The organism is Alloactinosynnema sp. L-07 (genome assembly GCF_900070365.1).
GTDB lineage: Bacteria > Actinomycetota > Actinomycetes > Mycobacteriales > Pseudonocardiaceae > Actinokineospora.
In genome coordinates this window covers 1414998-1876370 of record NZ_LN850107.1, presented here as the reverse complement: position 1 = coordinate 1876370, position 461373 = coordinate 1414998, and the positions used below count along the sequence as shown (strand labels likewise).

The following is a 461373-nucleotide window of genomic DNA, read 5'->3' as shown; positions in this document are numbered from 1 at the left end:
TCTACGGCCTTGTCATCGAAGTCGCTGGAGCCCAGGTTGACGCCATCTGGGGCTTGGACATGAACGACATCCAAAGGCTCACCGAGACCATTGTCGAGAAGATGAAACACCCCGACGCCCCTTCAACGGTGATCAAGTTCCAACGGGCCCCAGGAGCAGCCTCATCGATCAACCCGCCGCTGCTATAGGCCCGCAGTCCCACCGTTGGTAGTCGTGCCACACAACTGCGGCAGATTGGCGTGGAGGAAGTCCCGGATGCACCGAGCACGGTGTAATCCCAGCCCTGCGTGTCACAACAGCGCCTGGTCAGGTCGAAAAGCGACCACGCCACGCGGCTTGATCCGGTCCGGCTCGCGGACGTCGACCACGAGCCCACGGCCGTCCGCGAGCCGGGCGAAGTATTCCGGGCGCGCGAACGAGTCCGGCCGTTGTCCGCAGTCCAGAGCAGCCAAACGGCTGGGACGCGATGCCGGTCGGCGCCCTGAATGGGGCTGTTGTCGCTCGCGGCTGGCGGCTGGCCACAGGGCCACCACCCCCGTCGAGCTCGACGGGGGTGGTGGTCATCGCCTGCCAGGCATGTGCTGCCGCCTTGCGCGACCGCCCCGACCAGCACTGTTGGGTGCTTCGGACCTGCGCATGGTGGCCGACATAGACCTGCCCAGCCTCGCTGAGCTAAGCCAGGCACGTGGTCGACCCCAAGGTCGCTACTCGAGCACGTCTGGCGCTTCATCGTCCTCCCGGCACCTGGCGTGCTTCTGGGCTTCATTGATGTGCTGATCGCCCAGGAGCCTTCAAGAACTGCCCGAGGAAAGTCGACGGCTCTGGGCGGAGAGGGTCGAGGTCTGGATCACAGTGGGTGAGGCAGCCGATCCCTTGGTACGGGTCGCGCACTTCCAAAGGGCGGTCGAACACGCTCGGGCAAGCGGTGACCGAACACTGGTCGAGCGGGCAACCGCGAAGCTGCAGACGATGCGGGTGGAGCGCCTCGGGTTCACCACCTTCTCGGTCGAGACAGCACAACCCCGCGGCCAATTGGAGCGGATGCTGCGAAGTGCGCCCGCCGAGTCGACGATCCGGACGAGCAGATCTTCGGCTTAGGGGCACCGACCCGAAAGAGGTAGGCCTCGATCATCCACGCCGCGCACAGGTGTAAGCCACACTCACAGCCGAGCACATCGTCGTCGCGGCGGTAGCGCTCCGCAACGACCCGCAACACCGATCCGTGGGATACTTGACTCGACGCGAGAGCCGGCTGATACAGTCCGGGACATGAAATCTCCCGGATTCCGGGGGAATTTCCACGAACACGTGTTCGAGTCCCCCCTCGGACACACTCGCTAACCACACGAGGACGGGCTGTCACATAGACAGCCCTTTCTTTTTGCTCAAAACGCAGCTCAAGACCCATCTCCGCGTAGATCTCCGGGAGCCGTTCGGGTCGCGCGGTCTCGATCTTCGCTCCGACGTCTCCCAGCTTGTCCACCAACGCCCGAACCTGTGCCTCAGTCAAAGTGGGTTCGGCGGGTGTGACGGCCAACTCAGCCCGCGCGGCCTCCCTGTCGGCCTGCGCGTCGTTGATCGCCTCCACAAGCGCCATCGGGTCCACACCAGCCGAGATAGCCGCCGTGTGCCGCTTGAGGCGCGTCTCGGCGTCCTGCAGCCGTTTCCTGGCGTTCTCATGCTTGCCCGTGTGGACCGTGGCGTCCTGGGAGCCGAACAGCCCCGCAACGGTGTCCTCAATGTTCTCTCGGCTGAACCGCTCTCCGAGCCATTCGTTCAGCGCGGGCACGATGTGGTCCTCCCGCAGATTCACTGTCTTCGGGTGCTCATCGAGCGCCGCCGACCCTGGAGTGAGAGTGAAGACCTCAACGGTCACGATCTCCGGGTGAGCCTGCTGACGGGACCGCACAATCCGATCAGGCTCGGATCGACGGAACCGGACGACGTGGCCCGCGGCCACGTCGTCGGGATTCACCAACGTCTCGTGCTTGACCCACCGACCGAACACTGCATAACCGGTGTACCGCGGATTCTCCAAGATCGCGCGGACCGTGCTCCCCTGCCAACCATCGGCCAACCGATGCCGATTCTGATCCGGCCGCCGCGCCGAGGGACACGGAATCCCGTCCCGGTTGAGTCCGTTCGCAATCGCCCGATCACCCGCGCCATCCAGATACTCACCGAAGATCCGCCGAACGGCCTCTGCTGACCCGTCGTCTATCGCGAGCAAGCGCAGCCGGAATCCTTCGGCCGCCTTCCTCGGATTCGGATGCGGTCCACCGTCGACCACCACGTAGCCGTACGGCGCACGCCCACCTTGGTGCCGACCTTCATTGATGACCTGCGCGTCCATCGCGGCACGGACGCGCGCCTGCACATGCTGACGTTCCGACTCGCTCATGCCGCCAAGGACGCTCATGAGCATCTTGTGCGACGGATTCTTCGGATCGAACTTCCCGCCCAGTTCAGGTACCCACAGATCCACGCCGTACGCGGCGAACCGCGGCGCGATCAGCGAGAACTGATTGCCGAACCAACAACGCGTGCCCTCACCGACGACAAGCGCGTTCCACCCGCGGTCCGGGTCTTTCAGCGCCGCGAGCAGCCGTGCAGCCTCATGGCGCCGATCCCACGGGACCGACCTCGACTGACCGATGTCAAAGAACTCAGCGACCACCGAGCCGCCGAGTGGTTCCACGAACTTGCGCGCGTTGCCCAACTGCCACCCGTGCGATGTCTCCGGGTCTTGGTTGTCCTCCGTCGAGCAACGGCCGTAGAACCCAAGAGGACCGATCCCGTCGTCAACCACCGTCTCAACCTCGATGCCCAGCAAGTCATCGAGCGTCGCCCATGGATTGCGGCTGATTTCAAGAGTCATCAGATCCCCCTTCGCCCGGCCCGTCCTCGACAGGATCGGCCGCCAACTCCACCAACACCTCAAGCAGTATGCGCCAGCCTCGACGTGTCAGCACAGGTAGTTCGTCAGGAAGGTGGACCGTGACCGGTCCGTCGACCGATCTGCCAGCGCTCACGGACCACCACCGCCCGAGCCTCCGCCAGAGCCGATTTCACCAGTCGCGCGTCTGATCGCGGACCGGACGTCCGCAGTGAAGTAGCCGCGAACGCGACGGACTCCTCCGTCCTCGGTCGGCACGCGGTTGCGGGTCGGTCGACATCCCAGCTCGCCCATTTGCCGCGCGAACGCCGTGGGCTCGACGTCGAGTGCTTCCGTGAGTTCAGCGGTCGGTACGAAGTCGCGTCCATCTTCATCAAGCTCATCTCCTAGGTAGTCCACAACGGACGCCAGCGGTTCCGGCAGTCCGTCCGATAGCCATGCGGTCCGCTTGCCGGTACCCGCCCCGATCGCCTTCGCCGCCGCTGCGTGGTCGAGCACCGGCGTCGTGTCCTGTCCGGCCGCGTGACCGGTGAGCGTCCCGACCGCCTCCCGCAGCGCGCGACCGCGACGACAGATGGTCTGCCAGTCCTCGTTAGGCATGTAGTACGTCCGCACCGTCAACGCGAGCACGTCGGCCCCGGCCTGCGTCTCCCCGTCCGGCCGCAAGATCCCGACGCCCTTGTGCGACGCCAGCAGCCGACTGCTGTCGTACCCGCGGGTGTTCATCTGCTCCCCAAGAACGATGTTCGAGTCCCGCCAGTCCATGACCCGCAGCGCGAACCGAGAGCCAAGGACCGCACGGAGACCGGACGGGATCGTCTTCGAGTCCGGCCGCTGCGTCGCCAGCACCAAGACCACGCCCGCAGCCGGTCCCTTCTTGGCCAGCCATGTCAGAAGCTCGCCGACGTACTCCCCCGCCGTGAGTTTCTTGTCCTCGACCCGGACCGGCGTCCGGTCTTCGAGCGGCACCTGAACTTCATCGACGAAGATCGCCGTGATCGGCATGTTCAACGCCGTGTCCCGAGACATCGCCGGAGTCACCTTCGATTCCGGGCACGTCGCATCGTCCAGCGACCGCATCCGCCGATACCGCGCCTGGACTTCGCCGACCAGCTCGACCAGCCACGCCACGAGCGTCAACACGTGCTCCGACTCGTCACCCGCCATGAACCGGTGCGCGACGTGACCGGCCGCGTCCCAGTCCTTCCCGGCCTTGAAGTCAGCCACATACAGCCGCGTGTGCGGGTCCAGGATCAAGCCCGCCGCGGCCAACCGAGCCGCGAACGTCTTGCCCTGCCGAGGAATCGCACCCACGAGCAGCGACGTCCAGACCAACGGAAGATCCACCCGCCGATCCCGCGCATCCCGCCCGAACGGCACCGGCCGCCACGCATCCCACCCCGGAACGTCGAGCAAAGGCGTCCGAACAGGAGGCGACGCGTACGGATCTTGATCAGCAACCCACATCGCGACCCGACCAGCGTGACCACCGTTCCCACGCACCCGCTCAACGCTGAGCTGAACCTCATCGACGGCCAGAGCCGACGCTAACGCCTCTCGCCCCTTGATCACGTCCGCGGCCTTACGCGTAGCCGGAAGGTCGACCGTGACGGCCCAACCCTCACCCATCCGAGTAGCCCGCTCGACCAGCCGCAGCGTCTCGTCCTTGCCGATCAGCTTCGCGTCCCGGAACGCGTCGACCAACACTTGCGGGTCCATCGTCCAGGTGAGCGTCCGAGGACCAGCCAGCACGGCCTTACGCCCCGGACTGCCATCCTTGCGCCGCCCGAGAACGGCCAACGCCACCGCCACAACCGATCCAGCGACCCAAAACACCGCAGACCCATAGACGAGATCGGCAACCGCCAGCCCGAGCGCCACGACGACCGCAACCGCCCCGGTTACCTTCCACCGGAAGATGATCAAGGCGCGGATGTCCTCGAACTTGTCCGCCAGCTTCTCGGACTGCTCCGCAGCCTCCCGGTAGTCCCGCACGGTCACCCACCGCCGCCACCATCGCGCGCCGGTCACCAGCCCCCGGACGACGCCACCGAGGAACCGCAACGGCGACCGAAGCACCGCCGCCACAGCGTCCCGAACCGCTTGCCGAGCCTGAACGCGGCTCTTCAACCGATGCGGCACCCTCGGCGACCGCAGCCACCACGACGTGAGCCGTCCAACCTTCGGCCGGAAGTACACGGCAGGCGCCGGTTCCTCGACCAACTCCGCGTCCAGCACCGCGCGCACCGGCAAGTCGTCACTCATGACCGACCTCCGCCCGCAGCGCCTTAGCCAGCTTCGGCGACAACCCGCGCGAGCACTCCGTGACCTGCCGAATCCACGCGGGCGTGATCTCGACCTCCGCCATCCACGCGGCCCGAGCGTCCGCCAGGTAGTCCGCGAACACCTTCCGAACAACCGGAGCGTTCACGTGAACGGCCGCCCCGTTCACGGCCTGGAGGGCGGCGTCCGTCAACCGCTCGCGAAGATCACTGATCCGCCTCAGCCGCGACGAACACGACCAGCGGCGGCACCGAGTGCAGCACGATCGACGCAACGGACCCAGCCGCGAAGGACGCCCACGTGTTCATCACGTACGTCGCCGCCAGCGTGAACCACTTCGCCCGCCGCACCCATGGTCCCGTCTGGATCTGATACCGCGCCGTCACCTGCTCCGCTCGCAGGATCGCGAGCAACACCAGCGACACCGTGGGGTCGAGCACCCACGCCGCGATCCAGGGCAGGGACCACGGCGGCACCCCGTCCGCCGCGAACCCCTGCACGTTGGTCATCGTGAACGCCAGCCCGAGGACGATCCCGGACCAGCACATCCAGTCGACTTGCCGCCGCACGCGTTCGATCCGCAGCGCCACGACGTCGGGGTGCGTCTGAAACGCCCGTACCTCCGCCGCCGTAGCCGCGTCGCGCGCCAACCGTTCAGCGCGGTTCACCGCTTCCTCCCACGTGACGTGTCGACCGTGGTCACCGTCAACGCCCGAGTAAGCGCGTAAGCCGCGAACAGCGCAGGCAACCCGAGCGCCGCCAGCAACAGCCACCGGTCCCCCGCGTTCGCAATCACGACCCACTGAACGGCCACGATCAGCCCCGCGTTGAACAGCACCCGACCAGCCAGCGAGACGAACCGCGCCCCGCTCCGCGTGGCCTCAGCCGCCGCCTTCGCCCGACGCGCTCCCGCACGCCAGACCACGAACAGAACGATCAGCGCCCCCGCACCCGCGAGGATCTCCGTCATCTGGAGGTTGATCACTGGCCAACCTCCCCGGCCCGTTCGCCGCGCTGCCGCCAGTACGGCAGCAACGCGCGGCGGTCGGCCTGGTCCAGCGCACCCCAGACACCGACGGTGTCCTCGCCGGCCGTGCGCAACTCGAACTCCAGGCACTGGTCCTTGACCTGACAGCCAGCGCACAACCGCGCCGCCAACTCCCGGTCGGTCTGCGCAAGCCCGAGCCAGTCGGGCTGCTCCCCCGCGGCGTAGGCGTCCATACACGCGCCCTGGTTCACCACGATGTCGCCGAGGACGTCGGTCGGAACCCAGCGCAGGCGGTCCAGCCGCCACGCGGTCTCGATCAGCTCGTTCATCCCGCACCCCCGAGCCACTTCACGATCTCGCTCGACGGAACGGCCAGCCCGGAGCGCCGCCGTACAGCGTGGATGACTCCGACCCGGATCGCGCGGCTCACGTGGTCCCTCGGCACGCCGAGGACGAAGGCCGCTTCTCGGATGGTCAGGTACTTGGTTTTGGGCAGAGTGGTGCTCATGAGGAATGTGTCCTTTGAACGAAGGAATGATGATTTAGGCGCTCAGTTGCCGATATCAGCTATACAATGGGCGCGCTTGTTCGGATCGGCGCGACGATTCGTGGTGTCGCGCCGCGGAATGGTCAACAGCCGCTAATCTCGGCGCTGAGGCGGAGCGCGGAGGAATGGGTGACGGAAGACTGGGCAGCGGTCTCGAAGGCCATCAACGAACGTGTGCGGGAACTCGGCTGGCAGCAACGCACGCTCGCCGAGAAGTCGCAGGTGTCGCAGGCGATCGTCCGCGAACTCCAGCACCACACCGTCGAACGCAGGCGGAGCGCGCGCACCCTCGAAGCGCTGTCGACCACGCTCGGCCTGCACCCGTCGCACCTGGAATCGGTGCTGCACGGGCGAAAGCCCCCGCATCCGGACGACCCGACCGCCGAGGACGCGAACAGAATCGAGTCCCGTTTGGATGCTGTCGAGCTGCGTCTTGCCGAGATCACCGACCGCCTTGCCGACATCCAGGCGGATCTTTCCGTCGTGGCCGATCACGTCCGCTCGAAGCGGTAGCGATCGGGCTGTGAGCTGCATGTTCTTCATGCCAATAATTCAACGGGGAATCGCGCCGCGGTCCCATGCCGAAGCAGTGCAACACCAGTGCGGAAGCAGTGCCGAACCAGTGCACAAACGCGATTCGGGGGTCGCCAAGTGAACCTGTCGAACGGCTGGACCGGGAAATTGGCGTGCGACCTCCAGGCCGCATTGCGGCTCTCAAATGAGGCGTTCGCCGATCTTTTGGGCGTCGGGGTCCGCACGGTCGCTGGCTGGCATCAGAAGCCAACCCTCCGACCGCAGACCGTCTGGCAACAGGCGCTCGACACCACGTTGGAGCAGGCACCGGCCGCAGTTCGCGCCCGCTTCGACGCCAGCAGCGACCAACCTGACACAGACGCGACCGACGCCGAGATCCGACTCAGCGCCGACCCCCACATCGGCGCGGCCCTCGACTGGCTCGACCAGCACGCAGGCTTGGAACCAGGCTCGGCACGGCATGGCGTCGCCCGTCGCCTCATCCGCACCGACGCGCGCGAGCTGCAGGACCGCGGAAGCCGCCGCGCCCGCGTTCAACAACGCGAAGTCGTGGCGGCCCTTGAGAACTACTACGGCGAGATGCCAGCGCCGCACGGCCTTTACCGCGCCCGCTGCGGCAGAGACGCCATGGTCGATACCAGCATTCTGACGCGGCCGGACTGGCTGGACCTCGACTGCCCGCTACGCCCCACCCACGACCAACTCAGCGCCAAGCGCGGAGCACCAGACCCGATCGCCAGCCTTGACGAGGACGCCACCGACGCCGCGATCCAGCGACTGGCCGAAACCCTGACGATGAACATCCGAATGGTCGACAGCCCCTTGTACCGGTTGACCGGAATCGACGTCCGCAAGGAACACATCGGCGGCACGGTCGGCACGGCGCCGTTCGTCGAGTACGCCCTGACGATGGACCTCCTAGAGGGCGAACTCATCGACGCCGTCGCGTCCGGCGCTCAATGGCTCCCCCTCCGCGACGACCACCTACCGAACGTCGCATCGGTTCTCGACGTGTCCGGCCGCCTGTGCGCGGGCGGCGTCCTGGCCCTGACAGCTATCGCCCGGCCAGCCGACCCGTACCGCGGCGAAGCCGACTACCTCCTGTTGGTTCAGGAACGCTCAGGCCACGTGCTCAACGCTTCTCGGCGGCTGGCCGTGATCCCGAAGGGCTTCCATCAGCCGCTCATCGACCTCCGCGCCGACGCCCAGATCGGCGCGACCTTGCGCCGCGAGATGGAGGAAGAGCTGTTCGGCCGCTCCGACGTCGACAGCACCACGGGCGACCAGCGCAGCGCCGACCCCATGCACCCGACCCGGCTGTCCGCTCCCATGCGATGGCTCATGGCCGAGCCGGACCGCCTGCGGCTCGAATGCACCGGATTCGGACTCAACCTCGTGAGCGGAAACTACGAATTCGCCAGCCTGATCGTCATTGACGACGAGCATTTCTGGACCGAGTTCGGCGGCATGATCGAAGCCAACTGGGAATCAACAAGCCTGCACCGGTATTCGTCTCTCGATACCGACCTACTGACCGACCTGATCGGTGATGTAGCGTGGAGCAACGAAGGGCTGTTCGCCATGACGCAGGGACTTCACCGTCTCGGCGAAATCGGCGGACAACGGGTGAACTTGCCACCGATTGAATGGGAGATCCGATAGTGACTGACTGGACGAGCGGCAACGCCGCCGAGGACGGCCAGCCGACCCGCGGCTGGCTGGTCGGTCACTTCATCGACCCTTCGGAAGGCGTGCGCTCATCCAACGATGTCGAAGTGAAGTGGGGCATCCACCCTGCTGGCGACAAGCGTCCCGAGTGGACCTCCGACGACCAGCGAACGACACTGGTTCTGTTGGTAGAAGGCCACTTCCGCGTGGACGTCACCGACGGCAGCAAGACCATGGAACGCCCCGGCGACTACATCATGTGGGGTGCGGGTGTGGATCACTCATGGGAGGCGCTAGCCGACTCGGTCGTCATGACCGTCCGCTGGCCGTCACAGACCTGACGGGAGATCCACCCGCATCGGGTCGATCTCCCGCAAGCGCCGCAACCCCTGAATCAGAGCAAAGAGCCCTTCATTGCTCCACGATTCATCCATAATCAAATCTGCGAGCATTTCCCGATCAAGCGTTGAATACCGCCGCAATCTCGATACTTCCCAGTTCGCTTCAACATGTCCGCCGTATCGCGGCCAGAACTCTTCGTCTTGAATCAGGACCAGACTGGCGAATTCATAGTTCCCACTGACGAGATTGAACCCGAACGCCGTGCATTCCAACCGCATCCGCTCGCCGTCGTCGGCAAGCCACCGCATCGGCTCAGACAGCCGCGTCGGATGCATCGGCTCGGCGACGTTCGGCGTCCCGATCGTGCTGTCGACGTCGGCCCGCCCGAACAGCTCTTCCTCCAGTTCGCGCCGCAGCGTCGACCCGATCCGCGCGTCGGCACGGTAGTCGGACAGCGGCCCGTGGAACCCCTTCGGAATCACCGCCAGCCGTCGAGCCGCGTTCAGCACGTTCTCTGACCGTTCCTGGACGAGGATCATGAAGTCGGCTGGCCCACGCTCGGCATCCGCCGACCGCGCGATCGCACAAAGCGCCGGGACTCCGCCTGCACACAGCCGCCCGCCAAGATCGAAAACACTCGCCATGTCCGGCAAGTACTTGTCACGCAACGGAAACTCAGCTCTGCTGGCCCCGATCGCGTCGACCAACTCCCCTTCCAACAGGTCCATCGTCAGCGCGTACTCCGCGAAGGGCACGACCGCGTACTCCGCGGTGATGCACTCTCCGATCTCGGAGCTCATGAGCCGATAGATCGGCGCGTTGCTGATACGCACATCTCGCGCCGCCGCGTCCGCCAGCCGCTGAACAGCCGCCTTCACCGCGACGTCGCCGAGCACCCATCCCGACGCGGGAGCCACCAACGTTGTTCGCTCGGCGGCAGCAGTCAACGGCACCCGCAGATCGGTCCATTCCGCCCGCGTCGCGATCGACGTCAACACGTCGTGACCGTCAACCGGCACCCGGAATATCTCGCTGGTCCCGTAGTACCGCCCCAACGCATCCGCGATGCGACTCCGCCCGACCGCAGGCCGTGAACGGTTCGCCGCGGCCAGCCGATCCGCGACCTTCGCCGCGCTCGACCCACGCCCCCACCCCGCCCGCTCGTCCAACCACATCATCGCGGCGTCCAGGTCCGGCCAGTTCAGGGCAGGCTCGGCGACGTCGATAATCGCCCGGAGCTGGTCCGCCGACCGTCCCAACAGGCGCCCCAACTTCGGCCGGATGTACGGCAGCGGCGCGTTCTCCCCCGCTTCCCAGCGGATCACCGTGGTCCGGTCAACGTGCAGCGCTTCGGCAAGCCCCTCCTGTGTGTATCCCGCCGCCCGCCGTGCAGCAGCCAGGTCCGACCGTCGCCGCATTTCGCCACCCCTTGTGATCGCCCAGTCACACGATAGCAGGTGATCCACACATTCCCGCAGGTAGAGCGCCTGGGTGCGACGTTGCAGCGGCAAACCTCCGGCGTTCTCGCCGTGGGTTGGCACGCCCCGAGTCGCTTGTCTGATCACGGCACCCGACGCCGGGTCGAGAACCCCCCTCCGGCCCTCCTCGGCGTCGGGTGTCCCACCTCTCGGACAAGACCGGAAGGACTCCGCCATGGGACCGATATGGGTACTGATCATCTTGGGCGCCGCCGCCTTACTGACCATCCGCGACATCCGGGAGCGGTCTCGATGACCCCGACTTCGATCAAGCGTCCGCCGCTGATCTGGATGACGTTCCTGGATCGTCACGACCACGCGGTCCGAGATCAGGAAGTCGCCACCTGCCAATCCGGCATCTACGAAACGGTCTGCGGCGCCCGCCTGTTGCCCGCGCCGTCCGACGCGCCGCCGCGGCCGGACTGCCAACGTTGTGGATCTTCGGTGCGGGCGTGGTCCCAGATGCAGAACCGGGTGCCCATCGGCCAGCCAACCGGGAAACACAAGCACTCCCGGCCCAGTTGGCTCGCTCGTCTGGTACGCGGCGAGCGGGGGCGGCAAGGTGACTGAACCACTGGACATTGCCCCGGTCCTACTTGTCCGTCTGCTTCCTGGTCCAGGCGTCCGCGAGACCCAACGGGTGGTGCACATGGTGCCCGCGCCCGAGACCGACGGAACCTTGCCGGACGTACTCAAGGCATGGTGCGGCTTCGAGGTAGAGCCAGGCGCCTCGGAGGCATTGCAGCGCTTCGCCGGAATGCCATGTGAACGGTGTTTGGCTTGTGCTCCGACGCCAGAAGGGCAGGGGCTGAGGTCTGCCATGCGTGGCGGGCTCCATGACGTCTGATAGCGCGTTCCTGCCGTCCGAGGACTGGCGGGAGGCGGGTGTGCACTGGCACGCGTTCGTCGAGCGCCGCGAGAACGGCGCTCCGATGCGCGCGGGCTACCGACTGGACCGCCTGCGACGCGTGGCGGACACGGTGCTGTGGTCGCCGTGGTCGGTCGCGGAGTGGATGGACACGCGGACGCGTAAGCACATCTTGCACGCTGAGGTGTGGTCGATCCAGGACCGCGAATGGGTCTCGATCGGCGATGAGGACGACCTAGACCAGTTGCGGCAACAGAACTTCCTGATCGCGTCCAAAGGGGACTCGATCTATTCCGACATCTACACCGACGCGAACGTCCATCACGATCTGTTTCTTGAGGCGGTTACCCGTGAGCAGTGCACCCAAGACTGTGCCCCCGACCCTTCCGGCGACGACGGGACGGCCGGTTGACTCGCCGATGCCGGTTGCCGGGAGTTGCCCGCAGGGCGGGGACCATGTGGGGATTCCGGTGCAGGGCAAGAATTACAGCGTGTGCGTGAAGTGCGGCAACCCGTGCTGAGGAACTGGACCACGGTCGCGCGGGTGGCGAAACGGTTGGACCGCGCGGCGTGGATGTTGGGTGAACGGGTTCCGTCGTGGCTGTGGGCGATCGTGCCCGCCGCGTGGATGCTGGCGTTTCCGAGCATGCTCACGGCGGCCGTGTTGGTGGCGTGGTTCGGGTTCGTGGTGACGGTGTCGCACGCGTTGACCGAACGGGAGTTGGTGGCCATGGCCGATCGCTGGGCGCACGCGGCCGAGTCCGGGGGTGAGGTGCGGTGATCGCGCTGATGTGGAGTTGGTGGAGCCGGATACCGGGGACACGGGCTCATCGGCAGCGGCGAGAACTCATCGCCCGCCTTGACGCAGTGGGCGGCTACCTGGCCACGTTCCACCCGGTCCCGCCCGATGCGGTCGCACAGGCACTGGCGCGGACGCCCCGACAAGAACCTTGAACGACACTTCGGAGCATGACGGCCATCCGCCCACCCGTGTGCCGCGTGCTTCCCGCCGGCCTGTCGCCCGGTGTCTGTGCCGAACCGGCAGGCCATCGCCCGTCTGTCGGGCCACGTCCCCGCACCCGTGGCCCGACAGACGGGCCTCGACGGTCCCGAACCTCACACGAGCCATTTCGTGACTCGATACGTGACATCCGAGTCCCGGTTCGAGTAGCGTCACGAAAAGAGTCACGAAAACCAGTGGGGGTGTGATGTCGGCCGAGTGTCCAGGGTGCGGGGAGCCGTTGCCGCCGCCGCGCACGCGGGGGCGGCCTGCTCGGTATCACGGTGCGGCGTGCAGGCAGCGCGCGCGGCGTGCCCGGATGGCGACCGGTGGCGCCGCCGCCAGCGTGTTGGACGCGTTGCTTCATGTGGATGAGGCCACCGCTGCGGCCCGTCGCGCGGTGTTGGCCGGTAGCGACCCCGGTCCCGCGCTCGGCGAGTTGGTCGCGGCCGTCGCGGCGCTCACCCCGACCGCCCTTGCAGTACCCCCCCGTCCCCGGCTCCCGATGCCGTCCCGGAAGCGGACGCCGCTCGGGTTGACGGTCCGCCGGCGCCGAGTTTGCGAGGTCCGATGGCGCTCGCCCCCCGTCGCGTGCGTCCGGTGGCCTCCCGATCGCCGGTCGCGGTCGACCAGGCCCCGGTTGTCACGGAATCCGTCACGGATAAGAGCCGCTTCCCCGGTACGCGCGCCCGAGGGACGTGGTCGACTCGGAAACGGTGCTGGTATCCAAGAGCACGGGATTCGCGATCGACGGCACCTGGGTGATCACTGCGAGCGCGGCCGAGAACACGGTATTGGTCGGGTTCGTCCGTCAACGCGGGTTCGGCAAGCTGTGGGCGGCTCAGGTAGCCGGGCGCGGGTCGGCGTCGCGCGACGGCCCGTGGAAGACCCGCCGCCAAGCAGTCAACAACCTGCTGTTCATCGCGTCGAAGATCCTTGGCTACACGCTCCGGTGAACGTCAACTCACTCGGCTAAGGCTTCCAACCCCTCCCCAACTTCGTAGCGAAAGGCTGCATCAGGCGCGCGATCCGCGCCGTCATCGAGGTCAATCGATGACGAGGCGCCGGACAGCGGCGGGGAATAGTCATCTGTCCGGTTCACGTTGGGTTGAAATCAGGCGTGCCACTTGCACCTGTTGACGCGACTCTGCGATCGCACAGGACAAGGTCTAGCCTGCACCTCAAATGAAGTCCCGGCGTAGGTCAACAACGCCACAACTCTCCCAACCGGGGGGCGTCGCTATGCCTCAAACCACCCTTCCTTTCTCGCAAGACGCAATACAGGTGTTGAACTGGCTGTCACCAAGAGCCTCCTGTACGTAAGAGCATAGTTCACGAGAACCGGCGGCAAATCGGCTCCATGGCGGATCACCGCATCAATTCGATCAAGCAATAGTGAATCCTTAGACATAACGTGGCGAGCCGCCGGCGCATATTGCCTGCTATCTAGAACCCCAGTTGTGCAATCCTTCAGTTTGTCGATAATTGGTTCAGCGTCAAGATCGGCCTGAAATAGTTGTTCCATCAGGAAGGGAAACACGTATACCGCAGCGCGCCGACGCGGCAGATGAGGCAGCAAATATTGACAAACCGCCGCCCTTAGCTGATCGGACGCCCGAGCGCCAACCGCCAAGAGAGTATCGTATGACAGGCCAGGCACCTCGGGCAACTCATCCACACGGTGAATTGGCAACGGGTCTCGTCGAGCCCGCGGGCCCGAGACCTGCAAGACGCCTATTAATCTTTCCCGCGACTCTTCGCCTAGATTGCCAATTGCCCTATTAATAGATGCCAAACAATCTATGACCACAGATGGTGACGCCCATGTGAGAATTCCAAGCAGCCAGACTTGAGCATCGTCCAGACTTGCAATCCGCTCAAATTGAGCCTTCCACCATGAAGATTTGTTCCCCTGACGCCTCGCATATCGAAACCGCCTTGGTAGTGAAACCGACTCCTCGTTTACCAAATGTGACGCACCCTGCCCTCGCTCAGTTGCAGACACGATCGCGGCAGCAGTGCAGCTAAGCTCAATAGTCGTCAATGTCCGGCCAAAGATACCTTCTAGCGAATCGATGGCGCGCTCCCACGGCTCAAGCGAGTGCTCAATGTCACCTTGCAACGACCCCGCAAGTGTTGAAATTGGAGCAGCAAATGGCTCGACCGACGTCTTCGCCATGCTAGATATCTCACCGGCCAAATGCATTCTGAACTGCCGTCCCCAAACATAAGGATGCGACAAAATTAGAAGGTTATTAAGACTACTATTCCTGTCTCGGGAAAATTCGATAGGCCGAACTCCGCCGAATCCCAAAACAGCCTTAACAAACGCGTGCTGATGTTCCGCGAGAAGAAATCTGAAGTGCTCTTCGTTGCCCCGCAGCGCTAGTGCCCTAACTCCAAGACTCCGTTCGGCTTCTATACACAACAGGTCCGAGTACTCAACAGCAGATAGCCTGTGGATGAGCTGCAAGAACTCCGCGACCTGAGCCCACCTTGTTCGCGCCTTCATCGATTTCAACGAATGGAAGTGATGAGTCCATCTGGCGTGGATATTGTCACGATTGTCGACGGACAACATTAGGGAACACCAGATCATGCACCAGTCATCTGCGCTATCAGAAATGATGCGCTTCCAGATCAGATCCCTTGCATACTCTGCGCCACCTCCCTCCGGCCATAGCCGAAAATCGTCCGTCTCGGTCTGCAGGTACGACTCGATCCGATGGTCCGCCTTTAGGCTCGACGCCCACACCATTCCGGTGTCATCGAGTAGCGCTTCCACAACCATCTTCACAGCCGGAGGCACCTGTGAGAACACCCAGTCCTGCAACAGAGCCAAAGCTAATCTGCGCGGATAAAAGTCGAAGGCGCCATCCGAGCATTGGATGAGATCACAAACTCGATGTGCCAGATCTAGGATCTCACCTTTCGAGAAGAAGCCTCCATAGAATCGCGTGACATTCATCCAATATGGATTCGGTGCAATCCCATCAAATCGGTCGGGCTTGGTTCCCTTTCGCTCCTTGCCTGTCGGTGAATAGGGAGCGGTTTGATACAAATGCCTTGCCGCGAAATACTCGCGAAGTGGTTGTACCTCAAACTCAAACGTGCCCTCGACTCTGGACACGATTGCGACCACACGCTGGACTACGGCATCAAACAGTCGACTGGCAAGATCAGAGCTGTGCCCCTCGTTGCGAAGATATTCGGCGACTTGCTCTCGCAGCTCATCTGTACTGATCCGGCCAGTCGTCCGCTGGCCCTCTGCCTTTGCGTGGAGTTGATAAGCAAGATATCCATGGAGATCCAGAATTAGTGGCCTGTTATCCCGTACGTCCAAACTCTTGTCGGACTCTCTACTCATGAATAGGTCGAGGTACGAGCTATACAACTCCGTCCTCTTGTCTGGCAAACTACTCCCACGAGACAACACCAGGCTCAGCAAGATTGTGAGCTGCATCGTGTTCTTCGCCAGCTCCGCCATGTGTGTGGAGTCGAGCTTGCTTTGCAGGATTGTTTGCAGCTCCGCAGAGTCGCGCGTCGTGAGACCTCTTGCGGCAGACCATCGCTTTGCGTACGAAAGCGCTAAACGTGGTTCGATTGGCTGCAGGTTGTAGTGAACAAACAGCGTTCGATCGATTCTTGGCGCATTGGATATTGCTGTAGGACGGCTGGTTACAAGAACGACATTCCTTCCTGCCGGGGAATCAAGGCGCTCTGAAGCGGCTTCGATTTCTGCTACAACCTTCTTCCGATCGTTAAGATCAGCCACTTCGTCAAGCGCGTCCAGCATAATTAGGGCAGGAGTCTCACTCAGCAATGCCCGGAGGTCATCGACATCGAACCTGGAACCTCCCGAATAGCGCCTTACATGTGCCGCAAGAGCAGATTCCAAGGAAGGAATCTCATTGTGCCGTGTCGATGTATCGGGATCCCAGGGATCCAATCCGGTTAGCCAATGAGAGAGGTCTCGCAGTTCGAGTTTGAATGGCAGGAACGTTGGACCAATCGTATGTTGTGCTGGAAGCCCCTCCAGGGCATCCACCTTCCCGAGATAGCGAGCTCGTTGAATCTGCGCGAGATACTGACTAAGCGTGGTCTTTCCTTGACCGGGCGCGCCCTCGACAACGACCCGCCTAACATGCTCAAGCTGAAGTTGATCGGACATCAACTCCGCAGCTCCGGCCCAAGTAGCCCTGGTTGAGTCAAAAACTTCGTGCCCTGTACGGCCGCCAGTTGCGCGCCCACCAACCATAGCTGCAATTTGCTCGGGCACCGAAAGGGGCCGTGGCCCATCCTTCTGTGTTAGCATCTGGCGCTCACTGGCGCTAGATACAGGTCGAATCGGCACATCGATATACAGATCGAACAGCTTCGTAGTTAGCATTTCGACTTGCTTGAATCGAAGCGTGTCATCTGTTAGGTATTGCGTGCGCAGATACGCCTCGATGGTCGCCCGACGCCTAGAAAGAGACTCATTATTCGGCGATTCCCACATCAATCTGAGAAAATCTGGACCATTTAGAAGGTGTGGGAATCTTAGTTTTACGTCGTAAGCTCTATCGAGACGCCTATCTAGATCGTCGCGCCATAGACATTGGCTCGGCACATCCAGGTTCTCATCGAGATATTTGTTCGCCTTGTCGATCAGCCCCGCATCCAGGTGGGACGTTCCCGGAATATTGCATACGAAGATGTATCGCTGCATTCCCCGTTGGACGAGATTTTCAAGCTTGGCCTTTTCTCCAGCGATCGCCTTCTTGAACCACCCAAACGGATCGTCAATTTTTGAAGGATTTCGAGCGAATTTTACTTGGGCGACAATACCGCCGCGGGTAAATGCATCTCTGCCACCGTCTGGCATTCCAACGGGCAAGCATTGGAGGCCAGGAAATTCCGCAAGAAGGAGGGTTTGCACTAAGTGTTGAAAGTGCTCATCGAGCAGGGCTTCGTAATTGTACGTGACGCCTCGCTGCACTGCAGCTTCGCCGCCTGAATCCATGCTCGATCAGCTCCTCTGTAAACACGCGCAAGGTGACGCGTCGTACGTGCATCGTCACGGCCGGCCTTGTTGTTACTGGGCGTGGTTGCACTGTCGCAGTGTGGCAAGTAGGCCGTAGCCGATCGGGGCCGGAGCAGGGGTACAGACGGGTCGAACCACGGTCTTGCAAGGAGATCCACATCAGGCCGATTAGGGTTCACGACGGAATCCGACGACTTGGAAGCCTTCGTTAGCGCAACGCCAAACTCGGATAGGTCAGTCCCCATCGGGAAGTCTTGTTGTGCGTCGCACCGATCAGTGTGCGCACGCGGAGACAGACACGCCGCCCCGGCCGATTCACCTGGTCACTGCGCCACAGGCTGTCCAAGTGCGTCGGTGCATACGCCACCATCCGCCCCTGGCGCATACCTCTTCTCCCTGGGACAGGTTCGGCTACGTGTCCACCGGTCAGACCGGCAGGTCAGGAGCTATGAGCGGATGTCCTGCATCCCGCTCGTTGGTGTCCCAGGCGGAACTCACTGGGACAGGTACCTTTGATCATGAGGTCAGACTCAGAGTTGTGGTTAGTGCGCAAGTCCGTCCTCGGACACTCACTATTCACCCGCACAGAGGCTGCCACGTAGGCGGCCTCTTCTGCGTTTTCGTACCGTAGCTCTAGCTGGGCACTTCGGTACAGGTCAGCCAGCGCGTCCAGGTCGGTCCCGGATAGCGCCGACGCCACGTCACCGAGTGAATCGATCATTGAATGGACCTCGGCGGCTGTGATCAAGGTGGGCGCTGGTGCGTTGTCCAGTTCGGCTCGCGCGCTCACCCGCTCTGCCTCGGCCTGGTTCATCGGCTCCATTACCGCCATCGGGTCGATACCGGCAGCGAACGCCTCCTGGAACCGCCGCAATCGCGCCTCAGCGTCCGCCAGCCGCGCCTTCGCCGATTCCCGGTCTCCCGTTCGCTCACGCCGCCCTGAGAGCCTACGAAAGCCTTCACGGTCTCGGCCACGTTCTCCCTTGCGAATATCCTGCCGAGCCATTGAGCCTTTCCGGGTAACGGAATGGCGCACTCTACCTGCAGACCGGATGGTCACATTGACTGTCCGGCCTCGGCGTTGTAGGGCATCTCCAAGCTCACGGCCTCGTAGAACATTTGCAGCTTGGCGGGATCCGCGCGGTCCAGCCCACGGCCATCTCGCCCACCATGTCCACCCACGCCGTGATCTCGGCGTGGCCGACCGCACGGGCCGATGGCGTTCTCGCCAGTTCCTCACACGCCACGTCGAACTCCTCCTGCGCGATTGATCGCGTCAACCAACGGGGCCGGATTCGCTGCATCAATGGCCGCTTGCAACCGCCCCAGCCGTGTCTGAGCGTCCCTGCTTGCGTTTCTGCGCAGCCTGAACCTGCTGCGTACTCGGTCCGCCCGCGACGCCGACAGGCTGGGCCCAGTACCCGTGGCTAGTCCAGAGACGACAGCTGGGTCGGCCCGGTCGTTACGCCAGGTAGTTGGTGATCGTTTCCTGGGCGTGGCCGGTGGCCTGGGCCGCCAGCGCGGCGGGCGCGGCGGATTCTCCATCGCCGCGTGCACCGGGTGCACGCTGGTCGCCGACGGGTAGTCGATCACATGGGGCGGCGGCGTGGCCAGCCGAGGGCGGCGCCCCCTGGGTCGAGCCACACCGCGGCTGCCACGGCGTCGCGGTGACACCATCACGTTGACTGCCGTGCGCGGGCGCTACGCGGTCGCGCAGATCGGGTGCGGGGTCTCCGTGCCGATGCTGGCGTGCCACTCCGCTTCCGTGAGGTCTCGGGCAACTTCGTCACAGATGCGGGCGCGGGCGGTGTCCGGCGACAGCGGCCAGCGGATGATCCGCGTGTCGTCGGCGGCGGAGAGGAGGTCGCCGCCGGGGAGGAACAGAAGGGCGCGGATCCGGGCCGAGTGGCCGGTGAGCGTGGTGATCCGGGTGCCCGTGGCGAGGTCCCACACGGTGATCGTGCGGTCGGCGCACGCGGCGGCGACGCGGTCGCCTGCGAGGGAGAAGGCGACCGTCTCCGCCGCGGCGACGGCGCACGCGAACTCGGCGCGCTGAGCTCCGGTGGCGCTGTCCCACACCCGTACCGTGCGATCGGCACCAGCAGTGGCGACCGATGCTCCGTCGGAGCTGACCGCGACGTCGTGCACCGAGCCCTGGCCGGTTTTGACGCGGTGCCGCTGGGTGTCGGTGCGACCGTTCCAGACCATCAGACTGCCGGACGGGTCAGTGGACACGAGGTCGCCCGATGGAGCGAAGGCCGCGGCGGCGGCGATCCACGGCGGGCCGGGCAACGGCGCGTCGCTCAGGTCGGTGAGGTTGAACCGGAAGCGGATCCCGGAGGTGGTCACCAGGGTGCGGCCGTCGGGCGCGATCGCGAGGTCGGTGGTGGCGCCGAGCCCGCTGTAGAGGCGTGACCGCTCCACCTTTCCGGTGGCCGTCACCCACTTGGTGATCGTGTGGTCACGGCCGACCGCGATGACATGCGCCCCGTCCGGGCTGAACGCGACCCCTTCGATCCGGTCACCGCCCTCCGGCACCAGCAGCCGGACCAGGTCGCCGTCGCGATTCCACAGGCGTACCACGCGGTCGTAGCCGCCGGAGGCGATGGTCTCGCCGTCGGGACTGATCGCGAGCGAGCTGACTGCCTCGCCGTGTCCGCCAAAACCGGGGACCGCGCCGCGCCGGACCACGATGGTCTGGCCCAGCCCCGCCGACACCAGCGTGGAGCCGTCCTGGCCCAGCACAACGGAGCGGGCCTCCACCCGGCCACGGTCGTCGTGGGCGGCCAGCACCTGCCCCCGGACCAGGTCCCACACCGCGACCTTGCCGTTCTCGTCGACGACGGCGATCCGGTCGCCCACCGGTTCGGACACGTCCCACGCCATGGAAGGCTGCGCGGGCAGCCGCGACAGCGGCTCGACGTGGCCGCCGGTCACCCGCCACGCGCGGACGCCCCGCAGCTGCGCCGACGTGATGAACGTGTCGGTGACGGAGTCGAACGCGACCGTGGTGGCGTCCGGGTCTTCCACGGTCGCGAGCCGCCTGCCGCCCGGCAGGTCCCACAGCACCGGCGGCGTCTTCCCGTCGCTGGACACCAGGTACGCCCCGGTCGGGCTGATCGCGACCCCCCGGATCGGCTCGCCGTCACCTGCCAGCTCCCGTTTCGACCTGGTGCGGACGTCCCAGACCTCGACGACGCCCGCCCCCGTCCCGACCGCGAGGGTGGTGCCGTCGCGGCTGAACGCCATCGTCGTCCCGACCGATTCGAAGCGCTGCTGGAACACCGCCTCGCGGGTCACGAGGTCCCACACGACCATCATGCCCTCGCTCGGCCCGACGGTTTGGGCGCGGGTCAGTCCGGCCAGCAGACCGCCAGTGCGGTCGAAGATCACTTCTCGCGCGCTCGCGTCAGGCATGGCTGTCCGCAGGTCGACGAGTTCCCCGGCGAGCTCGCGCCCGGCGATGTCCCACAGCCGTATCGCGCCGTCCACGTCGGCCGACGCGACGGTCCGGCCGTCGGGGCTGAGGGCGGCGCCGTACACCGAACGGCCGTCCGCGTTGAGGTCGATGCGCCGATGGGCGGCGGCCGACGTGCTCAGCAGCGCGCCGAGGGTGTCCGGGTCCGGGTGGATCCGGTAGGCCTCGATGGCGAGCAGGCCCGCGGTGTCCGGGGCGTCGCCGATCATGCCGGTCGCGATGCCCGCCACGCGGTGCGCCAGCTCGACCGCCTCCCGGTCGCCCGCCTCGCGGCCCTTCACCACGGCCACCACCGCGGCGACGGTGGCGACCACGAGCAGCAGCGCGAGCGCGGTGACGAACCGCTTGAGCTGGCGGGCCCGGCGCCGGGCCGCGACCAGTTCGCGGTCGGCGAGATCCTGCCCGGCCAGGAGGAACGCGCGCTCGACCTCGTTGCACTCGGCGGCATGCCGTTCGGCCCACGCCGCCGCGGTCAGCTGCTGCGCGCCGCGGTAGAGGGCGTCGGTGTCCTCGTCGAGCTCCCGCCAGGTATGCGCGGCGACGGTGAGCCTGCGGTGCACTACGAGGTCGGCCCGGTCGTCGCCGAGCCACCGGTGCAGGCGCGGCCAGGCGTTGATCACCGCCTCGTGGGCCACCGCGATGGTGTGTTCCCCGACGACGACCAGGCGCTCGCGCACCAGCCGGTCGAGGACGCCGTCGATGACCTCCGGCGCGGCCAGCCCGGCCAACTCGGCGCGCTGGATCGGGCGGCTGGTGTCGTCGGTGCCCTCGCCCAGCGCGGTCAGCCGCAGGAAGATCCGCCGGACGGCGGCCCGCTCGCCTGCGTCGCAGCCCTCGTAGAGCCGTTCCGCCGTCATCGCGATCGCCCCGCGCACCCCACCGCTGGCCTGGTAGGCGGCCAGGGTCATGGCGTCGCCCGCCCGGTTGTGCCAGGTCTGGCGCAGCGCGTGAGACAGCAACGGCAGTGGCCCGGCGACGTCGCCGAGGTCGGCCTGCATGGTCGCCAGCAGGTCGGCGTCCACGCTCACCCCGGCCCGCCGCGCGGGCATCAGGATGATCTCGCGCAGGTCGGCCCGGGAGACCGGGCCGACCAGCAGGGTGCCGTCCTCGCCGAGCGCGTCGAACAGCGCCGCGCTGCCGGTGAGCGCGCCGATGAAGTCGGCGCGCACGCCGAGCACCACCTTCACGCGGCGGTCGGGTCCGACGGCGGCGTCGAGCACAGCCGCGATGAACCGGTCGCGGTCGTCCGAGGGCGGGCTGAGCGTGAACAGCTCCTCCACCTGGTCGACGACCAGCAGCAGGCGCGTGTCGGGAGAGCCGTCGGCGAGCGCGGTCCGGACGGTGACGTAGCACGTGGCCGGGTCGGCGCGCAGGTCGGCGGCAAGGTCGCCTGCGGGCCTGCCGGACAGGTCGGACAATGCCTTCGCGAGGGCGTCGAGCGGGGACCTCGTCGGGGTCAGCACCACGGCGCGCCACGCCGGGTCGTCCACCCGGCGCCCGACGAGCCCGGCCCGCAGCAGGGACGACTTCCCGCTGCCGGACGCGCCGATCACGGCAACGACGTCCTGACGTTCCACCTTCGCCAGCACGCGCTCGAGGAGTTCGGCGCGGCCGAAGTACACCGACCGGTGTTCGGCCTGATACGCGAGCAGCCCGAGGTAGGGGCAGCCGCTGGCGGTGGCGGTAGACCCCGCCATCGGCGCGGCCCGCGCCGCCGGCGCCGCCTCGCCGCGCAGCAGCCTGGCGTGGAGATCGCGCAGCGCCGGTCCTGGTTCGACACCCAGTTCGTCCACCAGCATCGCCCGGACCCGCCGGTACACATCGAGCGCCTCCGCCTGGCGCCCGGCCAGGGCGAGCGCGGTCATCAACTGCGCGTGCAGGTGCTCGCGGAACGGGTGGGCGCCGGTCTCCGCTACCAGTTCGCCGATCACCTCGGCGTGACGGCCGGTCCGGAGGTCGGCGTCGATCCGCAGTTCCACCGCGCGGACCCGTTGCTCGTCGAGCGCCATCGCGGTGGGCCGCACCGTGGGGTGTTCGGCGAGCTCGCCGTACGCCGGGCCGCGCCATTCGGCGAGCGCGGCGGCCAGCTCGGTCGCCGCCAGCGCCGGAGCATCCTGGTCGAGGGCGGCCATCCCGGCCGCGACCCGTTCGGCGAAGCGGTCCACGTCCAGCTCCCCGGGACGGACCGTGAGCGCGTAGCCCTCCGGGCCGTGGGTGATCCGGGCGTTGTCGCCGAGCGCGCGCCGCAACTGGTAGATGTACACCCGGAGGTTGTCGGTGGCGGACGCGGGCGGCGTCTCCCACAGGGCTTCGACCAGCAATTGTGGGGACACCGCGCGGTTCGCGCTGGCGAGCAGCCGCGCCAGCAGGATGCGCTGCTTGGCGGACCGAAGATCGACATCCTTGGCGCGTACCTGGACGGCGAGGGGCCCCAGGACTCCGAATCGCACAGCCGCAGACCATATCGATCTCGCGGCGCCGCCGGCAATCGGCCTGATGGGTGGAGGGCACGCCGGACCGCCGACCTGCCCTCCACACCGGACTAGCACCAGAAGCAGAGCGTCCGGCCAGCCGCCTTGAGCCCGTTGGAGATCACCGGCGCGGCCTTCTCGCCGATGAACCCGCCGAGGTCGCCGCCCAGCTTGCCGCCGATGGCGCCGCCGATCACGCCGCAAATCGGGACACCGCCGCACAGCGCGGTCCCGACCGACGCCCCGGCCGCGGCGCCCGCGATCGACCCGCCGAGCTTGAACGCCGCCTTCACCCCCGCTTCCAAGGGATCGGCGCCATCGTGGATGTCCTCGACGAAGCCGAACCCGGCGTCGGCGATGTTGCCGACAAGACCGAACCGCTTCAGCGCCCCTTCACGTGCCGAGCTGCCCAGCCCGCGGGCGACCTCCTTCCACCCTGTCCCGCGGGTCGCGTTCATCAGGGATCCGCCCGCTGACTTCATCGGGTTGTACAGCTTGCCGGTGGCGTCCGGCACCCTGAGATCCTCGACGGTCGACAGGGCACGCGTGATTCCCCAGGACATGCGGTTGATCAAGCCCTTCGGCGTGGCCCCGCTGAGCATGTAGCTGTGCGCGGACAACGCGTACCCGAGGCCGCCAGCCCCGTCCGCCGCGTAGTTCCATGCCGAGATCACGCTGGAGGTCCCCTGACCGAATTGGTTGAGGCGGGAGAACCAGTGGACACCTCTCGCCGGGCGGAGGACCGGGTGATACGGCTTGATCGACGGTTGGGCCGATCCGCTGCCGCCGAAGTCGTCCACCGCCCGGAGGCCGTCGGGGTCGCTGAACGACACCGGGTTGTTGCCTGCGTAGGCGTAGGCGTTGAGCTGTTGCGGGTCCTTCGGGTCGATCACCGGGTCCACCGAGATGAACCGGCCGAGCGCCGGGTCGTACTCGCGGGCCCCGATGTGGGTCAGCCCCGTCGGATCCTTTGTGCCGCCGACGAACCCGCGATCCAGTGCCGTCGGCCAGCCCGCCGCCGTCGCGCGGTCCTCGCCGTAGGGCGTGGTCCGGCTCCGCGTCGCGGCCAGGGTGGTCGCGTCGACCGCCACCTGGGCGGTGCCGTGGTGGTCGCTCAGCAGCCACTGGACACCCGCCCCCGTGCGCAGTGCCACCGTCGTGCCTGCGTGGACGTAGTGGCGCTTGGCCGAGCGCACCCCGCCCTTCGCCCGGATCTCAGTGCCACCCGGCAGGTACAGCGTCTTGGCGCCGTCCGCGTCGACCCGCACGAGCCGGGTGCCATCGGTGTCGTACACCGTGCGGGTGGCGCCGCCGGTCGACGCCAGGTGCCCCTCGACATCCCAGCTCAGTGTCTGGGTCGCCGTGCCGGTCGGCCGTTCGGTGAGGTTGCCCGCGTTGTCGTACCGGTAGGTGCGGTCCCAGACCTGCCCGCCGGTCGCGGTGACCCGGGTGACCGCGTGCGGCCGGGGCTGCCCGGGGTCGGGGTACTGGTAGCCGACGACGGTGTCGGTCGTGGCGTGCCGGGTCTCGCTCTTCCGGTTGCCGGTCACGTCGAAGGTCCAGCTGTGCCAGTACGGTGCCGGTCCGCCGAGCGTGGCGACCGACCGGTCCGCCGCGCAGGCCGCTGCCGGGGTCCACGCCTCGGTGAGCCGCCGCAGGTGGTCGAACTGGAAGCACTGCCGGTCGGCGGCCTGCGCACCAGAGGTGTCCGCCACTGACTCGAGGTTGCCCGTGTCGTCGTAGGTGTACGCCAGGTCCAGCACCTCGTCGCGGGCCTCGGGCACGGCGGTCACGCCCGCCAGGCGCGAGGTCTGCTCGTCGAAGGCGAAGCTCTGGACGAGCCTGGAGCCGTACGCGCCGAACTGCCGCTGGGTCAGGTGGCCCAGCTTGTCGTACCCGACCGAGTACACGTAGATCTGCGCCGGGGACAGCAGGGTGCCCGGGCTGCCGACGTCGGTGTAGCCGAGCGTCAGCTTCTCCGCGGGCAGGTCCGCCGCCGCGGGCATCGTCGTGGTCGCGACGTCGCCGTTGGCCCGGTAGGTGACCGGTGTCGTGTACGCGCACGGGTTCGGCGCGGGCGCCGCGCACAGGTCGGACTCCTCCGGTGGCAGGACCACCGAGTTCGACGTGGCCCGTCCCGCCGGGTCGTACGAGTCGACCCGGGTGGTGTACGCCGCTGTTCCCGCGTAGCGCGTCGACGAGCTCGGCCTGCCCTTGGCCAACTGCGGCCCGGACCCGATCGGCGTCGCGTCGTAGGTCCACGCGGAGCGCACGGGCCCGGTGTCCGAGTTCTCGCGCACCGATGTCTTGCGGCCCAGGGCGTCGTAGGTGTACGCCAGGCGCGAGGTCGTGGTGCCGTACGGGGCGGTTGTGGCCACCAGCTGCCCGGCCGCGTCGAACGCCGACGTGGTCGGGCCCTTGTCCGGGTCACCGGCGCTGATCTGGCGGCCCCGCAGGTCGTAGCCGTAGGTCCATGTGTTGCTAGCGGGGTCGGTGACCGAGCCGAGTTTGCCGGTCAGCGTGTAGCTGTACCGGGTCTCGTCGTAGGTCCCCGGGTCGTCCCCGCCGACCGACGCGGCCGCCGTGTACTGGCGCAGTGCGGTGGTGTTGCCGTCCACGTCGGAGATCACCGTGGTCGCCGTGCCGCCCTTCGGCGGCACCGTGCTCACCCGCTCTCCATTGTGGACGGTTGTGGTGCGCCACTTCGCCGCGCCTGCGCCGAGCAGGATCGCCGCTGTGACCCTGCCCGCGCCGTCGTACTCGGTGCGGGTGACCGACGGGACCTCCCCGGCGGGCGCGGCGAGGTTGGCCGACACGGGGGAATTGGTCGAGTCGTAGTACGGCGCGGTCTTCCGCTCGACCCGGCCCGCGGCGTCGTGCAGGGTGTCGGTGACCGCACGCCCGCCGCCGGTGGCCTGCTCCTGGGTCTGCCGGGGCCGCAGGAACCCGTCGAGCAGGGACACGCTCGCGCGGTACCCCGTGCCGGTCGGGAGTAGCGTCTCGGTGGTGATCGCCGACGGCCCGCCGGAAGACCGCGACAGGTAGGCGAACCGCAGACTCGGGCTCAGCGAGCGGGACCGGCCCGGCTTCCACACCGCGGTGAGCCTGCCGAGCCCGTCGTAGGTGAGCTCGGCGACGGCGCCGTTCGGATCGGTGACCTTCACCGGGGACCGCCACGCGGGCTCGTAGCTGGTGACCGTCACGTGGCCGAGCGCGTTGGTCTCGGTCTTGGCGGTCACCAGCCCGGTCGCGGTGTCGGTGGTGTACGCGGTTTTCTTCGCCCGGTTGAGCCCGTCGCGGGTCTCGACGACCCGGCCGTTCGCGTCGTAGGCGGAGGTCGTCGCGGTCACGTACGTCGGCGTCGAGCCCGACCACCGGTCCAGTTCCTCGACCTTGGTGAGATCTCCCTTCGTCGGCGGGACGCCGACCGTCGCCGCGTCGTCGTAGTGGTTGCGTGTCCTCGCCAGCACCGTCGACGGCATCGGCGGGGTGGACGCGGCGTCGCACGTGCCCGCCAGTGTCTCGACCGACGCCACCTTGTCGAGCATCCCCCGGGTCTCGTCGCGCGCGTAGGCCGTGCGGGTACACGTCTCGTCGCCCGCGTTCGCGAGATCGCCATGGTCGGTGACCGTCACCGGGAAGGCGTGCTCGTCACGCACCGTGGTGCTGCCGGAGGTGCGGAACCCGCCCGCGGCCAGCGGCGTCCGGGTCTTCGCGACGCCGACACCGGTGCGCCAGGCGGTGGTGGTCACACCGTCGCGGGTCCTGGTCGCGGTCGGGCCCGCGCGCCAGGGATCGTTGACGGTGGACGACACCTCCGCGCCGCCCGGCCCGTTGAACGTGATCGTCTGGCGGGTGAACCCGTTGAGGGACTCGTGGTCCTCGACGGTGCCGCCCCAGGTGTCGGCCACCCACACGTCCCGAGTGCCGCCAGCCTGCTTGTCGCCGTCCATGCCGCGCAGGTACCGGGTCTCGACCGCGGTCTGCGCGCCGGTCGCGCCGGTGCGGGTCAGCACGCGGCCGTAGCCGCGCCAGTCACCCCACGTCCGGTGCTCGGTCTTGGTGAGCTCATCGTCGGTGTGGTGCCAAGCTGGGGCGTCGAGGTAGTCGTAGGACGTCGTCTGGTCCGGATTGGACGGTGCGTTCGTGCCGTCGGCGGTGGTGTCGTGCAAGGTGACGCTGGTGACCACGTACTTGTGGAACCAGTCCAGGGTCGGTGTCCCGCTCGGGCTGTAGTACTGCGGCATGCACCGCCTGGTGTTGGTCGCCGGGTCGGGCAGGGTCGCGCGGGTGCAGTCCGGGCCGGAGTAGGCGACGGTGACCTGGCCGCCCGACTCGTTGGTGATCGCCTTGATCCGGAACCTGGTCAGGCTGGTGCGGCCGTCCGCGGGGCCGTCGACGCGGTTCGGCAGCGGCTCGGCGCCCGGGTTGAACACGATCTCCGGATCGGACACCGCCGTTCCGACGTGGCCGGTCTTGGTCAGGCCCCGCAACCACAGTGGGGAGCCCTCGTTGTCACCTGCGTTGAGGAATTCGTGGCGCAGCGACCAGGACTCGACGTCCCGGTAGCCGCCCGCGGCGGTCCGCACCTGGGTGGTGACGGCGGTGAGCCTGCGCGCGGACCAGAACGTCGGCGCGGTCTTGCCGGTGCACGGCGCGGCGGCGCAGTGCTGGTCCCACGGGGTGTCCGGCCAGGCCGCGGTCACCGCGGCCGACGTCCACGGGGTACCCGACCAGCACCCGGACAGACAGCGTTCGGCGGTCTGGAACCGCACGACCGCGGGCGCGACGGAGCTCACCTCCGACCCCTGCCTGGTCCCGTACTCGATCCGGTCGACCCAGCCGCCTCGGGTGTAGTCGGTGCGCTGTGACGGGGTGTTGTCCCGGCCATAGGCGCCGGTTTCCTTGCCGTAGAAGAAGGTCATGGTGTTGCCGTGCGGGTCGACGACATAGTCGAGGTTCCACCGCCACGCCTGGCGGCACCACGAGGCAGCGAACGTCGCCTGGTGACAGGGTTCGCCCGCGTTGTTCCCGTACACCGGAACCGTCCACACCGAGTCGGTCACCGGCTTGCCGTCAGACCAGTTCGGCTGCTTGTGGGCGCCGAAGAAATGCTGGCTGCCGTCGGTCGTGGTGACCTTCCAGTACTCGCCGTCGTCGTCGCCGTTGCCGCGGGTGGTGTCGGTGAGCCGTTCGACGCGGGTTCCGTCGTCTCGCTTCAGCCGCCACACGTTCGGCGTCCCGGAGTCGATCAGCTCACCGGCGTGCCCGTTCATCGACAGGGTCGCGTTGGCGCCGCGCCAGCACTGGTCGCCGGTCTTGTGGGACGGGTTGTCCTCGGCGCACGAGGTGTACTTGCGCTCGATGAACCCCGACCACAGCGACCAGCCGTCGCCGACCCAGCCACCCTGGTTGTTCGAGGTGCTGGTGCGCCCGTCGACCGACCCCGACGAGTAGGCCACCGACAGGGCGGGCGCCGGGCCACCGTTGGACGGCGGCGTCCGCAACGCCGTCGACCAGCTGAAGTCACCGGTCTGCGGCCCGACGTTCCACGTGCCGGACTGGGTCAGCGGGGTCGCGGTGTAGTCGCCGTTATCCCCGGACGGCCCGGCCTCGACGGCGAGGACCGCGCGGTCGGCGCCCAGCGGCACCGTGCCCGACACCGTCCCGCCCGGATCTACAGTTCCGCCCGGCACGGGCCGGGCGGTGCGGCAGTCGGCCCGATCCGGGCTGGTCAGCGCACACGACGGGAGGGCGACCAGCCGCAGCCGCGACCCCCAGTCGCCGCCGAACGCGGCGGCGAAGCCACGGGTGTCGACGCCGACCGTCACCGGACCGGACCCGCCGTCGGCCCGGCCGACGGACAGCACGAGCCCGTCGACACCGAGCCGCGCCGCGGTCGCGCGGTCGTGCACGGCCACCCGCATTTTCGCGGACGCGGCGCTGGACAGGACGACCGGGAGATCGCCTGCGCGGACCCGGCCGCTGGAGCGGCCGCCCCGGCCGCCCTCGGTCGGCACCGTGGCCAACTCGACAGCGGCTTCCCCGGCGGGCCAGGTCACCGGCCGCGCGCCACGCACGACCTTGCCGTCCGCTGTCCACGCCGGACGTGTGACGCGGGCGACCGAATCGGGCGCCGGGACGCCCGTCACCTGCGGCGCGGCAGGCGCGGCCCACGGGGCCGCCTTCGGTTCGGCGATGGCGGGCTGAACGGCCGCCAACGCCAGGGCGAGCACGGCCGGGAGCGCCAGGGGGCGCCACCGTGTTCCGGTGCGGAAGCTCATGCGATCACTCCAGGGTCTCGGTGGGGGCTACTTCACGGCCTGCTGGCAGATCTCCGACGCCGACAGCACTCGCTGGTGCGCCCGCACGTCGTCCACGCCGCCCGCCCAGAAGCCGGCCTCGGCACCGCCGGTGCGCCCGCGCCCGATCGCGAACCTCCCGCTCGCCGACCACGAGCCCACGAAGTCGGCTTCGGCCATCTCGCCGCCACAGCTCTGCGGATCGCCCATTGCGAACGCGCGGATCTTGCCGGTGACGGTGTCCCGTGTGCCCGCGATGTGGGTCCACTGACCCACGACCGGGGTCTGGGTTGTGCACGCGCTGGTGTCAGCGCCCGCGGCGTCGGAGCTCGCGGCGGTGAAGCACCAGCCGCCCGCGCCCGCGTTGGCCGCGGGGTCGTAGCGGAGGGCGAACGCGGACACGGTGACACCGTCCTGGCTGACCGCGGTTCGGGACACCCCGGCCGCGTCCAGCCGCACCCACGCCATCACAGTGAAGCTGGCGGCGTTGTCCAGCACCGGCAGCGCGGTGTGCACCTGGCCGGACGTGCCGTTGAGCTCGGCGGCGTTGCCGGTGTACCCGGGGCCGAAGGTCACCCCGCCCGCCGGGGTGCCGTTCGCCGGGGTGATGGTGGTGTCAGCGGGCGAGCACTCGGCCTTGCCGGTATCCGCGGCGGTGGCGTCGTGCAGCGTCCACAGCCAGCAGCGGTCCGGCCGGGGCCGGACCCGGTAGGCGTACGACGAGGTCGACGTGTTGCCCGCGCGGTCGCGGGTCACCACGGAGAACGTGTGCGCCATATCGAACGCGGGGGTGACCCCGACGCTGGTCGGGCCGCCCGGCGTCGCCGCGACCGTGGTCACCGAGCCGCCGTCGATGCTCCACGCGTAGTTGGCGACGTCGGGTGAACCGGTCTGGAGGGTGAACGTGCCGGGCGTGCCGACGACGGCCCCCCACCGGCCGGACGGGTACTGCGCCGAGTTCACCGCAGCGGGCGCCGGCGCGGCCTTGTCAACGGTGAGCTGCTGGAACGGGGTCCATGGGCCTGGCATGTTCATCTCGTCGACGCTGCGCGCCCGCCAGTGGTAGGTGCCGCCGTCGGCGAGCGCCCCAGCGGGCACCTGCCAGTCGGTGTTGCCCGGCGTGGCGGTGGGCCCCGAGCGCCCGGAGGTCACCAGGGTGGCGGTGTCCGACGCCTGCGCGCGGACTTCGAAGTCGGTGTGCACCAGGGACCCGTTCTGCGGGTCGGCCACGGACACCGGCAGCCGGGGCTGGGTGACCCGGACGACGGCCGGGTTCGTGCACGCCTGGTAGCACTCGCTCGCGCTGAACGGTCGGGCGGACGGCTCGTTCGGGGGGTTGTTGTACCAGACCGTCATCCTGAAGGTGCTCGGGTAGAACTTCTTCCAGTAGCTGGTGGTCGACTCGCCGGTGCCGTTCTGGCGGCGGGTCGACAAGCCAAGCGTCGTGAAGGACCAGTACTGATTGACCGCGTACTGGACGTGACCTGTCAACGCTGGCCCACCGAATTCCATGGGCTTGTCGGGCTGGATGTAGCCGCAGCCACCTGCCTCGTTCGCGTTGCCCCACTGCTCGTCGAGCCACTCGTGCAGCGCGGGCGACCACGTGGTCCGGGTGCCGTTGGCGACGCTGGACGGGAAGTCCGCGGTGGCGTACAGGCTGACCGGCGTGGCGGCGCACGCCGACGAGTGCGTCAGCGTCGTGTAGACGCGGGCGTCGACGATGTTCTGGCCCGCGATCGCGCCGAGCTGCATCTCGAAGAACGACCGGTAGGTGCCGCCGCCGTCCGGTGACGCGCCGACCCGGGCGATACCGTCGTTGTTGTTGGAGTTCGTGCTCCGCGCGTACGCCCACTTCTGCCGGGTCGCGTCGAACGGGGGGTCGACGTACAGCGGGAACGCCACGTCCCGCGCGGTCAACAGACCCGCATCCGGCACCACCCGCAGCGTCGCTCCCGACACGGCGGCCGACACCGCCGCCGTCCTGGCCGTCTCGCCCGGACCCCGCGCCGTCGACCGGTCGGCGCCCGACGAGTCCCACATCAGCCCGGGCGCCGTCGAGGCGACGACCGCGCCCGCCTTGCCGGTGAAGTCGATCCCCCCATCGGCGCGGTTGACCGCGGTCACGCCGTTCATCGTCAGCCGGTAATCCAACGCCCGCAGTGCCGGGTTCGCCGCCGCCTCGGCGTTCCTGACGACCAGCACCTGCCCGAACCCGGCAGCTGTCGCCCGCATCCGCAGGTCGACCCCCGGCAGCACGGACCGGTAGACCGCGGTGTCCCCCTCCACGACCGGCGCGGGCAGCGGCGACGGCCACCGCAGCTCGATCGTGCCGCCGTCGGTGGTCATCCGCACGAGCGGATCGGCGCCCCCCTTGCCGAACTCCAGCCCGACCGCAGCCGCCAGCGGCGCAACCGAGCCGTCCGACCCGGCCTTCAGCCGCGTGTCGACCCCGACCCACCGGTCGCCCCGCCGGACCCGGACCGGCACGATGTGCTGCTCCAGCACCGAGATCCCGTCCGGGCGGACCGTGACCCGCGAGGTCTCCGAGACCGCAGGCGCGACCTCGACGTCATGTCCGCACCGGGCCGCCATCGCCAGCGCCGCGGCGCGCGTCGCCGTCTCCGCGGCACACGCGGGCGCGGCGTCGGCGATGACTGGCGTCGCGAGCGATCCGACCAAGGCCGCCACCACCGCCAACCCCCAGGATCTGCGTCGCGGCCTTGACCGGTGAACCAGTTGTCGCTGCATGAGTCCGTCCCTTCCGGTGGGGTCGGGAGGGCTCGCGGTGACCCCTCACCAGCGCGAGCCCCACCCGGGTCAACCAGGAGAACGTGGCCGCAAGGCGTTGCCACGGCGTTTAAACCGCGTATAACGCCTGGTCAGCGGGAGGGAGGAGGTCGGACCGCCGCCACGTCGAGCGCACAGGACCAAGATGGCCGGACAAACTGATCAGGCCGCCGAGCCGCGAACTCGGCGGGCAGGCCGTCCTCGGTGACGGACGCGGCCAGCCGCTGGGCGAACTCGGTGGCGTCCACCGCCCCGTACCCGGCTCAAATAGCCGGGAAAGCCGGCCACGTCGGGAGCCCCGGCCGTAGGTCGGTCACAGTCCCTGGCTGACGCCGTCCGCGGCAGCCAGCCCTGTATCGCGATGAGCCGCTGCGCCATCGGGGGAAGGCGTCGACGCGGACAGCATCCGCGAGATCCTCACCGGGCTCCGCACCACCCTCGACGACCTGTGCGTCGCGCACGACTTACGGATGCCCCGCACTCGGTGCGCGTGGACTGACGCGACTCACCTGACTGGGCCGTGAACTCCCGCCACAGCGGTGATGTGGAGCGTTCGTAGTGGTCGCGGCGGCGATGGGTGGGCGATGCCGGTCTTTCGGGGCCATCCTGGTCGCGTTCGTGGCGCTGGACAGCGCCAACCGCTTCGGGAAGGGATGATTTGGTGCGCGGGCGCGCACAGCCCGTCACGCCAATGTGCCCGGCGCTGCCTCCACCCGTAGAGACGGCAAGGCGCCACCCCCGAACGACGAGAGGCGGCGACCATGGCGACGAGGCCCCAAGTCCGGCGCTCCGTGCCCCCGGTTGTTCAGGCGCGGTGGGCCATGTGGGCGTTTGTGCTGGTCAACCTGGGAGCTGTCGAAGTCCTGTTCATCACGAGCGGCACCGGCAAGAACTCAATCCTCACCGTGGCCAAGTTCGTCGGCCTGCATGCGGCCCTGCTGATGATGTTTCAAATGCTCCTGGTCGCCCGGCTGCCGTGGTTGGACCGCCGCATCGGGATGGACCGGCTGACGGTGTGGCACCGGTGGACCGGTTTCACCCTGCTCTGGGCCATCCTCACCCACGCCACGCTGATCGTGCTCGGCTACGCGACGCTGGACAACGCGTCGATGGGGCGGACCTTCCTCGCGCTGGCCGGGGTGCCCGCGTCGCTGCTGGGCATGATCGCCGCCGCCACGATCGTCGCGGTCGCGGCTATCTCCCTGCGGTCGGTCCGCAGCAAGCTGCGCTACGAGACGTGGCACGCCCTACACCTGCTGGTGTACCTGGCGATCTCGGTGGCGTTCGTCCACCAACTCCTTGAGACGACGACGTTCAAGTCGTCCACGTTCGCCACCGTGTACTGGTGGGCGCTGTGGATCCTCGCTGTCGGCTCCCTGGTCACAGGGCGGATCGCGGTGCCGCTCTGGCGCAACGCGAGACACCAGTTCCGGGTTCAGGCCGTGGTTCCCGAGTCGGACAACGTGGCGTCGGTGTACGTCACCGGCCGCGACCTCGACCGGCTTCCGGCCAGGGCGGGCCAGTTCTTCATCTGGCGGTTCCCCGGGCACAACCACTGGTGGCTGGCAAACCCGTTCTCGTTGTCCGCCGCGCCGGACGGCCGTTCCTTCCGGCTGACCGCCAAAGCGGTCGGCACGGCCAGCGCGGGCCTGCGGCATGTCCCGGTCGGGACCCGGGTGTTCATGGAGGGCCCGTATGGCGCGTTCACGTCGCTGCAGCGGACCCGCCCCGGCACGCTGCTGATCGCTGGCGGCGTCGGGATCACCCCCATCCGCGCCTTGCTGGAGGAGCGGTCGACCGCGGACGTCGTGGTGCTGTACCGCGTGCGCGACGAGAGCGACGCGGTGCTGCTCGACGAGGTCCGGCACCTGATCGGGACCAACGGCGGCAGGCTGCACCTGCTCACCGGCCGGACCAAGGACGGCGCCCGTCCATTCGAGCCCGACAGTCTCCGTGCCCTGGTCCCCGACATCGCCGAACGCGACATCTACGTGTGCGGCCCGCCCGCGATGACCTCGTCGGTGCTGAGCAGCCTCCGCGCGATCAAGGTGCCGAGCTCGCAGATGCACGCCGAGAAATTCAGCATGGCCTGACCGTCCTCAGACCGCGCGGCGGACTCGAGCGAGATGGGCTGCCGATTCGCCGATTCGGGGTCGGCCTGCGAACTGGACGCCGGATGGTCACATCGACTGTCCGGCCTTCGGCGTCGTGGAGTATCTCCAAGCTCACCGCCTCGTAGAACATCTGCAGCTTGGCGGGATCCGCGCGGTCCAGCCCCACGGCCATCTCGCCCACCATGACCACCCACGCCTCGATCTCGGCGCGGCCGACCGCGCGGGCCGATGGCGTTCTCGCCAGTTCCTCACACGCCACGTCGAACTCCGCCTGCCTGCTATTGATCGCGTCAACCAACGCGGCCGGATTCGCTCCCGCCTCGATGGCCGCTTGGACCGGAACCATCAAGTGGTGACCCGAGCCGTGAACCGGAGCGCCGGTCCACGGCTCGGGTCAGACTCCTACGCGGGCGCGGGCCTGCCGCGGTGCAATGACGCGAACGCTGATGCGTTCAACCCGGCGGGTGAAGGCTCCGGGACGATCGTCGCGGGCGGGAACGGCGCGGACACCGTGGTGGAGAAGGTGTCTGTCGCCGGGTTCGACTGGGTGAAGAACGGCTTGAACGTCGCTCCCGTCGCGCCCAGGCCGATGTAGTCGCCGACAAAGAAGCCGCGAGCGAACGGAGCCTGACGCATGTCGAACGACGTCGGGGTGACGCGTTCCTCGCTCCAGGTCGCGCCGCCGTTGGACGAGCGCAGGATCCAGGCGTCGGTCAGCAGCGGGGTGCCGGAGACCGTGTCGTTGCGGAAGTCGTAGTGCAGCACGGCGATGTTGCCCTGGTCGTCGACCTCGATGGCCGGGGTGAACGCCTGTGTCGACGCCACGGCGTTGATCCGGACCGCGGGGGTCCACGTCAGGCCGCCGTCGGTGGACTTGGAGAACGCGATCCCATCGTTCTGGAAGCCGGTCCACCGGGCGTCCTGCCACACCGCGTACACCTCGTCGTGGCCCACCCGCTCGTCGGTGGCGATCGACGGGATGATGTCGCCGGTCCGCACGGGCGCGCCGTCACGCGGATCTCTGACGCCCACCGTGCCGAGCCGGTCGACGACGATCTCGCCGGACCAGGCGGCGCCCTTGTCCTCGGACCGCAGCACCGAGATCGTGCCGCCCTTGCGGCCTTCGCCGTTGTCGTTGCGGAACACCGTCATGATGTTGACCAGGTCGCCTTCACCGGTCACCGAGATCTGGTTGCCGATGGTCTGGTCGTTCTGGCCGGGATCGAAGATGTTGCGCGCGGGCTCCCAGCTCGCGCCGCCGTTGGTCGTGCGGGTGAAGTATGTCGGCCCACGGAAGGCCGCCGCGGTCAGGAACGACTTTCCGCCCGCGCGTTCGTTGGGGAACACCAGCCGGTCCCAGATGCCGTAGACGTGGTTCGCGGACGTCTGATCGGCCGTCATGGAGTTCTTGTCGTTGAACACATGCGGGTTGGTGTCGCGGATCAACTCGATCGGCGTACCCCACGTCATCCCGCCGTCGAGCGACTCGCTGACCAGCATCGCGTTGGCCAGGTCGCGGGTGTCGTTGAACGACAGGCTCATCTGGTAGGCGTGTCCGTCGGGCCCGAACGTGACCCACGGGTCGGTGGCGCGCTCGTAGTCGCCGACGCTGCCCGCGGCCGCCCCGGAGCAGCGCGAGAACGTCGGGCCCGCGACCTGGGTCCAGCTGCCGCCCCCGTTGGTCGACACGCTGGTGCCCAACCCGCTGGCGCCGCCGCTGGAGAAGCGGTCCTGCTGGTAGACGCCGATGAGGTTGGCCGGGTTCGTCGGGTTGAGGTCGATCCACGGCTCGACTTCCGACCCGACGAACAGGGTGCCGTTCTGCGGTGCGCCATGGCAGTTCGGCGCGAACGGGCTCGGACCGCTGGCCTGGCTCAACGCAGCGACGGCGGCCCCGGCGGGCGCGGCGGTGAGTCCGATGACGGAGACGAGCGCGAGTGAGATGGTCAGGGTTCGCTGTGGCATTGGGCCTTCGCCCCTTCCGAAAGGTTTCCCCCTTCTCCTTGTGACTCGATCGGGGGATGCCCAGTGTTACGCCGGGTCACGATCTGTTGGACGGCTCAGCCGTTGGTCCGCACCGCTCGATCGGGATCAGGCAGGCCTGCACCCCCGCTGGACAGGATCTGCGACGCGGATCAATCGGTTCGGCGTGTTCACGCCAGGGTCGGGCAGTCCGGCCAATGTCTATCCGCTCTTCGATCTCGGCAAGGTCGATTGCGCGGGCCCTCCGGCTATAGGTTCGCCAGCGCCGGGCAGTTGGCGAAGGCCGGGAAGTTCGGGTCCAGGGTGAACGCCTCCAGGTAGAGCTTGGTACCGTCGGGCAACGTGTCCACTAGGATGATCTGTCCTGTTGGGACGATCTTTGTCTGCGGCCGGTCGAAGTCGAAGTCGACGAGAAGGCCGTCCGCGTACGGATGGATGGAAACCACACCGCCTGCGAACAAGGGCTGGGCGAAGTTCTTGCTTCCCGGGCGGCTCAACCCCGCGGGGTCAAGCGGAGCCTTGCCAGAGCACCATTGCGCGACGATCTCGTGGACGGTGGCCGAAGCAGCAGGCGCGACTATGAGGTTACCCAGGAGTAACGTCGCCACCGCGGTGAGAACGAGCATTAGCTTCTTCATGGGGAACTTCCTCTCCGGACCCCTTCCCGCGGCGCCTGCACACCGGGCGTCGTGTTGACCAGTACGACCGTTACACGGTCAGCGCCTGCACCAGGCTCTCCCGCCTCGGATCCAAGCGAGCGGATCAGGACGTCCGGTTTTCGCGGTGGAACCTCAAAGCTACCGAGGCAGTCGGACGCCCGTGTCGCCGGACCGTGCGGCGGCGTAGACGTGAGCGGCGAGTGCGATGTCGTGGACGCCCATGCCGAAGGGATTGATGACCACCCGGTCGGTCTTCGCGATCGGGCGCTGGTACGCGCCTGCGAGCAGGGTGGCGAACTCCGCGTCGATGTTTCTGGCGCCGGGGGGCGGGACCTGGTCGGGTCCGGCAACCCGGCCTGCCCGGGCGAGTCTGCCGAGCAGGCGGGTGTCGTCGTCGCTGACGAGGGTCCAGTCGTCGACGAAAAGGTGGTCGCAGCCGAGAAGTAGGTCCTCAGTGGCGTCGTCGAGGGAGACGTTGACGAAGGTCGCGCCGTCGGGAAGCCACTCGGGCCGGACGTAGGCGGTAGTGGTGGTCGTCGCCGCGATGGTGAGGGGGGCGGAGCGGACCGCGGCCTCCGCTGTGTCGGCGATGTCGATCGTGACCTCGGGTAGCGACAACTTGGCCTGCTTGGCGAACAACACCGCCCGCTGGGGTTCGGTGTCGTAGACCGTCACGGCCGAAAGTGGACAGCGGGAGCCGAGAAGGTCGAGGTGGGTGCGCGACTGGCGGCCACAACCTAGGAAGGCCACGCGGCGGATGTCGGACAGGTCAAGGACCGCCCCGACGGCGGCGACCGACACCGCGGCCGTGCGCAGTGCGCTGATGTGCCCGGCATCCATCAGACACACGGGAGCCGCGGTGTCGGGATCGAAGAGCACGATAAGCCCGTCCGCGCGCGGCAGACCGCGGTCGACGTTCCCAAGACACGCGTTGATGATCTTGCAACCGTATGAGTCGACATGGCGAGCGGGCAGGATCAGGCTGCGCGCGGCCGTGCCGTCCGGAGCGGTCCACCGCAGCGCCGCCTCAGGCGTGACCGCGGCGCGGCCCTCACGAACCGCTTGGAACGCGTCGGCGACGACTCGCAGCGGATCGACGGTCCCGCACAACTCGGCCACCCGCGCCTCGTCGAGGTACAACAGCGCATCCCGGCCGACCGACATCGCACGCCCCTCCAGTGACACTCCGGACAATTGATCGCACCCGCGAACTACCCCACCGCGGAATCCGAGAGCGGTCGGGACGGCCGCTATGCCGCCTGCCGAAACCCGAGGAATTCCGCGCCCGAACTACCGGCCAGCATATCATCGCGTGGGCTCCGTCCGCACCTTTCGCCCGAGACCGTGAGACCCTCGACGACACGAGGCGACACTGTTGACACAAGGACTCGCCCGCCTCTACTTTGATACATTGCCACCCTTTTAAGGTGGCGCGTACTCAGGGAGGGTATATGAAGAATCCGCAGAATCTCCTCGCCCAGCTCATCGACACCGACGAGCTCAAGGCGCTCGACCCCGAGGAATTGCGGGACATGCTCGCCAAGTTGGACGACGACGTCGTGTACGGGACGAACGAGGTCCTCGCGCGCTAGTCTTCCAGTAGTACGGTAGCTCGGGCTCGATCGGGTGTCCACGTTGACTCCCGATCGAGCCCGAGCGTTATTGAACGGGCTTGCCGTTCAACGACCGCGTGAATAGCATTGCGATATGACCACCCCGTCACCCACTCGTCCGAAAAAACCGCGCTCACTGCTGCGAAGGCCGGACCCGGACGCGGCGGCACGGCTGTTCTGCTTCCCGTACTCGGGCTGCGGAGCATCGATGTACCAGCGGTGGCCGCGCTGGATCGGCCACGTCGAGGTGTGCCTGATCCAGCCTCCGAGCAGGCAAAACCGCATCCGGGACGCACACTATGAGACCTACGAGGCGCTCGCCGCGGCACTGGTCGAGGACCTTGCGCCCTACCTGGACACACCGTTCGCCTTCTTCGGGCACTGCGGCGGCGCGCTGCCCGGGGTGGAATTGACCCGCCAACTCGACGCGGCCGGACTCCCGGTGCCGCGCAGAGTATTCGTCTCCTCTCAGGTCGCCCCGCACGACGGGCCATACGGCAGACTGCTGGAAATGAATTCCGACGGACTCAGGGACGAACTGGCCACGATAATAACGAGCCTGGGCGGCGAACCGAACGGATCGCTGATAGAAATGGGTCTCGAACTTCTCGTGAATGATATCGAGGCGAACAAGCGCTATCACGTGGATGCCCCATTGCGACTGCCCTGCGGAATCACGGCGATCGGTTGGGCCGACGATCCGGAGATTCCGATACAGCTCATGGGCGGCTGGCTGAAGTCGTCGGACGACTGCCGCTACGCCCTGTTGGACGGCGGCCACTTCGAGTTTCTCGACGCACCCGCCGAGCTGCTCACGGAAATCGAGCTCGACATGACGGACAAAACCGCAACGCCCACACCGGGAGACGCCTGACCGGCAACGGCGTGCCGCTTCGATGCAATAGCGGGTTCAATTCAGCAGAGTCGGCACATCCAATCGTAGGGGTCGGGGGCCGAACCTCGGTGGATCGCGGTGAGTCGCCGACGCAGACGCAGGGTGACCGGCCCCGGCTGGTGGCCGCCGACGACGAACTGACCGCCCGCGTGTTTCACCGTCCCCACCGGGGTGATCACCGCGGCGGTACCGCAGGCGAAGACCTCGGTCAGGTCACCGGATCGAGCCGCCCGCTCCCATTCCGCGGTGGACACCGCGCGCTCCTCGACGCGGTAGCCGAGGTCGCCCGCCAACCGCAGCACGGAGTCGCGGGTGATCCCGGGTAGCAGCGATCCGGTCAACCCCGGGGTGACCACCCGCGCGTCGGGGCCGGAGCCGAACACGAAGAACAGGTTGTTCACCCCCATCTCCTCGACCCGGCCGCGGTCCACCGCGTCCAGCCAGACGACCTGGTCACAGCCCGCCTCAACGGCCTGCCGCTGTGCGACAAACGCCCCCGCGTAGTTCCCCGCGCACTTGGCGGACCCGGTGCCGCCGGGCGCGGCACGCGAGTACTCGTGCGACAACCAGACGGTCACCGGTGTTACCCCACCGGGGTAGTAGGCGCCCGCGGGCGAGGCGACCAGGACGAACAGGTAGTCCCGCGCCGGGGTCACCAGCAGGTCGGCCGAGGTCGAGATCATCAACGGCCGCAGGTACAGCGAGTGTTCCTCCGCGTGCGGGACCCACCGCTCGTCGCGTGCGACGAGCGCGCTCAACGAAGCCAGGAACAGCTCATCGGGCAACTCCGGCATCGCCAGCCGCCGCGCCGAGGCCCGAAACCGAGTCGCGTTCTCTTCTGGTCGGAAGCTCGCGACCGACCCGTCGAGCCGACGGTAGGCCTTGAGCCCCTCAAAGACGGCTTGCCCGTAGTGCAGGACCGCGGCACACGGCGATAGCGTCAACGGCTGGTGGGGACCGACCGTGGCGTTGTGCCAGCCACGTTCCGGGGTGAACTCGATCGTCACCATGTGGTCGGTGAAGTACTTGCCGAACCTCGGATCGGCCAACACCTCGGCGAGGTGCTCCGGTGTCGCCGGAGCCGGGTTCGCGACCTCGGCGAAGGACGTGCTGGTTGTCATCTGTGCCCCGCCTTCGACGTCTCGGTTCCCGCCACGATCAACCCCTGACCGCGCTGCGACGGGTCGCCACGAGCGGCAGGTGTTTCATGCCCGCGATGAAGTTGGAATGCAGGTGCTCGGGCTCACCGCCGGATTCGAAGCCGTCGAACTGGTCGAACAGCTCCTCGAAGAACTCGCGCAGGCTGATCCTGGCGACCGCGTGTCCGACGCAGTAGTGCGGACCGACACCGAAGGCCAGGTTGCGTTCCGCGGGCGTGCGCCGCACGTCGAACCGGTACGGGTCGGGGAAGACGTCGCTGTCGCGGTTCGCCGACCCGAGCCACGCGGCGACCGGCTCCCCCGCCTTGATCGTGGTGGCACCGAGCTGGACGTCGACCTTGGCGTAGCGCATGAAGTGACTGGCGGGCGAACTCCAGCGCAGCGCTTCCTCGATGCCGCTGTCGAGCAGTTCCGGGTGATCGGCCCAGTCCGCGTACTTGCCGTCGTCCATCAGCTCGACGATGGCCGCGTTGGGGACGTGCGGGGTGGTCACGTTCGCGCCGAGCAGCAGGCTGTAGCAGTTGGACACGATCTCGCCCTGGCGCAGTTTGCGGCCGTCCTCCAGCTCCATGGTGCGCAGGATGTCGATGAGGTCGCCGTCGCCGTCGCCCTTGCGCCGCGCCACGGAGTCCTCGAACGACGCGAACAGCTCACGGTGCGCGCGCTGAAGCGTCGCCTTGCCGCCCTCCGGCCTGATGAACTCGGGATCGTCGGGCGCGATTGCCTGGCTGGTGAGGTAGGTGAGGCGTGGCCAGTCCTCGCGGTCGAGGCCCATCAGCGTCCCGGTGACCGCCATCGGGATCTTGCCGGTCAGCTCGGCGAAGTCGAACGGCTCCCCGTCGACGACCTCGGCCAGCAGGGTCTTGATCTCCTGGCGGATGGACTCGCGCTTCCATTCGAGGATCTTGCCGTTGAGAGCGCGCTGGATCGGGGACCGCATCCTCGTGTGCTTCGGTGGGTCGGTCGCGGGCAGCTGTTGGCCGCTGGCCGGGTCTTTCTTGCCGAGCAGGTTGAGCAGGGTGCCGTGCTCGGAGGTGAACACGTGGTGGTCGCGGAGCACGCGGGTGACGTGGTCGAACTTGGTCGCCGACCAGAAGCCGAGCCCGGGGGCGACCCACTGCCAGTGCACCGGGTCGCGTTCGCGCATGGCGTGCCAGATGGCATGGGGGTCGCCTTCGCCGTGCAGGGCAGGGTCAACCAGGTCGACGGTGTCCAGGTCGATGGGCTCCTGTCCTGTTGGCCGGGTCAGTTTCATCGGTCGTCCCTCCAGTGGGTAAACGTTGTCGGTGTCGCGGCAAGCAGTTCGGTGATCAGTGCGGGGGCGCTCAGGCCGCGGGCCCTTCCCGCTCGGGGAGACCCTCGCCTGCCTGGCTGCCCCCCTTGTCGACCAGCTCGGCGAGGCCTGCCACCGTCGCGTTCTCGAAGAACAGTCGGGAGCCTGGCATTTCGGCTGAGAGCGCTCCCCGCATCTGGACCAACAGATCCGCCGCGAGCAGCGAGTTGCCGCCCAGTTCGAAGAAGTCGTCGTGCACACCGACGTCCTTGACCGCGAGCGCGTCGGACCACAGATCGGCGAGCAGGGCCTCGACCGGTGTGCGCGGCGGCACATAGTCGGTGTCCACGTCGCGGGGCGACTGGTCAGGGGCGGGAAGCGCGGCACGGTCGACTTTCCCGTTGCGCGTCAACGGGAACTCGGCCATGAACACGATGGCGGAGGGGATCATGTGCCGGGGCAGCCGTTGGTGCAGGGCCAGGCGCAGCTTGGCGAGCAGGTCGTCCGCACCGTCCTCCGGCACGACGTAGGCGACCAGGGACTTCTCTCCGGTCGACTCGGCGTGGCGAACGACTACGACGGCCTCCTTCACCCCCGGCTGACCGGCTACCGCGGCCACTATCTCGCCGAGTTCCACCCGGTAGCCACCGACCTTGACCTGGTCGTCGCGGCGGCCGCGGAACTCAAGCGCCCCGTCAACGCCGCGCCGGACCACGTCACCGATGCTGTACATGCGCTCGCCGGACCGGAACGGGTCGGGCACGAACCGTTCGGCGGTCAACCGCGGCCTGCCGAGGTAGCCACGGGCCAGCCCGGCGCCCGCCGTGTACAGGTCGCCCCACTCGCCGTCGGGGACCGGAACCAGATCCTCGTCGAGGATGTAGACCAGGGTGTCGGTGATCGCCCGGCCGATCGGGACGGTGTCCTCGACGAGGTCGGTGACGGTGTGGCAGGTCGTGAAGCACGTGTTCTCCGTCGGCCCGTACCCGTTGACGAGCCGGATGTCCGGATGCGTGCGCCGGACACTGTTGATGTGCGTCGGCGAGAGCACATCGCCGCCCGCCAGGAGCTGACGCAGGCCACCGATGCCGTCGAGCTGGCCGTCGACCATGCGGTGGAACAATCCGGTCGTCAGCCACAAGGTGGTGACCTTCTCCCGCTGCAGACTGTCGCCCAACTCGGACAGCGACAGCGGACCGGGCTGGTACACGACCAGGGTTCCGCCGTTGAGCAGCGCCCCCCAGATCTCGAAGGTCGCCGGGTCGAAGGTGAGCGCGCAGAGCTGCATGATCGTCTCGTCCGGGCCGAGTTCGGCGTAGTCGCCGTCCTGGATGAGCCGCACGACGCCCCGATGCGGCACGGTGACGCCCTTCGGCTTGCCCGTCGACCCGGAGGTGTAGCAAACGTAGGCGAGGCTGTCGGCTGACGTACCGGGGTCGAGCGGCCCGCTGTCGTCGGCCGCGGGCAGTTCGCCGCCGTCGAGGCTGAGCACCGTCGCGTCGACGTCCGGCAATCGACCCGCCAACCGCTCGTGGGTCAGCAGGACACGGGCGTCGGCCTGGTCGAGCATGTACCGGAACCGCTCGGCGGGTTCGTCCGGGTGCAGCGGCAGGTAGGCCGCGCCCGCCTTCAGGATGCCGAGCAGCGCGACGATCATCTCGAACGAACGCTCGACACACACCCCGACGATGCCTTCGGTGTCCACGCCGAGCGTCCGCAGGTGGCGGGCGAGGTTGTCGGCCGCCTGGTCGAGTTGGGCGTAGGTCATGTCCTCGTCCAGGAACCGCACGGCGGTCTTGTCCGGGCGGCACCGCACCTGCTCGTCGAACAACTCGGTGATGGTCGCGCTTCGCCAGTCACTCATCCGAACTCATCTCCTCTACCCGAGCGGCCAGCGCCGATGGGCGACCGATCCTGTTCACTGGTCTTCACTTCCCGCATTCGTCGGTCGCAGCGCGAAGGCGCAACCCGTGCGGGACTGTCTTCCGGCTCGCGGGCTCCCGCTGGACCACTGGCTGTGCCGGTCGCCGTACCGCGCGCTCAGCGGATGGCCGGACTGCCCGCCGGGTGTCTCGAACGCGGCGACACCGCCCGCCCCCGGCGACAGCACCGCACGGCCGACGGCGGCGAAGCCGGGGACGCACGTCCGGACGCTGTACAGACATCCCGGCTCGGGTTTTGGGGCGATGTCGAGCAGTGGAGCCGACCACGGCGCGAGCCCCGAGAGGGGATGGGCCAGTCCCACCGAGTTGAGCTGTCCCCACGACGGCTGGGACGTGCCGGTCCGGCCCCTGAGGTCGGCCATCGCCTGTGCGACGCATCCCGCCACGAGATCGTCGCGGGTGACGTCCGCGGGGAGCAGGGCGCGATCACCCGCGGCCAGGATCGCCAGCAGCGGCCGGTCGAAGGACCGGAACGGGTACTGGAAACCCGGGTCGTGGTCGCGGCACACCGACAGGTAGGGCGCCAAGACGCGCTGGGCGAGGAGCTCACGCAGTCGCACCAGGATCGCGAACGCGCGGGACCCCGCGTCCGCCCGCCCGTCCCACTGCCCAAGCAGGTCCGCGGTCGCGGCGTCTCGGTCGGCGAGGGCGGACACCGCAAAGTCGCGATATGGCAGGTAGACGTCCGCCGCCAGGTCGTGTTGAAGTGCTCGCAGGGCGGCGAGTCCGGTGTCCTTGGTCTCGGTGAGCACCTGGCGTGCCCGCCTGGCGCGATGGCCGGGGTCGAGGTCGTAGCCGATGCGGAACGGGTGTTCGGGCAGCGCGGCGTCGTTCGCCGACACCAGGATGCCCGACTCCGGGTCGACCAGCTTCGGTCGCTGCGAGCCCGCGAGGTGGCCGTGCGCGACACCCTGCTCGCCCGCCGGTCGGCGGGGAAGCAGTCCGGTCGCGAGGTGCGCCATCCGCCCGGACTCGTCCGCGAGCAGGACGTTGAGCGCGATGCCGTCCGCGTCGTCGAGCACCATGATGCCCTGCTCCACAGTGGACACGTGGGCGAGCCGCTGGAATCTCAGGTCGCAGCCGCGCACATCGTGTCCGGCCCACCGGACCGCGATCTTCTCGCCCAGCAGCGGTTCGGCGGACACGGGCATCGTGCCGTCCCAAGTCTGGTCGACGACCGCGTCCTCCCGGCCGCGGACCCGGATGCGCTCGGTGTCGGTGACGAGGTCGCCGCCTGCCGTGACCAGGTCGAGCACGTCCGCGGTGAGGTTGGTGACGCCCCAGACGACGCGTCCGTTGGTACCGGTGAGCACCGCGGGCAGACCAGGCGCGGCAAGGCCGCGCAACCGGGTGCCCGGCCAGCTCATATCGACCTCGTAGAGCAGGTTCGGCATAGCGAGCGCGAGATGGAGATCGCACGCCAGCACCGGGCCGTCCTGGCCGCCCTTGACCCAGCAGTTGGAGCCGGGGACCGCGCTGTCGACTTCGATCACGTCGGCGTCGGCGGTCGAGGAACGCAGGCGGGCCAGATCCGCGGGCAGAGGCGGCCGGGCACCCGCGTCGTCCGGCAGGAAGAAGCATGCGGCGTCGTCGGGCAGCGCGCGCCGCACGACGGCCTCCGCGCGCTTGGCCCGTTCGTTCCAGGACAGCCCGTGGAACAGGTACAACGCGATCACCAGGCTGTCTTGGACCGTCCACGGCCGCGGCCGGTAGGACAGGAACCGGCATTCGAACGGCGCCCCGTGGCTGGACCACGCCGCGTCGACCCCGGCGCTGAACGCGGTCAGCAACTCCCTTTCCGGTGTGGCCAGGGACTCCGCGGCGAGGTCGGCGACCCGGGTCAGCCCCAACGCCCGGTAGCGTCGATCCGACGGCAACGCCGTGCGACCCCACACCTCCGCGAGGCGACCGGAGGCGGTGCGCCGCAACAGGTCCATCTGGAAGCCGCGATCGCGGCCCATCACGTACCCCAGTGCCCGCACCGCGTCCAGCCAGGAGTCCGCGTCGATCCGGGTGACGCCGTCCGGCATCGACACCGCCCGCACCTCGGCGCTCAGGCCCGGCACGGCTACGTCGCCGGAACACCGCCCGGCGGAGCCCGTCAAGGCACGCGCCATCCTGATCTCGATCGCGATGCGGTCACGACGAGTCCCGACGTACACCGCGATCCCGGCCGCGGCGACCACGAGCACCACGCCGCCTGTCCACAATGGAGCAAACAGGGCGCTCGCCAAGGCGGCGATGGCGGCCGCGATCGCCGCCGTGCCGATCGCCTTGACCGAGGGGAGCCGCCACAGGCGGCGGTAGCGCACCCGGTGGACCACGCACTGGCTCACGGGCGCCCCCTCGCGGGCTCCGTGCCGCAGCTCGCGGACGCCCGGTGACACTTGCTCACGGGGCCTCCCGCAGGGCCAGTGCCGTCGCCGCCACCGCGGCGGCGATGTCATCGAGCAGGTCGGCCGCGACCGCCTCGTCCGTTGTGGCGGGCTTGTACTGCAGGGTCAGTCGCAGTCCGCCGGAAGCCGGGGACACGCCGAGGATGAACTCCGAGGTCGTCGCGGCGATTGGGGTGCCAAGGACGTCGCGCCGGGTCTGATACGGCGCGAAGGTGAGGCCGTCGTCCGGGGCCACCTCCGGAGTCTCTTCCTGCACGACCAGCATCACCTCGAACACCGGGCCGGTGCGTTCCGCCTTGGGATAGGCCGACTCCATCGACTCCAGGACGTCCTCGAACGGGAGTTCCTGGTTGTCGAACGCGTCGATGGTCACCCGGCCCGCCTGCTTGGCCACCTCGACCGGATCGGCATCGGCCCCGATGCGCATCCGCAGGACGATGGTGTTCGCCAGCAGACCGACGATCTCCTCCGTGCCCGGCTGGGTGCGATTGGCCATCACGGTCGCGACGCGGATGTCGTCCTGGTCGCTCCACGACCGCAGCGTGGCCGCGAAAGCGCTCAACACGACCATGAACTCCGTCAGGCCGTGCCTGTGCGCGCCGTCTCGTACCGATTCGACCACCGCCGCGTCCAACCGGACCGTCCGGTAGGCCGACCGGAGACGCTGGACGAAGCCCGCCTCCTCCCCCACCGTGAATCGACTGGTCGGCGTGTCGGTGAGAGCGGACCACGGCGGCGCGAGCTGATCCAGCCAGTACGCGCGGTGGCGTTCGGCGTCGGGCGAGTCCGCCGCCAGCGCTGCCCTCTCGGCCAGCGCGCCGCTGCCCAGGGGCACGCGAGGGTCCAGCGTCTCCCCCGCGGCCAACGCCCGGTAGGTCCGCGCGGACTCGGTCAGCAGCAGGGTGAGCGACCAGCCGTCGCTGACGATGTGGTGGATGTTCAGGTAGATCACGTGTTGGTCGTCGGCGAGCCGGAAGACGATCACCCGCAGTAGCGGTGCGCTCGCCAGGTCCATCGGTTCCCGCACCGCGGCCAGCATCATCCGCTCGCACCGCGCGGCCGGATCTGGCTCGGCGCGCAGGTCCACCGCGTCGATCCCGAGCACCGCGTGCGGTTCGACCACCTGTACCGGGCCGGTATCGGTGTCCACGATGCGCGTGCGGAGGGCTTCGTGCCGCCGGACGAGCGCGGCGAAGGTCCGTTCGAGCACGTCGATGTCGAGTGGTCCGTCCGCCCGCAGCGCGCCGGGCATGCCGAACAGGGCGATCCCGGGAAGTTGACCGGCGACCAGCCACATCTGGTGCTGCGCGCGCGAGAGGGGGTAGCGGCGCGGTTCATCATGGATGGTCGGTCGTTCGATCATCGTGGACGCGATCGGTCGCGCGGCCGCCAACGCGCCCGCGACGTCGGCGATCGTGGGCGAGGCCATGAACGTGCCCATCGAGAGCGTGCCGTGCCGGGCGCGGAGCCTGCTGACCACCTGCATCGCGGTCAGCGAGTCGCCGCCGGAGTCGAAGAAGCCGGTCGTCGCGTCGTAGTCGCCCGCGCCGAGCACCTCGGCCCACACCTCGCGCACACTGTGCTCCAGCACCGCGGACTCGCCGCGCACGATGGTCTCCGGGGGCGGCGCCGCGGGAGCCGCGGCCGGTCCCGGCCCGACCCGCTCGGCGTCGACCAACCGGGCGAGGTCGGCCGCACCGGGCAACACGGTGTCGCGCAGCGGTGCGTCCGCATCGGCGATGATCGCCGCCAGCACGGCGCGGTGTGCCTGCGCGGCGAGCGCCAGCGTCGGGCGCGGCAGCGCGGCCTCGTCGTATTCCAGGAGCGCTCTGAGTTCGTTGGTCCGCAAGTCGACGGTGTAGTTCGAGCCGTAGGCGTAGTGGGTGGACTCCAGCTCGTCGGCGTCGGCGAAGTCGAGCGTGCCGTCGCTGACGAGCCTGCGGGTCGTGTGGTAGTCGGTGAAATTGAAGCTGGAGTCGAAGATCGGCCGAGACCCGTGGTGGGCCTGGATCGCGGCGTTCGGGTACCAGCGATGGCTCATCATCGCCATCTCCTCGCTGTGCACCTGCCTGGCCAGCTCGGCCCAACTCTGGTCGACGAGCCGGATCCGCATCGGGAGCTGGTTGAGGAACAGCCCGAGCAGGCGGTCCGCGTCCTGCTCCTCCGGGCGGCTCGCGAAGACGAGACTGGTGGCCACCTCCTGGTGCCCGGTCAGCCACGACACGACGCGGACATGCGCGGCACACAGCAACGCCTTGAGCGGGACGCCCACCGTGGCGGCGACGGTCCGCAGTTCCCCGATCGTGCCGGGGAAGTTCACGTGGAACTGCCGCATGACCGGCGCCACGGCCCGGTCCGGGGCGATCAGCGGGGCCGACGACGATGTCCGCGCGCGCCAGAACCGCTGGTGGGCAGGATCGTCGACGGCACGCTGTTCCAACGCCACGTAGTCGGCGAATGTGCTGCGTGGCGCCGGAACCGGGCCTGCGATGCCGCCGTAGAGCCGTTCGACGTAATGGGAGTGCAGGTCCTCGAAGAAGATGTTCACCGACCAGCCGTCAAGGATGGCGTGGTGGTGGGTGAAGATCAACTGATAGTCGTCATCGGACGTCGTCAGGACTACGAGCCGGAACAGCGGCGGCTCGGCGAGGTCGAAGTCGCTCGCGGTCTCGGTCTCCACCACCCGCTGGATCCTGGCCGCCTGGCCGTCCTGATCGAGCAGCCGGATATCCTCGAACCGCACCGGGACCTCGATTCCGGTGTGGACGCGCTGGACCGGGCCGTTGGCGTTGGCCAGGTCGAAGCTCGTGCGCAGCACCGGGTGGGCGTCGGTGACCGCCTGCGCCGCCGAACGGAACGCCTCGGGGTCCATCCGTCCGCGCACGCGGTAGCTGAGCATGATGTGGTAGACCCGTGCGCCTGGCGCGAGTTCCTGGTGATAGATCATCCCGGACTGCATCGCCGTCATCGGATAGGCGTCCTCGACGTCGTCGGCGAACGACCCGGCGAGCCCGGCGGGAAGCAGGGCGAACGGCGCGCGTCCGGCGGGCGCGTCGGCGATGTCGGGCACGGCGCGCTCGGCGAGCCGAATGAGATCCGGGGCGGCATAGACGTCGCGCACGGTGAACCGCAGGCCGCGGTCGCGGGCGAGGCCGACGAGCCGGATGGCGTGCATCGAATCGCCGCCCAGGTCGAAGAAGTCGCCCGCGGTCGTGACGGACTCGTCCGCCAGCACTTCGCGAAACAGCTCCAGCAGCAGCGCCTGCGTCGCGTTCTCCGGTGGCGCGGACACGACCGGGCCGGGCCTGCTCGTCGCGGTGCCCGCGGCCACCGCGGCCCGGTCGAGCTTTCCGTTGTTGGTCAACGGCAACTCGTCCACGATGGTGACCACGTGCGGGACCATGTAGCGGGGCAGGACCGTGCGCACCGCCTGGACCAGGTCCGCCCCGGTGAGCGCCGACTGGGCCCGCACCACGACCATCGCCACGATACGGGACCCATTGCCGCCTGCCGTGGCAACCGCGGCGCCCGCGACGATGACACCGGGCTGCGCGGCCAGCGCTTCCTCGATCTCGCGCAGTTCGACCCGGAATCCGTTGACCTGCACCTGGTCGTCGCGCCTGCCCAGGTACGCCAGGCTGAGCCCGTTGCGTCTGCCGAGATCGCCGGAGCGATACATGCGGGCGCCAGGAACCGGGCTGAACGGATCGGGCGGGAAGCGCAGGGCCGTGTCCCTCGGCCTGCCGACATAGCCGGCACTCACCTGCGGACCCCCGACGTAGATCTCCCCGACACACCGGTCGAGTACGGCGGTTCCGTTGTCGTGCAACAGGTACAGCGACGTGCCGGGCAACGGGACGCCGACGTCGGACTCGGCGGTCTCGACGTCGTCCGGCCGCAACCACCGCCACGACGCGTGCACGGTGGTCTCGGTGATGCCGTACATGTTGACGAGCTGCGCCCGGTCGCCGACCGCCTGGTACCACTGGTCGACCAGCCCCCGGTCGAGCGCCTCACCGGCGAACAGGACGTAGCGGATGTGCTCGGCCGCGGCCGGGTTCCGGACGATCGCCGGGAGCATCACCGACAGCGCGGAGGGTGTCTGGCTCAGGACGGTGACCCGTTCGGCGCGCAGCAGCTCGGCGAACGCCTCCGGTTCCCGGGTTGTCCATTGTGGAACGATGACCAGTCGGCCACCGTGCAGCAGGCAGCCGAAGAGCTCGTACATCGAGACGTCGAAGGAGCAGGCGTGGAACAGCGTCCACGTGTCGTCGGCGCCCAGACCGTACGGGCCCGCGGTGGCACCCAGCAGGCTGAGCAGGTTGCGGTGGGTGACGTGTACCCCCTTGGGCTGCCCGGTCGAACCCGACGTGTAGATCACGTACGCGGTCGCGTGCGACGGCACTGGTCGACCGGGCGCGGCGGTCGACCCCGACTCGGCCAGCTGGGCCACGGTGCTCCACTCACCCGGCTGGTCACCGTCGGGCCGCTGCCCGATGATCAGGCGCGCGCCGGAGTCGGCCAGGACGCGGTCGACCCGGGCCCGCGGCCAGGAGTCGTCCAGCACCAGAACAGCGGCGCCGCCTGCCATGACGCCGATGATGGCGACCACGAGGTCGATGCCGCGCGGCAGCGAGACCGCGACGATGTCGCCCTCCCCCAGGCCGTCTCGGCGAAGCCCGCGTGCCACGTGGTCGACCAGACGAGCGAGGTCTCGATAGGACAGTGATCGACCCGCGTCGCTGATGGCGACCGCGTCGGCGCGCACCCGCGCCGTCTCGGCGAGGCGGCTGACCAGTGAGTCCCCCGCACCCGGCGACCAGGGGGCCGGGGCGCCCACCGCACCCGCACCCGCAGCGCCGAACGGCGCCGCGGCGAGATCGGCCACCCTGGCAGCCGGTTTCGCCGCGCCGAGCGCGATGATCCGGTTGATCATCGCCGTCATGGCGGCGACGTCCGATTCGCGCACCGCGCGCCGGTCGAACTCGACCTCGACGGTCAGGGTGTCGCCGTCGTCGCGGATCAGGAAGTTCATGTCGTACTTCGCGCCGACCTGCGGCACCGGTAGGTGACGCGCGTCCAGACCGCGGAATCGCGGCTCGGGCAGCTCGGTGCCGAGGTCGGTGAGGATGACGTTGTACAACGCCTTCTCGTTGCCGCCCGCGGTGATCTCGGTCGAGGTCACGGCGTTGCCCACCGCGCCGTAGACCGCGGTCCTGGTCCGCTTGACCAGGTCGAGGAAACTTGGGCCGTCGCCAAGATCGAGCCGGACCGGCACCATGTCGAGCAGCAGGCCGACCAGGTCCCCCAGCCCGTCACGATCGCGCCGGGCCACCGGCATCCCGACGACCAGGTCGTCGCGGCCGGTGTAGCGGGACAGCACGGACGCCACGGCGGCCGAGACGACGAGGAACGCGCTCGACCGGGTCGCCGTCACAAGTCGCCGCACGTGCGCGGTCACGGTCGCGTCCACGACCGTGATGTGGGCGCCACCGCGGTCCGATCGCGCCTGGTCGACGGCGGGCGGCAGGGGCAGCGCGCCGAAGGCCGCACCGTCGAGCCGGTCCTGCCAGTACCGCCGGGCCGCGCCGAGATCGGCGTAGCGGAGCCGGTCGCGCTCCCACCGGGCGTAGTCGAGCATGTCCGGCCCGCCCGCGGGCGGCGCGGCGGACGGGTCATCCAGCCGGGCGTTGTAGCAGCGCGCCAAGTCCCGCAGCAGGACACCAATCGAGTAACCGTCGGCGATGACGTGGTGCAGCACGACGAAGAAGACGTGGTCGTCCTCGGCGAGGCGGTGCAGGCGCATGCGCACCGGTGGCACGGTGTCCAGCGCGAGCTTGCGGTCCGCGAGGCGGGCGCAGTCCTCGACGCATTCGGCGAGAGCGGTCCCGGATCCGGTGCGATCCTCGACCTCGACCGGTGTCCTGACGTGGGGCAGCACGACTTGACTCGGCTCGCCGTGCTCCACTCGGAACACGGTCCGCAGCGACGGGTGCCTGCGGTGTAGGTCGTCGAGCGCGGCGGCGAAGGCGACCTCATCGAGCGTTCCGCGCAGGCGCAACGCGCCGCACAGGTTGTAGGTGCCGTCGTCCAGGAAGTAGTCGGTCGCCCACAGGCTCTGCTGCGCCCTGGTCAGCGGACCACTGCGAACCTGGTCGTCGGCGCCGTCGCGGTCGGGCGGCCACCGCACCAGTGCTCGCCGGGTCAGCAGCGAGACGAGTTCGTCGCGGTGTTGCTTCATCTCGGCCAGCAGATCCGGCGGGAGGCGATCGCCCACCCCGCGGTACTTGATCCGGTCCCCGGTCAGCGTGAGGCCGACACCGAGGTCGTCCAGGCGCCGCAGCAGGTCGAGGGCGCTCACAGCTCCCCCTCGTAGACCTCGGTGGTGTCGAGCCCGGCCCCGGCCGCCCCGGTCCGGTCCAACTGGGCGGCGACCTCCTCGATGGTGCCGAGGTCGAAGAACTCCTCCAGTTCCAGTTCGACGCCCGTGCGGTCCGACAGCTGGAACACCACCTGCACCGCCAACAGCGAATGCCCGCCCAGCTCGAAGAAGTCCTCGGTCACGTCGACCGCGTCGACCTCCAGCAGTTCACACCACACCTCCGCGACCAGTTTCTCGGTCGGCGTCCGCGGTTCGATCAGCTCCGGCTTGCGCTCGGACTGCGTTGTCAAGGGGTCCATCGCCTCACCTCCGGTCTCGCGCGACCACGGGCGCGACCACGGTGTCCGGATCGCCCGCGCCCGCGCGCAGGACACCGGCGATCGCCTCGACCCAGGCGGCGGCGGTGTCCTCGTCGAGCAGTTCTGGCAGGTAGAGCAGTTCGAGTCGGAGCCGGTCGGATTCTCCGGTGATGTCGAGCATCAGATCGGCGTCCATCACCGGGTCCGAGATCTCGCTCGGCATCACCTCGATGTTGGGCAGCTGGATCGCGCCCTGCCAAGCACTCTGGTGGGTGAGCTTGACCTGGAACAGGGGGAACCGCCCGGCCCGGCGCGGCGGGTTGACCGCGGCCACGATCTTGTGGAACGGCAGCCGGTCGTGCTCGTAGGCGCCGAGCAGCTGCCGCCGCGCCAGTTTGAGCAGGTCGCCGAACGTCGGGGTGTCCTCCTGCGCGGTCAGCCGGACCGGGAGCTGGTTGACGAACGTGCCGATGAGTTCCTCGCTGTCCGGCCATGACCGGTTGACCGAGTCGATCCCGATCACCAGGTCGGCCGTCGCGGTCAGCTCGCGGAGCACTGCGTAGAACGCGGCCATCGCGGCCATGAACGGGGTGGCTTTCATCGCCCGCGCGGTAGCCACCAACGCGCTGGTCTCGGCCTCGGTCAGCTCGACGACGACACAGTTCGTCGCGTAGTCCGGCTTCGCCGGGCGCGGCCGGTCCAGGGGCAGGTCGATGGTGGGCGCGGCACCGGCGAGCTGTTCGGTCCAGTACCGCTGGGCCTGCTCGGCATCGGGGCCCGCCAGCCACCGGCGTTCCTCGCCGACGTAGCGGGTGAACGTGGTCCGCGGCATCGGCACCTCGGGTTGACCATCGACCCACCGCTGGTAGTAGCGAGCGATCTCCGAACGCAGGACCGCGAGTGTCCACCCGTCCGCCACCAGGTGATGCAGGACGATCACCAGGACGTGGTGGTCGGCCGCGACCCTTGCCAGGCCCACCGCCATCAGCGGCGGCTGCCCGGTACGAGCGGACAGCCCGGCGCTGTCAACCACGTCGGACACCAGGTCGGCGCCGGGTTCGGCGAGGTTCACCGTCACCTTCGCCTCTGGCCACACTGTCGCGCGCGGCACGCCGCGTTCCTGGGTGAAGACCGTGCGCAGCGGCTCGTGCCGGGCCACCACAGCGTCGACCGCGTGTTGCAGTGCCCGCGGGTCCAGGGCACCGCGCAGGGTGAGTTCCAGGCGGATGAGCAGCGGCTTCTTGCGGGGGTTGAGCTGTTCGAGAAACCAGAGCCGTTCCTGCCCGGAGGAAAGCGCCCCGGTCGCGGGTTCGGTATGCACGGGCGGGGGCGCCGCGCGCGCCGCCCGCAGCACCGCGAGCAGCCCGCGCGGTGTCGGGTCGGCGAGGAACCCGCGCAACTGCGCGCCGTCGGCGGCGAACCGTTCGCGAGCCAACGAGACCAACGTCATCGCGCGCAGCGAATCGCCGCCCGCGGCGAAGAAGTCGTCGTCGGCCCCGATCTCGGCCACGTCAAGGACGTCGGCGACCAGCGCGCGGACCGCGGCGGGATCCGTGTCGTCCGCGGGTGCCCGCGTGGTCACCGGGCCGACAACCCGATCCCGCAGTGCGCGGTGGTCGACCTTTCCCGCGGTGTTCGTCGGCATCCGGTCGAGGACGGTCACCTCGTGGGGCACGAGGTACTTCGGTGCGGACGCGCGGACAGCGTCGAGGATGTGGTCGGCGGCCGATCCGGCGGCGATTGTCACGAACGCGTGCAGCTTGCCGAGGGAGAACACGCACGCGGCGGCGAGCACCCCGGGAACCCGCAGCAGCTCCGATTCGACGTCGCCCAGCTCGACCCGGTGGCCACGCACCTTGACCTGGCGATCACGCCTGCCGTGGAAGTCGATCGTGCCGTCCGCGGCCCGGCTGCCGCGGTCACCGGTGCGGTACAGGCGTTCGCCCGCCGCTCCCGAGAGGTGGTCCGGCACGAACGCGAGCGCGGTGCGAACCGGATCGCCGATGTAGCCGCGTCCCACCCCACGCCCGCCGACGAGCAACTCTCCGTCGCCGTCGATCTCCCGGCCCTCGGAGTCCACGACGTACACGCGGGTGTTAATGATCTCCCTGCCGATCGGGGGCCAGGCCCTCGACCCGCACTCCGCCGCGGTGACCACGTGGTGGGTGACGTCGTCGGAGCACTCGGTCGGGCCGTAGGCGTTCACGACCACGATGTCCGGGCAATGCTCGTACCAGCGCCGCGCCAGCTCGGCGGGCAACGCCTCCCCCGTGGCCACCAGGAAGCGCAGCGACCCCAGTGCCGACCGCAGGGCCGCGTCGCGGCCCAGTTCGTCGACGAGGACGGCCAGGAAGGACGGCACGATCTCCAGAACCGTGACGCCGTGCCGCTGGACCCACCCGACCAGTTCGACGGGCTCGGAGAGATTCACTGGTGACGCGACCGCCACCGACCCGCCGACGGTCAGCGACGTCAGGCTTTGCCAGACCGAGATGTCGAACGACAGCGGCGCGGTCAGTCCGACGACATCGCCGCCGCCGAGTCCCAGGTCGAGCACTTTGGCCGCGATGTGGTTGTCCATCCCGCCATCGACGACCATCGCGCCCTTCGGCGTCCCGGTCGAACCGGAGGTGAAGATCACGTACGCGAGGCCCTCCGGGTCGCGCGCCACCGGCTCGCCCGCCGGGCCGTCGAGGTGCGCGTCCGCGGTGAGCACCACCCGGTCGGTTCCGTCGACCAGGTCCGCGGCATAGGCTTCGTGGCCCGGCTGGACCATCAGCACACGGGCACGCGCGGCCGCGCACATCCCAAGCGCCCGGCGCGGCGGTGTACTGGGCTCGACCGGCATGAACGCGGCGCCCGCGCGCAGGACGCCGAGCACCATCGCGACGTACTGGGGACCTCGGTCGGCCACAATCGCCACCACGGTCTCGCGGCCGACACCGTGGCGGGCCAACGCGGCGGCGTACCCGGCGGACTCGGCGTCGATTTCGGCGTACGAGCGACTCGACTTGTCGTCCACGACAGCCAAAGCGTCCGGGTTCGCCGCCAGTCGGGCCGCGAACAGAGCGGGCATGTCCTGGGACATCGTTCTCAGTTCCTCTCGGCTGATGTCGACGAACGGAGCTCGTCCAGCGTGTTGTCGGTGTGGGTGGTGATCGTGCGGAGCACGGCGTGCACGCGCTCGGCCATGGCCTCGACGTCGTCGGGGTCGTACCGGTCGGCCGCGTACCGGTACGACACGCGGTAGCCGCCGTCGCGCTCCTCGATGTCGACCGTCAGCGGATAGGGAGCGGCGTCGGTGTCGACGTCGGCGAGTTCGGTGCTGATCCCGTCGAACTCGGCCGCGACATCGGCGGGCTGCATGATCAACATGATCTCGAACGGGGAGCCGTCGCCACCGGGCGCGGGCGGGAGCAGCCGGGTGAGTTCCGGCAACGGGATGTGCGCCGACCGGTAGGCCCGCAGGGCCCCGTCCCTGGCCGAGCGCAGCGCCTCGGCCCCGGTGTCGCCCATGGCCAGTTCGACCGCGAGGACCGACACCGAGAGCAGCGGGCCGACGACGGCCCGCAGCTCGGGACGGTCCCGCTGGGCAATCAGCACGCCGAGCAGCACTGTCTCCCGGTCCGCCGACCCGCTGTGCACCACAGTGGACAGAGCGGTCGCGAAGACCATGTACGGGGTCAGCCCGGTCCGGCGGGCGAGGTCGCGGATCGCGTCGGCGGAATCGTCGGCGATCCATCGGGTGTGCCGACCCGCTCCGGAAGAACCCACTGGTCGGGTGGGCAGCGACGAGAGCGACACCGGTCCGGTCGCGACGCCGCGCCACAGCGCCTCGACCTGCGCCGGATCACGCAGCACCCGCCATGCCTGCTCGTCGTGGCAGTAGTCCGCGAATCCGTACTCGATCTCCGGTAGCGGTCGCGCGTCGCCCCGGACCCCGCGGTTGTAGGCGTGCGCCAGATCGGTCAGGAACACCGTGAGCGACCAGCCGTCGCAGACGATGTGGTCGATGACGACGAACAGGCCCCAGTCCTTCTGGCCGAGCCTGGCCAACAGGGCCCGGAACGGGAATTCCCGGCGCAGGTCCGCGACCGTGTTCGCTTCGTCGGCCATCACCCGGTCGAACACCTCGTCGCCGAACTCCGCCACCGGGCCGCGCAGATCCAGCCGCGACAGGGTGAACTCCTCGACCGAGCCGGGCGTCCAGGTCAGCGCGCCGTCGTGCTCGGCGAAGCGGGCCAGCAGCACCGGGTGGCGGGCCAGCACCTCGCGTAGCGCCGCCCCCAGCACGTCCTCATCCAGGGCGCCGCGCATCCGCAGCACACCGGGCATGTTGTAGGTCGGCCGCCCCCGGTCGATCTCGCGCAGGAACCAGAACCGCTTCTGCGCGGCACTGGCAGGCACCGGCACACCGGGATCCACTGGTACCCGGTCGCGGCCGGGAGTGGCCGGGTCCGCCAGCCGAACGAGTTCGACGAAGCCGCTCAACCGGGGATGGGTGAACACCGAGTCGACACCCAGCCGCACCCCCAGGCGCTGCTCAACCCTGTCGATCATCGCCAGCGCCAGTAGCGAATGGCCGCCCAGTTCGAAGAAACTGTCGTTCCAGCGCACGGTGTCGCGGTCGAGCAGACCGCACCAGATGGCCCGGACGGCCGCGGACAGCGGATCGTCGAAGCTATCGGGGTCCGACTCCGGAGCCGGGGCCGCCGCGACGTAGGACAACGCCTGGTAGTCGGTCTTGCCGTTGCCCGAGCGCGGCAGCGGCGGAACCTGAACGAGCACCGTGGGGATCATGTGCCGGGGCAGCCGCCTGGCGAGGGCCGCGCGGACCCGTTCGTCCTCGGCCGGGGTCAGCACCCTGGTCTCGTCGGACTCCCCGAAGACGAGGTAGCCCACCAGGAATCCGCCCGCGACACCATGTTCGACCTTCACCGCCGCGTCGGCGATGTCCGCGCACTCGCGCAGTGCCGCCTCCACCTCGCCCGCCTCGATGCGCAGGCCGCGGATCTTGATCTGGGTGTCGGATCGGCCGAGGAATTCGACGTCACCCCGCGCCGTGGTCCTGGCCAGATCGCCGGTGTGGTACATCCGGGCACCGGGCACAGCCGACCACGGGTCGGGGAGGAACGCCGCGGCGGTGCGCCGGGGGTCGCCGAGGTAGCCGCGCCCGACTCCGGCACCGCCGACGCACAGCGCACCCGCCACGCCGAGGGGCGTCGGCACCATGTCGGCGTCAAGCAGGTACATCGAGGTGTTCGTCAGCGGCCTGCCGATGGAGGTCGACGTGTCCGCGTCCGGCCCGAAGGCGCTCAGCCCGATGCTGACGTCGTCGGTGCACTCGCAGGGTCCGTAAGCGTTGTAGAGCGGCATGTCCGGGAGCTCGCGGCGCCACCGGCGCGGGAGGTCGGGGGTCAGTGCCTCGCCGGTGGCGATCATGACGCGGAGCGCGCCGTGGGACCGCGCGAGCCCGGCGTCGAGCAGAGCGGCCACCGCGGACGGCACCAGTTCGAGCAGGGTCACCCCGCCCTCCAGCGTCGCCCCGAGGAGTCCGGCGGGCGACAGCGACGTGGGCTCCGGGATGATCCGAACCCGCGCGCCGATCACCAGTGGGGTCAGCAGTTGCCAAACGGAGACGTCGAACGACACCGGCCCGGTCTGCGCGACGCAGTCCGCCGGGCCGAGGTCGAAGTACTCCACCATCTGCCACAGGTGGTTGGTCACGCCGCCGTTGGTGGACACCGCGGCCTTCGGCGTCCCGGTCGACCCGGAGGTGTGGATGATGTAGGCAGCCCCTTGAGCGGGGCTGACCCGCGCGGGCCGCAGCACGCTCCGCCCCGCTGTCAGCTCCGCGAGGTCGAGCGCGTCGGGCAACAGCCCACGTCCGGTCGCGTCGGCGATGGTCGCGGCGGCGTCGACGGCGGCCACCATGGCGCCCGCTCGCAACGGCGCCTCGACCGGACTGACCGGTACGTAACAACCGTCAGCCTTGTGGATGCCGAGCAGGGCCACCAGATAGTCGACCGACCGCCGCGCACTCACCACGACGTTGGTGTCGACGCCCACACCTCGTGCGCGCAACACGGCCGCGACGTGGTTGGCGCGCTCGTCCAGTTCGGCGTAGGTCGCGCGCACCACGCCGTCGTCGGCGGCGATCACATCCGGGAACCGGTCGACCATCAGCTCGAAGGAGTCCAGGTAGTGGGTCGGTCGCGCGACGACTGGACCCGCGCTGTCCCCGACCCGCACGCTGACCTCGTCGGCACTGAGCAGCGGCAGCGAGCGCACGGTGGTTCCCGGTCGCTCGGCGATCGCGGCCAGCAGCGTCTGGTACGTCGCCGCGATCTGCGCCGCCTGGGCGCGCGACACCTTTCCCTTGTCGTGCTGCAGTTCGAATACGAGCGCGTCCTGTCGGACCGCGACGTTGAGGCACACCTCGGCCTGGGTCGTGTGGTCCGGGACCGGATGGCCGTGCAGGGTGCACCCGTCCCATGGCAGGGCCGCGTCCGGGTCACCCATCACCGCGGCCATGGCGTCCTGGCCGCGCGCGTAGTAGGCGAACATCGCCTGGAAGACGGTCGAGGTCGCGGTGTCGCGGTCCGGGTTCACCAACCGCGTGATGTGCGACAGCGGCAAGTCCTGGTGGTCGAGCGCGTCGAGGACGCCGCGCTGGGTCCGCTCGGCGAATCCGGCGAACCCGAGGCCCGGGGTGAACGTCGACCGAATCGGGACGACGTTGACCAGGTAGCCGACCCAGGTGGCGAGCACGCGGTCGCCGCGGCCGGAGGCAGGGACCCCGATCACGACGTCGGGTTGGCCGGTGAGGCGGTGCAAAAGAACCTGGTAGGCGGCGAGCAGCACGTTGTGCAGGGTGAGCCCGGACTCCCTGGCGAACCTCGTCAGCGCCCTGGTCAGTTCCGGGTCGGCGGTGAAGGCCAAGGACTCGCCGATGCCGGGCTCCGCGCGGCCTGGCTGGGGAAGAGCGAGTCTGGGCAGATCGCCGCCGAGTTCGGTCCGCCAGTACTCGGCGAGTTCGGCGCCGCGCTCGGCGAGCACCGCGGCCTCGCGCTTCGCGGGTGAGACCCGTGCCGACGGCTGGGGCAGGCCGGTGATCTCGGCGACGATGATCGCGAGCGACGACATGTCGCACACGATGTGGTGCAGCGACAGCACCAGCAGCCAGTCGCCCGCCCGGCGTACCAACGCGCAGCGCAGCAACGGTTCGGTCGCGAGGTCGAACGGTGTCGTCGCGAACGTCCGGTACCAGGCCGATTCCTCATCGCCAGTCCAATGCCTGCCGTCGACAAGGTCGACCTTCGCGGCACGCTCGTCGTGGACGACGCCGCGGGGCACACCGTCGGTGCCGACCACGGCGAGCCGCAGGCTGGGGTGCCGCCGCACCACCGCGCCGAGCGCGGCCGAGACCGCGTCGACGTCCACGTGGCCGGTGAGGCGGAAGGCGCGGGTGACGTTGTAGTCGAAGCTGTCGGGAGTCGCACGCTGCAGAAACCACAACGCCTGCTGGGCCGCGGTCAGCTCATAGGCGACGTCGTCGGGGTGCGACACCATCGGTGCCGAGGAACAGGACTCGACCGCGGCGTGGGCGAGGTCGCGCACCGACGCGGCTCGCAGCGTCGCACTGGGGCGCAGAGTGACCCCGAGGGCTTCCTCCACCTCGTACTGGAGTTGCACGGCGAGTACGGAGTCCGCGCCGAGCGCGGCCAACGACTCGTCGCCGCTCGGCCGCGCCGTGAGACCGAGAACCTCGTGGAGGTGTTCACACAGCGCGAGGGTCAGCATCTCCACCTTGGCCGCGCCATCGGCACGGGCGTACGTGCCGCCGAGCCTGCTCGCCACTGTGGACATACCGTCCGTCGCGGGTTCGACCGTGTTCGAGAACAGGGCCGGAAGTTCGCCCGCGAGGAACCGCCGCTTCGCCGCGTGCCGCTGGACCTTCCCGCTGGAGGTCTTGGTGATCGTGCGGGGCGCGAGCAGGACCACGGTGCGGGCGGTGACCGCGTGGACGCTGGACAGCGTCTCGCGCACGTGCGCGACGATGTCCGGATAGCGGTCCGGGGAGGTGCCGTCACGAACCTCCTGGCACACGACCACCGCTTCGTCCCCGTCGTGCTCCACACCGAGGACGGCGCCGCAGCCCGACCGGATGTCCTTGTCGCACAACGAGATATCCGCTTCAAGGTCCTCGGGGTAAAGGTTGCGGCCACGATGGACCACGAGATCCTTGGCACGGCCCTCGATGTACAGCCCGCCGTCGTGGCGGAAGCCGAGGTCACCGGTCCGCAGGAACGGGCCTGCCCCTTCGACAAGCACACCGAAGGTGGCCGCGCCGCCCGCCGGATCGCCCCAGTAGCCCGAGCCGTTGCTGTCCCCGGCGACCAGGATCTCCCCGGACCGCCCGTCGCCGACCGGCGTCAGGGTGACCGGGTCGACCACGCGGACCGTCGTGTGCGTCGGCAGCGGGTAGGTCACCAGTTCTCGGGCATCGGCCTTGGCCTCGGTCGCCAAACCCGATTCCAGGGATGCCACGGAGAACGACCGGCTAGTACTCGGGGTCGCGGGTCCGGTGCTCGTCACGAGCAGTGTCGCCTCGGCCAGTCCGTAGCACGGCAGGTGGGCAGACGGCCGGAAACCGGTGTCGCGGAAGGCTTCGCTGAACGCCCGCATCGTGCGCGGGTACACTTGGGCGGCTCCGTTGAACGCCACCCGCCAGCTCGACAGGTCCAATCCGGACTTCTCCGCCGCGGTGACCTTGCGGGTGCACATGTCGTAGGCGAAGTTCGGTCCCCCGCTGATGTCCGCGCGCTCCGCGGAGATCACTTCGAGCCAGCTCGCGGGCCGCCGCACGAACGACAGCGGATCGAGGATGACGCCGCGACCGCCCGCGTAGAGCGGCTGCAGCATGGCGCCGATCAAGCCCATGTCGTGGTGCAGCGGCAACCAGCTGACGATCGTGGACTCGCGAGTGACTCCGAACGACTCCTTGATCGCCGCTTCGTTGCTCATCAGCGCGCCATGCGAGACCATCACCCCGCGCGGCGTGCTCGTCGACCCGGAGGTGTACTGCAGGAACGCGATGTCCGCGGCGGAGTTCGTCGGGAGTCGGCGGGACGGCCCGGCCTCATCGAGCCTGTCGACCAGCAGCCAGTCGTAGGACTCGCACAGCCCCCGGATCTCGGGTGGGCCCGCCGCCGCGAAGTCGTGGATGACCGACAGCGATACGATCACCGAGACCGAGCAGTCGCGCGCGACGTTGAGCACCCGCCGCCGCGCGGATTCGTCGACCGGGATTGGCACCGGGACCGCGATCACGCCCGCGGCGAGACACCCCAGGAACGACACTGCGAACTCGGGCACGCTCGGCAGCAGCAGAAGCGCGCGCTCACCTCGTTCGAGTCTGCTCGCGAGGGTCCTGGCCATCGCCTGTGTCCGCTCGACGAGTTCGCCGTAGGAGAGGTCGACCCGGTCCGGGCCCGCGGCGGCGAACGACAGCGCGACGCGAGCCGGATCCGCGTCGGCGTGCGCCCGCAGCCGGGACAAGAGGTCATCGGTCATGGTCGCTCCCCTGCTCCGCGCCACACACGGTTCGACGAGGTCATCGCGGATCGAGCCAGTCGACCCTGAGGGAAATCTCGTTCGCCCCGAACATCTGGCGGGGATCGAGCAGCCTGCTGGTCGCGTAGTCCACCGAGAAATGTCGGGTTTCCCTCAGCAGCCGATCGAGTGCGATCCCGATTTCCATGCGGGCGAGGGAAGTCCCTAGGCAGTAGTGAATTCCGTGCCCGAGGGCAAGGTGCGGATTGGGTGCGCGCTCGATGTCGAAGGTGTCCGGGTCCGGGAACGCTCGCGGGTCGCGGTTGGCCGCCGCGAGCCAGATCGACACCGACTGCCCGGCGGGAATGACGTGCCCCCCGATTGAAACGTCCTCGACGGTGCGCCGGGTGAGTCGGGTGGTCTGGTTGCGGAACCGCATCACCTCCTCGACGGTGGTGCCGAGCAGGGTCGGGTCCGACCGCAGCCTGGCCGTGGCGGCCGGGTGCTGATCGAGGCAGATGACGGCATTGACCAAGGTCAGCGTGGCCGCCTGCCCGGTGGCGAGCAGGTGCGCGATGAGGCCCGCGATCTCGGCGTCGTCCAGCCGTTCGCCGTCCACCTCGGCGGCGATCAGCCCGCTGGTGAGGTCATCGCGCGGATCGCGGCGCCGTTTCTGGATGAACTCGCGCAGGTACAGGCCGATGACCTGGGTGTTGGTGAAGACGGTCTGCAGCCCGTCGTTCGTCGTCTCCGGGTCGGCGAGGGCCATCAAGTCCTTCGACCACTGCCGGAACAGGCGGGTGCCGCCGGGCGGGATCCCCACCATCCTGGCGATCACGGTCGAGACGACAGGTGCGGCGTACTCCTCCACGTACGCGATCCGGTCCGCGGATCGGATCTTGTCCAGGAACTCCTCGACCGTGGCGATGACCATGGGTTCCAGACCCGCCACGTAGCGAGGGGTGAAGACGCGGTTCACCAGCGCGCGCAACTGCCGATGCCGCGGCGGGTCCATCCACGAGAGGTTGCCGGTCCGGTACAGGTTCATCGGGGAGTCCTCGGGCGGCGGCCCGACCACGGCGTTGGAGAACGCGGCGTGGTTCGACAGGGCGTCCAGCACGTCCGCGTACCCGAAGATGTGCCAGTCGCCGTTGGGGTCGTGCCGAATCGAACCGCTGTCGCACATCTCGCGCAGCCAGGCGACGACGCCCGCCTCGTCGGCGGGCGGGTCGGTCCACGTCGCCGCCCGTGTGGCCACTCTGCTCCCCTTCATGTGGCGGACGCACTCCTGTCGCGGACCTCACGGTCGGGCATGAGGGTCCGCGCTACCCAACTGTCGTCGTAGATCGTGTCCCGATAGGGCTCGCCGCGATCGGCGCACAGGAACGCGACCACCGGCGGCGGGCCGCGGTATCCCTCGAAGTACCGGTTGATCGCGGCGTACACACATCCCGTCGATCCGCCCGCGTAGATGCCGTGGTCGCGGAGCAGGTCATGACAGCCCGCGACCTCCTCCCGCTCCGAGACGACGACGACGTCGGAGATCATCGCCTTGTCGACCAGCGGCGATCGGATACTGGAACCGATCCCGGGAATGTGGCGACGCCGCGGCTCTCCGCCGAAGATGACTGATCCCGCCACGTCCACCGCGACGACGGTGACATCGGTGGACAGTTCCGCGACCCGCTGCGACAGTCCCGCGATCATCGCGCCCGACCCGACCCCGACGAACAGGTAATCGATGTCGCCGAGCGACGCGACCAGCTCGCGTCCGGTGAGCTCGTAGTGTGCCTGCGCGCCATCGATGTTCGCGTACTGGTTCGGCCAGTACCCGTCCTCGATCTCGGCCAGGAGTTCGGCGACCCGGTCGAGTCGGCTGAGCAGGTATCCGCCCGTCCGGTCGATCCTCGCCACTTTCTCGACCCTGGCACAAGAGCGGCGCAGGACAGTCTCGGTCGAAGTGTTGACGTTCGGGTCGATGACCGGGATGAACCTGACACCGAGACGACCGCAGAACAGCGCCATCGAGAGGGCGAAGTTCCCGGAGGAGGACTCTACGACGGTGGTGTCGCGGGTGATGTCGCCGCGTCGCACGGCCTCGCGAAGAATCCAGTACGCCGAGCGGTCCTTCGCGCTGCCGCTCGGGTTGGTCGTCTCCATCTTGACGAACAGGCGCAGCCGCTCGTGCGCGAGCTGGACCGTCTCCGTCTCGGGGAACTCGCGGGACACGAGCTCGATCCGGTTCCACAACACGCTGTCCATCACACACCCCCCTCCCCAGTACGATGCCGACCGGCGGAACTCAGCAGGCGCACACCCGGAAACCCATGTCGTAACAGCTGTAGTCCAACAAGATGTAGGTCCGCACCCAGACGGCCACACCACGCGGATCGAAGTTGTTGTAGAACGAGCCCCCGCGGATGGTGCCCAGTTCGACGGTGCCGAACTTGGTCACGATGGTCTGTGGGCTTTTGTCCTTGTCGAACGGGTACCGGTGCCACCCGGTTCCCATGATCTCCCAGACATTCCCGGCCACGTCGTGCACTCCGTACGGCCCGGCCGCGTCGGGGTAGGCCCCAATGGGAGTGGTGTCGCGGACGTTCATGGAGTGGTTGCAGACCGTCGCCGTCGGCGGTGTGTCGCCCCACGCGTAGTTCCTGCCGTCGGTGCCGCGCGCGGCCTTCTCCCACTCGGCCTCAGTGGGCAGCCTGGTGCCGGACCACTCGCAGTAGGCGATGGCGTCACGATGGCTGACGTTGGTCACGGGATGGTCCGCCTTGTCGGCGATGTCCGATCCGGGTCCCCGGGGGGCCCGCCAGGTCGCGCCGTCGAGATTGATCCACAGGTGTTCCTGGTCCGGGATCATGTCCTTGTCCTCGGTACCGATCCACACCCAGCTTCGCCCGGAGCGTTCCGCGGTGGTCACATAGGACGTCTCGTCGACGAACCGGGCGAACTCGGCCACCGAGACCGGACTCCGCGCTATCCGGAAGGAATCGACATCGACGGTGTGCCGCGGCGACGCGGCCAGCGGCCTGCCATCCGGCCTGACCTCGTCGGATCCCATGATGAACGGTCCACCAGGAATGGCCACCCAGTCGCCTGCTCCCAGGTCCGCGGCGACGGCGGGCTCACTCTTCATGTTGGTCACAGACTCTCCTTTGCCGACGCGGATCGCGGATCGCGCTGGCCGTCGAGGTGGTATTGCCATGCCACGGCCAGCGGGACGAGGCCCGCCCGCAGGAGTCGATCGTGGAAACCCTTGAGGTTCCACGACACCGCGCCCGCGGCGGCCGTCTTCCGCCACTCGCGAATACGCAGCTTGCCCAGCGTGTACATGGCGCCAAAAGGATCGGAGACGACGATCAGGACCTCGCGGGCGGCTCGCTCCATCGACCAGCCGCACAGCGCGATGGCGCGGTCGACCGCTTCGGTGAAGGTCATTCGTCCCATGTGGACGGACAGGTGGATGAACAGTCGGGTCGCGGCCTCCAGCGCGAACCTCAGCTGTGCGACCTCGATGAGCGGTCTCCCGTCGGCGAGCCCGTGCTCGATGGCGAGCTCCTCGACGTAGTGGGCCCACCCTTCGCTGATCCCGGGAAAGCACGGCAGGCAGGTGCGGAGCACACTCGGCCCGCGCAGCGACGCCTCCGCGTGCACGTAGTGGCCCGCGAACACCTCGTGCACGGCGATCATCTCAAGCATGGGGTCGTTGAAGTACTGCCGTCGCAGACTCACCCCGTTCTGTTCCGGGGAGTCGGTCAGCACGGGGACATACACGATGTGGGGCTGCGTGACCTGCTCCAGCCGACCAGCGGCGTCGAACGAGACCGCCGCGGATCCGCCCGGCTGTTGAGGGTGCCGCAGCTGCAGCGGTGTCGCCGCCACCACCGAGACGACGTCCTGCTGCCGCCAGAACGCTTCCAGTCGGTCGGTGGTCGACTTGAACGACTCCAGCACCGGACGGTCGGAGAACTTGCGGGCCATGAGCTGATATGCCTCATCCCGATTCCCGACCCCTAGTCTCGCCGCCGCCGAATCGAGCGCGGAGCGGACCGCCGCGACCTCGGCCTCCGCCTCGTCGAGCAGGTCCGCGACCGGATGAGTGATCCCCTCCGCGGCGCGCAGGAACTCGGCGAGCAGCTCCGGCCCCAGAACCGCCCTGGCGGGCTTCGTCTCGGCCACCGCGGCGGCGTAGCGCTCACACGCGCCCGCCGCGCTCGACGCGATGGCCGCGAGCCGAGGCCGTGCCGGTTCCAGACCACGCTCCTGTAGGTCCTGGACGACGTTCCTGATCCCGACAGCCTGACTCCTGGCCTGCTCCACCCCGCGCAGACGTTCGCCCGCGGGGAGCCGATCGCCAAGTGTCCGGCCTGCCCGCGCCAGGAAGTCCGGCAGTCCGGCGAGGTGGTCCCCCAATGCGTCGACCCGCTCGGCGAGCGGGGCGTACGACCTGCTCAGGTAGACCGCGACATCGGCCTCGGCGAGCAGGTCCAGCGGACCGGGACGATCCCGACCGAGCACGGCGACGCGGAACCGCTCGTGGTCGAGCAACTTCACCGCCGCGGCCACATCGGCGCGCAGTTCCGGGTCCACCGATTCCGGGAGCGCTTGCAGATGGTTCGTGGCGACGAACAGCATCCGATCGATCTCATCCACCGAACGCCGGTCGACCCCAGGGAGTCGGCCGTCGAACTCGTGTCGTCCCGCACGCCGCGCGACACTCGGATGCTGTCGGAAGAAATGCTCCACCACGGTGGACACCGACGTCATCGCCGCGTCGGCGACCGTACCGTCGAGTTGGGATTCCCGGACCTGGCTCGATAGCCGGACAAGCCCGTCCACTATCGAACGGACTTCTGCTGCATCGCTTCGCGTACGCTCTTGGGCCGCATATCCGTCCAAACCTGTTCGATCCGGGTCAGACATTCCTCGCGCGGCCCCGCCGAACCGACCGTCCGCCATCCATTGGGCACATCGCGATGAGCAGGCCAGATCGAATACTGCTCTTCGTCGTTGACGACGACAAAGTATGTTGCGGTCTCATCGTCAAACACTGTATCCGGCCTCCACGGCTCCGTTGAGCTTGCTGCAAGGTCCGACGCCGATGCTATCGCGATTGCATCGAGAAAGCGATGAATCGAGCGTGACCCCCCTTAGTCCTGCCGTTAAGGAACGCGTCGCCAAAATCGCCGAACTTAGGGGCAGGTAATGAAGCCTGTCAAGGCTACGAAAGTTGGATTCTCACCGAGGCGGAACTGACCCCTACGAACCGGTCGGTTTGCCTGCGACAACCAGGACATAGCCCATTTCCGCCATCGTCGGCACTGGAGATCGGAACATCTCCAACAGCGGTGCGACCGCCCGTCCGTGGCGGTCGATCAACTCGTCGTGACGACGGTCGACAGCCTCGATCATTCGGACGGCGGTCTTCCTGGTGTGCTCGCTAATGTCGATCAGCGTCACAACCTCCAAATCCACCGCAGCGATCAGCGCGCGGTACCCGTCGGCGTCGAGCAGGCTGGCATCGGTCGAGGCCAGATACTCCTCGATGAGGCCGCGGTTCTGGTCGTTCATCACGCCGGTCAGCATCTGGTCGGTGAGCACGATCCGCCCACCAGGCCGAAGCACCCGGCGAGCCTCATCGAGAGCCCGCCGCCGATCCAGCGCCGAAAGACACTCCACCATCCATACCACGTCGAAGGAGTCAGCGGCGTACGGCAGATCCAGTGCGTCGGCGTACTCGAACCGCACCCGCTGCGCGGCACCCCCGGCCACCGCCCGACGGTTCGCCTGGTCGATCTGGAAATGGTTGTTCGAGATGCCGACGACATCGACCGGCGCCGCCTCGGCGAGTCGAAGCGCTGGAACGCCTACGCCGCAGCCTATGTCGAGCACCCGACCGCCCCGACCCAGGTCGGAGTGGGTGATCACCAGGTCCGTCAACCGGTCCGTCGCCACCCGGTTCGAACTATCGTCGTCGTCGGAGTGCCAGTAGCCCTGGTGGAGATTCTCATCCCAGACGTCGATGACCAGTCGATTGACGAGGTCGTTGACCTTCGTCCCCGGTCCGGCGCGGTCGGCGACATCGTGGACCACATCGCGGGCCTCCCGATGCTCGGACGGCGCACCAGCCGTCCGCAAAGCCTGTGGTCCCAGTCGGTACAGCGCGGTGACCCGATCGAATTCGACGAGGTCAAGAGCCGCCAACTTGGACAGCAGCCGAGTCGCGGGCGCCTCCGGGATGCCCGCTGCGGCGGCCAGGTCGGTCGCACGAGCCGAGCCGGTGTCGGCGAGCGCGCGCAGCAGGAGCACGGCCTGCTCCCCGGTCTGATCTCTCGCGGTGTCGTTTGCCACTCGCCCGCCTTCCGCGCCGCGATCGGCACGATCCGCATGATCGCGCCCCGACGATCGCCGCGTCAATGACAACCGACCCTACGCCGCCGTCGAGCCGCGCGGGCAACAATGGACATGCCATGAGCGATATGGAAGCCTGCCTCAGTGGCCTTCTTCGCCCGACAACCCGGGACCGCTTTGTCCATTATGGACAGCAATCGTGTCGATCCGTCCGTCGACGAAAGGTACGCAGCCACATGAGCCGGGTCATCTCGGAGGACGGCACACCGATCGCTTACCGGCGCATGGGGAACGGACCCGCGGTCATCCTGGTGGGCGCGGGGATCCTGGACCATTCGGAGTACACGCCACTCGCGGTCGAACTGGCGGGACGCTTCACCGTGTACTTCTATGACCGACGCGGCCGAGGCGACAGCGGCAACACACTGCCCTACGCGGTGGAACGCGAGATCGAGGACCTCGACGCGATCGCGGCCGTGGCGCGGGCCGAGAACGGGGGCGGACCGACCCACGTCTTCGGGATCTCCTCCGGTGGTGCCCTCGCCTTGGAAGCCGCGGCGGCCGGCGTCGACATCGATCGACTCGCGGTGTACGAGGTGCCGTACTGCGTGGCGGGCGATACCCAGCAGCGATGGCAGGTCTACGTCGACCAGCTGTGGGTGGCACTCGCCGAGGGGCGGCGCGGTGACGCGATCGCCTGTTCCATGCGATTTTCCGGCGCTTCGGAGACGCAGATCGCGGCGGCGAGACGCTCGCCGAACTGGGAGCGGATGGCCACCATCGCGCACATTTTGTCCTACGAGGCGGCTAGCACGGGCGACGGCAGGCCGCCGACCGACCGCCTGGAGAAGATCACACAGCCGACTCTGGTGGCCACCGGCGGTCTCCGCGCGGACGCCCGATTGGGCATGAGCGAGATGCCTCCCGCGTTCTACGACCAAGCCGCGGACGTGGTCGCCGCGAGCATCCCGAACGCGCGGCGTCAAGTCCTCGAAGACCAATCACATTTGCCGGATCCGAAGGCGGCCTGCTTTGTCCTCGACTGGTTCTTCAACGACGACGTCCACTGGGAAGATCGCCGAGAATAGTGCGTTAAGAAATCGTAAATACCATCAATAGGGGTTGCCGCGCGCCGAAGTCAAAAGAGTTCGTTGAGTCTTCCCAGCCGCGGGACCGAAGTGCTAGCGTGCCGACGCGGAGCCTGCAGCCAAGCCGAATAGGCGCGCGTACGTGCCCTGAGATCCCCCAATACGGGCGGATCACGGTATTGGTGCCACTGGGGAGGTCGGGTTGACGCAAGACGACGGACGCGCAGCGGATACCGAGAGTGCGCCGCGGCGGATCGCCATGCGCGCGCTGTTCGCCCACCGCAACACCCGGGTGTATCTGATCGGGCGAATGCTGTCGCTGGCCGGTGGCAATGTGCTCTGGCTCGGCATGGGCATCTGGGTGAAGATGCTCACCGGCAGCAACAGCGCGGCAGGCATGACATTCTTCGCCTACATCTGCGGGCTGTTGTTGCTGCCGATCGGCGGCGTGATCGTCGATCGGGTACGCCGATGTCGACTGCTGATCAACACCGAGTTGGTCTCCGCGGCCTGGGTATGCCTGCTGCTCTTGGCCGACGAGCACCGACTGTGGCTGATCTACGTCGTGATGTTCGGCTACGGGGCGCTCAGCGGCCTCGGGTTGTCGACACAGGCGGCGCTGCTCCCGCAGGTCACCCCCGATGAACTGCTCGGGGAGGCGAACGCCGTCCAGCAGATCGCTGAGCAGGGCCTGCGGATCGTCACCCCGCTGATCGGCGCGGGCCTGCTGACTTTCGTCGGGCCGACGCCGGTGATCCTGCTCGACGCGGCACTGTTCCTGATCGCCGCCATCAGCCTGATCGCCCTTCGGCACCGCGAGGACAAGCCAGTGCCTTCCGGTGAACGCTTCTGGGTCGAGTTCACCGCGGGCGCCCGCTTCGTCGGCCGCACTCCCGAGATCTTCCGGCTGGTGCTCGCCGGGGTGGTCACTCTGCTCGCGTTCGGCATCTTCAGCAGCGTGACGTACGCGGTCGTCGACGAAGGTCTGAACCAGCCGCCCGCATTCCTCGGCGTGGTTCAGACCACCTCGGGCATCGGCGCGATCCTGGGGGGCCTGGTGGCGGCGGCGGTGATGCGTCGCGTGGGCGAGCGCGGCCTGATGGTCTGTGGTCTCGTCGGCATGACGGTGGCCTGCAGCCCACTGCTCATGAGCGGCTGGCTCCCCGCGGTGCTGATCGCCGCGGCCATGATGGGCGCGGGCGTCGTGGCGGTCAACGTCGGCGAGTCGACCCTGATCCAGCGCCGCACCCCCGGCGAACTCCTCGGCCGCGTCGACGCGGCGGTGAACATGGCGGTCCTGATCCCACAGGCGGCTGCGATCGCGTTGGGCGCCGCGCTGATCATCTGGATGGACTTCCGGGTCTTGCTGGCGGTCATGTCGGTGCTGTTCATCCTGTCCGCGTTCCTGCTGGCACGCGGTGGTCTGAGACAACAGCGGGAACCGATCCCGACCGAGACGACCGTCCCCTAGCTAGTGGTGATCGGGGGTTGCCGGACGGACGGGCCGTTCCTTTGCGCTATCGGGCGACTCCTACCCTGCGCTCACCACGGTCATCGGCAGCTCGGCCTGAGGCGGTCGTGGCCCGCCGGACCATGGTGGTGAGCGAGTACGACGGGGGTGGGGTCGTCGCCGACCACCTTTCCCTTGCGCTCCTTGAAGATCCGCCACTTGTGTCGGAGCAGTGCTGTGCGCACGGTATTGCTTCCTTCCTATCGCTCTCGGTCATCACCCGAAGTCGGTGTCCCCCAGGACATCCACGATGGAATCCCATCGGTCACGGTCGTCGCGGACTGTGGCGTTCATCTCCACGTGGACGAACGTCGCACCGTGCTCGGCAGCGGCGACGCCCTGCTCGTTGCGCCTGCCCTCCAGCTCGCCGCACCGCTGCGACCACGCCTGGCAGACCCGCAGCCCCGCGCCGCTGAGGCCCTCGGCGGCCGACCGCAGCGCGGGCGTGGTCTCGGTGGCGCCGGGCGAGATGACGATGTCGGCTTCCGGCAGCGAGGCGTCGTCGTAGCCGTGCAGCTGCACCTGCGGCAGACCTCGCCGCGCGAGCGTGTCGGTCACGGCGTGGAACATCGAGTCCGCGCGGTGGGCAACGTCACCGGCGCCGCCCGCGGCTCGCCGGTGGGTGCCCGACACCGCGAGCACGGCGCCGGGGCCGCGGCGAAACAAGGCCAGGCCGATGTCCTCGGTGCGCAGGTCGGATGCGGGATGCGGCACCTCGACGATCACCCGCGCGGACCGCGAGCGGTCGACCACGAACATGCCCCACGCGCGCTCAGTGCCGGACGGGTGGGCCAGCACGACGTACGGGCGCCCGGTGGGCTTGTCCACGCCCTCACGCGTCTCGTACCCGAGGGCGCGGACCCGGTCGGCGACCTCGGTCGCGCTGCCGGAAGCCAGTCGGTCCACCACCTGCGCGAGTGCGGCCCGCTCGTCCGGGTCCGGCGCCCGGTACGGCGCGTCGGCGGACAGGTCTGCGACGAAGTCCGCGACCACCCGGTCCAGATCGTGTTCCTCGCCTAGGGGTTCAGCGGGTTGGTCCCGCCATGCCAGCGCGACGAGAAATCCGGCCACGACCACGAGAGACAGGAGAACCACCCAAACAGCACGCGGTCGCACACCAATCTCACTATCAGTAGTCGAGTACCTTCGCAGTCCTGCCCAGTGTCATCCATGCGTGTGCAACTCCAGCCGCCGGGTGTAGCAGAATGTGCAAGTCGTCGGCTGCTGTCAGCCGCGCGGCGAACCCAGCTGGGGGCAATCGAAGGCGGAGGTCTGTGACCAGACGGCGCACCCCTGAGCGCGCTGAACAGGTACGCAGTTTGGAAAGGCAGATCCCGGAGACCGGGTTCCCGTCGAACATCGGCGGCCCAGCTCTCTGTCTCCTCGTCCTGCTGCTCGGCTTGGCGGCGCTGACCGGCATCCTGCTAGACCATCGCGGCGGCGACACCGTGCCGCGGGCTTTCATCGAGACCCAGGAACGACTCGCCGCCGATATCGCGAGAGGCGTCGGCGCCTCGGCGAAACAGGGAATCAGCGACCTGAGGCTGGCCGCGGCCCAGCAGCGAGCGGACGCTCCGGTGGAACCACTGCTGGACAAGATCGCGGGCCAGTCGCGCTGGCGGGGGGCCGCCGTGCTCGGCGGACCGACCCGCGCGCTGATGGCCGCCCGCGGCGAGCAGTTCCCCGTGAACGCCGTCGGCCGGGATGTGCGGGATGTCACCCTCGGCACAGTCGTCGCGGGCAACGGCGACGTGCTGCTGGTCACCACGGTGGCCTTGCCCGGAGACCGCCTGCTCAGCGTGACCTCGGCGGTTCGGCTGCCGGACGCCGTCGCCGACCCCGCTCTGGGCCAGGCGCTGCACCTCACGACGCTCACCGGACAGGTCGTCGCCGCGAGCCGGTCGCCGCACGCCAGCGCCGGTCTCGACGACCTGATCACCCGCGCCGGGCAGGCCGCGGCCGGTGCGGCGGGCTCCCTGCTCGGTCCGGTCACCGACGGCATCCAGGCGACAGTCGGCTATGCCGCGGTCGCCCCGGCCGGTGGGGCGCACGCGCTCGACCTCGCGGTGGTCACCGTGGGCAATGCGCCGACCGATGCCGCAGGCACGGCAGGCCGGGGCATGCTGCCCGCCGCCGCCCTGGCCGCGATCAGCGTCGGCGGGTACCTGGTGCTGCGGGTCTTCCTCATCCGGCCAGTTCGGCGGCTGCGCGCCGACATCCTGGCGGTCGCGGGCGGCAACCTCAACGCCAAGGTGCACCGGGCGCCCACCCGCGAGGTCACCCGGATCGCGGCCACGGTCGCGGACTGCCGCGACGAACTAAGGGGCAAGGACCGCCCGGTCGCCGTTCGCGGGATGCCCGCCGTGGTCGCGGTGGCCATCGTGGCCGCGGCGATCCTCGCCTGGTCGGGTACGACCCTGGTCACCACCGCTGACCAGCCCGCCAGGGTTCCCGATGTGCTTGTCACCAGCCTGCGTGACCAAACCGGCCGCGCCACCGACGCGCTGCGGCGCAGCGTCAACGACGGCCTTGCCGATCTGTCGGCCGTGGTCACCCTGCACGGCGCGGAGGGGCCGGACGCGGTCCGCGATGCTGCGCGGCAATTGGTCCTCGATCAGCCCCGTTACCGCAGTGTCTACCTGGTCGACCAGTCCGGCGGGGCCCAATCGCACGCGGGCCGGACTCCGCTGCGGAGCGCCGAACGCGCGTCGGGGCGCGAAGGAATCCGCCAGCAGAACAGCAGCGGCCGCGTTCCGGTGATCTTCGCCCACGTCCCCCTGCCCGACGAAACCCACACCCTGATCGGCGAGTTCGACGTCGATCACCTGGCTGACCTGCTCAGGCATGCCCCGGGGCGAGTCCGCCTCGTCGACGCCGACTTCCGCACGATCAGCGCGACCGGGGGCTACGTGGCCTTCGCTGAGGTGACCGACCAGGGCCTGCGTGACAACATCGCCCTGGCCCAGCGGGGCGACACGGTCGCCGACATCCAGTCCGGCGGGGAGTCCGAGGCGATCGTCGCGTCGGCCGCGGTCCACGGCGGCGACGCGGGCAAGCTCGGCTGGACCGTCCTGTCCGTGCATCCGGTGCAGGACCTGGCGCTTCCCGCCAACGACCTGCGCAGGCACACCGAGATGGTCGCGCTGGTAGCGGCGCTGCTGGCGCTGCTGCTCTTCGGCTGGCATCTCTTCCTGGTGATCAAACCGCTGCGCAGGCTCGCCGCCGCCGCCGATCGGATAGCCGACGGCGACCGGGACACCGTCATCTACCCGCAGCGCCACGACGAGATCGGCACCATCGCCGCCTGCCTGGAGATCTGCCGCCAGGCGGTCACCGAGGGGCGCGACCGGCTGGGCGAGGTACGCAGGCCGCGCGGCGCGGCCACCGCGGAGACGATGCTGATGCGCCCGGTCGACCCGCCCGCACCCCGCGGCCGTCGGGTGACAAGCGGACGCCGATGACCTACCTCTACGTCGTCATGGTCATCCTCACCATGAGCCTGTTCGCCGCGGGTCTGCTTGAGCAGCGCAACCACCTGGCCCAGCTCAACCGCATCGAGCACCGCGTGCTGGTCAACGGCATCCGGGGCAAGAGTTCGATCACCCGGCTGTGCGCGGGCGCCTTGCGCGGCGGCGGCCTGGTGACCGCGGCGAAGACGACCGGCACCGCCGCCCGATTCATCCACCCCGACGGGAGCGAGGAGCCGGTCTACCGCAAGTTCGGCATCGCCAACATCGTCGAGCAGATCGGGATCGTCCGCCGGGCCGCGGCCTACGCGCCGGACGTCCTGGTCATCGAGTGCATGGCGGTCATGCCGGACCTGCAGGAGATCAACCAGGCCAAGCTGATCAAGTCGACCATCGGCGTGCTGTGCAACGTCCGCGAGGACCATCTCGCCGAGATGGGCCCGACCCTCGACGACGTGGCCCGGTCGCTGAGCCGGTCCATGCCGTACGGCGGCGTCTGCGTCACCGCCGAGCGGGAGCGGCTGCCCATCTTGCTGGAAGAGGCCGCCAAACGTGACTGCGAGCTGATCGCGGTCGACCCGGAATCGGTGACCGACGAGGAGATGGCCGGGTTCAGCTGGGTCACCTTCAAGGAGAACGTCGCCATCGCCCTGGAGGTCGCCGCGCTGCTCGGAGTCAACCGGCGCCTGGCGCTGGAAGGCATGTGGGCCGCGCGCCCGGATCCCGGCGTGCTGTCGGTCAAGCGCTACCTGGCAGGCGACGGCAAGGTTGTCCGGCTGGCCAACGTGTTCGCCGCCAACGACCCGGAGTCGACGCTGATGAACATCCAGCGGCTGCTCGACCAGGGCGCCATCGAACGGCCGCTGCACCTGGTGATCAACTGCCGCCCCGACCGCGTGGAACGCAACGGCCAGATGGGCGCCATCGTCGCCGACATCGACCCCGACCGCGTGCTGCTCATCGGTGAGCCGACCCGAAGCGCCCGCCAGACTGTCCCCGCCGAGTGGCAGGACCGGATCGTCGACCTCGGCGGGACCCGCCCCGCCGCGGACCTGCTGACCGCGATCCTGGCGGGGATCGACGACGAGGCCGCGCTCGTGGCGGTGGGGAACATCCACGGCCAGGGCGAGCTGCTGCTGGAGGAGTTGGACGCCCTCGAGGAACTGCCCGCCGACCAGCCAAAACGAGTCACCCAGCCACATCGGCCAGTGCCCGCCGCGCGTGGGCCCTTGGTCATCCGGGGCAGGCTGTTCGACACCATGCCCGGACCAACCAACGTGCGGACCAGGAACCGACCATGAACCCGACGACGCTCGCACCGGAGGTGGCGACCCTCGGACTCGCCATCGGCCTGGTGTTCTCCCTCGTCTGCTATCTGACGACCAACCTGTCCCCCGGCGGGATGATCACCCCGGGCTGGCTGGCGCTGACCCTGATCGAGGACTACCGCAGGGCCGCCATCGTGGTGATCATGAGCGGCCTCACCTACGGCGCGGTGAAGCTGCTGCAGCGCGCGGTGATCCTCTACGGCAAGCGGCTCTTCGCCGCGGTCGTGCTGACCGGCGTGCTGTTCCAGACAACGCTGTTCCTGTTGATCCAGAAGGACTTCCCGCTGCTGTTCGCCCACCAGACGCTTGGCTTCGTCGTGCCGGGCTTGATCGCGTATCAGCTGGTCAGACAGCCCCCTCTGGTGACGCTCGCCGCGACAGGTACCGTCAGCGCGGCAGGATTCGGGGTACTCGCGAGCGGCGTGCTGGCCGGCCTGGTCCCCACCATCTGAACCGAGGGGGTCGTCGTGACCGCATCTCGCACACGTCTGCGGACCCGGCTCTGGGGCGGCGCGACCGTCGCGCTGCTCGCGTGCCTGGGTGGTTGGCTCTTCATCACCGAGTCCCGGCCGACGCCGCGGCCCATGTCGGTCACCGGGACGTCCGGTGCCGCGGCGGCCGTCGTCGAGCCCCTGACGTTCGAGCGGCTGGCCGACCCTGCCCGCACCGTGGTCCGCGACGGCGGGTCGACCGTCGCGGTCCTCACCGACGGCGCGCGCACGGCCCTGTTCACCGGACCCAAGCGGACCTTCGCCGAGCAAGCCGCGACCAGGGCCAAGGTCGTGACGACCGCCTGGGTCCGACTCGTCCCCCAGCCATGGACACCGGGCGCCGAGACCACCCCATGGTTCAAGACCTGGTTCTCCGACGCCCGCTCCGACACCAGCCCGGACGTCCTGGAGGTGGCCACCCAGTACGTGATCGACGCGCCGGAGGAACGCGACGCCAAGAACGTCCGCTTCCGCGGCGACGCGTCGTTCGGCCCGATCAAGTCGAGCGGCACCGGCCGAAAGGAGCAGTCGGACTTCTACGACTACCTTGGCGTGCCCTGGACTTTCCCCGACGCGACCGCGCAACCGGACAAGTCCCGCTACGGCGCGGCCGACTGCTCCGGGTTTATCCGGCTGGTCTTCGGGTACCGCATGGGGATGCCGCTGCTGGGAACCAACGAACCCGGCCCGGGCCTGCCGCGCCGCGCCTACGCCATCGCCGAGCACGGCCCCGGCGTCGAACTCGTTCCCAACACCGGGGCCCGCGCCACCGCCTACGGCCTGCTGCAACCAGGTGACCTGGTCTTCTTCGAGGTCGAGGACGATCCGGAGACCCTCGACCACGCAGGCATCTACCTCGGCTTGGACGATGGCGGCCACCACCGCTTCATCTCCAGCCGCGAACGCATCAACGGCCCCACTCTCGGCGACGTCGGCGGCACGTCGCTGCTCGACGACGGTGGGCATTACTCTCAGTCATGGCGGGCCGCTCGCAGGCTGTGAAGGACGCCCGCCGGGAACCCCGTTAAGGACTACTCACTCAGACCGTGACCAACGGTTGCGCCGACCAGTTGACATCCCTTGTCAGCCGATGCGGGTGGGGACCAGGATCGGCATTCCAGAACGGTCACGGTGGGTGACCGTTCGTGTGCGGACAGGAGAGTGTCATGGTGGTTTCTCGTCTGGTGAAGGTGGGCGTGGGCATAGTCGCCGGTGCCATGCTCGTGGTGCTGGCTCCGGCCGCGGCCGCGACCACGACGGTTCCGGTGAGCGCGTCCGGCTCGATCCAAGCACCGGTTCCGGCGTTGCCGCCCGCCTCGCTGACTCTCACGGTGGGCGACAGATCGGTGTCGGCGAGCGTGCCGGGTACCGCGGCGGGCCAGCTGTCGGTCGTGTTCAGTGCGAACACCGCGGCCACGGTCGACGTCGACGTCGACTCGTGTGCGTCCCCGGCGTCCGGAGTCGTGCTGACCGTGCGAGGGCTGTCCGAGGGCGCGACGGTGTCCGCGTCGGTCACCAGCTCGCTCACCCCGCCGGTGACCGTGGGCGACTCTGTCGTCGGCGCCGACCGCACGGTCGTCGCCTCACTCTGCACCACCTGATCGAGGACTGTCCCACCAGCCCGTATGCGAGGCGGGAGGCTGAGTTCATCCTGAACCAGCGGTTCGGCGAGAAGTTCACATTCGCCTATCCCAACAATCGTCTCACTGAAGGCAGGCGGGGCGTTGTGAAGTAATAGCAAGAGAGGTCCGTTCGTGTCCCGCCAGCGGGACAACGAGCGGACCTCTCTTGATGCCCGACTGCTCGCCATGTTACGTTCCATCGGCCAGGCAAATTCCCCGCGACACAATGAATGCGGCTTCAGGATGCCCGGAGGATGGCTGACGAATGTTTTCATGGTGGGGTGAGCGCATGCTCGCCGAGGGGAATGACAACGACATTTGGGCCTATTTCGACGGCCCGATCAGCAAGCGCCGACTGCGTGTGCAATCTCGGGAATACGCTGCCACATTCGCAAGGGCGAGAATATCCGAGGGCACCACGGTCGCCCTTCAGATGGCGCCGAGCGTGGCTTATCTGGCGACACTTTTCGGATTGTGGAGTGTGGGCGCGACGGTCGTACTGGTCGATTATCGGGTGCCGCAGGCCGAGTGCCGGACGCTTGTCGACTTGGCAGACCCACAGTTCGTCGTCGTCGGCGGTGATCGGGTGGGACGCGCCGTCGGCTTCCAGCACGACGTCGAGGCGGGCGCACCTGTCGTGCACCGGAGGTCCGGCGGGCGTGCGGGACGCCCGGACATCCGTCTCGTGCAGTTCAGCTCCGGGTCGACCGGGGTGCCGAAGATCATCGGGCGGTCCCCGGAGTCGATCTTGGCGGAGCTTGACCGCCACCTCGCGGTCGACGGCCTTCCGGTGCGGGGCGAGCGGATCCTACTGTTGAACTCGATTTCGCACACGATGGGCCTCATCAGCGGCGTGCTGCACGCGCTCAATGTCGGAGCGGCTGTGGTCTTCCCGACGAGCCTGCGCCCGAACGAGGTGGCCAGGACCATCGCCGCGGCGGAGGTACACGCCGTCTACGGTGTGCCCGCCCACTTCGAGCTGCTGAGTCAGGTCGCGCAGCCGCCACCGACACCTTCGCTGCGGCTCGCGGTGTGTGGCGGGGAACTGCTGCCGCGCGAGACCTATGACGCTTTCCACCGGCGCTATGGAGTCCGCATCGGGCAGGTGTACGGGCTGACCGAGATCGGACTCGTCGCCGCGGCGCCGCTGGGCACTGCCCCACCGCCTGCTGTCGGCACACCCGTGCCCGGTGTCGACATCGAACTGGTCGAGCAGGAGATGCGCATTCGCATGGCGATGTCGCCCTATCTCGGCGATGGATTGTCGGACCGATTCACCGACGGCGCGCTGCGCACCTTTGACCGTTTCGAGCAGGACGCCGCCGGGGTGTTGAGGATTCTCGGCCGGGCCGACTCGCTCGTCGTGATCGGTGGTTTGAAGGTCGATCTGATGGAAGTCGAGGCCGTTCTTTCCCGCCATCCCGCGATCGCCGAGGTTGTGGTGATGTTCGGCGAATCGATAGAGGCATTCATCGCCGGGACGGAACTGCCGGGCTCCAACGAGCTCACCGCATGGTGTCGGGAACGGCTCGCCCCCGTCAAGATCCCCCGCCGGTTCATCCGATCCGAACGACTGCCCAGGAACGCGACGGGCAAGCTCATTCGAAACCGGGATCTCATTCACTCGGACAAATAGTGAGGAGCGGCATGCTGAGCAGGCGACAGGCTTTGCTGGCGGGCGGCGTCGCGGCCGGGATCTTAGGGATGCCGAGGCTGCTGGACGGAGCCGTCTCGGCCGAAACCGCCCATCCCGCTCATCCCGTCGCGCCGCGGGGCCCTGGGGTCAAACCCGTGTTCGAGGCGTTCGCCCGCCCGATGCCGACGCCGCGGGAACTCGTGCCGCGCTTGTCCACCCGGCACTTCGACTACTACACCCTGTCGGTGCGGCCGTCGACCGCCGAGATCCTGCCGGGCGTGCGGACCCCGGTGCTGTCCTACGGCGACGGTGTCCTGGGGCCTACCATCCGGGCCAAGACCGGGCGGCGCACGTTTGTGATGGTGACCAACAAGACTGGGTCCCCGGTAAACGTGCACCTGCACGGCGGGCACAACGCGGCCCGCCACGACGGCCATCCTCTTGACCTGATCGAGCCGGGGCGCCCGCGGCTGTACAACTACGCGAACGATCAGCAGGGCGCGACCCTCTGGTATCACGACCACACTCACCACGGGGAAGCCGAACACGTCTACCGCGGCATGCAAGGCCTCTACCTCATCGATGACGAGTCTGAGCGCGGGCTGCGGTTGCCCAGCGGCGACTACGACGTGCCGATCGTGCTGCGCGACAGCCAGTTCGACGCCGCCGGGAACCTGCTCGTCGGGGACCCGGCCGACCGAACCACGCCACTGGCCAACGGCGTCCCTCTTCCCTACTTCGCTGTCGCGGCCCGGAAGTACAGATTCCGGTTCGTGAACACCGCCAACGAGCGAATCTTCCGCCTCAGCCTGGGCACGACCGCAATGGTCCAGGTGGGCAGCGACGGAGGGTTGCTCGCCGCGCCCGCGCCGCTGGACACGCTCGTCATCGGCTCCGCCGAGCGGGCCGACGTGGTCATCGACTTCTCCGCCCATCCGGTCGGCACCCAACTCGTCCTCAGCGACGAAGTCCTCGGCAAGGTCCTCAGGTTCGACGTCGTCCGCGAAGCCGAGGACCACAGTCGGGTGCCTGAAGTCCTCCGCCCCCTGCCGGTGCTACCGCCCGCCACAGTGCGCCGCACAGTCAATCTGGCGCTCGGGTTCGCCGACGGCAGGCTGATCGGCTTGGTCGACAACAAGATGTTCGACCCCGACCGTGTGGACATCACGACGAAGCTGGGTACGACGGAGATCTGGTCGGTGACGAGTACCGACCCACCCGGCGTGTTCCACACCTTTCACCTGCACCTGGTGCAGTTCCGGGTGCTTGACCGCGACGGCAGGCCACCCGCCCCGCACGAGACCGGGTGGAAGGACACGATCACCTTCGCGGCGGGCGAGACGGTGCGGGTACAAGCCACTTTCCACGGCCACACCGGCAGATTCGCCTACCACTGCCATTTCTTGGACCACTCCGGGATCGGAATGATGGCACAGCTGGAAATCACTCGCTGATCGCGGATCCGGCAGCGCGAGCGCGACTGCCTCACCGAGGAAGGAATCATGACGAACCCATTCGAGGACCCGGACGGAACGTATCTCGTGCTGGTCAACGACGAAAGCCAGCGCTCGCTGTGGCCAAGCTTCGCCGAGGTGCCCGCGGGCTGGACGGTCGAACGGCAGGCGGGGTCGAGGCAGGACTGCCTGGACTACATCGAGACACACTGGACGGACATGCGCCCACGGTCACTCGTCGAACGGATGTCAGCCGACAGCTGACCGCCGCCCACGTGCGCCGCGGACCGCGGCCACGTCCACGGTTCGAACAAGGAGGAACTTCGTTGATGCCAAGACTTCTCCGATTGGCGTTCGCGGGCGTCATGGCGACCGCTCTCGCCCTCGGCCCGGTCGCCACCGCCGCGGCTGACACCACCCACCGGCAGCGCCCGCTGCCCGCGGACAAGCTGGCAGGCGCGTTGATCACCGTGGCCGATCTGCCCGCGGGCTTCTACACGATGTCCGAGAATCCTGGCGTCGCCAAGTACATCTCCGGCGACCCAGCCTGCGCGACGATGGTCGAACTACAGCGGCAGATGTCGACCAACACCGCACCGGGGGCGTTCGCCACCGCCGAGGTCTTCCTCACCGACCTCAAAGGATCGTTCGTGTGGCAGGGATTCGGCAGCTACCGCGGCATGTGGTCCACATTGGTCTTCGTGAAGCTGGCCCACGCCACGGCGCACTGCAAGTCCTTCGTCATGGAGCTTGAGGGCGGCGAACGGGCTGAGATCACTCAGCTGGCGGTCAGCCCCGTGGCCGTCGCCGACATGGGCCTGCACTCCAGGTTCCGATCCACGATCGGAGCGATCGTGCTGGACTCCGACACCATCCTGGCCAGGTCGGGCCGCACCCTGCTGATGGTCAACGGCCACCTTCCCGGGCGCCCGGATCTCGCCGAGGACCTCGCCCTCAAGGCGGCGGCCAATCTGGCGGATGCCAACTCCTGAGAACGCGAAACACGCCGACGATGTCGTCGGCGTGTTTCGTTTCGCCACCTCAGAATGTCACGGGAAGGCGGTGCAGCCGCCAGCTGCCGGGGAGGTTCATCCGTTCCCGCTTCTCCACGGTCTCCGGGTCGTCCGCCAGGGCCAAGGCGGGAAAGCGGTGGAAAAGCTTGCCGAGCGCGACTTCTCCTTCCTGCCTGGCCAGGGTCGCGCCGAGACAGTAGTGAATGCCGTGGCCGAAGCCGACGTGGTCCTCGGCGTGGCCGCCGGGGTGGCGCGTCACGTCGAGTCGGTTCGGGTCGGTGTAGTGGCGGGGGTCGAAGTTGGCGGAGACGAACACGAACAACACCGCCTCCCCGCGACGGAGGCACGTGTCGTCGAGTTCGACGTCCTCCGTGGCGTACCGCAGCCGTGAGATGTGGATGGACCCACACCATCGCATGAGCTCGTGCACGGCGCGCGGGAGCAGGGCGGGATCCGCCTTGATCAACGCGAGCTGGTCCGGGTGGGCGAGCAGCGCCGCGGTGCCGTTGCCGATGAGATGGGCCGAGGTCTCATGGCCCGCCAGAACCAGGGTGAGGATCATCGTGACCATCTCGGCGTCGGTGAGCCTGCCGCCGTCGTCGTCCTGGGCGCGGATGAGTCCGCTCAACAGATCGTCGGTCAGCGAGGATCGGCGCCTGCCGATCAGGTCGTGGATGTACTGGATCATGACAGGGAACGACTGACCGAGCCGCTCCGGGCGCATGTTGACCAGGTCGCTCCCCCACTCCCGCCACTGGTCGTGGTCGGTCTCGGGAACGCCGACGAGTTCGCAGATGACCCTGATCGACAGCGGGTACGCGTAGTGCTCGACAAGGTCGACGGCCCCGTCACGCGTGTGCTCTGGGAAACCGCTCAGCAGGTCGTCGGCGATGCGCTCGACGCGGGGCCGCAGGTCCTGGATGCGGCGGGCGGTGAACGCGCGCAGCACGAGTCGGCGGAGTCGGGTGTGGTCCGGCGGATCACTGTCGAGAATGGACTCCAACAGATACGGGCGCAGGTGACCTGGGATTCCCAGAATGTCCATCATGCGTTCGCGCGGATCGTTGCCCGCGTCCCCGTCCATGGGAATGGGGCGGTTCACGAACCGGCTGTCGCGAAGCAGCGTCCGAACGTCGTCGAAACGGGTCACGAACCACACGGGCGTGCCGTCGACAAATGTGCCCCGCACGGCCCTCGCTTGTTCACGCAGTCGTCCGTAACCGTTGAACGGGTCGGCCAACAACTCGGGATCCATCACGCTCGGAGTTTGCTCCGCGTCCTCCGGTGCGCTGAAGGGACAGGTGGGCGGGACGGGCATATTCGTCCTCCTCATAGGCCGAAAGTCACGTGAATGGCAACGGATCCGATTTAGTCGGCCCCGATCGCCGCGATGGAAATCGCGCGCACCGGACAACCAAGGACGGCCTGTTTCACGGCGGGATCCGACAGAATGGCGGGCGTGCCGGGCAGTACGGTGCTGAGCCCGTCGTCGTCCTGACTGAACACCACGGGCGCGGTGAACGCGCAGTGGCCGGTCCCGATACAGCGGTCTTGGTCGATGACAATGCGCGGCGCCGGAGCGCTGTCCGGGAAATTCCTGGACAGAAACGCGTGGATGTTGGCGATCGACGTGAAGAGGCGTAAGTCCTCGAACCGGGGGTCGACCACCAGCCCGTGCCGGTCCTCCAGCGCGGCTTGAATCGTGACGAGCGTAAACGAGTCGATGACCAGTTCCGCGTCATCTTCGATATCGGGCGGCAGGTCCATCGACCGACAGGTCGACAGAATTTCCCTGATTTCGTCCCTGGTGATCACGGATCCCCCTCTTCGCCCGATGGCGCGAGCACCTGCTCACCTATCTTCGGATACGCGCACGCCCCGCGCAATAGGCGTCAATACTGTCCCGCCGGCGGGACGTTTCCGGCGAATCGGCGAATCCTTGATCGACCACAATCACCGTGTTACGTTCGAGACTCGAATGCAGCGGGATTCCGCGAATTCAGTCAGCCAAACCCTTTCGGCGGCCATCGCCGACGTGCGCGATCAAGCGGAGGCGGAAAGTGTCCATTTGTGACGTTGACGGCGCTGTCTTGTCGCTGTCCGCCGCGCAACGCGAGATCTGGTTCGCCGAGCAGCGCCTGGAGCCGGGAAACCGGGTGTACAAGGTCGCGGAGTGCGTCGAGATCCGCGGGCCGGTCGACCATGCCCTCTTCGAACGGGCGTTGCGGCAGGCGGTCGACGAGACCGAGGCCCTGCAGGTGACGTTCGCCGAGGAGGCATCCGAGGTTCGGCAGATGGTACGCCGGACCTCGCGGTGGCCGCTGACGGTCGTCGACGTCAGCGCCGAGACCGATCCGCATGAGGCCGCCGAACAGTGGATGGCCGACGCCGTACGGTCGCCGATGGATCTGTCGCGCGGGCCTTTGTTCACCTATGCGCTGATCAAGGTGGATGCCGACCGTTTCCTCTGGTTTCAGGGCTACCACCACATTGTGATGGACGCCTTCGGCGCCCTGCTCGTGGCCCGGCGCACGGCTGAGCTCTACACGGCGCTGGCGACCGGAGTCCCGGGGGCCCCTCGGTTCTTCGGGTCGCTGCACGAGGTCGTCGAGCACGACCGCGCCTATCGTGCTTCCGAGCGGTTCGGCCGCGACCGCGACTATTGGCGAAACCGGTTCGCGGGCGCGGCGGAGCCGACGCGGCTCGTCGCGGTGCCGACCACGACCCCATCCGACTTCCTCCGCCACACCAGCTCGATGCCGCGGGGACGGCTGGACGAGCTCCGGGCGTGGTCAGGTGCCGCTCGGGTGCCGTGGTCGCAGGTCGTGGTCGCGGCGGCCGCCATTCTGGTCGCCCGGCTGACGGGGACGAACGAGGTGACCATCGGACTTCCGCTCGCCGCCCGCCAGGATCCTCTGCTGCGCCGTACTCCCGGCACCATGTCGAATGTTCTGCCGCTTCGGGTGACGGTTCACCCCGACATGAGTGCCGCCGAGTTCGTGGGCCAGGTCGCGGACCAGGCGGCGGACGCGGTTCGACATCAGCACTACCGAGGCGAGGACCTGCGCCGGGATCTCACCGCCCTGGAGACGCCTGCCGTGCCGGTCGTCAACGTCATGGCGTTCGACTACGAACTGCGGTTCGCCGACCATCCGGCGACGATGCGAACTGTCTCATCCGGTCTGATCGGCGATCTCGCGATCTCCGTCTGGGAACAGCCCGGCGCTGGGCCGCGCATCGATGTGACCGCCCACCCGGAGGTCTGCGCGGTCGACGAGCCCGCAGCCATCGGGCACCGACTGTGCCGGGTGCTGGACGCCCTGATCGACGGCGGTCCCGATTCGATCATCGGCGACATCGACGTCGTCACCGAGCACGAGCGTGCCTGGATGCTCCCGGACCCACCCGCCCTCCCGGACCGCCGCGCCACTTTGCCTGCCTTGTTCGAATTGCAGGCAGCGGCTCGGCCGGACGCGGTCGCGGTGCGATTCGAGGACACCATAGTGACCTATGGCGAGCTGAACGCCCGCGCCAACCGACTCGCCCATGCCCTCATCGACAGGGGCGTGGGGCCTGAAACTCTGGTGGCGCTCGCACTTCCCCGGTCCGATCACCTCCTTGTCGCCATTCTCGCCGTGCTCAAAGCGGGCGCCGCGTACTGCCCGCTCGACCCGGGCTATCCGGCCGCCCGACTGGAGTTCACGCTCGGCGACGCGCGGCCGAGCCTGGCGATCTGCACCCAGGCGACCACCGAGTCGATCCACGACCTGCCGTTGGTCGTGGTCGACAACTCGGAAACCATGGCCGGTCTGGGAGAACAGCCGAGTACCAACCCTCGCGTCGCGGCGCTGTGCTCTGACCATGCCGCGTACGTCATCTACACCTCCGGCTCGACCGGCAGACCCAAAGGGGTGGTGATCACCCACCACAACGTCGTGCGGCTTTTCGAGTCGACCCGGCAGTGGTTCGACTACCGGGCCGACGACGTGTGGACGCTGTTCCACTCGTGCGCGTTCGACTTCTCCGTGTGGGAGATCTGGGGCGCGCTGCTGCACGGCGGGCAGGTGGTCGTCGTGCCGTATGAGACCAGCCGCTCCCCGGACGCGTTCCTCGAGCTGCTGGACAGCTGCCAGGTGACGGTGCTCAGTCAGACACCGTCGGCCTTCCACCAACTCGCGGAGTCTGATCTGGACAGACCAGGGCGGGCATCGTCGCTGCGCACGGTCGTGTTCGGCGGCGAGGCGCTGCGCACCGACCGGCTGCGCGACTGGTACCAGCGGCACGCCGAGAACGCGCCTCGCCTGGTCAACATGTACGGGATCACCGAGACGACTGTGCACGTGACCCACGCCGTCCTCGGCGCGCGTGACGCCGAGGCAGGCGCCGCGAGCATGATCGGCACCGGAATCCCCGATCTGCGCACCTATGTCCTTGACGCCCGGCTGCGGCTGGTCCCGCCAGGAGTCGTTGGCGAACTGTATGTGGCGGGTGCCGGGCTGGCCAGGGGGTACCTGCGCAGGCCCGGGCTGACAGCTGAACGGTTCGTCGCCGACCCGTTCGGGCCGCCGGGCGACCGGATGTACCGCACCGGTGACCTGACCCGATGGGGCGCTGACCGCGGGCTGGAATTCATCGGTCGAGCCGATGACCAGGTGCAGTTGCGTGGATTCCGGATCGAGCTGGGTGAGATCGAGTCCGCGCTGATCGAGCACCCCGCGGTCCGGCAGGCAGTAGCCGTGCCCTGGCGTCGCGGCCTCGACGACGAGCGTCTCATCGCCTACGTCGTGACCGGAGAGACCGACTCGGAGGCGCTGCGCCAGTTCGTGCGCGAACGGCTGCCCGAGCACATGGTCCCCGCCGCGGTGGTGCGGGTCGATGCGATTCCCCTTACCCCGAACGGCAAACTCGACCACGCCGCGCTGCCCGACCCGGACTTCTCGACCACCGGATTCGGCAATGATCCCCGCACCCCGCGCGAAGAGGTGATGTGCGCTCTGTTCGCCGAAGTGCTGGGGCTGGAGAAAACCGGCGTCGATGACGACTTCTTCGGCCTTGGCGGGCATTCATTGCTCGCGACGCGGCTGATCACGCGGATCCGGGCCGCCTTCGGTGTCGAGCTGAGTCTGCGGGCACTGTTCGAATCCCCCACCCCGGCCGCGATCGTCGAGCGCCTGGACGGCGCCGAAGCCGCCCGCCCCGCGCTCACCGCCTACGACCGTCCCGCGGCCCTGCCGCTGTCCTCGGCGCAACGGCGCCTGTGGTTCCTGCACCGACTGGACGGCCCCAACGCGACCTACAACGTTCCCACTGTCCTGCGGATGTCGGGTCCACTCGACCGCGAAGCGCTGCGTCGGGCGATCAACGATGTGGCCGCCAGGCACGAGAGTCTGCGCACCGTCCTTTCCGAGACCGATGGTGTCGCCTATCAGCGGATCCTGGACTCGGCCGACGTTCCGCTGATCTTGACCGCGTGCGCCGAGGCGGAGCTGCCAGAACACCTGGCCCGCCAGGCGGGCGTGCCCTTCGACCTCACCGTCGAGGCACCCATCCGCACGCACCTGCTGGAGATCGGCCCCGAGGACCACGTTCTGCTGATCCTGCTGCACCACATGGCCGCCGACGGCTGGTCGCTGGGTCCGCTCGCGCGCGACCTCGCCACCGCGTACACCGCTCGGCGCGGCGGCGGCGAACCGAACCTGCCACCGCTGCCTGTGCAGTACGCGGACTACACCCTCTGGCAGCACGACCTTCTCGGTGACGGGTCGGACGACCGCAGCCTGTACTCCCGCCAGGTGGCCTACTGGCGCGACGCGCTGGCAGGCCTCCCCGAGCAGGTCACGGTGCCATCCGACCGACCGCGGCCCGTTGTGGCATCGCACCGCGGTAACTACGTGCCCGTCCACATGGGAGCCGACCTGCACCGCGGGCTGGTGGAGCTGGCCCGGAGTTCCGGCACCACCTTGTTCATGGTCCTGCTCTCCGGGTTGGCCGCCCTGGTGTCGCGGCTCGGCGCGGGCGATGACGTGCCGGTCGGCACTCCCGTCGCGGGGCGCACCGACCGCGCGCTGGACGACCTCATCGGATTCTTCGTCAACACGCTCGTCGTGCGCGCCGACACCTCCGGCGACCCGACCTTCGAGCAGTTGCTGGCCAGGACACGCGACACCGCCCTGGCCGCCTACGCCCACCAGGATGTGCCGTTCGAGCAACTGGTCGAGGTCCTCCAGCCCGACCGGTCACTGGCCCGCAACGCGTTGTTCCAGATCATGCTCGCGCTGCAGAACGCGTCCGAAGTGGACTTCGACCTGGAGGGGCTGAGAATCGACGCGGAACTGGGCCGGACTGGGACAGCCAAGTTCGACCTGTTCATCACCCTGTCGGAGGAGCACGACGCGTCGGGCGCGGCCGTCGGGATCACCGGTCTGGTCGAGTACGCCGCCGACCTGTTCGACGAGGACACCATCGTCACGCTGGTGGCCCGCTGGGTGCGGCTGCTCGACGCGGTGGTCGCGGAACCGGGCCGCCGCATCGGGGACGTCGACATCCTCGGCGCCGAGGAACGGCGCCGGTACGAAGTGTGGAACGACACCGCGGAGCCGGTGCCCGACGCGACACTGCCCGCGCTGTTCGAGGCTCAGGTCGCGGCGACCCCCGAGGCGTCCGCGCTCGTCTTCGCCGACACCGAGCTGACCTATGCCGAACTCGACTCGTCGGCGAACCGGCTCGCCCGCGTCATGGCGTCGCGGGGGGTGCGCTCAGGCGACTCGGTCGGCCTGCTGATGGGGCGATCCGCCGACCTGGTGGTCTCGATCCTGGCCGTGCTCAAGCTCGGTGGGACCTACATCCCGTTCGACTCCCGCTACCCCGCCGCGCGTATCGAATTCATGCTCCGCGACACCCGGCCGAGTCTGCTGCTCACCGACACCGGTTCGGCCCACTTGGCGCCGGGAACCGCGTCGGTTCCGACGTTGGTCGTCGACGACTCCGGCACCCGGTCGCTGATCGCCGAGGAGTCTGGTGCCCCGCTGTCGGTGGCGGGCCGCGCGCCGGACGACTCGGCCTATGTCATGTTCACCTCCGGCTCGACGGGGCAGCCCAAGGGCGTCACGGTCACCCATCGCAACGTCGTCGCGCTGGCGCTGGACAGCCGCTGGCGAGGCGGTGCGCAAGAGCGCGTCCTGGTGCACTCGCCCGCCGCTTTCGACGCGTCCACCTATGAGCTGTGGGTGCCGCTGCTGCGCGGCGGGCAATTGTGGGTGGCCGCGCCGGGCGAGGTGGATCCACACGGACTCGCCAAGACGATCCGTGAGTCGTCGGTGACCGGGTTGTGGCTGACCGCGGCGCTCTTCGATGTGGTGGCCGAACACGATCCCAGCTGTTTCGCCGGTGTGCGGCAGGTTTGGGCCGGAGGGGACGTGCTGTCCCCGGCCGCGGTCAACCGAGTCCTGCGGGCGTGCCCCGACACGGTGGTGGTGAACGGATACGGTCCGACCGAGGCGACGACATTCTCGTCGTGCCACGCCGTGCGGGCGCCCGACCGGGCGGGCCACACCGTGCCGATCGGCAGGCCCATGGCCAACACCCGTACCTATGTGCTGGGGCCGACCTTGGCGCTGGTGCCGCCCGGCGTGACCGGGGAGCTCTACATCGCCGGAACCGGTGTGGCGCGGGGCTATCTTCGACAGCCCGCGCTGACCGCCCACCGGTTCGTCGCCGACCCGCACGGCCACGGCGGCGATCGGATGTACCGGACCGGTGACCTGGCACGGTGGACCTGCGAAGGCGTGCTGGAGTTCCTCGGGCGCGCGGACGACCAGGTCAAGATCCGCGGGTTCCGCATCGAGCCCGGCGAGGTCGAGGCAGCCCTCACCGCGCACCCTGACGTCGCACAGGCCGCGGTGATCACTCGCGACGGCCGACTTGTCGCCTACGCCGTTCCGGTGGCGGGCTCCGCGGTGCGGGTCGACGCGGTGCGCGAGTTCCTGCGGGAGCGGCTGCCCGAGTACATGCTCCCGTCGGCACTGGTGCCCATCGATCAGGTGCCGCTGACCACCAACGGCAAACTCGACCGGGCGGCGCTGCCCGACCCCGTGGCAACCACCACCGTGAGCCACCGCGAGGCCCGGACGTCGCGGGAACAGGTCCTGTGTGACCTGTTCGCCGAGGTGCTGGGCCTGGCGAGCATCGGAACCGATGACGACTTCTTCGCCATGGGTGGGGACAGCATCGTGTCGATCAGAGTGGTCAGCCGAGCCCGGGCGGCCGGTGTGGTGATCACCGTGCGGGATGTCTTCGAGCACCGCACGATCGCGCGGCTCGCCCGGATCGCCCAAGACACGGTCACTACGGCCCCGGAGCCCGCGGGCGCTGGGATCGGCGCGCTCGAACCGACGCCGATCATCGGCTGGCTGCGTGATCGGGGCGGCCCGCTGGACGGCTTCCACCAATCGATCCTGCTCGTCGCGCCGCCGAGCCTCAACGCCCGTGATCTGGTTCGCGCGGTTCAGGCGGTGCTCGACCACCACGACGCCCTGCGGACGCGGGTGCGCACCGTGCCGTGGGAGGTGCGCGTCACGCCGGTCGGCACGATGTCCGCGGCCGACCTGGTTCACCGCGTCGACGCCACCGGCCTGGCTCCCATCGCGCTGCGCGAGTCGATCGCCGCGGAACTGGGGGCAGCCGCGGCCCGACTGGTCCCCGAGTCAGGGGTGATGGCCCAGTTCGTGTGGTTCGACCTCGGCGCGAGCCTGCCGGGCAGGTTGCTGATCCTGGTGCACCACCTCGCTGTCGACGGGGTGTCGTGGCGCATCCTGCTGCCCGACCTCGTCTCGGCGCTGAGCGCGATCGCGGACGGGAACCCACCGCGCCCGCAACCGGTGGGCACCTCGTTGCGCCGGTGGTCGAGTCTGCAGTTCGAGGAAGCCCGGCGACCGGGCCGGGTCGCGGAACTCGCTCACTGGAAGCACGTCCTGGGCGGACCGGACCCAGTGCTGTCGGACCGGGTGCTCCATCGCGAGGACGTGGCGGGCGAAGCGCGCCTGCTGACCACGGTCCTGCCCACGGCCACGACCGCTCCCCTGCTCACCAGTGTGCCCGCCGCGTTCCACACCGGTGTCCAGGATGTTCTGCTGACGGGCTTGGCACTGGCGGTCGCACATTGGCGGCGTGCCCATGGGCGCGGCGACGGTGACTCGGTCCTCATCGACGTGGAAGGCCATGGACGTGAGGAGCGGATCGGCGGGGTCGACCTCTCCCGCACGGTCGGCTGGTTCACCTGCCTGTACCCGGTGCGGCTCGATCCCGGCCCGATGGCGTGGGGCGAGGTGGTCGCGGGTGCCGCGGCCGTGGGAAACGCGGTCAAGCGGGTCAAGGAGCAACTGCGTGCCGGGCCGGACCACGGGATCGGCTTCGGTCTTCTGCGGTACCTCAACCCGGCGACCGGGCCGGACCTGGCCGCCTTGCCGGTCCCACAGATCGGCTTCAACTACGTAGGCCGGTTCGCGGGCCCCGGAATGTCCGTTGTAGACGGACACGACGGCTGGCAGGTGGCCGACGAGAGCGCGATGGTCGGCGGCATCGACCCGGCGACGCCGTTGGCCCATGGACTCGAAGTGAACTCCTGGGTACTGGACGGACCTGACGGGCCGCGACTGGAAGCCACCTGGAGCTGGGCGCCAGGAATGTGGTCCGAGCACCACGTGCGGACGTTGGCACGCCTGTGGTTCGACGCCATCGGCGGACTGGTCAGCCACGGCGGCCGTCCCGGCATCGGTGGCCATACCCCGTCCGACTTCCCGCTCGCGGCTCTGGGGCAGCACGAGATCGACCAAATCGAAGGCATGTGGAGGGCACAGAAATGAACCCGTCGGGCCTCGCGGACATCCTCCCGCTCTCCCCGATGCAGGAAGGTCTGCTGTTCCACTCGCTGTACGACAAGGACAGTCCGGACGTCTACACCGTCCAGCAGGTGTTCGACATCGCAGGTCCGCTGAACCGGGCGGCGCTGCGCGTGGCCGCGCAGTCGCTGGTGAACCGGCATCCGACGCTGCGGGCCTGTTTCCGGCAAGTGGATTCCGGTCAGCCCCTTCAGGTCATCGCCCAGCGGGTCCAGGTGCCGTGGTCGGAGGTCGACCTCGCCGGACTGAGCGATGGCGACGCCGACACCGAGTTCACCCGACTGACCACAGTGGACTACGAGCGTCGGTTCGACATGACCGATCCGCCGCTGGTCAGGTTCACCCTGGTCCGGATGGGCGCTGACCGGCACTGCCTTGTCATGACGAGCCACCACATCCTGCTCGACGGCTGGTCGATGCCGGTGCTGATCCGCGAGCTGTTCGCGCTCTACGCCGACCCGGAAGCCACCCTCCCCGCGGTGACCCCGTTCCGCGACTACCTCACCTGGCTCGGGCAGCAGGACCGGCCCGCGGCCGAGCGGGCATGGCGTGCCGCGCTGCGGGGGGTCGACCAGCCCACTCGGCTCGCGCCCGCGGACCCCGGCCGCGGACCCCGGATGCCGCGGCGGGTCGTCGTCGAGGTTTCCGCGACCGTCACGGGGGCGCTGCACCAGCAGGCCCAACGCGGCGGGGTCACGCTGAACACGATCATCCAGGCGGCGTGGGCGCTCGTGCTGAGCCGGATGAGCGGTCAGCACGACGTCATGTTCGGCGCCGTGGTGTCCGGGCGCCCGCCGCAGTTCCCCGATGTCGAGACGATGGTCGGCCTGTTCATCAACATGGTCCCGGTCCGGGTGGGGATCGACCCCGGCGAGACCTTGCGGGCCTTGATCAACCGGGTGCAGGAAGAGCAGTTCCCGCTCACCGCGCACCACCACCTCGGACTGCCCCAGATCCAGCATCTGACCGGGATGAGCGAGTTGTACGACACCATGATGGTGTTCGAGAACTACCCGTGGGATGACCCCGACGCGAGCGACACCCCCGGGCAGGACGCGGGATTGCGGGTCAGCCCCGCCCTGCACCGCGGCCGCGACGCGACGCACTACCCGCTCACGCTTGTCGCCGCGCCGGGAAAGCGGCTGTACCTGCGCCTGGACTACCGTGACGACCTGTTCGACCAGGACTACGCGGACGCGCTCGTCTCCCGGCTCGTGCGGGTACTCGAACTGGCGGCTAGCGAACCTGATACCCCGCTCGCACGGATCGACCTGCTGAGCGCGGACGAGCACCGGGCGCTGACTGGGTACAACGACACCGACAAGGACGTCGGCGCGACCAGTCTGCCCGGCGCGTTCGAGATCCAGGCGGCGGCCACCCCCGACGCGGCCGCGGTGCGCTTCGACGACACCGCCCTGTCCTATGCGGAGCTCAACAGCCGCGCCAACCAACTCGCGAGGGCGCTCATCGCGCGGGGGGTCGGACCGGACAGCGTCGTTGCCCTGGCGCTGCCGCGCATCCCGGAGTTCGTGATCGCGATCCTCGCGGTGCTCAAGGCGGGCGCGGCGTATCTGCCGATCGATCCCGACTACCCGGCCTCGCGCATCCGGCTGATGCTGGACAACGCCGGACCGAGCGTGCTGATCACCAGCACGAAGACGGTCGGGTGCGTCCCCGAGGACTGCGTTGTCCCGACCCTGGTGCTGGACGATCCCGACACCGTGACCATGGTCGCCGGGCGCTCGGACGCCGACCCGACCGACGCGGAGCGCACCGGCCCGCTGGCCGGCGCCCACCCGGTTTACCTCATCTACACCTCCGGCTCGACCGGCAGGCCGAAGGCCGTGATGATGACCTACGCCGGGCTGACCAACGTGCTGCGGTGGCACCATCGGATGCTCGGTGGCGGCCCTGGCACCAGGACCGCCCAGTTCACCGCCTTGAGCTTCGACGTCTCGGCGCAGGAGGTCCTGTCCGCGGTGCTGTACGGCAAGACCCTCGTCGTGCCATCCGACGACGTGCGCCGTGACCCCGAGTTGTTCGCGCGGTGGCTCGACAAGCACGACGTGAACGAGTTGCTCGCACCGAACCTGGTGGTGGAAGCGCTTGCCGAGGCGGCCAACGCGCAGGGACTCGATCTTCCGCTGCTTACCGAGATCGTGCAGGCAGGCGAGGCGCTGACGCTGAGCCGCGAGGTCCGGGACTTCCACCGCAAGGTTCCCGGCAGGCGGCTGCACAACCACTACGGGCCCACCGAGACCCAGATGCTCAGCTCGCACACCCTCCCAGCCGACGTCGACGAGTGGCCGCAGGCGGCGCCGATCGGCCGCCCGGTCGACAACGTCCGGCTTTACGTACTCGATCCTGGTCTGCGGCTGGTGCCGCCCGGCGTGCCGGGCGAGCTGTACGCCACGGGATGCGGGCTGGCGCGCGGGTACCTGGGCCAGTCGTCGCTGACCGCGCAGCGGTTCGTCGCCGACCCGCATGGCGCCGCGGGTGGCCGGATGTACCGCACCGGCGATCTGGTGCGCTGGAACACCGATGGCGACCTGGAATTCTTGGGGCGCGCGGACAGCCAGCTCAAAGTGCGCGGGTTCCGGATCGAGCCGGGCGAGGTCGAGTCGCTGCTCACCGAGCATCCCGACGTCGCGCGGGCCGCGGTCGTCGCCCGCCAGGACCGGCCGGGCGACCAGCGCCTGCTCGCCTACGTGGTGGCGCCATCCGGCGCCGAGGCCCGCCCGGACGTGCTGCGGCGCTTCGCGCGCGAACGACTGCCCGAGTACATGGTGCCCTCGGCGATCGTGGCGCTCGACGAGCTTCCGTTGACAGTGAACGGAAAACTCGATCGTGCCGCGCTGCCCGCGCCGGACTTCGCCGAGTTCGGGTTCGGCCGTGCCCCGCGCACGCCGCAGGAACAAATCCTGTGTGACCTGTACGCGCAGGTTCTGGGAATCGCCAAAGTCGGCGTCGACGACGACTTCTTCGACTTGGGCGGCCACTCGCTGCTGGCGACCCGGCTCACCGCGCGGGTCCGCGCCGCGTTCGGTGTCGAGGTGGGACTGCGCACGCTGTTCGAGAACCCGACGCCCGCGGGCATCGCGGGGCGACTCGGTGACGGCGGGCCGGTGCGGCCCACATTGACGCCATACGAGCGCCCGAACCCGATGCCGCTGTCGTTCGCGCAGCGCCGGATCTGGTTCCTGCACCAGTTGGAGGGGCCCAGCGCGACCTACAACATCCCGATGGCACTGCGGTTCTCCGGAGAAGTGGACCACTCGGCGCTGCGGGCGGCCCTGCACGATGTGATCACCCGGCACGAGAGTCTGCGCACCGTGTTCCCGGACGTCGGTGGGGTGCCACGGCAGGTGGTGCTCGACCCCGATACGGCGTGTCCGGCGATGACCGTCACCGAGACCGTCGAAACCGACCTGCCCGCGCTGTCGGAGTCGGCCGCACGGCAGACCTTCGATCTCGGCACGCAGGCACCCATCCGTACGCACCTGTTCGTGCTGGGACCCCAGGAACACGTCCTGCTGCTGGTCCTGCACCACATCGCCGGGGACGGCTGGTCGCTGAGCCCCCTCGCCGCCGACCTGGCGCGTGCCTACACGGCGCGCTCGCGCGGCGCGGCGCCGGACTGGGCGCCACTGCCCGTGCAGTACGCGGACTACACGCTGTGGCAGAACGAGCTGCTCGGTGACCAGCACGACCGCGGCAGCCTGCTCGCCGCCCAAGTCGCCTATTGGACCGAGGCGCTCAGGGACCTGCCGGAACAGGTGCGGGTGCCCACCGACCGGCCACGCCCGCCGGTGGCCTCCTACCGGGGCGACTTCCTGACCGTCGACCTCAGCCCCGAACTGCACCACGCGCTGGTGACCGTGGCCCGCCGGACCGGCGCCAGCCTGTTCATGGTGCTGCAGGCGGGCTTGGCCACGTTGCTCAGCAGGATGGGCGCGGGCGAGGACATCCCGATCGGCAGCCCGATCGCCGGGCGCACCGACCAGGCGCTCGACGACCTGATCGGGTTCTTCGTCAATACCTTGGTCCTGCGCACCGACACTTCGGGCGACCCGACGTTCGCCGAGCTGGTCAGCCGAGTCCGGGAGACGTCGCTGGCGGCCTACTCCCATCAGGATGTGCCATTCGAATACCTGGTCGAGGTCCTCAATCCGACCCGGTCGCTGGCCCACCATCCACTGTTCCAGGTGATGCTGGCGCTGCAGAACTCGCCGGAAGGCGTGTTCGAGCTGCCGGACGTGCGGGTGAGCATCGCGCAGGCACGGACGGGGACGGCCAAGTTCGACCTGTTCTTCAGCCTCGTGGAGCAGCGCCGCGCCGACGGCACGCCGGGCGGGATCACCGGCGCGGTGGAGTACGCGGGCGACCTGTTCGACGCGAGTTCCGTACGGACGCTGTTCTCCCGGTGGGTGCGGCTGCTGGAGGCCGCGGTCAGCGCGCCCGATCGGCCGCTCAGCCACATCGATGTGCTCACCGCCGAAGAGCACGTGCGGGTGTCGCGAACCTGGAATGACACAGCTCGCCCCGTTTACGACGCCTGTCTGCCCGAGTTGTTCCAAGAGCGGGCGGCGGCCACCCCGAACGCCGTGGCGGTGGTGGCGGGCGAGACGGCGGTGACCTACCGGGAACTCGACGAGCGGGCCAACCGGCTCGCCCACGTGCTCCGACGCGAGGGCGCCCGTCCGGGCACAATCGTGGCGCTGGCCCTGCCCCGGGCGAGCGAGCTGGTGGTCGCCTTGCTGGCCGTGCTGAAGACCGGAGCGGCCTATCTGCCGCTGGACCCCGAGCACCCCGCGGCCCGCGTCGACTACATGCTCGGCGACGCGCGGCCCGCGCTCCTGGTGACGGTGAACGGCATCGGCGACGCGCTGGCCGACCCTGACCGGGTGCCCCGGTTGGCGCTGGACGACCCCCGCACGGGGGCGTTGGTGGACGCACAGCCCGCCACGCCGCCCGACGTCACCTTCACCGGAGCGATGCCCGTTTACGTGATCTACACGTCGGGTTCGACCGGACAGCCCAAGGGCGTCGTCGTCACGCACCGCGCCCTGGTTAACTTCCTCGACGCCATGGCCGAGAACGTCCCGCTCGACCCGTCGGACCGGTTGCTGGCCGTGACGACGATCGCGTTCGACATCGCGGGGCTGGAGATCTACCTGCCGCTGCTCAGCGGAGCCGCGGTCGTGGTGGCGCCCCGGGAAGCCGTGCCACAGCCCGCCGCGGTGCTCAAACTGATCGGGGATGCCGGGGTCACTGTCGCCCAGGCGACACCGTCGCTGTGGCAGCTGCTGGTGTCGCACGATCCGGACGGCCTGCGCGGGCTGCGGATCCTGGTCGGTGGCGAGGCACTACCTGCCCGGCTCGCCGACGCACTGTGTGAGCTCGGGTCCGAGGTCGTGAACCTCTACGGTCCGACGGAGACGACCATCTGGTCGACCAGCGCGGTCCTGACCGCGGGGTCCAGCGCACCGCTGATCGGCAAGCCGATCGCGAACACCGCCGTCTACGTGCTCGACAGGAGCCTGCGGTTGGTGCCGCCCGGTGTCGCGGGCGAGCTCTACATCGCCGGAACCGGCCTCGCACAAGGATATCTCCACCAACCCGGCCTCACCGCACAACGCTTCGTCGCCGACCCACACGGCCCCACGGGCGGCCGGATGTACCGCACCGGCGACCTGGCGAAGTGGACCGCCCAAGGCGACCTGGACTACCTCGGCCGCACCGACGACCAAGTCAAACTCCGCGGCTTCCGCATCGAACCAGGCGAGATCGAGACCGTCCTAACTGGACACGGCCAGGTAGCCGACGCCGCCGTCATCGTCCGCCAAGACCGGCAGGACGACCACCGGCTCATCGCCTACGTGGTCCCGGACACCGCCACCGACATCCGCGACGAACAGACCGAGAACGACCAGATCAGCGAATGGCGGCAGCTCTACGACTCCGTCTACGCCACCGCCGAGGCGGCGCCGTTCGGTGCGGACTTCGCGAGTTGGAACAGCAGCTACGACGGGCAGCCGATCCCAGCGGAGCACATGCGCGAATGGCAGGCCAAGACGGTCGAACGCGTCATGGAGACACGGCCGCGGCACGTGCTGGAACTCGGTGTCGGCACCGGGCTCCTGCTCTCCCAACTCGCCCCCCACACCGAGTCCTACTGGGGAACCGACTTCTCCGACTCGGTCATCGCGGCGCTGCGGGGCCACGTCGATGACCGGCCCCAGTTGGCCGAACGGGTTCACCTCCTGGCCCAGGCCGCGCATGACACCCGCGGACTCCCCGCGGACCACTTCGACACGATCATCCTCAACTCGGTCGTCCAGTACTTCCCCAACACCGCCTACCTCGTCGAAGTACTGACCAACGCTCTGCACCTGCTCACCCCCGGCGGAACGATCTTCCTCGGCGACATCCGCAACAATCGCCTGCTACGCACCCTCACCACCGCCATCCACGCCCACCGCGCCGAGTCGTCCGTGGAGACCTCGGTGCTGCGGCGTGCCATCGAGCACAGCGTCATCCTCGAAAAAGAACTCCTGATCGACCCTGACTTCTTCGTCAACCTCCCCCACCACCTCAACGACATCACCGCCACCAACATCCGCGTCAAACGCGGACACCACCACAACGAACTCACCCGACACCGCTACGACGTCACCCTCCACAAAACAGGCACCAACCCCCACTCCCTCACCAACGCACCCACCCTCCAATGGACCACCCTCGCAGCACTCGAAAACCACCTCACCACCCAAAAACCCACCTCACTACGCCTCACCGGCGTCCCCAACACCCGACTCACCCACGAGATCGCGCTCACCCGAGCGATCGACGACGGCGAACCGCTTCCGCAGTCTCCTCAGACGCCCATCGCACCCGATATCGAGACCTTCCACGAGCTGGCGCACAAGTACGCGTACTGGGCCGCCGCCACCTGGAACAGCACGCTTGACACCGTCGACATCGTGTTCGCGTCCCGCACCGACGTCGGCGACCGGGTTCCCGCCGACCTGTATCTCCCCACCACGAGCCCCGCCCGGGCGATACCACTTGCCGGCTACACCAACAACCCCGCGGCAGGCCGCGACACCGGCAAGCTTGTCAGCGAACTCAAGGAACGCGCACGCCGCCTGCTGCCTGACTACATGGTTCCCGCGGCGATCATCCCCATCACCGCGCTTCCCCTCACGCCCAACGGAAAACTCAACCGTCGCGCCCTGCCCGCGCCGGACTTCGCCGCCGCGGGGTCGACCCGCGATCCGCGCACGCCCCAGGAGCAAATCCTGTGCGACCTGTTCGCCCAGGTGCTGGGGTTGGCCAGGACGGGTGCCGAGGACAACTTCTTCGAGCTGGGCGGACATTCCCTGCTCGCCACCCGGCTGATCGCGCGCATCCGCACAACCTTCGGCGTCGAGCTGAGTCTCCGCACTCTGTTCGAGACCGCCACCCCGGCGGGCATCGCCGCCAACCTGCACGTGGCCGGGCCGAGCAGACTGGGCTTGGCGCGGCGGACGCGACCTGAGGTGATGCCGCTGTCCTTCGCCCAGCGGCGGCTGTGGTTCATCCACAAGATGGAAGGCGCGAGCGCCACCTACAACATCCCGCTCGCCCTGCACCTGGTCGGCTCGCTGAACCGGTCGGCGCTGGTGGCCGCCCTCGGCGACGTGGTGGATCGACACGAGAGCCTGCGCACGATCTTTCCCGAAGCCGATGGCAGGCCTTGTCAGCACATCCTCGACGTCGGCGCGGCCCGCCCGGAGTTGCCGGTCGTGTCGACGAGCCACGCGGAACTGTCCGGCCTGCTCGACGACACGGCCCGACGGGGATTCGACCTGGCCGCCGAACCGCCGCTGCGCGCCGTGCTCTTCGCGCTCTCGCCCGACGAGCACGTGCTTCTGGTGGTGGTGCACCACATCGCGGGCGACGGGTGGTCGCTCGGCCCCCTGTCCGGCGACCTGACCATGGCCTACGCCGCGCACTGCCAAGGCGAGTCGCCTGACTGGGCGCCGCTGCCCGTCCACTACGCCGACTACACCCTGTGGCAGAGCGAACTGCTGGGCGACCAGGACGACCCCGACAGCCTCTTCGCCGCGCAGATCGAGTACTGGGTCGGACAGCTGTCCGGTCTGCCAGAACAGCTCACCCTGCCCAGCGACCGACCGCGGCCCCCGGTCGCGTCCTACCGCGGCGACTACGTCATGGTCGAGGTTGACGCGGGGCTGCACCGGCGGCTGATGGACGTGGCCATGGAAGCAGGCGCCAGCCTGTTCATGGTGCTGCAGGCCGGGCTGGCCGCCCTGCTGTCGCGGCTGGGCGCGGGCGAGGACATCCCGATCGGCAGCCCGATCGCCGGGCGCACCGACCAAGCGCTCGACGACCTCGTCGGATTCTTCGTCAATACTCTCGTGCTGCGCACGGACACCTCGAACAACCCGAGCTTCACCGAACTCGTCGCCAGGGTCCGCGACACCGCGCTGGCGGCCTACGCCCACCAGGACGTGCCGTTCGAGTACCTCGTCGAGGTGCTGAACCCGACCAGGTCACTGGCCCGCCATCCCCTGTTCCAGATCATGCTCGCGCTGCAGAACGCCCCGGAGGGCGTGTTCGACCTTCCCGGGCTCCGAGTGGACATCGCGCCGGGACGGACGGGGACCGCCAAGTTCGACCTGTTCTTCAGCCTGGCTGAGCGGCGGAGTGCCGCGGGCGAGCCCCAGGGGATCTTCGGCGTCGTCGAGTACGCCGACGACCTCTTCGACAAGAGCGCGGTCGAGGCCCTGTTCGCACGCTGGCTGCGTCTGCTGAGCGTCGCGGTCGGCGACCCCGACCAGCCCATCGGAACCATCGACCTGCTCACCGCTGAGGACCAGCGGACCCTGACCGCCGCGCACGGGGGCGCCGAGGTCGCCGGTTGGGACCAGAGCCTGCCGGAGCTGTTCGCCGCCCAGGCCGCCGCCACGCCGAACGCCCCGGCGGTGACGTTCGACGACACGACGGTGGCTTATGCCGAACTGGACGCGCGAGCGAACGCGCTGGCACATGTCCTGATCTCCCGAGGTGTCCGCCATGGCGACCCGGTGGCGCTGCTGCTCGACCGGTCGATCGGCTTGGTGGTGGCCATCCTGGCGGTGCTGAAGGCGGGTGGAACCTATGTGCCGCTCGATCCGCGGTACCCGGCCACTCGGATCGATCTAGTGCTGGCCGAGACCGGAACGCGGCTGCTGCTGGTCGACAAGGCGCCCGCGCCCAATCGGATTCCCGAAGGCGTCGACATCCTCACTGTCGACGCCGAGGCCCAGCGCGACGACGCCCCCGCCATCCTGGTCGATCCGGACCAACTCGCCTACGTCATGTATACGTCAGGGTCGACAGGGCGTCCGAAAGGTATCGGCGTAACCCACCGCGACGTGGCAAACCTCGCCGCGGACCCGCACTGGGACAGCGACGCGCGGCGACGCGTCCTGCTGCACTCGTCAACGGCGTTCGACGCGTCGACCTTCGAGCTGTGGGTCCCGCTGCTGGGCGGCGGCCAAGTAGTCGTGGCATCGCCCGGCGACCTCGATGTCCACGTGCTCAAGCAGGTGATCACCGAGCACTCGATCACGGCGCTGTGGCTGACAAGTTCGCTGTTCACGGTCCTCGCCGATCACGCCCCGGACTGCATCAGGGGTGTGCGCCAGGTCTGGACCGGTGGTGAAGCTGTGTCACCGGCGTCGGTCCGCCGAGTGCTCGATGTCTGTCCCGACACTGTTCTGGTCAACGGCTATGGCCCGACGGAGACGACCACGTTCGCCACCTGCCACCCGGTGAAGCCATCGGACCAAGTGGGGCCGTCTGTGCCCATCGGCAGGCCCATGGCGGGCATGCGCGCCTACGTGCTCGACAGGAGTCTGCGGTTGGTTCCGCCCGGTGTCGCGGGCGAGCTCTACATCGCCGGAACCGGTGTCGCACAAGGCTACCTCCACCAACCCGGCCTCACCGCACAACGCTTCGTCGCCGACCCACACGGCCCAGCGGGCGGCCGGATGTACCGCACCGGCGACCTGGCCAGGTGGACCGCCCAAGGCGACCTGGACTACCTCGGCCGCACCGACGACCAGGTCAAACTCCGCGGCTTCCGCATCGAACCAGGCGAAATCGAAACCGTCCTGACCCGACACCCCGGCATCGCCCATGCCGCCGTCATCGTCCGCCAAGACCGACAGGACGACCACCGGCTCATCGCCTACGTCGTCCCCGACACCGCCACCGCCACCGACACCCGCGACGAACAAACCGAGAACGACCAGATCAGCGAATGGCGACAGCTCTACGACTCCCTCTACACCGGACCGGAGGCCGCGGCGTTCGGCGAGGACTTCGTCGGCTGGAACAGCAGCTATGACGGCAGGCCGATCGGGCTGGACCAGATGCGGGAGTGGCGCGGCGCCACCGTGGAACGAATTCTGGAGACTCGACCGCGGCACGTGCTGGAACTCGGTGTCGGCACCGGGCTCCTGCTCTCCCAACTCGCCCCCCACACCGAGTCGTACTGGGGAACCGACTTCTCCGACTCGGTCATCGGGGCGTTGCAGGGGCACGTCGACGGCGACCCGGAACTGGCCGGGCGGGTGCGGCTACGCACCCAGGCCGCTCACGACCCGGGAGGGCTCCCAGCGGGCTTCGACACCGTCATCCTCAACTCGGTGGTCCAGTACTTCCCCAACACCGCCTACCTCGTCGAAGTACTGACCAACGCACTGCACCTGCTCACCCCCGGCGGAACGATCTTCCTCGGCGACATCCGCAACAAACGCCTGCTACGCACCCTCACCACCGCCATCCACGCCCACCGCGCCGACACGCCTCACGATGCCGCGGCCGTGCGCGGCGCCGTCGAGCACGCCGTCCTGTTGGAGAAGGAACTCCTCGTCGACCCCGACTTCTTCGTCAACCTCCCCCACCACCTCAACGACATCACCGCCACCAACATCCGCGTCAAACGCGGACACCACCACAACGAACTCACCCGACACCGCTACGACGTCACCCTCCACAAAACAGGCACCAACCCCCACTCCCTCACCAACGCACCCACCCTCCAATGGACCACCCTCGCAGCACTCGAAAACCACCTCACCACCCAAAAACCCACCTCACTACGCCTCACCGGCGTCCCCAACACCCGACTCACCTACGAGGCCGCACTGAGCCGTGCCGTCCACGACGACGACACGCTCTCGGTGGCCACGCCCGTCGATTCCCCCGACCTGGAAACCTTTCACGCCCTGGCATGTGATCACGGCTACCGGGCCGACGCCACGTGGAACACCACGCCCGACACCGTCGACATCCTCCTTACCCCGCAGGACGCGGATGCCCCGCTCACCGACCTCTATCTGCCCGGCGCGAAGCCCAACCCGGCCACCCCGCTCACCGCGTACACCAACAACCCCGTGACCAACCGCACCACCGGCGCGGTCATCACCGCACTGCGCGATCACGCACGGGCCCACCTGCCCGACTACATGGTGCCCGCGGCGATCATCCCGCTGACCGCGATCCCGCTGACCGCCAACGGGAAACTGGACCGGGCAGCGCTGCCCGCCCCGGACTTCGACACCGAGAACGCGGGCCGGGCGCCGAGGACACCGCAGGAACAGGTCCTCTGCGAGCTCTTCGCCGAGATACTCGGCATGGACCGAGTCGGGGTCGACGACGACTTCTTCCAGCTGGGCGGGCATTCCCTGCTCGCCACCAGGCTCATCGCCCGCATCCGGGCGACGTTCGGCGCCGAACTCGGGATCCGCACCCTCTTCGAGACCGCGACACCCGCGGGCATCGCCACCCGACTCGACGTCGACGACGCGGGCGACGCCTTCGAGGTGATGCTGCCGCTGCGCGCCAGGGGTGAGAACCCGCCTCTGTTCTGCGTCCACCCCGGCGGCGGGATCAGCTGGACCTACACCGGGTTGATCAAGCACGTCGACCCGAGCCGCCCGATCTACGGCATCCAAGCCCGCAGCCTGGGCAAACCCGAGCCGCGTCCGACATCGCTGGTGGAGATGGCGGTGGACTACGCCGACCAGATCCAGCTGGTCCAGCCCGCGGGCCCCTACCACGTGCTCGGCTGGTCCTTCGGCGGCCTGGCGGCGCACGCGATGGCCACCGAGCTACAGCGGCGCGGCGAGTCCGTGGCGCTGCTCGCGGTGCTCGACGTGTTCCCTGGCTGGAAGGGACTCACCCACGCCGACGTTCCCGAACTCGACGACAGCCAGCTGCACGAGCACCTGCAGTACCTCGTCGGTCTGGTGGACGGCGACTCGGCCAGGACCACCGGCGAGCCGTTGACCTTCGCCACGACGATGGCGATCCTGCGCGAGCAGGGCAGCGCGCTGTCGAATCTCGAAGAGCACCGACTGCGGTCGATCATGGAGATCTCCGCCAACAACACGCACCTGCTGATCGACTACGCCCCCGAGAAGTTCCACGGCGATCTCCTGCTCCTGACGACGACCGATCAGCAAGAACCCGATGTGACCGCGAAAGCCTGGCGGCCGTTCGTTTCCGGGGCGATCGAGATGCATGTGATCCCGGGCGAACACGGCACGATGTTGACCAGGCCTACCTCGCTGGCCGAAGTCGGACGCCTGCTGGCCGCCAGACTTCAGGAACTGGGCGATGGCCGATCGTGAACCGGAGCTTCTCGCTGACCGAATCCGAAAACTAGCGGGCGAGGGAACCATGTTGACCGATGTACTACCCGTGAGCATCGACCACGCGCTGGTGCTCGTCGAGGACTGGCTGGGGACCTACATCACCCGGCCGCACAGCCTGATCGGACGCCCCGGACCGGTGTGCCCGTTCGTCGAGCCCGCCCAGCGCATGGGTTCACTGGAGACCAGGGTGCGACTGGTCGGGTCTTCGCCCAGCGCGGCACTGATGACCGAGCTGATGCGGTGTGCCCTCGACGAGTTCGACGACATCGAGTGGAAGGCGAGCAACCCGAACCTGCACGCACTGCTGGTCGTGCTACCCGATCTCGCCCGCGACTCCCTCGAAGTGCTCGACCAAGCCCATGCCGCCGTCAAGTCGGAGAGCGTGCACCGCGGCATGATGATCGGCCAGTTCCACCAGGACTGCGACGAGGTGGCGGCCCGCAACCCAGACTTCGCGGTCAGCCGGTCCCCCGTGCCCCTGTTCGCGATCCGTTCGATGGCTGTCCACGACGTGCTGTTCCTCTCAGGTCGGGAGGACTGGTTCATGGTCTACGCGACCCGCTTCGGCTCCCGCTACTGGAAAGGAGCCCGCGGCGTCGACCCCGTTCTCGTCACCCAGTTCGACAAGGCGTGCGCCGCCTACGGGATCCAGCCCCCCGCGGTGGCGACGTGATCGACACGAATGACTGGAGGAATTGGGACCAAGCGACGCTGGACCGGCAGTACTCCCCCAGCTCGTGCGTGCCCAGCCTGGCCGCCTACCTCGACGAGTACCGCGAGCTCAGCGCCGCGGCCCGCCGCGACGCGATGGCCCTGACCGATCTGCGCTACGGCCCGCACCCCGACGAGACCTTGGACTTCTTTCCCGCGCGGGCGCCGCACGCGTCGCTGCAAGTCTTCGTACACGGCGGCAACTGGCAGGACGTGACCAAGGACAGCTCGGCCTTCGCCGCACCAGCGTTTCTCCGTGCGGGTGCGGCCTTCGCCGCGGTCGGCTACGGGTTGGCGCCCGCGGTGGGCATCGACGAGATCGTCGCGATGGTCCGCCGCAGCCTGCGATGGCTGCGCGCCCACGCGCGGGAACTCGGATTCGCACCTGATCGGATTCACCTCACCGGCACCTCGGCCGGAGCGCACCTGGCCGCGATGGCGATGATCGCCACCCGCGATGTCGACATCGCGGGGGCAACCCTGCTCAGCGGAATGTACGACCTGGAACCCGTCCGGAACACCTACATCAACCGAGCGCTCGGTATGGACGACTCCACCGCGCTGCGCAACAGCCCGCTGCACTGGCTGCCGCCGAACCTGCCGCCCGTCGTCATCGCCCGCGGCGGCAACGAGACCGGCGAGTACATCCGCCAGCACGACCGAATGGCCGCGGCACTGCGGACGCGGACCCGGGTCACCGAGGTGGTCGCACCCAACCGCGACCACTTCGACCTGCCCTATGACCTCGGCGTGCCGGGAACCCGGCTCGGCGACGCCGTCCTGGCCCAAATGATGATCCCCACTCCGATCGGAAGGACGGGTGCCGCGGCATGGACGCAGCAGCGATGAACGAACAGACCCAGCAGTGCCCGCTGTTCTCCGAGGAGATCCGCAGGCGTCAGGCCGAGCAGACCGGAGGCGGGCCCCAGACCGAGTTCCCCACGGGGAACACACCGTTTGTCGAGTACGCACGAATGGACGAACTGCTCCAATTGCGGCGTCCACGGACGAAGGCGCTCACCGAGCCCGCGTTCATCGTCATGAGTCAGGTCAAGGAGCTGCTCTTCGACTTGCTGCGCACCGAGTTCGGCACGGCTCGCGGACAACTGGCGAAGGACGCGGTCGAGGACGCGCTGTGGACGCTTCGACGGGCTTCGCGGATACAGGACGTGTTGCTGGCCTCGTGGGACGTGCTGGCCGCGCTCACCCCGCTCGAGTTCGCCGAATTCCGCGATGTGCTCGGCAACGCGTCAGGATTCCAATCGGTCTCCTACCGGCGCCTGGAGTTCCTGCTGGGCAACAAGAACCCCGCGATGGCCATCCCCCACGGCAAGTCCCCGGCTTACCACGACATCGACGCGCAACTGCGCGAGCCGAGCCTCTACGACGAGGCACTGGGCCTGTTGAGCCGGGCCGGGTTCGACATCCCCGACCGGTGCCTGCGACGGGACTTCGCCGTGCCGTACCAGCCCGACGACGCCGTGGAGTCGGCATGGCGGGCGGTCTACGCCGACCCTGGCGGCCACCGACGGCTCTACTTGCTCGCGGAAGGCCTGATGGACACCGCCGACCAGTTCGCGCGATGGCGCTACACCCACCTGGTGACAGTGCAGCGCATGCTCGGCGCCAAACCGGGCAGCGGCGGCACGCACGGCGTGGCATGGCTCAAGGGCATCGCCGAGCACAGGTTCTTTCCAGAGCTGTGGTCCGTGCGATCAACGATATGACCGGCGGCCCTGGAGAAAGGTATCCCGTGACAGGTCCCATCGGGCGCGAACTCGCAGAAGAACTGGACTCCGCTGACCCGCTCGCGGGCTTGCGCGACCAGTTCGTCAACTCCGAACCGGCGATGATCTACCTCGACGGAAACTCCCTGGGGCGGCTGCCTGCCGCGACCCCCGCCTTTCTCGACCGCGTGGTGCGCGAGGGCTGGGGTACCGGGCTGGTCCGCTCGTGGCACACCTGGATCGACTGGGCGAACCGACTGGGCGACCGGCTCGCCGAGCACGTCCTGGGGGCCCGCCCCGGCGAAGTGGTGGTGTCGGACTCGACCTCGGTCAACCTGTTCAAGCTGGCGTCCGCCGCGCTCGATGCCAACCCGAAGCGCAGGACGATCGTGATCGACGCCGAGGACTTCCCGACGAACCGCTACATCATGCAGGGGCTGGCGGATTCGCGCGGCCTGAGCGTGCGCACCATCCGGTCCGATATGGACAACGGACTCGAACCGGCTGACCTGCGCGCGGCGCTGGACGACGACGTGGCGCTGGTGGTGCTGTCCCTCGTCGCCTACCGGTGTGGCGCGTTGATGGACATGGGTACGGTCAACGACATGGCCAGGCGGGCCGGAGCGTTCGTGCTCTGGGACGTGTCCCACGCCGCGGGTGTGGTGCCGATCGACCTCGACGCCGCCGGGGCGGATCTGGCTGTGGGCTGCACCTACAAGTATCTCAACGGCGGACCAGGTTCTCCCGCGTTCCTCTATGTGCGCCGTGAGCTGCACTCAGTTCTGCGTCAGCCGATCTGGGGCTGGTTCGGCCAGCGCGACCAGTTCGACATGGGCGTCGCGTACGACCCGGTGGAGCGGATCGAGCGATTCCTGGTCAGCACCCCGCCCCTACTCTCCCTCGCCGCCATCGATCCCGCGCTGACCCTCATCGAGGAAGCGGGCGTCGACCGGTTACGAGACAAGGGGATGCGGTTGACGAGGCTGGTCGCCGCGCTCGGCGAGCAATGGCTCGTCCCGCTCGGATTTCGCCTGGCATCGCCCGCGGATCCCCGAGTCCGGGGATCACACGTGTCGTTCGAGCATCCGGACGCCTGGCGCATCTGCCGGGCGCTCGCCACGACCGGCGGCGTCGTATGCGACTACCGGATGCCCGACCGCCTCCGCATCGGCCCCTCACCCGCCTATACCAGTTTCGTTGACGTCTGGGACGCGATGGACCGTATACGCGAGACCGTGGCGCGCGGGGACCACGAACACCTGCCCCACGCCAGGGCGCAAGTGACCTGACCCGCGTCCCTCCCACGCCACCATGGAAAGTGACACATGACGACTGTGAGTGCTCTGACCTCAACGGATCTCATCCGCGTCCTCTTCGGCTCATCGGCGTTCCAAATGCTCAACGCCGGATGTTCGCTGGGCCTGTTCCCGCTGCTCGACCGCCTGCCCGGCAGCACCAGCGCGGAGATCGCCGACGCTCTCGACCTGCAAACCCGCCCGGCCGAGATCCTGCTTCTCGGAACGACCTCACTGGGGCTCACTGTCCGGGAGGATGGTCGCTACCGCAACGCCGACCTGCTCACCGAGATGTTCGACAGCGACTCGTGGGACATCATCGAGGACCTCGTCACCTTTGAGTCCGAGATCGTACTTCCGGTCGAGGTCGACTTCGTCGAATCGCTGCGCCAGAACACCAACGTCGGCCTGCGGAGGTTCGACGGCGAAGGCGGCGATCTCTACCACCGGCTGGCCGCCAACCCGGGAGCCGAGCAGCTGTTCTACCGGTGCATGCGGTCGTGGTCGAGGCTGTCGAACCCCATCTTGATCGACAAGGCCGACCTCACCGGTGTGCGCCGGGTGCTGGACGTCGGCGGCGGCGACGCGGTCAACGCCATCGCGCTCGCGCGGGCGAATCCCGGGGTCGAGTTCACCGTCCTGGACCTGCCGGGGGCGGTGGAGATCGCACGGAAGAAGGTCGCGGAGAGCAACCTCACCGAGGTGATAACGGTGCTGGAGGGCGACATCTTCGCCGACGAGTACCCGCGGGGTCACGATTGTGTGCTGTTCGCCAACCAACTGGTGATCTGGTCACCGGAGGAGAACGAATCCCTGCTCAGGAAAGCCTGCGAAGCGCTGTCGCCAGGCGGCCGTGTCATGGTGTTCAGCGCGATGGCCGACGACAGCGGTGACGGTCCGCTCTATGCCGCCCTCGACAATGTCTATTTCGCCACACTGCCCGCCAAAAGCAGCACGATCTACCGGTGGGGCCAGTACGAGACCTGGCTGCGGGCGGCCGGATTCTCCACCGTCGAGCGGCATCCCGGCCGAACGTGGACACCACACGGACTGATCAGCGGGACGAAGTAGCCGAGCGGTGGTGGGACGGCCGGTTCGACTGTCCCACCACCCGCCCGTGATCAGCCCGCGGCCTCTTCGAGTTCCTGGGTCGCGGCGCTGTCCAGGGCCGTTAGCACCCAGTGCTCGAACGCGGTGTCGGAGATCCGGGCGGCCTTGCGCCAGCGTTCGATCCGCTCCTGCTCGACATTGAGCCTCGGCAGGGCGGCGTTGTCCACCTTGTGGTCGCCGCCCAGCTTGCGACTTTCCCGGATCTGATTGCGCAGCTGGTTCCTCGACCACCTCGCCTGTTCCGCGCGGGTGAGCCACTGGTCCTGCTCCTGCGCAGGCAGCGCCGCCACCTCGGCATGGTGCTGGAAGCTCAACCCGTGCCGCCGTCGGTCGAGTTCGAACTTCCTGGCCACCCAGGCGTAGTTCCGAAGCGTCTGGTAGTCGAGCCCCGCGGCCTCGACCGCCTGCCGGTACCTGTCGGCGTACTGCTCCTGGCCGTAGAGCAGCCAGTCACCGAGACACCAGGCCGACGAGTCCACGATCCGGAATATCTGGTGGCCCGCTCGTTCCCACCGGTCGAAGGCCAACAAATTCGGAATCATGAGGCCGACACGGGTGGTGAGAATCCCATTGTCAGTGCGCGCGTTACGCACATGCGGATTTCCCTTGCCTGTTCGCTGCGCGGGCAGCAGGCTTCTACGACTGACCTCTTCCGAGGAATGCGGCAACATTACTCTCCCCATGAGTATCACTGTCCGTCCGGGCGTATGACTTTCATGCCATGTCGCTACCGCGGGTCGCCCTATCCCGTATCAACATCTACCACGGACGCCAGGTGGTGACAAGGAAACCTGGCGATCACACACCCCCAAATGGTCGATATAATCGACTCCGCATTGTCGGAAGCGCGCAAAAGAATACCCCACACGTATCTTTTGTGAACAATCAGAACTGCTCAGCGATGACGCGCGATGGAGATCACGCCCTGGCCATCGCCGCCGCTATACCGTCGAGGATGATGTCGAGGCCGATATCGAAAAGTTGCTCGGCTTCTTGTTCGAGATAGGGCTTCGTGTCGTCCTCGGGCCGCGGCGCACCGTCGGCCTCAAGGCTGGTCACCATGGGGAACCGCTCGGCGAAGTCGGGTGCCACCTCGCGCAGGAGCGCCGACCGGGCGAACCACCACTCCTCGTCGGACACGCCGGTGGCCGTGGGCGCCTGCCTCGACTCGGCCACCGTCTGCGCCGCGCCGCGCACGAAGTGGAAGAGTGCCCCGACGACATGCCTGAGTACCGGACCTTTCAGCCCGGTCTCACGCAGGATGCGGAGCAGAGCCTCCAGGACGACGTACTCGTTGGGCCCCAGCACTGGTCGAACCTGCGAGACCTGAAGCACCCACGGATGGCGCAGATAGAGCGACCAGACGTTCTCCGCCCAAGTGGTCAGCGCGGCCCGCCAGCCGACGGCCAGGTCGTACTCGGTGGGCAACTCTCCCAGCGTCCGGTCGTACATCAGGTCGACAAGCTCGCCCTTGTTCGGCACGTAGGTGTACAGCGCCATGGCGGTGCGTCCCAGCCGCTCCCCGACCGCCCGCATGGACAGTCCGGCCATGTCCACCTCGTCGGCGACGGCGATGGCGGCGTCGAGAATCATGTCCACGCTGAGCCCCGGCTTCGGGCCAGGACCCGTCCGAACGCCGTCGGCGGCTTCCGCACGCCACAACAAGGCCATTGACCGGCGCACGTCACCCTGGCCTGCGAAGACCACCAACTTGCAACTCCTTACTGCGTAAAGTACTGTATCCGGGTAAAGACTTTACGACCTAAGCCTATCAGGGGAAGCCGCGGCGGCGGGGCTGGCTCCAAGCTGGGAGTCCCGCCGCCGCGCGTCGGTCATGACCGACCGTCACCCAATGGGCCCGGCCGATCGACGGGGTCCATTGGTGGCTCGCCTTGCCGATGTCAGGCACAACATATATTCGGAGTATTGATGGACAAGCTGCCCGTATGGTTCCTCGATGTGGCCGACGCCAAACGCGTGAGTCCACATATGGCACGAATCACCCTCACCGGTGACGATCTCGCGGATTTCGTCTACGCCGAACCCGACCAGCAGGTGAAACTCTACTTTCCGCGCCCGGGCCAAGCCGTCCCTCGACTGCCCGAGCCGAACGCCGACGGCAACCTCATGGCCTGGTATCAGGCTTACAACGAGATTCCCGATGACGAACGCCCGTGGATGCGCAGCTACACGATTCGCGCCCGCGATGCCGAACGCAACACCATCGACATCGATTTCGTCCTGCACGAGGACGCCGGACCAGCGACGCGATGGGCGGCCTCGGCCAAGCCGGGCGACACGATCGGCGTGTTCGGCCCGTCGACCATGTTCGCCCGGCCGGTCGCGCTCTCCCACTCGATCGGCGCCGCCGACTGGGTGCTGCTGGCCGGTGACGACACCGCCCTTCCCGCGATGAGCACGATCATCGAGTGGTTGCCGGAAGACGCCGTCGCGGTGGCATACATCGAGGTGAACGGCACCGAGGACGAACAACGCTTCGACACCCGAGGGACGCTGACCACGCACTGGCTGCACCGCGCCGACGCCAAGCCCGGCCACAGCGACGCTCTGGTCGAAGCGGTGCGCGACGCCGTGTTCCCGGAGGGATCGGTGTTCGCCTGGCTCGGCGGCGAGTCGGGGGCGGTCCGCGCGCTGCGCAGGCATCTGGTCAACGACCGCGGCATCGACAAGCGAGCCATCGACTTCGCCGGATACTGGCGGCTCAAGCTGACCCAGGACGACGCCCCCACCGAGGAGGACATGGCCGAGGCGATGGAACGGGTGGCCGACGCGCAGACAAGTTCCGCGTGACGCCGCAACCGCGGATGAACCTCGACTTCATCCAGGTCACCGGCGCCAGGGAGAACAACCTCAAGGACGTCACGCTGCGGATCCCCAAGCGGCAGATCACGGTGTTCACCGGGGTGTCGGGCTCGGGCAAGTCCTCGCTGGTGTTCGACACGATCGCCGCCGAGGCGCAGCGCCAGCTCAACGAGACCTTCTCCGCGTTCGTCCGCAACTTCCTGCCCAGCTACGGCCGCCCCGACATCGACTCGATCGAGAACATCTCGGCGGCCATCGTCATCGACCAGAAGCGGATCGGCGGCAACTCACGATCGACCGTCGGCACCATCACCGACATCAACCCGCTGCTGCGGCTCCTCTTCTCGAAGTTCGGTCGACCGGCCGCGGGGCAGGCCAACGCGTTCTCGTTCAACGACCCGCAGGGCATGTGCCCCAAGTGCGAGGGCATCGGCCGGTCGGTCCAACTCGACCTGGACAAGTTCCTCGACCTCGCCAAGTCGCTCAACGAGGGTGCCATCCTGCATCCAGACTTCACGCGGACGACTTGGTACTGGGCCAGCTACGCGAAGTCGGGATTCCTCGACGCGGACAAGAAGCTGGCCGACTACTCCGACGACGAGCGTTCCCGACTGCTCCACGGCACCGGGAAAGTCACGTTCGACTGGCAGGGCAAGCAGCTCAGCGTGACGTACGAGGGCCTGGTCGACCGGTTCACCAGGCTGTACATCCAGAAGGACGACATGAGTGAGCGCAACCGCGGGATCTTCCTGCGGTTCGTCACCGAGTCGCGTTGCCAGGAGTGCCGCGGCACCCGGCTGAGCAGGGCCGCGCTCGACTGCCACATCGAGGGACGCAGCATCGCCGACCTCACCGCGATGGGTGCCGTCGACCTGGTCCCGGTCCTCGCCGGGCTCGACCTGCCCGCGGCCCGCCCGGTGCTGGACAGTCTCGTCGACCGGCTGCGGAACCTGGTCACCATCGGACTCGGGTACCTCAGTCTCGATCGGGAGACCAGCACCCTGTCCGGCGGGGAGTCGCAGCGGATCAAGATGGTGCGGCATCTGTCGAACAGTCTCACCGAGATGATGTACATCTTCGATGAGCCCAGTGTCGGGCTGCACGCGCGGGACGTGCACCGACTCAACGAACTGCTGATCAAGCTGCGAGACAAGGGAAACACCGTTCTCGTCGTCGAGCACGACCCTGACGTGGTCGCCGTCGCCGACCACGTCGTCGACATGGGACCGCGGGCGGGAGCCCAAGGTGGAGAGGTGGTCTTCGAGGGGTCCGTGGCCCGCCTCGCCGAGGCCGACTCGCTCACCGGCGCCTTCCTCAGACACCGGCTGCCGATCAAGACCGAGCCTCGGCGGCCCACCGGCACCCTCACTGTCTCGGGGGCGAACGACCACAACCTGAGGAACGTCACGGTGGGCTTTCCCACCGGTGTTCTCACGGTCGTGAGCGGGGTGGCGGGATCAGGGAAGAGCTCACTGATCAACGCGGCGTTCCTCAACCGATTCCCGGACTCGATCGTGATCGACCAGGCCGCCGTGACCGCGTCGAGGCGGTCCAACGCCGCCACCTACACCGGCCTGCTCGACGGGATCCGGCAGCTGTTCGCCAAGGCGACCGGGACGAGTGCGTCGCTGTTCAGCGCCAACTCGAAGGGCGCTTGCCCGAACTGTCAGGGCTTGGGTGTGGTCTACACCGACCTGGCGTTCATGGAGGAGTTCAAGTCCACTTGCGACGTCTGCGCCGGAAGGCGGTTCTCCGACGACGTGCTCGGCTACCGGCTGCGCGGCAAGTCGATCAGCGACGTGCTGGAGATGTCGGCCGCCGAGGCACTGGCGTTCTTCCCCGAACCCAAACTGCGTGATGTCCTGCGTGCGGTGAACGACGTCGGCTTGGACTACCTGCGTCTCGGACAGCCGCTGTCCACGCTGTCCGGTGGAGAGTGCCAGCGCATCAAGCTCGCCACCGAGCTGCACAAGAAGGGCTCCGTTTACCTGCTCGACGAGCCGACCACCGGCCTGCACATGTCCGATATCGGGCACCTGCTGAGCATCTTCGACCGGCTGGTCGACCGCGGGAACACCGTGATCGTCATCGAGCACAACCTCGACGTGATCAAGAGCGCGGACTGGATCATCGACATGGGCCCGGAGGGCGGCGCGGGCGGCGGAACCGTGCTGTTCCAAGGCACTCCGGCAGGCCTCGTGACCGCGCGAGACTCGCACACAGCGCACTTCCTGCGCCGGGAGGCTGGTGTGCTCGTGGACACCGGCTGACCAGGCACAGCCAACGTGTGGTGATCCCGCCAACCCGGCGGGATCACCACACGGTCCTATCAGGCTGTGCTCGCGGCGGACATGTCCGCCGCGATGGTGCTCTGGTGATACCACATGTTGCCGGCTGCCTCGGAGATCAGGTCCCGCGAGCGTGTGTCGCAGTAACGACCGAGGTCCAGCGCCATGTGCTGGACGAACTCCAGTGCGGTGAAATACTTGCGCATGAAGGAGGGCTGATCGAGCTTGACCTCCGTGACGGCGACGTTGAGGTTCTGCGGGATGTCCCGGGTCAGCAGTCGCACCAGGTTGTCCATCTTGCCCGAGGTGTAGACATCGTCATCGTCGTCGCGGAACAGGAGCACGCTGTGCTTGCGCTCCGGGTCGGACAAGGTCGCGACCTCGCTGTGGCAGAACTCGTGAAAGTAGTTGCGCGCGGCCGGAACCATGGCCATCTCGTTGAAGTGCATCTTGGCGAGCTTCAGCAGGCTCTCGTGCCACTTCGGCGACGCGAGCATGATCAGATTCGCGTCTCGACTGCGCGACGCCGCCGTCCTGGCCAGCTCGCGGTGCACCGGGGTGAAGTCCGTGCTCAGCCGATCAGGCAGCGCCGCGACCTCCGCGCGGTGGTCCTGGCCGATCAGCTTCAGGCGCAGGAACATGTCGAGCAGGATCGCGAAGTACTGGCCGACGTGGAACAGCGGGTACTCACGGTCGGGCTCGCTCAGCTCCCACCTGGCGATCGACACGCCCAGCTGCCTGCCAAGGTCGGCGAGCCGTCCGCCCGAGGTGAGCAGCAGAGTTCGGTGGTACTTGCCCTCCAGCGCTCGCAGCACCCGGATCGGTTCCTCCGAGTGTCCGCTGTACGAGCTGATGATGAACAGCGTTCCCTCGTCGTCCACGACCGACCGCGGGATCAGATACGGGAACTCGTAGTCGTTGAAGACGTGCACCTCCAGCCCCGAGTCAGCCGCGTTGAGGAAGATGCCGGTCACATCGGAGACGATGGCCGAGCAACCCATGCCGGAGAACACGACGCGAGTGAACGCGCCGCGCGCTATTCGTTCCGCGAGGTCGGGGCGGACCTCCTCGACCGAGTACTCATCGGCCCTGCGAAAACCCGCTCTGTATCCCGTCTTCAGAAACTCTTCATACCGATCAAGGCGTGACAACATTTTTCTCCTCCCGACGCGCAGAGTCCACCCCGGCGATTCACGACAGGCGGCTGCCGCCTGTGCGGGGACGGGACAATGGGATGCGCGGATTGCTCTACCACATGAACTGGCCGCCATCGACAATCAGTTTTTGTCCAGTCACATACCTGGCTCCGTCGCCGATCAGAAATTCCAGCGCGTCGGCCATCTCGTCCGGCGAACCGATTCTGCGCTGCGGAATCTCCGCGAGCATCGCCGCCCGGGCGGCAGGCTCTCCCGTCCGAAAACGCGTGTTCATCTCTACGGTGTCGATCATACCGGGAATCAGGCAGTTCACCCGGATGGTCGGCGCGAGCTCCATCGCGAGACATTTAGTGAGGTGTAGTAGGCCGGCTTTGCTCGCACAATAGTTGACGCCGTCGAGTCGCGGGCGAATCGCAGTCGTCGAACCGATATTGACGATCGACGGCTGATCGAGGTGAAGCATTTCAGGGGCAAACTCCTTCGCCAGGTAGAACGGTCCTGACAGATTCGTGTCCAACACCTGCCGCCAGGCCGCATGGGACATGTCAAGAAAGGGTCCGTCGATATTCCGGCCTGCGTTGTTGACCAGGACGTGAGGAGCGCCATGGCCGGCCAGCACCGACTCGGCAAGGCGGCTGACCTGGGCGGGATCCGACACATCCGCTCGAATCGGAACAACATCACCCCGTAGTTCGGTTGCCAACTCCTCCGCGCTCGCGTCGTCATCGCGATACACGGCGATCACGCGATAACCAAGGTGGACCATTCGCCTGCTGAAACTCAAGCCGATCCCCTTGGTTCCACCGGTGATGACGGCGACCCGATCAGTCATAGCTCGAAAATATCAGGTACGCGCGCCTGCGGTAAAGGAATCGAAAATGCGCCGGAATCGGTGTCCCGCCGGCGGGACGGGCGCACGCGGTAATCCAATGGCTTCCGCATAGTCGCTGTTCACGCGGGAATCAAGTCAATCGGGATCAGCCGCTCGCCCGCAGCAATTGTGCGTGTGTCGGTTCCGATGTCCTGCGCAGCAGGAGGGCGGCGAGCAAGCCGCCCGCCATGACGGCGCCCGCACCGATGAGCTGGCTGGTGTTGACTCCGGCGGCGAAGGCCTCGCGCACCCTCGACACCATGTCCGCGCCGCCCGCGGCGGCGACGGCGTCCGGCAGCGAATCGGCGACATCGGCGCCGAGCGGCGCAGGCAGCAGCGCCGCGAAGCGCTCGGTGAGCAGCGCGCCGAGCACGGCGACGCCGAGGCCACCACCGAACTCGGTGACGGTTCCCTGCACGCCCGCCCCGACCCCGGCGTCGCGCGCGGGCATCGCTCCCACAATGGCCGTGACCATGGCGGGCATCGCCATGGCGAGCCCACAGCCCATGACCACCAAGCCGAGAAGCATCCCTGGGTAGCCGAACACCGGGTCGAGCAGCGCCACCGCGGTCAGTCCGACCGCCAGCCCGGACATGCCGATCGCCACCGTCCTGGCCGCGCCCGCCGCGACCAACAGCTTGGCGCCGAGCCCGAGCAGGTTCACCCCGACGATCGTCATGGCCAGGGGCGCCAAGCGAATTCCGGCGGCGATCGGACTGTGGCCAAGCACGAACTGGAGGTGCTGAGTCAACAGGAAAAGGGACCCGGCCATGCCGAAGGCCACGAGCAATCCGCCGAGCGCGGCGCCCACGAACCGTCGGTTGTGGAACAGGGCCACGTCGAACATCGGTTCGTCCTGGCGCGATTCCCACCGGACGAACGCGACAAACGCGGCGATACCGACGCCCGCGGCCGCGAGCACGTCGACCGACGCCCAACCCCGCGCCGAACTCGCGATGATCGCGTACACGACGCCGACCATGCCCGCGGTGGACAGCGCTGCCCCGACCGAGTCCGGCCGCATGGCGCGCGGATTCCGGCTCTCCGGCACCAGTTTCGCCACGGCGATGATGCCGACGAGTGCGATCGGGACGTTGATAAGGAAGACCGAACCCCACCAGAAGCGGGTCAGGAGCACACCGCCGACCAGCGGTCCGACCGCGAATCCGAAGGAGCTGATAGCCCCCCAGACGCCAATGGCCTTCGCCTGTTCGTTCCCTTCGAACACGCGCACCACAACGGCCAGCGTGGTCGTCATCAGCAGTGCGCCCCCGATCCCCATGGCCGCCCTGGCCGCGATCAGCTGTGCGGGGGTCTGACTCAGCGCCGAGGCCAGTGACGCGGCGCCGAAGAGCGCGAGCCCGGCCAACTGCGCCTTCTTCTGTCCATAGCGGTCACCGAGACTGCCCGCGGTGAGCAGCAGTCCGGCCAGCGCCAAAGAATAGGCGTTGACCATCCATTGAATATCCTGCGTCGTCGCGCCCAGGTCCCTCGTGAGCGAGGGAATCACCAGATTCAGCACCGTATTGTCGAGCAACACGACTAATTGTGCGAGACAGACCACGCCGAGAATGAGCCAGCGCCGTGGATGAGCAGCCATCGGTGAACCCCGTTTCGATGAACGCTGGGACCAACGTGCGTCGCGGATCATCAGATCGTTTCCTGCATACCGATGCGGCAGGCCCCGTGTCCAGGTCGCGACCAGGGCCCGCGGCGGGCAGGGGTCCGATGCCGTGCTAACCTTTTACAGCCTAAAGAGATGAAAGGGGTGTAACTTTGGAAGACTACGAGGGGTCGTCGCCAGGCCAGGACGACCAGGTCATCGAGATCCGCGACCTGCGCATGCGCTATGGCACGACCGACGTGCTCCACGGGGTCGATTTCAGCGTCAAGCGCGGTGAGGTGCTGACACTGCTCGGCCCGAACGGTGCGGGTAAGACGACGACCATCGAGATCCTGGAGGGGTTTCGACGGAGGTCGGCCGGGGAAGTGCGTGTCCTCGGTGTGGACCCGTCGAACGGAGACGAGGCGTGGCGGGCGCGGCTTGGTGTGGTGCTGCAGTCCTGGCGTGACCACGCCAAGTGGCAGGTGCGGGAGCTGCTGGCCAACCAGGGCTCGCTGTACCGGCCGTACTCCACCCCGGCGATCAGCAGGCCGCGCGACACCGACGAGCTCCTAGCCGCGGTCGGGCTGACCAAGCACGCGGAGAAGAAGGTGGGCCAGCTGTCCGGCGGGCAGCGGCGCAGGCTCGACGTCGCCATCGGGATCGTCGGCAGGCCGGAGGTGCTGTTCCTCGACGAACCCACCGCGGGGTTCGACCCCGAGGCGCGTCGGGAGTTCCACGAGTTGGTCCGCGCCCTGGCGGAGGACGACGACACCACCATCCTGCTGACCACCCACGACCTCGACGAGGCCGAGAAGCTCGCCGACCGCATCGTGATCCTGACCAAGGGCCGGATCGTCGCGGACGGCACCGCCGAAGAGCTGGCGCGGCTCGTGGAGACCGGTGCCGAGGTCAAGTGGATCCTCGACGGCACCAGGCATTCCCAGCGCACAGATACCCCGACCCGGTTCGTCCGGGACCTGTTCGACCGTCACGGCGACACCGTCAGCGGCCTCGAAGTACACCGTCCCACCCTGGAGGACACCTACCTGACCATGGTCCAAGCCGAGGAATCCGGCCACGGCCAGGCCGATCTCAGCGCACTCACCACCACCCGAACCGAGGTCATGCGATGAGCAACGCCGTACCGACCGCGGTGCGCACCGGAATGTCCGCGGGCTGGATCGAGATCCGACAGTCCTTCTCCAACGCCCAGGACATCGTGGGCATGCTCTTCATCCCGATCGTCCTGCTCGTGGTCGCCATCTTCATGCGCGACTCGACGGTCGACGGCACGAGCTTCTCCCTGGCGTCGATGACCCTGCCGAGCCTGCTCGGCATGACCCTGGCGTTCAACGGTCTGCAGGGGGTCGCCTTCACCCTGTTGATGGAACGTGAGGACGGCACGCTGCTGCGGGCCAAGGCCTCGCCGAACGGGATGTTGGCCTACCTGATCGACAAGATCCTGCAGTCCTCCGCGGGTGCGGTGATCACCGTCCTGCTCATCCTCATTCCTGGCATCTTCCTTTTCGACGGCCTGGTGCTGGACCAACCGGGCGCTTGGCTGACCCTGGCGTGGGTCGTGGTCCTCGGTCTGCTGGCGACCATGCCCTTCGGGGCCATTCTCGGCTCCCTGCTTGGCAATCCCCGGGCGATCGGGGTGCTGATGTTCCCGCTGCTCGTGCTCATCGGCATCTCCGGCATCTTCTACCCGATGGCGCAGGCGCCGGAGTGGCTGCAGTGGATCGCCCAGGTGTTCCCGATCTACTGGCTGGGGCTGGGCATGCGGTCGGCCTTGTTGCCCGACACCATGGCCGTGGTCGAGATCGGCGAGTCCTGGCGCTACTGGGAGACCTTCGGTGTCCTCGGAATCTGGGCCGTCCTCGGCCTGGTCCTGGCACCGATAGTGCTCCGCAAGATGGCGGCCGGGGAATCGGGCTCAGCCGTCGCCGAACGCCGCATCAAGGCCATGCAGTAACCACGGCGATTCTCCCGACCACCCCATGAATCCGGCGATCCGACCGCCGGACAGAGCGGCCCCCCGGGTACCCCCCCTGCCCGAGGGGCCGCTCCGTCGGTCATGCCCGTAGTTCAAGACACCAGGTACCCATAGCCGCCTGCGACCAACCGCGGTGCAGCGCCGGTCGGTCGGCCCGCACCTCAGGCTGGGACCGCGTCCGGCTCGGCGCTCTCTGTCAGTTGAGTGCGAGACTCCGCGGCTTTCGCCAGTGGTCCGACCGCGGCGGCGGCCGCGGCGAAGCAGGCGCCCAGGACCAGCCAACCGGTGGCGCCGTTGCCGAGGACCGCGACCGTCACCAGGCTGGGGCCGAGGACGAACTGGGCGCTGGACCCGAGGTTGAACGTCGCCAGGTACTCCGCGCGGGAACGGTTGGGGGCCAACGCGTAGGACAGGCCCCATCCGCCCGCCGACTGATACAGCTCCCCCGCCGTCAGCGCGACGACGCCGAGGATCAGCACGCCCACCAGGAGCGGCGTGGACTCCACGCGCGGCGCGAACGCAAGCAGCGCGCAGCACGCCACGAGGGCGGCGCCCGCGATCCGCATGGCGCGCACGCTGCCCCCGACGGTTTCGGTGCCCTTCGACGCGCGCACCTGGAACAGCACGGCTAGCACGGTGTTGACCACGAGCAGGACACCGACCACCGGCTTGGGCGCTGAGGTGTGCTGGGTGGCCCACAGCGGCACCGCGATGCCCAGCAGCGAGATGTGCAGCACCAGCACCCCGTTGACCGCGGCGACCGCCATGTACCGCGCGTCGCGTAGGGCGACCAGGCGCAGGGGGGACTTCTTGGCGACCTTGGTTTCCTCGCCGTGCAGGCGGATTCGCCACAGCAGGGCGGCGGCGACGACGAACGAGGCGGCGTTGCCCAGGATGATCGCGTTGAACGCCCACCGCGTGCCGATGGCGACGGCGACGGTGGTCAGCAGCGCCCCCAGGGTGAAGCCGACGTTGAACACCACACGCATCCGCGCCATCATCGCCACCCGCTTCTCGGGTCCGACGAGTTGTTCGGCGAGTGCCTGGTAGATGGGGAACACGGCCTGCTCGCCCACGCCCAGGGCGGCGGCCACGACGATGAAGCCGGTGAAGTCGTCGACCATCACGTACGCGGTGAAGCCCGCGGCCCGGTACAGGTTGAGGGCCATGAGGATCCGCTTGGGTCCCCAGCGGTCGGCGAGCCAGCCGATGGCGGGCTGGGCGGCGAGGCCGAGCACGCCCGCGACGGACAGGCCGATGCCGACCTGCGCGGTGGACAGCCCGATCACCATGGTGAAGAACAGCGCCGAACCGGCCAGGTAGAGGCCGGTGCCGATGGCGTCGACCAGGCCGATGCCCAGGAACGCGACGCCGCCGCGGCTGGCGGCGGGGCCGAGCATCGCCGCTATGCGGCCGGTGGGCTCAGTCATGATTCGGCTCCAGTGGTGACGACGGTGATGGTCTCGGCCGCGGCCCACGCGGCGGCGCGGGCGGCGGTCGCGTCCGCGCCGGTGGCGACGACGTCGCCGACGCGGTCCCACGACGAGCGGGTCGGGGCGACGGTGTCGCCCGGGCCGACGGTGACCCCAGCGCGCAAGACGCCGAACGCGGCCTGGGCGGCGGCCAGCCCGTCGACGCGGTCGACGGTGCCGGGTTCGACGGTGAGGAACCGGATGGCGGCGCCCATCGGGGCGCCGGTCGGCAGCGCGGGTTCGCGGCCGGAGAGCACGCTCACCATCGCCTTGACCAGGTCGCCGCCGTAGGCCACGTCGATCAGGGTGACGATCGAGTCGCCGGGCACGCGGCCCGCGCACTCGATGAGGACCGGGCCGTCGGCGTCGGCGATCCACTCGGCGTGCAGTACGCCGTCGCTGAAGCCGATGGCCTTGACCAGGCTCGCCATGGCGTCGTCGAACGCGGCGAGCAGGTCGGCCGGGATCGGCGCGGGCAGCACATGGCCCAGTTCGACGGGGTGGCGGCCGGGCATGGTGAGTTTGTCGGTGACGTTGCGGAAGACGATGGCGCCGCGCTGGACGAGGACCTCCACGCTGTACTCGTGGCCGGTCACGACCCGCTCGGCGGCGTAGCGCCAGTCCAGGTCGATGTCGGGCAGCATCAGGCTGTCCTGCGCGGCGACGGTGGTCGCCCACGCGGCGTCGATGTCGGCGCCCGCGGGCAGGATCTGCACGCCAAGCGACGCGTGCCGGTTCGCCGGTTTGAGGACCACCGGTTCCCCGTCGGCGAACGCGCGCACGTCCCCGGGCCCGAACACCTCCGTCCACTCTGGATTGCGCAGGCCGCCCGCGTTGGCGGCCTCGCGCAGCCGCAGCTTGTCGGTGAGCCGGTCCGCGGCGGCGGCGGTCGCGCCGGGCAGGCCCCACCGCTGCGCCAAGGTGGCCGCGCCGCGCACGCCGTACTCCAGGCCGGGCAGCACCATCTCGACCGGGGCGTCGCCGAGGTGTGCCTCGACAGCTTCGACGTAGTCCTCGCCGCGGTGGTAGCGGGCGGCGACGACCGAGCCGACGCACGGCAGCGCGGCGAAGTCGTTGTGCACATCGCGCTTGACGATGATGTCGGGATCCTCGACGACCACGACGCTGCCCGGCGGCAGATACGGGTTCATCGTGTTGAGCAGCATCTTGCCGTAGCCCACCATGACGGTGCGGGCAGGCGGGATGAACGTGGCCATGTGGTCCTTTCCTCAGCCGCGCAGGTCGACGCGCAGGCTGTCGATGCCCGCGATGAAGTTCGAGGGCCTGCGCGCCATGGGTGACAGCGCGACAACCCGCTCGACACGGGAGAGCAGTTCGACGAACAGCGACCGCATCTCCATCCGGGCCAGCACCGCGCCGAGGCAGAAGTGCGGGCCGATGGTGAAGGCGAGGTGGTTGTTGGGCGCGCGGTCCGCGCGGAACTCCTCCGGCGCGTCGAACACCCGCGGGTCGCGGTTGGCCGCGGACAGCCACACGCACACCGTGTCCCCTTCGGACAGTTCGGTGCCACCCAGGTTTGTGGGCGCGGTGACGGTGCGGATCAGGTGCATCGCCGGGGTCTCGTAGCGCAGGACTTCCTCGATCATCGGGGCGACGCGGTCGTGGTCGGCGCGCAGCCACTCCCAGCTGCCGGGGCGCTCGCACAGCGCGGCGAGCCCGGCGGCGACGGCGTTCTTGGTCGTCTCGTAGCCGCCGATGGCGAGGTTGAGACAGTTGAGCAGGACTTCGTCGGGGGTGAGGCGGGCGCCGTCGAGTTCGATGTCGATCAGCCTGCGGACGAGTCCGCCGGGGTCGAGGCGGCCAGGGTCCTCGGTCACCTCGACGAAGTAGAGCAGCAGGTCGTTGTTGGCGGTCTCGCTGCACCGGCGGCGGTGTGCGAGGTCGGCGTCGGGGGTGCCGTCGCTTCCGGTGATCGCCTGGCTGGCCAGCTCGGCGACGTGGGTCTGGTCGGCTTCGGGGATGCCCAGGATCGATCCGATGGTCAGCCGGGGCATCGGCGCGGTGAGCGCGGCTACCGCGTCGACCTCGCCGTCGGCCAGCGCGGCGGTGACGAGCCGGGTGGCGTGGCCGCGGATGACCGGCTCCAGACCCGCGACGAACTGGGGGGTGATCACGGCGGTGACCAGTTTGCGCAGCCGGGCGTGCCGGGGCGGGTCGGTCAGCTCGATCATCAGCCCGGCCGCGGGGTCCTTGGCGCCGAACGCGGTGTCCAGCGTCATGCCCCACTCGGAGCTGTAGGTCTTCGAGTCGCGCAGCACGGCTTTGGTGTGGTCGTGGCGGGTGACCGAGTAGAAGCCGGGCAGCCCGTCGCGGTCCTGCCATGGCAGCGTGGGTTCCTCGCGCATCCGTGCCCACTCCGCGTGCGGCGGTGCGGGCACGAACGCGCCGGGATCGGACAGGTCGACGGTGGCGGTCTGGCTCATCGCGCCTCCCCCAGCGCCTCGGCGACCAGCCCGGCCACCACGGCGGGACGGGTGCGGGTGAAGTAGTGGCCGCCGCTGTCGACCTGGCGCACCGCGGGATGGACACCCGCGCGTTCCCAATCGGCGTAGCGCTGCGCGAAGCCCTCGGTGACGGGGTCGTCGGCGGCGAACACCGCCGTGGTGGGGGCGGGCGGGTCCAGCGGCTGGGCGTGCAGGCCGAGGAAGTAGGCGTTGGCGCTGCCCGAGTCGTGGCGGAACGTGCGGGTCAGCAGGTCGGCGTAGCCGTCGCCGAGCTCGTCGAAACCGGTGAACCCGGTCTCCACGGTCAACCAGTGCTTGATGTCGGCGTAGGACATCGACGCGACGTAGTCGATGCTCTCCTGGATCGCCTCGGGGGCGTAGAGCAGCTTGGCGCCGATGAACAGGTGCGCCGCCGGAGTGCCGCGCTCGCGCAGCAACCGGGCCACCTCGATCGCGGCCGCTGCGCCCACGCAGTGTCCCCACAGGACGATCGGCCCGGTGCGGATCCGGTCCAGCTCGGCAAGCACTGCCTGGGCCACCTCGGTGACCGGACGTAGCTCGTCCACAGTGGACTTCGGGTCGTGGCCGGGCAGTTCCACCGCGTAGACCGCCACGTCCGCTGACGTCCTCGCCACCGCGTCGGCGACGGGGCGGAAGTGCACGGCATGGCCCGCGCCGTAGGGGAAGCAGACGAGTGTGGCCCGCGGAGCCTCGGTGTCGCTCAGCCGCACCAGCACGCCGTCGCTGGACGCCGCCGCGGCCTCCCCCGCCACCGCGCCGAGTTCGCCGAGTCGGGAGTTGACCATGACGTCCTTGAGCGACACCAGGCCGCCGAGCATCATGACCACGCGCATGGCGGCCAGCGAGTTGCCGCCGATCTGGAAGAAGTCGTCGTCCGCGGCGAGGGCGTCCGGGTCGAGGCCCAGGACGTCGCCCCACACCGCGGCGACCCGCCGGGCGCCGTCGGTGATCTCCGCGGCGGGCCGTTCCTGGGTTTCGGCCGCGGGGGACGTCGTGGCTTCGCCGACCAGGTCGCCGCTGGTCGTCCACCGTCCCGTGCCCTGCTTGACGCCGTCGCGCACGACGCTGCCGGGGGTGCCGATCGGCGTCGGCAGGCCCGCCGGGTCGAGCACCCTTGCCCCCGCGGCGGCCTCGAACTCGGTGATCCGGGCCAGTTCGGCGGGGCCGAGCAGGGGGGTCGCGGTGTGCTCGGCGTCGGGGGTGGCGGTGATCGCCTCCAGCGCGGCGACGAAGTAGCCGCCGACGCGCTCGATGTGGTCGGCGTCAAAGGTGTCGGTGTGGTAGTGCAGGCTCAGCCGCACCTCGTCGGTGTAGAAGTGCTGGGAGAACTCCGAGCGGAACGCGAACTCGGTGATCGCCACCGCGCGCACGTCCAGCAGCGCGAACTCCGGCAGGTGCCGCAGCGCCTTGAGCGAGTAGAAGTGGGTGAAGTTGAAGACCGTCTCGAACAGCGAGTCGGTCGTGCGCAGGTCCTGCTTCACCTTGGCCATCTGGTAGCGGCGGTGCGGCAGCAGGTCGATCTCGGTGTCGTAGACCTGGCGCACCAACGCGGCCCAGGTGCCCGGCGCGAGGGCCACCCGCAGCGGCACGGTGTTGAGGAACAGCCCCATCGCCTTGTCCGCGTCGACCTGTTCCGGCCTGCCGCTGTGCTCGTAGCCGGTGAGCACGTCGGCCTGGCCCGCCAGCACCGACAGCACCTTCAGATGCGCGGCGAGCAGCACGTTCTTCACCGGCACGCCCCTGGCGCCCGCGAAGGCGATGATCCGGTCGGAGAGGCCGCGTGGGAGTGGGATGTCCCGCAGCACCACCTGGAACGCGGCGTCTGCGTCGAGCGGGCGCAGTCGCGGGATCACCGTGGTGGGGCGCTCGGCGAGCCGCTCGGCCCAGTAGTCCCGGTCCGCCTCGGAGGTCACCGAGGCGGATTCGAGTGCGGAGAACGTACGCACGAAGTTGGGGACGGGCTCGCCGCGGTACTCGCCGCCGCCGAGCAGGGCGTGGTAGATCGCGAACAGCCTGGTGTGCAACTGGTTGATGCTCCAGCCGTCCAGCGCGGAGTTGTGCTGGCTGATGCTGTAGCGGTAGAGGTCGTCGGACAGCACGTGGATGTGCAGCCGGACCAGGCCGGGGACCTCCCAGTCGAACGCGTGGGCCTGTTCGCGCACCACCCAGTCGACGTACCACTGCTCCTGGGCGTCGGTGTCGAGGTGGCGCAGGTCGGCCACGAACAGCGGCGGCTCCACCTCGCGGTGCACCACCTGCAGGTACTCGCTGAAGCCCGCCATCCGGTAGCTGGTGCGCAGGATCGGGTTGTGCGCCACCAGGATCCGCACCGCGTCGGTGAACACCTCGGCGTCGAACCCGCTGCGGATGAGGTAGCTGATGATGTCGTGGTACTGCGAGCTGCCGCGGGTCATCTCGGTCTGGAAGATCAGGCCTGCCTGCAGCATGGTCATCGGGTAGGCGTCTTCGACCTCCGGCCCGAGCTTGGCCCGGTCCTGCGGGCTGATCAGCGCGAACGGCTCGCCGCTGTCGGTCTCCTCGGCAGGCGCCGCGGTCTCGGCGCGCTCGGCGAGTTCGGCGACCGTGGGGTGGGCGAACAGCTGCTGGAAGGTGAAGTCGAGCCCGGCCTTGCGGGCCTTGGCCAGCACTGAGACGAAGTGGATGGAGTTGCCGCCCATGGCGAAGAAACCGTCGTGCACGCCGACACGGTCCAGGCCGAGGACCTCGGCGACGATGTCGGCGAGCACCCGCTCACGGTCGGTGCGCGGCGCGACGTGGCCCGCGTCCAGGCCCGCGGGCTCGGGCAGGGCGGCGCGGTCGAGTTTGCCGTTGGCGGTCAAGGGGAACGCGTCGAGCACGACGATCCTGACCGGGACCATGTGCTCGGGCAGACGCCGCGCCAGGTGCGCGCGCAGGTCGTCCTCACCGATCTCGGCGCGGGTGGTCACGTAGCCGCGCAGCGCCTGCTGGCCGTCGTCGCGGGTGCGGGCGACCACGACCGCGTTGTCGACCGCCGGGTGCGCGGCCAACTCGTGTTCGATCTCGCCGAGTTCGACGCGGAAGCCGCGGATCTTGACCTGGAAGTCGTCGCGCCCGAGGAACTCCAGGGCGCCATCGGGCCGCAGCCGCACCAGGTCGCCGGTGCGGTAGGCGCGGCGCTCGCCGGGGAAGGGGTCCACCACGAACCGCTGCGCGGTCAGCTCGGCCCGGTCGTGGTAGCCGCGGGCCAGGCAGTCACCCGCGATGTAGAGCTCGCCCGGCACACCGACCGGGCGGTGCCCGCGCCGCTTGTCGAGCACGTAGAGGCGCGTGTTGTCGATCGGGACACCGATCGGCACCACGTCCTCCCCCGCCGCCGGGCGGTGGTGGGAGACGTCGACGGTGGCCTCGGTCGGCCCGTAGAGGTTGACCAGGTCGGCGTGGCCGAGCACCTCGGCGAACCGGTGCACGTGGTGGGCGCCCAGTGCCTCGCCGCTGGCGAACACCCGGCGCAGCGACCGCAGCCGGTCGGCGGCGCCGGTCTCGGCGACGTAGGCGAGGAACGCGCCGAGCATGGTCGGCACGAAGTGCAGCGTGGTCACCTGGTGGCGCTCCACGGCGGCGACGATGGCCTCGGGGTCGCGCTCGCCGCCCGCCTCCAGCAGGCACACCTGGGCGCCCTCGATGAGCCACCAGAACAGCTCCCACACCGACACGTCGAAGGACGCGGGCGTCTTGTGCAGGATGACGTCGTCGGCGGCCAGCGGGTAGGCGCGCTGCATCCAGGCCAGGCGGTTTACCACGCTGCGGTGTTCGACGACGACGCCCTTGGGCGCCCCGGTCGACCCGGAGGTGTAGATGACGTAGGCGGCGTCGTCGGAGCGGCCGGAGGCGAGCGCGGCGGGCGCGCTCTCGTCGAGACCGACGACATCGGCGGAGTCGGGCAGCAGACCGGCGTGCTCGGGCGCGGCGAGCACCAGCCGGGCCTTGCTGTCGTCCACCATCCCCGCCAGGCGGGCGGCGGGCAGCGCCGGGTCGAGCGGCAGGTAGGCGCCACCCGCGCGCAGCACCGCCAGCACGGCGACGAGTTGGTCGACCGACCGGCGGGCGAGTACCCCGACGACCATGTCGCGGCCGACACCGCGCTCGCGCAGCGCCCCGGCCAGCGCGCTGACCCTGGCGTCGAGTTCGGCGAAGGTCAGGGTGGTGTCGCCGGTGTGGACGGCGGGGGCGTGCGGCTTCGCGGCGACGGTGCGCGCGAACAGGTCCGGCAGGGTGGCGGTGTCGGCGAACGGCACCGCGGTGTCGTTGATCCTGGCCAGGATCGCGCGGTCGGCGTCGGACCGCAGGTCGATGTCGCCGACCGGGGCGTCCGGGTCGGCCAAGCCCGCCGCGAGGACGCGCAGCAGATGCTCACCGATGCGCACGGCGGTGTCCGGGCGGAACCGCTCGGGTTCGGCGAGAACCCGCAGGGTCGCTCCCCCTGCGGTCACAGCGCCCAAGTGCACCACGACGTCGGCTTCGACCCCGGCGACCGCGGCGGGCGGGTGCAGCGCGTCGAGCGCGACGACCACGTCGATGTCGACACCGGTCAGGTCGACCGGGAAGTCGCGGTGCGGGAAGGCTTCGCGGACCGCGGCGCGCAGGCCGGACAGCACTGACCGGAACGTGTCGTCGGCGGCGACGCGGTGGCGCGCGGGCAGGACGGACGCTAATCGCTCGGCCGCCGTCGCCGGTTCGCCGACGAGGACATCCTCGGCGGCGGTGTAGTCGGCGAGCAGCACCATGGTCGCGGCGACGAGCACGGTGTGCAGCGCCAGGTCGTCGCCGCGGGAGACTGCGACGAGCCGGGCGGCGAGGTCCGCGGGGACTGGCAGTTCGGCCAGCGGCTCGGCGCGTCCGGTGCGCGGCGCGCTCGCCACGTCCGGCGGGAAGGCGGTGGCGACGGCGCCGTCGAGGGCGCGGCCCCAGAACGCGGCCGCGGCGGGCCGCTGGGCGGCGGCGATCTTGCGCTGCCCGACGGTGAGGTCAACGGTCATGGGGTGTGCTCCGGTCAGAGGTCGAAGTCGAAGTCGGGCGCCGACGCGGGCGCCTGCGGTGCGGTGGCGGTCAGCGCGCCGGTGGGGGCGCGCGGTGCGGACCGGGCGCGGTCGAGGACGTCGCGGTAGAGGTCGGCGAACGCGGCGACGGTGGCCTGGTCGAACCGGGTGCGGTACTCCCAGTCCACCCGCAGGTCGCGGTCCTGTTCGTAGACCTGGGTATTGATGTCGACCATCGCCTCGCCGGGGTGCTCTGGCCGCAGCGTCGTCGCCGCGCCGAGGAACTCTGCGGTGAGCGCGGATTCGGGCTGCAGCGCGAACAGCGCCGACAGCGGCACCTGGGCGGCGGCTGATCCCTGGTGCGCCAGGGCGAGCGCGGTCTGTCCGGCGACGTCGGCCACCACGTCGGCGAAGCTCGCGGCAGGGTCGGGCCGAACCCGGAGGAACACGGTGTTGACGAACATGCCGACAGCGGTGGCCGTGCGCGGGTCGCGGCCCGCCGCGGGGACGCCGAACACCACTTCGGGTGCGCCGGTGGCCGCCCGCAGAAACACCCCGTAGGCCGCGGCAAGCACGGCGAACAGCGTGGTACCCAGCTCGGCTGCCAGCGCCCGCAGCGCGGCGGTGCGCTCGGCGCCGAGGCACACGGTCAACACTTGGCCCGCCGCGGTCCCGTCGTCTGGCCGGTCGTAGGGCAGGTCCGCGGTGTCCAGCGGCGCGGCGAACACCTCGGCCCAGTGGCCGGTGGCCACGGGCGGGCGCGAGAGGTGATCGGTGAACTGCGAGGGCGGGGCCTGGGTGATCCCGCGACACTGCGCGTCGAGGTCGGCCACGATGGTGCGCAGGGACAGCCCGTCGACGACGATGTGGTGCGCGTCGAGCCACAGCGTCCGCTTGGCGCACACCGTCGCGCGGACCAGGGGCGCCGTGCCCAGGTCGAACGGCTCGACCGGCGCGCGGTCGTCGTCGATGACCGCCAACGGCGCGCGCACTTGGGCGTGCACCCGCTGAACGGGTTCGTCGGCCAGCTCGAACGACGTGCGCAGGGCGTCGTGCCGGTCGACCACGGCCTGCCACGCGCGGGCCAGGACCGCGAGGTCGACGCCCGCGGGCAGGTCAAGCCGGACCGGCACGTTGTAGCGGACCGTGCGCGGGTCGCGGGTCTGCGCGGCGAACAGCGCCCGCTGCCCAGGCGCCAGCGGCAGCACCGCGTCCGGCCGCTCGACCGGGGTGTCCACCACTTCCACCGCTTCGGCCGCGGCGGCCTCGGTGACGGCTTCGGCGATGCCCGAGACGGTGGCGGCGACCAGGACGTCGGCGGTCGTGACGTCGCGGCCGAGGCGGGCGCGGATCGAGGCTGCCAGTCCCGCGGCGGTCAGCGAGTCCACGCCGAGGTCGTAGATCGAGTCGAGCAGGCCGACCGGGGCGACCCCGAGCGCGGCCTCGACCAGGTCCACGACGGCGTGTTCGACCTCGGTGACGGGCGGGACGTGTTCGGTGGGCGAGTCGAACGCGGTGAGCGGGTCGGGCAGCTCCGCGCGGTCGATCTTGCCGTTGGCGGTCAGCGGGAACCGTCGCACCGGCACGACGTAGCCCGGCACCAGGTGCCGAGGCAGTTTGGCGGCAAGGTGCGCGCGCACGTCGGCCGCGGGCGCGGCGGTGACGGCGTAGGCGACGAGGAACGCGCCCTCGGGGCGGTCCATGGTCACCACGTGCGCGTCGGTGACCTCGGGGTGCGCGCGCAGCACGGTTTCGATCTCGCCCGGCTCGATCCGGTAGCCGCGCACCTTGACCTGCCGGTCGGCGCGGCCGACGAACTCCAGCACGCCGTCGGCGCGGCGGCTGACGATGTCGCCCGTGCGGTACATCCGTCCGCCCGGCAGGAACGGGTCGGGCGGGAAGGCCCGCTCGGTCAGGTCCGGCCGGTTGAGGTAGCCCAGGGTGACGCCGTCGCCGCCGACGTGCAGTTCGCCGTGGTTGGCGAGCGCGCCATCGGCGTCGAGGATGTACGCCGTCGACCCAGCCAGGGGCGTACCGATGGGCACCGGCCCCGCCGTGTCGGCCGGGGTGATCAGGTGGGTGGTGGAGAACGTGGTGTTCTCCGTCGGCCCGTAGCCGTTGATCACGCGCAGGCCGGGGCAGGCCGCGTGCACCATGGCGACGTGCGCGCCGACGACGACGTCCCCACCGACGACCAGGTCGCGCAGCGGCCCAAAGACCGCCGGGTCGGCCAGGGCGATCCGGCTGAACAGCGGCGAGGTCAGCCACAGGGTGGTGACCGCGTGCTCGCGCAGCCGCGCGCCCAGCCGCCCGGGGTCGAGAACGTCGTCCTCCGCGGTGAGCGCGATCGCGCCGCCGTGCAGCAGCGGGCCCCACACCTCGAAGGTGGTCGCGTCGAAGCCGACCGCGCCGGTCTGCAGCACCCGCAGGTCGGGGCCGAAGGCGACGAAGTCGTTGCCCCGCACCAGACGCACGATGTTGCGGTGGCACACCACCACGCCCTTGGGTGTGCCAGTGCTGCCAGAGGTGTACATGACGTACGCCGGGTCGTCGGCGGCGGTCTCGGTGTCCGGTCCGGGTTCGGCGGTCGCGTCGAAGCCCAGCGTCGGTGTGCCGGTTGGCTCGTCCGGTGCCCCGATCAGCAGGCGGGCCGCGCTGTCGTCGAGGAGGAACCGCAGCCGGGCGGCCGGTTCGCGGGAGCTGATCGGCAGGTACGCCGCGCCGGCGCGCAGCACCGCGAGTTGCCCGACGATCCAGTCGAGCCGGTCGCGCACCAGCAGCGCGACGACGTCGCCGCGGCCGACGCCCGCCCCTCGGATCGCCGCGGCCAGCAGTGCCGAGCGGCGGTCCAGGTCGGCGTAGGTCAGCGAGGTCGCGCCGGACACCACGGCCTCGCGGCCGGGCAGGCGCCGCGCCACGTCGGCGAACAGCGCGGGCACCGTGGTGTCGCGCAGGGAGGCGGGTAGGAGGCCCTTGTCGGCGGTCATCGCGGCGCTCCCACGGCTTCGGCGAGCACGGGACGGAACAGCGATCGGACCGAGTCAGCCACGTCCAGCACCCCGGCGTGGTCCGCGGCGGCGCCGTAGACCAGACCCAGATGGGCCTGAGTGCCGACGCTCGCGTCGACCACGGCGCCCGGCTGTGCGTGCACGTCGACCTTGCGCACGCCGGGCAGCGCCCGCACCGCGTCCACTCCGGACACTTCGACGAGCACGCCGCCCGCGGCGGGCGGGGTGAGGAACACCTGGTAGGTGACCCCGCGCCAGGTCGGCGCGCTCACCTGAGGGTCCTCCCCCATGGCCAGCCTCAGAGCCACCGCCACCAGGTTCGGGCCACCCGCGCGGTGCAGGATCTCCCAGGCGTAGCCGCCGAGCCTGCCGTTGACCTCGATGACCCGCGGGCCGTCCGGGGTCAGCTTGATCTCGGTGTGGGCGATGCCGTGGCGGATGCCCAGCGCGTCGGTGGCCGCCGCGTCGAGCGCGAGCACCGCCGACTCGTCGGCCAGCGGGCTGGGCAGCAGCATCCCGGTCTCCCGGAACGGCTCGGCCAACGGGAATTTCCCCGTGACGCACACCTGGCGCGAGCCCGCCGGGGTGTGCACCGACTCCACCGACACGTAGTCGCCGAACCCGACGCCCGCGACCGATTGGTCGCCGACCAGCAGTTCCTCGGCGACCACCGGCACGCCCGCGGCGGCCACGGCCGCGGCGAACTCGTCTCGGGTGTCCACTCTGGACGTGTGGCGGCTGCCCGCGCCGACCCTCGGCTTCACCACGGCAGGCAAGCCGACCTCGGCGATCGCGGCGTCGACGTCGGTGACCACCGCGCACCGCGTGGGCTGCACGCCCGCGGCGGCGAGCGCGCGCCGCTGGGCGAACTTGTCGGTGAGCACGTCGACCGTCGCCGCGGCGTGGCCGGGCAGGCCAAGGGTCGCCGCGAGCCGCGCGGTCTCCGCGAGCTGGTACTCGCTAAAGGTCACCACGCCCGCGGGCAGGACCGCCGCGACGGCCGCCGCGCGCTCGTCCGGTCCGAGCCCGGTCACGTCGATGACCGTCGCGTAGGCCCCGGGCCAGGCGGCGTCCGGGCGCATCCGCTCGCGGTCGCACACGAACACCGGCGCGCACAGCCGCCGCGCCGCGCCGATGACGGTGACCGGGTCGGCTGAGGCCAGGTCGTGCACGACGGCCACGACCGGCAGTGCCACGCTCATGACGTGGCCGCCAGGTGCGCGGCGAACTCGGCCGGTGTCGGGTACAGGTACAGGTCGCGCACCGACAGGCCCGGCAGCCCGGCGCGGCGCAGCGCGGCCGACAGCCGCACCGCGAGCAGCGAATTGCCACCGGACTCGAAGAAGTCGTCGCCGGGCCCGATGGACGCGCCGACCGTCGCGCGCCACGCGCGCAGCACGACGTCCTCGGTGGTCTCCGGCTCGCCATCGGGTTCGGCTGTCTCGACGGCCAGGGCGGGCACGGGCAGCCGCGCGGTGTCGACCTTCCCGTTCACGGTCAGCGGCAGCGCGTCGACCGCGGTGACGGTCGCGGGGACCATGTGCTCGGGCAGCACCGCGCGCAGGTGCGCGCGCACCTCGTCCACCGTGGAACCCGACCGCACGACGTAGCCATCGAGGCGGGTGTCGGCGCTGTCGTCGCCCGTGCGCAGCACCACGGCCGCCGCGGACACGCCCGGCGCGGACAGGAGCGCGGCGCGCACCTCGCCCAGTTCGATCCGGAAGCCGCGGACCTTGACCTGCTCGTCGATGCGCCCGAGGTGGTCGACCGATCCGTCTGGCCACATCCGGCCGAGGTCGCCGCTGCGGTACACCCGCTGCCCGGTAAGAGGATCGGTGACGAACCGGGCCGCGGTCAGGTCGTCGCGGCCCAGGTACCCGCGGGCCAGGCCCGCGCCGCCGACCCAGATCTCGCCGGGCACGCCCAACGGCTGCGCCGACCCGTCCTCCGCTCGCACCGACACCGACCAGCCGGGGATGGCCGGACCGACCGACCGGGAGCCCGCCGCGACCTGGACCGGGGTCACCGTCGTGGCCGTCACGTGCACCGTGGTCTCGGTGATGCCGTACATGTTCACCATGCGGCACCGGTCGTGCGGGTACTTGCGGAACCACCGGTCCAGCGCCCGCGCCTCCAACGGCTCGCCGCCGAAGACCACCAGCCGCAGCGGCAGCCTGCCCGGCTGGGCAAGGTCGACCTCACGCAGCGCGGCGAACGCCGACGGCGTCTGGCTGAGCACGGTGACCCGCTGCTCGGCCAGCAGCGCGTGGAACTCCTCCGGCGAGCGCGACACCAGGTAGGGCACCACGATCAGGCGCGCGCCGGTCAACAGGGCGCCCCAGATCTCCCACACCGAGAAGTCGAACGCGGCGGAGTGGAACAGCGACCACACATCGGTCTCGGCGAGTGCGAAGTCCACTGTGGTCGCCGCGAGCAGGGCGATCACCGAGCGGTGCTCGACGACGACGCCCTTGGGCCTGCCGGTGGAACCGGAGGTGTAGATGACATACGCGGCGTCGTCGGGCTCGGGGGCCACCTCGGGCACCGGGCCGTCGCCGATCAAGGTCCCGGGCCAGACCACCGGCACACCGTCGACGTGGGGGAAGTCGCCGACGGTGGTGACCACCAACCGTACCCCGGCGTCCACTGTGGTCAGACGCAGCCGGTCGACCGGGTAGCGCGGGTCCATCGGCACCGACGCCGCGCCTGCCTTGAGCACGCCCAGCATCGTCGCCACCAGGTCGGCGCCGCGCTCGACGCACAGGCCCACCAGGTCCCCGCGCGTCACACCGAGTGCGGCCAGACCCGCGGCGATCCGGTCGGAGCGCTCGTCCAGGTCGCGGTAAGTCAGAGAGGTGTCCTGGTCGACCGCGGCGACCGCGTCGCGGCGGGTCGCGGCGATCGCGCGGAACGCCGCGGGGATGGTCGTCGGCGCCGTCTCCGGCGCCGAGGGCGGGGCGGGCACCGGGAAGGCGGCGGGCTCACGGCCCGCGGTCAAGTCGGTCAGGACCGCGGCGAACTGGGCGGCGACAGCGGGATGCAGCACGCCTTCGTCGTAGACGCACTCGCCGGTGAGGACGCCGTCCTGCTCGAACCAGGTGACCGTGACCGGCGACGGCGGGACGAGCCAAGGCCGGTACTGCCCGCCTCCCCGGAATTCTAGGCTTGGTCGCGTCTCGGAGGACGTGGCCGTTGGGCGGGCACCGTGGTCAGGCCGCGTCACGGTCCCCTTGGGTGCGGTTGACGGGGTACTGGAGTCGGTGACGACGATGGCGGTGACGGGCGCGGCCGCCGGGTCGCTGCCGTACCGCGCGAGGGCGCGCGCCAACCCGTCGGCGACGGACACCGAGGCAGTGATCGGGCCGATGGAGATCGCGCCGAACCGGCCCGCGCGGCGCGGGTCGCCCAAGCCCCACTCCAGCGCGGCCACGGGTGTGGGCGCCGGGTCGGGGGCGATCTCGGCGCTGACCGAGACCGTGTCGTCGCCGTCGAGCAGCAGGGCGCCGACCGCGTCCAGGTCCACTCGGGACAGTGCGGTCACGCGGGCGACCAGCACCAGCGCGTCCGCCGAGAGCACCGCGCGGGCGGCACCGTCGGGGCGCAGCGGACGGTCGAGTTCTCGGACCGGGTCGCCGGTGGCGGTCCACAGGCGCAGCCACGGTGGGATCCGGCCCGCGGTGCGGGCGGCGGCGAACCGCAGCGCCACCGTGTCCGGGGACAGATCGGCGGGCACGGCCCGCAGCCAGGAATGGGTCGTGCTCATCGGATGCTGAATCCCCCGTCGACGGTGACCACGCTGCCGGTCACCTGTTTCGAATCGTCGCCTGCGAGGTACACCGCCGCGCCCACCACGTCCTCCGGGTCGACCAACGCGTTCATCGGCTGGGCGGCTAGGAACGTGGGCTCCTGCTCGTCGGGGTCCACCCCGAGCGAGCGGGCCACCTCGGAGAGCATCCGGCCTTCCAGGTCGGGTTCCTCGCGCACCTGCCCTGGGCAGATCGCGTTCACCCGCACCCGCAGCGCCGCGTAGTCCAGCGCCGCGGCCCGCGTCAGCCCGATCAGCCCGTGCTTGGCCGCGACGTATCCCGCGAAGTTACGGTAGCCAACCAGGCCCGCGGTGGACGAGATGTTGACGATGCTGCCCGAGCGCCGCGCGGCCATCGCCGGTGCCACCGCCTTGATCGCGCGCCACGCGCCCGACAGGTCGACGTCGAGCATGACGTGCCACTCGTCCTCGTCGATCTCGTGCACCGGCTTGCCCGACGGCGCGGCGATGCCCGCGTTGTTCACCAGCACATCGATCCGGCCGAACCGGTCGAGCGCGTCGTCGACCACATTGTCCAATTGCGACTGGACGCGCACGTCGGCGGTCGCGGTCAGCACCTCGGCACCCGCCGCCCGGCAGCGGCGCGCGGTGTCGTCCAACTGCCCAGCGGAGCCCATCGGGTACGGCACCGCCGCGATGTCCTCGGCGATGTCGACCAGCACCAGGTCCGCGCCATCGGCGGCGAACCGGGCAGCGCACGCCCGGCCGAGCCCGCGGGCCGCGCCGGTGATCAGAATCGTCTTGCCACGTACCGACATGACTCAGATCCCGAGCAGGCCGACGGCGCCCGCCACAGCGTCCAGGGCCACCGCGGGGTCGTCCTCCAGGTACATGTGCCCGCCCGCGACGCCGACGGCGTGGAACGTCCCCGCGGTCGCCAGCGCCCAGCCCGCCGCCGCCTCCGGCGACACCAGGTGGTCCTCCACCCCGCGGACCGAGGTGATGTCGCAGCGCAGGCGCCCGCCCTCGGTCGGCACGTAGCTCTCGTGCATGGCCACGTCCGCGCGCAGCGTCGGCAGCAGCAGCTCACGCATCTCCGGGATGTCGAACGCCGGGTGCCGGTACCCGGCGAACTCCCGCACCCTGGCGACGAACTCGTCGTCGTCGAGGTCCCCCGCGCGTTCGGTCCGCCCGTGCCACGGCCCCTGCGAGCCGCTGGCGACCAGGTGCACCACGTCGAACCCGTCGGCCTCCAGCCGCAGTGCCAACTCGAAGGCCAGTACCGCGCCGAGGCTGTGGCCGAACAGCGCGACTGGCCGATCCTTCAGCGCCGGGTCGAGCCTGGCGGCCAGCCGGTCGGCCGCGGCGTGCATGTCGGTGTACGGGTCTTCGGCGATCAACCGCTCCCGGCCGGGCAGCTGCACCGGGACCACGTCGATCCCGTCGGCAGCGCGATCGCGCCACGGGAAGTAGAAACTCGCCCCCGCGCCCGCGAATGGCAGGCACAGCAAAGAAAACGATGTAGACACCCAATCCCCGCTTCACTCAACATCGATGAATTGACTGCCCGACGCCACGCACGTGAATCAACGCGCACGGCACCCCCTGCGGACCGGGGCAGAGCATAGGGACGCGTCCTCATTCTCGGCAATAAGCCGAACGGCGGCTTCACCGCACACACAATGTCGCGACGATCACGTCGAACATTTTCCTGGACAGGGAGCACAGCGGCGCGCGGTAACGGCGTTACGCCGCACGTCAGCATGCAGATGGCCGAATGGACCAAACGCAGGCGCCGAACGCGACCGACAACCCCGGAAATCGTCGACGGGCTTGACCATTCGCGCCATTGAGCCCTGCCCGAAAGGGCCAAGCACGACCGAAAGGCGTCCCAATACCCGGACCGGAGTTGACTACTCGTCGGTCACTAGTGCGTATTTTCGGCGGGGGCCAGCACACCTGGGCCCCAGCCAGGACGCGGCTCAAACAACGGCCGCCGCTCCCCACCTCTTGCTCGCCCGCCAAGAAATCCAAATTCGACACCGCCATCGTGGTGCGGCGGTCACCCGACTCGCCGGTCGTCGTTCCAGCTGAGCCTTGGGTCACCGGGGCGGGCGAGTGGGACGACCATCGGGGTTCCGACCTCCGGATCGGGGATGATCCGGCACCGCAGCCCGAACACGTCGGCGATCAGCGACTCGGTGACGATCTCGTCGGGAGCGCCCTGCGCGACGACCTCGCCCTGGCGCATCACGATGAGGTTGGTCGCGTACCGGCAAGCCTGGTTGATGTCGTGCAGCACGAGCACGAGAGTGTGGTCCCCCTGTTCGTGCAGGGTCGCGCACAGGTCGAGGACCTCCATCTGGTGCGAGATGTCGAGGAACGTGGTCGGTTCGTCCAACAGGACGATCGGAGTCCGCTGAGCCAGCACCATCGCCAGCCAGACCCGTTGCCGCTGACCGCCGGAGAGTTCGTCGACGAACCGATCGGCCAGGTCATGGACTCCGGTGCGGCGCATGGCATCGGCCACCGCGGACTCGTCCTCTGTGGACCACTGCCGGAGCATCCGCTGGTGCGGGTAGCGGCCACGCGCGACGAGGTCGTCCACAGTGATGCCGCCCGGCGCGATGGACGTCTGCGGCAGCAGGCCCACTTCGCGCGCGAGGTGCTTGGTCGAGTAGGTGGAGATGGCTCGGCCGTCGAGGTACACCTCTCCTTCACTCGCGCGGATGACCCTGGCCAGTGCCTTGAGGAGGGTGGACTTGCCGCACGCGTTGGGGCCGATGATGACGGTGAAGGACCCGTCCTCGATGGTCACGCCCAGTTCCCTGGCCACGATCCGCTCGTCGTAGGCGAGGGTCAGATTGTCGGCTCGCAGCCGCCCCTGGGTCACCATTGCCTGCGCCATTCCCTTCCCAGCAACCAGACGAGATAGAGGCCGCCCACCGCCCCGGTGCTCAAGCCCACGGGGAGTTGCAGTGGCAGCAGGAGGCGTTGGCCCGCGAGATCGGCACCCACCAGCAGGGCGGCGCCGGTCAGCGCGGAGATCATCGGACCCGCTCCCCCGACCCGGACCAGTCGGTGGGCGACCTGGGGCGCGGCCAGCGCGACGAAGGCGATGGGCCCGGCCGCCGCCGTGGCGACGGCGGTCAGCGCGACACCGACGACGACGAGGGTCAACCTGGTGCGCTCGACGGGGACGCCGCGGGCGGTGGCCGTCTCGTCGCCCATCTCCAGCATCGACATGCGCTTGCCCAGCAGCGCGACCGCGGGCAGGAGCGCGACGAGCGCGATCCAGACCGGGACGACGTGATCCCAGCTCCGCCCGCTGAGGCTGCCGACCAACCACATCTGCGCTCCCTGCGCGTCCGCCAGCGACGCGCGGCTCAGCAGGAAGGCGTTGACGGCGGCCAGTACGGAACTCACCCCGATGCCCACGAGGATGAGCCGGAATCCCTGCACGCCGCGCCGGTAGGCGAGCAGGTAGACCAGGAGCGCGGACCCCACCCCGCCCAGGATCGCGCCCACGGGCACCCCCACCGGGCTGTCCTGGGCGACGACAAGCACGACGAGGGCTCCGGTGGCCGAGCCGGTGGTGAAGCCGATGACGTCCGGGCTGCCCAGCGGGTTCCTGGAGATGCTCTGGAAGATCGATCCCGCCGCGCCCAACGCGGCGCCGACGCCGATTCCGACCAGCAGTCGCGGCAGCCGGAACCGCGTGACCACGATCTCAAGCCCTCGCGGACCGTCTCCGGTCAGCACTTGGAGCACGTCGCCGACGGTGGCCGGGAAGTCCCCGGTGGTCAGGATCAACGCCCCGCAGACGAGGGTGACCGCCGCGAGAAGTGCGCCCACGATCAGCGCCCGCGGGCGGACTCGTACCGAGAAGGCCCCCGTTCGGGACCGCAGTGCGCGGGTCACAGCTGCGCGATCCGGCGTCGGCGGGCGAGCGCGATGAACACGGGTGCTCCGATGAGGGCCATGACGATTCCGACTTCCAACTCCCCGGGCGCGGACACCACGCGGCCGGTGATGTCCGCGCCGAGCACGAGGATGGGGGCGAGGAACAGGGAGTAGGCCAGCACCCAGCGGTTGTCCGGCCCGGTGATCACCCGGGCCATGTGGGGCACGGCGAGCCCGACGAAGGCGATGGGACCGGCCGCGGCGGTGGCCGCGCCGCACAGGAGGGTTACCGCGAGAGCACCCGCGAGCCGGGTTCGCTCGACCTGGACGCCGAGCGCGCGGCCCACCTCGTCACCCAGCGCCAGCGCGTTGAGGCCGCGCCCGAGCGAAAGGGCGATTACGGCGCCCAGCAGCAGAAGCGGGCCGGTTTGCCACAGCACGTCGAACCCGCGCCCGGCCAGCGAGCCGATGACCCAGAACCGGTACCGGTCGAAGGTCTGGCCGTCGAGCAGCAGGATGATCCCGACGAACGCCGTCATCACCGCGGTCACGGCGGCTCCGGCCAGCACCATGCGCTCCGGTGTGGCGCCCCGGCCGCCCGAGCCGAGCAGGTACACCACGACCGACGTGGCCGCCGCGCCCGCGAGGGCGAACCACACATAGCCCCCGGGAGTGACGACGCCGAAGACCGCGATCGCGATCACCACCGCGGTGGACGCGCCGATCTCCACGCCGAGCAGCCCGGGATCGGCCAGCGGGTTGCGGGTGAGCGCCTGCATGAGCGCGCCCGCCAGGCCCAGTCCCGCGCCGACCGCGAGGCCCAGGTACAGGCGCGGAAGGCGGATCTCCCGGACGATGTAGGCGAGGTCGGTGCCGTCGTCGGCGCCCAGGAAGCGGATCGCGGTGTCCAGCCCGACGGGCTTCGCGCCGACGGTGAGCGAGTACAGGCCGAGCGCGACGATGACGAGGGCCGCGATGGCCAACCCGGCCGTGAGACGCGCGGTCGACCGGCTCGCCCGTGGTTTGGCGCGAGGCGAGGTATCGACCGCCATTCGTGACCTCCGCCGGCTCTCTGTCACCTGATCCAGTGACTGAGGTTAGGGTAGGCATACTTCACTTGCGATAGTCCAGGGGGTGGCGAGTTGGGCCGGTCGGGTCCGCTCGACGACGGCGGGGTGCTGCGTCGGTCCGTCCTCGCCCACCGGGGCCGGATCATCGCGACGTCGGCGCTGTTCATCGGGCACCAGTCCGGGGAGGCGCTGGTCCCGCTGCTGATCGGCATGGTGCTCGACCGGGCCGTCACGACCAGCGATCCGGGTGCGCTGGCCTTCTGGCTGGCGGTACTCGCCGCGGACTTCCTGATGCTGTCGCTCTGCTACCGGTTCGGCACCCGCGTCGGTCTGCTCGCCGGGGTGCGCGCGGACCGCGCGCTGCGGCTGGCGTTGGCGGGTCGGGTGCTGGACAGCCGCGGCAGCCAGGATCCGGACATCCTGCCGGGCGCACTGGTCAGCATCGCCACGGCGGACGCCCGGCGGACGGCCATGGTCAACTTCATGGTTCCGCACGGAATCGCGGCCGTGGTCGGGGTCGCGGTGGCCAGCACCGCGCTGCTCGTGGTGTCGATCCCCCTGGGGCTGTTGATCCTGCTCGGGACACCGCCGGTCATGCTGCTCGTGCGGGCGCTGAGCCGTCCGCTCGAACACCGGGCGGAGGCGCAGCAGGAGCGGGCGGCGCTGGCGGCTGGAGTCGGGACCGACCTCGTGCGCGGGGTACGGGTGATCAAGGGACTGCGGGCCGAGCGGGCGGGGGTGACGCGGTACCGGACGGTGAGCCGGGCCTCGCTGGACGCGACGTTGCACACCAGTCAGGCCGAGTCCGGCTACGCGGCGGCCGTGATCGCGGTCAACGGGCTGTTCCTCGCGACGGTGGCGCTGATCGGGGGCGGTCTCGCGGCCGCGGGCGACATCACCGTGGGCCAACTGGTCGCGGCGGTCGGGTTGGCGCAGTTCCTACTCGGTCCACTGGGGACGTTCGGGGACGTGACCGCGGCGGTTGCGGCCGGGCGCGCGTCGGCGGCTCGCATCCACCGCGTTCTGGCCGCTCCCGCCGCCGTCGAGGGCGGAACCAGGGCGTTGCGCCAGGTCACCGGCCGGGTGGAGTTCGCCAGGTTGACCGGCGGACCACTGCGTGGGCTCGATCTGACAGTGGAGCCCGGCGAACTGTTGGGCATTCTGACCGTGGACCCGAGCGAAGCCACGGCGCTGTGCGGGTTCCTGGGCCGTGAGCGCGACCCGGACGCCGGGCAGGTGCTGGTGGACGGCACGCCGCTGACCGAGGTGGCACCTGAGGACGTGCGCTCGGCGATCCTGGTGTCGCCGCACGACGCGGACCTGTTCGAGGGCACCGTGGCCGACAACATCGGCGCTGGTGACATCGAAGCGGCCGTGCGGACAGCACAGGTGGACCAGGTGATCGCCGCGCTCCCCGATGGCCTCGACACAGCGGTGACCGAGCGCGGCCGCTCGCTGTCGGGTGGACAACGGCAGCGGGTGGCGTTGGCGCGGGCCCTGCACGCCGACCCACCGGTGCTGGTCCTGCACGATCCGACCACCGCCGTCGACGCGGCCACCGAGGCCGCGATCGCCGCCGGGCTGCGGGCGCGCAGGCACGGGCGCACCACGATCATGCTGTGCAGCAGCCCCGCGCTGCTGGCGGTCGCCGACCGGGTCGTGTTCGTCCGCGGCGGCGTCATCGTCGAGGCCGGTCCACACGCCGACCTGTTGCGCGCCAACGCCGCCTACCGGGAGGTCGTGCTCGCATGACGGCTCTGCTTCCGATCGCCACGGCCGCTCGCACGCGCGCGACGGTGTGGCGAGTGCTCGCGGCCCATCGGTTCCTCGTCGTCGCCGCGGCGGTCTGCCTGCTGGGTGCGGCGGGCGTGAGCATGGCGACCGCGCCCCTGCTGGGGCGCGTGGTGGACCTGGCGACCTCGGGCGCGTCGGTCGTCGCCCCGGTGATCTGGCTCGCGGTGGTCGCCTCAGCCCAGGGTGTGCTGGCGTACGCGGGTCTGCGCCTGACCTCCAGGGTCGGCGAACACGTGTTGGCGACATTGCGCGAGGAGTTCGTCGAACGGGCGATGGCGCTGCCGCTGGAACGCATCGAGCGGGGCGGGTCGGGTGACCTGACGTCGCGGATCACCGAGGACGTCGCGATGGTCAGCACCGCCATCCGGGAGGCGTTCCCCGAGTTCGTGCAGTCGGCGCTGATCATCGTGTTGACGGTCGCGGGGCTGGCCGCCCTCGACTGGAGGTTCGGGGCGGCGGCGTTGCTCGCCGTGCCCGTCCAGGCCTGGACCTCACGGTGGTACCTGGGCAGGTCGGCGCCGCTCTACGCGCGTCGGCGAGCCGCCGCCGGGGGTGAGCAGCAGCAGTTGCTCGACTCGCTGGGTGGTCAGGCGACGGTACGGGCGTTTCGCTCGGGTGCCGAGCACGTCGCCAAGGTCGGCCGCCGGGTCGACGACAGCATCGAGTTGACGGTGGCGGTCACCAGGTTGCAGACCCGGTTCTTCGGCAGGCTCAACGTCGCCGAGTTCGTGGGCCTGTCCGCGGTGCTGGTGGCGGGGTTCACGCTGGTACGGGCCGATGTGGCCACGATCGGCACCGCGAGTGCCGCTGCGCTGTACTTCGCGAACCTGTTCACGCCGATCAACGGCGTGCTGTTCCTGCTGGACACGCTCCAATCCGCCACGGCGAGTCTCGCCCGGCTGGTCGGCGTGGTCGAGTCGCCGGGCGAACCCGAGCCCGAGCGGGGCGACCGCCCGGTCGACGGTTCGGTGAAAGCCGTGGGCCTGCGCTACGCCTACGTGCCAGGCCAGGATGTCCTGCACGGCATCGACCTCGACCTGCCCGCGGGCAGCACGGTGGCGTTGGTCGGCGGCAGCGGCGGCGGGAAGACGACGCTGGCCAAACTGCTGGCCGGGGTGCACAAGCCCGACGACGGCGCCGTCCACGTCGGCGGCGTGGCGTTGACCGACCTCGACACCGACACCGCGCGCACGACGGTCGCTCTGGTGACACAGGAGGTGCACGTCTTCGCGGGCACCCTCGCCGACGATCTCCGCCTGGTCCGACCGGACGCGACCGAACCTGAGCTGTGGGCGGCGTTGGACGCGGTGAACGCGGCCGACTGGGCCCGCGCGCTGCCCGACGGCATGGACACCGTGGTCGGCGACGGCGGGCACGACCTGACCGTGGTCCAAGCCCAGCAATTGGCGCTGGCCCGGCTGCTGCTGCTCGGTCCGTTGGTGGCGATCCTGGACGAGGCGACAGCGGAGGCGGGAAGCAGTGGTTCGCGGGTGTTGGAGACCGCGGCGGCGCGGGTGTTGCGCGACCGCACGGCGGTCGTGGTGGCACACCGGCTGACGCAGGCGGCCACGGCCGACCTCGTCGTGGTGGTGGACCGTGGGCGCGTCGTGGAGCAGGGCTCGCACGCCGAACTGGTGCGCGCGGGCGGGTTGTACGCGGCGCTGTGGGCCGCGTGGTCCGCGGACAGGGACTGACCGGGGCCAGTCCCTGTCCGCACGGGATCATCCGGCGTCGGACGCCTCGCCCATCGCCACGGCGATCTTGCGGGGGCCGGTGAACGGCTCCCGGCCGTGCGCCACCGACATGTTGTCCACCAGCACCAGGTCGTCGCGCTGGTAGTCGAAGCGGGTCGACGCCGCCTGGAAGCAGGACCGCAGGTGCGCGACCACGTCGTCGGGAATGACGCCGCCGTCGCCGTAGTAGGTGTTGTTGGGCAGACCCTCACGGCCGTAGACGTCGAGCAGACCCTCCCGCACCTCCTCCGGCAGGCTGCTGTCGTGGAAGATCACGATGTGGTTGAACCACACCGGCAGGCCGGTCACGGGGTGGATGTGGACGGCGTCGCGGACCGCGCGGGTGCGCATCCCGTCGTCGTCGGTCCACTCGACGGTGAGGCCTCCCGCGAGGCACTTGCGTTCGGCCTCAGCACGGTCGTCTGTGTCGAATACCGCGCGCCAGCGCAGGCCGATGTCCTCGCCGTAGTTGCGCACGACCATCCACTTGCGACGCTCGAACTCCGCGCGCACCGACGGGTCGATGGCCTCGTAGACCTTGCGCACCGAGGCCAGCGGGGTGGCGCCCTGGGTCAGCGGCGGCTCGACGCAGTGGAAGAACAGCGTCAGCGGCCATACCGCCTGGTAGGACATCTCGTTGTGCAGCGGGATCTCCGCCTGCGCCGGGTACTCGGTGGAGGTGTAGACGTTGCCCTTGATCCGGCTGCGCGGCGACGACGGCTCGGTGTAGGTCAGCGGCTCGCCCGACACCGCGCGCACCGCGTCGGCGAGTCCCTCCGGACCGCCGATGTCGAAGCCGCGCAGCAGCACGGCCCCGTCATGGTGCAGGCGCTCGCGGATCGCGGCGCGGTCGCGGGCCAGCCGATCGACGACGGGCCCCTCGCCCTCGATCAGTGTCGCCAGTGTGGTTGTACTCATGCCTTGCCCGCTGCCTGGACGAGCAGGGGCACGATCTTGTCGAGGGCGTAGGGGATGCTCAGCGTCGACGGGAACGCCATCGACAGCGCCGTCTCGACCTCGAGCGCCACATACGCGCCCCGCTTGACCGCGGGAAGGTTCTGGAACAGGCGGTCGCCTTCGACCTTGGCTCGCTCCTCGGCGTTGCGGAAGGAGAACATCACGATGTCGGCGTCGAGAAGATCGGTGTTCTCGGTCGCGACGACGGCGCGGCCCGCCGGGCCCGCCTGCGGGAGCTTGGTGACCTTGTCCGACAGCTTCAAGCCGAGGTGGGCAAGCAACTGCGCGGAGGCGTCGGTGGGCAGGATGACCGTCGCGATCGCGCCCTCGCCGTTGAGCAGGCTGAAGGTGAACGTCTTGCCCGCCAGCGCGGCCTGGTTCTTGGTCTTCGCCTCCTCGATCTTGGCGGTGACGGCCTTGACGGCCTTCTCGGCCTCGTCGGACTTGCCCAGGGCCTTGCCGACGCGGGTCGCGCGGGTCTGCCAGGTGTCCTCGGCGACGTCCTTCTCGTAGGAGAGCGTGGGCGCCAGCGCGGTCAGGTTCGCGAAGTCGTCGGCGAGGGTGTAGCTGTCGGTGGCGAGGATCAGGTCGGGCGTCAGCGCGACGATCTTCTCGAACGGCAGCTTGTCCTCGAACTCGAGCTGCTCGATCTTGGCCCCACCGAGCTTGGCCTCGACCCACGGCGGGATGCCGGAGTCGAAGTTGGAGGCCGGGGTGGTCGCGACCGGGTTCACCCCGAGCGAGACGGCCTCGTCCAGGTCCCGCATGAAGCCAACCGTGACCACGCGCTGCGGACGCGCTGTGAGCACCGTCTTGCCCTCGGCGCCCTCCATGGTCAGCGGAAATCCTCCGCCGCCACCCGACGTCGGGGCCGGGCTGCTCGGCGACGAGCCCGACGTCGACGTCCCCCCGCAGGCGGCCAATCCCGCGGTGAGCGCGCCGATGCCGGTCGCGGTCAGGAAGAACCTGCGGGACAGCGGGCGCGCGGCGCCAGTCCCGTTGTTGTGCACCATTTTTTCTAGCCTCTCCTTGCGTTTCCAGTACTGCTGGCTTAGGTGAGCGCGGCGGCCGTGATCGGGCCGACGTCGCGCAGCGCGGCGTCGGTCATCAGATCCTCGTGCGGCCAGTCGACCTCGATCGTGGTCATGTGTCCCGCGACGTAAGGGGTCCAGTCGGGTGGGTCGTCGCCCGCGGACGCGCGCACGAACGTCACATCGCCGCGGTAGGTTCCAACGGGACCGTCGCGGTCCACTATGGACACCGTGAGGAGGCTGTCGGCGACCTGGGCGGCCCGCCGCTCGGTGAGCCCGGCGAGAAGGTCGGCCGGGACGGTGTCGCCGCCGGGATCGCCGTCCCCGGTGGGATAGCTGTCCAACAGCACGAGCGCGCGGACCTCGCGGCCTTCGCGGTCGAGCAGGCAGGCGACGGCGTGGGCGATCACCCCGCCCAGCGACCAGCCCAGCAGGCACACCGGTCCGCTGGGCACGGCCTCGGTGATCGCGGTGACGTAGCGCTCGGCCACCTCGCGCAACGTGGGCCGTCCGGTGAACTCGGTAGCTTGCAGCGCGAACAGCGGCCGGTCGGGCAGGTATGGCAGCAGACCGGCGTACCGCCAGCCGAGGCCGAGCGCCGGGTGCACGCAGAACAGCGGCGGGGCGGCGCCGGACTCCCGCAGCGGCAGGAGGGTCCCCATGGCCGGTCCGGTGTCCGGTTGACCAAGACGCGCCGCGATACCCGCCGGGGTCGGGGTTTCGAGCACGGTTCGGACACCGATGGCGACGTCGAGTTCGGCACGCACGCGAGCGGTGAGCCTGGCCGCCAGCAGCGAGTGTCCGCCCAGCGCGAGGAACGAGTCGTCCGGGCCGACGTTCGGCAGGCCCAGGACCTCGGCGAACAGCGCGCACAGGGTCTTCTCGACCAGGGTCGCCGGTTCCCGGGTGGACGTGGCCGCGAAGTCGGGCTCGGGCAGCGACCGCCGGTCGAGCTTGCCGTTGGGCAGGGTCGGGAACGTGTCGAGCCGCATGATCACGGTCGGCACCAGGTGATCGGGCAGGATCTCGGCGAGCCGGTCACGCAGGGCGCCCCCGTCGGCGTCGGCCACCACGTAGCCGACGAGCCGCCCGGATCGGGCGACCACCGCCGCGCGGGCGACTCCGGGCAACCCGGCGAGAGCGGTCTCGACCTCGCCCGGCTCGACGCGGTGGCCGCGGATCTTCACCTGGTCGTCGACGCGGCCGAGGAACTCGACGGTCCCGGCCGAGGTGAGCCGGACCAGGTCGCCGGTCCGGTACAGCCTGCTGCCTGGTGAGCCGAACGGGTTCGCGACGAAGCGTGCCGCCGTCTCGTCTGGACGGCCGACATAGCCTCTGGCCAGGCCCGCTCCCCCGACGTACAGCTCCCCCGGCACCCCGGTGGGGACCGGGTTGAGGGCGGAGTCGAGCACGTAGGCGGTGCTGTTGGCGACTGGACGGCCGATGTGCGGCGCGGTCCCGGGCTCGATCGATGTCCACAAGGCGTCCACAGTGCACTCGGTCGGCCCGTACAGGTTCAGGCCGCGCGCGTTGGCGCCCGCGAGCTCCGCCCACAGGCCGCCGCCGACGGCCTCGGCGCCGGTCGCCACCACGGCGGGCCGGTGCTCGCCCGCCAGCAGGCCGTCGGCGACCACGAGCTCCAGCAGCGACGGCGGCACGTCGACGACGTCGACGCGGTGGGAGCGCACGTAGTCGACGATCTCGACGGAGTCTCCCATCAGCCGGTCGGGCAACACATGCATCTCGTGTCCGGCGAACATCCACGTCAGCGAATCAATCGATCCGTCGAACGCGAACGACAGCGAGTTCAGGACCCGAACCGTGCGACCCAGCGGATCCATGACGGCGGCGCGGTGGGCCAGCGCCAGGTTCGCCAGGCCGCCGTGGGTGGCGATCACGCCCTTAGGGCGCCCGGACGAGCCGGAGGTGAACACGATGTACGCGGCCGAGTCCGGGCCGGACGGTCCTGCGGCCACGCCGGTGCCGGTCCACGTCCGCGCGTCCGGCCGCACCACGGGAACGCCGAGGTCGTCCCGGGCGGTGATGGCCACGACGGGAGCCGCCTCGGCCAGGACAGCGGTGATCCGCGCCGCCGGGTAGTTCGGATCCACCGGGACGACCACACCGCCCGCCTTCCACACCGCGAGCATCGCGACGACGACCTGGGTGGACCGAGGCAGCACGACCGCGACCGGGGACTCCGGTCCGACGCCGAGGGACACCAGGTGGGCGGCCAGTCGGCCCGACAGCGCGTCCAGCGCGCCGAACGTGAGCGAGGTGCCATCGCAGACGACGGCGACCGCGGCCGGGTCCTGGCTCGCCACGAGGTCAGGCGCCAGCAGCTCAGGCAGCGGAACGGGGTCGCCGTTCCAAGCGATCTGGGCAGCCGGGGACTCCGCGCCGATCCGACCGACCGGGCGGCTCGCGTCGGCGGTGATCTCGGTGAGGACGTCGGCCAGCCGAGCGGCGATGTCGGCGCACGCCCGGGGTGAGAGCAGGTCGGCGCGGAACTCTAGGGTCAGGTCCTCGTCGGGGACCGCGGTGAGGGTCAGCGGGTAGTGCGTGGCGTCCTCGGTGTCGACAGCGCGGACGCGGACGTCGAGTGCGGCGCGGACCTGGTCGATACCTTCTTCGTCCACCGGGTAGGACTCGACCACGACGAGCGTGTCGAACAGCGGGCCGATGCCCGCGAGGGCCTGCACCTCGGCGAGGTTCAGGTGGTGGTGGTCGAGGGTGGCGGTCTGCGCCCGGTGCAGCCTGGCGAGCAGCTCCGACACCGGCTCCCCAGATCGAATCCCGACACGCACGGGGACGGTGTTGATGAACAGACCGACCATGGTCTCCGCACCGGGCAGGTCGGCGGGCCGACCCGACACCGTCGCGCCGAAGACGATGTCGTCACGACCGGTCAGCCGGGCCAGGGTGATCCCCCACGCCGCGTGGATGACCGTGCTCGCCGTGACGCCGTGCGCGCGGGCGAACTCGGCCAAACGCAGCTGAGGCACATCGATCGGCACCTCGACCCGACCTGCGCGCGGCGTCGTGGCGTCGCCGACCGGCACGAGCAGGGTCGGCTCGGTGATCTCCGCGAGCACCTCGCGCCACACATCGAGCGACGCGGCCCGGTCGCGCTTGGCCAGCCAGGCCAGGAACTCGCGGAACGGACGCGGTGGCGGCAGCGGCGTGCCCGCGTAGAGCGCGAAGAGGTCGCTGAGCAGCAGCGGTGCCGACCAGCCGTCGAGCAGGATGTGGTGGCTGGAGATCACCAGCCGGTGCGTTGCCCCGGTGCGGATCAGCAGGAAGCGGATCAGCGGCGGGTTGTCCATGACGAACGGGGTGGCGCGGTCGGCGGCCAGCGCGGCGTCCACTTCGGACTCGCCCAGTTCGACCTCGGTCCACGGGACGCTCACGCGCCGGAGCACGACCTGCACCGCGCCCGCCGGGTCGGCGACGAACGCGGCCCGCAGCACCGCGTGCCGTGCGACAAGTGCCTCGGCGGCGGTCCGCAGCCGGGCCACGTCGAGCGGGCCGTCGAGGTCCACGACGGTCTGGACGGTGTAGACGTCGTCGCCGTCGAGGCCGGAGTGGAAGAGCAGGCCCTCCTGGAGCGGCGCGAGCGGAAGTACTTCCTCGATGTTGCTCACAGCGCTCCCCACTTGGATTCGAAGGCGTCGAGCCTGGTCTGATCGATCGTGACCAGCGGCATGTCGGAGGGCGTGTGCCCGCCGCCATGCCGATCGGTGTGCTCGACCAAGGCGCGCAGCGCGGCCGTCCACGCCTCGGCGAGCGCGGTGACGACGTCGGGATCGACCACGCCGGGCGGGAAGGACCAGGTGGCCCGCAGGATCGGACCCGCTGCGGTGTCCTCGGTCAGCGCGGTGACCTCCAGGCTCGCCGACGCGGGCGCGTCGGGGTCGGCCACTCCCGCCACGTCGGCGTACTCGGCCGACTGGGTCCACGGACCCGACCGCCCGCCCGCGCCGTAGCGGCCGAGGTAATTGACCAGGATCGACCCGGTCGGTCCGGTCAGCTCCGCGGCGGTGTCCGGGTTGAGGTGCCGCAGCAAGCCGTGGCCGATGCCGCGGTCGGGCGCGGCGCGCAGGGCCTCCTTGGCCACCTTCACCGCGGCCCCCGCGTCGGCCCCGCCCGCGAGCGCCCCAGCGATGTCCACTTCGGACAGATCCAGCAGTACCGGATAGCGCGTGGTGAACCAGCCGACCGTGCGGGACAGGTCGGAGCCGGGGACGACGTCTTCCTCGCGGCCGTGTCCTTCGAGATCGACCAGGACCGCGGAGGTCCCGGTCGTCGCGGTGACCGCCACGGCCAGCGCGCCGATGAGGATGTCCTCGACGCCCGCGTAGAACGCCTCGGGTACGGAGGTGAGCACGGCTTGGGTGACGTCGGTCGGCAGCTCCACGCGCACTGATCGCAGCGCGGCGACGGTGTCCTGGGCGGGGTCGAGCGGCCGATCGCCCAGGACCGGTCCGACGGCGGACCGCCAGTGCGCCAGTTCGGCGACCCGGGCGGGCTCACCGGCAGCGGTCACCAGGCCGTGCGCCCAGTGGCGGAACGAGGTCGCGGTCGAGGGCAACGCCGCGGTGCGGTAGGCCTGCTCCAGTTCGGGCAGCAGGACGCGCCAGGACACGCCGTCGACGACGAGGTGGTGCGCGACGAGGAGGATGGGTCCGCCCTCGACGACCACGACTTGGAGCATGACCCCGTTCTCCGGGTCGAGCCGGTCGGCGGCGGCGTCGAGTTCGGCCCGCACGTCACTGGACGCGGGAACCGATCGGACGATCGTCGCCGCGGTCGGCCGGTACGGCGGGACCGCCATCGTCCAGCTCTCGCCGCGGGTGATCGTCGCCCGAAGGATGTCGTGCGTGCGCAGCAGCAGGTCCACCGCCTCGACCAGCCGGGAGATGTCGAGTTCGGGCGGAGCCGCCACGACGGCGGACTGGGCGAAACGCCGCCGGAGCCCGTCGCGCGCCAGCACCTCGCGCATCAGCGGGGTCAGCGGGATGTCGCCCGCGCCGTCGAGCCGGACGGGCGCGCTCGTCTCCGAGCGGGAGTCCGCGACCACGGCGAGCGCCGCCGGGGTGCGCTGCTCGAACACGTCGCGCGGCGAGACCTGGAGTCCGGCCGCGCGGGCTTTCGCCACGACCCGGATCGACATGATGCTGTCTCCACCCAAGGCGAAGAACGAGTCGTCCGGTGCCACCCGGTCGCGATCGAGAACGTCGGCGAAGACCGAACAGAGCACCCGCTCGGTCACGGTCACCGGGGTCCGGGCGGGGGCGTCGGAGGTCAGGTCGGGCGCGGGGAGCGCCCGGCGGTCGACCTTGCCGGACGGCATCAGCGGGAACGCGTCCAGCACGGTGATCGCGGTGGGCACCATGTGCTCGGGCAGCCTCGTGCCCAACCACTCGGTCAATCCGTCCACGTGCCGCCCGGTGTGCAGGACCAGGTAGCCCGCCAGGACGACCGCGCCGCCTGGTCCGCGGACGGTGGTCACGACCGCCTGGCGGACCGCGTCGTGTTCGCCCAGCGCGGCCTCGATCTCCTGGAGTTCGACCCGCATGCCGCGGATCTTGACCTGGTGGTCGACCCGACCGAGGAACTCCAGCCTGCCGTCCGGCGTCCACCGGGCGAGGTCGCCGGTGCGGTAGAGCCGCTGCCCCGGGGTCCATGGGTCGGCCACGAACCGGGCTGCGGTCTGGCCGGGGTCACCGACATAGCCGCGGCCCAGCGGGAGACCGCCGGTGTACAGCTCGCCCTGCACACCGACCGGGACCGGGTTCATGGCGGCGTCGAGCACGTGGATGCGGGTATTCGGGTTGGGGCGGCCGATGCTGATGCCGTGCCTGCCCTCGTCGCCGCGGTAGAACTCGTGACTGACTCCGATGGTCGCCTCTGCGGGCCCATATCCGTGGTACATCGCGCCGCTCAGCGTGGCCCGGAACCGCGCGAACAGTTCCGGGGTCAGCGCCTCGCCGCCGCACCACACGTGCTTGAGCGAGTCGCGGACCTCCTCGACCCCCGGTAGCTGCAGGAGCATGTCCAGCATCGAGGCGACGAGGTAGGTGAAGCTGACGCGGTGGCGGGTGATCAGCCGCAGCAGGTATTCGACATCGCGTTCGCCACCCGGTTCGGCCACGACCAGCGTCGCGCCGGTCACCAGCGGCAGGAAGATCTCGTTGATCGAGATGTCGAACCCGAGGGGCGCCTTGAACAGCGCGGCGTCGCCCGGTCCGAACCCGAGCATCTCCCGCTGCCACAGCAGTCGCGCCGCGATCGCCTGGTGGCAGATCATCGCGCCCTTGGGCGTGCCCGTCGAGCCCGACGTGTAGATGACGTAGGCCAGACCGTCCGGGTGCGCCCGCGCCACCGCGGCGGGGGTTCCGGGATCGGCGAGGTCGCCGACCAGCACCGGCACGTCGAGGACGGGCAGCCCGTCGCCGGTCGCGCTGATCACCGCGGCCAGCCGCGCCGTGCGGTGCACGTCGGCGATCCGCCGGGCGGGCCACGCCGGTTCCAGCGGGACGAACGCGGCGCCGACGCGTTGGATGCCGATGAGCGCGGCGACCAGTTCCGCGGAGCGGTCGACGTGCACGCCGACGATGTCCTCCTGGCCGATGCCGCGCGCGGTCAGCACGCGGGCGACGACCTCGGCCCGCCGGTCGAGTTCGGCGTAGGTGAGGCGCCGTTCGCCGTCGACCAAGGCGAGCGCGTCGGGCGTCCGTCGCGCCTGCTCGGCGAACAGGGCGGGCACGGACGTGTCGGGGATGGGCGCGGCCGTGTCGTTCCAGCCGCTGATCAGCTGGTCCCGCTCGGCGGGATCGAGCACGTCGATCCGGGACAGGCGGGTGTCCGGTGCGGTGGCGATGGTCCGCAGCACGCGGACCAGCCTTTCCGCCAGGACGTCCACAGAGGACTCGTCGAACAGGTCGGCGTCGTACTCGACCGATCCGTCGAAGGAACCGTCCGGCCGCGGGGTGAGGTTGACCGCCAGGTCGAACTTCGCGCCTGTGTCCTGCGAGCCGCCGACCGGTGTCGCCGTCACGTCGGGCAGGCCCGCGCCGCCGGTGTCGGCGGCCCGGAAGTCGACCATCGTCTGGAACAGCGGGTGCCTCCCGGCGACCCGTTCGGGGTTGACGGCGTCGACCACCCGGTCGAAGGGCGCGTCCGCGTTGGCGTAGGCACCCAGCGCGGTTTCCCGGACGCGGTCGAGGAGTTCGCGCGCCGTCGGGTCCCCGTCGAGGTCGACGCGCAGGACGACGGTGTTGACGAAGAACCCGACCAGATCGTGCACGGCGGCGTCGTCGCGGCCCGCGACCAGCGCGCCGAGCGGGATGTCGGTACCCGCGCCGAGTTTGTGCAGCAGTGCGGCCACCCCGGACTGGATGGTCATGAAGTCCGTCGCGCCGCACTCCCGGCCGATCGCGCGCAGGCCGGTCACGACGTCGGCGGGCACGGTGAACCGGACCGCGCCGCCACGTTCCCCCGCGTGCGCCGACCGCGGCCGGTCGGTCGGCAGCGCGACGGCCTCCGGCAGCCCGGCCAGCGTCTCGCCCCACCAGCGCAGCTTGGCCGACAGGTCGCTGTCGGGGTCGGTCGCGTCGCCGAGGAGGTCGCGCCGCCAGAGGGTGTGGTCGATGTACTGCACCGGCAGCGGCGCCCAGTTCGGGGCGTGCCCGTCGCGGCGGGCGGTGTACGCGGTCGCCAGGTCCCCGAGCAGCGGGCCGGTCGACCAGTCGTCCCCGGCGATGTGGTGCACGACAAGCGCGAACACATGGTCGTCCGGCGCGGAGCCGAACAGCGCCGCCCGGATCGGCGGCTCGGTGTCGAGCGCGAACGGTCGGCTGACGAACTCGACGGGGTCACCCGCGTCGAGCACGTCGAACGGGACGGTCACCTCGTCCAGCACCCGCTGGTACGGGGTGCCCGCGTCGTCGGGGTAGACGGTGCGCAGCGTCTCGTGCCGGTCGACCACGTCGTGCAGGGCGTCCCGCAGCGCGGCGACGTCGAGCGGTCCGCGCAGGCGCGTGACGTACGGGACGTTGTAGGTGGCCGTCGGGCCGTCCAGGCGGTGCAGGAACCACAGGCGCGACTGGGCGGGTGACAGCGGCACCCGCGCCGGGCGTTCCCGGCGCGTCAGCGGGGTCCGGGCGCGGCGGGGCTCGGTGTCCAGGCGCGCGGCGAGCCCTCCGACGGTCGGGGTGTCGAACACGGTCCGCATCGACAGGTCGCCGCCGTGCTCGGCGCGCAGGCGCGAGATCAGCCGCGCGGCCAGCAGGGAGTGGCCGCCCAAAGCGAAGAACGAGTCGTCGACACCGACGTCCTTGACACCCAGCACCTCGCCGAACAGCGTGGCAACGAGCCGCTCGGCGTCGGTGCGCGGCGCGGTCCCGCCCGCGGTGAACTCCGGCGCGGGCAGGGCACGGCGGTCGAGTTTGCCGTTGGGCGTGCTCGGCAGCGCGTCGAGGACGACGATCACGGCGGGCACCAGGTAGTCGGGCAGCGACTTTGCCAGTTCCTCCCGCAGGTGCGCGGGGTCGACACCGAGACCGGTGACGTAGCCGACGAGTCGGGTGACGCCCGCGTCCGTCCGCGCGACCACGGCGGCCTGGACGACCTCGGGGAAGGCGGTCAGGGCCGCCTCGACCTCGCCGGGTTCGACGCGGTAGCCGCGGATCTTGACCTGGTCGTCGACCCGGCCGAGGAACTCCACCGTGCCGTTGTGCCGCCATCGGACCAGGTCGCCAGTGCGATAGAGCCGCGAACCGGGCGGACCGAACGGGTCGGCCACGAACCGCGCGGCGGTGTCACCGGGCCGCTCGGCGTAGCCGCGGGCGAGTCCGGCACCGGCGACGTACAGCTCCCCCGGCACTCCGACCGGCACCGGCGACAGGGCGCCGTCGAGCACATAGCACCGGGCATTGGCCAGGGGGCGGCCGATGTGCGGCGCGGCGTCGGCGGTGATCGGCGTCCACAACGCGTCCACAGTGCACTCGGTCGGGCCGTAGAAGTTGATCGCCGTCACGCCGGGCGTGGTCGCCAACCGGTCCCACAGCGTCGACCCGACCGCCTCGGCGCCGGTGGCGATCATCGCGGGCGGGTTGTCGAGAAGTCCGTCGGCGACGAGCAGTTCCAGCAGCGACGGCGGCGCGTCGACGTAGTCGACACCGTGTTCGCGCACGTGGTCGACGATCGCCGCCGAGTCCCCCATCAGCGCGTCGGGCAGGACGCGCATGGTGTGTCCGGCGAGCATCCACATCAGCGGATCGAATGTCGCGTCGAACGCGAAGGACATCATGTTGAGCACGTGCAGCGGGCGGTTCGGCGAACCCATGAGAGCTTCGCGGTGGGCGGTGGCCAGGTTCACCACGGCATCGTGGGTGACGATCACGCCCTTGGGGCGGCCGGTCGAGCCGGAGGTGAACACGATGTAGGCGGCCGAGGCGGGCAGCGGCCGGGTCGGGATGGCCGACTCGGACCACGGCTCGTCCATGGCCACGACCGGTCCCGCGATTCCCGCCGACCTGGTGGTGATCACCAGCGCTGGGGCCGCGTCGGCGAGGATGGCCGCGACCCGGTCGGCCGGGTGCCGCGGGTCGACGGGGACCGCGACGCCGCCTGCCTTCCAGACGGCGAGCAGCGCCACGACGACATCGACCGAACGGGGCAGGGCGATGCCGACCCGGACCTCGGGGGCGACGCCGCGCGCGGCGAGGTGCCCGGCGAGCGCGTCGGCGCGTCGGTCCACCTCGGCGAAGGTCATGGCGTCGGTCCCGCACGTGACTGCCACGGTGTCCGGTGTCTTGGCGACCTGCTCGGCGAACAGGTCCACCACTGTCCGGTTCGGACGGTCGACCGCCGTCGGGTTCCAGTCTTCCAGCAGGACCCGCCGCTCGCCCGAGCCCAGAAGGTCCACTGTGGACAACGGCTGGTCCGGCCGGTCGGCGAGGGCGTCGAGGACCCGGCCGAGCCGGTCGAGGAGGCTCTCGGCGGTGGCCGGGTCGAACAGGTCGCCGTCGTACTCCAGCGACGCCCGCCACGTGCCGTCGTGGTCCGCGGTGAAGGTGAAGGCGAGGTCGAACTTGGCCGGTGCCGTACCGGCGGCGTCGATCGGTGACGCGGTGAGGCCGTTGAGACCGTGCAAGTCTGCGTCGGCCGCCCCCGGGTTCCAGTAGTCGACCAGGGTCTGGAACAGCGGATGGCTCGCCGACCGGTCGGGGTTGACCGCCTCGACCACACTGTCGAAGGGCGCGTCGGCGTGCGCGTACGCGTCGAGCGCGGTCGCGCGGACCCGACGCACGATCTCGCGCGGGGTCGGGTCGCCGCTCAGGTCGACCCGCAGGACGACGGTGTTGACGAAGAAGCCGACCAACTGGTCCAGCGCGGCATCCGACCGGCCGGAGACGAGCGCGCCGAGCGGGATGTCCGCCCCCGCACCGAGCTTGCCCAGCAGCATCGCCACGGCGGTGTGGGCGAGCATGAGCTCGCTCGCCCCGGTGTCAGCCAGCAACGCCCGCAGCCTGGCCGTCGTGCCTGCCGGGACCACCGACCGCACGCGCCCACCCGGAGTGCCCGAGCGGCTCGACCGGGGACGGTCGGTCGGCAGGGCGATCGCGTCGGGTAGCCCGGCGAGCGTGTCCGCCCAGTGCCGCACCTGGCGGGCGAGCAGGCTGCCCGGGTCGGCGGCGGCGCCGAGGAGATCGCGCTGCCACAGCGTGTAGTCGACGTACTGGACGGGCAGCTTCGTCCACTGTGGAGACTGACCCAGCCTGCGGGCCGCGTAGGCGGTCGACAGGTCGCGCAGCAGCGGCCCGGTGGACCAGTCGTCACCCGCGATGTGGTGCACGACCAGCGACAGGACGTGGTCGTCCGCGGCGACGCGCAGCAGCGTCACCCGGATCGGGATCTCCGTCTCCAGCGCGATCGGGCGCAACGCGACGGCGGCGAGGTCGGCGGGCAACGCGGCCTCGGTCGTCGCGACCTCCTCGAACGGCACCGTCACTGTGTTGTGCACGTGCTGTTCGGGGGTGCCGTCCACCTCGGGGAAGGTCGTCCGGAGGCTCTCGTGCCGGGCGGCGACGTCGGTGACGGCCGCGCGCAGCGCGGGCACGTCAAGCGGACCGGTGAGGCGGGCCGCGAAGGGCAGGTTGTAGGTGGCCGACGGGCCGTCGAGCCGGTGCAGGAACCACAGCCTGCGCTGAGCCGGGGACAGCGGCACGTGTCGAGGTCGCCGCATGGGGGTCAACCCCGGCGCGGCGGCGGGAGAACTGGAGTCGACGTGGGCGGCGAGGTCGGCGACCCGCGGGTGGTCGAACACCGCGCGGATGGACAGGTCGCCACCGAACTCGGCCCGGACGCGCGAGATCAGCCGGGTCGCCAGCAGCGAGTGGCCGCCGAGGGCGAAGAACGAGTCCTCCACGCCGACCGCGGGCAGTCCGAGGACGTCGGCGAACAGCGCGCACAGGCGCTCCTCGGTCCCGGCGCGAGGGGCACGCGACGACGTCGCGGTGTACTCGGGGGCGGGCAGTGCCCGACGGTCGAGCTTGCCGTTGGGCAGCGTGGGGAACGCGTCGAGGACGACGACCGCGGCCGGGACCAGGTGGTCGGGAAGGCGGCGGACCAAGTCCGCGCGGAGATCCTCGATGGACAAGGTACCGGTGACGTAGGCGACCAGCCGGGTGCCTCGGCCGTCGGTCCTGGCGATCACGGCCGCCTGGCCGACGCCCGGCAGGGCGGTGAGGACGGCCTCGACCTCACCCGGTTCGACCCGGTGGCCGCGGATCTTCACCTGGTCATCGATGCGGCCCAGGAACTCCACGGTCCCGGTCGCGGTCCTGCGGACGAGGTCACCGGTGCGGTAGAGCCGGGCTCCGGCCGGGCCGAACGGGTCGGCGACGAAGCGCGACGCGGTCTCACCCGGCCTGCCCGCGTAGCCGCGGGCGACACCCGCGCCACCGACGTACAGCTCACCCGGCACGCCGGACGGCACCGGCCGCAGCGCGGAGTCCAGGACGTAGGCGGTGGCCGCGGCGACCGGGCGGCCGATGTGCGGCCCGGCGTCGGCGGTGATCGGGGTCCACAGCGCGTCGACGGTGCATTCGGTCGGGCCGTAGAAGTTGAGCGCGAGCGGATCCGCGTTCGCCAGCGTGGTCCACAGCGCCGATCCCACCGCCTCGGCGCCGGTCGCCACGACCGATGGCCGGTGGTCGCCGTCAAGCAGACCGTCGGCCACCAGCAGTTCCAGCAGCGACGGCGGGACGTCGAGGAAGTCGACGCGGTGTTCGCGCGTGTACGCCACGATCCCGGCGGAGTCGCCCATCAACCGGTCCGGGAGCACGTGCATCTCGTGCCCGGCCAGCATCCACACCAGCGGGTCGACCGACCCGTCGAAGGCGAACGACAGTGAGTTGAGCACCCGGACGGTCCGTCCGAGCGGGTCCATCACGGCGCGACGGTGCGCCAGCGCGAGATTGACGACACCACCGTGCGTCGCGACGACGCCCTTGGGCGTGCCCGACGATCCGGAGGTGAACACGATGTAGGCGGCCGAGTCGGGACCGGCAGGCCCCGTGGGAGTGGCGGCACCGGTCCAGGTCGCGGGATCGGGTGACACGGCCGGGATGGCGAGGTCGTCCCTGGTCGTGATGGCAGCGGCGGGGGCCGACTCGGCCAGGACCGTCGCGATCCGCTCAGCCGGGTAGCGCGGGTCGACGGGCACGACGACGCCGCCCGCCTTCCACACCGCGACCATGGCGACGATGACGTCGACCGACCGCGGGAGCACGACGGCGACCGGGACCTCGGGCCCGACGCCGAGCGAGGTCAGGTGCGCGGCGAGCTCGTCGGAGCGGGAGCCCAGTTCGCCGAAGGTCAGGTGCGTCCCGTCGCACACGACGGCCACGGCGGCCGGGTCGTGGTCGAGCAGGTCGGGGATCAGCCGGTCCCCGGTATCGACAGTGTCGGTGGGCTGGTCGACGGCGAGCGCGCGGTCGGCCGGGTCGAGCAGGTCGACCGCGGCGATGGCGGCGTCCGGCCGGTCGGCCATCGCGGTCAGCGCCGTGAAGACCTTGTCCAGGATCGCCCGCACGGTCGGCTGGTCGAACAAGTCGGTGCGGTACTCCAGCTTGATGCGCAGGACGTCGTCGTCTGGCATCAGCATGAGCGTCATCGGGTAGTGGGTGTAGCCGCGGGACCAGCCGACCTCGGCGGTGAGGCCGCCGTTGCGGGCCGGGTCGAGCAGTCCGGCGTGGTCCAGCGGGAACGTCTCGAACACCATCAGGGTGTCGAACAGCCTGCCCGCGTCGACCGAGGTGACGCTCTGCACGTCGGTGAGCCCGAGATGCTGGTGTTCCAGGACCGCCGTCTGCGCGGCCTGAAGCCGGTCGAGCACGGCGCGGACCGTGTCGGCGGGCGACCAGCGGACCCGGACCGGCACGGTGTTGATGAACAGCCCGACCATCGACTCCACACCGGTCAGCTCCGGCGGGCGTCCCGACACGGTGATCCCGAAGGCCACGTCGGTGCGGCCGGTCAGGTGACCGAGCACGATCCCCCACGCCGCGCTGAGCAGCGTGTTGAGCGTGACACCGCTGGTGCGCGCGGCGGCGGACAGCCGCGCGGACAGGTCGCCGGGAACGACGTCGATCACCTCGGCGGGCAGCACCGACCCGTCGGCCTGGTCCGGGCCCGCGAGCAGCGTCGCCTCGTCCAGTCCGGCGAGCACGTCCGCCCAGGCGGCCAGGGACTCCTGGCGGTCGCGGCGCGACAGCCAGGCGATGAAGTCCCGATACGGTCGAGGCCGGTCGAGCGCGGTGGTCGACTCGTAGAGCGCGAACAGGTCGCGGACCACCAGCGGGGTGGACCATCCGTCGAGGACGAGATGGTGGTTGGTGACGACGAGCCGGTGTTCCCGCTCCCCCAGCCGCACGAGCGTCAGGCGCAGCAGCGGCGGGGCGGCGAGGTCGAACCCGGTGCGCCGATCGGCGTCGAGGAACTCCGCGAGCGCGTCGGTGTCGGGCAGGTCGAGCACGGTGATCTTGGGCTCGGCGGTGGCGAGGACGATCTGGACCGGGTCGTCGCCGTCGTCGGCGAACGCCGTGCGCAGCACCGGGTGCCGGTCGACCAGGTCGGTCGCGGCGGTCCGGAGCCGGTCGAGGTCGAGCGGGCCGCGCAGGTCGACGACGAGCTGCACTGAGTAGAAGTCCACCGCGTCGGCGTCGAAGCGGGCGTGGAACAGCAGACCCTCTTGCAGCGGGGACAGCGGAAGCACGTCCGCCAGCGCCGGGTAGCGGCCCTCCCAGCGTTCGACGTCGTCCTGCGTGACCGTCACCAACGGCAGGTCGGCCGGGGTTCGTCCGCCCGCACCGCCCTTGCGGACGTGGTCGGCGATGGCGGTCAGCGCCTGGACCCACAGCGAGGCGAGGTCGGCCACGTCGTCACCGCTGAACAGCGCGGCCGGATAGCGCAGCGAGAGCGACAGCTCCGCGCCGGGCGTGATCGCGATGTTCGCGACCAGCGCAGCGCCCGCGGGCAGGTCCGGGTCGGCGGCGGGTGCGACGCCGCCGAAGGAGATCGCGTGGAAGCCGAGCGGATCCTCGGCGGGTGTCTCGGTGCGACCCAGGTAGTTGACCAGGATCTGCGGTTCAGGTGTCGCGGGGAGGGCACCGTCGCGGAACCTGAGCAGGCCATAGCCGATGCCGCGGTCCGGGACGCGCCGCACGTGTTCCTTGATCCGCTTGACGGCGGTCGCCGCGGCGTCGCCCCCGGCGAACGCCTCGGCCAGGTCGACACCGGACACGTCGAGCCGGACCGGGTACTGGGTGTTGAACCAGCCGACCGTGCGGGACAGGTCGGCGCCGGGGACGACGTGCTGCTCACGGCCGTGGGCCTCGATGGCGACCACGGTGGCCGCCACCGACCGCCACCGCGCGACGGCCAGGCCCAGCGCGGCGAGCAGGATCTCCTCGGGCGCGGCGTGGAACCTCGCGGTCACCGCGTCCAGCGGCGGGAGCGGGACAGTGATCGCCGTCTCCTGGACCGTGGCGCGGGTGTCGCGCGCCGGGTCGAGGCGGCGGGCGCCCAACACCGGGTCGTCGCCGTCGACGATCTCGCGCCACAGCGCCAGTTCGGCGCTCCGGTCCACTGTGTCCAGTTCATCGGCCCAGGCGCGGAACGAGGTGCGCACGGGCGGCAGCGGCTCGCCCGCGAGCGCGGTCGCGAAGTCCTCGGCGAGGACGCGGCAGGCGTATCCGTCGGTGGCGATGTGGTGGAAGGTCAGCAGGGCCCCGTGCCCGGCGAACAGCGTCGCCTGGACGAGGACACCCGAGGCGCGGCCGAGTCGGGCGACCGCGGCGGCGTGCTCCTCGGCGATGGACGCCGTGGCGGTGGTGATCATGTCCTCGGCGCGGACCGATCCCGTCGGGCGCACCTCCAGCCGCGGACCTGTGTCGGTGTCGGACATGACGGCACGCAGCATGTCGTGGTGGTCGAGCAGGGTCCGCAGCGCGCGGGTCGCGTCGGGCAGGCCCGCGTCGGTGGGTACGAACACCGCCTGGGAGAACCGCTCGAACGGCCCGCCACGGCTCAGGAACGCGCGCATGATCGGCGTCAGGCCGATCTCGCCGACCGCGTCAGACTCGGCGGTCACCTCCGGCTCGGTAGCCGGGCGGGCCGACGCGGCGAGTTCGGCGACTGTGCGCAGCTCGAAGACCTGCCTCGGCGAGAGCGCGAGCCCCGCCGCCCGCGCGCGGCCGACGAGCTGGATCGCGACGATGCTGTCGCCGCCCAACTCGAAGAACGAGTCGTCCACGCCGACCGACTCGCGGCCGAGCAACTGGGCGAACAGCTCGGCCAGGAGCCGTTCGACATCATCGCTCGGGGCTCGGCCCGCGGTCACCTCGACCGCGGGGGCGGGCAGCGCGGACCGGTCGAGCTTGCCGTTGACCGTCAACGGGAGCGTGTCGAGTTCGGTGATCGCGGACGGGACCATGTGCGCGGGCAGGGTCGCCACCGCGTGCGCGCGGGCGGCGTCCGCGGTCGCGCCGGTCACGTAGGCGGCGAGGTAGGCGCCGGACGGACCGTCCGTGCGCACGACGACCGCGGCCCCGGTCGCCCCCGGCGTGCGGGCGAGCACGGACTCGACCTCGGCGGGTTCGATGCGGAAGCCCCGGATCTTGACCTGGTCGTCGGCGCGGCCGACGAATTCCAGTTCCCCGGCCGGGGTGCGGCGGGCGACGTCGCCGGAGCGGTAGAGCCGCTGCCCGGGTGCGCCGAAGGGGTCGGCGACGAACCGGGACGCGGTCAGCCCCGGCCTGCCGTGGTAGCCGAGCGCGACCTGCGGCCCGCCGAGGTACAGCTCCCCCGGCACGCCGTCAGGCACCGGGCGCAGCGCGCCGTCGAGCAGGTGCACGGCGAAGCCGGGCAGGCCGTCGCCGATGACGCTGGCCCGGTCGGCGAGCGCGGCGTCGTCGAGGAGCCGGTAGGTGACGTGGACCGTGGTCTCGGTGATGCCGTACATGTTCACCAGCGCGGGCCCGTCCGGGCGGCGGTCCCGCCAGTCCGACAGCCGCGCCGGGTCCAGCGCCTCCCCGCCGAACACGACCACGCGCAGGGCGAGCGGTCGGCCGGTGTCGGCGGCGGCCAGCTGGTAGAACGCCGAAGGGGTCTGGTTGAGCACGGTGACCCGGTGCCGTTCGAGCAGGGCTAGGAAGTCCTCTGGCGAGCGGGACACCTCGTGCGGCACGACGACGAGCGTGCCGCCGTGGATCAGCGGCCCCCACAGCTCCCAGACGGAGAAGTCGAAGGCGAACGAGTGGAACAGGGTCCACACGTCGTCGGCGCCGAAGGTGAAGTGCGCGCGGGCCGCGGTGAACAGGGCGACCACCGCGCGGTGCGCGACGATCGTGCCCTTGGGCAGCCCCGTCGAGCCGGACGTGTAGATCACATAGGCGGTGTCGTCGGGGCGCGGGCGGTGGCGCGGACCGGAGCCGCCGTGTCCGTCCGGGCTGACGGTGGGGACGCGCGGGTCGAGTTCGGTGTGCGCGACGACGGCGACGGGCTTGGCGTCGTCGAGGACGAACCGGATGCGGTCGGCCGGGTAGTCGGGGTCGATCGGCAGGTAGCCCGCACCGGTCCTGAGGATGGCGAGCGCGGCGACGGCGAGGTCGGCCGACCTCGGCAGCGCGATGGCGACGAGGTCACCCGGTCCCGCGCCGTGGGTGATGAGCGCGCCTGCCAGCGCGTCGGCGCGCGCGTCGAGTTCGGCGTAGGTCAGCGTCGCCTCGTCCGACACGACGGCGACCGCGTCGGGGGTGGCGGTGATCCGGGCGTCGACGAGGTCGACGAGGGTGACGCCGGGGACGTCGAGTGCGGCGGGCAGTGCGCGGTCGCGCAGTGCGGCGGACTCCTCCGGCGACAGCATGTCGATCGTGGCCACCGGCCGCTCGGGATCGGTCGCCACGGCCGTCAGGACGCGCCGCAGCCGGTCGAGCAGCCGCAGTGCCCCGGCCTCGCCCACGACGTCGGCGCGGTACTTGAGGGTGAACTCCAGCGCGCCACCGGACGGCATGACCATGAGGGTCACCGGGTAGTGGGTGGAGATCGGCCTGCTGGGACGACGCGCCCGCAGCCCGCCCGCCGCGATGGCGCTGTCGATGGCGGCGGTGTCGAACGGGAAGGACTCGAACACGACGAGGCTGTCGAACAGCTCGCCGGTCCCGGTCCACGAGGTGGCGGCCCGCTGGGTGTCGACGAGGCCGACGTGCTGGTGTTCGAGCAGGTCGGCCTGGTCGGCCTGGAGCCTGCACGCGAGGTCGGCGATGGTCTCGGCGGGCCGCACCCGTACGCGCACGGGGATCGTGTTGATGAACAGCCCGACCATGCTCTCGACACCGGCCAGGTCCGCCGGGCGGCCGGACACCGTCGCGCCGAAGACCACGTCGTCGCGGCCCGTCGACTGCCCGACGAGCACCGCCCAGGACAGCTGCACGAGGGTGTTGATCGTGACGCCCAGCGCGCGGGCGCGGTCGGCCAGCGCCGCGGCGAGGTCGGCGGGCAGGTTCGCGACGACCTCGGCGGGCAGCGCGGCGGGCAGGCCGTGCGCGGCGGGGACGAGCAGGGTGGATTCCGCCACCCCGTCCAGCGCGTGCCGCCAGGCGTCCAGGGAGGCCGCGTGGTCCTGAGTGGACAGCCAGGCGAGGTGGTCGCGGAACGGCCGCGCGGCGGGCAGCGCGGCGACCGAGCCGTCGGCGGCGTAGAGGGCGAACAGGTCCCGCATCAGCAGCGGAGTCGACCAGCCGTCCATGACGATGTGGTGATTGGTCAGGACGAGCCGGTGGTGCTCGGGCGCGAGCCGCAACACCATCGCGCGCAGCAGCGGCGGTTCGGCGAGGTCGAAGCGCGTGCGCCGGTCGGTCTCGACGATCGCCGCGGCACGGGCCTCGTCCCCGGTGACGTCGACCTCGGTCCACGGCACGTCGACGTCGCTGAGCACGACCTGGACCGGGTCGCCGACATCGCGCACGAACGCGCTGCGCAGCGCCGTGTGCCGGTGCACCAGGGCCGCGACGGCGCGGCGCATCCTGGCGGCGTCGAACGGCCCGTCCAGGTCGATCACGAGCTGGGCGATGTAGACGTCGGTGCCGTCGTCGTCGAGCGTGGAGTGGAACAGCAGACCCTGCTGCAACGGGGACAGCGGAAGGATGTCCTCGATCGCCGAGCCGCTCATGCACGCTTCCATTTCGCTTCGAGGGCGTCGAGTTGGCCCTGGTTGAGAGAGATCATCGGGACGTCGGACGGGGTGCGTCCGCCGGAGCCGCCGTGTTCGGCATGCCGGACGAGCCCGCGCAGGGCCGTGCACCAGCGCTCGGCGAGGTCGGCGACGGCGGCGGCGTCGATCGCGCCACGCGCGTGCATCCAGTGCGCGGCGATGACGGGACCGTCCGGGGTCGATTCGGTGACCGCGTTGACCACGAGTCCGGCGAACACGGGCATCGAGGGGTCATAGGCCGCCGACAGGCCGCCCGCGGGGATCGTCCAGCCCGCCTCGCCCGCCGCGTCGAATCGGCCGAGGTAGTTGAAGCCGATCCTGGGCGCGGGCAGCGCGGCGAGTTCGGAGTCGTCACGCAGGTGGCGCAGCATGCCGAAGCCGATGCCGTGGTCCGGCAGCGACCGCAGGTGTTCCTTGACCCGCTTCACCAGCGTTCCAGCGGCGGGGCCGCCGCGAAGCACCTCATCGATGTCGACGCCGGTCGAGTCCAGGCGCACGGGGTGCTGGCTGGTGAACCACCCGACGGTGCGCGACAGGTCCGAGTTGGGCACGGCAGCCTCCTGCCTGCCGTGCCCCTCCAGCAACACGCTGAACGAATCCGCGGTGGCATCCCAGGAACCCACGGCGGCGGCGAGCGCGGCGAGGAGCACGTCATCGATCCCGGCGAAGAACAGGGCGGGAACCGTGGTCAGCACCGCGTTCGTCGTCTTCGCGTCGAGCCGGACGGTGACGGTACCCACGTCAGACCAGGTCTGTCCGGCCAGATTCACCCGTTCCCGCAAGGGATCGGGGCCGTCGAGCACCGACCGCCACGTCGCCAGTTCCCCGATCCGGTCCGGCGTCCGCTCCCGAAGTCCGCGTGCCCAGGTGCGGAACGAGGTGGGGACCGGCGCGAGTCGCTCGCCCCGGTAGGCGGCGGCGAGGTCCTCCACGATGACCCGCCACGAGACGCCGTCGATAACGAGGTGGTGGACGACCAGGAGCAGCTTCGCGGTCCCGGGGAACCACACCGCCTGCACGACCACACCATCGGTCGGGGCGAGTCGGCTCGCGGCGGCGGCTTCGGCGTCCACATCGGACTCGGCCGCGTGCAGCACCGTGTCGGCGCGGACCGCGCCGACCGGCAGGAATTCGAGCGTCGGCATCCCGTCGCCGCGCGTGAGCCTGGCGCGCAGGGCATCGTGTCGGTCGACAACCGCTTGCAGCGCCGACAGCAGCCGCTTCTCGTCGAGGGATTCCGGGCCCTCCACTACGAGCGACATGCGGTGCGCGTCGCCGAGTGGCCCGCGTTCCACGAACGAGCGCGTGATCGGGGTGAGGTCGACCGGGCCGACGCCATCGTCGGCGGTCGCCGCGCTCTGCTGGACGGCGGCGACCGTAGCCAGCTTCGCGGGCGTGCGGTGCGCGAACACATCGCGCGGAGCGATCTTCAACCCCGCCTTGCGCGCCCGACCCACAAGCCGGATCGCGACAATGCTGTCCCCGCCCATCTCGAAGAACGACTCATCCACACCCACCGACTCCCGACCGAGCACCTCGGCGAAGAGAGCGGCGATCCGGGTCTCGACGTCGTCGCCCGCGGCAGGCTGGAGCCCAGGGAGCGTGGCCAGTTTCGCGGGCGTGCGGTGCGCGAACACATCGCGCGGAGCGATCTTCAACCCCGCCTTGCGCGCCCGACCCACAAGCCGGATCGCGACAATGCTGTCGCCACCCATCTCGAAGAACGACTCATCCACACCAACCGACTCCCGACCGAGCACCTCCGCGAACAGACCGGCCAAAGTGGACACAAGTCCGTCCGAGGCAAGGCTCGTCGGAGTAGGCGCGGTGAAATCGGGTGCGGGCAGAGCGCGCCGATCGAGTTTTCCGGACGGCGAAAGCGGAAGCGCGGGCAACGCGATGACGGTGGCGGGCACCATGTGCGCGGGAAGCACGGCGGCGACATGGTCCCGCAGCGCGGCCACGTCAACCGCCACGCCGCCGACGACGTAGGCGGCCAGATAGGTCCCCCCGGGCCCGTCCGTCCTGCCGATCACGGCGGCGCGGTCCACCGACGGGTGGGTGGTCAGCACCGCCTCGATCTCGCCGGGCTCGACCCGGTAGCCGCGGATCTTGAGCTGGTCGTCCACCCGGCCCCGGAAGTCCAGCGCGCCGGACGGCAACCGCCTGCACCGGTCGCCGGTCCGGTAGAGCCGCCCCGGGCCGAAGGGGTTGGCGACGAACCTGGACGCGGTCAACCCCGGCCGGTTCAGGTAGCCGCGAGCCGCCTGCACACCACCGACGTAGAGTTCACCTTCGACACCGACCGGGACCTCGCGCAGTCGCTCGTCCAGCACGTGGCAGGTGACGTTGTCGACCGCCGACCCCACCGGCACCGACCCGGGCGCGACCACGCCGTCGACCGAGTCCACCGGGTGCAGCAGGCAGCCGACCGTCGTCTCGGTCGGCCCGTACTCGTTGATCACGTCGATGCCCTCGGGGACGCGCCAGTCGTCCAGCGCCTCACCCCGCAGCGCCTCCCCCGCGATCACCAACGTGCGCGGGCCTTCGGTGGCGAAGCGCACCGACGTCAGCAGGGGCAGGTGGCTCGGGGTGACCTTGAGGAAGGTCGCCGCGCCCACCGCGTCGGCGATGGAATCCGGCGAGTCGGCGCACAGTTCGAGGCACCCGCCGGTGATCAGCGGACCGAACAGCGGCGTGACGGTGAAGTCGAACGAGATCGACGAGTGCATGAGCGTGTGGCCCGCCAGACCAGTGAACCGCTCGACCGACCACACCAAGTGGTTGCGCAGCGCGCCATGCGACACGACGACACCCTTGGGCACACCAGTCGATCCGGAGGTGTAGATGATGTAGGCCGGGTGCTCTGGGTGGGTGTCGACGTCGGGGTCACCTGGCGATTGCCCGGCGAGCCGGTCGGTGGTCTCGGGTGCGTCGAGCAGGACAGTCGTCAGGCCCGGGACGGCCGGGAGCCGGGTGTCCAGCGTGGTGAGCAGCAGGCCGGGGCGCGCGTCGCTCAGCATGAAGCGAACGCGGTCGGCCGGGTAGTCCGGGTCGACCGGCACGTACGCGGCGCCCGCCTTGACCACGGCGAGCACGGCAACGACCATCTCCACCGACCGGGGCACGGCCAGCGCCACGACCGTCTCAGCGCCGACCCCGTCGGCGACGAGCAGCCGGGCGAGGGCGGCGGCCCGCCGGTCCAGTTCGCCATAGGTGATCTCCTGGCCGGGCGCCAGCACTGCGACGGCGTCCGGGGTGGCCGCGGCCCGCGCGGCGAACAGCTCGGCCAGCAGCGGCGGGGCGACGTCGGCGGCGGTGTCGTTCCACTCGGCGAGCCGGGCGCGCTCAGCGTCGGTGAGGATCGGCAGGTCAGTGATCGGCGTCGCGGGCGCGGCGAGCGCGGCGGCGAGCAGCAGGTCGAGGTGGGCAAGCAGTTGGGCGACCAATTCGGTGCCGTGGGTCGTGGCCGGGTGGTTGGCCTCGACGGTCATGTCGTCGCCGTCGGTCTCGACGGCCAGCGTCAGCGCGAACCGCGCGTCGGGTCCGGGAACGTGCCTGCGTGCCGCCGTGAAACCGCTGTCGCGAAAGGGTTCCAACACGGGCGCGCGCAGCGAGAGCACGACGTCGAACAGTCCTGCGGCGCCGCGGGTCCGGCCTGGGTCGACCGCCCTGGCCACGTCATCGAGGTCGACGTCCTGGTGGGCGTAGGCGGCCAGGCAGGTGCTCTTGGCGCGGGTGAGGAGGTCGACGAAAGTGTCGCCGTCCTGTATCTGCATCCGCAGCGGGATCGTGTTGCCGAGGTAGCCGACGACCTCGTCGCCGCCAGGCAGGTCCCGGTTCACCACGGGCGCGCCGATGACCAGGTCACGGGATCCGGTGTAGCGGTGCAACAGCGCGGTGACGGCGGCGAGCAGGACCATGAAGGTCGACGCGCCCTCGGACCTGGCGTGGTCGCGGACGCGGGCGGCGGCGCCGGGCCGCATCGACCGCTGTTGGTCGACGCCCGAGTCCGCCGCGCCCAGCAGCGGCAGGTCCAGCGGGTCGGGTGGACTGGCCAACGCGTCGCGCCAGAAGGCAAGCCCGGACTCGCCCGGCTCCTCGATCATGAGATCGGCGAACTGGCGGGCGGGCCCCGACAGCGCGTCGGCATCGCCGTAGGCCCGCATCAGCTCGCCGAAGAAGATCGCCGACGTGCTGTCGTCCCACGCGATGTGGTGGGCGACGACGACCACGGTCGCGGTGTCCGCGCCGGTCACGATCACCCCGACGCGCAGCGGTGAGTCCACCGCGAGGTCGAACGGCCGCGCGCCCAGGTCCCGGCACAGTCGGTCGGTCTCGACTTCGCGGTCACCGACGGGCAACGAGGTGAGGTTGTGTCGCTCGACGACCGGCGGAAGGTCGGTGTGCACCGTCGGCGTGACCTCGCCGTCATCGGCCATCCCGTAGGTCGTGCGGAGGATGTCGTGCCGGGCGACCACGGCGCGGACGGCGGCGGCCATCGCCTCGACGTCGAGCCGACCACCCAGGTCGACCGCGATCCGCACGTTGTACCCGGCCGTGGTCGGGTCCAGCTGCTGCAGCGACCACATCCGCCGCTGCCCGGAGGTCAGCGATCGTCGCGGGCGCGGAGTCGCCGCGGGCGACTCGGCCAGTTCGAGTTCGGCCAGCTTGCGCCGCAGCAGTTCGCGCCGGAGTGTGTCGATACCAGCTGGCCCGTTCTGGGTGGCCACGGTCGTGCCTTTCCTTGATCCGATGTCTGTGGGTGTGCGGTGGCCGGTGTCAGCTGTCGGACAGCCGGGCGACGAGCTCGCGTTTGCTGATCTTCCCCACGGCGGTCAGGGGGAACTCGGTCACGACGACGAGCTTGTCGGGCAGCTTGTAGCGGGCCACGCCGAGTTCTGTCAGGTACGCCTTGAGCGCCTTGAGCTTCGGCGCCCCTTGCTCGCTCGCCACGATCACCGCGCACACCAGCTCGCCGAGCAGATCGTCGGGCAGCCCGATCACGGCCGCCTGGGCGACCGCGGGGTGCGCGAGCAGGTGGTCCTCAAGCTCCGTCGCGGGAACCTTCTCCCCACCGCGGTTGACCACGTCCTTGATCCGACCCTCGACCACCAGGTGACCGCTGGGGAGCTGACGCACCAGGTCACCGGTGCGGAAGTACCCGTCCGCGGTGAAGACCGCCGCGTTGTGCGCGTCGGCGCGGAAGTAGCCACGCGGGGTGTACGGGCCTCGGGTGAGCAACTCCCCCACCTCGCCCGGCGCGACCTCGTGCCCGTCCGCGTCGACCACCCGCACCTCGTCGTCCGGGCTCAGCGGCCTGCCCTGGGTGTTCTCGACCAGCTCGACCGGATCGTCGGCGCGCGTGTAATTGAGCAGTCCCTCAGCCATCCCGAAGACCTGCTGTGCGTGACAACCCAGTGCGCCCGGGATCTCCCTGGCCAGTTCGGAGTCCATTTTGGACCCTCCGACCTGCACGAGCCGCAGGCTGGACCGGTCACCCGGGGACCAGCGCGCGGCGTCGACCCACATCCTGGCCATGGGCGGCACCAGCGCGGTGACGGTGATCCGCTCGCGTTCGATGAGGTCGAAGGCGACGTCCGGGCTCGGCGCCGGGGCCATGACGGCCGTGCCGCCGACACCGAGTACCCCCAGCAGCCCTGGGCACGCGAGCGGGAAGTTGTGCGCGATGGGCAGGCTGACCAGGTACCGGTCCTCCGCCGTCAGGTCGCACACCTCCGCGCTCGCCCGCGCGTTGTAGGCGTAGTCGTCATGGGTTCGGGTGATCAGCTTGGGCCGCCCGGTCGTCCCGCCGGAGATCAGCAGCACGGCGACGGCACCGGGGTCGATCGGCGGGACTAGCGCGAGCGAACCCGGATCCCCGGCGACGGCGTCGAGGGCGGTGAAGCTGCCTGGATCGCCGACGACCAGCACGTGGTCGGCCACCGACGGGATCTGCTCGGCGAGCGTTCGGTGGTCGAACCCCTGGTGGACGTCGGGGATGACGTAGCCGATCGCACCGGACAGCTCCGCGAGGTGCGCGATCTCGGTGCGGCGGTGCGCGGGCAGCGCCATCACCGGCACCGCCCCGATCCTGGCCAGCGCGAAGGTCAGCACGACGAACTCGGCGACGTTCGGCAACTGCACGATCAACCGGTCCCCGCGCCGGACTCCCCGGTCGAGCAGCCCGGCGGCGAGCACGTCGGCCAGCCGGTCCAGCTCGCGGTAGGCGATCCTGCGGTCGCCGTCGACCACCGCGACCGAGTCACCGTGGCGCACAGCCCAGTCGGCCAACAGCCCGCCAAGGGTCTCCCCTCGCCAGTAGCCCGCGGCCCGGTAGCGGGCCGCCACGTCCTCGGGCCAGCCGACCGCGCCGTCAAGCGACGTAGCCCTCATGCCAAACCCTCGGCTCGGGCGAGCACCTCGTCGTCGCTGAGGGACTCGATCTCCCACACCAACTCGGCCACGGATTCCAGCCGTCCCGGCCGGTCCTGGGCGAGGATCAGCTCAGCGGCGAACCCGGCGACGGTCGGGGCGGCGAACAGCGTCCGCACCGTGACGGTCCGCGTGTCCAGCAGCTCCCGCAGTCGCGACACGATCGCGGTCGCGATCACGGAGTCGCCGCCGACCGTGAACAGCTCCTCGTCGCGCCCGACCCGCTCCAGGCCGAGCACTTCACGCCACACAAGATCGATCACGTTCTCCAGCGGACTCTGCGGGCCCGCGCCGTCCTCGCGGGCGACGTCCCCGATCAGGCGGCGAACCGCCGAGCGGTCGACCTTTCCGTTGGTGCTCAACGGAATGGCGTCCAGGACGACGATCCGGTCCGGCACCATGTGGGTGGGAACCAACTCGCGAACCCGGTCGGCGACCGCGATCGGGTCGACCGCGTCGGAGTCCGGCACGACGCCCGCGACCAGGGTGCGGCGACCTGCCCCGGTGACCACGGCGACGGCCTCGCGCACGGCCGCGTCGGCCACGAGCGCCGCCTCGACCTCGCCCAACTCGACCCGGTAGCCGCGAATCTTCACCTGGTCGTCGCGGCGGCCGAGGAACTCGAGGCCGCCGTCGTCGAGGTACCGGGCGATGTCGCCGGTCCGGTACCAACGCAGGCCCTCGTGGGTGACGAAGCGGTCAGCGGTCCGGTCCGGGTCGCCCCGGTACCCCCGCGCGACGCCGTCACCGCCGATCCACAGCTCACCGGGAACCCACTCCGGGCAGTCACGGCCCTGCGCGTCCACCACCCGACACCGCACACCGCGCAACGGGGTGCCGTAGGGCACGGCGTGCCAATGCTCGGGAACGGGACCGGTCACCTCGCACACCGTGGAGTGGATGGCGGTCTCCGTGGTCCCGCCCAACGCCACGAACCGGCAGCCGGGAACCGCCTCGGCCAGCCGCGCAGGCAGATCCACCCCGACCCAGTCACCCCCGAGCAGCACCAACCGCAGCGAGTCCCCCAACGCCGTCCCGGACGTCAACACCATGTCAAGCAGCGCAGGAACGCAGTTGAGGACGGTGACCCGGTGCTCGGCGATCAGCTCGCCCCACGCGGCGGCGTCACGCCGGTCACCCGACGCGATCACCACCGCTCCCCCGACCGACAGCGGCGCGAACAGGTCGAACACCGACAGGTCGAAGTCCAACGCGGACAACGCCAACGTTCGGTCGTCCCCGCCGAGCTCGAACCGGTCGATCAGGTCGTCGATCGTGGCCATGGCCGCGCGATGCGGGACCTCGACCCCCTTGGGCTCGCCGGTCGAACCCGAGGTGAACAGGACGTACGCCAAGTCCTCCTGGTCCACGCGGACGAATTCGGGAAGTGGGTCGCCCGCGCGCGTCTCGGCGAGGGTGAGGGTTCCCGGGGTCTCGCCGATGAGCACGCGGTAGCCCGCGAGATCGGCGATGCGGCGAACGCGCGCCTCGGGCTGCTCGACGCCGACCGGCACGTAGGTGCCGCCCGCGGCCAGCACACCCAGCACGGCGACGATCTGATCCGGGCCCTTGGGCAGCGTGACGCCGACGGTGTCGCCGGGTCGAACGCCGCGCGCGACAAGCGCGCCTGCGACGCGCAGCGCCCGGTCGGCGAGGTCACCATAGGTGATCGTCTCGGTGCCCAGAACCGCGATGGCGTCCGGGTTTCGGGTCGCCTCGGCGAAGAAGCCGTCGTGGAGTCGACGGCCCGCGCGGAGCCCGCCGGTCTCGTTGACCGAGGCCCGCCGCTGGACCTGCGCGGCAGGCAGCAGACCCGCCACCGGCCGGGTCCACGCATCGGCGTCGGCGGCCAAGGTGTGCACGAGTTCGGAGAACGCGGCGAACATCGCGTCCACCACGCCGTCGGCGAACTCGTCGTCGCGGGAGTCCCAGTTGACGAGCAGCCCACCGTCCAGTTCGGTCACCTGCGCGTCGAGCAGCACCTGCGGCCCCTGCGAGATGATCCACACGGCGTCGCCGAAGCTGCGGCGGACACCCTCGTCGAACAGCTCGCCCAGGCTCAACGCGCTGGTGAACACGATCGGCGCGAGCACCTGTTCACCGCGCAGGCGAGTCAGGTCACGCAGCACCTCGACGCCGGTGAAGTCGGCGTGGGCGGCGTCGGCGTGCATCCGGGACTGGGTCTGCCGCGCCCGGTCGGCGAACGACGCCGGTCGGGACAAGTCGATCTCCAGCAGCACCGAGCTGGTGAAGTCGCCGACGATCTCGGCGACGTCCGGGTGGATCGGCTCGCGGTCGAACAGTGGCACGTTGATCAGGAACCGTGGTTCGGCGCTCCAGGTGCCGATGACCTCGGCGAACGCGGTCGCGACGGCCATCGCCGGGGTGATCCCCTGCGTGCGGGCCCGGTCCGCGAGCGCCGCGCGCTGCTCGGGCGACAGTGTCGTCGCCCGGCGGGTCACCCGGGGCTTGCCGGAGTCGCGGCGCCGCGTCGCGGCGGGCAGGTCGGGCGCGCCGGGCAGGTCGGGCAGCCGGTCACGCCACCACAGGGCCGCGTCGCGCGCCGCCTCGGCCCGCGCCTGCGGGCGCGCGGAGCGGTACTGACGGAAGCTGTAGCCCGGTGTGCCGGTGGTTCCCGTGTGGTCGGCGTACAACTCGGCCAGGTCGGCGAGCATGATCCGATAGCTGACCGCGTCCGCCGCGACCATGTCGACGTCGAGGTGCAGCCGGGTGCGACCGTCGGGCAACAGGGTCAACTCGGTCGCGAAGACCTCCCCGGCCTCGATGTCGAGCATCCGGTGCGAGTTCGCGTCCCGGATCGCCTCCAGTCGCGCGGTTCGCTCGTCCTCGGCGATGTCGCGCAGGTCGTGTACGACCAGACCACGCCAGCCCGACGTCTCGGCGATGCGCTGGCGCCCGTTGTCGGTGATGACGACCCGCAGCATGTCGTGCCGCTCGATGAGGCGACCGATGGCGGCGGTGAGGCGCTCCGGGTCGATGTCCGATCCGTCGAACTCGGAATACAGGTGGGCCGCCACCCCGCCGAGCCGGTGTCCGGCGGTCCGGCCGACCCAGTAGGCGTGCTGGAGCACGGCCAGGCCGAAGGTCTCGTCGTCGGGGTCGTCCGAACTGTCCGACGACGCCGGGACAGCGGTGACCGGCCTGCGCTCGGCCAGCAGTTTCGACCAGCCGTCCAGCGTCGGGTTGCCCGCCAGTTCGGCGAAGTTGACGTCGATGCCCGCCTGCCGCCAGGTGCTGACGAGCTTCATCAGCGCGATTGACTCCAGGCCCAGCTCGAACAGGTTGGCCTGCGCGTCGATCGCGGCGGGCTCCTCCTCGGTCAGGTCGGCGGCGATGTGCCGCAGGCCCGCCACAGTCAGGTCCGGTTCGACGCTCTCGTCCGAAGTGGACACCACGGTCGCTCCCGTCGGATCAGCGGGGACCAGGAACCGGGAGATGCTGCGCAGCTTCTCCCGGGTCTCCTCGAGTTCCCGTTCTGGCGTGGACATGCCGACGACACCCGCGCCCGCGCGCAGCCAGGTCCGCCCGTCCTGGGAGAACACTGTGCGCAACACCAGCGCCGCGTCGAATCCGCCGTCGGCGTCGATGGCGAGCACGGCTCCGCTATAGAGGCCACGCGGCTCTTCGTGCCGCGCGATCAGGTCGAACGCCTCGGGCTTGGGGATGCCGGACGCGGTGATCGCCGGGAACAGCGCCGCGAACGCGTGCCACGCGCCCTTGCCATCGGCGAGCTTGCCGCTGACCCGGGAGGCCAGGTGCTGGACGCTGCCCCGCTCCTTGATCGTCATGAACTCGTCGACGGTCACCGACCCGGGACGGCACAACGTCTCCAACTCGTCCTGGGCGAGCCGCACGGAGATGGCGTGTTCGAACACCTCCTTGGGGTCGCCGAGAAGCTCGACGCGGCGGCTCAGGTCGGTCGCGGGATCGCCGACCAGGCCGCGGGTGCCCGCCAGCGGCTGGGTCGAGACCCGCCCGTCCGGGTACACCTCGACCACGGTCTCCGGGCTGAACCCGGTCGCCCGCAGGCCGCCGAGGTCGAGCAGGAACGAACGCGCCGGGGTGTTGCCCCGCCTGCCCGCCACATAGGTGGCGACCAGGTCGATCTCCATCGGCACCGACACGACCCGCGACAGAATGACTTTCTGCAGCCGCTCGGCGCGAATGTCCTCGACCGCGGCCGCCACGGCGGCGCGGTAGGCGGGGTCATCCGGCGCGGCCAGGTCGACCCCGGTGTGCGGCGCCCCCCAGGTGACAGCAGGCGCGTCGAGCGCGGCCTGAAGGCGGTCGAGCCCGCGGTCGTCGGCGGCGTGCAGTTCGACGCCGCCGTCCTGGAACACGACTTCCTCGGCGGGCACCACGATGTGCATCAGCGGCGCGTCGCCCGCGGCCTCGGCCACCCCGTGCAGCAGGTGCGCCAGTTCGAACCCGGCCCAGCCGTAGGCCCGCCGCCACGGCACCCGCAGCTCGGCGAGCAGCGTCGAGATCTGCGCCAACGGATCATCCGACACCGAGACGGAACGAACCAGCCCACCCAGCGCGATGGTGATCGCGTGCCGATTCATCCGCAGCTCGGCGACGGCACCGGAGGCGAAGGTCCACCGTCCGTCCCGCTCGTAGACGACGAACGGCCCGTCGGCCTGCCTCGCCAGCGCCGCCACAGCGGTCACGGCGTCGGATACGGAACCCTCGTAACGCCGCGAGCGCCAGTCGTGGACCTTCATTCCGTCACGCCCGCCCGTCGGCGCGCATCGCCACGACCAGGCTCGTCGGCCGCATGTCCGTCCACGAACGCTCGATGAACTCGACGCACGACGCACGTGACGCGGCCCCGAAGACCGAGGTCCACCCCGCGGGCACCTCGGCGAAGGTCGGCCACAGCGAGTGCTGGTTCTCTTCGTTGACCAGGACGAGGAACTCACTGTTCTCGTCGTCGAAGGGATTGCCGGACATCTGCTGGAACCTCCAAGAAGGGCCGGGTGGGCATGGCGGAGCGGCCGGCCACGCTGTGGTGACCGACCTGAGAGTCAGGTTTGGTGCTCGACTACTCGCGACGAACCGGGGGTGACATAGCGCGCGGGAGGCCCCACCAGGACATCCGGACCCGCACCGCCACTCCCGTAGTTAGGTTAGCCTAAGTTATCTTGCGGCAAGCATGGTCACGACGACCACCCCGTGTCAAGAGGAGATAGCCGACATGCCAGGGAGCGTGCGCGGCCGCCGAACGCGACGACGTGACGGCCGCCACGGGCACGCCGCACCCAGGCAGGCTCCCGAGGAGGCGAATGGGCGGATCGTCACCGATGACCTGCCGATCTTGCCGGGGGTGACTCGGGTAATCGAGCTGGCCCAGCACGGTGAGGGTGAGGTGCTGGTGCTCGACGCAACAGCATCAAGTCCCGGGACGTGTTCGGTGCCCCAGCCGCCGAGCAGGCCGTACAGCGGCTCAAGCACTGCGCCGACCGGCCGGCCGACTACACCGAGCAGGTCTTCCAAGCCCTGCACCAGATGTGACCGCTGACCACCCCGACGAACACCGCACGTCGTTCGGCCACGACCGAGCCGACGGCGAGACAGTAGAGGCCCTGTTGAGCACCGAATCGTCCGAGCAGACCACCAAAGCGGCGCGGAGCGCGTTGTTCCCCTTGTACGCGGCGGGGTTCGTCACCGCGTTCGGCGCCCACAGCATCGCCGCCGGCCTGGGCGGCTACCTCGAATCCGGGCACGCTTCGTTGATAACACTGGGCTTGCTGCTGGCCGTCTACGACGGCGCCGAGGTGGTGCTCAAGCCCGTGTTCGGGTCGCTGGCCGATCGGGTCGGGCCGCGCCCGGTTCTGCTCGGCGGGCTGCTGGCCTTCGCCGTTGCGTCGGTGGCGTTCGTGCTCGCGGGCAACCCGGCGCTGGTCGGTGCGGCGCGGCTGGGTCAGGGGGCGGCCGCGGCGGCGTTCTCCCCGGCCGCGGGAGCTTTGGTGGCCCGGCTGACCCCACAGACCGGGCATGGTCGCGCGTTCGGAGGCTACGGCGCCTGGAAGGGGCTGGGCTACACCCTCGGCCCCGTTCTGGGCGGTGTCCTGATCACCCTGGGCGGCTATCCGCTGCTATTCGGCGCGCTCGGGGTACTCGCGGTGGCTGTCGCCGCGTGGGCGGCGCTGGCGGTGCCCGCCGTATCCCCGCTGCCCCGCGCCCGGCAGACCGTGCTCGACCTCGCCCGCAGGCTGGGCACCGGCAGCTTCCTGCGCCCCACGCTGGCCCTGGCGGGCGCCACCGCGGCGCTGGCGGTGGGTGTGGGATTCCTGCCCGTTGCCGGGGCAGGTCACGGTCTCGGCCCGTTGGTCACGGGCGCGCTGGTCTCGCTGCTGGCCGCCACCGCCGCGCTGGTCCAGCCCCGCGTCGGACGCGCCTACGACGCGGGCCGGATCGGCGACGGTCCCGGCATGGCCGCCGGTCTGGCCCTGGCCGCGGCGGGCATGGCCGTCGCCGGTGTACTTCCCGGACTCGCCGGGCTGGTGGGGGCCGCGGTCCTCATCGGCGCCGGAACCGGGCTGGTGACCCCGATCGGGTTCGCACACCTGGCCAAAGGAGCCCCTCCCGAACGGCTCGGGCAGACCATGGGCGCGGCCGAGGTCGGCCGCGAACTCGGCGACGCGGGCGGCCCCCTGCTGGTCGGCGCCCTCGCCGCCGCCGCGGGCGCCTTGAGCTTCGGCTTGATCGGACTCGCCGTCGTGCTCGCCGCCCTAGCGGCGGTGGTCGCGCGGCGGTGAGACCCCGGCGCCCCGTCCTCCGCGGACAACGGGGCGCCGGTCTCCCACCAGACTGGGCGCGCGTCGGTGAATCGGGGACGCGCGCCGAGGGCATCAGTGGAGGCGCTAGACCTGAACCTTCCAGAGGTCGACGTAGCCGACATCCATGACGTAGGCGTCCCGCACGTGCAGCTTCCAGGTGCCGTTGGCAGGCTCGGCCGACGCGTTCACCGTGTAGGTGGCGATCACATTGTCCGCCGAATCACTCATGTCGACGTCCTTCAGCCGGTAGGCGGTGCCGTCCGGGGCGATCAGGTCGATGACCAGGTCACCGCGGTAGGTGTGTTTGATGTCCACGCTGACCCGCAGGTCCGACGGGGCGTTGCCGGGCAGTCCCGAGACCGAGATGTCGCTGGTCACCGCCGAACCCGCGTCCAGGATGCTGACGTCGCCCGGATTCTCGAACGTGCCCCCGGGAACAGCGCAGGTCAGGCCGATCGAGCGCTTCGGGCAGTCGGCGTAGCCGAGCAAGTCGAGCACGGCCTCCTTGTTGCGTGAGGTCTCCCTGGGGATGACCGAGTCATCCGGGTAGAAGCCGCCCCCGCCGCCACTGGTCGGGTACATCTCGAAGGTGTAGCCGTAGATCTTCTGGTCGCCCCACAGCCAGTCCTTGATCGACCCGTCGGTGATGTACAGATCGGAGGACTGCTGCGGGGTGTAGCCGTTGGACCCGGCCATCTCCCGGCCGATGGTGGCGAAGATCCGCTGGTCCTCCGCGGTCAGACCGGGGGCGGTGTCGTTGTAGGTGTGGCCGTACGGCCAGAGGATCAGCTCGCTGTGGGTGTGGAAGTCGATGGCCACACTGATCTGCTGCTTGCCACCGACGACACGACCGCGCACGAAGTCGGCGACGGCCTTGACCTCGGGCGTGGACTCGGCGCGGGGACCCCGGTAGGTATCCGAGCTCGGGGTGCCGGAGGAACCGCCGCAGCAGCCCCACAGATATGCCCAGTTCCGGTTCGTGTCCGTGCCGACGGCCGTGGAGCCCGCGTTGGGCTGCCGGTTCTTGCGCCAGCTCTGGAACTGTCCGGTGGCGATGTCGAACTCGCCGCCGTCGGGGTTGACGTTGGGCAGGATCCAGATCTCCCGGTTGTCCACCAGATTCTTGATCCGCGTGTCCGTGGCGTACTGGGCGGTCAGCTCGTTGGCCAGGTACAGCGCCATCTCGACGGTGAGGATCTCGCGGGCGTGCTGGTGGTGGGTGAACAGGACCTCGGGCTCGTTCTCGTCCGTGCCCGCGTTGTCGGAGATCTTGAGCGCGTACAGCTCGCGCCCCTCGTACGAACTGCCGATCACCTGCTTGGTGATCAGGCTCGGGTGGGCGGCGACGACCCGGTTGATCTCGGTGACCATCTCCGAGTAGTTGTGGTAGTCCGAGTGTGTCGGCGGGAAGTCCATGGCCGTGGCGCCGTCGGCCTGGATCGTCATCGGTTCCTCGGCGCCGACGGTGAAGCCGAGTCCGCGAATCGTGGCGACTTCCGACTCCGTGGCGGTGATCAGGATCCGGCTGTCCTCGACCCCGTTGATCGCCGCGCCCGTTCTGCTGATGGCGGTGCGCTGATGGACAGAGGTGACTCCGAGTACGTGGTACTCGGCCGATGCCCGAGAGCCCGCGGCGGCGGAATCATGACCAGCCGCGTTCGGGCCCGCGGTGGCGATCAAGGCCAAGGCGGCCGCCGCGCTGATCATCACGGACAGGCGTTTGCGTTTCACGCGTGCCTCCTGCAGGAGCGCCGGATAGGCGCTGGAAAGGTGGGGCGAGCCAGGATGTGAGGGTCTTCCCGATGACCTGAGAACATGCGGGACTGGTGTCCGTCATCCGGCCGGGAGGCCGATGATCGCGGGTGAGGACGCGGCAGGGAGCAGCAGTTCCGGGGAACCAGAGCCGTCCGCGGGCACGGTGTGGATGGCGGGGCGATCGTCGTGGGGACGGGCGTAGGCGACGGTGTCGTTGTCGAGCCACAGGGCCTGGTCGTCGAGGTGAGCCGAATCGGCCAGAGCGACGTCGGCGCCGGTCGCGAGATTCAGGACGTGGAGACGCCAGCGGTCGCCGGTGCGGAATTTGTAGGCGATCCGGGTGCCGTCCGGGGAGAGGGAGGGGCACTCGACGTTCTCGCGGACGGTGTCGAGGGTGCGGGTGGTGATGTCGCCGCGGATGAGCCAGGTCTTGCCCCGCGACGACATGGTCGCAAAGAAGATGCGGTCGTCGTCGGTGAAGGTAACGCCCCAGAAGTTCACGTCTTGTTCCGTGTAAGGCGTCCCGCCCACACGCACGGCGAAGTCCTCAAGCGAGCCGTAGTGCTGCCCCGCCGTCAGGTCGTAGATGCCGGTTGTGGTCGAGAACATCCCGGCGGACAGGTACGAGTCGCCGCTGCGGAAGACGGTCCAGGCGATGAGGCGGCCCGAGGGTGACACCCGGGTTCGGCTGGGCAGTCCCCATTCCGACAGAGCCAGTCGTTCGCGCAGGTCGCGATCATAGACAGTGATGTCGGTAGCGCCCGCGCCGTCGGCGCGAAGGCACGCCATGGTTCCCGCCGCGGCGTGGACACGTTGGCAGAGCACGTCGCCCGCGATGGCACGGTCAGGTTCCGTGAGGGGAGCTTGGTGGACTCGGCTGGTGGCGGCGTCCACATACAGGAGGGTGCCGGGACGGCCGAGGTCGATACGCTGGGCGTCGGCTTGCGGTTCCGGTGTGCTCTTGAGTCCTATGTAGATGGACACGGCGGCGATCACCGCGACGATGAGGACGATTCCGATCCGGTGGCGGTGCTTGGACCCGATGGGCTGTCGGGTCCGCCGATCGAGGGTGGCGGTCACGGTTGTTCCTCCCGGCGGCCGATGCGGGCCGCGATCATCAGGGTGCAGGCAAGAGCGGCGGTGGCGACGGCGAACGCGGGCCCGAGCGCGATTCCCGCCGCGAGTACACCGAACAGGACCGCGCCGGTGGCTCGGGCGAGCGCTTGGACGGTCTGGACCACGGCCAAGCCGGTGCCGCGCAGGTGCTCGGGAATGTGCGGCGCGGCAAGGGCCATGAGTACGCCGTCGGTGGCGGCGTAGAAAAGACCGTGACATACGAGGACGAGAGCCGCGACGGGCAGGCTCGGCGCGGTCGCGACCAACAGGTACACGGCGACGAGTACCACGTGCCCGGTGAGGAACACCCGCCAGCGGCCGAGGCGGTCGGCGAGCCTGCCGACGGGGACCGCGGCGGCCATGAACACCAAAGCTGTGCCAAGCGGGAGAAGCGGCAGCACGGCAGGCGGCAGATCGGTGCGCTGTTGCAGCGCCAGGTAGAGGAACATGTCGCCGACCGTGCACACGCCGAGCAGTCCGGCCGCGAGGCCGATGCGCCGCAGCCCTCGGCCACGGAACAGGGCAAGACCGGCGCGCAGGCCCACCTGAGCGCCCTTGGTCGGCGTGGCCGGTGGAGCTGTGACGAAGAACAACAGGACGATCAGCCCGATCACCGCCAGCCCGAAGCTCACGGTGAACACCGCGTCGTAGCCCACCGCGACGCCCGCGATCAGGGCGAAGGCGATGAGCGGGCCGAGCAGAGCGCCCGCGGTGTCCAGAGCGCGGTGCAGGCCGAACGCCCGGCCCAGTCCGGCGCGCGGGGTCGCCAGGGTGATCATGGCGTCGCGGGGAGCGGTGCGGATGCCCTTGCCCGCCCGATCACACGCCAGGACGGCTCCGATGCCGGGAACCGAGCCACCGACGAGTGGGAAGCCCAGCTTGGTGACGGCGGACAAGCCGTAGCCCACGGCCGCAACTGCCTTGGGACGGCCAAGGCGGTCGGCGGCATACCCTCCGGCGAGGCGGAGCACCGCGGTCGCCCCGGTGTACAAACCGTCTATGGCGCCGAGTTCCAGGTATCCGACGCCGACGCCGTAGATGAGGTACATCGGCAGGATCGCGGTGACCATCTCGGCGGACATGTCGGTGAACATGCTGACCAGGCCGAGACCGATCACGGTGCCGGACACCGGCACGCCCCCGACCGGTCGCCGCCGTACCCGGTCGCCGGGAGCGCGGGCGGCGGCTCTGGTGGTGGACAGGTACATCTGGGCTCCCTCGTGGTGGGACCGGTGTGCGGGGACGGGAGGAGGGTGTACCCCGCACACCGGAGCTCAGCTGGTTCGACGTCGCCGCTCGCGGGTCGGGTCCGTCGAACGTGGTGGTGACTAAGGGGTGCCGGCCCGCGGGTTGAGGTGGCCCGCGGGCCGGCGGCAGGGGTCAGATATCGGAACGATCGTTGACGGCGGCCTGCCTGAGACCGGTATCGCTCTTTTCGGCGATGTTGGTCAGCAGGTGGTTGAACGGGCCTACCGTCGCCGACGGATCAGCGGTCAGCACCCACAGGCGCAGGCGCGTTCGGTGCTGCCCTGCCCAGCGCTTCGAACACCGCCGTGACCGCTGTCCCATCGACGACCTTTGATCCGAAGGAAATCGTCTGACCCGGAGTTCATTCCCTGCATGAGATGCTGTCCGTGAACATCGAAGCCTCCTTCCGCCGGAACGGGCGATCTGACTGGTCAGACAGCAGTTCGTTCCAATGTGGACGTCACCCGACGGCTTGGTTCGATCGACGTCGTGCGCGACGGCACGGTCGGATTGGCCGCGCTCGCACCGGACTTCAGTGCTTGCGCTGCCGCGCCACCGCTATTGGTGACAGCGACGTCGTCGATGGCCGCTTCCCAGAGACTGCCGCTACCAGCGTCCGCGGACTCGACGAGAAGGTGAACGCTTCGGCCCGCGAACGCTGTGAGATCAGCCGAACCAGACTCCCACACACCGCCACGACCATCAGAGGCCGCACCGAGCCGTTCCAACACCTTCGTCCGATTAGCGCCGTCGACAACCGACACCCTGAGATAGTCGTCCTGAGTGGAGTTGTTGCCGTACGCGTAGGTGTACTTCAACGACAGCGCCGTAGTACCCGACGCCGGAACACTGATCTGCGGCGACCGAACCGACGTCACACCACCATCAAGATCGTTGGCACCATCGGCGGCACCCGCGGCCGCACCAGTGATCAACCCATTCACACCACTGGTCACATCACCCAACTGAATAACCCGGTTGTTACGCGTCTCCCGCGTCTCCCCCGGGTCACCACGCTCAAACCGACCACCAGTAGCCGTATCCGTACCAGACGGATTCACCGTCCAACCCTTATTCGACTCGAAATCATCAGCGAACACAGCCCCGCCACCACCACCGGGATCGGTGACCGTCACCCGCACGGTCGCGCTGTGCGTGAGACTGCCCGAGGTTCCGGTCACGGTCAGATCGAACGACCCGGCAGGCGTGGTCTCAGTGGTAGCGATCGCTAGCTGGCTGGACACCGAACCGTTCGCCGGTGGGCTGACCGGGTTGGTCTGCCACAGAGTGGCCACCCCGGTGGGAACACCGGACACGGTCAGCGTCGTCGCGCCAGTGAAACCACTGGCACTCGTGACGGTCACCGCACTGATCCGCTTCTGCCCCTGCGGGATCGACACCGACGACGGGTCGACCGCGAGGGAGAAGTCCGGGTTTCCGCCGCCGGACTCGGTGACGGTCACCCGCACGGTCGCGCTGTGCGTGAGACTGCCCGAGGTTCCGGTCACGGTCAGATCGAACGACCCGGCAGGCATGGTCGCGGTGGCAGCGATCGCCAACTGACTGGACACCGAACCGTTCGCCGGTGGGCTGACCGGATTGGACTGCCACACGGTCGACACCCCGGTAGGCGCACCAGACACGGTCAACGTCGTCGCACCAGTGAAACCACCGGTACTCGTGACGGTCACCGCACTGGTCCGCTCTTGCCCCTGAGGGATCGACACCGATGTCGGGTTGGCGGTCAGGGTGAAGTCCGACGCACCCGTTCCGCTGCTGGTGACGCGGACATCGTCGATGGCCGCTTCCCAGAGACTGCCGCTACCAGCGTCCGCGGACTCGACCAGAAGGTGGACACTCCGTCCCGCGAAGGCCGTGAGATCAGCCGAACCGGACTCCCACACGCCGCCACGTCCATCGGAGGCCGCACCGAGCCGTTCCAACACCTTCGTCCGATTAGCGCCGTCGACAACCGAGACTCTGAGATAGTCGTCCTGAGTGGAGTTGTTGCCGTACGCGTAGGTGTACTTCAACGACAGCGCCGTAGTACCCGACGCCGGAACACTGATCTGCGGCGACCGAACCGACGTCACACCACCATCAAGATCGTTGGCACCATCAGTGGCACCCGCGGCCGCACCAGTGATCAACCCATTCACACCACTGGTCACATCACCCAACTGAATAACCCGGTTGTTACGCGTCTCCCGCGTCTCCGCAGGATCACCACGCTCAAACCGACCACCAGTCGCCGTGTCCGTCCCCGACGGGTTCACCGTCCAACCCTTGTCCGACTCGAAGTCGTCGAAGAACAGGGCAGGCGCAGGCGGGCTGGGTGCGGCGACGGTCCAGACCGCGTGCGCGATGGCGTCCGCGTTCCGGTCCAACATCACGTTGGCGATGTTGTTGGTGGTGTCGCAGGACCGGTGATAGCACGGGTCGTAGGCCTGGCCCGCCGTACCGCCCCACAGGTTCGCCTCGGAACTGGTCTTCGTGCCCTCCGCTCCGGTGAACGTCCCGCCCGCCGGAATGCCCTTGGCGATGAACGGCCCGTAGTCGCTGCGGCCGGTGAAGTCCGTACCGCGAGTGGTCACCCCGATCGAGGAGAAGTAGTTCTGCAGCACGGATTCCAGCTCCGCCGACCCGGCAGGTCCGGGACCCGCGCCGACGCCGTCGGAGTTGTCGCCGTCATAGACGAAGTAACCACCGTTGGTCGAGCCGACCATGTCGAAGTTGAAGTAGCCGTCGATCTTGGCCAGCTCGGCGGCGGACAGGCTGCTGACGTAGTGGTTGGACCCACGCAGACCGACTTCCTCCGCGCCCCACCACGCGAACCGCAGGTGTTTGGTGGGAACCAGACCCGACTGGGCAACCTGCCGCGCGACTTCGAGGATGGCGGCCGAACCGGAACCGTTGTCGTTGATGCCGGGCCCCTCGGCCACACTGTCGAGGTGCGCGCCGACCACGAGGACATTCTCAGGGTCGCCACCGGGCCAGTCGGCGATCAGGTTGTAGCCGGTGCGGCTGTCGTAGGTGAAGGACTGCACACTGGTAACGAACCCGACGGCGTCGAGTTGGCTCTTGACGTAGTTCACCGACGCTTGGTATCCGGGTTGACCATGGGCACGGTTGCCCCCGTTGTTGTTCGCGATCGTCTGGAGCTGGGACAGGTGTCCCATGACGTTCGCCACCGGGATGTCCGGGACGCCCTGTTGGGGCTTCGGCGTGACAGTTACCCGCAGTGTCGCGTTGTGCGTGAGACTGCCGGAAGTGCCGGTGATCGTGACGTTGGCCGTCGTGGGTGTCGCCCCACTCGTCGCGGTCAGGGTCAGCGTGGACGAGACGTTCCCGTTGGCCGCCGGGGTCACCGGGTTGGGCGAGAACGACGCCGTGACGCCGGCGGGCACGCCCGAAGCGGTCAGGCTGGTCGCCGAAGCGAAACCATTGACACTGGCGACAGTCACCGACGCGCTACCGGTAGCACCTTGGACAACGGTGACAGCGGTCGGATTACTGGCGACCGTGAAGTCTGGGGCACCCGTTCCGCTGCTGGTGACAGCGACGTCGTCGATGGCCGCTTCCCAGAGACTGCCGCTACCAGCGTCCGCGGACTCGACGAGAAGGTGAACGCTTCGGCCCGCGAACGCTGTGAGATCAGCCGAACCAGACTCCCACACACCGCCACGACCATCGGAGGCCGCACCGAGCCGTTCCAACACCTTCGTCCGATTAGCGCCGTCGACAACCGAGACTCTGAGATAGTCGTCCTGAGTGGAGTTGTTGCCGTACGCGTAGGTGTACTTCAACGACAGCGCCGTAGTACCCGACGCCGGAACACTGATCTGCGGCGACCGAACCGACGTCACACCACCATCAAGATCGTTGGCACCATCGGCGGCACCCGCGGCCGCACCAGTGATCAACCCATTCACACCACTGGTCACATCACCCAACTGAATAACCCGGTTGTTACGCGTCTCCCGCGTCTCCCCCGGGTCACCACGCTCAAACCGACCACCAGTAGCCGTATCCGTACCAGACGGATTCACCGTCCAACCCTTATTCGACTCGAAATCATCAGCGAACACAGCCCCGCCACCACCACCGGGATCGGTGACCGTCACCCGCACGGTCGCGCTGTGCGTGAGACTGCCCGAGGTTCCGGTGATGATGACGTCAGCCGCCGTGGGTGTCGCCCCACTCGACGCCGTCAGGGTCAGCGTGGACGAGACGTTCCCGTTGGCCGCCGGGGTCACCGGGTTGGGCGCGAACGACGCCGTCACACCCGCGGGCAGACCCGTAGCGGTCAGGCTGGTCGCCGAAGCGAAACCGTTGACACTGGCCACAGTCACCGACGCGCTACCAGTAGCGCCCTGAGGAACGGTGACCGCCGTCGGGTTGGCGGTGACCGAGAAGTCCGGGCCGGTGGCGGCCTTGTGGCAGGTCCCGCTCACCTTGTCGGTGAACGTACGGCCCGCGACCGGCACGAACTCCTGGGTGTAGCCGGTGGCGGTCAGGGTCAGCTTGCCGACACCGAAGGTGTTGGAGTTGACGACCAGGGCCGTACCGGCGGAGCTGCTGTTGGGGGTGTAGAACCCGCGTCCACCGGTCCCGATCACGGACTGCACGATGCCGTTGGCGTCGTCCCTGGTCCCGTCGGGCCGCGACGGCGCGAACCTCTGGTAGTTGTGGTCGTGGCCGACGACGACCAGGTCGGCCTTGGCCTCGTACAGCGGCGTGAAGAAGCCGTTCATGGAGCTGTCGTCGCCGTGGGTACCCCGGCTGAATCTCGGGGAGTGCCAGTACGCGGCGGTGCACGGCTTGGTGTTGGCGGCCAGGTCGCTCTTCAGCCAGGCCACCTGGGCCGAAGTGGACGAGTGGCCGATCTCGGAGTTCAGCGAGACGAAGTGCCAGTCACCGACATCGAAGCTGTAGTAGCCCTTCCCGCGTTCCCCGGCCCGTGCGCCGAAGTAGTCGAAGTAGCCACTCGCCCCGCTCGTCTCGTACTCGTGGTTGCCAGGCGAGGGGTAGGTGATGGACTTGAACTGACCGTAGTGCGGGTTGTAAAGGTTGTTGTACTCCGAAAGCGAGCCGGAGCTGTAGGCGTTGTCGCCCGCCAGGATCAGCGCGGCGGGGTTCATCGCCTTGACCACTGGCGCGGTCTGCGAGCACGAGGACCCGCAGACGTCGCCGACCGCGGCCACCGTCACCGTCGCCTCGGCGAGGGACTCGGTGCCCGACTGGTACGCGTCGATCAGGAAGCTGCTCTCAGGGTTCTTCAGCTGAGGGCTGACCTGGACGCACTCGCCTTCGAAAGCCCGAGTGTGGAAGGCCTTGCCCGGCCAGTGGTCGGCGGTGAACGTGAACGATCCGCCGTCCACACCCGACACGGTCACCGAGTCCTTGCCGCGCAGGGCCAGCTCGGTGAAGCGCAGCCGCAGCCACTTGGCGCCCTTGTCGCAGACGGCGCGCGGCGCGGATGAGGCGACACTGTCGCCGATCCCCACCATGTTGACGGTGCCGGACTTGGCTCCGGGCTCTGCCAGTTGGCTGATCTGGGCGACTGGTTCTGGTGCGGCCATGGTCACGGTGTCGGGAATCGGCTGGCCCGACGCGGACCCGGTCAGCGCGACCGTGGCCGCGACGAGCGACATCCCAGCCGCGGCGGCGAGGCTGGTCCGCCATCGTCGGCCAATCGATGTTCTTGGAATGAGAGAAGTCTGCATTTTTCCTCTTCGCAGGGTCAAGGAATGCTGCTTTTCATTGGGGAGGCAGTCGAGGAAGTCACTGAAACAATTCAAACGGGGATTTACCCGGGTCGTCGAGGGGCGGCACGAGCGGACCGGGCAGATCAGCGGGGAGAATGTGGCACGGGACGATCGTTGTGGAGAACAGCCTCCTTTCCCGGCGACCACCCGACTAAATGGGCGTCACAGTCGGTCAACATGGGACTGGATTGACAGTAATACGTGGAAATCAAGCGTCAACGAACCCGCACCCCGCAGACTGGATAACTCTGGCGACCGGCGGTCAGGTGTGCGCCCTCCAACGATGACGGGCGGGCGGACCCGTTCCGGTCCGCCCGCCCGTCAACCCGAACCGCTCAGAACGAGAGGCTCCATCGGTCGATCGACCCGGTGTGGAACCCGTACGCGTCGGTCACCCGCAGCCGCCATGTCCCGTTGGCGAGCTCGGCCGACGCGTCCACCGTGTAGGTCTCGGACACGTCGTCGGCCGGATCGGATATCTGGACCGCCTTCAGCGGGTAGGCGGACCCATCCGGGGCGATCAGCGCTACCGCCAGATCGCCGCGGTATGGGTGAACGATGCGCATCGCGACGGACAACGCGGTCGGGGCGCTGCCCGCGACGCCGGTCACCGTGATCGGGCTGTCCACAGTGGACCAGTCGGGAATCGCGACGTCAGTGCCATTCTCGAACACCTTGGGTTCGCTCACGGTGCCACAGGGGACGAAGAGCAGCCGGTTCGGGGATCCTGTCCCCGGGTTGCTGATCACTCCGGTGGTCGCACAGCCCACCATCGCGTCATGCACCTCACGGGGGGTCGCGGAGGGATGAGCCGCCAGGTACAGCGCCGCCGCGCCCGCCACCAGCGGCGCCGCCATCGACGTCCCGGTCTTGGTGGTCGTCGCGGTGTCGTTGCCATGCGCGGCGGAGACGATCTCGGTGCCGGGCGCGAAGAGGTCGACGCAGGTGCCATAGCTCGACGGGCCGTTACCGGTGTAGCGGGCGTCCGTCCTTGTCGAATTGGCCACCGTGATGGCCTCGGAAACGCGGGCCGGGGACCGGTCGCAGGCACTGGCGCCTAGGTTCCCGGCGGTCACGGTGTAGACCAAGCCCGCCGCGGTCGAGTTGCGGACCGCGGTGTCCTTGGTCGAGTCGGCCACGCTACTGAGGCTCATGTTCACCACCGAGGGCTTGACCGCGTTCGCGGTGAGCCAGTCGATCGCGGCGATGATGTCGGAGTTGCTGCCGTTGCCGTCGCAGTCGAGCACCCGCACCGCGTGCAGGGTCGCGCCCTTCGCCGGGCCCCACGTGGTCCCGCCGACAGTGCCCGCGACGTGCGTGCCATGGCCGTTGCAGTCCTGGGCGATGGCATCGTTCTCATAGAAGTCCCAAGCATTGCGGGCGCGCCCACCGAACTCCTCGTGCGATATCCGGACACCGGTGTCCACGACGTACACGTTGACCCCGGCCGCGACCGACGGATGGTCGTAAGTCGTCGACAGGGGCAGTGCCCGCTGGTCGATTCGATCCAGGTTCCACGGCGCTGCGGCCTCGTCGGCGGTGACCACCGTGTCCGGCTCAACCCGGGCGACCAGCGGATCACGGGAGAGGTTGGCCGCTTCGGCGGCGGTCATCCGCGCGGCGTAACCGTTCAGGGCCGCGGAGTAGACGCGCTTCACCGATCCACCGTGACGCTTCGACAGGTCGGCCGCGGCCGTCCCGGCCGGGCGACGTGCGATTGGGTTTGTGTGCAAGGTGACCACGTAGCTACCAGGGATGACGACTGCGCCCGGCGGTGCCTGGACCAGGGTGCTCTGCAGGGTGGGCCTGGCGGTCGCCTGCGGTACGGCCAGCACGGTGAGCATGACGGCCAGCAGCGCGCTTGCCGTTCTGTGCGGGGGTTTCACGGGTGCTCCTCACGATGGGCGTGCGCGACCGCCGCTCGTGGATTCACCAGAACACGGACGGCCGCTTGACAGCGCCGCCCCTCGAACCGGGCGCGGGCACTATCCCGCCCGCGCTTGCCGGAGATTCGATACTAGAAACGTCGCCCGGTGATTGTCAATGCTCGGTAACAGCCAGGAGAATGCACGCGATGACATAACGGCGCTGTACTTCCGGCGCCTGCTGATCCGTGCTGTGCAGGAACCCAGCGGAACGAGGCACGCCAATGGACGCTCCAGCCACCACAACCATGAGCGAGTTTCACATTATCCTCCGGGGTGCGATCCAGCACAGCAGGCTCAGCCTGGAGGAGATCTCAGCGCGACTGCGCGAGCACGGCACGCCGGTCAGCCCGAGCACGCTCAGCTATTGGCAGAACGGCGACAACCAGCCTGAGCGCGCCCAGTCGATTGTCGCCGTCGGCGCGCTGGAGGAGATTCTCGGGCAACCGTCTGGCAGTCTCGTCGCCCTGATCGGGCCGCGCCGCCCGCGCGGGGGCTGGGTGCCAAGAGCGGGCGCGGACGTGTCCTACGACAAGCTATGGAAGGCGCCGGACGCCCTGCACCGCGCGATGTCCAAAGTAGACGCACATCCTGATGACCTCAGCTCGCCACTCAAGGTGTCCCAGCACATGTCCTACCGTGTCGACGCCGAAGGACACGAGGAGTCTTTGCGGGTTCGCAGGCTGATCCGCGCCGACCGCGACGACACCAGGCGGGTACTGTTCGCCACCCGGTGCAGCACGCTGCCCAAGCCGCCCGTGGTCACCCATGCCGAGGGCTGCAGTCCGGCCCGCTTCCGAGCCGACGTGCCCAGCGCGACCTGCGTCTTCGAGTTCATCCTGGATCGGCCGCTGCGCGCGGGGGAACTGGCCGCGGTGGAGTTCGCGCTGCGCTTTCCGCCGGGGCAGGTCGACCGACACGTGGAACTCGCGGTGCGTCGGCCGACCCGAGACTTGATCATGCAGGTCTTCTTCGACCCGAGGAAGCTGCCCACCAGCTGCCAAACATTCTGGCAGCCACGCAGCACGCTGCCGTCCAAGACAGTTCAGGAGATCTCGTTGGACAGCGCGACACCCATGGCGCAGTACATCGCGTTGGACCCCGTGCCCGGTCAGTACGGCATCACCTGGAAATGGCGGTGACCCGGGGGCGGCCACAGTGGACCGCCCCCGGTTTCACCCACCCCCCGGGGGTCCATTTAGACGGTAAGGCTCCACTTGTCGAGGGTTCCGCTGTGGAAGCCGTAGACGTCGGCGATCCTGAGCCGCCAAGTCCCGTTGGCGGACTCGGCTGACCCGTCCACCTGGAACGTGCCAGTGACGTCATCCGCCGGGTCAGCCACATCAGGGGCCTTTATCGGGTACTCGGTGCCGTCCGGGGCGATCAGGGACAGCCTCAGGTCGCCGCGGTACGGATGACGGACATTGACCGTCACGGACAGCGTCGACGCGTTCCCGGTCAGCCCGGAAACCGTGACCGGGCTCTCCGCCGTGCCCCAGTCGGGAATCGTCACGTCGGTTGTGTTCTCGAATGTCCTCGGATCGGTTGCGGCGCCGCAGGGAAGGAAGAGCAGTCGGTTGGGAGAGCCCGATCCGGGGTTGCCGACCACATTGGTCGTCGCGCACCCCACCAGAGCATCGTGGATCTGCGCGGGGGTCGCCGCGGGGTGAGCGGCCAGATACAGTGCCGCTGCCCCGGCCACGACCGGGGACGCCATCGAGGTTCCGGTCCCGGTGAAGGTCGCGGTGTCCGAATCGTTCCAGGCGGACGTCACGGCGGTTCCGGGCGCGAAAAGGTCCAGGCACGCACCGAAATTCGAACCTTGCGTGCCGGTGTAGCGGGCATCGGTGCGGGTGGTGTTGCCGACGGTGACGACCTCTGGCATCCGGCCAGGGGAATAGCCACAGGCGTCGCCCGCGTCGTTGCCCGCTCCCGCGATGTAGGTGAGTCCGGTCGCGATGGAGTTGCGTACCGCCGTGTCCTCGATGTCCGACGGCGAGCCGCGCAGGCTCATGTTCACGATGGCGGGCTTGACCGCGTTCGCGGTGAGCCAGTCGATACCCTCGATCACGTCCGATTTGGGGCCGCTACCGGTGCATGGCAGAACGCGGACGGCGTGCAACGTCACACCCTTGGCGACGCCCCAGGTGCGGGCGCCCGCGATTCCAGCCACATGGGTGCCGTGGCCGTGACAGTCGGTGCCGTCGGTGTCGTCGTCCACGGTGTCGCGTGCGTAGCGGGCGCGGCCCTCGAACTCCTGGTGTGAGATCAGAATTCCTGTGTCCACTATGTACACGTTGACGCCCTGAGCGGTGTTCGGATACGTGTAGGTTGTGGACAGTGGGAGTGCGCGCTGGTCGATTCGATCCAGGTGCCAGGGAGCGTTCGGCTGGGTGCCCGCGATCTCGACCATGGTGTCGGGTTCGACGCGCGCGACCCTGGGGTCGGCCGCGATTCGAGCCGCGGTCGTGGGGTCGGCCTGGACGGCGAAACCCTGCAAAGCCGCGCTGTATACGGTGCGGACGGTGCCGCCGTGGCTCGCGGCGACGTCATTGGCCACCGAGTCGATCGAGTTCCGCGTCTCTGGACGGAGCTGCACGATGTAGCTGTTGGCGATCACCTCCGCGCCGGAGGGCACTTGGGCGACGGTGCCGGTCGGCGGCTCGGCGATCGCTGGGCTGGCACACGTCATGACGACGGCGGCGGCCAGCACCAGCTTCGTTCGGGCACGGGAGATTGTCACGATCCCTCTTCTCAGGACGGCACGTGCGGGAACCAACCCACACGCGAGGTAAGCCGCCCCTGCTGCCGGACGTTGGCAACTGGCTTTGACGCTAGAGAAGGGAGGTTCGCGGCGTCAATGTCGTTCAGGGATATCCAGACCGATCGACGCCGGACGCGGACCTGCGGCCGATGGCCTGGTTTTCTATGCGGCCATGGGCTGTTGGTGCCTGTTCGGGTGGTTCGCCTTGATTTGGGGCCCCTAGAAATGGGCCTGTGCGGGTCAAAAGGCGAGCTCAAGGAACCTCACCCGCACCGCGATTTTAGGCCCATTTCCCCCAAATCAAGGCGAACCACCCGAACAGGCCGTTTCGTTGGGCCCGTTGCGTTCCGTTGTGCTTCGTCGGGCCCGTTGCGTTCCGTTGTGCTGATTGGGGACTCGGTAGCAGGTTGTTCGTGTGCCCTACGGAGTGAAGACGATGTCGACCCAGTAGCTGAGGTCGCGGTAGGTCTTGTCGGGGAACGCGTGGCCGAAGTTGTAGACGCCGTTGCCGCCGCTGCCGATGGAGGACAACGCGGTGAGCGGGCCGCTGGTGCGGGCGTTCGCGAAGTACTCGTAGTCGTACGAATAGTGGCCCATCGGGCAGAAGTACGAGGCGATGTAGGTGGTGCCCGCGACGACGTTGACCGGGGTGGGGAGCTGCACGGTCTGCCAGCCGGTGGGGGTCTCGTTGGTCGCGGTGGCCGTCGCCAGGAGGGTGCCGCCCGCCGACCACACGCTGACCGAGTGTGTGCCGGTGTTCTGCGGTCCTTTGTAGAATTTAACGGCGGTGACACGGCCGGCGACGGCGGGGGTGAACTTGAAGCCGAGTTCGCCCGCCGACGTGTCGTTCGCGGTGATGTTGCCGGGCACCACCGAGGCCGAGTGGAACGAGGCCGGGAAGGTGTGCGGCGTATAGGCCGCGCTGTAGTTGCCGTCGGCCACCGGGAACAGGGCGTAGGTGAGGCCCTTGATGGTCTCCCGCGTGAACGCGACGTTCGCGCCGCCCCTCGTGATGGCGGTGAGAGAACCCTTGGTCGACTGCACCGGCAACATCCCACGGAGCATCCCGTTGGTCCGGCCGTCGACCACGGCGGTGAAGGTGAGGCTGTTGCCTGCCCAGGCGATCTGAGAGAAGTGGGACGCGTTGCGGCCGTCGGTCCAGTCGAGAATTTGGTTCGCCGTGATGATCGGCACGCCGCGAGCCTTGGCCGAGGTGATGACCTTCGCGCCGAAGTTGTCCGCGAGGTAGTAGTGGGTGCCGAAGACGCCGTAGTACCCCTCCGAGCCGATGGCCCGGTTCAGCATGGTGTCGATGCCTTGCGGGTACGTCACGCCGTTCTCATCCACCAACTGTGTGCACACCTGGTACACGTCGATCATCGTGCCGTCGAGGTCGGCGAAGCGCATCGGCAGGCCGGTGCCGGTGAACAGGCCGGGCCTGTTCTGAACCCACCAGAACGGCGCGTAGTAGTAGTTCATGTCCATTCGGATGCCCTTGCTCAGCTCGACCTTCGGCTGAGTCGCCCAGTCGCTCCAGGCGATGCAATGGGTCCGGCTGCCGGTCTGGGGCGGCAGGCTGGGGAACCTGTCGGCGAATGCCCGCAGTTCCGAGTGGAACGTCGCCTCCAGCGAGACCGGGGTCCAGTTGGCGCACCCGGTGTCCACGTGGATGCCGAGGTCGAAGCCCTCCGCGGCGTAGGCCGCCGCCTGCGCGTCGGTCATCGTCGTGCCCGTGACGTACATCCACGACGTGGCCCGGAGGCATTCCCAGTGGTCCAGCGAGCCACCGGGCGGGCTGTTGGCTTTCAACACGTCGAAGTAGTCGCGGGTTCCGGTCGCGGTGCCGTGGTCGTCGAGCGCCATGACCACCGCGGCCTTGAGGCCCTTGGGCAGGTACCACAGCTTGGGGATCGGCTTGCGGTCGTGGTTGACGAAGTTGATGATGTTGCCGAGCAGGCGCTGCTGTTCGTCGGCCTGCGGGATGGCGACCTTGTTGAAGTCGACCCAGTCCGGTTTGACGTCGCCGGGCTTCGCCCCGAAGAAGAGGTCCACTGGGCGCAGCGGCGGATCGTCGTCCCGTTCATCCCCGACCCAGGCCGGGTTTCCCTGCCGGGTCAGCACGATCGAGCGGGCGAGGTCGTAGGTGAACGCGACAGCCTGGCCGCCGTTGCTCCCCACGGCGCGCAGGGTGACAGCGGGATTCGTGGTCGCCGACGTGGCGGTGCTGTAGAGCCGGGCGACCGTCGTGGTCCCGCTCTGTGCGGTGTAGCGGTCGGCCACGCCGTGGTACTGCATGGTCTGGTTCGGCAGTCCGGTACCCGGCGCGGCGGCGGTGCTGATGAGCAGGTAGCCCTCGTCGAGGGTGGTGCCCTGGTCGGTCAGGCCGAGCAGCGCCGCCAGTTTCTTGTCCGGCCGCATGGCGATGAGGTTGCCGCCCGCGTTCACCCAGGTGCTGAACACCGTGACCTGGGCACTGGTGAGGGGGATCTCGCCCAGGATGACCACGTCGTGCTGGTTCAGGACCGCGGCGGTGACCGCGGACAGGTCGACCGTGGTGAAGGAGTTGATGCCTTCGGCGCGCAGGATCTCGCTGTAATACTTGCTGAACGGCCGCGCGTCGGATTTCACCAACAGGATCGGCCCGCCGAAGCCCTGGTCGAGTGGTGGTGGCGGCGGAGGTAGCGTTCCGGGCTCGAATACCACGTCCACCCAGTAATTCGAGCGGGCGTGAGAAAAGGTGGGGAATCCGCTCGTGGCCGCGTAGCGAAAGACTCCGTTGGGGTTGTCGACAACCGAGGCCGGTGCGTGCAGTGGCGGGTTGTCCCTACCGACGCCGAAGAAGTCATATGTCACGCTGTAGTGGCTTTGCGGCGCGAAGTACGAGGCGATGTAGGTCTTATTGGCTTCGATCGGCACCGGCGTGGGGAACGTGACCGTTTGCCAGCCGGTGGCGGTCTCGTTGGTGAAGATCGCGCTGGCCAGCCGGGTGCCGCCAGTCGACCAGAGCGACCCGGTGTGCTGGCCGCCGTTGCCCGCGCCCTTGTAGAAGCGCACGCCGGTGACGAATCCGGGGACGTCGGCGGTGAATTTGACACCCAGTTCGAGCGGCTCGGTGTCGGGGTCGGATATGACTGCCGGAGTGTCGGATGACGACCAGATACTGTGCACGGCGGCAGCCCGCGGGCTCTGGCCGGAAGAGGGTGAACCGCCCGGTTGATCAGAAGCCATGCACGCGACCTTACTCCCGGCGATCACTCCCCATTGGGTACGTCACCCGGTCGGTCGAAGAATTCCACCCGATGACGTAAACGCATTTTCGACCGATACCGTACGCAGCCGCACACTTGATCTTGGTTGGCCGACACCCTTCCTGTGGTGGTCGCCGGTCTCGGGTCCAGCGCGGTGACGTGGGGGCGAGGAAAGTCGCCAACTTCTAGCGACTGATCGCCTACTCACCGTATGGTGATCGCTCGACTGGTCCACGAGGGGAAGCGACCGAGCCGTGTCATCACCGGGTCCGCCCGCGCCCGCCGACGAGCGCTGGCGGGTGCGCATTCGGGACGCCTACGGCATCGTGCGGGGAGCGGGCTTGGTGGTGTGCACCAGACAGGTGCTGACCTGCGCGCACGTGGTCGGTGACCGTGTCGAGATCCCGGACGCCAAGGTCGTTGTCGAGTTCGTGGGGATGGCGGGGACACCGTCGGTCACCGCCAGGGTGGCCGAAGGGTGCTGGGTGCCGGTGCACGAGGACGGACGTGGTGACGTCGTGTTGCTCGATCTGGACAGCGGCGGGCCGCAGGTGCCGGGCGCGCCGTTGCGGCGGCTGCCGAGCTGGGGACGACGAGTGCGCGTGTTCGGGTTTCCCGACGGGGCGGAGCTACCCGGCGTCTGGGCGCAGCCGGTCATGGCCGGGCCCGGTGGACCGGACGGCGAGTGGATCCAGTTGGACTCCCCCACCGACGACACCAGGGTCACCAGGGGATTCAGCGGATCAGCTGTCACCGACCACGAGACCGGGTGGGTCGTCGGGATGGTGGTGAGCGAATATCGCACGCACCCGGGGAACGTGTCATGGATGTTGCCGGTGGAGACGATCCTGCGGTACCAGGGCGGGATAGTCGACTGCGTGGCCGGGTCGGCGGCCGTCGACCAGGAGTTGGCGGTAGGGCCGGAGTCGCGGATCGATGTCGGCCTCGCCCGCGGGATCGCGTCGTGGTTCTCCCGAAAGGGCGGGCCGCGGGTGCGGCTGCTGCGCACCGGCGAGCCGGGATCGTCGGCGTCGTCCGGGCTGCGCAGGATGATCATGCATGCCGACCGGGAGATGCGGCCGCCGACGGTCGACGAGTCCATCGAGGGCGCCGTACCGCCGGTCGGCAGCGTCGATCTCGCGGTGGACGCGACCGGGAAGACGGTCCACGCGCTGCGTGAGCGGATCGTGGACCGGTTCGGCGCATCGGCCGACATGTGGCGCGGGATGTCGTTGACGCTGGTGGTGGCCGGGGTCGATGATTCCGCCGCGCCGGAACTGCTCCTGCGCGACCTGCTGAAACCGTTGGCCGACAGCGGAGTGCGGCTGCTACTGGAGTTTCGCCGGGACAGCTCGCCCGCATGGGCCCTCGCCCGCGGTCTGTGGCCGCATCAGGACATGCCCGACGACCATCCGGACGTGCTGCGCCGCAGGCTCGACGACCTGGCCGCGCTGATCGCCGAGGTCTCCGACCGAGAGGAACCTCTGCTGCGGCGACGAGACGACGTGGCCGCACGGATCGTCGGCGTGCCTGACCTGCGCGGGCGCGCGGTCGTCCTGCGGCTGCGCCTGTCGGCGCTGCGCCGCTCCGCACAGGACACGCACGTCGCCACTGAATCGGGTAGGGACGCGGAACCGCAGGACAAGCGCATCGTCGACCTCGCGCCGCTGGATGCGCGCGTCGCGGCCGAGTTGGACGACCTTGAGGCGTCGGCTGACCGCGCGGCGCGGCGACTGGTGAGGTTCGAGGGCAGGCTGACCGCGATGCTGGAGCGTCGGCGCGAGCTGCGCGCGCGGTTGGATGCCTACCACGCGATGGCCGCCGATCTCGGCCTCGCTGAGACGGTCGCGCTCGATCTGCCCTACCGGCGGGCGAACGACGCGCTCTGGCGCGGTCCGTGCGACCTGGCGGCCGCGGCGCGACTGGTCGGGGAGTACCAGGCCGCGGTCTCGGCGGGAGGCGGCCGGTGACGGCGTGCAATCGACCGAACTGCCCCGGAACCGTGATGGACACCGGCTTTTGCGGCACGTGCAAGCGGCGGCCGCTGTCTGAGTCGGCGCCGCCGCCGGAGCCGACTGTGACCCGCACAACCGGCAGCGGCACGTGGATCGCGGGCAGCCTGGTGTCACTGCCGGAACTGGCGCTCAGCGACCCGTCGAACCTGGTGCTGACCGAGGGCGGACTCGCCGAGGAGCACCGCTACTGCGAGTGCGGCGCACCGGTCGGCCGCTCCTACCGCGGCCAGCCTGGGCTCGCCGACGGGTTCTGCCAGTGCGGCCGCAGGTTCTCCTTCTCGCTCAAGCTCGCCAAGGGAGACCAGGTCCACGACAGGTACCGGGTCGATGGCCCGCTGGCCCGCGGCGGGTTCGGCTGGGTATACCTCGCCCGCGACCTGCACCTCGACCGACCCGTCGTCCTTAAAGGACTAATCAACACCCAGGACCGCAAGGCGCGCGAACTCGCGGTCAACGAACGGATCGCGCTCACCACGCTCGACCACCCGAACGTGGTGCGCATCTTCGACTTCGTCAAGCATCCTGACCCGGTGTCCGGCGACCCGCTGGACTACATCGTGATGGAGCACGTCGGCGGACCGACCCTCGCCGAACTCAAGGTCGGGTCGTCGTGGCTGTCCGAGCACGGCAGGATGACTCCGGAGTACGTGATCTCCTACGTCCTGGAGATCCTCACCGCGCTCGACTACCTGCATGGTGTCGGCCTGCTGTACTGCGATATGAAGCCGGGCAACGCGATCCGCGGCACGAGCAGGCTCAAGGTGATCGACCTCGGCGCCGTCCGCGGCATCGATGACCGGGACAGCGTCTCGGTCGGCACCGACGGCTACCGGGTCTCGGCCGACGAGGTCGCGGCGCACGGGTACACCGTCCGGTCGGATCTGCACACCGTCGGCAAGACGCTGGAGGTGCTCTACCAGGTCACCGACGAAGCACTCGCCGATAACCGCGCGGGCTCGCGGTCGGTCGCCCTACGCTCCCTGCGGCTCGTCTACGAGCGCGCGATGGCCGACTACCACCGGCGGTTCGCCTCGGCGAAGCAGATGGTCGACCAGCTCACCGGGGTGCTGCGGGAGATCGTCGCGCTGCGCGGCGACGCGGTGCCGCCGATGCCGTCCACGGTGTTCGACGAGCAGGCGACGCTGCTGGACGCGGGCCTTGGCACCGCTCCGTCCCTCTTGCGCTGGATCAGCGGGACTCCCGACGTCGCCGACGTGCTCGCCCACGGACTTCCCACACCGGGGGCAATCGCGGCCGGGTTGGCGGTCCCACTGGTCATGGCCGACGATCCGGGCGCGGCGTTCCTCGCCACCCTCAGCGCCACCAATCCGGCGGGGACAGTCACCAGAATCGTCACCAGCGGCCGAGCATCCGTGGAGATTCACCTCCGTGCCAGCCGGGCCGCCATCGCCATCGACGACCTCGATGGCGCCGACAAACAACTGGCCAACGCCCGCTGTCTGCTCGATCATCCTGAGTTCGACTGGCGCATCGTCTGGCACCGGGGCCTGATCGCGCTGGCCAGAGGCGCCGTCGATGCTGCGAGGGCCGAGTTCGTCGAGGTGTACCGGGATCTGCCCGGCGAGGAGGCACCCAAACTGGCGCTGGGGCTGTGCGCCGAGCGGGTCGGCGACCGCGCCGAGGCCGAGGCGTTCTACCAAGCGGTATGGGCGCGGAACAAGCAGCAGGCGGGCGCGGCGTTCGGCCTGGCCAGAATCAGCCTGGCCCGCGCGGACCGGGCCGCCGCGGTCGCGGTGCTGGCCGGGGTGATCGACACCTCCCCGCACGCCGAGGCGGCCAGGATCGCCGCGATCACTGTGCTGTGCGGTCGGCTCTCGGACGACGGCGGGCTGCCGAGCGACGCCGACCTCACCGATGCCGTCGCCCGACTCGGCAAACTGCGCTCGCTCGACGGCGGCGAGCGGGAGGGCCCGGTGCGGGTCCGGCTGACGGCGATGGTGCGCGAGGCCGCGCTGCACAGGGCGAACAGCGGGCCGCTGTCAGGTGTGCGGGGTGGCGTCGTGCTCGGCGAACCGGCGACAGAGCGCGGACTGCGAGAACTCATGGAGAGCTCGTATCGGCGGCTGGCCAGCCAAGCCCAGAGCCGTCGAGACCACGACGTGCTGGTCGACCACGCGAACTCCGTGCGCCCGCACACGGTGTGGTGATCGCCATCGACACGACAGGGAGCACCCGATGACGTCCCCGCCTGCCTTCGGACTCACCGTGAGCCAGAACCACTACCTGGCAGCGGAAACCACCACGATGGACGCGATCCTCCGCGTCACCGCGGTCGATATCGAGGACCGTTCCGCCGTCGCGGCGCAGGCGATCCTGCTCGACTGCTCCGACTCCATGTCCATGCCGCCGACGAAGATCGCCGCGGCCCGGCGGGCGGCCGCGGCCGCGATCGACGTGCTGCGCGACGGCACCTACTTCGCCATCATCGAGGGAACGTCGCACGCCAGGATGTGCTATCCCGCCACGGGAATGGCGATAGCCGACAAGATCACCAAGGCGCAGGCCAAGCGCGAGGTGTCCGCCATCGTCGCCAGCGGCGGCACGGCGATGGGGTCATGGCTGTCCATGGCGCGCGACCTGTTCACCGCCTACCCGGACGCGGTTCGGCACGCCCTGCTCCTCACCGACGGCAGGAACGAGCACGAGACCGCGGCCGAACTCGACCGGGTTCTCACCTCGTGCGCTGGAAACTTCGTCTGCGACGCACGGGGAATCGGCGAGGGTTGGGACCCTCATGAGCTCCGGCGCATCGTCACCGCATTGCGGGGATCCGCCGACGCGGTGCGCTCCGACGCCGAGTTGGCCGCCGACTTCAGCGCACTGACCGAGGCCGCGATGGCCAAGACCGTGCCGGACCTGCGGATCAGGGTGACCGCGATGCCGGGGACCGAACTGAGCATGCTCAAACAGACGCACCCCAGCGAGTTGGACTTCACCGCGGGCCCCGCGCGCCAGGAGGGGTTGGTGTGGGAGTTCTCCACCGGGTCGTGGGCGGGTGGAGAGAGCCGCGACTACCAGGTGACGCTGCGGATAGCGCGCGAGGACACAGATCCAGTGGCCGAGGACCTGCAGGTCGCCGTGGTCGACCTTGTCACGGGCGATACCGACCGCTGCGCCGCGCCGCGACCGGTGCTCGTGCACTGGACCCGGGACCCAGAGCGCTTCAGCCTGGTCGACCCGGACGTCGCGCACTACCGGAGGCAGGCGGAGTTGGACCGGGCGGTGAACGCCGGTGCCGACGCTTTCAACGCCGGACGGCACGACGACGCGGCCCGCGAGTGGGGACGAGCCATTCGGCTGGCCGACGAATCGGGCAACACGGAGATCCGCGGGCGCATCGACCGGGTGGTCGACGTGATCGACGTCGAGCAGGGAATCGTGCGGGTCAAGCCGAACCTCTCGCACGGCGACGTGCTCGCCCTGGTGGTTGTGTCGAATGAATCCAGCAGGAGCGAATCACCGCGGCCCGACCACCAGTCCGGCACAGCGCAGGGCCCGCCCACACCGGATATCACCTGCCCGGTGTGCGCACGAATCTCGCCGGGCACCGACACACTGTGCGTTCAGTGCGGCCAACCGCTGGCCACGCCATGACAGCGCCGCCCACCACGACGCGACAGTCCTTACGCCGATTCCGCAATGCCCTGCTGGCGCTGACCGTGGTGACCGCGTGGTTCGCGATGGCGGCGTTCAACCGTGCTCAGGACACCGCGAACACGGTGAACACCAGCACCGCACCGGGGATCGTCGCCGTGTCCGCCGCGCGTGGCGCGCTGATCGAGGCCGACCGGGCCGCGATCACCAGCTTCAGCACCGGCGCCGCGCACCTCACCGGCCCCGGCGACGACTACCGCGGCCAGATCGCCATCGCCAGCCAGAACCTGACCCAGGCCGCGCAGGACATCGGCGACGACGGCGACAGCGCGACGCTGGAGCTTGTCGACGGGCTGCTGGTGTCCTACACCAGTTCGATCGAGCAGGCCGCGGCCAGCTTCCGGCAGAGCGAGCGGACCGCGCCATGGGCGAGTGACCTGTGGACGGCGTCGCGGCTGCTGCACGCCGAGCACGGCGTGCTGGCTCTGCTCGACCGGCTGCGGGACCAGCAAATAGACACACTGGACGACCAAGTGGACTCGGGCACCGCACTGGAATGGCTGTTGTGGGCGGCGCCAGGAACCGGATTGCTGGTAGTCCTTCTCGCCACCCAGGTCTCCCTGCGGCGCCGATTCCGCCGGACCCTCAACGCCGGTCTCGTCGCGGCGACCCTGTTTGTGCTCGGCTTGGGCGTGGTCGCGGCGCTCACACTCGTCACTGGCAGCCGCCTCGACGCGACCCGTGACACCGTACGCGAACTGAGCAACAGCTGGCGGCAGCAGGCCGACGCCCGCGACAACGGGGGCCAGCGTGTCCTCGCCGACCTGATCGACACCCAATGTGCTGCGGAGGCGGGAGAATGCGGCAGCACCGTGCAGAGGATCGTCCTCGACATCCGGCATACGAGCCACCCAGACTCGTCGCAGGCCAAGCCGACCGACGGGTCAGCTAGGATCGTTGACCACGCGGCGACCGCCAGCGGCAACGACGGCTACGCGTTCCTCATCCCGCTCACCGCGGCGCTGGCGGCGGTCGCCATCGCGGCCGGTCTCTATGTCCGCATGGACGAGTATCGGTATCGGTCACGATGACCCGGATCCCTACGCTGATCGTCCTCACGCTGGTGCTGATGGCCAACGCGGGGCTGGGCGGGTGCGCGACCGCACCGGACAACGGCAAGGTGACGATCCTCGGGTCCTGGTCGGGCGCTGAGAAGGAGCGGTTCGACGGCGCGCTGGCAGCGTTCACGAAACTGACCGGCATCCAGGTCGAATACATCGGCACGGCCGCGGTCGGCCAGGTGCTGGAGTCCGAAGTACAGAAGGGCACGCCGCCGGATATCGCCGTGCTGCCCAGCCCCGGCGACCTTGCTCGGTATCGCGCCGAGCTGACCCCGCTCGACGACATAGTCGGCGACAGCTGGACCACCGACTACAGCCCGCAGTGGCAGCAGTTGGCGAAGGCGGGAATGGACAAGCTGTACGCGGTTCCGGTGCAAGCCAACGTCAAGGGCCTGGTTTGGTTCAACACCAAACGCCCACCGCGGCCGCGGCCCAACACCTTCCAAGACCTGATGACATTGAGCACCGCCCTCGCGGCCGCAGGCGAAAGCCCGTGGTGCATGGGTGTTTCCGCACAGTCGACGTCAGGATGGCCCGGCACGGACTGGATCGAGGACGTTCTGCTGCACCAGTCCGGTGTGGACGTCTACCAGAAATGGGTGGCGGGGCGGCTGCCGTGGACATCGCCGCAGGTCCGGCAGGCGTGGACGACGTGGGGCGCGGTGGTGACCACCCCTGGCCACGTTCGCGGCGGCCCGAAGGCCGTACTGCTGACCGAGTTCGGCGACGCGGCCCAGCCGATGTTCGGCGACCGGCCAGGGTGCATGATGGAGCACCAAGCGTCGTTCATACCCGGCTTCTACGCCGGACACAAGTCAAAGCCCCGCCGCGGCACCGACATCGATTTCTTCCTGCTGCCGCCGTTCGAGGACGCACACGCGGCCTCACGCGCGGTGTCGGCCGACCTCGCGGGTGTCTTCAAGAACACTCCACAGGCGCGCGCGCTGATCAGATTCCTGGTCTCCGAGCAGGCCCAGCGGGAGTGGGTCGCCGCGAACGCCTACTCGGCGAGCACGGCGGTGCGGCCTGCCGAGTACGGCGACCAGATCGCCCAGCGCATCGCCGCCGAGCTGACCGGGCCCGCCCCGCTGTGCTTCGACGCGTCCGACCTGATGCCCACCGCCATGCGCGGCGCCTTCTACCGCGCGGTGCTTGAGTACCTGAGCGACCCGTCTCGACTGGACACGCTGCTGCAGCACCTCGACAAGATCCGCGGCGAACTGCCGACCGAACAATGGCTGACTGTCGCTTGTGGATGATGAGGTCCCGCATGCCAACCGGTTGAATGCCCGCTCAGGACGACACTTCGTAGCAGGTGACGACCGCGGCGGCGCGGTCGCGCAGGGAGGTGCGCAACCACTGTGGGGCCAGGGCTTCCGCGTTCGTGGCGAGCTGCCACAGCGCCCACTCGGCGTGTCGTGAATCTTGGAAGGTCACCTCCAGCCGCAGCCAGCCGTCCGCGTCGGTTTCCTCGGTGCGGACGGCCAGCGCGGTGCCCACCAACTCCTCCCGCCGCGCCGGGTTCACCCGGACCAGCACGGCGACCTGGTCGCCGCCGGTCCGGAACCGCGTGCTGCGTTCCTGCCAGGCCCGGTCCAGATCGACCCGGTCCGGTCGCTCCGCGGGTTCGGGGAGTTCCTCGGCGGCCAGCACCCGGGACAGCCGGTAGGTGCGGTCCGCCCCGGATCTCGTGGCCAGCAAGTAGCCATGGTCGCGGACGGTGACCAGGCCGATCGGGTCCACCGTGCGCCACTGCGGGGTCTGGTCCGCGGCCGCGTAGTGGATGCGCAGCTTGTGTCCGGCGAGCACCGCGCGCCGGATCTCGGCCAATGGGCCCGCGGGCACCTGCTCAGTGACCAGCCTGCGCGAGAGCAGGTCGGTCTCCGGGTCGATGAGCAAACGCTGGGCCGCGCCGCTCGCCGTGTTGCGATGGCTCTCGGGTAGCGCGTCAACCACCTTGCGCATGGCCGAAGCGAGCGCCGAGCCAAGGCCGAGCGCCTGCGCGCCGCGCCGTGAGCCTGCGACCAGCAGGGCGAGTGCCTCGTCGTGGTTCAGCCCGGTGAGCTCGGTCTGGAAGCCGGGCAACAACGCGAACCCGCCGTGCCTGCCGCGTTCGGCGTAGACCGGGACGCCTGCCGCGGACAGTGCCTCGATGTCGCGCAGCACGGTGCGGGTGGATACCTCCAGCTCGCGGGCCAGCGTGGCGGCGGAAAGCCTGCCGTGCTGACGCAGCAGCAGCACCAGCGAGACCAACCGGTCGGCGCGCATACGAAGACTTTACCGGAATACACGACACAAGATGTCGTGATTGGCTGGGAGGCTCACCAACATGACCAAGGAGATGCCGATGGAATCGACTGGAGCTGATGTGGCGATGGAGCGAACGGCGGTCAACCCGTGGCCGTGGTCGGCGGAGCTGGGGTACAACCAGGGTGAGATCGTTTCCGGGCACACTAGGACCCTGTACTGCGCCGGACAGACCGCGATGAGCGGCGACGGCAAGCCCCAGCACGCCGGTGACATGGCGGCGCAGTTGGCGCTGAGCCTCGACAACCTGGAGGCCGTGCTCGGCGAGGCCGGTATGTCCCTCGCGAACCTCGTCCGGCTCAACGTCTACACCACCGACGTCGATCTGCTTTTCCAACACTACGGCGTGCTGGCGTCGCGACTGGGTGCCGCCGGGGTGGCACCGGCCACCACGATGCTCGGGGTGACCCGGCTGGCGATCCCCGACCTGATGGTCGAGCTAGAGGGAACCGCCGTGGCGTGACGCTCGACGCCTACGGTTGAAACGGTACGAGTAGCAGGCAGGCGGGTGATTTCCGGTGCTCAGAATGGTGACAATCGGCGTCTACGGCTTCGACGGCGAGTCCTTCCTGCAACGACTGCGGCGCGCGAACGTCCGCCTGCTACTCGACCTACGCTAGCGCCGCGGCGTCCGCGGACCCGAGTACGCCTGGGCGAACTCGGCGCGGCTCCAGCACGCGCTGGCCGAAGCGGACATCGGCTACCGGCACGTGAAGGAGCTGGCGCCGACGACCGAACTGCGCCTGCTCCAGTACCGCGAGGACGACCGGCAAGGGGTGGGCAAGCGCAACCGCGTCACGCTCGCGCCCGAGTACGCCAAGCGCTACATCCGAGAGATCCTCGCCCCGTTCGACCTCGGCGCCCTCGTGGCGCGGCTCCCGGGCGACTCGGTGACCGCCCTACTCTGCGTCGAGCGCGATCCAGAGGCGTGCCACCGCTCGCTCGTGGCCGACCGCCTGCGCGCCGAACTCGGCTTGGCGGTCACCGACCTCCGCCCGGGTTGAGCCATGCGCAGTCCAGCCATGTCCAGACTGCGAACGTGCGGTAGGGGGTCGTCGCCACCGAGGTCGGCGGCGGGCGGCGGCCGGCTACGACGCGCGGCGACGGCTATCGGAGGTACCTCGCGCGATCTTGGGCGGGCGGTTGGGCTCGCGCTCGGCCAGCTACGCCGCATCACAAGACCCGGCGTTACCCAATTGGACGGCGGGCTTGTTGCTCCCAGGCCGCGACCCCTCCCTGTACGGTCCGCTAGGGACAGCGGCAGGCGGAGGTAACGGTGTGGTCGACGGATGACCGGCGCGATTGAGCGGGCCACGCATGGATCGGCGTCGGTGCCGCTGGTGTTCGGCGCGGGTGCCGCGGTCGGGGTGCTGGGCGGGATGATCGGCCTGGGCGGCGCGGAGTTCCGACTGCCGCTGCTGATCGGGCTGTTCGGGTTCGCCGCGTTGGCCGCGGTGATCCTGAACAAGGCGATGAGCCTGATCGTGGTTCTCACCGCCCTGCCCGCGCGCCTGGCCGCGGTCCCGGCCGCCGAACTGGGCGCGCACTGGATGGTCGCGGCCAACCTGCTCGCGGGCAGCCTGCTCGGCGCCTGGGCAGGCGCCTCGTGGGCGGTGCGGATGCGGACCAGCACCCTCTACCGTGTGCTGGCGGTGCTCATGGTCGGCATGGCCGCCGCCCTGATCCTCACCCACACCGCCACAGTGGGCGCCCTCGACCTGCCCGGTGGGGTTCGGGCGGTGGCCGGGGTCGCCGCCGGGTTCGGCATCGGCGTCGTCGCCGCGATCATGGGAGTGGCCGGGGGTGAGCTGCTGATTCCCACGATCACCCTGCTCTACGCCGTGGACATCAAGCTCGCGGGCAGCCTGTCACTGCTGGTCTCCCTACCCACCATGCTCGTCGCCTTCGCCCGCTACAGCCGCGACCAGAGCTTCGTCGTGCTGCGCCACAACCTGCGCTTCACCGCGGTTATGGCCGCCGGATCCGTCTTCGGGGCACTGCTCGGCGGGCTGCTGCTCGGCGTCGTCCCGGACCTGGTCCTGATCCCGCTGCTGGCCGCCATCCTGCTGATCTCGGCGGTCAAGCTCGCCCGGCACTGAGCGCGCGGGACCGTCCACAGTGGTCATCGGTCGAGGGTCAGCTGCCGGTGGTGGAAGTCGAAGTGCTGGGTGGGGAACCGGTAGATGTCGGCCACGGTCATGAAGTCGGTGAAGAACGGGTCCCACCTGGTCGGGTAGTGCATGCCGCGGGCGAGGTCGGTGGCGGTGGCTCGGTCGATCATCCGGTCGAGCACCCCGGTGATCCAGTCGAACATGCGGCCCATGCGGTGCGGTGTCAGGACGTTGCCCGCGAGCCGGGCCGCGGTGTAGTTGACGGCGTCGAACGGTGCGGTGGCCGCGTTGAGCAGACGGGCATAGGTGCGACTGACGCCTGCGGGAAGGCGGCCGAGTAGGCGGGCCAGGGTGAGCAAGGCCGGGATGATCAGGTAGCCGAGAAGCATGTGGAACAGCAGCTGCTGGTTGTTCCACCGGGTGCCGTTGGTCGGCAGGCGGAGGCTGTCCGGGTTCGCGCTGTCGAGAAGTTGGTGGAAGGTGGCGCGGGCTCGGGCGAGGTCGGCGTGCACGGCGTCCTTGTCCACGAAGCTGAGTATGCGCCGCTGTTCAGGTCTTGGTGGCGAGCAGCGCGGCGGTCGCGGTGGCGGCGGCGAGGATGAGGAAGGCGGTGTCGTGGCCGCCGAGACTCTCCGCGAGGGTGGTTTCGGCCCAGGGGGCGAGTGCGGCGGTGATCGCGATGGGGGCGGTGAGGATGCCGCTGAGGCGGGCGTAGTCGCGGGTATCCCAGCGGTCGCTGATCGCGGTGGCGTTGAGCAGGGTGGTCAGGCCGCGGGCGCCGCCGAGAACAAGCACGATGGCGATGAGGGCGGTAGCGGGTCCGGGGAGGATCGCCAGGAGGGTGATGGTGGTCGCGGCAGTGGTGAGGACGAGGGCGGTGCGGGTGGTGACGCTGGTGGCGGCGGCCAGGCGTGGGTAGGCCAGGCGGCCGCAGACTTGGCCGATGCCGCCGAGGCCGAGGGCGAGTGCGGCGGTTTCGATGGTGAGGCCACGTTCGGTGAACAGGGGAACGACGCCGACGATGACGGCGCTCGCGGCGAAGGCGGACAGGCTCATGGCCAGGGCGAGCAGCAGGAAGGTCCGGGTGCGGGCGGGCGGCGCGGCGCTGTGCGGGCGGGCTGCGACTGGATGCCACGGGCCGCGTAGGCCGAGTGCGTGGGCGGGGATGGTGAACGCGAGGACCGCGGCCAGGGCGAGGTAGGTGTGGCGCCAGCCGAGGTGGGTGAGCAGGGCGGCGGTGATAGGGGCGAAGACGGTGCTGGCCAGGCCGCCCGCGAGGGTGAGGGTGGTCAAGGCGGTGACGCGGCGGTCGCCGGACCAGCGGGTCAGGGCGGCGAAGGCGGGTTGGTACAGGACCGCCGACATCGCGACCCCGGCGGCGAGCCAGCAGGCGGTGAACTCGGCGATGGTGCGGGCGTGGGCGATGCCGAGCAGCGACAGCACGGCCAGGATCGAGCCGGTGGTCATGACGACGCGGGGGCCGCGGTGGTCGAGGACTTTGCCGATGACGATCCCGGCGAGCGCGGCGACGATCTGACCGGCGGAGAACGCGGCGGTGACCGCGGCAGGGGACCATCCGGTGGTGGTCGCGATGGTGGGGGCGAGGACGACGAAGGCGTAGTAGAGCACGCCCCAGCTGGTGATCTCGGTGGCGCACAGGACGGCCAGGACCCGCCGTTGCCCGGCGCGGGGTAGCGCGCCGGGCAACGTGGTGATCATCGGCCGGGAGCCACGAGAGAAATCTCGACCGGCGCGACCGGGGCGCAACACCCGCCCGAACTGGCCTCGGCGGGTTCGTCGAACACCCCGGCGCCGCCGCAGACGCCGGTCTCGGGCAGCGTCAGCTCGACGCGCGCGGCGCTCTCGTGGTCGCCCGCGATGGCGGCGACGATGGAGCGAACCTGCTCGTAGCCGGTCATCGCGAGGAACGTCGGGGCACGCCCGTAGCTCTTCATCCCGGCCAGGAACACGCCCGCCTCGGGCTGGGCCAACTCAGCGACGCCGTGTGGGTAGACGGTGCCGCAGGAGTGGACGTTCGGGTCGATCAGCGGGGCCAGCGCGCGCGGGGCCTGTAGGACAGGGTCGAGGTCCAGGCGGATTTCGGAGAGCCAGGTCAGGTCAGGACGGAAGCCGGTGAGGACCACGACCTCGTCGACCGGGTCGAGCTTGTGCCCGTCGAAGGACTCAAGCACCAGGGTGTCGTCGACGCGTTCGACGATCGCGGTGCGGAACCCGGTGACCGTGCGGACGTGCCCGGCCTCGGCCGCCGCCTGCGCACGCAGGCCGAGGGCTCCGCGTGCGGGCAACTGGTCGGCTTCTCCCCCGCCGAACACCGTGCCGACCGCGCCGCGCCGCAACAGCCACAGGATCTCGGTGCCCGGGTTCCCCTCCGCGAGCCCGGCCAGGGTGACCAGCGCGGTCAGCGCGGAGTGGCCGCTACCGGCGACGGCGATGCGCTTGCCCGCGAACCGGGCGCGCACGGCCGGGTCGGCGAGGTTCGGGACGCGGTAGGTGATCCGGTCGGCCGCCGCCTGCTCGCCGAGCGCGGGGAGACCGTCGCCACCAAGCGGATTCGGGGTGGTCCAGGTGCCGGAGGCGTCGATCACGGCCTGGGCGCCGATGCGCTCCTCACCGTCGGCGGTGGCGACGTGCACGGTCAGCGGCTCGGTGTCGCGGCCGGAGTCCACCACCCGGTCACGGCCTCGGCGGGCCACGCCGACGACCCGGGCGCCGAAGCGGACCTTGTCCCCCAGCGCGGCGGCCAGCGGGCGCAGGTACAGCCGCGCCCACTCCTCCCCCGTCGGATAGACCGCCGGGTCCGGACGCTGCCACCCCGTCGCCGCCAGCAGTTCAGCGGCGGTCGGGTCGACCAGCTCCGACCACGCGGAGAACAAACGGACATGGTTCCACTGCGCCACCGCCGCGCCCGCCGAGTCCCCCGACTCCAGCACCAACGGCGTCAGTCCCCTGGCCACGACCTGCGCCGCCGCCGCGAGACCGACCGGCCCAGCTCCCACCACAACCACCGGCAACTCGCTCACCTGAACACTCCTTCATCGACGAAGTTCGATGTTTGCGACTCTATCGACGGATATCGATTGACGCAACCATCGATTTTGGTCGATACTTGCTTCATGACGACGACAGTCCCGCCCCTGCTCGCCCCCGACGACGCCGCGACCTACGCGGAGTGGTTCGCGTGTCTGGCCGAGCCGACCCGGGTGCGGCTGCTGCACGCGGTGGCGACGTCGACGTCGATCACCGTGGGCGAGCTGGCCGAACGGCTCGGGATCAGCCAGTCGACTTGTTCACACCATGTGAAGAAGCTCGCCGACGTCGGATTCCTGTTGATGCGCAAGGAAGGCACCGCCACGCTGCTGACGGTCAACGCCGCGTGCTGCGCGGGTCTGCCGCACGCCGCCGACGCCGTCATGGGCGCGCTCGCGCCGCGGCCGTGCTGCCCGGAGGACCTGCCCGGCGACGTGTCGGTGCGGTCGCTGGAGCAGGACGACTGGACCGTGGTGCGCCGGATCTACGCCGAAGGCATCGCCACCGGGGATGCCACCTTCGAGACCACCGTGCCCTCCCGCACCGAGTTGGCCGCGAAGTGGTCCGCCGAGCACCGCTGGGTCGCCGAGGTCGACGGCCAGGTCGCGGGTTGGGCCGCCGCGACCCCGGTGTCCAACCGCGAGTGCTACGCCGGAGTCGCCGAGACCTCGGTCTACGTCGGCGACGACTTCCGCGGGCGCGGCGTCGGCAAAGCACTGCTGCACAAACAGGTCACCGCGGCCGACCAAGGTGGCCTGTGGACGCTGCAGACCTCGATCTTCCCGACCAACCGGGCCAGCCTGAACCTGCACCACTCCGCGGGCTTCCGCACGCTGGGCATCCGCGAACGCATCGCCCAGCAGGACGGACAGTGGCGCGACACCGTCCTGTTGGAACGACGTCGAAACGACATGTGACGGCCGTGTAGTCGTCACGCGTTCTCGATGGCAGGGCGCCGGTCGTCTTCTTGATCTTGCCGCGCACCGCTATCCCGGCCAGCAACCGCGCGGGCAGTGTCAGCGCGGGATCCCGGCGAGGTCGGCCATCAGAGCCATGTTGTGGTCGAAATAGTCGGCACGCGCCTCGATGGTGTCGTCCAGGCGGCCGAACACCTCGAAGTTGATCAGTCCGAAAAGGTGGGTCCAGCAGGCGAACACGCGGGCGAGTCGTTCCTCCGACAAATCGCCAGGGCGTTGGTCGATCAGCCGACGAAGGTCGGCGCGGACAGGTTCGCGGATCGTCGACGGCACCGACTCCAGTTGTTCCGCGCCGTCGATGACGATGTCCACGAGCAGGAATACCACCTTCGACGCCAGTGGGACGGTTTCCTGCGGCGCGGCGTAACCGGGCACCGGGGTGCCGTAGAGCAGGCCGTATTCGGCCGGGTGCGAGAGCGCCCACGTCCGCGCGGCACGGCAGACCGCGAGCCACCGGCCACGCAGGTCGTCGCGAGGCATGCTCGCGTCGGCCTCGGTCGCCGCGTTGCCCATCGCCTCGTAGCCGTCGATGATCAATGCGGTGAGCAGGGCATCGCGGCTCGGGAAGTACCGGTACAGGGCTGAGGCGACGATGCCCATGTCCCTGGCCACAGCGCGCAGGGACAGGTTCCCGCCTTCCGCGGCCAGGCGCGTGCGGGCGACCGCCTTGATCTCCTGGCTCATCTCGGAGCGGACCCTGGCGCGCAACGAAGGTGCCGACATGCCCATAGTGTCGCACAACTCCGAGAACACCAGAACTCGGCGAGAACAGCGTTCTTGACCAGCCGTCCACAGCCGGAGTACGGTGTTCTTATCAGAGAACATCGTTCTCGAAGCCACCGGAAGAGATGGTCATATGCCCCTTCACGTCATAGTCGGTGCGGGCCCGGTCGGCTCGGCCACCGCACGCCTGCTTGCCGACCGAGGCGAGCAAGTCCGCCTCCTCACCCGCGGCGGCCACGGCCCCGAACACCACGGGATCCAGCGCATCGCCGCGGACGCGAGCGACGCCACCGCCCTCATCCGGCACACCGAAGGCGCCGTCGCCCTGTACTGCTGCGCGGGCCCGGCCTATCACCGCTGGTCCACCGACTGGCCACCCCTCGGCGCGGCACTCATCCACGCGGCGGAGACCAGCGGCGCGGTGCTCGTGACCACCGGAAACCTCTACGCCTACGGCCAGGTCGACGGCGCCATGACCGAGGAACTGCCGCTGCGTCCCAACTCCGTCAAGGGGCAGGTGCGGTCGAAGCTGTGGACCGACGCGCTGGCCATGCACGACGCCGGTCGGATCCGCACCGCCGAAGTCCGCGGATCGGACTACCTCGGCGCGGGCACACTTACCCCGTTCACCGCCATGGTCCTACCTAAACTCCTCGCAGGCAGGCGCGGTTCGATTCCCGCCGACCTCGACGCGCCGCACAGCTGGACCTACGTCGGCGACGTCGCCCGCACCCTGGTCGCCGTCGCCGCCGACAACACCGCATGGGGCCGCCCCTGGCACGTACCCACAGCCGCTCCCCTATCCATCCGCGCCCTCGCGACCCGCGCCGCCGAACTGGCCGAAGCCCCGACGGCCCGCGTCGCCACGATGCCCCATTTCGCGCTCCGCCTCGCCGGACTCTTCAATCCCGCCGCGCGGGAGATGCTCGAAGTCCAATACCAGCTGCGACGACCGTTCATACTCGACTCGTCCGCCGCCATCACGGCCTTCGGCATCGAACCGACTCCGACCGACAATGCGCTCCGCGAAACCATCGAGAGCGCGCGCAGGAGCGGCGGTGATCGACGGACAGGAACAGTGGCTGGGTCCCAAGCTGATACAGCGCAACGTTCCCGTTGAGGCATGGAGAACTCAGTCTTCTGGCGGCATCGGGATCGCGTGGACGAGCGCGACCCGCCAGTCGTCGTCGACCCGACGCATGAGAATGCTCGCCGGGGCGGAGATGTGTTGAGGCTCGCCCTGGAGCACGTAGTCCTGTTCCAGCCAGCACGTCGTCAGTCCCACGTCCCCCCACTGCGCATGGTGGACCTGCGATACCTCGGTCCGAATGTCGCTGACCATCAGGCCGAGCTGGTCGAAGTAGGAGTTGATCGCACCGGCGTCGCGTAGCCAGTTCCGTGAGAGCTCATCGACGCCCTGCGCGTCATCGGTGAGCATCGCTCGCATCGCCGCGAAGTCCTTGCGGTCGAACGAGTCGAACAACGCGTCGAGAGTCGCTTTCATGTCCTGCATGTCAAGGTCACCTCGCAAGCAAACACAAGCCGTGACATGACAACACACCCACGAGCGTCCAGTGAGTAGGGGCGAATGTCCCCACGCGTTCTAGCTGAGGTTGGGGCGCAACCAGCGCTCGACCTCGGTTATCGGCAGGGCGCGGCGGGTTGCGTAGTCCTCCACCTGGTCACGGCCGAGGCGGCCGACGGTGAAGTAGCGGGAGCCCGGGTGGGCGAAGATCAAGCCGCTGACCGCGGCCGCCGGAGTCATGGCGAACGACTCGGTGAGGCCGAGGCCGACCGTTTCGGCGCCGAGGAGGTCGAAGAGGGACTGTTTGAGGCTGTGGTCGGGGCTGGCCGGGTAGCCGAGTGCGGGGCGGATGCCGCGGAAGCGTTCGGCGTGCAGATCGGCGAGGTCCGGCTCGGAGTCCGGTTCGAACCAGGCGCGGCGGGCCTGGAGGTGGATGTGCTCGGCGAAGGACTCGGCCAGGCGGTCGGCGAGGGCCTTGGTCATGATCGCCCGGTAGTCGTCGTGCTCGGCTTCGAACTTGGCGGCCAAGGCGTCGGCACCGTGGATCGCCACGGCGAAGCCGCCCAGATGGTCGCCCGCTGGGGCAACGTAGTCGGCGAGGCAGCGGTTGGGGCGGCCTTCTGGCTTGGCGGTCTGCTGGCGCAGCATCGGGATGGTCACACCATCGACCACGATGTCGTCGCCTTCGCTGTGGGCGGGCCAGAAGCCGAGCACGCCTTTGGCCTGAAACAGGGATCCGGCGATGATCTCGTCGAGCAGTGTGTTGGCCTCGGTGAACAGCTCGCGCGCGACGGGCTGCTCCAGGATCGCCGGGTACTTGCCCTTGAGTTCCCACGCCAGGAAGAAGAACTGCCAGTCGATCATGGCGCGCAGCGTGTCCAGATCGGGTTCGACCAGGCGGACGCCGGTGAAGTCGGGGACCGGGAGGTCGGTGAAGTCCACCCGCTCGGGATTGCCGCGCGCCTGGTCGATGGTCAGGACGGCGGTGCTCTGCCGCGCCTCGTGACGCTCCCGCAGGCGTTCCTGGTCGGCGCGGTTGCGCGTGGTCAGGGCCTCGGCGCGCTCGGGGTCGAGCAGTTCGGCGACCACACCGACCACCCGGGAGGCGTCCTCGACGTGGACGGTGTCGAAGTCGTAGGCGGGCGCGATCCGCACCGCGGTGTGCTGGCGTGAGGTCGTGGCGCCGCCGATGAGCAGGGGCAGCTTCAAGCCGCGGCGCTGCATGTCCGCCGCGACGGCGACCATCTCGTCCAGGGACGGGGTGATCAGACCGGACAGGCCGATCGCGTCGGCGGACTCCTGGATCGCGGTGTCGATGATGACCGACGCGGGCACCATCACGCCGAGGTCGATGACCTCGTAGTTGTTGCAGCCCAACACGACGCCGACGATGTTCTTGCCGATGTCGTGGACGTCACCCTTCACCGTGGCCATGACGATCTTGCCCTGACCCCGGGAGACGTCGACTTCGCCCGCGGCGCGCGCCCGCTCCTTCTCGGCCTCCATGTACGGCTCCAGGTAGACCACGGCGCGCTTCATCACGCGGGCGCTCTTGACGACCTGCGGCAGGAACATCTTGCCCGCGCCGAACAGGTCGCCGACGACCTTCATGCCGTCCATCAGCGGACCCTCGATGACATCGAGTGGCCGAGCCGCGCCCTGCCTGGCTTCCTCGGTGTCCTCCTCGATGAAGTCGACGATGCCGTGCACCAGCGCGTGCGCGAGCCGCTCGGCCACCGGGGCCGCACGCCACGACAGGTCGATCACCCGCCGGGTGCCGCTGCCGCGCACGCCCTCGGCGTGGGCGACGAGCCGGTCGGTGGCGTCCGCCCTGCGGTCGAAGAGCACATCCTCGACCAGTTCGAGCAGGTCGGCCGGGATGTCGGCGTAGACGGCGAGCTGACCCGCGTTGACGATGCCCATGTCGAGTCCGGCGCGCACCGCGTGGAAGAGGAACGCCGCGTGCATGGCCTCGCGGACGATGTCGTTGCCGCGGAAGGAGAACGACAGGTTCGAGATGCCGCCGCTGATCCGCACGCCAGGACAGCGCTGCTTGATCAGCGGGAGCGCGTCGATGAACGCCTTGGCGTACCCGTTGTGCTCGGCGATGCCCGTGGCAACGGCCAGCACGTTCGGGTCGAAGATGATGTCCTGCGGGGCGAACCCGGCCCGCTCGACCAGCAGGTCGTAGGCGCGGGCACAGATCTCCACCTTGCGCTCGGTGGTATCGGCCTGCCCCTGCTCGTCGAAGGCCATGACGACCACGCCCGCGCCGTGCGACCGGATCACCGCGGCCTGGGCCAGGAACGGCTCCTCACCCTCCTTGAGGCTGATCGAGTTGACCACGCCCTTGCCCTGCACGCACTTCAGGCCCGCCTCGAGCACGCTCCAGCGGGAGCTGTCGATCATGATCGGGATGCGGGCGATCTCGGGCTCGGTGGCGATGTGGTTGAGGAAGGTCGTCATGGCCCGCTCGCTGTCGAGCAGGTCGGCGTCCATGTTGACGTCGAGCAGGTTCGCCCCGCCGCGCACCTGTTCGAGCGCGACCTCGACGGCGGCGGTGTGGTCGCCCGACTCGATCAGCCTGCGGAAGCGCTTGGAGCCGGTGACGTTGGTGCGTTCGCCGATCATGACGAACCCGGTGTCGGCGCCGATGCCGAAGGGCTCCAGCCCGCTGAACACCGTGGCGCGCGGCTTGCCAGGCAGCGGGCGCGGGGGCAGTCCCTTGACCGCCGCCGCGATCTTCGCGATGTGCGCGGGCGAGGTCCCGCAGCAGCCGCCGACGGCGTTGACGATGCCCGAGGCCGCGAACTCGCCCACCAGCGCGCTGGTCTGGTCCGGGGTCTCCTCGTACTCGCCGAACGCGTTCGGCAGGCCCGCGTTCGGGTGCGCCGCGGTATAGCCGGGGGCGAGCCGGGACAGCTCGGCCACGTGCGGGCGCATCTCCGCGGCGCCGAGCGCGCAGTTCACACCGACGACCAGCGGTTCCGCGTTCTCGATCGACCGCCAGAACGCCTCGACGGTCTGTCCGGACAGCGTCCGGCCGCTGCGGTCGACGATAGTCACCGAGATCCACAGCGGCAGCTCGGGCGCCACCTCCCTGGCCGCGGCGATCGCCGCCTTGGCGTTGAGGGTGTCGAAGATCGTCTCGATCATCAGCAGGTCGACACCACCCTCCGCGAGCGCGCCGATCTGCTCGGCGTAGGTGGCGCGAACCTGGTCGTACGACACCGCGCGGTATGCGGGTTCGTCGACCCGCGGCGACAGCGACAGGGTGACGTTGAGGGGTCCTACCGACCCGGCGACGAACCGGCCGCCGAACTCGTCGGCGGCCTGCCTGGCGAGCCGCGCGGCCTGCCGGTTCATCTCCGGCACCAGGTGTTCAAGGGCGTAGTCGGCCTGGCCGATGCTGGTGGCGGTGAAGGTGTTGGTGGTGGTGATATCGGCACCGGCGGCCAGGTACTGGCGGTGGATGTCGAGGACCACGTCCGGCCGAGTCAGGTTCAGCAGGTCCGGGTTGCCGGTGACATCCTTCGGATGGTCAGCGGCGATGAGCTGACCCCGGTAGTCCACGGGAGTGAGCCGCGCGCCCTGGAGCATGGTGCCCCAGGCTCCGTCGAGGACCGCGACCCGCTCGTCGAGAAGCCTGCGTAGCGCTTGGGTCGAGACGGACACGTGCGCACCTCCCACTAGTGGAAGGCGCCCTTGCAGCGGTCGTCATCGGCGAGCGTGGCGGGTGACCCCGTCGCAGCGCCTCTCGCCGACGTTCACATGGTAGAAGATCATCACGCCGATGCGGATCGCGTCTCGACAGGCGGGACGCAGGCGTCGATATTGCGATCGTGTGGCGGGACCACTGCTAGGCCGACCGAGCGCTATCTGGTCACCGCGGAGTTCGGCGAGATGCCTCGGACGAGCAGCCCGGGTGTGGCGGTCGTCGGGGCTTCCCATCGGGTGGCGTAGTGGTCGAGGAAGATCTGTCCGACGAGTTCACCCCGGCTGCGCACCCCGGTCTTGTCGAAAATCGACTTGAGGTGGTCCTGCACGGTGTAGGGCGAAAGGGACAGCGCGCGGGCGATCTCTTTGGTGACGCGGCCCTGGACGCAGTGCATCGCGACGTGGCATTCCCGCTCGGTCAGGCCGTAGGAGAGTGCGATTACCGGTGCGACGTCCTGCGGGGTGGCGGGGTGGATGATGACCGCGGTTCGCCCGCCGCTGTCCCCGTTGAGGCGGGTGCCGTAGAGCAGGAGCCAGACGCCGGAGCGGGTGCGGACCCGGACTCGCGCGGCGAGTTCGAGGGGGTCGGTGCCGGGTGCGATGGCGCGGGCTCGGGCTGCGACCGCCTGGACGGTTTTCGACTCGCTGGGCGTGCTCGGCGGGGGGTCTTCGATCAGCTCGCCGATCCAGCGTTCCGCGGCGCCGGAGATCGACTCCGGCGCACCGTGCTCGTCGAAGACGACGACGCCGGGACCGTGGTCGACGGGTGCGCCCGCGTTCGGCGCCATCGGCTGCGCGAGGAGGGCACGGCGGATGCCCGCGCCGATCGAGGGGGCCAGCCTGGCGAGCGTCCGCACCTCGGTCTCGGTGAAGCAGGGCTCGTCGGCGGCGCGCAGGAAGGCCGCCGCTCCCCAGTAGATGTCGTCGACGACCAACGACACGCGCAGTTCGTCGCCGAAACCTTGGGTCTCCTGGGATCGGTGCCTGGCCGAGCGGGACAGGTCGCCGTGGGTGTCGATGCTGGTGGCCCCAGCGATGCGACCGCTGCGGGCGAGGAAGGACCACTTGTTGACGTCCTCGATGACGTACTCGTGGTGGGCCAGCCACGATCCGGAGCAGCCGACGTCGCGGTTGACGCTGCCGGTGAACAGGATCGTGCCCGGGTCGACGGTGTGGCAGCACCATGCGTGGAACGGGATGACGGTCGCGAGCGCATCCGCGACCGCCGCGCTGTAGTCCACCCACGTAAGTCCCCGCGCGCGCAGTGACGCGATCTCGTCGCGGACTTGCGGAACCAATGCGCGCATACCTGAGATTACGGCCGGATGATGCGCGACGGCACCCCCAGAATCGTGGGGGTGGCGGCCGCGGGTGGCCGCCGCTCAGGCTGACGGTATGACAACCACACACAAAGCCCCCACTGGGGCAGCCCATGACGTCGTGACGCCTGATCGGATCTTCGAGATCGCGCAGGGCTTCATGGTCAGCAAGCACCTGTTCGCGGCGAGCGAGCTCGGCGTGTTCGAGGCCCTCGGCGAGGGTCCGACGGACCTCGACGGACTCGCCGCCCGCACCGGACTCCCCCGCCGTACGGCGCGCATCACCGTGGACGCGATGGTCGCGATCGGTCTGCTGGAACGGCACGGCGACCACTACTCGAACAGCCCCGTGGCGGCCGCGTTCCTGTCCGGGGCGACCCCGGCCGACCTGCGGCCCCTGCTCAGGTTCTGGGACCGGCTGAGCTACCCGGTGTGGGCGGATCTCGCCGGAGCGCTGGGCCGCGGCAGGCCCGCCCGCGAGATCTTCGAGATCGACGACGAGTTGGTGCCGATCATGTCGGCCGGTATCGCGGCCGCCACCGCCGCTGCCTGCCGCGTCCTTCCCGAGGTGGCCGGGCTGCCGCCCGCGAGCCGGGTCCTGGACATCGGCGGCGGCACCGGGTCCTGGTCGATCGCCCTGGCGACGGCCGACCCGAACCTCATGGCCACGGTGCTCGAGCTGGCCGACGTGGCCCGCGTCGCCCGGGACCACCTGAAAAGTACGGCCCACGCCGGCCGCGTCGACGTCCAGGTCGGTGACGTCCGCGTCGACGACTTGCCGCGCGGGTTCGACGCTTTCCTGGTCGCCAACCTGGTGCACTACTTCACGCCGGAGACGAACCGGTCGATCCTGCGCCGGATCCGCGCGGTGGCCGAACCCGGCGCACGCTTGCTGCTCGCCGACTTCTGGACCGACCCGACCCACACCAAGCCGCTCCCAGCCGCGCTGATGGCAGGCGAGTTCGCCGTCCACCTCAACGACGGCGACGTCTACAGCGTCGAGGAAGGCACCGCCTGGCTGCACGAGACCGGATGGCGCTACCTCGACCACCGGCCGCTGGCTGGGCCGATGAGCGTCATCGTCGCGGAAGCCGCGTGAGTGGTCAGTCCAGCCAAGGAAGGAACGGAGGCAGGTCGCCGACCACAGTGCCGGGGAACGTCGGTGCCCGCTTCTGCAGGAACGCGGTGATGCCCTCCACCGAGTCCGGACTCGCGAACGCGTGCGCGATCAGCTTCGAGTCGAGCTGGAACGATGCCTCCGGAGTGATCTCGCCCTGCATGTGCAGCAGGGTTCGCCGGATCACCGCCGTGGCGACGGGGGCGGTGTTGGTGATGAGGTCGCGGGCGATCTCGTGTGCCGTGTCCAGCAGCGCGTCAGGTTCGACGACCTGCGACACCAGGCCCGCCGCGAGTGCCTCAGCCGCGGGGATGAGCCTGCCGGTGAGCATCCACTCCTGCGCACGGGCCAGGCCGACGATCCTGGGCAGGTACCAGGTCGAGCCGCCCTCCGGGAACAGGCCGCGGCGGGCGAAGACGAAGCCGAAGCGGGTGTCGGACGCGGCGACGCGGATGTCCGCGGGCAGGGTCAGGGTGGACCCGACCCCGACCGCGGCGCCGTGGATGGCGGCGATGACGGGTTTGTTCACCCGTGACAGTGGCCGGGTCGCGCGGGTAGCGGGTTCCACCCAGTCGGCGGCCGTGAAGTCGTCGCCGCCTTCGGTGAGGTCCATGCCGACGCAGAAGTCCTTGCCGTTGGCGTTGATCACGATCACGCGGACATCGGCGTCGGCGTCCGCCGCGGCGAAGGCGTTGCCGAGTTCGTTCGCCATCGTGATGGTGTAGCCGTTGCGGGACTCAGGGCGGTTGAGGGTGATCGTGGCGATCCGGTCCTCGACCACGTAGGTGATGGCCTCGAAAGTCATTGCGCTCCTTGGGAAGTCGCCGCCCCGATGACGGCGGGGCGGCGACACGACCGGCCTTCTGTTCCCCGACTCAGAGTGAGCGGGCGATCAGGTCCTTCATGACCTCGTTGGCCCCGGCGAGGATCCGCATGACGCGGGCGCCGGTGTAGATGCGCGAGATCGGGTACTCGTCCATGTAGCCGTAGCCGCCGAAGAGTTGCAGGCAGCGGTCGGCGACCTCGCCCTGCCGGTCGGTGAGCCAGTACTTGACCATCGCCGCGGTCGTCACATCGAGCTCGCCGCGCAGGTGCTTGACGACGCAGTCGTCGAGGAATGTGCGGCCGATCCGGGTGATCGTGGCGCACTCGGCGAGCTCGAATCTGGTGTTCTGCATGGCGAACAGCGGTTTGCCGAACAGCTCGCGCGACTTGGTGTACTCGACGGTCAGGTCGACGGCGACTTCCATCGACGCCACGGCCAGGGCGCCGGTGAGCAGCCGTTCCTGCGGGAGCTGTTGCATGAGCTGGATGAAGCCCTTGCCCTCGGCCGGGCCGAGCAGGTTCGCCCGCGGCACCCGCAGTCCGTCGAAGAACAGCTCGGCGGTGTCCTGGCCCTGGTTGCCGATCTTGTGCAGGATCCGCCCGCGCTGGAAGCCCGGAGTGTCGGCGCCGACCTCGGCCACGATCAGGCTCAGCCCGGCCGCACCCGCGGCGTCGCCGGTCTTGCAGGCGATGATCACCAAGTCGCACAGGGCGCCGTTGGTGATGAATGTCTTCGCGCCGCTGATGACGTAGTCGTCGCCGTCCTTGGCCGCGCGGGTGGCGATGGCCTGTAGGTCCGAGCCGGTGCCTGGCTCGGTCATCGCGATGGAGCCGACCCACTCCCCGCTCGCCAGCTTCGGCAGCCACCGCAGCTTCTGTTCCTCCGAGGCGTAGGCGTTGAGGTAGTGCGCCACGATGCCCGCGTGCACGACGAAGCCCATCGCCTGGTCGCCCGCGCGGACCTGCTCCTCGATCAGCACGATCTCGCTGGCGAACGTCCCGCCCCCGCCCCCGTACTCCTCGGGGATCGACATGCAGCTCAGCCCCAACTCACCCGCACGCGCGTACAGTTCGCGATCGGGGTGGCCCTGCTCGATGAACCGCTCCTGCAGCGGCGCCACCTCCTTGGTGAAGTAGGTGCGCGCGAGGTCGCGGACCGCGGCCAGGTCGTCGTCCATCCAGGGCGACCGAACACTCTGCATCGACACGCCGATGCCTGCCTTTCCGATCGATCGAGCCGTCACCGTTTTCTCCCGTGCAACAGGGTTGTCAGAACCCTGACAACGCGATCGGTGAACTCGGTGCGGGCGAAGGTGGTCAGCGCGAGCGGAGACAGGAACCGCTGCCTGGTCACGGCCTTCGGGTAGGTGAACTCGCGCAGTCCGTCAGGTCCGTGCACCCGGCCGAAGCCGGAGTCGCCGACGCCGCCGAGCGGCAGGGTCGGGACCGTGGCGTAGGCGACGAACGCGTTGATCGCGACGCCGCCCGCACGGATCCGGCGCGCGATCTCGTCGCCGCGCCCGCGCGCGAAGATCGTGACGCCGAGGTGGTAGCGGCTGGCGTTGACCAGCTCGACCGCCTGGTCCATGTCGTCGACCTTGGCGATGGTCATGGTCGGCCCGAAGGTCTCCTCGGTGACCGCGAGCGCGTCCTCCGGCACGTCGACCAGGATCGTCGGCTGGACGAACTGGCCGTCGATGGCGTCGAGACCGCCGAGCACGGCCCGGCCACCTCGGTCGAGCGCGTCCTGGATGTGCGCGCGGATGACGGCGACCTGGCTGGGCATCGTGATCGGGCCGATCTTCGCGCCCGCGCGCACGTCCTTGGCCGCGGCCAGAACCCGGTCGAGAAACTGGTCGTAGACCAACTCGTGCACGTAGACCCGCTCGACACCGAGGCAGGTCTGCCCGGCGTTGGACAGCGCGCCCCACACCGCCGCGTCCGCCGCGGCGTGGAGGTCGGCGTCCGCGTCGACGATGAGCGCGTCCTTGCCGCCGCATTCCATCAGGACGGGCGTCAAGGATCGCGCGCAGGCCGCCATGACCTTCTTGCCGGTCGCGGTCGAGCCGGTGAAGCCGATCTTGTCCACACCGGACTCACACAGCGCCGCCCCGGTCGCGCCGGACCCGGTGACCAGGTGCAGCACCGGGTGTTCCAGCACGGCTCGCTCGAACGCCCGGACCAGCCACTCCCCGACACCCGGGGAGTACTCGCTCGGTTTGAACACGACCGCGTTGCCCGCGGCGAGCGCGAAAGACAGCGAGCTGAGCGGGGTGAACACCGGATAGTTCCACGGGCCGATGACACCGACCACGCCCAGCGGTGAGTACTCCAGCGTCGCCGCCTGGTTGATGGTCATCAGGTCGCTGGGCATCCGCCTGCGGCCGAGCACGCTTCCCGCGTTCTTGGCCGCCCATGCCAAGTGCTGCAGGGCCATCACGATCTCCAGCCTGGCGTCCGACACCGGCTTGCCGACCTCGGCGTTGATCACCTCGGCGAGGGTGTCGGCGCCGCGGGCGATCTCGCCGCGCCAGCGGTCGAGCAGCCTGCCACGCTCGGCGAAGCTCAACACCGCCCACGCGGGTGCAGCCGTCCTCGCCATGGCCACGGCGTCCGCGACCTCGGCCGCATTGTGTTCGGGATAGCGCGCGATGACCTCACCGGTCGCCGGGGCGCGCACCTCGAATGTGGTGGCGCGAACCTGTACCTCGGTCATCGGTCAACACCCTTCGGTTCGACCACTTTGCGGATGCCGTTCGCGATGCCGCCCATGAGCCTTCCGGTCAGCGGGGCGCCGAGCTTCAAGGCCGGACGCACCGCCGGGGCCCCGGTGTAGGCGAATGTCCACGTGAGCCGGGTTCCGTCGAAGGTCTCGTCAAGGCGCAGATCCTCACCGAACATGGTGAACAGGGGCCGGGTCGCGGCGTCGACGGAGAACGTCATCCGCTTGCCTTCTTCCCAGCGGTAGAAGCGTTCCCGCAGCGAGACGAGCCCCGGCCCGAGCGTCACCTCACGGATGGTGCCGACGCCGAACGGGCGTGGGGTGCTCCATTCGACGCAGGTGATCAGGGGCGACCACGACACGAGCGCGTCATTCGCGGTCAGTGCCGACCAGACCGCGGCGGGCGGCGCGGCGAGCTCGACGACGTGCACGTGTCGAGTCGCCGCGGCCCAAACCACGTCGCCTTCGGCTTCGTTCAAGGTGTACCACCGAGGCATTACCCCTCCTGGTGCGCGACGGCCACGTGCACGCCGTGGCCTGGTTCGTCCGCGTAGAGGGCATCGATCTCGGTGCCGTACTTGGCGATGATCGGCTTGCGACGCAGTTTCATCGTCAGGGTGAGCTCGTCTCCCCCGGGCTCCCAGAACGTCGGCAGGATCGTGAACCGCTTGACCTGCTCGACGCGCGAGAGCTTCTCGTTGCCCGCCGCGACGCCTGAGCTGATCCGCGCGATCACGTCCGGGTCGGCTGCCAGGGCCTCGGCGGTGGCGTCGGCCAGCCCGCGTTGCGCCGCGTAGGCCGCGGCGCCGTCCACGTCGAGCACGATCAGCGCCGTGTTGTACGGCCTGCCATCGCCGATCGTGGTGAGCGCGCCGACCATCGGCGCCGCCGCCTTGATCGTGTTCTCGATGTTCGCGGGCGACATGTTCTTGCCAGAGGAGTTGATGATCAGTTCCTTCTTGCGGTCGACCACCCGCAGGAAGCCCTCGTCGTCCATGGTCATGATGTCGCCGGTGTGCAGCCAGCCGTCGGCGTCGATCGCCTCGGCGGTCTTCTCGGGCTCCTTGCGGTAGCCCTTCATGAGCAGTGGCCCACGGATGAGGAGTTCGCCGTCCTCGGCCAGTTTGCCTTCCATACCGGGCAGCAGTTTGCCGACCGTGCCCAGTTTCGCGTCGCGCGGGTGCGTTCCGCTGGCCACGCAGGTCAGCTCCGACATGCCCCAGATCTCGGCGATCGGAATGCCCAGACCCGCGAAGAACCCGAGGGTCTCCGGCGCGATCGGGGCGGCGCCGGACATCGTCCAGCGAACCTCGTCCAGGCCGATCTTCTTACGCAGCAGCGAAAGCACCAGCCGGTCGGCCTTGGCCCACTCGGCGGCGGCCTCGTCGGACAGCTTCTCCCCCGCGAGTTCGGCCGCGCCCTTCTTCGCCGCCACCGACAGCGCCCATTGCAGTCCCTGCTTGCGGGCCTCGTCCGGTTCGGCGGCCACGCCGAACTCGATGGCCATCTTCAGCTTCTCCCACACGCGCGGAACCGCGCCCCAGAACGTCGGGCGCACGTCGGGCAGCGCGGCGGCCACCTGCCGCGGGTCGGCGACGGTGGTGACCTGGGTGCCGAACACCTCCTGCAGGTACAGGGCGGTGAACCGGTCGGCGATGTGCGCGGTCGGCATGAAGGAGGTGATCCGGTCGCCGAACTCGACGTCGAGGACCTCCGCGAACGCGTACGCCTCGTAGATCAGGTTCGCGTGGGTGGACTCCACACCCTTGGGGTTGCCGGTGGTGCCCGAGGTGTAGATCAAGGTGGCGACGTCGTCGGCCCGCACGGCCTGCCAGCCCGCGTCGAAGTCGTAGTCCGCCGCGCCGCGCGCGACCAGATCCGCGACTGTCATCGCGCCTTGGGCGTCGCCATCGATGACGACGATGTAGTCGATTTCCGCGCCACTCTCGCGGATTCGCTCGACGTACTGAGCCTCGCAGAACACCAGCCGGTTGCCCGCGTTCTCGAAGACGTACTTCAACTGGTCCGCGGCGAGGGTGTTGTAGACCGAGAACGAGGTCGCGCCGACGTGCTGCGCCCCGACCTCCAGCGGGTAGAACTCGACCCGGTTGGACATCATCAGCGCGACGGCGTCACCTCGTCGGATTCCCAGTGCCGCCAAGCCCGCGGCGACCTGGCGCACCTGCTCGGCGTACGCGCGCCAGGTCAGCGTCTCGACATCGCCGGGGGTGCGCAGGGCGACAACGTCGGGGGCGACGGCAGCGGTGCGCTGAAAGGCTTCGCAAAGGGTGCTTGGCCGGTCGGTCATCGGGGGCTCCTCGGGAGTCGGCACTGCCACCCGTGAACAGTACGATGCAACTTCTAGCGTTGCAATGTTGCATTCTGAACTGCAACATAATTGGCGGATCGTTGCGGCCGGTCCGTAGAGTGGTGCAGGTGACGACCAGTACTACTGACTCCACGGAACGCATCCTCGACGCAGCGCTCGCGCTGTTCGAGGACGTGGGCATCCGGCGCACGACCCTGGAGGACATCGCCCGCCGCGCGGGTGTCGACCGGGTCACCGTCTACCGGCGGCTCGGCTCCAAGAGCGACGTCGTCGAAGCGGTGAACGCCCGCGAGGCGCGACGGATCTTCGCGTTGGTGTTCGACACGGCGAGCAAATCGGCCACCGCCGCCGACCGCATCGCGGTCGGTTTCGCCACCGTGGTGCACCGCCTGTGGACCCACGCCCTGATCAACCGCCTCCTGCGCCTGGAGCCGGAGTCGTCGCTGCCCAAGATGACCACCGAGGCGACCGAACTCATCCGGATCGCCGTCGCGGGAACCGTGGAGATGCTCGAACAGGCGGTGCGAGACGACCTCCTGCCCCCGGCGGACGACTACCCCGCCCGGGCGGAGATCATGGTGCGGCTCGCGCACTCGTTCATCGTGACCCCCCAAGGCCACCTTCCGCTCGCCGACGAGGCCGACCTGCTGGACTTCGCCCGCGCCTACGTCGTTCCGATCATCACCGGAGGGCTCTCCCCGGCCTGACCTCACCCATGGCGGAGCGGACGAAGATGGCGGCTCGACGCACTGCCAGGCGTGCCTCGGGCACCACCCGGTTGAGCGTGACGTAGGAGTGCACCTGGCCACGCGCCATAAACAGTCTGTTGGCGACGCCGGCCTGGTCCAGTCGCTCGTGCAGGCGCTCGGAATCGCCTGCGAAGCACTCGGTGCCGCCGACGTGGGTCTGGATCGGAGGGAACCGGCGCAGCAGTGCGAGATCCGCGGTCAACGGCGAGAGTCGAGGGTCGGCGAAGTCCCCGGCGGGGTGGAACGCCGCGGCGCACCGGGCGGCGAAGGTTGGCGTCATCACTGGGTCAGGACGCACGGCGTCACGGCGGATCGCGTCGGTGAGGGTGGGGTCGAGCAACGGGGAGAACAGCGTCGCCGCGGCAGGCATCGGGCGGTTGGGCTGGGCCAAGGTCGTCAGCAGCCCGATCGCCAGGTGTCCGCCGGCGGAGTCACCCGCGAGCGCGATGCGCTCCGGCCGATGGCCTTGGTCCAGCAGCCATTCATACGCCGCGAGGGCGTCGTCGAGCGCCGCCGGATACGGGTGCTCTGGCGCGCGCCGATAAGCGACCGCGAGCACCGGGAGCCTGGTCAGCCTGGAATACGGCTCGGTCACACAACGGTAGGCGCGCGGCGACGAGGCGACATAGCCGCCGCCGTGCAGGTAGAGGACGGCGCCAGTGGGCCGTGCGCGGCGTGTCCGCACCCACTCGCCGGAGAATCGCGACGTCCGGACGGGCTCGATCGTTGCCATGCCAGGCCATCCCGCCACCACCCCGCCGACGCGGACGGCGGCGCGCAGAGAACGCAGTTGGGTGCCTTCGAGCCGGACGCGGTCGATCCGGGGCCGCACCCACCTGCGGCAACAGCTCGCCACCGCCCTGCTGGTCAGGCTTGGCCTACGAGGACCGATCACCGCGCGGACTCCTGGCGTGCTTCGAGGTCGCGGATCATCTCGTGCACCCGCCGGTCCCGGGCCAGTACCCGGTCCACCGCCGCGTTGATGACGCCGCGGAACAGCGAGTAGGGCAGCCACCGGGCCGGGGCGATCGTGGCGCCCGCCCGGTCGGCGATCCCGTTCGCGATGGAGGCGGCCGCGGCGTCGGCGGAGATCCGGTGGTTCAGCGGCCAGCCAAGCAGCTCGTTGAGGCGGCGGCCCGTGGGGTCGTCATCGAGGGTCGCGGTCGCCAGCGGCGTGTCCACGAAACCGAAGTACGCCACACCGGCCGTGGCACCGTGCGGGGCCAATTCCAACTTCAGTGCCCGGCCGATCTGCTCAGCGGCTGCCTTGGACGACATGTAGGCCGCCCCGCCGACCCCCGGGGAGAACGCGGCGCACGACGCCACCACGACGACGTGCCCGCCCGAGTCGATGACCGCCTCGAGAGCGGGACGCACCGTGTTCAGGACACCGGTCTGGTTGATGGCGACGACACGGTCGTAGTCGGCCAGGTCCATGGTCCGGATCGTCGCGGGCGCCGGGGTCACCCCCGCGTTGGCGACCACCACGTCAAGGCGTCCGTGATGGGCGATGACCCTGGCCACCACTTCGGCCATCGCGGACCGGTCGGTCACGTCCGCCGTGGCGGTGAAGACCCGATCCCCTGCCAAAGTCCGTGACGCCTGGGCGAGAGCCGCGTCGTTGACATCGATGAGCGCCACGTGCGCGTGCTGGGCGTGCAGCCGCCTGGCGAGGGCCAGGCCGATGCCCTGCCCGGCGCCGGTGATCAGCACGACCTTGTCGCGCACATCATAGGTCGACCTTCTCATGCCCGAACCTCCACAATGGAGGGTTCCGCCCGGCGCGCGGCGTAGTGATCGAGGTCGATCTCGCGCGTGCGGGCCCGGAAGCCGGCCGAGAAACCCGGGTAATGGGTGAAGTTGCGCCCACTGCGACTCAGGTAGTAGCTGTGGCAACCCCCGGTGAGGAACACCGAGCGGCTCAGGCCCCGGTCGATCCACTCCACAAAGGACCGTTCTGCCTCGGCCGTGACCTCGATCCAGGACAGGTCGCGCCGCTCCATCGCACGCAGAGCGTCGAGAATGTAGTGCACCTGGTCCTCGATGGTGATCACCGCCGAGGTGTAGACGCCGGAGTTGGGGCCCAGGATCAGGAACAGATTAGGGAAGTTGTGGATGGCCGTGCCCAAGTACGCCGTCATCTCGCCCGAGCGCCACTGGCCTGCGAGGCTGGTGCCGTCGCGTCCGTGGATCAGCTCGAAGCCAGGGTGGTCGGTCATCCGGAACCCGGTGCCGAAGATGATCGTGTCGAGTTGGTGCTCGGCGCCGTCCGCGGTGACGATTCCCCGCTCGGTCACCTCGACGATCCCGTCGGTGACCACGGTGGTGTTCGCCGCGGTGAGCGCCGGGTAGTACGCGTTGGAGAACGTGGGCCTCTTGCACCCCACGGCGTACGACGGGGTGAGTCTTGCCCGCAGGTCCGGATCCTTGACCTGCCGGTTCAGCAGCGCCCTGGCCAGCCACTCCAGGGGCTTCTGCAGTCTCGGCTCGTGAATGAAGCCCGGCACCAGCGCCTCGAAGGTGAGCGCCCACGCTTTTCGGGCGGCGGCCTGCGCGCACGGTACCCGCTTGTAGAGGCGACGGGTCAGCGCGCCCACCGGGCGATCCGGGTGCGGCAGCACCCAGATGGGCGTGCGCTGGAAGACGCTCAGGTGGCCTGCGCGCGGCTGCACCCGTGGAATGAACTGCACGGCCGACGCGCCGGTGCCGATCACACCGACCCGTTCACCGCTGAGGTCGTGGTCGTGGTCCCACGCCTGCGAATGGAACACCTTGCCACGGAACCGTTCGAGTCCAGGGAGATCCGGGATCGATGGCGCGCTGAACGGGCCGATGGCACCGACCAGCACCTGCGCGGTCAGGTCCCCCGTGCTGGTCGAGATCCGCCACACGCAGGCGTCATCGTCCCACGAGGCGTCGGTGACCTCGGTGGAGAACCGCACGTGGGGCAGCACGCCGAAGTCGACGGCGCAGCGGTGCATGTACTCCTTGAGCTCACCCTGCAGCGGGTAGAGCCTGCTCCAGTTCGGGTTGGGCGCGAAGGAGTAGGAGTAGATCAGCGATGGCACGTCGCACTGCGCACCCGGATAGCTGTTGATCTGCCAGGTGCCGCCGACCTCCGGCGCGCGTTCGAGCACGACGAAATCATCGATGCCCTCCTGCTTGAGGCGGATGCCGGTGCCCAAGCCGCCGAATCCGGCACCGACAACGGCCACGCGGACATGCTGGGTCATGGAAGTCCTCCGGCTCACAGGTCGAGGGTCAGGCTGTCGCCCGCTGCCCGGGAGACGCAGATGAGCATGTCGGTCTCTCGCTCGGCGGGCCGCAGCTTGGTGTCGCGGTGCTCCACGCCGCCGTCCAGCACCCGGTGCTTGCAACTGCCGCAGAAGCCCTGCTGACAGGAGTAGCGAACCGCGGGCACCGCCCTGCGGATGGCGGCCAGCGCGGATTCGTCCGCGCCAACGGTGACGGTCACGCCCGCGCGCGCGAGGTGCACGTCGAATGGTCGGCCGCCCACGACCGGCGGGGCCGAGAATCGCTCGCTGTGCAGCGATCCGGTCGGGTTGAGTCCAGGCTGGACGGCGCGTGCGGCGTCGATGAGCGCGGGCGGACCACAGACGTAGATCGCCGCACCCGGCTTGGCCCGCCGCACCAGTTCGGCCGCCTCGGGTGGGCCGTATTCGTCGTCCGGGCGCAACTCCAACCGCCCCCCGCCGATCGCATCGAGTTCCGCGACGAAAGGCATCGTGGCCCGGGAACGTCCGGTGTAGACCAGCGTCCAGTCCGCGCCTCGGCGGGCGGCCTCGCGAACCATCGGCAGGATGGGGGTGATCCCGATTCCGCCCGCGATGAGCAGGTAGGACTCCACGTCGATGAAGGTGAAGGCATTGCGGGGGCCGCGGAAAGTGAGTACGTCGCCCTCGGCGACCTCGCTGTGCATGGCGACCGATCCACCGCCGCCACCGTCGATGCGGCGCACCGCGACGCGATAGCAGGAGCGGTCCGCGGGGTCACCGCACAGGGAGTACTGCCGCTGAATCCCCGAGGGCAGAAAGACATCGAGATGGGCGCCGGGGATCCAGGCCGGGAGGGCGCCGCCGTCAGGACGGCGCAGGGTGAAGCTGACGACGTCCTCGACTTCGCGGGTGATCGAGGAGACGACCAGGTCCAGGTCGAATCCCTTGCGGCGCACAGGTTTCGACCTGGACAGGTACGGCGCGGCGGAGCTCGCCGCGAACACCCTGGAGTACGCCCGCGCGCCCCCGGCCACCATCCTCAGGGCGCGCGACGGCGTGTGAGTCGCGCTCACGCTGTGCCGCCCTGGGCGGCCGGAGATTGCGCGAGGTAGCGCACCGCCTTGTCGATGGGGCCCATCCCCGAGGGGTGGAACCTGGGGCGCAGGTACTGCGGGATCTCTTTGAAGATGAACCTGAGTCCCGGGATCAGACCACGGCGGGTGTCCTTGACGAACTCCAGCGGCCAGGTCCACCGGTGCCTGGTCACCGTCGGATCGTTGGCATACAACCAGCTGGACGTGTAGAGCCAGAGGACCAGCAGGCCCGCCGAGGCGAGGAACGCCGTGCGCACCCGGCGGGCATAGCTGCCGTCGACGTACTGGAAGACGTCGTAGGCCACATTGCGGTGCTCCATCTCCTCGGCGCCGTGCCAGCGGAGCAGGTCGAGCATGGTCGGGTCCGCGCCGAGCTCGTCGAAGCGGCGGTTGTCGAGCAGCCACTCGCCGACGGTCGCGGTGAAGTGCTCGGCCGCGGCGTAGATGCCCAGCCGCTCGCGGAACCAGGCCTCCCCCGCGCGGCCGGTCAGGCCGTGGTCGCCGAAGACCTTGTCCATGACGAACGCCATCAGCCGCATGATCTTCGGGGTGTCGACGCCGTTGGTCTCCAGGTTGACCCGGAAGGACTCGTGCGAGCTGGCGTGGGTCTCTTCCTGGCCGATGAAGCCGACCAACTCCTCGCGGAGTCGCGGGTCCTCGATCCGCGGCAAAGCCCGACCCAGGACGTCGGCCATGGCGCGCTCGCCCTCGGGCAGGACGAGATGCATGACATTCCAGAAGTGCGTGGCGAACGGGTGACCAGGGATGTACTCGGTCGGCACGCCGGTCCAGTCGAAGGACACGTCGCGCGCACGGATGGCGAGCGCCTCGTCCTGGTATGCCTGCTGTTGCTCGATGGCCATGGTTCCTACCTCCGGGTGAAGACCCCCCGGACTGTAACAATGCAATGTGTTCCGTTGCAATGCTTCAGGCGCGTCTTGAACTCGAGCCTTCGCTCGCTATAGCTTGACAACTGTCAATTAACACCGGTCCGCCGGGTCACCATCTCTCGGGACGGAAGGACGACCAATGAAGGTCATTCTCGTCACCCGCAGGCGTCTGCTCGCCGCCTGCGCATCATTGGCCCTGGTCGCGGGCTTGGCGGCGATACCGCCCACGGCGGCCGCGGCGCAGGTCGGCTTCGCGATGCCCGCCAACGAAGGCGCCCACCACATCCGCTACGAGTGGTGGTACGTGACCGGCCACCTGACCGGCGTCGACCCATCCGGCGGGGTCCACGAGTACGGATTCGAGTCCACCTTCTTCAAGAACGGCGTCGGCTCCTGGTGCTGCTGGCCGGACGGCTACGCCCACCACCTCGCGGTCACCGACTTGACCAGGGACACCTTCACCTTCTCCACGAAGAACACGATCGGCTACCCGAGCAACCCCTCCGGCGGTGGATTCGCCGTCGGGATCGACAGTTGGCGCCTGACCGGCAAGAACGGCAACCACACGATCAAGGGCAACCTCGAGGACGGCGACTACGTCTTCGACCTGACCACGACCACGAACAAACCGGTCGCCTGGCACGGCGGCGACGGTGTCATCGAGTACGGCCCGTGGGCGGACTCGGCGTACTACTCGTGGACCGACCTCAACGTCGGCGGCACCCTCTACGACCACGGCGTGCCCGTCACCATCACCGGCGGCAAGGCATGGTCGGACCACCAGTGGTTCGGCGGCGACTCGGCCTACGGCGGCTGGGACTGGTTCAGCGTGCAGCTCGACAACGGCAACGACTACATGATCTACCTGATCAAGGGCGCGTCCGGCGCCTACGTGCAGAAGGTCGGCACCCTGGTCAAGCCCAACGGCCAGACGGTCGAACTCGACCCCGCGGCGCTGACGATGACGCCACTGGGCCACTGGACGAGCCCGCACAGCGGCCGTACCTACACCAGCGGGTGGACCGTCACCGTCCCCGGCGGTTCGCTGACGATCACGCCCAAGCTCCTGGATCAGGAAGTGCGCTCGACGATTCCCGACGTCGACTACTGGGAGGGCGCGTCGGCCGTGACCGGCACGGTCAACGGCACGGCCGTCACCGGCAAGAGCTACACCGAGATCAACCCGGTGCAGTACGAGCCCGGCGGTTTCTGATCCTTCAGCGCGCGCGCAGGCTGTCGAGCACCATCTCGACAGCCTGCGCCGCGGCCTGCTCCTGGTCGACATCCTTGTCTCCCAGGGAATCGAACGATTCCGGGTGGCTGCCCATCAGGCCGAGGCCGTAGGTGGTGAGGTAGAAGAAGATGGTCGACACCGGACCCGGTCGGACCACACCTTCGGCTTGCAACTGGCGCAATGGGCGCAAGCCGAGTTCGTTGATCGGCGCGATGTAGCGGTGGAACAGATACTCATAGCGTGAACCGCCGGGGCGGGCGGACTCCTGGTTGATGATGTGGATCAACCCGGGGTTCGCCCGCGTCGTGGCGAGGAAGCTCAACGCCGACGCGCGGAGTTGGTCGAACGGGTCGTCGCCTGCCGTGGTGATGGCACTGAGCAGCTCGCCGACCAGGTGTTTGAAGCCATGGTCGACCGCCGCGTGCCAGAGTTGGTCTTTGGAACCGAACCGCTGGTTGAGGGTGTTGTGGCTGATGTCGAGGCGCCTGCACAGGGCGCGCACGGACGCGCCTTCGTAGCCGAGTTCGGCGAAGGCGAGCAGCGCGGCGTCGAGGAGCACCTCGTCGCTCACCAGGCGTGGTCGCATCGAGGTGATGTTATCCCAGCACCCGGACCACGCCCGCGGAGCCGTTGACCTCGACGATGCCGCCGGATTCGAGTTTGTCCACCGCGTCCTTGACCCCGGTCACCGTCGGGATGCCGTACTCCCTGGCGAGGATCGCGCCATGGCTGAGCACCCCGCCGGTCTCGGTGACCAGTCCGGCGATCAGGGGGAACACGCTGGTCCACCCGGGGTCGATGTTGTTCGCGACCAGGATATCGCCCGGTTTGACGATGGCCAGGTCGGCCAGGCTGGTGACCGCCCTGGCCGGTCCCTTCGCGACCCCGCGCGACGCGCCGAGCCCGGACAGGCCGTCGCCGGTGGCCTCGGTCGGCTGATCGACTTCACCCTCGGTCTCGACGTCGTCGAACAGGAACGTCGCCGGGCGGCGGTCCTTGTGCACCTGATGGTGGCGCCGCCGCTCGGCGAGCAGCGCCGAAACGTCCGCGGCCTCGATGATGGTCTCGTCGTCCACGAGGCGGAAGAACTCCTCGCCGGTGAGGTAGAAGACGTCGAACGGCTCGGTCAGGATGCCTCGCTCCGTGAGTCTGCGGCCCTGTTCCAACACCAGCTGCCGGACGTGCGCGGTGAGGTAGTCGAGGTGGTAGCGCTGGTTCTCCCGGTAGCTGGTGAACAGCTGCGTCCGCGCGCTCACCTTGCGCAGCAACGACTTGCGCGCCGCACCGCCGAGGCCGCCGCCTGCCCGCTCCAGCGCCGTCGCCAGCGCCTGCTCCTGCCGCTGCTTGGCTCGCGCCGAGGTCCGGCGTGGGTCCTCCGGGAACGGGTCGCAACGCAGTTGGGCCTGCACGAACCCGAGCACAAGTTCCGGGGATTCCTTCCATCGAAGCGCGGAGATCTCGCGGCTCGACGACCGGTGCCCGTGTCGGTCGAGAAAGCCGACGAACGCCGTCCAGAACCCGGTCGCGCCAACGGTTCGCGCTCGGGCGGCGGCGTAAGTACTGTCGCCGCGCAGGACCTCGGTGAGGTCCTTGTCGCAGGCGGCGAGTCGGGCCAGGTCCCAGATCTCGCGGTTGAGTTCGGCGGTCCTGGTGTCGCTGAGGCCGCCGATGATCGCCTGGTACAGCTCGCCGTGCTCGTCGTCGGCCCACGAGCCGAGCAGCTTCTCCAGCACGCCGTGCAGCATCGGGTTGTACTGGCCCATCCCCCAGCGCACCACCCGGAAGTGGTTGAGGCCCAACTCGTTGACCTCGTCGTACTGGCGCCGCCACTCCTGCGCGGAGAGCGCGGTGTAGTCCTGCCAAAGCAGCGGGACGATGGTGGTGTCGATCCTCTCGCAGTGCGCGCGCAACGCCTCGGGGTTCTTGGCCATCGAGCCGCGCCCACGGTCGCGATAGGGCGCCAGCATGGCATTGACCAACATCATCGGCTTGAACGCCTGAGCGTCGATCTTCTCCCGCCACAACGGGGTGTACCACTCACTGGCTGCGTTGGCGCGCAGCGAGACCGGGAAGGCCGCCAGCATCCGCATCAGGTAGTCGCCACTGAAATACGCGTAGCCGTTGTGGGTGCGCAATGCCTTGCGTTCCAACAGGTCCGGACGCTTCTGCAGCCGCGCCATCTCGATGACGAAGCCGTCCTCGATCCATTTCACCAGCAGGTCGATCGACAGCGGCAGCGCGTACTCCGACAGGTACTCGTCGCCGAAGCGCCTGCTCCAGACGTTGTCCGGGGTCGCGCTCGGCAGACCGGTGATGGGCCGGTCCTGCAGCGCGTAGACCCGGCCGTCCTCGATGGCCCACTCCAGGTCGCGGCGCGGCCCGATGGCCGACTCGACCCGCATGGCCATGGCGTGCAGCCCCACCACGTCGTCATCGCTCAGGCAGCGCACCGCCTGACGGTCCGCGTCGACCTCCCGCTCCCCGTGCCAGGTGAGCTCCACCTGTTTGGCTCCGATATGGAGATTGCGAATCACCCCGGTGGCACGGTTCAGCACGATTTGGTCCGGATCGGCCTTGCCGGACACCACCGACTCACCCAGGCCCCACGACGCGTCGATCACGATCTCCGGCGCGAACGGCTTGCGTGGGTCGGTGGTCAGCAGCACGCCCGCTGTCGTCGGCGCGAGCAGCCGCTGCAGGATCAGCGCGATTCCGCCACGGCTGTCGATGCCCTTGCCGTCGCGGTACACCTTGGCCCGGTCGTCGTCGAGTGCCTGCCAGCACTGGTGAACCGCGGCACTGAGCGCGTCGTAGGAGTCGACGCCGAGGACGGTCTGGTAGACACCCGCGAACGACGCTTCCGCCATGTCCTCGGCGACCGCGGAGCTGCGCACCGCCCAGCGCGACCCGGGGTATTCCGCGCTCACCTCCTCCCACCAGTCGGCGAGCAGGCCGTCGAGCAGGACCGCGCGGATGTCGGGGTTGCGGGAGACGGACGCGGGGATGACCCACGCCTCGGGCACATCGAGTCGCGCGCACAGCAGCCGGACGAGTCCGGCGCCCTTGCCACCGATCCGAGCGGGATCGGACGGCGTCGACGCGGAGAGTCGCTCGATCATGCGCGCCTCCCGCGCACGGACAGGGCAAGGACCGGCGCGAGTCGCGGAAGCCGCGCCATCGACTTGACCAGTCCCGCGTGCCAGGCGTGTTCCATGACGCCGATACCGCGTAGCGGCACTCCATCGACGACGACATCGAACGACGAGTGCGTTTCCTGGATGAACAGGCCCTTCTTGACCAACGGCACCTGCGCGAGGGCCGCGCTGGTCACCCGGTAGGTCTCGCCCTCGGTGTCGGTGAAGTCGATCCTGGCCGCTACCGGCACGTGCTTCCTGGATCCCCACCGGTAGTCGACCGTGGCCCGCGCCAGCCCGCGATTGACGCCGTCACGGGAGACGAAACCGTTGTGGACTGGCTTGCCGTCGACGACCCCGATGGTGACGTTGAAGGCGAACCCGGCGCCGAACTGGGCGGAGATCCATTCCCAGCCGCGGATCCCGGCCCAGTCGCGCACGCCCCAGGACTTGTCCCGGTGCCCGAAGCCGGAGACTTCGCGGTCCACTCCGTTGTGGGAGAACGTGCCGGAGACCGCGCCCGCCTGCTCGAAGTGCTCCGCGGCGACGTCGCCGAGCTGCCCGCCTTGGTGGAAGTCATGGACCGGCGTGGTCGCCTCCCACGTGAGGTCGACCTGGGCGCCCGCGTCGAGGGAGATGTCCCAGCGACGGTGGGGCTCCCGCATGGTGAATGCGAGTCCGCCCGCGCGCAGGCCGGTCCGCGCGGTCTGGTCCGGGTCGGCCTTGACGCCGATAGCCGGGTACACATACTCGGCCTTACCTTCGCGCATGGTGATCAACACGCCGTCGGCGCGGGTGCCACCGTCCTGGAACCCGATGCGGGCCAAGCCGAACGAACTGCCGTCGAGATCGGCCCAGTTGAAGTAGTAACTCTCCTGCCAGTGGGCCGCCGAGCCCGGAACGTGGAGTTCCTCGTCCTGTGCGCTGATCACTGCCCGCTCCCCTCGCATAGTTGACACGTGCCAACTATGACCGGGAATATTGACACGTGTCAACTAACCGATGGAGGCGGTCAGCGGTTGTCGATGGCGGCGACGAAGGTGCGGGTGATGCGGGTGGGGTGGGTGATCGCGCTGCCGACGACGACCGCGAGCGCGCCCGCGTCCAGTGCCCGCGCGGCCTGCTCCGGGGTACCGATGCGGCCCTCGGCGATGACCGGAACGCCGCGCTCTGCCAGCTGTTCCACGAGCAGGAGGGCGGGCCCGGTGAGGTGGGCGGTGGCCGGGGTGTACCCGGCGAGGGTGGTGCCGACGACGTCTGCGCCGAGGTCCCGCGCGGCCAGCGCTTCGTCCAGTGTGGACACATCAGCCATGGCGAGGGCTCCGGCGGAGTGCACGACCGCGATCAGGTCGGCGATCCGTCCACCATCCGGGCGGGGCCGGTCGGTGGCGTCGAACGCGACGACGTCCGCGCCGGTCTCCGCGACGGCGGCGGCGTGCCGGGCGGTGGGCGTGATGTAGACGTCCGCGTCGCCGTCCTTCCATAGGCCGATCAACGGGGCAGTTGTGGCGGCGCGGATCGCGCGCAGGTCGTCAAGGCCCTGCGCCCGCACGCCAACCGCACCCCCGTCGAGCACGGACTCGGCCACCCGCCGCATCACGTCGGCGTCGCGCATCGGCTCTCCCGGGTACGCCTGGCAGGACACGATCAGCCCGCCGCGCACGGCCGCGAGCACGTCACGCCGCACGGGCCACCGCCCAGCCGAGGCGGGCCGCGCCGAGCACGGCCGCCGCCGAGCCGAGGGCGCCCGCGCGCACCACGGTGTCGCGCAACGGCGGCAGCACCTCGGCGGCCACGCCCGCGCGCAGCGGCTCCCACCACTCCGGGCCGCACTGGCTGACCCCGCCGGTGACCAGCACCAAGTCCGGGTCGAGCATGTTCATCACGCCCCCGATCGCCTGCCCGAGCGCGGCAGCGCCCCTCGCAAGGACCTCTCGCGCGCGGCCATCGCCGTCGGCCGCCCGCTGGGCGACCGCGGCCAGGTCGGGCGCGTCCCCATAGGCGGCGAGCAGCGCCGGGCCGGAGGCCACCGCCTCGACGTGCCCGGTTCCGCCGCACGGGCACGTCGAGGCGGCCGCCGCGGGAACCGGGACGTGCCCGAGATGCCCGGCGGCGGCGTGCGCGCCGTTCACCACCACACCATCCACCACATAGGACGCACCGACCCCGGTGCCGACGGCGACGACGAGCACATGTCGCAGCCCGGCGGCGGCGCCCAGCCAGCACTCCCCCACCGCGTGCGCGCGCACGTCGTTGTCCACCGCGACCGGGACACCCAGCCGCGCGGTCAACCCGCCGCGCAGGTCGGTGCCGCCCCAACCGGGCAGAGCGTCGGTGGCCGACAGCACCCGCCCGCTGGCCGGGTCGATCACGCCCGCGCTGCCGACCCCGGCGGCGACGACCGGCCCGAGATCGGCGACCAGCGCGGCCACCGCGTCGAGCACCGCGTCCGGGCGGCGCGGGGTGGGCACGGTGGCCGAGCGGACGAGTGTCCCGTCCTCGGCCACCAGGCCCGTGGCGATCTTGGTGCCGCCGATGTCGACCCCCGCGACCAGGTTCGCGGCGGCCTGGGTCACAGCCCGGCCTCGTCGAGCAGCGCGCGCACGGCCGCGGTCTCGGCGGCGTCGAGCGACCGCATCGGCGCGCTCACCGCGTTGCCCGCGATGATCCCGCGCAGTGCCAGCGCGGTCTTGAACGCACCGACCCCGGCCGCGCCGCCGGAGGTGCCCTGCGCGGCGAACACGATGGAGAACAGCCGGGCCAGGCGGTCCTGCTCGGCTCGGGCGGCCGTCCAGTCCCCGGCCGAGGCCGCGGCGTGCAGACGGACGTACCCGTGCGGGTCGACGTTGCCGAGGCCCGGCACAGCGCCGTGCGCGCCGCCGAGCAGCATCGCGTCCACCACGACCTCGTGCCCGGTGAGCAGCGCGAACTCGGGCGGGGCGAGCAGGCACAGCCGCCGGAACGCCACGTCGTCGCCGCTGGAGTCCTTCACCCCGGCCAGCACGCCGTCGGCGGCGAGGTCGAGCAGCAGATCGGTGGACAGCTTGGTGTGCACGCAGACCGGGACGTCGTAGGCGAGCAGCGGCAGGTCGACGGCCGCGGCGATCGCCCGGAAGTGCCGGTCGATCTCGGTGTCGTGGGTGCGCACGTAGAACGGCGCGGTTGCCACCACCGCGTCCGCGCCCAGTTTCGCCGCCACGGCCGCGCGCTCCACCACCCGGTTCGTGGTGGTCTCGATGGCGCCCGCGATCACCGGGACCTGCCCGGCGGTCGCGCCGATGACCACCTCCAGAACGCGGGTGCGCTGGTCGTCGGTGAGGTACGCGGTCTCACCGGAGCTGCCCAGGACGAACAACCCGGTCACGCCCGCGTCCAGGAGGAACGAGACCAGCCGCTCCAACGACGCCACGTCCACCGCGCCGTCCGCGGTCATCGGGGTCACGATCGGCGGGACGACGCCGGTGAATCGGGGACTGGTCACTTCGGGCTCCTAGCGGGGGTTTCCGGGTGGACACAGTGGACGGTGTGACCATCCACAGTGGAAGGCGCGGGGAAGGCGACGGCGCACTCGTCGGTGGCCTTCCAACAGCGGGTGCGGAACGGGCAGCCCGACGGCGGGTGCGTCGCGGACGGCACCGGACCGTGCAGCACGATCCGCTCGACGTCCTCAAGCAGGCTGGGCGTCGCCGAGAACAGTGCCCGGGTATACGGGTGGGCGGGCGCGGCGGCGATGGTGTCGGCCGGACCCTCCTCGACCACGCGGCCGAGGTAGAGGACGGCGAGCCGATCGGCCAGGTACCGCACGGTCTGGATGTCGTGCGAGATGAACACCAGGCTCAGCCCGAGCCTGGCCCGCAGGTCGACCAGCAGGTTCAACACCTGCGCCCGCACCGACACGTCCAGCGCGCTGGTCGGCTCGTCGGCCACGACCAGTTCCGGTTCCAGGGCCAGCGCCCTGGCCACGGCCACCCGCTGGCGCTGCCCGCCGGACAGCTGCGACGGCAATGCGCGGGCGACGTGCCCGGGGAGCCCGACCAGGTCCAGCAGTTCCTCGACGCGCCCGGCCCGCTGGCGCGGCGTGCCCCGGCGGTGCACGTCGAGCGGGTCGCGCAACACCCGCCCGACCGGCAGCCGCGGGTTGAGCGCGGTCGACGGGTCCTGGAACACCACGCCGACGGCCGAACCGAACTCGGCGCGGCGCCGCCCGGCGGGCATCGCCCACAGGTCCTCGCCCCGGAAGGTCACCGTGCCCGCGGTCGGACGCTGGAGACCGGTGAGGACGCGGGCGAGGGTGGACTTGCCGCAGCCGGACTCGCCGACGATGCCGACCACCTCGCCTCGGCCGACCTCCAGCGTCGCGCCGGTCAGCGCGTAGACCTTGTCGCGGCGGAACACCCCGCCGCTGCGCGCGGTGTGGCGCACGTGCACGTCATCGACGCGGATCATCGGGTGCTCCCCTCGAGGACGGTGGCCGGGTGGTGGCAAGCGAACGCGTGCTCGCCGGGCCCGGTGAGTCCGGGGTGGACGGTGCGGCACACCTCGGTGGCCGCCGGGCAGCGGGAGGCGAACCGGCAGCCCGCGCCGAAGCCGGACGGGGCGGGGACGACGCCGCGGATTTGGTGCAGGCGAGGAGCCCCGGCCTCCAGCGACACCACCGAGCCGAGCAGGCCGCGGGTGTAGTGGTGCGTTGGGGCGGCCAGCACCGACGACGTGGTGCCCAGCTCGGCGACCTGGCCCGCGTACATCACCGCGACCCGGTGCGCCAGCTCGCCGACCAGCGCGAGGTCGTGGGAGACGAGCACCATCGCGAAGCCGAGTTCGTCGCGCAGCCGCACGAGCAGCTCGACCACCTGTGCCTGGACGGTGACGTCGAGCGCGGTCGTCGGCTCGTCGGCGATGAGCAGGCGCGGTTCGCGCGACAGCGCCATCGCGATCAGCACCCGCTGCCGCTGCCCGCCGGACAGCTCGTGCGGGTAGCTGCGCAGCGTGCGCTTCGGGGACAGCCCGACCAGGTCGAGCAGCTCGGCCGGGGTCTTGCGGCCGCCGCGGCGGGTGAGCTGCGCGAGCTGCCTGCCGACGAGCACCGACGGGTTCAGCGACGACAGCGCGTCCTGGTACACCATGGCGATCTCGGGTCCGGCGAGCGCGCGGCGCTGCCTCGGCGGCAGCGTGAGCAGGTCGTCGCCCCGGTAGGTCACGCGGCCGGACACCTCGGCGGTGCGCGGCAGCAGCCCGGTGATCGCCAGGCTGGTGATGCTCTTGCCGCAGCCGGACTCGCCGACGAGACCGAGCGTCTCGCCCTCGCGCACGCTGAACGAGATGCCGTCGACGACGGCCACATCGCCGTAGCGGTCCGGGAACCGGATCGACAGGTCCTCGACTGACAACAGCACTGGCGCGTCAGCGCGGACCGACGACGCGAACCTGGCCCTGGTGCGGGCGACCCGCGCCAGCACCGCCAGCGAGTCATCCACAGTAGACGGTGCGGTGACCGGAGCGGACGCCTCGGCGGCCTCGGCCACCGGCTCGTCCCCGGACGAGCGGCGTCGCGCGGCGGGCGCCGCCGAGGCGTCGGTGAGCCCCTCGGCGAGGATGTTCAACGCCAGCACCGTGACCAGGATGGCCAGGCCGGGAAACATCGTGGCCCACCAGCCGCCGTTGAGCAGGATCTCCCGGCCGTAGTTGAGGACGCTGCCCCAACTCGGCTCCGGGTCCTGCACGCCCGCGCCGATGAACGACAGGCTGGCCTCGAAGATGATCGCCTCGGCGACCAACACGGTGGCGAATACCAGGACCGGAGCGGCGCAGTTGACGGCGATGTGCTTGACCACGATGTACCCGCGCCGCGCGCCGATCACCTTCTCCGCCGCCACGTAGTCCTCGCCGTACTGCGCGAGGACGTTCGCTCGCACGACCCGGGCGAGCATCGGCGTGTAGACGAAGGCGATGGTCAGGATCAGCACCGGGATGCTCTTGCCGAACGACACCACGAGGACCAGCGCGAGCGCGATCGGCGGGAACGCCATCACCACGTCGAGTATGCGCATCAGCGCCTCGTCGCCCCACTTCGGCGATGTCGCGGCGAGTGAGCCGAGCACCGCGCCCGCGAGCAGCGCCACCAAGGTCGCGCCGAGGCCGATAAGCAGCGAGTAGCGGGCGCCGTGCACGACGCGGGTGAACACGTCGCGGCCGATCTTGTCGGTGCCGAACCAGTGCTCAGCCGACGGCGGCACCGCCGGGGTGTGCGTGACCAGCGGGTCGCCGGTGATCAGCGGGGCGAGCACGGCGCCCAGCAGCACGGTGATCAGCACACCGAGCGCCACCCGCGAGCGCGGTGGCAGCGTGCGGAACGCGATGCCCGGGCGGGCCAGCGAGCGGAGGAATCGGGTCCGCATGTCACACCGTCCTGACGCGGGGGTTGACCAACAGGTAGAGGAGGTCGACGACGACGTTGACCACGAGGAAGGTGACGGCGATGGTGATCACGGTGCCCTGCACGATCGCGGTGTCGCCGCCCGCGACGCCCTGGACGACGAGCTGGCCCATGCCCGGCAGGCGGAACAGCATCTCGATCACGACAGCGCCGCTGAGCAGGTAGCCGACCCTCAGGCCGAGCACGGTCAGCGGGGTGACCAGGGCGTTACGCAGGACCGACCGCAGCACCAGCGCGGTGGGCAGGCCGTTGCCGCGGGCGGTGCGCACGTAGTCACGGTCCAGTTCGGCGACCATCGAGGTTCGCACCAGCCGGGCCAGCGAGCAGGCCACCGGCACGGCCAGCGCGATCGCGGGCAGCGTCATCGACTCCAGCCACCCGCCGACCGAGTCGGCCGGGTTGATGTAGCCGCCGACCGGGAACAGCGGCCGCTTGACCGCGAGATTGTGGATCAGCACGATGCCCAGCCAGAACGACGGCACCGCGATCCCGGCGATGGACAGCACGCGGGTGAGGTGGTCCGGCCAGCGGTCCCGGTACAACGCTCCGGTGACGCCGAGGACGAGCGCGAGCACCACGGCCAGCAGCAGGCCGAGTGCGGTCAGCTGGAGGGTGAGCGGGAACGCGGACGCGATCCGGTCGGACACCGGGTGCGCCGGGCGCAGGGTCACGCCCAGGTCGCCCTGCACCAGCCTGCCGAGGAAGCTGAAGTAGCGCACCATCAGCGGGTCGTCCAGGCCGTTCTCGGCGGTGAACGCCGCGCGGGCCTCCTCGGAGGCGCCCTCGCCCAGAGCGTTGTACGCGGGGTCCACCTTGGACAGACGGAGCAGCACGAAAACCAGGAACGAGATTCCCAGGATCATCACGGGGAGCATCGCCAGACGGCGGAGCGCCAGGCGGAGGAACGCGACCATGGTCAGTCCGTCCAGTCAGTCGGATCGGGGCCGGGGCCCGCCCCGGCAGGGAGCGGGCCCCGGTCGAGGGTCAGGCGCGGCCGACGTCCAGGAACGCCAGGCCGGTGGTGGGCAAGGGGCCGAACCCGGGCAGCGCCTTGTCGTTCCAGGCGGTGGGCAGCTTGCGGTGCAGGATCGGGTACAGCGGCACCTCGTCGGCGACGATGTCGATCGCCTGGCCCCACAGCTTCTTCCGCTCGGCCGCGTCGACCGACCCGGCGGCCTGGTCGAGCAGCGCGACGACCTGCTTCTGCGGCGCGCCATCCCAGCGGAAACGCTTCTTCACCCAGGTGTCGTTGGCGTAGAACCAGCGCATCAGCAGGTCGAGGTCGTTGCCGAAGACCGACGGGTCGCCGGGGGCGAGCAGCACCTGGAACTGGCCCGCGTCCACCTTCTTATAGGTGCCCGCGGAGTCGGCGACGTCGAGGGTGGTCTTCACGCCGATGGCGTCCCAGGACGCCTTCACCAGTGGCGCGATGTCCTTGACCCAGCCGGTGTCGGTGTGCGACAGGGTGATCGACAGGTCGCCGACCCCCGCCTCGGCCAGCAGCGCCTTGGCCTTGTCCTGGTTCAGGGTGTAGACGGTGGACGCCTCGACGTACTCCGGGTGTCCCTTCTGGACGTAGCTGGTCGCGGCGGTGCCGTTGCCCGCCATCGCGGTGCCGATGATCTTCTGCGTGTCCATGGCGTAGTGCAGGGCCTGGCGGACGCGCTTGTCGGAGAACGGCGCCGCCGAGGTGTTGAACATCAGGAACAACATGCCGAACGACTGCACCGAGTCGACCTTGATCTTCTGCGACAGCCGCTGCACGTCGGTGTAAGGCACGTCCTCGATGGCGTGCACCTGCCCGGACTCGATCGCGCTCACCCGCGACGCCGGGTCGGCGGTGAGCCGCCAAACCAGGTTCGGCACCTTGGCCGGGCGCGGGCCGTTGTAGCGGTCGTAGCCCTTGAACACGATCTTGTCCTGCTGGATCGCCTCGACCAGCGCGTACGGGCCGGAGCCGACCGGCTTGGCGTCGAAGCCCTTCGGGTCGGCGGTGACGACCTTCTTGGGCACGATCCGGGCCACCGCGAGGCGCTCGGCGAACAGTGCGGTGCGGGTGCTCAGCGTGAATTCAACGGTTCGCTCGTCCACGGCGGTGACCGAGGCGAGGAAGGGGAGGAACTGGCGCATCAGCGACTTGTTCGCCGGGTCCAGGATGCGGCCGAAGGTGAAGGCGACGTCCTCGGCGGTGACCGGGTCGCCGTTGTGGAAGGTGGCGCCGGAGCGCAGCTTCACCCGGTAGCTGGTGTCGCTGACCTTCTCCGGCATGGCCTCGGCGAGGGCCGGGTACGACTTGCGGGTGACCGGGTCGAGGTCGACCAGCGCCTCGAAGATGTGCAGATTCGCGGCGAACGGCGTCGCACCGGAGGTGTTCATCGGGTCGAACCCGGTGGACAGCCCGTACGAGATGCCTGCCTCGATGGTGTCGGCTTTCCCGGACGGCGCGGCGGCGCCGGTCGAGCTGGGACCACCGCAGGCACTGACCGCGACGACCGCGGCCAGCGCGACCCCCGTGAGCCGCGTGGTCCGGCGGATGCCGAACCACGCACGGTTCCGAAACGACACGCTGTCCTCCTTGGGACTCGAGGGTCGAGTTATCGGACGTCCGATGTCCTACGACCTGATAGCGTGAGAAGGTAGCCCGACGCACGAGAAGGGTCAAGACGTTGGTCGGTTCTCAGTTCGCAGAGGTCCCGGAACGCACGCCGCGCCGCCAGGAGGTCACCCAGCGCATCAAGAGCTACATCCTCGACAACCGCCTGCGGCCGGGCGATCCACTGCCGACGGAGGGCGAGCTGTGCGCGGCCCTCGGTGTCAGCCGGTCGAGCATCCGGGAGGCGGTGAAGACGTTGCACGCCCTCGACATCGTCGAGGTCCGCCATGGACACGGCACCTACGTTGGCAGGTTGAGCCTGTCCGCGCTCGTCGAAAGCCTGGAGTTCCGCGGCCTGCTCAGCCCGGAGGACGATTTCCAGGTGCTGTCCGATCTGGTGGACGTGCGGGAGCTGTTCGAGCGCGGCATGGCCGACCGGACCGGCGCCCTGGACCCGGACCACCTGGACTCACTCGACGGGCTGGTGGAGCAGATGGGCGCCGGGTCCGGCCAGGTGGACGGTTTCGTGGAGGCGGATCGCGAGTTCCACCGGCTGCTGGTCCAGCCGATGGGCAACCAGCTGATCAGCCAGCTGTCGGCGGTGTTCTGGGACGTCTACCGCGTGGTCGCCCCGCACCTGCAGGTGGCCACCATCGAGGACGAGCGCGACACGATCGAGGTCCACCGGAGGATCGCGGAGGCCGCGCGGGCAGGCGACCCGGACGCCTTCCGCGACGCGGTGGCCGAGCACTACGCCCCCGTGCGCAAGCGCATCAGCACCGCCCGCGCCAAGCTCGCTTGACGGGTACCCGAGACGTCCCTATCGTTCGGCCAGAAAACCGGACATCTGACGTCCGTTGTCACTCGGAGTGCTCATGCCGCTGACTGATCTCACCCTCGACGAGTGCCTCGCGCTCCAGCCGCGCGTCGAGGAACCCGACGACTTCGACGCGTTCTGGGACACCACCCTCGCCGAGTCGCGAGCCTCGGCAGGCCCGGTCGTCGCTCGGCCTGTCGACACCGGGTTCACCGGCGTGATCACGCATGACGTGACCGTCCCGGGCTTCGGCGGGCACCCGGTCAAGGGCTGGCTACAGGTCCCCGTCAACGCCGACGGGCCATTGCCGTGCGTCGTGGAGTTCCTCGGCTACGGTCGCGGGCGCGGTCTGCCGCACCAGAGCCTGTTCTGGGCCGCCGCCGGGTTCGCCCATCTGGTGATGGACACCCGAGGACAGGGGTGGATCACCGCGATCGGCGCCACCCCCGACCCCGCTCCACCCCACGTGGCCGCCGTGCCCGGCTTCCTCACCCGAGGCATCGACGACCCGCACGATCACTACTACCGCCGCGTGATCACCGACGCCGTCGCGTTCGCCGACGCCACGCGGCAACTCCCCCACGTGGACCCCGGCCGCGTCTTCGTGGCCGGGCACAGCCAGGGCGGCGGGCTCGCTCTCGCTGTGGCCGGGCTGGCCCACGGCCTCGCCGGCGTGCTGACGAACGTGCCGTTCCTGTGCGACTTCCGCCGCGCGGTCCGGATCTGCGGCACCGGCCTGGACGCCACGGTTCGCAGGCCGTACACCGAGATCGGCGCGTACCTGGCGGCCACGCGCGCCGATCCGGACCGCGTCTTCCGCACCTTGTCTTACTTCGACGCCGCCGTCCACGCCGCCCGCGCCACGGCGCCTGCGCTGTTCGCCATCGCGATGATGGATCAGGTGTGCCCGGCGTCGACGTGCTTCGCCGCGTTCCACAACCACGGGGGTCCGAAGGACCTGCGGGTGTACGAGTTCAACGACCACGAAGGCGGCGGTGAGCACCATCGCCTTGAGGAACTGGCTTGGGCTCGGGCCGTGCTTCAGGGCACTGCGCACGCGGCGGCTCGCGGGGTGGGTGCCTGAATGGGTGGTTCGCCTTGATTTGGGGCCCCTCGAATGGGCCTGCGCGGGTCTAAAAGGTGGGCCAGGTGAAGCCCACCCGCGCCGAAAGTTTAGGCCCATTCACCCCAAATCAAGGCGAACCACCCATTCAGGCCGTTTCGTTTAGCCCCTGGCGTTCCGTTGTGCTAGTGGCGGGCCGGGAGCGATGTGCGTCGGCTCCCGGCCCGCCGCCAGTTCATTGGATTAGCGGACCAGCACTGGGTCACCGAGTACGCGGCGCGTCGTGGTGGTTGATGCGGCGATGACCGACCACGTGGTGTCGGGGATGAAGTAACCCTGAGCCACGTCAGCGGCGGTCAGCACGCGGTACGGCGTCGCGCTGGTGTATCCCGCTCCCGGGGCCAAGGCGGTGTGGCGGCAGTTGCCCGCGCCCGGCGGCACCGTGCGGGCGATGTTCGACGCCGTCGGCACCACCGACACCGTGACCGCGCCGGTGTTGTGGACCTGGCAGTTGTAGCCGACGGTCTCCCCCGCGGTGTACGGGTTGGCCACGTAGTCCCGGGTGTCGGTGCGCGCGCCGGTGACAGTCACCCCGGCGATGTCACCGACGCCGGTCAGCACGCCACCCCTCAGCGGCACCGGGACGCCGACGATCCGCCCGGTCGCGTTCGCCGTCCCCCGGTCGACGCGCCACGCGGAGTCCGGCACGAAGTACCCGGCCGCCACGTCCGCCGCGGTGACCGTGTGCTTGGCGGTGGAGCAGGTGTAGGTGGCACCCGCGGCCAGTGCCGAGTAGCGGCAATTACCGGTGCCCGGCGGGGCGAATGGGGCATCGAAGTTGCCCGACGTCGGGTACACCGAGACGGTCGTCGTGCCGGTGTTGGTGCCGGTGAAGCGATAGGTCACCACCTCGCCCGCGGTGTATGGGTTCGCGGTCAGGTCGCGCGCGGTGTCGGTGCGCTGGCCGAACAGCCGGACCCCGTCGATCACGACCACCCCGGCCGACGGCAGCGCGGTGACGGTGAACTCGCGCTGCGATTGGCGGCCGTCCGCCGCGGTAGTAGTGACGAGGACCCGATGCGCGCCGACAGTGGCGTTCTTCGGCGCGGTGAGCGTGATCGTCGCGATGGTCGACGCCCCCGCGGCGGCGGTCACCGGGACCGGGGCGGACGCGGTCCAGCCCGCGGGCGGGGTGATCGCGGCGGTGGCGGACAGCGAGGCATCGGTCTGGTTGACCACGGTGACCGGGATCGACACCGACGCGCCTGCCTGCACGGTGGCGTCCGCGATCGTCATCGGCGCGCACAGGTGGTTCAGCCAGGCGTCGTCGAAGCGGGCGAAGGTGATGCCGGTGGTGTACGAGGTCTCGTAGAGCACGCCGATCAGGCCGCTGTCGAGCCGGGTGGCGGTGGAGTAGGCCGCGAAGCCGGGTGCGAACGAGCGCACCGACGTCCAACTGGCGCCGTCGTCGCACGACACCCTGGCCGAGCCGTTGACCCGGCTGGTCTGGCTGTTGCTGTTGGTGAACAACAGCTTCCGCGCGTCCGCGCTGCCCTGGGGAGCGTCCGGGAAGAGACGGGTGATGGACGCGTTGTTGGTCGGGTCTGGCAGCTCGCGATCCTGGCTCACCGGGCCGTAGCTCTGGCCGCCATCGGTGGAGACAGCGGTCTTGCGGTACCCGCCGCCCGCGTTGTCCCGCGAGTTCATGAGCACATCGCCATTCGACAGTTCGACGACCTTGTTCTCGTCCATGGCGGTGCCGACCGGGGTCCCCATCCGCCAGGTGGCGCCATGGTCGTCGGAGTACACGCTGTAGGCCTGCCACTGGTTTGAGCCGTCGGCCTGCCGCACGTGCCCGGCGAACTGCTGGAGGAGCCGTCCCTTGTGCGGCCCGTACTTGAGCTGGATGCCCTCGCCGGAGGTGGCGAAGGTGCCGCGCACGTCACCTGGCACCGGGGCGGCCGGGTTCGCGCCCGGCTTGACCACGTTCGTGATCAGCCGTGGGGCACTCCAGGTGACACCCTGGTCGCTGGACTTGGCGACCTGCGCGCTGAGCACCAAGCGGTTCGCGTCGTCGTTGCCCCATGCGCTGTCGAACACGCCGGTGTCCTTGGAGTACACGGAGAACATGAACAGGTCACCGGTCTCCGCGTCATGCACGAGGCTGGGGTCGCTGTAGCCGTACTTCCCGGTCCCGGTGTGCCCGGCGAGCGCGGTGGCCTGGGCGGTCCAGGTGGCGCCGTTGTCAGTGCTGCGGCGAACCACGATGGAATTCGGATTGGGCGCGTCGGCGGCACTGCCCGGCCTGCCATCCCACGCGGCGACGAGCACGCCGCCACCGAGGTGCGCGAGCGCGGGGATCCGGTAGGAGGCGAACGGCGCCACCATCGTCGCGCCGAGGTTCTGCTGGGTGAACACACCCGGCGGATCCGCGGGCCCGGCCACAGCGGCGGGCGGCCCACCCCCAGCCAACAGGACAACGATCAGCGAAATCACGGCAGCGCCACGCATTGGCAGCTCCTTCAAGTCGCAGGGCGAACACCCGACACATGACGTCTGATGTCCGTTGTCGGAGACTAAGGTGTCCGCGATCACGTGGTCAAGAGCGCGACTCGGCCGGTGAGCAGGTTGCGGAGACGCCGCGTCCAGGGGTCCGCTCAAGCCCCCCGGCTGCGCAAGAACGCTGGCAAGGTGCAGTGCGGACGCGGGCCGCGGATTCCATATCAATGAGTGTTAGGGTATCGATATGACTGCTGGGCGTGGAGACGCGTGCGATCTGCTCTGTCTGGATCTGCCGCACGCGGAAGAGATCCGGGCCGGGCTTCCGGCCCTGCCCGCGGTGGAGACCGCTGCCGCGGCGGCGCGGGCGTTGGGTGACCCGACCCGGTTGACGATCGCCGCCGCCCTCTACGCCGGTGGCGAGTTGTGCGTGTGCGACGTGTCGTGGGTGGTGGGGCAGGCACAGAACCTCGTGTCACACCATCTGCGGCAGCTCAAGATCGCGGGGTTGGTGTCGGCGCGGCGGGACGGGCGATTGGTGATGTACGCGCTGACGCCGCGGGCTCGGGTGCTGCTGCCGATGGTCCTGGGTGACGCGGCGGCCGTGGTGGAGGGCTGAGTCGTGGCTGATGAGTGTTGCGGGCCGCGGGACAGCCATCCGGCGCCGGATGCGGACTCGGGCATGGAGCAGGACCACGGTCCGGCGCGGTTGTGGGATGTCCGTGAGCTGAGGCTGGCGGCGGTCGCCACGGTGCTGCTGGGCGCGGGTCTCGTGATCCCGGGTCGCGTGGGTACCGGGGTGCAGTTGACGGCAGCGGTGGTCGGGGCCGCGACGTTCGTCCCCGGGGCGCTGCGGAATGTGCTGCGGCGCCGGATCGGGGTCGGCACGCTCATGACGATCGCCGCTATCGGGGCTGTCGCGTTAGGACAGATCACCGAGGCGGCGATGCTGGGAGTGCTGTTCTCGATCGCCGAGGGGTTGGAGCACTACGCCATCGCCCGGACCCGCCGCGGGCTGCGGGCCCTGCTCGGGTTGGTCCCGCCGACGGCGTCGGTGCTGCGGGACGGTGCCGAGATCCAGGTCGCGCCGGACGATCTCGTCCTGGGCGACCGGATGGTGCTGCGGCCGGGCGGGCGCGCGGCCACCGACGGCGTGATCCGCGCGGGCCGCACCAGCCTGGATCTCTCGGCGATCACCGGGGAGTCGGTGCCGGTCGAGGCCGGGCCGGGTGACCGGGTGCACGCGGGGGCGATCAACGGTGGCGGCGCGATCGAGGTCGAGGTCACCGCGCGTGCGTCGGACTCGTCGTTGGCCCGGATCGTGCACATCGTGGAGGAGGCGCAGGACCGCAAGGGCGGCGGGCAGCGGCTGGCCGACCGGATCGCCCGTCCGCTGGTGCCCGCGATCATGGGTCTGGCGGTGATCATCGCCGCGGTCGGCGCGGTGGCGGGGGATCCGCTGGTCTGGGTGGAACGGGCGCTGGTGGTGTTGGTCGCGGCGTCGCCGTGCGCGCTGGCCATCTCCATCCCGCTGACCGTGGTCGCCGCCGTCGGCGCGGCCAGCAGGCACGGCGCGCTGGTCAAGGGCGGGGCGGCGCTGGAGGAACTGGGGCGCGTCGGCGTCGTCGCGCTGGACAAGACCGGCACGCTGACCCGCAACGCCCCGCGCGTGGTGGACGTCGTCGCCGTGGGCGAGGCGACCCGCGCCGACGTGCTCGCCGCGGCCGCGGCGCTGGAGGCTCGCAGCGAGCACCCGCTGGCCCGCGCCATCCTCGACGCCGCGGACTCCGTTCCCGCCGCGGCCGACGTGACCGCGGTTCCCGGGCACGGCCTGCGCGGCCGGGTCGACGGCACTGCCCTGCGACTGGGCAAGCCCGGCTGGGTACCTGCGGGCGAGTTGGCCAATGACGTCGAGCGCCTTGAGCGAGCAGGCGCGACCGTCGTGCTCATCGAACGCGCCGACACACTGCTCGGGGCGATCGCGGTGCGCGACGACCTGCGCGACGAGACCCCGGAGGTCATCAGCAGGCTGAACGCGATGGGCATCCGCACCGCGATGCTCACCGGCGACAACATCCGCACCGCCACCGCGCTGGCCGCCCAGGCGGGGATCAGCACCGTCCACGCCGAGTTGCTGCCGGAGGACAAGGCGAACCTGCTCGCCGGTCTGCGCGACGGCCGCAAGATCGCCATGGTTGGCGACGGGGTGAACGACGCCCCGGCCCTGGCCACCGCCGACGTCGGGATAGCCATGGGCGCGATGGGCACCGACGTGGCCATCGAGACCGCCGACGTCGCGCTGATGGGCGAGGACCTGCGCCACCTGCCGCAGGTGCTGGCCCACGCCCGCCACGCGCGGACGGTGATGCTGCAGAACGTCGGCCTGTCGCTGGCCATCATCGGCGTGCTCATTCCGCTGGCCGCGTTCGGCGTACTCGGCCTGGCCACCGTCGTGCTCGTGCACGAGTCGGCCGAGGTCCTGGTCATCCTCAACGCGATCCGGGCGGCCAAGACCACCGCCCTGCCCGGAGTCACTACCACCAGCCCGGCCACCCCACCGATCCTGGCCGTGTCGATCGCGGGCAAGAGCGACGACACCGGGTGCTGCGATGCCTGCTGAGATCGACGTCCTGGTCGTCGGGGCCGGGCAGGCGGGTCTGGCCATGGGCTACGAGCTGACCCAGGCAGGCTTGGACTTCCTGATCGTCGACGGCGCCGCCGAGGTCGGACAGAGTTGGCGGCGGCGCTGGGACTCGCTGCGGCTGTTCACCCCCGCCCGCTACAGCTCCCTGCCCGGGTTGGCCTTCCCCGCGCCCGCCACCCACCTGCCGGACAAGGACGAGGTCGCCGCCTACCTCGCCGACTACGCCCGCCACTTCGCGCTCCCGCTGCGTCTGGACGCTGGTGTGCGCGAACTCCGCAGGGCAGACGGCGGGCGGTTCGAGGCGGTCACCGACCGAGGGATCCTCACCGCGAAGTCGGTCGTGGTGGCCACCGGGCCATTCCAGACGCCCGCTGTCCCGGCATTCGCCAATCAACTGCCGCCCGAGATCCTCCAGGTGCACACCGCGCACTACCGCAACCCCGACCAACTGCCCGATGGCCCGGTCCTCGTCGTGGGCGCCGGGAACTCCGGGGTCCAGATCGCCGGGGAACTCGCCCGCACCCGGACGGTCACCCTGGCTGTCGGAACCAGGCAACCCGCTCTCCCCCAACGTTTTCTCGGCCGCGACCTGTTCAGCTGGCTCGACCGGCTGGGCGTCATGCGGGTTCCGGCCCAGAGCAGGCTCGGCAGGCGGATGCGCGAGCGCGACCCGCTGATCGGCACCAGCCTGCGCGACCTCGAACGGCAAGGAGTACGGCTGACCGGGCGGGTCACCGCCGACGGCAGCCGGGTCGACGCCACCACCATCGTGTGGGCGACGGGTTATCGGCCCGACTACGCGTGGCTCACCGTCCCTGATTCCGTCGGCGCCAACGGCGAACCACGGCACAACGCGGGTGTGAGCCCGATTCCTGGCTTGTACTACCTGGGTCTGCCCTACCAGCGAACCCGCGGCTCCGCGCTACTCGGCTGGGTCGGTCACGACGCCACCCATCTCATGGACCACCTCGCTGCCCGGCGTTCGACCGCGCCGACGGCAAGCTAGGGCGACCAAGCGGGTGACGCTCGCGTGTCCGGGCGCGCTGGAAGCCGCCCGGCGGTTAGGCTGCGAAACGGACCATGGGAGGTGCAGCCATGTCGATCGACGTCCAGCAGCCCAGGACGCACGACATCGTCAGCAACAGCATCCTGATCGCCGGTGTCGCGGGCGGTGCGTTCGAGGCGAACTTCAACTACCGCGTCCATGAAGGACACGACGAGGTCGTCGGCGCCTTCATGGCGGGCGACGGCATCGGCGGGCACGGGCAGTTCCAGATCTCCGTCGACGTGTCAGGGGCCTCATTCCAACTCGACCGGCTGTTCGTCGAGGTGTTCCACACCTCGCCCAACGATGGCGCCGAGCTCGACAAGGTGATCGTGCCCGTGGTGCACGGGCCGAAGATCATCCCCGGATACCGGGTCTACCTGGAACACGTCGTGCAGCCCGGCGAGACGCTGTGGGGCATCTCGACCCACCACTACGGGGCGGGCAACCTCTATCACCGGCTCGTGTCCGCCAATCCCGGCACGATCACCGATCCCAACGTGATCCATCCCGGCGACGTCATCAGGATTCCGCAGGACTGAGCTCGTGGCTCAGCCCGCCACTGGTTCCCGCTCGGCGACCGGGGTGTTCCGGCCGCGGGCCAGCGGCGCCAGCGTGCGCTGAACGATGAAGTACTCGGCGACGATCACGTTGATCAGGATGGCTCCCCACACGCTGGCGGAGTAGATGTCGGTGAAGCTCAACGAGAACGACTGCTTCAGCGGCAAGCCGATGACCAGGAAGATGCGCAAGGTCACCGCGCTGAACGTCAACGCGTAGTTGCGGATCATCCAGATCCGGTGCAGCGCCACCTCACCGCGGCGGATGTGCTGGATGGCCTTGGCCAGCGAGTACAGCCAGGCCGCCGCGAGCAGGTAGAACGCGACCTGCGCCGAGAAGCCGTCGAGGGAGAACGTGGCGGCGAACAGCGACACGACCGAGGCGACCACCACCGAGACCAGGTAGACCCGGCCCATCAGCCGGTGCAGGTGGGGTTTGCGGGTGCGCAGCTTGGCCACGAACTGGAACGGGCCGATGATCAGCGCGAGTCCGCCGGGAACGGCGTGCAGCGCGAGGACCAGGTAGTGCACCGCCACATCCGGGTTGATCGGCACTTTGCTGTCGGCCGGGTTCCCGCTCAGATACGGCGGGACCGCGTAGGCGGCGATGCCGATCGCGAACACGGCGACCATCCCCCACGACGCCCACCACCAGCGGCGGCGAGTGGTTCGAGACATCGATCCGGTGACCATAGGAAGACTCCAATTACGCTCGGTTCTGCTTGTTAGAGGCTATAACAGCGGATAACCCCTAAGCAATCAATCTGCATATAAAGTGTTGTTAGGACTTCTTACGCTAGAGACCGGGTGTTAGAGTTGCGAGGTGGAGGGAGGCCGGGATGCAACCAGCAGCCGCCCGCAATCCGATGCGGGAGCGGTTCCGTGAGCAGGTTCGCGAAGACGTCAAGGCGGCGGCCCTGGATCAACTGGCCTCGGGTGGGCCGCAGGCGATCTCGATCAACGCCATCGCCAAGCAGTTGGGGGTGTCCGGGCCCGCGCTCTATCGCTACTTCGCCAACCGGGACGACCTGCTGACCGCGCTGGTCATCGACGCCTACTGCGACCTGCGCGACGCTCTGGCACCCGTGCTCGACCCCACAACGCCCCGCCGCGACCCGGAAGAGCGAGTCCGCGGATTGGCGGGCGCGTATCGGGCCTGGGCGCTGGCTCAGCCGCACCGCTACGAGCTGCTGTTCAAACCGCCACTACCGGGCTACGACGCCCACGCCGAACCTCTCGCCGCCGCGGCCCGGTCACTCATGGCGATCTTGCTGGCCGCCTTGCACGGCATCGACGACCCCAAGCCCGCCGGGCCGGTGACCTACGAGCACGAAGACGTCCTCGCCGCCCGGGGCGCGGGCACCGAGCCGTTCCACCTCGCCGTCTCGGTGTGGTCCCGGCTGCACGGAATCGTCAGCCTCGAACTGGGCGGCGGCTTCTCGGCCATGCACCTCGACGCCGACGCCCTCTTCGAGAGGGAGCTGCGAGTTCTCGTCGAGCGAGTCGACTCAGCACGGACCTGAACGGGCCGATCAGCGCAGTTGCCTGAACGTCCCGACAACTGTGAACGCGTCGTTGACCGGTCTGATGAGCGAGGCCAGGCGACGGGCGCCCGCGTCGCCGATCGGCGTCCACAGCGGAGCTCAGTGCTCGTCGGTCTCGACCTCGATCCGCTCGCGCCGCGATACCCGCGGCGGTCACGGTGCCGTCGCCGTTAGCCAGGCGCGCGCGACCAGACGCGCCGTCGCAGCACGGTGATCTGCAGGGCGTGAGCCTGGCCGTCATTCGTGAGGCGCTCGTGCGGGTGGTCGGCGAGGGCCTAGCCGACCGGCTGCCCAACCGCGGCTTCGCCGTCCCAGCCTTCTCCGACCGCCGGTCCTGCTGGAGACCTTCGACCGGATGTGGACCGCGAGCGAGCTGGCTAGGGCGTGTCCTGTGGATCATGGTGGGTGGGATCCGTGATCCGCTTGGTTCCTGGGCGTGCCGCAGGGACGGTCGCGTACTGGTTGTCCGTGGCCGTTCCCGCGGTGCGGCCAGGGGTCAAGCGGGCGCGGATAGCGCCCGCCATGATCCGCAGGACATGCCCTAGCCGCTGGTCGGCGGACCGCCACCCCGACCGCGACCACGTCGCCGAGCACCGTGGGCTGGAGGCGGCGGCGCTGGCCCGCGACGCCGACACCGCGGCCGAGGCACTGATCCAGCAACTCACCCTGACCGCGACCGGACTGACCTGAGACACCGAGCCGCAGGGTCCGCTCAGGACAGACCTAGACTGTGGATCAGGCCCCAACGTCGCCCGCAGGCGATGGCGCCTAGGGACGGAGAGGGTATGCGACGGCTGGAACCGCTGTGGCGGAGGACATCGACGGCCTTCCTGCAGGTGTGCGGCGGGCTCGCGACCTCGGCGCTGGCCCTGCTCGCGCTGCTCTGGCTCACCGTCACCATCGTGGCTTCACTCATCGGTGTCGGGCTGCTTCTGCTACCCGGCGCACTCCGCACCGCGCACGGTGTCGCGCAACGGGAGCGGGCACGGTTGCGGCAGTGGGGCGTCGACCTCGTGGAACCCGCCCCGTGGCCGACTGGGGTCCGCACCGCCCTGGCCGACACCGACGTGCGACGTGAGTTGGCGTGGTTGGCCGGACACGCGACGGGCGGATTCCTGCTCGGGGTCCTCGGCGTCATGCTGCCGCTGTCGGCGGTGCGAGACCTGACCTTCCCCGCATGGTGGACACTGTTGCCCGCGGATGAGGTCGCGTCCGCGACGCTGTGGTTCTGGGTGGTACGCGACTGGACAGGTGCCTGGCTCGTTACTCTGTCCGCCTTGGTATGGCTCGCCCTCACGGTCCTTCTGACGCCATCACTCGCGCGGCTCCAGATGCGCAGAGGCCGCCTGCTCCTGGGCCCGCTGCCGGGCACCGACATACCGCAGCGGATCGCCGAGCTCACCGCCACCCGCGCCGCGGCGCTCGACGCGCACGCGGTCGAGCTGCGCCGGATCGAACGCGCCCTGCACGACAGCACCCAGAACACGCTCGTCGCCGTGACGGTGCTGATCGGTGCCGCGCGGCGCACGCTCGAGCGCGACCCGTCCCAGACCGACGAGTTGCTCGGACAGGCGCAGACAGCGGCCGAGAAGGCGTTGAGCGAGCTGCGATCCGTCGCCCGTGGGATCCTGCCGCCGGTGCTCGCCGACCGTGGTCTCGACGGCGCGCTGACCAGCCTGGCCGCACACTCGGTCATCCCAACCACTGTCCACATCGACCTGATCGGCCGCTGCCCGGCCTCGGTCGAGTCCAGCGCCTACTTCGCCGTCTCCGAGGCCATGACGAACGTGGCCCGACACAGCGGCGCCCGGCACGCCACCGTCACGGTGAACAACCACGGAGGTCGCCTCCGCGTCCGTGTCACCGACGACGGCGCGGGGGGTGCCGCGGAGGGCGGCGGCACCGGTCTGACCGGCATTCGCCAACGCGTCGAGGCCCACGACGGCACATTCCTGCTCACCAGCCCCCTTGGTGGGCCAACGACACTGGAGGTCGACCTGCCGTGCGGATCGTGATCGCCGAGGACGACGCGCTGCTTCGTGAAGGGCTCGCGCTGCTGCTGCGCGCCGAATCCCTGGACGTGGTCGCCACGACGGCCACACCGATCGAGTTCCTGGCGGCGCTCGACGAACACCGACCCGACGTGGCGATCGTGGACGTGCGGATGCCCCCGACCCACACCGACGAGGGCATCCGCGCGGCGGTCGAGGCCCGACGGCGCCAACCCGCTCTGGCGATCCTGGTCCTGTCGGCCTATGTCGAGCAGACTTTCGCCACGGAACTCCTGGCAGGCGGCGCCGCGGGCCTGGGATACCTGCTCAAGGAGCGGGTCGGCCGGGTCGAGGAGTTCCTCGACGCCCTGCGGCGCGTCGCGGCGGGCGGCACGGCGCTCGACCCCGAGGCGGTGTCCCAACTGCTGGTGCGCAGCCGTCCCGACAAGCGGCTCGACCGGCTCACCGCCCGGGAGCGCGAGGTGTTGGCCCTGATGGCGGAAGGGCTGGGCAACCTGGCGGTGGCCGAGCGTCTCGTCGTCAGCGAAGGGGCGGTGCACAAACACATCCGCAACATCTTCGCCAAGCTCGACCTGGCGCCGAGCGATCGAGCCGACCGCCGGGTCAGTGCCGTCCTGCGGTATCTCGACGACGAGCAGCGGTCCTCGCGTTAGGTCGCGGGGGCGGCAGCGCCCCCGCGACCGGGCGGGTCAGTCACACATCGCGGCGTCGACGACGTCCTCGACGTGCCTGGCGGCCTTCTCTGTGGTGGGGAGGGACGTCACCGTCAGGGACACGACGCGACCGTCCTCGGTCGCCGCGTTGCGGGTCTCGAATCCCGGGATGTCCCCACCGTGGCTCCAGGCGAAACCCCCGCAGCTCAAGGTGAACGTCTGGATTCCCAGTCCGTACCGCTCGTCACCCCGGACGCTCGAATGCGGTGCGGCCACGGTCTTCTTCATCTCAGCCAGCTGCTCAGGCTTGAGCAACCGACCGCCCAGGAGTGCGGTGAAGAAGCGCGTGACGTCGCTGGGGGTCGAGATCAGCTGCCCAGCCGCCCAGCCCCACGACGGGTCCATTGTGGTCACGTTCACCAACGGCGCGCCTTCCTTGGCCGCGAAGTACCCCTGCGGATGCCTCCCGGGGATGCTTTGGTCGCCTACCCCTGGCCAGGAGGTGTCGCGCAGACCGATCCGGTCGATCACCCGGCGGGTGATCTCCTCACCGACCGGCCGACCGGTGACCTTCTCGATCAACAGGCCTGCCAGCAGGTAGTTGGTGTTGCTGTAGGACCACGCGGTGCCAGGGGCGAACAGCGCCGGATGGCTCAGACCCTTGTCGAGGACTCCCCGTGGGTCGAGATAGTTGTGCTGCAGCGCCTCGAAGTTGCCGCCGATCTCCTCGTCGTAGTCCGGCAGCCCGCTGGTGTGCTGGAGCAGTTGGCGGACGGTGATGTGGTGGCCGTCGATCCCGTCGCCGCGGACGAGTCCGGGCAGGTACTTCTCGATCGGGTCGTCAAGGCCGACCTTGCCCTCCCCCACGAGCTGCAGAACGACGGTCGCGACGAAGGTCTTGGTGTTGCTGCCGATCCGGACGTGACCGTCGGTCGGAACCTTGCCGCCTTCGGTCAGGCTCGCGACCCCCGCGGTGAAGTTGCGAATCCGGCCATCCGCGGAACGCACCGCCGCAAGGCTCGCCGGGAAACCCTCGTCGCGCACCAGGGCGTTGAGCCGGACCTGCATGGGACGCCCGCCCGCCGAACCGCTCATCGTGGCAGCCGCCTCGCCGCCCAGTGCGGGCTGCACGACCAGACCCGTTGCCGCGCCCGCGAGCACGACCGCGGTGGCGGCGACCCACGGCCATCGGCGCCGCTGAGCGCGGTTGGGGGACGTGGTCGGGAGCGGTCGTGAGTCGGTCATGCGGTGCCTCCTCGGTGAAGCGGATTCGCGGACCACCTCAGCCTGTCCGGAGACCGCGTCGCGCCCCATCCCGCTGCCGGGCCACCTGTGGTGGTGCTGGCTATACCGCCCTTCGGGTCGCTCACAGGATCGTCCGCACGGCCTGTTCTTCGTAGCGTCGAAGCCAACAACGACACCACCGAAGAGGACCCATGATCACCCAGGACCGCCAACTCGGGCGGCAGGCCCCCGCGATCGAACTCACTCGCGCCAGCAAGACCTATCCGGGGGGCGTGCGAGCACTGGACGACGTGTCTCTCGTCGTCGAGCGCGGCACATTCATGGCGGTGATGGGGCCATCGGGCTCCGGCAAGAGCACGCTCATGCACTGCGCAGCGGGCCTCGACATCCCGACCACCGGGCGGGTCATGATCGACGGCCAGGACACCGGTCAGCTCAGCGAGAACCGGCGATCGGAGCTGCGCCGGGACCGCGTGGGGTTCATCTTCCAGGCCTACAACCTGCTGCCCTCGCTCAGTGTCGAGGACAACATCACCCTCCCCCTGCGGCTGGCCGGGACCACCCCCGACTCGCGCTGGGTGCGTGAGCTCGTCGACCGTGTCGGGCTCGGCGACCGCCTGCACCACCGGCCCGCCGAGCTCTCCGGGGGCCAGCAGCAACGCGCGGCGATCGCTCGGGCCCTGGTCGCGCGGCCCGCGGTCGTGTTCGCCGACGAACCGACCGGCGCCCTCGACCTCCAGGCCGCGCACGCCGTGCTGAACCTGCTCGGCGAGATCTCCGCCGAACTGCGGCAGACGGTCGTGATGGTCACCCACGACCCGGCCGCGGCCGCCCGCGCGGACACGGCCCTGGTCATGGCCGACGGTCGCGTGATCGCCACCGTCGTGCGTCCCGACGCCACCGATCTGGCCCACCGCCTCGTCACCATCACGAAGGGCTTGCGATGATCTCGCTCGCAGCGCGCATGGCGCGCCGCCGGATCAGTTCGATGATCGCGGTCGCGCTGGCGATCCTGGGCGGTCTCACCCTGGTGACGGCCACCGGCGTCATCGTCGAGACGGGGCTGAGTTCCCACGCACCGACCGGCAGGCTCGGCGGGGCCGACATCGTGGTCTCGGCCGAGCAGAGCATGCCGACCCAGGAGGGTCTCCCCGTCTCGTTCGCCGAACGGCGCAGGCTCCCCGCCGACCTCGTCACCGACCTGGCCGCCCTCCCTGGGGTGTCCCGCGCCGTGGGTGACGTCAGCTTCCCTGCCGCCGCCGTAAGTTCCGCGGGCGACGTGGTGCCCTCGGCCGACCCGCGCACGGCAGGCCACGGTTGGGCCTCCGTCGACCTGATCGAGAAACCAGGTGTGGTCGGCTCGCCTCCTCGTAGCCAGAACGAGGTGGCGCTCGGTCGCACCGCGGCCGAGGCCGCCGACGTGAAGCCGGGCGACGACGTCCAGATCACCGTCGCGGGCGAGCCCGCGGCCTCGTTCCGGGTGTCGGCGGTGGTGCAGGGCGCCACGGACGAGCTTTTCTTCGCCGACTCGGCCGCCAGCGGGATGGCCGCCTTGACCCAGGGCTCGTCCACCGCCGTCGACCTCATCGGCATCAAGGCCGCACCGGAAGCCGTCGAGAGCGTGGCCACCGCCATCCGCGACCGGACTCCGAACCTCTCGGTCTCGACCGGCGCCGACCGGGGTGACTCCGGCGCACCAGGGACCACCGCGGCGCGCGGCCTCCTGCTCCTGCTGGCCGCGTCCCTGGCCGGTTTGATCCTGATGATCATCGGCTTCGTCGTGGCAGGCGCCTGCGCGGTCTCCCTCAGCGGGCAACAACGCGAGCTCGCCCTGCTCCGCGCCGTCGGCGCGACCCCCCTCCAGGTGCGCCGCCTGGTCGCGGGGCAGGCATCCGTCGTCGCGTTGCTGGTCATGGCGCCGGGGGTGGCGCTCGGATACCTGCTGGCAGGCCAGTTGCGCGACCTGCTGATCCAACTCGGGCTCCTGCCCGCGGCGCTTCCGTCGACCGTCAGTGCGCTGCCTGGGCTCGCCGCCGCCGCCCTCATGCTCGCCTTGGTCCAGCTGACCACGCGGGCGGCGGCGTGGCGGACCTCGCGCATGCCCGCCACCGAGGCGGTCGCCCAGTCGACGAGTGAACCGCGCACACCGAATCGTTTGCGGGCGCTGGCGGGACTGCTGGTCATCGTGGCCGCGACCGTGCTCTCAGTGACGCCCATCGTTGTCCCGACGGAACTCGGTGCCGCCGCGACATCGACCGCGGGCATCCTCGCCGCGATCGGGCTGGCGATGGCGGGCCCGTGGACCGTGAGTCGTGTCGGGCGGGTGTTCGTCGCGCGCCTGCCGCGTCGCGCCGCCGTCTCGACGTGGCTGGCCGCGTCCAACCTGCGGGGACACGCCCAGCGATTCGCCGGGGTGATGACGGCACTGGCCATGGCGGTGGCCTTCGCAATCACCTGGGGGCTGTCCCAGACGACCGTGCTGAGCGCGACCTCAGCGGACGCGCGGGCCGCAACGCTGGCGCAGCACCGGATCGGCGCGGACGCTCTCGGCGGCGTGCCGCGCGATCTCCTGGCAGCGACCAAGACATCCCCCGGTGTCCAAGGCGCCGCCTCCGTCTCCGGCACCTCGATCGTGTGGCCGCACAGGGTGTTCGGCGACGTGGAGTCCGAGACGGAGTCGGCGATCGTCCTCGGCCCGGGGGCGGCGGGTGTGCTCGATCTCGACGTGCGCGCCGGTGACCTGGACCAGCTGACGGGCGACACGATCGCCATCAGCGGCGACGTTTCCCAAGCACGGGACGCACCACTCGGCCAGACGGTGAACCTGTTGCTCGGGGACGGCTCCCCCGTCCAGGCGCGCGTCGTCGCGATCTACGAGCGCGGCCTCGGCTTCGGTCCGGTCGCACTGTCCCACGACCTCGTGAAGGGACACACGACGTCCGGCCTCGATCAGAGCATCCTCGTCCGGACCGACGGAACCGCCGCTTCCGCGAACGCTTTGACAGCCTTGGTCGAGGCACGGCCCGGCATTGACCTAGAAAACACGGACGCGGCGCCCACCGCGGCTCCGGCCGGGCTCTGGCTCAACCTCGCGGCCATCAGCGTGATCTTGGGCTATCTGCTCTTGAGCATCGCGAACAAGATCGTCGCGATGACGGCACAACGAGCCCACGAGATCGCGACGCTGCGCCTCATCGGTGCCACGCACCGCCAGATCCGGGCCATGGTGCGGCGGGAGGCCGCCGCCGTCGCCGGGTCGGCGACCATCGCGGGACTGGCTGTGTCCGCGCTGCCGCTGGCCTTCCTCAGCATCGGCTTCCTCGGCACGCCGTGGCCCGCGGGGCCGGTCCTGCTGCTTCCGGTCACGGTGGCGGTCATCGTCTGCCTCGCCTTCGTCACCATCGAAGTGCCGACCCGACTGGCACTGCGCAAGCCACCGGCGGAGGCGCTGCGCCGCTGACCGCCTCAGCCCCGCAGGCCTGCGATCAGGAGTTGGACCAGGCGGCGTGCGTCGTAGCGGGGGTCGCGATCCCCTGAGACGCAAAGGTTTCCGATACCACGCATCAACTCGTAGGCGCTGATGTCCACACTGATCTCACCCGCGTCGACCGCGGCGTCCAGCAATTGTGCGCACACCGGCACGAGCCGCTCGACGAAGTATGCGAACTAGGGTCTTCCTGCGCTGGGTGGCGCATCCGCTGACGGTCGGGTCCACTGCGGCAAGGAGCTGACCAAACGCTAGGTGTCAACTGTTCCTGGCGACCAGTGCGTCCAGCAGGTGCTCGTTGATCATCCGGTGAATCCGGCCATAGACAGGTACGAAGATGTCCTCAAACCGGATGTCACGGTCCCGGTCGGTGGCGCGGATGGTGAGCACCAGATGTCCGGTGACGGTTTCCGTCTTGATCCCCAGCAGGAACAGGCTCAGGCCCGCGGTCAGCGGAACTGAAAGAATGCCCAGCACCTTGAGCGAGGTCGGGTTGCGTTTCGTCGTCTCCAATTCGGGCCGGTAGTGCCACTTCGAACTGTGCAGCGGGAAGGTCACAATGGTGTCCGCCGTGGTCACCGAAACGAGGGGGATCGCCGCCGATCCCGGCGGCCGGATCCGTTTGAACTCGGCGATGACGATGTGATGGTGGACCGCGTCGGTGCTCTGCCCCTGGAAGGTCGCCAGGACGGACTTCGGCTCGTCGGCCCACGTGGACCTGTCAAATTCCCGCACCTCGACTGGGTCGACCGGTGCGCGCCGCTCGGCGAGCTTCTTCGCGAGACTGGCGATGGTGTCGAACGCCTGCCCACCCACCCGCCTGCCAATCTCATCGGCGGCGGCGTCCTGCATCTGCTTGAGCCGATGCTTGAGTTCGGACAATCTGCCGCGACCCGATTCGGAGTTCGCGGAGGAGTCGCTCACCCCGGCCAGCGTAGTGATCGGATTTGGTCCACGTCCACGTGCGTAGCTCGAATGGATCACTGGCCCGAACCGCCAGCCGGTAGGGATCGCCATCCATGATCGGACTGCGATCCGACGACACCCCGCCGATATGATGTTGGTCGAGACCCTGGAGGTGCCGTGGGTGTGGGGCAGTTGGTCAACCGGGTACTGAGACGGCAGGCCGAGGGCATAGTAACCGTGCCGGTCCCCAGCGAAGGCCGCCCCACCACGGCCTTCGTGCCGAACGAGGTCTACCTCGAAGTCCGGATCCGCCAGATGTGGCTGACCGACGAACGGGAACTGTGGCGGGAGTACACCCCGTTCGCGACGGTCGTCTCCGAGTTCATCCGACGCGGCAGGCGGGTGGCGGTGCCCACGGTGCTCGGCGCGGCCACGCTCGGCAGGCGGTTGCAGGTCAGCGGGGTCGATGACGCGCTGGAAGTGTGCAATGTGCGGGTCGCTGGTCCGGTGCCGTACGAGGGCGACGATGTCAGTCTCCTGGTCGCGCTGTTCCGGTTGAAGACCGTCGATTGGCTGGCGCGGTCGCTGAAACTGGTCGAGGACGTGGCGGGCGCGGTGGGATTCGCGGGCCTCGCGGCGACGGCGACGGTGGCCGACTCCCTTGTGCGCGGGGTGGAGTCGTTCCTCGACATGTCGGAGCTGGAACTCCGGGTGGGGACCTATCACTCCTGGTCCGCGCCCTACGGCGAGCCGGGCTCGGCCACCGAGTTGCGGCCGATGGACTTCGCCGTTCTCCGTCGCCCCACGGCTTCCGCGGCGGAACTGGCTGAGCTGCGGGTGAAGGACGGCAGGCTGCACCGGCTGCGGGACGGGAACCTGGTCGCCTACCGCGACCACGACTTCATCCTGATCAGCGTCGAGGCACGCGAGTTCCGGGACGACTACCGCGGCCTGGAGTTCTACGGCTTATGGGAGCAGACTCGCCAGCACGTGATCAACGGCGACCTCGGCGCGGCGCGGCGGCTTTGGCGGCAGACCGCGGGCGCGATCCACACCGACGAGTTGATCCGGCCGCAGCAGGAGACGTTGTTCGCCGAGTACCAACGACTCTACGGCGATCTGGTCGCCCGATTCGGTGACGGCGCCGAACACCGTGGGGACCCGCGCGGCTCGGACGCGGACTGGGACGACGATCCCGAGTCGATCCTGCGGCGAGCGGCGGGGTGAGCGACGAGAAGCCGCGCGTCGAGATCCTCGGCGATGCCGAGGTCGAGCAGATCAGGGTCGACTACCGGAGACTCCTCGAACAGGCGGTGGCGGCCAGGCGGCTCATCACCGGCGGTCGCTTCACCGAGGCCGGACAGGTGCTCGCCGGGGTTGAGCCGATCGCGCTGAGGTTCATCACCGAAGCCAGTTTCGGGGTGTTCCAGATGCTTGGCCAGTGCGCGCGGATCGGCCTGCGGTTCGACGACGCGCGGATGCGCTACGCCCAGGCCTTCGAGATCGCGTCCCGATACACCGAGTCCGACGCCCGGACGGCGGGCAACATGCAGAGCATCGCCGCGGCCGGGATCGCGTCGGTGGCACTGGCCGAGGAGAACCTCCCCGAGGCGAGCGAGTGGTACGGCATGGCCGTCGAGCTCGCCCGTGCGTTCAGCGACGGCGACGGCCTCGCCGCGGAACTCCAGTCCTACGCCGAAGTCCTGCACCGGATGCGCGACGACCGCGCCGAGGACGTCTACCGCGAGGCGCTCGGCCTGCCGGGGGTCAGCACCGTCGTCCGCGGTGTCATCCTCGACAACTTCAGCCGGGAGCTGGAACGTCGGGGCCGCGTCGCCGAGGCGGTCCAGCACTGCGAGTACGCGGTGACGATGCTCGGCGAGGCGGGCGCGGACTACGAGCGGTTCAAAGCACTCATCAACCTCGCCACGCTGGCCAGGCAACTCGACCCGGCAAGATCGACCGACGCCTTCGTCGCCGCACACGAACTGATCCATCGGATCCACGCGCGGGTCGACGCCGCGCACTATGTCGACGGGTATGTGCGGCGGGTCGTGGCGATCAACGAGGAGATGCGGCGCCGGATCAGCGACCCGGACACGCCGTCGCTGCAGCATCCCGCCTTCGACGCCATGGTGAACAACTTGGTCGCGCGGTTCAAAGCGTCGGATCCGGGCACTCCCTTGTCCGTGGACGGATTCCGGTACGCGGTCGCCAACCAGATCGCCAAATCCGGTCTGAAGAACGCGATCCAGCTGTTCCTGGAGCACCGCTACACCGACGCGGAGGCGGAGCTGCGACTGGTCGAGCTGACCTGGCAACACCTCGGCGCCCACCATGAGCTGCCCAAGGTGTGGGCGGTGCTCGGTCAGATCCACACGGCCACGGGACACCCCAGCCGGGCTTGGGCCGTGCTCGAACGAGCCAGGGTGGAAGCGCATCGACTTGGCGACGCCCAGGGCGAGTTCGGCGCCTTGATCGGTCTGCTGGCCGCTTCGACCCACCTTGAGGTCGGCTCAGGTCCGAACCCGCTGGAACTGCTCGCGCAGGCTCGCGCCCTGCATTCCTTCATGGCCCGCAGCGTCAGTCCCGATTCGGATGGCGGCGAGAACGACGGCGGCGCGCTGGACCGCATGGAGTTCGAACTCTGCGACCTGTTCGACGCGGTGGACCTGGCTGAGCGGTCCCTTCGGCGCTCGATCGAGATCGTGGCGAGGTATCCGGACAAGGTTGGCGACGACACGCGGGTGACCCGGTTGTGCAGGCTCCTGCGGTTTCTGGCCGAGCACGCCCGGTTCGACGAGGCCCGTTCCGTCCGGGACGAGTTGGAGGCGATCAGCGAGAGCCTCACCCAGCCGAACCTGCGCTATTCGATCCACACGGCGATCGCGTTGGTCGACTTCCGCGCGGGCGAGTGGACCAAGCAGACCCTGCACCGGTTCCGCGACGGTTGCGCGGCCTTCGAACAGGTGCACCCTGGCCCGCTCGGCCTCGGCGAGACCGACCAACTCGCGGGCACCGCCGCCTCGCACTACCTCGCCGCCGCCGAACTCGCCCTGCACCTCGGCTACCGGACGGAGGCGTTCGAGCTGTTGGAACGGGCCAAGTCCCGGGCCCTGCTGCACGCGCTCGGCAACCAGCGGCCGTCCGGCGAGACGGACCACCCGCTGCTCGCCGAGGAGAGCCGGCTGTGGAGCGAACTGCAGCGGCTGCGTTCCCCTGCGGACCAGACCGAGGACCCGCCCAACGAACAAGCGCGCCTTCTGTTGCGCCGCAAGGAAGAACTGGACCGCGTACGCGACCGGCTGACCCAGCTGTGGGACGAACTCGCCGACGCCTCCCCCGAGGTCAAGGCGCACCGGCTGGCCGAGCCGATCACCGTGGCGGAGGTGACGACCCTGCTGGACGGCGCCGCGCTGGTCGAGTTCTTCGTCGCCAGTCGCGCGATCCACGCGCTGACTATCAGCGCGGCGGGCATCGCCACCAGGATCGTCGCCACCGCCGACGATCCCGACCTTGACGACCTGTATCGGCTGCTGGTCGAAGAGGATCTGGGCCCGGTGCTCGCCAACCCGGTCTACACCCGCCTGAGTCAAGTCATCGACGACGCGGCGCGAGACGGGTCGGTCTACGTCGTGCCACACCAACGACTTCACCTTCTGCCGCTACACCTGAAGGCCGGGGCACCCGACGCCCGCGCACGGACGTTCCTGCTGCCCAGCGCCTCGGTCTTGCGCACGAAGCGGGCGCGGCCACAGCTCGCCGGAGTGGCTCTGGTCGCCGGTGATCCGTCCGGCGACCTGCCCTTCGCGCGTGGAGAGTGCGCCCACGCCGCGGCGCGACTGGGTGCGTCCGCGCCGCGACTGGGCCAGGACGTGACTCTCGACTGGCTGGCGGGCGCGTTGCGTGAACAGCCGGTCGGGCTCGTGCACCTGGCGTGCCACGGCGTGTTCAACGAACGCCGTCCGGAACTCAGCGGCCTGGTCCTGGCCGACGCGGACGGCCTGCCGGGTCTGGTCCCCCTGTCCGACTTGGCAGGGCTCGACTGGGCGGGGGTCGTGGTGGTCCTCAGCGCGTGCAACACCGGAATGCACAAAGTGCACGCGGGCGACGAACTCGCCGGACTCGGCCGCGCCCTGCTCGGCGCCGGAGCGACGGCGTTGATCACCAGCTTCCGGCGCGTACCCGACCTCGCCACCGCGCTGCTGATGACCTGGTTCTACGAAACGCTGAACTCGCTGGAGTTCACCAGGGTCGGTGCGGCGCTTGCGGAAGCGCAGCGGCGACTCCGCGACGCCACCGCGCGCGACCTGATCGCCTGGGCCACACTCGACGCCACCACCGGCGACGACCGGACCACCCTCGCCTGTCGCGTCGTCGCCGCCGCACACCGGGCCGCCGGAAACGTCGACGAGTACGTCACCTGGCAGGACAACACGAACAAGTGTCGCCAAGGCCAGGCCCCGTCTCTCGCCAACTGGTCCCGCCAAGCCGCCATCGCCGCACAACCCCAGTACCAGGCCCATCCGTTCGCCGCCCCCGCCAACTGGGCCTCCTTCGCCATCCTGGGAGCAGGCTGACCACGACGGCGAGGGACGGGGGGCGGGTGGCTTTGGGGACCGCAGGTCCCTGCACTTCCCCCTGCACCCTCGTCCCGGCAATCCCTTGTCCTGGATCAGGGATGTCAAGGGTCAGCTTGCTGATCGCGCAGCGACGCCGCAGGCGCCCTTGAGATCGCTGATCCAGGACAAGACGCTGAAAAACGAGGGAGCGCCCCACCAGACATCCGCGATGCCGCAGGCGAGCCCGACAAGAAGCCTTGAGCGAACGCTGAGCCAGAGGACATCTTCATCCGAGACGGATCCCCGCACCGTGGGTCTCATACATGCGCACGGCGACGATCAGGCCCGACGCCGCGGTGATCGCGGCGACCGTCCAGATCGCAGGGCGCAGGCCGTAGAGGTCGGCGACGGTGCCGGCGAGCAGGGCGCCGACGGCGAAGCCGCCGTCGCGCCACAGCCGGTAGACGCCGACCGCGCGGGCCCGCCAGGCCGGGTGGGCGACGTCGCCGATCGTGGCGAGCAGGGTGGGGTAGACCATCGCGGTGCCCGCACCCAGCAGTGCGGCGGCGACGGCCCACACGGCGAAGGTGTCGGCGGTGGCGAACACGGCGAGCGCGGCGGCTTGGGTGAACATGCCCCCGGTAATGAGGTGTTTGCGGCCCCACCGGTCCGACAGCGGTCCGGTGACAAGCTGGCCGAGTCCCCAGACCGCGGGATAGAGGGCGGCGAGGACGCCGATGCGGCCGATGGACATGCCGGTGGTGGCGAACAGGATCGGGAACAGCCCCCACGCGAGTCCGTCGTTGAGGTTGTTGACCATCCCGGCCTGGCTCGCCGCGGACAGGGCAGGTTCACGCAAACTGGTGTGGGCGAACACTTCGCGGTCGGTCAGCTCGCCATGTAGGTCGTCGCGGACCTGGTGGGTGGCGGCTTCGAGGCGGGCGTGGTCGCGGGTCTCGCGGACGAACAACACCGACAGTCCCAGACCCAGTGCGGCGTAGGACAGGCCCAGCAGGAAGGGCGCGGGCCTGAGCCCGTAGCGGGCGGCGAGGTAGCCGGTGGCCAATGCGGTGGCGGCGACGGCGAGGTACCCGGCGGCCTCGTTGAGGCCCATCGCCAGACCACGCCGGGAGGGTCCGGCCAGGTCGATCTTCATGATCACCGTCGTGGACCAGGTCAGGCCCTGGTTGACGCCGAGCAGGACGTTGGCGGCCACGATCCAGCCCCAGTGCGGCGCCCAGATCAGCAGCAGCGGCACCGGGATCGCGATGAGCCACCCGGCCAGGAGCACCGGTTTGCGGCCGTAACGGTCGGAGAAGGTACCCGCGAAGTAGTTGGTGGCGGCCTTGGTGACGCCGAAGGCGAGGATGTAGGTCAGCGCGGCGGTGTAGGCGCCGAGGTGGAACTCCTGCTCGGCGAGCAGCGGCAGCACGGTGCGTTCCTGTCCGAGCATGCCGCCGACGAGGGCGTTGACGGCCACGAGCAGACTGAACTGGGCCAGGTTGGCCCGCAAGCCCAGCGCGGTCGTCACTCCCCGGTTTCCAGCTTCCGGCCGGTGGCCTTGGTCCAGTCGCCGGGTCCGCCGACGAGGACGGCGAGGTCACGGTGTCCGGCGCTTTCGAGCACGCTGGCCGCGCCCATCGCGCGTTCCCCGTGGCCGCACATCACCACCGTCGGCTCAGCCGCGAGTTCGTCGACCCGCGCGGGCAGTTCGCCCAGTTCGATGTGGACGGCGCCGGGGACGTGGCCGTCGACGTACTCCGAGGTCTGACGGACGTCGAGCACGCGGACGCCCGAGAGGTCATTGCCGCCTGCCAGGCGGGTGCGGGTGATCGGGTGGCCTGCCGCGTCCCAGGCCGCCATGCCACCGCCGAGTTCGCCGATCAGGTTGTCGTAGCCGATCTTGGCGGCCTGCCAGGCGACCTCGGCCGGGTCCTGCCCGGGGTCGCGCACGATGACGATCGGCCGGTCGTGCGGCGCCAGCCAGCCCAGCCAGGACGCGAACGCCGGTCGCAGCGGGATCGACAGCGCGCCGGGAATGTGGCCGTCGGCGAACGCGGCCGCCGGGCGGACATCGACGAGTTCGGCCCCCGCGGCGCGCACCGCGGCGATGTCGACGGCGGGCAGCGTGGGCGCCTGGTCGAGCACGGCGGGTCCGCGGCGGTTCACCTCGGCCAGGCGCAGGAAGTACGACGGGAAGCTGCCCAGCGAGCCGAGCAGCGCCGCGACGAACGCGTCGGCGTCCGCGACGCGCAGCAGCGGGTTGGACGCCAGTTCCCGCGCGACGGTGGAGGTTCGCTCCTGGCTGGGCGGCGCCGAGCAGAACGAGCCCGCGCCGTGCGTCGGCCACACCGCGGTCTCCCCCGGCAGCGCCGCCAGCCGGTGCAGCGAGGCGAACTGCGCGCGGGCGAGCGACTCGGTTTGCTCCGGGGACACCAGGTCGGTGCGGGCCGCGGACCCGACGAGCAGCGACCCGCCGGTGAACACCCCGATGGCGCGGTCGCCGTCGGAGAGCACGAACGACAGGTGCTCATGGGTGTGGCCCGGCGTCGCCAGCACGCGCAGTCGCAGGCCGCCGAGGTCGACCTCGTCCCCGTCACGCAGACCGGTGTGGGTGAACTCCCGCTGCCCCGCCGCGGACGCCAGCACTTGGGCGCCATCGGTCGCCGACAGCTGCCGGGCGCCGGAGAGAAAGTCGGCGTGCAGGTGCGTGTCCGCGGCGAACGCGATCCGCAGACCCCGCCGCTCGGCCATCGCGCGCACCGCACGTAGGTCGCGGCTGACGTCGACGGCGAGCGCCCGCCCGTCGCCGAGGTCGACCAGGTAAGCCGAGTTGCCCAACCCCTCGTCGACGAGCGGAACCACATCCAGCGCGGCCACGGCTGCCTCCTCACGTTCACGGCTGGCTGAACGCCACCCGCCCACCTGTTCTACACTATTCCATAGATGATTGGAGAAGTATGGGTCACCGTGCCGCGAAGACCGCCCTGTTCGACCAGTTCGCCCGCGTCGGCAAGGCGCTGAGCAGCGGAAAGCGGCTGGAGCTGCTCGACATGCTCGCCCAGGGCGAGCGCACCGTCGAAGCACTAGCGCGGGCCGCCGATCTCGGCCTCACCACGGCCTCGTCCCATCTGCAGACCCTCAAACAGGCCAACCTCGTCGCGACCCGACGCGAGGGGACGAAAATCCACTACCGACTCGCGGGCGATGACGTCGCCGCGCTTTTCGCGCTGGTCCGGACCGTCGCCCGCGACCGCCTCCCCGACGCCGAGGCCGCCCGCGCCGCCTACCTCGGGCCGGACACCGACGAGGTCACCCGCGAGGAACTGCTGCGCCGAGCCCGACGCGGCGAGGTCACGGTGATCGATGTCCGCCCACGCGAGGAGTACACCGCGGGCCACATCCCCGGCGCGGTATCGATCCCACTGGACGAACTCCCCCAGCGACTCGCCGAACTCCCCGCCGACCAAGAGATCGTCGCCTACTGCCGCGGCGCCTACTGCGTCTTCGCCCACGACGCCGTCCGTCTGCTCACCGCACAGGGCCGCCGGGCGAGCAGGCTGTCGGAGGGCATGCTCGAGTGGCGCCTGGCCGACCTGCCGGTGGCGACCTGACGTCGACTTCGACGGTTCAGACTCCACCAAATGGACTCCACCCAAGCTCGGCCTGTGGGACGTGACGCTGTGACCGACCCGCGCACCTCTTGGCAAGGAGTGAATCGGGTCGACACGGCGTGCGCATGCGTGCGCCAGGGGTTACCGTTGAGTGATCGAAACCGTCGACCACGCGGGCGATCCCTCCCCTGGCGGCGGTGGAAGGGAGACGGTCATGGCATCCCACGACACCGGAGCCCGCCAAGTCGTCGGCGGTCGGCACCCCGGACAACTCCTCGCCGCGGCGGTCGCGGCGGTTTTCCTTCTGGTCGGGATCCTCGGGTTCATTCCCGGCGCCACGACGAACTACGACCAGCTTGAGTTCGCCGGACACGAGTCCGGCGCGCTGCTGCTCGGCCTGTTCAACGTCTCGATCCTGCACAACCTCGTGCACGCGGCGTTCGGGCTGGTCGGACTCGGTCTGGCGCGCACCGTGAGCGGCGCACGAGCCTTTCTGATCGGCGGCGGGGCCATCTACCTGGTCCTGTGGATCTACGGCATGGTCATCGACCACGACAGCGCGGCCAACTTTGTCCCCGTCAACGACGCCGACAACTGGCTGCACCTCGGACTCGGCGCGGGGATGATCATCCTGGGACTGCTCGCCGCACGCACGAGCCGACCCACGTCCATCGATTAGGCCCCAGCCGGGGATGACTTGAGTTTCCGGGCAAGCCGTTCAGCCGTGGGCCAACGGACTTGAGTGGCCCAACCGAGCTTCTCGAGAGCCCAGATGACCCGAGCGGAGATGTCGACCTGTCCGCGTTGGACGCCGTGGCGTGCGCAAGTGGGGTCGGCGTGATGCGAGTTGTGCCAGGACTCGCCCATTGAGGCAACGGCGAGCGGCCAGAAGTTCGTGGACTTGTCCCTGGCGTCGAACGGTCGCTCGCCCAGCATGTGGCAGATCGAGTTGACCGACCAGGTCACGTGGTGCAGCAGCGAGACCCGGACCAGGCTGGCCCAGAAGAACGCCGTGGCCGCCCCCCACCATGACACTGTCGCCAGCCCACCGATCACCGCGGGTGCGAGCAAGGTGACCACCGACAGCGCCGGGAAGAGCCGGTCGACGCGTCGAATGTCGGCGTCGGCGAGCAGGTCGGGAGCGAAGCGGCGGGCGTTGGTCTGCTCGCGGTCGAACAGCCAGCCCATGTGCGCGTGGATGAATCCCTTGGCCAGCGCGCCCGGTGTCGTCCCGTACAACCACGGGGAGTGCGGGTCACCCTCTTTGTCTGCGTAGGCGTGGTGGCGGCGGTGGTCGGCCACCCAGCCGATGACGGGACCCTGCATGGCCATGCTCCCCGTCACCGCGAGCGCGATCCGCAGACCGCGATTGGCCTTGAACGCGCCGTGCGTGAAGTGCCGGTGGAATCCGACGGTGATGCCCAGGCAGGTCAAGGTGTAGAAGAAGAGGGCTATTCCGACGTCGATCCAGCCCAACCCCCAGCCCCAGGCCACCGGGACGGCAGCCACCAGCGCCACCAGCGGGATGATGGCGAAGGCTTTGACCAACACGGTCTGGGTTCGGGTCTTCTCCCCGTCGAGCATCGGCTCCGGACCGCCGCGCGCGGGCGGCCCAAGGCTTTCGAGTGCGACAGTCACTACGTACCTCCGGATGGCTTGCGATCGCTGTCGCCAGGGTCCGGGGCGACTGTCCATTCATAGGTTCGGCTGATCCCAGCCGGACTAAACCTCCTTAACCGGACACTTGTGGGAGTTCGACCGCCCCTGAGATGACGGCGAGCGCCAGGTCGGTGACCTGGCGGCGGTGTGCTCGGGCATGCCGTCGCAACAGGGCGAACGCCTCGGCGGGATCGACACCATGGCGTTCGGCCAGGATTCCCTTTGCCTGCTCGATGACGACCCGGTGGTTCAGGGCTGTCTGCAACTGATCGATGACGATGTCCTGCTGGACCAGCAGCCGCTCCTGGATGAGACCGATGGTGGCGACGTCGGCCATGGCTTGTCCGACCCGCGTCACGGAGGCCGCCAGCCTGCCCGGTTCGCGGTGGAACAGATTCATCGCCCCGATCACCTGCGTCCGCAACCGCATCGGCAGCGCGTGCACACTTCGGTAGCCGTGCTCGACCGCGGCGGGAGCGAACCGCGGCCACCGCTCGGTCGCCTCGCCGAGGTCGGGGCAGCTGACCGCGAAACCGGTGCGGTAGCACTCAAGACAGGGTCCGTCATCACTCTGCAGCTGGAACAGCTCCAGCAGCCGGACGTGCTCGGTCGAGGACGCCATCACCTGCGGCTGCCCGGCCGAGTCCACCAGCATGATCCCGGCCGCGGACACATCGAGCACCGTCACGCAGCGATCGACCAGGGTGTGCAGGAACTCGATCAGGTCGAAGTCGTCGACCAGGGTGTCGGCGAGTTCCACGAACGTCTCAGCCAGGTGCTGATCACGCATCGGTCCCACCTCCGGGGCCGTCGAGGTCGTAGTGGGCTCAGGACCTGTCATACCCGGTCCTCACGGTCGAATCGTAGTCTTCGCGCCACCACATCGGCCGCGATCTCGGACAGCTGACGGCCGTCAGCGAACGCCCTGGCCCGCAACCGGGTCATCGCCTCGGCCATCCCGACTCCCAGTTGGACGGACACCATGCCGGTGGCCTGATGAACCTCCGGCCTGCCCGAGCCGGGCACTCCGGCTAACTGATCGATGGCGGCACCAGTGTCAATGAGCACCTCAAGGGCCAGTTCGGCGAGCACCCACGCGTCGGCCACGGCGTCGGTGGGCAACGGCGCGGCCACCGGTGTGCTCAACGCGAGGACCCCGACCCGGATGGCGCCCAGCCGGATAGGCAGTGCGAAGAACCCCCGCCCGCCCGCTTCGATCGCCTGCGGGCCGAACATCGGCCAGCGAGCCACTGACCACGCGTCCCGCAGATCGTTGACCAGGATCGCGCGGGCGCCTGCCAGGACATCCATTGACGGGCCCTCGCCCAGGGTCAGCTGCAGCTCTTCGAGTTCGCCGCTGAGTGACCCGGTCGCGTGCACCAGCTCCGAGTCGACCAGCTCGGTGCGGACCGACACCGCCGCGCCGATGACCGGCAACCGTGCCACCGCGGCCCCACAGATCACCGCGACCGACAGCGGCGACCGCAGGACTGCCATGTGTTCTGCGACGTAGCCGCGCACCAACCGAGACCGGCCGCCCACCAAACCTCCCCGGCACCGCATGTCGACTCACAACCGCCGGGGTCTGGGGCGGCACGGACCGTCGGCAGCTGACGATCGGATTCGACCGCCAGGCTCGCTGCCACTGGCCTCGCATCCAGGATACGCGGCGACCTGCCAAACCCACTCGGTCAACTTCACACGCATATCGCGGAAAGCGTTCCGATCGGGGCGCGGGCTCGTTGTGCCTGTTCACACGGTGTTCGGTGTAGTGTCGACGGACCTTGTCGGAGCGTGCCCATGACGACGACAGACCCTGTGCCGGTCCCCGCGGTCGCGAGTGTCGCGGTGCCGCCGGGCGAGATCATCCGCACCTGTACCGAGAATCTGGCGCAGCACCGTCGATGGGCGGCGACCCATGTCCGTTGAACGTCTGGACTCGGTCAGGGAACTGGGGCACATGTTGCCGACTGTCGCCAGTGGAGCGACTGTGAACACTCCCCACGAGCGGGCGCGTGCCGCCCGGGTGGTGGCCGCCCACGCCCACGACGTCGCGGACTGCGCCGAATTGCTGGCGATGCTCGGCCTGACCGCCCACGAGGTCACCGAGAGCTGAGCCCCCCCCCCCCCCCCCCCCCCCCCCCGCGCAGGCCGGATATCGGCCGACCCGAACGGCGGCTGGGCGGCTATGTGAGGGACGCAGACGCTGCCGGCTGGAGGCGGCCATCGTGGATCCTCGCGATGTGGTCGACGGCCGTGAGGTGGCTGCGATCGTGGGTGACCAACACGGTGGCTGTCGCCTGTTGGTGGGTCAGGCGGGTGATGAGGTCGATCACGGCGGCGCCGCGGTCGTGGTCGAGTGCGCTGGTGGGCTCGTCGACGAGCAGCACGGTGGGGTTGTTCATCAGGGCGCGGGCGATGTTGACGCGTTGGCGTTGCCCGCCGGAGAGCTGGTGGGGGCGGCGTCCGGCCAGGTCGGCGAGGCCGACCGCGTCGAGCAGTTCCAGCGCCCGGTGCCGGGCCTTGGCTGGTTTGTGGCCGCTGATCTGGTCGATGACCTGGAGTTGTTCGGCGGCGGTGAGCGCGGGCAGCAGGTTGGGCTGCTGGAAGATGATGCCGATCTTGTGGCGGCGCAGGTCGGTGAGCGCGCCACGACTCATGCCCGTTGTCGTGGTGCCGTCGATGGTGACGGTGCCGGAGTCGGGGGTGATGAGGGTGGCGGCCACGGCGAGGATGCTGGACTTGCCGGAGCCGGAGGGCCCGATCACCGCGGTCATGGTGCCCCTGGGCACGTCGAGGGTGACGCGGTCGAGGGCGGTCAGCCGGGTGTCGCCGTCGGGGTAGGTGAGGGTGATGTCGGTCAGGGTCAGGCTCATCGTGCGCTCCCCAGTGCGGTCAGTGGGTCGACAGTGGTGATGCGGCGAACGGCCAGCCCCGCGCCGAGCGCGCCGAGTAGGACCATGGTGGCGGCGGGGGTGAGGATGGTCGTGGGTTCGAGGAGGAACGGCACGGTGCCACCCGCGATGAAGGTCCCGATGGCGGCGGCGAGGGCGGTGCCGATCACGGTGCCGCCCACCAGCAGGACGATGGCTTGCCCCAGCCCGTCGCGCAGCAGGGTGGCGGTGGAGGCGCCGAGGGCCTTGAGGACGGCGATGTCGCCGCTGCGCTGGATGGTCCAGACGGTGAAGAACGCCCCGATGACCAGTGCGGAGATGGCGAACAGGAAGCCGCGCATGAGTTGCAGGGAGCCGTTCTCGGAACTGTAGGAGCCGATGGCGGACAACGAGTCCGCCTTGGCGACGGTCCGGGTGCCCGCCGCGGCGTCGGCGGCGTCGAAGTCGGTGTCGGAGGCGGTCTTCAGCGCGATGACCGTCGCCGCGGGGGTGATGCCGCCCGCGGCGGGCGGCGCGGCGTGTTGCCAGGTGGCGAGGCTGGCCCACACGACCGGGGTGTGGCTGAAGGAGGCGTCACCCCGCACGGCGGCGACGGTCAGGTCCTGCCCGGCAAGGTTGACGGTGTCGCCGGTCGTGAGGCCGAGTCCGGCTGCCGCGGGGATGGACAGCACCACCGACCGGTCGTCGATCGCGTCGCTGTCCGGGGCGATGGCGGAGCCGGGCCGCACGCCGAAGACCGAGACCGCCGCGCTCCGGTTGCCCGCGGTGGCCCTGGTGGTCGTGATGCCCAAGGGTTCGGCCAGGAGCACGCCGGGGGTGGCGGCCCAGTGCCGCCACTGCGCGTCGGTGACGGTTGAGTCCGAGTAGGACAGATCCTGTCCATCGGCGGGCGCGGTGAAAACGATCCGGTCGGCGGGCAGGTCGGTGATCGCGGACACGTTCTGCTGTCCGAGGCCCGCGGTCAGCCCGGACAACAGGCCCACCAACAGGGTTATGAGCACGATGACGACGCCGATCAGGGTGAAGCGGCCCTTGGCGAACCTCAGGTCTCTCAGTGCGACGAACACGGCGTGGTCTGCCTTTCGACGGTGATGGCCGGTGTGCCTCCACTGTCGTCCCTGCCGCACGCGCCGCCATCTGGCGCAGGACGGCATTCGACGGCTCGAAAGGACACCCGGGAGTTACCACTTTCGACAGAGGCCGACCCAGTGGGTGCGCATCTAAGCTGGGAGAACTGTGGACGCGACCGCTCCTGCCCTCACCCCGACCAGCCGAGTGCTGACCTGGTGCCTGCACGTGCTGGTCGCCTGCCTGCTCGTGCTCACCGCGGGCCGGGCCGCGCTCGCCGGGGCGCCGGACACCGCGGCCGTCTTCGCGCTCGCCGCGGTACTGGGGCTGGTGTACGCGGTGGGTCCACTCATCCCGCGGGTGCGCACGTCGGGCCGCGCCGCGGCGGTGTGGTCGGCCGCTGTCGGCGGCGTGTGGGTGGCGCTGCTGGTCCTGTCCGCCGACGCGGTGTGGATCGCCTTCCCGCTGTACTTCCTCCAACTCCACCTGTTGTCCCGCCGCGTGGGGCTGGCGGCGGTGGCGGCCACGGCGGTGGCCGCGATCACCGGCTTCGCCGCGCACACCGGCGCCTTCACCCCGGCCATCGCGATCGGCCCCGCCCTCGGCGCCGCGGTGGCGGTCGCGGTGGTGTGGGGCTATCAAGCCCTCTACCGGGAAAGCGAACAGCGGCGCCTGCTCATCGACGAACTCACCGCCACCCGCGCCGACCTGGCGAAAGCTCAGCACACCGCCGGAGTGCTGAGCGAACGCGAACGCTTGGCCAGAGAAATCCATGACACGCTGGCCCAAGGACTGTCCAGCATCCAGTTGCTGCTGCGCGCCGCCGAACGCGCCCTGCCCGACAAGCCCGAGAAAGCCGCGGGTTACGTCGACCAGGCCCGCCAGTCGGCGGTGGACAACCTCGCCGAGGCCCGCCGCTTCGTCGCCGCCCTCGCGCCGCCCGCGCTGGAGGAGACCACCCTGGCCGACGCGCTGGAACGCCTGTGCGCCACCACCTCCGCCCGCCACCGGCTCACCACCCGCTTCCACCTCACCGGCGACCCGGCACCGCTGCCCATCGCCCACGAGGTCGCCTTGCTGCGCGTCGCCCAGTCAGCCCTGGCCAACACCGTCCACCACGCCAGGGCCCACACCGCCGACGTCACCCTCAGCTACCTCGACGACCACGTCGCCGTGGACGTCGTCGACGACGGCACCGGCTTCGACCCCGGCCGCCTCCCGGTCCCCGCCACCGATGGCGGCGGGTTCGGGTTGGCGGCCATGCGCTCGCGCACGCACGCCCTCGGCGGCACCTTCACCATCGAGACCGCCCCAGGCCGCGGCACCGCCCTAGCCGCACGGCTGCCCCTCGCCCCACCCGACAGCGACACCGAGGACAGCCCGTGACCCCCATCCGCCTCCTGCTCGCCGACGATCACCCCGTGGTGCGCGCCGGACTGCGCGCCGTGCTGGAAACCGAGCCCGACCTCGTGGTCGTGGCCGAGGCGGCCACCGCGGAGGATGCCGTCGCCCGCGCCACCGTGGGAGACATCGACGTCGTCCTCATGGACCTGCGGTTCAAAGGCGGCATGACCGGCGCCGAAGCCACCGCCGCGATCACCACCCGTCCCGGCGCCCCCCACGTCGTGATCATCACCACCTACGACACCGACGCCGACACCCTGCCCGCCATCGAAGCGGGCGCCATGGGCTACCTCCTCAAAGACGCGCCGCCTGAGGATCTCGCCGCCGCGGTGCGCACCGCCGCCGCGGGCCACACCGCCCTCGCCCCCGCCGTCGCCGACCGGCTCATGAACCGCCTGCGCACCCCCGGCACCGGCCTGACCCGCCGCGAGGCCGAAGTACTCGTCCTGGTCGCCGACGGTCTTTCCAACCAGGCCATCGGCGCCCGTCTCCACCTCACCGAGGGCACCGTCAAGTCCCACCTGGCCCGGATCTACACCAAACTCGGCGTCAACTCCCGCACCTCGGCCGTCGCGACCGCCACCGACCTCGGCATCATCCGGCGCTGAGCTAGTGTTCTGCGCCGGAAATCCGGCGTCTATATCGGTGGTCCAGGTTTCCGCTGGGTGTGCGGACGGAAGGTCCTCGTACTGGTTGTCCGTGGGCCTTTCGTCCGTGCGGCCAGCGGGAAGCTGGGCCGCCGAGATAGATGTCGGATTTCCGGCGCAGGACACTAGCTTGAGTTTTAACCTGTGCGGCGGGGTCGTGGGTTGGTGGACTTTGCCTTCTTGCCGTGGGCGGGTTTCTGTTTGTTTGGGCTGGTCATGACGTGCACGTCGTGGCGGGCCGCGGGCTGGTGGTTGGGGACTCCGGCGGGGCGGCCGTGGCCGGGTCGTGAGGGTTTCGGGACACCGGCAGGGCGGGCCAGATGTGGGCGCAGGTTCCGAAACCCGCGCCGGACTCTGGCTGGGGACAGTGTTTGTGCCGCGACGGGTTTCTCCCATGGGCGGCGCAGGTCGGCCGTGAGACCGCGTGCGAGGCGTAGTTGGGTGTAGGCGGCCAGCAGTAGCCAGGTCCATCGGTCGGCCGCCTGCGGGGACCGGAGTTTCGGGGTGGTCCAGCCGAGGGTCTGTTTGAGCATGCGGAAGGTGTGCTCGATGTCGAACCGGCGCAGGAATGCCTGCCAGAGTCGGTCGACCTCGCCGGTGGTGAGTCCGGTCCGCGAGTGCCAGAGCCACACGGGTTTGGGGATCGCCCCGGAGGGCAGGCGGGCGACTTCGAGGCGGATCACGGTTCCCTCCAGGATCGGAAGGTTCCCGGTGTGGTCTGCCCAGGCGATGCGGTGGGTCAGCCGGGGATGCAGCCGGTCCCAGGCCCGGACGTGCGCGGGGCCGTAGAGGCGGGTCTCGGTCCGTGTGGTGACCTCGGGCTCGCCCCAACTGTCAGGGTCACCGAAGGCGAACTCGCCGCCGTGGCGGCGGGGCCTGCCCAGGGTGCCAGGCGGCTGCGGTGGCGCGGGACGGCGCAGGACCCGGTCCGAACGCATCCGCACCAGCACGGTGATCGGCAGGTCGGCCAGCACGTGGGCCAGACGGGGACCGTCGTAGCCCGCATCGGCCACCAGCAGGATCTCCGGATCCCCCGGCCGCCACTGCCCCGCCGCGATCAGCCGGTCCACCACGCCACGCACCTGCCCGGCGGTGACGGTCGCGGCGTCATCACCGGGCGCCAGCCGGACCGCGTCCAACGGCGCGGTCCACGAGCCACGCCCGGCCTCCAGGGCGACGATCACCGAGTAGGGCCAGCCCGGCACCATGATGTGGGTGTCCTTGCCGCGCCCGTAGGTGTGACACAGCACCCGCTGCGGCGAGGTGTGGGCCTCCGGGCGCAGCCAACAGGTGACATCCACCGCCAGCACCAACCGCCCGCCCGCGGCCCGAGGCACCGACACCGCGGCCACCGCGCAACGCAGCCGGTCGAGGTCCACCCGGCCCTGCGCCAGCGCCGCGTAACCGCTGCCATGACCTCGGCGATGCTCCGCGACCAGCGACAACTCCGCGACCGAACGCACCGGCCCATCGGCACACAACACCGCGTCGGCCAGCTCGAACAACGCGTCCGCCCGCCGGGTCAAACACCCATGGAACTCCCGCCGGAACCCGCACAGCTCCCCGACGCCCACCCCGCCATCGGCGTGATGCACACTGATCACCGTAGCCCTTGTCTTGATCTTCCTTCTGTCGCAAGAGGAATGATCAACCAAGGGCTACACCCATGATCAACAGGGGTCGCCGACCAGCACCCGAAGGTTAAACTCAAGCTAGGTCGTGTCTGACAGATCGCCGCGGCGAGAGTCGTGATCGAGGTGGTTCCTGGCGGTGCGGCCGGAATGCCCTCGTACCGGTGTTGTACTCGGGCGTTCCGGCCGCGCCGTCAGGGGCCGCCTCGGCGCGGCTATCGCTGGCGCGATCTGTCAGACACGACCTCCTGTTTGCCGCGGTCGATCTGCATCACCACCGCCTTGGGTTCGGTGAAGAACTCGCGGCTGAACGTGCCGCCTTCGCGGCCGACGCCGGAGTCGCCGACCCCGCCGAACGGGGTGCGCAGGTCGCGGATGAAGAAGCAGTTCACCCAGACAGTTCCCGCGCGGAGCCGGGACGCCACTCGGTGCGCGCGGGAGAGGTTCTCCGTGAACAGCATCGCGTTGAGGCCGTAGCGAGTGTCGTTGGCCAGGTGGACGGCCTCATCCTCGGTATCGAAGCGGTTGACGACGCAGACCGGGCCGAAGATCTCCTCGCGGTACGCCGGGGCGGTCAGCGGCAGGTCGGTGATGACGGTGGGACGCACCAGCCAACGGCCGTCCTCGACGATCCCACCGGTGAGGACCTTGCCACCGTCGAGGTCGACGCCGTTGACATACGCCGAGACCTTGTCGAAGTGCCTCTTGCTGGCCAGGCTGGAGAATCGCGTCGCGGGGTCGAACGGGTCGCCGGTGGTCAGGCCTTCCGCGGCCTCGATGAACCGGGCCATGAACTCGTCATAGACCGGTGTGGCGACGAAGAGGCGCGAGCCTGCCAGGCAGATCTGGCCCGAGTTGCGGAAGATCGCCTCGACCGCCCACCGCACGGCGTTGTCGAGGTCGGCGTCGTCGAACACGATGTTCGCGCCCTTGCCGCCAAGTTCGAGTGAGACCGGCGCCAGGTGGGCGGCTGCCGAGGCCATCACGTGTTTGCCGGTGGTCGAGGACCCGGTGAACGTCACGCGGTCGACCCGGTCGTCGGCCACCAGCGACGAGCCCGCGGGCGTGCCGTGTCCATTGAGGACATTAATGACGCCGGGAGGCAGGTCGGCTTCGATGGCGAGTTTGCCCAGCAGCGTGACCGAAGCGGGGGTGTCCTCCGACGGTTTGATCACGCACGTGTTCCCCCACGCGATCGCCGGGGCGATCTTCCACGTCGCCATCATCAGCGGAAAGTTCCACGGGCTGACGGCCGCGACCACCCCAGCGGGGCCGTACTCACTGTAGGTGTGGTGCCCGGTGTCCATCGGGTACACCTCACCGCAGTGGTCGCGCTGGTGGTCGGCGAAGAACCGGAAGTTCGACACCGACCGGGCCACGTCGTGCATGGACTGCGCGTAGGGCTTGCCCATGTTCGTCGTGTCCAGTGTGGCCAGTTCGTCGGCGTGCCGCTCCATCACGTCGGCGAGCCGGTGGATCGCCGCGGCCCGGGCGGCGCGGCCCAGCCGGGGCCACGGTCCCTCGTCGAACGCGCGCCGCGCACTCGTCACCGCCCGGGCGGCGTCCTCGGCTGTCCCCTCGGCCGCGTCCGCCCACACCTGCCGCGTCCAGGGGTTCCACACCTCGAAGGTGCCGCCGTCGACGGACGGGACCTCCTCCCCGTCGATGACATGGCCGAAGAACTGCCTCATGGTGTGCCTCCCTGTTGGTCGGTGGCGCGCTCGGCGATGGTCACGTCGCCTGCCGCCCAGTGCGTCGCGGGCACCTCGCGCACGACGACGCGGATGCTCGCCAGGGGCGCGGCGACGGCCTCCGCCGCCGCCCGGGTCAGTCCGCTGATCAGGGCCCGCAACTGTTCCGGGCTGCGGCCTTCGACGAGCGTCACCTCGATGAACGGCATCAGGACTCCCCGCCGTTGAGGTAGATCGAGCCCAGGTTGGTGAAGTGCATCGCCACCGACACCCCGGGCGGCGCCTGGACGGCGTCGGTCATCCCCCCGGTGAGGACGATCCAGCCCGGCTCGATCGCGTGGCCGCGCCGCGCGAGTTCGTTCGCGGCCAGCGCGAGCGCCTCGCCGGGGTGCCCCTGGACGGCCGCGCCGGTGGCGGAGTCGACGACCACGCCGTCGACCTCCACGAGCACCGCTTCCAGGGAGAGGTCGAGCCGGTCGGGCGGCACCCCGACCGGCCCGGTCACGAACGCGCCGGACGACGCGTTGTCCGCCGCCACATCACCCGCGGTGAACCGGAAATCCCGGTAGCGGCTGTCGATGACCTCGGCTCCCGCCCATACCGACGCGACCGCCGACATGGCCCGGGCGCAGCCCACACCGGGGCCCTCCAGCCGTTCCCCCATCAAGAAGACGATCTCCGGCTCGACCCGCGGGTGGATCAGGCGTGACCCCGGCACCGGATCCCCGGCGGGCAGGATCATCGCGTCGGTCAGCCAGGCGACGAACGGGACGTGCACGCCCATCCGCTGCTGCTTGGCCCGGCTGGTCAGGCCCAGCTTGACCCCGATCAGCCGTTCGCCACGACCGAGACGGGCGCGCAGGTTCAGGTCCTGGATCGCGTAGCCGGTCTCCAGGTCGAGTTCGGGCCACTCGTCGGAGAACGGCGGGCGCGCGGTCCGCTCGTCCTCACACCGCAGCAACTCCGCCGCCACGGACTCGACGTCCCACCGCGCGCCCATCACCGGGCTCCCACCGCAGCGAGGTCGCGCTCCTGCGCCAGTTGGAGCGCGACGTCGATGATCATGTCCTCTTGGCCGCCGACGTAGCCGTACTCCCCCACTTTCTGCAGGATGGCGTGCGCGGGCACGCCGTACCGCTCGGCGGCCCGCTCGGCGTGCAGCAGGAACGACGAGTAGACGCCCGCATAGCCCTGGGTGATCGACGCGCGGTCCATCCAGGGCAGCCGTGGGATGAACGGGCGAACGACCTCCTCGGCGGCCGAGAGCACCTCGCCGAGGTCGACACCGGTGCGGATCCCCATCCGCTCGAAGGTCGCGGCCAGCACCTCGGTCGGCGAATTCCCGGCGCCCGCGCCGAGCGCGCACAGCGCGCCGTCGATCTGGCGGGCACCAGACTGGTAGGCCAGCACCGAGTTCGCGATGCCCATGCTGAGGTTCTGGTGGCCGTGGAAGCCCACCTGCGCGCCGTCCGGGCCTATCTCGTCCACCACGGCCTGGACGCGGGCCTGGGCATCGGACAGCACGAGCGCGCCCGCCGAGTCGACCACGTAGACGCACTGCGCGCCCGCGTCGACCATGATCCTTGCCTGCCGCGCCAACACTTCCGGGCTCGCGCGGTGAGCGAGCATGAGGAACCCGACGGTCTCCATCCCGAGCGCGCGGGCCTCGCCGAAGTGCTGGATCGACACGTCCGCTTCGGTGCAGTGGGTGGCGATCCTGGCCACCGAGGCCCCCACGGCGCGCGCGCGTTTGAGGTCGCGCATCGTCGCCAATCCCGGGAGCATCAGGATGGCGATCTTGGCGCGGGTCGCTTCGTCGACCGCGGCGGCGATGAGGTCGAACTCGTCGACGAGGCTGAAGCCGTAGTTGAAGCTCGACCCGCCCAGCCCGTCGCCGTGGCTGACCTCGATCACCTGGACGCCCGCGCTGTCCAGTGCGGCGACCACCCCGCGCACCTGCGCTTCGGTGAACTGGTGGCTCATCGCGTGCGACCCGTCGCGCAATGTCGAGTCGGTGATCCGCAGGTCCGTCTCGCCCCCCGCTGCCGGGGTGTTCGCGAGGATCTCGCTTTCGGTCACCTCACCGGTCACCACGGGGACGTCCTCAGGTCGGATGGTCATGTCACCCATGGGTCACACTCCTGCCTTCTCGGCGAGTTCGGCGGGCTTCCAGGTGGTCTCGACGCCGAGCCGGTGGGCGACCATCAGGTCCCCGACCCTGGCCGCGGCGGCGGTGATGATGTCGAGGTTGCCCGCGTAGTCGGGCAGGTAGTCGCCGCGGCCGCGCACCTCGATGGGGATGAACACCCGGGCCTGGCCGCGCCAAGACTCCCGGGCGGGCTCGAACTGGGGATCCGCCCGCAGGTGGTAGCCGGGGACGTACTCCTGGACGGTGCGGACCATCGCGTGGATCGACTCCAAGATCTTGTCCTGGACGTCGCCCGGTTCGCCCGCCTCGGGCGGGATGGCGCAGAACACCGAGTTCCGCATCATCAGCGGCGGCTCCACCGGGTTCAGGATGATGATCGCCTTGCCGCGCTCGGCACCGCCGACCGCTTCCACCGCCGACGCCGTGGTGTCGGTGAACTCATCGATGTTCGCCCGCGTGCCGGGCCCCGCGGAACGGCTCGACACGGAGGCGACGATCTCGGCGTAAGGCACGGGCACGACGGACGAGACCGCGTGCACCATCGGCACGGTGGCCTGGCCGCCGCACGTGATCATGTTGACGTTCATCGCGTCGAGGTTGAAGGACAGGTTCACCGGCGGGCAGAGGTAGGGGCCCACGGCCGCCGGAGTCAGGTCGACGGCCAGGATCCCCGCCTCGGCATAGCGCGGCGCATTGGCCTGGTGCGCTTTCGCCGAGGTGCACTCGAAGACGACGTCGGGCAGGTCGTCGCGGCTGAGCAGCCAGTCGACGCCGTCGTGGCTGGCTTCCAGGCCCAGCCGCGCGGCGCGCCGCAGGCCGTCGGAGGTCGGGTCGACGCCGACCATGAACCGCGGTTCGATGATCTCGCTGCGGCGCATCAGCTTGAACATCAGGTCTGAGCCGATGTTCCCTGACCCGACAATGGCCGCCGTGGCCTTGCTCTTCATTTGCGTCCTCTCAGCTGCGGGCGAACCGGGCGGTGACGGTGCCCAGCCCGGCGAAGGTGGCGGCGAAGGTGTCACCGGCGACGATGGGGACCATGGCGCACACCGAGCCCGGCAGGATCACGTGCCCGGCATCCAGCGTCACTCCCCTGGCCCCGACGGTGTTTGCCAGCCACACCAGCGAGGTGATGGGCGAGCCGAGCACCGCGCCGCCCGCGCCGGTGCCGACGACGGACCCGTTGCGGGTCATCACGGCACCAGCGAGCCGAAGGTCCACTGTGTCCAGTGGGGTCGGATTGGAGCCGAGGACGACGGCGCCGGAACTGGCGTTGTCGGCGATCGTGTCGAACAGGCCGATGCGCCAGTCCTCGATCCGGCTGTCCACGATCTCCAGTGCGGGCAACACGAAGTCCACGGCCGCGATCGCCTCATGCACCGTCACTCCTGGCCCCCGCAGCGGGCGTTTCAGGACGAACGCCACCTCCGGTTCGATCCGGGGCTGCACGAATCGGTTCAGCGGGATCGGCGCGTGTTCCAAGTAGAAGAAGTCGTCGAGCAGGTGACCGTAGTCGGGCTCGTTCACGCCGAGCAGCCGCTGCATGGCCGCGCTGGTCAGGCCGACCTTGTGCCCTTTGACCACGCGGCCCGCGCTGGTGAGCTCGTGGATCTGCAGCAGCTGGATGGCGTAGGCGTCCTCAAGGGACAGATCGTCGTAGGTGGTGGTGAGCGGCGCGATCGGCTTGCCGGACTCGTACGCGTCGAGCAGCTTCCTGGCCGCTTCCGCGCGGGTGAGTGCGTCCATCAGAGGTTCAACTCCAGCCGGGGGCAGGTCGGGCGGGAGACACAGACCATCATTGTGTCCATGGCGGCCTGCTCCTTCTTGGTCAGCACGAGGTCTCGGTGGTCGACCGTGCCGGAGACGATCTGGGTCGTGCAGGACCCGCAGATGCCGTCGCGGCAGTCGTTCTCGACCTCGATGCCCAGCGCGAGCGCGACGTCGAGGATGTTCGCCTCCGGGGTCAGGCGCAGGGTGTGGCCGGACTTCACCAGCACCAGCTCGTAGGTGTCGGAGTCGACGGCGGCGGGCTCGCGCGGCTCCACCCCGGTGCGGGTGAACAGCTCGAACCGGATGAGATCCTGGTCGGGACCATGGACGGTCTCGGCGGCCTTCTCCACCGCCCGCAGCAGGCCGACCGGGCCGCACACGTACAGCAGCCCGCCGTCCGGCACCGCCTTCACGATGGCTTCGAGGTCGGGGCGGCCGTCGGTGTCCTCGGCGAGGAACGTCACCCGGTCGCCGAGCGCGGCGAGTCTGCGGCGGAACGCCATGGAGTCCGCGGCCCGCCCGCCGTAGGTGAGATGGAAGGGACGGCCCTCGCGGGCGAGCCGCTCGGCCATCGCCATCATCGGCGTGATCCCGATGCCGCCCGCGATCAGCGCGTGGTACGGGGCCTCCTCCAGGGCGAAGTGGTTCTTCGGCCGGGTCACCAGGAGCCGGTCGCCGACGCGCAGCTCGTCGTGCACGAACGCCGAGCCGCCCCGCCCTTCGGCTTCCCGCAGGACGGCGATCTGCCAGAAGGACCGGTCGGCCGGGTCCCCGCACAGCGAGTACTGCCGCGTCGTGCCGTCGGGGACATAGATGTCGATGTGCGCGCCCGGCTCCCACTCCGGCAGCGGGTTGTCGTTCTCGATGCGCGTCAGGCGCAGCGAGACGACGCCGTCGGACTCCCAGGTCATCTGCGAGACCCGCAGTTCGCGCTGTTCAACCATCGAACTCACCTTCCGCGAGTCCTAGCCGGGCCCGGACTTCCGTGAACGCGCCGTCCGGGGCGGCGGGGTCGAACCACACCGACGTGATGCCCAGCGCCTGCGCGCCCCTGATGTTGGTCAGCTGGTCGTCCAGGAAGACCATGTCGGCGAAGTCGACGCCGAGCCGTTCGGACAGCAGCTCGTACAGCCGCGGATGGGGCTTGAGGTGCCCTTCCACCGAGCCGTCGACAACCACGTCGACGTCGCCCACGATCTCGATCCGGTCCACCCACTCCTGGCTGTGGAACGCGCGCAGGTCGTTGGTGAGGATGGCGACCGGGTGCCCGGCGGCCCGCGCGTCACACACCAGGTCCCTGGCCGCCTGCCGGATCAGCTCCCGGCGCGGGGGCTCGTAGAGGTGGGCGATCATCGCCCGGATGTCGGGCTCGTGGCCGCCCGCCGCGTGCCACTCCCGCGACCGGTCGGCCCAGTACGCCCGCTCGGTGATCCGCCCGTCCTGCAGGTCCTGCCACGCCGGGTCGGGGTGGTCGGGGGTGGCCAGCGGCCCGCGTCCGTGCAGCAGGTCGTACGCCGGTGTTCCCGGCTGGTCGGCGACCAGCTCGAACGGCGTCAGCAGCACCGGGCCGCCGAAGTCGAGAATGAGAGCGGGCGCGCCCATCAGTGCTCCGGTTCCTCGATGACGGCCTGGGTGAACTGCACCACGTTCCCCGTCCACCGGCAGGTCCGACACCAGGTCAGGAAGACGCGGTCCGCACCGCTCCACCACTCGGAGACCAGCCCGCCGTCCAGCGACGCCGCGCACATCGGGCAGAACCTCGGCCGGTCCAGCAGGTGGTGGGCGGCGTCGGAGGCGAACCAGTCGCCGGGCGGCGGCAGCCGGTGCGGGTCGGGCGGCAGCGTGGGCATCGGCCCGTGGTGGGCCGCCCGCTCCGCGATCTTGGTCAGGTCACGCACCGGACCCGACCTTCTCCCGTGCCGCCGCCGCGTCCCGGTGCAGCGCGAGCAGCTGCTCGCGGATCGGGCTGTAGCGCATGGATCCGCCGTTGATCCACGCGTCGGTGAACTCCGTGCCCGCGCCGAACTTGTCCTTCTCGCACGGCAGCGTGATGACGTCGTGCTCCTCCCGGACCACGCCGGGCGGGTCCTCGCCGTCTTCGACCGCCGCCATCGCCTCCTTGAACATTTTGCGCAGCATCGCCACGCCCTGGTCGGAGCGGCCGAGGTGCTCCTGGCTGCGGTCGGTGATCGCGCCCTGGGAGACCCAGGCCATGACGTCCTGGCCCTCGACGTAGTCGGTGATGAACTCGCCGTGCTCGTCGCGGAAGGGGAACTCGTAGACGACCGGCCGGTCCTGCTTCTCCCACTGCCCGCCCTCGGGGTGGTGCAGTGTGTAGAACAGCTTCCACGTCGTGGTGTCGTCGATCGGCACCCGGATCTGCATCTGGTCGATCCACTGGCCGCCGACGCGCATGCCGTAGGGGAACATCAGCGGGTGCCCGACCGCCCAGTCGTCGTTCTCCTCGCTGTGGCCCTCGAGAACGCGACGCTTGATGATGCCGAACTCGAACTCCTCGAACGCGACCTTGATGTGCTTCTTCTGGAAGGACTTGGGCGCCTCGAATCCCTGTGTCTGGCCGAGGAACTCGAAGTAGTAGCCGTGCAGCCACTCGACGTGGTGCGGATCGACCGAGTTCTCCATGATCTGGAACCAGTTGCATGGCAGTGTCGCGGTGCCGACCTCGCGGATGCCGTCGAGCACATAGACGTCGAACCGCGGCAGCACCGGCACCGGGCCGGGTCCTATGTAGACCCACACCATGCCGCCCATCACCTGCGCCGACCCGGCTTTCGCCTTGATCTTGTCGCGGAAAGTGGTGTTGTCGTTCTCGGCGGGCTGCTCGACGCACTGACCGGTGAAGTCGTACTTCCAGCCGTGGTAGCCGCACCGGATGCCGTCCTCGTGCACGACCCCGTAGGTGAGCGACGCTCGGCGGTGCGGGCATGCCTCGCCGATGATCCCGTAGCGGCCGGACGGGGTCTTGTAGAGCGTCCAGTTCTCCCCCAGCAGCCGCACGGTCTTGCTGGGCTTGGTGTCGAAGTCCTGTTCGAACGCGATGGGGTACCAGTACCGCCGCAACAGCTCGCCCATCCGCGTACCGGGTCCGACGCTGGTCAGCTCTTCGTTCTGCTCGACCGTGAGCATGCCGGTTGTCTCCTTTGCTCGTGTGGGACTGGGCGTCAGTCGATGACGGTGACGGTGCCGCTGTTGCCGTCGACGCGGATCAGCTGGCCCGTCTTGATGGTCTTGGTGCCGAACGCGGTGCCGGTGACCGCGGGCAGGCCGTACTCGCGGCAGACGATGGCGGCGTGGCTCATCATGCCGCCGACATCGGTGACGGTGGCCTTGATCTTGCCGAACACCGGGGCCCACGACGGCGCCGTGAGCGGGGCGACAAGGATCTCGCCGTCCTGGATCTCACCGATCTGGTCGGCGGAGGAGATCACGCGGGCCGGGCCCTCGACGAGCCCCGGGGAGGCGGCGAACCCGTTCAGGGTGCCTTCCTCAGCGCCCTCTCCCGAGTTGAGCCACGCGGCGACGGAGTCCGAGGTGATGCCCCAGAGCATGACGGTGAACGGCTCGGTCACCACCTCCGGCGGCACGCCGAGGGCGGGCGGGGGCGACCATCCCTTGAGTGCCTTGTGGATGCCGTGACGGCGCTGGATCTCGGCGGGCCAGTACCCGGGCCCGCGCGACGGCGCGCCGATCGCCCACCCCGCGTACATGTCGAAGAGCACGTCGGACAGTTCCGAACGCTGGAACATGAACACATCGTTCGGCTCGGCGATGAACCCGGCCGACACGAGAACGCCGCCCAGGTCCTTCATCTTGCGCCACAGCACCGAATGCGCCCAGTGCTCCACGTAGAAGTTGTGGTTCTCCACGTACGGGAAGACCGTCCGGGACAGCCCGAGCTTCGCGTCGAACGCGGCGCGGTCATCGTCGGAGTCGAGCAGTTCTTTGTACTCCGAGACGACCCGGTCGCGCTCGGCGTGCAGTGCCGCGACCGGTCGGTCCAGGTCGACGCCGTCCTTGACCTTGACGATGTAGTCGGTGACGTAACCGATCGGCACCTCGACGTTCTCGACCCAGATCTTGTCCGAGTGGTAGAAGCCCGATCCGGTGGAGAAGTTGAACCACGGCTCGGCCGCCTGCTCCCACTCCGCGATCCATGCCCGACCGGCGTCGTCGGCGCCCAGCCGCCCCCAGAGTTGGGCGACATCGGCACCGGTGAAGCGGTCGTCGATGCCGGTGCTCACCGCGAGGCGGGCGAGCTTCTTGAGCTCGTCATCCGGACGGAACAGGTCGACGTCGACCCCGGCGACCATCTTGGCGATCGCCAGGTCCGGGATGGACGGGAACGCGGCCTTGCAGAACCCGAAGAAGTCCAGGTAGGCGGCGTAGCCGAGGTTGAGGAACTCGAAGTGGTACTGCCACAGGGTCAGTGCCAGGTCGAGCAGCTTGTGGTACGACGCGAGCAGGTGGTTGCCCGAGCCCTGGCCCGCGCCCGAGGTGATCACCTCGATGTCCTCCATCGAGGGCAGTGGCTCGATCCGCAGCTCGGTCATCTGCTTCACCAGGTCGCGGATCTTGACCAGCCAGTCGTCGTAGAGCCGGTCCCAGTTGGCGAAGTAGAAGCCCGCGCGCTCCATGAACAGCGGCACGCGGCTCTCGATCTCCTCCGCAGGCGCCGGGACCGGGCTGAGGAACACGTAGCCGTTGAGGATGCGGTAGTCGACGCCGTACGCGGGCGGGATCATGTAGTGGCGCGTGTTGTACTGCGACAGCGACGCGATCGCGAACTCCAGGAACGTGGTGTCCCAGGGGGTCAGCGCCTCGGGCCAGTGGACCCCGTCGTGGAACCAGAACCCGCCGTCCTCGTAGTCGCGGCGCTCCTCGCAGAACAGCGCCGAGTAGGTGTAGAGCTGCTGCCAGCCTTCCGCGCCGGACGGCGTCGCGATCTCGAAGGGGCTGGGGAAACGATCGGCCATGATGACCCTCCTCCGGGTCTGTGGAACATCGATGCGGTGACAGTCCTGAGTGGACCGCCGACCTGACCCGGTGTCAGGTGTGCTGCGACCCCTTCCTGGCGTACAAGGGGTTGACGAGGGTGTCTACGATCGAGGAGACGAGGTCGGACTTCGCGGCGACGGCGTGCGACCGCTTGCTCCAGACCGTCTCCGGACGGGCCTGCAGCAGGACGATCGCCTCGCCGCTGGGCAGGTCGTCGTCCACGGCCCACTCGATGTCCTGCGCGCACCCGTAGTGCTTCTCGGCCGTCCTGGCGAGCCGGGCGACGGCGACGATCTCCTCGTCGGTCAGCGACGGCACGCTCACCCGGTCGGCGTCGAGCGGCACCCGGTCCACTCGGGGGCAGTCGACCCCGTCGACCAGGAGGTGGGCGTGGGTCTTGGGGCTGACCGTGCGCCGCTTGATGGCCCACAAGACCTTGTCGACCAGGAAGTTGTCCGGGGTGACGTCACCGGACACCACGCCCTCGCCGAAACCCCAGGCCGAGTCGATGCAGATGCCCGACCGGTCCCCGTTCGACGGGTCGAGCGTGAACGCGACCCCCGCCGCGCGCGGCCGGACCATCTTCTGGACCGCCACGGCCATGTCCACGTGGTTGTGGTCGTAGTGCATCTCTTCGCGGTAGGCGATGGCGCGATCGGTGTAGAGGCTCGCCCAACAGGCGCGGATCTTCTCCAGCACCGCGTCGATCCCGCACACCCACAGGTAGGTGTCGTGCTCGCCCGCGAAGGAAGCGTCCGGCGAGTCCTCCGCCGTCGCCGACGAGCGCACGGCGACCGGGACGTCTTCGACACCGCAGCGCGCGCAGAGGTCGGCGTACATCTGCCGGATGCGCTTCTCGTGGACCTCGGGCAGCCCCCAGCTCAGCACCAGTTCGCGCGCCTCGACGGCCGCGCGGGCCAGTGCCGCCTGATCGGTGAGGTCGACGTCGTCGATCAACTCCTTGATGCGGGGCATGAGCCCCGATGCCGCCCGCGCGTCGATGAACACCTGCGTCGTGACCGCGAAGCCCGGCGGGACCGGCAGACCCGCCTGGCTCATCGTGCCCAGGGACGCGCACTTCCCGCCGACGAGCGCGTGCTGCTCGGGACAGAGGTCGTCGAAGAGGACGGCGGTGGGGTGGTCGGCCATGGTGTCACTCCTGGAAACGGGGGTCGGAGTTGGGCGGCAGCGCGTCGAGGTCGGGGATGACGACCTCCTGGACGCGGTTGCGGTAGAGCACCAGCGCGGTTGTCCCGCCCGCGACGAGGCGGACTCGGACGAACTCGGTGTTGAATGGCTCGCCCGGGTCGTAGCCCATGGCGGCGGTGGCGAACGCCCGGATCGGCCCGGAATGGGTGGCCACGACGATGGTGCGCGCCTCGGTGTTCGCCCTGGCGGTGAGGATGCCTCGCCAGAACCGGCGCACGCACGACACCGGCGGCTCGAAGTGCAGCATGGGCATGGTCAGCCAGTGCGTGATCGGGTCCCCGCCGCCCTGCTGGATGCCCCAGAACCGGTCGACGTCGACGAGCCAGCCGGGCCGCTCCCCGAGGCCGACGCGCTCGTACTTCTCCATCACCCGGTGGTAGGTCCGGAACGCGCTGGTGACGTCGCGCGGTCCGTCGGGCGTGGCGACCTCGAAATTGCGGAAGTTGCGGTCGTCGTGCAGTTCGCCGATCACGGGTTCGCGGCCGAACAGCCCGGCGTTGTCGAGCAGGCCGCGGCGCAGGTGCTCGCCGGTCTGCCTGGCCCGGTTCGTCGGGGCGCACAGCAGCTCGACCGCCATGCCGTCGGTGACCCGCCTGGCCAGTTCCTGGCCGCGCCGATGCGCCTGCCATGACCCGAGCGGGGTGAGCCCCGACTCCGAGGAATAGCCCTGGGTCTCGCCGTGGCGCACCAGGTAGATGTCGCAGTCGATCGCCGCGTGCTGGTCGCGCCGCTCGGGGACGATCTCCTTGGTGCGGGTCACCTCGGCCCAGGCGCGCGACGCGCCGATGACGTTGCCGTCGAACATGACCGGGTCGGCGCGGTGGTCCTTCTCGCGGAACCGCCGCAGGTACAGCGGGGTGCCGTCATCGTCGGGCTGGTCGGGCGTGACCGGCGCCGACTTCCGGGACAGGTGGCGGGTCAGGTACGCCGGTGCGTCAGGTCGCTCGGTGCGAGGCAGCGCGCCGATGCCGTTCTCGATGGTCATCGCCCGCCCCTCAGCTGTGGACCGTGAGGAACTGCTGGTTGACGACGCCGTCGTAGTAGAACATCGCGCGTCCCATCTCCGCCTCGGTCCAGGTGATCGGCTCGGTACCCGGGTCGACCCAGTAGCCGCCGGTGAACATCTCGTTCCGGTTGCCCACCGGGTCGAAGAAGTAGAGACACTGGCCGCGGGTGGCCCCGTGCCGCGTCGGGTTCGTCTCGATGCTGACCCCGTGGTAGACGCACGCGTCGGCGGCGTTGCGCAGGTCGTTCCAGCCGTCGACCCAGTAGGCGAAGTGGTGCAGGCCGCGGTTGGGTCCGGTGATGAACGCGATGTCATGCGACCGGTGCGAGACCTCCAGCCAGCAGGCGATCTGGAACCCGTCATCGCCCAGAACCTGTTCGGTGAGCCGGAAGTCGAGGTGCTCGCTGAGGAACCGGGTGTTCGTGTCCACCTCCTCGGCGGTCAGGAACACGTGGTCGACGCGCGGGGGCGCAATACCGACGAGACCCATCGGGCGCGGCGGCGGGTTGGTCTGCGGAAGGAGGTTGCCGACCTGCCGCATCCCGTGCACGAGTTCCATCTCGTGTCCACTCGGGAGGGTGAAGCGGATCGCCGCGCCGTGGCCGGGGGCCCATTCGTCGGCGGAATACCGCCGGACCGCGACCCCCGCGGCTTCGAGCCGGTCCTGGTAGTGGTCGAGATCCTCAGCGTCGGTCACTTTGAAACCGAAGTGGTTCAGGCCGTGCGTGGGCTCCAAGGTGAGGACCACGCTGTGGTGCTGGTGCTCGTCCCAGCACTTCATGAACACCCGGGACTCGTCGCGCCCGGTCTCGATCATGCCGACGACCTCGGAGTAGTACGCGGTGGCGAGTTCGAGGTCCGGGACCCGGATCTCCACATGGGACAGTCGCAGAATGGTCATCAGGTGTGCACCCTCATGAATCGGTCGTTGAGCTCGCCCTCGTAGTAGAAGACGGCCCGTCCGATGTTGTCCTCGGTCCAGGTCAGGGTCGGGAAGTCCGGGTCCGGCCGGTATCCGCCGGTGAAGACCTCGTTGCGGGTTCCGAGCGGGTCGAAGAAGTAGATGGTGGACCCGCGGGTGATGCCGTGCCGGGTGGGACCGACGTCGAGCTGGATTCCGTTGTAGGCCAGCACATCCGCGGCGTCGCGCACGTCGTCCCACTCGTCGAGCCAGAACGCGAAGTGGTGCAGGCCGCCGTTGGCCCCGTGGACGACGGCGAGGTCGTGCGGCGAGTGCGAGCGCTCCAGCCACGTCCCGAGCTGGTGGCCGTTGCCGTCGAGCAGTTGCTCGGTGATCCGGAACCCGAGCACGTCCATGTAGAACCGCGTCGAGTCGCCGACTTCCTCGGTGGTGATCAGCATGTGGTCCATCCGCGGCGGGCGGATCCTGTCCCGCGGCTGGGGGTCGAGCGGGTCGCGCCGGAGGCGGGAGGTGCCGACCTTCTCGACGTCGGCGACGAGTTCCATGTGGTGCCCACTCGGGGTGGAGAAGCGGATCGACTCCCCTTGGCCGAGCGACTCCCCTTTGCTGATCCGCTCGACCGGGAAGCCGTACCTGGTGACCTTGTGCTCAAGGTCGGCCAGGTCGTCCTCGTGGTGGACCTTGAAGGACATCAGGTCCATGCCCATCCGCGGGGCATAGCGCAGCCGCAGCGAGTGGTGGTCCTCCTCGTCCCAGCACTTGAGGTAGACCGAGTCCTCGGTCAGCGCCGTGATCTCCATCCCGAGCACTTCGGTGTAGTACGCGGTGGCGAGGTCGAGGTCGGTCACCGTCACATCGACGTGGCCCAGCCGCAGGATGCCCCGGGGCGGACCGGCGACCGTGGCGCGACCGGCCTGACGCGTGTCGGACGGATCGACCCGTGCCCCGTCGGGGGGCGCCCATGGCGCCTTCATCCGGCGCGTGCCTGGCGGGGTCCCCTCGGCCAGGTCAGCCTGGCTTGTGACGCCGTTCACATCAACCATGTGGGAAAACGTAAGCCGGGAGCGTGGCGGGCGGGTGCACCGTTCCGCTATACGGAACACAAGGTGCCGACCGCGCTCGAACGGGTCACGCTGTGGAGGTGCGGGAGAAGGCGCCGGAGGCGATGCGCGACACGGTCCGGGAGTACGTGTGGGCCGTGCACACGACCTATCTGGACCACGTGCGGTACCTGCCACCCGCCGAGCGCGGGGCGCTGCCGCTCGTCGCGGCCGACATCACCGTGATCGCCGCGGCCGCCCACCGGCTCCACTTGGTCGCCACCACCGACGCCCTGCCCGCGCCCCGCGGCCCGGAGGTGGCGGTGGTCGACGAGTACGACGGAACCCGGTGGACGCTGCGCTTCTACGACCCGTCGGTGCTGCCTGAGCTGGGCATCCTCACCGAGGACGCTCCGGACGACATCCGCCGCGTGCTCGGGGTCAGCGACACCGTCTACCACCTGACGGTCGCCGTCGGCGGCGGCCTGACCGCGCACCACGCCCAACACTCGGGGGTGGCGCTGGCCAACATGCACGCGAAGACCGCCCGGGACACCGACCGGCTCCGGCGGGCCCTGCCCCACCAGGTCGGTCTGGTCGACGAGTTGGCCGCGTGCGTCCGCATCGGGCTCGACCGCGCCGCCGCGCTGCTTGCCGCCGACCTCACCGCGGGCCGAGTCACCCCCGCACCCGGGTCCACAGCGGACTCCTGCCTGGAAGCCGTCCTGCGCGACGTGACGGCACGATGACCGCGAGCGCGGAGCGGCTGTCCAGTGTGGCCGCCGCCGCCCGGATCCTGCGGGAGTTCGGCAAGCACAGCACCCAGCTCGGGGTCAGCCAGCTGGCCCGCCGGGTCGGCGTCGGCAAGAGCACCGCCCACCGGATCATCTGGACCCTGGTCGAGGAAGGGCTGCTGGAGAAGGTCGAGGAGACCGGGCTGTTCCGCCTGACCTCCGCCATGCGTTCGCTGGGCGCCAGCGCCGAAACCGCGCAGCGACTGCACGAGGCGGCCACGATGCCGCTCGACCACCTGCGCACGCTCACCACCGGCACCCTGCACATCGCGATTCTCGACGGCCCCGACGTGCTCTACATCGAGCGACGCGAGGGGCCGGGCACGATCCCGGTCTTCCGCTCGGTCGGTGCCCGCAACGCCGCCCACGCGACCTCCAGCGGCAAAGTGCTGCTCGCCTACCTCCCGGCCGAACAGCGGGACCGTCTCATCGAGGGCATGCGGCTCACCCCGAAGACACCCAGAACACTCACCTCGCGCGCCGCGCTGATCGCCGAACTCACCACGGTCCGGCAGCAGGGCTTCGCCGAGAACCGCGGGGAGTCCCAGGCGGGAATGTGCTCGATCGCGGCACCGGTGCGCGACCCGCTCGGCCGGGTGGTCGCGTCGGTGTCGGTCGCACAGTTCGTCGAGGATGTCGACGCGGGACTGCGCCACCTGGCCCGGCACGTCGTGGAGACGGCCGCGCGCATCTCGGCCGGGCTGGGGTGGAGCCAGTGACCGGCCGCTGGCAGCGCGTCTGCCGAGTCGAGGAGGTCCCGGCAGGCAGGCCCGTGGGCCGGATCGTCGGGGAGTCCGACCGCGTGTGCGTGGTGGACAGGGGCGACGGCGAGTACGTCGCCATGCTCGACCGGTGTCCCCACCGGGATGTCGCGCTGTCGGATGGTGTGGTCAGAGACGGGACGCTGGTCTGCCCAGGTCACTTCTGGTGTTTCGATCTCGCGACCGGCGAGCGCACGGACCTGCCTGAGCGGGGAGCGACCGTGTATCGGACCCGCGTCGTCGATGGCTGGGTGGAGGCCGAGCTGCCGCCTCCCCCGTCGCGTCGGTCGATCCGCGAGTGGCTGCTGTCCGAGGCCCGAGCGCGAAGCGGCCAGCCCGCGGACGGGTGACCAGGCCTGCCTGCGAGCAGACCTGGTCACCAGGTGGGCCTACTCGCCTACGGTGTCGCCACGGTGCTTGCGAGTTGGGTGCGGACGTACCTGTGGCCGGAGTGCGGCGACCGGCCGGTCGCGGTGACGCGGACGTTGTAGCTGCCCGCTTCCGTGGTCCGGGTGAAGCGGCCGGTGACGAGCGGCAACGCGGCCTCGGGCGCACCGCCATTCCGCCTCGGCATGGTGTCCGAGAGTCGCATCCGGGCGGCGGCGAACTGGAACAGGTCCGGCTTGCCCGCCGCCAGCAGCCGTGCGCGCAATGCCAGCAACTTGCCGACGTCCTGCGGCATGGAGTCGCCATCGGGCACCTTCACCGGGTCGATCCCACGCAGAGCCTCGGCGTGGGTCTTGCTGAGGCTCTGCAGGCTGAGTGCCGGTGCCACCACCAGCCCCGTCGGCTTGCTGGGGTTGAACAGCCGGTTGCCGTCGGTCATCTTGGTCGTCACCAGCAGTGGGCTGCCCGCGGTGAACCGGCGCGGACCCAGGCTGACGTGCAGGTGGATCGGCGATCGCACGAATCCGGCCGCGGTGAAGCGGGTGTGCCGTTCCCGTGCGGTCGACACCTCGATGAACCACTTCCCGGCCAGTGGCTCCGCGACGTCGAACGCGACGTACCCGCGCCCTTCGGTCCGGCGCAACAGGCTCGAGTGCGCGGGCACCAGCCTGCCCTTCGGGTCCCGCAGGCGCACGCAGATCTGATCCGCCTTCTTGGCGCTCTCCGCCACGAAGCGCAGCGATGTGTCCGCCCAGGACACCGTGAAGGTGGCCTGGGCCGCCTCGTCATCGACGAAGGCCGCGACGCGACTGGTGGACGCGAGCGCCGACTCGTTGACGACGATGCCGTCGCCGGAGACCTGGCCGCGGATGTAGTTGTAGATCTCGAACAGGTCGTCGATCGTCGGCATGAAGTAGTAGCGGCCGTCGGAGATGTCCGCGATCTGCTCCAACAGTGCCTGGTCCGAAGCGGGCCCCATCGCGCAGGTGTACACCGGCACCGTGCTCGGCAGCGTCGCGACGGCGTCGAGTGCCGACGGCTTCGCCGGATTGGCCGCGTCGCACCCCTTGTTGTCGTACCCGTCGGACAGCAGCACCATGGCGCGGCTCGTCACCGTCGACGTCGCGAGCAGATCCCGCGCCTTGACGATGCCCTCACCCATGAACGTGCACCCGCCGAACACGGTCGTGTCGACCTCGGCCTTGGCCGCGTCGCGGACCGGCTGGCCGGTGATCGTCTGCGCGGCCGGAGCGGGACCCGTCGGGAACTCGACGTCCCCGGTGCTGCCGAAGCTGACGACGCCGACCTGGTCGTCCAGCGACATCAGGTCGAGGAACTGCTTGGACGCGGTCCGGGTGACCGCCTCGTATCCGTAGACGATCATGCTGCCCGAACGGTCGATCACCGGGACGACGCTCACCGGCGCCGCGGGCGGCACCTCGGCGTTGTCGATCACGAGTGCGAAGTCCTGCCACGGGGTCGCGATGTCCGGCCGAGCGCTCGCCGACACGGCCGCGGCGATCACGCGGACCTCGTAGGTGCCCGCCGGGTTCTGGAGGTAGACGCACTCGATGTTGTTGATGTTGTCGAACACGCCGCCCGCCGCCGAGAACCCGCCCGCGAACACGTTGCCCTTGAACACGACGCCGGTGTCCAGCTCGGTCACCTCGAGGTCGAGGTCGTTCACGATCGCGGGGTTGGCCACGACCGCCCCCGGCGCGTCCGTCCACGCGAGAGTGATCCGCAGCGGCCGGGTCGGGTCGGCGGGCGCGACCCGGATGAGGTGCTCCTGGCCCGCCGAGGTGAACGCGTGCCGCTGGTCGGAGAAGATCTTCGGCCCGCGGTCGGACACGGGTGCCTGTTCGAGCACGTTCTCCAGGCTCACCCGTCCCCAGCCCTGGTCGTTGTTCGGGATCGACGTGAGCGGGGCCGTGTCGCGCAAGTTCAGCCTGGTGGCGCCCGCGGAGATGGGCCGGAAGGTCATGACGTCGGTGCCCGCGTCGTAGTGCCAGTGGCCCGGACTCACCACGGCCGCGACGCTGCCGACCTGGGTCATCGCCCCGAACACGCCGCCCGGGGCCTGGTCGACCGCCTCGGCCGGGGTGTGGCCGAGCGCGGAAACCGAGCGCAGACCGCCACCGAGGTTGGTCCACTCCGCAGCGGAGTACGACCTCCAGTTGGGGCCGCCCGCCATGTCCTCCGCGCCGTTGATGACCAGCGCCTTGGCCATCGCCGCGCTCGGGGTGGCGCCGCCGGTGCGGGCCCGCCACCACTCGATGATCACCGCGATCGCGCCCGTGACGTGCGGAGCGGCCATCGATGTCCCGGTCATCAGGACATGGCCGCCGGTGCCCGCCTGCGCGGAGTTCACGTCGGTGCCCGGCGCGCAGACGTTGGGCAGGATCCGGCCGTCCGCGGCGGGACCACGGCTCGAACTCGACGCGATGCCCTGGACGTCGTCGCTCGGGAAGCCCTGCCCGGGGCGGGCGTTGAGCGAGTTGCCGACGACGATGACGTTCTTGGCTTCCTTGGGGCCGGTGATCGTCCCCGACCGCCCGCCCGCGTTGCCCGCCGAGAAGACGATCACCAGCGAGTCGAGTCCCGCGGTCGCGTCGTCCGGGTCGCGCACCAATTGGTCATACCGGCGGGCGGCGGCGGTGTAGCCACTCCCGGCGGGCGACGAGAACCACGAGTTGTTCTGCACGGCGGCACCGTTGTTCACCGCGTCGCGCGTGAACTGGCCGAAGTCCGCGGGCGGCCATGGGCCCTCAAGTCCGTTCTGGGTCACCAGACCGGATTGCGGGGCGACGCCGAGCCCGCTGAGGAAGTCGTCCGGCGCGGCGCCCTCGGTGTCGCCGCTGCCCCCGTTGCCGACGGCGATGCCCGCGACATGGGTGCCGTGTCCTTGGACGTCGAGGATGGTGGCGCTTGAGTCGTAGTTGACGAACGCGACCTGACGGCCGCGGATGTCGAGGTGGCCGGTCGTGTTGTTGGTCGCGTTCTTGTCGACACCGGTGTCGCAGATGGCCACGTTCACCCCGGTGCCCCCGCCGAGACCGACCGACGCGAGCCAGCCCAGGTAACCGGTCGTTGGCGGAATTTGCTCACGGACCAACTGCGACTCGCGCTCGCCGTCGAGACCGGGCTTGTCGTCCACTCGTTCGAGCAGCCGGACATGCGGCAGGCGGGCGATCGTCGGGATGCTTTCCGCGTCGATCTCGACCGAGATCGTGGCGTAGAGCGGCGCGTCGGACTCGGCGCGCGAGTCGCTGACGACCGTCCCGTTCACTTCCTCGACCGCCTGGCGGACCTCGTCGACCGCGGACGGCGGATAGACGGAGACGCTGACGTAAGAGATGGTGCCGGTGGCGTCCGCCAGGTTCGGGTGGATCCGGTAGGCGGGCTTCATCGGCCCGGTCCACGTGACGAAGGTCAGCTCGATCAGGCGCGCGACCGCGTCGGGGGTCCCGCTCACCAGCACGCCGTACGCGCCGGTCGGCTCGATGACATCGACGCCGCGAGCCTCGATCTCGGCGAGCCACTCGGCGCGCGGCGGTGCGACGAGCTGGATGAGGTGGTGCGGCCACTCGTCGGCGAGTTCCGCCGGGACCTCCAGCTCCGCCGGAACCGGCGGACTCTCCGCGTCGCTCTCCGTGTCGATGAGGGTGGCGCCGAGGTCGATGAGGCCGGCGCCCGGCATCATCTTGACCCGATAGCCCTGCGCCTCCAGCGCCTCCAACTGCTCCTGGGCCCCTTTGACCACAGCGCCCTCGGCGAGCATGGCCTCGACTTCGACGCCTGCGTCCGACTCGGTCTCGCTCGGCCGGAACTGACCCGTGGCGGCCGAGCGCGGCGTGACGATCGCCTTCGTTGTCATGTGAACTCCCCTGGATCCAGTTTTGTGGGTGCAGCGCTCCGCTTCCTCGCGTCTACTTTGAGTGATATGCGACTACCAGTGGTGACGACCGACTCCGTTCCTGTCAGTGTCATCGCCGGCGCGCGCCGTCATGTGACGCCCATCACAACTGAGCGTTGCTCGCCGCTCGTTGGCCCATCCCGGACCAGCTCGCCGAGGTGCCTGAACACGTGCGGCGCGCACGTGGGCAAAGCCAGGTTTGTGAACCGGAGCTGGTTGTCCGATAGGGCTACCGAGTGTGGTCCCGGTGCGCCGCGGCGAGTTGGGTGCGGTTGGCGATGGCGAGTTTGGCGTAAACGTGGGACAGGTGAGTCTTCACCGTCGCTCGGCTCATATACAGCTTGCCCGCGATGTCCGGGTTGTTCAGGCCTTCCACCGCCAACTCCACCACGCTCAGTTCCGTCGGTGTCAGACTCGCCCAGCCGCTGGTGGGGCGTGAACGTTTCCCGCGTGAGCGGCGCGCGTAGGCGACCCGGTCGTCCAGCGGCATCGCCTGGTCGCGCAGGCGGTCGTCGGCGGTGAGGTCGGCCAGGGCCTCCAGGCTGGCCACGCAAGCCAGACGCAGGCCGTGCTCCCAACGCAGCGCCAGCGCTTCGTGGTGCAGGTCGACGCTGGCGTCCACTGTGGCCTGGACGGTCAGCGCGTCGGCGGCGAAACCTGGCATTCCCATCGCCCTGGCCTGGTCCAGCGCCTCGGCGGCGTGCTGACGGGCCGCCTCGGGGTCGCGCAGCACGGACGCCAGGCCTACCCGGGCCGCCGGGTGCGGCAGGTCCCTGGTGAACCACGCCGCGGCCGCGTCCTGGTCGCCGCCCGCGCGGTGCAGTGCGGCGATTCTCTGGGCCAGGCCGGGGATGAACACGCCACCGGCCTCGGCGACCGCGCGCACCGGCTCGACCGCCGCCCACGCCCGCTCCAGGTCGCCCGCGAGCGTGTGCACGTGTGCCAGCACCGCACGCGCTGAGCCCACCCGGTGGTAGTCGCCGAGCGGGGTAGCCACTTCCACGGCCTGTTCGGCGAGCGCGCGAGCGTGGTCGAGGTCGCCGGTGTGCGCGACGCTGGTGGCGAGGAAGCCGAGCGCGGTGGCGCCCACGCCGCGGTCGCCGCGCGGTAGCAGCCCGGCGACCGCGGCCTCCAGCAGCGGAATCGCGCGCGCGTGGTCGTCGCGCAGGTGGCAGACCAGGCCGTGGAGCACCATCGCGGCGTCGTGGGCGAAGCCGGTGTGCCCGGCCGCCGCGTCGGATTCCTCGGCCAGCGCCCACGCCGCGTCGAAGCCGGTCGCCAGGGCGCCCACCGCGCTGAGCGACAACGCCAGCGCCGCCGTCTCGTCGTCGCCCACCTCGCGGGCTATCGCGGCCGCCTCGGCGGCCGCGGCGTACTCGGGACTGCCTGCCGTGTCGCCAACGAGCGCGAGGCCGGTGAGCAGCCGCGCGCGTAAAGCGGTGCGCTCGGGACACGCGTCCACCGCGCGCCGCAGCAGGGAGAGTCCTTCACCGCCGTGGCGGCTGAAGTGCCAGTACCAGGCCAGGTCAGCTGCGAGCCGACAACCATCCACACGCGACAGTCCCCAGTCGACCGCGGCACGGAAGTTCTGGTAGTCGGCGCCGATCAGCACGCGCCACGAGTCCTTGTCGCTGTCCAGCAGCGGCCGCGCGGACGCCGCGACGGCGGCGAACACTTCGAGATGCCGGTCGCGGACCGCGTCGGGGTCGGCCAGGCGGGACTTGGCGTACTCGTGGACGGTCTCCAGCATCCGGTACCGGGTGACCTCGCCGGTGGTGTCCGCGACGAGCAACGACTTGTCGATCAGCGACCGCAGTCCCAGCAGGACCGGGCGCCCGCACACCCCTTCCGCCGCCGCCGCGGTGAACCCGCCGTGGAACACCGAGAGGCGGTCGAACAGCGCCCGGTCTTCCGCGTCGAGCAGGTCGTAGCTCCACGCCATCGACGCCGACAGCGTCTGGTGCCGCGCGGCCACCCCGTGCGGACCGCGGATGAGCAGCCGAAACCGGTCGTCGAGTCCATCGAGGATCTCCCGCGGCGACAGCGCGCCCGTCCACGCGGCGGCCAGTTCGACCGCCAGCGGCATCCCCTCCAGCCGCGCGCACGCGGAGCGGATCGCGTCGTCCTCGCTAGTCTGGCCCGACCTGGCGTGGAAGAGCGCGAGCGAGTCAGCCGCGGTCAGCGGGGGCACGCGCCAGACCACCTCGCCTGCCACCCGCAGCGGCTCGCGGCTCGTGGCCAGCACGGTCACCCCAGGGCAGCGAGCCAGCAACTGGCTCACCACCTCGGCGGCGGCGCCCAACACGTGCTCGCAGTTGTCCACGCACACCAGGACGGACTCGCCGCCCAGTTGGGCCGCGAGCGTGGCGACGGTGCCGTCGCCCGCGTGCGGGACGCCGAGCGCGGTCGCGACGAGCGGGGCGACCGTCGCCGGGTCGGCCGTGGCCGCCAGGTCGACCCAGGCGCCGTCGCGCTCGCTCGCCACACGCGCCGCCAACCGGGTCTTGCCGCAGCCCCCGGGGCCCGCGAGTGTGACCATCCGCGCGGTGGCCAACACCCCGGCCACGGCCTGCAATTCCGTCTGGCGCCCGATGAAGCTGGTCAGCTCGGCGGGCGGCCCCTGATAGCCCAGCATCGCTGTGCAGTCTGCCAGTCAGCCACCCTCGCGGCGCATATCAGCCACGTGGCTGATCTTCTGGGCTTCCGCGCACTGCAGGATTGACCTTGTCACCAAGACGGAGAACAAGGAGAGAGAACGATGTCGGAGAACACGCAGATCCAGCCCCTCACCCCGGATCCGGCCCTCAAGGCCCTCGACAAGTTCATCGGCTCATGGGAGATGCGCGGCGGGCTGGTCGGCGCCGAGGAGCAGAACATCCACGGAAAGGTCGAGTTCCGCTGGATGCCGGGCGGCTTCTTCCTGGAGCAGCACATCAGCCTCGACTTCGCGGGCATGGTGCAGATCGACAGCACCGAGATCATCGGCTACGACCCGGAGACCGGCACGTACCCGTCGACGGTGTACTCGAACATGTCCCCGCAGCCGCTGCCCTACCTGTGGCGGGTCGACGGCGACGAGGTGACCATCACGGTGAACTACGGCCCCCTCGACGCGACCTTCACCGGCCGCTTCACTGACGGCGGGAACAGCTTCGGCGGCTCGTGGCGGCCCAACCCGGGCGCCGACGAAACCGTGAACGTCGCCTATGACGTGGCGGGTGGCCGCGTCAGCTAGTGCTAGCCATAGGCCGCCGGGTTGGGCCGGCCCGCCACTGGGGGTGCGGGCCTGCCCACCCGCGAAGCTCTCTTGCAGTCTGATCGGCGCCGGGTCCGTCACTGGCCGTGGTAGAACCGTTACGTGAACGATCGCATCCCCGCAGATCCGGCACCGGCTGAACGCGCGGTCCAGCGGCTGCGCGACTCGGGTGTCGACATGGTGGAGGTGTCGTTCGTCGACAACGCGGGCGTCGTCCGGGTGAAGGCGGTGCCGCTGGACCGGCTGCCCGCGGTGGCCTCGACCGGGGTGGGCGCGTCGCCGTGCTTCGAGACCTTCGGCGCGGACGACATCGGCGACGCCGGCCGCTACCTCGGTGGACCGGACGGCGACCTGCGGCTCGTCCCGGACGTGCGCAGGCTGGTCGGGCTCGCCGCCATGCCAGGGTGGGCTTGGGCGCCCGCCGACAAGTTCACCCAGGACGGTGCCCGGTTCGTCGCCTGCCAGCGGGCGTTCGCCGCCCGGCAGGTCGACGCCGCCCAGCGCCTTGGCCTGCGGCTGGTGATGGCGATCGAGCACGAATGGATCCTCGGTGCGGACAGCGACGAGTTCGTCCCGGCACTGCACGGTCCGGCGTACGGGCAGGTCCGGTTGGAACAGGTCGCCGGGTACGCCCGGGAAGTCGTCGCGGCGCTGCGCGCACAAGGTCTGACCGTCGAGCAATTCCACCCGGAGTACGCGACCGCGCAGCTCGAACTGTCCGTGGCGCCCAACGATCCAGTGGCGGCCGCCGACGACGCGCTGCTGGTGCGCCACACGATCCGTTCCGTCAGCCACAGCCATGGCAAGCGGGCCTCCTTCGCGCCATCGGTCGACGGCGTCGGCGTCGGCTCGGGTGCGCACCTGCACTTCTCGGTGCACGACGCTGACGGCCCGGCTTTCCACGGCGGCGACGGGCCGCTGGGGCTGCGCACGTCCGGCGAAGCGTTTCTTGCGGGCGTGCTGCGCGAACTGCCCGCCCTGGTGGCGATCGGCGCGGGCCACCCGGCGAGCTTTCTTCGGCTGCGCCCATCCCGCTGGGCGGGCGCGTGGCAGTGCTGGGGACACGAGACGCGCGAAGCGGCGCTGCGGATGATCACCGGGGTGATCGGGACCGAGCCGCGATCCGCCAACGCCGAGCTGAAATGCGTCGACGCCAGCGCCAACCCGTATCTGCTGGTCGGCGCGGTCATCGCGGCCGGACTCGCCGGTGTCGACGCGGACCTGCGGCTGCCCGCCCCGATCACCGGGGACCCCGCGACCCTCCCCGAGCCGGACCGGGTGCCGCCGCTGCCCGCCGCCGCGGCCGAGGCGGCGGACGCGCTGGAATCCTCGACCGTGCTGGCCGCGGCGCTGGGCCCGGAACTGCACGACGCGATCATCACCGTCCGACGCGGCGAACATCGGCGCTGCGCGGGCCTGAGCGAGGCGGACCTGGCCGCCGCCACCAGGTGGGTCTGGTGATCACCGACGGGCTGCCGCTGGTCGACCACCACTGTCACGGCGTCATCCCCCGAGACCTCGACCATCGCCGGTTCACCGCGCTGCTGGGCGAGGGCCGCGGCCACGGCGGCGACCCGTTCGACTCGATGCTGGGCCTGGCGATCCGCAAGTGGTGCGCCCCCGTGCTGGGCCTGGCGCCACACAGCACCCCCGCCGAGTACACCGAAGCGCGCATATCCCTCGGCGCCGAACAGGTCGCTACCCGCCTGCTCCTGGCCACCGGGGTCACCGACTGGCTGGTCGACACCGGCTACCCGCCCGACGCCGTCATGCCCGGGCAGATCGGCGGCGGCGCCGACCACGAGATCGTGCGCGTCGAGCAGGTCGCGGAGACCCTGGCCGGGCAAGGCGATCTCACCCTCGACGCGCTTCGCGAACGGTTGGCCGAGCGCGGTAAGCGCGCGGTCGCGTTCAAGACGGTGATCGCCTACCGCTGCGGTCTCGCCGTTCCGCGCACGCGTCCCGACGACGCCGACGCGCGCCGGGCGGCCGACCGGTGGCAGCGGTCGGGACAGGCGCGGCTGACCGACCCGGTCCTGCTCGCGTGGCTGCTGCACGAGACCACCGTCATCGGCGCCGAACTCGGCCTACCAGTCCAGGTGCACACCGGGTTCGGCGACGACGACCTACGGCTGGACCAGGCCAATCCAGTGCTGCTGACCGACTTCCTCAGGTCCACCAAGGACAATGGGGTGACGGTCGTGCTACTGCACTGCTGGCCGTTCCACCGCGAAGCGGGCTACCTCGCCCACGTCTTCGGACACGTCCGCGTCGACGTAGGACTCGCCGTCCCGCTCGTCGGCGCCAGAGCGGACACGGTGTACGCCGAACTGCTCGAACTCGCGCCGTTCCCGTCGGTCCTCTACTCCTCCGACGGCTGCGGCGTCCCCGAAACCCACTACCTCGGCGCGGCCCTGTTCCGCCACCACGTCGGCCGCCTGATCGACTCCTGGATCGCCGACGACCTGATCACGACCGCCGACGCCGAGCGGGTGGTCCGCGCGATGGCGACCGCCAACGCACGGACCACCTACCCACGCCTCAGCCTGGCTGATCAGGTCGCGTGACTACGGGCAGAACACCTCGTTGATCACCTGCTCGAACCCGGCGAGTTCACCCGCCTCCGGTCCGGTGGTGACGGAGAGTTCGAGCCGGGTCCTGGCGTCCTTGGTGGTGACCGCGACGCTGACGTAGCCGGGGATGCCGCCGTCGTGCCCGATCACCGTCGCCCCGCACGGCAGCGGGATCGACGTGATGCCGAGGCCGTACCCGTCGGTGAACGGCAGACTCTTGGTCAGCTCGGCGAGCTGCGCGGGCCGAAGCAGTTCGCCCCGCAGCAGGGCGGCCATGAACCGGTCCAGGTCGGCCGTGGTCGAGACCATCTCGCCTGCCGCCCAGCCCCATGACGGGTTGAGCCTGGTGACGTCCACCGGCGGGTTGGTCGGCTGGGAGTACCCATGGGCGTGTGGTGCGGGCATCGTGACGCGGTCGCCGGGCACGCTGGTCTCCCGCAGGTGCAATGGCCGCAGGATTCGATCCCGGACCGCCTGTTCGTACGGCGTGCCGGTGATCTTCTCGATCAGCAGGCCGACCACGATGTAGTTGGTGTTGGAGTAGCTGAAGTCCGTGCCCGGCGGGAAGTTCAGCGGGTGCGAAGTGGACAGTGCGATCAGTTCGCGGGGCTCGTAGTGCTTGAACCTGATGGTCTCGAACCCGGCCGGGTCCAGCGGCAGCGAGTCCGTGTAGTTGTAGAGCCCGCTGGTGTGCTGCAACAGGTTTCGCACCGTGATGGTGTCGCCGTCGGGCAGCAGGCCGGGCAGGTAGGTCGAGATCGGCGTGTCGAGTCCGATCTTGCCTTCGCCGACCAGCTGCAGGACCACGGTGGAGACGAAGGTCTTGGTGATGCTGCCGATCCGAAAGTGCCCATTTGTAGGCACCGGCCGGATCTTGCCCACCTCGGCGACTCCGCTGCGCGCGGTGAACGACACCCGGCCATCGGTGATCCGGACCTGCACCCCCGCGGCACCATCGGCGGCCATCTTGTCCAGTCCGGCCTGCACCACCCCCCGATCGACCCGCGGCGCGGCGCCCTGCGCGGCGGCGCTCGCCGCACTGGTGACGGCGAGCGCCGTGACGGCCGCGATCACCCCAGCGACCCGCATTCCCCTGGTTCTCATATGTTTCCTCCCGAAACCGTCAGCTGACAGTCCGAGTCTTTCCACGATGCCCTCGGGCGCGCCACATCCTCAGGTAGGAGTCGAGGTCATCCTCTAGGTGTAGATCTTCCCCTAGGGTCTACGGAGCGCCGTGCCCGCGGACGTCGGCGTCCCCCGGTTATCGGGTTGCGGCAGCGAGACCCGCCGAATAGAACTGTGGCTAGCCTCATGAGAGAGAGTGTCCTTGACTTCGCACCAGCACGACCTGACCGTGCGGCCGCTCACCGGACCCGATGAGCTGGACCTGTTCAACAGCTTGCCGTATGTCATCAACGATGAGGTCGCCGACGACCTGGCGACCAATCGACGGCGGCCGGAGTGGCTGTGGCTCGCTCTGCGCGGTGACCGCGTGGTGGCGCGGGCAGGCTGGTGGTCGCAGGCCGGCGATGAGCACCCGCTGCTCATGGACATCCTCGACATCGACGGCGACATCGACGACGGTGTGCGTTTGCTGGAAACCGCCCTGCCAACGGTGGTTCCCACCGGCGCGACGCCCCCCGAGTACTGCCGGTGCCTCCCCGCGGACTGGCGCGACCACGAGACCACGCGGCAGGCGGTCGACGTCCGGATGGGCGCGCTCGGGCGGGTCGGGGCGAAGCTGTTCGTCGAGCGGCTGCGGCTGGAGTGGCGACCCGGCACGCCCATTCCCGAACCCACCGGGCGACTCGCCTTCCGGCCGGTGGGCGACCCGGGCGAACTCATCGAGCTCATGACGCTCGTGCTGGACGGCACCCTCGACGCGCACAGTCGCGACGACCTGACCCGCATGACCCCCAGTCAGGCTGCGCACAAGCAGTATCGCGACGAATTCGAGCGCTTCGCCAGCCCGCCCGACTGGTGGCGGATCGCGACCCTTCCCGACGGTGAGCCGGTCGGGTTCGTGACGCCGGCGCACAACGGCTACAACCCGATCATCGGGTACCTCGGCGTGGTGCCCGCGCATCGCGGCAACGGATACATCCACGACGTTCTCGCCGCGGGTACCCGCGTACTCGCCGAGCAGAACGTACCGCGGATCCGCGCGGCGACCGACGTCGGCAACACACCGATGGCGGCGGCCTTCGCCCAGGCGGGCTATGTCACCTTCGAACGCCGGATCGACATGACCTGGCAGTGACCGCGACCCCTTTCTGCCCCGACGGTCACAGGTCGTTGGCGATGATGTTCTCGATGTTCCGTTCGGCGAGTGCGGTGATGGTGACGAACGGGTTGACGCTGGTGTTGCCAGGAATCAGCGCGCCGTCGATGACGTAGAGGCCGGGGTGGCCGTGCAGGCGGCCGTAGTTGTCGGTCGCCTTGTTCAGTACCGCGCCGCCGAGAGGGTGGTAGGTGAGCTGGTCACCCCAGGTCTTGCAGAAGCCGAACAAGTCGGTGCGGTAGATCGTCCCCTCCTTCGCGTTGATCTTGTCGAAGATCGTCTTCGCGGCCTCGATCGCGGGTTGTTTCCACGCCGTCCGCCAGTTCAGGTCGACCTTTCCGGTCGTGGCGTTCCAGGAGAACTCGGCTCGGTGCGGGTTCTTCGTGATCGACAGATAGAGGGAGGCGTAGGTCTCCATCCCGGTCGGTATCGGCGCAACCTCGGCGAAGGCGCCGCCCGCGTCCCAGTTGTCGATACCCGCGGTCGGCATGGACGCCTGCAGCGCGCCGGTCGGATCCCACATGTGGTTGGCACGGCCGCACATGACGTTGCCGTTGTCGCCCCAGCCCTTGCCGATCTCATTGTTCAACCCGGGCAGCCCACCGGTGGCCTTCAGCTTCGTCAGCAGCTTGCTGGTGCCGACACTGCCCGCGGCGAAGAAGACCTTCGCCGCGGTGGTGGTCACCGACGCCGTGGTGTTTCCCGCTGTGTCGAGCCAGTCGATGGCCACCGTGTAGCCGCCGCCCGCGGTCGGGGTCACCGACGTGACCTTGTGCAGCGGCGAGATAGTGACCCGACCGGTGGCCTTGGCCAGGGCGAGGTAAGTCTGTTGCAGCGTCTTCTTGCCGTGGTTGTTGCCGTAGATGACCTCGGCGGCCAACGCGGACCTGGGCGCGGACCCGGCGGCTTCCCGCTTCATATAGTCGAAGTCGTACACGCTGGGCACGAAGACGAACTGGAGCCCCGACCGCTGGGCGTGCTTGCGGCCGACCCGAGCGAAGCGGTAGCACTCGGCGGTCTCCCACCAGACCGGGTCGACGGTGTTGACGCCCAACACGGCGTTGGCGCGCGGGTAGTACACGTTGTACATCTCATCGACATCGACCGACGGGAGGACAGCCCTGAACCGCTCGCGCCGCGGCGTGACCGCCATGCCGCCGTTCACCAGCGACCCGCCGCCCACACCGCGGCCCTGATAGACAGTGATGCCGCTGAACTCCTCGGCGTCGAGGATCCCGGTGTAGCGCGAGATGTCCTTGTCGACCGGGAATCCGAGGAAGTTGCTGAGGGGTTGTTTGGTCTTGGTGCGCAGCCAATACGACCGGTGGTCCGGGTTGGTCATGTTCGCGAAGATCGTGCCGTCCGGGCCCGGGGTGTCCCAGGCCAGGCCCATCTCGACCATATGGACATCGACCCCCGCCTGGGCCAGCCGCAACGCGGCGACCGCACCGCCGTACCCGGTGCCGATCACCAAGACCGGAATCCGCGTCGTCGCGCTTGCTTGGCCTGCCAACGCTGCCACACCAATAATGGAACCTGTTCCTACAAGAAACGCACGACGGGTGACACGCTTAGATGCGCCTAATGGCCCTGTTTCGTCCATGATGGGACCCACCCCACTCTCGCTGGATTAGAACTTGTTATACTCGCGAGAGCGGGTGAAGTCACTACTTCCTTAACGGCATCTTTGCGTTCGCCACCGCCGCCCTTGACGGACAGGTGGACTTCCCTCGACGGGACCGTTCGTCACTCGCGGCCACCGCGCCATCACAAACTTCCCGATTTTCGCTGTCGGTCGCCTGCAGAAGGGGTCCTTGGCCCCTTCCACCGAGGACCACCGGCCTCAGCGCCGCCGTGGCCAAGCGTCCAGACTGGACCGGTATCGACGAGGCAGGGAGTCCGCCGTGACGACGTCCGCACGGCCCAGCGACGTGTCCGCTCCCGTGCTGCTCGAACGAATCCGCCGGGGCCTGGTCGGCGAAGGCGAGATCCTGGACGGTCCTTACGGTCCGCACAGGATCACTTACGCCGATTACACGGCCTCCGGCCGGGCGCTCGACTTCGTCGAGGACTTCGTCCGCGAGCACGTCCTGCCGCGCTACGCCAACACCCACACCGAGAGCTCCGGCACCGGACTGCACACCGGGCTGTTGCGCGAGCAGGCGCGCGACATCATCCACGCGTCCGTCGGCGCCACGGCGGACGACATCGTGATCTTCTGCGGGTCGGGTGCCACGGCCGCGGTGAACAAGCTGATCGGCATCCTCGAACTCCGCGTCCCCGGCGGGATGGATGAGCGCTACCGGCTCAGTGACCACATTCCCGCCGCCGACCGGCCCGTCGTGTTCGTCGGCCCCTACGAGCACCACTCCAACGAGCTGCCCTGGCGTGAGTCCGTCGCCGACGTCGTCGTCATCGACGAGGACGCCGACGGCCACATCGACCTCGACCAGCTCGAGCGAGGGCTCCAAGAGCACGCCGATCGGCCGCTGCGGATCGGCAGCTTCTCCGCCGCCTCCAACGTCACCGGCATCCTCACCGACACCGACCGCCTCGCGTCGATCCTGCACCGGCACGGCGCTCTGTCCTTTTGGGACTACGCGGCCGCCGGACCCTACGTCCCGATCCGGATGGCCGAGAGCGCGCCGGGGCGAGGTGACCACAAGGACGCGCTCTTCCTGTCACCGCACAAGTTCGTCGGCGGCCCGCAGACGCCTGGAGTGCTCGTCGTGCGGCGCGACCTCGTCGCCAACCGGGTCCCGACCACTCCCGGCGGCGGTACCGTGGCTTTCGTCGGCCCGCTGGGCCATCGCTATCTCGCCGACCGGGTCGCCCGGGAGGAAGGCGGCACACCGGCGATCGTGGAGTCCATCCGCGCGGGGATCGTGTTCGCGCTCAAGGACTCGGTGGGCACGGACCTCATTCAGACCAAGGAAGAACGCCTCTGGCACAACGCCGTGGACCGCTGGTCCGCCCATCCCGGCATCCAGGTGCTCGGCGACCACCGGTCGGCCCGACTGTCCATTGTGTCCTTCCAGATCCGGGCTGGTGAGCTCTTCCTGCACCACAACTTCGTGGTCGCCGTCCTCAATGACCTGTTCGGCGTGCAGTCCCGCGGCGGCTGTTCGTGTGCCGGGCCCTATGGACACCGGCTCCTCGCGATCGACCCCATCCGGTCCCACGCCTACGACGACGAGAGCGCCCGCGGCTGTGACGGCATCAAACCGGGGTGGGTCCGGCTGAACTTCAACTACTTCATCTCCGACGCCGTCCGGGACTATCTCGTCGACGCCGTCACGCTCCTCGCCGACCACGGCACACGGCTGCTGCCCGACTACCGCTTCGACGCGCACACCGGCCTTTGGCGCCACCACCGTTCTGACGAGTTCATGCCCCACGTACCGAATCTCCGGCGACCCGAGCACGCGCCGACGGCCGCCGCACTCGGTGAGGACGCGCTGGTCGAGCACCTCGACCGGGCCCGGCGGATCCTCATGGCCAAGGCGGACGTCGCCGTCGACGGGCCCAGCGGGCTGGCCGAGGACTTCGAGTCGCTGCGCTGGTTCGCCCTGCCGCCCGGCTGCGTAGCGCCGTAAGGCAGCAGCTTCGGCGAGCACGCCATGCGCCACCTGCTGATCCTGCGGAAGTGGTAGCCCTGCCGTATCCAACCAGTCGCCCTCCGTGACGTACGATCATGATCACGTTGGACTGGGGGGTACGCGTGATCGATCCACGCCGTGACGCTGTGTTGATTCGCCAGGATGAGTCACAGCCGTTCATCGACAAGACGTCGAGCGTCTCCCGATACGCGGTCCACACCGCGATCGGGAAAGTCGAGATCGACTTCGGCGGAAGTCGAGTATTCAAGTACGGGCTGAAACGTGTGCGGATCCTCCGTAGTCCCACAAGTGTCAGCCTCGGCGATGGAACCGGAGTCGAGGTCGACGGCGTTGTCTGGGCGGGCGCGACCGAGGTCTTGACCTTCGCCCATCCAGAGGGCGCGTGGACTCGGATCTTCTACCGAAAGGCGAGGGGCGAGGCATACAGCACCTACCCCGCTTCGAAGGTCCGCGTCCTCGCCTCGGCCACGCGGAATCAAGCTGTGGCCGACGTGCTGGGCTACTGGCGCGGCGTCGTGGCGCGTCTGCCCGCGGATGATCCGCTCAAGCCGCCCTACGAGAAGCTGCGTTTCGTCCACCCGGACAGTGTGCTGGGCTCGTTCCTGGCCGGTGCGCCGATCGGGTCGAGGCCCCTGTCCGCCGCCCCGATCTTTCCCTTCCGCTGCAACATCAGCCAGCGGCGAGCGGTCGAGAACGCGCTCACCCGTTCCCTCTCGGTCATCGAGGGGCCACCGGGCACTGGCAAGACCGAGACCATCTTGAACCTGATCGCCAACATCATCGCGATTGAGGGCAAGACCGTCGGCGTGGTCTCGTTCGGCAACACCGCCGTCGACAACGTCCGGGACAAGCTCGACAAACTGGACTTCGGGCACGTGATCGCCAACGTCGGACGACGGGAGAAAAGGGCCGAGTTCTTCGCGGGGCAACCGGATCGCAACGCACGCGTCAGCAGGCTCGTGGACCTCGCGCCGCCGTACCCCCGGGACCCCGGACGCCTAGCGGCTCTGGACCAGCGGCTGCGCCTGCTGCAAACCGCCGAGCGCACCCGCGCCGAACTGCGGCAAGCACTCGACGCCCACCGGCTGGAGCTGCGGCACTTCGAACAGCACGTGCGGCAGGAGCAGGTGCCTGAGCTGGCCGGCCTCCCACTGCTGCGCCGTTCGGCCGACCGCGTCCTCGACTACCTGGCTGAGAGCGAGGTGGAGCACGCCGGTGCCCGTCCAGGGCTCTTGCGGCGGGTCCGGAAGTATTTCAAGTACGGATCCTTGAGCGGGCTCGACCATGGTGACACCAACGTGGTGCTCCGACTGCAACGGGCGTACTACGACAAGCGGATCGCCGAGTTGGAGCAGGAGATCGGGCGAACCGAGGACCAACTGCGTCATGCGGACTTCGACCAGTTGGCCGAGGAGCACCAGCGGCTGTCGGTCCAGGTCCTGAGCGCTCACCTCGGCACTCGCTACCGGGGCCTCCAGCGCACGACGTACCAGGAGGAGACGTACCGGCGGGGTGGGACGTTCACGAAGTTCGTCATGGACTATCCGGTGCTGCTGAGCACCTGTCACTCGTTGCGAGCGAGCATCGCTGAGGGATACCTGCTCGACTACCTCATTATCGACGAGGCTTCGCAGGTCAACCTGCTGCTGGCCGGACTGGCCATGTCGTGTTGCCGCAATCTCGTGGTAGTCGGCGACCAGCGGCAGCTGCCGCCCATCCCGCTCGACGCCGCGGCCGACCTTGACCCGCCGACGCCTGCCCACGACTGCCGACAGCACAGTCTCCTCTCCTCGCTGGCCCAGTTGCACGGCGACGATCTCCCGCGGACGCTGCTGCGCGAGCACTACCGGTGCGACCCAGCCATCATCGGCTTCTGCAACAAGAAGTTCTACGACGGCGAACTCATCCCGTACACCATCAGCGGAGCCGACCGGCCCATGATCGTGGTGCGCACGGTCGAGGGCAACCACATGCGCCAACACCGCGGCGGCGGCCGCTCGAACCAGCGCGAAGTGGACGTCATCGCCCACGAGGTGATCCAGGAGTACGGCTTGGGCGTCGCCGACGACGAAATAGGTGTCACCACCCCGTACCGGCTTCAGGCCGACAAAGTCGGCGACGCGCTCGACCAGATCGCCGCCGACACCATCCACAGGTTCCAGGGCAGGCAGAAGGATGTGGTCATCCTGAGCACAGTCCTGGACGAGACGTGGAGCGGTCGGACCGGTATGTCCTTTGTGGATGACCCACGGATGATCAACGTGGCGGTGTCGCGGGCGGTCCGGCGGTTCATCCTGGTGACGAACCACGCCCTGCTGCCCACCAGCCGCCACATCCGGGACCTGGTCGGCTACATCCGCTACCACAACCCCGGCGAGGACATCGTGGACAGCACGGTGGTCTCGATGTTCGACCTGCTTTACAGCGCGTACTCGGCACGGCTGCGCCCGCTCGCCGCACGGCTGAGAAACGAGATGAACTTCCGATCCGAGGACATAATCTGGACCACGCTGCACGACATCCTCGCCGAGCGCGAGTACTTACATCTGACCGTGAGCTGCCAGATCCTCCTGCGGAACCTGCTTCCCGACCTCAGCTGGCTCACCCCCGATCAGGCCACCTACGTGCGCAATCGAGCATCGGTCGACTTCGTCGTCTACAACCGGGTGACCAACCAGCCGACGCTGGCCATCGAAGTCGACGGCTTCGCCTTCCACGAGAACAACCCAGACCAGCTCCGGCGAGACTCGATCAAGAACGAGATCCTGCGCGCACACCGGCTGCCACTGCTGCGACTGAGCACCACAGGCAGTCGAGAGGACGCACGAATCCGCCAGGCGCTCGACAACGCGGAATCGGCGTTCGGCCCCGGGTGACCGCGTCCCCGCTCACCCGGGCGCGCTCCACGCCCCATGGGCCGGGCGATTGCGGTAGTATCGGTTGTTATAACAACTGATATTGGTAGGAGGCACATGACGGACTTCAGGCTCGACGACTCGGCGGGATTCGTCATCAACCGAACCGCCATCCACCTCAAGCGCGCTCTGCTGCACGCGTTCCGCGGCAGCGGCCGCACGGTCACCGCCGAGCAGTGGGCGCTGCTGACCCGGCTCTGGGAGGAGGAGGGGCTGTCCCAGGTGGAGCTGGCCGAACGGACGTTCAACGACAAGCCGAACGTGACCAGGATGCTCGCCCTGCTTGAGCGAGACGCCTACGTCTTCCGCAGGCAGAACGAGCAGGACCGACGGGCGTTCGAGGTCTTCCTCACGGAGGAGGGCAGGCGACTCCAGGCGTCCCTGGTCGCCCTCGCCCAGGATGTGCTCGCCCGGGCGCTGGACGGGATCAGCGACGAAGACGTGGCCCACCTCAACCAGACCCTCCGGCGCATCGACGCCAACCTCGCGTCTCAGGACCCACCCCTAGGAGGAGAATGATGAAGACCCGCGTGCACGCCGTCGCCGGGACCCTCGGCTTGGTCCTGATCACCACTTTCTTCGTCGCCTCCGTCGTGGTTGAGCTCGGTGGTGACCACAACACCATCGCCGGGACGAAGGCCCTGATCCTCTACGGGATCATCGCGCTCGTCCCGAGCATGATGATCACCGGCGGAAGCGGCAGAGCGCTGATGGGAGCGCGCCGCGGGCCGCGGGTGCGGGTCAAGCAGAAGCGGATGATCGTCGTCGCGGCGATCGGACTCGGCGTGCTCACCCCGAGCGCCATCCTGCTCCAGCGACTGTCCGCAGGCGGCGACTTCGGCACCACCTTCGTCGTCCTCCAGGCAGTGGAGCTGCTCGGCGGCGCGATCAATATCGCCATGATGAGCTTGAACCTGCGCGACGGGATGCTGCTGACCGGCCGCCTCCGGCGCAGGCGGAGCACCCCGGCCACCCTGACCTGACCGTTCCGGGCCCGGGGGGCTTGACGCGTGTGGTTTCCTGACGTCACAACGGCTTCCCCGCCGCCTGAAGTTGGGGCCGGGGTTCGGTGTCACGAGGGTCGAAGTGCCGGGTTGAACACTTGGCGAACGTGCCGCAACGGCTCGACGACGGCCGCGATACCGCCGACCGTGTGAAGCCGTGTCTCAAGCTGAACAGCGTTGGGACACAAGGAAATCTCGAAGGCGGGGCCAAGTGATCAGAATCATGGGTGTGGTCCTAGCATGGCGCCGTCTGCTCGCCTCCCCCCGTCGTCGCTCCCGAAAAGGGGAAACCACAACCATGTCTGACGTGATCAACAGCATCTTCGGCCGTTCCAAGAACGACACCAGCCGGACCGGCGGCTACACCCCGGCCGCCCCCGCCACCGACCCCATCCAGGCCGACCCCATCCTGGCCCACGCCTCGGACGCGCCCACCGAAGCGATCGAGATCGTGAGGGCCGAGACCGTGGCCCCGGCCGACGACGCCGCCAAGACCGAGGGCACCACCGCCGACGCGGACCTCGACACCGATGCCTCGACCGAGGCCGCGGGCGACGCCGACACCTTGGATGAAGCCGCCGAGGACACGGATGCCGTCGCTGACGGGGAGTCCACCGACGATGACCAGGCCGCGGACGAGGTCGAAGACGCCGAGACCGTCGAGGCGGACAACGCGGAGGACGCGGTGACCGACGGCGAAGCGGCGGAGGGTGACGAAGCAGCCGAGGACGAAGCCGTCACCGAGGACAACGCGGCCGAAGGCGACGACACGGCCGAGGACGACACGACCGACGAAGACGCAGCCGCCATCGAGGACAACGCGGCCGAAGGCAACGACACGGCCGAGAGCGACGCAACCGACGAAGACGCAGCCGAAGACGAAGCCGTCACCGACGAAGCAGCCGAGAGCGACGAAACGGCCGAGGACGACGCGACCGACGGCGACGTGGCAACCGAAAACGAAGCCGTCACCGACGACGAAGCAGCCGAGAGCGATGCGGCCGAAGGCGACGCGGCCGAGGACGAGGCCGTGATCGAGGTCGACGCCGTCGAGTCCGACGAAGCGGTCGCCGGCGAGGACGGCGCCGAACTCGCCGATGAGGACGGTGCGGTCGCGGAGGTGGCCGAGTCCGTCGCCGACGAAGCTGTGGCTGGCGAGACCGTGGCTGACAAGTCTGATGACGCGCCGGTGGCTGTCGCCGCCGAGTCGGCCATCGTCGACATCGACATCGACCAAGCTGAGCTGGTTGTCGAGCCCGCCGCGGAGCCGGTCGCGGCCGACACGCGGCCCGCAGCGGGCACCCGCGGTAGCACGACGGTCGGCGACGGGGTCGTCACGAAGGTCGTGAACATGGTGGCCCGCAAGGTCGACGGTGTGCACGACCTCGGCGACGAGAGCATCGCGGTCGATGTCGACGGCGTCATCGCCACGATCAAGGTCTCGCTGGTGGTCGACTTCGGGCACGCGGTCAACGCGGTGGCCGAGCAGGTTCGGATCAGCGTGATCGACGCCGTCGAGAAGTTCCTCGGCCTCGATGTCGTCGCGGTGGACGTCCACGTCACCGACATCCACCTGCCGGACGCTTTCTGACCTAACTCTATGGGAGGACACGGTCTTGGGTGACGTACGCACCCAAGACCGAGCTTCTCGCCGCCGCCTGACGGGTGCCCACTAGGGCGGCTTCCGCGTGCCCAAAGGAACGACCTCCTGACCGGCGCGGTCGTCCCGGTGGGGGCGGGACACTGCGCGGAGGCGGCGAGGAGATGAGGGCACCATGGCTGGGCAACCCGACCTGTCCCCCGGTGAGAGCTCCGAGTGGGTGCAGTACCTGCAGCAGTTGCTGAACCACCACTACCAACAAACCGTGGTCGCCGAGAACGGCGAGTTCGACGACGCCACGGCCAACGCGGTGCGCCACTTCCGCACCCAGAACGGCCTTCCCGACGGCGACACCGTCGACTCGTACGTGTGGGACCTGCTGGCGGATGCCCAATCCCAGCCCGACGACTCAGGTTCCGGTGGGTCCTCGGCCGGTGGTGACGGCTCGGGGGGCGCCCCGCCGTCGGGGAACGACGGGCAGCATGGCAATGGCCCCGGCACCGATCCGAACGCCCCCGCCGAGGAAGAGGCGGACAGCGACTGCAGGCACTTGACGTCCGAGGAGGTCAGCGAGGCATACCAGGTCTACGGCGACCAGTTGGACACCTCCGGCATCCTGGTCTGCGAGTCGTCGGTGATGTCGGTCGGCGGCTACGCGCGCACGCTTCCCGACGAGATCTACTTCCCCGTCGGCACCCTCGCCAGCCCGCCGTCGGGCTTCATGAAGTGGCTCATCCACGAACTCGGCCACTGCTGGCAATACCAGCAGGGCGCGTCTGTCCCCGGCCTTATCCTCTCCGCCCTTGGCGGCGACTACGACTACGGCGGCGAGCAAGGCCTGCGCGACGCCGCCGCCGCTGGGCAGCCGTTCGGCGACTTCGGCTACGAGGAACAGGCTTCGATCCTGGCCGACTACTGGTCGCTGATAGGCGGCGACACCTCCGCGTACGACCCGTACATCGAGTCGGTCAAGAACGGGACCTGGCAGTCCGCCCCGTGACCTGAACCGAACGGCCGCACAGGCAGGCAACGCTCTGTCCACAACAGTCGGCGCGCGGCCGACGATAATGGCGGGCGTCGGCGGTACGCGGCCAGGTCGGGAGTCCAACGGTGACGGATGTGCATGGGGATGCGACGCTCGCGGAGAGCGTGCGCGAGTTCGCCGGTGATCGGCACCGGCCGTTCGCCGTCGCCGCGGTGTCGCCTCGGGGTACCCGGGTGGCGAGTGTCGGCGCCGACTCCGCCGCGGACTTCGAGATCGGCTCGATCTCCAAGGGGATCACCGGCCTGCTCTACGTCGACGCGCTCGCGCGCGGGGAGATCGCCGAGTCGACCAAGCTCGGCGAGCTGTTGCCGCTCGCCGACACCCCGGCGGGGGGCGTGACGCTCGCGTCGATCAGCACCCACCACTCGGGTCTGCCGAGGCTGCCCAAGTCGGCGGCGCCGCTGCGGCGAACTATCGCGCTGTGGCGCCACGGCACGAATCCTTACGGGGACAGCCTGGACGAGCTCATCGCCCAGGCGCGAACGGTGAAGCTCGGGAAGCCGCGCGGCCGCTACTCCAACCTCGGCTACCAGTTGCTCGGCCACGCGATCGCGCGCGCGGCGGGCCTGACCTACCAGGATCTCGTCCGCCTGCGGATCGCCGAACCGCTCCGTCTCGACACCTGCTCGGTACCCGCCAGTCCGGACCAGCTGCGGCCCGACGCCTTGGTCGGCAAGAACAAGAAAGGCCGGGAGCAGCAACCGTGGACCGGCGAGGCCCTCGGGCCCGCGGGCGGCATCCGCGCCTCGATCGGGGACATGGCTCGCCTCACCGCCGCTCTGCTCGACGGTTCCGCTCCCGGCATGGCCGCGCTGGACCCGGTCTCAGGCTTCGCGGGCCCAGCCCGCATCGGCGCCGCGTGGCTCACCTTCGGCCGTGGCGAGCGGTCCGTCACCTGGCACAATGGCGGGACCGGCGGATTCAGCTCCTGGCTGGGCCTCGACCGCCCGGCGGGAACCGGGGTGGTCATCCTGTCAGCGACCTCGGCGTCGGTCGACCGTGCCGGATTCGCTCTCCTCAAACGACTCACGGGCGATGAAGGCTGCTAGTGCGTTGACCACGAACCTTCACCGGGTCTCGACCTGCCCACGACGCGCCTGGCTGCGTTGTCGGAAAGCCCAAGTACAACCCGGTACTACGGTCTTCCCTCCGCCTTACCAGCCACGCCGTGGACAGGCCGATACCCGGCGAACGTCCGTGGTCAACGCATTAGCTGATCAACTTGGCTTGCCGGACTCGCTGTACGCGCACGACAGCCGCGGTGAGCAGAGCGCCGACGGCGAGGCCGCCGATTCCCCACTCCCATCGGACATCCCGGGGCGCCGCGACGGGTTCCGCGGCGGCGAGGGTGGTCGCGGCGGTGTCGACGATCTGCACGGACTTGGTGGTGACGCCGAGGGTGTCGAGCAAGACGGCCAGTTCGCGGGGTGACGAGCTGGTGTGCCAGGTCGCGGGGGCATCCCAGATATTGCCCCCGTCCGGGCTGATGGTCCTGGTCTCGATGACCGGCCCCGATGACGTGAGGTAGATGCGGTCGGTGCGCCAGACCTCGACATCGTGGATCAGCCACGCTGCGGTGACGTACGGGCTGGACTCGTCGGCGGGCGCCGTGCTGCCACCCACGACGGCGTTCTCGAGTCGCTTGTAGGCGGAGTCGGTGTGGTAGATCGCCGCGACCCGCTCGTGTTCGGGCGAGGCGAGCAGCACGCTGGTCGGGCCGCCCGCCGAGGCGGGCGGCGCACCGAGGACGAGCAAGCCGATCGCGGCGAGCAAGGGCAGGATGGTGGCGCGCATGGCGGGGCCTCCTTGTGTTGGCTGCCCTGACTACACCGCCCGCCGCCGCCTGGTTCCGGTTCAGCGGGCGGACTCGGCGATCGCCACCGCGCGTTCCCGGTCCAGGTCGCCTTCCAGCCGGAGGGTGACGTTCCCCGACTGCCAGATGAGCGTGCGCCCGGCCAGCCGCGCGGGCTCGGTGCGCTGTGACCCGTCGGGCGCCTGCACGACGATGTGGTGCGGGCGCGGCAGCCACAGCGCCTCTGCCCCTCCGACGGAGGTGAACTCGACCTCGTCGTAAACGGTCTTGACGAAGTACGGCGCGAGCCGCTGGCCGACCTGGTCCAGCCGCACCGGCCCGTCGGGTCCCCCCGTCCATGACATCGACACGGCCACCCGGTCGGCCGAGACCCAGGTCGCCGCGGGCGGCCCGAGCGCCTCCGGCACCACCACGTCGAACGCCACCATGGTGCGCGCCTGGTCGAGGGTGACGGCACCGAGCGCCGTCGGCGGCGCGGGCGCGGTCGACGGGCCCGCCCCGGTCGAGGTGCGGATCTCGACCGCGCCGAACCCGAACCACTCCGCCACCGCGGCGCGCACCGGCGGCGTGAGCGCGCCGACCAGCACCAAGCCGGTCAGCAGCGACACCAGCGCCCGCCAGCGGGCCCGCGCCCACCAGACGATCCGACGGAACCGCCCGGCCTTGACCGGCACGGGCTCCGTGGCCACGCGCGCGAGGACCGCCGCCGTCAGCTCGGCGGCGGGCTCGGGGGCCGGAAGGCTCGCACCGAGCGCGCGCAGGTCGCGGATCAGGGGATCAGTCATCGGCGGGGTCCGTTTCGAGCGACGTACGCAGCCGCCGCAGCGCGCGCGACAGCCGTGACTTCACGGTGCCGCGCGGCCAGCCGAGCACGGTCGCGGTCTCCCGTTCGTCCAGGTCGAGCAGATAGCGACAGGTCACCACCAGCCGATAGGACTCGGGGAGCACCTCGACCGCCCGGACCAGCTCCGCGCGCTGGGCCCTGGCCTGCACCGACAGCTCCGGGTCCGCCACCGGCTCCGGCAACAGGGCGGCCACCTCGGTCGCGCCGCGCCGCCGGGCCGAACGCCGCAGGTTGTTCGTCTCGTTGGCCACGATCCGCAGCAGCCACGGCCGGAACGGGGCGCCGTCCCGGAACCCGCCCAGCGCCCGATACGCCTTGACCAGCGACTCCTGCACGACGTCCTCCGCGTCCGCGCCCGCGCCGAGCAGCACCGCGACCCGCAGCGCGACACCGGCGTGAGCGCGCACGAGATCGCCGTACGCGCCCGCGTCCCCGGCGCGCACCCTGGCCACGGCTTCCGCGTCCGCGTCGATCCGCGTTGCTCCCGTCAGTGCGTCTATGGATAGGAGTACACCGCCGACCGCCAGGAGGTTCCACTCAGCCGTCGCCGAGCTCCATCGTGATCGCGGCGCGGAGAAGTTCCTGTGCCCGGCCGACCGCCATCGAGCCACTCAACCAGCGTTCGCTGAGGCCCTCGACCAGGGCCGTGAGCCGCTCGGCGGCGTCGACCGGGTCGACCGTGGCCGGGATGAGTCCGGCCGCCATCGCGCGCTGGATGACGTCGGCGACCTCGCCCACCCAGACGGCGGTCGAGTCGCTGAGTTGCTCGCGCAGGCCGTCGTCGAAGACCGCACTGGCCCGTAGCTCGCCCCAGGCCACGCTGTTGGCGCGGGTCACGGGGTTGTCCTGGATCTCCAGCAGGAGCAGCAGTTCAAGCTCGGCACGCGGGTTCTCGGCGGCGGCCGCCGCTTCCGTGGTGTAGTCCCCGGCCGTGTCGCTGACGAACTCCAGGGTCTGGCGCAGCAACCCGGCGCGATCCCCGAAGTGGTAGTAGATCAGCGCCGTGGAGACACCGGCTTCGGCCGCGAGTTCCTCGACGCGCAGCCCGCGTACCCCGGTCCGCGCGATCACCCGCACCGCCGCTTCCAAAATCGACTTCTGTCGCTCCGACACAGGCTCACGCTAGTGGAGCCGCCGTTTGACTGAAAATCCAGTCAGTGTCACGATGGGCCCGTGTCCACCCTTCAAACCGCACTGTCGCGCCGAACCGTGCTGCGATCCCTGAGCGGCGTGCTGACCCTCGGCGCCGTGTCGTGCACCGAGCCAGTGCCGCCGACGACCGCAGAGACGACCGTCCCCCGTGGTCCCGCCACGAGCACGCCGCAGGCCGAACGCCGGTTCGGCGCGGAGTGGGAACGGCAGTCGCGAACGTTCATGTCGTGGCCCACCAAGGCGATCTGGATGGAGGACACCGCCGCGGTGCGGGGCGACATAGCAGGCCTGGCGAGGGCCATCGGCGAGTTTCAGCCGGTGGTCATGCTCGCCCGGCCCGAGGATGCCGACCAAGCCCAGCGCGCCTGTGGCGACGACGTCGAGGTCATCCCGATCGCGGTAAACGACCTGTGGGCCCGCGACACCCTGCCGGTGTTCATCGAGGAGGCGGGCACACTCAAGGGCGTCGACTTCCACTTCAACGGCTGGGGCAACAAGCAGAACCCACACGACTCGGATGCCGCCGCTGCCGCGGCCGTCCTGGGCAAGTACAAGATTCCTAGCGTGGACACGTGGCTGGTTACCGAGGGCGGTTCGTTGGAGACCGACGGCGCGGGCACGTTGCTGGTGACCGAGAGTTCGATCGTCAACGAGAACCGGAACCCGGGCAAGACCCGCGACGAGATCGAGGCCGAACTCAAGCGGGTGCTCGGTGTGCGGAAGGTGATCTGGTTTGAAGGCGTGCGCGGCCAGGACATCACCGACGCGCACATCGACTGCCTCGTGCGTTTTACCGCGTCCGGCGCGGTTTTGCTGGATCGCGCCTTTCCCGGCCTGGCACCTGATCACTGGTCGCGGTCTGCTGACCAGGCCAAGGAAGTACTGAGCGCGAACACTGACGCTCATGGGAAGCCGTTCACGGTCGTGGACCTGCCCCAGCCTGACCCGGACAAGATCACCGGGACTGGGGACGACTTTGTGTCCACGTATCTCAACTTCTACGTCGCCGACAAAGCTGTGTTCATCCCGAAATTCGGCGATGCGGCGGCCGACAACCGTGCCGCACAGATCATCCGGGACAACTTTCCGGATCGGGAGATTGTCCCAGTGTCGATCGACGCAATAGCCTCAGGTGGCGGCGGCATCCACTGCGCCACTCACGATCAACCTGCGATTGCCTAGCCAGCTGACCAGACTGCCCTAAGGGGACCGCAGGTCCCTGCTCTTCCCCCTGCACCCTCGTCCCGGCAATCCCTTATCCGGAAACAGGGCTGTCAAGGGTCAGCTTGCTGATCGCGCAGCGACGCCGCAGGCGCCCTTGACAGCCCTGTTTCCGGATAAGACGCTAGAAAACGAGGGAGCGACCCCAGCAGTCGAAGCACGAACGAGCCCACCTATGCGCGCTCTGCTTGTGCGTCCAATTGGGACGCTCGGCCGTCGATCATCGCACGTAGGCCAACGGTGAAGGATAGGTCGGCCACTGCGAGGTTTCTCGCTTTGGCTCGCTTGTTGCGGGCGGCTACGGCCGAGGCGAAGGTCGGCACGACTTGGGCGTGTAGGCCGGGATCGAACATCGTCGCCGGCGCGACGGCATCCAGGGCCGAACCGAGCACAAAGGACTCAATTGCCACAATCGCATCGATGACCGCGTCAAGTGACCAGGAGACCGGCGGCTTGGGCGAGATCGCCGTGGTCTACGACCGCGCCCGCTGAGCACCCGCAGTATCCCTTGTGGACACCGTGCTGCCTGATCATGCGTGTGGACCGGCCATCGGGGCCAGTTCGATGTCGGCCAGGGCCGCCGCGCCGGTCTCGGCGTGGTCGCCGCCGGTGAGCACGAGCGTCCGCGCCCACTGGTAGCGGCAGCCCGCGACGTCGAAAGCCGCGGCGGCGGCCAGCATCCGGTCCTGGTCGCCATCGAGCAGAGCCGCCGCCCGCTCCAGTTGGGCGTCGGCGATCGGATTGCCCGCCACGACCGCCCGGGCGGCGTCGATGCGGTGCCGCGCGTCGGGAGACCCGGTGAGCGCGGCCGCCTCGGCGCGCAGCGCGAGGTACCAGTGCCGCCACACCCAGATGACCCACTCGTCCATCTCGTCGGGTTCGTCGGCCACCCTCGCCAAGGCCTGGTCGGCCTGACCTTGGTGCAGCAGGGCGATTGCGTCGAATACCGCGCCGTAGCCCGCTTTCTGATCCGGCGCGATACCGAGCTCGTCGACGACGGCCAGCCACTCGGCTCTCGCCCGGTCGTCGCCGCGCAGGCCATGGACCATCGCCACAGCGGCCGCCGCCATGGCGAGGTTGGGCGCGTGCAGGCTCTCGGAGCGCTCCCACGCGTCGAGGAATCGTCTGCTGCCCGCGAGCACGTCGGCGACATTGCCCGCCAGCGCGTCCGCCACCAGCAGCCGGGACGTGGCGAAGTCGCCTCGCTCGGCCAGCAGGGGCAAGTCGCGAAGCTGCTCGCCCCACCGGCGGGCCCCGGCGATGTCACCCACGCCGACGCAGGTCTCGGCCGCCTCGGAGAGCGCGTTCACCCGCTCAAGCGCGCTGGCGGGCGTCACGGGTGCCGAGGCGAGCAACTCGACTCGCCTGCGGGTAGTTGCCGCGGTGGCGAAGGTGTCGCCCGCCCAGCACTGGGCGGCGGTGAGCGCGTCGAGCGCCGCGCTCTGGGCGAGCGGATCGCCGGTGCCCCGCGCCAGGTCCACTGCCTTCTCGGCGCGCGCGATCGCCTTCGGCACCGTCGAATCGGCGGCCTCGCTGAGGACCCCGCACTCGGCCAGCGCTATCGCGGCCGCGGCTAGCGGCTCGTCGTCCGCCAGTTCGCGGGCAGCGGTCAGCAGCGCCGCCGCCGCACCCGGCGGTGGCGGCTGGGCGAACGCGCCCGCGAACCGATAGCCGGTGGCCGCGGCCGTGGCCAGGTCGTGGGCGGCCCCGGCGGTGTCCCCCGCGGTCCGCGCCGAGTCCGCGGCGGCGCGGTGGAGCCGGTACATGTCCTCGCCGCGCATCCGGCAGCCCGCCACGGCTGCGGCGTGCCGGAGCGCTGCCCCGGCGATGACCGGGGCATCGGCGAGCGACGCCGCCTGTTCGTAACGCTGCTGGGCCTCGCCGACCAGGTTCCGGCTGAAAGTCAGCTGGGCCAAGGAGAGTGCCAGGTCGCACGCGTCGGCCCGGTGATCGGGCTCGCCTGCCGCCCACCCGAGCGCGGCCCGGATGTCATCGGCCGCCGCGTCGAACCTGGCCCGCCACGCCCCGGTGCCGGGCGACGTGTCCCGCGCCAGCTCGGTGGCGATCGTCGAGCACCAGCGCAGGTGGCGGGACCGGACATCGGCGAGCTCGCCCGCACTGGACAGTTGCTCGACGCCGAATTGGCGGATGGTCTCCAGCGTGCGATAGCGCGTGCCGCCCGCGGCCGGGACCACAGTGAGCATGCTGTGTTCGGTGAGCCGGGCCAGCCCGTCCATCACCGCGGCCGGTTCGAGCGGCGCGAACCCGGCGACCTGGCAGGCGGCGTCCACCGGGAACGGGGCCACGAGGACCGCGATCCGGCGCAGCAGCGTGCGGTCGGCCGGTTCCAGGAGGGCGTGGCTCCACTCCAGCGTTGCCCGCACCGAGCGGTGCCGGTCGTCGGCCCTGGCGCCGCCGCTCAGCAGCCGGAGCTGGTCGGAGAGGGTGCCCGCGAGGCCGTCCAGGCCGAGCGTGGGCAACCGGGCGGCCGCCAGTTCGATCGCCAGCGCCACGCCGTCCAGTCCCTGGCAGATCTCGGCGGCCTGGTCGTGCTGGTCCGGCGCCAGCGGCCAGCCGACCGCGGCGGCGCGGTCGAGGAACAGCGCGACCGCGTCGGAGTCGCTGTCACCGGTCAGCGACAGCGGCGGGATGGGCTGGACGCGCTCGAAGGGCACCATCAGCCGGGCCCGGCTGGTGGCCAGCACGGTCAGCCGCGGGCAGCCCGCGAGCAGCCGCTCCAGGAACGGCGCCACGCCGTCACGCACGTGCTCGCAGTTGTCGAGTACCAGCAGGGCATGCCGGTCGGCCAGCGCGGCGATCACCGACTCGTCCATGCCGCGGTTCTGCTGCTCACCGATGCCGACCGCCGCCGCCACCGCCGCGCCGACCATCGCCGGGTCGGTGACCGGGACGAGGTCGACGAACCACACGCCGTCGGCGAAGTCGCCGGAGGTCTGCGCCGCGACCGCGAGCGCCAGCCGGGTCTTCCCCACCCCGCCCGGTCCGACCGCGCTCACCTGGCGGTGCGCGTTGACCGCCTCGACAAGCGCCGCCCGCTCCCGCGCGCGGCCGACGAACGAGGTGACCGGCGCGGGCAGACCCAACGCCACGTTGCCACCGCGCGCGGCCCGGCTCCATTCGGTCGCGAGCTGGGCGAGCGCCCGCCGGTCCGGGGCGCCGAGCTTGCGCAACAGCGAGGACACGTGGGTCTCGACGGTGCGGACGGAGATGAATAGTCGCGCACCGATCTCCGCGTTGCTGAGGTGCTCCCCGAGCAGGGACAGCACCTCGGCCTCCCTGGTTGAGATCCCCGCCTGAGCCGCCACGGGCCTCATCCTGCCCCATCCCGTGTGGACTCAGTGGTGGTCCCCGTGGTCGCCACGGATGTCGGCGGGCCGCATTCGGGAGAGGCTTTACCCGTGGCCATCACCGGCCACACCCGATCCGAATCAAGGAGTGACGATGTCTTCCACCCTCGGTGTCAAGACCGTGCTGCACCCCGTCTCCGACCTGGCCGCGGCCAAGGCGGTGTACACCGCGCTGCTCGGCATCGCGCCGCAGACCGACGAGTCCTACTACGTCGGCTTCGAGGTCGAGGGCCAGCACATCGGGCTGGTGCCGGGCGGCGGACCGCAGGGCATGACCTCGCCGGTGGCCTACTGGCACGTGCCGGACATCGAGGCGAAGCTCGCCGAGGTCACCAGCGCGGGCGCGACCGTGCGCGAGCCGGTCGGCGACGTCGGTGGCGGCCGCCTGGTCGCCACCATCACCGACCCCGACGGCAACGTCCTCGGCCTGCTCCAGGACCTCTGACAACCCCGAATTCGCAGAAGAGGAGAACCACGATGACCACGAAGACCAACCCGAAGCACGAGGGTTTCAGCGCCGACGAGCGCGCCGCGATGAAGGAGCACGCCCAGGAACTGAAGAAGGCCGCGCGGCGCAACCCGCGCACGGCCAAGGCCGACGCGGAGGCCGATGTGCTCGCGAAGATCGCAGGCATGCCGGAACCGGACCGGGCCCTGGCCGAGCGGATCCACGAGATCGTCAAGGCCAGCGCGCCGGAACTCACGTCGAAGCTCTGGTACGGGATGCCCGCCTACGTCAAGGACGGCAAGATCGTCTGCTTCTTCCAGAACGCGGACAAGTTCAAGGCGCGCTACGCGACCCTCGGCTTCAACGACATCGCCAACCTCGACGACGGCACCATGTGGCCGACCGCCTTCGCGCTGACGAAGCTGACCCCCGCGGACGAGAAGCGAATCGGCGAACTCGTGAAGCGAGCGGTGAGCTGACGCCATGGCTCCCCCGCCCCGGCCGCCCGAGCAGCGCAAAAAGGACACCCTGCACCGGCTCGACCACGACGTCGACGCCTGGGTGGCCACCGCCGGTCCAGCGGCCACGCCCTATCTGGTGCCGCTCTCGTTCCTCTGGGACGGCGAGACGCTGCTGATCTCGACGGCGGCCACCAACCCGACCGCCCGGAACCTCCGGGCGGTCGGGCGGGTCCGCCTCACTATCGGGTCGACGCGCGACGTGGTGCTCATCGAGGGATCCGCGGCGATCGCCGACGAGATCACCGCCGAAGTCGCCGACGAGTTCGCCGCGAAGACCGGATTCGACCCCCGCGAACAGCGCGACTACCCGTACTTCCGCATCCGACCCGAACTGATCCAGGCCTGGCGCGAGGCCAACGAGATCGCGGGCCGGGACCTGATGGTCGCCGGTGAGTGGCGGGTCTGAGTGTGCGGCTCACTCGAGGGTCGGGTCGCGAGGTGCCCACTCGTACGCACCACCTGGACCGACCATGAGAACAGTCGTCGTGTCCCCCTCGTGGATATCGACCCGCCACGCCTCGCGTCCAGGGGGGCCGTCGTGCACGTAGAGGGGGGTCCCGATCTGGGCGCCCGTCGGGGCCCAGGTGCGGGCGGCCTCGGCGGCTTGATCCGCGGTGATGCCGGTGACGACGGTGGGTGCGCCGCCGAAGGTGCCGTGGGCGGCGACCTTTCCGTCGGCCGTCACGCGGACGAAGCCGCGCAGGACGCCGGAGTCGATGATGGGACAGACCCAGTACGACGGGTGGCCATCGATGGTGTGGACAAGTTGGGGCTCACCCGTTCGGGCGGCGGCCCAGTCGGGTTGGGTGCGCGACGCGACCGTGCGCCGCTGTTCGGCGGCGGCACGGGCGGCGTCGGCGTCGATCATGGTCAGGCGTGCCTGACGAAGATCCAGTTGGTGTGGGTCACGGCGTCCCAGTCTTCCCAGTACACCGCTCCACCTTCGCAGATGTTCGCGTTCCATGGCCACGGGTCGTAGATGCGCACCGCGTGGTCGTAGGCGCTGGCGGCGAAGTTGAACGTCTTGCGCCACCCGTCACAGGCGCGGGCGTGGCCGGGGATGCCGCTCTTGAGGGGGCGGCCCGCGTTGATCTCGGCCTTGGCCTCCGACCACAGGGCGGTGGTGTCGTAGGTGGCGACGAACGAGTCGTTGGTCAGCGACTCGTAGCCGGCAACCTGGTCGGGGTTGGTCGTGCCACCGGAGCCGGTGTTCATGGCGGCGGCGATCTGGTCTTGCGTGTAGTACCAGCGGTGGAAGTCAAGGATCATCTGGCCGGTGGCGACCGCGCAGTACACATTGGTCTGCTGCGCGCGCAGCTGGAAGTCCTCGGACTGGTCGCAGCGCGGGGCGTAGGGCAGCACGCGCTCGCTGTTGATCAGCCAGTAGAACTTCCCCGCCGAGGCGAGCCGCTCGGTCAGCGCCGGGGTCAGGGTGAATTTGCGCTCGAACAGCTCGGGCACGGTCTTGCGCAGCACCTCGACGTGCTCGGCGTCGCGGGAGTGGCGGCGGGTCCGCTCCTGCAGGCGGGGTTCGACGACTTCGGCGTAGTACGAGTACGCGGTCGATCCTTCGAGTTCGTCACCACCGATGTTGACCACCGGCTTGAGGTCCGAGGCGTCCAGGATGACGTCGACCTGGCCCTTGCGTTCGGGGTCGTCGAGGGTGACCCGGACGCCGACCTTCGGGTAGCAGTACATGACGAGCTGGGTGTCGACGACCTTCGCCTTGGGGTACAGCGCGGTCGCGGCCTTGGGCGCGTTCTTCAGTGCCGCGTCCGGGTCCCAGCGACGCGGCCTGACCTCCAGGCTGACCAGCGGTGTGCCGATGGTCTCGCTCGCGGCGATCCGGGCGACCCCCACCGTGCCCTCGCGGCCGTCGAGGTCGACGTCGTGGAACAGCGGTGCGCCGTTGAGGTCGAAGATCGTTCGGCTCTCGCCGGGTCCGGCCTCCGCGATCGCGCGGTCGACCCGTCCGCCGCCGATCGCGCCGAGGCGGATCCGGGCGAGCGCCGAGTCGAGTCCCACGGCCAGGTCCAGCGGCCGGTCCTGGGTCTTGGCGCTCTCGGCTTTCCGTTTGGCTGGCATCGGTCCTCCATCGGGCTCAGCGGATACAGTCCTGCAAGAACATCTCCCCGTTGCGGGGTAGCGTGGCGGTACGTTTTCGTCTGGTGGAGGTCGCTGTGGATCTTGTGGCCAAGAAGCTCGCGCGCCGGTTCCAGGCGTGGGACTACGACGGCAACGGGGTGATCGAGCAGGTCGACTTCATCCGTCGCGCCCGCAGGCTCGCCGTCGGCCTGGGTTACGCCATCGGGTCGCCGGAGCACCAGGTAGTCCACGAGACCCTGGTCCACCAGTGGGACTCGCTGGCCACCGCCGCCGACACCGACGACAACGGCAAGATCACCGAGCCGGAGTACGTCGCGGCGTTCACCAGCCTGATCGTCGACCACCCGGAAGCCTTCGAGGAGCTGTACGCGCCTCTGATCCGCCTGACCATGCACCTGGCCGACGCCGACGGCGACGGCAGGCTCGACCGCGCGGAGTGGCTGAACTGGGCCACCGGGTACCTCGGCCAGTCCGCCGACGAGGCGAGCACCTCCTTCGACCTCCTCGACCACAACGGCGACGGGCACGTGACGACGGAGGAAGCCCTCAACGGCATCCGCGAGTTCTACCTGGGCACCGACCCGGCCGCCGACGCGAACCTCCTGCTCGGATCACTGGATTAGGCGCAGCCGTGGTGGCCCGGTCCGGGCCACCACGGCTTGGCGCCGAACTCACTCGGCGATGGCCAGGTTCTCGATGTACTTCTTCGCCGCTTCCTCCGTCTTGGACTCGACGGAGGCCTTGACCGTCGCGTAGTGCTCCATGTCCAGGGTCTGGTCCGACGTCGCGTAGAAGATCGTCGTGTTGGAGGCCTTCAGGGTGGCGAACAGGATGTTCGTCGTGTTCGACTCGGCCTCGATCGCGAAGAAGACCGGCTTGAACGTCGGCCAGTTTTGGGCGTCCTCGCCGACGACGCCGAGGTCGAAGTTGACCTCCTTGTCCGATGCCTTGTCCTTGCCGAGCAGGCGGATCTGCTCGTTGGCCGAGTATCCGGTCTTCAACACGCTCAGCGCGGTCTCCAGCAGGCCCAGCTGCGGGCCGACCAGCAAGCCCGTCAGCAGATCGACAAGCACCTGGTTGATCTCCAGGCTCGCGCTCGACCCCGTGTACTGCTTCCACTTGCTGTAGTTCTGCACCCAGCCGCAGTAGCCGAGGACCTCGACGTACTTCTTGTAGTACTCGTCGGTCTGCCGGTTGACGTCGAACGCGGTGCGGGCGGCCATCTGCGCCAGCAGCTTTGTCCGCATGACCGCCTTGTAGTTCGCGTCGGTCATCTGGTCTGGGGCGACGATCGTGTCCTGGGCGGCGGAGTTGTCGTTCGCCGGAGTCACCTTCGAGGTCCCGAAGGTGTCACCGGTCGGCAGGAAGACGCCCGGCGCGCCGGGACGGATTTGGGTGTCGACGTCGGCGAGTCGCAAGTTCTCCAGGTAGTCCACCGCCCGATCGCGCTGCCCGGGAATAGGCAGTTCGACTTCACTGTCGGGCACGAAGCGAGCTTCCTTGGTGATCATCGGTCTCCTCGTTTCACTCGATCGGTGTGCGGTAGAGGTATTTCTTCACTCGGTCGCCAAGTGCTTTTTTGATCCTTTCCTGGATCGTGTCGTAGCCCGGTTCGGTGGTGTCGATCGAGTACTTCGACACCCGCAGGAAAGCGTCGGCCACCTCGACCCACGGGCGCGTCGCCAGCGGGTCGTCGACCGGCAGGTCGGACTTGAACACAAAGGCGACCGCGCCAAGCACGACACTCAACGTGCCCGGCCGCGCGGTCAGATCCGACACCGCGCAGAGGACCGCGGCCTCCTTGCCCGCTATCGCGCCGAACCGCAGCGCGCCCCGCAGCGGGTAGTGCTCGGCGCGGACGGCGAGCAGCGCGTTCTCCGCGGCCGCGGTGCCTGCTGGGAGGATCTCGGCCAGGTCGAACGTGTCTGTGGAACGGGTCACGCGCTTCCACACGCCTGCTTCGACGGCCCACTCGGCGCCGGTCTGGATCGTGTCGTCGAACGTGCGGTACCACTCGTCGCTCTGTGTCCCGATGTTGTACTTCGCGCCAGCGGCGAGCACCGCCAGGAGCAGCACGTTGTCGATCTGGTCGCGATTCTGTACCCGCACAGCGGCGGCGTGCCGGGCACACGCCACTGACGCCACCACCGTCAACGATTCACGGTCGGTTTCGAGATTCGTCACGATTTCGCCCACTTTCCATACCCGTGATCAAATAACGCGAACTGATCCGGTGAGCAACTCGATGCTACTGACGGCGTCATCGGCGACAACACCAAACAGGCACTATGACACGAAAGTGTGGACTACCGATCGTCGACGCCGCGAACCCAAACGGGCGAATTGCTCGGACGAATTGAGTGATTTATTGAGGAACTATCGATGGGCGCTCTCGATCGCGGCTCGGCCCGCTTCCAGCCGTGCGACCGGTACGCGGAACGGTGAGCAGGAGACGTAGTCCAGACCGGCGCGGTGGAAGAAGTGGATCGACACCGGGTCACCGCCGTGTTCCCCGCACACGCCCAGGTGCAGGTCCGGGCGCTTGGCTCGGCCGCGCTCGACCGCGATCTCGATGAGCATGCCGACCCCGATCTCGTCGAGCGTCTCGAACGGCGAGACGGTGAACACGCCCTTGTCCAGATAGGTCGCGAAGAACCCGGCCTCCACGTCGTCGCGGGAGAAGCCCCAGGTCGTCTGGGTGAGGTCGTTGGTGCCGAAGGAGAAGAACTCGGCCTCCTCGGCGATCCGGTCCGCGGTCAGCGCCGCCCGCGGCAGTTCGATCATCGTGCCGATGGGGAAGGTCAGCTCGACGCCATGTTCCTTGGCGACCTCGGCCACGACCTCGACGATCTCCTGGCGGATCAGGTGCAGCTCCATCGCGCTGCCGACCAGCGGGACCATGATCTCCGGCCGGGCATCGATCCCCTGGGCCAGCAGTTCCGCCGCGGCCTCCGCGATCGCCCTGACCTGGAGTTTGAACAGTCCAGGCACCACCAGCCCGAGCCGCACGCCGCGCAGGCCCAGCATCGGGTTTGACTCGTGCAGGCGTTCCACCGCGGCCAGCAGCCGGGCGTCGACGTCGGTCGGCTCGCCGCGTTCCTGCGCCCTGGCGACCCGGACCAGCAGGTCGGCCCGGTCCGGGAGGAACTCGTGCAGCGGGGGGTCGAGCAGCCGGATGGTGACGGGCAGACTCGCCATCGCCGCGAGGAGGTCGAGGAAGTCGGTGCGCTGCACCGGAAGCAACAGGCTCAGTGCCTCGTCGCGGTCTTCGCCCGCTTCGGCGAGGATGACCCGCTCGATCAGCTCCCGGCGTTCGCCGAGGAACATGTGCTCGGTCCGGCACAGCCCGATTCCCTGTGCGCCAAGCGCTCGGGCGCGGCGGGCGTCCTCCCCGCTGTCGGCGTTGGCGCGAACGCGCAGGGTGCGCACCTCGTCGGCGTGGCTGAGCAGGAGGTCGACGGCCCGGACCAGCTCGGCGATCTCCTCGTCGGCGTCGCGCAGCGCCGCGTCGATGCCTTCGGCCAGATAGCGCGACACCGGCGAGTCCACCACCGGGACCTCGCCGAGGAACACTTCGCCGGTGCCCCCGTCGAGGCCGATCATGTCGCCCTCGGCGAAGGTGACCCCGCGCGCCCTGGCGACCCGCGCGACCGGGTCGACATCGAGTTCCTCGGCCCCGCACACGCAGGTGCGGCCCATGCCGCGGGCGACCACGGCCGCGTGCGAGGTCTTCCCGCCCCGGGCGGTGAGCACCCCGGCCGCGGCGATCATGCCTTCGAGGTCGTCGGGGTTGGTCTCGCGCCGGACCAGGATCACCGGCTCGCCGCGCGCGGCCCAGCTGACGGCGGCGGCCGAGTCGAACACCGCGCGGCCGGTCGCCGCGCCGGGTGAGGCGGCCAGCCCGGTGGTCACCAGGCGCCGGGGCGCCTTCGGGTCGAACTGCGGGAACATCAGCTGGACGAACTGCTGCCCGGTCACCCGGGAGAGCGCCTCGTCCAGGGTGATCAGCTGCTCGTCGACGAGCTGCGCGGCGATCCGGAACGCGGCGGCGGGCGTGCGCTTGCCGACCCTGGTCTGCAGGAGCCAGAGCTTGCCCCGCTCGACGGTGAACTCGATGTCGCACAGGTCGCGGTAGTGCGTCTCCAGCCTGCGCATCGCGGTGCGCAGCTCCATGGCCGACTTCGGGTCGAGCCGATCGAACTCCGCGAGCGCCAGCGGCGTGCGGATACCGGCGACGACGTCCTCGCCCTGGGCGTTGGGCAGGTAGTCGCCGTAGACCCCGGTGCGGCCGGAAGCCGGATCGCGGGTGAAGCAGACCCCGGTGCCCGAGGTCTCCCCCAGATTGCCGAACACCATCGCGCAGACGTTGACCGCGGTGCCCAGGTCGTGCGGGATCCGCTCCCGGCGCCGGTAGATCCGCGCCCGAGCGGTGTTCCAGGAGTCGAACACCGCGCGGGTGGACATGTCGAGCTGCTCGCGCGGGTCCTGCGGGAACTCGCGGCCGGTGTGCTCGACGATCAGGGCCTTGAACCGCTGGACCGCCTCGACCAGGTCGTCGGCGGACAGGTCGGTGTCCGCCGCGGCGGAGCGCTCCTCTTTCAGCGTCGACCAGGCGTGCTCGAACACTTCGGGACCGACCCCCAGGACGGTCCGGCCGAACATCTGCAGCAGCCTGCGGTAGGAGTCCCAGGCGAACCGCTTGTCCTGCGCCGCCTCGGCCAGCCCGACCACGGAATAGTCGTTCAGGCCGACGTTGAGGACCGTCTCCATCATGCCGGGCATCGAGAACTTGGCCCCGGACCGCACGCTGACCAGCAGCGGGTCGACCACGTCGCCCAGCCGCCTGCCGAGCTGATTCTCCAGCCTGCGCAGGGCCATGGTCACCTGAACCCGCAGGGCGGACGGCTCGACCCCGTCGGCCAGGTAGGCGCGGCACGCCTCGGTGGTGATGGTGAACCCGGGGGGCACGGGCAGCCCGAGCCTGGTCATCTCGGCGAGGTTGGCGCCCTTGCCGCCCAGCAGGTCCTTGCTGTCCTTGTCGCCGTGGACGAAGTCGAACACCCAATCAGTCATAGCGAGCCTCCGAGGTGGCCGTGCCTGTCTCTAGCCTGCCCCGACCTGGTCACCTTCGCGATTTCTGGCTCTCGTGAACCCGTTGGCCCCGGTAGCGTGAGCTGTTGTGGCGCCCGCGCAGGACTTCACGGCCTATGGCCCGTCACACTGGATCGTGCTCGCGGTGTTCGTGGTGGGCGCCGCCGGGCTCGTCGTGCTCGGGCGTGTCCACCCCGGCCGGATCCCCAGTCGCGTGCTCGCCGTCCTGGTCCTGGCGCTTCAGCTGTCGATCCAGATCTACTCGCTGGCGCCGTCCCGGTTCGGGCTCGACCACTCGCTGCCACTGCAGCTGTCCGACCTGGCGGGCTACGTCACGGCCTACGCCCTCTGGTCGCACCGACGCTGGGCGTTCACGCTGACCTACTACTGGGGTCTGACGCTGAGCGTGCAGGCCCTGATCACCCCGGCGCTGCGGGGACCGGACTTCCCGCACATCGGCTTCATCGCGTTCTGGGGCATCCACCTGCTCGTCGTGTGGGCCGCGATCTACCTGACCTGGGGCAGGCGGATGCGGCCCGATTGGCGCGGCTACCGGCTCGCCGTCGTGGTGACGACGGCGTGGGCGGTGGCGATGCTGCTGTTCAACGGCATCGCCGGGACGAACTACGGGTTCCTCAACGCCAAGCCGACGCAGAGCTCGATCCTCGACCTGTTCGGCCCGTGGCCGTGGTACCTGATCCCGGAGTTCACCCTCGTCTGGGGCGTGTGGGCGCTGATGACGCTGCCGTGGTCAGGCGTAGCCGCTGGTCGTCGGTCAGCCGCAGGCCCGCCGCGGCGACGTTCTCCTCCAGATGCCGGATCGAGCGAGTCCCCGGAATCGGCAGAATCACCGGCGAGCGGTCGAGGAGCCACGCGAGCGAGACCTGCGCCGCGGTGGCGCCCAGTTCAGCGGCCACCGCGGTGATCTCGGTAGCGGTGGCCGACACCGCGGGGTGAACCGGCCGCCACGGCAGGAAAGCGATTCCTGCCGTGGCACACGCGTCGAGCACGGGTTCGTGCTCGCGGTCGACCATGCTGTAGCGGTTCTGCACGCTGGCGACGTCGATGATCTGACGGGCTTGGGCGAGTTCGTCGACGGTGACCTCGGACAGTCCTATGTGGCCGATCTTGCCCTGGACCTGCAGCTCCCGAAGCGTGCCCAGCTGGTCGGCGAGCGGGACGGTCGGATCGATGCGATGCAGCTGGAGCAGGTCGAGCCGGTCGAGCCGGAGCCGACGCAAACCCTGCTCGACCTGATCCCGCAGAAACTCAGGACGCCCACAGATCACGCCGTCCTGTGGCGGGTCCGCTGGGGCCACACCGACCTTGGTCGCGATGAGGAGGTCATCGGGATAGGGGTGCAGCGCCTCGGCGAGAAGCTCCTCGTTGGCACCCCACCCGTACAGGTGCGCGGTGTCGATCAGGGTCACGCCCAGCTCGACGGCCCGCCGTGCCACCGCGACGCAGGCTTCCCGGCCCACCGTCTCGTCCGGCCGCAGGCGCATCGCCCCGAACCCGAGCCGTCGCACCGTGAGTTCATCCCCGATACGGAACGTGGTCGATGTCATCCGCGGCTCCCCCTCGATCGCTGTCGATCACCGTATCAACCGGGGCCGACCGCGTGCGCGCACTGCTCTACCCGCGTGACGTCCTGATGGGACTGACTCACGGCTGATCAGATGTGGAGCGAGTTGGCGGCCAAGTAGTCACGCAGCTCCTCCTCCGCCAACGCGACGCCCCTGGCGACCGGGTCGAGCCTGCGCAAGACGGCCATCAGCTCGTCGCCGACGAGTCCGAATTGAAACAGCTCCAGGACATTGAAGCCCACCGCCCACGACGCGACCGGGGGTTCGGCCAGCCACCGGACCTGCTGGTCCGGCGTCAGGCCGAGCCACTTGTCGATCTGCTTGGCGAGCGCCTCTCGCTGGAAGGCCGCGATCGCCTGCTGTTCGGTTGCGGTAAGGGTGATCCCCACCTTGACCAGGTCGCGGTGCTGGGGATAGTCACGCATCAGGCGCAGCTTGACCGACGTCGGCGCGGCTGCGACCAGGGCGGCGGCCTTGGGCCGGTCGGCGGCCGCGATCTTCGTGCGCACGTCGAGGCAGTCCACCCATTCCCGCACCTCGTCCTCCGAGGCGATCAGACGGATCTTCTCCGACTCGGGCACCGCCGCCCACGCGGCGTCCTGACCAGCCGAACCCCGCGCCACAAAGCCCTTCACCCACGCCAGCAACGCGTCGAACACCGACGTGTCCCGCTTGCCCGCAGGGGTCATGAGCGCGACGGTCGGCTGCTGTGTGTGTCCTTCGAGGATCCGGCAGGACAACACGAGCACCTTCGTCCACTGCCCTTTCGTGGCGCGGCCGAACACGCCGTCGCACGTGTGCGGACCGTCCTTCGGGCACCGCGCCTTGTCCGCGCACAGCCGCAGCGTGTTCGGCACGGCGGCGCTGCCCACGATGAGCTGGGGCGGGACGAGCTGGTTGAACTGGGTGACCGCGCGCAGTTCGTGCGGCTTGAAGGGCGTGTACTGGTAGTTCGGCACGGGGTCGCCCGGGTTCAGCGTGTGCATGGGGGTTCTTGGGTTGTCGCGCTTGGCCAGTTCCAACAGGTTGACCATCAGCAGCGGCGAGCCCTCATCGGTGAAGAAGGTGACCGGTAAGCCCTTCGGCACCGTGATCATGTCCGACCCGTCGTGCGATCCGTGCCCCATCACAACGCCCACCATCGAAGTCCTCCAGCCAGTAGGAGTGCCCGTCCAAGATCAATCGCCGGTCCCTGGTCGGACGTAACGGAAGGCCGCAGGATCCTCGCAGCGGGTCACCTGCGGGAGGGTGCGGTTCTTCTCGATTGCTAACTGTTTCACCGCATGATCGCCATCAATACCCAGTCTGTGTGATCACACGGTAACGTTTTCTCCGGTCATTTCACGGCTTCTGACGTAACTGGCCGTTATCGGCCACGCTGGAGAGGGACGACGACCAGGTGAACCAGTTCGGCCGATCTCGCAGAATTGTCATCGTCGGGGCGGGCCTGGGCGGTACCGCCACCGCTATCCGACTGCTTCAGTTCGCCCGGGAACCGGTGCAGGTCGTGCTACTGGAACGGCGGGCCGAGTATCGGAACGCCGGTGCGGCGTATCACCGGGAAAGCAATCACTGGCACCACGTCTTCAACATTCAAGCGGGCCGGATGTCGGCGTTTCGGGAAGACGTCGACGACTTCGTGACCTGGGCCAACCACGAGGTCGACCGGACCGACTGGCCCGCGGAGTGGAGCGGGTTCACCTTCACCGAGTCCGGGCCCGCGCCCCGGCGGATCTATTCCGACTATCTCGCCGACCGCCTCGCCCAGGCCGCCCGGGAGGCGTTGGACGGGGTGAGCCTGGTCGAGGCCGATGGCGACGTGGTCGATCTGGAAGTCCACACCGGACACGTCGACGTTGTCGTCGAGAATCTCGCAGGCGCTGAGACCGATCGGGTGACGCTCAGGGCCGACCACGTCATTCTCGCGACCGGCCTTGAGCGGAAGTATCCGACCTTCGCGGACAACGTGGTGGATCATCCCTCGTTCGTGCGCGACCCATACTCGGAGACCGGGATCGAGCGGATCGTCGGTCTTCGCCAGGACGCCGTCGTGGCCATCGTCGGCACGTTGCTCAGCGCCTACGACTCGGCGGCGCTGCTCCTGCGCCGCGGCCACACCGGGAAGATCCACTTGATCTCGCGCTCCGGGCTGACGCTGCGGACCTATCCCCCGGATCACCGGCACGACGTCCTCACCCTGCCGCCGCCTCGACTCGGTGGCGACGCCTACGAAGGGCGGGAGGAATTCGTTCGCCGGTTCAAGAACGAATGGAAGCGGGCCTGCGACCTGGTCGCCCGCGAGCATCCCGACGTGTCCCCGGCGGTGGTCACCGAACGAGTCTCCAAATCGTGGGAGCCATACCTTCCGGGAATCCTGGCGCGAATTCCCACCGCCGATCTCTGCGCGCTTCTCGACGGCTACGGCAGCCTGCTGGCCGTACTGCGGGTCGGCGTGATGGCCTACACCGCGGAAATAGTCGAGGAGGCGATGGCCAAGGACGGCCAAGTCGCGGTGATCGCCGGAAAGGTCGAAGAGATCCACACCACCGAAGCTGGCGGGTTGGCCGTCTCCGTCTCGGGCCCGACTTCGTCTCAGCGCGTCGAAGCGGATCTGGTGATCTCGAACTTCGGCCGGGAGTCCAACTATGAGCGTGTCGACTCCCGGCTCTGGGCGAACCTGCTGCGAAAGGGCATCGCCTGCTCACACCGGCGCACCGGACGGGGCGTGGAGGTCGACCGCCACGGCAGCCTGGTCGGGCCGACGGGAGTCCCGTCGGGGCGGGTCTCGGCGGTCGGCAGCCCGCGTGAGGGCGACGAGATCGTCAGGAACGGTCGAACGGGCGCCTTCACCTTCAACCTTGCCGCGATCAAGAACCACACGGTGCAGGTCGCGGCCACCGTGCTCTGCAGGCTCGAGGCCTGCTACGACGATGCCGCCGCGATGTCGGCGGACGCGTCGGATCCGAGGCTGAACGGCGCGATCTCATACGCCACCATGCTCGATGTGCACCGAATGACCGCACGACGCAAGGACTACCGGCAGGCAGTCATCACTCGTCTGGAGGGCAGCCTGCAGGCGATCCAGGACATCACCGCTCGCGACGGCGGCCTTCCGGTCACCGATCGCGCGCTGCGGTCGGTGATCACCGCGGCCGCGGCGGCGAAGTTGAAAGACCTTTCGGTGACCCCGAGAGATCTCCGTTCCATTCTTGGACTTGAACGCCATCTGGAGTCGATCGGCTGACGCGGCGGGTTGGCGAATGCGTCTCGCATCCGAGAAGACGCACGCCCGACGCGACCACTGCGATGCTGGATTCATGACTCGGGGTGGGAGGATGTCGTGAAGCCTCACGAAATCTTTGGGGTCCTGCTTGTCGAAAGCCCAGTGACGAGCGTGTTCGGTGACTGTAATCACACGGGAACCGCAATCGACGATTCCATTCTGGTCGTCGAAGCGCTCGGCCCCGAGCTTTACGACGCTATTGTCGCCGCTTCCGCTGTTATTTGCTCCAGCGGAGGTCGGACCGGCCATATGGAATCCCTCTGCCGGTCGCGGGGAATTCCGGTACTCCGAGTGGACGGGGCCGACCTCGACCGACTGGTCGGCCCCGTCACGATTCGGCTGGACCGCCAGTCGGTCACGCTCGGCGACGCCGAATCGCCTGCCCAACCACCGCGACCCGTCGCCGTCCGCCCCGACGAACTCCGATCGATCTGCGTGGTCATCGCCGACGCGACCGACGTCCAGGCGACGAACGCGCTCACCCCTCGGGTCGAGCAGGTCAACAGCTTCTTCGTCCGCGAGGAGTTCGTCTGCCTGTCCTCGGGCCTGAGCCCGCTCGACGCGCTCCGGGTGGGACCTCGCGAGGCCGAGCGGTACGGCGCAACCATCGGGTCGGAGCTGTGCACGATCGCCAAAGAGCTGCGCCCCGGCCAGCGGCTCGTCATGCGGATGCTCGATCTCCGGTCGGACGACGCCGCTCAGATCACCACCGGGTTCGAGGTGGCCCACGAGACCAATCCCGACCTCGGCCTGCACGGCGCGCGCTGGCTGCTGCGGGAGCCCCACTACCCGCGGGCGTTCCAGGCGCTTCGCGCGTACGTGCGGGAGCGCCTGGGCCCGGACGCCGAACAGATCAGCTTCGCCGTGCCGTTCATCAACGACCAACACGAGTTCCGCCGTCTGCGTCTGCGTCTCGACCTGCCTGACGACGTCCCGCTGTCCGTCTTCATCGAGACGCCCGCCGCCGTGCACGCCGCGCCCGAGTTCTGCGCCGCCGGAGCGGCCGAACTGTTCGTCGGGACCAAGGACCTGGTCCAGTTCTACCTCGCCGCGGACCGGAGCAACCACCTGGTCGCGTCCTCCTACCAAACGCGGCATCCCGCTGTCATGGCCGGACTGCACCAAGTGGTCGCGGCGGCCCGCCGTGCCGGAACCCCGGTCCATGTGTTCGCGCTGCTCGCCGACATGGCGTACTACGTGCGGCGCCTTCCGGCGGACGGATTCATGATGTGCACGGCCGAGCTACGGCTCCTCTCCCGGCCCTGACAAAGCGCCGGTTCGAACTACCAGCGGTGGGCGACGTCGACGACCATCCGCGACCCCGTGCCGGGGCCGTCGAGCAGCAGCACCCGGAACGGCAGGCGGGCGCGCACGCCAAGGCCGATCGTTGTCTGTCCCTCGAACTGGCCCGCCCACGCGACGTGCCGGAAGGTGCTGTACCCGGTCACGTCGGCGAGTTCGCCGTTCGGCAGGAAGATCGCGTCGGTGGGCGTCGTCGGGACCTTCGCCACGACTTCCAGGCGCGCGCCGCCGCGCACCGGGACGAGTTCGCCCGAGCCGTCCTTGCGGATCTCGCTGACGTAGCGCACCGAGTACCCGAGGACGTCGCCGTTCACGTCGAGGACCATCCGGTCGAAGCAGGCGTGCCTGCCGGTGCGGATGGCGTAGAGCTCGTCGGTGGAGCCGGGGTTGGCTTGCTTGGGCAGAGAACCCCAGGTGATGCCGCAGTAGGGCGTACTCGCGCCCGCCGTAGCGGGCACCCCCAGCAGCACGCCGAAGATCATCGCCACCAGGACCACAAGGGAACGCCTCATCACGGCCTCCTGACACGGATAGTGCTGCCTTGAGGACGCCTGGCCCGGTGCCTCGGTTGGCTCCCACCCAGAGATCGCCGCCCAGCGGGCCGTGGTGACGGTTCGCCGGGTCCCGCACCGTCGGCGGGTGGCGGGCACCGAATCGGGTGGGAATTCAATTCGGATTGTCACCGCGCATTACTCACCCATACGTGTGAGCTTTGTCCGAAAACGAGATGCACCCTTTCCGCACCCGCCGCGCAACCGAACCGCACCCGAGACCGACGACCGTGATGGGACTCGGCTTTGGAGGGTGGAATGATCGGAGAACGCAAACTCTCAATTCTCATGGCATTGGCTCTCGTGACGACATCGATGGCGGTCGTCAGGCCCGCCGATTCCGAACGGGTCCACATCGTCGGCCATGCGATCCTCGCGGGTGATCCCCTGGCGATGGGGCCGGACAGCCAGTGCGTGGACAAGTCCTATGTGTTGAAGAGCTGGTGGCTGAGCGGGTCTTTCACCTGGTACTACAACGGCACCGGGGCGCCCACGTCGGTGGCGAGCACGGCGCTGGCGTCGATCACGACCAGCACCGAGACCTCGATGAAGGGCACAAATCGGTGCGGCCTTCCCGCGACCCTTCCCTTCGCCCACAAGTACGCGGGAGCGACGACCGCGAAACCGCAGGTGTCGGTCGACGCGACCTGCACGGGAAACGACAGCAGGAGCGTCACCGGCTGGGGCAAGCTGCCGCCGAAGGTCTTGGCGTACACGTGCACGTACTACCGCTCCAACGGGACGATCCTGGCGTCGGACGTGTTGATCGACAACGTCGTCAACCCCTGGTTCACCACCATGCCCGCGTCGTGCTCAGGGCGCTTCGACCTGCAAACCACGATGACCCACGAACGGCTGCACACGCTCGGGCTCGCGCATGTGGACCCGGCGACCAGCCCGGGCCAGGTGATGATTCCGTCGACCGCGCCGTGTGACACCTCGCGGCGGCTGCTTGGCTCCGGCGACTACGCGGGCGTCAAAGCACTGGCCGCCCGAACGGGTTAACCGGGCGCGCACCGGGGGTGGCCTGCGGGTTACATGAGTGGACAACCCGACGCCAGGAGAGAGTTTCCGATGGCACAGATCCTGCTCGTGGCGGCCCAACCGGACACGGAGTCCGCGTTGCGCGCCGCGTTCCGCCACGCGGGCCACGACCTGGTGTCGACCGGTGACCCACGCACCGGATTGCTGCTGATGCGCGAGTTCCGACCGGACCTGATGGTGCTCGACGACGACGGCCCGGACCTCGGCGATCAGGGGCTGATCCGCCAGGTGCGCGAGCTGGCCGGGCCACCGATGCTCGTGTTGGCCGACCACCCGCGGCGGACACGAACCCTGCGCGCGGCCGATGACTGCGTCGCCAAGCCGGTCGACGACGTGGACGTGCTCGCGCGGGCCGAGATGATGCTGAACCGGGCCGTGGTCGGTGGCGAGATCGTGGACGACGGGGTCGTGCGGGTGGACTGCCGGACCCGGGGGGTCACCGTCGGCACCCGCGGTGTGGAGCTGACCCGGATCGAATTCGACCTGCTGCTCGCCTTGGCGCGGCACCCGGCGGCCGTGTTGACGCACAACCAGCTGTTGGCGACGGTGTGGAACGACCCGACCGGGCTGGCTCCCGACCGGGTGAAGTTCGCGGTCCTGCGCCTCCGGCGAAAGCTCGGCTGGGCAGGCAGCGATTCCCCGATATCGGCCGTTCGCGGCGTCGGATATCGATACCGGGTCCAATGAACGTCTATTCAGGGGAGTTCGTCGTGCGCGGATCAATGGTCACGATATTCGTGCTGGCGGCGGGAATAGCGCTCGCCGCGCCGCCCGTGGCGGCCGCCGCCACCGAACTCGGGACCGGGTCGCTGGCAGGCCAAGTCGTCGATGACGGGGGAAATCCGATCGCGGGTGTCCGACTGCGGCTGTCCAGTGTCGCGGGCACGCGGGACGCGACCACGGACGCCGGCGGCGGCTTCGCCTTCGGCGGCCTGCCGACCGGGATCTACTCCTTGGCCGAATCCCAGCCCGCCGGGTACGCCGACGGGCCCGAGTCGGTCGGATCCGCCGGGGGAACGGCCTCAGCGAACGATCTCATCACGAGAATCCTGGTCAGCCCGCGCACCCAGGCCACCGGCTACGTCTTCGCCGAGGACCGCGGTTCCCTGGCGGGTGTGGTCTACGAGGACGTCAATGACAACGGCGTCAACGACGACGGCGAGCCCGGGATCGCCGACGTGCTCCTGACACTGTCTGGCATCGATGCCGCGGGCGCCCCGGTGGACGCGACGGTCGCGACGGATCCGGACGGCCGGTATATGTTCGAGGGCGTCGTCGGCGGCACCTACTCGCTGGACGAGTCCCAGCCGATGGAACTCCTCGACGGACGCGACGAGGCGGGTACGGCGGGCGGTGCCGTCGTACCCCCGGACGCGGTCACCGACATCGTCCTCGGCGCGGGCGCCGACGCGACCGGCTACACCTTCGGCGAGGCGCGGCCCGCGAGCCTGTCCGGGGCGGTCGTGTCCGACACCGGCCCGGTCCCCGGCGTGGTGGTGACGCTGACCGAACCGGACGGCAGCACGAAGACGGCCGCCACCGACGAGGACGGCGAATTCGGCTTCACGGGTCTGGCGCCCGGCCGCTACACGCTGACCGAGACGCAGCCGTCCGGGTACGCCGACGGCCCCGAGTTCGGCGGTTCGGCAGGCGGCGACACGACCAGGAACGACGTGATCAGCGGCATCATCCTCACGTCGGGGCTGTTGGCCACGGGCTACCAGTTCACCGAGGTTCCCCGATAATCCCCCCGGGTTCTCACAGCCCCATGTCCTTGGCGATGATCGTCTTCATCACCTCGCTGGTGCCGCCGAAGATCCGATTGACCCGGTTGTCGGCGTAGAGCCGGGTGATCGGGTACTCGTTGATGTAGCCGTACCCGCCGTGCAGCTGCAGGCAGCGGTCGATGACCCGGCCCGCCGCCTCGGTGGCGAACAGCTTGACCGACGCGGCGTCGGCGGCGGTGAGGTCGCCCGCGTCGTGGGCCGCCAGCGCGCGGTCGACGACCGCTTCCAGTGCGTCGACCTCGGACTTGCACGCGGCCAGCTCGAACTTGGTGTTCTGGAACGCGGCGACCGGCTTGCCGAACACCTCGCGCCTGCTCACGTAGTCCTGAGCGAACCGGACCGCCGCCTTGGCCTGGGCGTAGGCGGCGAAGGCGATGCTCAGCCGCTCGCGCGGCAGGTTCTGCCCGAGATAGGAGAAGCCCTGGTTCTCCTCGCCGAGCAGATCCTCGACCGGGACCTTGACGTCGGTGAAGGACAGCTCGGCGGTGTCGGACACGCGCAGCCCCAGCTTGTCGAGCTTGCGGCCGACCGCGTAGCCGTCGGATTTGGTGTCGACCACGAGCAGCGAGATCCCGAACCGTCGGTCCTTTTCGGACGGCGCGGCGGTCCGGGCGCAGACGATGACGCGGTCGGCGTGGACGCCGCCGGTGATGAAGGTCTTGGCGCCGTTGAGAACGTAGTGCGTGCCGTCGGCGGAGAGCTTGGCGGTGGTGCGCATCCCGGCCAGGTCGGACCCGGTGCCGGGCTCGGTCATCGCGATGGCGAACATGGTCCGGCCGGACGCGAAGTCGGGCAGCCAGCGCTTCTTCTGCTCCTCGGTGCCGTAGGCGAGCAGGTAGGGCAGGCACAGCGCGACGTGCACGCTGCTGCCGCCGAAGCTCACCCCGGCCCTGGTCAGCTCCTCGGTGATGACGGCCTCGAACTTGAACGTCTCCTCGCCCGCGCCGCCGAATTCCTCGGGCACCTCGATGCCGAAGACGCCCAGGTCGCCGAGCTTGTGGTACAGGTCGCGGGGCACGAGCCCGGCGGCGAGCCACTCGTCGTAGGCCGGCACGACCTCGGCCTCGATGAAGGCGCGGATGGTCCGCCGGAAGGCCTCGTGGTCTTCGGTGAAAACGTTGCGTCGCATGTGTTTCCTTCGAGTAGACGTGGGTCAGTCGGCCAGGCGCAGGACGAGCTTGCCGGTGTTCTCACCGTCGAACAGCTTGCGCAGCGCGGCCGGGAAGGCGTCGACGCCGCCGTCGACCACGTCCTCGCGGGCGACCAGCGAGCCGTCGGCGATCCAGGTCGCGAGTTCCTTCGCGGCCTCGCGGTAGCGGTTGGCGTAGTCGAACACGACGAACCCCTCCATGCGGGCGCGGGCCACGAGCAACTGCAGGTAGTTCGCCGGTCCGCGCACCTCGCCGGTGGCGTTGTACTGGGAGATCGCGCCGCAGATGACGACCCGGGCGCCGCGGGCGAGGCGGGCCAGCACGGTGTCGAGCATTTCGCCGCCGACGTTGTCGAAGTACACGTCGACGCCCTTGGGTGCGTGCTCCCGCAGGGCCGACTTGAGGTATTCGGACTTGTAGTCGACGGCGGCGTCGAAGCCGAGTTCCTCGACCAGCCAGCGGCACTTCTCGGCCCCGCCCGCGATGCCGATGACCCGGCAGCCCTTGATCTTCGCGATCTGGCCGACGAGCGAGCCGGTCGCGCCCGCGGCACCGGAGACCACGACCGTGTCACCCTCCTTGGGCACGCCGACGTCGAGGAGTCCGAAGTAGGCGGTCATGCCGGACATCCCCAGCGCGCCGAGCCAGCGGGCGGCCGGGGCGAGGTCGAGGTCGACGGGCAGCAGGTCGTCGCCGCGCAGGAGTGCGTACTCCTGCACGCCCGTGGCGCCCGAGACGTAGGCGCCCTCGGCGAACCGCGGGTCGCCGGAGGCGATCACCCGGCCGACCCCGGCCGCGCGCATCACCTCGTCGATGCGAACCGGCGGGATGTAGGAGCGCACGTCGTTCATCCAGCCGCGCATCGCCGGGTCCAGCGACAGACACAGGACCTCGACGAGCACCTCCCCCACGCCCGGTGCCGCGACCGGCTCCTCGGTGAGCCGCCACGAGCTGTCGTCGGGCACTCCGACCGGGCGGGCGGCGAGGCGGATCTGACGGTTGGTCGTGGGCGCTGTGGTTGGCACGTGACTCCCTGATGTGCTGGTCAGGACGGCGTTCCGGGGAATTTCAGACATCTCCCCCGCGATGCACTATATTCCTCGGCTGTGAAGACCACCAGCGCGGCCCGCCGACCCGTGGGCCGCCCGGCCGCGGCCACCAGGGAGCAGGTGCTCACGGCGGCGCGGACGGCGTTCGTCGAGGGCAGGCGGATCGAGGTGCGCGCCATCGCCGCGGAATTCGGCGCCTCCCGCGCGACGATGTACCGGTGGTTCGGCTCGCGCGAGGGACTGCTCGCCGAGGTCGTCCTCGGCGAAATGGCCGCCCTGTTCGACCGGGCGGACCGTCGGGCCCGTGGCCGGGGCGCCGACCGGGTGCTGGACACGCTGGAATCGGTCAACCGGCGGCTGATCGACAGCCCGCCCCTGCGCTCGTTCCTGGCCTTGGAGCCGTCCGGCCTGCAGATCCTGACGTCGAGTTCCGGCCGGGTCCAGCCCGGTGTGGTCGGCATCGCCGCGGCCTATCTGGACCGGGTGGCCACCGAGGACGACTTCCGCCCACCCATCGAGCTGACCACCCTGGCGTACGCCATCGTCCGCCTCAGCGAGGCCTTCGTCCACGACGACTCGCCCGCGGGCATGCGCCACGAGATCGGCAGGCTGCGGGAAATACACGCCGCTTTGCTTGGCGTCAGCCAGAAAGACTGAAACCCGACTGTCAGCGGTGGGCCTGGTCATCCGGCGGATCGTCGAGCGTCTCGCGCCCGAAGTTGTCTTCCTGGTGGCGCAGCGTGTAGTCGGTACGGTGATTGATGGGCCGTCCGACAGCCTGGTACTTCTCCTTGATCCGCTGGAGATGGGTGCGGGCCGTCGACTCGCTGATGTCGAGGCGGCGCGCGGTGGTGTGCAGAGTCCGGCCCGTGGCGTACATGTGCAGGACTTCGCGTTCCCGTGGGGACAGGTGTGGGCGTTTGGAACGGGTGTCGCGGCTGAGTGAGAAGGCGTGTTCGACCGTCATCGGTGATCCGCCCGCGGCGACCTCGCGGATCACCCCCATCAGTTCGCTGGTGTTCGTCCCGCTCTTGAGCACGTAGGCGCAGGCGCCCGCCTCGGTGGTGGCGAGCACATGTTCGTGATCGGCGTGCACCGAGAAGACCACGACCTTGATCCCCGTGGCGACCAATGCGGCGACGTTGGCGGCGGGTTTGCTGTAGTCGCGCAGGTTGAGGTCGAGCAGGACGATGTCGGCGGCGTCCGCCTTGTCGAGGTAGTCGCGAACGGTGGACGCGGTCGCCACGAGGCGCATGTCGGCGATGGGAGCCAGGGTGATCCGCATGGCGTCGAGGAGGAGTTCCTCGTCATCGATGATGCCCAGCCGGATCACGGTGTCCATGTCAGCTCCACGGTCGTTCCTTGACCAGGTGCGCTGTCGACCAGCGCCTGGCCGTTGACGTCGGCCATGATGGCCAGCAGCGACGTGATCACCATGTCCTCGCGATCAAACCCCACACCGCGATCCACCACGGTCACCGACACGCCCCCCTCCGGGGTACTGATCGCGGTTAGCCACGCCTCATCGGTCCGCGCGTGGTCGACCACGTTGGCGAGCGCCTTGCGTGTGGCCGCGACGGTCGCCGCGGTCACCGGGCCGGGTACCTCGGCGGGACCCGCGTCGAACAAGGGATGTACGCGCAAGCCGCGCAGGGACGGATCGCGCAGGACAGCGGACAACTCGACGATCAGATCGCCCACGCCGTCGCCGCGATCGCTCATCAGCAGGCCGCGCAGGGAGTCTGCGTCCTGCTGACAACGGTCGCGCACGTCGTCCGCCCGCAGATCCAGGGCACCCCCGGCGATCATCTGCAGGGTCGCGAGCGCGGAGTCGAGTGGCGCGCGTGGGGAAGCGCGGGCGAGCCCGCGAACGAACCCGATCACGCCTGCGCCCAAAACCGCGTAGGCGATCATGCCGATGACCCCGCCGACGATGTCGGGCCACCCTGGGGCACCGCCGATGAAGTGCGTCAACGCCCACGACACGACGGGGAGGCCCGCGAGCCACCGGCCCCGGCCGATCCGACAGAGCAGGACGAAGACCATCACGCCGATCGCCGGTCCGTAGGTCCAGTCGAGCCACAGGTCTCGATCGACGCCGAGCGTCGCCGGGACAACGGTCTGGACGCCGCAGACCACCAGGACGTCGGCCGTCACAACCCAGGTCGGGACGTGGTCGCGGCGCACGGCACTGGTGAACATCCATGCCGACCATGTCACGCCGAGCAGGTAGACCGTGACGACCGCGGTGCTCTTCTCCGAGTGCTCGGTGACGCCATAGGCGACGAGTGCGGGCGCGGACGTCGCGTACTGGACGCCCCTGAGCGACGCGACGGACCAGAGGAGCCACCGCTCGACTCGGTCGCGCGCGCCAGGATCCCGCACCGACACCGCCATGCGGCCAGCATCCCAGCGGCGCGACCGGCCGGGCAGTCGACACTTCCGCCGACACCGAGTGGCGTCGTCAGTTCAGTCGACTGTCCTAAGTGACGACTCCCGCGAGCCCCGCGCCAGGCGAATCCTTTGAGGCAGCCCCGAATCCGGGGCAGCCAACCAGAAAGGAAAGGGACCATGACGAACATCGTTCGCAAGGCGGTGGCGGCACTGGCGCTCACGTCGGCGCTCACCGCGGGGACCGCGGTGGCCGCCAGTACCGCCGCCGAAGCCGCGGTGGCCTCGTGCGGTGGCGGCAGGTGCACGGTCTACCTCAGCAAGACCGAGACCAGAGCCCTGGCCAACGGCCGGGTGCCCGCGCCGCCCGCCGCAACGCCGTTGCAGCTCCGGGCCGCCTACTACGCGCTGGCATACGGCCACAAGTGGTTCGCCCAGCAGTACGCGAACCGCGGCTGGTGCTCGGGCTTCCGGCTCAGCATCTACCCGTGGGAGTCGCAGGGGTACTTCGGCTACGCCTGCAACTGGAACTGACCGGCCGGGGTGCTGGGACCGCCGGGCCTAGTGTCCCGGGCCCGGAGTTCGGCGCCAGATCCGGTGATCCGCGTGGTGGCTGGGCGTGCCGCGCGGAAGGTCGTAGTACCGGGTTGTACTTGGCCTTTCGCGCGGTGCGGCCAGGCGCCGCGCGGGCGCCGGAGGTGGCGTCGAACTCCGGGTCCGGGACACTAGCACCCCGCGTAACCAAGGTGACGCGGTCCGCGATGTCACTTCGGTGACGCGGACATACCGGCACAGTGTCGAGCGCGGCCTGCAACGGTCCTATGCCGTGATGGTCGCGCTGTTCGGCGTCACGTGGGCGCTCTCGGCGCTGGGGACGCCACGGCTCACCGACGGTCCCACGGCCAGCGCGGTCGCCCTGCTCGCGGCGGCGTGGACGGTCCAACTCGTCCGCGGGTGGCGGACCGCGCTCGGGCCGGTGGATGTGCTCACCACCAGCGCCGCCGCGGTCGTGGTGTCCCTGGCGATGGGGGTGGAGGCGGCGCGCGCGGTGCCCGCCGGGACGCGGGTGCAGCCGGTGGTGGTCGCCGCGGCGGCGGCCGCGGGATTCCTGCCTTGGCGGGCCGCGGTGGCGGTGGTGGCGGGCCTGACGGCGGCCTACTGTGCGGGGTTCGTCGCCGCGGACGGCGTCCCGTATGTGGTGATCGGGCTGTGGCCGATGTTCGCGACCGCGGTGGCGGCCGGTGTCGTGGCACCGCTGATGCGGTCCGCCGGAGACGCTGCCGACCGATCCCAGCAGGCGACCGAGCGTGCCATGGCCGAGGCGGCGGCGGCCGAGGGCAGGCGCACCGCGCACCGCGAGTTCCAGCGCACTCTTCACGACCATGTCAGTGCCGCGCTGCGCGGTCTCGCAACCGGTGGCCTGGCCTCGACCCACCTGCGCGCGGCCTGCGGGCGCGCCGTCGACGCGCTCCGCTCGGCGCCGCGCCCCTTCGATGACGACCGGTCCGTCGGCTTGGCCGCCGCGCTGGTCGACCAGGCGTCGGCGACGAGGACGCCGGTCGAACTCGATCTCGACCACACCGTCACCGCGCCGACGCCGGTCGCGCACGCGTTGGCCCAGGCCACGGGCGAACTGTTGCGAAACGTCGACAAGCACGCCGACGCGTCGGTCGCCAGGGTGGTGCTGCGCAGGCGGCGCGAAGGGCTCGAAGTGGCCGTCCGCGACGACGGGAGAGGCCTGCAAGGCCCCGTGGACGAGCGGTCCGTCGGCCTCCGCCGTTCCGTGGTGGAACGCGTCGACGAGGTCGGCGGCACCGTGAAGATCACCAGTCGTCCGGGCGCGGGCGTGGCGGTCACCCTGCGCTGGACCCCGACCGCGACGGCGACCGGAGCGTCGCGGTGGCGCCGGGCGGACTTGCTGACGTTCGCGGTGGGCGACATCCGCAGACCGCTGGCGATGGTCAATGCCCCGTTCCTCGTCGGCAACACCGCGATGAGCCTGGTGTACGCCGGGCACAGCGTCGGCACAGCGGTCCTGGTCGGCTGGAACCTGCTGTTGGTGGGCCTGACGCTGGCGTTGATCGCGAAATCACACCACGGCGTCGACCGGACCACGAGCGCGGTCGTCGCCGTCGCCGCCGTGGGCTGGGTCGCGGTGGCGCTGCCGCTGATGCCGCCCGACAGCATCAGCAGCTACGCGTCATGGCCGGTCGGCGCGATCACGCCCGTCTTCGTCGTCCTGGCCACCCTCCGCCCCGCATGGGAGCCGATCGCCGCCCACCTCACCGAGTTGACGGTGCTCTTCGTGCTGATCAGCGTTGGCACGCTGACCGTCCCGTCGGCGACGGCACTGTTGCCCGCGATCCTGTCGCCCTTGTTCGGGCTCGCGATGGGGATCGCGATCGGGCGGACGATCGCCGGACTCGGCGCCGTCGTCCACCGGGAACGCGCCGCCCAGCAGGAGATCGTCACCACCCAGGCCCACCGCGACGGACGCGCGGCCGTGCACGGCCGCCGCATGGCCGAGATCGGCAACGAGGTCGAACCGTTCCTGCAGGCGGTCGCCGACGGCACCCATTCCCCACTCGACACCGACGTTCGCATGCGCGCGGACGCGCTCGATCAAGCCGCGCGCGACGAGTTGCGCCTGCCCGGCGTGCTGGACCCGGCCGCTCGCAACCTGCTGGCCGCCGCGCGTGCCGGGGGCTGCGCCGTGGCGTTCCACGCCGACTCCGACGCCGTGGACATCCCGCACTCGGCGGCCACCATGATCCGCTCCGCGCTGCGGCATCCGCCGCCGGACCGGCTGACTCTCAGCGTCTACCCGGAGAACACCGCGATCACCATCGTGATGGTGCTGGCCCCAGGCGACTCCGAGCGAACCGACCGCCTGCGGGCGGACGTCGCCCACTTCAGCCCGGCCATCGAGGAGACGCCCGAGGAGACCGTCATCGAGATCACCTGCGACGCGACGGCCGCGGCGCCCTGACGAGACGCACGTCCCCGCCATGACCGCCACACCCGGTGGCGCGTGCGCAATTCATGAGGCGTCGCGGGCTCTGGTCCTGTGCGAAAAATGTGATCCTCAGCTTGGTACACAGCGATTGGAGCCCACAATGCGCATGGCCACAAAGGTGTTGGCGGTCCTGGGGGTCTCGGCCGGTCTGGCGGTCGCCGGACCCGCCCTCGCGTTCGCGGACCCGGAGCCGATCATGGCGGACGGCTGCGTCTACGCGGGCCAGAACTACAGCGACGGCGCGATCGTCAAGGTCGGGGAGCTCTACATCCAGTGCAGCGACGGCCGCTGGTCGCGAATCAACTACTGAGCCGCGGTGGGCCCTGCCCGGCCGCCGAGGGCCGGGCAGGGCCGTGCTCACGCGCGGCGGCGGATCAGTGGGACGAGGTTGAGCAGCAGGCCGACCACGGCGACGGCGGTCACCAGGTTGAGTCCTGGCCGGAACGCGCTGAGGTCCGTCGGGGTCGCGGTGCCCGCGAGGACCGCGGTCACCACGGCGAGGATCAGCGCGGAGCCGACCTGTCCCGAGGTCTGCAGCAGGCCCGCGGCCAGGCCCTGTTCGGCGTCGTCGATGCCGTCGGTGGCCTGGGCCATGATCGCGCTGAAGCCGAAGCCGAAGCCGCCGCCGAGCAACAGCATGGCGGGCAGGATCGACACCAGGTAGCTCGGCGTGGTGCCCGCGGTGAACAGGAACCACAGGTAGCCAAGACTCAGCGACACCATCGACGCGAGGATCAGGCGCGCGGTGCCGTAGCGGGTGATGAGCCTGCCGACCACCGGTGAGCCGAGCACGACCACGATGCCCGCGGGCAGCAGCGCGAACGCCATCGCCAGCGGTGCCCAGCCGAGCACGTTCTGCAGGTAGATCGTCATGATGAACTGGAAGCTGATGTAGGAGCCCATCAGGGCCACCACGCTCAGGTTGGCCCGCACGACGGTGCCGATCCGCAGGATGCCCAGCCGGATCAGCGGGTGCGCGACCCGGCTCTCGATCAGCACGAACGCCACCAGCAGCGCCACGGCCACGATCGCCGAGACCACCGTCAGCGGGTCCAGCCAGCCGCGTTCCGGCGCGGTGACCACCGTGTAGACGGCCAAGAGCATTCCGGTGGTCAGGGTGACCGCGCCCCACACATCGTGGCCGCCGTCGGCCCGCGCGTTGTCACGCGGGATCAGGCGGATGCCGAAGAGCAGCGCGCCGATGGCCAGTGGCACCGGGGTAAGGAAGGTCCAGCGCCATCCGACGCTGGTGAGCAGGCCGCCGATGATCAGGCCGGAGGAGTACCCGCTGGCGCCGAACACGGTGAAGATCGACAGCGCCCGGTTACGGGCGGGGCCTTCCGGGAATGTCGTGGTGAGGATGGACATGGCGGTGGGCGCGGTGAACGCGGCGGCCAGACCCTTGATGAACCGGGTGACGACCAGCAGCACGCCGTCGTCGACCAGGCCGCCGACGAGCGACGCCGCGGCGAACGCGCCGAGGGCGATGAGGAACACGCGGCGGCGGCCGAACAGGTCGGCGGTGCGGCCGCCGAGCAGCAGCAGTCCGCCATAGCCGAGGACGTAGCCGTTGACCAGCCACTGCAGCGACGAGGCGGACATGCCGAGTTCGGCGCCGATAGACGGCAGCGCGACGCCGACCATGGACACGTCCATACCGTCGAGGAAGAGCACGACGCACAGCACGGCCAGCACACCCCAGAGCCGGCCGGAGAAGACGGGCGCCCGCGTCGGGGCGGGGGCGAATGACGTTTCGGTGAGAGACACGTCGGCGAAGTTACATGCGCTCGCATCTAATGCACAAGCATATTATCCTTGAACATAAGATGCTTTGACATTATTTGCCGACGCATGATAGGGTGCGCGCCATGTCCCGACGGGCTGACCTCACCGACCAATGGCGGTCGCTGACACTGCGCTACAACGAGATCGCGTGCAGACTCGACCGCGAGCTCGATGAGGCGCACGGCGTCAGCATGAACGAATTCGAGACACTCGACCGGCTCGCCGCCGCGGACTGCGCGAGCGTGCGCATGTTGGATCTGGCCTCGGCGATGTATCTGAGTCAGAGCGCGCTCTCCCGCACTGTGGCTCGCTTGGAGCGCGCGGGGCTGGTGGAGCGTGCGTTGTGCGAGGCTGATCGGCGGGGTGTGTTCGTCAAGATCACTGCCGAGGGCCGCACCCTCCACCGCGCCGCGGGCCGCACCCACCTGGCGATCCTCACCGAACACCTGGGCCCCAACGACTAGGAACGGTCATCAGGACCGAGGCGGGTCCTGATGACCGTTCGTCAGCGGAAGATCACGGGGCGCAGGTCACACCGGCCGGGATCGTGCGGCTCGGCGGCGGCGCGGTGCCGCGTTCCACCCATGCGGTCATCGCGTCTAAAGCGCCTCGGAAGCACGGCAGCATCGTCCGGCCCAGGGTTGGGAACGCCCCCGCCAGGCCGTCGGTGTGGTGGCCGCCTTCGACGCGGTAGTAGCGATGTCTGGCGTCGTTCGCCAGTTCGGCGTAGACGTCCGAGCTGCGGCTGATCGTAACGAGCGCGTCATAGGTGCCGTGCACGGTGATCAGCGGGCGGGTGAGTTTCCCGGTCAGCGAGACCCGCCGCATGGCGTCGTGGACCTCCGCCGGGCGGCGGGCGTAGTCGTAGTCGGTGTCACAGCCCGGCCCGGTGCCCTCCGCGCAGAACGGCGTGCCCGCCTGGGTGTCACCGTCGTAGTCGGGGTCGAGTTCCTCGCGCAGGATCCGCTGGAACAGGTCCCACTGCGTGCGGTGGTGAAACGCCCACACGGGAGCGGATTCCGCGGGATAGCCCGCGGCGACCATGGCTTCCTTGGCTCCCGGCTCCCCCGCCGCGAACCGCGGGTAGGCGCGCAGCGCGGGCGGCAGGCTGGTCAGCAGGTTGGGGCCCTGCGGGGTGAACAGCAGGCCGTTCCAGTCGACGCCGCCGTCGTAGAGCCACGGGTAGTGCTCCAGCTGCCAGCGCACCAGGTACCCGCCCGCCGACGTGCCCGCCGCGTAGGTCCGCTTCGGCGCGCGCCCGTAGTGGCGGGCGGCGGCGAACTTGGCGGCGATGGTGAGCTGCGTGACCCGGAAGTGCCACTCCATGATCGCGTCGCCGGGGCGCCGACCGTCCCGATACAGCTCCGGCCCGGTGTTACCCTTGTCGGTCGCGGCGAAGGCGTATCCCTTGGCCAGCACGTGGTCGCCGATGATCCGGTCGTTGGCGTACTGCTCGCGGGTCCCAGGCGGCCCGGCGACCACGAGGCCGCCGTTCCACTTGGCGGGCAGCCGGATCACGAACTGGCTGTCGTGGTTCCACCCGTGGTTGGTGTTGGTGGTCGACGTGTCCGGGAAGTAGCCGTCGAGCTGGATGCCGGGCACACCGGACGGGTTGACCGTGCCCGGCGCCTCCAACCCGGCCCAGTCGGCCGGGTCGGTGTGTCCGGAGGCGACGGTGCCCGCGGTGGTCAGGTCGGCCAGGCACACCCCGGTCACCTTCTCGGCGCCGAGGACGGCGACCGAGCAGCTGGGGCGGCCCGCAGCGGCCGCCGCGGGCACCAGCGTCACGGCCAGCGCCGCCGCCAGTCCGATGGCACCCACACGTCTTGTGCGGCTGTTGATTCCGCGCATACAGCGGTCTCCTTTGTCGTTGCGGCTGGTGCCACGACGTTAGGAGCGGCGCGACGAGCGGGATAAGTACCGAGCGGCCAAAGCGGGTCCGAGAAGTCACCCCTCGCGCGAGCCGAACGACACATGCCCTAACAGGATCAACAGCCGCTCCGATTAGACGGTCACGCAACGACGGAGGTTCGCATGACCATGATCGTGTTCGCCGAATTCCTCGGGGGCCGGGTCCTCGCGGTCAAAGACCTGGACGGCGCGACCGTCCAGCAGATTGGGGGGACCGCCCTCGCGAGTCCGAGCGGGCTCGCTGTCGACCCGTCGGGGACGGTGGTGGCCGCCGAGTTGGACGCGCACGCCGTGAGTCTCGCCAAGGCCGGTGCGGCGTGGACCCGGTTCGGCACCCACGGCAGCGGCGTGAACGAATTCGCCAGGCCCGCCGCCGCGGCGTTCCGCGACGGGTCGATCATCGTCCTGGACTCGGGGAACCACCGGCTGGTGCAGCTGTCCGACATCGACGGGACCGGGTGGACCACCTACGGCCACCGCGGCCGCCCCACGGCGGACGACCCGGCGGAGGGTGCGTTCGCGGACCCGCGCGGCGTCGCCGTCGACGAGTTGGGCCGGATCTGGGTCAGCGACCCGGGGAACAGCCGGGTGATCCGCGTCGACGCGATCGACGGCACCGGGTGGGTCGAGATCCCGCTGCCCGCGGGCACCGTCCCTTACGGCATCAGCGCCCACGGCAGCGGAGTCCACGTGGTGGACAGCGGGAACCAGCAGATCATCACCGTCGACGCCGACGGCGCGGTCACCAACCTCATCGGTCTCGCGGACGGGACCTGGGTCTCCCCCGCTTTCGTCACCGCGACCGGCGACGACGTCGTCATCGCCGATGTGGTCGCCAACGAACTCCGGTCCCTGGCCGCCGACGGGACGGTCACCGCCGCGCTGCGGGGCAGCCCGCCCGACCAACTCGACCCGCTCTTCGACTCGATCGGCGGTGTCGCGGCATGACCGAGTCCATGCGCGTGCTCAGCTACAACACGCAACTGCGATCCGCCCTGATGGAGATGGGCTTCCCGCCGTCGATCCCGCCGGTCTACACCGCTCCCACCCGAGCGAAGATCATCGCCCGGAACATCGTCGACAGCCCGACCGAGATCGACGTGGTCTGTCTCAACGAGGTGTTCGACGAACCCTCCCGCCGCATCCTCAGCGACGAACTGCGCGCGGAGTTCCCCTTCCAGGTGAAGAAGGCCGACACCTTCCACACCACTGTCGTCGCGCCCGGTCTCTCCAGCAGCGTCATGGAGAAGGTCTGGGCGCTGACTTTCGGTCCACTGGAGGACCTGGCCAGTCTGGCCATGCTGAAACTTGAGGACAGCGGCCTGTTCCTGGCCAGCCGGTTCCCGTTCGCCACCGTGCCGACGCCGCCCGCGGTGGTCGCCTTGCTCGGACCGGGGGCCTTCCCAAACGGGGTCCCGGTGGTGCGGTTCTTCATGTACAGCGACTCCTCCGGGTCCGACAAGTTCGCCGCCAAGGGCATCCTCTACGTCCGGCTCAAGCCGCCCGGCGCGGGCATCCGCCACGTCTTCCTCAGCCACACCCAGGCCGACACCGACGCCGTCGAGGAGAACGCTGAGGATCGCGGCAAGCAGATCAGGGTGGCGGCGAAGTTCATCGAGCACTGCGTCGGCGAGTCCCCGCTGGCCAACGAGGAAGTGTTCTTCGTCGGCGATCTGAACATCGTGGGTCGCGGCGCCAAGGACGGCGTGGCGAGCGAGTGGACCTCGCTGTTCGACAAGCCCGGCGGCCCGATGTCCGACCACCTCGTCGACCGGTGGGGCCGCGACCAGTGCCCCGGCGGCGACACCGGGCGCACCGATCCCGGGTTCACCGCCGACGTCGTCTACCCGCCCGTTCGGCAGCGGCTGGACTACCTGATCACGTCGGCCAACTCCCAACTGGCCGTGCAGCACCTGCGGGTGGACAAGAAGCTGGCCGATCCGCAGGGCATGCTCCGCTACCTGTCGGACCACCAGCCGCTGCTCGCCGACATCCACCGGAGTACGCCGCACTGCACGCCCGCCACCGCGCTGGTCACCCCTGCCGACGTGGACTTCCAGGACTCGGCCTCGCTGCTGCAGGGCACCGTGCGCTGGTACCGCTTCGACACCCCCGGGACCTACGACATCGCGCTGCGCCATCGCGGCCTCGACACGGCGTTCGAGGTCTACCTCGGCGACGACTTCAGCAACCCGCAGGTCTCCTACCGCAACATCACCACCGACCACGGCACCCGGTTCGTCCTGGTGGCACCGTTCTTCATCAAGGTCTTCCTGAAAGACCGCCACGGGGAGAGCTTCTTCGACCTGCACACCCACCGACACGACGGCCGGAGCTTGCACGACGCCATCGTCCTGATCCCCGGGAAAGCCCACCGGGAGCACTTCCCCGCGCAGCCTTTCAATATCGACACCTCGAACGCGGACTGGGACGACTCCGAGAGCAAGTGGTTCCTCGTCGAGACGCCGAGGGTGCCGGTCCCGGAGCCGATCACCCTGTCTGTCACCGTGCGCGACCAGGCCGAGGGCCCGGATCGCACGCCGGTCAACTTCAGCATCGGCAAGTGGGACGGCGCCAACCCGCCCGTCTCGCTGATGGAGCAGGTCGGGCCGGACAAGGACCCGCTCACCCTGAAATGGAAGGCGGGCGACAACGAGCACTTCGTGGTCCTGGTCCAGCGGCTGTCACCGCCCAACTCGGTGGTGTCGTTCGAGATCGAGGCCAACACCACCCTGAGCCTGCTCCTCGCGACCGAGGCCGTCGACATGTCGCTGACCTGCCAGGAGGAGACCTCCGGGTGGGGTGCCGACGACATCGCGATGGAGATCAGGGCCGACGGCGTCCTCATCGCCGACATCCCGAACTCGGTGATCGGTGACTTCGAGGACGACGCCGTCGGCCACGTCGGCGACAAGGTCCCCACCAAGATCACCCCCTACCTGCGCGGCGTCGAGGTGACGGTGATCGAGGAGGACGACATCGACTCCAACGACATCGGCCGCGGCACCGTGCCCCTGGTCGCCAACGCGGCGGGCGCTCCTGGCTTCACGGTCCTCAAGACCGGCCTTGACGGCACCCTGGAGGGCAGCCTGTCCATCGACGTCGACGACGGCCGCTACGCGTTCTACTGCAAGATCGCCCCCTGGCACCCGGGCGCGTGAACCGCTTGGCGGGAGTCGTGTCCTGACGTGGACACGGCTCCCTCCAGTCGCCCCGTGCCGTGACCGGGGACGTCCTTCGCGTCCGCCAGGAACCGACCACCGATCGAGCGACGCGCACTGGCCAAACTTGATTGAGTCCAGAAAATGCGGCAGACTGCGTTGCGTGTCGACGCCAACGGACTTCGAGCGCATGTTGCGCGGGGTCGAGCTGCGCGTGACGCGTCCTCGGTTGGCGGTGCTGTCCGTGGTGCACGATCATCCGCACGCGGACACGGACTCGATCATCGGTCTCGTGCGTGAAGGGCTCGGCGGGGTTTCCCACCAGGCCGTTTACGACGTGCTGCGCGCCCTGACCACCGCGGGTCTGCTGCGCCGCATCGAGCCGCCCGGCTCCGTGGCGCGCTACGAGGCACGGGTCGGGGACAACCACCACCATGTCGTGTGTCGATCGTGCGGTGTCATCGCCGACGTCGACTGCGCCACCGGATCCGCGCCCTGCCTGACCGCCTCCGACGACCACGGCTTCACCATCGACGAAGCCGAGATCATCTACCGGGGTCTGTGCCCCGACTGCTCCACCGCAACCAGTTCCTGAACAGCTCTGATCCCGAAAGGATTCACGTGTCTGACAGTCCTGACGCCGTTGTCGGAGAGATGAACGGCGGGTGCCCGGTGTCAGCCGGACGCTTCAACCACCCGACGGAGGGTGGGAGCAACCGGACCTGGTGGCCCAACCAGCTCAACCTCGCGATCCTGCGCAAGCACTCCGCCGTGGCCAACCCCATGGGCGGGGACTTCGACTACGCCGCCGCGTTCGGCACCGTCGACCTCGACGCCCTGGCCAGGGACGTCGACGAGGTGCTGACGACCTCGCAGGAGTGGTGGCCCGCCGACTTCGGCCACTACGGCCCCTTCATGATCCGCATGGCGTGGCACAGCGCGGGCACGTACCGCATCGAGGACGGCCGCGGCGGGGCGGGCGCGGGCATGCAGCGCTTCGCGCCGTTGAACAGCTGGCCCGACAACGGCAACCTCGACAAGGCGCGCAGGCTGCTCTGGCCGGTCAAGAAGAAGTACGGCCGCACGGTCTCGTGGGCCGACCTGATGATCTTCACCGGCAACCGCGCCCTGGAGACGATGGGCTTCAAGACCTTCGGCTTCGCCGGTGGCCGGGCCGACGTCTGGGAGCCCGACGAGGACGTCTACTGGGGCCCGGAGCGCACCTGGCTCGGCGACGAGCGCTACACCGGCGACCGGGAGCTCGAAAGCCCCCTGGCCGCGGTCCAGATGGGACTCATCTACGTCAACCCCGAAGGCCCCAACGGCAACCCGGACCCGCTTGCCTCGGCCCGCGACATCCGCGAGACCTTCCGCCGGATGGCGATGAACGACGAGGAGACCGTCGCGCTGATCGCGGGCGGACACTCCTTCGGCAAGACCCACGGAGCGGCCGACCCGGAGCAGCACGTCGGTCCCGAGCCCGAGGGCGCGTCGATCGAGGAGCAGGGCTTCGGCTGGAAGAACAGCTTCGGCACCGGCAAGGGCGGCGACACCATCACCAGCGGCCTTGAGGGCATCTGGACGGCCACCCCGGTGGCCTGGGACAACAGCTTCTTCGAGACCCTGTTCGCGCACGAGTGGCAGCTGGAGAAGAGCCCAGCGGGCGCCAACCAGTGGAAGCCGAAGGACGGCGCCGCCGCGGGCACCGTGCCCGACGCCCACGACGCCTCGAAGACCCACCAGCCGACGATGCTGACCACCGACCTCGCGCTGCGGATGGACCCGGTCTACGAGCCCATCTCCCGGCGCTTCCTGGAGAACCCGGACCAGTTCGCCGACGCGTTCGCCAGGGCGTGGTTCAAGCTCACCCACCGCGACATGGGCCCGATCCAGCGCTACCTCGGACCACTGGTCCCGCAGGAGACGCTGATCTGGCAGGACCCGGTGCCCGCCGTCGACCACGAACTCGTCAGCGCGGACGACGTCGCCGCCCTCAAGGCTCAGATCCTCGCGTCCGGGCTGTCGGTCGCCCAGCTCGTGGCCACCGCGTGGGCGTCGGCGTCGACGTTCCGCGGCAGCGACAAGCGCGGCGGGGCGAACGGCGCGCGCCTGCGCCTCGCGCCGCAGCGTGAGTGGGAGGTCAACGAGCCCGACGCGCTGGCCACGGTGCTGCACACCCTGGAGGGCATCCAGGCCGCGTTCGGCAAGCCGATCTCCCTGGCCGACCTGATCGTGCTCGGCGGGTCCGCCGCGGTCGAGCAGGCGGCAAAGAACGCGGGCCACGACATCGAGGTCCCGTTCACCCCGGGCCGCACCGACGCGTCGCAGGACCAGACCGACGTCGAGTCCTTCGCCGCGCTCGAGCCGACCGCCGACGGGTTCCGCAACTACCGCGGCAAGGGCCACCGACTGCCCTCGGAGTTCCTGCTCATCGACCGCGCGAACCTGCTCTCCCTGAGCGCACCCGAGCTGACCGTGCTGGTGGGCGGCCTGCGCGTACTGGGCGCGAACCACCAGCAGTCCTCGCTGGGTGTCCTCACCGCCACGCCGGAGTCGCTGACCAACGACTTCTTCGTGAACCTGCTCGACATGGGAACGCAGTGGTCGCCGACCGCCCAGGACGCGGAGACCTTCGAGGGCCGCGACCGCGCCACCGGCGAGGTCAAGTGGACCGGCAGCCGCGTCGACCTCGTCTTCGGCTCGAACTCCGAACTGCGCGCCGTCGCCGAGGTCTACGCGGGCGACGACTCCCGGGAGAAGTTCGTCGCCGACTTCGTGGCCGCGTGGACCAAGGTCATGAACCTCGACCGGTACGACGTGGCGTGATCCCGCTGGGTTGATCCACTGTGGAGGATGTCGGGGGTCGGTCTCGTAGTCGTCGTGCAGACAGGCTGCGGACCGGCCCCCGACCCCATTCCCACCACGCTCTCGGTCCCTACAACTGCTCCGGCCGCGATGGCCAACGCCGTCCTCCCCGGGCTTACGCGTGCGCGTCCTGCCTGGTCACGACCGCGGGCGGCGGGGCTCCGGCTTCGCCGTCTTGGCGCGCACCGCTTCCTTGCGGACCTCGGCCTGGGTGGCGCGTTCCCGCTGGAGCCAGTCTGGGCTGTCCGTCTTCAACGCGTCGACCTGCTCGGTCGTGAGTGCGTCGGTGACGCCACCGCGAGCGAGGCCGCCGATGGAGATGCCGAGCTTCGCCGCGATGACCGGGCGGGGGTGCGGGCCGTTGCGGCGCAGGTCGCGCAGCCACTCGGGCGGATCGGACTGCAGGGCGTTCAACTCGTCGCGCGAGACGACACCGTCCTGGAACTCCGCGGGGGTGGCCTCGAGGTAGACACCCAGCTTCTTCGCCGCGGTCGCGGGCTTCATCGTCTGCGGGGTCTTGTGCGACTTCATGGCGTCAAGGGTAACGGGCAGGTGCGTCGACGCCGTTCACGCCCGGTAATCTGACCTGGTGACAGGCTCGGACGTACCACCACCATTCCGCCTCGCGTACGTCCCTGGGGTGACACCCGGCAAGTGGGTGCGGACCTGGAACGAGCGGTCCCCCGAGATCGCGCTGACCCTGCTGCAGGTGTCCGCGGGCGAAGCCGCCGACCTGGTGCGCGACGGCGGCACCGACGCGGTCCTGCTGCGGCTGCCGATCGACCGGACCGGCCTGCACGCGATCCCGCTCTACACCGAGTCGACCGTGGTGGTGATCCCCAAAGACCACCACTTGGCCGCCGCCGACGAGGTGGCCGCCGACGACCTGGTCGACGAACTCTTGCTGCACCCCCTCGACGACACGCTCGACTGGGAGCGCCCGCCCGGGCGGCCCGCGATCGAGCGCCCCGCCACGACCGGTGACGCCGTCGAGCTGGTGGCCGCCGGAGTGGGTCTGCTTGTCGTCCCCCAGTCCCTCGCCCGGCTGCACCACCGCAAGGACCTCACCTACCGACCGGTCCTGGACGCCCCCGAGTCGCGCGTCGCGCTGTCGTGGCTGGAGGACGAGACCACCGACGCCGTCGAGCAGTTCATCGGAATCGTCCGCGGGCGCACCAGCAACAGCACCCGCGGCAAGCGTCCCGAGAGCGAGCCGCAGCAGGCCCCGGCGAGCAAGCCCGCCAAACGGCGTTCCGCCCCTCCGCAAGGCAAGCCCGCGCAAGGCGGCAGGCGTGGGAAGCCCCGAAAGCGCTAGGGCTCGAACCGGTAGCCCATCCCGGCTTCGGTGATGAGATGGCGCGGGTGCGCAGGCTCGGCTTCGAGCTTGCGGCGCAACTGTGCCAAGTAGACACGCAGGTACTGGGTCTCGCCGACATAGGTGGGGCCCCAGACCTCGCGCAGCAACTGCTTCTGGGAGATCAGGCGGCCCGAGTTGCGGGCGAGGATCTCCAGGATGCCCCATTCGGTCGGGGTGAGATGGACCTCGACACCGCCGCGGTGGACCTTCTTCACGACCAGATCGATGGTGAAGGTCGGGGTGGTGATCACAGGGTCGTCGGTGTCCTGGGTGACCGCACGCCGGACGGCGGCGCGGAGTCGGGCGAGGAGTTCGTCCATGCCGAACGGCTTGGTGATGTAGTCGTCGGCGCCCGCGTCGAGGGCTTGGACCTTGCGGGTGGACTCGGTGCGCGCGGACAGGACGATGATCGGCATCGTCGTCCATCCGCGCAGTCCGTTGATGACCTCGACCCCGTCGAGGTCCGGCAAGCCGAGATCGAGCACGACGACATCGGGTTTGTCGGTGGCGGCCAGGTCGAGCGCGGCCTTTCCGGTGTGCGCGGTGAGCACTTCGTAGCCGCGGGCGGCAAGGTTGATCCGCAGCGTTCGGGTGATCTGGGGTTCGTCGTCGACGACGAGGACGCGGATCACGTCGACGCCGGGTGGTAGGCGGGCAGGGAGACGACGATGGTGAGGCCGCCGCCGGGGGTGTCCTCGGCGATGATCGTGCCGCCCATGGCGTCGATGAAGCCCTTGGCGACGCTGAGGCCGAGGCCTACGCCGGGGGTGGCGTCGCGGTCGCCGAGGCGTTGGAACGGGGTGAACAACGCTGCTCCGGTCTTCTTGGGGATGCCTGGGCCGTGGTCGACAACACGCAATTCGACGTGGGCGCCGTGGGCGCTGGCCCGCACGGCGATCTCGGGTTCGTCGGGCCTGACGTGGCCGTCGCCGTTGACGTCGACGTGGCGGCGGGGGCGCAGGCGGCCGTGGCGCTGGGCGTTGTCGATGAGGTTGGCGACGACGCGTTCGAGCAGGCCGATGTCGGCGGACACCTCGGGCAGGTGCTCGTCGACCTCGACGGCGATGCCTGAGCGGTCCCCCACCGCGGACAGCGCGCGGGCGACGATTTCGTAGTAGCCGACCCGGCGCAGTCGCGGCGCGACCGAGCCGGTGGCCAGGCGTGAGGAGTCGAGCAGATTGTCGACCAGCGCGGTGAGTCGGTCGGCGGATTCCTCCACGGTGGCCAGCAGTTCGGCCGTGTCACCCGCTGACAGACTGAGTTCGGGGTCGCGCAGGCTGCCCGCCGCGGCCTTGATCGAGGTCAGCGGGGTGCGCAGGTCGTGGCCGACGGCGGAGAGCAGGGCGGTGCGCAGTTCGGTGGTCTCGGCGCGGTGTCGGGCGGCGGCGGTCTCGGCGGCCATGCGCTGTTGGCGAAGCGCCATGACCGCCTGCCCCGCCGCGGCCTCGATGACCCGCCGGTCCGCGGCGGGGAGTGCGCGGCCGCGCAGCGCCAGGTGCACGTCGGTGGTGACGACGATGTCGGCGTCGGCCTCGTCGGGGTCGGCCGGGGGCGGGGCGCCCGCGGAGGCGACCGTGGTCCACTCGCCATCGTGCGGCTCCATCAGGGCGACGGAGTCGAGGCTGAAGTTCTCCTGGATCTTCTCCAGCAGCCTGGCCAGCGGTCGATCACTGGTGAGCACGGTGCGCGCGTAGGAGGCCAGCAGCGCGGCCTCGGTGCGGGCCCGCGCGGCCTGCTCGGCGAGCCGGGTCGCGCGGTCGATCACCAGCGCGACGAGCACGCCGACGATCACCATCGCGACCAAGGTGATCACGTTCTCCGGCGCCGCCACCGCAAGGCTGTGATAGGGCGGGGTGAAGAAGTAGTTCAGCAAGCCCGCGCCGAGGAAGGCCGCGGCCAGCGCCGGGCCGAGCCCGCCGACGACCGCGGCGGCGCAGGTGACCAGCAGGTATCCGATGAGATCAGTCGAGTAGTCCACGCTGTCGCGCCACAGCAAGCCCAGCAGGGTCACCACGACCGGCGCGAGCAGCGCGACGGCCCAGCCCGCGATCCGGCGCGACAGCCGGTGCGCGTTGGGTGCTATCCGCCACCGAACCCCGCGGCGGGCTTGCTCATGGGTGACCATGTGCACGTCGATCGGGCCGGAGGCCTGGACGACCGCGGAGCCGATGCCCTCGTCGAACGCCCTGGCCAGCCGCGAGCGGCGCGAGGTGCCTAGGACCAGTTGGGTGGCGTTGACGCCGCGGGCGAACTCCAGCAGCGCCTCCGGCACGTTGTCGCCGACCACGCTGTGGAAAGTGGCGCCCAGGTCGTCGGCGATCTTGCGGCACCGGGTGATCAGGTCCGGAGCGGCACCGGAGAGACCGTCGCCGCGCAGGATGTGTACGACGAGCAGCTCGGCACCCGCGCGCAGGGCGATGCGACGCGCCCGCCGGATCAGCGTCTCGCTTTCCGGGCCGCCGGTGATGGCGACCACGACGCGTTCGCGGGCCTCCCAGGTGTCGGTGATGGCCTGTTCGGTCCGGTAGCGCTGCAGGGCGACGTCGACCTGGTCGGCCACCCACAGCAGCGCCAGCTCGCGCAGCGCGGTCAGGTTGCCCAGGCGGAAGTAGTTGCCCAGCGCCGCGTCGATCTTGTGCGCGGCGTAGACGTTGCCGTGGGCCAGCCTGCGGCGCAGCGCCTCCGGCGTGATGTCGACCAGCTCGAGCTGCTCGGCGCGACGGACCACCTCGTCGGGCACGGTCTCCTGCTGCTGGATGCCGGTGATGCGTTCGACGACGTCGTTGAGCGACTCCAGGTGTTGAACGTTGACCGTGGACAGCACATCGACACCCGCGTCGAGCAGTTCATCGATGTCCTGCCAGCGCTTGGTGTTTCGAGAGCCAGGCACGTTGGTGTGAGCGAGTTCGTCGATGACGGCGACCTCGGGTGCCCGCGCGAGCAGGGCATCGATGTCCATCTCGGTGAAGTCGACGCCGCGGTGGGGGATCTGGGCGCGGGGCACTACCTCCAGGCCGTCGAGCAGTTCGGCCGTCTTGGCCCGCCCGTGGGTCTCGACCAAGCCGACGACCACGTCGGTGCCGCGCTCCCGGCGGCGGTGTGCCTCGCCAAGCATGGCGAAGGTCTTGCCGACGCCGGGAGCCGCGCCGAGATAGATTCGCAGCTCACCACGCCTTCGCTTGTTGTTCTCCACGGTGTGATTGTGGTCCATCTGGTCCATCCTGGAGAGCCGTCGGGGCCGCCTGGGCGGAGGCGGCCCCGACGGCGGGCTACTTGGCTGCTTCGAGCGCGCGGTTGAGCGCGGTCACGTTGACGACCGTCCCGGTGAGCCCGCCGCTGGTGTGCTCGGCGACCAGATCCCGCACTTTCTGTTCGGGCAGCCCGGTCGCTTTGGCCACCCGGGGCACCTGCAACTCGGCGTAGGCCGGGCTGATGTGCGGGTCGAGCCCGGAGGCCGACGCGGTGACCGCGTCCTGGGGCACGCGGTCCTCCGACACGCCCTCCCGCTGGGCCACGGCGGCCCGGCGCTCGGCGACGACTGTGGTGTAGTCCGCGTTGACCTCGGCCTTGTTGGACCCGCCCGACGCGGGCAAGGTCGCCGCCGACGGACGAGTGTGGAACCACTCGTCGCCTTCGCGGTCCACACCCACCAAGGTGGTGTCCACGGCCTCGGCGTTGGCGTGCAGCCCCGGAACCCGGCTCACCACCCAGATCCCGGCCGGGTAGAGGATCCCGGTCAGCACGGTGAGGACCAGCAGGACGCGAAGTCCGGCGGCGGCCTGCTTGGTGAAGTTGGTCAGCACGGGGTCACCCGATTCCAGGGATGAGACGGACGAGCAGGTCGATCAGCCAGATCCCGGCGAACGGGACGACGATGCCGCCCAAGCCGTAGATCAGCAGGTTGCGCCGCAGCAGCGACGAGGCACTGGACGGGCGATACCGCACACCTTTCAGCGCCAGCGGGATCAGCACGACGATGATCAGCGCGTTGAAGATCACCGCCGAGAGGATCGCCGACTGGGGCGATCCGAGGTTCATGATGTTGAGCTTGTCCAGCTGCGGATAGATCGCGGCGAACATCGCGGGCAGGATGGCGAAGTACTTGGCCAAGTCGTTGGCCACGGAGAACGTCGTCAGCGCGCCGCGGGTGATCAGCAACTGCTTGCCGATCTCCACGATCTCGATGAGCTTGGTCGGGTCGGAGTCCAGGTCGACCATGTTCCCGGCCTCTTTGGCCGCCGACGTGCCGGTGTTCATCGCCACGCCGACGTCGGACTGGGCCAGCGCCGGGGCGTCGTTGGTGCCGTCGCCGGTCATCGCGACCAGCTTGCCGCCCTCCTGCTCCTTGCGGATCAGGGCCATCTTGTCCTCGGGCTTGGCCTCGGCCAGGAAGTCGTCGACCCCGGCCTCCTCGGCGATCGCCTTGGCCGTCAGCGGGTTGTCCCCGGTCACCATGACCGTGCGGATGCCCATGGCGCGCAGTTCGGCGAAGCGCTCCTTCATGCCCGGTTTGACCACATCGGACAGCCGGATCACCCCGAGCACGGTGTCGTTCTCCGCGACCACGAGCGGCGTTGCGCCCTCGGCGCTGATCTCGTCCACAATGGACTGCGCGGCGGCGTCGATGGTGAAGGCACTCGCCGCGCCCTTGCGAATGCGGCGATCCCCAATGTCGACGCCGCTCATCCGGGTCTGTGCGGTGAACGGCACGTTGCGAACCTCGCCGGGATACTCGCCGGCGCTCAAGCGAGGGGACAACTGGTGTCGCTCCACGCAGAACTCGATGACACTCCGGCCTTCCGGAGTGTCATCAGCGAGACTGGCCAGTCTCGCCATAGCAGCGAACTCCGCAGTCGAAACCCCGGCCGCCGGGATGAACTCGGTGGCGCGGCGGTTGCCCCAGGTGATCGTGCCGGTTTTGTCCAGCAGCAGCGTGTCGATGTCGCCCGCGGCCTCCACGGCCTTGCCCGAGGTGGCCAGCACGTTGCGTTGGACCAGCCGGTCCATGCCCGCGATGCCGATCGCCGAGAGCAGTGCTCCGATGGTCGTCGGGATCAGGCACACCAGCAGCGCGGTCAGCACGATCACCGACTGCTCGCCGCCGGAGAAGATGGCGAAGGGCTGCAGCGCGACCACCGCGAGCAGGAAGATGATCGTCAGCGTCGACAGCAGGATCGTCAGCGCGATCTCGTTCGGTGTCTTCTGCCGTTCCGCGCCCTCGACCAGCGCGATCATCCGGTCCACGAAGGACTCGCCGGGCTTGGTGGTGATCTTGACGATGATCCGGTCGGACAGCACGGTGGTGCCGCCGGTCACCGCGCACCGGTCGCCGCCGGACTCGCGGATGACCGGGGCCGACTCGCCGGTGATGGCTGACTCGTCGACCGTGGCGATGCCCTCGACCACGTCGCCGTCGCCCGGGATCACCTCACCCGCCTCGACCACCACGAGGTCGCCGATCCGCAGTTCGGTGCCGGGGACCCGCTCCTCCTGGCCGCCCGCGGTGAGTCGCCGCGCGACGGCGTCCTTCTTCGTCCGGCGCAGCGACTCGGCGTGGGCCTTGCCCCGGCCCTCGGCGACCGCCTCGGCGAGGTTGGCGAACAGCACGGTGAACCACAGCCAGGCCGCTACCGCGACGCTGAATACGCTCGGATCACCGATGGCGAACACGGTGACCAGCAGCGAGCCGACCCAGACGACGAACATGACCGGGTTGCGCAGCTGGTGGCGCGGGTTGAGCTTGCGCAGCGCGTCGGGGAACGACGTCACCAGCTGGCGCGCGTCGAAGGCGCCGCCCGCGACCTGATGGCCCAGGTTCTCCGCGTGCCGCTCCCGAATCTGGTCGGGAGTGCGGGGGTGTTCGGTAGTGGTGGTCAGTGGGATGGTGGGCGGGAAAGTCACAGCAGTGCCTCCGCGATGGGACCAAGAGCGAGGGCGGGGATGAAGGTGAGGGCCGCGACCAGCACGACACTGCCGCCCAGCAGCGTCGCGAACAGCGGTCCGGTGGTGGGCAGCGTGCCCGCGGTCACCGGGGTCTTCTTCTGCGCCGCCAGCGAACCGGCGAGCGCGATGACGGCGATGATCGGGATGAACCGGCCCAGCGCCATGCAGACGGCCAGGGAGGCCTGGAACCAGTCGCTGGTCACGGTGATCCCCGCGAACGCGCTGCCGTTGTTGTTCGACGCCGACGCGTAGGCGTAGAGGATCTCTGACAGGCCGTGCGATCCCGGGTTGTTCAGGACCGCCTGGGTGCTCGGCAGCAGCGCCGCGATCCCGGCCCCGATCAACAGGACCGTCGGCATGGCCAGGATCGACACCGCCGCCGCGGTGACCTCGCGTCGGCCCAGCTTCTTGCCCAGGTACTCAGGGGTTCGGCCGACCATCAGCCCGGCGAGGAACATCGCGATGATCGCCATGACCAGGATGCTGTAGAGGCCGGTGCCCGCACCGCCGGGTGTCATCTCGCCGAACAGCATGTTCAGCATGGTTCCGCCGCCGCCGAGGCCGGTGAAGCTGTCGTGCATCGCGTTGACCGCGCCGGTGGAGGTCCCGGTGGTGGAGTTGGCGAACAGCGCCGATCCCGAGACACCGAAGCGGAGTTCCTTGCCCTCCAGCGGCCGGGCGCCCATGCTCTCGGCCCACCAGATCACCGCGAGCATGCCCGCCCACAGTGTGCCCATGACCGACAGCAGGACGTAGCCCTGCTTCTTGTTCCCCACCAGCGTCCCGAAGGTCCGGGTCAGGCAGACCGGGATGACCAGTATCAGGAAGATCTCGATCAGGTTCGACCAGTAGGACGGGTTCTCGAACGGGTGCGCCGAGTTGGCGTTGAAGATGCCGCCGCCGTTGGTGCCCAGCTCCTTGATGACCTCCTGGCTGGCCGTGGGCGCCTGCGCGACGAGCTGACCGTCCACAGTGACCCCGGACTTGAGGCTCATGGTCACACCGAAGGCGATCAGCACGACCGCGAACACCGCCGCCACCGGCAGCAGGATCCGCACCGTGCCGCGCACCAGGTCCACCCAGAAGTTGCCCAGCCGGTCGGTCTGGTGGCGCATGAACCCGCGTACCAACGCGACGGCGACAGCCATACCAACCGCGGCGGAGACGAAGTTCTGCACCGTCAGCCCGGCCATCTGCACCGAGTGGCCCATGACGGTCTCGGGCACATAGGACTGCCAGTTCGTGTTGGTCACGAAGCTGATCGCGGTGTTGAACGCCATCCCCGGCGAGACCGACCCGCGGTCGAAGTCGAACGGCAGCAGCGGCTGAATCCGCTGCAAGACATAGAGAAAGACCACCCCGACGAACGAGAAGCCGAGGACACCCAGCGCGTAGGTGCCCCACTTCTGCTCGGACCCGGGGTCGACCCGAGCCACCTTGTAGACCGCGGTCTCGAACCGCGAGTGCTTGGGCGCGGAGTACACCCGCGCCATGTAGTCGCCGAAGGGCCGGTAGACCACGGCCAAGGCGAGAAGAAGAAGGCCGACCTGTAAGAGGCCGCCCACGGTGGACGACATCAGAACTTCTCCGGCCTGACGAGAGCGATGAACAAGTAGATGATCAACGACAACGCGATCACGCCGCCGACGACGTTCGCGAGCACCCCGGTGCCACTCACAACTTCTCCAGTCCGCGCACGGTCAGCGCCAACACCAGGAAGATCCCGATCAGCAGCAACGCGTAGGCCAAGTCGGCCATGGAGCGCGCCCCTTTCCCCATTGAATCCGGCCGCTCTCACGCGGCATCTCGCGGGCAACACTGCACCGCGGCTTCGGGGATTCGGGGTTTCCTGATACGACTTTGACGCGCCGGACCACGACCTTTACGCGATATTGACGCCGAGCGACGCGGCCCACAGCCCCGCCGCCGCGATCACCGACCCAGCACCGCTGGGCGTCTCCTCGCCGGAACGGAATCAGGCCCACTCGGCCAGGCGGGCGTCCACCTCCGCGATGGTCCAGGGGTCGTCGGTCTCGATGGTCTCGGCCACGGTCCAGCCGCGCAGCCGCTGGATCGACCCGCCCTGCACCGCGAACACCTGGCCGGTGTGCGGGCATTTCTCCCCCGCCAGGTACGCCACCAGCGGCGCGATGTTGGCCGGGTGGAACAGGTCGATGACGCCGTCCTCGACGGTCGAGCGCATGATGTCGCCGAAGCCAGGGGTCGCCTCGGTGAGCCGGGTGCGGGCGACCGGCGCGATGGCGTTGACCCGCACCCCATACCGCGCCAGTTCGTCGGCCGCCACCAGAGTGAGCGCGGCGATGCCCGCCTTGGCCGCCCCGTAGTTGGCCTGGCCCGCGTTGGGCAAGGTCACGCCCGAGGCGGACGAGGTGTTGATCACCGACGCGGTGGGCTGCTTCCCGGCCTTGCTCTGCGCCTTCCAGTACCCGGCGGCGTGGTGCAGGGGCGCGAAGTGGCCTTTGAGGTGCACGGCGATGACCGCGTCCCACTGCGCCTCGCCGAGTCCCGGGATGAACGCGTCGCGCAGGATGCCCGCGTTGTTGACCAGCACGTCCAGCCCACCGAACTCGGCGACGGCCTGGTCGATCAGCGCCTTGGCGCCGTCCCAGGTCGCGACATTGTCGGTGTTGGCCACGGCCGAGCCGCCCGCCGCGATGATCTCGTCGACGACCTGCTGGGCCGGGTTCTCGTCGCCGCCGAGGTCGTTGACCACGACGCCTGCCCCTTCGGCGGCGAACAGCAGCGCGTGCTCACGGCCGATGCCGCGGCCCGCGCCGGTAATGACGGCGACCCGCCCGTCCAGCGAACCCATGGCGAAACTCCTTGATGTGTAAGGGAAAGTCAGTCCGCGATCTGGGCGAGGCCGTCTTTGAGGACCACGGTGTCGCCCACCTTGGTCTCGTAGACATAGGTGGTGACGCCGTCGACGGAGCCCGCCCGCCAGATGGTGGTGGTGATGTCCTGGCCCGGCAGCACCGGCTTGGCGAAGCGCACCGCGAGGCGCCGAAGTCGGGTGACATCGGAGTCGCCGACCTCGGTCAGCACCGCCCAGGCGGTGAACGCCTGCATGCAGAGCCCGTGCGCGATGATCCCCGGCAGCCCGGCGTCCTTCGCGATCTGGTCGTCGAGGTGCAGCGGCACCGGGTCGCCCGCGGCGGGCCCGTACCGGTAGGTCTGGTCGTCGTCCACGTGCTGCACCACCGTGGCGACCGGCTCGGTCGACCGGACCGACTCGTCGAGCTTGTGGTCGGGGGCCTGGATGCCCTGGGTGTCGCCCGCGTCGACACCGCGGAAGAACGGAGTCAGGTACTGCTCGTTGACGAGTTCGCCGTCCTCGGTGCGGCATTCGAGGTAGATCGTCAGCGGTGTGCCGTTGGGCAGCCCTCGCCAGCCGATCGCCTTGCCCCTGGCCACCAGTTTGTCGCCCGGCTTGATCGGCCGGTGGAACCGGAAATCCTGCAGGCCGTGCAGTCCCCGGCCGAACGCCGCGAGCGGCACGACGTCCAGCGCCGGTTCGAGCATCGACTCGAAGACGGGCACGATGGCGAAAACCGGACTGGCCACGTCACCCGCGAGGTGCGCCGGGATCGGGTCGTTGGTCGCTTTCGCGTACTCGACCAACCGCTCCCTGGTGACCTCGAAGGTCTTGTCGTCGGTCCACACGTCCAGACCGGCCTGGTCGAACTTGAGCACGTCGGCCACGATCGCTCCTTTGTAGACTCAGCCGACCAGCGCGGCGAACTTCGCCAGCGAGTCGTCGAGCTGCTTCTTGGAGTCCTTCTCCACGGCCTTGCCCAGCGCGCCGACGATCATGGCGCCGGTGAACTCGGCGGCGATGGTGGCGACGGAGCCCGTATCGTTCGCCCGCACCGACAGGGTGAAGCTGGTTTTCACGCCCGCCATCCCGGTGCCCGAGATGACCAGCTTCGTCGGGGCGTCGAACTCCTCGACGGTCCAATCGATCGAGTTGGCCATGCCGAGCATGGTGACCACCTCGGTGACCTTGGTGCCCTTGGTGAACTCCGTGGGGACCTCGCTCTTCCACTTGGTGTGGATGGTGAGCCACTTCTCGAAGTTGTTCGGGTTCGAGAATTCCGCCCACACCCGCTCCGGGGTCGCGGGGAGTTCGACGGACGCGGTGACCTGACCCATGTGACTGCTCCTTCTCAGCGCTCAGCGCGTTGGTAGGCGGTTACGACGGCGGCGCCGCCGAGTCCGATGTTGTGCTGCAGGGCTGCGGTGACGTTCTCGACCTGGCGCTTGTCGGCGGTGCCACGCAGCTGCCAGGTCAACTCGGCGCACTGCGCGAGCCCGGTCGCGCCCAGCGGGTGTCCCTTGGAGATGAGCCCACCGGACGGGTTGACCACCCACCGGCCGCCATAGGTGGTGTCGTTGTCGTCGATCAGCTTCCCGGCGTCGCCCTCGGCGCACAGACCAAGCGCCTCATACAGCAGCAGTTCATTGGCCGAGAAGCAGTCGTGCAGTTCGATGACCTGGAAGTCCTCGGGGCCCAGACCCGCCTGGTCATAGACTTTGCGGGCGGCATGGACGTTCATGTCGTAGCCGATGATGTTCTTCGCCGAACCGTCGAAAGTGGACTGGAAGTCGGTCGTCATGGCCTGCCCGACGATCTCCACCGCCTGCCCAGCGAGCCCGTGCTTGTCGACGTACGCCTCGCAGGCGATGATCGCCGCACCCGATCCGTCCGACGTCGGCGAACACTGCAGCTTGGTCAGCGGGTCGTAGATCATCCGGGCGCCGAGGATGTCGTCGAGGCTGTACTCGTCCTGGAACTGCGCGTACGGGTTGTTCACCGAGTGCTTGTGGTTCTTGTGCCCGATCTTGGCGAAGTGCTCAGCGGTGGTGCCGTACTTGACCATGTGCTCACGCCCCGCCGCCCCGAAAAGCCATGGCGCGGGCGGGAACAGGACCTCGGAGATCTCGGCCATGGCCTGCAGGTGGTTGGCCATCGGCTGCTCGCGGTCGTCGTACATCGAGCCGAGCGACCCCGGGTTCATCTTCTCGAACCCCAGCGCCAAAGCGACATCGGCCTGACCGAACCGCACCGCCTGCGCGGCGAGGTAGAGCGCGGTGGAGCCGGTGGAACAGTTGTTGTTGACGTTCACCACCGGGATGCCCGTCATCCCCAACTCGTAGACCGCGCGCTGGCCAGACGTCGACTCGCCGTAGACGTAGCCGACGTAGGCCTGCTCGACCTGATCGAAGCCGATACCCGCGTCGGCGAGGGCCTTGGTCCCGGACTCACGCGCCATCTGCGGGTAGTCCAACCCCGCGCGACTGCCGGGCTTCTCGAACTTCGTCATCCCGACCCCGATGACATACGCCTTGTTCGCCACGGCCGACACTCCTTCGCTCGCCTGCACTGCACCGCAAACATACATGCCGACCTGTTTGTAAGCTAGAGGTTCCCAAGGCCTGGTCGCGACCGACGCAATATCCGATACGACTCGACCATCCACCGCACGGTAATCTTGTGATTACAGCCGGTTAGGCTCTTGGAGGTCCAACATGCTGCTCAAAAACAAGACCGCGGTGATCTACGGCGGAGGAGGTGCGATCGGCGGCGCCGTGGCTCTGGCATTTGCTGGGGAGGGGGCGCATGTCCACCTGGCCGGGCGGACGCTCGATCCCCTCGTCGCGGTCGCGGATCGCGTCCGGGCGGCGGGTGGGTCCGCCGACGTGGCCGTGGTCGATGCCCTCGATGAGGCCGCCGTCGGCGAGCATCTCGCGGTGGTGGCCGAGCAGGCGGGGCGGATCGACGTGTCGTTCAACCTCATCTCGCACGAGGATCTGCATGGGGTGCCGCTGCTCGACATCTCGGCGGCGGACTTCTTTCGCCCCATCGAGATCGCGGTGATGGCGAACTTCCACACGATGCGGTCGGCCGCGCGGCGCATGGTCGAACAGGCGTCGGGCGTCATCCTGACGCTGACCTCGCCGCCCGCCAAGATGGTCGGGCCGCTGATGGGCGGGACCGCGATCGCGGAGTCGGCCATCGAGACGTTCACCCGGGGCTTGGCCGCCGAGATCGGGATACACGGCGTCCGCGTCGTCGGGCTTCGGTCCGAGGGCATCCCCGGTTCATGGGCCGAAGACTGGCACACCAACGTCTTCGACTCGCCGATCGAGGCGACCGACGGCCTCGACCCCGAGGGGCACGCGAACACCCTGGCCGAGAAGACGATGTTGCGCCGGACCCCGACGCTGGCCGAGATGACCGCCGTGGCCGTGTTCCTCGCCTCCGACCGGGCCGCGGCCATGACCGGCACCATCACCAACATGACGTGCGGATCAGTGCCCGACTGACCGGAGTCCTACCAAACAGATCCCGACGGTTTCGTCGGGATCTGTTGTCCGTTGTGGACACGCGAAAGCGCCGCGCCCCTAGGGGACGCGGCGTCAGTGTCAGGCGTCGACCTTGTGGATGAACGACACTCCAGTCGTGCCGGAGCGGCGGAGGCGAGCCGTGGACCCGGTGCGGGACAGGAAGTCGTGGACCGCGCGACTGCAGCCGTCCCACGCGTCGTAGTCGTCGAGGATGATGATGCCGTCCTCCTGCACGTGCCCGTACAGGTGGTCCAGGCACACCATCGTCGAGTCGTACCAGTCGCCGTCGAGCCGCAGCACGGCGATCGGGCCGCCGTCGTAGCGCGGTACCGTGTCGGAGAACCAGCCCTCGTGGACGTGCACCCGCTCGGCCGGGAAGCCCGCGGCTGCGACCAGCGTGCGGAAGTCCTCGGCCTCGGTCTTGAGGTTGTCGAAGTAGAACGGGTCGTCGGTGGCCGCCTGCCAGGTCATCGCGTCCTCGCCGTCGGTGGGCGTGGCGTCGGGCAGGCCTGCGAACGAGTCGTAGAAGTGGTAGTCGCGCTCGGGGCCGCCGATCTGCATCATCGCCGCGGCCATGCCGCCTTTCCACGTCCCGCACTCGACGACCGCGCCACCGAGCCCGCGCAGGCCAACGCGAATCAGCGCGAGGTTGTCGCAGAAGATGTCCTCGGCGATCAGCGTGTAGTCCTCGTAGCGGCGGAACAGCTCGGCGTCGGCGGCGCGGTGCTCGGTCTGGTCGACCTCGGCGCCGAACCTGCTGCGGACTTTGCGCGAGAAACGCTGGGTTTCATGCCAAGCGGTCATGAATTCAGGCTATCGAGCCGAACCGCCGGACCCAATTCACAGAGTGCTCAGTCGAGCACGAAGAGTTCACCCGATTAATGAACATGAATGTTCATCACTCTGCTACGGTACGAATATGACCATCAGTGACACTACGCGTACCGTACGTGCGCGCAAGCCCAGGCGTCGTGTGCTGCTGCTCGCGCTCGCCCTCCTCGCGAGTCTGGTGACCTCGGTCGCCGCCACGGCCACGGCCAACGCGCTCCCGCCTAACTTCACCTCCGGCCACGGCATCGATGTGCGCAACGTCTGGCAGAGCACGCCCCGGACCTTCGTGATCAACATCCACAGCGGGTCCGTGGACACCCGCGCGATCTCGTGGACCTACCACGACGTCATCGTCACGCTCCCGGAGAACTACAACCCGAACGTCGCCTATCCCGTGCTGTACCTGTATCACGGGCGGGCCCAGAGTCCGGGCGCTTGGCACAACGAGGCCAACATCGAGGCGGTCACCCGCGGGTACCCGATCATCACCGTGGCCGCCGAGGCGGGCTGGGCGGGATGGGGCACCAACTGGGTCAACCAGTCCGCGGGCGTGCAGCAGTGGGACCGGTTCCACCTCGACGAGCTGATCCCCTGGGTCGACCAGAACCTCAACACCATCCGGGCCCGCGAGGGCCGCGCGGTCGCCGGGTTCTCCATGGGCGGTTTCGTCGCCCTCCGCCACGCCACCCACCGCCCGTGGCTGTTCCGGATGGCCGTGGGCATGTCCGGCGGCTACAACCTGGAAGACCAGCGCATGCGCGCCGCGGTCACCGGCCCCTTGCCCGCCAAGGGACTCCCGCTGGACGGCCCGTTCGGCGCGCCGTGGGACGGCTCATGGGGCTTCAACAACCCGTGGCACCGGGTCAGCGCCCTCGGCGGCGTGCACACCGTCCTCTACGCCGGAACGCGGCATGACGATGTTCTGGAGGCCCAGGCACACCGGTTGACCTACGAGTTCCACCAGCACCTGCTCGCCAGTGGGATCGCCAACAGCTGGATGGTCGAGTACGACTGCGGCCACTGGATCGAGTGCGCCGCGCGCGTCGGCATCGGCCGCGAGCTGCCCGTGATGATGGACGTTCTCTGGCACCCGTAAGACCCACTCCCCCGCGCCGGGTCGTCGGACTTCGGCGCGGGGGAATCGGATGCACAATGGACGCCATGGCGTTGCGGATGAGACACCATCTAGGCAAGGCGATGTCGGATCTCCGGTACGAGCCCACGTTGTTCCGGACCCGCGCCCGCATCGCGGACACGACCGTGGTCGACACCTGGAGCGCCGTGCTGGTGTGGGAGCCGCGGCGGCTCGTCCCGGTGTACGGCGTCCCGGTCGGCGACATCCGCGGGCAGGTGGTCCCCACCGATCCCCAGCCCGCGGCGCCCGACCTCACGACCGTGCCCGGGATGCTCGGACCGATGGACTTCTCGCTCCACACCTGCGCCGGGACCGTGGTCGACCTCGTCTTGGACGGGGTGACGGTCGCCCAGGCCGGATACCTCCCAGCCGATCCCGACCTCGCCGAAATTGTGGTCCTCGACTTCAACGCGTTCGACTCGTGGTGGGCCGAGGAACAGCAGACCGTCGGCCACGCGCACGACCCGTTCGAGCGGATCGAGGTCCTGCCCAGCTCACGGCTCGTCGAGGTCTCCCTCAACGGGACGCGGCTGGCCTCCAGTTCGCGCCCGCTGCTGCTGCTCGAAACGCATCTGCCGCCGCGGTGGTATTTCCCGGCGGAGCACGTCGAATCGGAACTCCTGACGCCCAGCGACACCACGTCGACCTGCGCGTACAAGGGTTTCGCGTCGTACTTCTCACTGGTCGACGGGAACACCGCGGGCAAGGACATCGCCTGGACCTACCGCGATCCGCGACACGACGCCCTCCCGGTCCGCGATCACCTCTGCTTCTGGTCGGAACGCTCGGATCTCGTGGTCGACGGGCAACCGCTCCCCCGACCGGTGACCCCGTGGTCGACGCCGGAGGAACAGGCCGCAGCGGATCCCGACCGGCTTGAGTTCGGCTGAGCACACTGTCCTCATGGGACAGTGACCGGGCCGTAGCGTGCCGATACCGCGCCCGTGGCGAAGGCCCAGTGGCGGTCGCCGTATGACCAATGCCACCACTCGGCGTCGTAGTTGACCAGTCCCACGGCACTGAGCGCCGCGCCGAGGACCGAGCTGGACTCCTGGCCTCGCACCAATTCCACACCGCTCGGCGTGCACAGCGTCAGATCCACCGCGGCGCCGCTGCCGTGGGCGTCCGGGTCGACGCACAAGATCGGCGGGGGCGGCGGGCGAAAGCCCTCGACGACCATGAGCCGCAGATCGGTCCGCAACAGGGTCTGGGCCGCGACGAGCCGGTCGACCACCCCGCGGCGCAGGCGGGCGCCGGTCGGGTGGGCGACCCGCAGCGCCTCGATCCCGCGCAGGTCGATCAGCGGCTCGTGGCACTCCACGACGGGAACTCGCCGGATCCGCGGATCTCCGAATACAGTCATCTCCACCTCATCTGGCGAACGGCGCTCGGCTCCCGGGCGGACCGGGAGCCGAGCGGCGGGTGTGGCGTGGATCAGTAGAAGCAGCCGGTCCTCGGCAGGCTCGACGGCGCGGGCGGGGTGACCCCGTCGTAGAGCGCGAGCAGGAAGTTCTGCGGGCAGTACTTCACGCCGCTGATCTTGATGGCGATGTGCAGGTGCGGGCCGGTGGAGTTGCCGGTGTTGCCGGTGGTGCCGATCCGGTCCCCCGCCGTCACGGTCGCGCCGTCACTGACCGACCAGCCGCTGAAGTGGCAGTACTGGTATTCGACGCCGTCCTTGAAGATCTTCACGCCGTAGCCGCAGCCGGTGGTGGCGCCGTCGTTGATCCGGTAGGCGGTGCCGCTGACCATCGCGTACGCGGGCTGGCCGTTCACCGGCAGGTCGATCGCCGGGTAGTCGTGGTGCGGGTCGTCGTACTCGCCGCGCGGCAGGGCGGACTTGGCCAGCGGGAGGCTGTAGCCGGAGGTGCCGCCGCCACCTCCAGGGGTGCCGCCGACGAGCGCCTGCCAGGTCATCGGGCCGATGTTGCCGTTGTTCTCCAGGCCCTGCGCCGTCTGGAACGCGACCGCCGCGTTGTGCGTGCCGCCGCCGAAGTCGCCGTCCACGGTCAGGCCGTAGCCATAGCGGTTGAGCTGGACCTGCGCGCCCTTGACCGCCTCGCTGTTGTTGTACCGCTGCACGCTGACGACCAGCTTCGCCCAGGTCTGCGGGCCGATCTGGCCGTCGACGCCAATGCCCTTGGCGGTCTGGAACTGGCGGACCGCGTCGGCCGTCCCCGGGCCGAAGTTGCCGTCGGCGGAGATGTTGTAACCGTGGTGCCGCAACAGGTGTTGCGCACTGGTCACATTGGGGCCGGAGGTCCCCTGGGCCATGTTCGGCCAGGCGGGTAACGTCGCCGCGCTCGCCGACTGGGGCAAGACCAGGGTGAAGATCATGGCGAGCATGGCAACGATCGTGGCGAACAGGCCTGCTCTGCGGGTCGTGTCGTTCATCGGTTTCTCCCTTGTGTGCGAAGGATTACTGGCCGCTTTGCAGCGCGGTCCAGGTCTGAAGTCCGGCGTTGCCGTCGGCGCTGAGGCCGCGGCTGGTCTGGTACTCACGCACCGCCTGCTCGGTGTTCGGTCCGTACTCGCCGTCGACGCCGACGGTCCGGCCGAGCGCGGCGGTCAGTGCCCGCTGCAGGCGCCGCACCTCCTGCCCGGTGGCTCCCGGGCGCAGCTTCGGCTGCCAGCCCGCCGAGAGCAGGGCCGTCCAGGTGCGCCGCCCCACCTCGCCGTCCGCGGTCAGGCCATGGGCGCTCTGGAACGCTTTGACCGCGGCTTCGGTGCCGCTGCCGAAGTCGCCGTCGACGGTGCCCGCGTCGCGGCCGTCGTCTTTGAGCAGGTACTGCAGGGCGGCAACCTCGGTCCTGTTCGCGCCGCGGTTGAGGGTCGGGTAGGCCGCGAAGTCACGGTTGACCGGCGGCGCGACGTCGACCTGGTTGGCGTCGACGTAGATCCGCACCCCGCCGTAGGTCTCGTGGAAGTCGCCCCGGTACTGGTGGATCCGCTGGTGGTTGGACCAGTACTGGGCCGGGACGTAGGAGCCCGCGTTGGTGTCGGCTGCCCCGTTCCACCAGGCGAAGTCGATGTGGTCGGGCCGGGCGTAGGTGGTGGACCGGTAGACCGCGGCCAGGTCACGGATCCCGGAGGCCGCGCTGGAGTACACCCCCGAGAGGTAGTCGAGTTCGTGGACCCGCTCGGTCCACCCGGTCAGGTAGGTGAGCACCGCGGTCTTGCAGCCGGTGTTGGCGCTGTCGTAGTGCTCCATGTCGTTGTAGAGCACGCTTCCCGGCCCGATGCCCAGCGCGGCGGCGCGGGTGAGCGCGTCGGTCGCGTCGGCGCGGCCCTGGTCGCGGGCGGTGGCCGGGTCGGCCGACATCCGCAGCGTCTGGGTCGTGCTGCACGGCGCCTGCCTGCCCACGTAGAGCGGGAGCAGGTGCCAGCCGCGGGCGGTCTGCTCACTGACCCACGCGGCGGTGAGGTTGGCCTGGGTGCGGCAGCCGCGGCCGTCGCCGCCGAAGTAGATCCCGATCGACCGGTATGGCGAGGCCGACCAGGCCTGCATGGTCGCCGAGGACGGCGTCTCACAGGTGTCGAACGCCTTGCCGGAGAACGTGTTCGGGTGGGGCGCGGCCGCCGCGGCGGCCTGGGGGCTGAGCGCGATGGTCATTCCCGCGATCACGGTCGCGACGATGCCCGCGCGGACTGCTGTCGACTGCATGTCAATGCCTCAGCAGTCGTACTTGTAGTCGGGGTGGACGACCTCGCAGTAGCGCACGTGCAGGTGGTCGTCGTGGTTGGGCTGCTGCTGGGTCAGGCCCTCGGAGATCAGCACCGGGTCGTTGAAGTAGATCGTCTTGACCCGGCCGGTGGCGCGCAGCGCGCGGGCCAGTTCCCGGGTGGCCGAGCGGTCGTAGAGCGCGGAGAACCGGTCGACCTGGCCCGCGCACTGGTTGCGGTCGGTGCGCATCGGGTGCAGGTCGGCGTCCAAGCCCTGCTCGTGGCTGGCGTGGTCGGGGATGGCCCCGCCGTGTTCGAAGCTGAGGTCGCGCACGGCCACCGGGCCAAGGCCCGCGCTGTGCACCCGCCCGGCCGCCGCCGTGAGCTGGCCGACCGCGGCGCCGGTACCCCAGTGCGCGGTGTGTCCGTTAACGCTTGAGGCGAACTGGCAGGTCTGGGCCACGTCGGGCCGGTCGATCTGCTGGTAGTGCCAGATCAGGTTGCGCCAGGTGATCGGGCCGACGACGCCGTTGGCCTCGATCCCGGCGTGCTGCTGGAAGCTGACCACCGCCGCCCGCGTGCCACCGCCGAAGTCGCCGTCCACGCTCAGCCCGGCGTTGCGCTTGACGTTGAGCTGGTACTGCAGGGCTTTCACGGCGTTGTTGTTGTCGCCCTGCTGGACGCTGACCGCGAGCGCGTTCCAGGTGTTGGGGCCGACGTTGCCGTCCGCGCCGAGCCCTTTGGCCGCCTGGAAGTCGCGGACCGCGGCGTCGGTGCCGCCGCCGAAGTCGCCGTCGACCGACACCGACCGTCCCGAGTGGACGAGGAAGTACTGGATCGCCACCACGTCGGCGCCGCGGTTGCCTTTGCTCTGGGTCGGCCAGAAGGCTTGGGAGAACGCTTGTGCCTGCTGCGCGGTAAGTGTCACCAATGCGATCACGGCGACCGCGAGCGCGCTCAATAGCCTGGCTCTCATATCTCCTCCGTTGATTCATTCAACTGCGATAGGTGAAGATTACGAGCCAGCCGATTTCATGACCCTAGTCTTGCGACCAGGTTTTCCCGGAGCGATTAAGCCGGGCCACCAATTGCGTTCGATCGCGGCAGTCGAATTTCCGCAGAATATTGGAGACGTGGTATTTCACCGCGCTCACGCTGATGAACATCGCCGCGGCGATGTCGGCGTTCTCCAGACCGTCGGCGAGCAGCCGCAGTGCCTCACGTTCGCGCGCGGTGAGGTCGACCGGGTCGACCGCGGCGCCAGGTGCGGCGGCGGGCACCAGGCCCAGCAGCGTCCCGGCCAGCCTCGGCGAGACCCATCCGCCGTGGCGGACCACGTCGTGGACCGCCCGGCCGATGTCCTCGGCGGGATCGTCGGCCAGGACGACGCCGTGCGCGCCCGCCCGGATGGCGGGCCCCAGCGCGGCGGGCTCGGTGAGCACCGCGACCACCCGCACCCCGCCCGGCTGGGCGGTCGGCGCGTCCACGAACACCACGCCCGCCGTGGGGTCGCGGCTCCCGCAGCGGTGCACCCAGTCCAGGTGGCCGAGCAGGTCGTCGATCTTGTCCCGGAGCGTCCCGCTGCGCAGCGCCAGCGCGACCCGCACGCCCGGTGCCTCGACCGGCGCCATCAGCAGTCGTACTGGGCGTCGGGGTGGACGACCTCGCAGTACCGCACCTGGAGGCGGTCGTCGTGGCTCTCGGCCTTCGTGACCAAACCCTCGCCGATCAGCACGGGGTCGTTGAAGTAGACCGCCTTGACCCGTCCCGTGGCGCGCAGGGACCGGACCAGTTCGCGGGTCGCGCCGCGGTCGTAGAGCGCGGAGAAGCGGTCGACATCGCCCGAGCACTGGCCGCGGTCGGTGCGCATGAGCCGCACGTCGACGTCGAGCCCGCGCACGCGTCCCGTCTGCCCCTCGACGTGTTCGGCGCCGACCTCCCGCACGGCCACCGGACCGAACCCGGCGGTGTGCATCCTGGTCGCGGCGGCCGTCAGCTGGCCCACGGCCGCACCGGTCCCCCACTGCGCGGGCGACGCGGACCGGCAGGTGGCGGCCACGTCGGGATGGTCCACCTGCTGGTAGTGCCAGATCAGATTCCGCCAGGTGATCGGCCCGACAATTCCGTTCGCCTCGATTCCGGCGTGCTGCTGGAAACTCACCACCGCCGCCCGGGTGCCGCCGCCGAAATCACCGTCCACAGTCAGGCCGGCATTCCGTTTGACGTTGAGCTGGTATTGCAGCGCGCGCACGGCGTTATTGTTGTCGCCGTGTTGGACACTTACCGCGAGCGCGGTCCAGGTATTCGGGCCCACATTCCCGTCGGCGCCAAGCCCCTTGGCCGCCTGGAAATCGCGCACCGCCGTGTCCGTCCCGCCGCCGAAATCGCCGTCGGTGGACACCGAACGCCCGGAATGGACCAGCAGATACTGGATGGCGGTGACGTCCGCGCCCCGATTGCCCTTGCTCTGCGTCGGCCAGAACGCGCTCGACGGCGAGGTGTAGCCCACGATCGCCGCGTTGGTCCGCGCGTGCGACCTGGCCTGGATCCGGTCGGCGACATTGCCCTCGATGACCTGGACCTGGCTCGCGTCGGCCGACTTCACGATCCCCACGTGGTCGATGTCGTACCCGCCCGCGGCGAAGCTTCCGATGGCCGGGTCGAACCCGTCAGCCTGCCAGTCGAACACGACCGCGTCGCCGGGCCGGGGCAGGTAGCCGCTCTCGCGCGGGTGCCAGGTGCCGTTGCGCTTGCCGTACTCGTAGAAGGAATGCGCCCAGCCGTTGAGGTTGCCCGCCCGGTCCGGCATCGCGGCCTCGATGTCGCCCGCCTTGCGCCACACGTACTTGGCGAAGTCCGCGCACCAACTCGCCGACCGCCACGTCGAGCCGCCGAACGCGCCGCACGCGCCCATGTGCGGACGGGTCTGGCCGACGTAGAAGTTGCAGTCGCTGCCCATCGGCTCCTCGTGGTTGCGGGTGGCGTCGGCCAGCTCCGCCTCCGCGATCGACACGATCGATGGCTCGGCGGCGGCGATGGCCGCCGGACCGGACACGACGATCACCCCGGCGCCCACCAGCACGCTGAGCACCACCGCGATCACTGTGCGAAGACCTGGCATGGCTGTCCCCTCTCCTGGACGCGTTCAGCGGCCAAGAGCAGGCTCGACGCCGGTGCTGAAACTTTGCTGTAAGTGCGGCGTAGCGGCGGTTCGTTCGTGCCACACTGGCGTCTCGACAGCGCCCGTGGCACCGAATGGATCGACCCTTTGACCGCACCGAGCACCGCCGTCCAGGTGAAGATCCTGGGTCCGCTGGAGGTCGTGGCGTCGGGTCGCCCGGTGCCGCTGGGCGGGGCGAAGCCACAGGCCCTGCTCGCCGCGCTGCTGCTGGAGTCCGGCCGGGTCGTGTCCGTCGGCAGGCTCATCGAGGTCATCTGGCCGGGTGAGCCGCCCGCGACCGCGCGGAGCGTGATCCAGACCTACGTCAAGACGTTGCGCCGGGCGCTGACCGAGCACGGGATCGATGACCTCATCGTCACTCGGCCGCCCGGCTACACGGTGAACCTGCCGGAGGACACGCTCGACCTCGACGTCTTCCACGGGCTGCTCGACCAAGGCCGCCGCGCGTCGACCCCGCGGACGACCTCCGACCTGCTCGACGCCGCGCTCGCGCTGTGGCGCGGGCCCGCACTGGACGGATTGGGCGAGACGCTCACCGGCGAGGCCGCCCGGCTCGACGAGCTGCGGCTGACCGCGACCGAGGAACGCATCGCCGCCGACCTCGAACTGGGCCGCCAGGACCGGCTGCTGCCGGAGCTGACCGCGCTGGTCGGCCGGTATCCGACCAACGAGCGGTTCCGCGGCCAGCACATGGTCGCGCTCTACCGGCTGGGCAGGCAGTCCGAGGCCCTGGCGTCGTACCGGACCGGCCGGGACGGGCTGGTCGAGGAGCTCGGTGTCGATCCGGGGCCGGAGCTGGCGGCGATCCACCAGGCCATCCTGGGCGCGGACCCGAGTCTGCGGGGGCCGCTGGTCGCGGAGTCGTCCATCCTGGTCCCGGCGCAGCTGCCCGCGTCCACCGCCGACTTCACCGGCCGCGCGCCGCAGATCGCGGCCGTGGTCGAGGCACTGACACCGCGGCCGGACAACCTCGCGGCCCCCGTCCAGGTGATCACCGGACGCGGCGGCAGCGGAAAGTCGGCGCTGGCCGCACGGATCGCCCGCCAACTCGCCGAACTCTTCCCCGATGGACAGCTGTACGCCGAGTTGCGCGGGATGACCGACGCGCCGGCGGAGCCCGGTGAGGTGTTGGGGCGCTTCCTCAAGGCACTGGGCGTCGGCCAGGCCGAAATGCCCGCGGCCGCCGACGAGCGCGCCGCGCTCTACCGAAGCGTCCTGTCCGATCGTCGGGTGCTGGTGCTGCTCGACGACGCGGCCACGGGTCAGCAGATCCAGTCGCTGCTCCCGGACGGAGCGGGCTGCGCGGTGCTGGTGACCGCCCGCAACCGACTGGTCGGGCTCGCCGGGGCGCTCCCGGTCGACCTCGACGTGCTCGACGCCGACGAGGCGTTCGGGCTGCTGAGCCGGATCGTCGGCGCCGATCGGGTGCGGGCCGAGGAGCGACCCGCCCGGGAGATCATCGAGCACTGCGGCCGGATGCCGCTGGCCATCCGGATCGCGGGCGCGCGACTGGCCACCCGCCAGCGCTGGCCGCTGACCTTGCTGGCCGACCGGCTCGCCGACGAACGGCGCCGACTCGACGAGCTGTCCATCGCCGATCTGGAGGTGCGGGCCAGTTTCGAGTACACCTACCGCCGACTCGACGAGTCAGACCAAACCGCCTTGCGTCGTCTCGGCTATCTCGGCGTGCCCGAGTTCTCGCTGTGGATCCTCGCCTGGCTGATGGACACCACCGAGGCCGAGGCCGAACGGCTCGCCGAGCGCTTGGTCGACGCCCACCTGGTCGACTTCGCCAGGGTCGATGATCTCGGCTGCGTGCGCTACCACCTGCATGACCTGGTGCGGATCTACGGCCGCGAACGCGCCGAGAGCGATGAGTCCACTGAGGACTTGTCGGCCGCCGTGGCCAGGGTGCTGGGCGGCTGGCTCACCCTCGCCGACGCATTCGCCGCCGAGTCGCCGCCCAACGAGATCCAGTGGCGGCGCCCCACGATCCGGGACTATCCGGTCTCGGCCGAGATGGTCGCGCTGGTGATGGCCGCGCCCTACGAGTGGTTCGAGATCGAACAGCCCGCGCTGGTCGTCGGCGTCGAGCGGGCCGCCGCCCTCGGCGTGCACGACCTGGTCCGCCACTTCGCTTCCGCGTCACTGGGGCCGTCCTTCCTCGGCGTCAACCGGTTCGAATCCCGGGAGCGGATCAACCGGGCCGCGCTCGCCGCGGTCCGCCGCGCGGAGGACCGCTACGGCGAGGCCGTCATGCGGGCCGAACTCGGCCAGCTGCGGTACCTGCAGGACCGCTTCCTCGACTCCCGTCAGCACTTCAGCGCGGCGCTGGGCCTGTTCCGGGAACTCGGCGACCCCCACGGGCAGGCGGTGGCCCTCTCCGGTCTGGGCGCCGCGTGCCGGGAACCCGGCAGACTGGTGGAGGCGCTGCACTTCCTGGACCAGGCGGCGGCGCTGTTCGACGAACTCGGCGAGGTGGCCGGGGTCGCCAACGCCAAGCGGGTCGGCGGATCCGTCCGGCTGGAGCGCGGCGACTACGACACCGGGTGGGCCGATCTGGCGGACTCGCTCGCCGCGTACCGGCGGATCGGCAGCCGCCGCGGCGAAGGGCTCGTCCTGCGGTCCATGGGGCTGTTCCACCGCGCCCGTGGTGACCTGACGGCGGCGGTGCGGGCGTGCGAGCAGGCCGCGGCGATCTTCCACCAGGTCGGCGACAAACTGATGGAGGCCTACTGCGTGCGCGCCCTGGCCAAGGCGCGGCTGCGCCTCGGACAGGCGGACCTGGCGCTCGAACCGCTGGAGTCGTCGTTGGCGGTCTGCCAGGCCATGGGCGACCGTTGGGGTCAGGCCGTCACCCTGCGCACGCTCGGCGAGCTGCACCTGGCCGAGGGGAGCCTGGACGACGCTGCCTCCTGTCTGGCCGCGGCGACAACGCTGTGGGCGACGATGGAGGCCCCGCTCTGGTCGGCCCGCACCGACTGGGACGTGGCCCTGCTGCACGACGCCCGCGGCGAACCCGAGCTCGCCGACGGGCTTCGAGCCGCCGCCTTGGCCGTGTTCCGTGACCACGGTGCCCGCGAGTACGCCGAGAACTCCCCGATCACGTCATAGTCGCCAACTCGTCGGCCACCCGGTCATAGGCCGCCGGTGGGGCGTCGAGCCGGTCGAGGCCCAATTGGGCCACGCCGACGATCGGATCCCTCGACCCGATGACCAACTCGGCCAGCGGTGCGCGCTTGGCGTACTTCGCGCGGATCGCCTCGGTGAACGCCGGATCCCCCGCGGTCAGGATCCCGCCGCCGAGCACGACCTCGGTCGGGGTGTCCAGCAGCCCCAACCGATCCAGGATCACCGTGCCGAGCGCGCACACCTCGTCCGCCATCCGCCCCACGATCTCGGCGGCGACCTCGTCGGACTTGGCCAACACGAACAGCGGCACCACCAGCCCGTCGAGGTCCGACATGGCGATCTCGCCGCGGTGCAGCCCGAGCGCGACGTCCACGACCTGGTCCACCCCGAAGCGCGCGCGGACCATCGGCGCCAGCGCCGTCGCCTGCCCGCGGCCATCCTCGGCGCGGACCGCGTGCCACAGCACCTCCTCGGCCAGGTGCATGCCGCCGCCCCAGTCGCCGCTGATCCGCCCGAGAGACGGGAAGCGGGCGACGTGGCCGTCCGGCCCGACGCCTGCCGCGTTCACCCCCGCGCCGCACACCACCGCGACGCCCCAGCCGTGTCGGGCCCCGGCCCGGAGGATGGCGAAGGTGTCGTTCCCGACTTCCACGGTCCGGCCGTAGCCGCGACGCTCCAACTCGGCGCGGAGGGCTTCTTCCTCCTCTGGGAGGTCGGCGCCCGCGAGGAAGGCGGCGACGTGGTCGGCGAACGGCGGGCGGATGTCACCCATCGCCTGCCGCACGGTCTCGGCGATCACGTCCACCGCGGCGGGGACGCCGACCCGGTGCGGCTCGAAGCCCGGTCCGCGCGCGCGGCCGAGTATCGCGCCCGCCTCGGTGAGCACGGCGACGTCGGTCTTGCTGTTGCCACCGTCCACCGCGAGGATCGTCCGCACGCTCACGCGGCGGCCCAGGGAAGATGTGCCCGGTTGGCGTCGATCACCCGTCGCGCCAGGTCGGCCGCCTTGTCGGCTTGGCCCACCAGCGGATGCGCCAGCAGCGCCCGCACCACCAGGTCCTCGGCGCCGCCGATCGCGGCTCGCACGGCCAGTTCCTCGTAGGCCGAGACGTTCGCGATCAGCCCGGCGAAGAGCGGGTCGACCGGCGCGACCGCGTTCGGGACGGCGCCGTCGCGAGACACCGTGGCGGGCACCTCGATCACCGCCGCGTCCGGCAGGAACGGGAGGGTGCCGTTGTTGCGGACGTTCACCACCTGAGTGTCGACCCGGCCACCGAGCAGCGACGTCAGCAGCGCGACCGCCGCCTCCGAGTAGAAGGCGCCGCCGCGCTTGCCCAGGAGTTCCGGCTTGGCGTCGACGGTCGGGTCGGCGTAGATCCGCAGCAGCTTCCGCTCCACTTCGGACACCGCGGACGCGCGGCTGGGCGTCACGAGCTGTTCGCGCACCACCGCGTCGTGCTCGTAGAAGTACCTCAGGTAATACGAAGGAACCACGCCGAGGAGGTGCAGCAACGACACCGGCAACACCACCTGTTCGGCGATCTCCGGACCGTACTTGGCAAGCAGCTCGGGCAAGACATCAACACCGTCGATGTAGGCGGCTCGCTCCCAGGTCAGGTGGTTGAGGCCGACGTGGTCGAGCGACACCTGGGCGGGCTCGACGTCGAGCAGCGCGGCGAACCGGCGCTGGAAGCCGATCGCGACGTTGCACAGCCCGATCGTCCGGTGCCCGGCGTCGAGCAGCGCCCGGGTCACGATCCCCACCGGGTTGGTGAAGTCCACGATCCACGCGTCCGGCGCGACCTCGGCGACCTTGGCCGCCACGTCCAACACCACCGGCACGGTCCGCAGCGCCATCGCCAGCCCGCCCGCCCCGGTGGTCTCCTGGCCGACGCACCCGCAGGTCAGCGGCACCGTCTCGTCCAGGTGCCGCGCGACCTGACCACCCACCCGCAGCTGGATCAACACGGCGTCGGCGGCACGCGCGCCGTCCTCGACCGCCGCCCAGGTGGTGATCCGGGTCGAGCAGCCCGTCCGGCGCAGGATCCGCTCCGACATGCCCGCCACCAGCGCGAGCCGGTCGGCGTCGGGGTCGATCAAGGCGATCTCGGTGAGCGGCAGCACCTCTCGCAGCCGGGCGAAGCCGTCGATCAGCTCGGGGGTGTAGGTGGATCCGCCGCCGACAACGGCCAACTTCATCTGAGCGCTCCCGCGGTGAGTCCGGCCTGGATCTGGCGTTGGAACACGACATAGACGACGACCACCGGGATGATCGTCATGCTCAGCGCCGCGAACAGGCCGGGCCAGTCGGCCTGGTAGCCGGCGCTGGTGGAGATGTTCGCGATGCCCTGGGTGATCACCCACTTCTCCTCGACGCTGCCCGAGAGCAGCACGATCGGCAGCAGGTACTGGTTCCACTGGCCGATGACGTTGAAGATGGTGATGCTGATCAGGCCGGGCTTGGCCATCGGGACCATGATCTGGAAGAACGTCCTGGTCTCCGAACAGCCGTCCATCAGCGCCGCCTCGGCCACCGAGGTCGGCAGCGTGCGGAAGAACGCGGCCAGGAAGAAGATCGTGAACGGCAGTGAGTACGCGATGTAGACCAGGATCAGGCCGGTGTGGGTGTCGAGCAGGCCGAGGTTCTTCACCACGAAGAACAAGGGCACCAGCGCCAGGAACACCGGGAACACCATGCCGGAGATGAACATCAGGTAGACCAGCCGGTTGCCGGGGAAGCGGAACCTGGCCAGCACGTAGGCCGCCATCGCGCCGAGCAGCATGGTGCCCGCGGTGCCCAGTCCGACGACGATCACGCTGTTGAGCAGGTACCGCCCGACGTGCGCGGTCTCCCACGCGCGCCCCCACGAGTCGAACCGGATCGCGTCGGGCAGCGACAGCGGGTCGCCGAAGATCTCGGTGTTGGTCTTGAACGAGGACAGGAACGTCCACAGAATAGGCGCGATCACGGTGATCGTCCAGATCAGCAGCGCCCCATGCGACAGTCCCATTAGGACATTCCGCTCGCGGCGCATCAGAACTCCACCCGCTCGCGTCGGGTGACCCGCAGGGCCAGCGCGGCGAAGGTGATGGTGAGGAAGAACAGCGCGACGCCCATCGCCGAGGCGTAGCCGAACTTGGAGAAGCTGAACGCGGTGCGCCAGATCTCCAGCGGCAGCACCGTGGTCGCCCCGTCCGGGCCGCCCCGGTCGACCGAGAGCACCGCGACGATGGCGAACCCGTCGAACGCGGCGATCCCCAGGTAGACCCAGGCGACCTGCACGGTGTCCCACAGCAGGGGCAGGGTTACCTGGAAGAACATCCGCACCCGGCCGCAGCCGTCCAGTTCGGCGGCCTCGTGCAGTTCCTTGGGGATCGACGACATCCCGGCCGAGAACAGGACCACGTAGAAGCCGACGGCCTGCCAGACCATCACCCCGATGATCGACCACAGCGCCAGGTCGGGCTCGGTGAGCCAGCCCACCGGGTCCACCCCGACGGTGCTCAGCAGGCCGTTGAGCACGCCGCTGCCGTCAGGCCGGTACACCGCCTGGAACAGCACGCCCACCACGGCGACCGCCAGGACCTGCGGCAGGAACAGGACCACCTTGTAGAAGGTCGACCCGCGGATCCCGCCGCGGCCGCCGTCACCCCCGACGTTGAGCAGGAACGCGAAGAACAGAGCCAGCGTCAAGGTGATCAGCGGCAGCGCGAGCAACAGGACCAAGTGGTGGCCCACCGCGGTCCAGAACACGCCGTCGCCGAGCAGCCTGGTGAAGTTGTCGAATCCCACCCAGGTGGGGCTCGCGGACAGGCCGCGCCAGTTTGTCATCGCGATGTAGAACGCCTGCCCGTACGGCCCGATCACGAAGACCAGGTACAGGGCGACCGGCGCCGCGAGGAAACCGATGATGAACCGCGGCCTGCCGCGCGCCATGCTCACGACGTCCGGCTCTGCTTCGGGATCGAGGAGTCCGCCTTGGTCGCGTCCGCCTTCGACTGCATCTTCGAACAGAACTCGTCGGCGGAGATCCGGCCGAACATCAATGCGTTGGTCTGCGTGCGCAGCTCGGTCTCCAGCTCCTTGTACCAGCCCTCGAAGCTGTTGTAGGTGACGATGTCGTTGGCCGCGGCGGTCTGCGCGGCGGCGACGCTCTTGTTGCCCGGCGAGAGCGGCAGCCCGTCGGCCGCGCCGCGGACCACGGTGACGCTGCCGGACTTCTCGGTGAACCCACGCGCGCCGTCGCGGCTGAGCATGAGCCGCAGGTATTCCAGCCCGCCCGCGGTGTTGCGGCCCTTGGCCGCCACGATGTAGCCCTCACCGGCGGCGGCCCGAATCGCGGCGAACGGCATCTTGTCGCCCGGCAGGCTCGGGGTCGGCGTCACCGCGTAGGCGAAGCCCTGCGGGGTCTGTTCCTTCTGCTCGTTCTCCAGCCACGACCCGGACGGGAAGAACGCGACCTTGCCCTGGTTCTGCTGGGTCTGGACCTCGGTGTGGGTCAGGCCCTCGTAGCTCTTGTCCATATACTTGGCGCCGATCTCGGCCCACGCCGCGGCGGCCTGCTTGACGGCGGGCTTGGACCAGGCGCCGTCGGCGAGGTTGTCGATGTCGATCAGCACCTGGTTGCCGCCCGCCTTCGCGGCGGAGATGAGGATCATCCAGTACTGGTAGTACGCGGCGTTCTTGCCCGGATACGCGTACGGGACCAGACCGGCGGCCTTGATCTTCTCGCAGACGGCCTTGAAGTCGTCGAACGTCTTGGGCGCGGTCCAGCCGTTCTTGGCGAACAGCGCGCTGTCGTACCAGAGGCCATACGCGGTGTAGACGTAGTTGAGGACGAACGGCTTGCCGGAGATCAGTCCTGACTCGACGGTGCCGGGCACCAGCGAGTCGCGGACCTTGCTCGTCGGGTTGTCGATCGCGGGGGCGTCGAACAGCGCGGTCAGGTCGAGCAGTTGGCCTTCGGCCTGCAGCGCGGCGTTGTCCATCAGGTCGGTGCCGGAGTTGGCGATCACGTCGGGCACGTCGCCGCCCGCGAACCGGGGCTGCAGGGTCTGGGCGATCTGCTGGGTGGCGACGTGCTTGATCTTCGCCTTCGGGTACCGCGCCTGGTACAGCGGCTCGTGCACCTTGGTCGCGTACTCGTCGCCGAGGCCGCCCTTGAAGATCACCACTTCCAGCGGCGCCTCGGCGGCGACGCCGAACGGGTTGCCGGGCCCGGCGACGCCGGTGGCGGCGTTGGTCGGCGTGCCGCCCCCGCCGCTCGTCGCGCACGCCGAGAGCAGGGTGGTGCCGGGGACGGCCAGCAGGGCGGCCGCGCCGAAGCCGCGCAGCAGGCCGCGGCGGGAGAGGTCGTTGGTAAGTAAGGGATTGGGGCGATCGTGTCCGGACATGGTTCTCCTGGGGCTGGGTCGAACTCAGGGCAGGGTCGCGGCGAACAACTCGTCTTGGGTCTGTCGCAGGGCCAGGGTGAGGGCCCCTTCGAGCACCGGCTGCGCGGACAGCGTCGACAGCAGCACCGGCGTCCGCGCTCGGACTGTGGCGTGCAGCTCGGCCTGGACGAACGCGCGCAGCCGCTCGCCGCCCGCGTGCATCACCTCGCCGGTGAGGACCAGCAGGGCCGGGTCCACCACGGCGACCACCGAGGACAGCCCGACCGCCACGCGGGCCGCCACCTCCCGCAGCGCGCTCTCGGCCTGCTCGGCCCGGTCCGCGGACCCGCCGGGTCGCAGCGCGTCGGCGGCCACACGCACCGCGACGGCCGGTTCGGCGCCGCGGAAGCCGTACGAGCGCAGGATCTTGTGCACGGCCGGGCCGCCGACCAGTGCTTGCAGGCCGTGGTTGGCGTTACGGCCGACCTCCCGGGCGGTGGGCGCCCCCGGCACCGGCAGGTAGCCGACCTCGCCCGCGCCCCCGGTCGCGCCCCGGTGCAGGCGCCCGCCGATCACCAGCGCCATGCCGATGCCGTCGGCGACCCACAGCACCGCGAAGCTGTCCGCCGAGCGCGCGACGCCGTTGGACTGCTCGGCGTGGGCGGCGAGGTTGACGTCGTTCTCCACCTCGACGCGCACGCCGAGCCCGTCGCCGAGGGTCTCCACCAGGCTGGGCACCCGCCAGCCCGGCAGGTGCGCGGCGAAGCCGAGCAGCCCGGTCGCCGGATCGATCGCGCCGGGGACGCCGATGACCACCCGGTTGAGCGCGGACACCGCGATCCCGGCGGGCTCGCACGCGCCACTGATCGCCGCCGACATCCGACCAACAAGGTCACCCGCCGCGCGCCCGGGCGTGGGCAGGCGGTGCTCGCCGATCACCCGACCGGTCAGCTCGGCCACCCGCACGTCGATCCGGGCGGCGGTGACGTCGACCGCCGCCACGTGCGCCGCGCTCGGGTTGACCCCGTAGAACTCGGCGGTCCGACCGGGCCGTCCCTGCCGGATGCCTTCCAGGACAACCAATCCCGACTCCTGCAACCGGCTCAGCAGCTGCGACGCCGTCGGCTTGGAGATCCCCGTGATCGACGCGAGTTCGGTTCGGGTCAGCGGGCCGCGCGCCAGCAGGACTTCCAGCGCCGCCCGGTCGTTGATCGCGCGCAGCGTGCTGGGGGTACCGGGCGTCGGCTCGCTCATCGACCTGCCTTCTGAGTTAGGAAACTTTCCTAACTCGGCAAATTAGGAGGTGACCCCGGTCACGTCAATCCGCCGCTTGGAGTAGGGAGTACGTTTCCTGGATGAACCAATGCCCGTGGTCGCAAGGTGAGTAGCCGCTTCCAGGAACTCGACTGGCGTCCGACCCCGCTCGGGGAACTCGTCCTGCGCAAGCGCTGGGACAAGACCTTCGACAAGGAGGTCCACGAGATCAAACTCGATGACGACTTCCTGATGTCGAGCCTGTTCACCTTCGCCGAGGAAGAGGTCGCCCGCCGCGCCCTCGCCGAGCTGACCGGCTCCGACTGGGCCGTGGCAGTCGGCGGGCTCGGCCTCGGCTACACCGCGCTGACCGTGCTGGAGAACCCGGCCGTGCGCTCGCTGGCCGTGATCGACGCGCTCGCCGAGGTGATCGACTGGCACGAGCGCGGTCTGATCCCGGCGGGCACGACCCTGACCGCCGACCCGCGCTGCACCCTGGTCCACGGCGACTTCTTCGCCATGGCCCGCTCCCCCGGCGGCCTCGACGCGACCCAGCCGGGCAGGCGGTTCGACGCGATCATCGTCGACATCGACCACTCCCCGCGCCACCTGCTCCACCCCAGCCACGGCGACTTCTACGAACCCGCAGGCGCGGAGCGACTCGCCGCACTGCTGCGGCCGGGCGGGGTGTTCGGCTTGTGGTCGAACGACCCACCGGACGACGACTACGTCGCCGCGCTCGGACTAGCCTTCGCCCAGGTCAAGGCCGAAGTGGTCACCTTCCCGAACCCGCTGCAGGACCGCGACGCCACAGCCACCGTGTACCTCGCGACGACCACACTCGAATAGGGGTACTAGCAGTACACCCCAATGGTGCGTATCATTGGTTCATGCCACTCCCCCGTTTCCTTCGGCTGCCACCCGACCGGCAGGCGGCGATCCTCGCCGTCGCGCGGGCGCAGTTCGCCGAACAGGGCCCGGACGCGGCCTCGTACAACAAGATCATCGAGGCCGCCGGGATCTCGAAGACCGCCGCGTACCACTACTTCGACGGCAAGGGCGATCTGCTCGACACCGTCCTTGACGACGTCCGAGCCAGGCTGTTGGGCGCGCTGGGCGCCTGGCGGGAGGTCGACACCGCCGAGGAGTTCTGGGCCGCGCTGCGGGCGGGCTCCGCGCGGCTCGTCGCCCATCTTGAAGATCATCCCCACGACCTGGCCCTCGCGACCTCGGCACTGTCTCGACCTGAGGACCCGCAGGCCGTCGACTGGGTCGCGGCGGTCGTGTCCAACGGGCAGCGGGTGCGAGTCATCCGCACCGACGTCGCCGCCGAGCTGCTCGTCCGGGCGACCGCGGCGGTCTTGCGCGAACTCGACGGCTGGGCACTCGCCGGTCACCCGGCGGGCGCGGCCGAGTGGAGCCTGCTGGCCGGGCTGTGGGGGCCGAGATGAGGGCTGACCTGCGTTTCGACTGGACCATTCCGGAACCTACCGGCGCGCTCGACCGGTTCATGGGCCCGGGGAAGTCGCGCGGCGAGACCGCGGTGGAGGTCGTCGGCGGTGTCGTGGCCGCCGGGCTGATCGGCTGGTTCGTCTGGCGAACCGGGGGCGTCACCGGCTGGCGGCTGGCGCTGGTCGCGGTCCTCGCGCTCGACCTGGCGGGCGGGGTGCTGACCAACGCGACGAACTCGGCCAAACGCTGGTACCACCGGCTTCCCGCCGCGAGGCCGCGCCTGGTGTTCGTCAGCGCGCACGTACTGCACCTGGCCGCCGTGGCGGCGTTCCTGGGCGGGACCTGGACCTGGTTCCTCGTCAACGCGCTGCTGCTGCTCGGCTCGGCCGTCCTCATCGAGTCGATGCCGGTCGAGTTGCGCAGGCCGGTGGCCATGGCGCTGCTGATGGCGCTGTTCCTGATCAACCTCGGTTGGCTGCCCGCGGTGCTGGCGTGGTTCCCCGCGCTGTTCTACCTCAAGCTCCTGGTCTGCCACCTGGTCCCCGAGGCGCCGCTGCATGACCGCTGACCTGCTCGCCGCGGCGTTCGCCACCGAGCCGGGCATGACCTGGCTGTGCGGCTCCCGCAAGGCGCCGTGGTTCGCCGCGACCATCCGGCTCCCCGGCGTCCGAACGATCACCGAACCGGGCGCGGCGGCCCTCGTCACCGGTCCAGGCACGCCCGGCACCCTCGCCCAACTGGCCTGGACCGGCCGGGTCCTCCTCGGCTGCGGCCCGCGCGCCGTCCGCCGGACTCTGACCTACCTCGCGGCCACCGAAGCTCTCAAGCCCGCCGGAGCGTCCACTTTGGAGTTCATCGGCGTGCGCCCCGAGTCCCGAGGCCACGGCGTCGCGAGGCGCATCATCGACGGGATCGCCGGTCCGGTCTTCCTGACCACCGCGGACCCTACCAACGTCGCGCTCTACCACCGTCTCGGCTTCGCGGTGACCGCTGAGCTGCCGGTCGGTCCACTCACGGTGACCGCGATGCTGCGGCGGGGGTGACACCCGGACACACCCGTCAGACCGCGCCGTGGACGACCTCGCCGCCGACGATCGTGGCGACCACTGGGACAGCGGCGACGCGTGGCGCGGTTCGAGGGTCGTCCGCGAGCACCACGAAGTCGGCCAGTTTGCCCGGCGTGACGCTGCCGAGGTCGTGCTCCATCCGGCACGCGTACGCGCCGCCCGCGGTGTACGCGGCGAGGGCTTCCTCGACCGTGATCTCCTCGCCCGGGCCGATCTTCATGCCGCCGGCGGACTGGCGTTCGACCATGAACTCGATCGCGCGCAGCGGGGCTCCGTCGGCCACCGGCCGGTCGGAGCTGCCCGCGATCGTGATGCCGTGGTCAAGGAACGAGCGGCCCCGGTACATCCACGGCGCGCGCCGCGCGCCCATGATCGCGGCGTAGTCGTCGCCGTAGGACCACAGGAAGGCAGGTTGGATCACGGGGATCACGCCGAGTTCGGCGATCCGGCGGAGTTGGTCGGGGCGGACGAGTCCACAGTGTTCGATCCGGTGCCGCGCGTCTGGGCGCGGCGCGCGGGCCTGGGCTTCGGCGAGGGTGTCGAGGGCGAAGTCGACGGCGCGGTCACCGATGGCGTGGACGGCCAGTTGCCAGCCCGCCGCGTGGCCGTCGAGGATGGCGGCGCGTTCGTCGAGCAGTTCGCCAGTGTTGTCGGTGCCCTCGTACGGTTCCGTGAGCGCGGCGGTGCGAGCCATCATCCCGCCGTCGGTCCACACTTTGAGCGCGCCGATCGACAGCCGGTCGCCGCCGAACCCGGTGTGCAGGCCGAGATCGATGGCGCGGGTGATCCCGTCGTCCTGGTGCGCGTTCACCGCGTGCAGGACGTCGGCGGATACCATGAGCTGGACCCGGATCGGCAGGTTCGCCCGCTGGTAGGCGGCGACCTCGACCGGGCTGCCCGCCAGCAGCCCGGCGCCGACCCCGGCCTCCGCGCACATCGTGATGCCCTGGGACAGCACTTCCCGAACGCTGTGGCGCAGGTCCGCGCTGAGGGCGTCGATCGAGTACGGCAGCAGCAGCGCGTGGGCGGCGGCGCGGTCTGTCTCGGTGAGCCAGCCGTCGCTGACGATGCCCGGCAATTGCTTGAGCACCACCGAGTTCACCACGCACGCGTGCCCGGACAGGTCCTGCACGTAGATGTTGCGGTCCGCGCTGACCGTGTCAAGGTCGGCGGCGGTGAGCGGCACCGCCCGCCGGTCATAGCCCGTGCCCTCGATCCACCCCTGCCCCGGTGCTCCGCGCAAGGCGTCCAGTATCTGGTCGACCGTCACGCACTGGGACACGTCGATGGTGCGCCGGGCGCGTCCGGCCCAGGCCAGGTGCGTGTGGGCGTCGATGAACCCGGGCAGCACCGTGGCGCCGTCGAGATCCACCGTTCGAGCCGCGGGAAGATCGGCCACGTCCTCATCTAGGCCGACGACACGTCCGCGCCACACACCGACAGTCGTCGCGGTGGGTCGCAGCGGGTCCATCGTCACGACACGGCCACGCACCAGTTTCAGGTCGAGGATCACGGGTCCACCCTCCCACTCAGGTGACAAATATGTGACCGCCACTTTTACTGATCGCCATGAAAGAGCACACGGTTGTGGTCGTTATGGGTGTGTCTGGCGCGGGCAAGAGCACCGTGGCCGCCCTGCTCGCCGAGCGACTCGGCGTCCCCCTGGCCGAGGCCGACGAGTTCCATCCACCGGCGAACATCGCCCTGATGAGCGCGGGGATCCCGCTGTCGGACGGCGACCGCCTGCCCTGGCTGGCCACCATCGCGGACTGGGTCGCCGAGCACTCGCGGACCGGCGGCGGGGTGGTGACCTGTTCGGCGCTCAAACGCTCCTACCGCGACCTGCTGCGGCAGGCCGCGCCCGACCAGGTGTGGTTCCTGCACTTGCACGGGGACCGCGCGCTGCTCGCCGACCGGATGACCGGCCGCGCCGGACACTTCATGCCGGTGCGCCTGCTCGACTCACAGCTGGCCGACCTGCAGCCCCTCGCCCCCGACGAACCGGGCGTCGAGGTGGACGTCGCCATGAGCCCGGCCGAGATCATCGACACCACTCTGCGCGCCCTCGATCGACCTACTTGACCTCCACGGTGACGCTCGGCGGGGCGCCCACGCCCGGCGGACACGGCGTCGACGAGCACGGCGCGCGGCGCGGGTCCTCCGTGTAGAGCGACGTGCGGCCCGCGGCGATGGCCTGGAACACGAGTTTGCCGTCGGCCCGGGACTCGGCCAGGACCAGCACCGTCCTATCGGGACGCTGGCGCACCTCCCGCGTGCGCTGCACCACGAGCACGTCACCCACCTTTACTGTGACCGTGCCGGTCTTGCCCGTGAACAGTTCCGTCGACTCGCCCTGCGGCAACTGGTAGCCGCTGGGCTTGACATCGGGAGACGGAGTCGTCGTCGAGACAGCGACGGGGTCGGCGGGTGTCTCCGTCCCGCCGCACCCGGCGAGGGCGAGCAGGCAGCCGAGGGCGGCGATCAGGCCGGTCCGAGAACGACCCATGGCCGCTTGCCCTCCTCCGTCAGCACCGCGGAGATCAGCACGTCCTGCTCTCCGATCCGCACCGGGACACCCTTGACCGCGCGCACGACGGTCGCGCTCTCCTCCCCGCGCCAGCAGCGGAGTTCGACGTTGTCGCCGTCGATGGACGCCACGGCGTAGTTGACGCCGTCCGGGTCGGTCGCGACGCCGCCGAGGGGGACCAGCAGTCCCTGGGGGGCGCCCACGCTTTCGGTGAAGTCGTTCATCGTCCTACTTCCCCACGGTCATGTACGTCGTGTGCGCACGCAGGTCGTTGAGCGGCATCGCGATGTGCTCGCTGCCCCACGGGTTGCGCAGGTGCGCGGTCGGCGGGTTGGTGCTCCAGTCGACACGCTCCAGCGAGTACACGTGATTGTTGACGAGATTGGTGCCGCTGGGGTCCTGGTACGGCTCCTCGCCCAGGATGGTGACGGTCACCGGCTTGCCGTCGCGTTCGAACTCGCGCAGCTGGTCGTCGGTGACGTTGGGGCTGTCGACCTTCTCGGGGCGCTCGCCGGTGACCCTGGCCATGTCCTCTTCGGGGAAGCCGCCGTTGAGGCCGGGGTAGCCGCGCTCCTGGTTCTGGCCGTGGCCGCTCTCGATCGACGGTTGCTGCGACAGCTCGGCGTTGGTCTGGGCCAGCGCCTTCTCATAGAGCTGCACCCAGTTGGCCTGGTTGCCGTCGTAGGTCGACTGCCAGCCCGCGCCGTTGCGCTGCACCGGGGTGTCGGGGGTGACCACGACCGGGACCGGCGTGCCGTCGTTGCGGTACAGCGTCACGGTGTAGGTGCCGTTGGGGTTCAGCTGGATGTTGTCGGCCAGTTGCTGCCTACCCTCCGGCGTGCCGGCCAGCGAGTACAGCGTGGCCTGCAGGTGGCAGTCGCCGAGACCGCGCTGCTGGACATCGTTGGGGTCGATCGTGTCGGCGGTGACCGGCTTGCCCGCGTCGGGCAGCGGCTGCCAGCTGAGGTTGGTGCCGTCCGGGCGCAGGTCGTCGCCGAGCTCGGGCACGTCGTTGTACGGATTCGGGTGCCAGTAGTCCTCGGGCAGCTGGTCGGCCAGGCCGTTGAGGGTGTCGAGGTCGACCTTGCCCGCGATCTTGTTGTAGAACTCGCGCTGGGCCGCGCTGTCCTCCGGTCCGCCCCCGAAGGGCAGCAAGTCGGTGGCCATCGCGTTGTGCAGCGCGTCGGTGTCGAGGTGGTCGAGCAGGTAGTCGAGTTCGGCGGCGCTGAGGTCGTCGGCGGCCTGCAGCAACAGCAGCCTGCGGGCGTAGTCGTTGTCCGCCTGGTTGATCTTGTCGGCGTAGTCGCGCGCGCGATCGGTGTCGCCCGCCTTGTCGAGGGTCTGGTTGACCTCGCCCGACAGCGCCTCCACCGCGGCGCGCTCGACCGGGTCGGTGATCCGCGAGGCGTCCGGTCCGCGCGGCGGGCGCAGCGTGAGCAGGGTTTCCTCCTGGGCTTTGACCAGGTCGGTGAGCAGGTTGAGCGCCTCGTCGCGTTGGCCGCGAACCCGGCCCAGCGCGCCCATCGCCTGACCGCGCATGACCGCGACCTGGGTGACCTCGATGAAGTCCAGGTCGTCGTTGTTCGGCCCGTTCATCTGGTCGACGGCGGCCTGGAACCGGTTGAGCTCGTCGGCGGTCTCCGTCGCGGGCGTGCGCAGGGCGTCCAAGGTGCCGGTGGCACCGACGGTGGCGTGCTGGCTGTCCTCGGCCACGGTCATGGTCCGCAGGACGACGCCGCGCAGGTCACTGAGGTAGGCGCGGTACGCCTCGGCGGCCGGGCCCTCCCACGGGACACGCTCCAGCTTGTCGATGACGCTGGTGATGCCGTTCGCGGAGGCGGCCATCGCGGCGAACCCGGCGGCGGCCTGGTGGCCGCCCTCAGGCTCGGAGATCAGGACGAGGTCCCACGTCCACGGCCCGGGCGTGGTCACGAGACCTTCCTGGTGCTGAGGCTGTGCGTGTTGGCCTTCTCGGTGTCGCCGAGCAGGTCGGCGGACTTGCCGAGGGCGTCGATGACGTCACCGGTGAGTGCTGACAGCTCGGCCAGCGCCTCCTGCAGCCGCTCGGCCATCGTGTTCAGCGTCGGTGTGGCACCTTCGTGGCGCAACAGCGCGGTCCCGGCTTTGACCTGCGCCTCGCCCTCTGTCGCGGGCGGGACGGCCCCCAACTCCGCGCGCGCCTCCCGCGCGATCCTGCGGACCTCGCCGACGTCCATCTGGGCGACCACGTGCTACCCCCAACTCCGACTCTGTTTCGCTTCCGACGCACGCCCGGCCGATCTCGTTCCCGGCGGCACGCCACCTACATACCTACCGGGTCGCCGCCCGGCCCGCCAAGGCGGCCTGGCCATTTGCCCTGACCGGCGGATCGGTGGACAGGCCGGACGGAGCTGCGATACTCAGAAGTCCCCTTGGGACGGATGCCATGACCGGAGCGCACCCCAGCCCGACCGACCTGAGCGCCATGGGCGACGCCGAATGGTGGGTCGGCAACGTCGATGAGGCCCTCGCCGCCGCGGAAGCGGCATTTCACGGGCACGAACAGGCCGGGATGACCCGTCCGGCGGCCATGGCCGCCTTGGACCTGGCAGGCCTGCTGTTCATGCGCGGCGACGAGGCCCGCTGCGAGACGTGGATGAACCGCGCGGCCCTACTGCTGCGCGACGAGCCGGACTGTCTGGAAAGCACCTACCTCCGCTTCCTCGCCGAGGTCGAGACCAGCCCCGACCTCGACGCGGTCGTCTCCGGCGCCCGCGAGGTCAGCGCCGCCGCCAAACGATTCGGCGACCCAAGCCTGGTAGCCGCCGCGACGATGGCCGAGGGCCGCGCCCTGATCCGAAAAGGCCACCTGACCGAGGGTTTCACCCAGGCCGACCAGGCGATCGCCGCGATACTCGGCGGCGGCCTGCACCCGGTCTGGGCGGGCCACCTGTACTGCAGAATGATCGAGATCTGCCACGAACTTGTCGACCTGCCCCGAATGCGCCGATGGACACAGGCACTCGGCCAGTGGTGCGCAGACCAGTCGAACGCGGTCGTCTTCACCGGCATCTGCCGCGTCCACCAGGCCCAACTACGTCAGATCAGCGGACAATGGGCCCAGTCGGAAACCGACGCCCAGCGCACCGGCACCGACCTGGCCGGAGTCATCGCCACATCCGCCGCCGAAGCCCACTACGTCATCGGCGAAGCCCGTCGCCTGCGCCAGGACCACGCGGGTGCCGAACAGGCCTACCTCCAAGCCCACGAACTGGGCCGCGACCCACAACCCGGCTTAGCCCTGCTCCGACTGTCCCAGGGCCGCACCGACGTCGCCCTCCGATCGATACAGTCCGCCCTGACCGCCGAAGACAGCGGCCTACTCGCCCGGGTGCGCCTCTGCGCGGCGGCCGTGGACATCGCGATTGCCGCTGGAGCAATCGATGTAGCCCGAAAGGCCACTGACGAACTGATGGAGGCGGCGGCCCACTATGTCAGCCCCGGCCTGGAAGCCATGGCTTGGCAAGCACAGGGAGCCGTCCTACTCGCCGAGGGCAACCCCGAAGAAGCCCTCCCGATCCTGCGCCGAACCTGCACGCGATGGCGAAACCTGGAGGCACCTCACGACTGCGCCCGAGTCCGACTACTCCTGGCCCAAACCTACAAGGCTCTCGGGGACGATGACGCAAGCGACCGAGAACAAGCCGCAGCCACCACGACGTTGACCACCCTCGGTGTTGCCCCACCGTCCACCCCACCCAGCGGCCTCACCGCACGAGAGCTGGATGTCCTACTGCTAGTCGCAGCAGGCAAAACCAACCGAGAGACAGCCGCCGCCCTGGTCCTCAGCGACAAGACCGTGGCACGGCACTTGGCCAACATCTACCTCAAACTCAACGTCAGCTCACGAACAGCAGCAGCGGCTTACGCCTTCGACCACGGCCTGGTCACCCGCCCCAGCGGCATTTGATCTTTGTCCTTTGCTTGTGGGGACCGAAGGTCCCCGCACTCCCCCCAGCACCCTCGTCCTCCGAAGCCCGAACGAGTGCACTCGTCGTCGCTCAACGAACGAGTACACTCGTTGGCGCACAACGGCGGGGGTCGCTCCCCTAGCCCGAGCGTTTAACATTCGATCGACGGCGTCAAGGGCGCCTGCGGCGTCGCTGCGCGATCGGCAAGCCGACCCTTGACACCGCCGATCGGATGTTAAAGATGGCCAGGACGGGGTGCTGGTGGAAAGCGGTCGGTTGGGGCTTGGGTGGCGTTGTTGTGTTGCGGTTTAAGGAAACTGGAGCCTTGGGTGGGCTGCCGATGGCAGGAGAGTGACAACGAGGGGCGCGTCGGGTGGCCATCGTTGTTAGGTGGTTGTGATGACTACCTTGCCTCGGGATTGTCCGTTGTGGACACGATTGATCGCCTCGGCGGCTTCGTTGAGGGAGTAGGTACGGTCCATGATCGGCATGACTGTTCCGTCCTCAATGTACTCCCGCAGCGCCTCAAGGTCTTCCGCGTGTGGGACCGACATCAGGCTTCGGATGTTGTGTTTCACGAAGGGTGACAACGCCGTCGCCTTGAATATCAGGGACATCATGCCCAGCCACCGTCCGCCGCCTTCCCCGCCGACGATGACGAGGGTGCCAGTTGGGGTGAGAGCGCGTCGGAGTTCGGACAGGGACCGGTTGCCTCCGGTGGAGAGGACGAGGTCGTACCGGCCTGACTCGTAGTCGTCCTTGGTGTAGTCGATCACCTTGTCCGCGCCGAGGGACCGTACCAGGTCGACCTTGGTCGCGCTGCATACGCCGGTGACTTCGGCGCCCAACGCCTTGGCCAGTTGGACGGCGAAGGTGCCCACGCCGCCCGCGGCGCCGATGATCAGGACTTTCTGTCCTGATTGGAGCTTTCCGAGGTCACGAAGGCCTTGCAGTGCGCTCAGACCGGAGGCGGGTACGGCCGCGGCTTGGTCGGCGCGGAGGTTCGCCGGGATCCGGGCCAGGCGGTCCTGCCTGCCGCACGCGTATTCGGCGAATGAGCCCGTGCAGGTGCCGAACACCTCGTCTCCCGGCTTGAACCGGGTGACGCCCTTGCCGACCGCTTCGACCCGGCCCGCGACGTCCTGGCCGCAGACGCGGACCTTCGGTTTGCGCACTCCGTAGCCGAAGAAGCGGACCAGGTAGGGAAGTCCGGTCATGAGGTGCCAGACCCCCGGGTCGACGCCCGCCGCGTGGACCCGCAGGAGTACCTCGCCGTCTGCTGGGGTCGGGGTATCGATGTCGCGGAACTCAAGAGCGTCCGTCGACCCGTATCTGTCCTGGACTATCGCCTTCACGGTGCCTCTCCCACACTGTCCGGATACTGAAAGACGTCATCGAGGGGCACCTTGAACACGCGGGCGATCTGAAACGCCATCTCCAATGACGGCGAGTAGCGGCCCTGCTCGATGGCGATGATGGTCTGTCGGGTGACGCCGACCCTGGTGGCCAGGTCGGCCTGCGTCATCTCCCCGTGGGCGAACCGCAGCGCACGGATCGTGTTGGTGACCTTGGTCGACTTCACCATCCCTGGAACCCCTTGCGGTAGGCGAAGATCCTGGCCACCGATCCCAGGATTCCCGAGAGCGCGAACGCCAGGTAGACCGCGTTGGCGATCCAGAAGTGGTCGGCCTCGACGAAGGACAGGATCAACGCCGTCACCCCGCCGATGACGACGAATGACTGGCCGACGTAGTCGCCGAACTGGCCGATCTCCCGGTCGCGCTGATCGCGCTTGTTCGGGTCCGGCGAGGCGATCGAGACCGCGATGTGCAGCACGATCGATGCCACGATGGCCGCGCCGATGCTCCACAGCATCGGCGCCACATAGGACACGTCGACCAGGGGAACGTCACCCGCCCGCCCCAGGACGATCGCGGCGTAGACCGCGTACGCGCAGACCGTGACCACGGCCATGATCCACGCGCGTTTCTCTTCGACCGCCACGACCACTCCCTTGTAAAGCAAACTTGACATCACTCAAGGTAAAGCAACACAGACATGATGTCAAACGTTCTTTACTTGCCGGCCTGGGGTGCGAGGTCAGGGCGCACCCGAGGTCAGCGCCGAGGCGGGTGCGTCGCGCAGCCATAACTCCACGTCCGCCACGTGCACCGTCGCCCACGCGCGGGCGATCTCCGGCTGGCGTGCCTCAATCGCGTCGCAGATGGCCGCGTGTTGCTCGCGGGCGCGCTGGACCGTGCCGTCCCTGGTCAGGCCGCGCCAGACGCGGGCTCGGGCGGTAGGGCCCGACACGCCCACTATCAACGAGCACAGCACCGGGTTGCCCGAGCCGGTGGCGATGCGGCGGTGGAACTCCAGGTCGTTGGCGACCAGTTCCTCGACGCAGGCGTCGTCGGACAGCTCGGCCAGCACGCGGCGCAAGCCCGCGATGTCGGCGTCGGACATCTCGGTGGCGGCCATGGCGGTGGCGGCGGGTTCGAGGATCCGGCGGACTTCCAGGAAGTGCGGCACGGCCGCGTCCTGGTGGAAGTCCACGACAAAGCCCAGCGCGTCGAGCAGCAGGGTGGGCTGCAGGCTGGTCACGTAGGTGCCGTCGCCCTGGCGGACGTCCAGCACCCGGATCAGCGACAGCGCCTTGACCGCCTCGCGCAGCGAACTGCGGGACAGCCCCAGTCGTTCGGCCAGGTCGGCCTCGCGGGGCAGTTTGGAGCCAGGGCCGAGCTCCCCACTGACGATCATGTCCTTGATCTTCTCGATCGCCTCGTCCGTAACCGGCATCCCGCGGCCCCTAACTGAACATCCGACGTTTGTCAGACTAGCTGGGACACGGGGGCCTTGCCCAGGTACGGCGTCGCGGGCACGCCGCGCACCCCAGGCTCGCAGGTGTGGAGCAGGCCCGCGCCCGCCTCGAGGTCCGCGCCGCGGGCGGTGGTGATGACCAGAACGTCAAGGTCTGGACCAGCGAACGCGCAACTCGTCGGACGGCTCGTGGGCATCGGGACGACGGCGGTAAGGACGCCGTCCGGGGCATAGCGGCGGACCTGAGCCCCGTCCCACAGCGCGACCCAGATCCCGCCATCGGCGTCCACCGTCAGGCCGCAGGGCTCGCCGCAGCCGGGCTCGAACTCGACCAGCGGGCACCGATCGGTGGCTTCCCCGGCCGCCAAGTCGTAGTCGTGGACCTCCAGGGTCCGCGCGGCACTGTCCACAGAGTACATCCGGGTGCCGTCCGGGCTCCAGCCAAGACCGTTGGCGACACCGACCCCGGTCCGGATCCGCGTCACCGACCCGTCGAGATCGAAGCGGTAGAGCGCGCCGTGGCCCAGCGACGCGGGCGTGGTGCCCGCCCACAGCCTGCCGACGGGGTCACACTTCGCGTCGCTGAACCGCACCCCGGCCGGGCCGTCGAAGATCTGGCCGAGCGGGGTGTCGTAGCCGTCGCGGCGCAGCACGGTCACCGACGAACCGGTCAACGCCAGCCAACCCGCGCCGTCGGCCAGCGGGACCGCCGCCCCCAAGGCACCGTCGACGGACAGGCTCAGGTAGTGCCGGGGCGCACCGTCGACCCAGCGGGCCACGTGCAGCCGCCCGGCGGTGATGTCGACCCAGGACAGCTCGCCGCCACTCCACAGCGGCCCTTCGGCCAGATAGCCTGCCGGGCCTCCGACACAGGTGGCGAGCGCGTTGCCGAGGACGTCGGTCATGGCGGGTCCTTCCAGTCAGCGCGCGGTGATCGTGCCCGCGCCGGTCAACATGTCGAGTCCGGCACGGGTGGGGCGGCCCAGCCAATCGCCACGTTGCTCTGTTGAGTCGGAGCGCGGAGAAATCTGAGGGCTGGGCACCGGGCTTCGGGGTGGCCAGAGCCTTTGTCGGCCAGTCCGAGTCCCTTGTTCGGCATGATCATCTGGGCGAGATGGCGGCGGAGCGGGTGAGCCGGCCACGATGATGGCCATGATTCGACGTCGAGTGCTTCTGTCGGTCTCAGCGGCGTGCGCGGCTACAGCGGGTCCGACGTATCCGACGACGGTTCGCTGCTATTCACCAACCCGGTTGTCTCGCCGGGCCGGTCTCTGACCTTCACCAGCACGCTGAACGGCGCTGACGTGGCGACCTACACGTTCGGCCAGGACGTGTTCGCGGGCGACATCAGACCGAGCGGCACGCTGTTCTCCTACGCGCGCACCACCGCGCCCAGCGCCTTCGACCTCCACGTGGCCACGATGCCGACCCGATAAGGATATGGCGCACGGGGCCGGTCACTGGCTGCCCAGGCGCAGACCTGTCGCCTTGTCGAACAGGTGGACGTGGTCGGTGACCGGCGTCAGGTTCAGCCGGTCGCCGGGGCGGTGCCGGGACATGCCGACGGTGCGCACCGTGACCGGCCGCGTCCCGCTGCCGATGTCGGCGCGGCAGTAGAGGAAGCCGTCGCTGCCCAGTTCCTCGACGACGTCGATCGTGGCCGAGAGTCCCGTGCCCCGCTCGGTGATCCGCCAGCTCTCCGGGCGTACCCCGATGACCAGGTCCCGGCTGGTGAGCCCGGCGAGACCGGCGCGGTCCATCCGCGTCGCCCAGGCACCGAGCCGAACCGTGTCGCCGTCGACCGCGGCTTCGAGCAGGTTCATCGCGGGCGAGCCGATGAAGCCCGCGACGAACAGGTTGACCGGCCGGGAGAACAGGTTCACCGGCGTGTCGCACTGCTGCAGCTCGCCGTCCTTGAGCACCGCGACCCGGTCGCCCATGGTCATGGCCTCGGTCTGGTCGTGGGTGACGTAGAGCGTGGTGACCCCGAGGCGCCGCTGCAGCGAGGCGATCTGCGTGCGCGTCTGCACCCGGAGCTTGGCGTCCAAGTTGGACAGTGGCTCGTCCATCAGGAACACCTGGGGGCGGCGCACGATGGCCCGACCCATGGCCACGCGCTGACGCTGGCCGCCGGAGAGCTTGGCGGGCTTGCGGTCGAGATACGGTTCGAGGTCGAGCAGCTTGGCCGCCTCCAGGACCCGCTTGGCGCGCTCGGCCTTGCCGAGCTTGCTGATTTTGAGGTGAAAGCCGATGTTCTCCCCCACCGTCATGTGCGGATAGAGCGCGTAGCTCTGGAACACCATGGCGATGTCGCGGTCCTTGGGCGGCAGGCTGGTGACGTCGCGGTCACCGATCCAGATCTCGCCGTCGTCGACCGGCTCCAGCCCGGCCAACATGCGCAGGGTGGTGGACTTCCCGCAGCCGGACGGACCAACGAGCACCAGGAACTCACCCTCCTCGACCTTCAGATCGAGCTGTTCGAGAGCGGGCCGCGCCACGCCGGGATAGCGCCGGGTCACTCCGCGGTACGACACACCGGCCATGGGGCCACTCCAACCAACGAGGGATGCACGATTGTGCAAATTTAGGGCGCACTTCGCGCATAAGTCAACAGTTGCGTCCGCGCTTCGCGCAGATCCGATGTTTACGGAGGCAGCGTCACTCTGCGATGAGTACAACGAGCGTGCGGGGGCCGTGCACGCCCTCGACCCGCTTCAGTTCGATGTCGCTGGTGGCCGACGGGCCGCTGATCCACGTCAGTGGTCTGCGCTGGTCAAGCCCGGCGATCGCCTCCGGCACCGTGCCCACGATCTGGTCCACGCGCACCACGCACAGGTGGAAGTCGGGAATCAGGGTGATGGCGCGGCGGCCTTGGTGGACACCCGCGTCGAGCACGATGGTACCGGTCTCGGCGATGCCGACCGCGCACCCGGTCACGACTCCGTGCATCGTGTCCAATTCGGACACCGACAGCGGCCCGTCCACGATGGCGCTGGGCACCCACCCTTCCGGCAGGTCCGGCGGAGTCACCACGCGCCGAATCCCGGCGGCTTCGAGTTCGGCGGCGATGGCCGCTGACAGGCTGTCGGCCGGGACTCGCACGACCTTGGCGCGGTAGTCGCCGACCCGCTCGGCGAACAGCTCGACCAGATCGACGCCGGGCAGGCTCATCTCGTAGTCCCGGGACACCTCAACAACGTCGGGCGCCTGGGCCAGCGCGGCCCGGATCCGCTGGAGAATCTCCGCACGGGCGTTCACGGTTCTCCCCTGTTTCGCTTCCACCACAACCGGAACGACTCCGTGGGCGGTGCCTGGAGGTCACGGGCGTCGGTCCATCCGGACAGCGGGCCCGGCAGCCTGCGGATCCGACCGCGCCTGCTGACGAGCTTCGCGCCGACCGCGCCGAGCCGCTGGGCCAACGCGAGCCTGCCTGGTTTGGCGAACACCCAGCCGACGGCCTTCATCGCCATCCGCTCGGCCGACGGGTTGCCGCGCTTGGCGTCGACCGCCTTGGCCCGCAGGTGCAGCAGCGCCTGCGGGATGTCGATCAGCACCGGGCAGGCCTCGTAGCAGGCGCCGCACAGAGTCGAGGCGAACGGCAGCGTCGGGGAGACCGCGTCGGCGGTGATGCCGCGCAGCTGCGGGGTGAGGATCGCGCCGATCGGGCCGGGATAGACCGAGCCGTAGGCGTGGCCGCCGGTGCGTTCGTAGACCGGGCACACGTTGAGGCACGCCGAGCAGCGGATACAGCGCAGCGCCTGCCTGCCGATGTCGTCGGCGAGCGCGTCGGTGCGGCCGTTGTCGAGCAGAACGAGGTGGAACCGCCGCGGACCGTCGCCGGGGGTGACCCCGCGCCAGGTCGAGGTGTACGGGTTCATCCGCTCACCGGTCGACGACCGCGGCAGCAGTTGCAACATCACTTCCAGGTCGCGCCAGGTCGGCACCACCTTCTCGATGCCGACCACGCTGATGAGCACCTCGGGCAGGGTCAGACACATCCGGCCGTTGCCCTCGGACTCCACAACCACAAGCGCCCCAGACTCGGCCACGGCGAAGTTCGCCCCGGACACCGCGACCTTGGCGGTAAGGAACTTACGGCGCAGGTGCTCGCGGGCGGCCCCGGCCAGCGCGGCCGGGTCGTCGGTGAGGTCGGCGGCGACGCCGGGCATCTCCCTGAGGAAGATCTCCCGGATCTGCGCGCGGTTCTTGTGGATCGCCGGGACCAGGATATGCGAGGGCCGATCGTGTCCCAATTGGACGATCAACTCGGCGAGATCGGTCTCCAACGCCGTGATCCCCGCCGCCGCCAGCGCCTCGTTGAGCCCGATCTCCTGGGTGACCATCGACTTGACCTTGACCACCTCGTCGGCGCCCTCGGCGCGGACGAGGTCGCACACGATCCGGTTGGCCTCCTCGGCGTCGCGGGCCCAGTGCACCACCCCGCCCGCCTCGCCGACGTTGCGCTCCAACTCGACCAGGTAGGTGTCCAGGTCACGCAGCGCGCGGTCCTTGATCTCCTTGCCCGCCCGGCGCAGCCGCTCCCAGTCGGCCCGCTCGGCCACGACCGCGGCGCGCTTGCCCCGGATGGTCGCGGTCGCGTCGCGCAGGTTCACCCGAAGCTGGCTGTCCCGCACGGCCTCCCTGGCCGCGGCCGGAAACGGCGGCATGCCCAGCCAGGCCCCGGTCATGCCGCCCCCTGGGTCAGGATCTCCGCCAGGTGCATTACGCGGACACCGCTGCGCGCCCGCGAGAGGAGCCCGCCGACATGCAGCAGGCAAGAGTTATCCGCGGCCGTGAGCACCTCGGCGCCGGTGCTGAGCACGCGGCTGACCTTGTCGGCACCCATGGCCACGGAGACATCGGAGTTCTTCAGCGCGAACGTGCCGCCGAACCCGCAACACTCGGTGGCGGCGGGCAGGTCGATCAACCGCAGCCCACGCACCGCCCGCAACAGGGTCAGCGGCCGCTCCCCAAGACCCAGCACCCGCAGACCGTGGCAGGTCGGGTGATAGGTGACCTTGTGCGGGAACGACGCGCCCACATCGGTCACCTTGGCCACGTCGACCAGGAACTCGGTGAACTCGTAGACCCTGGGCACCGTCCGCGCCACCGCGGCCGCCAGCGCCCGGTCACCGGCCACCTCGGCCACCCGCCCATAGAACTCCCGCACCATCGCCACACAGGACGCCGACGGGGCCACCACCACATCCACCCCCTCGAACCGATCCACGAACCCGCGCGCGAGCGGGACACATTCGCGCTGGTAGCCGGTGTTGAAATGCATCTGACCACAGCACGTCTGCCCGGCCGGGAACACGACCTTGTACCCGAGACGCTCCAGCACCCGGACCACCGATCTCCCCGTCTCCGGGAACATCGTGTCGTTGAAGCAGGTGATGAACAGCCCGACTGTCGCCATCACGGCCTCCTTGTCCGCCCGCCATTGAACATCAAATGACTCGTCACATCTCGAAGCGGTAGCCCATGCCCGCTTCGGTGATCAAGTGGCGAGGGTGCGACGGGTCGTTCTCCAGTTTCCGGCGGAGTTGGGCCACGTAGACGCGGAGGTACTGGGTTTCGTCGGTGTACGACGGGCCCCAGACCTCTCGCAGCAGGTGCTTCTGGGCCACGAGCTTTCCTGGGTTCCGCACCAGGATCTCCAGCAGGCCCCACTCGGTCGGGGTCAGGTGCACCTCGACATCTCGCCGATGGACCTTCTTCGCGGCGAGGTCGACAGTGAAGGCGTCCGTGGTGACGATCGGGGAGTCGCCCTCGGGGTGGGTTGACGCGCGGCGGACGGCGGCGCGCAGGCGGGCGAGGAGTTCGTCCATCCCGAACGGCTTGGTGACGTAGTCGTCGGCGCCCGCGTCGAGGGCGTCGACCTTGCGGGTCGATTCGGTGCCCGCGGACAGGACGATGATCGGCACCGTCGACCAGCCGCGCAAGCCCTCGATGACCTCGACGCCGTCGAGGTCGGGTAGGCCGAGGTCGAGGACTACGACGTCGGGGTGCTTGTCGGCGGCGACGGTGAGGGCGGTGCGGCCGTCGGGCGCGGTGACGACCTCGTAGCCGCGGGCGGTCAGGTTGATCCGCAGCGCGCGCACGATCTGGGGCTCGTCGTCGACAACCAGGACCATCGTCATGCTGGGATCCTCCCCCACGGCGGGCCTGTCACGCCCGCCGTGGGGTGGCGCCTACCAGACCGAGACCACGCGGCTGTCCTGACGATGTTCCAGGTCATCGGGCCTGGCGTCGCGATCGAAGCGCCACCATGGGCGGAAGTAGTCGGCGTCGTCGACTTCGTCGAGGTGGTAGGCGATCGCGACGGCGGCGACCACCGGCCAGAACAGCGACGCCGCGGCCATCGCGACGACGCCCCAGAAGCGGTAGACCTGCACGATGTACCAGGCGTTCTGGAACTTGTTGAGCCAGCGGTACTTGCCGACGAACCACACCTGGTCGGCTGGTTTGGACGGCATCCGCGTGCCGAGGGCGTAGTAGCCGCGGACGTCTCGCCAGAAGCCGACCGGGCCTGCGACACCCCAGTTCTCGACGTGGACGCGCCGGGCCACCGCGATGCCCCAGATCTTGCGGACCGGCGCGGTGAGGAACCAGGCGATCGCGATCAGCGTGTAGGTGAACAGGTTCATCCAGAGCAACTGAGTCACGAACAGCGCGACCAGCAGGACGAACAGCGGCAGCGCGAGCCGCGGCCAGCTGTGTCTGCGGCGGCGGGCCTTCACCAGGTCGATCATCGGACGCCGGGCCGCGCAGGCGGCCGGGTCATAGCCCACGTCCGCGGCGCGCAGCACCACGACACCGGTCCAGACCAGCCGCAGGAAGCTCGCCCCGACCACCACGAAACCCAGCCACAGCCACGGTAAATGTGTGAACGACCAGTCCAACATCGGCACCCCTCTCTTCGACCCGCCCAGCATCACGCAAGCCCGGACGCACTGTCAAGACATTATGTCCGGACACTCCGTCCAGACGCCGCGTTGGCTACGATCCCGACATGCCGTCCGTCACCCGACCCACCCCGTCGAACCGGCAGGACCGCCGAGCCGCGCTGGAGAAGCGCGTGCTCGACGCCGCCGAGCAGCTCGTCAACGAGGGCGTGAGCTTCACCGAGCTCAGCGTCGAGCGGCTGGCGGCCATGGCGGGGATCTCGCGCTCGACCTTCTACGTCCACTTCGAGGACAAGGGCGACCTCGCGCGGCGGCTCGCGCGCACCGTGCTCGCCGAACTGGCGACGGTGTCCGGCGGCTGGTGGGGCGCGGCGGACGACGCCGACCGCGACCGACTCCGCGCCGCGCTCGGCGCGATCATCGCTGTCTACCGCCGCCGCGGCGCCGCGTTCACCGCCGTGGTCGAGACCGCGTCCTACGACCCGACGGTCGGCGTCGAGCTGCGCACGCTCACCGGCGGCATCATCGACGCCACCCGCGCGGCCATCGAGCGCGGCCAGACCGCGGGCGTGATGCGCGCCGTCGAGCCCGCCGAGACCGCCGCGGTGCTGACCTGGATGGTCGAACGGGCCGGCTACCAGCTCGTCCGGGGCGCCGACCCCGCCGCGGACGGGCGGATCGTCGATGTCCTCACCGACGTCATCTGGTCGACCCTGTACCGGCTGGACTGAGCGGCGACATACATACCAGCATGTATGCGCGGGGTACGCTGCCCCGGTGGAGAACAAGGTCCGGCGCACGCAAGAGGAACGTAGCGCGTCCATGCGCCAGCGACTGCTCGACGCGACCATCGACTGCCTGGTCACCTACGGCTACGCGGGCACGACGACGTCCAAAGTAGCCGAACTCGCGGGCGTCACCCGTGGCGCCCAAGTCCACCACTTCCCGACAAAGGCCGACCTGGTCACCGCCGCGGTGCGCCACCTGGCCATCAAGCGCGCCGAGTTCGCCCACACCCAGCTCGACCGGCTGCGCGCCGCCGACGACATGGTCGGCGCCGCGCTCGACCTGCTGTGGGAGGCCCATCAGGGCCCGATCTTCACCGCGACGGTGGAACTGTGGGTCGCCTCGCGCTCCGATGAGGAACTGCGCGAACAGGTGTCGACCATGGAGTCGCTGGCGGCCAGCAGTTTCGCCGAGTTCGACCGGGACGTGTTCCCGGAATTCCCCGGCCACCCAAGGGTTCGCCACTTCTTCTACACCGCGATGGACACCATGCGCGGGATCCTGCTCAACGGCTTCGTGCTCACCGACGACGAAGTGATCGACCAGCGCTGGCGCCGCGCCCGCGCCCACCTGCGGACCTTGGCCCAGGGGATCTTGGACGAGCTGACCGCCGAGCAGTCCTCGTCCCGATAACGAGGCTGGTCGCACTGAGGATGGCCAGCCGGGACATCTCTGCCCGGCTGGCCATCGCCCAGCGCACCGCCGAGACCCACGTCGAGCACGCCCTCACCAGGCTCGACATGGCCATCCGCGCCCGGACAGCGGCGCGGGTGGCCGGTCAGGCCTGAGCGGGGACGACCACCGTGCCCGAGGCGCGGGTGGCCACGATCGGGGGGTCGAGCACGTCGGCGGCCGAGTCGCCCCGCTCGGGCGCGGACCGGCAGACCACGCGGACCTCGAAGTCCATCGCGCGCGACCGGGTGCCGATCCGGGTCAGGGTCGCGGTGCCCTCGATGACGTCACCGGCGCGGATCGGCGCGAGGAACTCGACGTTGCTGTAGCCGGCGAACAGGCCTTCGTCACCATCGGTCTGGACGCACATCTCCGTGGCGAGGTCGCCGAACATGCCCAGGCCGTAGGCGCCGTCGACGAGGTTGCCGCCGTAGTGGGCGTGGGAGTGCGGCACGTAGTGGCGGTGGGTGACGGTGAAGCCGACCTCGCGGGTCATGCGTGGACTTCCTTTCGCTGGCTGATGGCGTGGACGAGGTAGGAGGCGACCTCGCCGGGGGTGGTGCCGCGGCCGAAGACCCGGTCGACGCCGAGTTCCCCGGCCATGAGCGGGTCGAAACGGGGTCCGCCCGCGATGAGCAGCGGGCAGCGCTCCCCCATCGCCTCACGGAAGGCCGCCGACATCTCTTGGGTGTTGAGGATGTGCGCGTCGCGCTGGGTGACGACCTGGGAGACGAGCACCGCGTCGGCCTTGTCGGCGCGCGCGGCCTTCACCAGTTCGGGCACCGACACCTGGGCGCCGAGATTCACCACGCGCAGCTCGCGGTAGTACTCCAGGCCCTTCTCGCCGGCGAAGCCCTTGATGTTGAGGATCGCGTCGATGCCGACTGTGTGGGCATCGGTGCCGATGCACGCGCCGACGACAACCATCTTGCGGCGCAACGTCTTCTTGATGGTGCTGTTGACGTCCGACGGCGGCAGCAGCGGGTATTCGCGCTCGACCACCCGCACCTCGTCAAGGTCGACGATGTGCTGCACGGAGCCGTAGACGACGAAGAAGGTGAAGTCGGCGCCGATCGGGTGCGAGTGCACGACCATCGCCGGGTCCATGCCCATCTTGTTCGCCAGCTGCTGCGCGGCCCCGTCCGCCCGCGGCCCGAACGGGACGGGCAGGGTGAACGACAGCTGCGCCATACCGTCGCCGGTCGTGTCGCCGTAGGGACGAACGTAGCGCTTCTTCTTCGGCGCGTCCGTCTCGGTCTTGGGCTCTTCTGTGGTCGTCATGCCGTGGCTCCCTCATCGAGCAGGGTGGTGGCGGGGTTGAGGTAGCCGTCGGCCTTCTCGATGACGCCGTCGGCGCCCTTTCCCTTGTGCGCGGGGCGTTTCATCAGGCCGAAGGTGCCGTCGGCGATGGCGTTGAGCAGCCCGTCGTCGACCACGCGTTCCAGCAGGTCGACCGCTTGGCCGAGCACCTGGTGGGCGCGCTTGACGATCAGCCCGTCTGGCGCCGGTCGGAAGTCCTCCCGCAGACTGCCCGCCGCCTCCAGCACATAGCGGACGTTGGCCAGGGCGAGGTCGCGGTCGGACAGGAATGGGGTCACCACGGCCTCGGTCATCATCCCGACCAGCAGGATCGACTGTCCAGTGAGGACACCGGCGAGGTTGAAGAACCCGTCGAGCAGGTAGCCGTTGAACACGTCGCCGGTCATGTGCTTGGTCGGCGGCATCCACTTCAGCGGCGCGTCGGGGAACAGTTCCCGCGCGAGCAGCGCGTGCGCCAGCTCCAGCCGGAACGAGTCGGGCACCTTCGGGTTGATCTCGAAGGCGTGGCCCAGGCCGAGCAGGTCGTCGGTCAGTCCCGCCTCGTGCGCGAAGTGCTCGTTGAGCAGCTGCGACACCGTGACGGTGTGCGCGGCGTCGACGGCGTCGGCGGTGGTGAGGTAGTTGTCCTCGCCGGTGTTGATGATGATCCCGGCCCGCGCGTGGACCTGTCGGGCGAAGCGCTGGTCCACAAAGGTGCGGATCGGGTTGATGTCGCGGAACAGGATCCCGTACATCGAGTCGTTGAGCATCATGTCGAGCCGTTCCAGGCCCGCGAGCACCGCGATCTCAGGCATGCACAGGCCGGAGGCGTAGTTGGTGAGCCGTACGTAGCGGCCAACCTCTTTGGACACCTCGTCCAGCGCGGCCCGCATGATGCGGAAGTTCTCCTGGGTGGCGTAGGTGCCCGCGAACCCGTGGTGCGTGGCGCCTTCCGGCACGTAGTCCAAAAGGGACTGACCAGTGGAGCGGATCACCGCGATGATGTCCGCGCCCGCGCGCGCGGCGTTGGCGGCCTGCACGACGTCCTCGTCGATGTCGCCGGTCGCGACGATCAGGTAGATCCACGGCCGCTGCGGCGGGTCGCCGAGCTTGCCGACCAGCTTGGCGCGCTGCGCCTTGTTGCGGTCGACGGACCGCAGCCCCTTGGCGACGGCGCCGCGCGCGGTCTTCGCCGCTCCCGTGGCGGCGCGGCCGGTGGGGATGGTGAACTGGATCTGCCCGGCGGCGGTGGCCTCGGCCAACTCGGTCAGGCTGCCCAGGTCGTGCTCGCGCAGCGCGTGGAACACCGGCAGCGCGACGCCGTGCTCCAGGCCGCAGTGTTCGCGGACGGTGTCCACGACGCGGTTGACCCACGGCACGTCACCGGCGCGGTGGGTGGTGTCGGCGCCGGTGATGCCCGCCAGCCGCAGCGTGGCGCGCTCCACGGCGACGGTGGTGTGCGCCCGGGCGATGTCGACCACCGGCGCGGCGGCCTTGGCGGCCAGCCCGCGCGCGGTGGCCACGACCGCGGGGTCCAGGTCAAGCAGGGCCACGATGATGCTCCTCGCGGTCGAAACGGTCGAAGATCGTGTGCCCGCGCAGGACGGTGCGCAGGCAGGCGGGCAGGTCCGCGCCGGGGTGCAGCGGCGGAAGGGCGGGCACGCGCGAGCGCGGGTCGGTCGACCAGCGCTGCACCCGCGCGTCAGCGGTGGCGCTGACCAGCTCGGGGGCGTCCCAGATGGCGTAGGTGGCGGGCGCGCCGGGCTGCAAAGTCCCGGTCAGGCCGTCATCGACCCCGGCCGCGCGCCAGCCGCCGCGGGTGTGGGCGGTGAACGCCGCGCGCGGGGACAGGCCGTGGCCGTCGGTGCGGTGGTGCACCGCGGCCTGGACGGTGGCCCACGGGTCGACCCGGGTGACCGGCGCGTCCGATCCGAGGGCCAAGATCACCCCGGCGGCGGCGAGGCGGGAGAACGGGTTGAGCGTGGTGCCGCGCTCCCCCAGCCGCTCGACGTACATGCCGTCCGCGCCACCCCACGCGGCGTCGAACAGCGGCTGCACCGACGCCACGACACCCCACTGGCCCAGGCGTTCGGCCTGCTCGGCGGTCACCATCTCCAGGTGTTCGAGCCGGTGCCGGGCCCCCGCGAGCGCTTCGCGGCCGACGGTCTTCTCGGCGATGGCGAACCCGTCGATCACCTCGGCGACGGCGCCGTCGCCGATGACGTGGAAGCCCGCCTGGATCCCGGCCTCGGTGCACACCCGCAGGTGTTCGCCGATGGCGGCGGCGTCGAGGTAGAGCGCACCACTGGTGTCGGGCCGGTCGGTGTAGGGGTGGCACAGCGCCGCGGTGCGCGAGCCGATGGCGCCGTCGACGAACAGGTCGCCCGCCAGGCCGCGCGCGCCCTTGCCGATCGCCAGGTCGGCTGGGCCGCGTTCGCCCCAGTAGCCGACGACCTCGGGGCCACTGGTGCGGGCGAGCAGCTCGGCGAAGTCGTCGGCGCCGGAGATGTCCGGGCCCGCGCACTCGTGGACCGACGCGATGCCCATCGACGCGGCGTGGTCGAGGAACGCTGTCTGCGCATCGGCCCGCTGGGCGGGGGTGATCGCGGACTGCGCCGCGCGCCGGACGCGGTGGTGGGCGTCCTTGGTGAGCGGGCCGTCCTCGCTGAACCCTTCGGCGCCCCGCGCGTGGTCGAGCAGTGCGGAACTGACCAGCGCGGAGTGCACGTCGATCCGCGAGAGGTAGAGCGCGGCGCCCTCGGCTGCGGCGTCGAGTTCGGCGCGGGTCGGCGGGCGCCGCTCCGGCCACTTGGTCTCGTCCCAGCCGTGGCCCCAGATCAACTGCCCGCCGTGGTCACGGACGAACCAGCGGATCGCGTCCAGGCACTCGGTGAGCGACTCGCAGCCCGTCAGGTCGAGGCCGGTGCGCAGCAGCCCCGCCGAGGTGGCGTGCACATGGGCGTCGACGAACGCGGGCGCGACGAACGCGCCCGCGAGGTCCACGACCACGTCCGCGTTCTCGTACAGCGTACGACCGACGGAGTCCTGGCCGAGCCATACCACGATGCCGTCTTCCACGGCCATGGCCGTGGCGTGCGGGTCGGCTGGTGAGTGGATGTTGCCGCCGGTCAGGAGTGTCCGAGCAGGAACAGCGCGGGTCGTCATAGCGGCTGAGTCTGCCGCTCTCGGGCCTCGAACAGGGCGCGCACCCCGGCCTCGGCGCGGATCAGGTCCAGGGCGAAGGCGGCGTGACCGGGCACGTAGCCGTTGCCGACGAGCATCCGCACGTCCGCGGCCAGCCCCTCGGCACCCAGCGCGGCGGCGGAGAACGACGTGGCCATGGAGAAGAAGATCACCGTGCCGCCGTCGGCGGTGGCCAGGATCGCGCCGTGCTCGCAGCCGGGCACGTCGACGCACACCACGGTCACGTCGACCGGCTCGCCGACGGCCTCGGCGACCGCGACCGGGTTGCGGGCGTCGGCGATGACGACCTCGTCGGCCAGTCCCGCCTCACGGACCGCGTCGGCCTCGGACTCGAACGGCACCAGCGCCACGACCCGACCCGCACCGGCCCGACGTGCGGCGACCAGTGACAGCGACCCGGACTTGCCCCCGCCGCCCAGGACACAAACTGAGGCACCCGGGCCCGCGGCGCGCACGACGCGGTCGGTCAGCGCCGGGGCGCCGCACACATCGAGGACCGACAGGGCCAGTTCGTCGGGCAGGTCGTCGGGCAGAACCGCGGCGATGGACCGCCCGAACAGCACGGCGGTGCCCTGACACGGCACCTGCTCGCTGGTGCCGTCCCAGTCGACCAGGCCGTCGGTGATGCGCAGCGGGGTCAGCGTCAACGAGACCAGGGTGGCGACCCGGTCACCGACCTTGAGGCCCAGCGGCGAGTGTGGGCCCACGGCGCGCACGGTGCCCAGCAGCATGCCGCCCGACCCGGTCACCGGGTTCTGCATCTTGCCGCGCGCCGCGACGATGGCTAGGACGGCGGCCTTGAGCTCTTCGCCCGTGCCGTGTTCCTCGCGCAACTGCCGGTAGGAGGCGGCGTCGAGGTTGAGGCGCTCGACGTCGAGGACGACCTCGTCGGCGGCGGGCGTCGGGTCGGGGTCGAGGCGTTGTGCCTGCTGGGGCAGCACACCGGCGGGCTCCAGCACGCGGTGTAGCCCGAATGGCGACACGAAGCGAGCCTCCGTCACATCGACCTCCGTAAGATTTACGTCATCCAAGTCGTATGGCAGCATATCTTTACGCCACCCGAACGGCGAGGAGCACATATGACTGCGCTGAGTGTTGCAGCGATTGGGCCGGAGATCCCGGCGACGACGGTGTCCGACGCGGTGCACCAGGCGGGAGGCCAGCCCTACGAGTACGTCCGCAGGGAACTGGTCGAACCCGATTGGCGGCGCTACCCCGGCTGGGCGCACGTCACCGATGCGCAGTGGCGCGACGCGCAGTGGCAGCGGGTCAACTGTGTGAAGAACCCCCGCCAGCTGCGCGCGGTGGTCGGCGACCTGCTGGCCGAGTCGTTCTACGAGGAACTGGCCGCCGACCAGGAGCAGCTCGCGACGATGTCGATGCTGCTGCCGCCGCAGATGCTCAACACGATGGCGCCGACCGCGCCGACGAGCACCGCGGCGTTCACCGAGGCGTTCTTCGCCGACCCGGTGCGCCGCTACATGGTGCCGGTCCGGTCCGACCGCGACCCGGTCTGGCCGTCGCACCCGCACTCGGAGCGCGACTCGCTGCACGAGGCGGAGATGTGGGTCGTGGAGGGCCTGACCCACCGGTACCCGACGAAGGTGCTCGCCGAGATGCTCTCGACCTGCCCCCAGTACTGCGGGCACTGCACCCGGATGGACCTGGTCGGCAACTCGACCCCGCAGGTGGAGAAGCACAAGCTGACCCTCAAGCCGGTCGACCGCTACGACCAGATGATCGACTACTTGAAGCGCACGCCGGGCGTGCGCGACGTGGTCGTCTCCGGCGGCGACGTGGCCAACGTGCCGTGGAAGCAGCTTGAGCTGTTCCTGATGCGCCTGCTCGACATCGAGACGGTCCGCGACATCCGCCTGGCCACCAAGGCGCTGGCGGGCCTTCCGCAGCATTGGCTGCAGCCCAGCGTCGTCGAGGGCTTGGAGCGGGTGGCGCGCACCGCGGCTCGCCGCGGGGTCAACCTGGCCATCCACACCCACGTCAACCACGTGCAGTCGGTGACCCCGCTGGTCGCCGAGGCCGCGCGGACCGCGCTGGAGGTCGGCGTCCGCGACGTGCGCAACCAGGGTGTGCTGATGCGCGGGGTCAACGCGACCCCGGAGGCGCTGCTGGACCTGTGCTTCGCCCTGCAGGGCGAGGCGAACATCCTGCCGTACTACTTCTACATGTGCGACATGATCCCCAACGCCGAGCACTGGCGCGTGGCCGTGTGGGAGGCCCAGGAACTCCAGCACGCGATCATGGGCTACCTGCCCGGCTACGCGACACCGCGCATCATCTGCGACGTTCCCTACGTCGGCAAGCGCTGGGTGCACCAGCTCGCCGAGTACGACCGGGAACTGGGCATCTCGTACTGGACGAAGAACTACCGCGCGGGCACCGAGCGGATGGAGGCCGAGGAGGCCGCCGCGATCCTGAGCCGCCGGTACCCGTACTACGACCCGATCTCCACCTTGGGCGCCACGGGACAGAAATTCTGGCAAGAGAATCCGGACCACCAGGCGTAGCTAGACTGCGCGAACCGCCCTGGTCACTTTGGCCGGGGCGGTTCGTCGCTCTGGGGGTTCACGAGTGGTTGATGACGGCCGATGATCCCTCCGGGGCCACTTCAGGCTGCCCTGCGTACCTGAGACGGAGACTCGCCCTGGTCCGGACGGCACTCCGGACATGTTCAGGCAGCACCGCTCGATCTTCTCGGGCGAGGAGCAAGGCGTTGGCGCGCGCTCGCGGTGGACTCACCCGCGACCCTGGCCGAGATCAACCCGGAGGGTCTTGCCACGCAGCTGACCGGGACAGGCGCCAAGGACCCATCAATCACCGAGCAAAGAGCCAAGTACCCGGGCCGAGCCCGCGCTGGACTTCCGGCTGTCGTTCACCGCGCTCACCGGCAAGAAGTCGATCTGGCTCACGCCATCGCCACCGGCGAGGTCGTGATCATGCTCCAGACGATCGCCTTCGTCGACCCGGTGGACGACGCGGCGGTCGTACCACACCCGCCTGGTCGAAGGCGTCGAGCTGTCGTAGGCCAATCGGCGGACAACGTCCATCGTGGCCTGTGGATAGGCACTTTCCCACCACCGGGTTGATGCGCAAGACTCGCGCTTTCCGAGCCGCCATACCCTGCGCGGCCCGAAGGACGTGAGGGAGTTGGGCGTGTTCATCCGTAGAAGTCGAGCGCTCGCGGCCGTGTTGGCCGTCGTGGCGGTCGCGGGACTGGTCGGCGGGTCGGGGATCGCCTCGGCGCAGGCCCTGCCGAGCGGCGCTCAGTCGCAGACCGACATCGGCGACCAGCTGCGGGCGATCCCCGGGCTGACCGTGGTGTCGGAGTCGGCGACCCCGCCCGCCGGGTACCGGTTCTTCCTGTTGACCTACAGCCAGCCCGCGGACCACCGCAAGCCCGCGGGCCAGCGGTTCGAGCAGCGGTTCCAGCTGCTGCACAAGGCCACCGACCGGCCGATGATCCTGCACACCACCGGCTACAACATGCGCACCACCGCGTTCCGGTCGGAGCCGACGCGACTGGTCGACGGCAACCAGATCTCCGTGGAGCAGCGGTTCTTCGAGCCGTCGCGGCCCGACCCCGCCGACTGGGACAAGCTCAACATCTGGCAGGCGGCCACCGACCACCACCGGATCGTGGCGGCCCTCAAGCCCGTTTACTCAGCCAAGTGGATTTCCACTGGCGCGAGTAAGGGCGGGATGACCTCGATCTACCACCGCCGGTTCTACCCCCGCGACGTCGACGGCGTGGTCGCCTACGTCGCGCCGAACGACCGGATCAACCGGCTCGACGGCCCGTACGACGCGTTCTTCAAGAACGTGGGCACCGACGCGGACTGCCGCGCCCGGCTCGACGGTGTGCAGACGGAGGCGCTCAAGCGGCGCCCGGAGATGCTGGCGAAGTACCAGGCCGCGGCCGACGCGGGCGGGCTGACCTTCACCCAGGTGCTCGGGTCGATCGACAAGGCCTTCGAGATGGTCGTGCTCGACACCGTGTGGGCGTTCTGGCAGTACTCCACGCAGGCCGACTGCGCGACCGTGCCCGCGGCGACGGCCACCACCGACGAGCTCTACACCTTCATCGACAACGTGGCGGGCTTCTCCTTCTACGCCGACCAGGGCATCCTCCCCTACGCCGCCTACTACCGGCAGGCCGCGACCCAGCTCGGCTGGCCGTCGCTCAAGTTCGAGCACCTGCGGGGCCTGACCCAGTACCCGGGCCTCTACCAGGCGAACTCGAGCCTGCCGACCGACCTGCGGGGCAGGCACGACCCGTCAGCGATGCTCGACGTCGACACCTGGGTGCGCACCCGGTCCAGCCAGATGCTGTTCGTCTACGGCCAGAACGACCCGTGGGGCGCCGAGCCGTTCTTCCCCAGCCGCAACGACTCCTTCACCTACACCGCTCCGGGCGCCAACCACGGGGCGAACATCGCCGCGCTGGTCCCGGCCGAGCGTGACGCCGCCACCGCGACGCTGCGCCGGTGGGCGAACGTGACCGCGCCGTCGGTGCTGTCGCGCACGAACAGCGTCGAGGACGGGCTGACCGAGCTCGACCTCGCCGAGCCGCGCAACGAGCGCCGCCCGATGTAGCGCTCCGGTGCCCCGGCGGGCGTTCCGCCGGGGCACCGGACTTTCTTGGTGGGCCGTGTCGAAACCGGGTCCCGGCGTTCGACGCGGTGTCGTGGCAGGCTCGCCACCAAGGAAGAAGGAGATCCCATGAGGTACATGGTGTTCATCAACATGGCCGAAGACATCGGCGCCCCGCCGCGGGCGCTGGTCGAGGCCATGGGCGCTGAGATGACCAAGCTGTTCGCGGCGGGATCGATGCTCGACGCGGGCGGCCTCTTCACCAACACCGAATGCACCGAGGTGCGGCTCGCTGACGGCGCGGTGTCGGTGACCGACGGCCCGTACGCCGAGGCCAAAGAGGTCATCGGCGGCTACGCGGTGATCGAGTCCCGCTCGCACGAGGAGGCCGTCGAGAGCGCCCACCGGCTCATCCAGATCCACCGCGACCACTGGCCGTCCTGGGAGGGCTCGGTCCACGTGCGCCGGATCGCGGGCCCGGACGAGCCCCCGGCGACCAGCGACTGACTTGATCGATGGCGGCTCGGGTGCTCTGATCGTCCACTGTGGGCACCACACGCACGGGTGAGCGGGAGTCGGACCGAGCGGTCGCGGCGGTGTGGCGGCACGAGTCGACCCGCCTGATCGCGGGCTTGGTCCGGATGACCCACGAAGTGGGCTTGGCCGAGGACCTGGCGCAGGACGCCCTGATCGCCGCCGTCGAACAGTGGGCCGAGTCGGGCGTCCCGGACAATCCGGGCGCCTGGCTCATGGCCGTGGCCAAGCGCCGCGCCGTCGACCACTTCCGGCGCGCGGAGACACTGCGGCGCAAGACCGAGGAACTAAGCCGCGACACCCCCGAGTCGCACGTTCCCGATTTCGCCGCGGCCGTGGACTACATCGAGGACGACGTCCTGCGGCTGATGTTCATGACCTGCCACCCGATACTGCCCACCGAGGCGCGGGTGGCGCTGACGCTGCGGCTGGTCGGCGGCCTGACCACGACTGAGATCGCCCGCGGGTTCCTGGCCAAGGACGCCACGGTCGGGCAGCGGGTGTCGCGGGCGAAGAAGACCCTGACCGAGGCGCGCGTCGAGTTCGACCTGCCGACCGGCCGGGAGCGCCGCGAGCGGCTGGCCGCGGTGATGGGCGTGATCTACCTGGTGTTCAACGAGGGCTACTCGGCCACCGCGGGCGACGACTGGATGCGGCCCGCGCTGTGCGAGGAGGCGATGCGGCTGGCCCGCGTCCTGGCCCAGCTCGCCCCCGACGAGCCCGAGGTGCACGGCCTGCAGGCGCTGCTGGAGATCCAGGCGTCGCGGACCGCGGCCCGCACCGGCGCCGATGGCGGGCCGGTGCTGCTGCTCGACCAGGACCGCTCCCGCTGGGACCGCCTGCTCATCCGCCGCGGCCTCGACGCGCTCGACCGCGCCGACCGGCTCGACGCCCCGGTCGGCCCCTATGTCGTGCAGGCCGCGATCGCCGCCTGCCACGCCCGTGCGGCCCGCGCCGAGGACACCGACTGGGCCAGGATCGCGGGCCTCTACGACGTGCTGGGCCAGGTCGCGCCGAACCCGGTGGTCGAGGTCAACCGCGCGGTGGCGCACGGGATGGCGTTCGGCCCGGTGGCCGGGCTCGCGGTGCTCGAACCGGTCGAGGCCGCCCAGACGCTGGCGGGCTATCACCTGCTGGCGAGCGTGAAAGGCGACCTGCTGCGCAAGGCCGGACGCGACCAGGAGGCCAAAGCGGAGTTCGAGCGCGCGGCCGGGCTGACGGGCAACGCCCGCGAACGCGACCTGCTCATCGCCCGCGCGGAAGAAATCTCGTGACCCGTGTCGAAATCCGACGACGCCGTCCGACGCACCGGTGACCGACCGATCCGACAAGGAGACCGACATGAGCACCGTGACCTCCGCCGATGGCACGACGATCGCCTACGAGACCCACGGCACCGGCCCGGCACTGATCATCGTGGACGGCGCGCTGTGCCACCGCGAGATGGGCCCGAGCCGCGACGTGGCCAAGGAACTGGCCGACCGGTTCACGGTGTACTGCTACGACCGCCGCGGCCGGGGCGGCTCCGGCGACACCCCGGACTACAGCGTCGACCGCGAGACCGACGACCTGGCCGCCCTGATCGAGGCGGCGGGCGGCTCGGCACACGTCGTCGGCTTCTCCTCCGGCGCCGCGCTCGCCCTGGCCGCGGCCCAACGCGGCCTGCCGATCACCCGCCTGGCCACCTACGAGGCCCCGTTCATCGTCGACGGCACCCGCCCGCCGATTCCGGCGAGCACGCCCGCGGACCTGCGAGACCTGGTCCAGGCGGGCAAGCGCGGCGCGGCGGTGAAGAGGTTCTTGAAGCTGGTCGGCACCCCCGCGGTCTTCGTGGCGATCATGCCGTTGATCCCCGTGTGGAAGAAGCTGACCGGGGTCGCGCACACGCTGCCCTACGACCTGTCGATCGTGACCCCGAACCAGGCCGGACACCCGCTGCCCGCAGGCACCTACGCGGGAATCAAGGCACCGACCCTGGTGCTCGACGGCGGCAAGAGTCCACAGTGGATTCGCACCGCCCAGTCCGCGATCGCCGACTCGATCGCGGGCGCCGAGTACCGGACGCTGCCGGGCCAGACCCACATGGTCAAGGCCAAGGTCCTGGCCCCCGAACTCGCCGCCCACTTCGCCGAGACCACTAGCGCGCGTCGAACTCCTCGCGCGAAGTAAGGATCTGGTCGACGTGGGTGTCGGCCCATCGCTTGAGCCCGCGGACTATCGCCAGCAGAGACGCGCCAAGCGGGGTCAGGTCGTAGTCGACCGTGACTGGGACGGTCGGGGTGACGGTCCGGCAAACGAGGCCGTCCCGCTCCAGGGCGCGCAGGGTCTGGGTGAGCATCTTCTGACTCACCCCGGCCACGCGCCGCGACAGCTCGGAGTAGCGCATGGCCGAGCCATGATCACCGAGCGCGCAGAGGACGAGCGTGACCCACTTGTCGGCCAGGCGGTCGAGCACGTGCCTGCTGGCACAGGTGGCCAGGTAGGAGTCGAACTCACTCTTCGCGTGGGCCCGGCGCTCAGCGGCGGTCGTGGTGGCCATCGCACCTCCTCCTCGGTTACGCACTTTCAGGTGCCTTCTTCCTGGAAGAGAGCTACTCCCCCAAGGTTGTTCGCAAGAGAGCGTATAACTTTGGAGGATCAAGCATGCGTGCCGCTGTCGTTCGCGAGCCAGGTTCGGTTGATGCCATCGAGATCGTCGAGGTGCCGACCCCTGTGCCCGGCCCCGGGGAGGTCCGGGTGCGGGTGGCCGCGGCTGGGGTCAATCCGGTCGATCTGCAGACCCGGGAGGGGGTCTTTCACAGGCTGGGGTGGATCAATCAGACCGAGTACGTCGGCCTTGGGTGGGATCTGGCGGGGACGGTGACGGCGGTGGGGTCGGGGGTGGAGTTCGTGGTCGGTGACCTGGTCGCGGGGCTGTCCGCGGGTGTCGACCGCGCCCTGGGCGCGTATGCCGAGGAAGCTGTGATCCCTGCGGCCGCTGCTGCGCTGATTCCCGAGGGGTTGTCACTCACGGATTCCGCGACAGTCCCGCTCAACGGTCTGACGGCGGCCCAAGCGGTCGCTCTGCTGGGTACTGCGAACGGGTCGCTTCTGATCACCGGGGCCGCGGGTGGGGTCGGTGGATACGCGGTGGCTCTGGCGACCCGCGCGGGTTGGCGCGTCACTGGTTTGGCCAGGCACAGCGACCGCGAGTTCGTTCTGTCGGCGGGGGCGGTCGACCTGATCACCGAACCTGTCGGCCGGTTCGACGCTGTGCTCGATGCGGCTGTACTCGCGGACATCGCTGTCGGGTTGGTCCGCGACGACGGGAAGTATGTCGGGGTCATCCCGCCTGCGGTGCCCGACGGCCGGGGGCGGGTTGAGACCAGCGCGGTCAATGTCACGGCTGACGGCGCTGCGCTGGCCCATCTGCTCTCCGACACCGCGACTGGACTCCTGTCTGCGCGGGTGAGCGCGACGTTGCCGTTGGATCAGGCGTCCGGCGCCCACAAGACGCTCGCCGCAGGCGGCCAAAGGGGGAGGCTCCTACTGATCCCTTAGTTCGCAACCAAAGCCGCACCCCCGCGCCTGAGCGGCATCGGGTGAAGCTGGGTGATCCCGCTTTGTCTGGGGGGACGACGGCCCTAAGCTGCTTGGCGTGTGGGGTGCCTTATCCGCCACCGCTTTTTCCCCACAGGGCCGTCGTAGGGGCCCCAGGCAAAGCGTGATCGCCCAGTTTCACCCGATGGTGCGGACGGAACCCTCGTCCTCAGCCAACACAACAGCCAACCGCGACATCAGGTCCGCTACAGCCGCCAATTCGGCGTCGTCAAATCTCGCGGCAACCCGATTCGTAAAGGCGTGCTGTGCCTCTGTCATCCCCCGAATGGCCTTCCACCCAGTCGGGCTCGGCCGTATCAGCTTCGCCCGTGCGTGCGCCGGGTTGGGTAGATACTCCGCTAATCCCTTCTCCACCAACAAGTCGGCCGTTCGCTGCACGCTCTGCCGTGCCATCCCCATGTCCCGTGCGATGTCAGCGACCGAGCGGGGCTCGTCCAACACGCCGCCGAGCACCTGCCACCAAGACGGTGTCAAACCCTGTGGCAACGAAATGTGCTCAGCTGCGCGGAGAAACGCGCCGTTCAGATGAAAGGTGCGCACGATGATGTCGGTCAACGCGTCACCCCCAGGCGTTCGGGTCACGCGGCGATCTCCATCAGCCGGAAGAACCACTTCGGATCTCCAGTGGCGTTGAGTTGGTACCAGGCGTCGAGTACGTCAGGAGCGTAGACGTCCAGTGTTCGGAAGACCTCCACCGCGAACTCCAGCGGACTCGCCGCGCCTGCGGTGATCAAACCCTGGTCCGACACGGCCCGCTCCGTCCGGAACCGTTCCTGTCCCGCATAAGAAGCAGCGATCGCCAACTGTTCCGGCGCGTTGCCGGTGTGGTCGCGCGTGTCGAGAGCGCCCGCCGCCGCCAAACCCACTGTCGCACCGCAGATCGCCGCCACCGGCTTGCCGTTGTCGAGTCGGGACACAGCCGCGGCGGAGAACGCCGTGTTCGCGCCCTCCAGCCAGGAATCCGCTCCTGGCAGCACCAACAGCGCGGCACCGTCGATGTCGGCGTCGGCCAGTGCGACGTCAGGCACGACCGTGAGCCCACCCATCGTGGTGATCGGGTTCAGGTTCTCCCCCACCGTCCGCACCCGGAACCGGCCGGGCGTGAGTTGGAAGGCCGGGGTGTTGAGGCCTGCCGTCACGTAGCCGATCTCCCAGTCCGCGAGCCCGTCGTAAACAGCGATCAAGATGTCCGAAGTCATGACAGAAGCCTGTCATATTGACAGCCTCCTGTCAACATGCGGCCGGTCGGTGATCATCGTTAGACTGGTCCTGATGCGACGATTCCGATGGTGGGTCGGCGGCGCGCTGGTGCTGGTGATTCTGCTGGTCGGCGCGTTCCTCGTGGTGGGCAACAATCCCGCGCCGGCGCCCGGCCCGCCCGAGGGGGTGCCGCGGGTTCTCGTCGCGCTGGGCGACTCCACGATCTCTGGTGAGTCGGCCGGGGACTACGAGGTCGGCACCGACGGCGAGGACGGCAACTGGTGCCACCGCTCGCGCCACGCCACCATCCATCAGACCGCCCTCATCGGCATCGATGACACGGTCAACCTGGCCTGCTCGGGCGCACCCTCCGCGCAAGTCGGCCTTGGCGAGGCGCGGCAGTACACCGAGGGCTCCCAGGCCCGTCGGCTCGGCGCGCTCGCGCGGCAGAAGCGGGTCGTGGCGGTGCTGGTCTCGGTCGGCGCAAACGACGATCCTGGGTTCGCCAGGGTGCTCGACGCCTGTGTGCAGGCGTGGTTCGACCGCGACAAGCCGGGCTGCGCCGAGAGCGCGGGCAAGGACTGGCCGGGCAAGGTCGACGCGATGGTCCCGAAAGTCCTAGACGCGATCAACGACATCCGCGACGTCATGCGCGACGCCGGCTACCGGCCGACCGACTATCAACTCGTCCTGCAGTCCTATGCCGCGCCGATCAGTCCCGACGCCCTGGACTCGTTGCGCAACCTCAACGGCTGCCCGTTCCGCGCGGATGATCTGCGGTGGGTGCGCGAGTCGGCGGTGCCGCTGCTCACCGAAGGCGCCCGGCGCGTCGCCCGGGAGTCCGGGGCGCGTTTTCTCGACCTGTCCCGCGCGGGCCTGGGCCGGGAGGCGTGCTCGCGGGAGGACGCCTCGCAGGAATGGTTCAGCAGACTGTCGGTGCGCTGGGCCGACCTGCAGGACGACGCGCGCGCCACCCACGCGCTGCAGGAGTCCTTCCACCCCAACGCCGCCGGGCACACCGCCTTCGGCCGCTGCCTCGGCGAGTTCTTGGCCACCAGCGACCGCGCCGCCGCGTGTCTGCCCGGCGACACCGGCGACCTGCACGCGGCCACCAGCATCGGGCCGTGATCAGGGCTGAGACTTGCCCCATTCATCCTGTTTGCGGTCAAAGTCGGCCCACACAGAGGCGGGGACGAGGTCCTTCGCGGCGTCCTCGACGGTCTCCAGCAGGCCGCGGCTGTCGCGGCTGAGGCCCAACTCCGCCGAGTCATAGGTCTCGCCGTCGACGGTGGCGTGCACCGACCCGGTCGAGCCGCCGGTCATCCCGTCGCTGTTTGACGAACTCGCCTGCAACCCACCCGACGAGCGCAGGCGGTCGTAGAAGGTGGCCCGGGCCTCCCGGGTCACCGGCACGGTCGTCGTCCACGGCGGGGTGGACTTGTCGTAGCCGGGCTTCCAGCTGACGGTGGCCTCCGTGACGGTCAGCGTCAGCCTCCACTCGTAGCGATAGCGCGGCGGCAGCGACCCGGTCTCGTACTCCACGGTCGCGGTGAAGTCGTCCGGCATCGCCGACGGCAGACTCGGCGAGCAGCCCGCCGTCACCAGCAGGACCACGGCCAGCAGAAATACGCGCATGCTGATGGGACGCACTCGCCTGCTCGCGGTTCCCTCACCGGACTAGGCTGCAGATCATGTCCACGACCGCCGCCACCGCCCCGGCTCCCGCGCTCCTGCGCGACCGACTCGCCCGTGCCAAGGCGGCCGCCAACGCCGCCGGGATCGACGCGCTGGTGGTCGCGCCCGGAACCGACCTGACATATCTGATCGGCGGCACCGGCCACTCCTTCGAGCGGTTGACTTGCCTGGTCATCGCCGACGAGACGGTCCTGGTCGTCCCCAAGCTCGAAGCCCCCGGCTACGCGGCCCTCCCCACCGCCGACCTCGGCGTGCGGGTCGCCACCTGGGTCGACGGTGAGGACCCGTACGCGATGGTCGCCGACCTGCTCGGCCCGGCCGCCCAGGTCGGTGTCGGCGACGTGCTGCCCGCGCTGCACACGCTGGCGCTGCGCGACGCGCTGCCCTCGGCGCGGCAGGTGCTGGCCGGTCCGGTGCTCGGGGAGCTGCGGATGCGCAAGGACGCCGCCGAGGTCGCCGGGCTGCGCGCGGCGGGCGCGGCCATCGACCGGGTGCACGCCCGCATGGGCGAGTGGCTGCGCGCGGGTCGCACCGAACGCGAGGTCGGCGCCGACATCGCCGCCGCCATCGTGGCCGAAGGACATGTCCGCGCCGAGTTCGTCATCGTCGGCTCCGGACCCAACGGCGCCAGCCCCCACCACGACCTGTCCGACCGGGTGATCGAGACCGGCGACGTCGTGGTCGTCGACATCGGCGGGCCGCTGCCCGAGGGCTACAACTCCGACAGCACCCGCGTCTACGCCGTCGGCGAGCCCCGCGACGCCGACGTCCGCGACACCTACGCCGTGCTCCAGCGCGCCCAAGCCGCCGCCGTCGAGTTCGTCAAGCCCGGAGTCACCGCCGAGCAGGTCGACGCGGCGGCGCGCGCGGTCATCACCGAGGCCGGGTTCGGCGAGTTCTTCATCCACCGCACCGGCCACGGCATCGGCCTCGACGTGCACGAGGACCCCTACATCGTCGCGGGCAACGACCGGGTCCTGGAGCCGGGCATGGCCTTCAGCATCGAACCGGGCATCTACCAGCCGGGCCGATGGGGCGCGCGGATCGAGGACATCGTGGTCGTCACCGAGACCGGCGTCGAGCCGCTCAACAACCGCCCGCACGAGCTGGTGGTCCTGTGACGAGCGATGGCGAACTGGAGCCGATCGACAAGGCGATCGTGCGCGAGCTCTCCGCCGACGGCCGGTGCAGCTTCACCGACCTGGCCGAGCGGGTCGGGCTGAGCGTGTCCGCCGTGCACCAGCGGGTGCGCAGGCTCGAACAGCGCGCGGTCATCCGCGGCTACTCAGCGCGCCTGGACGTCGAGGCGATCGGGCTGCCGCTGACCGCGTTCATCTCGCTCACCCCGATCGACCCGGCCGCCCCCGACGACTACCCGACGCGGCTGGAGCACATCCACGAGATCGAGTCGTGCTACTCGGTGGCCGGGGACCACTCCTACGTGCTGCTGGTCCGCGTCGGCTCGCCCACCGACCTGGAGGACCTGCTGCGCAAGATCCGCGAGGCGGCGAAGGTCTCGACCCGCACGACGGTCGTGCTCTCAACGCCGTACGAGGGCCGCTCACCCGCGCTGTAGCTCGAAGGTCGCCACCAGCAGGCCCGGCACCGGCTCGATCGAGCCCGTCCTGGCGAACCCGGCGCGCTCATACAGGGTGACGGCTGGGGTGTTGTCGGCCCCGGTGGAGACCGTGACGTCGCCTTCGGTGCGCGCGAGCAGTTCGGTCACCAGAGCTGAGGCCAGTCCGCGCCGAAACCACGCCGGGTCGACGCACAGCCGATCGATGTCGATCCCGTCGTCGTCGGTCCACGCGACGAAGGCGACCGGCACGCCGTCGACGCGGCAGCCGAGCCACCGCAGGGGCTTGGCGCGCAGGTCGGCGACCGTCTCGTGTAGGGCGGGGATGTCGTGGCCGATGAGGTCGGCCTCCACCCGGTAGGCGCGGAGGCCGACACCGTGCACCGCGTGGGCAGTGGCGTCGTCGGCGAGGTCGAGGGGTTCAGGTCGCACGGGCTAGTTCTACCGCGCGACGAGTTCCGGCTTCGCGTCCATTTCGCGCCACACCGGGAACACCGCCGGGCACACCGTCGCGGCCAGGTAGGCCACGCCCGCCACGACCAGCGTCGGCCCGAGACCGACGACCTCCACCGCGAGCCCCGCCGCGACCGCGCCGATCGGGGCGCCGACCAGGACCGCCGCGGAGATCACGCCCAGCACCATCGGCCGCACGTCATCGGGAACCCGCTCGTACTCCACCACCCCGAGGATCGGGTTGATCGCCCCGCACAGCAGGCCAGACACCGCCATCGTCACCAGGATCACCGCCAGCCCCGGCTCGGCGGCCATCACGAAGTACCGCGGCGCACCGACCAGCAGGAACGCCACCGTGTAAGTGATCCGGCGCGGCAGCCGCAGGCCGACCCACGCGTAGAGCATCGTCCCCGCCATCGCGCACCCGCCGAACACACCGACGATCAGTCCTAACGCGACGGAACTGTGCAGGATGTCGTTGGCGTAGACCGGGATCAGCACCGAGGACAGCGCCGCGTCGAGCAGGTTCGTGACCATGACCATCACCATGATCGCCAGCATCAGCCGGTCACCGCGCAGGTAGGCGAAGCCGCGGCGCATCCGCTCGCGGTACCCGCCCTCGCTCTCCTCGGCCGTACCCACCTCCGGCACCAGCAACCCGATGATCAACGCCGACACCAGGAACGTGCCCGCGTCGACCAGGAGCACCTGTTGCGGACCGAGCACGGCGATCAACACCCCGGCCAGCGGCGCGCCGACCATCCGCGCGCCCCTGCTCACCCCGTCATAGGCACTCGACGCGCGTTCGGCGGACACACCCGACGAGGTGATCAGCGACGCCATCATCGCCCACCTGGCCGTCTCACCCGGCGCCCGCGTCAGCCCCAGCGCCGCCGCCAAGACCAGCAGCACCCCGAACGGCAGCCCGCCCACCGCGAACAGGACCGGGATCGCCGCGACCACGGCCGCCGCGGCCAGGTCCGACACCACGCTGCTGCGCCGCCTGCCCATCCGGTCGATCACCGGCCCACCCAGCAGGGCCGCGATCACCGCGCCCGCCACCTCGACGCCCGCGACCAGGCCTGTGCGCGCCGGACTGCCGGTCGTCTGCAACACGAACCACGGCACCGCCAGGAACGTCATCGTCGTCCCGCACACCGACAGCGCGTTGGCCCCGAGCAACGCGACCAAGGGGACCCGGCTCACGAGAGGTCCTCGTGCCGCAGCGGGAACGCCTGGAACTGCACCGCGACGTGCTGGTCGCCCGGCCGATTGACATGGCGGTAGCGCTCGACCACGGCCTCGATGTCGGCGAAGAACCGCGTGGCCTCGTCCGGGTCCATCGGCAGCACCCAGTCCGACATGTCCGACGTGTGCCGCCACGGCTCGTCCCAAGTGTGCCGCGCCCTGATGAACTCCACGGCACGCTCGTGATAGCCGTCGAGGATGTTGACCAGGTACGTGGCGAGCGCGTCCTGGACCTCCGGGTCCGCGGGCATCGTCTGCTCCCGCACCGTGGTGTAGTCCTGCGCCGCGCGCCACCACCGGTCGCGGCGGTTGCCGCGTTCGGTGTCCTCCTCGATGAATCCGGCGTCGGCGAGCTGGCGCAGGTGCCAGCTGGTCGTCCCCGAGCTCTCCCCCACCCGTTTGGCCAGCCCCGAGGCCGTCGCGGGGCCGTGCAGCCGCAGCAGCCCCAGCAGGCGGATGCGCAGCGGGTGGGCCAGGACTTTGAGGCCCTCGACGTTGACATGGTGGTAGGTCGGGTCCGTCATGACACCCACCATAGATCGCAGAGAGTTCTTTGCAAAGAAGTCTCTGCGATCGTTTTGTGGCAGGGTTAACGTTCGTGAGCGGACCCCTCGTGCTGCTGGACTCGGCCGGGCTGTACTTCCGGTCGTTCTACGCGCTCCCCGAATCCCTGACCTCCCCCGACGGCAAGCCCGTCAACGCCGTGCGCGGCTTCGCGGGCATGGTCGCCCAGATCATCACCGAGCGCCGCCCGTCGCGGCTGGTCGCCTGCCTCGACGCCGACTGGCGCCCGGCCTTCCGGGTCGCGGCGATCCCCAGCTACAAGGCCCAGCGCGTCGCCGACCCGGTGAACAACGTCGAGGAGGTGCCAGACACGCTCACCCCGCAGGTGCCGATCATCATGGAACTGCTCGACGCCGCGGGCATCTGCATGGCCGCCGCCGTGGGCTACGAGGCCGACGACGTCATCGGCACCCTGGCCGACCGGGAGACCGACGACGCGGTCGAGGTCATCACCGGCGACCGCGACCTGTTCCAGTGCGTCCGCGACTCCCCCACGCCGGTCCGCGTCATCTACGTCGGCCGCGGCTGGTCCAAGGCCGAGACCCTCGGCCCGCGCGAACTCAGCCAGAAGTACGGCCTGCCCGAACGCGGCTCCGCCTACGCCGACATGGCCGTCCTGCGCGGCGACCCGTCCGACGGCCTGCCCGGCATCGCGGGCATCGGCGAGAAGACCGCGGCCAAGCTGATCACCAAGTTCGGCTCGCTCGCCGCCTTGGTCGAGGCCGCCGCCGCGGGCAGCAAGGAGGTACCCCTGCGCGTCCAGTCCGCCTTCAAGGCGGACGCCGCCTACCTGGCCGCCGCCCCCAAGGTGGTCGCCGTGGCCACCGACGCGCCGATCCAGTTCCACGGCGAGGAGAAGCTGCCCGCCTCGGTGCTGGACCTCGAACGCGTCCGAGAACTGCAGGAACGCTGGGACCTCGGCGCCCCCGTCGACCGACTGATCGCCGCGATCACCGGATAGCGGTGAACGCGGCGACCGGCGGCCACGACGGCAGCTGGTCTGGTGCCTCGACGGTGTCGAACACATACCGGGCCGTGTCCAGCACGTCCACCCCGGCCCAGCGCGCGAAAGTCCGGTAGGCCCACCGGAACACGTGGTTCAGCGGGGTCGGGTCCACCAGGCGCAGGTCCATCACATAGAGGCGCCCGCCCGGCCGCAGTGCCGCGCGGGCGTTGACCAGGGTGGCCCTAACGTCCGGGGTGGCGCTGACCGCGAAGATCGACAGCGCCGCGTCGAACCCCTCGACCGCGAGCGTCGTCGCGTCGGCCTGCCGCACTTCGACGTTGTCCCAGCCGTGTGCCTCGACGAGCGCCTTGGCCTGCGCCACCATGACCGTGCTGCTGTCGATGGCCAGTACATAGCCGTCCGGGCCAACCGCTTCGCGCAGCATGGCCAAGTCCGTTCCGGAACCGCAGCCGATGTCGAGCGCGCGGTCGCCCGGCCTCAACTCCAGCGCCGCCTCCGCCAGCCTACGGAGATCAGCCCTGCCCTTGTTCCCCCGGAAGTCGCGCCCCCGCCCGACACGCCCGACCCGGTCCCAGTACTTCGTCGCCATGCCACCACTCCTTCTCGTGTTTACAATGCGTTCGCATCGTATCATCGATGCAATGCGGACGCATTGGAAAGAGGCAGGGTGCCCAAGCAGGTCGACCACGCCCAGCGGCGGCGAACGATCATCGAAGCGCTGTGGCGGCTGATCATCACCGGCGGGATCGAGTCCGTCAGCCTGCGTCAGGTCGCCGCCGAGGCCGGGGTGTCCATGGGCCAGGTCCAGCACTACTTCGACAGCAAGGAGTCGATGCTGCGCCACGCCCTCGAAGCGATGTCCGCGCGAGTCGGCGACCGGATGGGCGCGGCATACGCGGCTGCGGACGGGGTGCGGGCCAGGATCCGCGCGATGCTGGTCGAGACCCTGCCGCTGGACGAGACCCGACGCACCGAGGCGCTGGTCGGGTTCGCGTTCCTGATGCGCGCCACCGTCGACTCCCACACCGCCCGACACCTGCGGGACGGGTGGCGACAGGGGCACGAGCACCTCACCGGGATGCTCGCCGAGGCCACCACCGCCGACCCCGCCACCGAGGCCACGCTGCTGCTCTCAGTCGTCGACGGGCTCGCCCTGCACACCCTCGCAGGCCACCACACCGCGGCGACCGCCCTGGCCGCGCTGGACGCCGAACTGGCGCGGATCTTCGGCGGGAACGACTCGGGCGCGTGACCGAAGCGGTCACGCGCCCGAGTGAAGCCGGAACTACTTGTCGCTCGGCGGAGCGACCTCGTACTGGCCGTCAGTGTCGGTCTTGACGGTGATGTTGATCGTCTTGTCCTGGCCGTCGATCTTGGCGGTGCAGGTGAACTGGAGGTCCTTCTTGACCTCCTGCTTCTCCGGGCACGTCACCGACTCGACCTTCTCGATGTTGTACTTGTCGGTGAGGATCGACTTCACGCCCGCCTCGACGGCGGCCTTGTCGAACACCTTCGTGTTGAAAAAGCCCGGCGTGATGAAGCCGAGGACACCGACCGCGCCGACCGCGAGCACCGCGACCGTCACCAGGATCCAGATCCAGGTGTTGCTCTTCTTCGCGGGCGCACCCGGGTAGCCACCCATCGGCGGCGGGTAGCCACCGGGCTGGCCGTACGGGTTCTGCTGCTGCTGCTGCTGTGGATAGCCGCCACCCACCGGGTACTGCTGCGTGGGCTGCGGCTGCTGCTGCGGATAGCCACCCGGCTGCCCATACGGGTTCTGCTGCGGCGGCGGGTAGCCGCCCGGCTGCGCCGGGAACCCGCCGGCCGGAGTGCCCGGGGTGGGACCGCCACCGTAGGGCTGCTGCCCCCACTGATGCTGCGGGTCATTACCACCGGACGGCCCGTAAGGGCTGCTCATGTCTTGCCTCCGCCTGATCGAGGTAGCGCGCCCAATGCCCGAACACCGGACACCTCTGCGCGCGATCCAACCACAGCCGGGCGTCGGGTCCCACCCCGACCGCCCAGCGTGTCCCACAAAACCCGTTCGGCCCAGCGATCACCGATGATCCGAAACACGCCGGTCACGCCGTCGCCAGCGCCACAACGCCCCGCCGGATCGCCTTGACCGCCTCCGCCGCGGTCGCCCCGACCGGCTGATGCTCGCCAACGACGTCCCGGATCTGGTCGAGCAGATCGATCACCTGCCTGCACCAGCGCACGAAATCACCCGCCGACAGCTCATGGCCCGCCGAGTCGGCCGCCGTGATCACCTTCTCCAGCGACTCACCCCGCGCCCACCGGAACACCGTCCACGCGAAGCCAGGGTCAGGCTGGCGGGTGCGGTCGAGCCGGTGGTGACGCTCGTCGCTCTCCAACTCCGCCCACAACCGCGCGGTCGCCACCAGCGCGGCCTCGACCTCGCCACCGGGCACCCTAGGCTCCAGCGGCCCGTCGCGCCGCGCCTCGAACACCAGCGCCGAGACCACCGCCGCCAACTCCGCGGCGCCCAGACCATCCCAGACACCGTTGCGCAGGCACTCGGCGGCCAGCAGGTCGGACTCGCTGTAGAACCTGGCCAGCCGCTTGCCGTGCTCGGTCACCACCTGCTCGCCCTGCTTGTCCCCCGTGCCCGGAGCCAGATAGCCGCGCTCGGCCAGCAGCCCGCGAATCCGGTCGAACGCCCTGGCCAGCGAATGTGTCGTCGCCGCGACCTTGCGCTCGACCTGCTCGGTCTCCGACAGCAGTCGCTGATATCGCTCCGCCCACCGCGCGTGGTTCTCCCGGTCCTGACAGCCGTGGCACGGGTGCACCCGCAGCGCCCGCCGCGCCGCCGCCAACTCCGGGTCGTCGTCGGTTCCACCCCGGCGCCGCTCCCGCGCGGGGAGTTCGATCCCCGCCGCCCGCAGCGTCGAGGCCAGATCCCGGCGCGACCGCGGCGACCGAACATCCACCTGCTTGGGCAGCCGCACCCGGCCCAGCGCGGTCACCGGGTTCGGGAAGTCCGACACCGACAACCGGCCCGCCCAGCGGTCCTCGGTCACCACCAGCGGCCGCGGCTCGCCCATCGGGTCGAGCCCAGGATCGATCACGATCGCCAGCCCCGACCGGCGACCGGCGGGCACCGCGATCACATCGCCCTTGCGCAGCTGCTCCAACGAGTGCGCCGCCTCGGCACGCCGCGCCGTGCTGTTCTGCCGCGACAGCGCCTTCTCCCGGTCCGAGATCTGCTTGCGCAGCGCCGCGTACTCGGCGAAATCGCCCAGATGGCACGACATCGAGTCGGAGTACCCGGCCAGTGCCTCCCGGTTGCGCTCCACCCGCCGCGACAGGCCAACGACCGACCGGTCGGCCTGGAACTGCGCGAACGACTGCTCCAGGATCTCCCGCGCCTGCGCCGCGCCCAGCCGGTCGACCAGGTTGACCGCCATGTTGTAGCCGGGCTTGAACGACGACTTCAGCGGATACGTCCTGGTCGAGGCCAGCCCCGCCACCTGCTTGGGGTCCAACCCCGGCTGCCACACCACCACCGCGTGGCCCTCGACATCGATCCCGCGCCGCCCGGCGCGGCCGGTGAGCTGCGTGTACTCCCCCGGCGTCAGCTCGACATGCGCCTCACCGTTGTACTTGACCAGCTTCTCCAGCACGACCGTCCGCGCGGGCATGTTGATCCCCAGCGCCAGCGTCTCGGTGGCGAACACCGCCTTGACCAGCCCACGCAGGAACAGCTCCTCCACGGTCTCCTTGAACGCGGGCAGCAGACCGGCGTGGTGCCCGGCGAACCCGCGCTCCAACGCCTCCCGCCACTCCCAGAACCCCAGAACCGTCAGGTCGCCGTCGGGCAGCTCCCTGGTCTTCGAGTCGACGATCCGGCGCACCTCGGCGGCCTCGTCCTCGGTGTTGAGGCGCAACCCCGACCGCACGCACTGCGACACCGCGGCCTCACAGCCCGCCCGGCTGAACACGAAGATGATCGCGGGCAGCAGCCCCTGCGAGTCGAGCCGCTCGATCACCTCGACCCGCGACGGCGGCTTGAACCGCGGCCCACCCCGCTGACCCGAGGCCCGACCGCCGCGCGCGCGAGACCCGTGCCACGGCGCGTGCGCCCGCCCGACTTCCTCGGCCCGGCGCACCAGGTGCGGGTTGATGTGCAGCTCGGAGGAGCTCGGCTCGTCGCCTGCGAACAGGTCCAGCAACCGGTTGCCGACCAGCATGTGCTGCCACAGCGGCACCGGCCGGTGCTCGTCGACGACCACCGTCGTGTCGCCGCGCACCGCCACCAGCCACTCGCCGAACTCCTCGGCGTTGCTCACCGTCGCCGACAGCGACACGAGGTTGACCCACTCCGGCAGGTGCAGGATCACCTCTTCCCACACCGCGCCGCGGAACCGGTCGGCCAGGTAGTGGACCTCGTCCATCACCACATAGCCCAAGCCGTCGAGCGCGGAGGACCGTGCGTAAAGCATGTTCCGCAGGACCTCGGTGGTCATCACGACCACCGGCGCGTTGCCGTTGACCGAGGTGTCTCCGGTCAGCAGACCAACGGACTTGGCGCCGTAGCGCGCGGTCAGGTCGGCGAACTTCTGGTTCGACAGCGCCTTGATCGGCGTTGTGTAGAAACACTTGCGGCCCTCGGCCAGCGCCAAGTGCACCGCGAACTCACCCACCACCGTCTTTCCCGCGCCGGTGGGCGCGCATACGAGGACCCCGTGGCCACCTTCCAGCGCGCCGCACGCGTCGGCCTGGAAGGGGTCGAGATCGAAGGTCAGCTCGCCTGCGAACTGCGCGAGCTTAGGGCTGCTCACACGGCGACGGGAGGCCGCGTACGCCTCGGCCGGGGTGCGGGATACGGACACGACGCAAGGCTTTCACATCGGACCGACACGCGTCGCCCGCTATCCACAGGCCGGGCGACGCGATCAGGTCACGTCGTCGAGATCCTTGCCCAGCTCGGCCAGCGGCTTGCTCGGCGCCACCGGCGCCGCGCTCAGGTCCAGCGGCGTCGCCTCGTCGTCGCTGAGGCCCAAGTCCTCCGCGGCTTCCCGCTTGGCCTTGCGCTTGTCGTGGATCCGGGCGACCTGCACGGCCAGTTCGAACAACACCGTCATCGCCGCCGACAACACGATCATCGAGATCGGGTCGGTGCCCGGCGTGGCGACCGCGGCGAAGATGAAGAGGCCGAAGATGATCCCGCGCCGCCAACGCTTCAGATTCGCGTACGGAAGCACGCCGACCATGTTGAGCATGATCACCAACAGCGGCATCTCAAAGCTCACACCGAAGATCAGCAGCATGACCAGCACGAACGAGATGTAGTCCGTGGCGTTCAACGCGGTGATGAACGCGTCGCCACCGAAGCTGACCAGGACCTCAAGGCCCTGCGGGATCACCAAGAACGCCAGCACCGCGCCCGCGGCGAACAAGATCGAGGCGAAGAACACGAAGATGTACGCGAACTTGCGCTCCCGCGAGTACAGGCCGGGGGTGATGAACGCCCACAACTGGTACAGCCACAGCGGAGCGGTCACGACCATGCCCGCCGCGATACCGACCTTGAAGTTCACCATGAAGGCTTCGAAAGGCTTCGTCTGGAACAGCTGACACTTGTCGTTCGGCGAGAACCGAACGTCACTGGGCAGCTCGCAGTAGGGGCCCAACAACACCTTGCTCAGCGAGGGAATCGGTCCGATGTCGTACATGAACCACAGGAAGCCGAAAACACCGCCCAGCAGGATGGAGAGGATCGCCAAACCCAACCTGTTACGAAGCTCGTACAGGTGATCCTTCAACGACATTGTGCCGTCGGGATTGTGCCGACGACTGCGGATCTTCCGCTTCTCGCGACGGCTTCCATCCCGGCGGGGCGTATCACGCACCACCGTGCGAACCGTTCCTCTCAGCTCGCGTTTTTGTGCGGCTGGTTCTGCTGGTTGACCTTGGCCTGCAGCTCATCGATCTGCTTCTGCAGCTGCTCCGGGGTCTGCACCGGCGCGGCGGCGGCGGGCAGCTGCTGCGGGGTGGCCGGGGCCGCGTCGGGCTTGGCCTCCTCGGACTTCTCGTCCTCGCGCATCCCCTTGGTCTCCGCCTTGAGGATGCGCATGGACTGCCCGAGCGAGCGCGCCATGGCAGGCATCTTCCTCGCACCGAACAGCAGCACGATCACCACTGCGATGATGAGGATCTCCCACGGTCCCAGATTCACGGCCGTCCTCCTGTCTGCATTCGCCTTGTCGATGGTACGCGCCCGGCGGACCGCTTCCGTTCGGCGAGCGCGACCCCGATGGCGGCGGACCTGGCCCTGAGGAACCCGGTCTTGTCACCGAAGGTCGTCTTCGCCGCCGCGAGAGCGGCCCGCACCCGACCCAGCCCACTAACCAGGCGGACCAGAGCTAATCCAAGCAGTACCAGCCCAGCCAGGGCTAGTACCGCGATCGGCAGGTACGGCACGACGAAACCCTACCTGGTCCGCGGTCACTCCCGGCACAGACGCCGGCGGACATCAGGTGGCCGCGAGGTAACGATCAATCCGCGTCACCGCGGCCGCGGCCTGCGCCCGCAGTTCGTCGGCCAAGTGGGGCGGTTCCTCGACGCTGACCTCGCCGCCGAGGCCGAGCAGCAGCCGCACGATCCACGACGTGTCGGAGTACCGCATCGACACCCGCAGCCTGCCCGCGCCCAGCTCCTCGACGTCCTCGACCGGGTAGTACTCCGAGATCCAGCGCGCGTCCGGCTCCAGCACGAGCCGGGCCACCGACTGGTCCGGGGCGGCCCGGAACAGACCCGCCGAGACGTCGGTCGGCTCGGCGTAGGGGGGCGGCGCGGCGGGCTCGTCGAGCACCGCCAGCTCGTCGATGCGGTCGAGCCGGAACAGCCGGACCGCCTCGGCCCGCCTGCACCAGGCCTCCAGGTAGCCGCGGCCCTCGACGATGAGCACCCGCATCGGGTCGACCGTCCGCTCGGTCACCTCGTCCTTGGAGGCGGTGTAGTACGCCATCCGGATCGCCCGACCCGCCTGCAGAGCGGCCTGGACGGACTCTCGGACCTTGACCGTCTCCGCGGCCTCGCGCACGCCCAGACCCACCGCGACCCCGGCGGGCTGCGCCTGGCCCGCGGCGACCTCGATCTTGGCGACGGCCCTGCGGATCGCGTCCGCGTCGACCACCCCGGGGGTGTCGACCAGGGCGCGCAGCGCCACCAGCAGTGCGGTCGCCTCGGCCCCGGTGAGTCGCAGCGGCCTGCGCATGCCCGCGTCGAAGGTGACGGTGACGGTGTCCTCGTCGAACGAAATGTCGATCAGGTCGCCCGGGCCGTAGCCGGGCAGCCCGCACATCCAGAGCAGCTCCAGGTCCTTGCGCAGCTGCTTGGTGGTGACCTCGAAGTCGGCGGCGGCCTCCTCGATGCGGATCCCCGGCCGGGCGATCAGATAGGGCACCAGCGCCAACAGCCTGGGCAGGCGATCCTGCGCGGCGGTCATCGTGCCTCCCCCGCGACCGCGATCAGTCGCTCCCGCACCGACTTGGCCAACACCTCAGGCTCCATCACGACGACATCGGCGCCGTATCCGGCCAGCCATCCCGCCGCCGTGTCGGGGAAGCGCAGCTCCAACTCCAGGACGTCGCCCGCCACCCCGTCGATGTCCTGCCTGTCCACGACCGTCGCCCGCCGCCGCACCCCGGCGGCGCGGCCGTCGGCCACCCAGACCCGGATGGTGGACGAGTGGACCGCTTCACCGCCGGTGTTGGCCACGAACTGCATCAGGTCGACGTTCTCGGGCCTGCGTACCTGCCCTGGTTTGCCCACCTTGCGAACCTCGCCGACCACCCGCGACAGCCGAAAGCAGCGCGGCGCCCCTCGGTCGCGGTCGTGGCCGACGACGTACCAGCGGCCCCGCCAGGAGACGACGCCCCACGGATCGAGCACCCGGTCGGTGACCTCGGCCGGCGAGGGCTTGCGGTAGCCGAACGACACCGCCTGCCCGTCCTGCACCGCCGCCAACAGCGGCGCGAACGCGGGCTCGGACGTACGAACCTTGGACTCGACGATCGCGGGCGCGGCCTGGTCGACATCCACCCCAGCCGCCCGCAGCTTCAACAGGGCACCGTGCGCGGCTCCCGTGAGCTGCGGGGAGTCCCACAGCCGCACCGCCAACGCCACCGCGGCGGCCTCGTCGGGCTCCAGGTCGATCTCGCCGAGCTCGTAATCCCGCCGCGCGATGCGATAGCCGTCAACGGTGTCGAACACCGAGTTGCGGCCCACCTCGAGCGGGATGCCCAGGTCGCGCAGCTCGGTCTTGTCCCGCTCGAAGGTACGGAAGAAGGCTTCATCTGTGGGCGCGTCGGAGTAGCCGGGGACGATCCCCCGAATCCGATCGGCGCTGAGGTACTGGCGAGTCGACAGTAGGCACAGCACCAGATTCACCAAGCGCTCGGCGCGTGCGACGGACACCTGCGCACCATAACGTGCCCGCACCCTGCACCTTCACCCAACACACCGAACATGCGTGCGAATCCCCCACCCGACGACGGATTCCGCGCGGCCCAGGTCCTGGCGCTTTTCCCCTATTTCCTCTCACCGGCACCCCATCGGGGGAACGCCACCATCGGATATCTTGATAGCTAATAGCGAATAATGAGATCCATGGAGCAGCCTCAAGGCCTTGAAGGAGACGTGTGGGTCAGCGTGGTTTGGTAAGGCGCCAGCGGACGTCGACGCCGTCCTCAGCCGACGTGATCGGATCCTGCGGCGGCGAGACCCGAGCGACCTCGGTGAAGCCGAGTTTGCGCGGAATGGCGCCGCTGCGGACGTTGGCCGAGTCGTGCACGATCTCAACGAACTGGACGCCCGGTAGCCCGAAAGCGGTCTCGACCAGCAGAGCCGCGGCCTCCAGCGCCGCGCCGCGGCCGACGTGGGCGGGGTGCAGCCAGTACCCGATCTCGATGCCGCCCGGGCCGACCCTGGCCATCAGCGAGCAGCTCCCGACGATCGCGCCGTCGATGGTGATCGAGTAACCGAACTCCGTGCCCGCGTCCCACGCCACGTCGACGTCGGCGAGGTGCCCTCGGATGGTGTCCTCGGTGACACCGCCCAGCGTCCACGACATCCACGGGCGCAGGTGGGGCAGGGCCGCATCGACCACCGCCCACAGCTCAGCCAGGTCGCTGGGACGCTTGCGGCGCAGGACGACGATGTCACCGGTCAGGACAGGCGAAGGGCGGACCATGCGGGGATCGTCCCCACAAGGCCCGCCCTCGGCAACCGACTTACAGCGAAGCGATCAGACGTTCGACACGCTCGTCCACCGCGCGGAACGGGTCCTTGCACAAGACGGTGCGCTGGGCCTGGTCGTTGAGCTTGAGGTGGACCCAGTCGACGGTGAAGTCGCGGCCCGCCTGCTGTGCCGCGGCGATGAAGTCGCCGCGGAGTTTGGCCCGGGTGGTCTGCGGCGGGGTGTCCTTGGCGGCCTCGATCTCGCCGTCGTCGGTCACCCTGGACACCAGGTCCTTGCGCTGGAGCAGGTCGAAGATGCCCCGGCCGCGTCGGATGTCGTGGTAGGCCAAGTCGAGTTGGGCGATGCGGGCGCTGGACAGATCCAGGTTGTGCTTGGCCTGGTAGCGCTCCACCAACCGGTGCTTGATCGCCCAGTCGATCTCGCGGTCGATCTTGGTGAGGTCCTGCGCCTCGATCGCGTCGAGGACCTTGCCCCACATGTCGACCACGCGCTGGGCCAGCGGGTCGGGCGAGCGGCGGGCGACGTGCTCGACGGCCTTGGCGTAGTACTCCCGCTGGATGTCGAGCGCCGACGCCTCGCGGCCTCCCGCGAGCCGGACCAGCCTGCGGCCGGTGAGGTCGTGGCTGATCTCGCGGATGGCGCGGATGGGGTTGTCCAGGCTGAAGTCCCGGAACTGGACGCCGTCCTCGATCATCTCCAGGACCAGGTTCGCCGTACCGACCTTGAGCAGCGTCGTCGGCTCGGCCATGTTCGAGTCGCCGACGATGACGTGCAGGCGGCGGTAGCGCTCGGCGTCGGCGTGGGGCTCGTCGCGGGTGTTGATGATCGGGCGCGACCTGGTCGTGGCGCTGGAGACGCCCTCCCAGATGTGCTCGGCGCGCTGGGACAGGCAGTACACCGCGCCGCGCGGGGTCTGCAGGACCTTGCCCGCGCCGCAGATCAGCTGCCGGGTGACCAGGAACGGCAGGAGCACGTCGGCGATGCGGGAGAACTCCCCGGCCCTGGTGACCAGGAAGTTCTCATGGCAGCCGTAGGAGTTGCCCGCCGAGTCGGTGTTGTTCTTGAACAGGAAGATGTCGCCGCCGATGCCCTCGTCGGCGAGTCTGCGTTCGGCATCGACGAGCAGATCCTCCAGGATCCGCTCCCCCGCCTTGTCGTGGGTGACGAGTTGGACCAGGTCGTCGCACTCCGCCGTCGCGTACTCGGGGTGTGATCCGACATCCAGGTAGAGGCGTGATCCATTGCGCAGGAAGACGTTCGAGGAACGCCCCCACGACACCACGCGCCGAAACAAGTACCGCGCGACCTCGTCCGGGGACAGCCTGCGCTGTCCGTGGAACGTGCAGGTCACGCCGAATTCGGTCTCGATTCCGAAGATCCGCCGCTGCATCCTTCTAGCCTATGCGCAAAGACCGACAACATCAGAGCGCCGATCGGGGCGGTCCACCTATCCGTTATCGACCGTTTCGGTCACCGGCCGTTCACCTAGTGCAGCACCAGGGCCGGGTCGTCAAGCGGGCGGCTGCGCCGTCCTGTTGAATCAGGGGATCATGTTCGGTCATGTCAAGCGCTCCGCGCGCCGCGTAAACCGGCTGGACCAGGCGCTGGTCAGGGCCACCGCGGCGCTGCCCACCTCCCCCGTCGACCGCGGACTCAAGCGGCTGTCCATGGCGGCCAACCACGGCGGACTGTGGTTCGCCGTCGCCGCCATCCTGGCCGCCAAGAAGGGCCCGACCCGGCGGGCGGCCGTCCGAGGCGTGGGATCGATCGCGATCGCCAGCGCGTCGGCCAACCTCGTCGGGAAGAACCTGTTCCCGCGCAGGCGGCCCGCCGCCGAGTTGCTGCCGATACCGCGGCGGCTGACCAAGCGCCCGATCAGTTCGTCGTTCCCGTCGGGACACTCGGCCTCGGCGGTCGCGTTCACCACGGGGGTGGCGATGGAGTGCCCCCAAGCCGCCGCCGTCCTGGCCCCGGTGGCCGCCGCGGTGGCCTATTCCAGGGTGCACACCGGCGTGCACTGGCCCAGCGACGTCGCCGCGGGCGCGGCGATCGGCGTCGGTGCCGCGTACCTGGTGCGGCACTGGTGGCCGGTGGTCAAGCCGACAGCCGCCCATACCGCCCACTCAGCGGCCGTCGAGCCCCTCCCCGCAGGCGAGGGCCTGCTCGTGCTGGTCAACCCCAATTCCGGCCTCGGCGACGACCCCACCGACGAGCTGGCCGAACGCTGGCCCATGGCGACCGTGATCAACCCGACGCCGGGGACGAACCTGATCGACAGCCTGTCCGACGAGGTCAAGGCCACCCCGGGTATCCGCGCGCTCGGCGTCGCGGGCGGGGACGGCACCGTCGCCGCCGTCGCCGCGGTAGCCGCGGAGTTCCAGCTGCCGCTGGTGCTGATCCCGGCGGGCACGCTCAACCACTTCGCCCGCGACATCGGTGTGGAGACCGCCGATGACGCCGCTGCCGCCGTCGCCGATGGCCGCGGCGTCGAGATCGACCTGGCCGGAGTGGAGATCATCGACCGCTGGGGGCCGAGCGGCACCGCTGGTTCGTCAACACCGCCAGCGTCGGCGGCTACCCCGAGATGGTCCGGATGCGGGAGAAGCTGGAGTCGAAGGGCTGGCCCAAGTGGCCCGCGGGTGCGGTGGCCATGTGGCGCTCGCTGCGCCGTGCCCAGCCGATCCGGATGGCGCTGGACGGCAAGCCGCACCTGGTGTGGTGGCTGTTCGTGGGCAACGGCATCTACGACCCGAAGGGCTTCGCGCCCACCCGCCGCCCGGCCTTGGACACCGGTTTGCTCGACGTTCGCTACCTGCGCGCCGACGTGCCGTTCTCCCGTGCCCGGTTCGTCCTGGCCACCCTCGCCCGCACGCTGGGCACCAGCCACGTGTACCGCGAACTCGACGTCCCCGAACTGGACGTCCACCTGCTCGACGGGCACCGGCGGATCGCCACCGACGGCGAAGTCGGGCCCCTGGCCAACCGGTTCTGTTTCCGCTCACGCCCGCGGGCGCTCTCGATCTACCGGTAGTTTCGGCGCTGTGGCGACCGTCGTTGAGCTGAACACCTATCCGATCAAGGGCTGCGCGGGCGTCTCCGTCGCGGACGCGGTCACGACGGCGGCCGGGTTGGCCCACGACCGCGCGTTCATGGTCACCGACCTGACCGGGTTGTTCCGCAGCCAGCGCCGCTCCCCCCGGCTGGCCACGATCCGGCCCTCCGTCACCGACACCGGCGACCGGATCACGCTGCGCGTCGACGGGATGGAGCCGATCGAGGTCCCGGTCGATCTCACCGCGCCGCGCCGAGACGTGACGCTGTTCAAGGCGCCGTATCAAGGCATCGACCTCGGCGACGACGCGGCGGCCTGGCTGTCCGACGCGCTGGGCGAGGCGAGCAGGCTGGTGCGGGTGCCGCCCGAGCACGACCGGGTCACCGACGGAGAGGTGCCCGGCACGTCCGGCTACGCCGACAGCTCGGCGGTGCACCTGCTGAGCCTGGCGACGCTCGCCGAGTTGAACGGCAGGCTGGTGCGGCGGGGATCCGCCGCGCTGCCGCTGGACCGCTTCCGGGCCAATATCGTGGTCGACGGCTGGGACGAGCCGTCCGTCGAGGACCGGCTGCGCCACCTGCGGATCGGTGCCTGCGAACTCGCCTACACCAAACTCGCCATCCGCTGCGCGGTCACCACCGTCGACCAGGGCGCGGGCGTCAAGGCCGGACCGGAGCCGCTGCGCACCCTGGCCGACTACCGCCGCACCGAGGACGGCGTCGCGTTCGGCGCGAAGTTCTCCGTCGTGCGCCCCGGCAAGCTGTCGGTCGGCGACCCGGTCGAGGTCAACACGTGGGGCGAGCCGGAGTTCTCATCAAACCAGTGGCCCGGATAGACCGGCGCCTAAGGGAACCGTGCCGGCAACCGACCACGGTTCCCAACGGGCGCGAGGTTGCCTCGATCGGTGACCAAGCCCAAGAATTCCGGGGAGGCGGCCTAGCCTAGCGGCGGCCCGCCGCTTCGGCTGGGGCGTCCTTGTTGGCGTCCCACCAGGCCGCGAACAGCGGATTGGTGTCCGAGAGCTGCGAGTAGGCCGACAGCAGCGACGCGGGCGCCGACTCGATGCCGCCCGCGAGCGTGCTCTCCTCGTTCCAGATCAAGACGACCTCCATGCGCAGCGGCGTCCCGACGATCGCACGGATCACCAGCCCGCTGCCTTCGCGGGCGACCGGCTTGGCCAGCGTCACCGCCCCGGCCTGCACCAGCGCCCGGGTGGTCGTCGTGTCGGAGACCTCGTACTTGATCCGCGGGGTGAAGCCGCTGCCCGCGCACGCGCGCACCAGAGCGAGCTGCTCGGGCACATCCGCGATGGGCGGCAGCACCCAGCTCTCCTCGGCCAGGTCGCGCAGCTCCAGGTCACCCACGTCGGCGAGGCGGTGGCTCTCGGAAAGGCCGACGAAGAGCGGCGCGCTGAGCATCACCCGGCTGTGCACCTGGGGCGGCATCGGCGTGCGGAAGCCGGGGCTCTCCTCCAGGACGGCGAAGTCGATCTTACCATCGGCCACCTTGCGGACCAGGTCGGTCGGGCTGCTGTCGACTTCCAGAGCGATCTCGGTGCCAAGGCGTTCGGCGATGGCCGTGGCGAACAGCGGCACGATCAGACCGGGCAGCCCGCCGACCCGGACCGTGCCCGCGACGGTGACCGCTTGCGTGCGCTGCTTGATCCCAGCCATCAGGTCGTCGACGTCGCTGAGCACCGCACGGGCGGACGAAAGCACATAGGTGCCCAGGTCAGTGGGCACGACCCCGGTACCGGACCTGGCGAACAGCATTCCGCCGACGCGCCGCTCCAGGCGTTGGAGCTGGGCGGTCAACGCGGGCTGGGACACCCCGAGCTGGACCGCTGCCTTGGACAGGCTCCCGGCGTCGGCGACGGCGATGATGACTCGGAGGTGGCGAAGTTCAAGCTCGTGCACACCAAAGTTATGCCCGCTGAGCCGACGTTATGCAAATTTCTGGGCCCCCCGTGGGACAGTCCACACAATTTCGACTCCGAGCGTGTAAAACCGGGTCCGGCGACGTCTACCCAAGACGTCGCCGGACCCAGACCACCATTGGTGATCAACTTCAGTACACCGTGGCGCGGCCGGTTCGCGCCGACCGCGCCACGGGTGTCTTCACGACCCGCTGACTAGGAGACAGTCAGTGCGGCGTCGTCCACCGCGAAGGTCGTCTGGAGGGAGTAGTCCTCCGTCGCGATCCACCGCAGGCGGATGGTCTGACCCTTGTAGGCCGACAGGTCGTACGTCTTCTGAACGTAGGACGTGCTCTTGTTCAGGTTCGAGAGTGTGCCGAGGGTGGTCAGCACCGTGCCCGAGCTGTTGAGCACCTGCAGCTGCAGCTTGTCGTACTGGGTGGAGGTGGTGTTCTCCGCCGTGTCGATCCGGACCCAGTAGCTCGCGCTCACGCTGGTCGCGGTGGACGGGATGGTCACCTGCTGGTACAGGTTCTCCGTCGTCGTCCTGCCGTTGCCGCCGAACCCTGCCCACCAGGTGCCGCCGTGGGTCGGGCGGCTCGTGGAGTTGGTGATGACTCCGGTGGTGGACCCGCTCCAGCCGGTGTTGCCGGACTCGAAGCCCGCGTTGGTCAGCAGCTGCGTGGGCGTGGTGGTGCTGGTGACGGCCCAGGTGAACGCGGTGTTGCCGCTGCCACCCTTGCCGTCGGTGACCGTGACGGTCACGTTGCTGTTCCCGACGGTGGTCGGGGTGCCGGAGATCAGGCCGTTGCCTGCCCCGATACTCAGGCCAGCGGGCAGGCCGGACGCGGCGTAGGCGAGGGTGTCGCCGTTGGCGTCGGTCGCCTGGATCTGCACGTTCACCGCGGTGTTGACCTTGGTGGACTGGTTGCCGGGGTTGGTGACGACCGGGTTGGCGTTGGTGCCGCCGGTGGCGAACTTGCCGTCGACGACCAGCGCGAACTTCTGCGGGCCGGACGGCACGTTGAAGCCGCGCACCCGAACGGTCCACTCACCCGCGGCGGGGTTCTGGATGTAGACGTTCTCCAGGTTGTTGCGCCGGTCGGCGGTGCCGCCCGCGTTCGACCAGCCGCCCGCGAAGACGTTGCCGCGGTAGACGGTGCCGCTCGGCGACACGACCTCAAGGTCGAGGTCGTTGACCAGGGTGACGGCCGCGTTGACCGCCGCCTCCTTGTCCGAGTACGCCGCGGTGATCTTGAGCGGCTGGCCCGCCTCGACGTTGTACTTGGTCTCCGACAGGCCGCCGGTGGCCAGGCCGGCCGCCGCCTCGTCGACGTACTTGGCGGTGCCCGCGGTGGCCTTGTCGAGGTTCACGAAACCCCAACCCTCGTGCGCGTTCGGCACGGGGAGGTCGTTGTCGTTGGCGCCGTCCTCGTTCTCGTCGAGCAGGTCGGTGGCCGAGTTGACCAGCGTGCCCTTGACCAGCGCGGCCGTGGCGTTGACGCCGTACTTCTTGTTGTAGAAGTCGCGGACCACCGTGGCGCCGCCCGCGGCGAGCGGGTTCGACATCGACGTGCCGCTGAAGTACTTGTAGTCGTCGTTCAGCGGGAAGCCGTAGCCGTCGTGCTGCGGGGCACCGTTGATGGGCTTGTTGGCCCCGGCGCCGTCGTACTGCTGCTGGTACTGGTCGGAGTAGCCAGACAGGATCCACGAACCGGGCGCGACGATGTCCGGCTTGATCCGGCCGTCGTCGGTCGGGCCGCGGCTGGAGAACGCGGTGACCTGCTGCGGGTTGCCGGTCTGCGGATCGGACTTGATCGGCTCGGTCGGGTAGTCGTCCGGCCACCAGTCGCCCCAGGTCGGGATGATGTTCTGGCCGTTGACGTCGCGGCAGGACCGGTTGTTGAAGGTGGCCTGCTCCTTCGCGGTCTGCGGAAGGTAGGTCAGGTTCGCGTCGCACGGCGACTGGAGCTTGCCGTTCTCCGACGCGCCGACGGTCAGCACGTTCTTGCCGGTCGCTGGGGCGCCGATCGAGTCGTTGTCGATGACACCGTCGCGGTTGGCGTCGATGCCCTCGTTGCCCGCGCTGAAGGTGATCAGCATGTCGCGGTGCTCGTTGATGAACTTGTCCGCGGCCTGCGAGTTGTCGGTGTACTGGCCCGCGGCGGCCGAGCCCCACGAGTTCGCGTGGATGCGCGCGCCGTCGGTGTAGGCCTGCTGGAACAGCTGGGTCAGGTCGTCGGGCAGACCGAGCAGGTAGTAGCCGTCGGGGTACTGTGCGGCGCAGGCGCCCTGCATGTCGACGTAGTCCTCGACAGCCTGGAACACCAGCCGGGCGCCGTACGCGGCGGCTTTGCCGGTGCCGTTGGCCATGCCGTCGCCGACCACCGAGACCGCGACGTGCGTGCCGTGGCCGCTGTCCTCGTCGGCGGCGCCGTTGCCCTGCACGTCGTAGCAGCCCGCAGAGTCGGCGGCGACCCACGCGCGGACCGCCTGGATGCGCGCGGCCGGGATGTCAGGGTGCGCGGTGGCGGCGGTGCCACCGCCGAGGCCGGTGTCGGCGACCGCGACGGTCTGGGTGGAACCGTCGTAGCCGCGCGCGTTCGCCTGGGTGGCCCGCATGAGGGTGCCCGCGGCGTGCTCGTTGTGCTTCTCCTGGATGCGGAACTTGTCGATGAACGCGACGTCCTCGATGCCCGCGATCTTGCCCGCCTGCGTCGGGTCGGCGGCCAGCAGCAGGGTGCCGTCCTCCGCCTTCGACACGACCGCGCCGGTGGCCTCGGCCGACTTGCGCAAGGCACCCAGGTCGATGCCGCTCTCGGCGCGGACCTTGTAGATGCCCGCCTTGCCCTCGTCGATCTTGGCCTTGGCGTCCTTGGTGACCTTCCACGCGGACTGGAAGCGGCCGACGTAGTGCACGCCCGCCAGCTTGGCCGCGCGGTTCGCCTGGCCCGGGTTCATCCGGACCTTGAAGGCGTTGTCGGGGATGTACTCGACGATGTGGGCGCCGATGGCGGTCAGCCCGGCCTTCCACTCCTCGCGGACGGGCCCGCTGAACTGCACCAGGTAGCTGCCGCGTTCGGCGGCGCCCAGGGTCTTGGTCTCCAGGCCCTGCGGCAGCTTGGCCAAAGCACTCGGGTAGAACTCGCCGGTCACGAGACGGATGGGGGACTCAGGCTCTGGTGCGGCGTTGGCGAATCCGGGAATCGCCACGGCGGCACCCACGAGCGCGACTGAGACAGCGAGCGTGATCGCTCGTCGTCTCGGCGTGGCACCGAGCATGGGTGTGTCCTCAATGTGCTGGGAGCAGGGACCGAATCGCCTTGTTGGACGGGTCTGCCCTCACGCGACCATTGATCGCCCAACCAGGTGAATCGTTGAATCGGACTATGACTGGCGTTGAAGCCGTTCCACCTATCCCGGAACGCCATAACATCGGCGTGAGCTGCGGTTATGGCGCTGTGTTGACATGGTCGTAACCGTAGGCAACGCGATGTCGTCCCGCTATTTGGGCAAAGTGTTGGGCCGTTCGGGCTCGTCTTCGACATCGCGGGGGACTTGTGGGCGCGGCCTCGTGTCTTGGTGGCAAGGGATTGCCTTGCCACCACAGCTAACGGGGCTTGTTGCGCCTGCCTGTTCTGGTTACTCGTCCTCAGCGGGCGGGAGTTGGACGTCCTCGATGGGCTTGGCCGGGGACTCGGGGGCGGTGTCCTGGCCTTGCTGTTCCTCTGCGGGCAGCAGCGACGTCAGGGCGGCGCCGGTGATTCGGCGGAAGGCTCGGGTAGGGCGTTTCCGGTCGAGGACGGCTACCTCGAGTTTGTCGAGGGTGGTCTCTCCCGCGTTCGCGGCGGCACCTGAGGAGCCGGTGGCGAGGGCCTTCACGGCCAGGCGGACGGCGTCGCTGAGGGGGATGCCTTCCTGGAAGGTCTCCTTGAGCGAGGCGACGATCGAGTCGGTCTGGCCGCCCATCACGAGGAACTGCGGCTCGTCGACGATGGAGCCGTCGTAGGTGAGCCGGTAGAGCTGGTCCTGGCGGGCGGTGGCGCCGACCTCGGCAACGCAGATCTCGACCTCCATCGGCTTTACCTGCTCGGTGAAGATCGTGCCGAGGGTCTGCGCGTAGACGTTGGCCAACTGCCGGGCCGAGACGTCGCGGCGGTCGTAGGAGTAGCCCCAGAGGTCGACGTGGCGGATGCCGCCACGGCGCAGGCTCTCGTATTCGCTGTACCGGCCCGCCGCCGCGAAGCCGATGCGGTCGTAGATCTCCGAGACCTTGTGCAGCGTGGCGGACGGGTTCTCGGCGACGAACAGCACGCCGTCGGCGTACTTGAGCGCGACGACGCTGCGGCCCCGGGCGATGCCCTTGCGGGCGTACTCCGAGCGGTCGCGCATCAGCTGCTCGGGAGAGGCGTACAACGGCATCGTCACGGTGCGGACTCCTTCACTGGGCCTTCAGAGGTTCGATCAGCCGCGAGGGCGGTCGGCGCGGGTGGTCACCACGGCGGAGGCGACCTCGGCGGTCTCGTCCTCGCTCAGCCGCACCGCGCCGTCGTCGGCGGTGATGGTGACGATGCTGGGGTAGATCCGGCGGGCCATGTCCGGGCCGCCGGTCGCGGAGTCGTCGTCGGCGGCGTCGTAGAGCGCCTCGACGGCGGCGCGGACAGCGGCGGCCTTGTCGCCGTCGGGGGTGTAGAGCTTCTTGAGCGCCGACTTGGCGAACATCGAGCCGGAGCCGATGGCGTGGAAGCCCGCGCGCTCCTCGTAGCGGCCGCCGGTGACGTCGAACGACACGATGCGGCCCGCGGTGGCCGGGTCGTCGGCGTCGATGTCGTAGCCGACGAACAACGGCAGCACGGCCAGGCCCGCCATGGCCACGTCGAGGTTGCCGCGCACCATGCTGGCGAGCTTGTTCGTCTTGCCATCCAGCGACAGCGCGACGCCCTCGATCTTCTCGTAGTGGCGCAGTTCCACCGTGTAGAGGCGGACCAGCTCCACGGCGAGACCGGCGGTGCCCGCGATGCCCACCGACGAGTAGTCGTCGGTCAGGTACACCTTCTCGATGTCCCGCTGCGCGATCAGGTTGCCCGCGGTCGCCCGCCGGTCACCCGCGATCAGGACACCGCCTTGGAATGTCACCGCGACGATCGTGGTGCCGTGCGGGATGTCCGCGGCGCTCACCGCGGCCCGCGGCACCCGACGGCCGGGCAGCAGCTCAGGGGCCTGCGTGTGCAGGAAGTCGGTGAACGAGGACGTTCCGGCGGACAGGTAGGCAGGCGGGAGCGACGCACCCAGCTGCCCTCGGGACGAGGTGTGTTCCATGCCTTCTTTCAATCCTGTCGCTGATCGGGCTGGGCTGTGCGGAGCGGCTACTGCCCGCCCTTTTGCACGTACGCGCGGACGAAGTCCTCCGCGTTCTCCTCGAGGACGTCGTCGATCTCATCGAGGATCGCGTCGGTGTCGTCGCCGAGCTTCTCGCGGCGCTCCTGCCCGGCCGCGGTGGTCTCGTCGACCCCCTCGTCGCCGTCACCGCCACCCTGCCGCTGCTTCTGCTCCTGGGACATATCGCCCTCCCGATCGTCTGGCCTACCTAGAACATTACCCAGCCCCACCGACTTTCGTCGCTGTCCGCGCCGGTGACAAGATCCGTTCGCTTAACGCTTCGGATTACCCGTCAGCTTGTCGACGAGCTGTTCGGCGGTGTCGGCGGCGTCGAGCAGGTCGCCGACGTGCGCCTTGGTGCCGCGCAGGGGCTCCAAGGTCGGGATCCGGACCAGCGATTCGCGGCCGAGGTCGAAGATGACCGAATCCCACGAAGCGGCCGCGATCGAGTTCGGGTAGCGCTCCAGGCAGCGGCCGCGGAAGTAGGCGCGGGTGTCCTGCGGCGGGTTGGTGATCGCCGAGCGCACCTCCTCCTCGGTGACCAGCCGCTTCATCGAGCCGCGGGCGACCAGGCGGTTGTAGAGGCCCTTGTCGAGCCGCACGTCGGAGTACTGCAGGTCGACCAGCTGCAACCGGGGCGAGGACCAGGCCAGGCCGTCTCGGGCCCGGAAACCCTCCAGCAGACGCAGCTTGGCGGGCCAGTCGAGCCGGTCGGCGCACTCCATCGGGTCGCGCTTGAGCGCGTCGAGGATCTCGCCCCAGGTGCGCAGCACGTCAAGGGAGACGCGGTCGATGTCGGCGCGGTCGAGGTGCTCGGCGACCATGTCCAGGTAGGCGGACTGGATGTCCAGGCCGGTGAACTTGCGCCCGTTCTGCAGCTCGACGGTGGCCTTGAGCGTCGGGTCATGGCTGATCACGTGCACGGCGCGGACCGGGTCGGCGAGCTTGAGGTGGTCGAACCGGATCCCGGACTCGATCATGTCCAGGACCAGCGCGGTGGTGCCGACCTTGAGGTAGGTCGACGTCTCGGCCAGGTTCGCGTCGCCGATGATGACGTGCAGGCGGCGGTACTTGTCGGCGTCGGCGTGCGGCTCGTCGCGGGTGTTGATGATGCCGCGCTTGAGCGTGGTCTCCAGGCCGACCTCGACCTCGATGTAGTCGGCGCGCTGGGAGAGCTGGAACCCGGCCTCCTCTCCCGCCACGCCGAGCCCGACCCGGCCGGAGCCGACGACGACCTGGCGGGAGGCGAAGAACGGGGTGAGGCCCGCGATGACCGCGGTGAACGGGGTGTTGCGGGCCATCAGGTAGTTCTCGTGGGTGCCGTAGCTGGCGCCCTTGCCGTCGACGTTGTTCTTGTAGAGCTGGAGTCGGGGCTGGCCTGGCACAGTGGCCGCCCGCATCGCGGCCTCCTCCATCACCCGCTCCCCCGCCTTGTCCCAGATCACCGCGTCGCGCGCGTTGGTGACCTCGGGCGCGGAGTACTCGGGGTGGGCGTGGTCGACGTAGAGCCGCGCCCCGTTGGTGAGGATCACGTTGGCCGCGCCGAGGTCCTCGACATCGGGGTCGGACGGCGCCATCCCGGGTGCGCCGAGATCGAATCCGCGCGCGTCCCGCAGCGGCGACTCCACCTCGTAGTCCCACCGCGCCCGCCGGGCCCGCGGGATGTCCGCCGCGGCGGCGTAGGCCAGCACGACTTGGGTCGATGTCAACACCGGGTTCGCCGTGGGGTCGCCCGGCACCGCGATGCCGTACTCGACCTCGGTTCCCATGATCCGCCGCATAGCGCCCACCCTACGGGGCGAGACCGACCGTTGGACGGTGAGCCGCTGCACGGCGCGCGGACTCGACTTTGCAACAGAAACCGGCCGTGCGTCGTCTGTAGGTCATGGTGAGCGCGCTGAGTGATCCGACCCGGGTCGACTTCGAGACCTACGTGACGGCCAGGGGTGCGGGCCTGCTTCGGTTCGCGTACGTGCTCACCGCGAACGAGGCGGACGCCCAGGACATCGTGCAGGACGCGCTGTCGCGGGCGTTGCCGCGCTGGTCGCGAATCATGTCGGCGGACGATCCCGACGCCTATGTCAGGCGGATGGTCGTCAACGCCCACGTGTCGTGGTGGCGCAAGGTCCGCCGCCGCGAGGCCCCCGCCGGGAATGTCGCTCCACCGGGCCACGCGCCCGTGGCCGCCGACGCGGTCATCGCCCGGGGGCTGGCGTCGCTGCGGACTGTGATGGGTGAACGCGATGAGTGAGTTCGAGGACCGGCTGGCCACTGCCCTGCGCGACCACGCGGAGCAGGCCCCCACGACCGACGGGTTGGCGGCGGGAGCGATCCGGAGGTCAGGGCGCAGGCGGGCCGCGCGAGTCGGCCTCGTTGCGGTCGCGGCCGCGGTAGCCGTGGGCACGCCGCTGGTGGTGAACGCCGCAGGGCAAGCCTGCCCCTTCCGGTGGCTCAAGCACCGCGGCCGAGCCATCCCCGCCCGCGGGATGGCGGGTCGAATCGTGGCGCGGCATCGAGTTCACCGTTCCGGACTCCTGGCCGTACGGCACCGTGGACCAGTGGTGCACGAACGGGAATCGATCCCTCGGGCCCGCGGTGGACCTGCCTTCCGATGCGCGGACCGCGATGAAGTGCACTCCCAGCTACCGCTATGGGGTACGGGTCGGCCACCCAAGCGAGACCGTGCCGAGCGACCCGGCCGAGTTCCCACCGGGGGCGACGGTCCGGCAGCGAGCGATCGCCGACGTCGTCGTCCTGGTGATCACCGACGACCCGGCCGTCGCGGACACCATCGTGGGCTCGGTGCGACCGCGATGATCAACAGGGAGTGGGGCGTGTGAGTCGTGCCAACATCGGTGGTGTGGCGAACGACGAACTGGTGGCGATCTACTCGGCCGACGGCGTGGTGACCGGTGCCGCGACCAGGGTCAGGATGCGCGCGGAGGGCCTCTGGCATGCCTGCGGGGCCATCCTCGTCCGCTCCGGCGACCGGGTCCACGTGCACCGGCGCACCGACGACAAGGACGTCTTCCCCGGCATGCACGACTGCTGGGCGGGCGGAGTGGTCGCCGCCGGCGAGACTCCGCTGGAGTGCGCGCGGCGGGAGCTGGCGGAGGAACTCGGCATTCTGGGAGTGCCGTTGAGTCCGCTGTTCACCCTCAGCGTCGACCTGGTGCACACCCGCATCCATCTGTTCGCCTACGAGGCGTGGTGGGACGGCGATGTCGTGCTCCAAGACGAGGAGATCGCCTGGGGAGGCTGGATGACGGTGGCCGAGCTGCGGGCCAAGCTGTCCGACCCGGCGTGGCCGTTCGTGCCGGACGGGCGGATCGCGATCGAGGAGTGGTTCCGCCGTCAGTCCTGAACGTTCGCCAGCTTCGCGGCGGCGAGTGGGGCCAGGCGGGTGATGGCGGACCGTGCCCGTGGGGTTCCGGCGGCTTCCACGGTCACGACGGTCAAGTGGCGACCCTTCGCCAACGTGATCGAGCACGTGGACCGCTTCGCCCCGGTGGCACACCAGCTGATCTGGGCGTCCGTGCCCGCCAGTGTGACGTCGGCCCCGCCCTCCATCGAGTAGCGCTGGCCGTCAACCAGGAAGACGCCGCACACCAGGTGGTCCCGCAGGGTGGCGACGACAGGCGCGGCCGGGGTGGGGTAAGCGGCGACGCTCTGGGTCAGGACCGAGCCCGTGGCGTACTTCCAGCGCGCGGTCGTGCCGTTGTCGGCAGGCTTCAGCGGCGCCGAGCAGTCGGTGAGCCGGATCGGGAATCGCGACTCGGCGGGGCCGTCCGCGGTGACCTCCTCGGCCGCCAAGTCGGCCGCCGACAACGCGACCGGGGCGAGGTCGACCGGCTTCGCCGTCGTGGACGGCGGCTGTCGTGCTGCCGAAGAGGGAAGCGGCGCGGAGGAAGGGGGCGAGGAGGGGCGCGCGGTGCTCGGCACGGTCGACGTGGGGTCGTCGTAATACGTGTACAGGTCGTTGGGGCGGTCTGAGCAGGCCGCGGTGAACAGGACCGGCAGCACCGCCGCGGTCACCAGGAACCGCACTCGGCGCACGACGTCCC

Annotated in this window: 343 protein-coding genes and 6 pseudogenes (1 of these 349 cut by a window edge); 135 read left to right on the top strand and 214 right to left on the bottom strand. The window is 69.6% G+C overall.

The annotated features are described in order from the left end of the window. Positions 1-188: the 3' end of a DUF6232 family protein gene (locus BN1701_RS08465; protein ID WP_255364677.1), read on the top strand. The gene continues 205 nt to the left of window position 1, outside the view; 188 of the gene's 393 nt are visible here — the last part of the coding sequence; the start codon falls outside the window, past its left edge; the stop codon is at positions 186-188. A gap of 803 nt (positions 189-991) precedes the next feature. Here BN1701_RS08465 and BN1701_RS08460 read toward each other — a convergent pair. The 6 genes and pseudogenes from BN1701_RS08460 to BN1701_RS08435 all read right to left on the bottom strand — a co-directional run bounded on the left by BN1701_RS08460 (position 992) and on the right by BN1701_RS08435 (position 6675). Next, the gene (locus BN1701_RS08460) at positions 992-2878 is read right to left on the bottom strand and encodes a recombinase family protein (RefSeq protein WP_067520609.1); all 1887 of its coding nucleotides are present in this window, start codon (positions 2876-2878) and stop codon (positions 992-994) included. 150 nt (positions 2879-3028) lie between these two features. Next, on the bottom strand, positions 3029-5161 hold the full coding sequence (locus BN1701_RS08455; protein ID WP_054047100.1) for an FtsK/SpoIIIE domain-containing protein: 2133 nt from the start codon (positions 5159-5161) through the stop codon (positions 3029-3031). Then, positions 5154-5847, bottom strand: a pseudogene (locus BN1701_RS08450) (hypothetical protein). The gene BN1701_RS08455 and the pseudogene BN1701_RS08450 overlap by 8 nt, the downstream one beginning before the upstream one ends. Next, positions 5844-6149, bottom strand: a complete 306-nt coding sequence (locus BN1701_RS08445; protein ID WP_054055723.1) for a hypothetical protein — start codon at positions 6147-6149, stop codon at positions 5844-5846. Before BN1701_RS08445 ends, BN1701_RS08450 begins: the two are co-directional and overlap by 4 nt. Before the next feature lie 11 nt (positions 6150-6160). Then, complete coding sequence (locus tag BN1701_RS08440) at positions 6161-6496, bottom strand: WhiB family transcriptional regulator (RefSeq protein ID WP_054047098.1); 336 nt, start codon at positions 6494-6496, stop codon at positions 6161-6163. After that, positions 6493-6675 (bottom strand): helix-turn-helix domain-containing protein, encoded by a 183-nt coding sequence (locus BN1701_RS08435; RefSeq protein ID WP_054047096.1) that lies wholly within the window; start codon positions 6673-6675, stop codon positions 6493-6495. The genes BN1701_RS08440 and BN1701_RS08435 overlap by 4 nt, the downstream gene beginning before the upstream one ends. Before the next feature lie 168 nt (positions 6676-6843). Between BN1701_RS08435 and BN1701_RS08430 the strand changes: the two genes are divergently transcribed. The 3 genes from BN1701_RS08430 (at position 6844) to BN1701_RS08420 (ending at position 9257) form a co-directional block, all read left to right on the top strand. Then, positions 6844-7227: a hypothetical protein gene (locus BN1701_RS08430; RefSeq protein ID WP_054047094.1), complete on the top strand. Its 384-nt coding sequence runs from the start codon at positions 6844-6846 to the stop codon at positions 7225-7227. Between the two features lie 138 nt (positions 7228-7365). Next, positions 7366-8910, top strand: coding sequence for a hypothetical protein (locus BN1701_RS08425; RefSeq protein ID WP_054047092.1), 1545 nt, complete (start codon positions 7366-7368; stop codon positions 8908-8910). Next, positions 8910-9257: a signal peptidase I gene (locus BN1701_RS08420; RefSeq protein ID WP_369800508.1), complete on the top strand. Its 348-nt coding sequence runs from the start codon at positions 8910-8912 to the stop codon at positions 9255-9257. Before BN1701_RS08425 ends, BN1701_RS08420 begins: the two co-directional genes overlap by 1 nt. Here BN1701_RS08420 and BN1701_RS08415 read toward each other — a convergent pair. After that, the gene (locus BN1701_RS08415) at positions 9246-10799 is read right to left on the bottom strand and encodes a helix-turn-helix transcriptional regulator (protein WP_231949540.1); all 1554 of its coding nucleotides are present in this window, start codon (positions 10797-10799) and stop codon (positions 9246-9248) included. The two genes, BN1701_RS08420 and BN1701_RS08415, sit on opposite strands and share 12 nt — an antisense overlap. Before the next feature lie 773 nt (positions 10800-11572). On the opposite strand from BN1701_RS08415, the gene BN1701_RS08410 reads away from it, so the two are divergent. From BN1701_RS08410 to BN1701_RS08400, 3 genes are all read left to right on the top strand, one after another. After that, a complete protein-coding gene (locus BN1701_RS08410; protein WP_054047090.1) occupies positions 11573-12016 on the top strand; it encodes a hypothetical protein in 444 nt (147 codons plus the stop codon). A 132-nt stretch (positions 12017-12148) separates the two neighbouring features. Beyond that, on the top strand, positions 12149-12385 hold the full coding sequence (locus BN1701_RS08405; RefSeq protein WP_157367824.1) for a hypothetical protein: 237 nt from the start codon (positions 12149-12151) through the stop codon (positions 12383-12385). A gap of 935 nt (positions 12386-13320) precedes the next feature. Further along, positions 13321-13560: a hypothetical protein gene (locus tag BN1701_RS08400; protein ID WP_157367823.1), complete on the top strand. Its 240-nt coding sequence runs from the start codon at positions 13321-13323 to the stop codon at positions 13558-13560. A gap of 284 nt (positions 13561-13844) precedes the next feature. Here the strand turns inward: BN1701_RS08400 and BN1701_RS35310 are convergent, their stop codons facing one another. The 4 genes from BN1701_RS35310 to BN1701_RS08380 form a co-directional block, all read right to left on the bottom strand. Beyond that, entirely contained in the window at positions 13845-17609 is a 3765-nt protein-coding gene (locus BN1701_RS35310) for an NACHT domain-containing NTPase (protein ID WP_157367822.1), read from the bottom strand. Between the two features lie 1722 nt (positions 17610-19331). Continuing rightward, entirely contained in the window at positions 19332-23558 is a 4227-nt protein-coding gene (locus tag BN1701_RS08390; RefSeq protein WP_054047082.1) for a BTAD domain-containing putative transcriptional regulator, read from the bottom strand. Positions 23559-23650: 92 nt separating this feature from the next. Continuing rightward, positions 23651-29863, bottom strand: a complete 6213-nt coding sequence (locus BN1701_RS08385) for an RHS repeat-associated core domain-containing protein (RefSeq protein ID WP_054047081.1) — start codon at positions 29861-29863, stop codon at positions 23651-23653. Positions 29864-29890: 27 nt separating this feature from the next. Continuing rightward, complete coding sequence (locus BN1701_RS08380; protein WP_172803208.1) at positions 29891-32560, bottom strand: LamG domain-containing protein; 2670 nt, start codon at positions 32558-32560, stop codon at positions 29891-29893. A gap of 929 nt (positions 32561-33489) precedes the next feature. On the opposite strand from BN1701_RS08380, the gene BN1701_RS08375 reads away from it, so the two are divergent. Further along, positions 33490-34761 carry a ferric reductase-like transmembrane domain-containing protein gene (locus tag BN1701_RS08375; protein ID WP_231949539.1) on the top strand — a complete coding sequence of 424 codons (1272 nt, stop codon included), beginning with the start codon at positions 33490-33492 and terminating at the stop codon, positions 34759-34761. Here BN1701_RS08375 and BN1701_RS08370 read toward each other — a convergent pair. The 4 genes from BN1701_RS08370 to BN1701_RS08355 all read right to left on the bottom strand — a co-directional run bounded on the left by BN1701_RS08370 (position 34748) and on the right by BN1701_RS08355 (position 38588). Next, positions 34748-35128: a hypothetical protein gene (locus BN1701_RS08370; protein WP_054047076.1), complete on the bottom strand. Its 381-nt coding sequence runs from the start codon at positions 35126-35128 to the stop codon at positions 34748-34750. The two genes, BN1701_RS08375 and BN1701_RS08370, sit on opposite strands and share 14 nt — an antisense overlap. A 56-nt stretch (positions 35129-35184) precedes the next feature. Next, positions 35185-36747, bottom strand: a complete 1563-nt coding sequence (locus tag BN1701_RS08365) for a sialidase family protein (RefSeq protein WP_054047074.1) — start codon at positions 36745-36747, stop codon at positions 35185-35187. A 266-nt stretch (positions 36748-37013) separates the two neighbouring features. Continuing rightward, positions 37014-37403: a hypothetical protein gene (locus BN1701_RS08360; protein ID WP_157367821.1), complete on the bottom strand. Its 390-nt coding sequence runs from the start codon at positions 37401-37403 to the stop codon at positions 37014-37016. Between the two features lie 159 nt (positions 37404-37562). Further along, the gene (locus BN1701_RS08355; protein WP_054047070.1) at positions 37563-38588 is read right to left on the bottom strand and encodes an ornithine cyclodeaminase; all 1026 of its coding nucleotides are present in this window, start codon (positions 38586-38588) and stop codon (positions 37563-37565) included. Between the two features lie 287 nt (positions 38589-38875). Between BN1701_RS08355 and BN1701_RS35305 the strand changes: the two genes are divergently transcribed. Beyond that, entirely contained in the window at positions 38876-39016 is a 141-nt protein-coding gene (locus tag BN1701_RS35305) for a hypothetical protein (protein ID WP_157367820.1), read from the top strand. Between the two features lie 115 nt (positions 39017-39131). Beyond that, positions 39132-39911 (top strand): thioesterase II family protein, encoded by a 780-nt coding sequence (locus tag BN1701_RS08350; RefSeq protein WP_054047068.1) that lies wholly within the window; start codon positions 39132-39134, stop codon positions 39909-39911. 41 nt (positions 39912-39952) lie between these two features. Here BN1701_RS08350 and BN1701_RS08345 read toward each other — a convergent pair whose 3' ends face one another. From BN1701_RS08345 to BN1701_RS08285, 14 genes are all read right to left on the bottom strand, one after another. After that, positions 39953-41053 carry a branched-chain amino acid aminotransferase gene (locus tag BN1701_RS08345; RefSeq protein ID WP_054047067.1) on the bottom strand — a complete coding sequence of 367 codons (1101 nt, stop codon included), beginning with the start codon at positions 41051-41053 and terminating at the stop codon, positions 39953-39955. Between the two features lie 37 nt (positions 41054-41090). Then, positions 41091-42347: a cytochrome P450 gene (locus BN1701_RS08340; RefSeq protein WP_054047065.1), complete on the bottom strand. Its 1257-nt coding sequence runs from the start codon at positions 42345-42347 to the stop codon at positions 41091-41093. 70 nt (positions 42348-42417) lie between these two features. Continuing rightward, the gene (locus BN1701_RS08335; protein ID WP_054047062.1) at positions 42418-44229 is read right to left on the bottom strand and encodes a non-ribosomal peptide synthetase; all 1812 of its coding nucleotides are present in this window, start codon (positions 44227-44229) and stop codon (positions 42418-42420) included. 54 nt (positions 44230-44283) lie between these two features. Beyond that, on the bottom strand, positions 44284-46644 hold the full coding sequence (locus BN1701_RS08330) for a penicillin acylase family protein (RefSeq protein WP_054047060.1): 2361 nt from the start codon (positions 46642-46644) through the stop codon (positions 44284-44286). 55 nt (positions 46645-46699) lie between these two features. Further along, on the bottom strand, positions 46700-53065 hold the full coding sequence (locus tag BN1701_RS08325; protein ID WP_054047058.1) for a non-ribosomal peptide synthetase: 6366 nt from the start codon (positions 53063-53065) through the stop codon (positions 46700-46702). Then, positions 53062-53385: a phosphopantetheine-binding protein gene (locus BN1701_RS08320; RefSeq protein WP_054047056.1), complete on the bottom strand. Its 324-nt coding sequence runs from the start codon at positions 53383-53385 to the stop codon at positions 53062-53064. Before BN1701_RS08320 ends, BN1701_RS08325 begins: the two co-directional genes overlap by 4 nt. A gap of 4 nt (positions 53386-53389) precedes the next feature. Then, entirely contained in the window at positions 53390-56473 is a 3084-nt protein-coding gene (locus BN1701_RS08315) for a non-ribosomal peptide synthetase (protein WP_082859724.1), read from the bottom strand. Positions 56474-56478: 5 nt separating this feature from the next. Next, positions 56479-62961 carry a non-ribosomal peptide synthetase gene (locus tag BN1701_RS08310; protein WP_054047052.1) on the bottom strand — a complete coding sequence of 2161 codons (6483 nt, stop codon included), beginning with the start codon at positions 62959-62961 and terminating at the stop codon, positions 56479-56481. A gap of 40 nt (positions 62962-63001) precedes the next feature. Then, positions 63002-64198, bottom strand: coding sequence for a cytochrome P450 (locus BN1701_RS08305; protein WP_054047050.1), 1197 nt, complete (start codon positions 64196-64198; stop codon positions 63002-63004). A gap of 11 nt (positions 64199-64209) precedes the next feature. Then, the gene (gene sbnA, locus BN1701_RS08300) at positions 64210-65202 is read right to left on the bottom strand and encodes a 2,3-diaminopropionate biosynthesis protein SbnA (RefSeq protein ID WP_054047048.1); all 993 of its coding nucleotides are present in this window, start codon (positions 65200-65202) and stop codon (positions 64210-64212) included. A gap of 40 nt (positions 65203-65242) precedes the next feature. Beyond that, on the bottom strand, positions 65243-66082 hold the full coding sequence (locus BN1701_RS08295; RefSeq protein ID WP_231949829.1) for an SUMF1/EgtB/PvdO family nonheme iron enzyme: 840 nt from the start codon (positions 66080-66082) through the stop codon (positions 65243-65245). A 5-nt stretch (positions 66083-66087) separates the two neighbouring features. Then, positions 66088-67785, bottom strand: a complete 1698-nt coding sequence (locus tag BN1701_RS08290) for a DUF885 family protein (RefSeq protein ID WP_054047044.1) — start codon at positions 67783-67785, stop codon at positions 66088-66090. After that, the gene (locus BN1701_RS34045; RefSeq protein WP_082860300.1) at positions 67785-67997 is read right to left on the bottom strand and encodes an MbtH family protein; all 213 of its coding nucleotides are present in this window, start codon (positions 67995-67997) and stop codon (positions 67785-67787) included. The genes BN1701_RS08290 and BN1701_RS34045 overlap by 1 nt, the downstream gene beginning before the upstream one ends. Positions 67998-68205: 208 nt before the next feature. Next, the gene (locus tag BN1701_RS08285) at positions 68206-69297 is read right to left on the bottom strand and encodes a methyltransferase domain-containing protein (RefSeq protein WP_054047042.1); all 1092 of its coding nucleotides are present in this window, start codon (positions 69295-69297) and stop codon (positions 68206-68208) included. A 236-nt stretch (positions 69298-69533) separates the two neighbouring features. Here BN1701_RS08285 and BN1701_RS08280 point away from each other — a divergent pair, with 236 nt between their 5' ends. Both BN1701_RS08280 and BN1701_RS08275 read left to right on the top strand, forming a co-directional pair. After that, on the top strand, positions 69534-70385 hold the full coding sequence (locus BN1701_RS08280; protein ID WP_054047040.1) for an alpha/beta fold hydrolase: 852 nt from the start codon (positions 69534-69536) through the stop codon (positions 70383-70385). Between the two features lie 202 nt (positions 70386-70587). Then, positions 70588-71856 carry an MFS transporter gene (locus BN1701_RS08275; RefSeq protein ID WP_157367819.1) on the top strand — a complete coding sequence of 423 codons (1269 nt, stop codon included), beginning with the start codon at positions 70588-70590 and terminating at the stop codon, positions 71854-71856. 255 nt (positions 71857-72111) lie between these two features. On the opposite strand, the gene BN1701_RS08270 is transcribed toward BN1701_RS08275, so the two are convergent. After that, entirely contained in the window at positions 72112-72990 is an 879-nt protein-coding gene (locus BN1701_RS08270; RefSeq protein WP_231949538.1) for a hypothetical protein, read from the bottom strand. Positions 72991-73214: 224 nt separating this feature from the next. On the opposite strand from BN1701_RS08270, the gene BN1701_RS08265 reads away from it, so the two are divergent. The 9 genes from BN1701_RS08265 (at position 73215) to BN1701_RS08225 (ending at position 82885) form a co-directional block, all read left to right on the top strand. After that, a complete protein-coding gene (locus BN1701_RS08265) occupies positions 73215-75356 on the top strand; it encodes a HAMP domain-containing protein (RefSeq protein WP_054047037.1) in 2142 nt (713 codons plus the stop codon). Beyond that, positions 75353-76663, top strand: a complete 1311-nt coding sequence (gene pgsB, locus BN1701_RS08260) for a poly-gamma-glutamate synthase PgsB (RefSeq protein WP_082859719.1) — start codon at positions 75353-75355, stop codon at positions 76661-76663. Before BN1701_RS08265 ends, pgsB begins: the two co-directional genes overlap by 4 nt. After that, on the top strand, positions 76660-77142 hold the full coding sequence (locus tag BN1701_RS08255) for a poly-gamma-glutamate biosynthesis protein PgsC/CapC (RefSeq protein ID WP_054047035.1): 483 nt from the start codon (positions 76660-76662) through the stop codon (positions 77140-77142). The genes pgsB and BN1701_RS08255 overlap by 4 nt, the downstream gene beginning before the upstream one ends. Positions 77143-77157: 15 nt before the next feature. Continuing rightward, positions 77158-78183 (top strand): NlpC/P60 family protein, encoded by a 1026-nt coding sequence (locus BN1701_RS08250; protein WP_054047033.1) that lies wholly within the window; start codon positions 77158-77160, stop codon positions 78181-78183. 164 nt (positions 78184-78347) lie between these two features. Then, positions 78348-78782, top strand: coding sequence for a hypothetical protein (locus BN1701_RS08245; protein WP_157367817.1), 435 nt, complete (start codon positions 78348-78350; stop codon positions 78780-78782). A gap of 310 nt (positions 78783-79092) precedes the next feature. Beyond that, the gene (locus BN1701_RS08240; protein WP_172803207.1) at positions 79093-80439 is read left to right on the top strand and encodes a class I adenylate-forming enzyme family protein; all 1347 of its coding nucleotides are present in this window, start codon (positions 79093-79095) and stop codon (positions 80437-80439) included. A gap of 11 nt (positions 80440-80450) precedes the next feature. Further along, positions 80451-81893, top strand: a complete 1443-nt coding sequence (locus tag BN1701_RS08235; protein WP_054055719.1) for a multicopper oxidase family protein — start codon at positions 80451-80453, stop codon at positions 81891-81893. Positions 81894-81941: 48 nt separating this feature from the next. Further along, complete coding sequence (locus BN1701_RS08230; protein ID WP_054047027.1) at positions 81942-82157, top strand: MbtH family protein; 216 nt, start codon at positions 81942-81944, stop codon at positions 82155-82157. A 65-nt stretch (positions 82158-82222) separates the two neighbouring features. Beyond that, the gene (locus tag BN1701_RS08225; protein ID WP_157367816.1) at positions 82223-82885 is read left to right on the top strand and encodes a hypothetical protein; all 663 of its coding nucleotides are present in this window, start codon (positions 82223-82225) and stop codon (positions 82883-82885) included. Between the two features lie 49 nt (positions 82886-82934). Here BN1701_RS08225 and BN1701_RS08220 read toward each other — a convergent pair whose 3' ends face one another. Continuing rightward, positions 82935-84161 (bottom strand): cytochrome P450, encoded by a 1227-nt coding sequence (locus BN1701_RS08220; protein WP_082859718.1) that lies wholly within the window; start codon positions 84159-84161, stop codon positions 82935-82937. Positions 84162-84274: 113 nt separating this feature from the next. After that, the gene (locus BN1701_RS34040) at positions 84275-84721 is read right to left on the bottom strand and encodes a ferredoxin (RefSeq protein WP_231949537.1); all 447 of its coding nucleotides are present in this window, start codon (positions 84719-84721) and stop codon (positions 84275-84277) included. Positions 84722-84966: 245 nt separating this feature from the next. Here BN1701_RS34040 and BN1701_RS08210 point away from each other — a divergent pair, with 245 nt between their 5' ends. The 7 genes from BN1701_RS08210 (at position 84967) to BN1701_RS08180 (ending at position 110319) form a co-directional block, all read left to right on the top strand. Then, the gene (locus BN1701_RS08210) at positions 84967-92766 is read left to right on the top strand and encodes a non-ribosomal peptide synthetase (RefSeq protein ID WP_054047020.1); all 7800 of its coding nucleotides are present in this window, start codon (positions 84967-84969) and stop codon (positions 92764-92766) included. After that, positions 92763-105491, top strand: a complete 12729-nt coding sequence (locus tag BN1701_RS08205) for a non-ribosomal peptide synthetase (protein ID WP_054047018.1) — start codon at positions 92763-92765, stop codon at positions 105489-105491. The genes BN1701_RS08210 and BN1701_RS08205 overlap by 4 nt, the downstream gene beginning before the upstream one ends. A 70-nt stretch (positions 105492-105561) precedes the next feature. Next, a complete protein-coding gene (locus tag BN1701_RS08200) occupies positions 105562-106188 on the top strand; it encodes a DUF6875 domain-containing protein (RefSeq protein WP_054047017.1) in 627 nt (208 codons plus the stop codon). Next, on the top strand, positions 106185-107075 hold the full coding sequence (locus BN1701_RS08195) for an alpha/beta hydrolase (protein WP_054047014.1): 891 nt from the start codon (positions 106185-106187) through the stop codon (positions 107073-107075). The genes BN1701_RS08200 and BN1701_RS08195 overlap by 4 nt, the downstream gene beginning before the upstream one ends. Then, entirely contained in the window at positions 107057-107953 is an 897-nt protein-coding gene (locus BN1701_RS08190; protein ID WP_197672062.1) for a tryptophan 2,3-dioxygenase, read from the top strand. The genes BN1701_RS08195 and BN1701_RS08190 overlap by 19 nt, the downstream gene beginning before the upstream one ends. A 26-nt stretch (positions 107954-107979) precedes the next feature. Next, on the top strand, positions 107980-109242 hold the full coding sequence (kynU, locus tag BN1701_RS08185) for a kynureninase (RefSeq protein ID WP_231949536.1): 1263 nt from the start codon (positions 107980-107982) through the stop codon (positions 109240-109242). A 36-nt stretch (positions 109243-109278) separates the two neighbouring features. After that, the gene (locus BN1701_RS08180; protein WP_054047010.1) at positions 109279-110319 is read left to right on the top strand and encodes a methyltransferase; all 1041 of its coding nucleotides are present in this window, start codon (positions 109279-109281) and stop codon (positions 110317-110319) included. A 50-nt stretch (positions 110320-110369) separates the two neighbouring features. Here BN1701_RS08180 and BN1701_RS08175 read toward each other — a convergent pair whose 3' ends face one another. Both BN1701_RS08175 and BN1701_RS08170 read right to left on the bottom strand, forming a co-directional pair. Then, positions 110370-110888 carry an LmbU family transcriptional regulator gene (locus BN1701_RS08175; RefSeq protein ID WP_231949535.1) on the bottom strand — a complete coding sequence of 173 codons (519 nt, stop codon included), beginning with the start codon at positions 110886-110888 and terminating at the stop codon, positions 110370-110372. 388 nt (positions 110889-111276) lie between these two features. Then, a complete protein-coding gene (locus tag BN1701_RS08170; protein ID WP_054047008.1) occupies positions 111277-112068 on the bottom strand; it encodes a TetR/AcrR family transcriptional regulator in 792 nt (263 codons plus the stop codon). 219 nt (positions 112069-112287) lie between these two features. Between BN1701_RS08170 and BN1701_RS08165 the strand changes: the two genes are divergently transcribed. Together BN1701_RS08165 and BN1701_RS08160 are read left to right on the top strand one after the other, a co-directional pair. Further along, positions 112288-113169 (top strand): siderophore-interacting protein, encoded by an 882-nt coding sequence (locus BN1701_RS08165; protein ID WP_054047006.1) that lies wholly within the window; start codon positions 112288-112290, stop codon positions 113167-113169. A gap of 14 nt (positions 113170-113183) precedes the next feature. Next, positions 113184-115451, top strand: a complete 2268-nt coding sequence (locus BN1701_RS08160; protein WP_054055715.1) for an excinuclease ABC subunit UvrA — start codon at positions 113184-113186, stop codon at positions 115449-115451. Between the two features lie 59 nt (positions 115452-115510). Here the strand turns inward: BN1701_RS08160 and BN1701_RS08155 are convergent, their stop codons facing one another. The 3 genes from BN1701_RS08155 to BN1701_RS08145 all read right to left on the bottom strand — a co-directional run bounded on the left by BN1701_RS08155 (position 115511) and on the right by BN1701_RS08145 (position 119097). After that, a complete protein-coding gene (locus BN1701_RS08155; RefSeq protein ID WP_054047004.1) occupies positions 115511-116482 on the bottom strand; it encodes an SIS domain-containing protein in 972 nt (323 codons plus the stop codon). A 235-nt stretch (positions 116483-116717) separates the two neighbouring features. After that, positions 116718-117458 carry an SDR family NAD(P)-dependent oxidoreductase gene (locus BN1701_RS08150; RefSeq protein ID WP_054047002.1) on the bottom strand — a complete coding sequence of 247 codons (741 nt, stop codon included), beginning with the start codon at positions 117456-117458 and terminating at the stop codon, positions 116718-116720. A 145-nt stretch (positions 117459-117603) separates the two neighbouring features. After that, complete coding sequence (locus BN1701_RS08145; RefSeq protein WP_157367815.1) at positions 117604-119097, bottom strand: MFS transporter; 1494 nt, start codon at positions 119095-119097, stop codon at positions 117604-117606. Between the two features lie 242 nt (positions 119098-119339). Between BN1701_RS08145 and BN1701_RS08140 the strand changes: the two genes are divergently transcribed. Then, the gene (locus BN1701_RS08140; RefSeq protein ID WP_054055714.1) at positions 119340-120236 is read left to right on the top strand and encodes an ABC transporter ATP-binding protein; all 897 of its coding nucleotides are present in this window, start codon (positions 119340-119342) and stop codon (positions 120234-120236) included. Further along, positions 120233-121078: an ABC transporter permease gene (locus tag BN1701_RS08135; protein WP_054046998.1), complete on the top strand. Its 846-nt coding sequence runs from the start codon at positions 120233-120235 to the stop codon at positions 121076-121078. The genes BN1701_RS08140 and BN1701_RS08135 overlap by 4 nt, the downstream gene beginning before the upstream one ends. A 182-nt stretch (positions 121079-121260) precedes the next feature. Here BN1701_RS08135 and BN1701_RS08130 read toward each other — a convergent pair whose 3' ends face one another. The 12 genes from BN1701_RS08130 to BN1701_RS08075 form a co-directional block, all read right to left on the bottom strand. Continuing rightward, entirely contained in the window at positions 121261-122529 is a 1269-nt protein-coding gene (locus BN1701_RS08130) for an MFS transporter (RefSeq protein WP_082859713.1), read from the bottom strand. After that, complete coding sequence (locus tag BN1701_RS08125) at positions 122526-123788, bottom strand: ATP-grasp domain-containing protein (RefSeq protein WP_054046994.1); 1263 nt, start codon at positions 123786-123788, stop codon at positions 122526-122528. Before BN1701_RS08125 ends, BN1701_RS08130 begins: the two co-directional genes overlap by 4 nt. 12 nt (positions 123789-123800) lie before the next feature. After that, on the bottom strand, positions 123801-125015 hold the full coding sequence (locus BN1701_RS08120; RefSeq protein ID WP_054046993.1) for a cytochrome P450: 1215 nt from the start codon (positions 125013-125015) through the stop codon (positions 123801-123803). Further along, positions 125012-130075: a non-ribosomal peptide synthetase gene (locus BN1701_RS08115; RefSeq protein ID WP_054046992.1), complete on the bottom strand. Its 5064-nt coding sequence runs from the start codon at positions 130073-130075 to the stop codon at positions 125012-125014. Before BN1701_RS08115 ends, BN1701_RS08120 begins: the two co-directional genes overlap by 4 nt. Before the next feature lie 14 nt (positions 130076-130089). Beyond that, positions 130090-133062 (bottom strand): non-ribosomal peptide synthetase, encoded by a 2973-nt coding sequence (locus BN1701_RS08110; RefSeq protein WP_054046989.1) that lies wholly within the window; start codon positions 133060-133062, stop codon positions 130090-130092. After that, positions 133059-134285 carry an ATP-grasp domain-containing protein gene (locus BN1701_RS08105; RefSeq protein WP_082859712.1) on the bottom strand — a complete coding sequence of 409 codons (1227 nt, stop codon included), beginning with the start codon at positions 134283-134285 and terminating at the stop codon, positions 133059-133061. Before BN1701_RS08105 ends, BN1701_RS08110 begins: the two co-directional genes overlap by 4 nt. Further along, positions 134282-136846, bottom strand: a complete 2565-nt coding sequence (locus BN1701_RS08100; RefSeq protein ID WP_054046985.1) for a non-ribosomal peptide synthetase — start codon at positions 136844-136846, stop codon at positions 134282-134284. Before BN1701_RS08100 ends, BN1701_RS08105 begins: the two co-directional genes overlap by 4 nt. After that, a complete protein-coding gene (locus tag BN1701_RS08095) occupies positions 136843-137667 on the bottom strand; it encodes an SDR family oxidoreductase (protein WP_054046984.1) in 825 nt (274 codons plus the stop codon). Before BN1701_RS08095 ends, BN1701_RS08100 begins: the two co-directional genes overlap by 4 nt. 3 nt (positions 137668-137670) lie before the next feature. Continuing rightward, positions 137671-138378: a thioesterase II family protein gene (locus BN1701_RS08090; RefSeq protein WP_054046982.1), complete on the bottom strand. Its 708-nt coding sequence runs from the start codon at positions 138376-138378 to the stop codon at positions 137671-137673. 533 nt (positions 138379-138911) lie between these two features. Then, the gene (locus BN1701_RS08085) at positions 138912-139745 is read right to left on the bottom strand and encodes an ABC transporter ATP-binding protein (RefSeq protein WP_231949534.1); all 834 of its coding nucleotides are present in this window, start codon (positions 139743-139745) and stop codon (positions 138912-138914) included. Next, the gene (locus BN1701_RS08080) at positions 139739-140704 is read right to left on the bottom strand and encodes a FecCD family ABC transporter permease (protein ID WP_369800507.1); all 966 of its coding nucleotides are present in this window, start codon (positions 140702-140704) and stop codon (positions 139739-139741) included. Before BN1701_RS08080 ends, BN1701_RS08085 begins: the two co-directional genes overlap by 7 nt. 62 nt (positions 140705-140766) lie before the next feature. Continuing rightward, on the bottom strand, positions 140767-141804 hold the full coding sequence (locus BN1701_RS08075) for an iron ABC transporter permease (protein WP_054046976.1): 1038 nt from the start codon (positions 141802-141804) through the stop codon (positions 140767-140769). A 90-nt stretch (positions 141805-141894) separates the two neighbouring features. Between BN1701_RS08075 and BN1701_RS08070 the strand changes: the two genes are divergently transcribed. Together BN1701_RS08070 and BN1701_RS08065 are read left to right on the top strand one after the other, a co-directional pair. After that, positions 141895-143574, top strand: coding sequence for an ABC transporter ATP-binding protein (locus BN1701_RS08070; protein WP_054046973.1), 1680 nt, complete (start codon positions 141895-141897; stop codon positions 143572-143574). Beyond that, positions 143571-145310, top strand: a complete 1740-nt coding sequence (locus BN1701_RS08065; RefSeq protein WP_054046971.1) for an ABC transporter ATP-binding protein — start codon at positions 143571-143573, stop codon at positions 145308-145310. The genes BN1701_RS08070 and BN1701_RS08065 overlap by 4 nt, the downstream gene beginning before the upstream one ends. A gap of 27 nt (positions 145311-145337) precedes the next feature. Here the strand turns inward: BN1701_RS08065 and BN1701_RS08060 are convergent, their stop codons facing one another. Genes BN1701_RS08060 through BN1701_RS08025 form a run of 8 tightly spaced genes read right to left on the bottom strand, consistent with a single transcriptional unit; the run spans position 145338 to position 177527 of the window. Then, positions 145338-146267: a TauD/TfdA family dioxygenase gene (locus BN1701_RS08060; protein ID WP_054046969.1), complete on the bottom strand. Its 930-nt coding sequence runs from the start codon at positions 146265-146267 to the stop codon at positions 145338-145340. Then, positions 146264-147319 (bottom strand): ABC transporter substrate-binding protein, encoded by a 1056-nt coding sequence (locus BN1701_RS08055; RefSeq protein ID WP_054046967.1) that lies wholly within the window; start codon positions 147317-147319, stop codon positions 146264-146266. The genes BN1701_RS08060 and BN1701_RS08055 overlap by 4 nt, the downstream gene beginning before the upstream one ends. 38 nt (positions 147320-147357) lie before the next feature. Further along, a complete protein-coding gene (locus tag BN1701_RS08050) occupies positions 147358-150981 on the bottom strand; it encodes a non-ribosomal peptide synthetase (RefSeq protein WP_172803205.1) in 3624 nt (1207 codons plus the stop codon). After that, a complete protein-coding gene (locus BN1701_RS08045) occupies positions 150978-166076 on the bottom strand; it encodes a non-ribosomal peptide synthetase (RefSeq protein WP_054046963.1) in 15099 nt (5032 codons plus the stop codon). The genes BN1701_RS08050 and BN1701_RS08045 overlap by 4 nt, the downstream gene beginning before the upstream one ends. Continuing rightward, a complete protein-coding gene (locus tag BN1701_RS08040; RefSeq protein WP_067520600.1) occupies positions 166073-170851 on the bottom strand; it encodes a non-ribosomal peptide synthetase in 4779 nt (1592 codons plus the stop codon). The genes BN1701_RS08045 and BN1701_RS08040 overlap by 4 nt, the downstream gene beginning before the upstream one ends. Positions 170852-170900: 49 nt before the next feature. Further along, positions 170901-172514: a (2,3-dihydroxybenzoyl)adenylate synthase gene (locus BN1701_RS08035; protein WP_054046961.1), complete on the bottom strand. Its 1614-nt coding sequence runs from the start codon at positions 172512-172514 to the stop codon at positions 170901-170903. After that, a complete protein-coding gene (locus tag BN1701_RS08030; RefSeq protein WP_231949533.1) occupies positions 172511-177244 on the bottom strand; it encodes a salicylate synthase in 4734 nt (1577 codons plus the stop codon). Before BN1701_RS08030 ends, BN1701_RS08035 begins: the two co-directional genes overlap by 4 nt. Before the next feature lie 58 nt (positions 177245-177302). Next, positions 177303-177527 carry an MbtH family protein gene (locus tag BN1701_RS08025; RefSeq protein ID WP_054046959.1) on the bottom strand — a complete coding sequence of 75 codons (225 nt, stop codon included), beginning with the start codon at positions 177525-177527 and terminating at the stop codon, positions 177303-177305. 453 nt (positions 177528-177980) lie between these two features. Here BN1701_RS08025 and BN1701_RS38100 point away from each other — a divergent pair, with 453 nt between their 5' ends. Then, the gene (locus BN1701_RS38100) at positions 177981-178088 is read left to right on the top strand and encodes a Chromate resistance protein ChrB (RefSeq protein ID WP_369800506.1); all 108 of its coding nucleotides are present in this window, start codon (positions 177981-177983) and stop codon (positions 178086-178088) included. A 74-nt stretch (positions 178089-178162) separates the two neighbouring features. Beyond that, positions 178163-179335: an MFS transporter gene (locus BN1701_RS08020; RefSeq protein WP_054055711.1), complete on the top strand. Its 1173-nt coding sequence runs from the start codon at positions 178163-178165 to the stop codon at positions 179333-179335. Positions 179336-179440: 105 nt separating this feature from the next. On the opposite strand, the gene BN1701_RS08015 is transcribed toward BN1701_RS08020, so the two are convergent. From BN1701_RS08015 to BN1701_RS07995, 5 genes are all read right to left on the bottom strand, one after another. Then, a complete protein-coding gene (locus BN1701_RS08015) occupies positions 179441-181087 on the bottom strand; it encodes a M14 family zinc carboxypeptidase (RefSeq protein WP_067520598.1) in 1647 nt (548 codons plus the stop codon). Between the two features lie 102 nt (positions 181088-181189). Beyond that, the gene (locus BN1701_RS08010; RefSeq protein ID WP_231949532.1) at positions 181190-182191 is read right to left on the bottom strand and encodes a hypothetical protein; all 1002 of its coding nucleotides are present in this window, start codon (positions 182189-182191) and stop codon (positions 181190-181192) included. Then, positions 182188-183435, bottom strand: a complete 1248-nt coding sequence (locus tag BN1701_RS08005; RefSeq protein ID WP_054046957.1) for an MFS transporter — start codon at positions 183433-183435, stop codon at positions 182188-182190. Before BN1701_RS08005 ends, BN1701_RS08010 begins: the two co-directional genes overlap by 4 nt. A gap of 471 nt (positions 183436-183906) precedes the next feature. Continuing rightward, complete coding sequence (locus BN1701_RS37165; protein WP_231949531.1) at positions 183907-189201, bottom strand: M20/M25/M40 family metallo-hydrolase; 5295 nt, start codon at positions 189199-189201, stop codon at positions 183907-183909. Positions 189202-189578: 377 nt separating this feature from the next. Next, on the bottom strand, positions 189579-191129 hold the full coding sequence (locus BN1701_RS07995) for a S8 family serine peptidase (RefSeq protein ID WP_231949530.1): 1551 nt from the start codon (positions 191127-191129) through the stop codon (positions 189579-189581). Between the two features lie 287 nt (positions 191130-191416). Between BN1701_RS07995 and BN1701_RS07990 the strand changes: the two genes are divergently transcribed. Next, positions 191417-192310 carry an XRE family transcriptional regulator gene (locus BN1701_RS07990; RefSeq protein WP_231949529.1) on the top strand — a complete coding sequence of 298 codons (894 nt, stop codon included), beginning with the start codon at positions 191417-191419 and terminating at the stop codon, positions 192308-192310. A gap of 56 nt (positions 192311-192366) precedes the next feature. Here the strand turns inward: BN1701_RS07990 and BN1701_RS07985 are convergent, their stop codons facing one another. Both BN1701_RS07985 and BN1701_RS07980 read right to left on the bottom strand, forming a co-directional pair. Next, on the bottom strand, positions 192367-193911 hold the full coding sequence (locus BN1701_RS07985) for a S8 family peptidase (protein ID WP_054046953.1): 1545 nt from the start codon (positions 193909-193911) through the stop codon (positions 192367-192369). 441 nt (positions 193912-194352) lie between these two features. After that, on the bottom strand, positions 194353-197100 hold the full coding sequence (locus BN1701_RS07980; protein ID WP_054046951.1) for a DUF4082 domain-containing protein: 2748 nt from the start codon (positions 197098-197100) through the stop codon (positions 194353-194355). A gap of 334 nt (positions 197101-197434) precedes the next feature. Here BN1701_RS07980 and BN1701_RS07975 point away from each other — a divergent pair, with 334 nt between their 5' ends. From BN1701_RS07975 to BN1701_RS07955, 5 genes are all read left to right on the top strand, one after another. Beyond that, entirely contained in the window at positions 197435-199150 is a 1716-nt protein-coding gene (locus BN1701_RS07975; RefSeq protein ID WP_082859707.1) for a serine protease, read from the top strand. Between the two features lie 107 nt (positions 199151-199257). Further along, positions 199258-201363, top strand: coding sequence for a serine/threonine-protein kinase (locus tag BN1701_RS07970; RefSeq protein ID WP_231949528.1), 2106 nt, complete (start codon positions 199258-199260; stop codon positions 201361-201363). Positions 201364-201391: 28 nt separating this feature from the next. Next, positions 201392-202810 (top strand): VWA domain-containing protein, encoded by a 1419-nt coding sequence (locus tag BN1701_RS07965; RefSeq protein WP_054046945.1) that lies wholly within the window; start codon positions 201392-201394, stop codon positions 202808-202810. Next, a complete protein-coding gene (locus BN1701_RS07960; RefSeq protein WP_067521097.1) occupies positions 202807-203901 on the top strand; it encodes a hypothetical protein in 1095 nt (364 codons plus the stop codon). The genes BN1701_RS07965 and BN1701_RS07960 overlap by 4 nt, the downstream gene beginning before the upstream one ends. Beyond that, positions 203898-205190 (top strand): ABC transporter substrate-binding protein, encoded by a 1293-nt coding sequence (locus tag BN1701_RS07955; RefSeq protein WP_054046941.1) that lies wholly within the window; start codon positions 203898-203900, stop codon positions 205188-205190. Before BN1701_RS07960 ends, BN1701_RS07955 begins: the two co-directional genes overlap by 4 nt. Before the next feature lie 34 nt (positions 205191-205224). Here BN1701_RS07955 and BN1701_RS07950 read toward each other — a convergent pair whose 3' ends face one another. Beyond that, positions 205225-206199 (bottom strand): YafY family protein, encoded by a 975-nt coding sequence (locus BN1701_RS07950; RefSeq protein ID WP_054046939.1) that lies wholly within the window; start codon positions 206197-206199, stop codon positions 205225-205227. 106 nt (positions 206200-206305) lie between these two features. On the opposite strand from BN1701_RS07950, the gene BN1701_RS07945 reads away from it, so the two are divergent. From BN1701_RS07945 to BN1701_RS07935, 3 genes and pseudogenes are all read left to right on the top strand, one after another. Next, complete coding sequence (locus BN1701_RS07945; RefSeq protein ID WP_054055707.1) at positions 206306-206701, top strand: RidA family protein; 396 nt, start codon at positions 206306-206308, stop codon at positions 206699-206701. A 202-nt stretch (positions 206702-206903) separates the two neighbouring features. Beyond that, positions 206904-207242 (top strand): annotated as a pseudogene (locus BN1701_RS37160) (DUF488 family protein); the annotation flags it as partial. Between the two features lie 285 nt (positions 207243-207527). Next, a complete protein-coding gene (locus BN1701_RS07935) occupies positions 207528-208337 on the top strand; it encodes a sulfite exporter TauE/SafE family protein (RefSeq protein WP_054046937.1) in 810 nt (269 codons plus the stop codon). A 23-nt stretch (positions 208338-208360) separates the two neighbouring features. Here the strand turns inward: BN1701_RS07935 and BN1701_RS07930 are convergent, their stop codons facing one another. Genes BN1701_RS07930 through BN1701_RS07920 form a run of 3 tightly spaced genes read right to left on the bottom strand, consistent with a single transcriptional unit; the run spans position 208361 to position 211390 of the window. Then, positions 208361-208876, bottom strand: a complete 516-nt coding sequence (locus BN1701_RS07930) for a DinB family protein (RefSeq protein WP_054046934.1) — start codon at positions 208874-208876, stop codon at positions 208361-208363. 22 nt (positions 208877-208898) lie between these two features. Further along, complete coding sequence (locus tag BN1701_RS07925) at positions 208899-210068, bottom strand: MFS transporter (RefSeq protein WP_054046932.1); 1170 nt, start codon at positions 210066-210068, stop codon at positions 208899-208901. After that, positions 210065-211390 (bottom strand): NAD(P)-binding domain-containing protein, encoded by a 1326-nt coding sequence (locus BN1701_RS07920; RefSeq protein ID WP_054046930.1) that lies wholly within the window; start codon positions 211388-211390, stop codon positions 210065-210067. The genes BN1701_RS07925 and BN1701_RS07920 overlap by 4 nt, the downstream gene beginning before the upstream one ends. 93 nt (positions 211391-211483) lie before the next feature. Here BN1701_RS07920 and BN1701_RS07915 point away from each other — a divergent pair, with 93 nt between their 5' ends. Continuing rightward, entirely contained in the window at positions 211484-212314 is an 831-nt protein-coding gene (locus tag BN1701_RS07915; RefSeq protein ID WP_054046928.1) for a metalloregulator ArsR/SmtB family transcription factor, read from the top strand. Positions 212315-212413: 99 nt separating this feature from the next. Here BN1701_RS07915 and BN1701_RS07910 read toward each other — a convergent pair whose 3' ends face one another. Further along, positions 212414-213097 (bottom strand): TetR/AcrR family transcriptional regulator, encoded by a 684-nt coding sequence (locus BN1701_RS07910; protein ID WP_054055706.1) that lies wholly within the window; start codon positions 213095-213097, stop codon positions 212414-212416. Between the two features lie 133 nt (positions 213098-213230). Here BN1701_RS07910 and BN1701_RS07905 point away from each other — a divergent pair, with 133 nt between their 5' ends. Then, entirely contained in the window at positions 213231-214217 is a 987-nt protein-coding gene (locus tag BN1701_RS07905; RefSeq protein ID WP_054046926.1) for an NAD-dependent epimerase/dehydratase family protein, read from the top strand. Between the two features lie 12 nt (positions 214218-214229). Here the strand turns inward: BN1701_RS07905 and BN1701_RS07900 are convergent, their stop codons facing one another. From BN1701_RS07900 to BN1701_RS07890, 3 genes are all read right to left on the bottom strand, one after another. After that, the gene (locus BN1701_RS07900) at positions 214230-214610 is read right to left on the bottom strand and encodes a nuclear transport factor 2 family protein (protein ID WP_054046924.1); all 381 of its coding nucleotides are present in this window, start codon (positions 214608-214610) and stop codon (positions 214230-214232) included. Between the two features lie 90 nt (positions 214611-214700). Next, a complete protein-coding gene (gene metH, locus BN1701_RS07895) occupies positions 214701-218297 on the bottom strand; it encodes a methionine synthase (protein ID WP_197672061.1) in 3597 nt (1198 codons plus the stop codon). A 200-nt stretch (positions 218298-218497) separates the two neighbouring features. Then, positions 218498-219646 carry a LuxR C-terminal-related transcriptional regulator gene (locus BN1701_RS07890; RefSeq protein WP_054046920.1) on the bottom strand — a complete coding sequence of 383 codons (1149 nt, stop codon included), beginning with the start codon at positions 219644-219646 and terminating at the stop codon, positions 218498-218500. 88 nt (positions 219647-219734) lie between these two features. On the opposite strand from BN1701_RS07890, the gene BN1701_RS07885 reads away from it, so the two are divergent. After that, positions 219735-220757, top strand: coding sequence for a methyltransferase (locus BN1701_RS07885; protein WP_054046918.1), 1023 nt, complete (start codon positions 219735-219737; stop codon positions 220755-220757). 4 nt (positions 220758-220761) lie between these two features. Here the strand turns inward: BN1701_RS07885 and BN1701_RS07880 are convergent, their stop codons facing one another. From BN1701_RS07880 to fadD11, 5 genes are all read right to left on the bottom strand, one after another. Continuing rightward, a complete protein-coding gene (locus tag BN1701_RS07880) occupies positions 220762-221580 on the bottom strand; it encodes an enoyl-CoA hydratase-related protein (RefSeq protein WP_054046916.1) in 819 nt (272 codons plus the stop codon). A 70-nt stretch (positions 221581-221650) separates the two neighbouring features. Continuing rightward, on the bottom strand, positions 221651-222808 hold the full coding sequence (locus tag BN1701_RS07875; RefSeq protein WP_369800668.1) for an acyl-CoA dehydrogenase family protein: 1158 nt from the start codon (positions 222806-222808) through the stop codon (positions 221651-221653). Positions 222809-222840: 32 nt separating this feature from the next. Continuing rightward, on the bottom strand, positions 222841-224316 hold the full coding sequence (locus BN1701_RS07870; RefSeq protein ID WP_054046914.1) for an aldehyde dehydrogenase family protein: 1476 nt from the start codon (positions 224314-224316) through the stop codon (positions 222841-222843). Further along, positions 224313-224801 (bottom strand): SRPBCC family protein, encoded by a 489-nt coding sequence (locus BN1701_RS07865; protein ID WP_231949526.1) that lies wholly within the window; start codon positions 224799-224801, stop codon positions 224313-224315. The genes BN1701_RS07870 and BN1701_RS07865 overlap by 4 nt, the downstream gene beginning before the upstream one ends. A gap of 17 nt (positions 224802-224818) precedes the next feature. Then, positions 224819-226630 (bottom strand): fatty acid--CoA ligase FadD11, encoded by a 1812-nt coding sequence (gene fadD11 / locus BN1701_RS07860; protein WP_054046911.1) that lies wholly within the window; start codon positions 226628-226630, stop codon positions 224819-224821. Between the two features lie 128 nt (positions 226631-226758). Between fadD11 and BN1701_RS07855 the strand changes: the two genes are divergently transcribed. Then, entirely contained in the window at positions 226759-227358 is a 600-nt protein-coding gene (locus BN1701_RS07855) for a TetR/AcrR family transcriptional regulator (protein WP_172803204.1), read from the top strand. Here the strand turns inward: BN1701_RS07855 and BN1701_RS07850 are convergent. Genes BN1701_RS07850 through BN1701_RS07830 form a run of 5 tightly spaced genes read right to left on the bottom strand, consistent with a single transcriptional unit; the run spans position 227333 to position 232593 of the window. Then, complete coding sequence (locus BN1701_RS07850; RefSeq protein ID WP_157367813.1) at positions 227333-228295, bottom strand: alpha/beta hydrolase fold domain-containing protein; 963 nt, start codon at positions 228293-228295, stop codon at positions 227333-227335. The genes BN1701_RS07855 and BN1701_RS07850 overlap by 26 nt on opposite strands. Beyond that, on the bottom strand, positions 228292-229149 hold the full coding sequence (locus BN1701_RS07845; protein WP_054046904.1) for a short-chain dehydrogenase/reductase: 858 nt from the start codon (positions 229147-229149) through the stop codon (positions 228292-228294). Before BN1701_RS07845 ends, BN1701_RS07850 begins: the two co-directional genes overlap by 4 nt. Further along, positions 229146-230633 carry an NAD(P)/FAD-dependent oxidoreductase gene (locus tag BN1701_RS07840; RefSeq protein ID WP_054046902.1) on the bottom strand — a complete coding sequence of 496 codons (1488 nt, stop codon included), beginning with the start codon at positions 230631-230633 and terminating at the stop codon, positions 229146-229148. The genes BN1701_RS07845 and BN1701_RS07840 overlap by 4 nt, the downstream gene beginning before the upstream one ends. A 14-nt stretch (positions 230634-230647) precedes the next feature. Beyond that, entirely contained in the window at positions 230648-231673 is a 1026-nt protein-coding gene (locus tag BN1701_RS07835; RefSeq protein ID WP_082859704.1) for a PDR/VanB family oxidoreductase, read from the bottom strand. A gap of 32 nt (positions 231674-231705) precedes the next feature. After that, positions 231706-232593, bottom strand: coding sequence for a metal-dependent hydrolase (locus tag BN1701_RS07830; RefSeq protein ID WP_054046899.1), 888 nt, complete (start codon positions 232591-232593; stop codon positions 231706-231708). 166 nt (positions 232594-232759) lie between these two features. Here BN1701_RS07830 and BN1701_RS07825 point away from each other — a divergent pair, with 166 nt between their 5' ends. Next, complete coding sequence (locus BN1701_RS07825; protein WP_054046897.1) at positions 232760-233833, top strand: lipocalin family protein; 1074 nt, start codon at positions 232760-232762, stop codon at positions 233831-233833. 4 nt (positions 233834-233837) lie between these two features. Here BN1701_RS07825 and BN1701_RS07820 read toward each other — a convergent pair whose 3' ends face one another. The 10 genes from BN1701_RS07820 to BN1701_RS07775 all read right to left on the bottom strand — a co-directional run bounded on the left by BN1701_RS07820 (position 233838) and on the right by BN1701_RS07775 (position 245986). Beyond that, the gene (locus tag BN1701_RS07820; RefSeq protein WP_067520590.1) at positions 233838-234440 is read right to left on the bottom strand and encodes a TetR/AcrR family transcriptional regulator; all 603 of its coding nucleotides are present in this window, start codon (positions 234438-234440) and stop codon (positions 233838-233840) included. Positions 234441-234450: 10 nt separating this feature from the next. Next, positions 234451-236973, bottom strand: a complete 2523-nt coding sequence (locus tag BN1701_RS07815) for a PEP/pyruvate-binding domain-containing protein (protein WP_054046892.1) — start codon at positions 236971-236973, stop codon at positions 234451-234453. Next, entirely contained in the window at positions 236970-237920 is a 951-nt protein-coding gene (locus BN1701_RS07810; RefSeq protein WP_054046890.1) for a hypothetical protein, read from the bottom strand. The genes BN1701_RS07815 and BN1701_RS07810 overlap by 4 nt, the downstream gene beginning before the upstream one ends. A gap of 80 nt (positions 237921-238000) precedes the next feature. Next, positions 238001-238675 carry an N-acetylmannosamine-6-phosphate 2-epimerase gene (locus tag BN1701_RS07805; RefSeq protein WP_054046887.1) on the bottom strand — a complete coding sequence of 225 codons (675 nt, stop codon included), beginning with the start codon at positions 238673-238675 and terminating at the stop codon, positions 238001-238003. Next, positions 238665-239564: an ROK family protein gene (locus BN1701_RS07800; protein ID WP_054046885.1), complete on the bottom strand. Its 900-nt coding sequence runs from the start codon at positions 239562-239564 to the stop codon at positions 238665-238667. Before BN1701_RS07800 ends, BN1701_RS07805 begins: the two co-directional genes overlap by 11 nt. Continuing rightward, entirely contained in the window at positions 239561-240469 is a 909-nt protein-coding gene (locus BN1701_RS07795) for a dihydrodipicolinate synthase family protein (protein WP_054046883.1), read from the bottom strand. The genes BN1701_RS07800 and BN1701_RS07795 overlap by 4 nt, the downstream gene beginning before the upstream one ends. Further along, the gene (locus BN1701_RS07790; RefSeq protein ID WP_054046881.1) at positions 240466-241434 is read right to left on the bottom strand and encodes an ABC transporter ATP-binding protein; all 969 of its coding nucleotides are present in this window, start codon (positions 241432-241434) and stop codon (positions 240466-240468) included. The genes BN1701_RS07795 and BN1701_RS07790 overlap by 4 nt, the downstream gene beginning before the upstream one ends. Further along, positions 241431-243383, bottom strand: a complete 1953-nt coding sequence (locus tag BN1701_RS07785; protein WP_054046879.1) for a dipeptide/oligopeptide/nickel ABC transporter permease/ATP-binding protein — start codon at positions 243381-243383, stop codon at positions 241431-241433. The genes BN1701_RS07790 and BN1701_RS07785 overlap by 4 nt, the downstream gene beginning before the upstream one ends. 1 nt (position 243384) lies before the next feature. Further along, positions 243385-244335, bottom strand: a complete 951-nt coding sequence (locus BN1701_RS07780; RefSeq protein WP_054046877.1) for an ABC transporter permease — start codon at positions 244333-244335, stop codon at positions 243385-243387. 70 nt (positions 244336-244405) lie between these two features. Next, complete coding sequence (locus BN1701_RS07775; protein WP_054046875.1) at positions 244406-245986, bottom strand: ABC transporter substrate-binding protein; 1581 nt, start codon at positions 245984-245986, stop codon at positions 244406-244408. 101 nt (positions 245987-246087) lie between these two features. On the opposite strand from BN1701_RS07775, the gene BN1701_RS07770 reads away from it, so the two are divergent. Further along, positions 246088-246816, top strand: coding sequence for a FadR/GntR family transcriptional regulator (locus tag BN1701_RS07770; protein ID WP_054046874.1), 729 nt, complete (start codon positions 246088-246090; stop codon positions 246814-246816). Positions 246817-246889: 73 nt separating this feature from the next. Continuing rightward, on the top strand, positions 246890-247915 hold the full coding sequence (locus tag BN1701_RS07765; RefSeq protein ID WP_054055703.1) for an acetylxylan esterase: 1026 nt from the start codon (positions 246890-246892) through the stop codon (positions 247913-247915). Between the two features lie 222 nt (positions 247916-248137). Here the strand turns inward: BN1701_RS07765 and BN1701_RS07760 are convergent, their stop codons facing one another. Then, positions 248138-250405 carry a sialidase family protein gene (locus BN1701_RS07760; RefSeq protein ID WP_082859703.1) on the bottom strand — a complete coding sequence of 756 codons (2268 nt, stop codon included), beginning with the start codon at positions 250403-250405 and terminating at the stop codon, positions 248138-248140. Positions 250406-250640: 235 nt separating this feature from the next. Between BN1701_RS07760 and BN1701_RS07755 the strand changes: the two genes are divergently transcribed. The 4 genes from BN1701_RS07755 (at position 250641) to BN1701_RS07740 (ending at position 254624) form a co-directional block, all read left to right on the top strand. After that, positions 250641-251012 carry a metalloregulator ArsR/SmtB family transcription factor gene (locus tag BN1701_RS07755; RefSeq protein WP_054046870.1) on the top strand — a complete coding sequence of 124 codons (372 nt, stop codon included), beginning with the start codon at positions 250641-250643 and terminating at the stop codon, positions 251010-251012. A gap of 3 nt (positions 251013-251015) precedes the next feature. Continuing rightward, on the top strand, positions 251016-253013 hold the full coding sequence (locus tag BN1701_RS07750) for a cation-translocating P-type ATPase (RefSeq protein WP_054046868.1): 1998 nt from the start codon (positions 251016-251018) through the stop codon (positions 253011-253013). Continuing rightward, positions 253003-254043 (top strand): NAD(P)/FAD-dependent oxidoreductase, encoded by a 1041-nt coding sequence (locus BN1701_RS07745; protein WP_054046867.1) that lies wholly within the window; start codon positions 253003-253005, stop codon positions 254041-254043. Before BN1701_RS07750 ends, BN1701_RS07745 begins: the two co-directional genes overlap by 11 nt. Positions 254044-254132: 89 nt before the next feature. Beyond that, positions 254133-254624: a Gmad2 immunoglobulin-like domain-containing protein gene (locus BN1701_RS07740; protein ID WP_054046865.1), complete on the top strand. Its 492-nt coding sequence runs from the start codon at positions 254133-254135 to the stop codon at positions 254622-254624. Between the two features lie 9 nt (positions 254625-254633). Here BN1701_RS07740 and BN1701_RS07735 read toward each other — a convergent pair whose 3' ends face one another. After that, the gene (locus BN1701_RS07735; RefSeq protein WP_231949524.1) at positions 254634-255320 is read right to left on the bottom strand and encodes a DUF2306 domain-containing protein; all 687 of its coding nucleotides are present in this window, start codon (positions 255318-255320) and stop codon (positions 254634-254636) included. Between the two features lie 161 nt (positions 255321-255481). Between BN1701_RS07735 and BN1701_RS07730 the strand changes: the two genes are divergently transcribed. From BN1701_RS07730 to BN1701_RS07720, 4 genes are all read left to right on the top strand, one after another. Continuing rightward, positions 255482-256165, top strand: a complete 684-nt coding sequence (locus tag BN1701_RS07730) for a TetR/AcrR family transcriptional regulator (protein WP_067520582.1) — start codon at positions 255482-255484, stop codon at positions 256163-256165. A 435-nt stretch (positions 256166-256600) separates the two neighbouring features. Further along, the gene (locus BN1701_RS38095) at positions 256601-256876 is read left to right on the top strand and encodes a hypothetical protein (protein WP_369800505.1); all 276 of its coding nucleotides are present in this window, start codon (positions 256601-256603) and stop codon (positions 256874-256876) included. A 95-nt stretch (positions 256877-256971) separates the two neighbouring features. Then, on the top strand, positions 256972-258201 hold the full coding sequence (locus tag BN1701_RS07725; RefSeq protein WP_197672060.1) for a sensor histidine kinase: 1230 nt from the start codon (positions 256972-256974) through the stop codon (positions 258199-258201). Next, positions 258189-258851 carry a response regulator transcription factor gene (locus BN1701_RS07720; RefSeq protein WP_054046856.1) on the top strand — a complete coding sequence of 221 codons (663 nt, stop codon included), beginning with the start codon at positions 258189-258191 and terminating at the stop codon, positions 258849-258851. Before BN1701_RS07725 ends, BN1701_RS07720 begins: the two co-directional genes overlap by 13 nt. 36 nt (positions 258852-258887) lie before the next feature. Here BN1701_RS07720 and BN1701_RS07715 read toward each other — a convergent pair whose 3' ends face one another. Beyond that, on the bottom strand, positions 258888-260096 hold the full coding sequence (locus BN1701_RS07715) for a serine hydrolase (RefSeq protein ID WP_054046854.1): 1209 nt from the start codon (positions 260094-260096) through the stop codon (positions 258888-258890). Between the two features lie 191 nt (positions 260097-260287). Here BN1701_RS07715 and BN1701_RS07710 point away from each other — a divergent pair, with 191 nt between their 5' ends. Both BN1701_RS07710 and BN1701_RS07705 read left to right on the top strand, forming a co-directional pair. Further along, positions 260288-261043, top strand: coding sequence for an ABC transporter ATP-binding protein (locus tag BN1701_RS07710; RefSeq protein WP_054046853.1), 756 nt, complete (start codon positions 260288-260290; stop codon positions 261041-261043). After that, positions 261040-263556 carry an FtsX-like permease family protein gene (locus BN1701_RS07705; protein WP_054046851.1) on the top strand — a complete coding sequence of 839 codons (2517 nt, stop codon included), beginning with the start codon at positions 261040-261042 and terminating at the stop codon, positions 263554-263556. The genes BN1701_RS07710 and BN1701_RS07705 overlap by 4 nt, the downstream gene beginning before the upstream one ends. A 5-nt stretch (positions 263557-263561) precedes the next feature. Here BN1701_RS07705 and BN1701_RS37150 read toward each other — a convergent pair. Next, positions 263562-263759 (bottom strand): annotated as a pseudogene (locus BN1701_RS37150) (TetR family transcriptional regulator); the annotation flags it as partial. 82 nt (positions 263760-263841) lie between these two features. Beyond that, positions 263842-264507 carry a hypothetical protein gene (locus tag BN1701_RS07700; protein ID WP_054046849.1) on the bottom strand — a complete coding sequence of 222 codons (666 nt, stop codon included), beginning with the start codon at positions 264505-264507 and terminating at the stop codon, positions 263842-263844. A 159-nt stretch (positions 264508-264666) separates the two neighbouring features. On the opposite strand from BN1701_RS07700, the gene BN1701_RS07695 reads away from it, so the two are divergent. Next, positions 264667-265716, top strand: a complete 1050-nt coding sequence (locus BN1701_RS07695; RefSeq protein ID WP_054046847.1) for a hypothetical protein — start codon at positions 264667-264669, stop codon at positions 265714-265716. After that, positions 265713-269069 (top strand): CHAT domain-containing protein, encoded by a 3357-nt coding sequence (locus BN1701_RS07690; protein ID WP_054046845.1) that lies wholly within the window; start codon positions 265713-265715, stop codon positions 269067-269069. Before BN1701_RS07695 ends, BN1701_RS07690 begins: the two co-directional genes overlap by 4 nt. Before the next feature lie 268 nt (positions 269070-269337). Here the strand turns inward: BN1701_RS07690 and BN1701_RS07685 are convergent, their stop codons facing one another. Both BN1701_RS07685 and BN1701_RS07680 read right to left on the bottom strand, forming a co-directional pair. Beyond that, positions 269338-270582 carry an MFS transporter gene (locus BN1701_RS07685; protein ID WP_054046843.1) on the bottom strand — a complete coding sequence of 415 codons (1245 nt, stop codon included), beginning with the start codon at positions 270580-270582 and terminating at the stop codon, positions 269338-269340. After that, positions 270579-271931 (bottom strand): rhodanese-like domain-containing protein, encoded by a 1353-nt coding sequence (locus BN1701_RS07680; RefSeq protein WP_054046841.1) that lies wholly within the window; start codon positions 271929-271931, stop codon positions 270579-270581. Before BN1701_RS07680 ends, BN1701_RS07685 begins: the two co-directional genes overlap by 4 nt. 80 nt (positions 271932-272011) lie before the next feature. Here BN1701_RS07680 and BN1701_RS07675 point away from each other — a divergent pair, with 80 nt between their 5' ends. Both BN1701_RS07675 and BN1701_RS07670 read left to right on the top strand, forming a co-directional pair. Continuing rightward, a complete protein-coding gene (locus BN1701_RS07675; protein WP_054046840.1) occupies positions 272012-272665 on the top strand; it encodes a metalloregulator ArsR/SmtB family transcription factor in 654 nt (217 codons plus the stop codon). A gap of 214 nt (positions 272666-272879) precedes the next feature. Further along, positions 272880-273344, top strand: coding sequence for a DUF4383 domain-containing protein (locus tag BN1701_RS07670; protein ID WP_054046838.1), 465 nt, complete (start codon positions 272880-272882; stop codon positions 273342-273344). Here BN1701_RS07670 and BN1701_RS07665 read toward each other — a convergent pair. The 3 genes from BN1701_RS07665 to BN1701_RS07655 form a co-directional block, all read right to left on the bottom strand. Continuing rightward, positions 273341-274249: an acyl-CoA desaturase gene (locus BN1701_RS07665; RefSeq protein WP_054055702.1), complete on the bottom strand. Its 909-nt coding sequence runs from the start codon at positions 274247-274249 to the stop codon at positions 273341-273343. The two genes, BN1701_RS07670 and BN1701_RS07665, sit on opposite strands and share 4 nt — an antisense overlap. Before the next feature lie 148 nt (positions 274250-274397). Then, a complete protein-coding gene (locus BN1701_RS07660; protein WP_054046836.1) occupies positions 274398-275114 on the bottom strand; it encodes a GAF and ANTAR domain-containing protein in 717 nt (238 codons plus the stop codon). Between the two features lie 47 nt (positions 275115-275161). Beyond that, positions 275162-275866, bottom strand: a complete 705-nt coding sequence (locus tag BN1701_RS07655) for a GAF and ANTAR domain-containing protein (protein ID WP_157367811.1) — start codon at positions 275864-275866, stop codon at positions 275162-275164. Positions 275867-276314: 448 nt separating this feature from the next. Between BN1701_RS07655 and BN1701_RS37785 the strand changes: the two genes are divergently transcribed. Next, positions 276315-276440 carry a hypothetical protein gene (locus BN1701_RS37785; RefSeq protein ID WP_255364610.1) on the top strand — a complete coding sequence of 42 codons (126 nt, stop codon included), beginning with the start codon at positions 276315-276317 and terminating at the stop codon, positions 276438-276440. 70 nt (positions 276441-276510) lie between these two features. Here the strand turns inward: BN1701_RS37785 and BN1701_RS07645 are convergent, their stop codons facing one another. Next, positions 276511-277200, bottom strand: a complete 690-nt coding sequence (locus BN1701_RS07645) for an ABC transporter ATP-binding protein (RefSeq protein WP_054046829.1) — start codon at positions 277198-277200, stop codon at positions 276511-276513. Then, positions 277197-278285, bottom strand: a complete 1089-nt coding sequence (locus tag BN1701_RS07640) for an ABC transporter permease (RefSeq protein ID WP_054046827.1) — start codon at positions 278283-278285, stop codon at positions 277197-277199. Before BN1701_RS07640 ends, BN1701_RS07645 begins: the two co-directional genes overlap by 4 nt. Before the next feature lie 169 nt (positions 278286-278454). Between BN1701_RS07640 and BN1701_RS07635 the strand changes: the two genes are divergently transcribed. Next, positions 278455-279672 (top strand): sensor histidine kinase, encoded by a 1218-nt coding sequence (locus tag BN1701_RS07635; protein ID WP_054046825.1) that lies wholly within the window; start codon positions 278455-278457, stop codon positions 279670-279672. Beyond that, positions 279669-280298, top strand: a complete 630-nt coding sequence (locus BN1701_RS07630) for a response regulator transcription factor (protein WP_054046823.1) — start codon at positions 279669-279671, stop codon at positions 280296-280298. The genes BN1701_RS07635 and BN1701_RS07630 overlap by 4 nt, the downstream gene beginning before the upstream one ends. A gap of 176 nt (positions 280299-280474) precedes the next feature. Here the strand turns inward: BN1701_RS07630 and BN1701_RS07625 are convergent, their stop codons facing one another. The 16 genes from BN1701_RS07625 to BN1701_RS07550 all read right to left on the bottom strand — a co-directional run bounded on the left by BN1701_RS07625 (position 280475) and on the right by BN1701_RS07550 (position 296774). Further along, on the bottom strand, positions 280475-281932 hold the full coding sequence (locus BN1701_RS07625; RefSeq protein ID WP_172803202.1) for an NF041680 family putative transposase: 1458 nt from the start codon (positions 281930-281932) through the stop codon (positions 280475-280477). 251 nt (positions 281933-282183) lie between these two features. Further along, the gene (locus BN1701_RS07620; protein ID WP_054046820.1) at positions 282184-283659 is read right to left on the bottom strand and encodes an aldehyde dehydrogenase; all 1476 of its coding nucleotides are present in this window, start codon (positions 283657-283659) and stop codon (positions 282184-282186) included. Beyond that, on the bottom strand, positions 283656-283868 hold the full coding sequence (locus BN1701_RS07615) for a tautomerase family protein (protein WP_054046818.1): 213 nt from the start codon (positions 283866-283868) through the stop codon (positions 283656-283658). The genes BN1701_RS07620 and BN1701_RS07615 overlap by 4 nt, the downstream gene beginning before the upstream one ends. Next, positions 283868-284659 (bottom strand): 2-keto-4-pentenoate hydratase, encoded by a 792-nt coding sequence (locus BN1701_RS07610; RefSeq protein WP_054046816.1) that lies wholly within the window; start codon positions 284657-284659, stop codon positions 283868-283870. Before BN1701_RS07610 ends, BN1701_RS07615 begins: the two co-directional genes overlap by 1 nt. After that, on the bottom strand, positions 284659-285789 hold the full coding sequence (dmpG, locus tag BN1701_RS07605) for a 4-hydroxy-2-oxovalerate aldolase (RefSeq protein ID WP_082859701.1): 1131 nt from the start codon (positions 285787-285789) through the stop codon (positions 284659-284661). Before dmpG ends, BN1701_RS07610 begins: the two co-directional genes overlap by 1 nt. 3 nt (positions 285790-285792) lie before the next feature. After that, a complete protein-coding gene (locus BN1701_RS07600; RefSeq protein WP_054046814.1) occupies positions 285793-286755 on the bottom strand; it encodes an acetaldehyde dehydrogenase (acetylating) in 963 nt (320 codons plus the stop codon). A gap of 10 nt (positions 286756-286765) precedes the next feature. Then, positions 286766-287554, bottom strand: coding sequence for a 2-keto-4-pentenoate hydratase (locus tag BN1701_RS07595; protein ID WP_054046812.1), 789 nt, complete (start codon positions 287552-287554; stop codon positions 286766-286768). Further along, entirely contained in the window at positions 287554-288522 is a 969-nt protein-coding gene (locus BN1701_RS07590) for a PDR/VanB family oxidoreductase (protein ID WP_054046810.1), read from the bottom strand. The genes BN1701_RS07595 and BN1701_RS07590 overlap by 1 nt, the downstream gene beginning before the upstream one ends. After that, positions 288515-289180: an HAD-IA family hydrolase gene (locus BN1701_RS07585; protein ID WP_054046808.1), complete on the bottom strand. Its 666-nt coding sequence runs from the start codon at positions 289178-289180 to the stop codon at positions 288515-288517. The genes BN1701_RS07590 and BN1701_RS07585 overlap by 8 nt, the downstream gene beginning before the upstream one ends. Then, the gene (locus BN1701_RS07580; protein ID WP_231949523.1) at positions 289180-289476 is read right to left on the bottom strand and encodes a hypothetical protein; all 297 of its coding nucleotides are present in this window, start codon (positions 289474-289476) and stop codon (positions 289180-289182) included. The genes BN1701_RS07585 and BN1701_RS07580 overlap by 1 nt, the downstream gene beginning before the upstream one ends. Continuing rightward, positions 289469-290725 carry an aromatic ring-hydroxylating dioxygenase subunit alpha gene (locus BN1701_RS07575; RefSeq protein ID WP_054046806.1) on the bottom strand — a complete coding sequence of 419 codons (1257 nt, stop codon included), beginning with the start codon at positions 290723-290725 and terminating at the stop codon, positions 289469-289471. Before BN1701_RS07575 ends, BN1701_RS07580 begins: the two co-directional genes overlap by 8 nt. A gap of 35 nt (positions 290726-290760) precedes the next feature. Then, complete coding sequence (locus tag BN1701_RS07570) at positions 290761-292572, bottom strand: PEP-utilizing enzyme (RefSeq protein ID WP_054046803.1); 1812 nt, start codon at positions 292570-292572, stop codon at positions 290761-290763. A 73-nt stretch (positions 292573-292645) separates the two neighbouring features. After that, the gene (locus tag BN1701_RS07565; RefSeq protein ID WP_054046801.1) at positions 292646-293743 is read right to left on the bottom strand and encodes a PEP/pyruvate-binding domain-containing protein; all 1098 of its coding nucleotides are present in this window, start codon (positions 293741-293743) and stop codon (positions 292646-292648) included. Between the two features lie 4 nt (positions 293744-293747). Further along, a complete protein-coding gene (locus tag BN1701_RS07560) occupies positions 293748-294788 on the bottom strand; it encodes a histidine phosphatase family protein (protein ID WP_054046799.1) in 1041 nt (346 codons plus the stop codon). A gap of 10 nt (positions 294789-294798) precedes the next feature. Further along, entirely contained in the window at positions 294799-295710 is a 912-nt protein-coding gene (locus BN1701_RS07555) for a catechol 2,3-dioxygenase (protein ID WP_054046797.1), read from the bottom strand. Then, on the bottom strand, positions 295710-296774 hold the full coding sequence (locus BN1701_RS07550) for a catechol 2,3-dioxygenase (RefSeq protein ID WP_231949522.1): 1065 nt from the start codon (positions 296772-296774) through the stop codon (positions 295710-295712). The genes BN1701_RS07555 and BN1701_RS07550 overlap by 1 nt, the downstream gene beginning before the upstream one ends. A 98-nt stretch (positions 296775-296872) precedes the next feature. Here BN1701_RS07550 and BN1701_RS07545 point away from each other — a divergent pair, with 98 nt between their 5' ends. The 3 genes from BN1701_RS07545 to BN1701_RS07535 are packed head-to-tail and all read left to right on the top strand — an operon-like array spanning position 296873 to position 298676. Next, a complete protein-coding gene (locus BN1701_RS07545; RefSeq protein WP_157367810.1) occupies positions 296873-297520 on the top strand; it encodes a hypothetical protein in 648 nt (215 codons plus the stop codon). Continuing rightward, entirely contained in the window at positions 297517-298284 is a 768-nt protein-coding gene (locus BN1701_RS07540) for an IclR family transcriptional regulator (RefSeq protein ID WP_054046792.1), read from the top strand. Before BN1701_RS07545 ends, BN1701_RS07540 begins: the two co-directional genes overlap by 4 nt. Beyond that, positions 298281-298676, top strand: a complete 396-nt coding sequence (locus BN1701_RS07535; RefSeq protein WP_054046790.1) for a Rieske (2Fe-2S) protein — start codon at positions 298281-298283, stop codon at positions 298674-298676. The genes BN1701_RS07540 and BN1701_RS07535 overlap by 4 nt, the downstream gene beginning before the upstream one ends. Before the next feature lie 47 nt (positions 298677-298723). On the opposite strand, the gene BN1701_RS07530 is transcribed toward BN1701_RS07535, so the two are convergent. Together BN1701_RS07530 and BN1701_RS07525 are read right to left on the bottom strand one after the other, a co-directional pair. Continuing rightward, positions 298724-302590: a S8 family serine peptidase gene (locus BN1701_RS07530; RefSeq protein WP_054046788.1), complete on the bottom strand. Its 3867-nt coding sequence runs from the start codon at positions 302588-302590 to the stop codon at positions 298724-298726. 268 nt (positions 302591-302858) lie between these two features. Further along, positions 302859-305264, bottom strand: coding sequence for a LuxR C-terminal-related transcriptional regulator (locus tag BN1701_RS07525; RefSeq protein ID WP_054046787.1), 2406 nt, complete (start codon positions 305262-305264; stop codon positions 302859-302861). A gap of 123 nt (positions 305265-305387) precedes the next feature. Here BN1701_RS07525 and BN1701_RS07520 point away from each other — a divergent pair, with 123 nt between their 5' ends. The 3 genes from BN1701_RS07520 to BN1701_RS07510 all read left to right on the top strand — a co-directional run bounded on the left by BN1701_RS07520 (position 305388) and on the right by BN1701_RS07510 (position 308452). Beyond that, positions 305388-305864 (top strand): DUF1579 family protein, encoded by a 477-nt coding sequence (locus tag BN1701_RS07520; protein WP_054046785.1) that lies wholly within the window; start codon positions 305388-305390, stop codon positions 305862-305864. A 123-nt stretch (positions 305865-305987) separates the two neighbouring features. Further along, positions 305988-307346, top strand: coding sequence for a glutamine synthetase family protein (locus tag BN1701_RS07515; RefSeq protein WP_054046783.1), 1359 nt, complete (start codon positions 305988-305990; stop codon positions 307344-307346). Next, a complete protein-coding gene (locus BN1701_RS07510; RefSeq protein ID WP_054055698.1) occupies positions 307343-308452 on the top strand; it encodes an amidohydrolase family protein in 1110 nt (369 codons plus the stop codon). The genes BN1701_RS07515 and BN1701_RS07510 overlap by 4 nt, the downstream gene beginning before the upstream one ends. On the opposite strand, the gene BN1701_RS07505 is transcribed toward BN1701_RS07510, so the two are convergent. After that, positions 308453-309562, bottom strand: a complete 1110-nt coding sequence (locus tag BN1701_RS07505; protein WP_054046781.1) for a serine hydrolase — start codon at positions 309560-309562, stop codon at positions 308453-308455. It abuts the gene before it with no gap. 223 nt (positions 309563-309785) lie between these two features. Between BN1701_RS07505 and BN1701_RS07500 the strand changes: the two genes are divergently transcribed. Beyond that, positions 309786-310718, top strand: coding sequence for a GNAT family N-acetyltransferase (locus BN1701_RS07500; protein ID WP_054055697.1), 933 nt, complete (start codon positions 309786-309788; stop codon positions 310716-310718). Positions 310719-310743: 25 nt separating this feature from the next. Here BN1701_RS07500 and BN1701_RS07495 read toward each other — a convergent pair whose 3' ends face one another. Beyond that, a complete protein-coding gene (locus tag BN1701_RS07495) occupies positions 310744-312267 on the bottom strand; it encodes a GMC family oxidoreductase (protein WP_054055696.1) in 1524 nt (507 codons plus the stop codon). 376 nt (positions 312268-312643) lie between these two features. Between BN1701_RS07495 and BN1701_RS07490 the strand changes: the two genes are divergently transcribed. The 7 genes from BN1701_RS07490 to BN1701_RS07460 all read left to right on the top strand — a co-directional run bounded on the left by BN1701_RS07490 (position 312644) and on the right by BN1701_RS07460 (position 321972). After that, the gene (locus tag BN1701_RS07490) at positions 312644-314335 is read left to right on the top strand and encodes an aminotransferase class V-fold PLP-dependent enzyme (RefSeq protein ID WP_054046779.1); all 1692 of its coding nucleotides are present in this window, start codon (positions 312644-312646) and stop codon (positions 314333-314335) included. A gap of 125 nt (positions 314336-314460) precedes the next feature. Next, entirely contained in the window at positions 314461-317235 is a 2775-nt protein-coding gene (locus tag BN1701_RS07485) for an AAA domain-containing protein (RefSeq protein ID WP_054046777.1), read from the top strand. 96 nt (positions 317236-317331) lie between these two features. Continuing rightward, entirely contained in the window at positions 317332-317793 is a 462-nt protein-coding gene (locus tag BN1701_RS07480) for a MarR family winged helix-turn-helix transcriptional regulator (protein ID WP_054046775.1), read from the top strand. Beyond that, positions 317793-318257, top strand: a complete 465-nt coding sequence (locus tag BN1701_RS07475; RefSeq protein WP_054046772.1) for a hypothetical protein — start codon at positions 317793-317795, stop codon at positions 318255-318257. The genes BN1701_RS07480 and BN1701_RS07475 overlap by 1 nt, the downstream gene beginning before the upstream one ends. A gap of 232 nt (positions 318258-318489) precedes the next feature. After that, positions 318490-319869: an Asp23/Gls24 family envelope stress response protein gene (locus tag BN1701_RS07470; protein ID WP_157367809.1), complete on the top strand. Its 1380-nt coding sequence runs from the start codon at positions 318490-318492 to the stop codon at positions 319867-319869. A 184-nt stretch (positions 319870-320053) separates the two neighbouring features. After that, positions 320054-320878: a peptidoglycan-binding protein gene (locus tag BN1701_RS07465; RefSeq protein ID WP_054046768.1), complete on the top strand. Its 825-nt coding sequence runs from the start codon at positions 320054-320056 to the stop codon at positions 320876-320878. Positions 320879-320988: 110 nt separating this feature from the next. Then, a complete protein-coding gene (locus BN1701_RS07460) occupies positions 320989-321972 on the top strand; it encodes a serine hydrolase (RefSeq protein WP_054046766.1) in 984 nt (327 codons plus the stop codon). Between the two features lie 160 nt (positions 321973-322132). On the opposite strand, the gene BN1701_RS07455 is transcribed toward BN1701_RS07460, so the two are convergent. The 4 genes from BN1701_RS07455 to BN1701_RS07440 all read right to left on the bottom strand — a co-directional run bounded on the left by BN1701_RS07455 (position 322133) and on the right by BN1701_RS07440 (position 324693). After that, the gene (locus BN1701_RS07455; protein ID WP_054046764.1) at positions 322133-322717 is read right to left on the bottom strand and encodes a hypothetical protein; all 585 of its coding nucleotides are present in this window, start codon (positions 322715-322717) and stop codon (positions 322133-322135) included. Between the two features lie 60 nt (positions 322718-322777). Then, positions 322778-323521, bottom strand: coding sequence for a hypothetical protein (locus BN1701_RS07450; RefSeq protein ID WP_054046763.1), 744 nt, complete (start codon positions 323519-323521; stop codon positions 322778-322780). After that, positions 323514-324032 carry an RNA polymerase sigma factor gene (locus BN1701_RS07445; protein ID WP_054046761.1) on the bottom strand — a complete coding sequence of 173 codons (519 nt, stop codon included), beginning with the start codon at positions 324030-324032 and terminating at the stop codon, positions 323514-323516. Before BN1701_RS07445 ends, BN1701_RS07450 begins: the two co-directional genes overlap by 8 nt. A gap of 85 nt (positions 324033-324117) precedes the next feature. Next, complete coding sequence (locus BN1701_RS07440; protein WP_054046759.1) at positions 324118-324693, bottom strand: TetR/AcrR family transcriptional regulator; 576 nt, start codon at positions 324691-324693, stop codon at positions 324118-324120. A gap of 60 nt (positions 324694-324753) precedes the next feature. Between BN1701_RS07440 and BN1701_RS07435 the strand changes: the two genes are divergently transcribed. Next, the gene (locus BN1701_RS07435; protein WP_054046756.1) at positions 324754-325914 is read left to right on the top strand and encodes an agmatine/peptidylarginine deiminase; all 1161 of its coding nucleotides are present in this window, start codon (positions 324754-324756) and stop codon (positions 325912-325914) included. A gap of 569 nt (positions 325915-326483) precedes the next feature. Here BN1701_RS07435 and BN1701_RS07425 read toward each other — a convergent pair. Then, positions 326484-329279 (bottom strand): LuxR C-terminal-related transcriptional regulator, encoded by a 2796-nt coding sequence (locus tag BN1701_RS07425; protein WP_197672059.1) that lies wholly within the window; start codon positions 329277-329279, stop codon positions 326484-326486. 136 nt (positions 329280-329415) lie between these two features. Between BN1701_RS07425 and BN1701_RS07420 the strand changes: the two genes are divergently transcribed. Genes BN1701_RS07420 through BN1701_RS07410 form a run of 3 tightly spaced genes read left to right on the top strand, consistent with a single transcriptional unit; the run spans position 329416 to position 330696 of the window. Next, complete coding sequence (locus BN1701_RS07420) at positions 329416-329766, top strand: VOC family protein (protein ID WP_197672058.1); 351 nt, start codon at positions 329416-329418, stop codon at positions 329764-329766. Between the two features lie 32 nt (positions 329767-329798). Continuing rightward, positions 329799-330248, top strand: coding sequence for an iron chaperone (locus BN1701_RS07415; protein WP_054046748.1), 450 nt, complete (start codon positions 329799-329801; stop codon positions 330246-330248). A 4-nt stretch (positions 330249-330252) separates the two neighbouring features. Next, entirely contained in the window at positions 330253-330696 is a 444-nt protein-coding gene (locus BN1701_RS07410) for a pyridoxamine 5'-phosphate oxidase family protein (protein ID WP_054046746.1), read from the top strand. A 9-nt stretch (positions 330697-330705) separates the two neighbouring features. On the opposite strand, the gene BN1701_RS07405 is transcribed toward BN1701_RS07410, so the two are convergent. Beyond that, positions 330706-331158 (bottom strand): hypothetical protein, encoded by a 453-nt coding sequence (locus tag BN1701_RS07405; RefSeq protein ID WP_054046744.1) that lies wholly within the window; start codon positions 331156-331158, stop codon positions 330706-330708. Between the two features lie 2 nt (positions 331159-331160). After that, positions 331161-332375 carry a hypothetical protein gene (locus BN1701_RS07400; protein ID WP_054046742.1) on the bottom strand — a complete coding sequence of 405 codons (1215 nt, stop codon included), beginning with the start codon at positions 332373-332375 and terminating at the stop codon, positions 331161-331163. An 83-nt stretch (positions 332376-332458) separates the two neighbouring features. Between BN1701_RS07400 and BN1701_RS07395 the strand changes: the two genes are divergently transcribed. Beyond that, positions 332459-333019 (top strand): EF-hand domain-containing protein, encoded by a 561-nt coding sequence (locus tag BN1701_RS07395; RefSeq protein ID WP_157367808.1) that lies wholly within the window; start codon positions 332459-332461, stop codon positions 333017-333019. Between the two features lie 48 nt (positions 333020-333067). On the opposite strand, the gene BN1701_RS07390 is transcribed toward BN1701_RS07395, so the two are convergent. The 3 genes from BN1701_RS07390 to ppdK all read right to left on the bottom strand — a co-directional run bounded on the left by BN1701_RS07390 (position 333068) and on the right by ppdK (position 337469). Beyond that, positions 333068-333907 (bottom strand): hypothetical protein, encoded by an 840-nt coding sequence (locus BN1701_RS07390; protein WP_054046739.1) that lies wholly within the window; start codon positions 333905-333907, stop codon positions 333068-333070. A 13-nt stretch (positions 333908-333920) separates the two neighbouring features. Continuing rightward, a complete protein-coding gene (locus tag BN1701_RS07385) occupies positions 333921-334580 on the bottom strand; it encodes a hypothetical protein (protein ID WP_157367807.1) in 660 nt (219 codons plus the stop codon). Between the two features lie 192 nt (positions 334581-334772). Further along, entirely contained in the window at positions 334773-337469 is a 2697-nt protein-coding gene (ppdK, locus tag BN1701_RS07380; RefSeq protein ID WP_054046733.1) for a pyruvate, phosphate dikinase, read from the bottom strand. Between the two features lie 106 nt (positions 337470-337575). Here ppdK and BN1701_RS34005 point away from each other — a divergent pair. After that, positions 337576-338181: pseudogene (locus tag BN1701_RS34005) on the top strand (TIGR02206 family membrane protein); the annotation flags it as partial. Between the two features lie 13 nt (positions 338182-338194). Here BN1701_RS34005 and BN1701_RS37145 read toward each other — a convergent pair. Together BN1701_RS37145 and BN1701_RS07370 are read right to left on the bottom strand one after the other, a co-directional pair. Continuing rightward, positions 338195-339055, bottom strand: a complete 861-nt coding sequence (locus tag BN1701_RS37145; RefSeq protein ID WP_054046731.1) for an aldo/keto reductase — start codon at positions 339053-339055, stop codon at positions 338195-338197. Between the two features lie 107 nt (positions 339056-339162). Beyond that, positions 339163-340200, bottom strand: a complete 1038-nt coding sequence (locus tag BN1701_RS07370) for a putative adhesin (protein ID WP_369800503.1) — start codon at positions 340198-340200, stop codon at positions 339163-339165. A 272-nt stretch (positions 340201-340472) separates the two neighbouring features. Here BN1701_RS07370 and BN1701_RS07365 point away from each other — a divergent pair, with 272 nt between their 5' ends. The 3 genes and pseudogenes from BN1701_RS07365 (at position 340473) to BN1701_RS07360 (ending at position 343622) form a co-directional block, all read left to right on the top strand. Further along, entirely contained in the window at positions 340473-342317 is a 1845-nt protein-coding gene (locus BN1701_RS07365) for an FAD/NAD(P)-binding protein (protein ID WP_054046726.1), read from the top strand. Between the two features lie 96 nt (positions 342318-342413). Beyond that, positions 342414-342632: pseudogene (locus BN1701_RS37140) on the top strand (PEP-utilizing enzyme); the annotation flags it as partial. Positions 342633-342647: 15 nt separating this feature from the next. After that, the gene (locus tag BN1701_RS07360) at positions 342648-343622 is read left to right on the top strand and encodes a putative PEP-binding protein (RefSeq protein WP_054046724.1); all 975 of its coding nucleotides are present in this window, start codon (positions 342648-342650) and stop codon (positions 343620-343622) included. A 17-nt stretch (positions 343623-343639) separates the two neighbouring features. Here BN1701_RS07360 and BN1701_RS07355 read toward each other — a convergent pair whose 3' ends face one another. Next, a complete protein-coding gene (locus tag BN1701_RS07355) occupies positions 343640-344170 on the bottom strand; it encodes a hypothetical protein (protein WP_054046722.1) in 531 nt (176 codons plus the stop codon). A 327-nt stretch (positions 344171-344497) separates the two neighbouring features. On the opposite strand from BN1701_RS07355, the gene BN1701_RS07350 reads away from it, so the two are divergent. From BN1701_RS07350 to BN1701_RS07340, 3 genes are all read left to right on the top strand, one after another. Then, positions 344498-345214: a peptidase M10A gene (locus BN1701_RS07350; RefSeq protein WP_157367805.1), complete on the top strand. Its 717-nt coding sequence runs from the start codon at positions 344498-344500 to the stop codon at positions 345212-345214. Between the two features lie 69 nt (positions 345215-345283). Further along, positions 345284-345940, top strand: a complete 657-nt coding sequence (locus BN1701_RS07345) for a response regulator transcription factor (RefSeq protein WP_054046718.1) — start codon at positions 345284-345286, stop codon at positions 345938-345940. Further along, complete coding sequence (locus tag BN1701_RS07340; protein ID WP_082859695.1) at positions 345937-346998, top strand: collagen binding domain-containing protein; 1062 nt, start codon at positions 345937-345939, stop codon at positions 346996-346998. The genes BN1701_RS07345 and BN1701_RS07340 overlap by 4 nt, the downstream gene beginning before the upstream one ends. A 13-nt stretch (positions 346999-347011) precedes the next feature. On the opposite strand, the gene BN1701_RS07335 is transcribed toward BN1701_RS07340, so the two are convergent. Together BN1701_RS07335 and BN1701_RS07330 are read right to left on the bottom strand one after the other, a co-directional pair. Beyond that, positions 347012-348169, bottom strand: coding sequence for an acyl-CoA dehydrogenase family protein (locus BN1701_RS07335; RefSeq protein ID WP_054046714.1), 1158 nt, complete (start codon positions 348167-348169; stop codon positions 347012-347014). A gap of 24 nt (positions 348170-348193) precedes the next feature. Next, positions 348194-349216, bottom strand: coding sequence for an NADP-dependent oxidoreductase (locus BN1701_RS07330; protein ID WP_231949521.1), 1023 nt, complete (start codon positions 349214-349216; stop codon positions 348194-348196). Between the two features lie 81 nt (positions 349217-349297). Between BN1701_RS07330 and BN1701_RS07325 the strand changes: the two genes are divergently transcribed. Continuing rightward, positions 349298-349897: a QsdR family transcriptional regulator gene (locus BN1701_RS07325; protein ID WP_067520574.1), complete on the top strand. Its 600-nt coding sequence runs from the start codon at positions 349298-349300 to the stop codon at positions 349895-349897. Between the two features lie 10 nt (positions 349898-349907). Here BN1701_RS07325 and BN1701_RS07320 read toward each other — a convergent pair whose 3' ends face one another. Together BN1701_RS07320 and BN1701_RS07315 are read right to left on the bottom strand one after the other, a co-directional pair. Continuing rightward, positions 349908-350582: a response regulator transcription factor gene (locus BN1701_RS07320; RefSeq protein ID WP_054046710.1), complete on the bottom strand. Its 675-nt coding sequence runs from the start codon at positions 350580-350582 to the stop codon at positions 349908-349910. Continuing rightward, positions 350570-351637: an ATP-binding protein gene (locus BN1701_RS07315; RefSeq protein ID WP_054046708.1), complete on the bottom strand. Its 1068-nt coding sequence runs from the start codon at positions 351635-351637 to the stop codon at positions 350570-350572. The genes BN1701_RS07320 and BN1701_RS07315 overlap by 13 nt, the downstream gene beginning before the upstream one ends. A gap of 174 nt (positions 351638-351811) precedes the next feature. On the opposite strand from BN1701_RS07315, the gene BN1701_RS07310 reads away from it, so the two are divergent. From BN1701_RS07310 to BN1701_RS36360, 3 genes are all read left to right on the top strand, one after another. Further along, a complete protein-coding gene (locus BN1701_RS07310; protein WP_054046706.1) occupies positions 351812-352165 on the top strand; it encodes a hypothetical protein in 354 nt (117 codons plus the stop codon). A 238-nt stretch (positions 352166-352403) separates the two neighbouring features. Beyond that, positions 352404-354620: a sensor histidine kinase gene (locus tag BN1701_RS07305; RefSeq protein ID WP_054046704.1), complete on the top strand. Its 2217-nt coding sequence runs from the start codon at positions 352404-352406 to the stop codon at positions 354618-354620. Between the two features lie 133 nt (positions 354621-354753). Next, entirely contained in the window at positions 354754-354957 is a 204-nt protein-coding gene (locus BN1701_RS36360; RefSeq protein ID WP_172803198.1) for a DUF1496 domain-containing protein, read from the top strand. 47 nt (positions 354958-355004) lie between these two features. Here BN1701_RS36360 and BN1701_RS07295 read toward each other — a convergent pair whose 3' ends face one another. Further along, complete coding sequence (locus BN1701_RS07295; protein WP_172803400.1) at positions 355005-356342, bottom strand: MFS transporter; 1338 nt, start codon at positions 356340-356342, stop codon at positions 355005-355007. Between the two features lie 173 nt (positions 356343-356515). Here BN1701_RS07295 and BN1701_RS07290 point away from each other — a divergent pair, with 173 nt between their 5' ends. Next, entirely contained in the window at positions 356516-356896 is a 381-nt protein-coding gene (locus tag BN1701_RS07290; RefSeq protein WP_054055694.1) for a MarR family winged helix-turn-helix transcriptional regulator, read from the top strand. A 52-nt stretch (positions 356897-356948) separates the two neighbouring features. On the opposite strand, the gene BN1701_RS07285 is transcribed toward BN1701_RS07290, so the two are convergent. Then, the gene (locus BN1701_RS07285) at positions 356949-358283 is read right to left on the bottom strand and encodes a tannase/feruloyl esterase family alpha/beta hydrolase (protein WP_157367804.1); all 1335 of its coding nucleotides are present in this window, start codon (positions 358281-358283) and stop codon (positions 356949-356951) included. A gap of 183 nt (positions 358284-358466) precedes the next feature. Between BN1701_RS07285 and BN1701_RS07280 the strand changes: the two genes are divergently transcribed. The 4 genes from BN1701_RS07280 to katG all read left to right on the top strand — a co-directional run bounded on the left by BN1701_RS07280 (position 358467) and on the right by katG (position 364330). Continuing rightward, positions 358467-359291, top strand: a complete 825-nt coding sequence (locus BN1701_RS07280) for an NHL repeat-containing protein (protein ID WP_054046698.1) — start codon at positions 358467-358469, stop codon at positions 359289-359291. Continuing rightward, positions 359288-361504 (top strand): endonuclease/exonuclease/phosphatase family protein, encoded by a 2217-nt coding sequence (locus tag BN1701_RS07275; RefSeq protein WP_054046696.1) that lies wholly within the window; start codon positions 359288-359290, stop codon positions 361502-361504. Before BN1701_RS07280 ends, BN1701_RS07275 begins: the two co-directional genes overlap by 4 nt. 163 nt (positions 361505-361667) lie before the next feature. Further along, entirely contained in the window at positions 361668-362099 is a 432-nt protein-coding gene (locus BN1701_RS07270) for a Fur family transcriptional regulator (protein WP_054046693.1), read from the top strand. 26 nt (positions 362100-362125) lie between these two features. After that, positions 362126-364330, top strand: a complete 2205-nt coding sequence (gene katG / locus BN1701_RS07265; RefSeq protein WP_054055692.1) for a catalase/peroxidase HPI — start codon at positions 362126-362128, stop codon at positions 364328-364330. A gap of 177 nt (positions 364331-364507) precedes the next feature. Here katG and BN1701_RS07260 read toward each other — a convergent pair whose 3' ends face one another. Next, positions 364508-364900 (bottom strand): DUF5997 family protein, encoded by a 393-nt coding sequence (locus BN1701_RS07260; protein ID WP_054046691.1) that lies wholly within the window; start codon positions 364898-364900, stop codon positions 364508-364510. 58 nt (positions 364901-364958) lie between these two features. On the opposite strand from BN1701_RS07260, the gene BN1701_RS07255 reads away from it, so the two are divergent. Continuing rightward, the gene (locus BN1701_RS07255) at positions 364959-365684 is read left to right on the top strand and encodes a LysR family substrate-binding domain-containing protein (protein ID WP_054046689.1); all 726 of its coding nucleotides are present in this window, start codon (positions 364959-364961) and stop codon (positions 365682-365684) included. Here the strand turns inward: BN1701_RS07255 and BN1701_RS07250 are convergent. The 10 genes from BN1701_RS07250 to BN1701_RS07205 form a co-directional block, all read right to left on the bottom strand. After that, positions 365681-366358, bottom strand: a complete 678-nt coding sequence (locus BN1701_RS07250; protein ID WP_054046687.1) for a response regulator — start codon at positions 366356-366358, stop codon at positions 365681-365683. The two genes, BN1701_RS07255 and BN1701_RS07250, sit on opposite strands and share 4 nt — an antisense overlap. Next, positions 366355-368937, bottom strand: a complete 2583-nt coding sequence (locus BN1701_RS07245; protein WP_082859693.1) for a sensor histidine kinase KdpD — start codon at positions 368935-368937, stop codon at positions 366355-366357. The genes BN1701_RS07250 and BN1701_RS07245 overlap by 4 nt, the downstream gene beginning before the upstream one ends. Positions 368938-368995: 58 nt before the next feature. Next, complete coding sequence (locus tag BN1701_RS07240) at positions 368996-369526, bottom strand: potassium-transporting ATPase subunit C (RefSeq protein WP_157368406.1); 531 nt, start codon at positions 369524-369526, stop codon at positions 368996-368998. 7 nt (positions 369527-369533) lie between these two features. Further along, a complete protein-coding gene (gene kdpB / locus BN1701_RS07235) occupies positions 369534-371603 on the bottom strand; it encodes a potassium-transporting ATPase subunit KdpB (RefSeq protein ID WP_082860289.1) in 2070 nt (689 codons plus the stop codon). A 20-nt stretch (positions 371604-371623) separates the two neighbouring features. Beyond that, the gene (kdpA, locus tag BN1701_RS07230; RefSeq protein ID WP_054046681.1) at positions 371624-373246 is read right to left on the bottom strand and encodes a potassium-transporting ATPase subunit KdpA; all 1623 of its coding nucleotides are present in this window, start codon (positions 373244-373246) and stop codon (positions 371624-371626) included. Next, positions 373246-373347, bottom strand: a complete 102-nt coding sequence (gene kdpF, locus BN1701_RS07225; protein WP_054046679.1) for a K(+)-transporting ATPase subunit F — start codon at positions 373345-373347, stop codon at positions 373246-373248. Before kdpF ends, kdpA begins: the two co-directional genes overlap by 1 nt. A gap of 297 nt (positions 373348-373644) precedes the next feature. Continuing rightward, complete coding sequence (locus BN1701_RS07220) at positions 373645-374502, bottom strand: SDR family oxidoreductase (protein WP_054046677.1); 858 nt, start codon at positions 374500-374502, stop codon at positions 373645-373647. A gap of 29 nt (positions 374503-374531) precedes the next feature. Continuing rightward, positions 374532-375392, bottom strand: coding sequence for a MaoC/PaaZ C-terminal domain-containing protein (locus tag BN1701_RS07215; RefSeq protein ID WP_054046675.1), 861 nt, complete (start codon positions 375390-375392; stop codon positions 374532-374534). An 18-nt stretch (positions 375393-375410) separates the two neighbouring features. Further along, positions 375411-375842 carry an SRPBCC family protein gene (locus tag BN1701_RS07210; RefSeq protein ID WP_054046673.1) on the bottom strand — a complete coding sequence of 144 codons (432 nt, stop codon included), beginning with the start codon at positions 375840-375842 and terminating at the stop codon, positions 375411-375413. A 14-nt stretch (positions 375843-375856) separates the two neighbouring features. Then, complete coding sequence (locus BN1701_RS07205; protein ID WP_197672057.1) at positions 375857-377092, bottom strand: lipid-transfer protein; 1236 nt, start codon at positions 377090-377092, stop codon at positions 375857-375859. A 127-nt stretch (positions 377093-377219) separates the two neighbouring features. Between BN1701_RS07205 and BN1701_RS07200 the strand changes: the two genes are divergently transcribed. Further along, positions 377220-378017 carry an SDR family NAD(P)-dependent oxidoreductase gene (locus BN1701_RS07200; protein WP_054046671.1) on the top strand — a complete coding sequence of 266 codons (798 nt, stop codon included), beginning with the start codon at positions 377220-377222 and terminating at the stop codon, positions 378015-378017. Between the two features lie 99 nt (positions 378018-378116). Here the strand turns inward: BN1701_RS07200 and BN1701_RS07195 are convergent, their stop codons facing one another. Then, positions 378117-378842 (bottom strand): TylF/MycF/NovP-related O-methyltransferase, encoded by a 726-nt coding sequence (locus tag BN1701_RS07195; protein WP_054046669.1) that lies wholly within the window; start codon positions 378840-378842, stop codon positions 378117-378119. A 115-nt stretch (positions 378843-378957) separates the two neighbouring features. Between BN1701_RS07195 and BN1701_RS07190 the strand changes: the two genes are divergently transcribed. After that, the gene (locus tag BN1701_RS07190) at positions 378958-379965 is read left to right on the top strand and encodes an alpha/beta hydrolase family protein (RefSeq protein ID WP_172803197.1); all 1008 of its coding nucleotides are present in this window, start codon (positions 378958-378960) and stop codon (positions 379963-379965) included. Between the two features lie 65 nt (positions 379966-380030). Further along, positions 380031-380894 carry a DUF427 domain-containing protein gene (locus BN1701_RS07185; RefSeq protein ID WP_067521092.1) on the top strand — a complete coding sequence of 288 codons (864 nt, stop codon included), beginning with the start codon at positions 380031-380033 and terminating at the stop codon, positions 380892-380894. 11 nt (positions 380895-380905) lie between these two features. Here the strand turns inward: BN1701_RS07185 and BN1701_RS07180 are convergent, their stop codons facing one another. The 6 genes from BN1701_RS07180 to BN1701_RS34000 form a co-directional block, all read right to left on the bottom strand. Continuing rightward, positions 380906-381367 (bottom strand): M15 family metallopeptidase, encoded by a 462-nt coding sequence (locus tag BN1701_RS07180; protein ID WP_067520572.1) that lies wholly within the window; start codon positions 381365-381367, stop codon positions 380906-380908. Between the two features lie 71 nt (positions 381368-381438). Then, complete coding sequence (locus BN1701_RS07175) at positions 381439-382398, bottom strand: peptidoglycan-binding protein (protein ID WP_054046662.1); 960 nt, start codon at positions 382396-382398, stop codon at positions 381439-381441. A 25-nt stretch (positions 382399-382423) separates the two neighbouring features. Next, on the bottom strand, positions 382424-383668 hold the full coding sequence (locus BN1701_RS36780) for a glycoside hydrolase domain-containing protein (protein ID WP_054046660.1): 1245 nt from the start codon (positions 383666-383668) through the stop codon (positions 382424-382426). A gap of 9 nt (positions 383669-383677) precedes the next feature. After that, positions 383678-384643, bottom strand: coding sequence for a penicillin-insensitive murein endopeptidase (locus tag BN1701_RS07165; RefSeq protein WP_054046659.1), 966 nt, complete (start codon positions 384641-384643; stop codon positions 383678-383680). Positions 384644-384707: 64 nt separating this feature from the next. Then, positions 384708-385298, bottom strand: coding sequence for a response regulator transcription factor (locus BN1701_RS07160; protein ID WP_054046657.1), 591 nt, complete (start codon positions 385296-385298; stop codon positions 384708-384710). Then, the gene (locus BN1701_RS34000) at positions 385298-386788 is read right to left on the bottom strand and encodes a peptidoglycan-binding protein (protein ID WP_082859691.1); all 1491 of its coding nucleotides are present in this window, start codon (positions 386786-386788) and stop codon (positions 385298-385300) included. The genes BN1701_RS07160 and BN1701_RS34000 overlap by 1 nt, the downstream gene beginning before the upstream one ends. A gap of 147 nt (positions 386789-386935) precedes the next feature. Here BN1701_RS34000 and BN1701_RS07150 point away from each other — a divergent pair, with 147 nt between their 5' ends. After that, a complete protein-coding gene (locus BN1701_RS07150; RefSeq protein ID WP_054046653.1) occupies positions 386936-389962 on the top strand; it encodes an AfsR/SARP family transcriptional regulator in 3027 nt (1008 codons plus the stop codon). Here the strand turns inward: BN1701_RS07150 and BN1701_RS07145 are convergent. The 6 genes from BN1701_RS07145 to BN1701_RS07120 are packed head-to-tail and all read right to left on the bottom strand — an operon-like array spanning position 389952 to position 396607. Then, on the bottom strand, positions 389952-390923 hold the full coding sequence (locus BN1701_RS07145) for an N-acetylglucosamine kinase (protein ID WP_231949520.1): 972 nt from the start codon (positions 390921-390923) through the stop codon (positions 389952-389954). The genes BN1701_RS07150 and BN1701_RS07145 overlap by 11 nt on opposite strands. Next, positions 390920-392179 carry a 6-phospho-beta-glucosidase gene (locus BN1701_RS07140; RefSeq protein ID WP_054046651.1) on the bottom strand — a complete coding sequence of 420 codons (1260 nt, stop codon included), beginning with the start codon at positions 392177-392179 and terminating at the stop codon, positions 390920-390922. Before BN1701_RS07140 ends, BN1701_RS07145 begins: the two co-directional genes overlap by 4 nt. Next, a complete protein-coding gene (locus BN1701_RS07135; protein WP_054046649.1) occupies positions 392176-393015 on the bottom strand; it encodes a carbohydrate ABC transporter permease in 840 nt (279 codons plus the stop codon). The genes BN1701_RS07140 and BN1701_RS07135 overlap by 4 nt, the downstream gene beginning before the upstream one ends. Further along, positions 393015-393917, bottom strand: a complete 903-nt coding sequence (locus BN1701_RS07130) for a carbohydrate ABC transporter permease (RefSeq protein ID WP_054046647.1) — start codon at positions 393915-393917, stop codon at positions 393015-393017. Before BN1701_RS07130 ends, BN1701_RS07135 begins: the two co-directional genes overlap by 1 nt. 2 nt (positions 393918-393919) lie before the next feature. Further along, on the bottom strand, positions 393920-395374 hold the full coding sequence (ngcE, locus tag BN1701_RS07125) for an N-acetylglucosamine/diacetylchitobiose ABC transporter substrate-binding protein (protein ID WP_054046645.1): 1455 nt from the start codon (positions 395372-395374) through the stop codon (positions 393920-393922). Between the two features lie 24 nt (positions 395375-395398). Then, on the bottom strand, positions 395399-396607 hold the full coding sequence (locus tag BN1701_RS07120) for an ROK family transcriptional regulator (protein ID WP_054046643.1): 1209 nt from the start codon (positions 396605-396607) through the stop codon (positions 395399-395401). 126 nt (positions 396608-396733) lie between these two features. On the opposite strand from BN1701_RS07120, the gene BN1701_RS07115 reads away from it, so the two are divergent. From BN1701_RS07115 to BN1701_RS07100, 4 genes are read left to right on the top strand one after another with little or no spacing between them, the layout of a single operon-like run. Further along, a complete protein-coding gene (locus BN1701_RS07115) occupies positions 396734-397456 on the top strand; it encodes a spermidine synthase (RefSeq protein ID WP_054046641.1) in 723 nt (240 codons plus the stop codon). Between the two features lie 41 nt (positions 397457-397497). Further along, positions 397498-398058: a TetR/AcrR family transcriptional regulator gene (locus BN1701_RS07110; protein WP_054046639.1), complete on the top strand. Its 561-nt coding sequence runs from the start codon at positions 397498-397500 to the stop codon at positions 398056-398058. Further along, complete coding sequence (locus tag BN1701_RS07105; protein WP_054055688.1) at positions 398055-398627, top strand: hypothetical protein; 573 nt, start codon at positions 398055-398057, stop codon at positions 398625-398627. The genes BN1701_RS07110 and BN1701_RS07105 overlap by 4 nt, the downstream gene beginning before the upstream one ends. Next, entirely contained in the window at positions 398617-399102 is a 486-nt protein-coding gene (locus BN1701_RS07100; RefSeq protein WP_054046637.1) for an N-acetyltransferase, read from the top strand. Before BN1701_RS07105 ends, BN1701_RS07100 begins: the two co-directional genes overlap by 11 nt. A gap of 16 nt (positions 399103-399118) precedes the next feature. On the opposite strand, the gene BN1701_RS07095 is transcribed toward BN1701_RS07100, so the two are convergent. Then, positions 399119-400639 carry an amidohydrolase gene (locus BN1701_RS07095; protein WP_197672056.1) on the bottom strand — a complete coding sequence of 507 codons (1521 nt, stop codon included), beginning with the start codon at positions 400637-400639 and terminating at the stop codon, positions 399119-399121. 56 nt (positions 400640-400695) lie between these two features. On the opposite strand from BN1701_RS07095, the gene BN1701_RS07090 reads away from it, so the two are divergent. Next, the gene (locus BN1701_RS07090; protein WP_054046636.1) at positions 400696-401208 is read left to right on the top strand and encodes a gluconokinase; all 513 of its coding nucleotides are present in this window, start codon (positions 400696-400698) and stop codon (positions 401206-401208) included. Here the strand turns inward: BN1701_RS07090 and BN1701_RS07085 are convergent. Genes BN1701_RS07085 through BN1701_RS07070 form a run of 4 tightly spaced genes read right to left on the bottom strand, consistent with a single transcriptional unit; the run spans position 401201 to position 403881 of the window. Continuing rightward, positions 401201-401632, bottom strand: a complete 432-nt coding sequence (locus tag BN1701_RS07085; protein ID WP_054046635.1) for a hypothetical protein — start codon at positions 401630-401632, stop codon at positions 401201-401203. The two genes, BN1701_RS07090 and BN1701_RS07085, sit on opposite strands and share 8 nt — an antisense overlap. Then, the gene (locus BN1701_RS07080) at positions 401608-401877 is read right to left on the bottom strand and encodes a hypothetical protein (RefSeq protein WP_054046633.1); all 270 of its coding nucleotides are present in this window, start codon (positions 401875-401877) and stop codon (positions 401608-401610) included. The genes BN1701_RS07085 and BN1701_RS07080 overlap by 25 nt, the downstream gene beginning before the upstream one ends. Before the next feature lie 4 nt (positions 401878-401881). Continuing rightward, positions 401882-403585, bottom strand: coding sequence for a C2 family cysteine protease (locus BN1701_RS07075; protein WP_054046631.1), 1704 nt, complete (start codon positions 403583-403585; stop codon positions 401882-401884). Next, the gene (locus tag BN1701_RS07070; RefSeq protein WP_157367803.1) at positions 403582-403881 is read right to left on the bottom strand and encodes a hypothetical protein; all 300 of its coding nucleotides are present in this window, start codon (positions 403879-403881) and stop codon (positions 403582-403584) included. The genes BN1701_RS07075 and BN1701_RS07070 overlap by 4 nt, the downstream gene beginning before the upstream one ends. A 197-nt stretch (positions 403882-404078) precedes the next feature. Here BN1701_RS07070 and BN1701_RS07065 point away from each other — a divergent pair, with 197 nt between their 5' ends. Next, entirely contained in the window at positions 404079-405602 is a 1524-nt protein-coding gene (locus BN1701_RS07065) for a LuxR C-terminal-related transcriptional regulator (RefSeq protein ID WP_054046627.1), read from the top strand. Between the two features lie 387 nt (positions 405603-405989). Here BN1701_RS07065 and BN1701_RS07060 read toward each other — a convergent pair whose 3' ends face one another. The 5 genes from BN1701_RS07060 to BN1701_RS07040 form a co-directional block, all read right to left on the bottom strand. Beyond that, positions 405990-406958 carry an NAD(P)-dependent alcohol dehydrogenase gene (locus BN1701_RS07060; protein ID WP_054046625.1) on the bottom strand — a complete coding sequence of 323 codons (969 nt, stop codon included), beginning with the start codon at positions 406956-406958 and terminating at the stop codon, positions 405990-405992. Next, positions 406955-407188, bottom strand: coding sequence for a helix-turn-helix transcriptional regulator (locus BN1701_RS07055; protein WP_054046623.1), 234 nt, complete (start codon positions 407186-407188; stop codon positions 406955-406957). Before BN1701_RS07055 ends, BN1701_RS07060 begins: the two co-directional genes overlap by 4 nt. Continuing rightward, positions 407182-407607 (bottom strand): hypothetical protein, encoded by a 426-nt coding sequence (locus BN1701_RS07050; protein WP_172803196.1) that lies wholly within the window; start codon positions 407605-407607, stop codon positions 407182-407184. Before BN1701_RS07050 ends, BN1701_RS07055 begins: the two co-directional genes overlap by 7 nt. A gap of 96 nt (positions 407608-407703) precedes the next feature. After that, positions 407704-408402, bottom strand: coding sequence for a FadR/GntR family transcriptional regulator (locus BN1701_RS07045; protein WP_054046620.1), 699 nt, complete (start codon positions 408400-408402; stop codon positions 407704-407706). A gap of 32 nt (positions 408403-408434) precedes the next feature. Beyond that, positions 408435-409328: an SMP-30/gluconolactonase/LRE family protein gene (locus BN1701_RS07040; protein ID WP_054046618.1), complete on the bottom strand. Its 894-nt coding sequence runs from the start codon at positions 409326-409328 to the stop codon at positions 408435-408437. Positions 409329-409613: 285 nt separating this feature from the next. On the opposite strand from BN1701_RS07040, the gene BN1701_RS07035 reads away from it, so the two are divergent. After that, positions 409614-409859 (top strand): hypothetical protein, encoded by a 246-nt coding sequence (locus BN1701_RS07035; RefSeq protein ID WP_054046616.1) that lies wholly within the window; start codon positions 409614-409616, stop codon positions 409857-409859. Positions 409860-409880: 21 nt separating this feature from the next. On the opposite strand, the gene BN1701_RS07030 is transcribed toward BN1701_RS07035, so the two are convergent. The 6 genes from BN1701_RS07030 to BN1701_RS07005 form a co-directional block, all read right to left on the bottom strand. Continuing rightward, entirely contained in the window at positions 409881-410966 is a 1086-nt protein-coding gene (locus tag BN1701_RS07030) for an ABC transporter ATP-binding protein (protein ID WP_054046614.1), read from the bottom strand. 115 nt (positions 410967-411081) lie between these two features. Beyond that, the gene (locus BN1701_RS07025; RefSeq protein ID WP_054046612.1) at positions 411082-411681 is read right to left on the bottom strand and encodes an LUD domain-containing protein; all 600 of its coding nucleotides are present in this window, start codon (positions 411679-411681) and stop codon (positions 411082-411084) included. Next, entirely contained in the window at positions 411678-413111 is a 1434-nt protein-coding gene (locus tag BN1701_RS07020) for a LutB/LldF family L-lactate oxidation iron-sulfur protein (RefSeq protein ID WP_054046610.1), read from the bottom strand. Before BN1701_RS07020 ends, BN1701_RS07025 begins: the two co-directional genes overlap by 4 nt. Then, the gene (locus tag BN1701_RS07015) at positions 413108-413842 is read right to left on the bottom strand and encodes a (Fe-S)-binding protein (RefSeq protein ID WP_054046608.1); all 735 of its coding nucleotides are present in this window, start codon (positions 413840-413842) and stop codon (positions 413108-413110) included. Before BN1701_RS07015 ends, BN1701_RS07020 begins: the two co-directional genes overlap by 4 nt. Before the next feature lie 43 nt (positions 413843-413885). After that, positions 413886-414566 carry a response regulator gene (locus BN1701_RS07010; RefSeq protein WP_054046606.1) on the bottom strand — a complete coding sequence of 227 codons (681 nt, stop codon included), beginning with the start codon at positions 414564-414566 and terminating at the stop codon, positions 413886-413888. Between the two features lie 51 nt (positions 414567-414617). Further along, the gene (locus BN1701_RS07005; RefSeq protein ID WP_157367801.1) at positions 414618-415331 is read right to left on the bottom strand and encodes a hypothetical protein; all 714 of its coding nucleotides are present in this window, start codon (positions 415329-415331) and stop codon (positions 414618-414620) included. A 107-nt stretch (positions 415332-415438) separates the two neighbouring features. On the opposite strand from BN1701_RS07005, the gene BN1701_RS07000 reads away from it, so the two are divergent. Genes BN1701_RS07000 through BN1701_RS37780 form a run of 3 tightly spaced genes read left to right on the top strand, consistent with a single transcriptional unit; the run spans position 415439 to position 416905 of the window. After that, the gene (locus BN1701_RS07000; RefSeq protein WP_054046601.1) at positions 415439-416062 is read left to right on the top strand and encodes a TetR/AcrR family transcriptional regulator; all 624 of its coding nucleotides are present in this window, start codon (positions 415439-415441) and stop codon (positions 416060-416062) included. 46 nt (positions 416063-416108) lie between these two features. Next, positions 416109-416750, top strand: coding sequence for a TetR/AcrR family transcriptional regulator (locus BN1701_RS06995; protein WP_231949519.1), 642 nt, complete (start codon positions 416109-416111; stop codon positions 416748-416750). 20 nt (positions 416751-416770) lie between these two features. Then, complete coding sequence (locus BN1701_RS37780) at positions 416771-416905, top strand: hypothetical protein (protein WP_255364603.1); 135 nt, start codon at positions 416771-416773, stop codon at positions 416903-416905. Here the strand turns inward: BN1701_RS37780 and BN1701_RS06990 are convergent. From BN1701_RS06990 to BN1701_RS06970, 5 genes are read right to left on the bottom strand one after another with little or no spacing between them, the layout of a single operon-like run. Next, positions 416896-417285, bottom strand: coding sequence for a hotdog fold domain-containing protein (locus tag BN1701_RS06990; protein WP_054046596.1), 390 nt, complete (start codon positions 417283-417285; stop codon positions 416896-416898). The genes BN1701_RS37780 and BN1701_RS06990 overlap by 10 nt on opposite strands. Continuing rightward, complete coding sequence (locus BN1701_RS06985) at positions 417282-418070, bottom strand: OAM dimerization domain-containing protein (protein ID WP_054046594.1); 789 nt, start codon at positions 418068-418070, stop codon at positions 417282-417284. The genes BN1701_RS06990 and BN1701_RS06985 overlap by 4 nt, the downstream gene beginning before the upstream one ends. Then, complete coding sequence (locus tag BN1701_RS06980) at positions 418067-419641, bottom strand: lysine 5,6-aminomutase subunit alpha (protein WP_054046592.1); 1575 nt, start codon at positions 419639-419641, stop codon at positions 418067-418069. Before BN1701_RS06980 ends, BN1701_RS06985 begins: the two co-directional genes overlap by 4 nt. Then, positions 419628-421253 carry an amidohydrolase gene (locus BN1701_RS06975; protein WP_054046590.1) on the bottom strand — a complete coding sequence of 542 codons (1626 nt, stop codon included), beginning with the start codon at positions 421251-421253 and terminating at the stop codon, positions 419628-419630. The genes BN1701_RS06980 and BN1701_RS06975 overlap by 14 nt, the downstream gene beginning before the upstream one ends. Then, positions 421250-422293: an L-erythro-3,5-diaminohexanoate dehydrogenase gene (locus BN1701_RS06970; protein WP_197672055.1), complete on the bottom strand. Its 1044-nt coding sequence runs from the start codon at positions 422291-422293 to the stop codon at positions 421250-421252. Before BN1701_RS06970 ends, BN1701_RS06975 begins: the two co-directional genes overlap by 4 nt. A 78-nt stretch (positions 422294-422371) precedes the next feature. Between BN1701_RS06970 and BN1701_RS06965 the strand changes: the two genes are divergently transcribed. Further along, the gene (locus BN1701_RS06965; RefSeq protein ID WP_082859689.1) at positions 422372-423817 is read left to right on the top strand and encodes a KamA family radical SAM protein; all 1446 of its coding nucleotides are present in this window, start codon (positions 422372-422374) and stop codon (positions 423815-423817) included. Between the two features lie 303 nt (positions 423818-424120). On the opposite strand, the gene BN1701_RS35295 is transcribed toward BN1701_RS06965, so the two are convergent. Continuing rightward, complete coding sequence (locus BN1701_RS35295; protein ID WP_157367799.1) at positions 424121-424471, bottom strand: hypothetical protein; 351 nt, start codon at positions 424469-424471, stop codon at positions 424121-424123. On the opposite strand from BN1701_RS35295, the gene BN1701_RS06955 reads away from it, so the two are divergent. The 4 genes from BN1701_RS06955 (at position 424464) to BN1701_RS06940 (ending at position 428603) form a co-directional block, all read left to right on the top strand. Beyond that, the gene (locus BN1701_RS06955; RefSeq protein ID WP_231949518.1) at positions 424464-425903 is read left to right on the top strand and encodes a S28 family serine protease; all 1440 of its coding nucleotides are present in this window, start codon (positions 424464-424466) and stop codon (positions 425901-425903) included. The two genes, BN1701_RS35295 and BN1701_RS06955, sit on opposite strands and share 8 nt — an antisense overlap. A 126-nt stretch (positions 425904-426029) precedes the next feature. Continuing rightward, positions 426030-426407 carry a YciI family protein gene (locus tag BN1701_RS06950; protein WP_067520570.1) on the top strand — a complete coding sequence of 126 codons (378 nt, stop codon included), beginning with the start codon at positions 426030-426032 and terminating at the stop codon, positions 426405-426407. Positions 426408-426445: 38 nt separating this feature from the next. Then, positions 426446-427708 carry an RNA polymerase sigma factor gene (locus BN1701_RS06945; protein WP_054046581.1) on the top strand — a complete coding sequence of 421 codons (1263 nt, stop codon included), beginning with the start codon at positions 426446-426448 and terminating at the stop codon, positions 427706-427708. Between the two features lie 67 nt (positions 427709-427775). Next, positions 427776-428603: an alpha/beta fold hydrolase gene (locus tag BN1701_RS06940; protein WP_054055684.1), complete on the top strand. Its 828-nt coding sequence runs from the start codon at positions 427776-427778 to the stop codon at positions 428601-428603. Here BN1701_RS06940 and BN1701_RS06935 read toward each other — a convergent pair. Further along, positions 428572-428973: a helix-turn-helix domain-containing protein gene (locus BN1701_RS06935; RefSeq protein ID WP_054046578.1), complete on the bottom strand. Its 402-nt coding sequence runs from the start codon at positions 428971-428973 to the stop codon at positions 428572-428574. The genes BN1701_RS06940 and BN1701_RS06935 overlap by 32 nt on opposite strands. Before the next feature lie 104 nt (positions 428974-429077). Between BN1701_RS06935 and BN1701_RS06930 the strand changes: the two genes are divergently transcribed. Next, complete coding sequence (locus BN1701_RS06930) at positions 429078-429974, top strand: zinc-binding dehydrogenase (RefSeq protein WP_054046576.1); 897 nt, start codon at positions 429078-429080, stop codon at positions 429972-429974. Between the two features lie 177 nt (positions 429975-430151). Here the strand turns inward: BN1701_RS06930 and BN1701_RS06925 are convergent, their stop codons facing one another. Continuing rightward, positions 430152-430589 carry a MarR family winged helix-turn-helix transcriptional regulator gene (locus tag BN1701_RS06925; protein WP_197672053.1) on the bottom strand — a complete coding sequence of 146 codons (438 nt, stop codon included), beginning with the start codon at positions 430587-430589 and terminating at the stop codon, positions 430152-430154. A 23-nt stretch (positions 430590-430612) separates the two neighbouring features. Next, positions 430613-431233, bottom strand: coding sequence for a DJ-1/PfpI family protein (locus BN1701_RS06920; protein ID WP_054046572.1), 621 nt, complete (start codon positions 431231-431233; stop codon positions 430613-430615). 73 nt (positions 431234-431306) lie between these two features. On the opposite strand from BN1701_RS06920, the gene BN1701_RS06915 reads away from it, so the two are divergent. After that, positions 431307-432362 carry a GDSL-type esterase/lipase family protein gene (locus BN1701_RS06915; protein WP_054055683.1) on the top strand — a complete coding sequence of 352 codons (1056 nt, stop codon included), beginning with the start codon at positions 431307-431309 and terminating at the stop codon, positions 432360-432362. Here BN1701_RS06915 and BN1701_RS06910 read toward each other — a convergent pair whose 3' ends face one another. Beyond that, positions 432363-432869 carry a hypothetical protein gene (locus BN1701_RS06910; RefSeq protein WP_054046570.1) on the bottom strand — a complete coding sequence of 169 codons (507 nt, stop codon included), beginning with the start codon at positions 432867-432869 and terminating at the stop codon, positions 432363-432365. 56 nt (positions 432870-432925) lie between these two features. On the opposite strand from BN1701_RS06910, the gene BN1701_RS06905 reads away from it, so the two are divergent. Then, entirely contained in the window at positions 432926-434050 is a 1125-nt protein-coding gene (locus BN1701_RS06905; protein WP_054046568.1) for a Xaa-Pro peptidase family protein, read from the top strand. Further along, positions 434047-434505 (top strand): Lrp/AsnC family transcriptional regulator, encoded by a 459-nt coding sequence (locus BN1701_RS06900; RefSeq protein ID WP_054046566.1) that lies wholly within the window; start codon positions 434047-434049, stop codon positions 434503-434505. Before BN1701_RS06905 ends, BN1701_RS06900 begins: the two co-directional genes overlap by 4 nt. Here the strand turns inward: BN1701_RS06900 and BN1701_RS06895 are convergent. The 3 genes from BN1701_RS06895 to BN1701_RS06885 are packed head-to-tail and all read right to left on the bottom strand — an operon-like array spanning position 434491 to position 436730. After that, entirely contained in the window at positions 434491-434937 is a 447-nt protein-coding gene (locus BN1701_RS06895; protein WP_054046564.1) for an N-acetyltransferase, read from the bottom strand. The genes BN1701_RS06900 and BN1701_RS06895 overlap by 15 nt on opposite strands. Positions 434938-434946: 9 nt before the next feature. Continuing rightward, positions 434947-436164, bottom strand: a complete 1218-nt coding sequence (locus BN1701_RS06890) for an MFS transporter (protein ID WP_054046562.1) — start codon at positions 436162-436164, stop codon at positions 434947-434949. Further along, complete coding sequence (locus tag BN1701_RS06885) at positions 436161-436730, bottom strand: ArsR family transcriptional regulator (RefSeq protein ID WP_067521087.1); 570 nt, start codon at positions 436728-436730, stop codon at positions 436161-436163. The genes BN1701_RS06890 and BN1701_RS06885 overlap by 4 nt, the downstream gene beginning before the upstream one ends. A gap of 74 nt (positions 436731-436804) precedes the next feature. Here BN1701_RS06885 and BN1701_RS06880 point away from each other — a divergent pair, with 74 nt between their 5' ends. Further along, positions 436805-437731, top strand: coding sequence for a 5'-3' exonuclease (locus BN1701_RS06880; RefSeq protein WP_054046559.1), 927 nt, complete (start codon positions 436805-436807; stop codon positions 437729-437731). Here BN1701_RS06880 and BN1701_RS06875 read toward each other — a convergent pair. Further along, complete coding sequence (locus BN1701_RS06875; RefSeq protein ID WP_054046557.1) at positions 437721-438326, bottom strand: class I SAM-dependent methyltransferase; 606 nt, start codon at positions 438324-438326, stop codon at positions 437721-437723. The genes BN1701_RS06880 and BN1701_RS06875 overlap by 11 nt on opposite strands. A gap of 78 nt (positions 438327-438404) precedes the next feature. Between BN1701_RS06875 and BN1701_RS36350 the strand changes: the two genes are divergently transcribed. Beyond that, on the top strand, positions 438405-438989 hold the full coding sequence (locus BN1701_RS36350) for a TetR/AcrR family transcriptional regulator (RefSeq protein ID WP_054046555.1): 585 nt from the start codon (positions 438405-438407) through the stop codon (positions 438987-438989). 33 nt (positions 438990-439022) lie between these two features. On the opposite strand, the gene BN1701_RS06865 is transcribed toward BN1701_RS36350, so the two are convergent. The 9 genes from BN1701_RS06865 to pafA form a co-directional block, all read right to left on the bottom strand. Continuing rightward, the gene (locus BN1701_RS06865; protein WP_054046553.1) at positions 439023-439655 is read right to left on the bottom strand and encodes a DUF4333 domain-containing protein; all 633 of its coding nucleotides are present in this window, start codon (positions 439653-439655) and stop codon (positions 439023-439025) included. 163 nt (positions 439656-439818) lie between these two features. Beyond that, a complete protein-coding gene (locus BN1701_RS06860; protein ID WP_054046551.1) occupies positions 439819-442590 on the bottom strand; it encodes an RNA helicase in 2772 nt (923 codons plus the stop codon). Positions 442591-442653: 63 nt separating this feature from the next. Next, positions 442654-443529 (bottom strand): twin-arginine translocase subunit TatC, encoded by an 876-nt coding sequence (gene tatC / locus BN1701_RS06855; RefSeq protein WP_082859687.1) that lies wholly within the window; start codon positions 443527-443529, stop codon positions 442654-442656. A gap of 101 nt (positions 443530-443630) precedes the next feature. Further along, complete coding sequence (tatA, locus tag BN1701_RS06850) at positions 443631-443936, bottom strand: Sec-independent protein translocase subunit TatA (RefSeq protein ID WP_054046549.1); 306 nt, start codon at positions 443934-443936, stop codon at positions 443631-443633. Next, positions 443933-444181: a bacteriophage holin gene (locus BN1701_RS38090; protein ID WP_172803195.1), complete on the bottom strand. Its 249-nt coding sequence runs from the start codon at positions 444179-444181 to the stop codon at positions 443933-443935. Before BN1701_RS38090 ends, tatA begins: the two co-directional genes overlap by 4 nt. 52 nt (positions 444182-444233) lie before the next feature. Beyond that, positions 444234-445208, bottom strand: coding sequence for a YafY family protein (locus tag BN1701_RS06845; RefSeq protein WP_054046547.1), 975 nt, complete (start codon positions 445206-445208; stop codon positions 444234-444236). Continuing rightward, positions 445205-446179: a YafY family protein gene (locus tag BN1701_RS06840; RefSeq protein WP_054046545.1), complete on the bottom strand. Its 975-nt coding sequence runs from the start codon at positions 446177-446179 to the stop codon at positions 445205-445207. The genes BN1701_RS06845 and BN1701_RS06840 overlap by 4 nt, the downstream gene beginning before the upstream one ends. 229 nt (positions 446180-446408) lie before the next feature. Next, on the bottom strand, positions 446409-446954 hold the full coding sequence (locus BN1701_RS06835; protein ID WP_054046543.1) for a GNAT family N-acetyltransferase: 546 nt from the start codon (positions 446952-446954) through the stop codon (positions 446409-446411). 40 nt (positions 446955-446994) lie between these two features. Then, entirely contained in the window at positions 446995-448353 is a 1359-nt protein-coding gene (gene pafA, locus BN1701_RS06830; RefSeq protein WP_054046541.1) for a Pup--protein ligase, read from the bottom strand. Positions 448354-448513: 160 nt separating this feature from the next. Between pafA and BN1701_RS06825 the strand changes: the two are divergent. Together BN1701_RS06825 and BN1701_RS06820 are read left to right on the top strand one after the other, a co-directional pair. Beyond that, positions 448514-449994: pseudogene (locus tag BN1701_RS06825) on the top strand (bifunctional phosphatase PAP2/diacylglycerol kinase family protein). A gap of 10 nt (positions 449995-450004) precedes the next feature. After that, positions 450005-450850, top strand: a complete 846-nt coding sequence (locus tag BN1701_RS06820; protein ID WP_054046540.1) for an MOSC domain-containing protein — start codon at positions 450005-450007, stop codon at positions 450848-450850. Positions 450851-450956: 106 nt separating this feature from the next. On the opposite strand, the gene BN1701_RS06815 is transcribed toward BN1701_RS06820, so the two are convergent. The 6 genes from BN1701_RS06815 to dop form a co-directional block, all read right to left on the bottom strand. Next, complete coding sequence (locus tag BN1701_RS06815; protein WP_054046537.1) at positions 450957-451931, bottom strand: LysR family transcriptional regulator; 975 nt, start codon at positions 451929-451931, stop codon at positions 450957-450959. A gap of 215 nt (positions 451932-452146) precedes the next feature. Further along, positions 452147-455143, bottom strand: coding sequence for a S8 family serine peptidase (locus tag BN1701_RS37135; protein WP_157367798.1), 2997 nt, complete (start codon positions 455141-455143; stop codon positions 452147-452149). 429 nt (positions 455144-455572) lie between these two features. Further along, positions 455573-456358: a proteasome subunit alpha gene (prcA, locus tag BN1701_RS06805; RefSeq protein WP_054046533.1), complete on the bottom strand. Its 786-nt coding sequence runs from the start codon at positions 456356-456358 to the stop codon at positions 455573-455575. Positions 456359-456394: 36 nt separating this feature from the next. Continuing rightward, positions 456395-457249 (bottom strand): proteasome subunit beta, encoded by an 855-nt coding sequence (prcB, locus tag BN1701_RS06800; protein ID WP_054046530.1) that lies wholly within the window; start codon positions 457247-457249, stop codon positions 456395-456397. A gap of 47 nt (positions 457250-457296) precedes the next feature. Further along, a complete protein-coding gene (locus BN1701_RS06795) occupies positions 457297-457491 on the bottom strand; it encodes a ubiquitin-like protein Pup (RefSeq protein WP_054046529.1) in 195 nt (64 codons plus the stop codon). A 90-nt stretch (positions 457492-457581) separates the two neighbouring features. After that, complete coding sequence (dop, locus tag BN1701_RS06790; protein ID WP_054046527.1) at positions 457582-459090, bottom strand: depupylase/deamidase Dop; 1509 nt, start codon at positions 459088-459090, stop codon at positions 457582-457584. A 104-nt stretch (positions 459091-459194) separates the two neighbouring features. On the opposite strand from dop, the gene BN1701_RS06785 reads away from it, so the two are divergent. Continuing rightward, the gene (locus BN1701_RS06785; protein WP_054046525.1) at positions 459195-459560 is read left to right on the top strand and encodes a sigma factor; all 366 of its coding nucleotides are present in this window, start codon (positions 459195-459197) and stop codon (positions 459558-459560) included. A gap of 88 nt (positions 459561-459648) precedes the next feature. Here BN1701_RS06785 and BN1701_RS35290 read toward each other — a convergent pair whose 3' ends face one another. Further along, positions 459649-459876, bottom strand: coding sequence for a hypothetical protein (locus BN1701_RS35290; protein ID WP_157367797.1), 228 nt, complete (start codon positions 459874-459876; stop codon positions 459649-459651). 58 nt (positions 459877-459934) lie between these two features. On the opposite strand from BN1701_RS35290, the gene BN1701_RS06780 reads away from it, so the two are divergent. Beyond that, on the top strand, positions 459935-460126 hold the full coding sequence (locus BN1701_RS06780; RefSeq protein ID WP_054046523.1) for a hypothetical protein: 192 nt from the start codon (positions 459935-459937) through the stop codon (positions 460124-460126). A gap of 43 nt (positions 460127-460169) precedes the next feature. Next, positions 460170-460673 (top strand): NUDIX hydrolase, encoded by a 504-nt coding sequence (locus BN1701_RS06775; RefSeq protein WP_054055681.1) that lies wholly within the window; start codon positions 460170-460172, stop codon positions 460671-460673. On the opposite strand, the gene BN1701_RS06770 is transcribed toward BN1701_RS06775, so the two are convergent. Then, a complete protein-coding gene (locus BN1701_RS06770) occupies positions 460664-461365 on the bottom strand; it encodes a hypothetical protein (RefSeq protein WP_157367796.1) in 702 nt (233 codons plus the stop codon). The two genes, BN1701_RS06775 and BN1701_RS06770, sit on opposite strands and share 10 nt — an antisense overlap. Positions 461366-461373 lie beyond the last annotated feature (8 nt).

What these genes read in the sequence shown, in the direction of transcription:
- BN1701_RS37165 (WP_231949531.1), bottom strand. Translation starts at nt 189,201, where the DNA reads ATGCAGACTTCTCTCATTCCAAGAACATCGATTGGCCGACGATGGCGG.
- BN1701_RS08375 (WP_231949539.1), top strand. Translation starts at nt 33,490, where the DNA reads ATGTGGGCGTTTGTGCTGGTCAACCTGGGAGCTGTCGAAGTCCTGTTC.
- BN1701_RS06915 (WP_054055683.1), top strand. Translation starts at nt 431,307, where the DNA reads ATGCGACGATTCCGATGGTGGGTCGGCGGCGCGCTGGTGCTGGTGATT.
- BN1701_RS07965 (WP_054046945.1), top strand. Translation starts at nt 201,392, where the DNA reads ATGACGTCCCCGCCTGCCTTCGGACTCACCGTGAGCCAGAACCACTAC.
- ppdK (WP_054046733.1), bottom strand. Translation starts at nt 337,469, where the DNA reads ATGACTGATTGGGTGTTCGACTTCGTCCACGGCGACAAGGACAGCAAG.
- BN1701_RS07390 (WP_054046739.1), bottom strand. Translation starts at nt 333,907, where the DNA reads ATGATCACCAAGGAAGCTCGCTTCGTGCCCGACAGTGAAGTCGAACTG.
- BN1701_RS07020 (WP_054046610.1), bottom strand. Translation starts at nt 413,111, where the DNA reads ATGACCGGGGCCTGGCTGGGCATGCCGCCGTTTCCGGCCGCGGCCAGG.
- BN1701_RS07190 (WP_172803197.1), top strand. Translation starts at nt 378,958, where the DNA reads ATGACCATCAGTGACACTACGCGTACCGTACGTGCGCGCAAGCCCAGG.
- BN1701_RS07130 (WP_054046647.1), bottom strand. Translation starts at nt 393,917, where the DNA reads ATGGCGCGCGGCAGGCCGCGGTTCATCATCGGTTTCCTCGCGGCGCCG.
- BN1701_RS07870 (WP_054046914.1), bottom strand. Translation starts at nt 224,316, where the DNA reads ATGACCGAGGTACAGGTTCGCGCCACCACATTCGAGGTGCGCGCCCCG.
- prcB (WP_054046530.1), bottom strand. Translation starts at nt 457,249, where the DNA reads ATGGAACACACCTCGTCCCGAGGGCAGCTGGGTGCGTCGCTCCCGCCT.
- BN1701_RS08035 (WP_054046961.1), bottom strand. Translation starts at nt 172,514, where the DNA reads ATGAGGGCTACGTCGCTTGACGGCGCGGTCGGCTGGCCCGAGGACGTG.
- BN1701_RS07550 (WP_231949522.1), bottom strand. Translation starts at nt 296,774, where the DNA reads ATGGTTGATGTGAACGGCGTCACAAGCCAGGCTGACCTGGCCGAGGGG.
- BN1701_RS08085 (WP_231949534.1), bottom strand. Translation starts at nt 139,745, where the DNA reads ATGGTGACCCAGGGGCGGCTGCGAGCCGACAATCTGACCCTCGCCTAC.
- BN1701_RS08165 (WP_054047006.1), top strand. Translation starts at nt 112,288, where the DNA reads ATGGACAAGCTGCCCGTATGGTTCCTCGATGTGGCCGACGCCAAACGC.
- BN1701_RS07595 (WP_054046812.1), bottom strand. Translation starts at nt 287,554, where the DNA reads ATGGACGCACTCACCCGCGCGGAAGCGGCCAGGAAGCTGCTCGACGCG.
- BN1701_RS07195 (WP_054046669.1), bottom strand. Translation starts at nt 378,842, where the DNA reads ATGACCGCTTGGCATGAAACCCAGCGTTTCTCGCGCAAAGTCCGCAGC.
- BN1701_RS08055 (WP_054046967.1), bottom strand. Translation starts at nt 147,319, where the DNA reads ATGGTGCACAACAACGGGACTGGCGCCGCGCGCCCGCTGTCCCGCAGG.
- BN1701_RS07900 (WP_054046924.1), bottom strand. Translation starts at nt 214,610, where the DNA reads ATGCAGGACATGAAAGCGACTCTCGACGCGTTGTTCGACTCGTTCGAC.
- BN1701_RS08060 (WP_054046969.1), bottom strand. Translation starts at nt 146,267, where the DNA reads ATGAGTACAACCACACTGGCGACACTGATCGAGGGCGAGGGGCCCGTC.
- BN1701_RS07960 (WP_067521097.1), top strand. Translation starts at nt 202,807, where the DNA reads ATGACAGCGCCGCCCACCACGACGCGACAGTCCTTACGCCGATTCCGC.
- BN1701_RS07455 (WP_054046764.1), bottom strand. Translation starts at nt 322,717, where the DNA reads ATGCGCGCCACCATCCTGCCCTTGCTCGCCGCGATCGGCTTGCTCGTC.
- BN1701_RS07835 (WP_082859704.1), bottom strand. Translation starts at nt 231,673, where the DNA reads ATGGTGGCCGGGGGCGCGCGGGCGTACTCCAGGGTGTTCGCGGCGAGC.
- BN1701_RS07820 (WP_067520590.1), bottom strand. Translation starts at nt 234,440, where the DNA reads ATGCGACCACGCCTGGTGAGCGACGAGGTGCTCCTCGACGCCGCGCTG.
- BN1701_RS08310 (WP_054047052.1), bottom strand. Translation starts at nt 62,961, where the DNA reads ATGACCGATGACCTCTTGTCCCGGCTGCGGGCGCACGCCGACGCGGAT.
- BN1701_RS07335 (WP_054046714.1), bottom strand. Translation starts at nt 348,169, where the DNA reads ATGCGACGCAACGTTTTCACCGAAGACCACGAGGCCTTCCGGCGGACC.
- BN1701_RS07520 (WP_054046785.1), top strand. Translation starts at nt 305,388, where the DNA reads ATGTCGGAGAACACGCAGATCCAGCCCCTCACCCCGGATCCGGCCCTC.
- BN1701_RS07725 (WP_197672060.1), top strand. Translation starts at nt 256,972, where the DNA reads ATGCGACGGCTGGAACCGCTGTGGCGGAGGACATCGACGGCCTTCCTG.
- BN1701_RS07710 (WP_054046853.1), top strand. Translation starts at nt 260,288, where the DNA reads ATGATCACCCAGGACCGCCAACTCGGGCGGCAGGCCCCCGCGATCGAA.
- BN1701_RS07135 (WP_054046649.1), bottom strand. Translation starts at nt 393,015, where the DNA reads ATGCGCCGCGAGCGGAATGTCCTAATGGGACTGTCGCATGGGGCGCTG.
- BN1701_RS08100 (WP_054046985.1), bottom strand. Translation starts at nt 136,846, where the DNA reads ATGAGCACGACCCATTCCTGGCTGCGGGCCGTGCCCGCCGATCTGTCC.
- BN1701_RS08230 (WP_054047027.1), top strand. Translation starts at nt 81,942, where the DNA reads ATGACGAACCCATTCGAGGACCCGGACGGAACGTATCTCGTGCTGGTC.
- BN1701_RS07030 (WP_054046614.1), bottom strand. Translation starts at nt 410,966, where the DNA reads ATGGCCGGTGTGTCGTACCGCGGAGTGACCCGGCGCTATCCCGGCGTG.
- BN1701_RS07530 (WP_054046788.1), bottom strand. Translation starts at nt 302,590, where the DNA reads ATGACAACGAAGGCGATCGTCACGCCGCGCTCGGCCGCCACGGGTCAG.
- BN1701_RS08295 (WP_231949829.1), bottom strand. Translation starts at nt 66,082, where the DNA reads ATGAAGAGTGAGCCCGCCGTCGCCGCGGACCTGGGAGCAGGCGACTGG.
- BN1701_RS06785 (WP_054046525.1), top strand. Translation starts at nt 459,195, where the DNA reads ATGGTGAGCGCGCTGAGTGATCCGACCCGGGTCGACTTCGAGACCTAC.
- BN1701_RS07090 (WP_054046636.1), top strand. Translation starts at nt 400,696, where the DNA reads ATGAAAGAGCACACGGTTGTGGTCGTTATGGGTGTGTCTGGCGCGGGC.
- BN1701_RS07015 (WP_054046608.1), bottom strand. Translation starts at nt 413,842, where the DNA reads ATGGCGACAGTCGGGCTGTTCATCACCTGCTTCAACGACACGATGTTC.
- BN1701_RS08190 (WP_197672062.1), top strand. Translation starts at nt 107,057, where the DNA reads ATGGACGCAGCAGCGATGAACGAACAGACCCAGCAGTGCCCGCTGTTC.
- BN1701_RS07735 (WP_231949524.1), bottom strand. Translation starts at nt 255,320, where the DNA reads ATGTCTCGAACCACTCGCCGCCGCTGGTGGTGGGCGTCGTGGGGGATG.
- dop (WP_054046527.1), bottom strand. Translation starts at nt 459,090, where the DNA reads ATGCGGCGGATCATGGGAACCGAGGTCGAGTACGGCATCGCGGTGCCG.
- BN1701_RS07565 (WP_054046801.1), bottom strand. Translation starts at nt 293,743, where the DNA reads ATGGCCGACCACCCCACCGCCGTCCTCTTCGACGACCTCTGTCCCGAG.
- BN1701_RS06885 (WP_067521087.1), bottom strand. Translation starts at nt 436,730, where the DNA reads ATGACGGACCCGACCTACCACCATGTCAACGTCGAGGGCCTCAAAGTC.
- BN1701_RS07845 (WP_054046904.1), bottom strand. Translation starts at nt 229,149, where the DNA reads ATGAGAAGGTCGACCTATGATGTGCGCGACAAGGTCGTGCTGATCACC.
- BN1701_RS08385 (WP_054047081.1), bottom strand. Translation starts at nt 29,863, where the DNA reads ATGAGCTTCCGCACCGGAACACGGTGGCGCCCCCTGGCGCTCCCGGCC.
- BN1701_RS06930 (WP_054046576.1), top strand. Translation starts at nt 429,078, where the DNA reads ATGCGTGCCGCTGTCGTTCGCGAGCCAGGTTCGGTTGATGCCATCGAG.
- BN1701_RS07525 (WP_054046787.1), bottom strand. Translation starts at nt 305,264, where the DNA reads ATGCTGGGCTATCAGGGGCCGCCCGCCGAGCTGACCAGCTTCATCGGG.
- BN1701_RS07400 (WP_054046742.1), bottom strand. Translation starts at nt 332,375, where the DNA reads ATGCCAGCCAAACGGAAAGCCGAGAGCGCCAAGACCCAGGACCGGCCG.
- BN1701_RS07005 (WP_157367801.1), bottom strand. Translation starts at nt 415,331, where the DNA reads ATGTTGGACTGGTCGTTCACACATTTACCGTGGCTGTGGCTGGGTTTC.
- BN1701_RS07260 (WP_054046691.1), bottom strand. Translation starts at nt 364,900, where the DNA reads ATGAAGTCGCACAAGACCCCGCAGACGATGAAGCCCGCGACCGCGGCG.
- BN1701_RS06865 (WP_054046553.1), bottom strand. Translation starts at nt 439,655, where the DNA reads ATGAGCAGCCCTTACGGGCCGTCCGGTGGTAATGACCCGCAGCATCAG.
- BN1701_RS07825 (WP_054046897.1), top strand. Translation starts at nt 232,760, where the DNA reads ATGAAGGTCATTCTCGTCACCCGCAGGCGTCTGCTCGCCGCCTGCGCA.
- BN1701_RS06835 (WP_054046543.1), bottom strand. Translation starts at nt 446,954, where the DNA reads ATGGTCCGCCCTTCGCCTGTCCTGACCGGTGACATCGTCGTCCTGCGC.
- BN1701_RS07590 (WP_054046810.1), bottom strand. Translation starts at nt 288,522, where the DNA reads ATGGTTGAACAGCGCGAACTGCGGGTCTCGCAGATGACCTGGGAGTCC.
- BN1701_RS07915 (WP_054046928.1), top strand. Translation starts at nt 211,484, where the DNA reads ATGACGACGACAGTCCCGCCCCTGCTCGCCCCCGACGACGCCGCGACC.
- BN1701_RS07165 (WP_054046659.1), bottom strand. Translation starts at nt 384,643, where the DNA reads ATGAGAGCCAGGCTATTGAGCGCGCTCGCGGTCGCCGTGATCGCATTG.
- BN1701_RS06905 (WP_054046568.1), top strand. Translation starts at nt 432,926, where the DNA reads ATGTCCACGACCGCCGCCACCGCCCCGGCTCCCGCGCTCCTGCGCGAC.
- BN1701_RS08135 (WP_054046998.1), top strand. Translation starts at nt 120,233, where the DNA reads ATGAGCAACGCCGTACCGACCGCGGTGCGCACCGGAATGTCCGCGGGC.
- BN1701_RS06940 (WP_054055684.1), top strand. Translation starts at nt 427,776, where the DNA reads ATGAGCACCGTGACCTCCGCCGATGGCACGACGATCGCCTACGAGACC.
- BN1701_RS08245 (WP_157367817.1), top strand. Translation starts at nt 78,348, where the DNA reads ATGGTGGTTTCTCGTCTGGTGAAGGTGGGCGTGGGCATAGTCGCCGGT.
- BN1701_RS08115 (WP_054046992.1), bottom strand. Translation starts at nt 130,075, where the DNA reads ATGACCGTTGACCTCACCGTCGGGCAGCGCAAGATCGCCGCCGCCCAG.
- BN1701_RS07420 (WP_197672058.1), top strand. Translation starts at nt 329,416, where the DNA reads ATGTCTTCCACCCTCGGTGTCAAGACCGTGCTGCACCCCGTCTCCGAC.
- BN1701_RS07065 (WP_054046627.1), top strand. Translation starts at nt 404,079, where the DNA reads ATGACCGGAGCGCACCCCAGCCCGACCGACCTGAGCGCCATGGGCGAC.
- BN1701_RS07885 (WP_054046918.1), top strand. Translation starts at nt 219,735, where the DNA reads ATGACAACCACACACAAAGCCCCCACTGGGGCAGCCCATGACGTCGTG.
- BN1701_RS07320 (WP_054046710.1), bottom strand. Translation starts at nt 350,582, where the DNA reads ATGGACACCGTGATCCGGCTGGGCATCATCGATGACGAGGAACTCCTC.
- BN1701_RS37145 (WP_054046731.1), bottom strand. Translation starts at nt 339,055, where the DNA reads ATGACATCGACCACGTTCCGTATCGGGGATGAACTCACGGTGCGACGG.
- BN1701_RS07615 (WP_054046818.1), bottom strand. Translation starts at nt 283,868, where the DNA reads ATGCCGTTCATCGAGGTGACGCTCGTCGAAGGCCGCAGCCCGGAACAG.
- BN1701_RS07665 (WP_054055702.1), bottom strand. Translation starts at nt 274,249, where the DNA reads ATGCTCGACGGGGAGAAGACCCGAACCCAGACCGTGTTGGTCAAAGCC.
- BN1701_RS07275 (WP_054046696.1), top strand. Translation starts at nt 359,288, where the DNA reads ATGACCGAGTCCATGCGCGTGCTCAGCTACAACACGCAACTGCGATCC.
- BN1701_RS07310 (WP_054046706.1), top strand. Translation starts at nt 351,812, where the DNA reads ATGACGAACATCGTTCGCAAGGCGGTGGCGGCACTGGCGCTCACGTCG.
- BN1701_RS06990 (WP_054046596.1), bottom strand. Translation starts at nt 417,285, where the DNA reads ATGACCCGCGAGGTCGGCTTCACCGTCACCCACCGCCACTACGTGCCG.
- BN1701_RS07285 (WP_157367804.1), bottom strand. Translation starts at nt 358,283, where the DNA reads ATGCGCGGAATCAACAGCCGCACAAGACGTGTGGGTGCCATCGGACTG.
- BN1701_RS07660 (WP_054046836.1), bottom strand. Translation starts at nt 275,114, where the DNA reads ATGCGTGATCAGCACCTGGCTGAGACGTTCGTGGAACTCGCCGACACC.
- BN1701_RS08355 (WP_054047070.1), bottom strand. Translation starts at nt 38,588, where the DNA reads ATGTCGGTCGGCCGGGATGCGCTGTTGTACCTCGACGAGGCGCGGGTG.
- BN1701_RS07790 (WP_054046881.1), bottom strand. Translation starts at nt 241,434, where the DNA reads ATGATCCGCGTCGATGACGTGCACGTGCGCCACACCGCGCGCAGCGGC.
- BN1701_RS08160 (WP_054055715.1), top strand. Translation starts at nt 113,184, where the DNA reads ATGAACCTCGACTTCATCCAGGTCACCGGCGCCAGGGAGAACAACCTC.
- BN1701_RS08445 (WP_054055723.1), bottom strand. Translation starts at nt 6,149, where the DNA reads ATGACGGAGATCCTCGCGGGTGCGGGGGCGCTGATCGTTCTGTTCGTG.
- BN1701_RS06965 (WP_082859689.1), top strand. Translation starts at nt 422,372, where the DNA reads ATGACTGCGCTGAGTGTTGCAGCGATTGGGCCGGAGATCCCGGCGACG.
- BN1701_RS07620 (WP_054046820.1), bottom strand. Translation starts at nt 283,659, where the DNA reads ATGAGGCAGTTCTTCGGCCATGTCATCGACGGGGAGGAGGTCCCGTCC.
- BN1701_RS08240 (WP_172803207.1), top strand. Translation starts at nt 79,093, where the DNA reads ATGCTCGCCGAGGGGAATGACAACGACATTTGGGCCTATTTCGACGGC.
- BN1701_RS07705 (WP_054046851.1), top strand. Translation starts at nt 261,040, where the DNA reads ATGATCTCGCTCGCAGCGCGCATGGCGCGCCGCCGGATCAGTTCGATG.
- BN1701_RS07345 (WP_054046718.1), top strand. Translation starts at nt 345,284, where the DNA reads ATGGCACAGATCCTGCTCGTGGCGGCCCAACCGGACACGGAGTCCGCG.
- BN1701_RS07670 (WP_054046838.1), top strand. Translation starts at nt 272,880, where the DNA reads ATGGCATCCCACGACACCGGAGCCCGCCAAGTCGTCGGCGGTCGGCAC.
- BN1701_RS07180 (WP_067520572.1), bottom strand. Translation starts at nt 381,367, where the DNA reads ATGACTGTATTCGGAGATCCGCGGATCCGGCGAGTTCCCGTCGTGGAG.
- BN1701_RS08455 (WP_054047100.1), bottom strand. Translation starts at nt 5,161, where the DNA reads ATGAGTGACGACTTGCCGGTGCGCGCGGTGCTGGACGCGGAGTTGGTC.
- BN1701_RS08335 (WP_054047062.1), bottom strand. Translation starts at nt 44,229, where the DNA reads ATGAGTGACTGGCGAAGCGCGACCATCACCGAGTTGTTCGACGAGCAG.
- BN1701_RS07415 (WP_054046748.1), top strand. Translation starts at nt 329,799, where the DNA reads ATGACCACGAAGACCAACCCGAAGCACGAGGGTTTCAGCGCCGACGAG.
- pafA (WP_054046541.1), bottom strand. Translation starts at nt 448,353, where the DNA reads ATGCAGCGGCGGATCTTCGGAATCGAGACCGAATTCGGCGTGACCTGC.
- BN1701_RS07140 (WP_054046651.1), bottom strand. Translation starts at nt 392,179, where the DNA reads ATGAAGTTGGCCGTTGTCGGCGGCGGATCCACCTACACCCCCGAGCTG.
- BN1701_RS08440 (WP_054047098.1), bottom strand. Translation starts at nt 6,496, where the DNA reads ATGAACGAGCTGATCGAGACCGCGTGGCGGCTGGACCGCCTGCGCTGG.
- BN1701_RS35310 (WP_157367822.1), bottom strand. Translation starts at nt 17,609, where the DNA reads ATGGATTCAGGCGGCGAAGCTGCAGTGCAGCGAGGCGTCACGTACAAT.
- BN1701_RS08140 (WP_054055714.1), top strand. Translation starts at nt 119,340, where the DNA reads ATGCGCTATGGCACGACCGACGTGCTCCACGGGGTCGATTTCAGCGTC.
- BN1701_RS08145 (WP_157367815.1), bottom strand. Translation starts at nt 119,097, where the DNA reads ATGGCTGCTCATCCACGGCGCTGGCTCATTCTCGGCGTGGTCTGTCTC.
- BN1701_RS07085 (WP_054046635.1), bottom strand. Translation starts at nt 401,632, where the DNA reads ATGGGTCGTTCTCGGACCGGCCTGATCGCCGCCCTCGGCTGCCTGCTC.
- BN1701_RS08150 (WP_054047002.1), bottom strand. Translation starts at nt 117,458, where the DNA reads ATGACTGATCGGGTCGCCGTCATCACCGGTGGAACCAAGGGGATCGGC.
- BN1701_RS07560 (WP_054046799.1), bottom strand. Translation starts at nt 294,788, where the DNA reads ATGACCATCGAGAACGGCATCGGCGCGCTGCCTCGCACCGAGCGACCT.
- BN1701_RS07760 (WP_082859703.1), bottom strand. Translation starts at nt 250,405, where the DNA reads ATGCGTGGCGCTGCCGTGATTTCGCTGATCGTTGTCCTGTTGGCTGGG.
- BN1701_RS08235 (WP_054055719.1), top strand. Translation starts at nt 80,451, where the DNA reads ATGCTGAGCAGGCGACAGGCTTTGCTGGCGGGCGGCGTCGCGGCCGGG.
- BN1701_RS35305 (WP_157367820.1), top strand. Translation starts at nt 38,876, where the DNA reads ATGAAGAATCCGCAGAATCTCCTCGCCCAGCTCATCGACACCGACGAG.
- BN1701_RS08225 (WP_157367816.1), top strand. Translation starts at nt 82,223, where the DNA reads ATGCCAAGACTTCTCCGATTGGCGTTCGCGGGCGTCATGGCGACCGCT.
- BN1701_RS08125 (WP_054046994.1), bottom strand. Translation starts at nt 123,788, where the DNA reads ATGGCCACGTTCATCCCGCCTGCCCGCACCGTCATGGTGGGCTACGGC.
- BN1701_RS07315 (WP_054046708.1), bottom strand. Translation starts at nt 351,637, where the DNA reads ATGGCGGTGTCGGTGCGGGATCCTGGCGCGCGCGACCGAGTCGAGCGG.
- BN1701_RS07950 (WP_054046939.1), bottom strand. Translation starts at nt 206,199, where the DNA reads ATGCGCGCCGACCGGTTGGTCTCGCTGGTGCTGCTGCTGCGTCAGCAC.
- BN1701_RS07450 (WP_054046763.1), bottom strand. Translation starts at nt 323,521, where the DNA reads ATGACTGATCCCCTGATCCGCGACCTGCGCGCGCTCGGTGCGAGCCTT.
- BN1701_RS07160 (WP_054046657.1), bottom strand. Translation starts at nt 385,298, where the DNA reads ATGGCGCCGGTCGAGGCACCGGGCGTGCGGGTCGCGCTGGCGCTGCGC.
- BN1701_RS07045 (WP_054046620.1), bottom strand. Translation starts at nt 408,402, where the DNA reads ATGCCGGTTACGGACGAGGCGATCGAGAAGATCAAGGACATGATCGTC.
- BN1701_RS07910 (WP_054055706.1), bottom strand. Translation starts at nt 213,097, where the DNA reads ATGTCGGCACCTTCGTTGCGCGCCAGGGTCCGCTCCGAGATGAGCCAG.
- BN1701_RS07040 (WP_054046618.1), bottom strand. Translation starts at nt 409,328, where the DNA reads ATGACCGACGTCCTCGGCAACGCGCTCGCCACCTGTGTCGGAGGCCCG.
- BN1701_RS06780 (WP_054046523.1), top strand. Translation starts at nt 459,935, where the DNA reads ATGAAGTGCACTCCCAGCTACCGCTATGGGGTACGGGTCGGCCACCCA.
- BN1701_RS07935 (WP_054046937.1), top strand. Translation starts at nt 207,528, where the DNA reads ATGACCGGCGCGATTGAGCGGGCCACGCATGGATCGGCGTCGGTGCCG.
- BN1701_RS07280 (WP_054046698.1), top strand. Translation starts at nt 358,467, where the DNA reads ATGACCATGATCGTGTTCGCCGAATTCCTCGGGGGCCGGGTCCTCGCG.
- BN1701_RS07055 (WP_054046623.1), bottom strand. Translation starts at nt 407,188, where the DNA reads ATGGTGAAGTCGACCAAGGTCACCAACACGATCCGTGCGCTGCGGTTC.
- BN1701_RS07405 (WP_054046744.1), bottom strand. Translation starts at nt 331,158, where the DNA reads ATGATCGACGCCGACGCCGCCCGTGCCGCCGCCGAACAGCGGCGCACG.
- sbnA (WP_054047048.1), bottom strand. Translation starts at nt 65,202, where the DNA reads ATGGACAGCGTGTTGTGGAACCGGATCGAGCTCGTGTCCCGCGAGTTC.
- BN1701_RS06950 (WP_067520570.1), top strand. Translation starts at nt 426,030, where the DNA reads ATGAGGTACATGGTGTTCATCAACATGGCCGAAGACATCGGCGCCCCG.
- BN1701_RS07475 (WP_054046772.1), top strand. Translation starts at nt 317,793, where the DNA reads ATGAAGACCCGCGTGCACGCCGTCGCCGGGACCCTCGGCTTGGTCCTG.
- BN1701_RS07610 (WP_054046816.1), bottom strand. Translation starts at nt 284,659, where the DNA reads ATGGGCGCGCGGTGGGACGTCGAGTCCGTGGCGGCGGAGTTGCTGCGG.
- BN1701_RS07200 (WP_054046671.1), top strand. Translation starts at nt 377,220, where the DNA reads ATGCTGCTCAAAAACAAGACCGCGGTGATCTACGGCGGAGGAGGTGCG.
- BN1701_RS07080 (WP_054046633.1), bottom strand. Translation starts at nt 401,877, where the DNA reads ATGAACGACTTCACCGAAAGCGTGGGCGCCCCCCAGGGACTGCTGGTC.
- BN1701_RS08315 (WP_082859724.1), bottom strand. Translation starts at nt 56,473, where the DNA reads ATGTCCCAGGACATGCCCGCTCTGTTCGCGGCCCGACTGGCGGCGAAC.
- BN1701_RS08350 (WP_054047068.1), top strand. Translation starts at nt 39,132, where the DNA reads ATGACCACCCCGTCACCCACTCGTCCGAAAAAACCGCGCTCACTGCTG.
- BN1701_RS07505 (WP_054046781.1), bottom strand. Translation starts at nt 309,562, where the DNA reads ATGAGAACCAGGGGAATGCGGGTCGCTGGGGTGATCGCGGCCGTCACG.
- BN1701_RS08460 (WP_067520609.1), bottom strand. Translation starts at nt 2,878, where the DNA reads ATGACTCTTGAAATCAGCCGCAATCCATGGGCGACGCTCGATGACTTG.
- BN1701_RS07815 (WP_054046892.1), bottom strand. Translation starts at nt 236,973, where the DNA reads ATGATCGAGCGACTCTCCGCGTCGACGCCGTCCGATCCCGCTCGGATC.
- BN1701_RS07990 (WP_231949529.1), top strand. Translation starts at nt 191,417, where the DNA reads ATGAGCGAGTTTCACATTATCCTCCGGGGTGCGATCCAGCACAGCAGG.
- BN1701_RS07925 (WP_054046932.1), bottom strand. Translation starts at nt 210,068, where the DNA reads ATGATCACCACGTTGCCCGGCGCGCTACCCCGCGCCGGGCAACGGCGG.
- BN1701_RS08340 (WP_054047065.1), bottom strand. Translation starts at nt 42,347, where the DNA reads ATGAAACTGACCCGGCCAACAGGACAGGAGCCCATCGACCTGGACACC.
- BN1701_RS07290 (WP_054055694.1), top strand. Translation starts at nt 356,516, where the DNA reads ATGTCCCGACGGGCTGACCTCACCGACCAATGGCGGTCGCTGACACTG.
- BN1701_RS07540 (WP_054046792.1), top strand. Translation starts at nt 297,517, where the DNA reads ATGACCGCGAGCGCGGAGCGGCTGTCCAGTGTGGCCGCCGCCGCCCGG.
- BN1701_RS07755 (WP_054046870.1), top strand. Translation starts at nt 250,641, where the DNA reads ATGACTGCTGGGCGTGGAGACGCGTGCGATCTGCTCTGTCTGGATCTG.
- BN1701_RS07010 (WP_054046606.1), bottom strand. Translation starts at nt 414,566, where the DNA reads ATGACGATGGTCCTGGTTGTCGACGACGAGCCCCAGATCGTGCGCGCG.
- BN1701_RS07205 (WP_197672057.1), bottom strand. Translation starts at nt 377,092, where the DNA reads ATGTATGTTTGCGGTGCAGTGCAGGCGAGCGAAGGAGTGTCGGCCGTG.
- BN1701_RS06975 (WP_054046590.1), bottom strand. Translation starts at nt 421,253, where the DNA reads ATGACGACCCGCGCTGTTCCTGCTCGGACACTCCTGACCGGCGGCAAC.
- BN1701_RS07340 (WP_082859695.1), top strand. Translation starts at nt 345,937, where the DNA reads ATGAACGTCTATTCAGGGGAGTTCGTCGTGCGCGGATCAATGGTCACG.
- BN1701_RS07955 (WP_054046941.1), top strand. Translation starts at nt 203,898, where the DNA reads ATGACCCGGATCCCTACGCTGATCGTCCTCACGCTGGTGCTGATGGCC.
- BN1701_RS07840 (WP_054046902.1), bottom strand. Translation starts at nt 230,633, where the DNA reads ATGACCCAGCATGTCCGCGTGGCCGTTGTCGGTGCCGGATTCGGCGGC.
- BN1701_RS07480 (WP_054046775.1), top strand. Translation starts at nt 317,332, where the DNA reads ATGACGGACTTCAGGCTCGACGACTCGGCGGGATTCGTCATCAACCGA.
- BN1701_RS07245 (WP_082859693.1), bottom strand. Translation starts at nt 368,937, where the DNA reads ATGGACCACAATCACACCGTGGAGAACAACAAGCGAAGGCGTGGTGAG.
- BN1701_RS07585 (WP_054046808.1), bottom strand. Translation starts at nt 289,180, where the DNA reads ATGGGCGCGCCCGCTCTCATTCTCGACTTCGGCGGCCCGGTGCTGCTG.
- BN1701_RS08410 (WP_054047090.1), top strand. Translation starts at nt 11,573, where the DNA reads ATGACGTCTGATAGCGCGTTCCTGCCGTCCGAGGACTGGCGGGAGGCG.
- BN1701_RS08255 (WP_054047035.1), top strand. Translation starts at nt 76,660, where the DNA reads ATGAACCCGACGACGCTCGCACCGGAGGTGGCGACCCTCGGACTCGCC.
- BN1701_RS07645 (WP_054046829.1), bottom strand. Translation starts at nt 277,200, where the DNA reads ATGAGCCTGACCCTGACCGACATCACCCTCACCTACCCCGACGGCGAC.
- BN1701_RS06935 (WP_054046578.1), bottom strand. Translation starts at nt 428,973, where the DNA reads ATGGCCACCACGACCGCCGCTGAGCGCCGGGCCCACGCGAAGAGTGAG.
- BN1701_RS08180 (WP_054047010.1), top strand. Translation starts at nt 109,279, where the DNA reads ATGACGACTGTGAGTGCTCTGACCTCAACGGATCTCATCCGCGTCCTC.
- BN1701_RS06985 (WP_054046594.1), bottom strand. Translation starts at nt 418,070, where the DNA reads ATGACGACCACAGAAGAGCCCAAGACCGAGACGGACGCGCCGAAGAAG.
- BN1701_RS08320 (WP_054047056.1), bottom strand. Translation starts at nt 53,385, where the DNA reads ATGGACCCCTTGACAACGCAGTCCGAGCGCAAGCCGGAGCTGATCGAA.
- BN1701_RS07745 (WP_054046867.1), top strand. Translation starts at nt 253,003, where the DNA reads ATGCCTGCTGAGATCGACGTCCTGGTCGTCGGGGCCGGGCAGGCGGGT.
- BN1701_RS34000 (WP_082859691.1), bottom strand. Translation starts at nt 386,788, where the DNA reads ATGCCAGGTCTTCGCACAGTGATCGCGGTGGTGCTCAGCGTGCTGGTG.
- BN1701_RS06795 (WP_054046529.1), bottom strand. Translation starts at nt 457,491, where the DNA reads ATGTCCCAGGAGCAGAAGCAGCGGCAGGGTGGCGGTGACGGCGACGAG.
- BN1701_RS37780 (WP_255364603.1), top strand. Translation starts at nt 416,771, where the DNA reads ATGGCCAGCCGGGACATCTCTGCCCGGCTGGCCATCGCCCAGCGCACC.
- fadD11 (WP_054046911.1), bottom strand. Translation starts at nt 226,630, where the DNA reads ATGACCGACCGGCCAAGCACCCTTTGCGAAGCCTTTCAGCGCACCGCT.
- BN1701_RS07355 (WP_054046722.1), bottom strand. Translation starts at nt 344,170, where the DNA reads ATGAGGCGTTCCCTTGTGGTCCTGGTGGCGATGATCTTCGGCGTGCTG.
- dmpG (WP_082859701.1), bottom strand. Translation starts at nt 285,789, where the DNA reads ATGGGTGACATGACCATCCGACCTGAGGACGTCCCCGTGGTGACCGGT.
- BN1701_RS08110 (WP_054046989.1), bottom strand. Translation starts at nt 133,062, where the DNA reads ATGACCGCCGACAAGGGCCTCCTACCCGCCTCCCTGCGCGACACCACG.
- BN1701_RS08370 (WP_054047076.1), bottom strand. Translation starts at nt 35,128, where the DNA reads ATGGTTCCGGTCCAAGCGGCCATCGAGGCGGGAGCGAATCCGGCCGCG.
- pgsB (WP_082859719.1), top strand. Translation starts at nt 75,353, where the DNA reads ATGACCTACCTCTACGTCGTCATGGTCATCCTCACCATGAGCCTGTTC.
- BN1701_RS07175 (WP_054046662.1), bottom strand. Translation starts at nt 382,398, where the DNA reads ATGAACGACACGACCCGCAGAGCAGGCCTGTTCGCCACGATCGTTGCC.
- BN1701_RS07600 (WP_054046814.1), bottom strand. Translation starts at nt 286,755, where the DNA reads ATGAAGAGCAAGGCCACGGCGGCCATTGTCGGGTCAGGGAACATCGGC.
- BN1701_RS07740 (WP_054046865.1), top strand. Translation starts at nt 254,133, where the DNA reads ATGTCGATCGACGTCCAGCAGCCCAGGACGCACGACATCGTCAGCAAC.
- BN1701_RS08360 (WP_157367821.1), bottom strand. Translation starts at nt 37,403, where the DNA reads ATGAAGAAGCTAATGCTCGTTCTCACCGCGGTGGCGACGTTACTCCTG.
- BN1701_RS36360 (WP_172803198.1), top strand. Translation starts at nt 354,754, where the DNA reads ATGGCCACAAAGGTGTTGGCGGTCCTGGGGGTCTCGGCCGGTCTGGCG.
- BN1701_RS06875 (WP_054046557.1), bottom strand. Translation starts at nt 438,326, where the DNA reads ATGGCGACGAAGTACTGGGACCGGGTCGGGCGTGTCGGGCGGGGGCGC.
- BN1701_RS07780 (WP_054046877.1), bottom strand. Translation starts at nt 244,335, where the DNA reads ATGGTCGCGTTCCTCCGCCTGGCGCTCCGCCGTCTGGCGATGCTCCCC.
- BN1701_RS08280 (WP_054047040.1), top strand. Translation starts at nt 69,534, where the DNA reads ATGAGCCGGGTCATCTCGGAGGACGGCACACCGATCGCTTACCGGCGC.
- BN1701_RS08120 (WP_054046993.1), bottom strand. Translation starts at nt 125,015, where the DNA reads ATGAGCCAGACCGCCACCGTCGACCTGTCCGATCCCGGCGCGTTCGTG.
- BN1701_RS07370 (WP_369800503.1), bottom strand. Translation starts at nt 340,200, where the DNA reads ATGGGGCACGGATCGCACGACGGGTCGGACATGATCACGGTGCCGAAG.
- BN1701_RS07220 (WP_054046677.1), bottom strand. Translation starts at nt 374,502, where the DNA reads ATGGGTTCGCTGGACGGGCGGGTCGCCGTCATTACCGGCGCGGGCCGC.
- BN1701_RS08075 (WP_054046976.1), bottom strand. Translation starts at nt 141,804, where the DNA reads ATGGCGGTCGATACCTCGCCTCGCGCCAAACCACGGGCGAGCCGGTCG.
- BN1701_RS07410 (WP_054046746.1), top strand. Translation starts at nt 330,253, where the DNA reads ATGGCTCCCCCGCCCCGGCCGCCCGAGCAGCGCAAAAAGGACACCCTG.
- BN1701_RS08025 (WP_054046959.1), bottom strand. Translation starts at nt 177,527, where the DNA reads ATGTCCGGCAATCCCTTCGACGACGAGAACAGTGAGTTCCTCGTCCTG.
- BN1701_RS07555 (WP_054046797.1), bottom strand. Translation starts at nt 295,710, where the DNA reads ATGACCATTCTGCGACTGTCCCATGTGGAGATCCGGGTCCCGGACCTC.
- BN1701_RS08095 (WP_054046984.1), bottom strand. Translation starts at nt 137,667, where the DNA reads ATGTCGGTACGTGGCAAGACGATTCTGATCACCGGCGCGGCCCGCGGG.
- BN1701_RS07575 (WP_054046806.1), bottom strand. Translation starts at nt 290,725, where the DNA reads ATGCTCACGGTCGAGCAGAACGAAGAGCTGACCAGCGTCGGACCCGGT.
- BN1701_RS08130 (WP_082859713.1), bottom strand. Translation starts at nt 122,529, where the DNA reads ATGACTGAGCCCACCGGCCGCATAGCGGCGATGCTCGGCCCCGCCGCC.
- BN1701_RS07105 (WP_054055688.1), top strand. Translation starts at nt 398,055, where the DNA reads ATGAGGGCTGACCTGCGTTTCGACTGGACCATTCCGGAACCTACCGGC.
- kdpA (WP_054046681.1), bottom strand. Translation starts at nt 373,246, where the DNA reads ATGTCGTCCACCGTGGGCGGCCTCTTACAGGTCGGCCTTCTTCTTCTC.
- BN1701_RS08005 (WP_054046957.1), bottom strand. Translation starts at nt 183,435, where the DNA reads ATGTACCTGTCCACCACCAGAGCCGCCGCCCGCGCTCCCGGCGACCGG.
- BN1701_RS08045 (WP_054046963.1), bottom strand. Translation starts at nt 166,076, where the DNA reads ATGAGCGGCTCGGCGATCGAGGACATCCTTCCGCTGTCCCCGTTGCAG.
- BN1701_RS07100 (WP_054046637.1), top strand. Translation starts at nt 398,617, where the DNA reads ATGACCGCTGACCTGCTCGCCGCGGCGTTCGCCACCGAGCCGGGCATG.
- BN1701_RS08220 (WP_082859718.1), bottom strand. Translation starts at nt 84,161, where the DNA reads ATGGATCCCGAGTTGTTGGCCGACCCGTTCAACGGTTACGGACGACTG.
- tatC (WP_082859687.1), bottom strand. Translation starts at nt 443,529, where the DNA reads ATGTCGTTGAAGGATCACCTGTACGAGCTTCGTAACAGGTTGGGTTTG.
- BN1701_RS08065 (WP_054046971.1), top strand. Translation starts at nt 143,571, where the DNA reads ATGACGGCTCTGCTTCCGATCGCCACGGCCGCTCGCACGCGCGCGACG.
- BN1701_RS07715 (WP_054046854.1), bottom strand. Translation starts at nt 260,096, where the DNA reads ATGACCGACTCACGACCGCTCCCGACCACGTCCCCCAACCGCGCTCAG.
- BN1701_RS08435 (WP_054047096.1), bottom strand. Translation starts at nt 6,675, where the DNA reads ATGAGCACCACTCTGCCCAAAACCAAGTACCTGACCATCCGAGAAGCG.
- BN1701_RS07350 (WP_157367805.1), top strand. Translation starts at nt 344,498, where the DNA reads ATGGCATTGGCTCTCGTGACGACATCGATGGCGGTCGTCAGGCCCGCC.
- BN1701_RS07465 (WP_054046768.1), top strand. Translation starts at nt 320,054, where the DNA reads ATGGCTGGGCAACCCGACCTGTCCCCCGGTGAGAGCTCCGAGTGGGTG.
- BN1701_RS07185 (WP_067521092.1), top strand. Translation starts at nt 380,031, where the DNA reads ATGGCGTTGCGGATGAGACACCATCTAGGCAAGGCGATGTCGGATCTC.
- BN1701_RS07210 (WP_054046673.1), bottom strand. Translation starts at nt 375,842, where the DNA reads ATGGGTCAGGTCACCGCGTCCGTCGAACTCCCCGCGACCCCGGAGCGG.
- BN1701_RS07675 (WP_054046840.1), top strand. Translation starts at nt 272,012, where the DNA reads ATGGGTCACCGTGCCGCGAAGACCGCCCTGTTCGACCAGTTCGCCCGC.
- BN1701_RS08105 (WP_082859712.1), bottom strand. Translation starts at nt 134,285, where the DNA reads ATGAGCGTGGCACTGCCGGTCGTGGCCGTCGTGCACGACCTGGCCTCA.
- BN1701_RS06910 (WP_054046570.1), bottom strand. Translation starts at nt 432,869, where the DNA reads ATGCGCGTATTTCTGCTGGCCGTGGTCCTGCTGGTGACGGCGGGCTGC.
- BN1701_RS06845 (WP_054046547.1), bottom strand. Translation starts at nt 445,208, where the DNA reads ATGACCGCCGCGCAGGATCGCCTGCCCAGGCTGTTGGCGCTGGTGCCC.
- BN1701_RS08205 (WP_054047018.1), top strand. Translation starts at nt 92,763, where the DNA reads ATGAACCCGTCGGGCCTCGCGGACATCCTCCCGCTCTCCCCGATGCAG.
- BN1701_RS36780 (WP_054046660.1), bottom strand. Translation starts at nt 383,668, where the DNA reads ATGCAGTCGACAGCAGTCCGCGCGGGCATCGTCGCGACCGTGATCGCG.
- BN1701_RS35295 (WP_157367799.1), bottom strand. Translation starts at nt 424,471, where the DNA reads ATGAACACGCCCAACTCCCTCACGTCCTTCGGGCCGCGCAGGGTATGG.
- BN1701_RS07765 (WP_054055703.1), top strand. Translation starts at nt 246,890, where the DNA reads ATGCCGCTGACTGATCTCACCCTCGACGAGTGCCTCGCGCTCCAGCCG.
- BN1701_RS07785 (WP_054046879.1), bottom strand. Translation starts at nt 243,383, where the DNA reads ATGCGGACCCGATTCCTCCGCTCGCTGGCCCGCCCGGGCATCGCGTTC.
- BN1701_RS07570 (WP_054046803.1), bottom strand. Translation starts at nt 292,572, where the DNA reads ATGGCCGATCGTTTCCCCAGCCCCTTCGAGATCGCGACGCCGTCCGGC.
- BN1701_RS08345 (WP_054047067.1), bottom strand. Translation starts at nt 41,053, where the DNA reads ATGACAACCAGCACGTCCTTCGCCGAGGTCGCGAACCCGGCTCCGGCG.
- BN1701_RS07830 (WP_054046899.1), bottom strand. Translation starts at nt 232,593, where the DNA reads ATGGCCATCGAGCAACAGCAGGCATACCAGGACGAGGCGCTCGCCATC.
- BN1701_RS07905 (WP_054046926.1), top strand. Translation starts at nt 213,231, where the DNA reads ATGCCCCTTCACGTCATAGTCGGTGCGGGCCCGGTCGGCTCGGCCACC.
- BN1701_RS07110 (WP_054046639.1), top strand. Translation starts at nt 397,498, where the DNA reads ATGCCACTCCCCCGTTTCCTTCGGCTGCCACCCGACCGGCAGGCGGCG.
- BN1701_RS07890 (WP_054046920.1), bottom strand. Translation starts at nt 219,646, where the DNA reads ATGCGCGCATTGGTTCCGCAAGTCCGCGACGAGATCGCGTCACTGCGC.
- BN1701_RS07000 (WP_054046601.1), top strand. Translation starts at nt 415,439, where the DNA reads ATGCCGTCCGTCACCCGACCCACCCCGTCGAACCGGCAGGACCGCCGA.
- BN1701_RS07880 (WP_054046916.1), bottom strand. Translation starts at nt 221,580, where the DNA reads ATGACTTTCGAGGCCATCACCTACGTGGTCGAGGACCGGATCGCCACG.
- BN1701_RS06920 (WP_054046572.1), bottom strand. Translation starts at nt 431,233, where the DNA reads ATGACTTCGGACATCTTGATCGCTGTTTACGACGGGCTCGCGGACTGG.
- BN1701_RS07730 (WP_067520582.1), top strand. Translation starts at nt 255,482, where the DNA reads ATGCAACCAGCAGCCGCCCGCAATCCGATGCGGGAGCGGTTCCGTGAG.
- BN1701_RS07120 (WP_054046643.1), bottom strand. Translation starts at nt 396,607, where the DNA reads ATGAGCGAGCCGACGCCCGGTACCCCCAGCACGCTGCGCGCGATCAAC.
- BN1701_RS07945 (WP_054055707.1), top strand. Translation starts at nt 206,306, where the DNA reads ATGGAGCGAACGGCGGTCAACCCGTGGCCGTGGTCGGCGGAGCTGGGG.
- BN1701_RS08365 (WP_054047074.1), bottom strand. Translation starts at nt 36,747, where the DNA reads ATGCCACAGCGAACCCTGACCATCTCACTCGCGCTCGTCTCCGTCATC.
- ngcE (WP_054046645.1), bottom strand. Translation starts at nt 395,374, where the DNA reads ATGTCCGGACACGATCGCCCCAATCCCTTACTTACCAACGACCTCTCC.